This window comes from Brevibacterium sp. Z349TD_9 (assembly GCF_056173565.1).
This window is the reverse complement of sequence record NZ_CM149680.1, coordinates 2,450,209-2,911,581: the sequence shown is the minus strand read 5'-3', so window position 1 is coordinate 2,911,581 and position 461,373 is coordinate 2,450,209. Positions and strand designations below refer to the sequence as shown.

The 461,373-nt window shown below is 68.1% G+C and carries 414 protein-coding genes, 6 tRNA genes, 3 rRNA genes, 1 other RNA gene and 7 pseudogenes (2 of these 431 cut by a window edge); 287 read left to right on the top strand and 144 right to left on the bottom strand.

Annotated features, from left to right (window positions below):
- The 4 genes and pseudogenes from AC0VYB_RS13595 to deoC all read left to right on the top strand — a co-directional run.
- Window positions 1–22 carry the end of an ABC transporter permease gene (locus AC0VYB_RS13595; RefSeq protein ID WP_009376052.1) on the top strand. Its footprint begins 1,265 nt before the window's first position, so only the last 22 of its 1,287 coding nucleotides appear in the window; its start codon lies beyond the left edge, outside the window; its stop codon occupies window positions 20–22.
- Window positions 23–104: 82 nt separating this feature from the next.
- Window positions 105–527 (top strand): annotated as a pseudogene (locus tag AC0VYB_RS13590) (cytidine deaminase); the annotation flags it as partial.
- A gap of 208 nt (window positions 528–735) precedes the next feature.
- Complete coding sequence (locus AC0VYB_RS13585) at window positions 736–2,025, top strand: thymidine phosphorylase (RefSeq protein ID WP_009376049.1); 1,290 nt, start codon at window positions 736–738, stop codon at window positions 2,023–2,025.
- Between the two features lie 64 nt (window positions 2,026–2,089).
- A complete protein-coding gene (gene deoC, locus AC0VYB_RS13580) occupies window positions 2,090–2,743 on the top strand; it encodes a deoxyribose-phosphate aldolase (protein ID WP_101624714.1) in 654 nt (217 codons plus the stop codon).
- A 63-nt stretch (window positions 2,744–2,806) separates the two neighbouring features.
- On the opposite strand, the gene AC0VYB_RS13575 is transcribed toward deoC, so the two are convergent.
- Both AC0VYB_RS13575 and AC0VYB_RS13570 read right to left on the bottom strand, forming a co-directional pair.
- The gene (locus AC0VYB_RS13575) at window positions 2,807–4,660 is read right to left on the bottom strand and encodes a phospho-sugar mutase (protein WP_366231708.1); all 1,854 of its coding nucleotides are present in this window, start codon (window positions 4,658–4,660) and stop codon (window positions 2,807–2,809) included.
- A gap of 3 nt (window positions 4,661–4,663) precedes the next feature.
- Window positions 4,664–5,473 carry a purine-nucleoside phosphorylase gene (locus tag AC0VYB_RS13570; RefSeq protein ID WP_009376037.1) on the bottom strand — a complete coding sequence of 270 codons (810 nt, stop codon included), beginning with the start codon at window positions 5,471–5,473 and terminating at the stop codon, window positions 4,664–4,666.
- Between the two features lie 46 nt (window positions 5,474–5,519).
- Here AC0VYB_RS13570 and AC0VYB_RS13565 point away from each other — a divergent pair, with 46 nt between their 5' ends.
- On the top strand, window positions 5,520–6,545 hold the full coding sequence (locus AC0VYB_RS13565) for a GNAT family N-acetyltransferase (protein WP_063250527.1): 1,026 nt from the start codon (window positions 5,520–5,522) through the stop codon (window positions 6,543–6,545).
- Here the strand turns inward: AC0VYB_RS13565 and AC0VYB_RS13560 are convergent.
- The 9 genes from AC0VYB_RS13560 to AC0VYB_RS13520 all read right to left on the bottom strand — a co-directional run bounded on the left by AC0VYB_RS13560 (window position 6,506) and on the right by AC0VYB_RS13520 (window position 18,756).
- Window positions 6,506–10,249 (bottom strand): FtsK/SpoIIIE domain-containing protein, encoded by a 3,744-nt coding sequence (locus AC0VYB_RS13560; RefSeq protein WP_144588599.1) that lies wholly within the window; start codon window positions 10,247–10,249, stop codon window positions 6,506–6,508. The two genes, AC0VYB_RS13565 and AC0VYB_RS13560, sit on opposite strands and share 40 nt — an antisense overlap.
- 170 nt (window positions 10,250–10,419) lie before the next feature.
- Window positions 10,420–10,881, bottom strand: a complete 462-nt coding sequence (locus AC0VYB_RS13555; protein ID WP_063250529.1) for a pilus assembly protein TadG-related protein — start codon at window positions 10,879–10,881, stop codon at window positions 10,420–10,422.
- Window positions 10,882–10,884: 3 nt separating this feature from the next.
- Entirely contained in the window at window positions 10,885–11,328 is a 444-nt protein-coding gene (locus tag AC0VYB_RS13550; RefSeq protein WP_009376029.1) for a hypothetical protein, read from the bottom strand.
- Complete coding sequence (locus AC0VYB_RS13545) at window positions 11,321–11,734, bottom strand: TadE/TadG family type IV pilus assembly protein (protein WP_009376027.1); 414 nt, start codon at window positions 11,732–11,734, stop codon at window positions 11,321–11,323. Before AC0VYB_RS13545 ends, AC0VYB_RS13550 begins: the two co-directional genes overlap by 8 nt.
- Entirely contained in the window at window positions 11,731–12,012 is a 282-nt protein-coding gene (locus AC0VYB_RS13540) for a hypothetical protein (protein ID WP_373270485.1), read from the bottom strand. Before AC0VYB_RS13540 ends, AC0VYB_RS13545 begins: the two co-directional genes overlap by 4 nt.
- 79 nt (window positions 12,013–12,091) lie before the next feature.
- The gene (locus AC0VYB_RS13535; RefSeq protein WP_009376023.1) at window positions 12,092–13,030 is read right to left on the bottom strand and encodes a type II secretion system F family protein; all 939 of its coding nucleotides are present in this window, start codon (window positions 13,028–13,030) and stop codon (window positions 12,092–12,094) included.
- Window positions 13,027–13,956, bottom strand: coding sequence for a type II secretion system F family protein (locus AC0VYB_RS13530; RefSeq protein WP_063250531.1), 930 nt, complete (start codon window positions 13,954–13,956; stop codon window positions 13,027–13,029). The genes AC0VYB_RS13535 and AC0VYB_RS13530 overlap by 4 nt, the downstream gene beginning before the upstream one ends.
- Window positions 13,953–15,176 (bottom strand): TadA family conjugal transfer-associated ATPase, encoded by a 1,224-nt coding sequence (locus tag AC0VYB_RS13525; RefSeq protein WP_063250532.1) that lies wholly within the window; start codon window positions 15,174–15,176, stop codon window positions 13,953–13,955. Before AC0VYB_RS13525 ends, AC0VYB_RS13530 begins: the two co-directional genes overlap by 4 nt.
- A gap of 352 nt (window positions 15,177–15,528) precedes the next feature.
- Window positions 15,529–18,756, bottom strand: coding sequence for an HNH endonuclease signature motif containing protein (locus AC0VYB_RS13520; protein WP_475384747.1), 3,228 nt, complete (start codon window positions 18,754–18,756; stop codon window positions 15,529–15,531).
- 573 nt (window positions 18,757–19,329) lie between these two features.
- Here AC0VYB_RS13520 and prfB point away from each other — a divergent pair.
- From prfB to ssrA, 6 genes are all read left to right on the top strand, one after another.
- Entirely contained in the window at window positions 19,330–20,448 is a 1,119-nt protein-coding gene (gene prfB / locus AC0VYB_RS13515) for a peptide chain release factor 2 (protein ID WP_009379560.1), read from the top strand.
- A gap of 216 nt (window positions 20,449–20,664) precedes the next feature.
- On the top strand, window positions 20,665–21,354 hold the full coding sequence (gene ftsE / locus AC0VYB_RS13510) for a cell division ATP-binding protein FtsE (RefSeq protein ID WP_009379555.1): 690 nt from the start codon (window positions 20,665–20,667) through the stop codon (window positions 21,352–21,354).
- Window positions 21,351–22,265 carry a permease-like cell division protein FtsX gene (ftsX, locus tag AC0VYB_RS13505; RefSeq protein ID WP_009379553.1) on the top strand — a complete coding sequence of 305 codons (915 nt, stop codon included), beginning with the start codon at window positions 21,351–21,353 and terminating at the stop codon, window positions 22,263–22,265. The genes ftsE and ftsX overlap by 4 nt, the downstream gene beginning before the upstream one ends.
- Window position 22,266: 1 nt before the next feature.
- Entirely contained in the window at window positions 22,267–23,496 is a 1,230-nt protein-coding gene (locus AC0VYB_RS13500) for a M23 family metallopeptidase (protein WP_063250880.1), read from the top strand.
- Between the two features lie 107 nt (window positions 23,497–23,603).
- On the top strand, window positions 23,604–24,074 hold the full coding sequence (gene smpB / locus AC0VYB_RS13495) for an SsrA-binding protein SmpB (protein ID WP_009379549.1): 471 nt from the start codon (window positions 23,604–23,606) through the stop codon (window positions 24,072–24,074).
- 156 nt (window positions 24,075–24,230) lie between these two features.
- Window positions 24,231–24,608: a transfer-messenger RNA gene (gene ssrA, locus AC0VYB_RS13490) on the top strand.
- A gap of 97 nt (window positions 24,609–24,705) precedes the next feature.
- On the opposite strand, the gene AC0VYB_RS13485 is transcribed toward ssrA, so the two are convergent.
- Window positions 24,706–26,358 (bottom strand): thiamine pyrophosphate-binding protein, encoded by a 1,653-nt coding sequence (locus AC0VYB_RS13485; RefSeq protein WP_009379547.1) that lies wholly within the window; start codon window positions 26,356–26,358, stop codon window positions 24,706–24,708.
- A 467-nt stretch (window positions 26,359–26,825) separates the two neighbouring features.
- On the opposite strand from AC0VYB_RS13485, the gene AC0VYB_RS13480 reads away from it, so the two are divergent.
- The 5 genes from AC0VYB_RS13480 (at window position 26,826) to AC0VYB_RS13460 (ending at window position 30,664) form a co-directional block, all read left to right on the top strand.
- Window positions 26,826–27,413, top strand: coding sequence for a hypothetical protein (locus AC0VYB_RS13480; RefSeq protein WP_009379545.1), 588 nt, complete (start codon window positions 26,826–26,828; stop codon window positions 27,411–27,413).
- 62 nt (window positions 27,414–27,475) lie between these two features.
- The gene (locus AC0VYB_RS13475; protein ID WP_131248136.1) at window positions 27,476–28,033 is read left to right on the top strand and encodes a hypothetical protein; all 558 of its coding nucleotides are present in this window, start codon (window positions 27,476–27,478) and stop codon (window positions 28,031–28,033) included.
- Complete coding sequence (locus AC0VYB_RS13470; RefSeq protein WP_009379542.1) at window positions 28,030–29,184, top strand: hypothetical protein; 1,155 nt, start codon at window positions 28,030–28,032, stop codon at window positions 29,182–29,184. The genes AC0VYB_RS13475 and AC0VYB_RS13470 overlap by 4 nt, the downstream gene beginning before the upstream one ends.
- Window positions 29,157–30,068 carry a hypothetical protein gene (locus AC0VYB_RS13465; RefSeq protein WP_259823712.1) on the top strand — a complete coding sequence of 304 codons (912 nt, stop codon included), beginning with the start codon at window positions 29,157–29,159 and terminating at the stop codon, window positions 30,066–30,068. Before AC0VYB_RS13470 ends, AC0VYB_RS13465 begins: the two co-directional genes overlap by 28 nt.
- Entirely contained in the window at window positions 30,065–30,664 is a 600-nt protein-coding gene (locus AC0VYB_RS13460; RefSeq protein WP_009379538.1) for a signal peptidase I, read from the top strand. Before AC0VYB_RS13465 ends, AC0VYB_RS13460 begins: the two co-directional genes overlap by 4 nt.
- 3 nt (window positions 30,665–30,667) lie before the next feature.
- On the opposite strand, the gene AC0VYB_RS13455 is transcribed toward AC0VYB_RS13460, so the two are convergent.
- From AC0VYB_RS13455 to speB, 3 genes are read right to left on the bottom strand one after another with little or no spacing between them, the layout of a single operon-like run.
- Window positions 30,668–32,167: a sodium:solute symporter family protein gene (locus AC0VYB_RS13455; RefSeq protein WP_475384746.1), complete on the bottom strand. Its 1,500-nt coding sequence runs from the start codon at window positions 32,165–32,167 to the stop codon at window positions 30,668–30,670.
- A 25-nt stretch (window positions 32,168–32,192) separates the two neighbouring features.
- Window positions 32,193–33,872: a thiamine pyrophosphate-binding protein gene (locus tag AC0VYB_RS13450; RefSeq protein ID WP_009379534.1), complete on the bottom strand. Its 1,680-nt coding sequence runs from the start codon at window positions 33,870–33,872 to the stop codon at window positions 32,193–32,195.
- Complete coding sequence (gene speB / locus AC0VYB_RS13445; RefSeq protein ID WP_063249144.1) at window positions 33,865–34,875, bottom strand: agmatinase; 1,011 nt, start codon at window positions 34,873–34,875, stop codon at window positions 33,865–33,867. Before speB ends, AC0VYB_RS13450 begins: the two co-directional genes overlap by 8 nt.
- A gap of 132 nt (window positions 34,876–35,007) precedes the next feature.
- On the opposite strand from speB, the gene AC0VYB_RS13440 reads away from it, so the two are divergent.
- Window positions 35,008–36,417 (top strand): PucR family transcriptional regulator, encoded by a 1,410-nt coding sequence (locus tag AC0VYB_RS13440; RefSeq protein WP_009379530.1) that lies wholly within the window; start codon window positions 35,008–35,010, stop codon window positions 36,415–36,417.
- Window positions 36,418–36,438: 21 nt separating this feature from the next.
- Here AC0VYB_RS13440 and AC0VYB_RS13435 read toward each other — a convergent pair whose 3' ends face one another.
- Genes AC0VYB_RS13435 through AC0VYB_RS13405 form a run of 7 tightly spaced genes read right to left on the bottom strand, consistent with a single transcriptional unit; the run spans window position 36,439 to window position 42,940 of the window.
- A complete protein-coding gene (locus tag AC0VYB_RS13435; protein ID WP_009379528.1) occupies window positions 36,439–37,551 on the bottom strand; it encodes a histidinol-phosphate transaminase in 1,113 nt (370 codons plus the stop codon).
- A 21-nt stretch (window positions 37,552–37,572) separates the two neighbouring features.
- Window positions 37,573–38,376 (bottom strand): hypothetical protein, encoded by an 804-nt coding sequence (locus AC0VYB_RS13430; protein WP_009379526.1) that lies wholly within the window; start codon window positions 38,374–38,376, stop codon window positions 37,573–37,575.
- Window positions 38,373–39,647, bottom strand: coding sequence for a vWA domain-containing protein (locus AC0VYB_RS13425; protein WP_144589344.1), 1,275 nt, complete (start codon window positions 39,645–39,647; stop codon window positions 38,373–38,375). The genes AC0VYB_RS13430 and AC0VYB_RS13425 overlap by 4 nt, the downstream gene beginning before the upstream one ends.
- On the bottom strand, window positions 39,644–40,618 hold the full coding sequence (locus tag AC0VYB_RS13420; protein ID WP_009379522.1) for a vWA domain-containing protein: 975 nt from the start codon (window positions 40,616–40,618) through the stop codon (window positions 39,644–39,646). The genes AC0VYB_RS13425 and AC0VYB_RS13420 overlap by 4 nt, the downstream gene beginning before the upstream one ends.
- The gene (locus AC0VYB_RS13415) at window positions 40,609–41,061 is read right to left on the bottom strand and encodes a hypothetical protein (RefSeq protein WP_100227494.1); all 453 of its coding nucleotides are present in this window, start codon (window positions 41,059–41,061) and stop codon (window positions 40,609–40,611) included. The genes AC0VYB_RS13420 and AC0VYB_RS13415 overlap by 10 nt, the downstream gene beginning before the upstream one ends.
- Complete coding sequence (locus tag AC0VYB_RS13410; RefSeq protein WP_009379515.1) at window positions 41,048–41,932, bottom strand: DUF58 domain-containing protein; 885 nt, start codon at window positions 41,930–41,932, stop codon at window positions 41,048–41,050. Before AC0VYB_RS13410 ends, AC0VYB_RS13415 begins: the two co-directional genes overlap by 14 nt.
- A gap of 12 nt (window positions 41,933–41,944) precedes the next feature.
- A complete protein-coding gene (locus AC0VYB_RS13405) occupies window positions 41,945–42,940 on the bottom strand; it encodes an AAA family ATPase (protein WP_009379514.1) in 996 nt (331 codons plus the stop codon).
- A 490-nt stretch (window positions 42,941–43,430) separates the two neighbouring features.
- On the opposite strand from AC0VYB_RS13405, the gene nrdH reads away from it, so the two are divergent.
- The 5 genes from nrdH to AC0VYB_RS13380 all read left to right on the top strand — a co-directional run bounded on the left by nrdH (window position 43,431) and on the right by AC0VYB_RS13380 (window position 47,616).
- Entirely contained in the window at window positions 43,431–43,679 is a 249-nt protein-coding gene (gene nrdH / locus AC0VYB_RS13400) for a glutaredoxin-like protein NrdH (protein ID WP_009379512.1), read from the top strand.
- A gap of 1 nt (window position 43,680) precedes the next feature.
- On the top strand, window positions 43,681–44,094 hold the full coding sequence (nrdI, locus tag AC0VYB_RS13395; RefSeq protein ID WP_009379509.1) for a class Ib ribonucleoside-diphosphate reductase assembly flavoprotein NrdI: 414 nt from the start codon (window positions 43,681–43,683) through the stop codon (window positions 44,092–44,094).
- A complete protein-coding gene (nrdE, locus tag AC0VYB_RS13390) occupies window positions 43,980–46,226 on the top strand; it encodes a class 1b ribonucleoside-diphosphate reductase subunit alpha (RefSeq protein ID WP_179952599.1) in 2,247 nt (748 codons plus the stop codon). Before nrdI ends, nrdE begins: the two co-directional genes overlap by 115 nt.
- A 58-nt stretch (window positions 46,227–46,284) precedes the next feature.
- Window positions 46,285–47,256, top strand: coding sequence for a class 1b ribonucleoside-diphosphate reductase subunit beta (gene nrdF / locus AC0VYB_RS13385; protein ID WP_009379500.1), 972 nt, complete (start codon window positions 46,285–46,287; stop codon window positions 47,254–47,256).
- Window positions 47,257–47,397: 141 nt separating this feature from the next.
- Window positions 47,398–47,616 (top strand): hypothetical protein, encoded by a 219-nt coding sequence (locus tag AC0VYB_RS13380; protein ID WP_009379498.1) that lies wholly within the window; start codon window positions 47,398–47,400, stop codon window positions 47,614–47,616.
- On the opposite strand, the gene AC0VYB_RS13375 is transcribed toward AC0VYB_RS13380, so the two are convergent.
- The 7 genes from AC0VYB_RS13375 to sdhC form a co-directional block, all read right to left on the bottom strand.
- Window positions 47,607–48,746, bottom strand: a complete 1,140-nt coding sequence (locus tag AC0VYB_RS13375) for an FUSC family protein (RefSeq protein WP_009379496.1) — start codon at window positions 48,744–48,746, stop codon at window positions 47,607–47,609. The genes AC0VYB_RS13380 and AC0VYB_RS13375 overlap by 10 nt on opposite strands.
- Window positions 48,747–48,973: 227 nt before the next feature.
- The gene (locus AC0VYB_RS13370) at window positions 48,974–49,138 is read right to left on the bottom strand and encodes a hypothetical protein (protein ID WP_156491127.1); all 165 of its coding nucleotides are present in this window, start codon (window positions 49,136–49,138) and stop codon (window positions 48,974–48,976) included.
- Between the two features lie 344 nt (window positions 49,139–49,482).
- Window positions 49,483–50,697, bottom strand: coding sequence for a D-alanyl-D-alanine carboxypeptidase family protein (locus AC0VYB_RS13365; protein WP_009379494.1), 1,215 nt, complete (start codon window positions 50,695–50,697; stop codon window positions 49,483–49,485).
- A gap of 160 nt (window positions 50,698–50,857) precedes the next feature.
- A complete protein-coding gene (locus AC0VYB_RS13360) occupies window positions 50,858–51,649 on the bottom strand; it encodes a succinate dehydrogenase iron-sulfur subunit (protein WP_009379493.1) in 792 nt (263 codons plus the stop codon).
- Complete coding sequence (gene sdhA, locus AC0VYB_RS13355) at window positions 51,649–53,409, bottom strand: succinate dehydrogenase flavoprotein subunit (protein ID WP_009379491.1); 1,761 nt, start codon at window positions 53,407–53,409, stop codon at window positions 51,649–51,651. Before sdhA ends, AC0VYB_RS13360 begins: the two co-directional genes overlap by 1 nt.
- Window positions 53,410–53,418: 9 nt before the next feature.
- Entirely contained in the window at window positions 53,419–53,868 is a 450-nt protein-coding gene (locus tag AC0VYB_RS13350) for a succinate dehydrogenase hydrophobic membrane anchor subunit (protein WP_009379489.1), read from the bottom strand.
- Between the two features lies 1 nt (window position 53,869).
- Window positions 53,870–54,247, bottom strand: coding sequence for a succinate dehydrogenase, cytochrome b556 subunit (gene sdhC / locus AC0VYB_RS13345; protein WP_009379486.1), 378 nt, complete (start codon window positions 54,245–54,247; stop codon window positions 53,870–53,872).
- Between the two features lie 270 nt (window positions 54,248–54,517).
- Between sdhC and AC0VYB_RS13340 the strand changes: the two genes are divergently transcribed.
- Window positions 54,518–55,627: a mannose-1-phosphate guanylyltransferase gene (locus AC0VYB_RS13340; RefSeq protein WP_009379484.1), complete on the top strand. Its 1,110-nt coding sequence runs from the start codon at window positions 54,518–54,520 to the stop codon at window positions 55,625–55,627.
- A gap of 3 nt (window positions 55,628–55,630) precedes the next feature.
- Here AC0VYB_RS13340 and AC0VYB_RS13335 read toward each other — a convergent pair whose 3' ends face one another.
- Complete coding sequence (locus AC0VYB_RS13335) at window positions 55,631–56,839, bottom strand: globin domain-containing protein (protein ID WP_009379482.1); 1,209 nt, start codon at window positions 56,837–56,839, stop codon at window positions 55,631–55,633.
- Between the two features lie 187 nt (window positions 56,840–57,026).
- Here AC0VYB_RS13335 and AC0VYB_RS13330 point away from each other — a divergent pair, with 187 nt between their 5' ends.
- The 5 genes from AC0VYB_RS13330 (at window position 57,027) to AC0VYB_RS13310 (ending at window position 61,855) form a co-directional block, all read left to right on the top strand.
- On the top strand, window positions 57,027–57,665 hold the full coding sequence (locus tag AC0VYB_RS13330; RefSeq protein WP_009379480.1) for a helix-turn-helix domain-containing protein: 639 nt from the start codon (window positions 57,027–57,029) through the stop codon (window positions 57,663–57,665).
- Window positions 57,666–57,758: 93 nt separating this feature from the next.
- The gene (locus AC0VYB_RS13325) at window positions 57,759–59,090 is read left to right on the top strand and encodes an amidohydrolase (protein ID WP_009379478.1); all 1,332 of its coding nucleotides are present in this window, start codon (window positions 57,759–57,761) and stop codon (window positions 59,088–59,090) included.
- 38 nt (window positions 59,091–59,128) lie between these two features.
- Window positions 59,129–60,277: a BMP family ABC transporter substrate-binding protein gene (locus AC0VYB_RS13320; RefSeq protein WP_009379476.1), complete on the top strand. Its 1,149-nt coding sequence runs from the start codon at window positions 59,129–59,131 to the stop codon at window positions 60,275–60,277.
- 43 nt (window positions 60,278–60,320) lie between these two features.
- The gene (locus AC0VYB_RS13315) at window positions 60,321–61,427 is read left to right on the top strand and encodes an adenosine deaminase (RefSeq protein ID WP_009379474.1); all 1,107 of its coding nucleotides are present in this window, start codon (window positions 60,321–60,323) and stop codon (window positions 61,425–61,427) included.
- Between the two features lie 53 nt (window positions 61,428–61,480).
- Window positions 61,481–61,855 carry a hypothetical protein gene (locus tag AC0VYB_RS13310; RefSeq protein ID WP_223289954.1) on the top strand — a complete coding sequence of 125 codons (375 nt, stop codon included), beginning with the start codon at window positions 61,481–61,483 and terminating at the stop codon, window positions 61,853–61,855.
- A gap of 48 nt (window positions 61,856–61,903) precedes the next feature.
- On the opposite strand, the gene AC0VYB_RS13305 is transcribed toward AC0VYB_RS13310, so the two are convergent.
- The 3 genes from AC0VYB_RS13305 to AC0VYB_RS13295 form a co-directional block, all read right to left on the bottom strand.
- The gene (locus AC0VYB_RS13305) at window positions 61,904–62,614 is read right to left on the bottom strand and encodes a hypothetical protein (protein WP_009379470.1); all 711 of its coding nucleotides are present in this window, start codon (window positions 62,612–62,614) and stop codon (window positions 61,904–61,906) included.
- A 137-nt stretch (window positions 62,615–62,751) separates the two neighbouring features.
- Window positions 62,752–63,474, bottom strand: coding sequence for a GNAT family N-acetyltransferase (locus AC0VYB_RS13300; RefSeq protein ID WP_009379469.1), 723 nt, complete (start codon window positions 63,472–63,474; stop codon window positions 62,752–62,754).
- A 3-nt stretch (window positions 63,475–63,477) separates the two neighbouring features.
- Window positions 63,478–63,972, bottom strand: coding sequence for a MarR family winged helix-turn-helix transcriptional regulator (locus AC0VYB_RS13295; RefSeq protein WP_009379468.1), 495 nt, complete (start codon window positions 63,970–63,972; stop codon window positions 63,478–63,480).
- 214 nt (window positions 63,973–64,186) lie between these two features.
- Between AC0VYB_RS13295 and sucC the strand changes: the two genes are divergently transcribed.
- The 3 genes from sucC (at window position 64,187) to AC0VYB_RS13280 (ending at window position 67,231) form a co-directional block, all read left to right on the top strand.
- A complete protein-coding gene (gene sucC, locus AC0VYB_RS13290; RefSeq protein WP_009379467.1) occupies window positions 64,187–65,356 on the top strand; it encodes an ADP-forming succinate--CoA ligase subunit beta in 1,170 nt (389 codons plus the stop codon).
- Window positions 65,357–65,374: 18 nt separating this feature from the next.
- Window positions 65,375–66,277, top strand: a complete 903-nt coding sequence (gene sucD / locus AC0VYB_RS13285) for a succinate--CoA ligase subunit alpha (protein WP_009379466.1) — start codon at window positions 65,375–65,377, stop codon at window positions 66,275–66,277.
- Between the two features lie 444 nt (window positions 66,278–66,721).
- Window positions 66,722–67,231 (top strand): hypothetical protein, encoded by a 510-nt coding sequence (locus tag AC0VYB_RS13280; protein WP_475384745.1) that lies wholly within the window; start codon window positions 66,722–66,724, stop codon window positions 67,229–67,231.
- Here the strand turns inward: AC0VYB_RS13280 and AC0VYB_RS13275 are convergent.
- Window positions 67,211–68,358 (bottom strand): IS3 family transposase gene (locus AC0VYB_RS13275; RefSeq protein ID WP_100227560.1). Its coding sequence is split into 2 segments (ribosomal slippage): window positions 67,211–68,088 and window positions 68,088–68,358, totalling 1,149 coding nucleotides; the frame shifts between segments, so codons are not numbered across the junction. The two genes, AC0VYB_RS13280 and AC0VYB_RS13275, sit on opposite strands and share 21 nt — an antisense overlap.
- Between AC0VYB_RS13275 and AC0VYB_RS13270 the strand changes: the two genes are divergently transcribed.
- Together AC0VYB_RS13270 and AC0VYB_RS13265 are read left to right on the top strand one after the other, a co-directional pair.
- A complete protein-coding gene (locus AC0VYB_RS13270; protein ID WP_475384744.1) occupies window positions 68,357–69,289 on the top strand; it encodes a collagen binding domain-containing protein in 933 nt (310 codons plus the stop codon). The genes AC0VYB_RS13275 and AC0VYB_RS13270 overlap by 2 nt on opposite strands.
- A 153-nt stretch (window positions 69,290–69,442) precedes the next feature.
- Window positions 69,443–70,603 (top strand): threonine aldolase family protein, encoded by a 1,161-nt coding sequence (locus AC0VYB_RS13265; RefSeq protein ID WP_231882172.1) that lies wholly within the window; start codon window positions 69,443–69,445, stop codon window positions 70,601–70,603.
- Between the two features lie 59 nt (window positions 70,604–70,662).
- Here the strand turns inward: AC0VYB_RS13265 and AC0VYB_RS13260 are convergent, their stop codons facing one another.
- On the bottom strand, window positions 70,663–71,067 hold the full coding sequence (locus tag AC0VYB_RS13260; RefSeq protein WP_009379462.1) for a universal stress protein: 405 nt from the start codon (window positions 71,065–71,067) through the stop codon (window positions 70,663–70,665).
- 110 nt (window positions 71,068–71,177) lie between these two features.
- On the opposite strand from AC0VYB_RS13260, the gene AC0VYB_RS13255 reads away from it, so the two are divergent.
- Together AC0VYB_RS13255 and AC0VYB_RS13250 are read left to right on the top strand one after the other, a co-directional pair.
- Window positions 71,178–72,437 carry a class I SAM-dependent methyltransferase gene (locus AC0VYB_RS13255; RefSeq protein ID WP_063249136.1) on the top strand — a complete coding sequence of 420 codons (1,260 nt, stop codon included), beginning with the start codon at window positions 71,178–71,180 and terminating at the stop codon, window positions 72,435–72,437.
- Window positions 72,438–72,480: 43 nt separating this feature from the next.
- A complete protein-coding gene (locus tag AC0VYB_RS13250) occupies window positions 72,481–73,155 on the top strand; it encodes a hypothetical protein (protein WP_040342082.1) in 675 nt (224 codons plus the stop codon).
- On the opposite strand, the gene AC0VYB_RS13245 is transcribed toward AC0VYB_RS13250, so the two are convergent.
- Complete coding sequence (locus AC0VYB_RS13245; protein ID WP_009379459.1) at window positions 73,092–74,447, bottom strand: APC family permease; 1,356 nt, start codon at window positions 74,445–74,447, stop codon at window positions 73,092–73,094. The genes AC0VYB_RS13250 and AC0VYB_RS13245 overlap by 64 nt on opposite strands.
- 14 nt (window positions 74,448–74,461) lie before the next feature.
- Window positions 74,462–76,102 carry an amidohydrolase gene (locus AC0VYB_RS13240; RefSeq protein ID WP_475384743.1) on the bottom strand — a complete coding sequence of 547 codons (1,641 nt, stop codon included), beginning with the start codon at window positions 76,100–76,102 and terminating at the stop codon, window positions 74,462–74,464.
- 94 nt (window positions 76,103–76,196) lie between these two features.
- Here AC0VYB_RS13240 and AC0VYB_RS13235 point away from each other — a divergent pair, with 94 nt between their 5' ends.
- Window positions 76,197–76,817 carry a TetR/AcrR family transcriptional regulator gene (locus tag AC0VYB_RS13235; protein ID WP_040342135.1) on the top strand — a complete coding sequence of 207 codons (621 nt, stop codon included), beginning with the start codon at window positions 76,197–76,199 and terminating at the stop codon, window positions 76,815–76,817.
- Window positions 76,818–76,831: 14 nt separating this feature from the next.
- On the opposite strand, the gene AC0VYB_RS13230 is transcribed toward AC0VYB_RS13235, so the two are convergent.
- Window positions 76,832–77,536, bottom strand: a complete 705-nt coding sequence (locus AC0VYB_RS13230) for a hypothetical protein (RefSeq protein ID WP_009379454.1) — start codon at window positions 77,534–77,536, stop codon at window positions 76,832–76,834.
- Between the two features lie 111 nt (window positions 77,537–77,647).
- The gene (locus AC0VYB_RS13225) at window positions 77,648–78,112 is read right to left on the bottom strand and encodes a GNAT family N-acetyltransferase (protein WP_063249135.1); all 465 of its coding nucleotides are present in this window, start codon (window positions 78,110–78,112) and stop codon (window positions 77,648–77,650) included.
- Window positions 78,113–78,208: 96 nt separating this feature from the next.
- Here AC0VYB_RS13225 and AC0VYB_RS13220 point away from each other — a divergent pair, with 96 nt between their 5' ends.
- Both AC0VYB_RS13220 and AC0VYB_RS13215 read left to right on the top strand, forming a co-directional pair.
- Window positions 78,209–78,454, top strand: coding sequence for a hypothetical protein (locus tag AC0VYB_RS13220; protein ID WP_009379447.1), 246 nt, complete (start codon window positions 78,209–78,211; stop codon window positions 78,452–78,454).
- Window positions 78,451–79,440: an SRPBCC family protein gene (locus AC0VYB_RS13215; RefSeq protein ID WP_475384742.1), complete on the top strand. Its 990-nt coding sequence runs from the start codon at window positions 78,451–78,453 to the stop codon at window positions 79,438–79,440. Before AC0VYB_RS13220 ends, AC0VYB_RS13215 begins: the two co-directional genes overlap by 4 nt.
- On the opposite strand, the gene AC0VYB_RS13210 is transcribed toward AC0VYB_RS13215, so the two are convergent.
- The 4 genes from AC0VYB_RS13210 to AC0VYB_RS13195 form a co-directional block, all read right to left on the bottom strand.
- Complete coding sequence (locus tag AC0VYB_RS13210; RefSeq protein ID WP_095376011.1) at window positions 79,421–79,768, bottom strand: TfoX/Sxy family protein; 348 nt, start codon at window positions 79,766–79,768, stop codon at window positions 79,421–79,423. The two genes, AC0VYB_RS13215 and AC0VYB_RS13210, sit on opposite strands and share 20 nt — an antisense overlap.
- A 37-nt stretch (window positions 79,769–79,805) precedes the next feature.
- Window positions 79,806–80,165: a nuclear transport factor 2 family protein gene (locus tag AC0VYB_RS13205; protein ID WP_063249132.1), complete on the bottom strand. Its 360-nt coding sequence runs from the start codon at window positions 80,163–80,165 to the stop codon at window positions 79,806–79,808.
- 65 nt (window positions 80,166–80,230) lie between these two features.
- Window positions 80,231–80,674: an SRPBCC family protein gene (locus tag AC0VYB_RS13200; protein WP_095376010.1), complete on the bottom strand. Its 444-nt coding sequence runs from the start codon at window positions 80,672–80,674 to the stop codon at window positions 80,231–80,233.
- Window positions 80,667–81,002: an ArsR/SmtB family transcription factor gene (locus tag AC0VYB_RS13195; RefSeq protein WP_260984429.1), complete on the bottom strand. Its 336-nt coding sequence runs from the start codon at window positions 81,000–81,002 to the stop codon at window positions 80,667–80,669. The genes AC0VYB_RS13200 and AC0VYB_RS13195 overlap by 8 nt, the downstream gene beginning before the upstream one ends.
- Before the next feature lie 191 nt (window positions 81,003–81,193).
- Here AC0VYB_RS13195 and AC0VYB_RS13190 point away from each other — a divergent pair, with 191 nt between their 5' ends.
- Complete coding sequence (locus AC0VYB_RS13190) at window positions 81,194–81,574, top strand: hypothetical protein (RefSeq protein WP_141236345.1); 381 nt, start codon at window positions 81,194–81,196, stop codon at window positions 81,572–81,574.
- Between the two features lie 341 nt (window positions 81,575–81,915).
- Here AC0VYB_RS13190 and AC0VYB_RS13185 read toward each other — a convergent pair whose 3' ends face one another.
- Entirely contained in the window at window positions 81,916–82,626 is a 711-nt protein-coding gene (locus AC0VYB_RS13185) for an alpha/beta fold hydrolase (protein ID WP_259820186.1), read from the bottom strand.
- A 49-nt stretch (window positions 82,627–82,675) separates the two neighbouring features.
- Here AC0VYB_RS13185 and AC0VYB_RS13180 point away from each other — a divergent pair, with 49 nt between their 5' ends.
- Window positions 82,676–83,374 (top strand): helix-turn-helix transcriptional regulator, encoded by a 699-nt coding sequence (locus AC0VYB_RS13180; protein ID WP_144589020.1) that lies wholly within the window; start codon window positions 82,676–82,678, stop codon window positions 83,372–83,374.
- Window positions 83,375–83,420: 46 nt separating this feature from the next.
- Here AC0VYB_RS13180 and AC0VYB_RS13175 read toward each other — a convergent pair.
- The 7 genes from AC0VYB_RS13175 to AC0VYB_RS13145 form a co-directional block, all read right to left on the bottom strand.
- Window positions 83,421–83,502: transfer RNA gene (locus AC0VYB_RS13175), tRNA-Leu, on the bottom strand.
- 77 nt (window positions 83,503–83,579) lie between these two features.
- Window positions 83,580–84,053 carry a thioredoxin-dependent thiol peroxidase gene (gene bcp / locus AC0VYB_RS13170; protein ID WP_009379426.1) on the bottom strand — a complete coding sequence of 158 codons (474 nt, stop codon included), beginning with the start codon at window positions 84,051–84,053 and terminating at the stop codon, window positions 83,580–83,582.
- Window positions 84,054–84,145: 92 nt separating this feature from the next.
- A complete protein-coding gene (locus tag AC0VYB_RS13165) occupies window positions 84,146–85,897 on the bottom strand; it encodes an acetyl/propionyl/methylcrotonyl-CoA carboxylase subunit alpha (protein WP_095376005.1) in 1,752 nt (583 codons plus the stop codon).
- Window positions 85,898–85,900: 3 nt separating this feature from the next.
- Window positions 85,901–87,586, bottom strand: a complete 1,686-nt coding sequence (locus tag AC0VYB_RS13160) for a 5-oxoprolinase subunit B/C family protein (RefSeq protein WP_475384741.1) — start codon at window positions 87,584–87,586, stop codon at window positions 85,901–85,903.
- Entirely contained in the window at window positions 87,583–88,353 is a 771-nt protein-coding gene (locus AC0VYB_RS13155) for a putative hydro-lyase (RefSeq protein ID WP_095376003.1), read from the bottom strand. Before AC0VYB_RS13155 ends, AC0VYB_RS13160 begins: the two co-directional genes overlap by 4 nt.
- Complete coding sequence (locus tag AC0VYB_RS13150) at window positions 88,350–89,138, bottom strand: LamB/YcsF family protein (protein WP_095376002.1); 789 nt, start codon at window positions 89,136–89,138, stop codon at window positions 88,350–88,352. Before AC0VYB_RS13150 ends, AC0VYB_RS13155 begins: the two co-directional genes overlap by 4 nt.
- A gap of 2 nt (window positions 89,139–89,140) precedes the next feature.
- Window positions 89,141–90,415: an NRAMP family divalent metal transporter gene (locus AC0VYB_RS13145; protein WP_201672006.1), complete on the bottom strand. Its 1,275-nt coding sequence runs from the start codon at window positions 90,413–90,415 to the stop codon at window positions 89,141–89,143.
- 269 nt (window positions 90,416–90,684) lie between these two features.
- On the opposite strand from AC0VYB_RS13145, the gene AC0VYB_RS13140 reads away from it, so the two are divergent.
- Window positions 90,685–91,323, top strand: coding sequence for a GntR family transcriptional regulator (locus tag AC0VYB_RS13140; protein WP_201672007.1), 639 nt, complete (start codon window positions 90,685–90,687; stop codon window positions 91,321–91,323).
- 77 nt (window positions 91,324–91,400) lie between these two features.
- Here the strand turns inward: AC0VYB_RS13140 and AC0VYB_RS13135 are convergent.
- From AC0VYB_RS13135 to AC0VYB_RS13115, 5 genes are all read right to left on the bottom strand, one after another.
- Window positions 91,401–91,476 (bottom strand) — tRNA-Lys (locus AC0VYB_RS13135).
- 102 nt (window positions 91,477–91,578) lie between these two features.
- Window positions 91,579–91,899: a GroES family chaperonin gene (locus AC0VYB_RS13130; RefSeq protein WP_009379413.1), complete on the bottom strand. Its 321-nt coding sequence runs from the start codon at window positions 91,897–91,899 to the stop codon at window positions 91,579–91,581.
- Window positions 91,892–92,179, bottom strand: a complete 288-nt coding sequence (locus AC0VYB_RS13125) for a DUF3618 domain-containing protein (RefSeq protein WP_009379411.1) — start codon at window positions 92,177–92,179, stop codon at window positions 91,892–91,894. The genes AC0VYB_RS13130 and AC0VYB_RS13125 overlap by 8 nt, the downstream gene beginning before the upstream one ends.
- A gap of 174 nt (window positions 92,180–92,353) precedes the next feature.
- Complete coding sequence (locus AC0VYB_RS13120) at window positions 92,354–93,910, bottom strand: hypothetical protein (RefSeq protein WP_475384740.1); 1,557 nt, start codon at window positions 93,908–93,910, stop codon at window positions 92,354–92,356.
- A 108-nt stretch (window positions 93,911–94,018) separates the two neighbouring features.
- Complete coding sequence (locus AC0VYB_RS13115; protein ID WP_259820180.1) at window positions 94,019–95,818, bottom strand: hypothetical protein; 1,800 nt, start codon at window positions 95,816–95,818, stop codon at window positions 94,019–94,021.
- A gap of 224 nt (window positions 95,819–96,042) precedes the next feature.
- On the opposite strand from AC0VYB_RS13115, the gene AC0VYB_RS13110 reads away from it, so the two are divergent.
- Window positions 96,043–96,115 (top strand) — tRNA-His (locus AC0VYB_RS13110).
- Window positions 96,116–96,306: 191 nt separating this feature from the next.
- On the opposite strand, the gene AC0VYB_RS13105 is transcribed toward AC0VYB_RS13110, so the two are convergent.
- Window positions 96,307–97,065 (bottom strand): DeoR/GlpR family DNA-binding transcription regulator, encoded by a 759-nt coding sequence (locus AC0VYB_RS13105; RefSeq protein WP_144588179.1) that lies wholly within the window; start codon window positions 97,063–97,065, stop codon window positions 96,307–96,309.
- A 30-nt stretch (window positions 97,066–97,095) separates the two neighbouring features.
- Between AC0VYB_RS13105 and AC0VYB_RS13100 the strand changes: the two genes are divergently transcribed.
- Entirely contained in the window at window positions 97,096–98,295 is a 1,200-nt protein-coding gene (locus AC0VYB_RS13100; RefSeq protein ID WP_144658385.1) for an MFS transporter, read from the top strand.
- 172 nt (window positions 98,296–98,467) lie between these two features.
- Window positions 98,468–98,734: a DUF1272 domain-containing protein gene (locus AC0VYB_RS13095; RefSeq protein WP_111312103.1), complete on the top strand. Its 267-nt coding sequence runs from the start codon at window positions 98,468–98,470 to the stop codon at window positions 98,732–98,734.
- On the opposite strand, the gene AC0VYB_RS13090 is transcribed toward AC0VYB_RS13095, so the two are convergent.
- On the bottom strand, window positions 98,718–99,149 hold the full coding sequence (locus AC0VYB_RS13090) for a rhodanese-like domain-containing protein (RefSeq protein WP_111470484.1): 432 nt from the start codon (window positions 99,147–99,149) through the stop codon (window positions 98,718–98,720). The genes AC0VYB_RS13095 and AC0VYB_RS13090 overlap by 17 nt on opposite strands.
- Before the next feature lie 92 nt (window positions 99,150–99,241).
- On the opposite strand from AC0VYB_RS13090, the gene AC0VYB_RS13085 reads away from it, so the two are divergent.
- Both AC0VYB_RS13085 and AC0VYB_RS13080 read left to right on the top strand, forming a co-directional pair.
- Window positions 99,242–99,703, top strand: a complete 462-nt coding sequence (locus tag AC0VYB_RS13085; protein ID WP_119296406.1) for an Lrp/AsnC family transcriptional regulator — start codon at window positions 99,242–99,244, stop codon at window positions 99,701–99,703.
- A gap of 21 nt (window positions 99,704–99,724) precedes the next feature.
- Complete coding sequence (locus AC0VYB_RS13080; protein ID WP_144588183.1) at window positions 99,725–100,138, top strand: VOC family protein; 414 nt, start codon at window positions 99,725–99,727, stop codon at window positions 100,136–100,138.
- A 26-nt stretch (window positions 100,139–100,164) separates the two neighbouring features.
- Here the strand turns inward: AC0VYB_RS13080 and AC0VYB_RS13075 are convergent, their stop codons facing one another.
- Complete coding sequence (locus tag AC0VYB_RS13075) at window positions 100,165–100,833, bottom strand: DUF1345 domain-containing protein (protein WP_119296407.1); 669 nt, start codon at window positions 100,831–100,833, stop codon at window positions 100,165–100,167.
- Window positions 100,834–100,920: 87 nt separating this feature from the next.
- Here AC0VYB_RS13075 and AC0VYB_RS13070 point away from each other — a divergent pair, with 87 nt between their 5' ends.
- The 3 genes from AC0VYB_RS13070 to AC0VYB_RS13060 all read left to right on the top strand — a co-directional run bounded on the left by AC0VYB_RS13070 (window position 100,921) and on the right by AC0VYB_RS13060 (window position 105,154).
- Window positions 100,921–101,817 carry a ribokinase gene (locus AC0VYB_RS13070; RefSeq protein ID WP_259820176.1) on the top strand — a complete coding sequence of 299 codons (897 nt, stop codon included), beginning with the start codon at window positions 100,921–100,923 and terminating at the stop codon, window positions 101,815–101,817.
- Entirely contained in the window at window positions 101,814–102,764 is a 951-nt protein-coding gene (locus tag AC0VYB_RS13065) for a dihydrodipicolinate synthase family protein (protein WP_119296409.1), read from the top strand. Before AC0VYB_RS13070 ends, AC0VYB_RS13065 begins: the two co-directional genes overlap by 4 nt.
- Before the next feature lie 176 nt (window positions 102,765–102,940).
- Window positions 102,941–105,154, top strand: coding sequence for a choice-of-anchor I family protein (locus tag AC0VYB_RS13060; protein WP_238614642.1), 2,214 nt, complete (start codon window positions 102,941–102,943; stop codon window positions 105,152–105,154).
- Window positions 105,155–105,208: 54 nt separating this feature from the next.
- On the opposite strand, the gene AC0VYB_RS13055 is transcribed toward AC0VYB_RS13060, so the two are convergent.
- The 4 genes from AC0VYB_RS13055 to AC0VYB_RS13040 all read right to left on the bottom strand — a co-directional run bounded on the left by AC0VYB_RS13055 (window position 105,209) and on the right by AC0VYB_RS13040 (window position 108,897).
- Window positions 105,209–106,021 (bottom strand): siderophore-interacting protein, encoded by an 813-nt coding sequence (locus AC0VYB_RS13055; protein ID WP_119296410.1) that lies wholly within the window; start codon window positions 106,019–106,021, stop codon window positions 105,209–105,211.
- Between the two features lie 127 nt (window positions 106,022–106,148).
- The gene (locus tag AC0VYB_RS13050) at window positions 106,149–107,483 is read right to left on the bottom strand and encodes a glutaminase (protein WP_063249113.1); all 1,335 of its coding nucleotides are present in this window, start codon (window positions 107,481–107,483) and stop codon (window positions 106,149–106,151) included.
- 214 nt (window positions 107,484–107,697) lie between these two features.
- Entirely contained in the window at window positions 107,698–108,054 is a 357-nt protein-coding gene (locus tag AC0VYB_RS13045; protein WP_167560021.1) for an antitoxin, read from the bottom strand.
- Window positions 108,055–108,189: 135 nt separating this feature from the next.
- A complete protein-coding gene (locus tag AC0VYB_RS13040; RefSeq protein ID WP_063249156.1) occupies window positions 108,190–108,897 on the bottom strand; it encodes an LmeA family phospholipid-binding protein in 708 nt (235 codons plus the stop codon).
- 39 nt (window positions 108,898–108,936) lie between these two features.
- Between AC0VYB_RS13040 and AC0VYB_RS13035 the strand changes: the two genes are divergently transcribed.
- Window positions 108,937–109,857, top strand: a complete 921-nt coding sequence (locus tag AC0VYB_RS13035; RefSeq protein ID WP_193338592.1) for an SCO6745 family protein — start codon at window positions 108,937–108,939, stop codon at window positions 109,855–109,857.
- Here AC0VYB_RS13035 and orn read toward each other — a convergent pair.
- Window positions 109,854–110,507, bottom strand: coding sequence for an oligoribonuclease (gene orn / locus AC0VYB_RS13030; RefSeq protein WP_259787922.1), 654 nt, complete (start codon window positions 110,505–110,507; stop codon window positions 109,854–109,856). The two genes, AC0VYB_RS13035 and orn, sit on opposite strands and share 4 nt — an antisense overlap.
- 196 nt (window positions 110,508–110,703) lie before the next feature.
- On the opposite strand from orn, the gene AC0VYB_RS13025 reads away from it, so the two are divergent.
- From AC0VYB_RS13025 to AC0VYB_RS13015, 3 genes are read left to right on the top strand one after another with little or no spacing between them, the layout of a single operon-like run.
- Window positions 110,704–112,296: a DUF8094 domain-containing protein gene (locus AC0VYB_RS13025; protein WP_144588318.1), complete on the top strand. Its 1,593-nt coding sequence runs from the start codon at window positions 110,704–110,706 to the stop codon at window positions 112,294–112,296.
- 22 nt (window positions 112,297–112,318) lie between these two features.
- Window positions 112,319–113,242, top strand: coding sequence for a tetratricopeptide repeat protein (locus AC0VYB_RS13020; RefSeq protein ID WP_201672044.1), 924 nt, complete (start codon window positions 112,319–112,321; stop codon window positions 113,240–113,242).
- Window positions 113,243–113,301: 59 nt separating this feature from the next.
- On the top strand, window positions 113,302–115,035 hold the full coding sequence (locus tag AC0VYB_RS13015; RefSeq protein ID WP_259787926.1) for a hypothetical protein: 1,734 nt from the start codon (window positions 113,302–113,304) through the stop codon (window positions 115,033–115,035).
- A 66-nt stretch (window positions 115,036–115,101) separates the two neighbouring features.
- On the opposite strand, the gene AC0VYB_RS13010 is transcribed toward AC0VYB_RS13015, so the two are convergent.
- Complete coding sequence (locus AC0VYB_RS13010) at window positions 115,102–115,563, bottom strand: hypothetical protein (protein ID WP_009379376.1); 462 nt, start codon at window positions 115,561–115,563, stop codon at window positions 115,102–115,104.
- Window positions 115,560–115,910: a hypothetical protein gene (locus AC0VYB_RS13005; RefSeq protein ID WP_009379374.1), complete on the bottom strand. Its 351-nt coding sequence runs from the start codon at window positions 115,908–115,910 to the stop codon at window positions 115,560–115,562. Before AC0VYB_RS13005 ends, AC0VYB_RS13010 begins: the two co-directional genes overlap by 4 nt.
- A gap of 116 nt (window positions 115,911–116,026) precedes the next feature.
- On the opposite strand from AC0VYB_RS13005, the gene AC0VYB_RS13000 reads away from it, so the two are divergent.
- From AC0VYB_RS13000 to AC0VYB_RS12955, 10 genes are all read left to right on the top strand, one after another.
- Window positions 116,027–117,238 (top strand): cysteine desulfurase family protein, encoded by a 1,212-nt coding sequence (locus AC0VYB_RS13000; RefSeq protein ID WP_232252475.1) that lies wholly within the window; start codon window positions 116,027–116,029, stop codon window positions 117,236–117,238.
- The gene (gene mnmA / locus AC0VYB_RS12995) at window positions 117,235–118,407 is read left to right on the top strand and encodes a tRNA 2-thiouridine(34) synthase MnmA (protein ID WP_009379371.1); all 1,173 of its coding nucleotides are present in this window, start codon (window positions 117,235–117,237) and stop codon (window positions 118,405–118,407) included. The genes AC0VYB_RS13000 and mnmA overlap by 4 nt, the downstream gene beginning before the upstream one ends.
- A gap of 41 nt (window positions 118,408–118,448) precedes the next feature.
- Complete coding sequence (locus tag AC0VYB_RS12990) at window positions 118,449–120,437, top strand: S9 family peptidase (RefSeq protein ID WP_101624793.1); 1,989 nt, start codon at window positions 118,449–118,451, stop codon at window positions 120,435–120,437.
- A complete protein-coding gene (locus tag AC0VYB_RS12985; RefSeq protein WP_167560015.1) occupies window positions 120,394–121,509 on the top strand; it encodes a uroporphyrinogen decarboxylase/cobalamine-independent methonine synthase family protein in 1,116 nt (371 codons plus the stop codon). Before AC0VYB_RS12990 ends, AC0VYB_RS12985 begins: the two co-directional genes overlap by 44 nt.
- A 56-nt stretch (window positions 121,510–121,565) precedes the next feature.
- Entirely contained in the window at window positions 121,566–123,725 is a 2,160-nt protein-coding gene (gene ligA, locus AC0VYB_RS12980) for an NAD-dependent DNA ligase LigA (protein WP_009379368.1), read from the top strand.
- A gap of 114 nt (window positions 123,726–123,839) precedes the next feature.
- Window positions 123,840–124,310: a hypothetical protein gene (locus tag AC0VYB_RS12975; RefSeq protein WP_009379366.1), complete on the top strand. Its 471-nt coding sequence runs from the start codon at window positions 123,840–123,842 to the stop codon at window positions 124,308–124,310.
- Window positions 124,311–124,323: 13 nt separating this feature from the next.
- On the top strand, window positions 124,324–127,143 hold the full coding sequence (gene gatC, locus AC0VYB_RS12970; protein WP_009379364.1) for an Asp-tRNA(Asn)/Glu-tRNA(Gln) amidotransferase subunit GatC: 2,820 nt from the start codon (window positions 124,324–124,326) through the stop codon (window positions 127,141–127,143).
- Window position 127,144: 1 nt separating this feature from the next.
- Window positions 127,145–128,644 (top strand): Asp-tRNA(Asn)/Glu-tRNA(Gln) amidotransferase subunit GatA, encoded by a 1,500-nt coding sequence (gene gatA, locus AC0VYB_RS12965; RefSeq protein ID WP_009379362.1) that lies wholly within the window; start codon window positions 127,145–127,147, stop codon window positions 128,642–128,644.
- On the top strand, window positions 128,641–130,122 hold the full coding sequence (gene gatB / locus AC0VYB_RS12960; protein WP_095375971.1) for an Asp-tRNA(Asn)/Glu-tRNA(Gln) amidotransferase subunit GatB: 1,482 nt from the start codon (window positions 128,641–128,643) through the stop codon (window positions 130,120–130,122). The genes gatA and gatB overlap by 4 nt, the downstream gene beginning before the upstream one ends.
- A 195-nt stretch (window positions 130,123–130,317) precedes the next feature.
- A complete protein-coding gene (locus AC0VYB_RS12955) occupies window positions 130,318–131,367 on the top strand; it encodes a hypothetical protein (protein ID WP_236586979.1) in 1,050 nt (349 codons plus the stop codon).
- An 8-nt stretch (window positions 131,368–131,375) separates the two neighbouring features.
- Here AC0VYB_RS12955 and def read toward each other — a convergent pair whose 3' ends face one another.
- Entirely contained in the window at window positions 131,376–131,948 is a 573-nt protein-coding gene (gene def, locus AC0VYB_RS12950; RefSeq protein WP_259787934.1) for a peptide deformylase, read from the bottom strand.
- A gap of 428 nt (window positions 131,949–132,376) precedes the next feature.
- Here def and cysK point away from each other — a divergent pair, with 428 nt between their 5' ends.
- The 13 genes from cysK (at window position 132,377) to AC0VYB_RS12885 (ending at window position 148,426) form a co-directional block, all read left to right on the top strand.
- Window positions 132,377–133,306 (top strand): cysteine synthase A, encoded by a 930-nt coding sequence (cysK, locus tag AC0VYB_RS12945; RefSeq protein WP_095375970.1) that lies wholly within the window; start codon window positions 132,377–132,379, stop codon window positions 133,304–133,306.
- A 131-nt stretch (window positions 133,307–133,437) separates the two neighbouring features.
- A complete protein-coding gene (gene epsC / locus AC0VYB_RS12940) occupies window positions 133,438–134,151 on the top strand; it encodes a serine O-acetyltransferase EpsC (protein ID WP_063249097.1) in 714 nt (237 codons plus the stop codon).
- Window positions 134,152–134,726: 575 nt separating this feature from the next.
- Window positions 134,727–135,668: an endonuclease domain-containing protein gene (locus AC0VYB_RS12935; protein ID WP_452115574.1), complete on the top strand. Its 942-nt coding sequence runs from the start codon at window positions 134,727–134,729 to the stop codon at window positions 135,666–135,668.
- Window positions 135,669–136,113: 445 nt separating this feature from the next.
- Window positions 136,114–137,325, top strand: a complete 1,212-nt coding sequence (locus AC0VYB_RS12930; protein ID WP_101624797.1) for an LLM class flavin-dependent oxidoreductase — start codon at window positions 136,114–136,116, stop codon at window positions 137,323–137,325.
- A complete protein-coding gene (locus AC0VYB_RS12925) occupies window positions 137,322–138,029 on the top strand; it encodes a CE1759 family FMN reductase (RefSeq protein WP_119296425.1) in 708 nt (235 codons plus the stop codon). The genes AC0VYB_RS12930 and AC0VYB_RS12925 overlap by 4 nt, the downstream gene beginning before the upstream one ends.
- Before the next feature lie 2 nt (window positions 138,030–138,031).
- A complete protein-coding gene (locus tag AC0VYB_RS12920) occupies window positions 138,032–138,511 on the top strand; it encodes a MarR family winged helix-turn-helix transcriptional regulator (protein ID WP_063249095.1) in 480 nt (159 codons plus the stop codon).
- A 30-nt stretch (window positions 138,512–138,541) separates the two neighbouring features.
- Entirely contained in the window at window positions 138,542–139,489 is a 948-nt protein-coding gene (locus AC0VYB_RS12915) for a 2-hydroxyacid dehydrogenase (RefSeq protein WP_475384739.1), read from the top strand.
- A 146-nt stretch (window positions 139,490–139,635) separates the two neighbouring features.
- A complete protein-coding gene (gene ilvD, locus AC0VYB_RS12910; RefSeq protein ID WP_009379340.1) occupies window positions 139,636–141,348 on the top strand; it encodes a dihydroxy-acid dehydratase in 1,713 nt (570 codons plus the stop codon).
- Window positions 141,349–141,368: 20 nt separating this feature from the next.
- Window positions 141,369–142,310: a D-2-hydroxyacid dehydrogenase family protein gene (locus AC0VYB_RS12905; protein WP_144588203.1), complete on the top strand. Its 942-nt coding sequence runs from the start codon at window positions 141,369–141,371 to the stop codon at window positions 142,308–142,310.
- A 509-nt stretch (window positions 142,311–142,819) separates the two neighbouring features.
- A complete protein-coding gene (locus tag AC0VYB_RS12900; protein ID WP_227007196.1) occupies window positions 142,820–143,674 on the top strand; it encodes an ABC transporter permease in 855 nt (284 codons plus the stop codon).
- A gap of 1 nt (window position 143,675) precedes the next feature.
- A complete protein-coding gene (locus AC0VYB_RS12895; RefSeq protein ID WP_040342078.1) occupies window positions 143,676–144,593 on the top strand; it encodes an ABC transporter permease in 918 nt (305 codons plus the stop codon).
- The gene (locus AC0VYB_RS12890; protein ID WP_009379335.1) at window positions 144,586–146,691 is read left to right on the top strand and encodes an ABC transporter ATP-binding protein; all 2,106 of its coding nucleotides are present in this window, start codon (window positions 144,586–144,588) and stop codon (window positions 146,689–146,691) included. Before AC0VYB_RS12895 ends, AC0VYB_RS12890 begins: the two co-directional genes overlap by 8 nt.
- Window positions 146,692–146,737: 46 nt before the next feature.
- Window positions 146,738–148,426, top strand: coding sequence for an ABC transporter family substrate-binding protein (locus AC0VYB_RS12885; RefSeq protein ID WP_223289960.1), 1,689 nt, complete (start codon window positions 146,738–146,740; stop codon window positions 148,424–148,426).
- 225 nt (window positions 148,427–148,651) lie between these two features.
- Here the strand turns inward: AC0VYB_RS12885 and AC0VYB_RS12880 are convergent, their stop codons facing one another.
- Together AC0VYB_RS12880 and AC0VYB_RS12875 are read right to left on the bottom strand one after the other, a co-directional pair.
- Window positions 148,652–149,473 carry an aldo/keto reductase gene (locus AC0VYB_RS12880; RefSeq protein ID WP_475385265.1) on the bottom strand — a complete coding sequence of 274 codons (822 nt, stop codon included), beginning with the start codon at window positions 149,471–149,473 and terminating at the stop codon, window positions 148,652–148,654.
- 302 nt (window positions 149,474–149,775) lie between these two features.
- Entirely contained in the window at window positions 149,776–150,294 is a 519-nt protein-coding gene (locus AC0VYB_RS12875) for an adenine phosphoribosyltransferase (RefSeq protein WP_063249090.1), read from the bottom strand.
- Window positions 150,295–150,394: 100 nt separating this feature from the next.
- Between AC0VYB_RS12875 and AC0VYB_RS12870 the strand changes: the two genes are divergently transcribed.
- Window positions 150,395–150,985, top strand: coding sequence for a protein-L-isoaspartate O-methyltransferase family protein (locus tag AC0VYB_RS12870; RefSeq protein ID WP_063249089.1), 591 nt, complete (start codon window positions 150,395–150,397; stop codon window positions 150,983–150,985).
- A gap of 306 nt (window positions 150,986–151,291) precedes the next feature.
- Window positions 151,292–152,299 (top strand): DUF559 domain-containing protein, encoded by a 1,008-nt coding sequence (locus AC0VYB_RS12865; protein ID WP_063249088.1) that lies wholly within the window; start codon window positions 151,292–151,294, stop codon window positions 152,297–152,299.
- A 173-nt stretch (window positions 152,300–152,472) separates the two neighbouring features.
- On the opposite strand, the gene AC0VYB_RS12860 is transcribed toward AC0VYB_RS12865, so the two are convergent.
- Entirely contained in the window at window positions 152,473–154,341 is a 1,869-nt protein-coding gene (locus AC0VYB_RS12860; protein WP_475384738.1) for an ABC transporter ATP-binding protein, read from the bottom strand.
- Window positions 154,338–156,188, bottom strand: coding sequence for an ABC transporter ATP-binding protein (locus AC0VYB_RS12855; protein ID WP_095375961.1), 1,851 nt, complete (start codon window positions 156,186–156,188; stop codon window positions 154,338–154,340). The genes AC0VYB_RS12860 and AC0VYB_RS12855 overlap by 4 nt, the downstream gene beginning before the upstream one ends.
- Before the next feature lie 371 nt (window positions 156,189–156,559).
- Between AC0VYB_RS12855 and AC0VYB_RS12850 the strand changes: the two genes are divergently transcribed.
- From AC0VYB_RS12850 to ilvC, 3 genes are all read left to right on the top strand, one after another.
- A complete protein-coding gene (locus AC0VYB_RS12850; RefSeq protein ID WP_095375960.1) occupies window positions 156,560–158,497 on the top strand; it encodes an acetolactate synthase large subunit in 1,938 nt (645 codons plus the stop codon).
- Window positions 158,494–159,006 carry an acetolactate synthase small subunit gene (ilvN, locus tag AC0VYB_RS12845; RefSeq protein ID WP_009378155.1) on the top strand — a complete coding sequence of 171 codons (513 nt, stop codon included), beginning with the start codon at window positions 158,494–158,496 and terminating at the stop codon, window positions 159,004–159,006. Before AC0VYB_RS12850 ends, ilvN begins: the two co-directional genes overlap by 4 nt.
- Window positions 159,007–159,166: 160 nt before the next feature.
- Window positions 159,167–160,195 carry a ketol-acid reductoisomerase gene (ilvC, locus tag AC0VYB_RS12840; RefSeq protein ID WP_063249084.1) on the top strand — a complete coding sequence of 343 codons (1,029 nt, stop codon included), beginning with the start codon at window positions 159,167–159,169 and terminating at the stop codon, window positions 160,193–160,195.
- A 90-nt stretch (window positions 160,196–160,285) separates the two neighbouring features.
- Here ilvC and AC0VYB_RS12835 read toward each other — a convergent pair whose 3' ends face one another.
- From AC0VYB_RS12835 to AC0VYB_RS12820, 4 genes are all read right to left on the bottom strand, one after another.
- Entirely contained in the window at window positions 160,286–162,076 is a 1,791-nt protein-coding gene (locus AC0VYB_RS12835; RefSeq protein ID WP_095375959.1) for a dipeptide ABC transporter ATP-binding protein, read from the bottom strand.
- Window position 162,077: 1 nt separating this feature from the next.
- Complete coding sequence (locus AC0VYB_RS12830; RefSeq protein ID WP_095375958.1) at window positions 162,078–163,748, bottom strand: ABC transporter substrate-binding protein; 1,671 nt, start codon at window positions 163,746–163,748, stop codon at window positions 162,078–162,080.
- A gap of 166 nt (window positions 163,749–163,914) precedes the next feature.
- A complete protein-coding gene (locus AC0VYB_RS12825) occupies window positions 163,915–164,910 on the bottom strand; it encodes an ABC transporter permease (RefSeq protein WP_278373334.1) in 996 nt (331 codons plus the stop codon).
- The gene (locus AC0VYB_RS12820) at window positions 164,907–165,863 is read right to left on the bottom strand and encodes an ABC transporter permease (RefSeq protein ID WP_475384737.1); all 957 of its coding nucleotides are present in this window, start codon (window positions 165,861–165,863) and stop codon (window positions 164,907–164,909) included. The genes AC0VYB_RS12825 and AC0VYB_RS12820 overlap by 4 nt, the downstream gene beginning before the upstream one ends.
- A gap of 243 nt (window positions 165,864–166,106) precedes the next feature.
- Here AC0VYB_RS12820 and AC0VYB_RS12815 point away from each other — a divergent pair, with 243 nt between their 5' ends.
- The 3 genes from AC0VYB_RS12815 to AC0VYB_RS12805 all read left to right on the top strand — a co-directional run bounded on the left by AC0VYB_RS12815 (window position 166,107) and on the right by AC0VYB_RS12805 (window position 169,786).
- On the top strand, window positions 166,107–167,399 hold the full coding sequence (locus tag AC0VYB_RS12815) for a GNAT family N-acetyltransferase (RefSeq protein ID WP_063249080.1): 1,293 nt from the start codon (window positions 166,107–166,109) through the stop codon (window positions 167,397–167,399).
- A gap of 86 nt (window positions 167,400–167,485) precedes the next feature.
- Entirely contained in the window at window positions 167,486–169,078 is a 1,593-nt protein-coding gene (gene serA / locus AC0VYB_RS12810) for a phosphoglycerate dehydrogenase (RefSeq protein WP_063249079.1), read from the top strand.
- A 120-nt stretch (window positions 169,079–169,198) separates the two neighbouring features.
- Window positions 169,199–169,786, top strand: coding sequence for a DUF805 domain-containing protein (locus AC0VYB_RS12805; protein ID WP_475384736.1), 588 nt, complete (start codon window positions 169,199–169,201; stop codon window positions 169,784–169,786).
- A 161-nt stretch (window positions 169,787–169,947) separates the two neighbouring features.
- Here the strand turns inward: AC0VYB_RS12805 and AC0VYB_RS12800 are convergent, their stop codons facing one another.
- Window positions 169,948–170,466, bottom strand: a complete 519-nt coding sequence (locus tag AC0VYB_RS12800) for a phosphatase PAP2 family protein (RefSeq protein ID WP_278373337.1) — start codon at window positions 170,464–170,466, stop codon at window positions 169,948–169,950.
- 179 nt (window positions 170,467–170,645) lie between these two features.
- Complete coding sequence (locus AC0VYB_RS12795) at window positions 170,646–171,497, bottom strand: HpcH/HpaI aldolase/citrate lyase family protein (RefSeq protein ID WP_278373338.1); 852 nt, start codon at window positions 171,495–171,497, stop codon at window positions 170,646–170,648.
- 215 nt (window positions 171,498–171,712) lie between these two features.
- On the opposite strand from AC0VYB_RS12795, the gene AC0VYB_RS12790 reads away from it, so the two are divergent.
- The 11 genes from AC0VYB_RS12790 (at window position 171,713) to AC0VYB_RS12740 (ending at window position 184,545) form a co-directional block, all read left to right on the top strand.
- Window positions 171,713–172,750 (top strand): 3-isopropylmalate dehydrogenase, encoded by a 1,038-nt coding sequence (locus AC0VYB_RS12790; protein ID WP_063249076.1) that lies wholly within the window; start codon window positions 171,713–171,715, stop codon window positions 172,748–172,750.
- A 108-nt stretch (window positions 172,751–172,858) separates the two neighbouring features.
- Window positions 172,859–173,950, top strand: coding sequence for a branched-chain amino acid aminotransferase (locus AC0VYB_RS12785; protein WP_063249075.1), 1,092 nt, complete (start codon window positions 172,859–172,861; stop codon window positions 173,948–173,950).
- A 395-nt stretch (window positions 173,951–174,345) separates the two neighbouring features.
- Complete coding sequence (locus AC0VYB_RS12780; protein WP_259801116.1) at window positions 174,346–175,791, top strand: MFS transporter; 1,446 nt, start codon at window positions 174,346–174,348, stop codon at window positions 175,789–175,791.
- A 203-nt stretch (window positions 175,792–175,994) separates the two neighbouring features.
- Window positions 175,995–177,596, top strand: a complete 1,602-nt coding sequence (locus tag AC0VYB_RS12775) for an HNH endonuclease (protein WP_313450934.1) — start codon at window positions 175,995–175,997, stop codon at window positions 177,594–177,596.
- Between the two features lie 139 nt (window positions 177,597–177,735).
- Entirely contained in the window at window positions 177,736–178,380 is a 645-nt protein-coding gene (locus AC0VYB_RS12770; protein ID WP_063249072.1) for an N-acetyltransferase, read from the top strand.
- A gap of 47 nt (window positions 178,381–178,427) precedes the next feature.
- A complete protein-coding gene (locus AC0VYB_RS12765; RefSeq protein WP_278373340.1) occupies window positions 178,428–180,623 on the top strand; it encodes a prolyl oligopeptidase family serine peptidase in 2,196 nt (731 codons plus the stop codon).
- 76 nt (window positions 180,624–180,699) lie between these two features.
- Window positions 180,700–181,779 (top strand): lipoate--protein ligase family protein, encoded by a 1,080-nt coding sequence (locus tag AC0VYB_RS12760; RefSeq protein ID WP_278373341.1) that lies wholly within the window; start codon window positions 180,700–180,702, stop codon window positions 181,777–181,779.
- Complete coding sequence (locus tag AC0VYB_RS12755) at window positions 181,758–182,513, top strand: Type 1 glutamine amidotransferase-like domain-containing protein (protein ID WP_278373342.1); 756 nt, start codon at window positions 181,758–181,760, stop codon at window positions 182,511–182,513. Before AC0VYB_RS12760 ends, AC0VYB_RS12755 begins: the two co-directional genes overlap by 22 nt.
- Window positions 182,514–182,583: 70 nt before the next feature.
- Window positions 182,584–183,021: a hypothetical protein gene (locus AC0VYB_RS12750; protein ID WP_009378193.1), complete on the top strand. Its 438-nt coding sequence runs from the start codon at window positions 182,584–182,586 to the stop codon at window positions 183,019–183,021.
- Between the two features lie 110 nt (window positions 183,022–183,131).
- Window positions 183,132–183,917 (top strand): FAD-dependent thymidylate synthase, encoded by a 786-nt coding sequence (gene thyX, locus AC0VYB_RS12745; RefSeq protein WP_009378195.1) that lies wholly within the window; start codon window positions 183,132–183,134, stop codon window positions 183,915–183,917.
- Window positions 183,918–183,966: 49 nt separating this feature from the next.
- On the top strand, window positions 183,967–184,545 hold the full coding sequence (locus AC0VYB_RS12740) for a maltokinase N-terminal cap-like domain-containing protein (RefSeq protein WP_101624806.1): 579 nt from the start codon (window positions 183,967–183,969) through the stop codon (window positions 184,543–184,545).
- A gap of 27 nt (window positions 184,546–184,572) precedes the next feature.
- Here the strand turns inward: AC0VYB_RS12740 and AC0VYB_RS12735 are convergent, their stop codons facing one another.
- From AC0VYB_RS12735 to AC0VYB_RS12720, 4 genes are all read right to left on the bottom strand, one after another.
- Window positions 184,573–185,652, bottom strand: coding sequence for an alcohol dehydrogenase catalytic domain-containing protein (locus tag AC0VYB_RS12735; protein WP_278373343.1), 1,080 nt, complete (start codon window positions 185,650–185,652; stop codon window positions 184,573–184,575).
- 109 nt (window positions 185,653–185,761) lie between these two features.
- Complete coding sequence (locus tag AC0VYB_RS12730; protein WP_137826303.1) at window positions 185,762–186,601, bottom strand: 3-methyladenine DNA glycosylase; 840 nt, start codon at window positions 186,599–186,601, stop codon at window positions 185,762–185,764.
- Between the two features lie 89 nt (window positions 186,602–186,690).
- A complete protein-coding gene (gene hrpB, locus AC0VYB_RS12725; RefSeq protein ID WP_137826283.1) occupies window positions 186,691–189,327 on the bottom strand; it encodes an ATP-dependent helicase HrpB in 2,637 nt (878 codons plus the stop codon).
- Between the two features lie 12 nt (window positions 189,328–189,339).
- Complete coding sequence (locus AC0VYB_RS12720; protein ID WP_171007083.1) at window positions 189,340–190,371, bottom strand: FAD-dependent monooxygenase; 1,032 nt, start codon at window positions 190,369–190,371, stop codon at window positions 189,340–189,342.
- 55 nt (window positions 190,372–190,426) lie between these two features.
- On the opposite strand from AC0VYB_RS12720, the gene AC0VYB_RS12715 reads away from it, so the two are divergent.
- The 5 genes from AC0VYB_RS12715 (at window position 190,427) to AC0VYB_RS12695 (ending at window position 194,362) form a co-directional block, all read left to right on the top strand.
- The gene (locus AC0VYB_RS12715) at window positions 190,427–191,233 is read left to right on the top strand and encodes a fumarylacetoacetate hydrolase family protein (RefSeq protein WP_063249152.1); all 807 of its coding nucleotides are present in this window, start codon (window positions 190,427–190,429) and stop codon (window positions 191,231–191,233) included.
- A 64-nt stretch (window positions 191,234–191,297) separates the two neighbouring features.
- Window positions 191,298–192,764 carry a glutamate--tRNA ligase gene (gltX, locus tag AC0VYB_RS12710; RefSeq protein ID WP_278373344.1) on the top strand — a complete coding sequence of 489 codons (1,467 nt, stop codon included), beginning with the start codon at window positions 191,298–191,300 and terminating at the stop codon, window positions 192,762–192,764.
- A gap of 41 nt (window positions 192,765–192,805) precedes the next feature.
- Window positions 192,806–194,044, top strand: coding sequence for an alpha/beta fold hydrolase (locus AC0VYB_RS12705; RefSeq protein WP_475384735.1), 1,239 nt, complete (start codon window positions 192,806–192,808; stop codon window positions 194,042–194,044).
- 136 nt (window positions 194,045–194,180) lie between these two features.
- Window positions 194,181–194,252, top strand: a tRNA-Gln gene (locus AC0VYB_RS12700).
- Window positions 194,253–194,289: 37 nt separating this feature from the next.
- Window positions 194,290–194,362, top strand: a tRNA-Glu gene (locus AC0VYB_RS12695).
- Between the two features lie 50 nt (window positions 194,363–194,412).
- Here AC0VYB_RS12695 and AC0VYB_RS12690 read toward each other — a convergent pair.
- The 3 genes from AC0VYB_RS12690 to AC0VYB_RS12680 form a co-directional block, all read right to left on the bottom strand.
- Window positions 194,413–195,300 (bottom strand): DUF4282 domain-containing protein, encoded by an 888-nt coding sequence (locus AC0VYB_RS12690; RefSeq protein ID WP_475384734.1) that lies wholly within the window; start codon window positions 195,298–195,300, stop codon window positions 194,413–194,415.
- A gap of 195 nt (window positions 195,301–195,495) precedes the next feature.
- Window positions 195,496–196,422, bottom strand: a complete 927-nt coding sequence (locus tag AC0VYB_RS12685; protein ID WP_475384733.1) for an aldose 1-epimerase family protein — start codon at window positions 196,420–196,422, stop codon at window positions 195,496–195,498.
- Between the two features lie 17 nt (window positions 196,423–196,439).
- The gene (locus tag AC0VYB_RS12680; RefSeq protein WP_009378215.1) at window positions 196,440–197,156 is read right to left on the bottom strand and encodes an IclR family transcriptional regulator; all 717 of its coding nucleotides are present in this window, start codon (window positions 197,154–197,156) and stop codon (window positions 196,440–196,442) included.
- 185 nt (window positions 197,157–197,341) lie between these two features.
- Here AC0VYB_RS12680 and leuC point away from each other — a divergent pair, with 185 nt between their 5' ends.
- From leuC to AC0VYB_RS12645, 7 genes are all read left to right on the top strand, one after another.
- Window positions 197,342–198,826, top strand: coding sequence for a 3-isopropylmalate dehydratase large subunit (gene leuC, locus AC0VYB_RS12675; protein ID WP_095375945.1), 1,485 nt, complete (start codon window positions 197,342–197,344; stop codon window positions 198,824–198,826).
- A 9-nt stretch (window positions 198,827–198,835) separates the two neighbouring features.
- Complete coding sequence (gene leuD, locus AC0VYB_RS12670; RefSeq protein WP_190247173.1) at window positions 198,836–199,435, top strand: 3-isopropylmalate dehydratase small subunit; 600 nt, start codon at window positions 198,836–198,838, stop codon at window positions 199,433–199,435.
- A 120-nt stretch (window positions 199,436–199,555) separates the two neighbouring features.
- On the top strand, window positions 199,556–200,872 hold the full coding sequence (gene murA / locus AC0VYB_RS12665) for a UDP-N-acetylglucosamine 1-carboxyvinyltransferase (RefSeq protein ID WP_009378226.1): 1,317 nt from the start codon (window positions 199,556–199,558) through the stop codon (window positions 200,870–200,872).
- Window positions 200,869–201,675 carry a lysophospholipid acyltransferase family protein gene (locus AC0VYB_RS12660; protein ID WP_475384732.1) on the top strand — a complete coding sequence of 269 codons (807 nt, stop codon included), beginning with the start codon at window positions 200,869–200,871 and terminating at the stop codon, window positions 201,673–201,675. The genes murA and AC0VYB_RS12660 overlap by 4 nt, the downstream gene beginning before the upstream one ends.
- Window positions 201,672–202,685, top strand: a complete 1,014-nt coding sequence (locus AC0VYB_RS12655) for an NAD(P)H-dependent glycerol-3-phosphate dehydrogenase (protein WP_475384731.1) — start codon at window positions 201,672–201,674, stop codon at window positions 202,683–202,685. The genes AC0VYB_RS12660 and AC0VYB_RS12655 overlap by 4 nt, the downstream gene beginning before the upstream one ends.
- A gap of 41 nt (window positions 202,686–202,726) precedes the next feature.
- Window positions 202,727–203,260: a YbhB/YbcL family Raf kinase inhibitor-like protein gene (locus AC0VYB_RS12650; protein ID WP_009378233.1), complete on the top strand. Its 534-nt coding sequence runs from the start codon at window positions 202,727–202,729 to the stop codon at window positions 203,258–203,260.
- 70 nt (window positions 203,261–203,330) lie between these two features.
- Window positions 203,331–204,446 (top strand): D-alanine--D-alanine ligase family protein, encoded by a 1,116-nt coding sequence (locus AC0VYB_RS12645; RefSeq protein WP_475384730.1) that lies wholly within the window; start codon window positions 203,331–203,333, stop codon window positions 204,444–204,446.
- Here AC0VYB_RS12645 and AC0VYB_RS12640 read toward each other — a convergent pair whose 3' ends face one another.
- Window positions 204,447–204,974, bottom strand: a complete 528-nt coding sequence (locus AC0VYB_RS12640; protein WP_141236340.1) for a DUF3515 domain-containing protein — start codon at window positions 204,972–204,974, stop codon at window positions 204,447–204,449.
- Between the two features lie 32 nt (window positions 204,975–205,006).
- Here AC0VYB_RS12640 and thiL point away from each other — a divergent pair, with 32 nt between their 5' ends.
- From thiL to AC0VYB_RS12615, 5 genes are read left to right on the top strand one after another with little or no spacing between them, the layout of a single operon-like run.
- Complete coding sequence (gene thiL, locus AC0VYB_RS12635) at window positions 205,007–206,020, top strand: thiamine-phosphate kinase (protein ID WP_475384729.1); 1,014 nt, start codon at window positions 205,007–205,009, stop codon at window positions 206,018–206,020.
- 5 nt (window positions 206,021–206,025) lie between these two features.
- On the top strand, window positions 206,026–207,684 hold the full coding sequence (locus AC0VYB_RS12630; RefSeq protein WP_475384728.1) for a DAK2 domain-containing protein: 1,659 nt from the start codon (window positions 206,026–206,028) through the stop codon (window positions 207,682–207,684).
- Window positions 207,681–209,828, top strand: coding sequence for an ATP-dependent DNA helicase RecG (locus AC0VYB_RS12625; RefSeq protein ID WP_475384727.1), 2,148 nt, complete (start codon window positions 207,681–207,683; stop codon window positions 209,826–209,828). The genes AC0VYB_RS12630 and AC0VYB_RS12625 overlap by 4 nt, the downstream gene beginning before the upstream one ends.
- Window positions 209,829–209,840: 12 nt before the next feature.
- Window positions 209,841–210,488, top strand: coding sequence for a 16S rRNA (guanine(966)-N(2))-methyltransferase RsmD (gene rsmD / locus AC0VYB_RS12620; protein ID WP_259788549.1), 648 nt, complete (start codon window positions 209,841–209,843; stop codon window positions 210,486–210,488).
- The gene (locus tag AC0VYB_RS12615; protein ID WP_366232353.1) at window positions 210,485–210,907 is read left to right on the top strand and encodes a hypothetical protein; all 423 of its coding nucleotides are present in this window, start codon (window positions 210,485–210,487) and stop codon (window positions 210,905–210,907) included. Before rsmD ends, AC0VYB_RS12615 begins: the two co-directional genes overlap by 4 nt.
- Window positions 210,908–211,035: 128 nt before the next feature.
- Here AC0VYB_RS12615 and AC0VYB_RS12610 read toward each other — a convergent pair whose 3' ends face one another.
- The 4 genes from AC0VYB_RS12610 to AC0VYB_RS12595 are packed head-to-tail and all read right to left on the bottom strand — an operon-like array spanning window position 211,036 to window position 214,176.
- Window positions 211,036–211,839 carry an amino acid ABC transporter ATP-binding protein gene (locus AC0VYB_RS12610; protein ID WP_063249047.1) on the bottom strand — a complete coding sequence of 268 codons (804 nt, stop codon included), beginning with the start codon at window positions 211,837–211,839 and terminating at the stop codon, window positions 211,036–211,038.
- Window positions 211,826–212,482, bottom strand: coding sequence for an ectoine/hydroxyectoine ABC transporter permease subunit EhuD (gene ehuD, locus AC0VYB_RS12605; RefSeq protein ID WP_063249046.1), 657 nt, complete (start codon window positions 212,480–212,482; stop codon window positions 211,826–211,828). The genes AC0VYB_RS12610 and ehuD overlap by 14 nt, the downstream gene beginning before the upstream one ends.
- Window positions 212,482–213,273, bottom strand: coding sequence for an ectoine/hydroxyectoine ABC transporter permease subunit EhuC (gene ehuC / locus AC0VYB_RS12600; RefSeq protein WP_063249045.1), 792 nt, complete (start codon window positions 213,271–213,273; stop codon window positions 212,482–212,484). Before ehuC ends, ehuD begins: the two co-directional genes overlap by 1 nt.
- Before the next feature lie 21 nt (window positions 213,274–213,294).
- Window positions 213,295–214,176, bottom strand: a complete 882-nt coding sequence (locus tag AC0VYB_RS12595; RefSeq protein ID WP_009378249.1) for a transporter substrate-binding domain-containing protein — start codon at window positions 214,174–214,176, stop codon at window positions 213,295–213,297.
- A 113-nt stretch (window positions 214,177–214,289) separates the two neighbouring features.
- Here AC0VYB_RS12595 and AC0VYB_RS12590 point away from each other — a divergent pair, with 113 nt between their 5' ends.
- From AC0VYB_RS12590 to mutM (AC0VYB_RS12550), 9 genes are all read left to right on the top strand, one after another.
- A complete protein-coding gene (locus AC0VYB_RS12590) occupies window positions 214,290–215,039 on the top strand; it encodes a GntR family transcriptional regulator (protein ID WP_063249044.1) in 750 nt (249 codons plus the stop codon).
- A 47-nt stretch (window positions 215,040–215,086) separates the two neighbouring features.
- Window positions 215,087–215,548, top strand: coding sequence for a hypothetical protein (locus tag AC0VYB_RS12585; RefSeq protein ID WP_063249043.1), 462 nt, complete (start codon window positions 215,087–215,089; stop codon window positions 215,546–215,548).
- A gap of 52 nt (window positions 215,549–215,600) precedes the next feature.
- Window positions 215,601–216,089, top strand: a complete 489-nt coding sequence (coaD, locus tag AC0VYB_RS12580) for a pantetheine-phosphate adenylyltransferase (protein ID WP_009378261.1) — start codon at window positions 215,601–215,603, stop codon at window positions 216,087–216,089.
- A 3-nt stretch (window positions 216,090–216,092) separates the two neighbouring features.
- Entirely contained in the window at window positions 216,093–217,280 is a 1,188-nt protein-coding gene (locus tag AC0VYB_RS12575; RefSeq protein ID WP_009378263.1) for an MFS transporter, read from the top strand.
- Between the two features lie 131 nt (window positions 217,281–217,411).
- Window positions 217,412–217,930, top strand: a complete 519-nt coding sequence (locus tag AC0VYB_RS12570; protein ID WP_475384726.1) for a YceD family protein — start codon at window positions 217,412–217,414, stop codon at window positions 217,928–217,930.
- 2 nt (window positions 217,931–217,932) lie between these two features.
- A complete protein-coding gene (gene rpmF / locus AC0VYB_RS12565) occupies window positions 217,933–218,136 on the top strand; it encodes a 50S ribosomal protein L32 (protein ID WP_063249041.1) in 204 nt (67 codons plus the stop codon).
- Window positions 218,137–218,139: 3 nt separating this feature from the next.
- Window positions 218,140–218,844, top strand: coding sequence for a ribonuclease III (gene rnc, locus AC0VYB_RS12560; protein ID WP_009378269.1), 705 nt, complete (start codon window positions 218,140–218,142; stop codon window positions 218,842–218,844).
- A gap of 22 nt (window positions 218,845–218,866) precedes the next feature.
- Window positions 218,867–219,814: a bifunctional DNA-formamidopyrimidine glycosylase/DNA-(apurinic or apyrimidinic site) lyase gene (mutM, locus tag AC0VYB_RS12555; RefSeq protein WP_167559562.1), complete on the top strand. Its 948-nt coding sequence runs from the start codon at window positions 218,867–218,869 to the stop codon at window positions 219,812–219,814.
- Window positions 219,807–220,646 (top strand): bifunctional DNA-formamidopyrimidine glycosylase/DNA-(apurinic or apyrimidinic site) lyase, encoded by an 840-nt coding sequence (gene mutM / locus AC0VYB_RS12550; RefSeq protein WP_040341752.1) that lies wholly within the window; start codon window positions 219,807–219,809, stop codon window positions 220,644–220,646. Before mutM (AC0VYB_RS12555) ends, mutM (AC0VYB_RS12550) begins: the two co-directional genes overlap by 8 nt.
- A 352-nt stretch (window positions 220,647–220,998) precedes the next feature.
- On the opposite strand, the gene AC0VYB_RS12545 is transcribed toward mutM (AC0VYB_RS12550), so the two are convergent.
- A complete protein-coding gene (locus AC0VYB_RS12545; protein ID WP_009378277.1) occupies window positions 220,999–221,388 on the bottom strand; it encodes a heavy metal-responsive transcriptional regulator in 390 nt (129 codons plus the stop codon).
- 103 nt (window positions 221,389–221,491) lie between these two features.
- Here AC0VYB_RS12545 and merA point away from each other — a divergent pair, with 103 nt between their 5' ends.
- The 5 genes from merA to AC0VYB_RS12520 are packed head-to-tail and all read left to right on the top strand — an operon-like array spanning window position 221,492 to window position 225,402.
- Window positions 221,492–222,913, top strand: a complete 1,422-nt coding sequence (merA, locus tag AC0VYB_RS12540; RefSeq protein WP_009378282.1) for a mercury(II) reductase — start codon at window positions 221,492–221,494, stop codon at window positions 222,911–222,913.
- Between the two features lie 50 nt (window positions 222,914–222,963).
- A complete protein-coding gene (gene merB, locus AC0VYB_RS12535) occupies window positions 222,964–223,632 on the top strand; it encodes an organomercurial lyase MerB (RefSeq protein ID WP_009378283.1) in 669 nt (222 codons plus the stop codon).
- A 28-nt stretch (window positions 223,633–223,660) separates the two neighbouring features.
- Window positions 223,661–223,954, top strand: a complete 294-nt coding sequence (locus tag AC0VYB_RS12530) for a hypothetical protein (RefSeq protein ID WP_009378284.1) — start codon at window positions 223,661–223,663, stop codon at window positions 223,952–223,954.
- Entirely contained in the window at window positions 223,951–224,481 is a 531-nt protein-coding gene (locus AC0VYB_RS12525; protein WP_259786940.1) for a TlpA family protein disulfide reductase, read from the top strand. The genes AC0VYB_RS12530 and AC0VYB_RS12525 overlap by 4 nt, the downstream gene beginning before the upstream one ends.
- A 3-nt stretch (window positions 224,482–224,484) precedes the next feature.
- Window positions 224,485–225,402, top strand: coding sequence for a cytochrome c biogenesis CcdA family protein (locus AC0VYB_RS12520; protein ID WP_009378292.1), 918 nt, complete (start codon window positions 224,485–224,487; stop codon window positions 225,400–225,402).
- Window positions 225,403–225,589: 187 nt separating this feature from the next.
- On the opposite strand, the gene AC0VYB_RS12515 is transcribed toward AC0VYB_RS12520, so the two are convergent.
- Complete coding sequence (locus AC0VYB_RS12515; RefSeq protein WP_009378296.1) at window positions 225,590–225,772, bottom strand: hypothetical protein; 183 nt, start codon at window positions 225,770–225,772, stop codon at window positions 225,590–225,592.
- 38 nt (window positions 225,773–225,810) lie between these two features.
- On the opposite strand from AC0VYB_RS12515, the gene AC0VYB_RS12510 reads away from it, so the two are divergent.
- Window positions 225,811–226,119 (top strand): zinc finger domain-containing protein, encoded by a 309-nt coding sequence (locus AC0VYB_RS12510; protein WP_311199573.1) that lies wholly within the window; start codon window positions 225,811–225,813, stop codon window positions 226,117–226,119.
- Window positions 226,120–226,314: 195 nt separating this feature from the next.
- Here the strand turns inward: AC0VYB_RS12510 and lspA are convergent, their stop codons facing one another.
- From lspA to AC0VYB_RS12490, 4 genes are read right to left on the bottom strand one after another with little or no spacing between them, the layout of a single operon-like run.
- A complete protein-coding gene (gene lspA / locus AC0VYB_RS12505) occupies window positions 226,315–226,878 on the bottom strand; it encodes a signal peptidase II (protein WP_009378298.1) in 564 nt (187 codons plus the stop codon).
- On the bottom strand, window positions 226,875–228,785 hold the full coding sequence (locus AC0VYB_RS12500) for a heavy metal translocating P-type ATPase (protein ID WP_179952583.1): 1,911 nt from the start codon (window positions 228,783–228,785) through the stop codon (window positions 226,875–226,877). The genes lspA and AC0VYB_RS12500 overlap by 4 nt, the downstream gene beginning before the upstream one ends.
- Entirely contained in the window at window positions 228,782–229,141 is a 360-nt protein-coding gene (cmtR, locus tag AC0VYB_RS12495) for a Cd(II)/Pb(II)-sensing metalloregulatory transcriptional regulator CmtR (protein ID WP_007633539.1), read from the bottom strand. The genes AC0VYB_RS12500 and cmtR overlap by 4 nt, the downstream gene beginning before the upstream one ends.
- A 37-nt stretch (window positions 229,142–229,178) precedes the next feature.
- Entirely contained in the window at window positions 229,179–229,604 is a 426-nt protein-coding gene (locus AC0VYB_RS12490; protein ID WP_009378303.1) for a MerR family transcriptional regulator, read from the bottom strand.
- 105 nt (window positions 229,605–229,709) lie between these two features.
- Between AC0VYB_RS12490 and AC0VYB_RS12485 the strand changes: the two genes are divergently transcribed.
- On the top strand, window positions 229,710–230,708 hold the full coding sequence (locus tag AC0VYB_RS12485) for an arsenic resistance protein (protein WP_009378305.1): 999 nt from the start codon (window positions 229,710–229,712) through the stop codon (window positions 230,706–230,708).
- Window positions 230,709–231,287: 579 nt separating this feature from the next.
- Window positions 231,288–232,142 (top strand): bifunctional DNA-formamidopyrimidine glycosylase/DNA-(apurinic or apyrimidinic site) lyase, encoded by an 855-nt coding sequence (gene mutM, locus AC0VYB_RS12480; protein WP_040341758.1) that lies wholly within the window; start codon window positions 231,288–231,290, stop codon window positions 232,140–232,142.
- A gap of 95 nt (window positions 232,143–232,237) precedes the next feature.
- Here mutM (AC0VYB_RS12480) and chrA read toward each other — a convergent pair whose 3' ends face one another.
- From chrA to trxB, 8 genes and pseudogenes are all read right to left on the bottom strand, one after another.
- Complete coding sequence (gene chrA / locus AC0VYB_RS12475) at window positions 232,238–233,458, bottom strand: chromate efflux transporter (RefSeq protein WP_009378308.1); 1,221 nt, start codon at window positions 233,456–233,458, stop codon at window positions 232,238–232,240.
- The gene (locus tag AC0VYB_RS12470) at window positions 233,451–233,801 is read right to left on the bottom strand and encodes a PadR family transcriptional regulator (protein WP_009378310.1); all 351 of its coding nucleotides are present in this window, start codon (window positions 233,799–233,801) and stop codon (window positions 233,451–233,453) included. Before AC0VYB_RS12470 ends, chrA begins: the two co-directional genes overlap by 8 nt.
- Window positions 233,802–233,964: 163 nt before the next feature.
- Window positions 233,965–234,369 (bottom strand): arsenate-mycothiol transferase ArsC, encoded by a 405-nt coding sequence (locus tag AC0VYB_RS12465; RefSeq protein WP_259800697.1) that lies wholly within the window; start codon window positions 234,367–234,369, stop codon window positions 233,965–233,967.
- A gap of 42 nt (window positions 234,370–234,411) precedes the next feature.
- A pseudogene (locus AC0VYB_RS12460) lies at window positions 234,412–234,810 on the bottom strand (arsenate reductase ArsC); the annotation flags it as partial.
- A 15-nt stretch (window positions 234,811–234,825) separates the two neighbouring features.
- Window positions 234,826–235,818 (bottom strand): metalloregulator ArsR/SmtB family transcription factor, encoded by a 993-nt coding sequence (locus tag AC0VYB_RS12455; protein WP_137825209.1) that lies wholly within the window; start codon window positions 235,816–235,818, stop codon window positions 234,826–234,828.
- Complete coding sequence (gene arsB / locus AC0VYB_RS12450) at window positions 235,818–236,924, bottom strand: ACR3 family arsenite efflux transporter (protein ID WP_475384725.1); 1,107 nt, start codon at window positions 236,922–236,924, stop codon at window positions 235,818–235,820. Before arsB ends, AC0VYB_RS12455 begins: the two co-directional genes overlap by 1 nt.
- Window positions 236,921–237,247 (bottom strand): thioredoxin, encoded by a 327-nt coding sequence (trxA, locus tag AC0VYB_RS12445; RefSeq protein WP_009378320.1) that lies wholly within the window; start codon window positions 237,245–237,247, stop codon window positions 236,921–236,923. The genes arsB and trxA overlap by 4 nt, the downstream gene beginning before the upstream one ends.
- Window positions 237,244–238,218, bottom strand: coding sequence for a thioredoxin-disulfide reductase (gene trxB / locus AC0VYB_RS12440; protein ID WP_040341762.1), 975 nt, complete (start codon window positions 238,216–238,218; stop codon window positions 237,244–237,246). Before trxB ends, trxA begins: the two co-directional genes overlap by 4 nt.
- A 601-nt stretch (window positions 238,219–238,819) precedes the next feature.
- On the opposite strand from trxB, the gene AC0VYB_RS12435 reads away from it, so the two are divergent.
- On the top strand, window positions 238,820–238,966 hold the full coding sequence (locus AC0VYB_RS12435) for a zinc finger domain-containing protein (protein WP_009378324.1): 147 nt from the start codon (window positions 238,820–238,822) through the stop codon (window positions 238,964–238,966).
- 34 nt (window positions 238,967–239,000) lie between these two features.
- On the opposite strand, the gene AC0VYB_RS12430 is transcribed toward AC0VYB_RS12435, so the two are convergent.
- Complete coding sequence (locus AC0VYB_RS12430; RefSeq protein ID WP_009378326.1) at window positions 239,001–240,935, bottom strand: BCCT family transporter; 1,935 nt, start codon at window positions 240,933–240,935, stop codon at window positions 239,001–239,003.
- A 177-nt stretch (window positions 240,936–241,112) separates the two neighbouring features.
- Here AC0VYB_RS12430 and smc point away from each other — a divergent pair, with 177 nt between their 5' ends.
- From smc to AC0VYB_RS12340, 18 genes are all read left to right on the top strand, one after another.
- Window positions 241,113–244,706, top strand: a complete 3,594-nt coding sequence (gene smc / locus AC0VYB_RS12425; protein WP_009378328.1) for a chromosome segregation protein SMC — start codon at window positions 241,113–241,115, stop codon at window positions 244,704–244,706.
- Window positions 244,707–244,898: 192 nt separating this feature from the next.
- A complete protein-coding gene (locus AC0VYB_RS12420) occupies window positions 244,899–245,300 on the top strand; it encodes a hypothetical protein (RefSeq protein WP_009378330.1) in 402 nt (133 codons plus the stop codon).
- A gap of 125 nt (window positions 245,301–245,425) precedes the next feature.
- Window positions 245,426–246,568: a signal recognition particle-docking protein FtsY gene (ftsY, locus tag AC0VYB_RS12415; RefSeq protein ID WP_009378332.1), complete on the top strand. Its 1,143-nt coding sequence runs from the start codon at window positions 245,426–245,428 to the stop codon at window positions 246,566–246,568.
- Between the two features lie 233 nt (window positions 246,569–246,801).
- Window positions 246,802–248,022 carry an ammonium transporter gene (locus AC0VYB_RS12410; protein WP_009378335.1) on the top strand — a complete coding sequence of 407 codons (1,221 nt, stop codon included), beginning with the start codon at window positions 246,802–246,804 and terminating at the stop codon, window positions 248,020–248,022.
- A gap of 212 nt (window positions 248,023–248,234) precedes the next feature.
- Window positions 248,235–249,839, top strand: a complete 1,605-nt coding sequence (gene ffh / locus AC0VYB_RS12405) for a signal recognition particle protein (protein WP_009378336.1) — start codon at window positions 248,235–248,237, stop codon at window positions 249,837–249,839.
- Between the two features lie 155 nt (window positions 249,840–249,994).
- On the top strand, window positions 249,995–250,468 hold the full coding sequence (rpsP, locus tag AC0VYB_RS12400; protein ID WP_475384724.1) for a 30S ribosomal protein S16: 474 nt from the start codon (window positions 249,995–249,997) through the stop codon (window positions 250,466–250,468).
- A 1-nt stretch (window position 250,469) separates the two neighbouring features.
- Window positions 250,470–250,700 carry an RNA-binding protein gene (locus tag AC0VYB_RS12395; protein ID WP_009378338.1) on the top strand — a complete coding sequence of 77 codons (231 nt, stop codon included), beginning with the start codon at window positions 250,470–250,472 and terminating at the stop codon, window positions 250,698–250,700.
- Between the two features lie 230 nt (window positions 250,701–250,930).
- Window positions 250,931–251,431, top strand: a complete 501-nt coding sequence (gene rimM / locus AC0VYB_RS12390) for a ribosome maturation factor RimM (protein ID WP_009378339.1) — start codon at window positions 250,931–250,933, stop codon at window positions 251,429–251,431.
- An 8-nt stretch (window positions 251,432–251,439) separates the two neighbouring features.
- Window positions 251,440–252,210 carry a tRNA (guanosine(37)-N1)-methyltransferase TrmD gene (trmD, locus tag AC0VYB_RS12385; protein ID WP_009378340.1) on the top strand — a complete coding sequence of 257 codons (771 nt, stop codon included), beginning with the start codon at window positions 251,440–251,442 and terminating at the stop codon, window positions 252,208–252,210.
- Window positions 252,211–252,381: 171 nt separating this feature from the next.
- Window positions 252,382–252,723 carry a 50S ribosomal protein L19 gene (gene rplS, locus AC0VYB_RS12380; protein WP_009378341.1) on the top strand — a complete coding sequence of 114 codons (342 nt, stop codon included), beginning with the start codon at window positions 252,382–252,384 and terminating at the stop codon, window positions 252,721–252,723.
- Between the two features lie 87 nt (window positions 252,724–252,810).
- Window positions 252,811–253,437, top strand: coding sequence for a signal peptidase I (gene lepB / locus AC0VYB_RS12375; protein WP_040341818.1), 627 nt, complete (start codon window positions 252,811–252,813; stop codon window positions 253,435–253,437).
- A gap of 54 nt (window positions 253,438–253,491) precedes the next feature.
- The gene (gene lepB, locus AC0VYB_RS12370) at window positions 253,492–254,193 is read left to right on the top strand and encodes a signal peptidase I (protein WP_009378343.1); all 702 of its coding nucleotides are present in this window, start codon (window positions 253,492–253,494) and stop codon (window positions 254,191–254,193) included.
- Window positions 254,193–254,933, top strand: coding sequence for a ribonuclease HII (locus tag AC0VYB_RS12365; RefSeq protein WP_009378344.1), 741 nt, complete (start codon window positions 254,193–254,195; stop codon window positions 254,931–254,933). The genes lepB (AC0VYB_RS12370) and AC0VYB_RS12365 overlap by 1 nt, the downstream gene beginning before the upstream one ends.
- The gene (locus tag AC0VYB_RS12360) at window positions 254,930–255,247 is read left to right on the top strand and encodes a DUF2469 domain-containing protein (RefSeq protein ID WP_009378345.1); all 318 of its coding nucleotides are present in this window, start codon (window positions 254,930–254,932) and stop codon (window positions 255,245–255,247) included. Before AC0VYB_RS12365 ends, AC0VYB_RS12360 begins: the two co-directional genes overlap by 4 nt.
- 174 nt (window positions 255,248–255,421) lie before the next feature.
- Window positions 255,422–255,838 (top strand): YraN family protein, encoded by a 417-nt coding sequence (locus tag AC0VYB_RS12355; RefSeq protein ID WP_009378346.1) that lies wholly within the window; start codon window positions 255,422–255,424, stop codon window positions 255,836–255,838.
- Window positions 255,835–257,499 carry a YifB family Mg chelatase-like AAA ATPase gene (locus tag AC0VYB_RS12350; RefSeq protein ID WP_009378347.1) on the top strand — a complete coding sequence of 555 codons (1,665 nt, stop codon included), beginning with the start codon at window positions 255,835–255,837 and terminating at the stop codon, window positions 257,497–257,499. The genes AC0VYB_RS12355 and AC0VYB_RS12350 overlap by 4 nt, the downstream gene beginning before the upstream one ends.
- Window positions 257,499–258,725: a DNA-processing protein DprA gene (gene dprA / locus AC0VYB_RS12345; protein ID WP_009378348.1), complete on the top strand. Its 1,227-nt coding sequence runs from the start codon at window positions 257,499–257,501 to the stop codon at window positions 258,723–258,725. The genes AC0VYB_RS12350 and dprA overlap by 1 nt, the downstream gene beginning before the upstream one ends.
- A 17-nt stretch (window positions 258,726–258,742) precedes the next feature.
- Window positions 258,743–259,867: a tyrosine recombinase XerC gene (locus AC0VYB_RS12340; protein WP_009378349.1), complete on the top strand. Its 1,125-nt coding sequence runs from the start codon at window positions 258,743–258,745 to the stop codon at window positions 259,865–259,867.
- 26 nt (window positions 259,868–259,893) lie between these two features.
- Here the strand turns inward: AC0VYB_RS12340 and AC0VYB_RS12335 are convergent, their stop codons facing one another.
- Window positions 259,894–260,802 carry a peptidoglycan DD-metalloendopeptidase family protein gene (locus AC0VYB_RS12335; protein ID WP_223289966.1) on the bottom strand — a complete coding sequence of 303 codons (909 nt, stop codon included), beginning with the start codon at window positions 260,800–260,802 and terminating at the stop codon, window positions 259,894–259,896.
- A 794-nt stretch (window positions 260,803–261,596) separates the two neighbouring features.
- On the opposite strand from AC0VYB_RS12335, the gene rpsB reads away from it, so the two are divergent.
- The 8 genes from rpsB to AC0VYB_RS12295 all read left to right on the top strand — a co-directional run bounded on the left by rpsB (window position 261,597) and on the right by AC0VYB_RS12295 (window position 268,765).
- Window positions 261,597–262,580 carry a 30S ribosomal protein S2 gene (rpsB, locus tag AC0VYB_RS12330; RefSeq protein ID WP_063249026.1) on the top strand — a complete coding sequence of 328 codons (984 nt, stop codon included), beginning with the start codon at window positions 261,597–261,599 and terminating at the stop codon, window positions 262,578–262,580.
- Window positions 262,581–262,613: 33 nt separating this feature from the next.
- Window positions 262,614–263,441, top strand: coding sequence for a translation elongation factor Ts (gene tsf / locus AC0VYB_RS12325; protein WP_009378352.1), 828 nt, complete (start codon window positions 262,614–262,616; stop codon window positions 263,439–263,441).
- A 159-nt stretch (window positions 263,442–263,600) separates the two neighbouring features.
- Window positions 263,601–264,353, top strand: coding sequence for a UMP kinase (gene pyrH, locus AC0VYB_RS12320; protein WP_040341769.1), 753 nt, complete (start codon window positions 263,601–263,603; stop codon window positions 264,351–264,353).
- Between the two features lie 88 nt (window positions 264,354–264,441).
- Window positions 264,442–264,999, top strand: a complete 558-nt coding sequence (frr, locus tag AC0VYB_RS12315) for a ribosome recycling factor (RefSeq protein ID WP_009378354.1) — start codon at window positions 264,442–264,444, stop codon at window positions 264,997–264,999.
- A complete protein-coding gene (locus AC0VYB_RS12310; RefSeq protein WP_009378355.1) occupies window positions 264,999–266,006 on the top strand; it encodes a phosphatidate cytidylyltransferase in 1,008 nt (335 codons plus the stop codon). Before frr ends, AC0VYB_RS12310 begins: the two co-directional genes overlap by 1 nt.
- A 181-nt stretch (window positions 266,007–266,187) precedes the next feature.
- Complete coding sequence (rlmN, locus tag AC0VYB_RS12305; protein ID WP_063249025.1) at window positions 266,188–267,414, top strand: 23S rRNA (adenine(2503)-C(2))-methyltransferase RlmN; 1,227 nt, start codon at window positions 266,188–266,190, stop codon at window positions 267,412–267,414.
- A gap of 129 nt (window positions 267,415–267,543) precedes the next feature.
- The gene (locus AC0VYB_RS12300) at window positions 267,544–268,104 is read left to right on the top strand and encodes a DivIVA domain-containing protein (RefSeq protein WP_009378357.1); all 561 of its coding nucleotides are present in this window, start codon (window positions 267,544–267,546) and stop codon (window positions 268,102–268,104) included.
- Window positions 268,097–268,765, top strand: a complete 669-nt coding sequence (locus AC0VYB_RS12295) for a hypothetical protein (RefSeq protein ID WP_063249024.1) — start codon at window positions 268,097–268,099, stop codon at window positions 268,763–268,765. The genes AC0VYB_RS12300 and AC0VYB_RS12295 overlap by 8 nt, the downstream gene beginning before the upstream one ends.
- Before the next feature lie 109 nt (window positions 268,766–268,874).
- On the opposite strand, the gene AC0VYB_RS12290 is transcribed toward AC0VYB_RS12295, so the two are convergent.
- Window positions 268,875–270,074, bottom strand: coding sequence for an acyl-CoA dehydrogenase family protein (locus AC0VYB_RS12290; RefSeq protein ID WP_040341771.1), 1,200 nt, complete (start codon window positions 270,072–270,074; stop codon window positions 268,875–268,877).
- Between the two features lie 96 nt (window positions 270,075–270,170).
- On the opposite strand from AC0VYB_RS12290, the gene dxr reads away from it, so the two are divergent.
- Together dxr and AC0VYB_RS12280 are read left to right on the top strand one after the other, a co-directional pair.
- Window positions 270,171–271,445, top strand: coding sequence for a 1-deoxy-D-xylulose-5-phosphate reductoisomerase (gene dxr, locus AC0VYB_RS12285; RefSeq protein ID WP_063249023.1), 1,275 nt, complete (start codon window positions 270,171–270,173; stop codon window positions 271,443–271,445).
- Window positions 271,442–272,962, top strand: coding sequence for a M50 family metallopeptidase (locus tag AC0VYB_RS12280; RefSeq protein WP_475384723.1), 1,521 nt, complete (start codon window positions 271,442–271,444; stop codon window positions 272,960–272,962). The genes dxr and AC0VYB_RS12280 overlap by 4 nt, the downstream gene beginning before the upstream one ends.
- Before the next feature lie 99 nt (window positions 272,963–273,061).
- Here AC0VYB_RS12280 and AC0VYB_RS12275 read toward each other — a convergent pair whose 3' ends face one another.
- Window positions 273,062–274,537, bottom strand: coding sequence for a serine hydrolase domain-containing protein (locus tag AC0VYB_RS12275; protein WP_009378362.1), 1,476 nt, complete (start codon window positions 274,535–274,537; stop codon window positions 273,062–273,064).
- Between the two features lie 211 nt (window positions 274,538–274,748).
- Between AC0VYB_RS12275 and ispG the strand changes: the two genes are divergently transcribed.
- Together ispG and AC0VYB_RS12265 are read left to right on the top strand one after the other, a co-directional pair.
- The gene (gene ispG / locus AC0VYB_RS12270) at window positions 274,749–275,897 is read left to right on the top strand and encodes a flavodoxin-dependent (E)-4-hydroxy-3-methylbut-2-enyl-diphosphate synthase (RefSeq protein WP_009378363.1); all 1,149 of its coding nucleotides are present in this window, start codon (window positions 274,749–274,751) and stop codon (window positions 275,895–275,897) included.
- Window positions 275,898–275,908: 11 nt separating this feature from the next.
- Entirely contained in the window at window positions 275,909–276,787 is an 879-nt protein-coding gene (locus tag AC0VYB_RS12265) for a GNAT family N-acetyltransferase (RefSeq protein WP_231882163.1), read from the top strand.
- A gap of 27 nt (window positions 276,788–276,814) precedes the next feature.
- On the opposite strand, the gene AC0VYB_RS12260 is transcribed toward AC0VYB_RS12265, so the two are convergent.
- Window positions 276,815–277,207 (bottom strand): RNA-binding S4 domain-containing protein, encoded by a 393-nt coding sequence (locus AC0VYB_RS12260; RefSeq protein ID WP_082834863.1) that lies wholly within the window; start codon window positions 277,205–277,207, stop codon window positions 276,815–276,817.
- Window positions 277,208–277,218: 11 nt separating this feature from the next.
- Window positions 277,219–277,950 (bottom strand): NUDIX hydrolase, encoded by a 732-nt coding sequence (locus tag AC0VYB_RS12255; protein ID WP_063249148.1) that lies wholly within the window; start codon window positions 277,948–277,950, stop codon window positions 277,219–277,221.
- A 192-nt stretch (window positions 277,951–278,142) separates the two neighbouring features.
- On the opposite strand from AC0VYB_RS12255, the gene AC0VYB_RS12250 reads away from it, so the two are divergent.
- Both AC0VYB_RS12250 and AC0VYB_RS12245 read left to right on the top strand, forming a co-directional pair.
- Complete coding sequence (locus AC0VYB_RS12250; RefSeq protein WP_063249020.1) at window positions 278,143–280,053, top strand: proline--tRNA ligase; 1,911 nt, start codon at window positions 278,143–278,145, stop codon at window positions 280,051–280,053.
- 10 nt (window positions 280,054–280,063) lie between these two features.
- Entirely contained in the window at window positions 280,064–280,873 is an 810-nt protein-coding gene (locus AC0VYB_RS12245; protein ID WP_009378426.1) for a TSUP family transporter, read from the top strand.
- Window positions 280,874–280,917: 44 nt separating this feature from the next.
- On the opposite strand, the gene AC0VYB_RS12240 is transcribed toward AC0VYB_RS12245, so the two are convergent.
- Both AC0VYB_RS12240 and AC0VYB_RS12235 read right to left on the bottom strand, forming a co-directional pair.
- On the bottom strand, window positions 280,918–281,937 hold the full coding sequence (locus AC0VYB_RS12240; protein ID WP_009378428.1) for an aminoglycoside phosphotransferase family protein: 1,020 nt from the start codon (window positions 281,935–281,937) through the stop codon (window positions 280,918–280,920).
- Window positions 281,934–282,890, bottom strand: a complete 957-nt coding sequence (locus AC0VYB_RS12235) for a hypothetical protein (RefSeq protein ID WP_009378430.1) — start codon at window positions 282,888–282,890, stop codon at window positions 281,934–281,936. Before AC0VYB_RS12235 ends, AC0VYB_RS12240 begins: the two co-directional genes overlap by 4 nt.
- 154 nt (window positions 282,891–283,044) lie before the next feature.
- On the opposite strand from AC0VYB_RS12235, the gene AC0VYB_RS12230 reads away from it, so the two are divergent.
- From AC0VYB_RS12230 to AC0VYB_RS12130, 21 genes and pseudogenes are all read left to right on the top strand, one after another.
- The gene (locus AC0VYB_RS12230; RefSeq protein ID WP_009378436.1) at window positions 283,045–283,509 is read left to right on the top strand and encodes a ribosome maturation factor RimP; all 465 of its coding nucleotides are present in this window, start codon (window positions 283,045–283,047) and stop codon (window positions 283,507–283,509) included.
- A 108-nt stretch (window positions 283,510–283,617) separates the two neighbouring features.
- A complete protein-coding gene (gene nusA, locus AC0VYB_RS12225) occupies window positions 283,618–284,580 on the top strand; it encodes a transcription termination factor NusA (protein ID WP_009378438.1) in 963 nt (320 codons plus the stop codon).
- A gap of 58 nt (window positions 284,581–284,638) precedes the next feature.
- The gene (locus AC0VYB_RS12220) at window positions 284,639–284,977 is read left to right on the top strand and encodes a YlxR family protein (protein WP_311199570.1); all 339 of its coding nucleotides are present in this window, start codon (window positions 284,639–284,641) and stop codon (window positions 284,975–284,977) included.
- 134 nt (window positions 284,978–285,111) lie between these two features.
- Window positions 285,112–287,952: a translation initiation factor IF-2 gene (infB, locus tag AC0VYB_RS12215; protein WP_475384722.1), complete on the top strand. Its 2,841-nt coding sequence runs from the start codon at window positions 285,112–285,114 to the stop codon at window positions 287,950–287,952.
- 118 nt (window positions 287,953–288,070) lie between these two features.
- Window positions 288,071–288,508, top strand: coding sequence for a 30S ribosome-binding factor RbfA (gene rbfA, locus AC0VYB_RS12210; RefSeq protein ID WP_009378445.1), 438 nt, complete (start codon window positions 288,071–288,073; stop codon window positions 288,506–288,508).
- Between the two features lie 205 nt (window positions 288,509–288,713).
- Entirely contained in the window at window positions 288,714–289,592 is an 879-nt protein-coding gene (locus tag AC0VYB_RS12205; protein ID WP_009378447.1) for a VldE C-terminal domain-containing protein, read from the top strand.
- Between the two features lie 4 nt (window positions 289,593–289,596).
- Entirely contained in the window at window positions 289,597–290,523 is a 927-nt protein-coding gene (gene truB / locus AC0VYB_RS12200) for a tRNA pseudouridine(55) synthase TruB (protein WP_009378448.1), read from the top strand.
- Between the two features lie 152 nt (window positions 290,524–290,675).
- Window positions 290,676–291,614 carry a bifunctional riboflavin kinase/FAD synthetase gene (locus AC0VYB_RS12195; protein ID WP_063249018.1) on the top strand — a complete coding sequence of 313 codons (939 nt, stop codon included), beginning with the start codon at window positions 290,676–290,678 and terminating at the stop codon, window positions 291,612–291,614.
- Window positions 291,615–291,707: 93 nt separating this feature from the next.
- Complete coding sequence (gene rpsO / locus AC0VYB_RS12190; RefSeq protein WP_009378450.1) at window positions 291,708–291,977, top strand: 30S ribosomal protein S15; 270 nt, start codon at window positions 291,708–291,710, stop codon at window positions 291,975–291,977.
- Between the two features lie 270 nt (window positions 291,978–292,247).
- Window positions 292,248–294,479: a polyribonucleotide nucleotidyltransferase gene (locus AC0VYB_RS12185; RefSeq protein WP_095376486.1), complete on the top strand. Its 2,232-nt coding sequence runs from the start codon at window positions 292,248–292,250 to the stop codon at window positions 294,477–294,479.
- A gap of 83 nt (window positions 294,480–294,562) precedes the next feature.
- The gene (locus AC0VYB_RS12180) at window positions 294,563–295,837 is read left to right on the top strand and encodes a M16 family metallopeptidase (protein WP_095376487.1); all 1,275 of its coding nucleotides are present in this window, start codon (window positions 294,563–294,565) and stop codon (window positions 295,835–295,837) included.
- Window positions 295,838–295,947: 110 nt separating this feature from the next.
- Window positions 295,948–296,616, top strand: coding sequence for a TetR/AcrR family transcriptional regulator (locus AC0VYB_RS12175; protein WP_227007248.1), 669 nt, complete (start codon window positions 295,948–295,950; stop codon window positions 296,614–296,616).
- Window positions 296,617–296,692: 76 nt separating this feature from the next.
- Window positions 296,693–297,868 carry a Glu/Leu/Phe/Val dehydrogenase dimerization domain-containing protein gene (locus tag AC0VYB_RS12170; protein ID WP_101624759.1) on the top strand — a complete coding sequence of 392 codons (1,176 nt, stop codon included), beginning with the start codon at window positions 296,693–296,695 and terminating at the stop codon, window positions 297,866–297,868.
- A 7-nt stretch (window positions 297,869–297,875) separates the two neighbouring features.
- Window positions 297,876–299,609 (top strand): annotated as a pseudogene (locus AC0VYB_RS12165) (CoA-binding protein); the annotation flags it as partial.
- An 85-nt stretch (window positions 299,610–299,694) separates the two neighbouring features.
- Window positions 299,695–300,015 carry an acetate--CoA ligase family protein gene (locus AC0VYB_RS12160; protein WP_475385264.1) on the top strand — a complete coding sequence of 107 codons (321 nt, stop codon included), beginning with the start codon at window positions 299,695–299,697 and terminating at the stop codon, window positions 300,013–300,015.
- A complete protein-coding gene (locus tag AC0VYB_RS12155) occupies window positions 300,012–301,640 on the top strand; it encodes a thiamine pyrophosphate-binding protein (protein WP_063249013.1) in 1,629 nt (542 codons plus the stop codon). The genes AC0VYB_RS12160 and AC0VYB_RS12155 overlap by 4 nt, the downstream gene beginning before the upstream one ends.
- A 115-nt stretch (window positions 301,641–301,755) precedes the next feature.
- Window positions 301,756–302,922: an acyl-CoA dehydrogenase family protein gene (locus tag AC0VYB_RS12150; RefSeq protein ID WP_063249012.1), complete on the top strand. Its 1,167-nt coding sequence runs from the start codon at window positions 301,756–301,758 to the stop codon at window positions 302,920–302,922.
- A 235-nt stretch (window positions 302,923–303,157) separates the two neighbouring features.
- On the top strand, window positions 303,158–303,784 hold the full coding sequence (locus AC0VYB_RS12145; protein WP_009378466.1) for a superoxide dismutase: 627 nt from the start codon (window positions 303,158–303,160) through the stop codon (window positions 303,782–303,784).
- 238 nt (window positions 303,785–304,022) lie between these two features.
- Entirely contained in the window at window positions 304,023–304,565 is a 543-nt protein-coding gene (locus AC0VYB_RS12140; RefSeq protein ID WP_475384721.1) for a GNAT family N-acetyltransferase, read from the top strand.
- A 215-nt stretch (window positions 304,566–304,780) separates the two neighbouring features.
- Window positions 304,781–305,521, top strand: a complete 741-nt coding sequence (gene dapB / locus AC0VYB_RS12135) for a 4-hydroxy-tetrahydrodipicolinate reductase (protein WP_063249011.1) — start codon at window positions 304,781–304,783, stop codon at window positions 305,519–305,521.
- Window positions 305,521–305,970, top strand: coding sequence for a hypothetical protein (locus AC0VYB_RS12130; protein ID WP_063249010.1), 450 nt, complete (start codon window positions 305,521–305,523; stop codon window positions 305,968–305,970). The genes dapB and AC0VYB_RS12130 overlap by 1 nt, the downstream gene beginning before the upstream one ends.
- Before the next feature lie 59 nt (window positions 305,971–306,029).
- On the opposite strand, the gene AC0VYB_RS12125 is transcribed toward AC0VYB_RS12130, so the two are convergent.
- Window positions 306,030–307,280: a heparan-alpha-glucosaminide N-acetyltransferase domain-containing protein gene (locus tag AC0VYB_RS12125; protein ID WP_063249009.1), complete on the bottom strand. Its 1,251-nt coding sequence runs from the start codon at window positions 307,278–307,280 to the stop codon at window positions 306,030–306,032.
- 56 nt (window positions 307,281–307,336) lie between these two features.
- On the opposite strand from AC0VYB_RS12125, the gene ypfJ reads away from it, so the two are divergent.
- The 3 genes from ypfJ (at window position 307,337) to AC0VYB_RS12110 (ending at window position 310,985) form a co-directional block, all read left to right on the top strand.
- Window positions 307,337–308,215, top strand: a complete 879-nt coding sequence (ypfJ, locus tag AC0VYB_RS12120) for a KPN_02809 family neutral zinc metallopeptidase (protein ID WP_415711440.1) — start codon at window positions 307,337–307,339, stop codon at window positions 308,213–308,215.
- 161 nt (window positions 308,216–308,376) lie between these two features.
- The gene (locus AC0VYB_RS12115; protein WP_063249007.1) at window positions 308,377–310,356 is read left to right on the top strand and encodes an oxidoreductase; all 1,980 of its coding nucleotides are present in this window, start codon (window positions 308,377–308,379) and stop codon (window positions 310,354–310,356) included.
- Entirely contained in the window at window positions 310,353–310,985 is a 633-nt protein-coding gene (locus AC0VYB_RS12110) for a TetR/AcrR family transcriptional regulator (RefSeq protein ID WP_009378480.1), read from the top strand. The genes AC0VYB_RS12115 and AC0VYB_RS12110 overlap by 4 nt, the downstream gene beginning before the upstream one ends.
- Window positions 310,986–311,063: 78 nt before the next feature.
- Here the strand turns inward: AC0VYB_RS12110 and AC0VYB_RS12105 are convergent, their stop codons facing one another.
- On the bottom strand, window positions 311,064–312,371 hold the full coding sequence (locus AC0VYB_RS12105; protein WP_063249006.1) for an ATP-binding protein: 1,308 nt from the start codon (window positions 312,369–312,371) through the stop codon (window positions 311,064–311,066).
- A gap of 128 nt (window positions 312,372–312,499) precedes the next feature.
- On the opposite strand from AC0VYB_RS12105, the gene dapA reads away from it, so the two are divergent.
- On the top strand, window positions 312,500–313,423 hold the full coding sequence (gene dapA / locus AC0VYB_RS12100; protein WP_009378486.1) for a 4-hydroxy-tetrahydrodipicolinate synthase: 924 nt from the start codon (window positions 312,500–312,502) through the stop codon (window positions 313,421–313,423).
- 34 nt (window positions 313,424–313,457) lie between these two features.
- Window positions 313,458–315,104, top strand: coding sequence for a ribonuclease J (locus tag AC0VYB_RS12095; RefSeq protein WP_009378488.1), 1,647 nt, complete (start codon window positions 313,458–313,460; stop codon window positions 315,102–315,104).
- Window positions 315,105–315,389: 285 nt separating this feature from the next.
- On the opposite strand, the gene AC0VYB_RS12090 is transcribed toward AC0VYB_RS12095, so the two are convergent.
- Window positions 315,390–317,195 carry an L-lactate permease gene (locus AC0VYB_RS12090; protein WP_063249005.1) on the bottom strand — a complete coding sequence of 602 codons (1,806 nt, stop codon included), beginning with the start codon at window positions 317,193–317,195 and terminating at the stop codon, window positions 315,390–315,392.
- Between the two features lie 477 nt (window positions 317,196–317,672).
- Between AC0VYB_RS12090 and AC0VYB_RS12085 the strand changes: the two genes are divergently transcribed.
- Together AC0VYB_RS12085 and aceB are read left to right on the top strand one after the other, a co-directional pair.
- Window positions 317,673–318,488, top strand: coding sequence for a DUF899 family protein (locus tag AC0VYB_RS12085; RefSeq protein WP_095376490.1), 816 nt, complete (start codon window positions 317,673–317,675; stop codon window positions 318,486–318,488).
- A 320-nt stretch (window positions 318,489–318,808) separates the two neighbouring features.
- On the top strand, window positions 318,809–320,413 hold the full coding sequence (gene aceB, locus AC0VYB_RS12080; protein ID WP_452115582.1) for a malate synthase A: 1,605 nt from the start codon (window positions 318,809–318,811) through the stop codon (window positions 320,411–320,413).
- Between the two features lie 192 nt (window positions 320,414–320,605).
- On the opposite strand, the gene AC0VYB_RS12075 is transcribed toward aceB, so the two are convergent.
- Window positions 320,606–321,853, bottom strand: a complete 1,248-nt coding sequence (locus AC0VYB_RS12075; RefSeq protein WP_259823303.1) for an MFS transporter — start codon at window positions 321,851–321,853, stop codon at window positions 320,606–320,608.
- Between the two features lie 443 nt (window positions 321,854–322,296).
- Here AC0VYB_RS12075 and AC0VYB_RS12070 point away from each other — a divergent pair, with 443 nt between their 5' ends.
- The 13 genes and pseudogenes from AC0VYB_RS12070 to dapF all read left to right on the top strand — a co-directional run bounded on the left by AC0VYB_RS12070 (window position 322,297) and on the right by dapF (window position 334,329).
- Window positions 322,297–323,028: an ArsR/SmtB family transcription factor gene (locus AC0VYB_RS12070; RefSeq protein ID WP_082835024.1), complete on the top strand. Its 732-nt coding sequence runs from the start codon at window positions 322,297–322,299 to the stop codon at window positions 323,026–323,028.
- Window positions 323,029–323,208: 180 nt separating this feature from the next.
- Window positions 323,209–323,799 (top strand): annotated as a pseudogene (locus tag AC0VYB_RS12065) (DNA translocase FtsK 4TM domain-containing protein); the annotation flags it as partial.
- Window positions 323,800–324,239: 440 nt separating this feature from the next.
- On the top strand, window positions 324,240–326,102 hold the full coding sequence (locus AC0VYB_RS12060) for a DNA translocase FtsK (protein WP_475384720.1): 1,863 nt from the start codon (window positions 324,240–324,242) through the stop codon (window positions 326,100–326,102).
- Between the two features lie 107 nt (window positions 326,103–326,209).
- Window positions 326,210–326,944: a CDP-diacylglycerol--glycerol-3-phosphate 3-phosphatidyltransferase gene (pgsA, locus tag AC0VYB_RS12055; protein ID WP_131248106.1), complete on the top strand. Its 735-nt coding sequence runs from the start codon at window positions 326,210–326,212 to the stop codon at window positions 326,942–326,944.
- The gene (locus tag AC0VYB_RS12050; RefSeq protein ID WP_475384719.1) at window positions 326,934–327,440 is read left to right on the top strand and encodes a CinA family protein; all 507 of its coding nucleotides are present in this window, start codon (window positions 326,934–326,936) and stop codon (window positions 327,438–327,440) included. The genes pgsA and AC0VYB_RS12050 overlap by 11 nt, the downstream gene beginning before the upstream one ends.
- A 147-nt stretch (window positions 327,441–327,587) precedes the next feature.
- Window positions 327,588–327,956 (top strand): helix-turn-helix domain-containing protein, encoded by a 369-nt coding sequence (locus tag AC0VYB_RS12045; protein WP_373270486.1) that lies wholly within the window; start codon window positions 327,588–327,590, stop codon window positions 327,954–327,956.
- Window positions 327,956–328,183 carry a DUF3046 domain-containing protein gene (locus AC0VYB_RS12040; protein ID WP_063250563.1) on the top strand — a complete coding sequence of 76 codons (228 nt, stop codon included), beginning with the start codon at window positions 327,956–327,958 and terminating at the stop codon, window positions 328,181–328,183. The genes AC0VYB_RS12045 and AC0VYB_RS12040 overlap by 1 nt, the downstream gene beginning before the upstream one ends.
- 223 nt (window positions 328,184–328,406) lie before the next feature.
- Window positions 328,407–329,492, top strand: a complete 1,086-nt coding sequence (gene recA, locus AC0VYB_RS12035) for a recombinase RecA (protein WP_009378512.1) — start codon at window positions 328,407–328,409, stop codon at window positions 329,490–329,492.
- A gap of 4 nt (window positions 329,493–329,496) precedes the next feature.
- Complete coding sequence (locus AC0VYB_RS12030; protein WP_009378515.1) at window positions 329,497–330,237, top strand: regulatory protein RecX; 741 nt, start codon at window positions 329,497–329,499, stop codon at window positions 330,235–330,237.
- A 44-nt stretch (window positions 330,238–330,281) separates the two neighbouring features.
- Entirely contained in the window at window positions 330,282–331,778 is a 1,497-nt protein-coding gene (miaB, locus tag AC0VYB_RS12025; RefSeq protein WP_101624762.1) for a tRNA (N6-isopentenyl adenosine(37)-C2)-methylthiotransferase MiaB, read from the top strand.
- Window position 331,779: 1 nt separating this feature from the next.
- Window positions 331,780–332,427, top strand: a complete 648-nt coding sequence (locus AC0VYB_RS12020; protein WP_101624763.1) for a hypothetical protein — start codon at window positions 331,780–331,782, stop codon at window positions 332,425–332,427.
- 1 nt (window position 332,428) lies between these two features.
- Window positions 332,429–333,367: a tRNA (adenosine(37)-N6)-dimethylallyltransferase MiaA gene (gene miaA / locus AC0VYB_RS12015; RefSeq protein ID WP_101624764.1), complete on the top strand. Its 939-nt coding sequence runs from the start codon at window positions 332,429–332,431 to the stop codon at window positions 333,365–333,367.
- Window positions 333,364–334,329 carry a diaminopimelate epimerase gene (gene dapF / locus AC0VYB_RS12010; protein ID WP_101624765.1) on the top strand — a complete coding sequence of 322 codons (966 nt, stop codon included), beginning with the start codon at window positions 333,364–333,366 and terminating at the stop codon, window positions 334,327–334,329. The genes miaA and dapF overlap by 4 nt, the downstream gene beginning before the upstream one ends.
- A gap of 52 nt (window positions 334,330–334,381) precedes the next feature.
- Here the strand turns inward: dapF and AC0VYB_RS12005 are convergent, their stop codons facing one another.
- Entirely contained in the window at window positions 334,382–334,999 is a 618-nt protein-coding gene (locus AC0VYB_RS12005) for a class I SAM-dependent methyltransferase (RefSeq protein WP_101624766.1), read from the bottom strand.
- Window positions 335,000–335,088: 89 nt separating this feature from the next.
- Between AC0VYB_RS12005 and hflX the strand changes: the two genes are divergently transcribed.
- From hflX to AC0VYB_RS11990, 3 genes are read left to right on the top strand one after another with little or no spacing between them, the layout of a single operon-like run.
- Complete coding sequence (gene hflX / locus AC0VYB_RS12000; RefSeq protein ID WP_063250556.1) at window positions 335,089–336,564, top strand: GTPase HflX; 1,476 nt, start codon at window positions 335,089–335,091, stop codon at window positions 336,562–336,564.
- The gene (locus tag AC0VYB_RS11995) at window positions 336,561–338,546 is read left to right on the top strand and encodes an ATP-dependent DNA helicase (RefSeq protein ID WP_063250555.1); all 1,986 of its coding nucleotides are present in this window, start codon (window positions 336,561–336,563) and stop codon (window positions 338,544–338,546) included. The genes hflX and AC0VYB_RS11995 overlap by 4 nt, the downstream gene beginning before the upstream one ends.
- A 31-nt stretch (window positions 338,547–338,577) precedes the next feature.
- Window positions 338,578–338,820, top strand: a complete 243-nt coding sequence (locus AC0VYB_RS11990) for a hypothetical protein (RefSeq protein WP_101624768.1) — start codon at window positions 338,578–338,580, stop codon at window positions 338,818–338,820.
- A gap of 385 nt (window positions 338,821–339,205) precedes the next feature.
- On the opposite strand, the gene lexA is transcribed toward AC0VYB_RS11990, so the two are convergent.
- Window positions 339,206–339,961, bottom strand: a complete 756-nt coding sequence (gene lexA, locus AC0VYB_RS11985; RefSeq protein ID WP_009378532.1) for a transcriptional repressor LexA — start codon at window positions 339,959–339,961, stop codon at window positions 339,206–339,208.
- Between the two features lie 242 nt (window positions 339,962–340,203).
- Here lexA and AC0VYB_RS11980 point away from each other — a divergent pair, with 242 nt between their 5' ends.
- From AC0VYB_RS11980 to AC0VYB_RS11940, 9 genes are all read left to right on the top strand, one after another.
- The gene (locus tag AC0VYB_RS11980) at window positions 340,204–340,527 is read left to right on the top strand and encodes a LysM peptidoglycan-binding domain-containing protein (RefSeq protein ID WP_063250553.1); all 324 of its coding nucleotides are present in this window, start codon (window positions 340,204–340,206) and stop codon (window positions 340,525–340,527) included.
- A gap of 9 nt (window positions 340,528–340,536) precedes the next feature.
- Window positions 340,537–341,670 carry a histidinol-phosphate transaminase gene (locus tag AC0VYB_RS11975; protein ID WP_063250552.1) on the top strand — a complete coding sequence of 378 codons (1,134 nt, stop codon included), beginning with the start codon at window positions 340,537–340,539 and terminating at the stop codon, window positions 341,668–341,670.
- Window positions 341,671–341,777: 107 nt separating this feature from the next.
- Complete coding sequence (gene hisB, locus AC0VYB_RS11970) at window positions 341,778–342,374, top strand: imidazoleglycerol-phosphate dehydratase HisB (RefSeq protein ID WP_063250551.1); 597 nt, start codon at window positions 341,778–341,780, stop codon at window positions 342,372–342,374.
- Complete coding sequence (locus tag AC0VYB_RS11965; protein ID WP_063250550.1) at window positions 342,371–342,973, top strand: hypothetical protein; 603 nt, start codon at window positions 342,371–342,373, stop codon at window positions 342,971–342,973. The genes hisB and AC0VYB_RS11965 overlap by 4 nt, the downstream gene beginning before the upstream one ends.
- Window positions 342,970–343,623, top strand: coding sequence for an imidazole glycerol phosphate synthase subunit HisH (gene hisH, locus AC0VYB_RS11960; RefSeq protein ID WP_063250549.1), 654 nt, complete (start codon window positions 342,970–342,972; stop codon window positions 343,621–343,623). Before AC0VYB_RS11965 ends, hisH begins: the two co-directional genes overlap by 4 nt.
- An 86-nt stretch (window positions 343,624–343,709) precedes the next feature.
- The gene (gene priA, locus AC0VYB_RS11955; RefSeq protein ID WP_063250548.1) at window positions 343,710–344,438 is read left to right on the top strand and encodes a bifunctional 1-(5-phosphoribosyl)-5-((5-phosphoribosylamino)methylideneamino)imidazole-4-carboxamide isomerase/phosphoribosylanthranilate isomerase PriA; all 729 of its coding nucleotides are present in this window, start codon (window positions 343,710–343,712) and stop codon (window positions 344,436–344,438) included.
- 5 nt (window positions 344,439–344,443) lie between these two features.
- Complete coding sequence (locus AC0VYB_RS11950) at window positions 344,444–345,190, top strand: SseB family protein (protein WP_063250547.1); 747 nt, start codon at window positions 344,444–344,446, stop codon at window positions 345,188–345,190.
- Window positions 345,191–345,279: 89 nt separating this feature from the next.
- The gene (locus tag AC0VYB_RS11945) at window positions 345,280–346,626 is read left to right on the top strand and encodes an amidohydrolase (RefSeq protein WP_063250546.1); all 1,347 of its coding nucleotides are present in this window, start codon (window positions 345,280–345,282) and stop codon (window positions 346,624–346,626) included.
- A 20-nt stretch (window positions 346,627–346,646) separates the two neighbouring features.
- Window positions 346,647–348,290, top strand: a complete 1,644-nt coding sequence (locus tag AC0VYB_RS11940) for an AbgT family transporter (protein ID WP_095376502.1) — start codon at window positions 346,647–346,649, stop codon at window positions 348,288–348,290.
- Between the two features lie 145 nt (window positions 348,291–348,435).
- Here AC0VYB_RS11940 and AC0VYB_RS11935 read toward each other — a convergent pair whose 3' ends face one another.
- The gene (locus AC0VYB_RS11935; RefSeq protein ID WP_475384718.1) at window positions 348,436–349,479 is read right to left on the bottom strand and encodes a Rossmann-fold NAD(P)-binding domain-containing protein; all 1,044 of its coding nucleotides are present in this window, start codon (window positions 349,477–349,479) and stop codon (window positions 348,436–348,438) included.
- 144 nt (window positions 349,480–349,623) lie between these two features.
- Here AC0VYB_RS11935 and AC0VYB_RS11930 point away from each other — a divergent pair, with 144 nt between their 5' ends.
- On the top strand, window positions 349,624–350,397 hold the full coding sequence (locus AC0VYB_RS11930; RefSeq protein WP_119297140.1) for a TetR/AcrR family transcriptional regulator: 774 nt from the start codon (window positions 349,624–349,626) through the stop codon (window positions 350,395–350,397).
- 119 nt (window positions 350,398–350,516) lie between these two features.
- Here AC0VYB_RS11930 and AC0VYB_RS11925 read toward each other — a convergent pair whose 3' ends face one another.
- On the bottom strand, window positions 350,517–350,888 hold the full coding sequence (locus tag AC0VYB_RS11925) for a DUF1844 domain-containing protein (protein WP_009378551.1): 372 nt from the start codon (window positions 350,886–350,888) through the stop codon (window positions 350,517–350,519).
- A gap of 266 nt (window positions 350,889–351,154) precedes the next feature.
- On the opposite strand from AC0VYB_RS11925, the gene infC reads away from it, so the two are divergent.
- From infC to AC0VYB_RS11900, 5 genes are all read left to right on the top strand, one after another.
- Window positions 351,155–351,841: a translation initiation factor IF-3 gene (gene infC / locus AC0VYB_RS11920; protein ID WP_366235556.1), complete on the top strand. Its 687-nt coding sequence runs from the start codon at window positions 351,155–351,157 to the stop codon at window positions 351,839–351,841.
- Between the two features lie 97 nt (window positions 351,842–351,938).
- Entirely contained in the window at window positions 351,939–352,145 is a 207-nt protein-coding gene (rpmI, locus tag AC0VYB_RS11915) for a 50S ribosomal protein L35 (RefSeq protein WP_063250542.1), read from the top strand.
- 125 nt (window positions 352,146–352,270) lie between these two features.
- Window positions 352,271–352,660, top strand: a complete 390-nt coding sequence (gene rplT / locus AC0VYB_RS11910; protein ID WP_009378556.1) for a 50S ribosomal protein L20 — start codon at window positions 352,271–352,273, stop codon at window positions 352,658–352,660.
- Between the two features lie 202 nt (window positions 352,661–352,862).
- The gene (locus tag AC0VYB_RS11905) at window positions 352,863–353,684 is read left to right on the top strand and encodes a TrmH family RNA methyltransferase (RefSeq protein WP_475384717.1); all 822 of its coding nucleotides are present in this window, start codon (window positions 352,863–352,865) and stop codon (window positions 353,682–353,684) included.
- A 286-nt stretch (window positions 353,685–353,970) separates the two neighbouring features.
- Window positions 353,971–354,630, top strand: a complete 660-nt coding sequence (locus tag AC0VYB_RS11900; protein ID WP_095376505.1) for a pentapeptide repeat-containing protein — start codon at window positions 353,971–353,973, stop codon at window positions 354,628–354,630.
- A gap of 69 nt (window positions 354,631–354,699) precedes the next feature.
- On the opposite strand, the gene AC0VYB_RS11895 is transcribed toward AC0VYB_RS11900, so the two are convergent.
- Complete coding sequence (locus AC0VYB_RS11895) at window positions 354,700–356,349, bottom strand: acetolactate synthase large subunit (RefSeq protein ID WP_101624774.1); 1,650 nt, start codon at window positions 356,347–356,349, stop codon at window positions 354,700–354,702.
- Between the two features lie 241 nt (window positions 356,350–356,590).
- On the opposite strand from AC0VYB_RS11895, the gene pheS reads away from it, so the two are divergent.
- From pheS to pabB, 4 genes are all read left to right on the top strand, one after another.
- Window positions 356,591–357,634 (top strand): phenylalanine--tRNA ligase subunit alpha, encoded by a 1,044-nt coding sequence (gene pheS / locus AC0VYB_RS11890; protein WP_475384716.1) that lies wholly within the window; start codon window positions 356,591–356,593, stop codon window positions 357,632–357,634.
- A gap of 3 nt (window positions 357,635–357,637) precedes the next feature.
- On the top strand, window positions 357,638–360,214 hold the full coding sequence (pheT, locus tag AC0VYB_RS11885; RefSeq protein ID WP_475384715.1) for a phenylalanine--tRNA ligase subunit beta: 2,577 nt from the start codon (window positions 357,638–357,640) through the stop codon (window positions 360,212–360,214).
- A gap of 79 nt (window positions 360,215–360,293) precedes the next feature.
- On the top strand, window positions 360,294–361,175 hold the full coding sequence (locus AC0VYB_RS11880; protein WP_475384714.1) for an SDR family NAD(P)-dependent oxidoreductase: 882 nt from the start codon (window positions 360,294–360,296) through the stop codon (window positions 361,173–361,175).
- Between the two features lies 1 nt (window position 361,176).
- Window positions 361,177–363,435, top strand: a complete 2,259-nt coding sequence (gene pabB / locus AC0VYB_RS11875) for an aminodeoxychorismate synthase component I (protein WP_475384713.1) — start codon at window positions 361,177–361,179, stop codon at window positions 363,433–363,435.
- Here pabB and AC0VYB_RS11870 read toward each other — a convergent pair.
- Window positions 363,406–364,740, bottom strand: a complete 1,335-nt coding sequence (locus tag AC0VYB_RS11870) for an ApeA N-terminal domain 1-containing protein (RefSeq protein WP_475384712.1) — start codon at window positions 364,738–364,740, stop codon at window positions 363,406–363,408. The genes pabB and AC0VYB_RS11870 overlap by 30 nt on opposite strands.
- A 443-nt stretch (window positions 364,741–365,183) precedes the next feature.
- Here AC0VYB_RS11870 and AC0VYB_RS11865 point away from each other — a divergent pair.
- A protein-coding gene (locus AC0VYB_RS11865) for an IS3 family transposase (RefSeq protein ID WP_435382378.1) occupies window positions 365,184–366,376 on the top strand; the annotation gives its coding sequence in 2 pieces (ribosomal slippage) (window positions 365,184–365,468 and window positions 365,471–366,376; 1,191 coding nt in all).
- Here the strand turns inward: AC0VYB_RS11865 and AC0VYB_RS11860 are convergent.
- Entirely contained in the window at window positions 366,348–367,886 is a 1,539-nt protein-coding gene (locus AC0VYB_RS11860; RefSeq protein ID WP_475384711.1) for a sodium:solute symporter family protein, read from the bottom strand. The genes AC0VYB_RS11865 and AC0VYB_RS11860 overlap by 29 nt on opposite strands.
- 120 nt (window positions 367,887–368,006) lie before the next feature.
- Here AC0VYB_RS11860 and AC0VYB_RS11855 point away from each other — a divergent pair, with 120 nt between their 5' ends.
- Window positions 368,007–369,041, top strand: a complete 1,035-nt coding sequence (locus tag AC0VYB_RS11855) for an IS30 family transposase (protein WP_009381402.1) — start codon at window positions 368,007–368,009, stop codon at window positions 369,039–369,041.
- A gap of 156 nt (window positions 369,042–369,197) precedes the next feature.
- On the opposite strand, the gene AC0VYB_RS11850 is transcribed toward AC0VYB_RS11855, so the two are convergent.
- Window positions 369,198–369,905 carry an aspartate/glutamate racemase family protein gene (locus AC0VYB_RS11850; protein ID WP_475384710.1) on the bottom strand — a complete coding sequence of 236 codons (708 nt, stop codon included), beginning with the start codon at window positions 369,903–369,905 and terminating at the stop codon, window positions 369,198–369,200.
- Between the two features lie 154 nt (window positions 369,906–370,059).
- Here AC0VYB_RS11850 and AC0VYB_RS11845 point away from each other — a divergent pair, with 154 nt between their 5' ends.
- The 5 genes from AC0VYB_RS11845 (at window position 370,060) to AC0VYB_RS11825 (ending at window position 375,568) form a co-directional block, all read left to right on the top strand.
- Window positions 370,060–371,019, top strand: coding sequence for a LysR family transcriptional regulator (locus AC0VYB_RS11845; RefSeq protein WP_063250016.1), 960 nt, complete (start codon window positions 370,060–370,062; stop codon window positions 371,017–371,019).
- A 91-nt stretch (window positions 371,020–371,110) separates the two neighbouring features.
- Window positions 371,111–373,126 (top strand): ABC1 kinase family protein, encoded by a 2,016-nt coding sequence (locus AC0VYB_RS11840; RefSeq protein ID WP_259788515.1) that lies wholly within the window; start codon window positions 371,111–371,113, stop codon window positions 373,124–373,126.
- A gap of 322 nt (window positions 373,127–373,448) precedes the next feature.
- Window positions 373,449–373,916 carry a hypothetical protein gene (locus tag AC0VYB_RS11835; RefSeq protein WP_475384709.1) on the top strand — a complete coding sequence of 156 codons (468 nt, stop codon included), beginning with the start codon at window positions 373,449–373,451 and terminating at the stop codon, window positions 373,914–373,916.
- Window positions 373,917–373,967: 51 nt separating this feature from the next.
- On the top strand, window positions 373,968–374,819 hold the full coding sequence (locus AC0VYB_RS11830; protein ID WP_156491150.1) for a hypothetical protein: 852 nt from the start codon (window positions 373,968–373,970) through the stop codon (window positions 374,817–374,819).
- A complete protein-coding gene (locus tag AC0VYB_RS11825; RefSeq protein ID WP_259788517.1) occupies window positions 374,816–375,568 on the top strand; it encodes a BglII/BstYI family type II restriction endonuclease in 753 nt (250 codons plus the stop codon). The genes AC0VYB_RS11830 and AC0VYB_RS11825 overlap by 4 nt, the downstream gene beginning before the upstream one ends.
- A 64-nt stretch (window positions 375,569–375,632) precedes the next feature.
- Here the strand turns inward: AC0VYB_RS11825 and AC0VYB_RS11820 are convergent.
- A pseudogene (locus AC0VYB_RS11820) lies at window positions 375,633–376,385 on the bottom strand (IS3 family transposase); the annotation flags it as partial.
- A gap of 522 nt (window positions 376,386–376,907) precedes the next feature.
- Between AC0VYB_RS11820 and AC0VYB_RS11815 the strand changes: the two are divergent.
- Window positions 376,908–377,846, top strand: coding sequence for an MT-A70 family methyltransferase (locus AC0VYB_RS11815; protein ID WP_231882225.1), 939 nt, complete (start codon window positions 376,908–376,910; stop codon window positions 377,844–377,846).
- A gap of 3 nt (window positions 377,847–377,849) precedes the next feature.
- Here AC0VYB_RS11815 and AC0VYB_RS11810 read toward each other — a convergent pair whose 3' ends face one another.
- A complete protein-coding gene (locus tag AC0VYB_RS11810; RefSeq protein WP_082834925.1) occupies window positions 377,850–378,719 on the bottom strand; it encodes a BglII/BstYI family type II restriction endonuclease in 870 nt (289 codons plus the stop codon).
- A gap of 326 nt (window positions 378,720–379,045) precedes the next feature.
- Here AC0VYB_RS11810 and AC0VYB_RS11805 point away from each other — a divergent pair.
- Window positions 379,046–380,194, top strand: a pseudogene (locus tag AC0VYB_RS11805) (IS3 family transposase).
- On the opposite strand, the gene AC0VYB_RS11800 reads toward AC0VYB_RS11805, so the two are convergent.
- Window positions 380,121–381,134, bottom strand: coding sequence for an IS630 family transposase (locus AC0VYB_RS11800; protein ID WP_475384708.1), 1,014 nt, complete (start codon window positions 381,132–381,134; stop codon window positions 380,121–380,123). The pseudogene AC0VYB_RS11805 and the gene AC0VYB_RS11800 sit on opposite strands and share 74 nt — an antisense overlap.
- Before the next feature lie 128 nt (window positions 381,135–381,262).
- Entirely contained in the window at window positions 381,263–382,237 is a 975-nt protein-coding gene (locus AC0VYB_RS11795; protein WP_259788415.1) for a quinone oxidoreductase family protein, read from the bottom strand.
- A gap of 44 nt (window positions 382,238–382,281) precedes the next feature.
- On the opposite strand from AC0VYB_RS11795, the gene argC reads away from it, so the two are divergent.
- The 10 genes from argC (at window position 382,282) to AC0VYB_RS11745 (ending at window position 392,493) form a co-directional block, all read left to right on the top strand.
- Window positions 382,282–383,391: an N-acetyl-gamma-glutamyl-phosphate reductase gene (argC, locus tag AC0VYB_RS11790; RefSeq protein WP_259788416.1), complete on the top strand. Its 1,110-nt coding sequence runs from the start codon at window positions 382,282–382,284 to the stop codon at window positions 383,389–383,391.
- Window positions 383,388–384,563, top strand: coding sequence for a bifunctional glutamate N-acetyltransferase/amino-acid acetyltransferase ArgJ (gene argJ / locus AC0VYB_RS11785; protein ID WP_475384707.1), 1,176 nt, complete (start codon window positions 383,388–383,390; stop codon window positions 384,561–384,563). The genes argC and argJ overlap by 4 nt, the downstream gene beginning before the upstream one ends.
- Window positions 384,560–385,555: an acetylglutamate kinase gene (argB, locus tag AC0VYB_RS11780; RefSeq protein WP_259788418.1), complete on the top strand. Its 996-nt coding sequence runs from the start codon at window positions 384,560–384,562 to the stop codon at window positions 385,553–385,555. The genes argJ and argB overlap by 4 nt, the downstream gene beginning before the upstream one ends.
- Window positions 385,548–386,750, top strand: a complete 1,203-nt coding sequence (locus AC0VYB_RS11775; RefSeq protein ID WP_259788419.1) for an acetylornithine transaminase — start codon at window positions 385,548–385,550, stop codon at window positions 386,748–386,750. Before argB ends, AC0VYB_RS11775 begins: the two co-directional genes overlap by 8 nt.
- Before the next feature lie 7 nt (window positions 386,751–386,757).
- Window positions 386,758–387,681, top strand: a complete 924-nt coding sequence (argF, locus tag AC0VYB_RS11770; RefSeq protein WP_259788420.1) for an ornithine carbamoyltransferase — start codon at window positions 386,758–386,760, stop codon at window positions 387,679–387,681.
- On the top strand, window positions 387,678–388,211 hold the full coding sequence (locus AC0VYB_RS11765; RefSeq protein ID WP_095376892.1) for an arginine repressor: 534 nt from the start codon (window positions 387,678–387,680) through the stop codon (window positions 388,209–388,211). The genes argF and AC0VYB_RS11765 overlap by 4 nt, the downstream gene beginning before the upstream one ends.
- 236 nt (window positions 388,212–388,447) lie before the next feature.
- Window positions 388,448–389,869, top strand: coding sequence for an argininosuccinate lyase (gene argH, locus AC0VYB_RS11760; protein ID WP_259788422.1), 1,422 nt, complete (start codon window positions 388,448–388,450; stop codon window positions 389,867–389,869).
- Window positions 389,870–389,998: 129 nt separating this feature from the next.
- Window positions 389,999–391,285, top strand: coding sequence for a tyrosine--tRNA ligase (gene tyrS, locus AC0VYB_RS11755; RefSeq protein WP_119297174.1), 1,287 nt, complete (start codon window positions 389,999–390,001; stop codon window positions 391,283–391,285).
- A 34-nt stretch (window positions 391,286–391,319) separates the two neighbouring features.
- Entirely contained in the window at window positions 391,320–391,949 is a 630-nt protein-coding gene (locus AC0VYB_RS11750) for a hypothetical protein (protein ID WP_119297173.1), read from the top strand.
- A gap of 142 nt (window positions 391,950–392,091) precedes the next feature.
- A complete protein-coding gene (locus AC0VYB_RS11745; RefSeq protein ID WP_009381140.1) occupies window positions 392,092–392,493 on the top strand; it encodes a YccF domain-containing protein in 402 nt (133 codons plus the stop codon).
- A 13-nt stretch (window positions 392,494–392,506) separates the two neighbouring features.
- On the opposite strand, the gene AC0VYB_RS11740 is transcribed toward AC0VYB_RS11745, so the two are convergent.
- Window positions 392,507–393,355, bottom strand: a complete 849-nt coding sequence (locus AC0VYB_RS11740; protein ID WP_119297172.1) for a formate/nitrite transporter family protein — start codon at window positions 393,353–393,355, stop codon at window positions 392,507–392,509.
- Between the two features lie 46 nt (window positions 393,356–393,401).
- On the bottom strand, window positions 393,402–394,151 hold the full coding sequence (locus AC0VYB_RS11735; RefSeq protein WP_119297171.1) for an IclR family transcriptional regulator: 750 nt from the start codon (window positions 394,149–394,151) through the stop codon (window positions 393,402–393,404).
- Between the two features lie 147 nt (window positions 394,152–394,298).
- On the opposite strand from AC0VYB_RS11735, the gene AC0VYB_RS11730 reads away from it, so the two are divergent.
- The 7 genes from AC0VYB_RS11730 (at window position 394,299) to AC0VYB_RS11700 (ending at window position 404,580) form a co-directional block, all read left to right on the top strand.
- On the top strand, window positions 394,299–395,654 hold the full coding sequence (locus AC0VYB_RS11730; protein WP_119297170.1) for an RraA family protein: 1,356 nt from the start codon (window positions 394,299–394,301) through the stop codon (window positions 395,652–395,654).
- 33 nt (window positions 395,655–395,687) lie between these two features.
- On the top strand, window positions 395,688–397,040 hold the full coding sequence (locus AC0VYB_RS11725; RefSeq protein ID WP_475384706.1) for a TRAP transporter large permease subunit: 1,353 nt from the start codon (window positions 395,688–395,690) through the stop codon (window positions 397,038–397,040).
- 1 nt (window position 397,041) lies between these two features.
- Complete coding sequence (locus tag AC0VYB_RS11720) at window positions 397,042–397,278, top strand: hypothetical protein (RefSeq protein WP_009381131.1); 237 nt, start codon at window positions 397,042–397,044, stop codon at window positions 397,276–397,278.
- Between the two features lie 496 nt (window positions 397,279–397,774).
- Window positions 397,775–399,300, top strand: a 16S ribosomal RNA gene (locus AC0VYB_RS11715).
- Window positions 399,301–399,686: 386 nt separating this feature from the next.
- Window positions 399,687–402,793: ribosomal RNA gene (locus tag AC0VYB_RS11710) — 23S ribosomal RNA — on the top strand.
- 136 nt (window positions 402,794–402,929) lie between these two features.
- A 5S ribosomal RNA gene (gene rrf / locus AC0VYB_RS11705) occupies window positions 402,930–403,049 on the top strand.
- The 16S, 23S and 5S rRNA genes sit together here, the layout of an rRNA operon.
- Window positions 403,050–403,432: 383 nt before the next feature.
- A protein-coding gene (locus AC0VYB_RS11700; RefSeq protein ID WP_100227560.1) for an IS3 family transposase occupies window positions 403,433–404,580 on the top strand; the annotation gives its coding sequence in 2 pieces (ribosomal slippage) (window positions 403,433–403,703 and window positions 403,703–404,580; 1,149 coding nt in all).
- Here AC0VYB_RS11700 and AC0VYB_RS11695 read toward each other — a convergent pair.
- The 5 genes and pseudogenes from AC0VYB_RS11695 to AC0VYB_RS11675 form a co-directional block, all read right to left on the bottom strand.
- Window positions 404,577–404,831, bottom strand: a complete 255-nt coding sequence (locus AC0VYB_RS11695) for a helix-turn-helix domain-containing protein (RefSeq protein ID WP_475384705.1) — start codon at window positions 404,829–404,831, stop codon at window positions 404,577–404,579. The two genes, AC0VYB_RS11700 and AC0VYB_RS11695, sit on opposite strands and share 4 nt — an antisense overlap.
- A 148-nt stretch (window positions 404,832–404,979) precedes the next feature.
- Window positions 404,980–405,849 (bottom strand): annotated as a pseudogene (catA, locus tag AC0VYB_RS11690) (catechol 1,2-dioxygenase).
- A 78-nt stretch (window positions 405,850–405,927) separates the two neighbouring features.
- Window positions 405,928–406,203: a muconolactone Delta-isomerase gene (gene catC, locus AC0VYB_RS11685; protein WP_063250347.1), complete on the bottom strand. Its 276-nt coding sequence runs from the start codon at window positions 406,201–406,203 to the stop codon at window positions 405,928–405,930.
- A 104-nt stretch (window positions 406,204–406,307) separates the two neighbouring features.
- Entirely contained in the window at window positions 406,308–407,408 is a 1,101-nt protein-coding gene (locus tag AC0VYB_RS11680; RefSeq protein WP_063250344.1) for a mandelate racemase/muconate lactonizing enzyme family protein, read from the bottom strand.
- A complete protein-coding gene (locus tag AC0VYB_RS11675; RefSeq protein ID WP_009380043.1) occupies window positions 407,408–408,331 on the bottom strand; it encodes a LysR family transcriptional regulator in 924 nt (307 codons plus the stop codon). Before AC0VYB_RS11675 ends, AC0VYB_RS11680 begins: the two co-directional genes overlap by 1 nt.
- Before the next feature lie 392 nt (window positions 408,332–408,723).
- Here AC0VYB_RS11675 and AC0VYB_RS11670 point away from each other — a divergent pair, with 392 nt between their 5' ends.
- Window positions 408,724–410,505 (top strand): BCCT family transporter, encoded by a 1,782-nt coding sequence (locus tag AC0VYB_RS11670; RefSeq protein WP_009380042.1) that lies wholly within the window; start codon window positions 408,724–408,726, stop codon window positions 410,503–410,505.
- A gap of 272 nt (window positions 410,506–410,777) precedes the next feature.
- On the opposite strand, the gene AC0VYB_RS11665 is transcribed toward AC0VYB_RS11670, so the two are convergent.
- The 4 genes from AC0VYB_RS11665 to AC0VYB_RS11650 form a co-directional block, all read right to left on the bottom strand.
- Window positions 410,778–412,373 (bottom strand): GMC family oxidoreductase, encoded by a 1,596-nt coding sequence (locus AC0VYB_RS11665; protein ID WP_051995582.1) that lies wholly within the window; start codon window positions 412,371–412,373, stop codon window positions 410,778–410,780.
- On the bottom strand, window positions 412,370–413,854 hold the full coding sequence (locus tag AC0VYB_RS11660) for an aldehyde dehydrogenase family protein (protein ID WP_009380034.1): 1,485 nt from the start codon (window positions 413,852–413,854) through the stop codon (window positions 412,370–412,372). The genes AC0VYB_RS11665 and AC0VYB_RS11660 overlap by 4 nt, the downstream gene beginning before the upstream one ends.
- Before the next feature lie 52 nt (window positions 413,855–413,906).
- A complete protein-coding gene (locus AC0VYB_RS11655) occupies window positions 413,907–414,272 on the bottom strand; it encodes a hypothetical protein (RefSeq protein ID WP_131247825.1) in 366 nt (121 codons plus the stop codon).
- A 350-nt stretch (window positions 414,273–414,622) separates the two neighbouring features.
- Window positions 414,623–415,693 (bottom strand): hypothetical protein, encoded by a 1,071-nt coding sequence (locus AC0VYB_RS11650; RefSeq protein ID WP_009380033.1) that lies wholly within the window; start codon window positions 415,691–415,693, stop codon window positions 414,623–414,625.
- Between the two features lie 12 nt (window positions 415,694–415,705).
- On the opposite strand from AC0VYB_RS11650, the gene AC0VYB_RS11645 reads away from it, so the two are divergent.
- From AC0VYB_RS11645 to AC0VYB_RS11570, 16 genes are all read left to right on the top strand, one after another.
- Window positions 415,706–416,815, top strand: coding sequence for a hypothetical protein (locus tag AC0VYB_RS11645; RefSeq protein ID WP_009380028.1), 1,110 nt, complete (start codon window positions 415,706–415,708; stop codon window positions 416,813–416,815).
- Window positions 416,812–418,005: an HAD-IIA family hydrolase gene (locus AC0VYB_RS11640; RefSeq protein WP_063250341.1), complete on the top strand. Its 1,194-nt coding sequence runs from the start codon at window positions 416,812–416,814 to the stop codon at window positions 418,003–418,005. The genes AC0VYB_RS11645 and AC0VYB_RS11640 overlap by 4 nt, the downstream gene beginning before the upstream one ends.
- The gene (locus AC0VYB_RS11635; RefSeq protein WP_095376822.1) at window positions 417,998–418,213 is read left to right on the top strand and encodes a hypothetical protein; all 216 of its coding nucleotides are present in this window, start codon (window positions 417,998–418,000) and stop codon (window positions 418,211–418,213) included. The genes AC0VYB_RS11640 and AC0VYB_RS11635 overlap by 8 nt, the downstream gene beginning before the upstream one ends.
- Window positions 418,210–419,064: a TlyA family RNA methyltransferase gene (locus tag AC0VYB_RS11630; protein ID WP_063248810.1), complete on the top strand. Its 855-nt coding sequence runs from the start codon at window positions 418,210–418,212 to the stop codon at window positions 419,062–419,064. The genes AC0VYB_RS11635 and AC0VYB_RS11630 overlap by 4 nt, the downstream gene beginning before the upstream one ends.
- Window positions 419,061–420,002 (top strand): NAD kinase, encoded by a 942-nt coding sequence (locus AC0VYB_RS11625; RefSeq protein WP_179952600.1) that lies wholly within the window; start codon window positions 419,061–419,063, stop codon window positions 420,000–420,002. Before AC0VYB_RS11630 ends, AC0VYB_RS11625 begins: the two co-directional genes overlap by 4 nt.
- On the top strand, window positions 420,003–421,706 hold the full coding sequence (recN, locus tag AC0VYB_RS11620; protein ID WP_063248811.1) for a DNA repair protein RecN: 1,704 nt from the start codon (window positions 420,003–420,005) through the stop codon (window positions 421,704–421,706). It begins immediately after the preceding gene.
- Between the two features lie 15 nt (window positions 421,707–421,721).
- Window positions 421,722–422,972, top strand: a complete 1,251-nt coding sequence (gene steA / locus AC0VYB_RS11615; protein WP_063248812.1) for a putative cytokinetic ring protein SteA — start codon at window positions 421,722–421,724, stop codon at window positions 422,970–422,972.
- Window positions 422,969–423,919 carry a copper transporter gene (locus AC0VYB_RS11610; RefSeq protein ID WP_009380013.1) on the top strand — a complete coding sequence of 317 codons (951 nt, stop codon included), beginning with the start codon at window positions 422,969–422,971 and terminating at the stop codon, window positions 423,917–423,919. Before steA ends, AC0VYB_RS11610 begins: the two co-directional genes overlap by 4 nt.
- Before the next feature lies 1 nt (window position 423,920).
- Complete coding sequence (locus AC0VYB_RS11605; protein ID WP_313450814.1) at window positions 423,921–424,793, top strand: hypothetical protein; 873 nt, start codon at window positions 423,921–423,923, stop codon at window positions 424,791–424,793.
- Complete coding sequence (murJ, locus tag AC0VYB_RS11600; RefSeq protein ID WP_119297008.1) at window positions 424,790–426,574, top strand: murein biosynthesis integral membrane protein MurJ; 1,785 nt, start codon at window positions 424,790–424,792, stop codon at window positions 426,572–426,574. The genes AC0VYB_RS11605 and murJ overlap by 4 nt, the downstream gene beginning before the upstream one ends.
- On the top strand, window positions 426,571–427,779 hold the full coding sequence (locus tag AC0VYB_RS11595) for a glycosyltransferase (RefSeq protein ID WP_131247817.1): 1,209 nt from the start codon (window positions 426,571–426,573) through the stop codon (window positions 427,777–427,779). The genes murJ and AC0VYB_RS11595 overlap by 4 nt, the downstream gene beginning before the upstream one ends.
- 149 nt (window positions 427,780–427,928) lie before the next feature.
- Entirely contained in the window at window positions 427,929–429,077 is a 1,149-nt protein-coding gene (locus AC0VYB_RS11590; protein WP_009380006.1) for a glycosyltransferase family protein, read from the top strand.
- The gene (locus AC0VYB_RS11585) at window positions 429,074–430,753 is read left to right on the top strand and encodes a CTP synthase (protein WP_040342216.1); all 1,680 of its coding nucleotides are present in this window, start codon (window positions 429,074–429,076) and stop codon (window positions 430,751–430,753) included. The genes AC0VYB_RS11590 and AC0VYB_RS11585 overlap by 4 nt, the downstream gene beginning before the upstream one ends.
- Before the next feature lie 7 nt (window positions 430,754–430,760).
- Window positions 430,761–431,423, top strand: coding sequence for an NUDIX domain-containing protein (locus AC0VYB_RS11580; protein WP_009380002.1), 663 nt, complete (start codon window positions 430,761–430,763; stop codon window positions 431,421–431,423).
- Between the two features lie 6 nt (window positions 431,424–431,429).
- A complete protein-coding gene (xerD, locus tag AC0VYB_RS11575; RefSeq protein WP_009380000.1) occupies window positions 431,430–432,377 on the top strand; it encodes a site-specific tyrosine recombinase XerD in 948 nt (315 codons plus the stop codon).
- A 40-nt stretch (window positions 432,378–432,417) separates the two neighbouring features.
- Complete coding sequence (locus AC0VYB_RS11570) at window positions 432,418–433,287, top strand: ParA family protein (RefSeq protein WP_009379999.1); 870 nt, start codon at window positions 432,418–432,420, stop codon at window positions 433,285–433,287.
- Here AC0VYB_RS11570 and AC0VYB_RS11565 read toward each other — a convergent pair.
- Entirely contained in the window at window positions 433,239–433,478 is a 240-nt protein-coding gene (locus tag AC0VYB_RS11565; RefSeq protein WP_040342215.1) for a hypothetical protein, read from the bottom strand. The genes AC0VYB_RS11570 and AC0VYB_RS11565 overlap by 49 nt on opposite strands.
- On the opposite strand from AC0VYB_RS11565, the gene AC0VYB_RS11560 reads away from it, so the two are divergent.
- From AC0VYB_RS11560 to AC0VYB_RS11505, 12 genes are all read left to right on the top strand, one after another.
- A complete protein-coding gene (locus AC0VYB_RS11560) occupies window positions 433,446–434,243 on the top strand; it encodes a segregation and condensation protein A (RefSeq protein WP_009379998.1) in 798 nt (265 codons plus the stop codon). The genes AC0VYB_RS11565 and AC0VYB_RS11560 overlap by 33 nt on opposite strands.
- Window positions 434,240–434,872 carry an SMC-Scp complex subunit ScpB gene (gene scpB / locus AC0VYB_RS11555; protein ID WP_063248821.1) on the top strand — a complete coding sequence of 211 codons (633 nt, stop codon included), beginning with the start codon at window positions 434,240–434,242 and terminating at the stop codon, window positions 434,870–434,872. The genes AC0VYB_RS11560 and scpB overlap by 4 nt, the downstream gene beginning before the upstream one ends.
- A gap of 18 nt (window positions 434,873–434,890) precedes the next feature.
- On the top strand, window positions 434,891–435,736 hold the full coding sequence (locus AC0VYB_RS11550; RefSeq protein WP_040342229.1) for a pseudouridine synthase: 846 nt from the start codon (window positions 434,891–434,893) through the stop codon (window positions 435,734–435,736).
- Entirely contained in the window at window positions 435,733–436,914 is a 1,182-nt protein-coding gene (locus tag AC0VYB_RS11545; protein ID WP_063248822.1) for a prephenate dehydrogenase, read from the top strand. The genes AC0VYB_RS11550 and AC0VYB_RS11545 overlap by 4 nt, the downstream gene beginning before the upstream one ends.
- A complete protein-coding gene (gene cmk / locus AC0VYB_RS11540; RefSeq protein WP_009379994.1) occupies window positions 436,911–437,570 on the top strand; it encodes a (d)CMP kinase in 660 nt (219 codons plus the stop codon). Before AC0VYB_RS11545 ends, cmk begins: the two co-directional genes overlap by 4 nt.
- Window positions 437,567–439,078 (top strand): ribosome biogenesis GTPase Der, encoded by a 1,512-nt coding sequence (gene der, locus AC0VYB_RS11535; protein WP_063248823.1) that lies wholly within the window; start codon window positions 437,567–437,569, stop codon window positions 439,076–439,078. Before cmk ends, der begins: the two co-directional genes overlap by 4 nt.
- Window positions 439,079–440,170: an AI-2E family transporter gene (locus AC0VYB_RS11530; RefSeq protein WP_009379992.1), complete on the top strand. Its 1,092-nt coding sequence runs from the start codon at window positions 439,079–439,081 to the stop codon at window positions 440,168–440,170. It abuts the gene before it with no gap.
- Between the two features lie 315 nt (window positions 440,171–440,485).
- Complete coding sequence (locus tag AC0VYB_RS11525) at window positions 440,486–441,112, top strand: L-threonylcarbamoyladenylate synthase (protein ID WP_009379991.1); 627 nt, start codon at window positions 440,486–440,488, stop codon at window positions 441,110–441,112.
- A gap of 278 nt (window positions 441,113–441,390) precedes the next feature.
- Window positions 441,391–442,134: an SDR family oxidoreductase gene (locus tag AC0VYB_RS11520; RefSeq protein ID WP_009379990.1), complete on the top strand. Its 744-nt coding sequence runs from the start codon at window positions 441,391–441,393 to the stop codon at window positions 442,132–442,134.
- 76 nt (window positions 442,135–442,210) lie between these two features.
- A complete protein-coding gene (locus AC0VYB_RS11515) occupies window positions 442,211–443,410 on the top strand; it encodes an acetyl-CoA C-acyltransferase (RefSeq protein WP_063250858.1) in 1,200 nt (399 codons plus the stop codon).
- An 80-nt stretch (window positions 443,411–443,490) separates the two neighbouring features.
- Complete coding sequence (locus tag AC0VYB_RS11510; RefSeq protein ID WP_063250857.1) at window positions 443,491–444,807, top strand: MATE family efflux transporter; 1,317 nt, start codon at window positions 443,491–443,493, stop codon at window positions 444,805–444,807.
- A complete protein-coding gene (locus AC0VYB_RS11505) occupies window positions 444,804–445,565 on the top strand; it encodes a GNAT family N-acetyltransferase (protein WP_063250856.1) in 762 nt (253 codons plus the stop codon). Before AC0VYB_RS11510 ends, AC0VYB_RS11505 begins: the two co-directional genes overlap by 4 nt.
- On the opposite strand, the gene AC0VYB_RS11500 is transcribed toward AC0VYB_RS11505, so the two are convergent.
- Both AC0VYB_RS11500 and AC0VYB_RS11495 read right to left on the bottom strand, forming a co-directional pair.
- Window positions 445,536–446,846 carry a M1 family metallopeptidase gene (locus AC0VYB_RS11500; RefSeq protein WP_063250855.1) on the bottom strand — a complete coding sequence of 437 codons (1,311 nt, stop codon included), beginning with the start codon at window positions 446,844–446,846 and terminating at the stop codon, window positions 445,536–445,538. The two genes, AC0VYB_RS11505 and AC0VYB_RS11500, sit on opposite strands and share 30 nt — an antisense overlap.
- Window positions 446,839–450,780 (bottom strand): Pls/PosA family non-ribosomal peptide synthetase, encoded by a 3,942-nt coding sequence (locus tag AC0VYB_RS11495; protein ID WP_095376585.1) that lies wholly within the window; start codon window positions 450,778–450,780, stop codon window positions 446,839–446,841. The genes AC0VYB_RS11500 and AC0VYB_RS11495 overlap by 8 nt, the downstream gene beginning before the upstream one ends.
- 159 nt (window positions 450,781–450,939) lie before the next feature.
- On the opposite strand from AC0VYB_RS11495, the gene AC0VYB_RS11490 reads away from it, so the two are divergent.
- On the top strand, window positions 450,940–452,154 hold the full coding sequence (locus AC0VYB_RS11490; RefSeq protein ID WP_095376584.1) for a metal-dependent hydrolase family protein: 1,215 nt from the start codon (window positions 450,940–450,942) through the stop codon (window positions 452,152–452,154).
- A 112-nt stretch (window positions 452,155–452,266) separates the two neighbouring features.
- Window positions 452,267–452,881 carry a DedA family protein gene (locus AC0VYB_RS11485; protein WP_095376583.1) on the top strand — a complete coding sequence of 205 codons (615 nt, stop codon included), beginning with the start codon at window positions 452,267–452,269 and terminating at the stop codon, window positions 452,879–452,881.
- A gap of 68 nt (window positions 452,882–452,949) precedes the next feature.
- Here AC0VYB_RS11485 and AC0VYB_RS11480 read toward each other — a convergent pair whose 3' ends face one another.
- A complete protein-coding gene (locus AC0VYB_RS11480) occupies window positions 452,950–454,380 on the bottom strand; it encodes a sugar porter family MFS transporter (protein ID WP_475385263.1) in 1,431 nt (476 codons plus the stop codon).
- A gap of 288 nt (window positions 454,381–454,668) precedes the next feature.
- On the opposite strand from AC0VYB_RS11480, the gene AC0VYB_RS11475 reads away from it, so the two are divergent.
- The gene (locus AC0VYB_RS11475) at window positions 454,669–455,883 is read left to right on the top strand and encodes an MFS transporter (RefSeq protein WP_095376582.1); all 1,215 of its coding nucleotides are present in this window, start codon (window positions 454,669–454,671) and stop codon (window positions 455,881–455,883) included.
- A gap of 106 nt (window positions 455,884–455,989) precedes the next feature.
- Here AC0VYB_RS11475 and AC0VYB_RS11470 read toward each other — a convergent pair.
- Window positions 455,990–456,063 (bottom strand) — tRNA-Pro (locus tag AC0VYB_RS11470).
- A 233-nt stretch (window positions 456,064–456,296) separates the two neighbouring features.
- On the opposite strand from AC0VYB_RS11470, the gene gcvH reads away from it, so the two are divergent.
- From gcvH to AC0VYB_RS11450, 4 genes are read left to right on the top strand one after another with little or no spacing between them, the layout of a single operon-like run.
- Window positions 456,297–456,701 carry a glycine cleavage system protein GcvH gene (gene gcvH / locus AC0VYB_RS11465; RefSeq protein ID WP_009379975.1) on the top strand — a complete coding sequence of 135 codons (405 nt, stop codon included), beginning with the start codon at window positions 456,297–456,299 and terminating at the stop codon, window positions 456,699–456,701.
- Complete coding sequence (locus tag AC0VYB_RS11460) at window positions 456,701–457,669, top strand: FHA domain-containing protein (RefSeq protein WP_095376581.1); 969 nt, start codon at window positions 456,701–456,703, stop codon at window positions 457,667–457,669. The genes gcvH and AC0VYB_RS11460 overlap by 1 nt, the downstream gene beginning before the upstream one ends.
- A gap of 10 nt (window positions 457,670–457,679) precedes the next feature.
- Window positions 457,680–458,162, top strand: coding sequence for a bifunctional nuclease family protein (locus AC0VYB_RS11455; protein WP_095376580.1), 483 nt, complete (start codon window positions 457,680–457,682; stop codon window positions 458,160–458,162).
- Between the two features lie 13 nt (window positions 458,163–458,175).
- Window positions 458,176–459,570: a class II 3-deoxy-7-phosphoheptulonate synthase gene (locus AC0VYB_RS11450; protein ID WP_101623676.1), complete on the top strand. Its 1,395-nt coding sequence runs from the start codon at window positions 458,176–458,178 to the stop codon at window positions 459,568–459,570.
- 74 nt (window positions 459,571–459,644) lie between these two features.
- Here the strand turns inward: AC0VYB_RS11450 and AC0VYB_RS11445 are convergent, their stop codons facing one another.
- A protein-coding gene (locus tag AC0VYB_RS11445; RefSeq protein WP_095376578.1) for a protein kinase domain-containing protein crosses the window boundary here: on the bottom strand, window positions 459,645–461,373 show its 3' portion. Its footprint extends 494 nt past the window's final position; the window shows 1,729 of its 2,223 coding nt (coding positions 495–2,223); its start codon lies off the right edge, out of view — the gene reads right to left on this strand; it ends in the stop codon at window positions 459,645–459,647.

The window sequence follows — 461,373 nt, the reverse complement described above, 5'->3', positions numbered from 1 at the left end:
CGTGCCGTACGTGAAGTCGTGATGATGGAGATGTGAGAGCCTGAACGCGACGAGGAGAGCGGAGGACAGCCATGATGTCTGAGCCGACGACCGGAGACGGTCCGATGTGGAGCGAACCCGAGCGGCGCGTCGAGGTCGCTGACCTCACCGAGGACACGTGGGACCTCCTGCGCGCCTCGGCGGTGGCGGCGATGGAGAAGGCCTACGCACCGTATTCGGCCTACCCGGTGGGGGCCTCCGCGCTCGTCGATGACGGTCGGATCGTCAGCGGCTGCAACATCGAGAACGCCTCGTACGGGGTGACCCTGTGCGCGGAGTGCTCGCTCGTCTCCGACCTCCTCATGACCGGGGGCGGACGCCTCGTGGCCTTCGACTGCGTCGACGGTCAGGGCAGGACGCTCGTCCCCTGCGGGCGCTGCCGACAGCTGCTCTTCGAGCACGGCGGGCCCGACCTCGTCCTCAACATGCCGGCAGGTCGGGAGACGATGGCCGTCGTCCTCCCCGACGCCTTCGGCCCGGACAACCTCGGCGAGCACATCGGCCGACACGCGAGCGACGCAGGCGGCGCTGCCGGGGACAGCCCTGCCGGGGACGGAGGCGACGACGCTGCCGGGGACGACGGCACGGCCGACAGCCTCGGCGAGCACAATCACCCGAAGCACTGACGCACCACCTTCTCACCGCCACCCGCATTCCCACCGACACCACCTTTCCCACCGACGACCGGAGGACCACGTGACCGTAGAGGCATTCGACGCCGTCGACGTCATCGCGACCAAACGCGATGGGAAGCCGTTGCCGAAGGACCAGATCGACTGGGTCATCGACGCGTACACGCGCGGCGTCGTCGCCGACGAGCAGATGGCGGCGCTGGCCATGGCGATCTTCCTCAACGACATGGGACCCGAGGAGATCGCGCACTGGACCCAGGCGATGATCGCCTCGGGCGAGCGGATGGACTTCTCCTCGCTGTCGCGCACGACCTCGGACAAGCATTCGACGGGTGGGGTCGGGGACAAGATCACCCTGCCGCTCGCCCCGCTCGTCGCCGTCTTCGACGTCGCCGTCCCGCAGCTCTCCGGCCGCGGTCTTGGGCACACGGGCGGCACCCTTGACAAGCTCGAAGCGATCCCCGGCTGGCAGGCCGGACTGAGCAACGAGGAGATCCTCACCCAGCTCGAGGACATCGGCGCCGTCATCTGCGCCGCGGGCTCCGGGCTCGCTCCGGCGGACAAGAAGCTCTACGCCCTGCGGGACACGACCGCGACCGTCGACTGCATCCCGCTCATCGCCTCGTCGATCATGTCGAAGAAGATCGCCGAGGGCACCGCGGGCCTCGTCCTCGACGTCAAGGTCGGCTCCGGGGCGTTCATGAAGGACCTCGAGAAGGCGCGTCGGCTCGCCCGGACGATGGTCGACCTCGGGAAGGCCGCGGGAGTGGAGACCTCCGCGCTGCTCACCGACATGTCGACGCCGCTCGGCCTGACAGTCGGCAACGCCCTCGAGGTGCGCGAGTCCGTCGAGGTCCTCGCCGGCGGGGGACCCTCCGACGTCGTCGACCTCACCGTGGCGCTCGCCGAGGAGATGCTGCGCCTGGCGGGCAAGACCGATGTCGACGTCCGCGCGGCGCTCAACGACGGCCGGGCGATGGACAAGTGGACGGCGATGATCCGCGCTCAGCACGGTGACCCCGAGGCCCCGCTGCCGGTGGCCAAGGACACCGAGGTCGTCTTCGCCCCCGAGTCCGGGGTGCTCACCAAACTCGACGCGCTCTCCGTCGGGGTCGCCTCGTGGCGCCTCGGCGCCGGTCGCGCCCGGAAGGAGGACCCGGTGCAGGCCGTCGCCGGCATCGAACTCCACGCGAAGCCCGGGGACACCGTCGCCGCCGGCGACCCGCTGCTCACCCTGCACACCGACACTCCGGAGCGCTTCGAACGGGCGCTCGAGTCCCTCGTCGGCGCCTACGAGATCGGGGGAGACACCGACTCCGTCGCCGACTCGATCGTCCTCGAGACGATCACGTAGACCCAGACCGAGACCAGCCCACGACACCGCAGACGAACACCTGCACCCACTTCTGGAGGACACCATGACCAGCCGCACCGACGTCGCGACAATCATCGACCACACCCTGCTCAAGCCCGAGGCGACTCCGGCCGACGTCGACGCCCTCGTCGCCGAGGCGAAGGAACTGGGCGTGCTCGCCGTGTGCGTCTCCCCGTCGATGCTGCCGCTGAGGGAGACCGGTGACCTCGTCGTCGCCACCGTCGTCGGATTCCCCTCAGGCCAGGTCAAGCCGGAGATCAAGGCCGCTGAGACCGAGCGCGCCGTCGCCGACGGAGCCGACGAGGTCGACATGGTCATTAACATCGGGCAGGCGATCGCCGGGGACTATGACGCCGTCGAGGCCGACATCCGCGGAGTCGTCGAGGCCAGCGTCGATGCGCTCGTCAAGGTGATCATCGAGTCGGCAGCCCTGACCGATGAGCAGATCGTCGAGGTCTGCGCTCGCGCCGAGGCGGCCGGAGCCGACTTCGTCAAGACCTCGACCGGCTTCCACCCGGCAGGGGGAGCGAGCGCCCACGCCGTCGCCCTCATGCGCGAGACCGTCGGCGACCGCCTCGGCGTCAAGGCCTCCGGCGGCATCCGCACCGTCGAAGCCGCCGAGGAGATGATCGCCGCTGGTGCCTCGCGTCTCGGCCTCTCCGGTGCGGCTGCGATCCTCGAGGGGCTCAGCGACTGAGGGCCGCCGGCACGGTGAACCCGCACGGACACGGTCCATGCGCCGTGTCCACCGTGCTTCGGCTCAGAGGCCGAAGTAGGCCTTGAGCTCCGCGGAGATCGTCGACAGCCGTTCGCGCAGCGCCGGACCCAGGGCCGCACTCGCCGAGGAGGTCCCGGCCGAGAGACCGGCGGCGGAGAGGGCACGGTCGTCTTCTGCCCGGGCCGCCTCGGCGAGCTCCGGAGTCCCGACGACCTCGAGGTAGCACTTGAGTTTGGGCTCTGTGCCCGAGGGCCGGACGATGACCCGGGAATCCGACTCCGAGAGCAGGAGGATGCCGTCGGTCGGCGGCAGGCCGTCGAAACCGCTCGAGAGGTCGTGGACCGCGACGACGGGGGAGCCGGCCAACATCGCCGGCGGGTTCTCCCGCAGCTTCGCCATCGCCGCGGCGATGAGCGAGACGTCGTCGAGGCGGAAGCTCAGCGGAGCCGTCGCGTAGTACCCGTCGCGGGAGCGGATCCGGTCGAGTTCGGCCTCGATCGACGAGCCCTCCTGCTTGAGACGGGAGGCGAGAGCGGCGAACGTCACGGCTGCGGAGATGCCGTCCTTGTCGCGGACGACGCTCGGATCGACGCAGTAGCCGAGCGCCTCCTCGTAGCCGAAGACGAGCCCGGGCACGCGGGAGATCCACTTGAAGCCGGTGAGCGTCTGCACGGCGGAGAACCCGTGAGCGCGCACGGCGGCGGCGAGTCCGCGGGAGGAGACGATCGAGTTCGCGAAGACGGGGGTCGTCTGCGACTCCGGCGCGGGCGGGATGGAGGTCGGTGCTTCGGCCGCCAGGCGGGCGGCGATGTCCTCGCCGAGGAGGAGTCCCACCTCGTCGCCGGTCAGCTGCCGGAACCCAGTCGGTGCCGTCGCGTCGGGGATCGCCGCGGAGAACCGGTCCGCATCGGGGTCGTTGGCGATGATGAGGTCGGCGCCGATCTCCTGGGCCAGAGCGTACGACTCGTCGAGCGCACCGGCCTCCTCCGGGTTGGGGAAGGTCACGGTCGGGAAGTCGGGGTCTGGGGCCTGCTGACTCGACACCGGGTGGACGTCGGAGAACCCGGTGAGGGCGAGGGCCGCCTCGGCGACTCCGGCACCGACACCGTGGAGGGAGGTGAGGACGATCCGCAGGTCGGCGCTCGAGCGGACCCCGAGGGCTTCGATGGACTCGAGGTAGGAGTCGACGATCGAGGAGTCGAGGAGCTCCCACCCGGATTCGGCGCGCGGGACCGAGGCGACGGAGGGCACCTCGGCGATCCTCTCCGCGATGAGCGCATCTGCGGGTGGGACGATCTGGGCTCCGGCACCCGCCCGGGCGGTCGCGGCGTCGGGCTCGATCGCGAGCAGCGGACGCTGCCCGAGATAGACCTTGTAGCCGTTGTCCGCGGGCGGATTGTGGCTGGCGGTGACCATGACCGCGGCGTCGGCCCGTAAGTGGGTGAGGGCGAACGCAGTGAGCGGGGTCGGCAGCTGCTCGGGCAGCTGGATGGCCACACCACCGGCGGCGGTGACGACGGCGGCGGTGTCCCGGGCGAAGTCGGCCGATTTGTAGCGGGCATCGCAGCCGATGACGACGCGGAAGCCCGGTCCCACGGTCTCGGCGAGGAACGCCGAGAGGCCGGCGGCGGCGCGGATGACGACCGAACGGTTCATCCGGTTCGGCCCGGCGGCGATCTCCCCGCGCAGTCCCGCGGTGCCGAAGACGAGGGGACCTGAGAACCGGTCCTCGAGGTCGGCGAGCGCCGCCGCATCCCCGGCCTCCGCCTCGGCGAGGATGCTCGTCAGTGACGTCGCGGTCTCCTCATCGGGGTCATCGGCGATCCAGGCGCGGACGGTCTCGGCGTCGAATCCCTGCGTGAAGCGGTCGGCGACGCGTTCGGTCGAGGCACTCATGTCTCAGAGCTTTCCGACGATGTCGGCGAGCAGCCGGGAGATCCGCGGAGCGGCAGCGGCACCGGCCTCGATGACCTCGGCGTGGGAGAGCGGGGTCTCCTGGATGCCGGCGGCGAGGTTCGTCACGAGCGAGATGCCCATGAGCTCGAGTCCTGCCTGACGTGCGGCGATGGCCTCGAGCGTCGTCGACATGCCGACGAGGTCGGCGCCGAGGATCCCGGCCATGCGCACCTCGGCGGGCGTCTCGTAGTGGGGGCCGGAGAACTGGGCGTAGACACCCTCATCGAGGGTGGGGTCGATCTCCTTGGCGATGCCGCGCATGCGCGGGGAGTAGAGGTCGGTGAGGTCGACGAAGTTCGCGCCCTCGATGGGGGAGGTGCCGGTGAGGTTGATGTGGTCGGAGATGAGGACCGGGGTGCCGGGTTTCCAGTTCCGGTTGAGTCCGCCGCAGCCGTTGGTGAGGACAAGGCTCTGGCAGCCGGCGGCTGCGGCTGTGCGCACCCCGTGGGCGACGGCGCGGACACCCTTGCCCTCGTAGTAATGGGTGCGCGAGCCGAGGACGAGAGCGTACTTCCCGCTCGATTCGATCCGGACCGTCCGCAGGGTCGCGCCGTGTCCGGCGACGGCCGGGGCGTGGAAGCCGGGGACTTCGGCGGCGGGGATCTCACTGACCGTTTCGCCGAGCAGCTCGGCTGCTCCACCCCATCCGGATCCGAGGACGAGGGCGATGTCGTGGGAGTCGATCCCGGCGGCGGAGTTGATGGTCGTGGCCGCTGCCTGTGCGGCGGCGGTAGGATCGCTTAAGTCAGTCATGACGCCAAGATTATCAACATCTGACATGCCGCTAGGAGCGCTTCCCATGCCGATCAGACCACTTGCCGACGGTGACGATCTGCGACTGAACGAGGTGTTCGCCGATGCCCCGACTCCGGCCGCTCACATGGCCCGCTCCCTGTTCCGGCCGGCCTCCGACTCGCCGCTGCTGCGCTCCGTCCTCGCCGAGGTGGTCCCCGGTGTCCCCGTCGGTGCCGCAGCGATCATGGAATCCCCGCTTCACCCGCACCGAGCGTGGGTGAACGTCGAGGTCGCCGCCGAGGAGCGCGGGCACGGTCTTGGGCGTGAGCTCTTCGAGGCGGTGTCCGCCGAGACCGCCGGCACCGCGCTCGAAGGCCTTGACCTCCGTGCCCGTGTCGAGGCCGGAAGCGTCGGGGAGAAGTTCGCCGAGGCGCTCGGCTTCGTGCCGCTGACGACGACGCGGGTGATCAAGGTTCCCGCTGGTGCTCTGCCGCCGAGCGGCGGCGGCCGCGCCGAGGACCTCGAGATCGTCTCGACGGGCTCGGTCAAGCTGACGAAGGCGTTCGCTCAGTGGTACGCGGCGGTCAACCGTGATGATGCGGTCGCGCCGCTGACGATCGGTCAGGTGGCCACGGCGTTCCTCTCCGAGGCCGCCGGTGCCCACGGTGCGGCCCTGCTCACGAGCGATTCCGCGGCGGCCGGTTCCGGCAGCGATGCGGCGAGCGGGCTGAGTGCCTTCGCCGTCTCCTATGCCCGCGAAGCCGAGCCTGCACCGGTCGGCGGTGCCCAGGATGCCTCGGCGAACCTGCCCGGGAACGCCGAGGAGGAGCCGGCGACGGAACTCATCCTCGGCTCGATGTTCGAGACCCGCGAGGACGTCGCCGACGCATCACCCGAGCAGTTCGAGGCGGCGGTCGCCGACGCCGAGTTGCTGCTCGCGAGGCTCTCGGTCGACGCCGATGTCGTCATCGAAGTGACGAGCGGGATGCCGGTCGTCTCCGCGCTCGCCGATCGGCTCCTCGCCGCCGGCCAGGCGAGTGAACTCTACCGTTATGAGACGCTCACGGGACCTCCTGCCGATACGCACTGAGACGGGTCCGACATCGCCGCGGCCCGGAACAGTCTGACCGCGCGGGTGCGCTCCTCGGTGACGAACCATCCGGTCCCCGGGGTGCCGTCGAGCGGAGGCAGACCGAGGATTCCCAGATCACTGAGGTCCTGTCGGGTGTGGCTGCCGATCACCAGCACCGGGCCGAGGGTGTGCGCTCTGCTCAGGGGCGAACCGTACCCGGGGGTGAAGCGCACCGGCATCGTCACGACATGGAGCCCGCCGTCACGGAGGTCGAGTGCGGCCGCGTCGCCGAGCAGGTGCGCATCGTCGGTGATGTGGATGTCCCGACCGGTCGCCAGCATCCTCTGTGCCAGTTCGGTCCGCCCGCTCTTCGGGGAGCCGCGCACGGTGAGCACGGAGCCGTCTCGGGCAGGGTCCCAGTCGACGACGGCGCCGAAGGGGTCGACACCAAGTGGAACCGTTCCCTTTCCCCATCGGCGGATCGCCTCGGCAGTCGCGTCGTCGAGGCAGCGGTCATCGTCGAGACCGTGCCACCGGGGTTGAGCTCTGAGCCGGGGTGACCTGTTCGCGCATGACCCGCCGGCCACCGCATGAGCCTGGGTGGCCGGGGGCCGAGAGGCTGGAGTCCGACTGGCCGGGGTCCCAGTGGCAGGGACGTCGCCGATGTCGGGGGCGTGCGGGTCGAAGAGTCTGAGTTGCAGGTCGGCGCCCTCGCTGCCGGTCGTCGCGACGCGGGGACCGGTGAGGACCGCACGCAGGCGCGGCCATGTCCCGAGGAAGCGCTGCCGGGAGAGCCCGACACTCAGTCCGTCGCCGCCGTTGCTCGGTGGGAAGGTCACTCTCGTCGGGAAGGTCGACGTGCTCAGCAGCGCCGAACGACATCCGGCGAGGAGGAAGGTGAGGCCGAAGCCCGCCGCGTGGGCGAGGAGACGCTCGAGGGCTCCCGCCGTTCGGTGGTCGAGGGAGTCGACGAGTTCGCTCCAGTGGTCGCAGACGACGAGCGTCGGCTCCGGCCCGCCCGCACTCTCGGTCGTCCGGGAAAGGTGATCGATGACGACATGGAGCCGCCATCCTGAGGCCGTCCCGCATCGGATCGCCGCCCAGTCGATGATCTCGGCGATGCGACCGAGGGCGACGATGCGATGGGTAACCGAGGCACTGGCCGCCATCTGTGCGAGAGCTGCGGCGACGTCGGAGCCGGGATCCCCGATGACGGCGACCGAGCCGTCGACGTGTGGATCAAAGGTCCATACGTACTGACTCTGTTCGGCGGGAATGTCGACGATTCCCGTGAACGGCGGTCGCGGTGCCAACTGGTCCCGGCCTGCTGCCGACCGGTCGAGGCTTGCCGCTCGAGCGGCGACTCCATCGGTCTCGGGCAGAGGCGGGCGCACCACTCGACCCTGACTCACCGCCGTCGTCGGTGAGGCACGACGGTGGGCGTCGACGAGGCGGTCGACCGATATCCCCCGGACATCGCCGGTGGTCGACCCGGCGTCGCACCCGGGACTCCACGGTCGCAGTCGCAGGCGGTGCGGGCCGGGGTCGGCGACCGCCTCGGCGAAGGGGACAGCCACGCGGAAACGGGTGAGAGAGGATCCGGCATCGAGCAGCGCTGTCCCAGGGCACCCCGGCGGCAGGTGGGCGGCGTCGGGAACTCCGATGACGTCGAGGGAGTCAGCGTCGTCGCGGACCCGCAGGCAGATCCGGATGTTGATGTTCGCCTTCATCTGACCGGTGACGATGCCAAGCGGCCGCTGGGTGGCGAGGATGAGGTGGACGCCCAGCGACCGCCCGAGGGCAGTGAGATGTTCGAGGAGGTCGGCGGCACGGGGGTGGGTCGACATGAGGGCATGGAATTCGTCGATGACGACGACGAGGCGGGGTGGAGGGTCGGCGAGGTCGTCGATCGAGGCGCAGCCATGGGCGGCGAGCAGTCGCTCACGGCGCGTGATCTCCGCCCGAACGGAGACGAGCGCGCGGAAGGCGGCGGCGGAGTCGAAGTCGTCGAGGACGCTGTCGGTGTGAGGCAGCGCTTCAAGCGGCGCGAAGGTGGCTCCTCCCTTGAAGTCGATGAGGATGAACGCGACCTGGTCGGGAGGGTGCTCGAGCGCCAGGCCCAGGAGCCAGGTCTGGAGGAGCAGCGACTTCCCGCTGCCTGTCGTGCCGGCGACGAGGGCATGGGGTCCGTCCCGGAAGAGGTCGATGCTCACCGTGCCCGCGGGTCCTCTTCCGACGATCACGGGACGGTGGGATCGTGCGTTCCACCGACCGATGATCGACGACGGAGAGTCGTCGTAGTGGTCTCCGAGACCGTGGTGGAGGTCGACTGCCGTCGCCGGCGGTGAGCTGCCGGACACGAGGCTGTGAAACCGGCCCGGCGGCATGAGGCTGGCAGTGAACTGCCTCCCCGGGACCGGGCCGTCGGGGGCCGTCGACGTCGTCGTCCGGGCCCGGCCGAGCCTGCTGAGTACGAAGGCGACCGTGGCGGTCGGTGCGGGTGCCTCCAGACGGAGGATGGCGCATGTTCCGGTGCTGTCGATGTCGAGGGCGATTTCCGCTGACGTGCGAGGGTCGGTGGCCGTTGCGGTCCCGGAGGCGGCAGCGAACCCGACGAGTTCGGGGCGGCGTTCGAGGTTCGCCGAAAGTCTCCATTCCCACCGCCGATCGGCAAGCCAGGCCAGGAGCATCGACAGCAGGAGGTCGTGCTCGCCGGTGACGACGATCGAGGTCACTCGCGGGTCGACCGAGATCGGAGTGTCTGCGATGACGGCGTGCTCGTCGAAGTGATCGATGCGGTCGGCCAACTCCGGTGCGATGCTGATGCGACTGATGCTCGACCCGAACCCGAGGCACAGTCCGGGGATCTCCATGGCGTCACGACGGCGTGCGCCGACGAGGCCCTCGGCACGGGTGACGGCCGCGTCGAGCGCGAGAGCGGTGTCGACGAGGTGTTGGGCGCTCTCGCGCGTGAATCGACGCTTCTCGACGATGTGGGCAAGGTAACCGGACAGGGGCGCAGACAGGCTGAAGAGGAGGAACCACCACATGCCCGTGAGCAGGGCGAGGGCGATGCCGATTCCGATCGGGATGAGGAATGCCCACCACTGCGGGGGCCGGGCCGGGCGCGGCTCCTCGACCGCGGCCGGGGCGACGTGGACGGTGTCGCGTCCACCGATTCCTGACGGCGGAGGGGGCGGTGCACCGCGCCCGACCCGGTCGAGGACGGATCCGGGAACGACGATCGAGGATCCGATCACGGTGTGGGTCCCTGAGGCGCCGAGATCGAGGAGGGTGGGCGAGCGGGAGAGACAGGGATCGGCGAGGAGGAGCGCTCCGTCGGTCGGGACGCGGCTGAGCAGGGTCGTCCTGGGATCGATGTGCAGATCGAACCCCGAATCCGGACCGGCGACGACCGCGACGCTCGTCGGTCCGCTCCCGCGTTGGAACCGGTGGGCGCCGATCACGGTGACCGGGTGGTCCGCCCGCCACTCGGCCCACGTCGGTGTGCGGATGCTGTGGCGCTCGCCCTCGGCCATGTCAGGGTCCGCCGACGGGAGGTCGCCAGGACGATCGGCGGCGCCCACCTCGTCGACGGAAACAGGTCTGCCGAGGACGGTCGAGAGGACGTCGAGCAGCGGCAGATCGCCGTCGGCATCGAGGATGTCGGTGCGAACGTGGGCGCTGCGATCGATGGTCTGGAGCACTCCGGTCGTCCTCATCGTCACAGCGTTGCCGACCAGTACCGCGGTGCCAACCCCGTTCCGCACCCCTGTGGATTCCCGCTGAGCGTCCACAGGGTTCGGGCTCACGAGTGGGATCGCTATCCACAGGGAATCGAGCACCAGTCGCCGTCGGGTGGCAGAGGAGCGCTGGTACTGCGATCGCCGAGTCAGGAGATCCGCAGCGACCCTCGCGCGTAGGCGGTGGCGCTGAGGTCGATGAAGCGGGGAACGAAGGGGGAGAGAACCGCTGGGATGTAGTCGGCGCGGAGGCGGATGACCACCGAGTGTTCGCCGTCGACGTCGGCGTCGACGCCGATGTTGCGCAGGTCGTCGGGGGTGTCGACGGAGGTGACGTAGCGGACGGCTGCGCGTTCGGCGGCGTCCGGAGAGAACACGAGTCCGGGGTCGTCACCCGGGGCGGGCTCGAAGGAATCGGAGGCGGCGAGGGCCGCGGAGTCCGCCACCGCCTGGAGTTCCCGCCGGGCCATATGGAGATCGGTGAGGGCAGCGATGAGGAACGCCAGCAGGAGAGCGATGACGACGAATCCGATGGCCAGCGGCGTGATCGACCCGCGGTCCGACCCGTGCCGGTCGACCGATACCGCGTCTGCGGTGCGCGCAGACTCCACGGCTCACCCCTCTCCCGAGGTTGCGACGACGTCGGTGTGCGAGGCCCGCATGGTGATGTGCGGGGAGTTCGCGGATCCGAAGAGCAGGGGAATCCCTGGCAGCGGGACCTTCGTCTCGACGGTGGCGGTGACGAGCGAGCCTGCCTGTCCACAGGGTCCCGAGCATGAGTAGGCGATCGAGATGGGGACGTCGCGGAGCCCGAAGTCGGCGAAATGCATGGCGGCGACATCCTCGGCGCGCTGCTCCGAGGGGTTCGCATCCCTCGCTGCGATCCGGGAGGCCGATACCGCCGCCGAGGTGGTGGCGTAGCTGGCGGCCTGCAGCTGGGAGAGCGCGAGCATGAGGTAGACGACGGGAATGAGCAGGACGACCGCGGCGAAGATGAACTCAACGACGGCGGTTCCCGAGTCCGCCCGATCGGCGGCCCTGTCGACGACCTCAGTCACGGTCGACGTCCTCGACGAGGGACCGTCCGCTCAGCTCCCACACCTCGGCGGGCCCCCAGAGTCCGACGACCGGCAGCGGTGTGCGGACACTGACCTCGACGATCTCGACTCCGTCCCGGCTCTCCGAGGCCACAGTGATCTTCTCGGCGTATCGGCTGCCGAGGGACGTGGTGATGAGCTCGGCGGTCAGTCGTCTCCCGTCGCTCGCGGTCTGGTCGGCGAGCCCGGCCTGCCTGGCTCCGGCGATGGCCGAATCGATGACGGTGTTGCGGACGTGGATGACCAAGCCGATCTGCAGCGCACCGGCGAGGACGAGGGAGAGAAGGGAGGCGACGAGAGCGAACTCCGCGATCGCTGACCCGGTGTCGCCGCCCTCGCAGCGGTCTCGGCGCGACGGTGGGCTCACCCGGCACCTCTGACCTTGTTCATCGCGTCCTCGAACATCGTCGTGAAGGCCTCACCGGCGAGTGCCCACAGGGCGACGACGAGCCCGGCGGTCATCAGGGTGATGAGCACCCAGCCGGGGACGTCTCCGCGATCAGGGCGGTCACGGTCGGTTCGCGCAGGGGAAAAGCCCGAACCGGGGCCGGTGACGGTCCGTCGGCGGTGACCAGCGGTGCGTCGGGGGAGGGCACGGCCTCCCGGAGATGCCTGGTCGTCATCTGCCCAGCCGAGCGTGAGCAGGGTCAGGCGGGTCATGAGGTGATGGAACATCGGGTCTCCTTCATGGGGTGGGTTCTCTCTGCGGGGAGGCGGGTGGGGCTCAGGGACTGAGGTCGAGCACGGCGAGGGAGGGGAAGACCGCGAAGATCACGGTGACGGGCAGGACGAAGACGACGACGGGGATGAGCATGCCGATCTCCTTGCGTCCGGAGAGTTCGAGGAGGCGGCGCCGGGACTGCTCCCGGACGTCGGCGGCCTGTGCACGCAGCACCTCGGCGAGCGGTGTGCCCCGGGTCATCGAGACGGCGAGGCCGTCGACGAACTGGACGATCTCGGGGATCGCGATGCGTGTGGCCATCTGGTCGAGCGCCTCGACGAGCGGGGTGCCGGTCCGGGTCGCTGCGAGCGCGGTGCGCAGTTCGTCGACGAGGTCGCCCGAACACGTCCGGCACACCCGTTCGAGTGCTTCGACGATTCCCTCTCCGGCGGTGATGGAGAGGGTGAGGAGTTCGGCGACCGTGGGAAACTCGGCGAGGATGCGCGATTCGTGGCGCGCGATCGCCTGGCTCAGGCGCCAGTCGTTGACGATGTGTCCGGCGACGCCGCCGCTGATGACGAGGACGATGACGACGATAGGGGAGAACCCGCGCTGAGCGGCGATGAGCGCGGCGAGGCCGCCGCCGACGATCATGCCGGTGAGGATGCTGAGGATCTGATTCGTCCGGAACCGTTCGATGGATGTCCGCCCGCCGAGGCGGCTGATCCGCCGACTGAGCGTCGCATCGGTGGTGATCCGCGAGGTGATCCACACCGATGCCGTCATCGCGGTTGAGGTGAGGACCCCGATGAGGCCCTCTCGGCGCGGAGTCGGTGGGGCGTAGATGTCGACGAGCGATTCCTGGTCGCGCAGGTATGGTGCGATCCTCGCCGAGAGGGTGGGGCGGCGCAGCGGCGGCAGCGAGAGGACGAAGAATGCGAGTGCCAACCCGTTGACGGTGCCGAGGATGAGGACGGTGAGAGGATCGGTGAGCGCATTCATGCGGTCCCACCCGCTTCGGGGCCGCGGGGGAACGGGGAGCGGGTGAGCGAGGAGCCCGCGATGACCCGCGGTTCCTGTGGGAGTCGGCCGATCTTCTTCATCGCCTGGTAGGCGAGGAGCGAGACGGCGAATCCGGCGCAGAGGAGGACGAGTCCGGCCTGAGAGTTGTACGCGGCCGCGGTCTCCGGTCGCGTCGAGAGGAAGGCGAGGACCACCCACGGAGCGGCGACGGCGAGGCGGGCGCCGTTGACGGTCCACTGCTGCCGCGCGGAGAGTTCGTTTCGAGTGCGCGCGTCGTCACGGACGAACTGGGCGAGTGCTCGCAGCATCGTGCCGAGATCGCTGCCGCCGACCTGTCTCGTCACGCTCAGAGCCGCGACGATCCTGTCGGCGACCGGGTCGGCGGCGACCTGCCGGAATCTCTCGAGCGCGATCGCGAAGGATCCGCTGGCGCGGTACTCCTCGGCGAAGACCTCGAAGAGCGGGCGCAGGGGTTCGGGACCGCGATGGGCCAGCGAGCCGAGGGCTTCGGGCAGGGAGAGTCCTGCCCGCACGCCCGAGTTGAGGTGATCGAGGGTCTCGGGCCAGAGTTCGCGACGGAGGACCTGTTTGCTTCGGGCGCGGTGCTGCAGGTACCGGTAGGGCAGCCATGAGGCGAAGAGGCCAAAGCAGAGTGCGATAGCCCAGGACCCCGTCAGTGCGGTGGCGACGATCGTGACGACGATGAGGAGCGCGAGCGTGAGGAGGACGAGGTGGATCGGATGCATCCGCGGGAAGCCCGCGGCCGTGAGCATGTCGTCGAGTTCGCGGACCCACCGCCGCTGCGTTCGCGTGGCCGGCTTCCGCTCCCACAGCGACATCCAGACGAGCAGCAGCCCGGCCCCCAGACAGGCGCCGATGAGCAGGCTCAGCTGCGAGTAGCTCATGCCGCTTCCAGGAGTGAGTGGAGGTCCTTGCCGATCATCGCGAAGCGCTCGCCGAGGTGGCCGAACCCCTGTCCGCGGACGAGCGTGCCCTGGGGCGAATGGAAGATCGTGTCGAGTTCGATCACATCGCCTTCGACTCCGCCGGGCACGGCGCAGATCTCACTGACCAGCCTGACCCCGGTTGCGTCCCTGCGCAGGTGGACGACGAGGTCGATGCTCACCGCGACGGTGGGCACGACGAAGGCTGAGGAGATGTTCGACCCGGCGAGGAGGGGAAGGGTGGAGATCTTCGTGATCGCGGCGCGGGCGGAGTTCGCGTGGATCGTCCCCATTCCCGGCAGGCCCGAATTGAGCGCGACGAGGAGGTCGAGGCTCTCGGCTTCGCGGACCTCGCCGACGATGATGCGTGTCGGTCGCATCCGCAGCGCCTCCTTGACGAGGGCGCGGAGGGTGACTTCGCCGGTGCCCTCGAGTGAGGGTTGACGACACTGCATCGGCACCCAGTCGCGACTGGGGAGGTTGAGTTCGAAGACCTCCTCGCAGCTGATGATGCGCTCGCGGGAGGGAATCGAGCCGGCGAGGGCGTTGAGCATTGTCGTCTTGCCCGCCTGTGTTGCCCCCGAGACGAGGATGTTGGCACCGCACGCGACCGCGGCGTCGAGGAACCGCGCCGCCGCCGGGCTGAGGCTGCCTTGGGCGACCAGCCCGGCGAGGTTCCTCGGTCGCTGGATGAACTTGCGGATGTTCACGGCGGGGGAGGACCGGGTGATGTCGGGGAGGACGACGTGGAGTCGAGATCCGTCGGGGAGCATCGCGTCGACGAACGGCTGTGAGAGGTCGACGCGGCGGCCGGAGCTGCGGAGCATCCGTTCGATGAGGTCGTCGAGTTCACCGGGGCTGAGCTTTGTCGTAGTCAGCTGGTGAGCTCCGTCGATGGCGATGAAGACCTCGCTGGGGGAGTTGATCCAGATCTCCTCGACGCGCGGATCTTCGAAGTAGTCCTGCAGAGCTCCGAACCCCGAAAGCTGGTGGTCGATGAAGCGGAACGTCGCCTCACGGTCTTCGAGAGGCGGAAGATTGGCCGTCAGACTGCGTTCGTCGTATTCGGAGATGACGGTGCGGATGACTTCTCGCGAACGCTGCACATCGACTCGCGGATCCACGTCGAGGTCTCTGATCCTCTTGTGGACCTCGCTCGTGATGACCTCGGTGGCTTCCACAGTGAACCCCTGGTGAGTGTCGGCGAGTCCGCTGCCCGGCAGCGGAAGTGGTTGTCAATGTAATCGTGAAATTCCCATTTATCCAGACTTTCTTTCAATCTGTGGATAACTTCCGGTGACGTTAGACAAATGCCATACGTGTAGTTACCGCGATGGAGAATGCGAATTCTGAGATCACCTTGTCACCGTCGACGTGGAATCCGTCGCCGTTGCCAGGGGGAGAAACCGAGGCACCGCACCAGAGTTCCGGACTGTGTTGGGTGTGATTCGAGATCCCTGAGGTTCCCTTGTCGCATCGCAGCGTCTGCGTCGGGGGTTTCGCTCGTCAGTTGCTTCGGGCAGATGTGGTGTCTCAGAACGGTGGCGGGTCGGTGATGGGGTCGTGGTCCCAGTTGATCACCGGTGCAGGCCGGCGGGTGAAGCTCGTGTCGTACTCCGTGACGGGCCCTCGAGCGGCAGAGCCAGGTTCGGGGTTCGGGTTCGCGCTCGTCGGTGTCGGGTTCGCGCTCGTCGGTGTCGGGTGCACGGTCGTCGGTGTCGGGTGCACGGTCGTCGGGCTGGGAGACGTCGGCGTGGTGGCGAGGTTCGTTGTCCTGCGGTGTCCCGAGGTCGAGGATTCGTCGGCCGGGCCGGCCCAAGGATCGTCTACACGACTGCCAGTGTGGGTGCTCCAGGGTTTCTCGGCACGACTGCCAGTGTCGGTGCTAGGGGTCGGGGGATTGTCGTTCCATGGTGCGTTGCCATCGGTCAGGGAATCGGCGGACCAGCTCCAGGGATCACCTGGCGTGTTCTGCGGTGACCGAGTTGCCTGAATGGGTGCAATCGTTGAGACGGGCGTTCGGTCGGCAGTCGACGTTGCCTGGCCACTCGACTCAGACTGGACTGTGGGCGTCCTTTGACTCGTCGACACGTTCTGACTCGTCGACACGTTCGGAACTGCCGGTGTGCGGCGGGGTTTCGGTTTCCGTCCACCCGTATTCCGCCGTCGGGCTGGTTGGCGTTTGGTCTCGGTGGCGGCTCGCAGTCGTTTCGCACGCTGGGCGATCGCGTGCTTGCGCTGTTGGGCCAGGCTCCGGTGTCCGGTGATCGGTTCGACCGGCCCCAACGGGTGATGCCCGAGGGGTGGATCCGTCTCACACAGACTCCTCCCCGTACACCAGATCAACGACGACGACCGTGCTGACGTGCACCCTCGCTCAGCGTCTGTGGCAGCGAACGGGTCGCTTGTTCCTGGTGGCAGGGCCTTCATTCTCACCGGGTCATGCCCGGGAGGCAGACAGGCTGGGAAGACGGCGTGTTCCCAATCCATGGCGTGTTCGAGACGCAGACGTGCCCGTGCCGCATTCGATCTCTCTGTGGCTTCGCGGAGTCGCCGGTCCCGTTCGGCCACTTCCGCCAGTCTCTGCTCCTCGGCTGCCTGTTCACGGACATGAGTCTCCGAGGGCATGACTTCCACACTGTTCGGCTGCTCAGGCATCAGATGCTCAGGGGTCACCCACCGGCATGGTCGCATCCGGGCCAGGTCGGCGAATGCCAGGGCGTGGTCGATGTCGATGGGTTGGTCGGGGGCCTCGATTGTGGTCATCAGCCCGTGGGGGAACTCGTAGGCGATCCGACTCGTTCCACTGCCCCGGTCGTTCATGTCCACGGCGTATCGGCGTGCGGTCTTCACCGCGTGGTGTTTCTTGCATAAGGGGTGGAGGTTGCCGAACTGGGTGAGCCCACCCTGGATGGGGTCGGTGTGGTTGAACGGGTCGACGTGATCGATCTCGGTCTTCTCCGCCAAGCGAGTGCAGCCGGGGAAGGTGCAGGTGGCCCATTGGTTGATCAGGGTCCGCCTGACGGGTTTCGGGATCGCGTAGGTGAGTGCTTGGGCGTCGAGTGGGGTGCCGGTGGCCGGGTCGGTGAGGATCCGGGTCAGTGTCGGGGCACCCGCGGCGATGCGACGGGCGGTCTCTGCCGGGATGGGGGATCCGTCGGCGAGGACACCGGGGAGGTTGGCGTCGCCGGTGAGGGTGAGGAAGGGGACGGTGACGATGACACCGGCCTGGTTGCGCATCGCCTCGGGCCCGGATTCCATGTCCACGAGGATGGCGTACTCGAGTACTACCGGTTCGGGGCGGCCGTTGGGGAAGAACGATGCCCCCGGCGGGTAGGGGGACTCAATGGTGGTGGCTGCAGGGTCGGTTCCATCTGGTTCGGTTCCCCGTGCTTCGATTCCGTTCGATGCGGTTGCTGAGGCGTGGGTGCCGACCGGCGGCGTCTGCGTTTGTGCCGCTTTGGATTGGTGTGCGGCTGGGGACAGCGATGCGGCAGTGCCGGTCATGTTCGCCTCGGCTGCACGGTCGGGGGTGAGGAGGTCGGTGAGTCCGCTGATGGTGGTGTCGTCGTAGTGAAACCGGGGTTCCCCCTTCTCATCGAGGAGGGGTGTCTGCCGGTGGGTTTGGATGCCGGTGATGGGGTCGAGTTCTCGGACTCGGATGGCCAGTTTCGGGTGGGGGCGCAAGAACATGTCGCACATGAGGGCGCTGATGGTGCGCTCGTCGATGATCTCGACCCCGGCGGGGAGGTTGAGGGTGGTGGTTTGGCCGTTGTGGATGGCACGGGCCATGGCGCTCACGCGGGCGTAGGCGGCATGGATCTCATCGGCGGGGGCTGTGATGGACAGGCAGGCGGTGCCGTTGCCGAAGGTGTCGACGTCGACGCGGCGGCGTTGCGCGGCGATGTGGGACCGGTCGTCGGGGGTTTGGAGGAGGTGGATGAGTTTGCGCAGCCCGGTGCGCAGGGTGTCACTGGTGACATCGGCACGTCTCGTGGCCAGGTGCTGGTCGAGGCGGGGGAGGTGTTCGAGGGCCACGGTTTGGCAGAGGTCGGCGGCGGTGATCATGTGGGCGAGGGTGAACTCGCCGGAGCGGGCACGGGCGGTGAAGCGGGGGAGTCCGTGGACGAGGGTCACAGCTTGGGTGAGGTGGCGGTAGGTGCGGGCGGTGGTGGTGCCGAGGATCGTGGAGATCGCCCCGAGGTGCTCGGTGGCCACGTGGTCATGGACCCACGCTGAGAAGGTCGTGTCGGGGGTAAATCCGGGGAAGTCGGGCAGGTCATCGATTGCGGCCTGCGCGTGGGCTTGATCATCTCGTGGCGACAGAACCGGGGACTGTGGCTGGTGGGACGGTTGCGCCGGGTCGGCGCAGTCGAAGCCGACAGGGGTGTGTTCGCGATCGGAGGGGGCCGCGAGAGCAGCAGTGCCGGCTGTTGCGGTCTCGTTATTCGCGTTGTCCGTCCTGCTGGGTGTGGTCGGCTGTCCGTTGTGGCGATTGAGGGTTTCGGCGATGGTGGCGAACCGGTACGGGGTTCCGTCGGTGGGGGTGGGGTGGTCGTGGTCGTGGATGATCTCGGCGAGGATGTGGCCGGCGGTGAGTTCGAAGACGTGGAGTTGGGCGAGGTCGACGGTGGTGGAGGCGGTGGCGAGGTCGGTGAGGTTCGATCCCAGGTACAGGGTGTAGCGCGACGAGGCGACCGGGTCGGGGGTGCCCGTGGTGGGGTCGTCGGGTCCGCTGAGATCAGCGGTGGTGTCGCGCATGGTGTGTCACCTGTCTCTGACGTCGTTGTCGGGGAAGAGCGGTGCAGGGGAATCGGGTCGTACGGAATGGGAATCGCGGTTGTGGTTGTGGGTGTGAGGGGGTGTCTGGGTGGACTCCTGGTCGGTGATGGTGGTCTGTGTGTTGTTGTGTTTCTATGGTGGCAGACGGCACTGACACGAGATTCGGACATGGGCCGAGATCCGCTGTCGTCCGCCGCAATAGGCGCCGGTCGGCGGTATCGACCGTCAGTACAGGTTCGCGGGCAGCACAGATGCGAGGGCAGTGCTGGTTCGTGGGCAGCACAGGTGCGAGGGCAGCACAGGTTCGGGGGCAGTGCTGGCTTGGGGACACTCCTGACTTCGGGCAGTCCTGACTTCGGAGCGCATTGCGCGCACCTCCCACCGCCTCGGCGAGGGGCTCGGTCAGCCTCCGTCCGCAAACAACGGCGCGACCCGTCCGCAAACAAGGGCACGACCCGCCCGCCGAGAGCGGCAGCCCCTGCCCGCAATGGGTGGGAGGCGCCCACACACGATGAACGACACCACCCGCCCATGGACTAGAATCGAGGCATTATGGCCACGACTGATCACGCTTCCGAAATCGCCAACCTCCGCCAGACCTACCAGGCGATCCTCGACGTCTCCGACCTGCCGACGCTGCGGGACGAGGTCGCCGAGCTCACGGAGGAAGCGTCGGCCCCCTCGTTCTGGGACGACCCCGATTCGGCGCAGAAGACCTCGGCCAAGCTCTCCCACAAGCAGGGCACGCTCGAGAAGCTTGAGAAGTTCGGCGAGCGCATCGACGACGCCGAGCTCCTCATCGAGATGTCCGAGGCCGAAGGCGATTCGGACTCCCTCGTCGAAGCCGAACGCGACATCGCCAAGCTCAAGGACCAGCTGAGCGAACTCGAGATCTCGACCCTCCTCTCCGGCGAGTACGACGAGCGCTCCGCCGTCGTCACCGTCCGCTCCGGCGCCGGCGGCGACGACGCCACGGACTGGGCTCAGATGCTCATCCGCATGTACATTCGCTGGGCCGAGGGCCGCGGCTACAACGTCCAGGAACTCGACACGTCCTACGCCGAAGGCGCGGGCATCAAGTCCGCGACGATCCAGGTCAACGCCCCGTACGCGTACGGCACCCTGTCGGTCGAAGCCGGCACCCACCGCCTCGTGCGCATCAGCCCCTTCGACAACCAGGGCCGCCGCCAGACCTCCTTCGCCGCCGTCGAGGTGGTCCCGCTCATCGAGTCGACCGACCACATCGAGGTCGACGAGAACGACCTCCGCATCGACGTCTACCGCTCCTCGGGCCCCGGCGGGCAGTCGGTGAACACGACCGACTCGGCGGTGCGCATCACGCACATCCCGACCGGCGTCGTCGTGAGCATGCAGAACGAGAAGTCCCAGATCCAGAACCGCGAGGCCGCGATGCGCGTCCTCCAGTCCCGACTCCTCGAGCGCAAGCGCCAGGAGGAGGCCGCGCAGAAGAAGGAACTCGCGGGCGACATCAAGGCGAGCTGGGGCGACCAGATGCGCTCCTACGTCACGCACCCATACCAGATGGTCAAGGATCTGCGCACCGGCTACGAGGTCAACAACCCCCAGGCCGTCTTCGACGGCGACCTCGACGGCCTCATCGAGGCGGGCATCCGCTGGCGCAAGCAGCAGGAGAACGCCGAGGAGGAGTGACCTCCGCACGCCGGTGACCGTGACAGCGGTGACCGTCGCAGCGGCGGCAGTCCCGCTGCCGACCGCTGTGCCGCCAGCCGCCGCCGACCCCGCAACAGCCGCGACTGTGAACTTCATCAGACGCGCAACACACGCCCAGCCGCCTCCCCGAACATCACGGAACTGTTACGTACAGTGGAAGCGGCCGAGCCATCCGCGACACGATTGAAGACCCTCTTGATCACATTCGACTCCGTTTCGAAGTCCTACGACACCCGCACCCGCAAGGCCCTCGACGACATCTCGTTCACGGCCGACCGCGGGGAATTCGTGTTCCTCGTCGGAGCCTCGGGGTCGGGCAAGTCGACGGTCATCCGCCTCATCCTCCGGGAGGAGGTCCCGACGAAGGGCCGCATCACGGTAGCCGGCAAATCGGTCGTGAAGATGCCCTCATGGCGCGTGCCCTACCTCCGCCGAGGCATCGGCACGGTCTTCCAGGACTTCCGACTGCTGCCGAACAAGACCGTCTTTGCCAACGTCTCCTTCGCCCTTCAGGTCATCGGGAAGTCACGCGCGGCGATGTCGACACTCGTCCCCGACGTCCTCGAGACCGTGGGACTGGCCGGCAAGCAGAAGCGCTACCCGCACGAGCTCTCCGGCGGTGAGCAGCAGCGCGTCGCGATCGCCCGCGCGGTCGTCAACAAGCCCGGCATCCTGCTCGCCGACGAGCCCACCGGCAACCTCGACCCGGCGACGAGTGCCGACATCATGGCCGTGCTCGAGAAGATCAACCGCAACGGCACGACCGTCCTCATGGCCACCCACGACGGCGAGATCGTCAACCGCATGGCCAAGCGCGTCATCGAACTCTCCGAGGGCCGCATCGTCCGCGACGTCGAGCACGGCTCGTACGGAGTCGCCTCATGAGGGCGGGCTTCATCCTCTCCGAGGTCGGCTCCGGCCTGAGGAAGAACTTCTCGATGGTGCTCTCGGTCGTCCTCGTCACCTTCGTCTCCCTCCTCTTCGTCGGCGCCGCGATCCTCCTGCAGATGCAGGTCGGACAGATGAAGGACTACTGGTACGACCGCGTCCAGGTCTCGATCTTCCTCTGCCCGCCCGACTCCGAGGCGACGAACTGCGTCGAAGGCGAGGTCACGGACGCACAGCGGCAGAACATCGAGGACGCCCTCTCCGGTCCCGAACTCGCCCCCTACGTCGACACCGTCTACTTCGAGGACAAGTCCGAGGCGTACAAGCACTTCCAAGAGCAGTTCCAAGGCACGAGCCTCGAGGGCACCGTGCCCGAGGAGGACATGAACGAGTCCTTCCGGGTCAAACTCAAGGACGCTGAGAAGTACGAGATCATCAAGGAGTACTTCTCCTCGACCCAGGGCGTCGAGGAGGTCGTCGACCAGAACCAGCTGCTCGACCGTCTCTTCGGAGTCCTCAACGTCGCGACCGTCGTCGCCGTCGTCATCGCCGGCATCATGCTCCTGTGCGCGATGCTGCTCATCGCCACGACGATCCGCCTCTCCGCGTTCGCCCGGCGTCGGGAGACCGGCATCATGCGCCTCGTCGGCGCCTCGAACGCCTTCATCCAACTCCCGTTCCTCCTCGAGGGCGTCATCGCCGCAGCGATCGGCGCGACCCTGTCGGCAGGTGCCCTCGGCCTCCTCGTCCACTTCGGGGTCAGCGGCTGGTTGCAGGACCAGGCGACCGGGTTCAACCTCGTCTCCGGCGTCGACGTCCTCATCGTCGCCCCGATCCTCATCGCCATCGGCGTGGTCATGGCAGGAGCGTCCTCGCTCATCACCCTGAACAAGTACACGAAGGTCTGATATGAGACGCAGGCTTCCCCTTCTCCTCACGGCCGCGGTGCTCGTGATCGTCCTGCCGGCCACCTCGGCGACGGCCGACCCCCGCGACGACAAGAGCAAAGTCGACGATCGGGTCAAGGAACTCCAGCAGGAGTTCGAGGGACTCGACGAGGAGCTCGCCCGGGTCATCGCCGAACGCGACGAGGCGAAGGAGGCCCTCCCCGCCGCAGAGGAGGCCTCCCAGCAGGCCGACGATGCCCTCGCCGAGGCGATCGAGAAGGACGAGGATCTCGCCGCCCGCCTCACCTCGGCGGAGAATGCGCAGTCCGACCTCAAGGAGCAGATCAAGGACGGCGCCGAGGAGATCGAGAAGCACCGCACGTCAGCGGCCCGGATCGGGCGCCAGGCCTACCAGAACTCCGGGATCACCTCCGACCTCGCGATGCTCCTGCAGATGGCGCAGGGCACGAGCGCCGACGGCGGCATCGGCCGCGTCGACTCGGCCGTGCGCTCCCAGCAGCGCACGATCGACAACCTCTCGGAGCAGCGGGCGCTCAACCAGAACAACGAAGAGCGCCTGTCCGGGGTCACCGACGAGATCTCCGACCTCAAGGACGAAGCCGCCGAGGCGGTCATCGCCAAGGAGGCCGCGCAGGCCGAGGCGAAGAAGAAGGCCGACGACTTAAGCGACCTCATCTCCGCCAAAGACGCCGCCGAGCAGACGATCTCGGACAACAAGGACAAGACCGAACAGCAGCTCGCCGACGAGAAGGCCGAGCAGGACCGGCTGGCGAAGAAGGTCCGCGAGTGGGAGAAGGAGCAGGAGAAGAAGGGCAACTTCGTCTACGGTGACGGCGTGCTCGCCAATCCGGCCAAGGGCTTCCCGATCACCTCGCAGTTCGGCTACCGCATCCACCCGATCACCGGCAACCGCAAACTCCACACCGGCACCGACTTCGGCGTCCCGTGCGGCACCCCGATCCGCGCGGCCGGCGACGGCATCGTCGTCTCCGCCGGCTGGGCCGGCGGCTACGGCAACCGCGTCGTCATCTCCCACGGCAAGATCAAGGGCAAGTCGATCGCCTCGACGTACAACCACAACACGAACGTCAAGGTCCGCGACGGGCAGAAGGTGAAGAAGGGCGACGTCATCTCGATCTCGGGAACGACGGGTGCCTCGACCGGCTGCCACCTCCACTTCGAGATCATGGAGAACGGCGGCTACGTCGACGCGATGCCGTTCATCTCCTGAGCCGGGTACCCCGGGTGCGGTACATGCGATAGACTTGTGGGTCTGCGTGCGACGACGGAATCGCACGTGACAGGCGCTGTCGGAGGAGAGCTGAGAGGAGGCCGACCATGGCGAAGGACACGGGCAAGAAGGTCATTGCGCGCAATCGCAAGGCACGCCACGACTACCACATCGAGGACACGTGGGAGGCCGGACTCGTCCTCACCGGGACCGAGGTGAAGTCCCTGCGCGAGGGCCGTGCCTCGCTCACCGACGGCTTCGCCCTCATCTTCCAGAACGAGGCGTGGCTCGAGAACGTCTACATCCCCGAGTACCTCCAGGGGACCTGGACGAACCACGCCGCGAGGCGCCGCCGCAAGCTCCTGCTCCACCGCGAGGAGATCCTCAAGATCTCCCAGAAGGTCAAGGAGTCCGGACGCACCCTCATCCCGCTCGAACTCTACTTCGACGGTTCCCGGGTCAAGGTCGAGATCGCCCTCGCCCGCGGCAAGCGCGAGTGGGACAAGCGCCAGTCGCTGCGCGAAGCCCAGGACAAGCGCGAAGCCGAGCGCGCGATGAAGTCCAAGCAGTATCTCTGAGCGGAAAGTGCCTCTGAACGATCAGCACCTCTGAGCGGTTTCCGCCACCGGTCGGGAATGCAATTGGATCGGCCGGTGTTGAGAGAGTATGCTGGTGTTCCTGTCCGATGGAACCTGTCAGCGCAGGTGACATGGACAGGATTGGCAACAGAATATGGGGATGATCGGTTTCGACGTTGGACACTGCGTCGGGAGAAGCGGGCCGAGAATGCAGAGTCATCTCGTTAATGTCCTCTGCAAAACAATAGGTGCTAAATCTGAAAACCGCACCGATTTCGCCCTCGCTGCCTGATAGAGCGCGAGCTGCGAATCCGTCAGCCTAGAGTTGCCTCTGCTCTAGATCCTGGCGTCGCTTAAGGGGCCACTGCTTCAGATGCACGTTGGGGGCATCTGAGGGACTCTTACCCAACTCCGTTCGTTGGTCTACGTGTTCGTGCGATGGCCAGAACCTAAGAGACTGCTTCACGAACTGCGCCCGGAGAAGTCCTGACAATCTGCCGACGGACGCGGGTTCGATTCCCGCCATCTCCACAATCACGACGGCCCCGTCCGCTTGGTGTTCACCAGGCGGGCGGGGCTTCGTCGTGCCCGGCAGCGGGCCCCTGTACCCGACGCCCCCACCGCGTGCGGCTCACGCGTTGATGCGGATGACCTCTTCCTGGTACGGCGCGATGACGCCGCCAGAGATGCGCAGGTCGAGGACGAGGAACCTCCGCTCGTCCACGGGAGTCGCCGCCCACTCCTTGAGGACCTCGAGGTCGGCGAGCGAGCGGACGACGACGCCCTGGCCGCCCGCGGCCGTGGCCAGGGCGGCGAAGTCGATCTCGTCGATGAGCATCGGCTCCGTCGCCAGCCCCTTGAGCCCGTAGAGGTTGACCTCCGCCCCGTACGCGGCGTCGTTGAAGACGACAGCGATCCCTCTGCCGCCCGCGGATCGGATCGCCGTGTCGAGGTCGGAGAGCGCCATCATCCCGCCTCCGTCCCCGGTGGTGAGCACGATCGTCGCCTCCGGGTTCGCCCGAGCGGCTCCCGCGACGCTGTGCCAGCCGAGCCCGATCGACTGGAACGCGGTGCCGACCAACGCCAGCCGGTCCGGCGCGCTCGGCTCCCAGAACATGTTCGCCCACGCGATGAAGTGGCCCCCGTCGGAGACGACGACCCGATCCTCGGGCAGAAGCTCGCCGAGGCGGGCGGCAGCGGCCCGCGGATCGAGTCGGCCGTCGGCGGCGAACTCCGTGCCGGCCTCATAGGTGCGGTCGGCCGTGGTGTCGACGCTCTCGCGCCACGTGCTCGGCCGGGCACCGGCAGCGCGCAGACGCGCAGTGAGCTCGGCGGCGGCCAGCCGGGCATCGGCGCGGATGAATCCGCCGACCCGGGCGTGCGTCGGTCGGTCGTCGACGTCGATCTGCCACACCTGAGTGCCGGGGGCGAAGAGCTCCCCGAAGCGCATCGTGAACTGGTTGAGCGAGGCCCCGATGACGACGGCGACATCGGCCTGCCGGACCCTCTCCATCGCTCCCGGCGCCCCGAACCCTCCTGCCACGCCGAGGTCGTACTCAGATCGCGGGAAGATGTTCCGCCCCAGCGCCGTCGTCACCGTCAGCGCCCCGGTCGCGTCGGCGAGCTCTCCGAGCTCCTTCGCCGCTCCTGCCAGCCATGCGCCGCGCCCGGCGAGGAGGATCGGACGCTCCGCCTCGGCGAGGAGTCCGGTCAGACGGTCGAGCGCGGCCTGCGGGAACTCCCCGGTCGGCGAGAGGGGAGAGGGCTCTCCCGGGCCCGGCACCTCGGGGATCTCCCCGATCTCGAGGGTTGCGACGTCGTAGGGGATCGCGAGCACCACCGGCACCCGGTAGGTCAGGGCGTGCTCGATCGCGGTGACGGTGGCAGCTGCCGCGTCGACGCGACCGACCGTGTACGTGCGCACGCCGACGGCTGAGGCCATCGCGATCTGATCGACATCCCACGGCCTCGGCCCCGATGTCGGCTCGTCCCCGACGACGAGGACGAGGGGCACGCGGGCCTGCGCCGCTTCGGCCAGCGCCGTGAGCGTGTTCGTGAACCCGGCGCCGTACGTCGTCGTCGCGGCCGCGATCCGCCCCGAGGTGCGGAAGTGGGCGTCGGCGGCGACGACGGCACCCGCCTCGTGGCGGACGGCGGTGTAGTTCGCCGAGGTGGTCGTGAGCAGGGAGTCGAGGAAGTAGGCGTTCCCGTTGCCCATGAGGCCGAAGACCTCGTCGATGTGGCGGGCGAGGGTATGGGCGACATGCGCCGAGGTGTGTGCCATGAGCGGCCTTTCGCGGAGCGGGATATGGAGAGATCCATATGTGTCTCACTCGCGCACCCGCGGCTTCGCGCTCTTTTTTCGAACGCCGGACTGTCATCTTCGCCACAGTCGGCGGAGCAATCGTCCTGACAGACTCGAATATAGGGCAATCAGAGTTCCGCGCCAAGTCAGAGCCGGTGTGGGCGCGAATGCGGCGCCGAATTTCAGATCCAGAATGCGAGAAATGGCTCTTGCATAATTGGAAGAATTCACTTACTCAGAAGTAGTTAACTCCCAATACTTCTCGGTAATATAGATAATGAATTGGTCATTCACGGTAAAAGCATGATAAATATAGATAGCGAAAGATGTCGGGATGAATTCGCAGAACTGCGCTGAAAGTGAATTGGTCATTCATGTGAGCGTCATTCCTGTGTTTCCGACAATTCATCATGAATGGCACCGGTAGTGCTGGAAAGTGAAATCACATGAGAATCAATAAGAAGTCTGTCGTCGCAGGTGGAGCCGCTGTTGCACTGCTCGTCGGGGGAGGGCTCACGTTCGCCCGCTGGTACGACGAGGCGTCGCTGGGCCAGGATGCCGCTGCCGTGCAGTCGGGTGTGCTCAACTTCGCGATCGACAACCTCTCGTGCCAGTGGGCTGACGGCGGCGATAATGTCGCACCGGGTGACGCGATTGTTCCCGGTGACACCATGCAGTGCACCGGCAGCTCGAAAGTCGTGACGAATATCAAGGGAAAGAACCTCAAAGCGACGCTGAGCGCGGTTCCGACGGGTGACCTCGCAAAACTCGTCGACGACGAATTCGCGGTGCTCAAGACCACGGTCAACGGCAGCACCTCGCCGCTCGCGCTCACCGCCGCCGATGACGGTGCGACCTTCGACGTCGGCTTCTCCATCTACTTCAAGGAGTTCAAGGACTCCCAGGACAACTCGCTCAACCGCGAGAACCCGGGCACCGACTCTGCGCAGTGGTGGGGCAAGGACAAGCAGGCCTCGGACTTCTCGTTCAACACCGGCGACGTCAAGCTGCGCCTGGTCCAGAGCGACCGCTGAGACCGTCTCCTCCGGCACGGACTCTCCGTGCCGGAGGACACGCGCGAAGAATCGGAGGTGAGATGAGAGTGCGGGTGTTCGCCGCTCTGGCCGCGGCCCTGCTCCTGCTGTCGAGCGGGTTGGGCAGCGGTGCGAAGTGGTACGACGAAGCTGCCTTCTCTCAGGCTCCGATCACCGTCGAGACCGGAGAGCTCGCGGCCACCGCCGCCGATCCCGCCTATCGGGTGATGAGCAGGATCGACAAGGATGCACGGCTGTCGGGGAAGCCCTCGTGCACGGCGACCGGTGACTTCAGGTCGTGCGCCGTGCTGACGAAGGATCAGGCGGAGGCCTTCGCCTTCATGCGGGGCGACCGACTCATCGTCTCCTCGTCGTTCGAGGTCGCCGCCGACGGTGAGAACCTGCGGTACGCGGTCACCCCGGACGCGGCACCCGCGAACGTCTCCGCCGCATGGTCGGCGGGGAAGGCGGCTGTGAGTCCGACCGGTCCGCTGACCGGTTCGCAGACCGTCACCGCCGAGCGGCCCTTCGACTGCCTCGGCGCGGCGGCAGGGTCGAGCGATTCCACTGCGCTGACGATTCCGTCGCTGTCCGTCACCGTTGTGCAGGAGGACCGATGATCCGGGGAGGGAACCCCAGCCGCCGAGCCCGCACGGGCCTCGCCGGTCTGTGTGCGCTGCTCTTCGTCGCCGTCGCCGCCGCTGTGGCTCTGAGTGCGAGTCCGGCCACACAGGCCCGGTTCACCTCGGAGGCTGCCGACTCGTCCGGTCTCACGGTTCGGGCCCAGCCCACGGTCATCAGAGCGAAGACCCTCGGGGTCGAGACCCCTGACTACGGAGACTGGAACTGGTTCGACCGGCAGATGAATGAGACCTCGCTGACGCTGACGAACGACTCGTCGACGACGCTGGTGGCGACGATCAGGATCGCCTCGGTGCAGCTCACCGGTGAGAACGTCTCGGAGGCGACTGACACGGCTCAGGCCTGGGTGAGGGACGCCGCCGGCGCGAAGCAGCAGATCGCCGCGAGCGTCACCTCGTCGACGTCGACCGCGCAGTTCCCCGGTGCGACCCTGCAGTGGAAGCTCGCTCCCGGAGCCCGGGAAGAGGTCGAGGTCGGTGTCGGAGCGAAGCCCACCTACCTGCTCTACCAGGATCTCACCGAGGCGAGGGGAGCGAAGTTCTCCTTCCGGTTCGCCGTGGAGTGGGCCGTCGACGGCCTGACCGAGGAGGAGAGCGCCCAGCTCTATCCCGACGGTGTGCTCGGTCCCGCCCCCGGAGACCGCTCGGCCTGCCCGGCAGGAGCGACGGCGAAGCAGGAGTGCCGGGGAGTGACGGCGACGGTGAAGCAGCCGGTGATCAAGACCGAGGCGACGCCCTATGAGATCATCACCTGCACCCCCGTCTACAACTCCGACTCCTCCCACACGTTCTCCGTCAGGACGGTGCAGCGTCCTGAGTTCTCCGGCCTGGCGAAGACGGCTCGACGACTCGACGGGGACCCCGAGGACTATGCGTCCTATGTCGCCATCCCCGAGGTGGGGTCCGGCTTCACCGGGGACCGCGTCGAGGTCATCAGGCAGCCCTACGACCGAACGGTCGGCTACGACAGGACCGTCCGGTTCGTCATCCGCGGCACCGGTGGTGCTGCGGGGCACCCGGCAGGACCGAACGGAGAGCGGGAGACCCAGTCACCCGTGTACGAGATGAACATCTACCGGCCGGCGTTCGATTCCAGCCCATCGTGCACCGTCAGTCTGGCGACGCTGTGATCGCCTGCCGCGCACTCACCAGCATCCCGTGGGCCGCATGGTTCGTCGCCGGGCCCCTGGCCCTGGTCACGCTCGCGACGCTCGCGATCGTCCTCGGCGGTTCCTTCGTCACCGTCCCTGCCGCCGCCGGAACCTGCCCGGCCTCGATCGACGAGACCATCACCGTCGCCGAGGTGGGCGGGAGCGGCGAGTTCGCGCCGTCCGAGTTCGAGCGCGCCTTCCCCGAGGTGCCCGGTCTGCTCGCTCCCGGTGCGACCGGCAGCGACGAGCTGAGCATCCGGTCGATCGCCGAGGCGCCGGTGGCGGTCACCCTCATCGTCGAGTCCCAGGACTCCCCGGTGGCGAACATCGACCACGATCTGCGGGTGACGATCACGTGGGCGGGGACGATCGCTGCGACGGGCACGTACAGTCAGGTCGTCGGCGAGCGCATTCCCCTGGGGACGATCGAACCGCAGGCTCAGGACATCCTCCGCGTCGACGTCGAGCTCCCGGCCGTCGCCGAGGAGGACAACGACACCCAGGATCGGACGTGGCCGCTGCGCTTCGACCTCGGCGTCAAGGCGGACACCGAATGCGAGAGCGACCGCACGGACGATCGGGCCGACTCCGACTCCCGGGGCGGCAGCGACGCGACCGACGATACGGCGGGGGAGGCCGCCTCGGCGGAGGGATCGTCGTCGAACGGAGACGACGCCCACGTCGACGGCACGGACACGGCGGAGGGGTCAGCGCTGCCGCGGACGGGGATCGACGGACTCGGGGTCATCGCACTCGCAGCCTTCGTGCTCGCGTTCGCAGGGTTCCTCCTCGTCGCCGCCGCACGCCGGCGATCGAGCGGCGGGCCGGGCGCTGCCGACAGCGAAGGAGAGGACCTCCGATGACCGCAGACACCCGAGCGTCCGCTGTTCCGACCCCCGCAGACGGTGTTCCCCGGCGACGACCGCGTCGTCGCCGCCGAGCGAACCGCATCGTCTCCTGGGTCTGCGGGATCCTCGTCGCGGCCTTCTCAGGCGTCCTCATCGCCACCGTCGCGCTGCCGCTGGCCATGGGCTGGGTGCCGCTCACCGTGATCACCGGGTCGATGGACCCGACGATCCCGCCCGGTTCGCAGGTCATCGTCAAACCGCTCACCCCGGCCCAGGCGCAGAACCTGCGCACCGGCCAGGTGATCACCTTCCAGATCGAATCCGGCGGCGACGAGGTCGTCACCCATCGCATCATCTCAGTCGACGAGGAGAACGGGGAGACCGTCTACCGCACCCAAGGCGACGCGAACGCCGCGGCCGACCCGGATCCGGTCCGTGCCGTGCAGGTCCGCGGACTCGTCCGCTACCACGTTCCCCTCGTCGGCTATGTCGCCACGCTCACCTCGCCCGAGCAGAAGCGGGTCGGCACATGGATCGCCGCCGGGCTCTTCGGCGCCTACGCGGTGTGGGAGATCGCCCGGCCGAAGCGACGCGGCTCCGGCCGGCACTGAGCATCACCGGCTCAGGCGCTCCCGCCATTCGGCCATGATCTCAGGCGGCGTCGGCTTCGAGACGAGGGAGCCTGCGACGTAGCCGAGCAGTGAGGCGAGGAGACCGAGGTAGATCGCCTCGTTCGAGTAGATGCCCAGCGTGATCATCACGACGATCGTCGTCACCGATCCGAGGATCATGCCCGCCATGACGCCGACGATCGTGCCGCGGCGGAAGACGAGACCGCCGAGGATCGGGATGAAGAGACCGGCGACGAGGAGGTTGTAGGCGACGGTGAGGGCCTCGACGACGCTCGGCATGATGAGGGCGAGTGCAAGGGTGACGATGCCGAGCCCGATGAGGTAGATCCGCGAGTCGCGGATCTCATCCCCGGTCTCGCGGACGAGGGAGCGCGTGAGCGCGGTCTTCGCTCCGCCGGATCCGTCCGTCCTCGTCCCGGCCGCGAGCTCCTCATCGCTCGTCACCGGCATGATGTCGCGCTTGGCCAGGAGCGGCTCGACGATGTCCTGCCGGCACACGGTCGAGGCGGCCATGAGCGACCCCGAGGCCGTCGACATCATCGCCGCGAGTGCCGCGGCGAGGACGAACCCGGCGAGCACCGGCGACATCGACGCGTCGACGACGGCGACGAAGACATCGTCGGCGACATCGATGCCCGGCACGATCCGGGTCGCCGCCATCCCGATGAGGGCACCGGCGACGGCGTAGAGGAGGCAGTAGACGCCGGCCGAGAGCCTACCCCACCGGGCCACGCCGGGACTGCGCGCGGTGAACACGCGCTGCCAGATGTCCTGCCCGATGAGCAGGCCGAGGGTGTAGATGAGGATGTAGCTCAGGATCGCCTGCCATCCGATGCCCACGGGACTCGTCGCCTCGGCGGGCAGGGACGAGAACAGCTCCGTCAGCCCTCCCGCGCGGTTGATGACGAGGGGGAGCATGAGGAGGAAGATGCCGACGGTCTGGATGAGGAACTGGACGAAGTCGGTGAGCGTGATCGACCACATGCCACCGAGCATCGAGTACGTGATGACGATGCCGCCGCCGATGATCACCGACCAGAACTTGTCGAGGTCGAACAGGGCGTGGAAGACCGTCGCGTAGGCGACCGTCGAGGTCGTCGAGATCATGAGACCGTAGGCGGTCATGATCGTCCCGGACACGAGGCGCGAGCCCTTCCCGTAGCGGAGTTCGAGCATCTGCGAGACGGTGTAGATCTCGAGCCTCTGGATCTTCGGGGCGAAGAACAGGGAGAGGACGATGATGCCCATGCCGATGCTCAAGACCAGCCACATGCCTGAGAGCCCAGCGGTGTAGCCGAGGCCGACCCCGCCGATGGTCGACGCCCCGCCGAGGACGACGGCCGACATCGTGCCCGTGTAGAGCAGTCCGCCCAGCCGTCTGCCGGCGACGAGGAAGTCGTCCTGGTCCTTCGCCTTGAACCGGCCCCAGATTCCGAATCCCACCATCGCGGCGAGATAGATGATGACAACGAGTGAGTCCACAGTGACTCCTTATTCCAGGGTCGGTTCAGTCGCCGACGGTGATGTGGATGATGGTGGGAACGGCGCGTCCCAGCGCCTCGGCGACGGCGTCGGGCAGCTCTGCGGTCATCTCCGACTCCCGCATGCTCACCCCGACCCCTCCCATCGAGGCGCCGAGCTGGGCGAAGTCCGGGCGAGCGAGGCGGACGGCGAAGGGCTCCATGTCCCGGTCGACCATCTGCTCCTCGATCTCCGCGTACCCGCCGTTGTCGACGATGACGAAGGGGATCCCGAGGCCGAGTTCGGTCGCGGTCATGACCTCCTGGATCGAGAACATCGCCGCCCCGTCCCCGAGGACGCAGACGACCGGACGCTGCGGGGAGGCGACCTTCGCCCCGATCGCCGCCGGAATGCCGTAGCCGAGCGTGGCGAAGCCGGGCATGTAGAGCAGCTGGTCGGGGGTGTGGGCGAGAAGCGCGTGGACCGAGCCGTCGTAGGTGACCTGGGAGGAGTCCCCGGCGATGACGACGTCCGGGCCGGCGCCGGCGGCGACGAGCCGGGTCACCCGGGCCCCGATCCGCTCGGAGTCGAAATCTGCGCCCCAGTGCGCGCGGATCGTCTCGACCCTCTCCCTCGCCGAGGCGGTCCCGCCGTCGGTCGTGGTCGTGTCCTCTGCGGGTGTGTCCGCAGCCGCCGGTGCGGCGTCGAGTTCGGCGGCGAGTGCGGTGAGGAACTCACCGGTGTCGGCGCAGACGAGGATGTCCCCGCTGAGGTTCTTGCCCAACTGGTCGGGGTCGATGTCGCAGCGGATGACGACCTGGTCTGCCGACTCGTCCCTGACCCCGGGGGCGGTCTGGGCGCCGATCGTCCCGCCCCAGAGGTCGGAGTCGGCGAGTTCGGAGCCGAGGACGATGAGGACGTCGGCGGCGGCGGTCTCGGCCTGGACGCTCGGGAATCGGACGTTCGACCCCAGCGAGAGCGGATGGTCCTCATCGACGATGCCCTTGCCGTTGGCCGTCGTCGCCACCGGAGCGTCGATCGACTCGGCGAGCGCCGCCACCTCGGCGGCGGCCGCACGCGCCCCGCCGCCTGCGACGATGACCGGGCGTGAGGCACTGCGGATCGCCTCGGCAGCGCGGGTGACGGCGTGGGCGTCGAGACCGGGCCGGCGGGCCGGGATCGGCGCGGGCACGCTGCCGTGCCAGGCGCCCTCGAGGACGTCGAGGGGGACCTCGATGTGGACAGGACCCGGACGGGAGGACGCGAAGAGGGCGAACGCCTCGGCGACGGCCTGGGCCGCACCCTCGGCGGTGCGCGTGCGCTGGGAGGACACGAGCAGGTGGGACAGGGCCCCGGAGGAGTCCTTGGTCTCATGGAGCATGCCGATGTCGGCGCGCTCGAGCCCGGTGGGCACACCGGGGGAGAGGATGAGCATCGGACGCGACTCCGCGTACGCGGTCGCCGCTGCCGTGATGACGTTCGTCAGTCCCGGACCCGAGGTCGTGATGACGACCCCGGGCTTGCCCGAGAGCAGGAAGTACCCGTCGGCGCCGTAGCCGGCACCCTGCTCGTGGCGAGGCGTGACGGCGCGGATCCCGAACGCCGGCAGATGCCGGTAGAACTCGAGGTTGTGGGTGCCGGGGATGCCGAAGATCGTGTCGACACCATGGGCGACGAGCGTCGAGACGACGGCGAGGCCGCCGTTGCGGTGGGTCGTCTCAGACACCGAGGGCCTCCCCGCTGGGACCCGAGGGTCCGGTGAGCCCGTTCTGCTCGGCCGCCCACAGGGAGAGGATCTCGTAGCCGGCGTGGGCGGCGGCGAGCCCCGTGATCTCCGCATGGTCGTAGGCGGGGGCGACCTCGACGATCTCCGCGCCGACGATGTTGAGCCCCTGGAGCCCGCGGATGGTATTGAGCAGCTCACGGCTCGTCATGCCGCCCGCCTCGGGGGTGCCGGTGCCGGGCGCGGCCGCCGGGTCGAGGACGTCGATGTCGATCGAGAGGTAGACAGGAGCATCGCCGAGGCGCCTGCGGATGCGGGCGACGACCTCGGGCACGGAGGTGAACTGGTAGTCGTCGCTGCGGATGATCTGGAAGCCGAGCACGCTGTCGTCCTCGAGGTCCTTGCTCCCGTAGAGGGGGCCGCGGATGCCGACGTGCATGCACGATTCGAGGTCGAGCAGACCCTCTTCGCTCGCCCGCCGGAAGGGCGTGCCGTGCGTGTACGGGGCCCCGAAGTACGTGTCCCATGTGTCGAGGTGGGCGTCGAAGTGGAGGACGGCGATCTTCCCGTGCGTCTTGTGCAGCGAACGGAGGTTCGGCAGCGCGAGCGTGTGGTCGCCGCCGAGGGTGAGGATCTTCGCTCCGTCGGCGCGCAGGGCGTCGGCGTTCTCCTCGACGGTGGCGATGGCCTCTTCGATGTCGAAGGGATTGACGCCGAGGTCACCGCAGTCGGCGACCTGCTGCCACGTGAACGGGTGGACGTTCGTCGCCTGGTTGTAGGGGCGCAGCAGCTTCGAGGACTGGCGGATGTGCGCGGGACCGAAGCGGGCACCGGGACGGTAGCTGACACCGGCATCGAAGGGGATGCCGACGACCTTGACGTCGATCCTCTCACCCGGACGGGCAGCTTCGACCTCGTCGAGGCGGGGGAGGAGACCGAAGGTCGGGGGTCCCGCGAAGCGCGGGGTCTGGCTGTAGTCGGCAGGGCCGAGGGGTTGGGACGGCATGGACTCTCCTTGGGCGTCGTCGGGTGAGGGCGGCAGTGTGTGCCCTCAGCCTAGGACGTGTCATCCCCGTCACAGATATCCACTGCGGACAGTGCATCCGCCGAGCATGGACACAGTGGATAGGATGGGCGCATGGTCACCTTGGGACAGCTGTGGGCGCGGCGCGAACTCGCCCTCGAGATCGCCGTCGATCCGCCGGGCGCGCGGGAGAAGGAGGTGACGATCGTCCACTCCTCCGAGCTGCCGGAAGTCGACGAATGGCTCGCCGGCGGCGAGGTTCTGCTCACGATCGGCGTCGGCCAGGATCTCACCGCGCCCTCGGCCGGTGACTACATCGCGAGACTCACCCGGGTCGGGGTCCACGCGCTCGGCATCGGTCTCGGCAGCGACCTGCCCTCGGTCGAGCTGCCGGCCTCGCTCATCCGGCATGCTGAGGAACACGGGCTCGCGCTCTTCGGCGTGCCCGAACCCGTGCCGTTCGTCGCCGTCGTCGACGCCTTCACGAGGATGCGCGAGGAGGAGACGAACCGCGAGGTCACCCGAGCCTCGAGCGCGGGTCGCCGGTTCGCCACCGCGCTCGCCCGCACCGGTCCCGCCGATCTCGTCGCCGACCTCGCCGACACCCTCGGCGGCGAGGTCCAGTTCGTCTCCCCGACCGGGCGGGGGCTGACCGGTCCGAACCCGCCTGTGGCCGTGCGCTCCGAGCTCATCGGCGAGGCGCTCGGCACCTCGTCGGCTCCGCGTCTGCTCAGGGCAGGCGCGGGAGGGTTCGAGGCCGTGCCGGTCGGTGATGAGCGGGTCGCCGGATGGATCCTCGCTGCGGCGGAGACGACCGTGAGTCAGCGCACCCGCTCCCAGCTGCTCTCGACCGCTGCGGCCCTCCTCGGTCTCGCGATCTCCGCGGGGCCGCCTCGGCGGGGTGAGTCGCGCCTGTTCACGACGTCACTGCAGCCGGCGGAGGCCCGGACGGAGTGGGTGCTGCGCACCGGTTCGCCCGCGGTCGCCCGTGCCCGATTCACGATCTTCGGCGAGGTGCGCGGAGAGACCGCGGAACAGCTGCTCGCCGACCTCGGTCCCGACACCCTCATCGCCCGCTCCGGGTCGATGGTCGGCGTCCTCCACACCGGCGACAGCCTCGTCGATCGGGTCGCGGAGGTGACGGGGGTGGAGAAGCTCTTCGCCAAACTGCTGCCCCTGACCCAGGTCCATCACACGTGGACGGTGTGGCGGACCCAGCATGAGACGGCGAACTCCGATGTCAGGGCGCTGCTGTCGGCGATCGACGAGGCGGCGGCGAACCGCTTCGTCGACCGGGTCCTCGGCGACCTCATCTCCTCGAAGGACGGGCGCGAGCTGCTCCTCACCCTGCGGTCCTTCATCGCCGCCGGGGGAGTGCGGGACGCTGTGGCGACCGAGCTCGGCGTCCACCGGCACACGGTGCGGGCGCGGCTGCAGCGGATCGAACGGCTGCTCGGGCGCGATCTTGCGGACCCGGAGACGACGCAGGCCGTGGCGATCGCCCTCGAACTCGCCGAACTCTGACCGCCGGCGTGCCGGGTCCGGTCAGCCGAAGTGCTCGGCGCGGAAGGCCGCTGCGACCTCAAGGACCCGGTCGAGGGCCTCGGGCGGGCCGATGCTGATGCGCACCCCGTCGCCGAGGTTGCGCACGGCGATCGCGGCGGCGACGCAGGCGTCCTCGAAGGCGTCGGAGAGCGGCCCGAGCGGCAGCCAGACGAAGTTGCCCTGAGCCTCGGGGACCTCCCAGCCCTGGGTGCGCAGGCCCGCGGCGAATCCGTCGCGGATCGTGGCGATCTGCCTTGCGCGGTCGATGACCTCGTCCCAGTGGCGCAGCGACTCGAGCGCCGCGGCCTGGCTGAGGTCGGTGACGCCGAAGGGGATGACGGCCTTGAGGAGGCCGGCGATGACGCTCGGATGGCCGACTCCGTAGCCGACGCGCAGCCCTGCGAGTCCGTGGGCCTTGGAGAAGGTGCGCAGGAGGACGACGTTGGGATGGTCGGCGACGAGCTCGAGGCCGTCGACGGCGCCGGGCGTGTTCGCGAACTCCCAGTACGCTTCGTCGAGGGCGACGACGACATGGTCGGGGACCGCGGTGAGGAATTCGCGCACCTCGGCGTCGCGGAGCACCGGGCCGGTCGGGTTGTTCGGGGAGCAGAGGATGATGAGGCTCGTCGCCTCGGTGATCGCGGCCGCCATCGCCGCGAGGTCGTGGGTGCCGTCGGACCGCAGCGGCACCTCGATGCGGGTCGACCCGGCCAGGCCCGTCGTCTGCGGGTACATCTCGAACGACGGCCAGGGGTAGATCGCCTCGGTGGTCGCGTCCGAGGTGATCTGGGTGAGGGCGACTAGGAGCTCGCTCGCCCCCGTCGTGACGACGAGGTTGTCGGTGCCCACGCCGAGGCGGTCGGCGAGCTCCCGGCGCAGCGCCGCCGCCGCGTCGTCGGGGTAGGCGGCGGGGGCGACGGCGTGGGCGGCCATCGTCTCGAGCACGGCCGGCAGCGGCGGCAGGTGGTTCTCGTTCGAGGAGAGCTTGTACGGGGTGAGACCGGGCACCTCTGCCGGCGGTTTGCCCGGGATGTAGGGCGGGAACGTCGTCAGGGCGGAGCGCAGACGCGGCAGGCCGGGGGCAGCCTCGGCCGAGGGTGAGGTGTCGGTCATGCACTCATGATCGCACAGCGCTCACCACGGCTTGTCCGGGGTCGTGCGTCCGCCGTTGCCGCCGGGTCCCTGCTGCTGCTGTTCGCGGTTGGAGTCCTCGCCGCGCTGGCGCAGCTCCTCACGCTTCTTCTCCTCCTCGGTCATCTCGCCCGAGTCGTCCTTCTGCTCCTCGCTGCCCTGATCGTCCTGGTTCTGGTCGCCGGAGCCCTGCTGGTCGTCGGTGTTCTGCTGGTCGTCGCCGTTCTGCTCGTCATCGCCCTGAGACCCCTGGGAGTCGTCGCCGGATCCGCTGTCCTGGCTCTGGCCGCCGTCCTTCTTCTCCTGGACGCGTTCGCTGGCCTCGTCGCTCTTCTGCTGGGTCTCGCTCTGATCCGGCCGGCACTCCTCGGGAGCGTCGGCGAGCGTGGCCAGCGCCTGGTCGTAGAGTTCTCCGGACTTCTTCTCGTCCTGGCCTGCGACCTGGTCGGCGAGCTTCTCGTAGACGAAGGAGAGGTTGATCCGCACCGCGCACTCGTCCCGCGGCGGGGTGAGGTCGAGCGCGGTCTCGAGGTCCTCCTGCGCGGGTTCGAAGTCACCGACGGCGGCCTTCGCGGTGCCCCGGTTGTAGTAGCCGATGTGGCGTTCGAGCGGGCTGAGCGCAAGGAAGACGGTCGCTGCCTTCTGGGCTCCGGGGAAGTCGTTGGAGTCGTAGCGGACCTGCGATGCCGCACCGAAGTAGACGGTCGTCGCGATATAGGCGAAGGCGAGACCGAGCGCCGTGCCGAGGAGGAGGTTGATCTTCGTGAGCAGACGCAGGCGCGTCCACAGGCGGGTGAGTCGCCTCATCGTCGTCCTCCGCTCTCCGGACGCGAGGGAGCACCGACCGGCATCGGGCGGCGGGGGTCCCCGTGTGGCGGTCCGGTGCGCGGTGGCGGTCCGGAACCCGGTGGGGGACCGAAGGGCCGCGGGGGTCCGCCGGGCAGCGGCGGCCCGGGCAGCGGCGGACCCGACATCGGCGGGGGCGCGGCTGCACGGCGACCGCCTCGGCGCGGGGGCATGATCGCCCGCAGGCGGACGAACTCCCGGAAGGCGAAGATCATCTCCACGGCGATCCACGCGAAGACGAGCGCGAGCGGGATCCAGTAGTACTCGTCGACGGTGACGCGCCCGTCCTTGCGCACGAGCTGCTGATCGTAGGTCGGTGCGGTGTAGACCGAGGACATCGGGGCGCTGCCGTCGCGCAGGTGGTAGGGGACGCCGAGGTCGGAGCTCAGCTGCCTGAGGTTCGCCTCGTCGATCGTCGAGATCCCGAGGTTGCCCTCGGCGTCGCGGATGTACTCATCGTCCGAGGACGAGCCGGAGTCGAGGCCGCCGCCGTCCTGGCCGGAGCTGTCCTGATCCCAGGGGTCCTGGTCGGTGCCGCCGGGGAATCCGCCGGAGCCGAAGGGCTGGGACTCCTTCATCTTCCCGCCCGCGGTCGTGCCGTAGCCGAACACGGCGCCGGAGTCGATGCGGGAGGCGAAGGAGGTCCACGAGTCCGGCTGACCGGGCGCCGTCTGCTCTCCGTCGCCGAAGTAGAAGACGAGGGTCTTGTTGCCCGGCCGGTCCTCCTCGTTCGAATCCATCCGGGCCTTGAGCTCGTCACCGGCCTCGGTGATCGACGAGCCGTTCGAATTGAGCGAGTACTCCGGGGTGAGCACGTCGACCGCCGAGGCGAAGGCCGCGTGGTCGGTTGTCAGGGGCATCGCCGTCGAGGCGGTCGAGGCGAAGGTGATGATGCTCAGGCGCGCGCCCGGCAGCTGCTCCGCGAGCGCGAGCATGTCCTCCTTGACCCCGTCGATGCGCGGGGTGGTCCCGTTGTAGTCCTCGGCGGCCATCGACGTCGTCGTGTCGACGAGGAAGTAGACGTCGGCGGCGGTCTCGTACTCCTCGGTCGTCGACTCGGTGGTGACGCCCGGGCGGGCGAGGGCGAGGGCGAGGACGGCGACGACGCCGATGCGCGCGAACCACTTCCACTTCGGGCCCCGGCCGCGGATGAGGGGGATGAGGCACACGGCGAGGAGGACGGCGACGATGACGGCCGTGCCGATCCATCCGAGCAGCGGGTCGAAGGTCATGATCGCACCCTCCACGCGAGGACGAAGACGCCGATGAGTCCGAACGCGGCGATGAGCAGGGGAGCGGCGGGCATGTCGTGGACGATCGTGTACGAGCGACCCGGAGTGTTCTGCGCCTCCTGGCTCTGGATCTCCGAGACGATGCGGTCGATCGTCGTCGCCGAACCCATGTCGAACTGCTTGCCGCCGGTCCGATCGGAGACGGACCTGAGCTCCTGGGTCTGGGTGGTTGCGAGGATCGACGGCGGGGAGAGGCTGTAGATCCGGACGTTCGCCTCCACGGCGATGTCGGCGGCCTCGTTGAGCTCGAACAGGGGCTCACCGGCGAGCATGTTGTCGGTGGCGAAGACGATCGAGCGCGACCGGTCCTCGTCCTTGCGGTCGAAGTTGTCGATGCAGGACACGAGTCCGTCGCCGATGAGCGAGGACCCGCCGATGTTCGGCGGCGAGGTCGACCATGAGTAGTCGGTGCCCTCCGAGCCCCACGTCCGGAACCCCTGCTCGGCGTCCTCGAGGTAGTTCTGCACCATGTCGTAGTCATCGGTGAGCGGGAACGCGGAGACCGCGGTCGCATTGAACACGGTCATGCCGATGCGCTCGCCGTCGAAGCGCTCGACGAGCTCCTGGTAGGCGGCCAGCAGGTCGGCGTCGTAGCCGAGCATCGAGCCGGAGACGTCGAGGCAGAGCATGACGTCGCGCAGCTTCTTCTCCGGGTTGACGGTCTCGATCCAGGCGGGCCGGGCGACTCCGGCGAGCGCCCCGAGTCCGGTGAGGGCGATGACGCCGAGGAAGGCGGCGGTGAGCGTCATCTTCCTCCGCATCGCACGGCGGAACCCGGGAAGGCTCGTCATCCGTGCGCTGTGGGCGACGGGCAGGGAGGAGACCGTGCGGCGCGGACGCCGGAAGACGACGACGGCGAGTGCGGCGAGGACGAGGAGCGCGAGCGCGAGCCACCAGAACATCAGGACCATCGCGCCACCAGCTTCCTCGCCTCGGCGATCTGGGCACGCAGGTCCTCGGCCCCGTCCTCGGCGAACTCGGCGGTGTAGAGCCCGCGCAGGGAATCGGCGAGGTCGTCGAGGCCGGCGACCGCGGCATCGCGGTACGTCAGATGCTCCGAGCGCACGCCCCACGCGTCGCGGGCGAACTCGCGGACGATCTTCGCCAGCGTCCGCGCGCCCTCGCGGACGTCGGTCTCACCGGCGGCGAGATCCGCCTCGACGTCGGCGATGCGGGTCATGTACGTGCTGCGGACGGGGATCGGGATCCGCGGCTGCGCCTTCGCCGTGGCGCCGGCGGCCGCGCGCAGGAGCGGGGCGAAGAGGTTGACGAGCGCTGCGAGGAGGACGATCGCGGCGGCGACGTACCACCACACCGAGATCTGCAGCGGACCCATGAGCTCAACGGGACCCACGACGGTGCCTCCAGAGCAGGGAATGCAGGCTGCCGAGCGCCTGCTCGGGCTCGGACACCTCGGTGTGGGCGATCCCGAGCTTCGAGAGCAGGTCGGTGCGGTGCTGACGGCGCTCCGCCTCGGCGACGATGAACTCCGCCTGCACCCGGGGGTCAGCCATGACCGAGGACGGCAGGCCGACGTCGGCGCGGGCGACGTCGAAGGGGGCGGCGGCGGGGCCGAGACGCGCGAGGTCGGCGTCGGTGATGGTGATCCAGAGGATCTCGTGCTGGGCGCGCAGGCGCCTGATCGTCGCCTCCGCCTCGGGGCCGAGCGGCGCCTGGTCGGAGATGACGACGATGAGCATCCGGTGGGTGATGTGCCCGGCGATCCACTGCAGCTGCGCGTCGATCGACCCGTCGGTCGTCCCTCCGGCCTCGGCGAGGATCTGCTGGAGGAGGTGCTCGAGGTGGGCCTCGCTGCCCTTGCGCGGGGAGGCCAGCGTGTGCTCGGCGTCGCCGTGGATGAGCATGACGTCGTCACCGTGGCGCACGGCGAGGTAGCCGGTCATCCCGGCCATGAGGATTGCGAGCTGCCGTTTGTCCGCCCCCGCCGAGGTGACGGCGTCGAAGCCGCGGGAGGTGTCGACGACGAGGGCGAGGATGTGGCGACGGTGGGCGACGTAGCGCTTGACGAGCGGATCCGCATGGCGGGCCGTGGCCTTCCAGTCGATGTCGCGGATCTCGTCACCGGGGATGTAGTCGCGCAGGTCGTCGAAGTCGAGGCTGTGGCCGTGGAAGACCGAGGAGTAGTCCCCGTCGAGGAGACGGCGCGTGCGCCGGTGGGCGTGGATGGTCATCCGCGCCTTGATCCGATTGAGCAGAGCAGTCATCAGGGCACCTGGTCACGGGGTCGGCACTGCCATGAGGAGGGCATCGACGACCTGGGCGCTCGTGATGTTCTCCGCGGCGGCCTCGAAGTTGAGCTGGATGCGGTGAGCGAGGACGCGGTGGGCGAGATCCTTGATGTCCTCGGGGATGACGTAGTTGCGCCCGCGGATCATCGCCAGCGCCCGCCCGGCGTTGGTGAAGGCGATCGAGGCGCGGGGGCTGGCCCCGTACTCGATGTAGGGGGCGAGGCGACCGAGGTACTTCTGCGTGTTGCGCGTGGCGTGGACGAGTTCGACGAGGTAACGAGTGATCGAGGGGTCGATGTAGATGGTGCGCGCGTAGCGCTGCATCGTCATGACGTCCTCGAGCGTGCACGAGGCCGCGGGCACGGAGTCCTTGTCGAAGACACCGGAGTCGAGGCGGGCGAGGATCTCGACCTCTTCGTTCGGGCTCGGGTGGGTGAGGAGATCCTTGATCATGAAGCGGTCGAGCTGGGCTTCGGGCAGCTGGTAGGTGCCCTCCTGCTCGATGGGGTTCTGGGTGGCCATGACGAGGAAGGGCCTGGGCAGGTCGAAGCGCTGTCCGCCGATCGTCGTCTGCCGCTCCTGCATCGCCTCGAGCATCGCCGACTGCGTCTTCGCCGAGGAGCGGTTGATCTCGTCGAGGAGGACGATGTTGGCGTGGACGGGACCGAGGACGGTGTTGAAGGAGCCTTCGCGGGCGTTGTAGATCTGCGAGCCGATGATGTCCGCCGGCAGCAGGTCGGGGGTGCACTGGATGCGGGAGAACTTCCCGTCGACGGCGTTGGCGAGGGCGGCGGCCGCCGTGGTCTTCGCGAGTCCGGGGACGCTCTCGAGGAGGAGGTGGCCGCCGGAGAGGAGGCCGATGAGCAGGGACTCGCGGAGTCGCTGCTGCCCGACGACGAAGTGGTCGAGATACGATTCGAGCCCGCTGAGGAGGGACTTCGCGTGGGCGATCTCCTGCGTGTTGGCCGGTGCCGTTGCCGTCATGCGCGTGCTGCTCTCTCGTGGTCGTCGTTGCTGTCGGTACCCAGCATAGGAGCGGACCCTGACACGTGACTGGGTGTTCTCGTGTCAGTACCGACACATAGTGTGAAGGTCCGGACGCAGTCGTCGACACGCCGGGCAACACGCCCACAAGGAATGAATTTTTCCTGTGGACAACGGTGGATAACCCAGCCCGGATCCCGACCCCGAATCGCTGTCTCGCCCGGAGTCGCGCGTGTCCGCGCTGGTGATCGAACTACACCGTTGTCGTTCACAGCCTGTGGACGACTGTGGAGGACTTCGGGCACAGGGTGTGGACGGTGCTAATCACACTGGTGTAACACTGGATATAGGGGTAGGCTCGTACCCGAACACAACATCTAGTGGTCATCGCCGGTCGCCTTGACAGTGATCCCTCCCACTCGGGAGGCCGCGTCGCCGGCATGGCCCACCCATCGGAAACACCCATCCAGCACAGAGACGAGGAGTCGCCATGATCACCGTGTACACCAAGCCCGCTTGTGTCCAGTGCAACGCCACCTACCGTGCGCTCGACGCCAAGGGACTGAAGTACACCACGGTCGACCTCAGCGTCGACGAGAACGCCCTCGACGTCGTCAAGGCCATGGGCTACATGCAGGCGCCGGTCGTCGTCACCGACAGCGACCACTGGTCGGGCTTCCGCCCCGACAAGATCGCCGCCCTCGCCGGCCAGCAGACGGCGGCCACCGTCGTGGCCTGAGATGCTCGTCGTCTACTACTCCAGCTCGTCCGAGTACACCCACCGCTTCGTGGGCAAGCTCGATCATCCCTCCCGCCGTCTGCCGCTGCTGACGAAGGATGAGACGCTGCTGGTCGACGAGCCGTTCGTGCTCGTCACCCCCACCTACGGTGCCGGTCCCAACCGCGGGGCCGTGCCCAAACAGGTGATCAAGTTCCTCAACATCGAATCGAACCGCCGGCACCTCGTCGGCGTCATCGGCGCCGGAAACACGAACTTCGGAGCCGAATACTGCAAGGCGGCGATCAAGGTCGCCGCGAAATGCCACGTTCCCCTGCTGTACCGCGTCGAACTCCTCGGCACCCCCGAGGAGGTCGCGGATGTGAACCTAGGATTGGACAAACTGTGCGAGAGCTCGCTGAAGACCGCAATGTAGAGGACATCATCCGCGAAGAGACGGACCTCGACTACCATGCGCTCAATGCCATGCTGAATCTCTACGACATGGACGGGCGGATCCAGTTCGAGCGGGACAAACAGGCTGCGCGCCAGTACTTCCTTCAGCACGTCAACAACAACACGGTCTTCTTCCACGATCTCAAGGAGAAGCTCGACTACCTCGTTGAGAAGGACTACTACGAGCCGGAGGTCTTGGAGCAGTACTCCTTCGACTTCATCGAGTCCCTGTCGAAGCGCGCGTACTCGCACAAGTTCCGCTTCCAGACGTTCCTCGGCGCGTTCAAGTTCTACACCTCGTACACGCTCAAGACCTTCGACGGCAAGCGCTACCTCGAGCGCTTCGAGGACCGCGTCGTCATGGTCGCCCTCTTCCTCGCCCGCGGGGACGAGACGCTCGCGACGCAGCTCGTCGACGAGATCATCACCGGCCGCTTCCAGCCGGCCACCCCGACCTTCCTCAACGCCGGGAAGAAGCAGCGCGGCGAGCTCGTCTCGTGCTTCCTCCTGCGCATCGAGGACAACATGGAGTCGATCGGCCGCTCGATCAACTCGGCCCTGCAGCTGTCCAAGCGCGGCGGCGGCGTGGCCTTCAGCCTGACGAACATCCGCGAGTCCGGTGCTCCGATCAAGAAGATCGAGAACCAGTCCTCGGGTGTCATCCCCGTGATGAAGCTGCTCGAGGACTCCTTCTCCTACGCCAACCAGCTCGGTGCGCGTCAGGGCGCGGGCGCGGTCTACATCCACGCCCACCACCCGGACATCTACAGCTTCCTCGACACCAAGCGAGAGAACGCCGATGAGAAGATCCGGATCAAGACCCTCTCGCTCGGCGTCGTCATCCCCGACATCACGTTCGAGCTCGCCAAGCGCAACGAGGACATGTACCTCTTCAGCCCCTACGACGTCGAACGCGTCTACGGGATCCCGTTCTCCGACGTCGACGTCACGGAGAAGTACGAGGAGATGGTCGACAACGCCTCGATCCGGAAGAAGAAGATCAACGCCCGCGAGTTCTTCCAGACGCTCGCGGAGATCCAGTTCGAGTCCGGCTACCCGTACATCATGTTCGAGGACACGGTGAACCGGGCGAACCCGATCGACGGCAAGATCATCATGTCGAACCTCTGCTCGGAGATCCTCCAGGTCTCCGAACCGTCGAAGTACGACGAGGATCTGGGCTACGACGTCGTCGGCAAGGACATCTCGTGCAACCTCGGGTCGCTCAACATCGCCCTGACGATGGACTCCGAGGACTTCGGGCGCACCGTCGAGACCGCGATCCGCGGACTCACCGCCGTCGCCGAGACCTCGGACATCCAGTCGGTGCCCTCGATCGCCCGAGGCAACGACATGTCGCACGCGATCGGGCTCGGCCAGATGAACCTCCACGGCTACCTCGCCCGTGAGCACGTCTACTACGGCTCCGACGAGGGCCTCGACTTCACGAACATGTACTTCTACACCGTCGCCTACCACTGCGTGCGGGCGTCGATGGAGATCGCGAAGGAGCGCGGCTCTGCGTTCGCCGGCTTCGAGCGTTCGAAGTACGCGACCGGTGAGTACTTCGACAAGTACATCGATGAGACATGGGAGCCGCGGACGGCGCGGGTCGCCGAGCTCTTCGCCGAGGCGGGCGTGCACATCCCCACCCAGGACGACTGGCGTGAGCTCAAGGCAGCGGTCGCCGAGCACGGCATCTACAACCAGAACCTCCAGGCCGTGCCGCCGACCGGGTCGATCTCCTACATCAACAACTCGACCTCGTCGATCCACCCGGTGGCCTCGAAGATCGAGATCCGCAAGGAGGGCAAGATCGGGCGCGTCTACTACCCGGCTCCCTTCATGGACAACGACAACCTCGAGTACTACCAGGACGCCTACGAGATCGGCTACGAGAAGATCATCGACACGTACGCCGAGGCGACGAAGCACGTCGACCAGGGCCTGTCCCTGACGCTGTTCTTCATGGACACCGCGACGACGCGCGACATCAACAAGGCACAGATCTACGCGTGGCGCAAGGGCATCAAGACGATCTACTACATCCGCCTGCGTCAGCTCGCGCTGCAGGGCACCGAGGTCGACGGCTGCGTCTCGTGCATGCTGTGACGCCGACCGACCGCTGACACCCCGCTGAACTGACGAACTAAGAAGAGAGAACACCTCCGTGGAAAACCTCACCCTGGCCTCACACGTCGACGCCATCAACTGGAACCGCGTCGTCGATCCGGTCGACGACGACGTCTGGGACCGCCTCACCGGCAACTTCTGGCTGCCGGAGAAGGTGCCGCTGAGCAACGACGTCCCCTCGTGGGCGACGCTGACCGATGAGGAGAAGATGCTGACGATGCGCGTCTTCACCGGGCTGACCCTGCTCGACACGATCCAGGGCACGGTCGGCGCGATCTCGCTCATCCCCGATGCGGTGACCCCGCACGAGGAGGCCGTGCTCACGAACATCGCCTTCATGGAGAGCGTCCACGCGAAGTCGTACTCGTCGATCTTCTCGACCCTGACCTCGACGAAGGAGATCGACGAGGCGTTCCGCTGGTCGCGGGAGAACACGTACCTGCAGCAGAAGGCCGACATCATCCTCAGCTACTACCGGGGTGATGATCCGCTCAAGCGCAAGGTCGCCTCGACGCTGCTCGAGTCGTTCCTCTTCTATTCCGGGTTCTACCTGCCGATGTACTGGTCGTCGCATGCGAAGCTGACGAACACCGCCGACCTCATCCGCCTCATCATCCGCGATGAGGCCGTCCATGGGTACTACATCGGCTACAAGTACCAGCGGGGACTCGAGTCGCAGACCGCGGAGCGCCGTCAGGAGCTCAAGGACTACACGATGAACCTCCTCTTCGAGCTCTACGAGAACGAGGTCTCCTACACCCACGAGCTCTACGATTCGGTGGGACTGGCCGAGGACTGCAAGAAGTTCCTCCACTACAACGCGAACAAGGCGCTGATGAACCTCGGCTACGAGGCGATGTTCCCCAAGGAGGTCACGGACGTCAACCCGGCGATCCTCGCGGCGCTCTCGCCCAACAGCGATGAGAACCACGACTTCTTCTCCGGCTCCGGGTCGTCCTACGTCATCGGCAAGGCCGAGAACACCCAGGACGAGGACTGGGACTTCTGAGTCGCTGACCCTCACAGCAGCGCGCTGCCGACTGGCGGCCCGGTCGATCGACCGGGCCGCCTCTGCTTTCTCCTTGACATGCGCGCCCACGCGGTTACGATCACGAGTACCCCCATGGCCGTCCCGTCTCAAGGAGGAATCGTGAACTCAGTGCAGTCGTTCAGCGAAGTGCCCGAGCCGGACCGGATGGAGCAGGCACAGGACCTCGACGACCCCGAGGGCGTCGTCGGCACGGAGCCCACGGGTGAGGACGCGCAGCCGACCGGATCGTTCCCCGCGGTCCGCGAGGCCGATGGCGCCGATGTGGCCGAACAGTCCGTCGAGGTCGGCCTCGACGACGAGGACCACCCTCAGACGTGAGCCGATTCAGTCGGTGATTCTTCGGCGTCCCGGGCTCGGCGTGCCGAGGCGACATCGTCGACGATGACGGCGATGTGGCGCACGCTCGTGATGAGCGCCCCGTAGAGCGGCCATGCCCGCTGCGGCAGCTCCTCACCGTCCGAGAGCTCCGCGGAGAGCTCGTCGAGGCGGGCGTGGATGGGAGCGACCTCGGCGTCGGGGTCGGCGACCGCCCGGCCGGCGTCGCCGACGATCGCAGCCCAGCGCTCGCGGAAGGTCTCGTCCCAGTCGCCGTCATCGTAGGTCGCTGCGTGGAGAGTGCGCGCAAGGTGGCGGACGTGGGAGACCCCTTCGTCGAGACGCTGGAGGATGTTCTCATAGCTGAGCTCGGCGACCTCCGAGGGCTCGTCGTCGTGCCGACGCAGCACCCGCCGCAGCGACCGCAGTCGGGTCCGGGGATTCGCCCGCCTGGACTCACTCGCCAGGTGTACCGTCTGCCACGCGGCGGAGAGTTCACCGCTCATCGATTCCGTCTCCGCGAACCAGACCCCAGCCCGATCAGTGTCCCAGGACACGGCGAATTCATCACCCATGTTCTCCAGCACCTCGCCGATGCGCCGGTTGACGCTGTCGATGTGCTCCGCCGCCTGCTGGTCGCGCATCGGTGGGACGATGAGGAAGTTCACCCCCACACCGACTCCGACGCCGATCGCGAGCTCGACGATGCGTTCGAGGAGGAACGGCTCCTGACTGTCGAATCCGCTGCCGAGGACGAAGATCGCCGTCGTCGCGATCGCGATGCCCTCCTCCCGGATCCACGGAAGACGGGCGAGGAGGACCCCGACGAGGAGGGCGAAGCCGAACGTCCAGAGGCTCACCCCGAGCCAGTTGCCGATGACGAAGGACATCGCGACCCCGGCGACCGAGGCGACCATCGTCTGCGCTCCGCGTGCGACCGAGCGGTGGATCGTCGCATGGACGGTGAGGAGTGCGGCCCACGGGGCGAGGAACGGCATCTGCGAGTCGAGGACGGCCACCGAAAGCCACCACCCGAGAGTGGCGGCGATGACCGTCTTGGCGACTTGGATGAGATCCGTGACCGTCTCGGGCCGTCGGAGGCGGTCGAGGATCGTTGCGAGAGAGGGTGTCACTAGGGTCGTCCTCGCTTCCTGGAAAGGGATTCTCGTGCCGGTCGAGACGAGTCGTGCGCTCGCCCGAAAAGACAAGGTACCTGTTCATTTTCGGGGACGCAAAGACGCCCGGATCATGATCCTCGAACAAGGAGGCACATGATCCGGGCGTCGTGGTCGGTGCCGGGGGAGCGGGCGCACTGCGTCAGACCCGGCAGTGCGCTGCTCCGCTCCGGCGGAGGCTGCGCTCAGGCAGCCAGCGGCGTGGTCTCACGCAGCGCCGAACCGGTGAACAGGACGGTGCGGCCGGTGGCGTCACTGATCGTGACCTCCCCGTGCTCCGTGCTGATCTGCGGGTCGATGAGGCCGGCATGCTCGACGGCACGCTGGACCCACTGTGGGAACTCAGACATGGGTTCCCCTCCTTTCTGTCGACGACAGGACAGGCAACGACGCCTGGGCCCTGTCGTGTGGTTGATGCGGCGATGGGTGGTCGCCGGAAGACGGCAGGATTCCTGCAACGGTCGTCGTCGCATTCTCCTGCGGGGTTCACCGTGATGCGGGTCGATCCCGACGGTGACGGGACTGCACTGCGAAGAGACACGGTGTCCGTGGTGGTTCGTCTCGGTCGGCGGCCGTCATGATCGGCCTGCCGTCTCCGTCGTCGCCCGGCCGATGCATGCCAGGGCGGTCACGGACGCTTCGAGCGCAAGTGACCAGAGTAGACCCTCCAAGCGTCGGGAGTCAAAACGACGCCTCAGCTCAGCGTGCGATGCCGTTTCCGCAGACGCCCCCAGAGCAGGATCGCTGCGATGAGGAGGACGACACCCCCGCCGAGGAGGACGAACGGCAGCACCCCGCCCCACGGAACCGAGGTCTCATTCCCGGCTGCCTCGGCAGACGGCGCGGCATCGGCGTCGGCGGTCCCGCCGGCGTCGCTGCCGCTGCCCGAGGCCGTGGCCGTCGGACTCGGCGTCGCCGCCGGTCCGACCGGCACCGTGGCCAGCGTCTCCGGGTTCGTCTGTGCGAAGTCCCATTCGAGGAGGTCGACGGCGGCCTGCCGGGAGTTGTTCTCCGACCCGAGCAGCGCGGAGACGACCCGTCTGCCGTCGCGTTCGGCCACGGCGATGTAGGAGCCCTTCGCGGCCTTCGTGTACCCGTTCTTCAGCCCGAGGCCGCCCTCGACCTGACCGACGACCTTCGTGTGGTTCTGGATCTCGTAGCCCTTGAACTTCTCCTTCGTCTCCGGGTTCGTCCCACCCGGGAACTTATACGTCTGCGTGCCGATGATCTCCATCAGCCGCTCGTTCTCGGTCACCGCCCAGGCGAGCTTCATCATGTCGGAGACCGTCGTGTACTGGTCGGGGTCGTCGAGGCCGGTGGTGTTGGCCGCGCGCGTGTTCGTCATCCCCAGCGACTTCGCCTTCTCGTTCATCAGCGCCACGGCCTTCTCCTGCCCGCCGGCGGCCCGACCGAGCGCATTGGCCGCATCGTTGGCGCTCGACATGAGCATCGCGTGGAAGAGGGTGTCGACAGTGTACGAGTTCTTCTGCATGAGCCCGACCTTCGTCCCGTCGATCTCCATGTCCTCGAACGTCGCTTCGACCTTCTGCTCGGGGTCATTGAGGACGTCGACGAGCGCGAGCGCCGTGAGCAGCTTGATCGTCGACGCCGGCGCATGCCGGACATCGATGTTCTCGGCCACCTGCAGCTCCCCGGAGTCGAGGTCCCCGACGAGCCATGCGGTGCCGATCGGTGCCGGTGGCTTCGTTCCGTCGCCGAGGTCGGACCGCGTGACGTAGATCTTCTCCCCCTTCTCGGTCGGCTCGGGCTGAGCATGCGAGGTGCCGGGGGAGAGGACGAGCTGTGTGAGGACGAGGAACAGCGTGAGGATCGCGGCGGTGACGGCGCGCGGGCGCGAGGCGGCAAGGACACGCGGGGCGCAGCGAACGGTCGGAGAAGCAGAGCGCATGCCGACCAGTGTACGGATCCTCGGTGTCGCCGATCCTCAGGTTTCGCATCCCCGAAGCGACGGGGAAACCGACGAAGGCGGCCGTGCCTGTGCACGGCCGCCTCGGCGGGGGATCCGGTCGATCCCAGGGGGATCCGACCGATGCCGGATCAGCGCTGGATCAGAACGCGCGCTGGAGGATCGCCTGCTTCACCTCGGCGATGGCCTTGGTGATCTCGATGCCGCGCGGGCAGGCATCGGTGCAGTTGAACGTCGTGCGGCAACGCCACACGCCTTCCTTGTCGTTGAGGATCTCGAGGCGCATGTCGCCACCCTCGTCACGCGAGTCGAAGATGAAGCGGTGCGCGTTGACGATCGCGGCCGGACCGAAGTACTGGCCGTCGGTCCAGAACACGGGGCACGACGAGGTGCACGAAGCACAGAGGATGCACTTCGTCGTGTCGTCGAAGGCCTCGCGCTGCTCAGCAGACTGCAGGCGCTCGCGCGTGGGCTCATGACCGGAGGTGATGAGGAACGGCATGATCTCGCGGTACGACTGGAAGAAGGGCTCCATGTCGACGATGAGGTCCTTCTCGAGCGGAAGGCCCTTGATCGCCTCGACGGTGATGACCTTGTTCGTGTCGAGGTCCTTGAGCAGGGTCTTGCAGGCCAGGCGGTTGCGGCCGTTGATGCGCATGGCATCGGACCCGCACACGCCGTGGGCGCACGAGCGGCGGAAGGACAGCGAACCGTCGATCTCCCACTTGATCTTGTGCAGGGCATCGAGCACACGGTCGGTGCCGTACATCGTGACCTTGTACTCCTCCCAGTGCGGTGCTTCGTCCGTCTCGGGATCGAAGCGGGCGATGCGGAAGGTGCAGTCGAAGGACGGGATCTCTCCCTGGTCTCCGCTCACATGCGAGGGGAGGTCGACCTTCGACGCCGGCTCCGGGGTGGTGGTTTCGGTGCTCATCAGTACTTACGCTCCATCGGCTGGTAACGGGTGACGACGACGGGCTTGGTCTCCAGGCGCATGCCCGGGATCCCTTCGGCCTCCGATTCCGGATCGAGGTACGTCATGGTGTGGTGCATGAAGTTCTCGTCGTCACGGTTCGGGAAGTCCTCGCGGAAGTGACCGCCGCGGGACTCCTTGCGGTGGATCGCTGCCACCGTGATGACCTCGGCGAGTTCGAGCAGGAAGCCGAGCTCGACGGCTTCGAGCAGGTCGAGGTTGTAGCGCTTGCCGCGGTCCTGGATGCCGACGTTGTCGTAGCGGGCACGGAGCTTCTCGATCTCCGCGAGCGCCTCGCGCAGCGTCTCGTCGGTGCGGAACACCTGGACGTTGGCGTCCATGATCTCCTGCAGGTCCTTGCGGATCGCGCCGATGCGCTCGGGTCCGTCGGAGGTCCGCAGGCGCTCGAGCACGGCGACCGTGTCGGCCTGAGGGTCCTCGGGCAGTTCGACCATGTCGGCGCCCTTGGCGTATTCGGCGGCGGCGATGCCCGCACGCTTGCCGAAGACGTTGATGTCGAGCAGGGAGTTCGTGCCCAGGCGGTTCGAGCCGTGGACGGACACGCACGCGCACTCGCCGGCGGCGAAGAGGCCGGGGATGACGGTGTCGTTGTCGGCGAGCACCTCGGAGGCGATGTTCGTCGGAATGCCGCCCATCGCGTAGTGCGCGGTCGGGAAGACCGGCACCGGCTCCGTGTAGGGCTCGACACCGAGGTAGGTGCGGGCGAACTCGGTGATGTCGGGCAGCTTCTCGTCGATGTGCGAGGGCTCGAGGTGGGTGAGGTCGAGGAGGACGTAGTCCTTGTTCGGACCGGCGCCGCGGCCTTCGCGGACCTCGTTGGCCATCGACCGGGCGACGATGTCACGCGGAGCGAGGTCCTTGATCGTCGGGGCGTAGCGCTCCATGAAGCGCTCACCCTCGGAGTTGCGCAGGATCGCACCCTCACCGCGGGCGGCCTCGGACAGGAGGATGCCGAGACCGGCGAGACCTGTCGGGTGGAACTGGAAGAACTCCATGTCCTCGAGCGGGATGCCGCGGTTGTAGGTCACGGCCATGCCGTCGCCGGTGAGCGTGTGGGCGTTCGAGGTGGTCTTGAAGACCTTGCCGACGCCGCCGGTGGCGAAGACGACGGACTTGGCCTGGAAGACGTGGATCTCACCGGTCGCGAGTTCGTAGGCGACGACGCCGGCGGGACGACGGACTCCGTCGACCTCGGTCATGACGAGGTCGAGGACGTAGAACTCGTTGTAGAACTCCACCCCGTGCTTGACGCAGTTCTGGTAGAGGGTCTGGAGGATCATGTGGCCGGTGCGGTCGGCGGCGTAGCAGGACCGGCGCACCGGTGCCTTGCCGTGGTCACGGGTGTGACCGCCGAAGCGGCGCTGGTCGATCTTGCCCTCGGGGGTGCGGTTGAACGGCAGCCCCATCTTCTCGAGATCGAGGACGGCGTCGATGGCCTCCTTTGCCATCACCTCGGCGGCATCCTGGTCGACGAGGTAGTCACCGCCCTTGACGGTGTCGAAGGTGTGCCACTCCCAGTTGTCCTCCTCCACGTTCGCCAGGGCCGCGCACATACCGCCCTGGGCGGCGCCGGTGTGGGAACGGGTGGGGTAGAGCTTGGTCAGGACCGCGGTGCGGGCCCGCTGGCCCGACTCGATGGCCGCGCGCATGCCAGCGCCACCGGCGCCGACGATGACGACGTCGTAGTGATGTACCTGCATGTTTCTCCTTTAGGCCTGGCAGAACGACGCGAGCAGCGCGGGGTCGGCTCCGGCAGGGCAGGGATCGAAGGTGAAGATGACGAGCGTGCCGAGCACGAGGATGACCGCCGAGGCGATGTAGAGGATGAGCTGGAGGCTCATCCGGGTGCCGGGCTTCTCGGCGTAGTCCATGATGATCGTGCGCAGGCCGTTCGTGCCGTGCAGCATCGCCAGCCAGAGCATGAGGAGGTCCCAGATCTGCCAGAACGGGCTCGCCCACTTGCCGGCGACGAAGCCGAAGTCGATCTGCTGGACGCCTTCGCCGGCCCAGAGGTTGACGAAGAGGTGCCCGAAGATGAGGATGACGAGCACGATGCCCGACAGACGCATGAAGAGCCACGCGAACATCTCGAACTTCGAGCGCGTGGACTTGTGGCGGGAGTAACCGGTGCGGGGCGCCGGAATCGATGTTGTGCTCATATCAGCCTCCGAACGTGTGCATCAGCTGGCGGGGCACGAACGCGACCATGACGATGAGCCAGAGGATCATGACCCCCCAGAACAGCTTCTTCTGGTTCTTCGGTCCGCCCTTGGAGAAGTCGATGAGGATGACGCGCAGGCCGTTGAACGCATGGAAGGCGATCGCGGCGACGAGGGCGATCTCCCCGAAGGCCATGATCGGCGTCTTGTACGTCCCGATGACGGCGTTGTACGCCTCGGGGGAAACGCGAACGAGTGCTGTGTCGAGCACGTGGACCAGCAGGAAGAAGAAGATTCCGACGCCTGTGACGCGATGCGCGACCCAGGACCACATTCCTTCTCCACCGCGGTACAGAGTGCTCGTTGACGCTTGGGCCACGGAGCATCCTCCATCTTGGATGAATCGACGATGTACAACATGAAACTACGCCCAACGCCCCGCAGTTGCCAGTCGGTCCGCCGCTGAGCGGGATGGATCACACCCAGACCCTGGCAGTTCCCTCACAGCGACTGATTCCGCGTGCTGGGACGGCGATTTACCGCATATTCATGTGCGGTAATTCGCGGCCCGGTGCGCTCGGGTTCTCCTCACCCCGACACGGCGGAGAACTTCGCAGAGGCGGTGCCCGGACTCTGAGACACTGAGGGGGTGAACACGCACTTCCACGCCATCATCCCCGCGGGCGGATCCGGAACCCGGCTCTGGCCGCTCTCCCGCAAGGCATCCCCGAAGTTCCTCCACGACGTGCTCGGCACCGGACGCAGCCTTCTCCAGTCGACGTGGGATCGGGTCGCCCCGCTCGTCGGCGATGACAACGTCTGGGTCGTCACCGGTGAGAGCCACCTCGACCAGGTCGCCGAGCAGCTGCCCGAACTGTGCCTGAGCCGCATCGTCGCCGAGCCTTCGCCGAAGGACTCCGCCGCGGCCATCGGATTGGCGACCCTCCTCATCGCGAAGACCGACCCCGAGGCGATCGTCGGCTCGTTCTCCGCGGACCACTCGATCACGAACGTCGACGAATTCCGTTCCGTCATCGAACAGGCCTGCGCAGCCGCGGAGACCGGTGACATCGTGACCGTCGGCATCATGCCCCGGAACCCCGCGACCGCCTACGGCTACATCAAGACCGGCAGTCTGCTCGGCATCCCCGGCGCTCCCACCGCCCGCCGGGCGCTCGCGTTCGCGGAGAAGCCGGCCGCGAGCACGGCCCGCCGCTACGTCGACTCCGGCCGCTACCGCTGGAACGCCGGCATGTTCATCGCCAAGGCCTCGGCCCTCCTCGAGATCCTCCGGACGGAGGACCCGACCCTCTTCGAGGGCCTGTCGCAGATCGCCGAGGCGTGGGACACGGAATCCCGTGACGCCGTGCTCGCCGAGGTGTGGCCGGGCCTGGAGAAGCGCGCCATCGACTACGTCGTCGCCGAACCCGCCGCCGAGGCCGGTCGCGTCATCGTCATCCCCGGCGACTTCGGCTGGGACGACGTCGGCGACTTCGACTCCGTCGCCCGGCTGCGTCAGCCCGTGCCCGGCGAACCGCGCGGGGTCATCTCGATCGGCGGGTCCTGCGACCTCCTCGAAGTCGACGCCTCGGGCGTCGTCTTCTCCGAGCAGCCGCGCACCGTCGCCATCGTCGGACTCGAGGACCTCGTCGTCGTCGACACCGAGGACGTCCTCCTCATCACCTCCCGCTCACATGCCCAGGACGTCAAGAAGGCGGTGTCTCTGGCCGGTGAGCGCGGCCTCGACGACCTGCTCTGAGCCTCACTTCGGGCTCTGCGCCCAGAGGTCGGGTCCGAAGACCTCGTAGTGGATGCGCTCGGCGGGCACGCCTTTGTCGATGAGCGCGAGCCTCGTCGCCTGCATGAACGGCAGGGGACCGCACATGAACACCTCTGCCTCGGCGGGCACGGCGATGCCGCTGAGGTCCATGAAGCCGCTGCGCGCGGGGTGGAGGGTCGGAGCCTCGGTCGCGCCCTCCTCGTACCAGTTGAGCGCCTGCGCATCGGTCATCGCGAGGATCTGCCGGCGCAATCCGGCGTAGAGCGCGTGATGGGCGTGTGAGCGGTCCGCGTGGTAGAGGCGCACCGTGCGGTCGGGCTGGCGCCGCGAGAGGTCCTCCATGATCGCGGCGATCGGGGTGATCCCGATGCCCGCGGAGACGAGGACGAGCGGAGCGTCGGACTCGCCGAGGACGACGTCGCCGGCCGGCTGCGAGAGCTTGAGGACGGTGCCCGGCTCGGCATTGTCGAACAGCCAGCCCGAGACGACACCATCCGGCGCCCCGCCGACGCCGCGGACCCGCTTGATCGTCACCCGCAGCGAGTCCCCACGGGGACCCGAGGAGATCGTGTACTGCCGCGGCTGGGTCGAACCGTCGGGGAGCTCGACGAGGATCGCGACGTACTGACCGGTGCGGTGGCTCGGCACCTCGCCGGAGACGGGGGCGAGCAGGAGGGAGAAGACCTCGTCGGATTCGTCGAAGCGCTCGACGACCCGGTAGTCGCGCCACGGGTGCTCGGGATCCGTGCCGCCCTGCGCGTAGAGCCTCGCCTCCTCGGCGATGAGGGCCGTGGCGAAGAGCCAGTACACCTCGTCCCACGCGGCGGCGACCTCGTCGGTGACGGCATCGCCGAGCACGGTCTTCACCGCGCCGAGCAGGTACTTGCCGACGACGAGGTACTCCGAGGCCCTGATCCCGAGCGAGACGTGCTTGTGGGCGATCCGATTGAGCACCGGGGTGAAGTCGGGGGCGTCGGGGTCGATGAGCTGGACGGCGAAGGCGACGACCGAGGCCGCGAGGGCCTTCGGCTGCTCGCCGACGGCCTGATTGGCGGTGTTGAAGATGTTGAGGAGCTCAGGGTGGGCCTCGAACATCGAGGGGTAGAACACCGAGGTGATCTCGTCGGCGTGCGCGGCGACGACGCCGGCCGTGGCCGCCACGATCTCGTGTGACTGCGGGCTGAGCTGCATGGGGATCCTTCGTCAGGGGGCGGTTCGTTGGCTCCAGGGTGGCAGCGGGGCGCGCAGCATGCTTGGGCTTCGACCGTGTTTATTCGGCCGTGACCGTCCGTTCGGCGCTGTGACCACAGCCGTTGTCCCACTTTTCTACGCGGCGTAGAATAGTGGTGCGTTCGACGCCGAGGAACAGGATGCCGCCATGCCGCGCAGGACCACCGACTACAGAGGACTCACCGAGCCCAACCGAGTGCGCCTCCTCGGCGCCGTCCAGGAGCACCCCGACCGCTCCCTCAAGGAGCTCGCCGAGGCGGTCGGCCTCCACGTCAACACCGTCCGCGACCACCTCGGCGTCCTCATCGCCGAAGGCCTCGTCAGCTCCCGGCCCCGGCCCTGCGGTACCCGCGGCAGACCCCCGACCGTCTACCGGGCCGTCGACGATGCGCAGATGAACCCGGCGGCGCGGAAGCGCATCGATGAGGCCCGCCGCCTCGGTCCGGTGCTGCGGCGGATCGGCATGTCGTGCCGGCCACAGCGGGTGCGCGACCTCGGCGAGGACGCGGGAGACCAGTTCGAGACCCTTCTCGAGCACCTCGACGACTGCGGACTCGAACCCGTCGCCGACGAGACCGAGCTGCGCGTCTCGCTCGCCGCGTGCCCGCACCTCCAGCTCGACGGTGACGAGCGGACCATGGCGTGTGCCGTCCATGCGCGGCTGCTCCGCGACATCCTCGCCCAGGTCCCCGGGCCGCTGACGATCGACGAGGTCGAACCGTTCCTCACCCCGGACTCCTGCGAACTCCGCCTCCTCGCCGCCCGCACGAGCGCCCAGACCGCCTGAGGGGCGCGGCTGGGGAGGGAGCGAAGTCACCGAACGTGTCGAATTTGGTCACGAGGGGTCCAAACCCGCGCGCCAGTGTCTAGCATGGCCTCAATGTCACTCAACCCCGATCCCAGCACAGCGATCCACGACGGAGAGCCTCCCAGCGTCGCAGGCACCCGGTCGCGCGCGAATGCCGCTGGCTCCCAGCAGCGCGTCACCGCCGACGCGACGGCTGCCGCCGACGGCGCCGCAGCGGCGACTCCCGCGAGCGTCATCGCCTCCACGATCGCGGAGATCGGCCCCGAGCTCATCGACTTCCGCCGCGACATCCACTCGCATCCGGAGCTCTCCTTCCGGGAGTCCGCGACGACGGACAAGCTCGTCGCCCGCCTCGAGGCCGCGGGACTGACCCCGGTCCACCTCGAGGGAACAGGGCTGATCTGCGACATCGGTGAGGGACCCATCGCGCTCGCCCTGCGCGCCGACATCGACGCCCTGCCCATCGACGACCTCATCGCCGAGGAGTTCGCCTCGACCGTGCCCGGGGTCGCCCATGCGTGCGGACACGACGTCCACCTCACCGGCCTCCTCGGCGCCGGCATCGCCCTGCAGCGGGCCCACGAGAGCACTCCGGGCGGCCTCGGGGGACGGGTGCGCCTGATCTTTCAGCCGGGCGAGGAGGTCACTCCGGGCGGGGCGCTGCGCGTCATCTCCCAGGGCGTCCTCGACGACGTCCCCGAGATCTACGCCGTCCACTGCGACCCCAACGTCGACGTCGGCCGGATCGGTTCGCGCATCGGGGCGATCACCGCCGCCGGCGACACCGTCCTCATCCGGCTCACCGGCCACGGCGGCCACACCTCGCGGCCCCACCTCACCGAGGACCTCGTCTACGCGCTCGGCAAGCTCGCCACCGACCTGCCCTCGACGCTCGGTCGTCTCATCGACCCCCGGCATGCGATCTCGCTCGTCTGGGGTGAGATCAGCGCCGGCCACGCCGCCAACGTCGTCCCCTCCGAGGGAGTGCTGCGCGGAACCCTGCGGTGCCTCGACGTCGACGGCTGGAACCAGGTCGCCGAGGTGCTGCCCGACCTCGTCGAGCGCATCGCCGGCCCGTACGGGGTCAAGGTCGAACTCGACCACCGCCGCGGCGTCCCCCCGGTCGTCAACACCGAGGACCAGGTCGCGCTCATCGAAGCGGCCGTGCGGGCCGAACTCGGAGAGCACTCCGTGCAGCTGACCCCGCAGTCGATGGGCGGGGAGGACTTCGCGTGGTACCTCACGCACGTTCCCGGGGCGCTCGTGCGCATGGGCACACGCACGCCCGGGGGCACCACCTACGACCTCCATCAGGGCGACCTCCTCATCGACGAGGACAGCGTCGCGATCGCTGCGCGCATCTTCACGGCCACCGCGCTCAGGGTCCTCGACTCGAAGCGGTGAGGCGGGCGGCACTCAGGCCCGCCCGATAACCTGGAGCGATGAGAACGAACCTCGCGACCCGGGCCGCCGGTGCCGCCCTCGGCGTGCTCAGCCTCCTCGGGGTGAGCGCGTGTGCGGTGTCGACGCCCGAGGCGGTCGCGGACCCGACGACCGGATGCATGATCTCGGCCCCTGCCGGCTTCGACGACCACTCCGCCGGAGCCATCACCCTCGCCGAGATCGAGCTCGCGCGGGCGGCGGGACTCTTCACCGCGACCTCGAGTCAGCGGGTCTCGAACTCCTCCGCCACCTCGGCGGCCCTGCAGCGAACGACGGGGGAGGCGTGCACGCTCACGACCGTCGTCGGACCCGGCGGCGCGAGCGAACTCGCCGACTTCGCCCGAGGCAACCCCGACGGCCTCTTCCTCGGCATCGCCAGCGGGCACGAGGACTTCCCCGACAATGTGCTCAGCCTCGACTTCGACCTCGTGCCGCCGGCGTTCATCGCCGGCTACATCGCGGCCACGGCGAGCGAATCGGGTGAGGTCTCCGCGTTCGTCTCCCGCGGATTCCCGCAGGCCGAGCAGATCCTCACCGCCTTCGACGCCGGTGTGGCCCTCTACAACAAGGAGTCCGGCGACGAGGTCGAGGACGTCACCTCGTACCGGGAGTCGCGGATCGCCGGACGCACCGTCGACGACACCGACGGCGGCGGCCGCGACTTCTTCGAGTCCGCGCGCAGAGCCGACGCCGATGTCGTCGTGCCCTTCGGCTCGGCTGCAGCGATGGGGGTGCTCGCCGCCGTCACCGAGGAGCGCACCGCCGCGGCCACTGCCACCCCCGACCCCGAGGGCGAGGGTGAGGAGCCGGTGCTGCCGAAGATCATCTGGTACGGCGCCTCGGGCGACTTCAGCGACGCGATCATCGCGACGATCGAACCGAACATCCGCCGCGGGCTGCGGACGATGTTCCCCGAATGGCCGCAGAGCAAGAATCCCGACGAGGTCGTCGAACCCGGTCCCGAGGACCCCGCCGAGATCAACGGCATCCTCGTCACCGAGCACGAGTACAAGGGGACGATCGACAACGGCGGAGTCGGCATCTCTGCCGAGGACGGGTTCCTCAGCCGCGTCTCCGACGCCGGGCGCAGCATCGCGGATCTGCGCGAGCGGATCAAGAGCGGGGACATCGACCCGACCGCGGGGTAGCGTTCCCATGCTCCTCCCGGCCGGCAGCCGATAGACTTGCCCCGTGCATAGAACTCCCGCCGGCGTCGCCCACGACGACCCGATCCTCCAGCTGCCCAAGGTCTCCCTCCACGACCACCTCGACGGTGGTCTGCGACCGGAGACGATGATCGAACTCGCCGAGGCGGTCGGCCATGAGCTGCCCGCCACGGATCCCGAGGCGCTGGCCCAGTGGTTCGCGGAGTCCGCGAACTCCGGTGACCTCGTCCGCTACCTCGAGACCTTCGCCCACACCACCGCGGTGATGCAGACCCGTGAGGGCCTGATCCGCGTCGCCAAGGAGTGGGTGCTCGACCAGGTCGCCGACGGAGTCTTCTACGCCGAAGCCCGGTGGGCACCCGAGCAGCACCTCGCCGGCGGCCTCGACCTCGACGACGTCGTCGACGCCGTCCAGGAGGGCCTCGACGCCGGTGTCGCCGAGGCGTCGGCCGACGGCCGGTTCATCCGTGTCGGTCAGATCATCACCGCGATGCGCCAGGCCGACAACTCGATGGCGATCGCCGAACTCGCCATCCGCCACCGGGAGAAGGGCGCGGACTCCGGCGTCGTCGGCTTCGACATCGCCGGCCCCGAGAAGGGCTTCCCGCCCTCGGCCCACCTCTCGGCCTTCAACGCCCTCCACCAGGCCTACGTGCCGGTGACGATCCACGCCGGTGAGGCCGCCGGGAAGGAGTCCATCCACGAAGCGGTCACGGTCTGCCACACGCAGCGCATCGGCCACGGCGCGCGGATCGTCGAGGACATGGACATCGTCGACGGTGAGGGCCAGCTTGGCAGCCTCGCCGCATGGGTGCTCGACCAGCAGATCCCCCTCGAACTCTGCCCGAGCTCGAACCTCCAGACCGACATCGGCGGCACCATCGCCTCCCACCCGATCACCGGGCTCAAGGACCTCGGCTTCGCCGTGACGATCAACCCGGACAACCGCCTCATGTCGGGCACATCCGTGACCCGGGAGATGCGCCTGCTCGTCGACGAGGCGGGCTGGACCCAGACCGACCTCGAGTGGGCGACCGTCAACGCGATCACCGCGGCCTTCCTCCCGCTCGACGTGCGCGAACGCATGCTCGACGAGATCCTCATCCCCGGATTCGCGCGGGTGACCGTGTGAGGCCGGCGGACGCAGGTGGGGCGCCCGGGTCTCCGGATCCGGACGGTCACGGTGTGCCCACCCCGCGGGCGATGCTCCTCGTCGTCATCGTCCTCGGTCTGCAGGCGCTCGTGCTCATCGGCACCGCGATCTCGTTCGTCGTCACCGCGCTGGGCGCCGGGGCGCTCGCGAGCTCACTCATCGGCCTCGCGGTGATGTTCCTCATCTTCGCCGCCGGACTCCTCGCCGCGGCGCGGGGATCGTGGCGGCTGCATCGGTGGGCGCGGCCCGCGGCGATCGCCTTCGAGCTCCTCGTCATCGTCTTCGGCATCAGCGTCATCGGCGGATCACTGTGGCTCGGCCTCGGATGCCTCATCACTGCGATCGCCGTCATCGTCGGCTACTTCACCCCGCCGGTCGTCGACGCCTACAACCGGGCGCTCGCGTAGCAGGGGCGAGGCGGCTCACTCCGGCGACTCACTCGTACGAGGTCGACGTCACTGACCCAGGTAGGCCCCGCATGCCTCGGTAAGGTAGTCGCCGGCGACGTCGCCCTCTTCACCGAGGCTCCGCGCGGTCATCTGGATGCCCCACCACACCTGCGGGGACGCACCCCACTGCTGGCGGAACTCCTCGCGCTTCGACGGATCCGCGGAGAGGTCGTCGGCGGCCAGGGAGATCCGCTCCTGGGCGTCGTCGGCCGTGCACCGGGCCTCGTCGTCGGGTCCCTGCGGATCGAGTTCGGGGATGTCGTCGGAGTTCACGGTCGTGAGCGTGTACGCGGACTCGCCGATCTCCTCGACGTCGAAGAGTCCGTGGATGAGGACGAACGGGGCCTTGTCCGTCGTCACGTTGCCCGCATCGAGGGTGACGCTGACGCTGTTGGGGCTGTCGGGGGTGACGGTGACCTCGCCGGAGTCGGGGAGGTCCGGGTTGGCCGTGTGGACCCACGTCTTGAGGTAGGCCGGCTTCTTCTCCGCGGCGGCCTGCGCCAGGCCCTGCCACAGCGGGTCGGACTCCTTCGCTCCGCCGGGGGAGGAGTCGACGACGGAGATCTCCGGTGCATCGTCTGGCGTGGCGATCGGAGTGACCTCCTCGGGACTGACCGAGGGGCGCGGCTGGGGCCGCGTCTCCGTCGAGGTCGGCACGCAGGCGCTCGTGGTGAGGACAGCGGCAGCGGTCAGGAGGGCAAGGGAGCGAAGGCGCATGGTTCCTCGAACGTCGGAGTCGTGTCGGACATCAGCTCCAGCCTATGCCGACGGGCCGTCCGGGCCCGGCGGGACGCGCCGATCTCAGCGCCCTGTGGGGTCTCTGTGTCCTGTGTGGACCCGGCGTCTGTCGGTGCTCAGCGTCCCCTGAGCTCGCGCAGACTGCGCCTCTGCACTCCGGCCTCGTCGAAGTTCGCCGGATCGAGCCATGCGGCGAACCCCTTCCGCAGCTGCGGCCATTCGGAGTCGAGGATCGAGAACCATGCGGTGTCCCGGTTGCGCCCCTTGACGACCATGTGCTGGCGGAAGACCCCTTCGGGAGTGAAGCCGAAGCGCTCCGCCGCCCGTTTCGAGGGGACGTTGGCGTCGTTGCACTTCCATTCGAAGCGGCGATAACCGGAAGCGAAGACCGCGTCGGCGAAGAGGAAGAACGCCTCGGTCGCCCCGCGGGTGCGCGCGAGGTCGGGACCCCAGAGGATGTTGCCGATCTCGATGACCCCGTTGGCCGGATCGACGCGCATGAGCGCCTGGCGTCCCACTGCGCGTCCGGTGGCGCGGTCGACGACCGCGAAGAAGAGGGGATCGGGCGAGGCCGCGACCGTGGTCAGCCAGTCGGTGAACTCACCGCGATCGGTTGGTGGGACCTCCGGCAGATAGGCGAAGTGCTCCTCGGCTCCCTCGGCAATCGAGGCCTCGAAGAGGTCGTCGCCGTGACGGAGGGGATCGAGCGGTTCGAGGTCGACGATCGTGCCGTGGATCGTCTCCCGCCGAGGCGGCGCCACCCCGGTCCAGTCGCGCAGGGACCCGGCGGTCGCCTCGGCGGGGTGGAGCACCTCGGCGGGATCTGTCGGGTCGGTCATCGTTCAGTCCTCGTCGCCGTCGAAGCCGGTGGAGAGCTCGCGCAGGAGTGCGGCGAGCTTGCGCCGTCCCGCGGGGGTGAGGCCGGCGAGGATGTCGCGCTCCTTGACGAGGAGGTCGGCGAGTGCCGAGTCGACGGTCGCGCGTCCGGTCTCGGTCAGGCGCACGAGCACCCCGCGGCGATCGGCAGGATCGGGGAGGCGTTCGACCCAGCCGGCGGTGACGAGGCGGTCGATGCGGTTCGTCATCGTCCCCGAGGTCACGAGCGTCTCCTGGAGCAGCGTGGAGGGGGAGAGCTGGTAGGGCTCGCCGGAGCGGCGCAGGGCGGAGAGCACGTCGAAGGCCCAGCCCTCGATGCCGTACTCGGCGAAGCTCGACTTCCGTGCCCGGTCGAGCTGACGGGAGAGCCGAGTCACCCGGGAGAGGATCTCCATGGGGGAGACATCGAGGTCAGGACGCTCGTGTCGCCACGCAGCGACGATCCTGTCGACCTCATCCATGATCCGATTTTACGTCCAGATCAAGAATCTTGACGACCAAGATTCTTTTTCGCGAGACATTCCTTACGTACCGGGCCTGCGAATTTGGTTGCTCGAGTGCGGTTGGGAATAAAGTGGTCTGTGGTTGTTGCATCCGTCAACGCTCTTGCGGGGCCAAAAGACCCCGCACGAATGCTGGGTGAGAACGCCCTGCAGACGAAACGAAGGAAGACACGTGGATCTTTTCGAGTATCAAGCACGTGACCTGTTCGAGAAGCACGGGGTGCCCGTGCTCAAGGCTCAGGTCGCCACGACACCAGAAGAAGCGAAGAAGGCAGCCGAAGACCTGGGCGGCGGCGTGGTCGTCGTCAAGTCGCAGGTGAAGATCGGCGGCCGCGGCAAGGCCGGCGGCGTCAAGGTCGCGAAGAATCCTGACGAGGCGGAAGCGCGTGCCAAGGAGATCCTCGGTCTCGACATCAAGGGACACATCACGAAGAAGGTGATGATCGCCGAAGGTGCGGACATCGCCGAAGAATACTACTTCTCCGTCCTCCTCGACCGCTCCAACCGCACCTACCTCGCGATGTGCTCGAAGGAAGGCGGCATGGAGATCGAGCAGCTCGCGGTCGAGCGTCCCGAAGCGCTTGCGAAGATCCCCGTCAACGCGATCGACGGGATCGACGAGGCCAAGGCCAGGGAGATCGCCGAGGCTGCCGGCTTCGATGCCGAGACCGCTGCGAAGGTCGCCCCCGTGCTCGTGTCCCTGTGGACCGTCTTCGAGAAGGAGGACGCCACCCTCGTCGAGGTCAACCCGCTGGTCAAGACCGGTGCCGGTGACATCATCGCCCTCGACGGCAAGGTCTCGCTCGACGAGAACGCCGACTTCCGCCACCCCGACCACGAAGAGCTGCGCGACATCGACGCCGAGGACCCCCTCGAGCTCAAGGCCAAGGAACTCGACCTCAACTACGTCAAGCTCGACGGCGAGGTCGGAATCATCGGCAACGGTGCGGGCCTCGTGATGTCGACCCTCGACGTCGTCGCCTACGCAGGCGAGAAGCACGACAACGTCAAGCCGGCGAACTTCCTCGACATCGGCGGCGGCGCCTCGGCGGAGGTCATGGCCAACGGACTCGACGTCATCCTCGGCGATGACCAGGTCAAGGCTGTCTTCGTCAACGTCTTCGGCGGCATTACCGCCTGCGACGAGGTCGCCCGCGGCATCGTCAAGGCCCTCGAGATCCTCGGCGACCAGGCGACCAAGCCCCTCGTCGTCCGCCTCGACGGCAACAACGTCGAAGAGGGACGGGCGATCCTCGCCGAGGCCGCTCACCCGCTCGTCACCCAGGTCGACACCATGGACGGTGGAGCCGACAAGGCCGCCGAACTGGCTGCTGCGAAGTAAGGAAAGGTCTCCATACCCATGTCAATCTTCCTGAATTCCGATTCGAAGATCATCGTCCAGGGCATCACCGGCGGCGAGGGCACCAAGCACACCGCGCGCATGCTCGCGGCCGGCTCGAACGTCGTCGGCGGCGTCAACGCCCGCAAGGCCGGCACCACTGTCAAGCACGTCGACAAGAACGGCGATGACATCGAGCTTCCCGTCTTCGCGACCGTCGCCGAGGCGATGGAGGCCACCGGTGCCGACGTGTCCGTCGCCTTCGTCCCGCCCGCGTTCTCGAAGGACGCGGCGATCGAGGCGATCGACGCCGGCATCGGCCTGCTCGTTGTCATCACCGAGGGCATCCCGGTCCAGGATTCGGCCGAGGTCTGGGCGCGTGCCCAGGCGGCCGGCAACAAGACCCGGATCATCGGCCCCAACTGCCCGGGCATCATCTCGCCCGAGCAGTCGCTGGCCGGCATCATCCCCGCGAACATCACGAAGAAGGGCAAGCTCGGGCTCGTCTCGAAGTCGGGCACGCTCACCTACCAGATGATGTACGAACTCCGTGACCTCGGCTTCTCGACCGCGATCGGCATCGGCGGTGACCCGGTCATCGGCACCACGCACATCGACGCCCTCGAGGCGTTCGAGGCCGACCCGGAGACCGAGGCGATCGTCATGATCGGCGAGATCGGCGGAGACGCCGAGGAGCGGGCCGCCGCCTACATCAAGGAGAACGTGTCGAAGCCGGTCGTCGGCTACGTCGCAGGCTTCACCGCTCCCGAGGGCAAGACCATGGGCCACGCCGGCGCCATCGTCTCCGGCTCCTCGGGCACCGCACAGGCGAAGAAGGAAGCCCTCGAGGCCGCCGGTGTCAAGGTCGGCAAGACCCCGACCGAGACCGCCGAACTCATGCGCGAGCTCCTCGCCGGCAAGTGACCCGCTGACGCCCGGCCGCTGAGACCGGGTCGTCGCGCTAAGCACTGCGAAGCCCGCCTCCGATCATCGGAGGCGGGCTTCGTGCCGTCCGCACTCGCCTCAGCCCCTTCATCCCGCACCCGCAGCGCCATGTCATACCCGTAGCATCACGTCATACCCGGAGCGTCGCATCATCCCGGCAACTCTCCACGCCGCACCCGCAGCGCTGAAAACACCCGGTGCACGGGTAGTACTTGATGCTCCAAGTGCGGAATCCGCAGCTGCACACCCTCATCACCGCCGGCAGCACCCCTCATCTCTGAGAGCCGACTGGGCAGAATTCGTGTGCAAGTTGTGATCATCGTGTCCAACTTGTAATGTTTCGCTTTGAGTCCCCACTCAGCACCGATCTCCGGTCCCCTCCCGGATAGTCGACGGTGCTGTCCAACATACAAAGGAATCCCCATGACGCACGTACTTCCACGCGTCGGGGCGGCCATCCTCGCGATGTTCGCCCTGCTCGCAACGGTACTGGTCGCAATCCCCGCGAATGCTGCGCCGCCGTACCAGACCAACGCCTCGATCGACTCCCTCGAATTCCAGCAGGACGAGATCAAGAGCGGCTCCGTAGCCCGCATCGACGGCACCTGGAGTCTCCCCGACAACCCGACGACGCCCGCGGGCTTCGTCGTCGACCTGCCTGCCGAACTGCAGGGCCGTGTCGACGCGTTCGACCTCCTCGATCCCGAGGGCGTCGCAATGGGCGAGTGCACCGTGACCGAGACGCAGATCTTCTGCGACTTCGACTCGCAGTACCTCGCCGACAACCCGCTCAACCTCAAGGGCACGTTCTACTTCTGGGTCTCCGTGCAGACGGAGACGACCGAGACCAAGGAAGTCACCTACGACTTCGGTGAGGTCTCCGACACCGTCACCGTTGGGCCGCCCCCGTTGTTAGGTCCGGTCTCTGTGTGAGTCGTCGGGTTCCATTTCGTGGGTGCAGTGGCGAGCATAGTCGGCCGGGGTGAGGTAGCCCAGCGCCGAGTGGCGTCGCACGGTGTTGTACTCGACCTTCCAGTCGCCGATGACGACCTGGGCGTGCAGCAGTGAGTAGAAGCTGTTGATGTTCAAGCACTCGTCGCGCAGGCGGGAGTTGAACGACTCGACGTAGCCGTTGAGCCACGGCGAGCCGGGCGGGATGTACGACAAGCCGGTGCGGGTGCCGGCCCAGTCGGCGATCGCCTGGCTGATGAACTCGGGCCCGTTGTCGCTTCTGAGGACCGCGGGCGGTCCGTGCAGCTTAACGAGGTCGTCGAGATGGTCGGTGAGACGGTCGGCGGTGATGGAGCGTTCCACGAGGCCGCCGAGGCAGACCCGGGTGTGCTCGTCCACGATCGACGCGATTTTGATCGGACGCCCGGCCTCGTCGACGTCGAACTGGAAGTCGATGGCCCACACCACGTTCGGGGCGCACGCCTTGGGGGCGTCCGTGGTCGAGGAGCCGATGCGCTTACGGCGACGTCGCTGGGGCACGCGTAGGCCTTCCTCGCGCCATAGCCGCTGGATCTTCTTGTGGTTGACCTGCCAGCCCTCGCCGCGGGCGTCGTGGCACGCGCGCCGGTAGCCCCAGCGGGGGTGCTTCTTCGCGTAACCGCGCAGCCATTCACGCAAGGCGGCGTCGGGGTCGGCGACGGTATCGGCCTTGAGGGTGCGCCGGTAGGCGGACCTGGATAGCCCGGTCAGCCGGCACGCCATCCGCTCGCTCACCCGCATCTTCGCGATGAGGTGAGCGACAGCGGCGCGCCTCCTGCCCGGGCCTAGAAGTTTCCCTCTGCCAGCTCCTTCAGCGCCGCCTTCTCCAGCTCTGCTTCAGCGAGCAGACGCTTGAGGGTGGCGTTCTGCTTCTCGAGCTCCTTGAGGCGCTTGGCGTCGTCGGCCTTGAGCCCGCCGTACTGGTTGCGCCACCGGTAGTACGTCTGTTCCGACACGCCCAGCTCGCGGCACACCGCCGCGACGTCCGCGCCATCGGCCAGCATCCGGTCGGCCTGTCCGAGCTTGCGCACGACCTGCTCAGGCGTGTGCCGCTTCCTCGTGTTCGTCATGATGAGACCAGTCTTCCTGCCCGCAGCAGCGAGCATCAAGACGACTCACACAACGACTGGACCTACATCCCGGGGTCAGCCCACCGTCACTCCGCCCGACGGACCCTGCGAGGGCGAATGCGAGTGGAAGGGCCAGGACTCCTACAAGTGGGGCAGCTACGACCGCGAGAACGACATCATCCAGTGGCACGTCAACATCGCCTCGCCCGCCGGCGGGATGAAGGGCGACCAGAAGGTCACGGTGACCGACCTCGGCGGGGAGAACATCGAACTCATCCCCGGTGAGACCCGTCTGGCCGGCACGAACCAGTTCAACGAGAACGGGCAGCCGGTGGGCTGGGGGCCGAAGCCCGAGGACTTCTACACCGTCTCCGAGGACGGCTCGACCGTGAGCTTCACCTCGGAAGAGGGCTGGGTCTACGCCGTCATCTACCGCACGACGGTCACCGACGGCGGCAAGGCCGGAACCTACACGAACTCGGCGAAGTTCGAGATCGAGGGCGAAGAGACCGTGATCAAGAAGGGCGAGGTCGTCCGCCAGGGCGGCGGCGGCACCGGCGACGGTGACGAGGGCTCCACCCCGACCCCGACCGACACCCCGACCGACACCCCGACTGAGACTCCGACTGAGACCCCGACCGAGACGCCCACGGGATCGCCGACTCCGACGGACAGCCCGGCCCCGACGGACACTCCGACGGACAGCCCGGCCCCGACGGACACTCCGACGGACAGCCCGGCCCCGACCGAGACCCCGACCGCCCCGGCTCCGTCGCCGTCCGAGACGCCGACGGCCCCGGGCCCCGGCGGTGACCTGCCGCGCACCGGTGTCGAGACCATCGGCACCCTCGCTGCCGGCGCGGCGCTGCTGGCCGCCGGTGCCGTGACGCTCATGCTCGTCCGTCGCCGGAAGATCAGCGAGGAGAGCTGAGACCGCGATTGACGGCTGAGACCGTCTGAGCCGGAAGGGGGGAGTGATCGTCGATCGCTCCCCCTTCCGCCATTCACCGCTCACTCGCCGAGGCGGGATGTCGGTCCGCGGCCCCGCCTGCACGGCGGTGGGGCAGGGCGATACGCTGAGCAGGTGAACGACGAGACTCGCAACGACGCCCCCTCACCCGCCGACCAGGTCCTCGACCCCTCGGCCGAACCCGCCACGCCCGAGCAGCCGCACCTTGCCGACCGCGTGAGCACGGATCCCGTCGACCACCCCCGCAACTTCGGTTCGGACAACTGGGCAGGCGCGCATCCCGAGGTCATCCAGGCGCTCATCGACGCCAATGTCGGGCACACCCCCGGCTACGGCGGGGATCCCTGGACCGCGCACTTCCACGGCGTCATGGAAGGACACTTCGGGGCGCGGGCGCAGGCGTTCCCCGTCTTCAACGGCACCGGCGCCAACGTCCTTGCCCTCCAGTCGGCCCTGCCCCGCTGGGCCGCGGTCATCACGGCCGCGAGCGCCCACATCAACTACGACGAGACCGGCGCACCGGAGAAGGTCGGCGGGCTCAAGATCGTCGCCGTCCCGACCGCCGACGGCAAGCTCACCCCGGAGTCGATCGCCTCTGCGATGGTCGGCCGCGGCAGCGAGCACAATGCGCAGCCGCTGGCCGTGAGCATCTCCCAGTCGACGGAATGGGGGACGACCTACCGGCCCGAGGAGATCCGCGCGATCGCCGACCACGCCCACGCGAACGGGATGATCCTCCACGTCGACGGCTCCCGCCTCGGCAATGCCGCCGCCTTCCTCGGCACCGACCTCGCCACCCTGACCACGGACGTCGGCGTCGACATCCTCAGCCTCGGCGGGACGAAGAACGGCCTCCTCGGCGCTGAGGCCGTCGTCGTCCTCAACCCCGAGATCGGGCAGGGGATGCGCTTCCTGCGGAAGATGAACCTCCAACTGTCGTCGAAGATGCGCTTCCTCTCCGCGCAGCTCAACGCCCTCTACGACGGGGACCTGTGGCGGAGGTCGGCGGACCACGCCAACGCGATGGCGCGGTACCTCGAGACCAGGCTCGCCGAGGTGGCCGCCTCCGGCCGTGTCCCCGGGCTCGACCTCGTCCAGCCCGTCGAGGCCAACGTCGTCTTCGTCCGCATGCCCGCCGAGGTGGCCGCCCGGGCCCGACAGCGCTTCGCGTTCGCCGACTGGCCGCTCGAGCGGGACATCGTCCGCCTCATGTGCGCCTTCGACACGACGACCGACGATGTCGACGCCCTCATCGCCGCCATCGCGGGGGAGTGAGCGTCACCGCACGGACGCGGTCGATGCCGATCGGTCGGCGTCTGCGGCGGTGAGAGCCGTCAGCGGGAGCGATCGGCCTTGACGGAGACGACGGGGACCTCGGCTTCGAGGATGATCCGCTGCGCGGTCGAACCCATGATGAGCTTGCCGACGGGGGAGCGGCGACGGGAACCGATGACGATCATGCGGGTGTCGTCGGTCGCCTCGGCGAGGGCCAGGAGCTCCTCGACGGGGTCGTTGCCGCGGAGGAACTGGAGGATCTCGTGGGAGACCTCGGAGTTCAGCAGGGTCTGCTTGAGTTCATCCATGTCGGCGTTCGTCGCGACTCCGTGCTCGTCGGGCGTCTCCCCGATGCCGGCGTTGAGGACGATGAGGGTGTCGTCGAAGGCGCGAGCCTGCTCGATGCCGAATGCGACCGCGGCCTTGCCTTCGGGCGAGGGGGAATAGCCGACGAGAATGGTCATGGTCTCTCCTGGTGCGTCGGGGGATGAGGCTCCCTCAATTAGTAGCACATCTCACGCCGGGCCCGGTCGCCGACAGGTGCGCACGAGCGGGCGCGCATTAGACTGAGCGGATGCCCGCCTCCCTCCTCGCCTCCGACTCTGCGGCCCTGCGCACCCGCGACGACCTGCTCGCCCGGATGCCGTGGCCCGCCGACGCCCCGGGGCTCGCCCAGGCGCGGCTGCTCGCCGACTATGTGATCGGGCGTCGCACCGGTGAACTCGACGTCTCCGGACGGTCGAGCGAGGGGACGTTCACCGCCCCGAGCGCTGCCCCCGACGAGGTCATCCTCGTCGACGACCCACTCGGCCTCCAGACCCGCGTGCTCTCCGAGCTCACCGCCGTGCGCACGTACAACGACCGCCTCGACGAGGCACGGAACGTCGCCGCGGAAGCCCCGGGTGCCGAGCCCGTCGCCGACCTCGCCGACGTACAGCGCACCGAGAGCGGGGACGTGCCCGGCGAGACCTGGGCGGTCGTCGATGCGCCGAAGGCGACACATGCCCTCGCCGAGGCGATCACCGTCCTCCACCCGCTCGTCACGACACTCATCGTCATCGGCCGCAGCGACGTGATGAGCCGGGCGGTGAACAAGGAGCTCGCCCGCGCCTTCGGTCGCGTCGACGTCTCACCGGGAGTGGGGAAGAACCGTCTGATCATCGGCAGCCGCCCCCTGACCTCCCCCTCGCTCACCCGTTTCCCGCGCACCGGGGTCATCGACACGCCCGCGACCGGACCGCTCACGGTCAGCGCCCACGGCGCGTGCTTCTCCGGGACGAAAGCCGACGAAGGGTCATCGCTCCTGCTCACCGCCCTCGCCGAGGCGTCCGCTTCCCCGGATGCAGTCCCCGCGCTCGCCCGTCCGGCCTCCGTCCTCGACCTCGGAGCGGGCAACGGCTGGCTGCTCACAGCGGCGATAGCCGTGACGGGAGCGGACACGGGAGTCGGCGTCGACGTCTCGAAGGCGGCGGTCGCCTCGGCGAGGGAGACGGCGGAGGCCAACGGAACGGCCGTCGACATCATCCTCGCCGATGCGAGCGGTGCCGATGCCGGCGATACCGACAGCGGCGGTACCGACGACCCGCTCGGGGGAGCGTACGACCTCATCCTTCTCAACCCGCCGTTCCACCACGGCACAGCGATCGAGACGGACACGGCGGCGGGGATGATGCGCACGGCTGCAGCCCACCTGACCCCCGGCGGCCGCGTGCTCACCGTCTTCAACTCCCACCTGCGCTACCGGGATCGGCTCGAGGACCTCATCGGTCCGAGCGTGCAGCTCGCCCGGACGGCCAAGTTCACGGTCGTCGAGAGCCGCCTGCCCGGAGAGTGACCCACGTCACCTGCTATTCACGTCGTCGTCCTAGTCTCGGGGCATGAACGACTTCGATCGGATCGAATACAGCCAGCTCGACGACATCCTCTCGTGTGAGAAGGACAGCTCCCACCCCGTTCTGCTCACGCAGGAGGCCCTCGATGGCACCGCCGCAGAACTCGTCGACTGCAACCGCGGAATCGTCGCCGGTGCACTCGATCGCGTCGATGACACCGACGCGATTTCCCAGGACGCCCTGCGCAGCAGCTATGTCGACCTCTACCGTGCGGCGGTGAGCGAGCACGGGCTCGCCTGGTACCGGACGCACGTCCCCCGACCCGCCCGAGAGCTCGCGCTCCAGGGGCTGCGGCTGATGAGCGCCCCCGAACACCTCGACCTCGCCGTCCGGGCGATCGAGTCCGACCTCGACGACGAAGCCTTCGCGGCGGCCTTCGCCTCCGCCGAGGCGGAGCTCCCGCTCGAGGAAGCCAACGCCGCGTACCTGCGCGACCTGCCGGCGATGAGCATCCTCAAGGACGCGGACATCCCCACCGCGATGAGCATCGAGTTCACCGGCTCCGGGGCGTCGAGTGACTACCCGCGCGCGTCCTCGGGTGATCGGGGGGCCATACTCCTTGAGGTCGAGCGCCTCACTCGGCGAGATCGAGCGCCTCACTCCTTGAGATCGAGCGAGGGTGTGGGCCGGCGGAAGCCGCGGGTGACGAACGCGAGGTAGGCGACGCCGAGGGCCAGCCACACCAGCCCGATGATGAGCGTGCGCGGGGACAGGCTCGTCCACAGCCACACGGTGAGGCCGAAGCCGATGCCGGGCAGGACGACGTAGCTGAGGATCGCACGACCGCCTCGGCGACCCCTGTCGATGACGAAGTGCTTGATGACTGCGAGGTTGACCGCGGAGAACGCCATGAGCGCGCCGAAGCTGACCATCTCCGAGATGAACGTGAGGTCGACAGCGAGCGCGAGGAGGGAGACGACGCCGACGGTGACCGTCGCGAAGACCGGGGTGAGGAAGCGCTTCGACAGGCGCCCGAAGAACCCGCGCGGAAGCACCCCGTCGCGGCCCATCGCGTAGAGGATGCGCGAGACCGAGGCCTGCGAGGTCAGTGCCGACCCGCAGGCGCCGGCGACGTAGGCGGCGGTGAAGAAGATCGTGAGGAACTGCCCTCCGGCGGCGGCCATGACGTCGAGCGAACCGGACTCGGGGTCGGCGAACGCGTTCGACGGGAAGACGAGCTGGGCGATGAACGAGAGCACGATGTAGATGAGCCCGCCGGTGAGCGTGGCGATGACGATCGCCCGCGGCACCGAGCGCTTGGGATCCTTCGCCTCCTCCGACAGCGTCGAGACGGCGTCGAAGCCGAGGAAGGACAGGCAGAGGATCGCGGCACCGGCCATGACGGCCCCGAACCCGTCGACGGTGCCGTCGCCGGTGAACGGGGCGGCGAGATCGACCGAACCCGAGCCCGAAATGGTGGCGAAGGAAAGGACGGCGAAGGTGAGGATGAAGATCCCCTGGGCGGCGATGATGACGATGTTCGCGCGCGCCACCGAGACGATGCCGATGATGTTGAGGATCGTGACGAGGACGATGGCGACGAGGACGAAGACCCACGAGGGGACCATCGGCAGGGCGGCATTGAGATAGAGGCCGATGACGAGGTAGTTGATCATCGGCAGGAAGAGGTAGTCGAGCAGCAGCGCCCACCCGGCGACAAAGCCGACGCCGGCGCCGAAGGTCTTCTGCGTGTACGTGTACGCGGAGCCGGCGAAGGGCAGCTCGCCGGCCATCTTCGCGTACGAGCGGGCGGTGAAGACCATCGCGACGAGGGTGATGACATAGGCGAGCGGCACGCGCCCGCCGGTGATCTCGGTGACGATGCCGTAGGTCGTGAACACCGTGAGTGGGACCATGTAGACGAGGCCGAAGAAGACGAGTGAGGGAACGCCGAGGGCGCGGCGCAGATGCCCGGTCTCGGCGGGAGCGGTGGTGCCGTGGTCGTCGGACATGACGGTCCTTCCGGTCAGACTGTCGGGGCGGCGAGGCTGCCGCGCAGGTAGGTGGCGCCCACGCGCAGGGCTGCGAGTTCCGCGGCGGTGAGCGTGCGCGGGTCGGCGTCGAGGATGACGAGGTCGGCGCTCGCCCCGGGACGGATCTCACCCCAGGGTGTCGGCGCGCGGTCGGCGAAGGCCTGATGGGCCACGGACTGAGAGTACGCGTCGAGGGCGGGCCCGATGCCGACGATCTCATCAGGTGTCCATCCGCCTGCCGGTTCGCCGTCGGCGGTGCGCCTGCTCGTGGCGATCGCAAGCCCCTCGAGCGGGGCTCCGGAGGAGACCGGCCAGTCGGAGCCGAAGGCGAGTCTCGCTCCGGAGTCGAGGATCGAGCGCATCCGGTACTGCTCATCGGCCCGATCCTCGCCGAGACGGGGGACCGTGAGCACGGTCATGAGCGCATCGAGCTGTGCCCAGAGCGGCTGCATGGTCGCGATGACCCCGAGCTCGGCGAAGCGGCGCAGGTCGGCTGCGTCGACGAGCTGGGCGTGCGCGATGACGGGGCGGCGGTCGCGGGGACCGTTGATGGTGATCGCGGTCTCGATCGCATCGAGGGCCTGTCGGACGGCGGCATCGCCGATCGCGTGGATGTGGATCTGGAAGCCCTCGGCGTCGACGGCGGTGACCGCCTCGGCGAGGGAGTCACCCTCCCACACGCGCATGCCGTGGTTGTGCAGGGATGAGCAGTACGGTTCGAGGAGGGCACCGGTCTCGTTCTCGACGACGCCGTCGGCGAAGAACTTCACGGTCTCCGCGGTGAGCAGGTCAGACCCGGCGGCGCGGACTCGCGCACGGGAGGCGACCATGCCCGGCAGCTGTTCGGCGAAGTGCCGGGGGTCGGCGTAGAGGGCGAGGTTGACGCGGATGCCGAGGTCGCCGGACCTCGCGGCGGTGAGGTAGGTGTCGACGTCGGCGGGTTCGACCCACGCGTCCTGGACCCACGTCACCCCGCGGTCGAGGAGGTAGCGGGCAGCGCGGTCGAGCGCGCGGAGGCGGTCGTCTTCGGACTGGGGTGGGCGGACGGCGTCGATGAGGTCGACGGCACCCCATTCGCGGAGGATGCCGAGCGGGGAGCCGTCGGGCAGGCGGGGGATCTCGCCGAGGACGGGGTCGGGGGTGTCGGCGGTGATGCCGGCGAGCTCGAGCGCCCTGGAGTTGCACCACACCGTGTGGTAGTCCCACGCGCGGAGGACGACCGGACGGTCGGCCACCGCCTCGTCGAGCCAGCGGGCGTCGAAGAGTCCGCCCTCGACGAGGCTGCCGTCGTACGAGGCGCCGACGATCCAGTCGGCCTCGGGGTTCGCCTCGGCGCAGCGTCGGACCTCCGCGACGATCTCATCCACCGAGGTGCATCTGCGGACCTGGGGGCCTGCGGCCTCGAGCCCGCCGAACATCGGGTGCGCGTGCCCGTCGCCGAAGGACGGCATGAGGAACCCGCCGGCAAGGTCGACGTGTTCGACTGCGGTGTCGGCGGGAAGTTCGCCGAGGCGGGCCGCGACGTCGGTCGCCCCGACGGCGATGACGATGCCGTCACTGATGAGGAGGGCGTCACTGGGCTCGCTGCTCGCACCGCGCCAGATCGTGCCGCCTGAGAAATGGGTTGTCGTCACAGGACTCCCTTCCGCTCCATTGCGTACGAACAGTGTTCGTATTTGTGACCCTCAGCACGATACACTCTTCACGGAGTCAGGGGAAGTGGTGATCATGCGACTCAATCGGGACCGGCTTGTCAGTGCCGCCCTCGATCTCGTCGATGTCGAGGGGGCCGAGGCGCTGTCCATGCGCGTCCTCGCCGATCGGGTCGACCGCCAGGTCTCCTCGCTCTACAACCACGTCAGCGGGCGCGATGACCTCATCGAGGCGATGCGCGCGCGGATCGTCACGGGCATCGACGTCAGCGCCTTCGCCGAGTCGTCGGGTCTGGCCTGGGACGAGGCAATCGAGGTGTGGGCGCGTTCGTACCTGCGGGTCTTCGCCGCCCACCCCAACCTCATCCGCCTGCTCGCGACGACCTCGATCCGGGACCGGTCGACGTATGCGATGTACGACGCGGTCGTCGCGGGCCTGCGCCGAGGCGGTTGGCCGGAGTCCGAGGTCATCGCGGTCGTCCGCACGGTTGAGGCGCATGTGCTCGGGTCGGCGCTCGACATGGTCGCCCCCGGTGACCTCCTCGCGCAGGAGGCCGCCGATGAGCAGTTCCCTGCCGTCCATGCGGCGCTCGCCGCTCACAATGCCGACTCGTACGGGGCGGAGCCGTCGTTCGAGCTCGGGCTCGCTGCCCTTCTCGACGGGTTGCGGGTGCGACTGGCAGCCCGAGTGGCGTGAGCGGCGTTCGCGTCCTATAGGCGCGGTTCGCCCCAGATGCCCATCGCGAGGAAGATGACGGCGGCGAGCAGCGTGAGCGCGGTCGCCCAGGGGCGGAGGTTCGCGTTCGCGATGCGGGTGAAGAACGCAGAGAGTTTCGCAGAGACCTTCGGGAAGCGGTTCCATGCCCAGGTGAGGAGCACGTAGGGGGCGATCATCGCGGCGATGAAGACGAGGTAGACGATGCCGCGGATGATGATGTCCTCGCTCACGGCGCGGACGATGCGGGCGACCATGTACATCGTCGCGAAGTCGCTGAAGCTGATGACGGTGTTCGAGATGCCGATGAGGACCATCGCCCCGGCTTTGCCGGTGGGCTTCCTGTGCGGCCTCTTCGGTTTCGGAGGTCGGCGCAGCCGCACGGCCATGATGATGCCGGCGGTGAGGAAGAGGGCGCCGGCGGCGAGGTCGACGCTGTGACGGACGAGGACCTTCTCGATGTCGCGACTGACGAGGGTCTCGAGCGTGTGTGGGTCGATGACCTGGAGGGCGAGGAGGATGACCGTGGCACCGAGGATGAGTCCGAGGAGCATGAAACCCATCGCGCGCTTGGCGCGGGGAACATCGGTGAGGACCCGGAAGGACACGGCGATCGTCGTCGGACTGATGCCCATGACGAGGCCGAGGCCGATGAGGCTGATCGCAGCGCCGACGAGACGCACGAGGTCTGACACGAGCATGGAAGCAAGACTACCGGGGTAGGGTCGGTCCATGGACGACACGAGGCTTGCCGATTTCTGGGCGGGAGCGCGGGCGGCGTCGCCCGTCGTGTGCGAGCAGTTCCGAGTGGTCTACTCGGCAACCGGTGCCGCGTCGTAGGTGAGCCAGTTCGTCTTCGTCGCGACCTGGTCGTAGAGGGCCTGTGCCTGCGTGTTGTCGTCGGCGGTGATCCACCGGACGACCGAACGCCCCTCCTCGGCCGCGATCTCCTGCAGCCGGGCGATGAGCGCGCGACCGGCCCCGGTGCCGCGGGCTTCTGGGTCGGTGAAGAGGTCGTCGAGCCAGAGGCCGACGGTCCCCGTCGATGGACGGGAGAATCGTCGGTAGTCGGCGATCGCGACGATCCGCCCATCCGCCTCGGCGACGAGTCCTTCGCACTCATGGGACGGATCCATCAGCCATCCCCAGACGCGCTCGACGACGTCCTCGGACTCGGGGAGCTTGTAGAACTCCCGGTAGCCGCGGAAGAGCTCCTTCCAGCGGGACTCGTCGGAAGCGGTCACAGGGCGAACGGTGAGGTCGGCGGTTGAGCTCATGAGCCCACTGTAGAGGTCCGCTGAGCCCGCGGGAAGCGACCGCCGGTAAGCAACAATGGTTGACAGGCGGCGCGTTAGCAACGTAAATTGACAGACATGGAATCGACACAGATCGCCGATGTCGCGGCCGACACGAGTGACCCCCGGGCGGGGCTGCGGGCAGTTTCATCGTTGCGCGCACTCACCGAACGCCTCGAACTCGCCCAGGTCGAAGCCGGACTGCGAGCAGGGATGAGCTGGCAGGACGTCGCCGACGCGCTCGGCGTCTCCCGGCAGGCGGTGCACAAGAAGTACGCGAAGAGGATCGATCCGACGATCCCCGTCCCCAGGAGGGCCCGATGAGCAGGTTCACCGATTCCGCATCGACGTCGTACTCGCTGTCGATCCTGGCGACGGAGGAGGCCTCGCGCGTCGGCCAGCGTGAAGCCGACATCGACCACCTGTTCCTCGCGCTCACCGTCAGCGAGCAGACCGCCGGTCAGGTGCTGCGCAGTCTCGGCATCACGATCGACGACGCCCGGGAGGCGGTTGCCGCTCAGCATGCCGAACAGCTCGCCGGACTCGGAATCCGCATGGAACCACCCGGGCCCGGCCGCATCGTCTTCCACGAGACCGAGGGCTACGAGTGGGGTGACCGTGCGGTGAAGATCCTCCAGTCCGCGAACAGCTCCGGCAAGCGAGGTGACGCGGCCGCGGTGCTGCGCGACCTCGTCGTCGAACCGAGCGGCATGATCGAATCCATTCTCCAGCGTTTGGGCACGTTGTCTGAGGCTGTGCTCGCCGAGCTCGACAGGGTGGAACTGCTGTCAGGCAGGACCCGGGGCCGACAGCGCGCGGATGCGCTGTCGGGCACGGCTGCGGCATTCGTCCCCGCGCCGATCGACGACGTGTGGCGTCTGCTCTCGGACGCCTCGCGACTGCCCGACTGGGATCCGACCATCGGCTCCGTTGAGGATGGCGCCGCTGCCACCTCGGCGGGTCAGTCGTGGGCCGCTCGAACGCACTCGACCCGGCGCGACGGGACGCCGATCACCGTCAAACCCCACGTGATCAACCAGCGAGTGGAGGTCGTCAAGGTCGATGAACCGCGGTTCATCGAATGGCGGGCCACCTACCCCGATGCTGCGCGGGCCAACGCCCGACGCACGTCGATCGCCCTGGAACCGGCGGCCGGCGGCACCCAGCTGCACATCGAGTACGCGTGGGTGCGCACCTCGACCAGCCTCGTCCGCCGCCTCCTCGGACTGGTCCTGCGGCCGCTTCAGCGCTTCCTCATCTGGATCCAGCTGGGGCAGCTGCGCGCCGGGATCAGCCGCGCGTTCCGGTGACGGCCCGGTTGTGCTCGAGGGCCGCATCGACCCACATGCTCAGACCGACGTCGCCGCCGATCGCCGTGGCAGCGACGTCGATCCACCCCGGACCCATCGTCCGTCCGGCACCCATCTCGGCCTGCCGAGCACCCGGCCGGCCGACGAGCTCGTCGTGACGGTCGGCGTCGATGCGCACGAGCAGGCTGCCGGACTTGAGTGCACTGACAGCGATCTTCTCGCTGACCATGAACGACCGACCGCCGAACATCGCGACCTCGCGCACCGCCGGCTCGTCGGCGAGCAGGGCACGGAGTCGGTCGACGAGGGCTCCTTGTTCGGGAGTCATCGCTCACTCCTCACTGGTGTGCACGCGTCGACGTCGATCATGACGGGTTCGGCGGACCGTAGGAGAGCCGGTCGAACATGAGCAGGCTCTCGGTGATCAGACCGTCCCGGACCGTGAAGAGCTCAGCGGCCGGAGTCGTCGACGTCGCAGCGGTCTGCGGGTAGTAGAAGAGGGCGACCTGATCCCCGTCGGAGAAGTCGGTGACCTCCTCGATGCCGGTGAGCATGGGGGCGAAGCCGCCGATGAACTGCCGGTAGGCGTCCTTGCCGGCGATGTCCATGCCGGGGGCGCGGCACGCGATGTCCTCGGCGACGTGCTCCATCGCCTCATCGACGCGGCCGTTCGTCCAGGCCTCGTGATACTTCCTCACGGTGTCGTATGCGGTGGTCTCGGCCATGGGATTCTCCTCATCTCTCGGTGTTCCCAGTTCCTGTGAATGGTCTTCCGTCGGATCGGGCGGAGTCAGTGCGGGCGGTCGGGCAGCGGCACCCACGTGTCGGGTCCCGCGTCGCCGCCGGTCCCGGCGATGACGAGGCGGGAGAGGAAGTGCGACCAGCCGTCCGCATGGCCGGGCACACTGACCTCGGGCAGGTCCGAGTGCCGGAGATCGACGCGCGTGCCCGCCGAGGTCGGAGTGAGCCGGAATTCGACGGTCGACGCGCCGGCGGGCAGATCGTCGCTGCCGGCGAACCCCCACGAGACGACGACGCGGCTGTGGGGATCGACGTCGAGGAACTCACCGCGGACGGGATGGCCGGCGATGTCGACGGCGAAGCGACCGCCTCGGCGAGGGTCGAGGTCGGCGAACTCACCCATCCACGCCGTCATCCCCTCGTTCGTCGTGAGATAGGCGAAGACGGCCTCGGGTGGGGCGGCGATGTCGATGGAATCGGTGAACTCAGCCATGATCACTCTCCACGGCTGCCTTGAGGGCGGAGAGCTTGGTGGGCCAGAAGTCATCGAGGTACGACCTCACTGCTGCGAGCCCGTCGGTGCTCACCGCGAAGAGGTGCCGCGTGCCCTCCCGGGTGCCGACGGTCAGTCCCGCCTTCCGCAGCACGCCGAGGTGGTGCGACGTCGTCTGCTGGGAGAGGCCGAGCTCCTCGGCGATCGTCCCCACCGGTTTCGGGGAGGTGCGGATCGCTGCGAGGATGGCCCGACGGTTCCCGTCGGCGAGCGCGCGCAGCGCCCGATCGAGGTCTGGTGCGGCCTCAGCGTTCATCGCGATCCCCATCGTTCGGACTGTGCTGTGTACCCGCACTATAACACAAATGAGTGTTTGTACTCATAGAGATGAGTGAATTAGGACTGTGCGCCTGTAGAGTTGAAGTACAACGGCAAGACCTACGACACGTTCACGACCAATGTGCCAGTCTCGTACGGAGGGAAGAACGTGATTACATCATTCCCTGCAAAGAAGTGCTGATGACTGAGAAGATCCACGACCTTGACTACGTTCTCGCCGGGCGGCTGGCTGACATGGTAGGTGCGGTAGGCGACCTTGAAGTTCATGGCACCGAAATGACATTCCCAATGCGTGACAACGAAGGCTCAATTGTCAGTTTCAGTATCGACGTTCGTGGACTTGCAGACGAAGTCGAGGCGAATAGTTCTGACGCGGTCGTCGCGATGGGAAACAGCCGTGGACGACAGCATGCAGCGCTCGCGCTGATCGCAAACCGAATCCTCGAGGATCATCACGAAGACTGGGACACGTCCTCCAGCGATGAGGTCGAGCATCGCATTGATGATTACGAACCGATCGTGATCGACATGGAGAATTTCCCGTCGAAACGACGCAATTAGCGTCATCTCGTGTAGAACGACCAGCCCCGAGGGCTGTTTGCGTGGGAGACCAGCCGTACTTGGTTCTCCACTTACAGTTCACAGTAACCCTCCCGGGTCAGGCCGCGTGCTGCGAACATGGTCGTTGCCGTCCTCACCGCCGACCACATTCACATGTGCCTGGACCAGGTCCGTGTCGACGTCCTGCACACCATTGAAGTGCGGGGTTGTGAAAACCGCAGCGGCCAAGAGCGACTGGATCCGGCGAAATGGCAAGGACCTGAAAGCAGCGCGGCGACAAGTGGAAGAACAATCCGTCCGCGTTCTGCGAAGGGTGAGGGCGATGTTGCGCTGCTGACGAATCACTCGGGGCCGGTCGTCTTACGCGGCAGCTCGTCGACGAAGGCGGTGATGGCGGAGGCGAGTCCGGCAGGGTCCTCGAGCATGGGGAGGTGCCCGGTGGTCAGCTCCTGTGTCCAGTCGCCGCCGAGGTTCGCCGCGAAGCGCTTCTGCAGCGCCGGCGGCAGCTCCTTGTCAGCCGTCGACATCACGTATCCGCGGGGAGCGCTCCACGTGCCGTCGCTGAGGTGGTCGCGATAGTAGGCCTGCGGTTCGGGGGTGAAGTCGCCGATGAGACGGTCGACGATCTCACCGTCGAGGCCGCTGGCCAGGTTCTTCCGGATCGCCGACTCGGGCGGCTTGGTTCCGGCGAACCTCATCGCCGCGCTGAGCACCCACCGGTTGGGTGCGGGCATCGCGGAGACGAACGACCCGCCGGCCGGCGGCACGATCGCGCTCACCGCGAGGACGCCTGTGACCCGCTCGGGAGCGAGGCGGGCGATCTCCGAGGCGACGACGCCGCCGGCCGAATGGCCGACGAGGACGACCTGCTCGGTCGGCATCGCGGCGATAGCCGCCTCGGCGTAGTCGCGCAGACGCGCGGATTCCGAGGTGGGGCGTGGGGCGACGACGGAGGTCATCTCCTCGCCGAGGTGGTCGCGGGCCTGATCCCAGATCCAGGAGGGGAGTCCGGCGCCGGAGAGGAGGAGAAGTGACTGCGAGTGCGTATTCATGGAACCATCATGACCGACTCCGATGTCACTGGTATGTCACCATTTATCCATGAATCGCATCGATCGTCTCTACGCCCTGCGCGAGGAGCTGCGCCGGGCCGGTTCGGCGGGTCGGACGGCGGAGCGGCTGTCGGAGATCTTCGAGGTGAGCGTGCGCACGATCAAACGCGACATCTCGAGCCTGCAGCAGGGCGGTTTCCCGGTCTGGGCGCAGCCGGGCCCGGGCGGCGGGTACGCCGTCGACGCGGCGGCGACCCTGCCGCCGGTCAACTTCACCGAGGCTGAGGCCTCGGGGCTCGCCGCGGCCGTCGCCGCCCATCGTGGTCAGCCCTTCGACGGCGACGCTCGGGCGGCGCTGGCGAAGGTCCAGACGGTGATGGACGCACGCACACGGGAGCGGTCGGACCGCCTCGGCGCGCGGATCTGGATCGATCATGCCGACGATCCGGGATCACCGCAGGTGAGGAGGGCCGTCGAACGGTCGCTCGAGGAACGGAGAGTGCTGTCTCTGCGCTACCGCGATCGGAACGGGCGCGAGTCGGCGCATCGGGTCGATCCGATCTTCCTCGCACACACGCAGAGTCGGTGGTTCCTCGTCGCCCACAGTCGTGACCGGGAGGCCATCCGCTGGTTCGTCCTCGACCGGATGCTCACCGCCCACCTTACGGCGGAGCCGGCGGCCGACATCCCCGTCGCCTCGGTCGGTGCCCCGCCGACGACGGCACGGGCGGTCACAGGCGGGGCCTGAACGACACCGTGCCGCGACACCGATCGGTGTCGCGGCACAGACTGCGTACGCGAGAGGGGACTTGAACCCCTACGTCCGAAGACACTGGAACCTAAATCCAGCGCGTCTACCAATTCCGCCACTCGCGCGTGGCCGCATCAAGCCTAGCAGGACGCGGGCGAGCGGCGGAAAGCCCAAGCACGCGGGCAGGCGACGGAACGCGTGATCAGGCGGCGTCGATGCCGAGCGCCTTGCGCAGACGGGCGACGTGACCGGTGGCCTTGACGTTGTACTGGGCGAGTTCGACCTTGCCTTCGGCGTCGACGACGACGGTCGAGCGGATGACGCCCTGGACGACCTTGCCGTAGTTCTTCTTCTCGCCGAACGCGCCCCACTCGTCCATCATCGCCTTGTCCGGATCGGAGAGCAGCTCGAAGGTGAGTCCTTCCTTCTCCTCGAACTTCTTGAGCTTCTCGGGCGAATCGGGGGAGACGCCGAGGACGACGAGACCGGCGCTCGTCAGCGCGGAGAGCGAATCGCGGAAGTCACACGCCTCCGTCGTGCAGCCCGGTGTCATCGCCGCCGGGTAGAAGTAGACGACGACCCGCTTCCCGCGGAAGTCGCTGAGGCTCACGGACTTCCCGTCCTGATCGACGAGCGTGAAGTCCGGGGCGGTGTCGCCGACTGACAGACGTGGCATGAGGTCTCCTCTTCGTGATGCTGACGTTTCCGTCCACTCTATCGGCCGGGACGGACTCGGCACCCGCCGGGACGGACTCGGCCCATCCGACCTCACCGGATCCGGGCGATGGCCTCCCCGACGGCGACGACGTCGCCGACCGACGCGACATGGGTGAGCGTGCCCGCGGCTCCCGCCTGCACCCGGGTCTCCATCTTCATCGCCGAGAGCACGGCGACCTCGTCGCCTTCGGCCACCTCGGCGCCGTCATCGACGAGGAAGTCGACGAGGCTGCCGGGCACAGGCGCGGTCACCGCAGTCGATCCGTCGTCCGAGGCGCCTGATCCCTCGGCGCGGTCCCCGTCGTCTCCGGTCCCCGCCGAGGCGGTCCCGCCGACCGATCCGAGCGCTGTGAGCAGCGCGTCGGGCAGGCCGAGTGTCGTGAGCTTCCCGTCGATCTCGATGTCGACGCGGGTGATCCCATCGCCCGATACGGGCGCGGGCCTCTCCTGCGGGGCGAAGTCGGGCAGCAGCTGGGATTCGATCCACTGCGTGTCGATGCCGAGGCGCTCCCCGGCGAAGGCCGGGTGGCGGAGGATCGCGAGCGAGCATGGCAGCACGGTGGCCGGACCGACGACGTCGAGCTCGGTGGCCGCGGTGATCATCCGCGCGATCGTCGTGGCCCGGTCGGGTCCGTGGACGATGAGCTTCGCGAAGAGGGAGTCGAAGGCCGGTTGGACGGTGTCACCGGCACGGACACCGGAGTCCCAGCGCACCCCGGGCCCGCCTGGGACGGTGAGGGTCTCGATGCGCCCGGGCGTGGGGAGGAACCCGCGACCGGGATCCTCGGCGTTGATCCGCAGTTCGATCGCGTGCCCGCGGACCTCGGGGGTCGCCGACAGGGAGAGCCCCTCGCCGAAGGCGATGCGGAACTGCTCGGTGACGAGGTCGACTCCGGTGACCGCTTCGGTGACGGGGTGTTCGACCTGGAGTCGGGTGTTGACCTCGAGGAACGTCATCGTCCCGTCGGCGGCGAGGAGGAACTCGACGGTGCCGGCGCCCCGGTAGTCGACCTCGGCGCAGATCGCCTCGGCCGAACGCTGGAGGCGTTCGCGCTGCTCCTCCGAGAGGTTCGGGGCAGGCGCCTCCTCGACGAGCTTCTGGTTGCGCCGCTGGGCCGAGCAGTCCCGGTCGCCGACGGCGACGACGGTGCCCCTTCCGTCGCCGACGACCTGGACCTCGACGTGGCGGGGGTGTTCGAGGAACTTCTCGACGAAGCATTCGGGACGACCGAACGCCTCGATGGCCTCCCGGGTCGCCGATTCGAAGGCCCCGGCGACCTCGGAGATCTCGCGGACGATCTTCATCCCGCGACCACCCCCGCCGTGGGCGGCCTTGATGATGATGGGCAGGCCGTGCTCGGCGGCGAACTCCTCGACCTCGGCGGCGTCGCGCAGCGGCCGGTCGATTCCCGGCGCGAGCGGTGCCCCGGCCTTCTGGGCGAGCTGCCGGGCGGTGACCTTGTCCCCGAGCGCGGTGATCGAGTCCGGGGTCGGTCCGATCCAGATCATCCCGGCGTCCTCGACGGCGGCGGCGAAGTCGGCGTTCTCCGAGAGGAACCCGTAGCCGGGATGGACGGCGTCGGCGCCGGCCCGCCTGGCGGCTGCGATGATCGCCTCGATGCTGAGGTAGGTCTCGGCGGCGGTCGTCCCGGGCAGGGCGATCGCGACATCGGCGAGCTGCGCGTGCAGGGCGTTGGCGTCCTGATCGGCGTAGACGGCGATGGAGGTGTGCCCGTTCTGGGCGCAGGCGCGGATGACGCGCACGGCGATCTCGCCGCGGTTGGCGATGAGGATTCTCGACATGGTTCAGCTTTCGTCGGTGGTGGTGGAGTCGACGGTGGCGGCAGTGCCGACGGTGGCGGCAGTGGCGGCAGTGGCGGCAGGACCCGAATCCGAACGCCGGAAGCGGATCCGGACCCCCGGGGCGAGCTGGGCTGCGAGGTCGGTGTCGTCGACGCTGCCGATGATCGGGTAGCCGCCGGTGAGCGGATGGTCGGGGCCGAAGAGCACGGGCTGACCGTTCGGCGGCACTTGCAGGGCACCGGTGACCGCGCCCTCGCTCGGCAACTCCCCGGTTCGTGCCCGCTCGAGCGGAACGTCCCCGCTCAGCCGCAGGCCGACCCGGTCGGATTCGTGGGTGACCGTCCACTCCTGGTCGAAGAGGGTGGCGACCCCCGCGGGGGTGAACCAGTCATCGCGCGGTCCCAGGGTGACCGTGAGTTCGACGACCTCACCCGGTGTCGGCAGGTGCCTACCCTCGCCGAGGCGGGGGCCGGGATCGACGAGGAACGGTGCGTTGGCGGGCCCGTGGAGTCCGATCGTGCGCCCGGCCGTGAGCGCTGCGGGTCCGAGGTGCCCGAGGGTGTCACTCGACGCACTGCCGAGCGCGGTGGGCACTGCCAATCCGCCGCGGACGCTGAGGTACCGGCGCAGCCCACGCTCGCTCGCCCCGATCTCGAGGCGGTCGCCGTCGACGAGGGAGAACGCCTCCCCGACTTCGGGCCGGTGGACGACCCCGTTCGCGCCGGTGAGCGTGATCGGCCCCTCGGCCCCGGTGACCGCGGCGACACCGTCGCCGGTGATGTCGAGGACGGTTCCGCCGAGGCTCTCGAGGGCTGCGGTGTCCTCGGCGTTGCCGACAAGGCGGTTGGCCTCCCGCAGGGCCGCCCGGTCAGCGGCTCCCGCGCTCGAGACGCCCATCGAGGCGAACCCGGGCCGCCCGAGGTCCTCGACGAGGAGCTGGAGTCCTGGTTGGACGACGGTGAGCGCATGGGGCGCCGAGGCTGAGCCGGAGTCGGAGTCGGAGACAGTCTCCGTCGAGTCCGCGGTCGGTTCGGTGTCTCGTTCGGTGTCCGCGCCCCCGATGCGCACGCTCTCCCGTTCGGCCTCGCGGAAGGTCACGAGGGTGCCGGGGACGAAGAGCGCAGGCGGGTCCCGGTCGAGGTCCCACAGCCGCGCGTCGGTGCGGCCGATAAGCTGCCATCCTCCGGGGGAGCTGCGTGGGTAGACCCCGGTGAACTCCCCGGCGAGACCGACGGAGCCGACGGGGACCCGGGTGCGGGGGTTTGAGCGGCGGGGCACGTCGAAGAGCGGCTCGTCGCCGGCGAGATATCCGAAGCCGGGGGCGAACCCGGAGAACGCGACCTGCCAGCGGGCCCGCTGGTGGCGGGCGACCACCTCGGCGGGGGAGACGTCGAGGAGGTCGGCCACCTCGGCGAGGTCCTCCCCGTCGTAGCGGACGTCGATGGTCACGGTGCGGGCATCGTCCTCGCCTCCAGAGCTGAGGTCGAGACCGCGGATGGTCTCCTTGAGCTCCCGCGCCGAGGTGCGTCCCGGGTCGAAGCGGACGAGCACGGTGCGGGCGGCCGGCACGAGTTCGACGACGCCGGGCAGCCCCGCGGTCTCGAGGCTGTGGTGGAGGCGCATGGTCGCGGTGAGGTCGGCGCACTCGACGAGGAGGTGCTGCCGGGAGGCCGTGTGGAATTCGGTCACTGGCGGTAGTCGCTTTCGGGGGCGTCGGTGATGAACATCCGCCCGGGGGAGTGGGTGAGGGCGAAGGGCGGCGCCGATTCGGCAATGGCGACCTGCGGGGTGACTCCGCACGCCCAGAAGACGGGGATGTCGCCTTCGGCCATGACCGGGGCATCGCCGAAGTCGGGGGAGTCGAGGTCGGTGATGCCGATCGCCGCGGGGTCGCCGATGTGGACGGGAGCGCCGTGGACGGCGGGGAAGCGGTCGGTGATGCGCACCGCCTCGGCGACCTGATGGGCGGGGATCGGGCGCATTGAGACGACCATGTCGCCGGCGATCCGGCCGGCCGGTCGGCATCGGGTCGACGTCCGGTACATCGGGACGTTGCGCCCGGCGTCCTGGTGGCGGATGGGGATGCCCGCGTCGAGGAGTCCGGTCTCGAACGTGAAGCTGCACCCGATGAGGAAGGACACGAGGTCGGGGTGCTCGGCCCAGATCTCGGTGGCGTCGTCGATCTCCCCGGTGAGCTCACCGTGCTCCCACACCCGGTAGCGGGGGAGGTCCGTGCGTAGGTCGCTGCCCTTCGCGAGCGCCGATTCGACCTGTCCCGGTTCGAGGACGTCGACGATCGGGCACGGCTTCGGGTTGCGCTGGGCGAAGAGGAGGACGTCGAAGGCCCAGTCGGCGGGGACGGCGATGAGATTGGCCTGGACGAATCCCGGCGCCATCCCCGAGGTAGGGCCGGTGAAGCCGTGACGGATGCGCTCGCGGGCGGCGGCGCCGGTCACGACCGCGCACCGGCGAACGGAGCGATGACGACGCCGGCCTCCTCGAGGACGGCGCGGGAGGCCTGCGCCATCTCGATCGAGCCCTTCGAATCCCCGTGGAAGCAGATCGATTGGGCGTCGACGGTGATGACACTGCCGTCGATCGCCTCGATCTGCCCGGTCTCGACGAGGCGGAGGACCCGGGCTGCAACGAGCGCCGGGTCGTCGAGGACAGCGCCAGCTTCGGTGCGGGAGACGAGCGAGCCGTCGGGGTTGTAGGCGCGGTCGGCGAAGGCTTCGGCGGCGACGGTCAGTCCCACCTCGGCGGCGACCCGGTTGGACACGCTGCCGGCGAGGCCGAGGAAGGTCAGGTTCGGGTCGACGGCTTTGACCGCCTCGGCGACGATCCTCGCCTGCGCTTCGTCGTGGACGATCGCGTTGTAGAGACCCCCGTGGGGTTTGACGTAGGCGACCGTGCTGCCGACCGCGGTGGCCAGGCCGATGAGCGCACCGATCTGGTACTCGACCTGGGCCTGCAGGGTCGCCGCGGGCACGTCGAGGGCGCGGCGACCGAAGCCCTCGTAGTCGTCGTAGCCGGGGTGGGCGCCGATGACGACGCCCCGGTCGGTCGCCTCGGCGAGGGTGGCCCGAATCCCCTCAGGACTGCCGGCGTGGAACCCGCAGGAGACGTTCGCGCTGGTGACGACGCCGAGCATCGCCTCATCGTCGCTGACGATGCGGTCGGGGACGTTCTCCCCGAGGTCGGAGTTGAGGTCGATCGTGGGTGCGTGCTGGGTTGTGGTCATTCTCAGGCTCCGATTCCGATCATCGCGAAGATGGGGCCGACCGACTGGACGGCCATGTACCAGGACACCAGTGTCGCCGCCGTGCCGAGGACGAGCAACCACTTCGGGTACGAGTCGGTGCGCAGGAGGTTCGGGCGGAACCAGCCGATGTACATGAAGATCGTCAGGCCGATGGGCAGGATGAGGCCGTTGAACCCGCCGACGAAGACGAGCAGGGTCGCCGGTGCGGTACCGACGATGAGGTAGACGACGAGCGAGACGACGATGAAGGCGACCGTGGCCAGCTGCAGCGGCCAGCCGCCGGCGAGCTTCTTCGAGAACGCGGAGAGGAACGTCGCCGAGGTGTAGGCCGCCCCGATGACCGAGCTCAGTGCCGCTGCCCAGAAGATCGCCCCGAAGATCCGGATGCCGGCGTCGCCGAGGACGGCGGCGAAGGCCTGACCGGCGGGGTTGGCGACCTGGCTCTCGAGGTCGAGGACGACGCCGGAGGCGACGACGCCGAAGATCGCGAGGAAGAGGACGTAGCGCATGATGCCGGTGACAACGATGCCCGAGAGCGCCGAGCGCATGACCGCCGGTGCGTTCTCCGGGCCGGTCTTGCCGGAGTCGAGGTAGCGGTGGGCGCCGGAGTAGGTGATGTAGCCGCCGACGGTGCCGCCGACGATCGTCGTGATCGTCGCGAAGTTGATCGTGTCGGGAAAGAAGGACTGGCGCAGGGCCTCACCGACGGGCGGCTGGGAGACGACGGCGACGATGACGGTGAGGACGATCATGCCGACGCCGAGGATGAGGACGACGGTGTCGACGACCTTGCCGGCGCGCTTGAAGAGGAAGATCCCGATCGCGAGGACACCGGTGAGCAGGCCGCCGAGCTTCGGATCGATGCCGAGGAGGGCGTTGAGGCCGAGACCACCGCCGGCGATGTTGCCGATGTTGAAGGCGAGGCCGCCGATCACGATGAGGATCGAGAGGAGGATGCCGGAGCCGGGCACCGCGGACGAGGCGAGCTGGGCTGCGCGCTTGCCCGAGGAGGTGATCATCCGCCAGATGTTGAGCTGGATGGCGATGTCGATGAGGATCGAGATGAGGATCGCGAAGGCGAACGCCGCCCCCATCTGCGCGGTGAACGTCGCCGTCTGGGTGATGAATCCGGGTCCGATCGCCGAGGTGGCCATGAGGAAGATGGCACCGACGATGGCGCTGCGGCTGATCTTCTCGTGCTGTCGGCCGAGCGGACTCTCCTGGTCGGGCGGGGGCGAGACGGGCGTGTGTGACATGAGCTCTCCGATGAGGTGTCGCGGTGTGTTCGGTTGATGTGCGGTGCAGCAGTTGGTGCAGTGGGCGGTGCTCTCTCCTGGAGCGCGGGCAGTGTCGACTGCTGTGTCGTGGTTCACTCACGATCCGAAGAATTGGTAAACAATCTAGCACTGATTGTTCAACAAGAGTAGACGTGGATCACAGAATCGTCAACGGCGGCGGTCGACACATCAGGGCGAATTGTCGCCCCGTCCAACGTGCTTCGCTGCGCGGTCACTAGGATGGAGATGTGAATCACGAATCCTCCCTGGTCAATCGGCTCACCGATCGCCTCATCGCCGGTGAGCTCCGTCCCGGCGCTCGTCTGTCCGAGGCGGCGCTGGCGAAGGAGTTCGACGTCTCCCGGAACACGCTGCGCGAGGCGTTCCGGGTGCTCGGGGAGCAGGGGCTCGTCGACCATGTTCCCAACCGCGGCGTCTCGGTCGCCTCGCCGTCCACGGCCGATGTCATCGACATCTACCGGGTGCGCCGGACCGTCGAGTGCACCGTGCTCGCCCACGCGCCCCGCAACCATCCGCGGGCCGCGGACATGCTCCGGGCGATCGAGGAGGCGAAGGCCGCGGCCGAGGCGGGGGACTGGCTCCAGGTGGGCACGGCGAACATGGCGTTCCACAACGGCGTCGTCGCGCTCTCCGACAGCGTCCGCCTCATGCGGTCCTTCGGTCATGTCCTCGCCGAGCTGCGGCTCGCGTTCCTCAAGGTCGAACTCCTCGATTTCCTCCACGCGCCCTTCGTCGAGCGCAACGAGGAGGTCTATGAGACCTACCTCGGCGACGGCCCTGCGGCCGCCTCGACGCTGCTCGGGAACTACCTCGGCGATTCCGAACGGCAGGTTCTCGGCGCCTACGCCCGCGCCGGCCAGGGGTGAGGCCCGCACCTGCGTCCGCAGACGACTGTGAATGCGAAAGAACCGCCGTCCGGATGATCCGAACGGCGGTTCTTGGCTGGTGCGCCCCCCGGGACTTGAACCCGGAACCCACTGATTAAGAGTCAGTTGCTCTGCCAATTGAGCTAGAGGCGCCTGTCGCACGTGCCGCGCAACGAGAATTAATACTACTCAGGGGCGCGGCGCTCGTGCAAACCGAGACGGGCCATTATGCGGTTTTGTGACTGAGATCGCAGGTCAGAGGTACATTCCCGCGCTCGACTGCTCGGCGGGTTCGGAGATCGCGTGGACGTCGCGCTCCCGCAGGAGCACATACGCCTGCCCCTCGAGCTCCACCTCGGCGCGGTCCTCGGGATCGTAGAGGACGGTGTCGCCGAGGTCGGCCTGCCGCACATGCGGACCAGCGGCGACGACCTCGCCCCAGACGAGGCGCTTGCCCATCGTCGCGGTCGCGGGGATGACGATCCCCGCCGCGGACTTGCGTTCGCCGGCCTCCTCACCGGGGTCGATGAGGATCCGGTCATGGAGCATTCGGATCGGAAGAGCGGAGTCAGCCACGCCGGTCTCGACCGGAGAACCCGACGACGAGGGCGGCGATGCCGAGCACGGTGCCGGCGCCGAGGGCGATGGCCTCGGGCTTCGGGGACCCGTCCTCTTCGATGACGGTCGACTTCGCCTTGTTGACGGCGCGGGTGAGGAGGACCTTGGGGTGGAGGCGTCCCACCAGTTCGTCGATGTTCTCCGAGAGGCGCTCCTCGCGCAGGCGGATCGACTCCGACAGCTGCGCGGCTGTCGCATTGTCGACGGTCACATCTGAGGTGTAGACGTTGTCTGTCATCGGGTCGCATCCTCCGGATCGCACGTGCATGTCCGCCTGTGACCGGCAGTCACAGGCCCTGCCGCCAAGCTTAGCCGCTGAGTTCTCGCAGTGTCAGTTCGACGCCCCCCGGATTCCCCGCGAGCTGCGTGCCCGACCTCGAAGTTCGCCGCCCCCGCTGAGGCGGTGGGAGGGTCAGGCCGTCTCGTCGCGCCGACTGCGCCGGCCGACGAGGAAGAGGATGAAGCCGACGGCCCCCATGCCGAAGGCGGCGAGGACGAGAACCGGCCACGAGCTCACGATCGTCAAGACGAACGACTCGCCGAACGACGACGAGGCCTGGTTGTTGCCGCGCGGTGCCGGCTGATCGCCACCGGTGATGAGGTCGGTGTCGTCATCGGGGGTGGGGGAGTCGGGGTTGCGCGGGACAGGGTCCGAGTAGTCGGGGTGCGGGCCCTCGCCGGTCGCGCCCGGCAGCCAGTCGGCACCGGTGTCGCCCGGGATGACGTCGCGCCCGGGGCCGGACCCGTTGCCCGTCGAGGGAGCCTCCGTCGTGCGTCCGTCCTCGGACTCGCCGTCCGCGGAGTCCGAGCCCTGGGTGCCGGAGCCGTCGGTGTCGGAGCCGGCACGTGTCGACCCCCCGCTGTCGTCGCCGTTGCCCGTCGGGTTCGAGGCGCCTTCGGAGGAGGCGTCGGCATTCGCGCGGCTCGACGATCCGCCCGAGCCGTCGGCTCGCGATCCGGAGTCCGCCGAGGCGCCCGATCCGGATCCCGATCCCGACGATCCGCCCTCGGAATCGCTTGGGGCGTTGGCATCCGCCGAGGTGGACGAACCTCCGCCGTCGGATCCGGACCCGCCGCTCGCCGAGCCGTTCGAACCCGCATCTGCCGAGTCGCCGGAATCCGTGTACGGGGTGCCCCGGACGACGATCATGCCGTTCTCAACCTGGAACTTCCAGTTCGGGTTCGAGGTGAAACCGCTGAAGGTGTAGGCATCAGGAGAGTCGGGCAGGGTGACGTAGCCCTCCGAGTTGAGGGAGAACTCCGTCGGGACCGCCGGGGCCCGCACGTCGATGGGGTTGCCGCTGTCGTCGGTCTCCCCGGTCGAGTCGGCATCAGCCGGGCTCTCGGTTCCGGAGGAATCGCCCGTCGAATCTGACCCTGAACCGGCAGCGGTGTCCGAGGAATCGGTCTCTGCGTCCGAGGTTCCCGACTCGGCGGACTCCTGCTCTGGGGACTCCTGGGTGGGGACGCGGAACTGCCGCGGTCCGGAGAACGTCTGGCCCTCCCAGCTGTCGGGCATGTTCGTCTTAGGATCGGAGTTCGTCGTCGGAAGCTTGAGGGTCTTGGCCTTCCCGTCCCAGGTCGCGATGAGGGGGACGGTCGCCGCCACGCAGGGCTCGTCGCCGGTGGCCTCTTCGGGGTTCTCGCAGGCTTCGTCGCCCTTGAATCCGTCGGCGTCGGAGCCGGCGTTGTCCGACCCCTCGGTGTTCGCGTCGCCGTCATCGGCGATGGGATCGCTGCCGGCGTCGGCCGTGCCGTCGCTCGAGGAGTCGGCGCTCGCCCCGGACTCCGCGCTCGCCTCGGACCCCGCGGTCGCACTCGAGTCGGCGGTCGCCTCGGCGGTGGGGGTCGGAGAGGGGGAGGGGGAGGCAGCGACGGGGGAGCCGACGGTCAGGGGCAGGGCCGCGAGGGCAAGCGCAGTGCCGAAAGCGGCCGCGGTGCGGCTGAACTCTCGTGTGGTGATCGGCACTGGGATCCTTCGGTCGGGGTTGCCGGTCATCGGCCCGTCAAGGGGTCATGACGTCACGGCACGACGGCCACAATCATAGTGGCTCGGCGTGCGCTGTTAAAGCTCCGCTCATCCGTTCGCGGTCTGCGGGCGCTTCGGATAGGCCCGGATCGTCGAGTCGACGCCGTCGACGATCGCCTGGTTGCCGTTGTCGGTGACGGCGAGGAGGCGGGTGTCGCTGCGGTACGCGGTCTGGCCGGCGATGAGGCACGCCGCCTCGTTGTCGATCGTGCACGGAACGATCGTTCCCCGCGGTTCGGAGAGGTTGACGTCGGCGCGTGTCGTGTCGGCGAGCAGGAGACCGGTCTCGAGGTCGAAGAGGTAGGGGCCGATGTAGGCCCGCTGTCCGCCTTGACCGCGGACCCACGACATCTCGCCGACGATGTCCGTCGTTGTCGTCACCGTCGAGAGGATCGAGCCGTCGTCGAGGGAGTGGACGACGAGCTGGATGCGGTGCCCGCTGTTCGTCGACGCCCCCTGCTCGCCCCACAGGGCGATGACCTTGCCGTGCCCGGCCGAGATCCATTTGATGATCCGGAGACCGTCGGCAGGGGCTTCGAGGTCGATGTCGCGTTTGTCGCCGGACTCGATGTTCGTCGCCACCACCGGCCCGTCGAAGTCGGCGCTGTAGAGCTCCCCGTTCTCCACCGCCATCGGCGTCGACCCGCTCTCCGGGGTGGGCACGTCGATGAGCCCGTCCTCGCCGAAGGTCGCGAGGCGGTTGCCAGACTTGACGAGCACGCTCGTGCCCGCCGAGGAGATCCGGGTGTTCGGGGGCAGGCTGTAGGACTTCGGGGTGGATTCGCCGTCGAAGAGCGCCTGTGCGGAGTCGCCGACCTGCCAGAGCAGGGCTGCTCGGCCCCCGATCCTCGTGTCGACGGCGAAGGTCGGCGCCTGATCGACCGTGCCCGAGTAGCGCACCGCACCGGTGGCTGAGTCGAGGACTTCGAGCTTGTCCCCGTCGACGACGAGCACGCCGCGATCCGACGCCGTCACCGAGGCGCTGCCGGGGATCTTCGCCTCCCACGTCGGTGTGTTCTCGAACGTCGGGACGATGTCGTCGGTCGTCTCCACGGTGAGATCGGAGGCGGCGTCGAGCTGCTGGTCCGAGTTGATCGTCTGTGGGGATTCGGGGGCGCTGGTGGGGACGATGTTGGGGATGACGAAGGCGCCGATCATGAGGATCGCGATGCCGATGAGGACGAGGCCGGGCACGGTGAGGCGTCCGAGTCGGCGCTGCTTCCTGCCCGCCGGACGCTTCCGTGCGGGCTTCTGCCTCGGCTTCTGCGTGGGCGGGGTCTGGGCTGCCGGTCCCGAGTACGGGGTGCCGAGTGGGTACTCCTCCCCGGCGGCCGCCTCGGCGGACTCCGGCGCACGCCCGGCGTCCGTGCCGGTCGTCGGTGCGGGGTCCGTGCCCATGGCCGCCGCCGGTGTCGCATCCACCGGGGTCTCGGAGGAGGGGGAGGCTCCGCTCGCCGAGGTTGTGGTCGGGTCGGTCTCCTGAGCAGCCGGTTCGGTCGGGGTCGACTGAGCAGGCGGGGTCGACTGGGCAGCCGGGGTCGGCTGGTCGGGCTGTGAGGTCGGGGCAGGTGCGGAGGCACCGGGAGCCGCGGCCTCGGCCGTCGCGGCAGGTGCGGGCTCCTTCGGCGCAGTGCTCTGGGCGGGGACGATCCGGCCTGCGGCATCGATCTCGACGTCGACGCCCTGGTCGCCGTTGTCGATGGTCACCGACACCGGAGTCTCGGTGGCGCGGGCATAGTCGCCGAGGTAGGTCATCGCCTGGCCCGTGTCCGAGTAGCGACTCGTCGCCCCATCGAGGGACAGGTAGGTGTACCCGTCCTGGGAGACAGAGATCAGCGCACGTGGCATGTACCAGGGGTCCTTGGGAAGTCGACGGCAGGGCGGTGACAATCCTAGTGAATGAGGATGGGGCCTCCCACCGCTTTTCCGAAACCGTTATACATCTCTACGGAATCGTTGCACGTCAGGAGATCTGCGTCTCATTATGCACCTCGGGGCCTGTGCGTTTGCCCGACCGCAGTGCGGGACGCTAATATGTATCTTGCTGTCTGCGCCGAGGTGCAGGCTGTGTGGTGGGTATAGCTCAGCTGGTAGAGCGCCGCGTTGTGGTCGCGGATGTCGCGGGTTCAAGTCCCGTTACTCACCCCGGTTGATGTGTCGCGATATCGTTTCCACGATGTCGCGGCACATTTCTCTTTTCTTACCCGGGGGTTAGCGGGGCAGCGGGGTTTGCAGCGGCGACCGCGGCTCAGATGTCCCTGTGCGCGGGACAAGTTCACTGTATACGGACGCGAGCTTCGCGGGTTCTCACATCCTCGTTGTGGAGGGACCGAGTCTCAGGCGTTGTCGATGACGTCAACCCCGGCCGCCATCATCCAGGTCATGGCGTCGCTGGGCAGATCGCGGGTCACGAGGGTATGGACACGGTCAGTAGGGCACGCGGTGAATGTCGCTGAGACACCGATCTTGTCTGCGGTCGAGACGGCGAGGACTCGTTGCGCCGAGTCGATCATCGCCTTCTTGACGTCGGCGTCATGCGCGGAGGTTGCGGTCAGCCCTGCGTGCTCATCCCAGGCGCAGACCCCGATCACGGCGAAGTCGGCTCGAAAATCGTGGATCTCGCGAATCACCCGGTGACCTGTCCAGGCGAGCTCGTCGAGGTCGAGCTGTCCTCCGGCGGTGATGACCCGCGCCCCGGGACAACTGCCCAGTGCCGACGCGGCGGGTATCGAGAGTGCGAGCGCGGTGACGTCGCGACCGGCGAGCGCTTGTGCGACCGCAGCGCACGTCGTTCCAGTGTCGATGATGACGCTCACTCCGTCGGGGATGAGAGAAACCGCTTTCGCAGCGATGGCTTGTTTCTGGTCGACGCCACTGTCAACCCGCATTCCGTAGGGAAGGCGAGTACCCCGGGCGGGGAGACTGACCGCGCCTCCATGAGTGCGGCGCAGCATTCCCAAACGCTCCAGTTCGGCCAGGTCCCGCCGGATCGTCATCGTTGATACCCCTGTCGCCTCCGCCAGTTCTGAGACGCGGGCACCGCCTGGCGATCGCACGGCATTGATGATCGCTTTAGCCCGGATCGAACGTTGCATGTGTTTGATTCAAGCGCGAAAGTGCTGGGTATGCAAAAGCGGAACACCAATCGGCGGGCGCGTGCAGCGGTGATGGTCGCCTTCGCCACGAATGGGGGACTTCCGGCCACTCTGTTGGTCCGATACGCCGAAGTCAAGGACGCCTTGGACGTCGGACCTGGCATCTTCGGGCTCTTGGTTGCCGGGTTCATGTTCGGTGCCGCCGTCGCCTTCCAAGCGCCGGGAGTGCTCCTGCGGCGCTGGGGCAGCCGACGGGTGGCGACGTTCGGCACCGGTTTGATGTCCGTCTCACTCGTGCTTGCCGCAATCGGCGTTGCCACCGGCAACCCGTGGGTATTCGTGGTCGGGCTTGTGCTGGCAGGATACGCGGATGCCGCAGTCGATGTCGCGCAGAACTCCCAGGGCTTGCGCGTACAGGAGAACTACGGTCGTTCCCTGCTGTCGTCGATGCACGCAGGGTGGAGCATCGGTGCTGCCGCAGGCGGATTGATCGGAACACTCGCGGCTTCGGCTCAAGTGCCTCTTCTGATCCACCTCGGGGTGTGGGGAGTTCTCAGCTCAGGCGCAATGGCCTGCGCGGCGCGTTCGTTCCTTCCGGACCAGCGAGACTCTCGCCCGATGCCGAACAGTGGCCCTGTCCGTGTTGGTCCTCACGTGGCGTGGCTGCTGATCCCGCTGGCGATCGTCGCTTTGGCAGGGGTTGCGGTGGAGGATGTCGGCAACAAATGGTCAGCGGTCTTCCTCTCGACCGAGCGCGACGTTCCTGTGTCGATTGCGGGTCTCGGCCTCACCGTTCTCTTGGTGGCTCAGTTCTTCGGGCGCATACTCGGCGACCGCTTCATCGACCGAGTCGGCAACGGTCCGGCGACCATCACCAGTCTGATCCTGATCCTCGCAGGCCTCGTCATTGTCGCGTGGACTCCCTCAGCGGCACTTACCCTGGCGGGTCTGGCGCTGGCGGGCCTTGGCTCTGCGATCACTGTGCCGCTGGCCTTCGCCGGCGCTGATGCGCTGCCCGGTCTCAAAGCCCATGCGGGAGTGACCTGGGTCATCTGGGTCATGCGAGTGGCAACCATTACGTTCACACCCGCAATCGGAGGGATTGCTTCGATCGCGTCGCTGCCTGTTGCTATCACAGCAGTTGCGGCCCCAGCCGTCATTGCCCTCGGCATCCAACTGCGATCATTGCGACAGGCTCGTGAGCACAACGACAATTCTCGCGTGCATTGAGGACCGGGGGCACCGGGTCCCCGCCGATTCTGAATAGGGCAACGTCACCGATCCGCCGGAGAACGCGTCCGCACTCTTGCGATTTCTGTCCCGTCCGCTGCTCGACACCGGTGAAGCGCCGAGGTGGAATAGGTGCAGACCATTGCCTGAAACCGAGACCGGGAGCCGTGAGATGTTGGAGATCCGACCGAACTGCGAATGCTGCGATCGCGACCTCGCCCCCGACGACGAGGCGTTCATCTGCACCTTCGAATGCACATGGTGTCCCGCGTGCGCGGCCGGGTTTCCAGGCGGTGCGTGTCCCAACTGCGGAGGGAACCTTCAGCCACGGCCGATCCGTCCGGCGCATCTGCTCGTCTCTCATCCGGCCGGCACCGCGCGTGTGCTCAAGCCGGGGTGCGCAGACTCCCGGGCCGCCGTCGTCAGCAGTCGCAGGTGACGGCGTCGACGGGAGCCGTGAGCGCGTCCGGGGCAGTGGTGAACACTCCACCGTCGCGTTCGACCGGGAAGCCCTCACGGGCCCAGTACTCGAAGCCGCCGATCATCTCCCTGACCTCGAAGCCGAGCTTCGCGAACTCGAGCGCTGCTCGGGTCGCCCCGTTGCAGCCCGGTCCCCAGCAGTAGGTGACGACAGGCATGTCCGAGGGGATCTCTGCGACCGCGCGAGCCGCGATCTGTGCAGTGGGCATGTGCACCGCGCCGGTGATGTGCCCCTGTGCCCACGCCGAATCACCGCGGGAGTCGATGAGGACGAACCGCGTGCCCTCGTGCTGGGCGCGGTGGACATCGGAGGCATCGGTCTCACACGCGAGCTTGGCGGCGAAATGCGCGATGCGGAAGGTATTCGAAGACATGCCCGAAGGCTAGTAAGGCGGCACCCGCGAATCCAGGGCAAACGTACGGCATTCTGCTCGCCTCGGCGGAGATTTCATGGCAGTCTGACCGTATGCCCGCGAATCTCCCGATCGCCCTCGATGCGGTCGACTCGGCGATCCTCACCGAACTCCAGGACAGCGGACGCCTCAGCGTCGCCGAGCTCGCCCGCCGGATCACGATGAGCCACAGCGCGACGGCCGAACGCGTCCGCCGCCTCGAGGAGACCGGAGTGATCAGCGGGTACACCGCCGAGGTCGACCCGCAACGCCTCGGGTACACGATCATGGCCTTCCTCCGTCTGCGCTACCCCAGCAGCGACTACGACCCGCTCCATGCGCTCCTGCGCAGGCAGCCGGAGGTCATCGAAGCCCATCACGTCACCGGTGACGACTGCTTCATCATGAAGGTCGTCGCCACCGACATGCGCCACCTCGAGCAGGTCAGCGGTCGGATCGGCACTCTCGGCAGCGTGACGACGAGCGTCGTCTACTCCTCGCCCCTTCCGCCCCGGCCACTCCTCCCACCGAGCTGAACACCGGCGTTAAGGTGAGGGATGACCGAGTTCCCGCGCCTGCTCCACACCGTCCTCGACGCCGAGGACCCCCGCGACCTGGCCGAGTTCTACCGGCAGTACCTCGGACTGCACTACCGCATCGGCGACGAACCGCCGACCGACGGCAGTCCCGACGAGGCGGACTGGCTCGTCCTCGTCGACGCGGCCGGCAACCGGACGCTCGCGATCCAGCAGGTCGACGAACTCACGCCCACCACGTGGCCCGACCCGGACGTGCCCATGCAGCTGCACCTCGACTTCACCGTCCCCGATGCCGAGGCGCTGGAGACCCACCGGGAGCGCGCCGAGGCGCTCGGAGCCCGCATCCTCCTCGACCGCACCGACGATCCCGACGAACCGCTCTACGTCTTCGCCGACCCCGCCGGACGCCCCTTCTGCGTCTTCGTCGCCTGACCCGCGCCTGGGATATCGCCCACGGCTCACCCCCGGGCGATGAGGTTCTGGAGGACCTGGAAGGCGACGGCGACGACGAGGGCGTTGTAGAAGAACGCGGCGATGCTGTGGAGGAGGACGATCCGGCGTGCGGGCACCCCGCAGACCTCGACGTCCGAGGTCGCGAACGACGTGCCGATCGTGTACGAGAAGTAGAGGTAGTCGAGCGTCGAGGGTGTGGTCGTCGTCGGGAACCGCAGCTCCTGCTCGTCGTTGGCCGCCTCGGTGACCTCGTAGATCTCCGCGAACGCGATGTGGAGCATGAGCCACGAGAGGATGATGCCCACGCTCGCCGCGAAGAGGAGCGCCGTCTTCTCGGAACCGGCCTCTCCCGACCCCTGGTTGACCATCGCGGTGATCGCCGCCTGGACGCCGACGATCGCGGCGAGCAGCGGCGGGATCCACAGCCACTTCGCGACCACGCGGGCCTCCTCTCGGTCACCCGTCTCGGGCAGTCGGCCCCTCCACACGACGATGAGCCCGACGACGAGGTAGCCCAGCGTCACGCACTCCCAGGCGATGAGCGCCCACAGCGCGTTCGTGAACAGGTAGAGCAAGCACATGACGACGATGACCGCCTGCGCCGCCCCGCTCGCCCACGCCCCCGCCGAATACCGTCGGGATGGGATGGTCCGTGACGTCGAGTTCTCAGCCATGGCCCGAATATACGGCACCACGGCGTCGAAACGTCCCCGTCGGAGTCACGTCCCTGCGGGAAGCCACGGTGCGCGTTAGAGTGAGGTGTGTCCGCCTTCGCCATCCCCCTCACCGTCGTCGGCAGCATCAACGCCGACATCACCGCGACCACTCAGCGCCTGCCCGGCCCCGGAGAGACCGTCGGCGGCGGCACCCTCACGCGCAGCCCCGGCGGAAAGGGCGCGAACACGGCCGCCGCGGCCGCCCGCCTCGGCGCCCGCACCCGGATGATCGGGGCCGTCGGCACCGACCCGACGGGGACCGAGATGATCGCCGCCCTGCGGCAGGCCGGTGTGACCGTCGACTCCATCGCCGAGGTTGACGCCGAGACCGGAACGGCGCTCATCACCGTCGACGCCCACGGTGAGAACACGATCGCCGTCTGCGAAGGCGCGAACGCCCCCGTGAGCATCGACGACCACGACTTCGCCGACGACACCGTGCTCACCCAGCTCGAGATCCCGATGACCGTCGTGTCAGCGCTCGCCCGCACCGTGCGCGGGTTCTTCGTCGTCAACGCCGCCCCCGCCCTGCCTCTGCCCGCCGAGGTGGTCGACCGTGCCGACCTCATCATCGTCAACGAATCCGAGTACGCCGCGCTCCCGCAGCTGCGCTCCGCCCGCTCGGTCGCCGTGACCGCCGGGGCTAAGGGCTCGACCCTCTTCTCCCGCGGCGAGCAGATCGCCCACGCCCCCGCCCGCCGCGTCACCCCGGTGAGCACCGTCGGTGCCGGGGATGCGTTCTGTGCCGCCCTGACCATCGCCCTGCGCGCAGGGATCCCCGCCGAGGCGGCGCTGAGCATCGCGAACGCCGTCGGAGCGTCCGCCGTCACCGACCCGAGTGCCAGACCGGCGTTTCCCACCCTCGACCACTTCATCTCCGAGACCGGCCCCGCACACGACCCCCGGCCACTCGGACCCGGCGATGACAAGGACCGCAGATGACCGACTTCGCGACGTGCACCGAAACCGTGCCCATGCCGCTGCCCGCCCTCTCACCCTTCACGGGACTGAGCGCGTTCCCTCTCACCCCGGTCCGAGACGGACGCCTCGACGAGGATGCCTTCGCTGGGCTCATCGACCGCCTCGTCGCCACGGGAGTCGACTCGATCGCCCCGCTCGGGTCGACCGGATGCGGCCCCTTCTTCAGTCCCGAGGACCGCGCCGAGGTGGCCCGCCTGACCGTCGACCGCGCCGACGGCATCCCGGTGACCGTCGGCATCGGGGCGCTGAGCACGCGTGATGTCCTCACCAATGCCGAAGCCGCCGCAGCGGCCGGTGCCGCAGCGCTTCTCCTCGCCCCCGTGAGCTACCATCCGCTCACCGAGACCGAGGTCGTCGAGCTCTTCCGGGCGGTCACCTCGGCGAATGGTCTGCCCGTCATCGTCTATGACAACCCCACCACCACCCGCTTCACCTTCACCACCGAGCTCTACGCCCGTCTGTCCGAGATCGAGGGCATCGCGGCGATCAAGATCCCCGGACTGCCGCTCAGCCCCGCCGACTGGCAGGAACGGGTGGCAGGAATTCGGCAGGCCACCGGCGGCCGGGTCGCCATCGGCGTCTCCGTCGACGCATACGGCGCGGAGGGACTCATCGCCGGCTGCGACGCATGGTTCTCAGCGATCGGCGGGACGATCCCCGCCCCGATGCTCGCGATCACCCGCGCCATCCAGGCAGGCGAGGCCGAACGCGCCCGCGAACTCGCCGTCCACCTCCAACCGCTGTGGGATCTCTTCGCCGCCCACGGCGGCAGCCTCCGAGTCGGGGCCGCGATCGCCGAGCACCTCGGCCTCGTCACCAGCGACTGCCTCCCGGCACCGCTCAAGGGACTGAGCACCGAGGACAAGCGCAGGGTCGCCTCGGTCGTCGACGACCTCGGCCTCAGCTGAGCCGCAGGCGACCGACCCCGGCCGCAGGCGATCGACCCCCGCCGCACCGAGCGGCGCGCCGCCGACTCCACGCGTTCACGCACGCGCCACCTCCGGTTCCGGGCACAGTCACCTCTCTCCATATATATGGAGTAGGCGGACACGAATCGTCCGCGCCGCCTCGACTCGGAGAACCGATGACGACAACGAAGACAGTCACCGCCGCCCTCACCGCCTTCCTCCTCACCACCGGCCTGAGCGCCGGGCTGACCGTCACAGGCGGCACCCCGGTACAAGCGGGAGAGGTGCCGGAGCCGATCACCACCTCGGCGCCGGGCGCGCAGGTCGCGCTCGGCTACCTCGGCGCGTACGAGGCCGGGCGGTTCGACGAGTCCGCAGCCGAGATCACCGCCGTCCACGGCGACACCGTCTTCACCGTCAACGCGCAGGCCGCGAGCGTCGACATCATCGACGCCTCTGATCCGAAGAACCCGGCCAAGGTCGGCGAGATCACCGGTTCGGGCACCGCGAACTCGATCGCGATCCGTGAGGACGGCCTCGGCGTCATCGCTCTGGAGAACGAGGACAAGACGAAGCCCGGGTCACTGATGTTCTTCGACGCGAGGACCACCTCGGCGACGGTGCTCGGAACGGTGGGCGTCGGATCCCTGCCGGACATGGTGACGATCACCCCCGACGGCGCTCAGGCGCTGGTGGCGAACGAGGGCGAGCCGGCCGATGACTTCTCGACCGATCCGGAAGGGTCGGTGGGCATCGTCGACCTCCCCGCCGAGGTGGCCGCCCCCACCGAGGCGGATGTGCGGACCGCTGACTTCCGGGAGTTCGAGGAGGGCGGGTCGAAGACCCTGCCTGAGGGTGTGCGGGTCTTCGGCCCCAACCCCGAGGGCGACCTTCCGGTCTCCCGCAACCTCGAACCCGAGTACATCACCGTCGCAGGCGGCAAGGCGTACGCGACGCTGCAGGAGGCGAACGCGATCGCCGTCGTCGACATCGCCGCCGGGGAAGTCGAGCGGATCATGCCGCTCGGCTTCAAGGACTACGGCAAGGCCGGCAACGGTCTTGACCCCTCTGACAGGGATCCGAAGGACGCCCCGATGGTGAACATCGCGACCTACCCCGGGCTCAAGGGCGCGTACATGCCCGACACCGTCTCGACGTTCTCCGCCGGCGGCACCGACTACCTCGTCACTGCGAACGAAGGCGACTCCCGTGAGTGGGGCGACTTCGTCGACGCGGCCAGGGTCAAGGACCTCGGCGGCGACGGCCTCGCCCCCGTGTGCGAGACCTCGCCGTTGGCCGACAGCCTCGGGGATGACGAACTGGGTCGCCTCAACGTCATCACCGACCTCGGACTGAGCGAGGACGGGAGCTGCTATGAGGAGCTCTACGCGTTCGGAGGCCGGTCGTTCTCGATCTGGATGACCGACGGCACGCTCGTCGCCGACTCCGGCGATGAGTTCGAGCAGATGACCGCGAAGGCGATCCCGCAGTTCTTCAACTCCAACCACACCGAATCCAACCTCGAGGGCCGCAGCGACGACAAAGGACCCGAGCCCGAGGCGCTGACGATCGGCCAGGTGGGGGAGACGACGTACGCGTTCGTCGGCTTCGAGCGCATCGGCGGCATCGCCGTCTACGACCTCAGCGACCCGCAGAGCCCGGAGTTCGCGACCTACTTCAACAACCGCGACTTCTCCGTCTCCGTCGAGGATGAGATCGACGGTGCCGCGGATCCGGCAGGCCTGCTCTCGAAGGCCGGCGATCTCGGCCCTGAGGGCATCACGTTCCTCAGCGCGGGGGAGTCCCCGACCGGGGAGGCCGCGCTCGTCATCGGCAACGAGGTCTCCGGCACGACGAGCCTCTACTCGGTCGACGACCTCACCGCAGGCGGCGGCGATTCGGATGCCCGGGCCGACGCTGACGGAGGTGTGGGGGCCGATGAGAATGCTGGCGCCGAGGCGGACGCCGGTTCGAGGGCAGACGCCGATGCCGGCGATGGCAGTGATGCGAGGGCGAGCGATGACGCGGACGCGGGCACTGGCGCGGATGCCGACACGGCCGATTCGCGCGGGTCCGGTGCGAACGATTCCGACGCGAAGGATTCCGGCACGACGGCCGGCGCCGCCTCAGCGAGCAGCGATGCCGGCGCGAAGGGCTCCGACACCTCGGCAGATGCGAAGGGCTCCGACGCGAAGGACTCTGACCCGAAGGGCGGCAGCGCCGGCGGTGCCTCGGCAGGGTCTGAGGGATCCGCCGACGCCGACGATGAGAACGCCGGATCGCTGCCGCGCACCGGTGCCGACCTCGGTCAGTACCTTCTCATCGGCGGGGTCGCGGCCGGGCTCATCGCCCTCGGCGTCGTCGCCTTCCTCGTCACTCGGAGACGCTGAGCCGACGTCCCGGCGAGGACGCCGCGGGGCGTCCCCGCGGGGACGCCCAGCGGATCAGTCGATCTGACCGATGGGCTCGCGCTTCTCGGCCTGGAACTGGTCCTCCGCGCGTCCGCGCGCCCAGTAGGCCGAGATCGACAGCGACTCGCGGGGGACCTCGCGCTCCTTGAGGATGCGGCGGATCGCCTTGATCGTCTCCCGCTCCCCGTGGGCGAAGACCTGGGGGGTTCCCTCAGCCCAGTCGAGGTCGCGGACGGCGGCGATGAGCGCCTCGTCGTCATCGACCCAGGTCACCGTCATCCCTGCGGGAACTTCGGGCAGCAGACGGTCCTCGGCGTGGGGGACATTCGCGATGATGTGACCGGTCGCCGCAGCGTCCATCTCCTCGAGCGCGGAACTCACCGCGGGGATCGCCGTGTGGTCGGCGATGAGCAGGTGCCAGGGAGCGTCCGGGTCGGGTCGGTAGGCGCCGCCGGCCCCCATCGCCACGAGCGTGTCACCCGGGGCCGCGGTCCGCGCCCACGGGCCGGCGATGCCCTCGTCTCCGTGGACGACGAAGTCGATCGTCAGCTGCCGATTCTCCCTGTCCATCTCGCGCACCGTGTACGTGCGGTTGCGCGGCAGCCTCTCGGGGGAGTGCTCGCGCAATGCGGCGAGATCGTAGGGCGGGGTGAGTCCGTGCCGGGGGTCGGCGAAGATGATCTTGACGTACTTGTCCGTGGCGTCGTTGTCCTTGATCGCGTCGAAGCCCTCACCGCCTGCGGTGATGCGGATGAGATTGGGCGTGACCGCCTCGGTCGCGGTGACCGTGAGGATCGCCTGGGGGCGTTCGGGTCGCTTCGTGCGGGCAGGGGCGTCAGTCGTCATCGGAGACCTTTCGTTCGCGTTCGGTTAGGTTTACCTTAGCAAACAGGGGCGGTCGGCCCGTGCGCGTGAGCGAGGCACCCCACGAGCACGGCCTCCCACGCAGCCGAGGCCCGCCGACCCGCAGCCTCTACGAGGTCTGATCGGCGAAGTCGTCGCGGACTCGCCGCAGACCGCGCAGGTCGAGGTTCCGCAGCTCCTTCGGGGAGTCGACGATCTCGACGTCGGGCAGTGCCGAACCGCTTCCGGCGCATCCCATCGTGTCCTCGGGGTCGAGGAGGACGACGCGCTTGCCCTCGCCCTCGAGCCGACGCAGCGCTTCGACGATCATCCGGCGGGCCACCTCGTTGATCGAATACACCCGGCGCATGTCGAGGGCGAAGACGTCGACAGCGTCATCGGGCGCGGCGATCTCCCGCATGACGTTCTCCGCCCCGGCCCACTGGATGAGGCCCTGGAGGCTGACGATGCGGACCATGTCGCCCTTGGCGTCAACGAAACGGCGGTCGCGGCGGATGATCGAGCGTGCCGGTTCGGGCGCATTCATGATGTGGAGGCCGAGGTCGGCCGAGAGCGAACGGAAGATCTTCGCCCCGCGCACACTCGTGCCGTGCCGATCGAGCCGGGGCGAGAACGTCGCGATGCCGAGCTGACCGGGCAGGACGCCGAAGAGCCCGCCGGAGACGCCGCTCTTGGCAGGCACCCCGACCTCGGTCATCCAGTCACCGGCGGCGTCGTACATCCCGCACGTCATCATCACCCCGAGCACCTGCCGGTTGACACGCGGCGAGAGCACCTGCTCGCCCGTGAGCGGGTTCGTGCCCCCGCCGGCCAAGGTTGCCGCCATGATCGCCAAGTCCTTGACGCTGACGAGGACCGAGCATTGGTTGATGTAGCCGTGGACCACCTCGTCGGGGTCGTCGGTGATGACCCCGTAGGAGCGGAGCATGTTCGCGATCGCGATGTTGCGGTACGCCTCACCGAGTTCACCGTCCGCGATGTGCTCGTCGATGCGCAGCTGGCGGCCGGCGAAGCGTGAGAGACCGGCCCGGACGATCTCCGTGCGCTCGGCCAGGGTGGCGTCCTTCCCGCCGAGGAGGGCATGGACGGTGAGCGCTCCGGCGTTGATCATCGGGTTGAGCGGCTTGCCCGAGGACTTGTCGAGGGAGAGCTCGTTGAAGGCCTCACCCGTGGGTTCGACGCCGACCTTGTCGAGGACGGCGGGCAGGCCGAGCGCTTCGAGCGCGAGACCGTAGATGAAGGGCTTCGACATCGACTGGATCGAGAACTCGAAGTCCGCGTCCCCCGAGTCGTATTCGACCCCGTCGAGGGTGGAGATGCAGATCGCGAGCTTCGTCGGGTCGGCGGATGCGAGGTCGGGGATGTAGTCGGCGGTGGCGCCGCTGAGATCGTAGCGATGACGCTCGAGCGACGCGTCGAGGAAATCGGGGATCGGTGATCGCATGGCACCTCCTGTCGTCGGTTCGGGGTCCGCGAGGGCTGCGACCCGACTGCCATTCTCACACACTGGTGCGTCCCGGCAGTGTGGGATCGCCCACCCCGGACCAGCTGGGCCCGGGAATGCACGACGCCCCCGCACGGACGGACCGTGCGGGGGCGGGGGAGCGGGTCAGCCCTGAGACCCGGGCCGAGCGCTCAGCGTCTCATGAGCGTTCGCCTCAGGGAACGTCGGGCCGGTTGCGGGGATCACGCGGATCGACCGATCCGTCGGGTCGGTGCGTCTGCGGGCGGTCCGAGCCGGGGTCTCCCGGGCGGACATCCGGACCGGGTCCGGAGCGGAAGTCAGGACGCGTTCCCGGGTTGCGTCCATCGGTGCCGATCGCACGGTCGGCGGCGTCGCGGGCACCCTTGATCTTGTCGCTGTACTTGCCCTTCGTCAGCGAATCCGCGGCACCTGCCGCCTTGTCGAGCACCTGATCGCTGAACTTCTCCATCTTCTCGGAGTTGAGCTTCTCACGGACCTTGGGGTCGTTGGCGAGGTTCTTCGCCTTGTTGAGGAACTTGTCGAAAGCCATGGTGGCGCCCTTCTTCACAGGTGTGGTTCACAGATGTGATGGTCAGCACCGATCGTAGACTCACAGACTGAGTCGGTCCTGGCAAACGCCTCCGACGCAGCTTGGGGGCACCCTCGACTCCCGTGAGACAGCGCCTCAGCGCAGCATGACCCCGGAGCCGTGGAGGCTGACCCGAAGGCCGTCGTCGGCGGGTTTGATGTCGGTGAGCTCGAGTCCCGCGGGCAGGGTCTCGAGGTCGATGACGATGTCGGAGATCGCCGAGGTGAGGAACCCGGGAAGGGTCGAGAGGTCGACCTGCGCGGAGCCGAGCTGCAGCGTCGTCGCCGAGACGAGGATCCGCCTCGCCTCCGCACGGGTGTCGATGCCGATGCGCACGTCCTGGCCGAGCAGGGAACCCGTGAGGACGAGCCCGCTGGCACTGCTGTCGAACGCCATCCCGTCGGGCAGAGACGCCTTCTCCTTCGCCAGCCGGTCGATCGTCGTCAGCGGGATCGTCGCTTCGGCGTCGACCGTGCCGACCGGACGCGAGGAGTCGGTGGGGACGTCGAAGAGCTTCGCGTCGACGTTCGTGAAGTCGATGCCCTCGTAGGTGGCCTTGGCCGCGGTCACCCGCACCGCATCGAGACGACCGGCGGCGAGCTGGGTGAGGACGGGGAAGCCCTCGACGTCCACCTCGGTCTCACCGTAGGACTTCAGGCCCTCGGCGATGCGCTGTTCGGTGAGACTGTCGACGATCCTGTCGGCGGCGATCGCGCCGACGATGAGGGTGAGGACGACGACGATCCCGGAGACGATGAGGGTTCTGCGGCGGCTGCGGGGGCGGGCGTACTCGCGGGTCGTCATGGCCTCCATTGTTCCATCGCGCACGCCTAGGATGGGGTCATGGACTCGACTCGCACGCAGAACATCAGGACTCTCTCAGCCCGTCTCAACTCGTTCCACTCGTCCATCTACTTCTCCGAGACCGTGGGCCGCTCGTTTGCCGAGCTCGGCCTCGAACCCGGGGTCGAGGCGAACATGGCCGCCCGATCGGCCCCGATGGGCCGCGTCACGGCAGGGGTCGTCGCCGGGACCTTCTCCAACTACTCGCCCGAGTTCATCGCCACCATCGTTCCCCGCGTGTGGGACGTCGTCTCGCCCGACGTCATGGTCTCCGCCCGCTTCGACGCCGTCTCCCTCTACTTCGAGGAGCTCTTCGGGACCCGGGACGACATCGCCCTGCTCACCGAGGCGGCCACCGAACTCACGACGGCACTGACCCCGGTGCGGGCGGACCTCGACTTCTCCGGGCGGGCGCTCGCCGCCGCGACGGCCGACGCCGTCGACGCCCACACCCCGGCGACTGCGTTCGAGGCGCTCTGGGACACCGCCACGGTGCTGCGCGAGTTCCGCGGCGACGGTCACGTCGCCGCCCTCGTCACTGCGGGTGTCTCCGGCATCGAGGCGCTCCTCCTCGACGTCGCCACGGGTGCGGGTTTCAGACCGCGCGCGGCACAGAAGACCCGAGGGTGGAGCGACGAGGCCTGGCAGTCGGCACAGGAGAGCCTCGCCGAGGCGGGGCTGATCACCCTCGGCACGGATGAGCGCGGTTACTCGCTGCCGGAGATCACCGACGCGGGACGACAGCTCAAAGAGGAGATCGAGATCCTCACCGACGGCACCGTGACCGCAGCGTGGGCGGGGCTGAGCGACGAGCAGATCGCCGCACTCGTGTCCCCGAGCCGCACCCTGGTCAAGGTCTTCGCCCAGGCAGGTGCCTTCCCGGCCTCGATCTTCGCCCAGCCGGCGAAGAAGACGAGCTAGGCCCCCGCCGCCGAACCGGGTGCCGTCGAGGCATCGGACTCATCGTCGGCGGAGAAGGCGGCGACCACCTCGGTGGCGATCGCCTTCGCCTCATCCGAGGTCGGACCAGCGGAGGAGAAGACGGCGCGACGGTAGTAGGCGAGTTCGACGATCGAATCGCGGATGTCTCCGAGCGCACGATGTCCGCCGCGCTTCTCCGGCGCCTGGAAGTACGCGCGCGGGAACCACTGCTTGGCGAGCTCCTTGATCGAGGAGACGTCGATGATCCGGTAGTGGAGGTAGTCGACGAGCTCGGGCATCTGCTTGCTGAGGAACACCTTGTCCGTGCCCACCGAGTTCCCGCCCAACGGCGCCTTCCCGGCCTCCTTGACATGCGACTTCACATAGTCGAGGACCTGTGCCTGGGCGTCGGCGACGGTCGTTCCCGCATCGAGTTCGGTGATGAGGCCCGAGGAGGTGTGCATCTGGGTGACGAAGTCATTCATGTTCTCCAGCGCCTGCGCCGAGGGCCGGATGACGATGTCGACGCCCTCGTCCAGGGGCCTCAGTTCGAAGTCGGTGACGATCGCGGCGATCTCGATGAGTTCGTCGCGCGCCTCGTCGAGGCCGGTCATTTCGCAGTCGATCCACACAATTCTGTCGTTGCTCACCCTGCAAGCTTATACGTCGCCCTCACCCGAGAGCCCTGCGGTGGTGTGGTCGACGACACACGCTGAGTGCATCCGCAGAGCCCGTCCCAGCTCAGTGGCCTAAACTTGTGCTGTCGTCTGCCCACACGGGCGGACAAGGATATTCGCGAGTTGAGGAGAAGGTTCCCGCGTGCGTTACACACTGGCTGTGATTCTCATGGTGGTCGGTGTCGTCGTCGCCGGCCTCGGGCTGCTGCAGAAGACCCTGTGGGCCCCTGACGACACGATCACCGCCACGACGCAGATCGACGGCTCGGCGCCCGCCGTCGTCGTCGACCCGGGGATGCTCAATCTCTACGAGACCCCGGCGACGCTCACCGCTGAGGGCACCGGCGACCTGACGATCGCCCAGGCTCCGATCGAGAGCATCGACGCGTGGATCGGCGATTCCGCCGCCGCGCGCATCACCGGCCTCGCCTCCGAGGGCGGCCTCACCGTCGAACCCAAGGACGGCGCCGAAGAGGTGCCCAACCCCGCCGGGGCCGACCTGTGGGAGGCGGAGACGACCGGCAGCGGCACCGTGAGCCTCGACTGGGACGCCGAGGCGAACCGCACCGGGTTCCTCATCGTCGGCTCCGGACAGCCGGGCGAGGTCAGCTCCGTGACCCTGTCGTGGCCGAGCAATGCGGCGACCCCGTGGGCGATCCCGCTGATGATCGGCGGCGGCGTGATCTTCCTCATCGGGCTCGTCCTCCTCTTCCTCGGGCGCCGCACCGCCAAGCGCGAAGCCGACCGGCGTCAGGCCCGCCAGGACCGTCGTCGCAAACTCGCCGAATACGGCACCGCCTTCGCCATCGTCCCCGTGCTCGCGCTCAGCGCGTGCGGACCTGAAGAGCTGCCGAAGCCCGAACCCTCGGCCGCGCCGACGACCCCGATGGCCGGGGTGAGCAGCACGCAGGCCGAGCGCATCCTCGGTGCCGTCGCCGACGGTGTCGCCGCCGCCGACAAGGACCTCGATGCGAAGGCGCTCGAGGAGCGGGCGACCGGTCCCGCCCTCGACCAGCGCGGGGCCGCCTACGCGGTGAAGAAGAAGGTCAAGGACCACGACCTTCCCCCGGCCGTGGCCGCCGACGACATCGTCGTCAACTACACCGCCGCCACCGACACCTGGCCGCGGGTCACCAGCCTCATCACTTCGGCCGGCGATGCCACTCAGCTCCTCGTCCTCACCCAGGAGGATCCGCGCTCGGACTACAAGCTGTGGTCGCAGACGCGGCTCGTCCCCGGCACCGAGCTGCCGGAGATCGCCGACGCCCGGCAGGGCTCGCCGCTGCTGGACGCCGAGGCGGACGGGTATGCGAAGACCCCGAAGCAGACCATCGCCGACTACGCGAAGGCGCTCGGATCGGGTGCCGACTCGAAGGAGGCGAAGAGCTTCGAAGCCGACGACTTCGCGAAGTCGATCTGGGCCAACCAGAAAGAGCAGCGCAAGAGCGCCGAGGCGGGCAAGGCGAGCGTGAAGTTCTCCTACGATCCGGGCAACCAGATCGTCGCACAGGGCACTGCCGGCGACGCCGCAGTCGTCACCGGCGTCATCGAGGCGACGTCGACGATCACACCCCAGTCCGAAGGAGGACGGACCGGGACGCTGACGCTGAGCACCCCGCAGAAGGAGCTCACCGGAGAGTCGAGCACCCAGAAGCCGGTGTCGACCTCGACGTATCAGGTGCTCACGTTCCTCGTGCCGAAGGACGGCAAGGTCCGACTCATCGGCGGACTCGAAACCCTCAGCGGAGCCAAGCTCGGCTGACCAGCCACCAGAAGGAGATCCCGTGTCACTCGATCCCACACAGGACGCCGGCCCCCAGGAGGGGCTCGACCTCTCCGCGGTCCGCAGCAGGAATCTGCCTGCCGACGAGCAGGCGGGCGCCGGCGATCCGAACGCCGTGCCGCTGCCCTCGCTCGTCCTCGACGTCGACGAAGCCGTCTTCAACGATGTCGTGGCACTGTCCGATCGCGTGCCCGTCGTCATCGACCTCGGATCCCCGGCCGCCCCGGAGAGCACCCAGCTCACCGCGGTCCTCGAACGCCTCATCTCCTCCTACGGCGGTCGCCTCGTGCTCGCGAAGGTCGACATCGACGCCAACCCGCGCCTACACCAGGCATTCGGAGTCCAGGCGGCACCGACGGTCGTCGCCGTCATCAAGGGCCAGCCGGTTCCCCTGTTCCAGGGACCGCTGCCCGAGCCGCAGATCGCCGCGTACCTCGAGGAGCTCCTCAAACTCGCCGCTGAGAACGGGGTGAACGGCCGCGCCGTCGTCGGCGGTGCCGAGCCGGAGCCTGCGGGTCCGAAGCACCCGGAGGCCGAAGCCGCCCTGGCCGAGGGTGACTTCGACACCGCCGAGTCCCTGTTCAAGGCCGCGCTCGCGGAGTCCCCGGCCGATGACGAGGCGAAGTTCGGCCTCGCCCGCGCAGGGCTGGGCCGCCGCCTCATCGACGCCGACCCGGCCGAGCTCATCGCCGCCGCCGACGCCGACCCGAAGGACGTCGATGCCGCGATGGCCGCCGCCGACGCCCAGGTCGTCACCGGCGATCCCGCCGGTGCGTTCTCCCGGCTCATCTCCCTCATCCGCACGTCGACGGGAGACCAGAAGGAAGCCCTGCGCCTGCGGGTCCTCGACCTCTTCGAGATCGTCGGACCCGACGATCCGGCCGTGGCCAAAGCACGCACATCACTGATGAGGGCATTGTTCTGATCCAGATAGTCCGTCTCACCACAGCCATCCTGTTCGCGATCGCCGCGGCGATCCTCGCAGTGCTGGTCGGCTCCGCGCTGTCCGTCGTCGGCACCGACGAGGTCACGGAGACCGAGGCCTTCGAGGTCTCCGACGGGTCGTACGCCGTCGTCCTCGACCAGGCGGTCGTGCCGTACTCGGGCACCGACGTCACCATCGAGGCCCGCAACTCGCAGGGCAAGGAACTGTTCCTCGGCACCGCCAACGGCGTCGACACCGACAGCTTCCTCGACGGGGTCTCGCAGGTCCAGATCAGCGACGTCGACTTCCCGGACCAGGCGACCCACCGGTCGCTGCCCGGCGATCCCGCCCCGGCAGCCGACATCGCCGGACGCGACTGGTGGACGAGCCGGGAGACCGGCCAGTCGGTGGCGAAGACCTTCGACCTCGACGCCGATCCGCAGATGCTCGTCATCGCCCCGGCGGCCGAGGGGGAGAACCTCGACGGCACGACCGTGCAACTGAAGATGCGCGTCGAGGGCGTGCTCGCCCTCAGCCTCATCGGACTCGCCGTCGCGATCATCTTCGCCGGCTTCTCCGCGTACTTCTTCCTCCGCTGGTGGAACGCGCGCATCCGGCCGCGGAAGAAGGAGGGCCCCGGCACGCCCAGCGACGAGGCGGGCGACGGGACCCGGGGCAGGACGAAGACGACGATGACGGACAGGGCGAAGGCCGCGGTCAAGGGCCGCTCGAAGCCGGAATCGAAAGCGGACGCCGAACCGGAGACGCAGCCGGCGACCGACGCCGCACCCCCGACCGAGGGAGAACCGCCTCGGCGACGCTCCCGGCGTGGTGCACGCACCCGCGCCGCCACGGCCCTGACCCTGACCACGGGACTGGCCCTGAGCGGATGCGCGGCGCTCCCCGTCGCCCAGCCGCACACCCCGAACGTCACCCCCTACGAGCGCACCGCGGTCCGCTCGGGCGAGGCCGGGGACTTCATGACCGCCTACACGGAGTCCCTCGACAAGATCCTCGCCGACAAGGGGGAGGGCCTCGAGTCGATCCAGGGTGCCCCGCTCATCGACCGCACCCGCGCGCAGATCCAGATCGCGGAGAAGACGAAGCAGAAGCTGCGGGCGCCGAACTTCACCGAGGTCGTCGCCGGGGGACCGAGCTTCGAGCAGTACCCGATGTGGTTCTATGCCCTCGGCACCACCGATGGGGACGAGAAGCTCACCCAGGTCCAGCTCGCCACCCGCGAATCCGCGTCGACACAGCCGATCGTCCGCTCCGCCGTCTTCATCCCCGCCGATCAGGCGCCGACCCTCCTCGCCGACGCGAACGGCGCTGTCGAGGTCGCCCCGAAGGCGTTCTCGGAGTCGATGACCACCTCCGCCGATGAGGTCGCGTCCTACCTCGCCGACGGCAAGGCGGACAAGGTCAAGGGGCTCGACCAGGGCGGCTTCAAGTCCTTCCGGGACTACCTCGGCGGGCTGCGCGACAAGGACTCCGGCTTCGACGAGGTGAATGCCGAGTGCAAGCCCTACACCGAGTTCGACTTCGCTTCGATGACGCTGACGACGGAACAGGGGGCGCTCGGCATGGGCGAGGTCCGCTGCACGCTGACGATCAAGGTTCCCGAGGACTACTCGCTCGACCTCGGTGACACGATCGAAGCGGTGAAGACGAACGACAAGGACGGCAACACCGTCAAGGTCGACACCGCACAGCCCTACGTCATCATGCAGAACGGTGAGGAGCTCACCGCCGTCGCCTCCGACTGGGACATCCTCTCCTCGCGGATCGAGTGAGGCAGCATCGAGTGAGGTCGCGGGGCCCCGCAGCCGTAGGGCGGCGTGACCTCGCGGCCCTCGCGCTCAGCGGACGGCGGGGGCCTCTGCGCCGCGCACGCGTCTGCCCACCCGGATGAGCCACCACAGGCCGATCACGGGGAGGACGAGGGGGATGAAGCCGTAGCCGATGCCGAAGCTCGACCACACCGAGGGCTTGGCGAAGTCCTCGGGGTGGGTGAAGCTGAGGATGCCGACGACGATGACGCCGGCGAACTCGATGAGGCATGCGGCGATCGCGATGCGGTGGGTGACACGGCTGCCGATGACGAAGCAGACGGTCGCGACGATGTAGACCAGCGCTGCGAAGACCGAGAGCGAATACGCGACCGGGGCGACGTCGAACTCGCGGATGACCTGGTAACCGGCCCGCGCGGTCGCCGAGAGCGCGAAGATCCCGTACACCGCGGTGAGCGCGCGCCCTGGACCCGAGTGCATCGCCGAGTACGGGGAACGCGGGGAGGGGCGGCGGATGGTGCCTCTGTTCACAGCCAAATCTGGTCCATTCTCTCGATCATGACGATCACCGTCAGTCCTGCCGCGGCGAGCACGCCGGGACCCCACCGGGAGAGTTCGGCGAACGCCCAGAACCCGGCGAGGGCCATGACGAGGATCGCCGTGATGACGTAGCCGAAGTAGAGGAGCGGATCGACGTCGTGCGTGCCGCCGAAGGTGACGATGGAGACGACGAGTTCGACGATGAGGAGGAGCAGGAGGAGGGCCGCAACCCCGAGCAGGAGCTTCCCAGCCGGGCGGTTGCGGATCGTCTCGACGATCGACCACACGGTGAGCACGGCCGCGACGGCGTAGAGCACGAGGGTGAGAACGGTGAACACCCGATCAAGTCTAGTCACCGCACCGGGCAGGCACCCACCCTCTCAGCCCGCGCTCACGGGTGAGATCGGGCACGGATCCTGGCCCGGGGAGCGGGCGTGGACCTAAAATGGTGCGCGTGCCGATCTACCTTGACCACGCAGCGACTTCGCCGATGCCCCAGGCTGTGCTCGACGTCTACGCGACCGAGTTGAGCCGCCGGGCCAACCCCTCGGCGCTGCACGCCGTCGGCCAAGCAGCGCGGATGCGGCTCGAGACCGCCCGCGACGACATCGCCCGGGCACTCGGGGCCACGAGCTCCTCCGAGGTCGTCTTCACCTCCGGCGGCACGGAGGCCGACAACCTCGCCGTCAAGGGCCTCTACCTCTCCCGCAACGACGGCTCGTTCGCCTCGCCCACGCGCCCGCGCGTGCTCACCTCGGCGATCGAGCACCATGCGATCCTCGACTCGGTCGAGTGGCTGGAGTCCCTCGGCGCCGAGGTCGTCGTCCTTCCCGTCGACGCCGAGGGCCGACTCGACCTCGCCGCCGCCGAGGCGGAGCTGCGCCGCGACCCCGAGCGCACGGCACTGGTCACGGTCATGGCCGCGAACAACGAGATCGGCACGATCCAGCCGATCGCCGAGATCGGAGCAATCGCCCGCGAACTCGGCATCCCCTTCCACATCGACGCCGTCCAGGCGCTCGGGCAGATCCCGCTCGACTTCGCAGGCCTCGGGGCGAGCGCGATGACGATCACCGCGCACAAGATCGGCGGCCCCGTCGGCATCGGTGCGCTCCTCCTTGACCGCACTGCCGCTCCGACCCCCGTCCTCCACGGCGGCGGACAGGAGCGGGGCGTGCGTTCGGGCACGCTCGACGTCGCCGGCGCGATCGCCTTCGCCGCCGCGGTCGACCTCGCCACGGCCGACCTCGGGGCCCGGGCGGCGGGATTCGCGCGGCTGCGCGACCGCCTCATCTCAGGCGTCGAGGAGACGATCGACGGCGCCCGCCTCTCCGGTCCCCGCGGGGATGGGCGGCTGCCCGCCAACGCCCACTTCACGTTCGCCGGCTGCGAAGGCGACTCGCTGCTCTTCGGCCTCGACGCCCGTGGGATCGCGACGTCGACCGGTTCGGCCTGCTCGGCCGGCGTCTCCCGTCCCTCCCACGTGCTCATGGCGTGCGGAATGGACGAAGATGTCGCCCGGTCGGCGCAGCGCTTCAGCCTCGGCCACGCATCGACGGAGGACGACGTCGACGCCGTGCTCGCCGTCCTCCCCGAGGTCGTCGAGCAGGCTCGCCGGGCCGGAATGGTCTCGGCCACCCCACGATGGAAGCAGGAGAGCGCATGAGGGTGCTCGTCGCCATGTCCGGCGGAGTCGACTCCGCCGTCGCCGCCGCCCGAGCCGTCGATGCCGGCCACGAGGTCGTCGGCGTCCACCTCGCGCTGTCCCGGATGCCCGGCACCCTGCGCACCGGGTCGAGGGGCTGCTGCACAATCGAGGACTCCCGCGACGCCCACCGGGTGGCGGGCATGCTCGGCATCCCCTTCTACGTGTGGGACTTCTCCGAGCGGTTCAAGGAGGACATCGTCGATGACTTCATCGCCGAGTACGCCGCCGGCCGCACCCCGAACCCGTGCATGCGCTGCAACGAGCGGATCAAGTTCGCCGCCCTCCTCGACCGGGCCCTCGCGCTCGGCTTCGACCGGATCGCGACCGGCCACTACGCCGAGGTGGTCCGCGACGCCGAGGGCCGTCCCGAACTCCACCGGGGCGAGGATCTGCTCAAAGACCAGTCGTATGTCCTCGGCGTCCTCACCGGCGACCAGCTCGAGCACTGCTACTTCCCGATCGGGGCGAGTGCGTCGAAGGCCGATGTCCGCGCCGAGGCGGCCGAGCGCGGCTTCCCCGTGGCGAACAAACCCGACTCCTATGACATCTGCTTCATCCCCGACGGGGACACGAAGGCCTGGCTGTCCGACAAGATCCCCATGCGCCCGGGCCTGATCAAGGACGCCGGCGGCGAGGTGCTCGGTGAACACGACGGGGCGATGACGTTTACGATCGGCCAGCGCAAGGGACTCGGCATCGGCAAGCCCGCCGCCGACGGTCGGCCGCGCTTCGTCACCGGTCTCGACCCGGCGACGAACACCGTGACCGTCGGCTCCCGTGAGGACCTCGCCGTGGGCCACCTCACCGGGATCCGCACCTCGTGGTGCGGACCGGCACCCGCCGACATCGGGTCGACGCCGGAGTCGGCGATCGACTGCGAGGTCCAGATCCGCGCCCATGCCGATCCCGTGCCCGCCCGGGCGTGGCTGGGCGAGGTCATCGCCGAGGTGCCCGCCCACGAAGCCGACGTGCCCGCTGCCCGGCCCGCCGGTCAGCTCCTCCACGTCGATGTCGGCGAGGAGCTCTCGGGAGTCGCACCGGGCCAGACGATGGTGATCTACCGGGGAACCCGAGTGCTCGGCCAGGCGACGATCGACGTCACGGCTCCCGACCGCCTCGGCGTGTGAATGAGGGGTCACGTGTCCGGGCCGGGCGGTAGCCTGGGAGCATGAAGGAATCGCCTCAGGACGTCGTCACCGCGCCGTACGGCACGTGGTCGTCGCCGCTGAGCGCAGCCGAGGTCGCCGCCGGGGCCGCACCGATCTTCGAGGCGAAGTTCCGCGGCGATCACGTCTACTACTCGACGAAGATCCCCGAGGAGAACTCCCGCACCGGTCTCGTGCGCACCTCACTGTCCCATCCCGGGCCCGGCGAACGGATCCTCCCGGATCCCTTCAACATCCGCTCCGCCGTCCACGAGTACGGGGGAGGGGCGTGGGCCCTTGACCCCGACAGCGAGGTCATCTGCTTCGTCAATGCTGCTGACCAGCGGGTCTGGCAGATCGTTCCCGGCCGTGCCCCGCACCCGCTCACCCGGGACACCTCGGGCCTGGTCCGCTACGGGGACCTCCACATGACACCGTGGGGACTGCTGTGCGTGCGCGAGGACTGCCGGTCGACGGCCCGCGAGCGCGCGATCGTCCTCATCACCCGGCACGGGACGACGCGTGTGCTCTCCCGGCAGGCCCATTTCATGGCCTGGCCGAGGCTCTCACCCGACGGTCGGCTGCTCAGCTTCATCGGCTGGGAGCACCCGAACATGCCGTGGGACGCCACGAGTCTGTGGGTCATCGATCTCCACGGGGCGAACCCGGGACACGTGTGCGCCGTCCTCCACGGCACCGATGCCTCCCTCCTCCAGCCGGAGTTCACCTCGGCGACGACCCTGCGGCTGAGCTCCGACCACGCTGGGCACTGGTCCCTGTATTCCCTCGACCTCGCCGAGGCGCTCGCCCCCGCCGACGGCCACCGGCAGGAAAGGGAATTCGCCGCATCCGACCTCGTCCCCGTCCTCGACACGGGAGCCGAGATCGGCGGACCACTGTGGCAGCTCGGCGCGCAATGGCACCTCGGCGACGGCGACGAGATCTGGGCGCACTCGCAGTCGGATCGGGCCGCGCTCGTGCGGGTGCGGACGCCGGCTGCCGATGCGGCGGGGGAGGGGGAAGCGCCGGCCGATGCCGGGGCGCCGCTGACGGCGATCGCCGCGGCCGGGAGCATCGAACTCCACGACATCGGCCGCACTCACGTCCTCCTCACCCTCAAATCGCCCGAGTCATCGGGCGCCCTGATCGCCGTCGACCGGGTGAGCGGAGCGCTGCGCGAGATCGCCGTCGAACGCCTCGACGCCCATGACGAGTACTACTCGCGCCCGCACACGCGCAGGCTCGGCGGAGTGCCCGTCGTCATCCATCCGCCCCACAATCCGCGCTTCGTCGCCCTCGACCGCGAGCGCCCACCCTACGTCGTCGTCGCCCACGGCGGACCGACCGGTCAGGCGACGGCGGACATGTCGGCGCGGATGAGCTACTTCGCCTCCCGGGGCATCGGGGTCATGGAGGTCAACTACGGCGGGTCGACCGGGTTCGGCCGGGCGTGGCGGGAGCGCCTGCGCGGACGGTGGGGGATCGTCGACGTCGACGACATCGTCATCGCGGTGCGCGCACTCGTCGCCGAGGGCCTCGCCGACCCGAAGCGGATCGCGATCTCCGGCGGCTCGGCAGGCGGGTGGACGGCGCTCTCGGCGCTCGCCTCCTCCGACGTCTTCGCGTGCGGGACCTCGTACTTCGGGGTCACCGACCTCATGCGCTTCCTCGTCGACACCCACGATTTCGAGAAGCACTACGTCGACGGCCTCGTCGGTCCGTGGCCGGATGCGGCGGAGGAGCTCGTCGCCCGCTCTCCCATCCACCGGACCACCGAGATCTCCGTGCCCGTGGCCGTCATGCAGGGCGATCGGGACCCGATCGTCCCACCCAACCAGGCGCAGCAGTTCGTCGACATGCTCCGGCTCTCCGGAGTGGAGTACATTTACCGTCTGTACAAGGGCGAATCCCACGGCTTCGTCCGCACCGAGACCATCATCGATTCCCTGGAAAGCGAGTTCGGATTCTATGTCGACGTCTTCGGAATCCCCCGCACCCGCCGGCACCGCTGACGACCGTGCGCTGCCGCCGTCGGCGACGACGACGGGGATCTGGGTGCCCGGACACGCGGTGCAGCGGCCGGGGGAAGAGACCCGGCGGGCCGCCTCGGCGGGGTTCGACCTCCTCGCCGCGGGACTGCCTCCCGTCCCCCTCATCGCCCACCGTGCGGGGGACCGATGGGGCGCCGACGCCGTCGGGCGCGCGGTCGGGCTGCTCCGTGACCTCCACGTCGACCGCACCTCGTACGGGTGGCGCCTGACCTCGGCCGCGGGCCGCGATGAGCGCCTCGAGGCCTCCGACCTCGGCGAGTCCCTCGACGCCGTCGCCGAGTACGGACAGGGCTTCGAGGGCTCCGTCCAGATCTCCCTGCCGGGACCGTGGACGCTCGTCACCGCGCTCAGTCTGCCCTCGGGCGCACGCGTCCTCGGCGACTCCGGCGCCCGTCGCGATGTCGTCCAGGCCTACGCCTTCGGCATCTCCGACCTCGCCGAACGTCTCCGTCGTCTCGGACCAGACGTCGTCATCCGCTTCGTCGAGACCCGGCTCGACCCCGTGCTCACCGGCTCGTGGCCGACGGTCTCGGGCTTCGCGAGCCTGCCTGCGATCAGCGAGACCCAGGTCTACGCGGCCCTGCGCTCGACGCTCGCCCACCTGCCCCCGGTCCTCCTCAGCCTCCCCGATCTCGCCCCGCTGCATCTGCGGGGGAAGGCCATCCCCGCCGCCGAGGTGGTCGCCGGCATCGGCGCGACCGCCGTGTCCGTGCCCCTGGGTACGCTCGGGGCAGAGGGATGGGAGCAGCTGGCCGTCCTCGCCGAGGCGGGGGTGGGCACCTGGCTGCGCCTGCCCGCGACGGCCGGGGCCAGGCCCGAGGAGGTGCGGGCCTGGTACGAACGGATCAGCCAGCCGTGGATGCGGGTCGGCATGAGTGCGCGAAGCCTCTCAGGCTTCGGTGTCCTCGCCGGGGATGAGCTGCCCTTGGGGCACCCGCCCCTGCTCGACCCCGCCGTCGTGCCTGCGGCGGCCGACGAGGGCGCGATGCGCATCGCCGCCGGGCTGCGCCGAGCCCTCGAGGACGCGGAGTGAGCGAGACTGGGTCAGGAACCCCGGAGCACCGGTCTCCGGAGACAGGAGAGGAACGGATGGACTCAACGGACCTGCAGGACGCCGCGGCGAGGGCCAAAGCGCACGCGGAGCTCGCCGAGCAGATCGAAGAGCACCGCGCCGCCTACTACAAGGACGACTCACCGCTCGTCTCCGACGCCGAATACGATGAGCTCTCCCGGCGGCTCGAGGCGCTCGAGGAGAAGTACCCCGAGCTCGTCACCGACTCCTCACCGACGCAGACCGTCGGCGGCAGCGTCGACACCTCGACGTTCGCTCCCGTCGAGCACATCGGGCGGATGTACAGTCTCGACAACGTCTTCGACTTCGAGGAGCTGCGCGCCTGGTACGACCGGGTCCGCGACGCCGTGTCCGTGAAGTCGAAGTTCCTCTGCGAGCTCAAGATCGACGGGCTCGCCGTCAACCTCCTCTACCGCAACGGCGAACTCGTGCGCGCCGCGACCCGCGGCGACGGCCGCATCGGCGAGGACATCACCGCCAACGTCCGCACGATCGCCGACATCCCCCAGCGCCTCGACACGGAGTTCCCACCCGCCGAGGTCGAGATCCGCGGCGAGGTCTTCTTCCCCGTCGAGAAGTTCGCCGAACTCAACGCCCAGCTCGTCGCCGAGGGCAAGCCCCCGTTCGCCAATCCGCGCAACTCCGCCGCCGGCTCCCTGCGGCAGAAGGACCCTGCGGTCACCGCGACGAGGCCCCTGCACATGCTCGTCCACGGCATCGCCGCGTGGACCCCGGCCGACGACTCCCACCCCGAACCCGCCCGCCAGTCCGAGGTCTACGAGCAGTTCCGGCAGTGGGGTCTGCCGATCAGCGAGTACTACAAGGTCCTCGGGACGCTGAAGGAGATCGAGGAGTTCATCTCCTACTACGGCGAGCACCGCCACGACGTCACCCACGAGATCGACGGCATCGTCGTCAAGATCGACGACTTCGCCGTCCAGGAGGCGCTCGGCTACACCTCGCGCGCGCCCCGGTGGGCGACGGCGTTCAAGTACCCGCCCGAAGAGGTGACGACGAAGCTCCTCGACATCCAGGTCCAGGTCGGACGCACCGGCCGGGTGACGCCGTTCGCCGTGATGGAGCCCGTCACCGTCGCCGGCTCCACCGTCGAACGCGCGACCCTGCACAACGGCTACGAGGTCAAGCGCAAGGGCGTGCTCATCGGTGACACCGTCACCCTGCGCAAGGCCGGCGACGTCATCCCCGAGGTGCTCGGCCCCGTCGTCGCCGCCCGCGACGGCTCCGAACGCGAATTCGTCATGCCCACCCACTGCCCCTCGTGCGGCACGCTGCTCGGGGAGCAGAAGGAGGGCGACAAGGACCTCCGCTGCCCCAACGCCCGCTCGTGCCCGGCGCAGCTGGCCAACCGCGTGTTCTACCTCGCCTCCCGGGCGGCCTTCGACATCGAAGCCCTCGGGGAGGAGGCGGCGCTCGCGCTCACCGCCCCCGCCGAACCGGAGACCCCGCCGCTGACCTCGGAGGCGTTCCTCTTCGATCTCACCCCCGAAGACCTTGCGGAGGTGAAGATCTGGCGGAACAAGCGGGTCAAAGGCGTCGAGACGGGCGAGCGCGAGCTCGTCCCCTACTTCTTCACCCGGGGGACTGCGAAGAAACCGAGCGCTCCCACCCAGAACACGCAGAAGCTCTTCGACGAACTCGACAAGGCCAAGGACCAGGACCTGTGGCGGGTCCTCGTCGCACTCTCCATCCGCCACGTCGGACCCACAGCCGCCCGGACGCTCGCCGCCCACTTCCACTCGCTCGACGCGATCGAGAAGGCGAGTCTCGAGGAGCTCTCCGCAGTCGACGGCATCGGGGAGACGATCGCGACTTCGATCCGCGACTGGTTCGCCGTCGACTGGCACCGGGAGATCGTCGACCGGTGGCGGGCTGCCGGGGTGCGCATGGAGGACGCCCCGGGGGAGGAGGCCCCGCAGACCCTCGCCGGTCTGACGATCGTCGCCACCGGGTCCCTCTCAACCTTCACCCGCGACGGCATCAAAGAGGCGATCGTCGCCGCCGGCGGGAAGGCCGCGAGCTCGGTGTCGAAGAAGACCGACTACGTCGTCGCCGGCGAGAACGCCGGATCGAAGCTCGAGAAGGCCGAGTCCCTCGGGGTGCCCGTCCTCGACGAGGACGGGTTCCGCACCCTGCTCACGACCGGGAACCTCGAGTGACGGGATTCTGACCGACAGCGAGGCTCGATCCCGACTGGCGGCGGAGGCTGCGACGGAGGAACGTCACAGGCGGGGCCAAGTCGTCGGACAGCTTCGTCTGGAAGAGTGACGGTCATGAAGGCCATTCCCCGTGTGATCGCCGGTACCGCGGTCGTCCTCGCCGCCGTCCTCACCGCCGCACCGATCGGAGCCGGTCTCGCCGACCTCGTGCTCAGCCCCGATCATCACGGGAAGCAGCTCACCGCCGGGGCCGCACAGAAGACCGCCGCCGAGGCGGGCGAACCGTGGTCCGGCGGCACCCCGGAGGGGACGAGCCCGCCCGTCGGTGTCGACGGCTCCGACGTCGTCCCGCTCAGTCCGCGCAGCCTCGATTCGACGGCACCGGTCCGCAGCGACGTCACGTTCCGCACGGCAGCGGGCTCCGGAGCGGAATCGCCCGAAGCGCGGATCACCGACCTCGCCGCGGACCTCCAGACCGGGGTCGATGCCGGCGAGATCACCCAGGCCGACGCCGACCGCGTGCTCGGGGACATGTCCTCCTACATCCGCGGTGAGAGGACCTGGCCCGAGCGCACGACCGTGTGATACGAAGGGGACCATGAGCTCGGTCGCGCACAGTTCTCACTGGGGAGCCTTCACCGCCGTCGTCACCGACGACACCCTTGTCGACCTCGTTCCCGAACCGCGCGACCCGCACCCGAGCCCGATGATCGCCGACCTCGGCGAGTCCGTCGACTCTGGGCTGCGCGTCCGCCGTCCCGCGGCGAGGAGGTCGTGGCTCGAGGCCGTCCGAGCCGAACGGCGGTCCGCGGGACCGAGCGACCGCCTCGGCGAGGAGGACCTGCGCACACACCGGCACGGTGAGCGCCGCGGAGCCGATCCCTTCGTCGAGATCGACTGGGACGAAGCCCTCGACCTCGCAGCCTCCGAACTCGATCGGGTGCGGACCGAGTACGGGAACGCCGCGATCTTCGGTGGCTCCTACGGCTGGTCGAGCGCCGGTCGCTTCCACCACGCACGGACCCAGCTCCACCGTTTCCTCAACTCGTTCGGCGGCCACACCTCGCAGGTGGGCAACTACAGCTTCGGGGCCGCGGCGATGATCCTGCCCCATGTGCTCGGGCCCGCCCAGTTCGCCAACGGCCGCCTGAGCAGCTGGGACGTCGTCTCCGAGCACACGCAGCTGTGGGTGATGTTCGGCGGAATCGCCCTGAAGAACACGCAGCTCGAATCCGGCGGGATCTCCGACCACACGATCCCGGGCCGACTGCGGGCGACGCGGGACAACGGCTGCGCGTTCGTCTCCGTCTCCCCGATCAGGGACGACGCTCCCGACGTCATCGACCCGCAGTGGCTGCCGATCCGACCGAACACGGACACCGCGCTCATGCTCGGACTCGGGCACACCCTGCTCACCGAGAGCCTCCACGACGAGGAGTTCCTCACCACCCGCTGCGTGGGCTGGGAGCGGTTCCGGGACTACCTCGACGGCAGCGAGGACGGGACCGCCAAGGACGCCGACTGGGCGGCGGAGATCACCCGCATCCCCGCGGAGACGATCCGCGAGCTCGCCCGGAGCATGGCCGGGAACCGGACGATGATCTCCGTGGCCTGGTCGCTCCAGCGCGCCGACCACGGAGAGCAGCCGTTCTGGGCGGCCCCGGCGCTCGCGGCGATGCTCGGGCAGATCGGACTGCCCGGCGGCGGCTTCGGCTTCGGGTACGGGGCGACCGGGACGATGGGCAACTGGCAGTACCCGTTCCCCGCCCCGCGCCTGCCGGTGGGGGTCAACGCCGTGAGCGCCCCGATCCCCGCAGCTCGGATCGCCGACATGCTGCTGGCCCCGGGGGAGAAGTACGAGTTCAACGGCGAGGTCCGCCGCTACCCGGACACCCGCCTCGTCTACTGGGCGGGCGGCAACCCGTTCCACCACCATCAGGACCTCAACCGGCTCCGACGCGGCTGGGCCAGGCCGGAGACGGTCATCGTCCACGAGCCGTTCTGGACGGCGACGGCCCGGCACGCCGACCTCGTTCTGCCCGCGACGACGACGCTCGAGCGCAACGACCTCGGCGCGGCCTCCGGGGACCGACGGATCATTGCGATGCACCGGGCGATCACGCCGCGCCACGAGGCCCGCGCCGACTGGGACATCTTCCGTGCCCTCGCAGGCCGCCTCGGCGTCGCCGAGGACTTCACCGCCGGCCGAGACGAGATGGAGTGGATCGCCCACCTGTACACCTCCACGCGATCCGCTGCAGCCGAGCACGGCATCGACCTGCCCGAGTTCGCCGACTTCTGGGAGGAAGGCGGCGTCGACATCCCGCAGGGCAGCACCGTGCTCCTCGAGGCCTTCCGCGCCGACCCCGTCGCGCACCCGCTCGAGACCCCGTCCGGGCTCATCGAACTCTTCTCGGCGACGATCGACGGCTTCGGCTACGACGACTGTCCGGGGCACCCCGCCTGGCTCGAACCGACCGAATGGCTCGGCGCCGCCGACGCCCCGGCAGGCTCTCTCCACCTCGTGTCCAACCAGCCCGCCCACCGTCTGCACAGCCAGCTCGACATGGCCGCCGGCAGCAGGGCAGCGAAGATCGGCGGCCGCGAACCCTGCCGACTCAATCCCGCCGACGCCGCCGCCCGCGGCATCGCCGACGGCGACATCGTCCGTGTGGTCAACGACCGCGGCGCCTGCCTGGCCGGCGTGCGCCTGAGCGAGGACATCAGCCCCGGGGTCATCCAGCTCTCCGCGGGAGCCTGGTATCAGGCCGCCGACCCGGGCATCGAGGACTCCCTCGAGGTCCATGGCAACCCGAACGTGCTCACCCGCGACCACGGCACCTCCCGGCTCGCTCAGGGTCCCGCAGCACTGTCGACCCTCGTGCGCGTCGAACCCTACCGTGGGCCCGAGCTGCCCGAGGTGACGGTGACGACGACACCCCCGCCCTTCGCGAGCGGAGGGAGCGGCACCGACCGAGCGCCCGGGCCGAGTCGGGCGGCCACCCGGGGTCGGACCGCCTCGGCGAGGGGGAGGTCACCATCGGCCTGTGCCGTCGACGACAGGGGACAGACTAGACTTGTCGGCAGTGATCACGACGATGAAAGGCAGGGAATGACGGAGTCCTCCGCAATCACCCCCGAGCAGGTCGCGCACTTGGCGTCACTGGCTCGGATCGCCATGAGCGAAGACGAACTGGCAGCACTCTCCGGCGACCTCACGACGATCCTGAGCAACGTCGCCCGGGTCAACGAGGCGGCAGGAGAGGACGTTCCGGCCACGAGTCATCCGATCGCCCTGACCAACGTCATGCGCTCCGACGAGGTGGGGCCGACGCTGAGCAGCGAGCAGGCGCTCGCCGCCGCCCCGGCCTCCGCCGATGACAAGTTCCTCGTCCCCCAGATCCTCGGGGAGGAGTGAGATGAGCGAACTCATTACCAAGAGCGCCCTCGAACTCGCCGCAGGTCTGGCATCCGGCGAGTTCTCCTCTGTCGAGGTCACCCAGGCCCACCTCGACCGGATCGCAGCGACCGAGGACGACTTCGGCTCGTTCATCACCGTCACCGACGAGCTCGCGCTGGCCACGGCCAAGGACGTCGACGAGAAGCGTGCCCGCGGCGAGGAGCTCCACGCGCTCGCCGGCGTGCCGGTCGCGCTCAAGGACCTCGTCGTCACCGAGGGTGTGCGCACGACCGCTGCCTCGAAGATCCTCGAGAACTGGGTCCCGCCCTACGAGTCGACCGTCCACAACAAGGTCAAGGACGCGGGTCTGCCCGTCCTCGGCAAGACCAACCTCGACGAGTTCGCGATGGGATCGACGACCGAGCACTCGGCGTTCGGGACCACCCGCAACCCGTGGAACCTCGAGCATGTGCCCGGCGGTTCCTCCGGCGGTGCCGCCGCCGCGCTCGCCGGCTTCCAGGCACCCCTGTCGGTCGGCACCGACACCGGCGGCTCCGTCCGCCAGCCCGCCGCGTTCACCGGCACCGTCGGCGTCAAGCCCACCTACGGGTCGATCTCGCGCTTCGGCATCATCGCGATGGCCTCGAGCCTCGACCAGGTCGGACCGATGGGCCGCAGCGTCGCCGACGCCGCAGCGCTGCACAAGCTGCTCGCCGGACACGACCCGCTCGACTCCACCTCGCTGCCCGACCCGGTCTCCGACTTCGTCGCGCTCGCCGAGAACGGCACCCTCAAGGGCAAGCGCCTCGGCGTCATCAAGCAGCTCACCGGTGACGGCTACGATGCCGGCGTGAGTGCGGCATTCACCGCGGCCCTCGACGTCGCCGCTGCCGCTGGGGCCGAGATCGTCGAGGTCGACTGCCCGTCGATCTCCTACGCCCTCGACGCGTACTACCTCATCATGCCCTCCGAGGTGTCCTCGAACCTCGCCCGCTACGACGGCATGCGCTACGGTCTGCGCGTCGAACCCGAGACGGGCCCGGTGACCGCCGAGACCGTCATGGCAGCGACCCGGGCCGCCGGCTTCGGCGCTGAGGTCAAACGCCGCATCATCCTCGGCACCTACGCGCTCTCGGCCGGGTACTACGACGCGTACTACGGGTCGGCGCAGAAGATCCGCACCCTCGTGCAGCGGGACTTCGCGAAGGCCTTCGACGCCGTCGACGTCCTCGTCTCCCCGACGGCCCCGACGACGGCCCTGAGGTTCGGGGCGGAGTCCGCGTCCGATCCGATGGCGCTCTACCTCGGCGACGTCGCCACCCTGCCGGCGAACCTCGCAGGCATCCCGGGACTCTCCCTGCCCGCCGGCCTCGCCGACGGCCTGCCCGTGGGCTTCCAGATCCTCGCTCCGGCCCGTCAGGACGCCATGATGTACTCCGTGGCCGGCCCGTTGGAGGCCGCCCTCGAGGCCGCCGGACCTCGCGTGCTCGACACCCTCGCGGAAGGACTGACCAAGTGAAATACGACGACGCGATCAAGAAGTACGATCCGGTCATCGGCATCGAGGTCCACGTCGAGCTCGGCACTGCGACGAAGATGTTCGACGCCGCCCCCAACACCTTCGGCGGGGGCCCGAACTCGAACATCACCCCGACCTCGCTCGGACTGCCCGGCTCCCTGCCCGTCGTCAACGCCAAGGGCGTGGAATACGCGATCCGGATCGGTCTCGCGCTCGGCTGCGAGATCGCCGAATCCTGCCGGTTCGCGCGGAAGAACTACTTCTACCCCGACGTGCCCAAGGACTTCCAGACCAGCCAGTACGACGAGCCGATCGCCGCCGAGGGTTCGGTGGAGATCGAACTCGAGGACGGCACCCCGTTCACGATCCCCATCGAGCGGGCGCACATGGAGGAGGATGCGGGCAAGAACACCCACGTCGGCGGTGCCACCGGCCGCATCCACGGCGCCGACCACTCCCTCGTCGACTACAACCGTGCGGGCGTCCCCCTCGTCGAGATCGTCACCCACCCGATCACCGGCACCGGGGAGCGCGCCGCCGAGGTGGCCGCCGCCTACGTCCGCACCCTGCGCGACATCTTCCGTGCCATCGGCGTCTCCGAGGCGAAGATGGAGCAGGGCAACGTCCGCGCCGACGTCAACGTCTCCCTCCGGGAGAGCCCCGACGCTCCGCTGGGCACGCGCACGGAGACGAAGAACGTCAACTCGTTCCGCTCGATCGAACGCGCCGTGCGCTTCGAGATCGCCCGCCAGGCCACCGTCCTCGAAGCCGGTGAGAGCGTCGTCCAGGAGACCCGGCACTTCCACGAGGACACCGGGGAGACGACCTCGGGCCGCGTGAAGTCCGACGCCGACGACTACCGGTACTTCCCCGAACCCGACCTCGTGCCCATCGTCCCCTCGCGGACCTGGGTGGCCGAGATCAAGGAGTCCCTGCCCGAGCTGCCCGCGCAGAAGCGCCGCCGGCTCACCGGCGAATGGGGCTTCAGCGACCTCGAGATGCGCGACATCGTCAACGCCGGCCTCCTCGAGGCCATCGAGGACACCGTCGTTGCCGGCGCTCCGGCGCCCGCGGCCCGCAAATGGTGGACCGGGGAGGTCGCTCGCCTCGCCAACCAGCGCGAGATCCACCCGACCGAGCTCGTCACCCCCGCCCAGGTCGCTGCGCTGGTCGCGCTGCTCGCCGACGGCAAGCTCAACGACCGCCTCGCCAAGGAGGTCCTCGCAGGCGTCGCCGACGGTGAGGGAGAACCCGCCGAGGTGATGAGTGCCCGCGGACTCGAGATCGTCGAGGACACCGGGGCCCTCGAGGCCGCCGTCGACGAGGCGATCGCGGCCAATCCGGATGTCGTCGAGAAGATCCGGGGCGGGAAGATGCAGGCCATCGGCGCGCTCATGGGTCCGATCATGAAGGCCACCCGCGGACAGGCCGACGCGGGCAAGGCCAAGGAGCTCATCCTCGCGAAGATCAACGGCTGAGCCGCGTGGGCGGCTGAGCCGAACTCAGGGTTGATCCAGCCACACCCTCTAGACTCTTCCCAAAGGACTCCGGGCCCGTCACTGGCCCAGGGAGTCCGGCAGGGAAGTCGGAGGGTGTGGCTTTTCGCATCCTCCCCGGTGGTGCCGCGACGACGTTCGCCCGGCAGCACCGCAGCGTGCGTGGAGGTGGACACGGTGGCACATGCGTGGAAGTCGTTGTGGAAGAGCGAATGCGGTCGGACCGTGCCGATCTATCGGGTGCTCGTGCCCGAGAGCGTCAACGACGAGATCCTCGAGGCGTGGAAGGCGCGCGGATACCGGTACACCGCGGGGTCCCCGAGCGCGATCATGGTCACCCCGGGGATGCGACGGAACTTCTTCCGCACCTCGGCGACGTTCAAGGGCGGAACCGCGGCCGGCACCGCAGTGACCGCGAGCTTCGCGGCACCCGGCGGCGTCGCGCTCCTCACCGGATTCCTCGACGCGGCCCTGACCTTCGGCGTCCTCGGCGGGGCGACCGCCGTGGGCACCGGCGTCTTCGCCGCGGTGACGGCCCCGAAGTACCTCCGTGACCCCAAACGCCTCAACCGCCGCAACCGACAGAAGGCGGCGAGCGCCGAATGGCTGACACCCGCGAGCCTTGGGTACCTGCCCGGACGCAAGGAGGGACGCGACACCGACGAGCAGCGCCTCTTCCACCTCGCCGTGACGATCGCGCGGAAGATCGTGCGCACCCGGGCGTGGACGCACCCGATACTCACCGACCACGTCTCCCGTGTCGACCTCGACCATGCGGTCGCCTCGATCGGGGTGCGGCTGTCCGAACTCGTACGGCTGCGCGAGGAGATCGAGAGCATCAAGGACTCCGGCACAGCGAAGACCGTCGACGCCTACCTGGCGAAGCTCGCTGTCGCATTCACCTCGATGGCCAACCGTGTCGTCTCGATGCACGAGTACTACCTCCGGCTCCTCGAGCTCGACCAGCAGCTCATCCTCCTCCACAACTCGGAGCGCTCCCGCGAGCTCGGGGACCGGGTCCTCGACGTCCTCTCCCGCACCGCCGCCGACGACAACGCCGACTGGCAGTTCCGGGAGCTGCGCATCGACGCCGACTCCCAGTCGGAGGTCATCTCGGGTCTGCTCGTCGAACTCGAGCAGACCGCCGACACCTTCGACGACTTCGACGAGAGGCTCGCCGCGGCGCAGAAGTCCCTCGACGCGGGGGAGACGAGCAGCAGTCAGTAGGCCGTGCCTCAGTGGCCGAAGGGATCCGGGTCGACCCCGGGCATCCACGACCGGCCGGGTTCGTCGAAGCCTGCGGTGGCCTGCTCCTTCTTCCACTTCTTCGCCCAGCGCTTATCGAGGCGGTCGACGTAGAGCGTGCCCTGCAGGTGGTCGTACTCGTGCTGCATGATCCGGGCGAACCAGCCCTCTGCGCTCAGGGAGACCGGTGCCCCGGTCTCGTCGACGCCGTTGATCGTCACCCGCTCGGCCCGCTTGAGCGGGAAGTCGAGGCTCGGCACCGAGAGGCAGCCCTCTGTCTCCTCCGCCGGGTCGGGGCGGGTGTCGGGGATCCGGGAGGACACGAGCACGGGGTTGACGAAGACGCCGCGACGGCGCACCCCGGTGTCGTCGTCGGCGTGATAGACGAAGATCCGCTTGCCCACGCCGATCTGGGGTGCGGCGAGTCCGACGCCGTTGCTCGCGTCGAGGGTCTCGTGCATATCGGCGACAAGGGTTCGCAGGGCGTCGTCGAACTCCGTGACGGCCTCGGCGGGACGATGGAGGACGGGTTCGCCGTAGATGACGATGGGATGAACGGTCATGGACTCCATCGTATCCAGCCCGGGGCAGGGCCGTCCCGCTGCGAGCACGAACGCGGGTGCACGGGGTGCCCAGCCCTGTCTCACACTGCGCGCTCGGGGCACCTCTGCGTCCGCCTCGGCGGACCTCCACGCGAGCCATCCGGGGACGTCGATTGCTCAGCGGTTCGCGACCGACTGTAGGCCTCAATAGATTCCGCACTGCACCATCTCACCGCACTGACAGGGAATTCTGCGAATGTGTCGTCATGCGTCGAACTTTTTCGCCTCCAGCGAACACAGATTGTTGAGCAACCTCTGAGGAGGCGTGGCCGTCGCCTGCGTGGTTAAGATGGGCACTGGACGTCTCGTTCCACGAGATGACAGCCGCACCCGGGGCCGATGCCGCGGACCGGCGAGCCAGAAGGCACGCACACCTGGAAGGACTCGACTTGACCATCTACAGCAACGTCTCCGAACTGGTCGGCCGCACACCGCTGATCCGCCTCAACAAGGCGAGCGAGCGCACCGGTGCGGAGATCATCGGAAAGCTCGAATCGTACAACCCCGCGAACTCGGTCAAGGATCGCATCGGCGTGGCGATGATCGATGCCGCCGAGGCCTCCGGTCAGCTCCAGCCGGGCGGCACGATCGTCGAGGCGACCTCGGGCAACACCGGCATCGCGCTGGCCATGGTCGGCGCCTCGCGCGGGTACAAGGTCGTCCTCACGATGCCCGAGTCGATGTCGAAGGAGCGCCGTGCGCTGCTGCGCGCCTTCGGTGCCGAGCTCGTCCTCACCGACAAGTCCCTGGGTATGAAGGGCGCGGTCGAGAAGGCCGAGGAGATCGCCGCCGACGGTGCCGTCCTCGTGCGTCAGTTCGAGAACGAGGCCAACGCCGCGATCCACAAGGCGACGACCGGCCCTGAGATCCTCGCCGACACGGACGGCAAGGTCGACATCTTCGTCTCCGGCATCGGCACGGGTGGAACGATCTCCGGTGCCGGTGCGGCGCTCAAGGAGGCGAACCCCGAGGTGACGATCGTCGCCGTCGAACCCGCCGCCTCGCCGCTGCTCACCGAGGGCAAGGCCGGACCGCACACGATCCAGGGCATCGGTGCGAACTTCGTGCCGGCGATCCTCGACACCGAGATCTACGACGAGGTGTTCGATGTCGACGCCGATGCCTCGTTCGATCGGGCGCGGACGGTCGCGCACGAGGAGGGGCTGCTCGTCGGCATCTCCTCGGGAGCCGCCCTCGTCGCCGCCGAGGAGGTCGCCTCGCGTCCGGAGAACGCCGGCAAGCGCGTCGTCGTCATCCTCCCGGACTTCGGCGAGCGCTATCTCTCGACGCCGCTGTTCTCGGAATACCTCGACGACTGAGGCGGCAAACACCTCGGCGAGGAATCGTCGGGGCCGAAAGACAGACGAGGGGACGTCGGCATGCGGCGTCCCCTCGGTCGTCGGTAGGGTCGACATCGACGACGGGAAGACTCGTGAAGGGGAGCGGCTTGATGAAGGCACTGTGGGCGATCGCGGCGGCGACTGCGGGAGCGGCGGCATACGGGCTCAGCCGCAAGGGCGTCCGGGAGGCGCTGCGCGAGGACCTCGACACGGTGCAGCGCCGGGATCCGGCGGCGTCGAACGACCTCGTCTCGATCCTCTCCTATCCGGGACTCCACGCGATCTGGGCGCACCGCGGCCTCCATCGGATGTGGCAGCACGATGAGCTCAAGGTCCCGGCACGCCTCCTCTCGCAGGCGGTGCGGGCGCTCACCGGCGTCGAGATCCATCCCGGCGCGACGATCGGCAGGCGCTTCTTCATCGACCACGCCAACGGCGTCGTCATCGGGGAGACCGCGGAGATCGGCGACGACGTCATGCTCTACCACCAGGTCACGCTCGGCGGCACGTCGATGGAGAAGACGAAGCGGCATCCCACGCTCGGCAACCACGTCCTCGTCGGCTCCGGCGCGAAGATCCTCGGGCCCGTCGTCGTCGGCGACAACTCCTCGGTCGGGGCGAACGCCGTCGTCGTCAAGGACGTCGCGCCGGACTCGAGCGCCGTCGGCATCCCCGCCACCGTCCGTCCCAAGCGCACCGGTGCGGTGCCGACCTCCGTGCCCACGCCCGCGAAGCCCGACGCCGAGGCGGGACGCACCGACGCCGACCAGCGCACCGCCGATGAGGCGGACTTCGAGCTCTTCGACCCCGCCATCTGGATCTGAGCGGGCGAGCACCCGCGTCCCGCACCGTCTCCCGCGCTGACGCCGGCACCAAGTCTGCGCCCCGACCCCTCCAGCGTCTGCCCGAGGAGGATCCGGTGCGAACTTCGGCTCTAATTCGCATCGGATCCTCCTCGGGGCCGCCCGCCGCGGCACCCCGTGGGGTCTTGAGCCCTGTGCGGTCAAACCTGCGCGCCTCGGAATCGTGCGCACGAACCCCTCGCCGTGAGCCCCGCGCCTGCATGGGTTGTCAGCCGACTCCCGGTCGCGTGGGTGTGGACGGGCACTCGAGGGAAGCGCTCCGCGTGCTCCTGCCCTCCGACCGTGGCACTGTCGCTTTCCCGCCGTTGCGCTGCCGCCTCCGCCGAGTCCACGAGGTGGATCCAGTGCGAATCCGGCTCGGGAATCAGACTGGATGCACCTCGGGGGCCACGCCACTCGTGCGTGCCACCCTGTGCACGGCGACACCGACTCGTGTGCATTCTGCCTGTGGACCAGACCCGACTCTCCACAGGGCCGATCGCAGGTCTACCGTGCTCGGGGTGTTCGGGCTGAGCCTGGGCCGTATGTGGAACTCGATGAACGAACCCGTGACCTTCCGACCGGCGTCGATCCCCTTCACAATGACGTCCGCCGACCGCCCCGACGTCACCCGTTACGCACTGCTGACGGAGAAGCGGTTCGTCCAGCTCTTCCGCGGAGTCTGGATCGACGTCGCTTCGGAAACCGAGCTGCCGGTGCCGCGATGGGCTGATGACCGTTGGGTTGCTGAATGGACCAAGCTGAAAGGGCTGAGGCTTCTCCAGCCGGACGTCGCCGGCAGTCATGCCACCGCCGCCCGGCTCTACGGGCTTCCGCTTCCGGCCCGCTTCGACGCAGGTCCACTCCACGTGGCCAGCGGTTCGAAGGGCATGCGCATCGATCGTCCCGAGGTGGTTCTCCACCGGTCGAAGTTCCATGAGCGCCAGACGATTGGACTGCTCGACGTCGATCTGGTGGCGATTCCGCTTCTCGTCGTCCAGCTCGCACCGGAGCTCACGCTGGCCGAGCTCGTCGCGCTTGGGGATGCCGCGATAGGACGGCAGGCCGGCGGGCCGTACATCTCCCTCGACGAACTGCGGCAGCGTGTCCTCGACCGACCGAGGATCAGTGGCCGCAGGAAGGTCGAGCGAGCGCTCTCCCTCATCCGACCGACCGTGGACTCCTCCCGCGAGACGTGGCTGCGATTGTGGCTGGTCGACCACGGTTTTCGCGAGCCCGTCGTCCACCCTGCGGTGCCGAGCGAAGCCGGGCGCTGCCTCCTCCACCCCGACCTCGGATACCCCGAACTGCGGATCGCGATCGAGTACGAAGGCGACCAGCATCGCTCCTCGCCCGAGCAGTTCGCCGCCGACATCCGCCGCCGTGAGCTGCTCGAGGCGGAAGGCTGGGTGGTGCTCAGGGTGACCAAACGCACCGACATGGCAGCGTTCGCGCGGACCCTGTCCGCCCATATCGTCCGCCGAGGCGGTCGCGCCTGACCTCGTCATAAATGGGGTGGCGTACATTCCCTGAGCGCGGCGCGCTCGGACCGCAGTGACATGGTCCGACTGACGTGGCCCCTCGCCGAGGTGGCTGCTGCGCGGTCCGCAGCCTCGTCCCCGAGGTGGATCGGGTCCGAAACTGGGCCCAATATCGGACTGGATCCTCCTCGGGAGCGAGGAAGAGTGCCGCTCGACCGGGCGCACCACCGCCTCGAGGCCCTGCCGCGCCTGCGGACGCGGGGGAGCGCCGTGGGGACGGACATAGTGACGGGACGGCGCACCGCCTCGGCGAGCGCGGTCGACCAGGGCACCGCACAGGGTGCCCGGACCGCGGGAATACATCTGCGGACCCGACTGTTAAGATTTCAACAAGTTACTTCAAAACTGAAGTTTTAACGGCTGTAGGCTGGCTTCGGGCCGACCACAGAGACGAGGAGCAGTCATGGAATTCGGAATCTTCACCATCGGCGACGTCACCACGGACCCGACGAACGGCACCACGGTGTCGGAGCACCAGCGGATCAAGAACACGGTCGAGCTCGCGAAGAAGGCCGAAGAGGTCGGCCTCGACGTGTTCGCCACCGGCCAGCACCACAACCCGCCGTTCGTTGCACCGGCCAACCCGCCGGTGCTGCTGGCGAACATCGCCGCACAGACCGAGAAGCTCAAGCTGTCGACGGCGACGACCCTCATCACGACGACCGACCCGGTGCGCATCGCCGAGGACTACTCGTACGCCCAGCATCTGGCCGACGGTCGCCTCGACCTCATCATGGGGCGCGGCAACACCGGACCGGTCTACCCGTGGTTCGGCAAGGACATCCGCGCGGGCATCCCGCTCGCGGTCGAGAACTACAACCTCCTCTACCGTCTGTGGCGGGAGAAGAACCTCGACTGGGAGGGCAAGTTCCGCACGCCGCTCAACGGCTTCACGGTCACCCCGTGGCCGCTCGACGACGTCCCGCCGTTCGTCTGGCACGGGTCGATCCGCAGCCCCGAGATCGCCGAGCAGGCCGCCTACTACGGTGACGGCTTCTTCCACAACAACATCTTCTGGCCCACCTCGCACACCGCGCGCATGGTCCAGCTCTACCGCCAGCGCTACGAGTACTACGGCCACGGCACGGCGGAGCAGGCGATCGTCGGCCTCGGCGGTCAGGTGTTCATGCGGAAGAACTCGCAGGATGCGGTCAAGGAGTTCCGTCCCTACTTCGACAACGCCCCGGTCTACGGCCACGGTCCCAGCCTCGAGGACTTCTCGACGCAGACCCCGCTGACCGTGGGATCGCCGCAGGAGGTCATCGAACGGACCCTGAGCTTCCGCGACTGGGCCGGCGACTACCAGCGCCAGATGTTCCTCATCGACCACGCCGGTCTCCCGCAGAAGACGGTGCTCGAACAGCTCGACATCCTCGGCGAGGAGGTCGTGCCGGTCCTCCGCGAGGAGTTCGCCAAGGGCCGTCCGGCCGACGTGCCCGATGCCCCGAGCCACGAATCGCTCGTCATCCGCCACCGCGAGGGACGCGACCCCATCCCCGGCGGCGGACCCGGCTCGAAGGCGTACGAGGACCGTGAGGCCCGCGCGGCCGAAGCGAAGAAGGCCAAGGAAGCCGAAGAGCGCGAAGCAGCAGAATCAGGAGCGCAGAGCGAATGAAGATCCTCGCAGTCACCACCTCGCTGAGTGAGAACTCGACGACGCAGAAGCTCGCGGACAGGATCATGGCCGCGGCCGCCTCGGCGGCGGAGTCTGCCGGAATCGAGGCGACGACGGAGAGCATCAACGTCCGTCGGCTCTCGACCTCGCTCACGGACATGGCGCTCACCGGGTTCCGGTCCGAGGAGCTTGAGGAGGCGTACCGGAAGGTCGCCGAGGCGGATGCGATCATCACCGTCACCCCCGTGTACAAGGTGGCACCGGTGGGACTGCACACGCTCTTCTGGCAGCTCATCGACGAACAGGTCCTCGCGGGCACCCCGGTGCTCATCGCCACGACCGGCGGCACGGCCCGCCATTCGCTGGCCGGGGACACCGCGATGCGCCCGATGCTCAGCTACCTCAAGGGCATCGTCGTGCCCACGACGGTGTTCGCCGCGACCGACGACTGGGGCAGCGCGGAGGGCGGGCGTGCGCTGACCTCCCGCGTGCGCCAGTCCGCGGAGGAGCTCATCGAGCTCACCGCGGCGGTGCGCGGACTCACGGGCACCGAGGCGGCAGCGACCGACGACTCACCCGGCAATGAGGGGCCCGACAGCCTCGCGCCGCACCGGGTGACGATCGGGCGCAGTGAGAAGCGCAGCGTCAGTGACGAGTTCGACCCCGAGCGCATTACCCCGTTCGCGCAGCTGCTCGAGGGCTGACGATGTCCGAGACCACGGCAGCCCCGGTCATCCGGTTCGGGCGCGGCCGGGAGGAACGCGCCCAGGAGGCATGGCGGACGTACTTCGAGACCTCACAGCGCATCCGGCAGGTCCTCGACGACCGCCTCAAGGAGCAGGCGGGGATGAGCGTGAGCGACTACAACACCCTTCTGCTCCTCTGGGAGGCGCCCGAGCGGACGCTGACGATGGGGACGCTGGCGAAGCGCCTCGTGTTCTCGCCGTCACGGCTCAACTACCGGATCAAGGTGCTCGAGGACGCCGGGCTCGTCGAGAAGCTCGCGTGCGCCGCGGACCGGCGATCGCACAACATCCGCCTCACCGAGGCGGGGGGTCGCCGGTTCCTCGACGCCGCCCGGCTGCACAGCAGGGCGATCGACGAGGTGTTCCTCTCCCACGTCGACGATGCGGAACTCGAGGTCATCGACACCGTGTTCGCCCGCATCGCGAAAGCCCTTCCGTGAGCGGATGAGACTCGTGCCACAATTGGGGCTATGACGATCACGACCATCGCCTTCCCCGACTCCGACCTCCGCAATCGCGTCATCGCCAGGATCCCCGCGCACCAGCGCGCGAACGTCGACTTAGTCGTCTACTCGGACAAGGAGAAGTCGGCGAAGCTGAGCAAGGATGACGTCGACGTCGTCGTCCTGCCCTACATGGATTCGGCCGGCACGATCGAGCTTCTGCCGGAACTGCCCAATCTCCGGCTCGTCATCACCCAGACGACGGGATACGACCCGGTCGCGCACCTGCCCGAGAAGGGCATCGAGGTCGCCACCGCCTCGGGCGTGCACACCGGAGGCACCGCGGAGCTCGCGCTGGCGCTCACGCTGGCGAGTCTGCGCGGAATCGACGACGCGGTGCGCAACCAGGTCTCGCGGACCTGGGACCACAGGCGCTACCGGTCCCTGCAGGACCGGCGGGTCATGGTCGTCGGCGTCGGGGAGATCGGACGGGCGATCGCGGACCGGTTCGCCCCCTTCGAGGTCGAGCTCACCCGGGTGGGCACGACCGCCAGGGAGGACGACCGCGGCAGGGTCGACGGCGTCGACGAACTGCCCGACCTCCTTCCCCACACCGACGTCGTCGTCCTCATCACCCCGCTCACGGACTCGACCCACCACCTCGTCGACGCCGAATTCCTCCGGCAGCTGCCGGACAACGCGCTCATCGTCAACGTCGCCCGCGGCAAGGTCGTCGACACCGATGCCCTCGTCGCGGAGCTGTCGACCGGACGCCTCCATGCGGCCCTCGACGTCATGGACCCCGAGCCGCTGCCGGAGAACCACCCGCTGTGGGGAACCCCGAACACACTCATCACTCCGCACGTCGGCGGCGACACCTCGGCGTTCGAACCGCGGGTCGTCATGATCCTCGCCGAACAGGTGCGCCGGATCAACGACGGGGAGAAGCTCCTCAACGTCGTCGCCGAGGACTGAGGTCAGCCGAGGCATTCCCGCCTGAAAGCCCACGTGAGAAGGGGTGCCGGCTCGACCGGCCGGGTCGAAACCGGCACCCCGAAACCCTGGTTCCACGATGCGAGAACGGGGCCGACGGATGCCGGACAGGGGCGTAGAGTGCCCCCATGAGCATCGATACGGACACCTCAGCACCGGACATCAAACCCCGTTCCCGCGATGTCACGGACGGACTCGAGAGCACCGCCTCGCGCGGCATGCTCCGGGCCGTCGGCATGGGCGATGACGACTGGGCGAAGCCGCAGATCGCCGTCGCCTCGTCGTGGAACGAGATCACGCCGTGCAACCTCTCGCTCCAGCGCCTCGCCGGTGCCGCGAAGGAAGGCGTGCACGCGGCGGGTGGGTACCCGCTCGAGTTCGGCACGATCTCCGTCTCCGACGGCATCTCCATGGGGCATGAGGGCATGCACTACTCGCTCGTCTCCCGCGAGGTCATCACCGACTCCGTCGAGACCGTGATGAGCGCCGAACGCCTCGACGGCTCCGTGCTCATGGCCGGCTGCGACAAGTCGATCCCCGGCATGCTCATGGCAGCCGCCCGCCTCGGACTCTCGAGCGTCTTCCTCTACAACGGCTCGATCATGCCGGGCACAGCGAAGCTCTCCGACGGCACGGAGAAGGAAGTCACCCTCATCGACGCGTTCGAAGCCGTCGGCGCCTGCCGGGCGGGAACGATGTCACGCCAGGACGTCGACGCCATCGAACGTGCCGTGTGTCCCGGTGAAGGCGCGTGCGGCGGAATGTACACGGCGAACACGATGGCCTCGGCCGCCGAGGCGATGGGCATGTCCCTGCCCGGCTCCGCCGCCCCGCCGGCGATCCACCGCAACCGCACGATCTACGCCCGCCAGTCCGGTGAGGCCGTCGTCAACCTCCTGCGCAAGGGCATCACTGCGAAGGACATCATCACGAAGGAGTCGCTGCACAACGCGATCGCCGTCGTCATGGCCTTCGGCGGGTCGACGAACGCCGTCCTCCACCTCCTCGCGATCGCCGCCGAAGCCGGCGTCGACCTCGAACTCGACGACTTCAACCGGATCGGGGACAAGGTTCCCCACCTCGGCAACGTCAAGCCCTTCGGCGAATACGTGATGAACGACGTGTTCAAGATCGGCGGCGTGCCCGTGATCATGAAGGCCCTCCTCGACGCCGGTCTCCTCAACGGCGACTGCCTCACCGTGACGGGCAGGACCGTGGCCGAGAACCTCGCCGAGATCAACCCGCCCGACCCCGACGGCAAGATCCTCCGGGCGCTCAACAACCCGATCCACGCGACCGGCGGACTCACCGTGCTCCGCGGCTCGCTCGCCCCCGAGGGCGCCGTCGTCAAGTCCGCGGGCTTCGACGCCGACGTCTTCGAAGGCACGGCCCGGGTCTTCGACCAGGAACAGCCGGCGATGGACGCGGTGCTGAACGGCGAACTGAAGAAGGGTGACGTCGTCGTCATCCGCTACGAAGGCCCCAAGGGCGGGCCGGGCATGCGCGAGATGCTCGCGATCACCGGTGCGATCAAGGGCGCGGGCATCGGCAAGGACGTCCTCCTCATCACCGACGGCCGCTTCTCCGGAGGGTCGACCGGGCTGTGCATCGGCCACGTCGCGCCCGAGGCCGTCGACGGCGGACCGATCGCCCTCGTCGAGGACGGGGATAAGATCACCGTCGACATCGCCGCCCGGTCGATCGAACTCCACGTCGACGAGGAGGTGCTGGCCGAGCGTCGCACGTCGTGGACGCTGCCGGAGAACCACCGACTCACCGGCGTGCTCGGCAAGTACGCGAAGCTCGTCCAGTCGGCCTCGACCGGGGCCGTCTGCCGCTGACCGTCGACGGGAGCCGCACCATGCGCATCGTCATCCTCGATGACTACCAGGACGTCTCCCGGGACTTCGCGGACTGGTCGGTCCTCGACGCCGACATCGACGTCGTCACCCGGCCGGTCACCGATACCGCGGATCTCGAGTCCCTCCTCGCCGGCGCCGAGGTGGTCGTCGCCATGCGCGAACGCACCGTCTTCGACGCCGACCGTCTGAGCCGGCTGCCCGATCTGCGGCTCTTCGTCACCACGGGGGCCGCGAACGCCTCGATCGACCTCGAGGCGGCGAGGGCACACGGGGTCACGGTGTGCGGCACCGAGGCCCCGCGGACGGCGACTCCGGAGCTGACGTGGGGACTCATCCTCTCCGTGCTCCGGCAGATCCCCGCGGAGGATGCGCGAGTGCGCGCCGGGGGCTGGCAGGAGACGATCGGGGGAGACCTCGCCGGGTCCCGCCTCGGCGTCATCGGTCTGGGCCGGCTGGGATCGCGGGTCGCCGCGGTCGGCAAAGCCTTCGGGATGGACGTCGTCGCGTGGAGTCAGAACCTCACCGCGGAGCGGGCGGCGGAGGTCGGGGTGCGGGCGGTGGACAAGGACGAGCTGCTCGCCACCTCCGATGTCGTGACGATCCACTACAAGCTGGGCGAGCGCAGCCGGGGTCTCATCGGCGCCGCGGAGCTCGCGCGGATGAAGCCGAACGCGATCCTCGTCAACACCTCCCGGGCCGGGCTCGTCGACACCGAGGCGCTGCTCGCCGTGCTCGCGGACGGGCGGATCCGCGGCGCCGGACTCGACGTCTTCGACACCGAACCCCTGCCGGGCGATCATCCGATGCGCCGTGCCCCGCGCACCGTGCTCACCCCGCACCTCGGCTACGTCACCGAGGAGACCTATCGGGTCTTCTACCCGCAGGCCGTCGAGGACATCGCGGCGTGGACCGCGGGGGAGCCGATCAGGGTGCTCACGTAGGGCTTGACCTCCCGGGCCCACCCGCGGCCACCGTTTCGCTGAGAATGCGAAGCCGCGGCGGCCAAGCAGTCCTGTCAGCGGCGTGTCGCCCGTAAACTCGCGGATCGTCAATGCCACTTCGTCTCTAGTCGATTGCCTTCTTTGTGTTAGTGATCACAGTTGGCTACAGTGAGCTGTATCTTCAGTTTCCGGTGAGTAACCAGTCAGGTTGTGCTCAGCTGAACTGTTCGATTGGCCGTGCGAGCGAAGGAAGTCTGATCGTTGATGATTGACAGTGCGTTTGAGATTCGTCGGGAGATCTACACTCTGCTTCCCTGCCCGATGCGCCATCGCATCTGCCATGAGAGGACCGCGTCGACCACTGCCCTCTAGGCCTCGCCACGGGGAAATACATCCTTCGACGGTTCATCAACTACTTCATCCTGGCATTCATTGCCACAGTGACGGCCTATATCGCGGCCAGTGCTTTCATGGACCCCGCGGCACGGTACCGCGGACAGAATCCTCCCTTGTCAGAGGCGTCAATCCAGTCGATCCTCAACGGTCATGGAACCAATCCGGACGTCCCCATCCTCCAGCGCACATGGGCCTGGCTGACGAACATCTTCCTGCATGGAGACTTCGGCACCACGGTCAACGGCAGTCCGGTGCTCACTGAGATCATGACCCGCGCCGGAGTGAGTCTCAAACTGCTGCTCATCGGTACGCTTCTCGGTGCGCTTCTCGGTGTCGTGCTCGGTGTTTGGGGAGCCGTAAGGCAATACAAGGGATCTGATCAGCTAGTGACTTATGCGTCCTATCTGATAATTGCCACGCCGACGTTCGTCATCGGTGTCGTGCTGATGATCCTCGCTACCAATTTCAACAATGCGGTCGGCGACAACCTCATACGCTTCACCGGTGAATACACGGTCGATATCGACCCTGGATTCTTTCCGTGGCTGGCAGATCAGTTCTCCCATATGTTGCTGCCGACGATCGCCCTGATCCTCATGAGCGCTGCCACGTACTCGCGCTATCAGCGGTCGGTCATGCTCGATGTGCTCAGCTCCGATTTCATACGCACAGCCCGATCCAAAGGGCGGACACGGAGATCCGCGCTCGTCCGACACGGAGTGAGGGTCGCTCTCATCCCGATGTCGACCTACTTCGCGTACGCATTCGGCACTCTGGTCGCCGGTTCCGCGATGCTCGAAGTCGTCTTCTCCTGGAAGGGGATGGGCGAATTCACCATCAACTCCATTCTCCAATCCGATATCAACGCAGCGGCCGGGTCTGTCCTGTTCATCGCGGTCCTGACACTCATCTCGTCGACGCTGTCCGAGGTGCTCTACGCTGCACTCGATCCGCGAGTGAGGATCTGACATGGCTACTGATATTCCGATCTCAACCACTCCGGACACCGAGGTCGTCGCCCAGCGGTCTCGTCCTACGTCCCGGGCGAAGCTGATCTGGCGACGGCTCAAAGCCACCCCTCGCTTCTGGGTCGGCGGGATCATGCTTGCCTTCTTCGTCCTTTTCGCCGTGTTCGGCAACACCATCAACATCTACTCGCCGACCGACCAGGACATCTTCGCGCTCAACCAGCCTCCCAGCGCTCAGCATTGGTTCGGCACGAATGCGATCGGTCAGGACATCTACGCGCAGACTGTGGCTGGGCTCCAGAAATCACTGCTCATCGGCATCATCGCCGGGCCCGCCGCAAGCATCCTCGCGGCGATCATCGGTTCCACCGCCGGCTATTTCGGTGGGCGCGTCGAGGTCGTCATCGTCTGGTTCATCAACCTGCTGCTCGTCCTCCCTGCGTTCTTCATCCTCGTCCTGCTCTCGCCGCTGCTGCGGCAGCTGTCGTGGGTGGCGATCGTCGTCTTCCTCGCTCTGTTCGGGTGGATGATCATGGCGCAGGTCGTCCGCAACCAGACCAAGGCGATCAAGGACCGTGACTTCGTCAAGGCAGCCCGGTACATGGGAGTCTCGACCCCGCGCATCCTCAGCCGCCACATCGTCCCCAACGTCGCTTCGATCCTCATCGTCGACGCCACTCTCGGAGTGGTCTCGGCCATCCTCGCCGAGACGTCGCTGAGCTATTTCAACCTGGGCATTCAGAAGCCAGACGTCTCGATCGGCACGCTTCTTGCCGAGGGATCCGGCGCCGCCGTCACCAGACCGTGGCTCTTCGTCTTCCCTGCCGGCGTCCTTGTCCTCATGCTGTTCGCCATCAGCCTGATGGCTGACGCTCTGCGCGACGCGATCGATCCGACATCAGGAGCCAATCGTGACTGACATCCTCAACTCCGTACCCACACTGCCGACCTCCGATTCACCGATTCTCGAGGTCAGAGATCTGACGGTCACGTTCCCCAACTCGAACGGCGATGTGAAGGCAGTGCGCGGGGTCAACTATTCCGTCCGACCGGGAGAGTTCCTCGGCATCGTCGGCGAATCGGGTTCGGGGAAATCGGTGTCGTCGATGGCCGTGATGGGACTCCTTCCGTCGAACGCGGTGGTGGAAGGCTCGATCAGCTACCGGGGCAGAGAACTCTTGGGCATGCCCGATGAACAGATGTCTCGGCTGCGCGGTTCCGAGATCGCGATGGTCTTTCAGGATCCGCTCTCAGCACTCACTCCTGTCTACACCATCGGAGAGCAGATCGCCGAGGGACTGCTCCTTCACGATGCGTCATTGAGCAAGGACGCCGCGCATGACCGCGCGATCGAGTTGCTGCGCATCGTCGGCATTCCTGTGCCTGAACGCCGGGTCAACGCCTATCCTCATGAGTTCTCCGGCGGAATGCGCCAACGGGCCATGATCGCGATCGCGATCGCCAACGATCCTGATCTCATCATCGCCGACGAGCCGACCACCGCACTCGACGTCACCATCCAAGCACAGATCCTCGAGGTGCTGCAGAAGGCGCGGGAGATCACCGGGGCCGCCGTCGTACTCATCACGCACGACCTCGGCGTCGTAGCCGGCAACGCTGACCGGATCGCCGTCATGTATGCGGGACGACTGGTCGAGACAGGGCCAGTCGAGAGCGTGTTCTCCCGCCCGCAGATGCCGTATACATCCGGTCTGCTGCGGTCCGTGCCCAATCTGGCGACTGCGGGCACTCAACGGTTGGTGCCTCTCGAGGGCAGGCCCCCGTCACTGTCGAACCTTCCTACCGGGTGTCCTTTCGCACCGCGTTGCCCCATCGCGCTCGACATCTGCCGCGAAGTCGAGCCGGAACTGAAAGGCCATGGCATCGCCGGAACATCCGCAGCATGCCACCGCGCCGACGAGATTGCGTCGGGAACGCTGACCGCAGCGGAGATCTTCCCGCGCCCTGATCCGGTGCAGAGGAAAGCCAGGGACCTCGGGGCGGCGCAGATCCTCGAGGTCACGGATCTGCAGAAGCACTATCCCCTGCTCAAGGGAGCCGTCTTCAAACGACAGATCGGTACAGTCAAGGCCGTCGACGGCATCGATTTCGAGATCAAGGCAGGACAGACACTCGGCCTTGTCGGTGAATCTGGCTGCGGCAAGTCGACGACGATCGGGGAGATCCTCGAGATGGTCGCACCGCAGAAGGGTTCGATCGTCATCAACGGAGTCGACGTGTCGACTCTGTCGAAGCGGGAACGTCTGGCGCTGCGCAAGGACGTGCAGGTCGTCTTCCAGGACCCGATGGCTGCGATCGATCCGAGACTGCCCATCGCCGATGTCATCGGTGAACCCCTCACGGTGCATGGAGTCCGGTCGGCCGAGCGGCACCGCAGAGTTGAGGAGATGCTTGACCTGGTCGGACTCGACCCCTCGATGGCCGATCGGTATCCTCATGAGTTCTCCGGCGGCCAACGTCAGAGGATCGGAATTGCCCGAGCCTTGGTGACGAATCCAAGCCTCCTCGTCCTCGACGAACCGGTATCGGCTCTCGACGTCTCAGTTCAGGCCGGGGTCATCAACCTTCTCGAAGACCTCCGCGACTCACTCGGACTGTCCTATCTGTTCGTCGCCCACGACCTCGCCGTCGTCCGGCAGATCTCTGATTTCGTAGCGGTGATGTACCTGGGACGCATCGTGGAATATGGGGGTTCGGACGAACTCTATGCGAGTCCGAAGCACCCCTATACCCGGGCACTCATGTCGGCGATCCCGGTGCCCGATCCGCTCGTCGAACGCTCCCGCGAACGTGTACTTCTCTCCGGGGACCTGCCCAGCCCGACCGACGACATCAGCGGCTGCAACTTCCGCACTCGCTGCCCGCTCTACCTCCTGCTCGACCCCGAACGGCAGCAGATGTGCGCGCAGATCGATCCGCAGCCGAGTCCCTCGGGCGAGAGCCTGGTGGCCTGCCACCATTCGGAGCTGATCGGCGAGCTCGATCACCCCCACTGAACCAGCACAACCCGCTCAAGGAAAGGCAAGAACAATGATGATCAGGATGAGAAGGGCGACAGTGGTCGTCGCCGCGACCGCCGCTCTGGGGCTGGCTCTCTCCGGCTGCCAGCAGCAGAACAACGGCTCGGGCGGAGTGGACAGCGACAAGGCGGACAAGGAGATCTCGGCACTGCCGACCACCGATTACCAGAAGGCGAGCTACGACGAGGTCGCCGACGGCGGTACACTGACCTACCCGATGACGGAGATTCCGGCGAGTCTGAACTACTATCACGCCGACGGCGCGCACGTCGACAACAATAATCTGTACGGAACCTCGCTCGGCGGACCGATCTCCATCAAAGCGGACGGCACGTGGGAGGTCGACAAGAACTACGCAGAGAGCGTTGAAGTCGCCAGCGAGGACCCACTGGTCATCGACGTCAAGCTCAACAAAGACGCCGTGTGGGAAGACGGCACCCCGATCGACGTCGAGGACTACAAAGCCTTCTGGAAGACCCGCGACGGAAAGTCCGACGAGTACCAGGTCGCATCGACGAAGGGCTACGAAGACATCGAGTCGATCGAACCCGGGGCGGACAAGTACGAAGTGAAAGTGACTTTCAAGACGCCCAACATCGATTGGCCGAACTACATTGCGGCTCCGCTGCCGAATGAGATCAGTGAGGACCCCGAGGTCTTCAACAAGGAGTACACCAAGAAGGTGCTGCCCTCCAACGGTCCGTTCAAGGCCGAGAGCGTCGACAACAAGTCCGGTGTCATCACCATGGTGCGCAACGACAAGTGGTGGGGCCAGACCCCGAAGCTCGAGAAGGTCGTCTTCAAGGTCGTGTCGCAGGCGCAGCAGGCTCAGGCTTACGCGAACAAGGAGATCGACGTCGTCGATGTCGGCACCGACGGCGACGCGTATCAGACGGCGAACAACCGTGAAGACGGCGCCATCTACAAGTCGCAGGGAATGCAATGGACTCACCTGACGATGAACGCCGAGAAGGGCGCATTGAAGAACCAGGAAGTCCGTGACGCCATCGGCAGGGCAGTCAATCGCGAAGCGATCGCCCAGGCGGCCATCGGCCCGGTCGAGGCTCCGGTGACCTTGGTTAACAACTACACCTTCATGCCCGGTCAGAAGGGCTACCAGGACAACACCGGCGGCAGTCTGGATTTCGATCCCGAAGCGGCGAAGAAGATCCTTGACGACGCCGGATGGACACCCGGCGACGGCGGAGTCAGGGAGAAGGACGGCGAGAAGCTCCAATTCAAGATCGTCGTCCCTGCAGACACCGCATCGAATGCGCAGCGGGCTGAGCAGATCATGAAAGATCTAAACGAGGTCGGCTTCAAGATCGAGCTGGAGACCGTCCCGGTCGCCGCGTACTTCGCCGACAACATCCTCAACGGCAATTTCGATATGGCGACGTTCACCTGGGAAGGCACGGCGTTCCCGATCTCGTCGGGTTCGAACCTGTTCTACCCCGCCGACTCGGAGCAGAACTACTCGAAGATCTCGAGCGACGAGATCGGTGAGAAGTTCAAGGCTGCGACAGCGACGCTCGATGAGGAAGAGGCCCGTAAGCTGGCCAACGAAGGCGATGCGGCGATCTTCAAGCTCAAGCCGGTGATTCCGATCTACCCGACTCCGTACGTGTGGGGAGTCAAGGACGACATCGTCAGCCTCGGACCCCGCCAGCTTGAGACGCCTGATTGGACGACCATCGGCTTCAAGGACTGAGGCGACTGATATGACTGTCCATACAACCGGAGCGGCCAGAGGTTCGCTCACCTGATCTCCGGCCCCGTGGTTCCACGTTCTCCCACGGGGCCGGTCTCAAACGCATCATCGGGAGCGCTCCGGAGTTCGGGTGAGAAGACGCAGGACGCGGGCGGAATGATTCCGCCCGCGTCCTGCGGGTTGTTCCTCAGCGGACCACGGGAGTCCGCATCACCTCGGCGAGGGTCAGTTCACCTCGGCGGGATCGGCCGAGACCCGACCGCCGTTCTCGAGGGCATCGATCGAGGCCATCTGAACGTCGGTGAGTTCGAAGTCGAAGACGTCGAAGTTCTGGGCCATGCGCTCGCGGCTGTTCGACTTGGGGAAGAGGATGTGGCCGCGCTGCAGGTGCCAGCGGATGATGACCTGGGCCCACGACTTGCCGTGGGCGGCCGCGATCTCGCCGATGACGGTCGACGCGTAGTCGACGCTGCCCTGGCCGAGCGGTCCCCACACCTCGATCTTGATGTCGTTCTCGGCGAGGAGGGGACGGGTCTCGATCTCCTGGAACTGCGGGTGGAGCTCGATCTGGTCGACGGCCGGGATGATGCCGGTCTCAAGGATCGCCGGCAGGTACCGGTAGTCGAAGTTCGAGACGCCGATCGACCGGGTCAGGCCCTCGTCGCGGTAGGAGGGGAAGGCCTCCCAGGTCTCGACGGCCTTGTTCTGGGCCGGTGCCGGCCAGTGGATGAGGTAGAGGTCGACGTAGTCGAGGCCGAGCTTGCCGAGGCTCTCCTCGAGCGCGCGGCGCGACTCGGCCGCACCCTGGCGGTCGTTCCACAGCTTGGTCGTGATGAAGAGCTCGTCGCGGGCGATGCCGGAGTTCTTCAGGGCGCGACCGACGCCCTCTTCGTTGCCGTAGACGGCAGCGGTGTCGATGTGACGGTAGCCGACCTCGAGCGCGTCGGTGACGATGCGCTCGGTCTCGGCCGGGTCGACCTTGAAGACGCCGAAGCCGAGCTGGGGGATGGTCTTGCCGTCGTTGAGAGTGAGAGTGGGAACCGACATCATGTCGCCTTTCGTCACGGATGGGAGTCTGATCGGCGCCCGGTGGGGCGCCTCGACGGGTTCAGCTGCCGGTCTCCGGCACCTGATCCGAGCGTACAACGGCACAAGGTCCGTGGATCATTCCCGGTTGTCCGAAAGTTTCCGTTGAACGGGAATCAGGGCCTCGCCGAGGCGGTCGGTCGGTGCGTCTGTGGACCTCGCCGAGGCGGTCGGTCGGTACGTCTGTGACGGCCGGGCCGCGCCGGTCGCGTTCAGTCAGCGGTCGCGCTCAGTCGGCGGTCGCGCTCAGTCGGCGGTCGCGCTCAATCGGCGAAGACCGTGTGGACGTCGCCGGTGTGGGCGCGCCCGCCGAGGTCGGTGAGTTCGAGGACGACGGCGGATCCGACCACCTCGGCGCCGAGTTCGCGCACGAGTGCCTGCGCGGCGGTGAGCGTGCCCCCGGTCGCGAGGATGTCGTCGACGAGGAGGACCCGGTCGCCGGGGGAGAGGACGGCGGGGGCTTCGATCGTCGCGGTGCCGTACTCGAGCGAGTAGGACACGGCGGCGGCCGGCCGGGGCAGTTTCCCGGCCTTGCGGATCGGGAGGATTCCGGCTCCGGTCATCGCGGCGATGGCACCGGCGAAGAGGAAGCCGCGGGCCTCGAGTCCGCCGACGAAGTCGAAGCGGCCGAGGAATGGGGCGATGAGCGCCTCGGTGACGGCGGTGAACGCGGGACCGTCGGCGAGCAGGGGCGAGATGTCGCGGAAGTTCACCCCGGGTTCCGGGTAGTCGGGGATCGAGGTGATGAGGGTCTGCGCGCGGTCGAGCTCTGCATTCGTCACGGGTCAACTGTACTCGGGTGGGGTGGAGCCTTTTCGGCTGGTGCTCGAGAGCGTATCGTCGACGCCAAGACGTCAGGGCGCAGACCGGCGAGGGGAGAAGATGAGCACGTCCGATGACGAAGTCACCCTCGCCGAGGCGTTCGCTCGGGTGCCCCGGCAACGCTTCCTTCCCGAGCATCAGCAGGGGTGGGCGGGGTCCAACATTCCGCTCGAGATCGGGTGCGGTCAAACGAACTCGCAGCCGAGCACGGTCGCCGACATGCTCAGCCTCCTCGGCGTCGAACCCGGTCAATCGGTGCTCGATCTCGGGTCAGGCTCGGGGTGGACGACCGCACTCCTCGGCATGCTCGTCGGTGGGCGCGGCCGCGTCATCGGGGTTGAGCGGCATCGGGAGCTCCTTGACAGCGCGATCATCGCCTGTGATGGGCTGGGGATCGAGTCGATCGAGTTCGCCGAGGCGGTCGCCGGGACCCTCGGCCTGCCCGAGCGTGCGCCCTTCGACCGGATCCTCGTCTCTGCCGAAGCTGCTGAGCTGCCTAGCAGTCTTGTCGAGCAGCTGAGGGTCGGGGGAGTGATGGTCATCCCCGTCTCCGGCGAGATGCTCCGCGTCGAGCGCACCGGCAAGGCGGCCGAGGACGTGTCGATCACTCGCCACGGTCGCTACCGGTTCGTCCCGCTCATCGAGGAGTGAGCGTTTACCGGCTCGTCGTGAACGCAGGGTTCGTCGTGAACGCAGGGTTCGTCGTGAGCCAGGCTCGAGGGCGACTAGCGGCGCGATACTTAGGCGATCCGACGGTACTCCGGCGCGACCAAGGTGCTTCGACGGTACTCCGACGCGGTGATCCGACATATACGCGGTTAGCAGACCGCGTATATGTCGGATCACCGCGTCGCTGGTGCGCCGTCGATGTCGAACACAGCACTCTCGCTCGAATTGGTTTGATGCGAAATGTGTGCGTCTATTGACGTTTGTTTGGCTATAGAGCACTATGATGTCATGTACCAGGTGTTCACGACCCGAGAGCTGAGGAACCTCGGCTGTTCGGATCGCGACGTCCGACTTGCTGTCGACTGCTGTCTCGAGCGCGTCGCCCGAGGAAGGTTCGCCGTCAAAGATCAGTGCGACAACCCCAGACATGCTCGGATCTGGGAGGCAGTTCGCCAAGGCGATGCCGAAGTGCTCGGAAAGATAGGGGATGTCCGTGACCGCCTCGAACGGACGAAGATCCTCATCAGAACGCGGGCTGACCTCATCAATCGACGCTGCGCGGATTCCGGCATCAGCTCTGCCGAAATCTTCTCCCACCTCTCCGCGGCCCTGCTTTGGGAATTCGTCATCGTGAGCATGGAGAAGCCTGTGGTCGAAGTCATCAGGACGAATACGAACACTCGGCACGCCCACCTGATCATCCGCAGACGAACCGTTCCGGCGGAGCACATCGCTCGCCTCGGCGATACCGTGGTGACGTCGAAAGAGCGCACGCTCATCGACGTAGCCCGTGATTACCCTCTCGACCTCAGCGTGCCGATGCTCGACGATGCTCTGCGGAAGTGTCTGGTCGCGGGCGACCGACTGCTCACGGATCTGACCGAGTGCCCCGAAGTGCGTGATGCCGCCCGAGTGAGAACCGCCCTCGGACTCGCCGACCCGCGCCGTGAGTCGCCCGGGGAGTCGATCGTCGCGGTGCGGTTCCATGAGATCGGCGTGGACGGCTTCGAACCGCAGGTCGAGATCGTCGACGATCGCGGCTTCTTCATCGCCCGCGTCGACTTCCTGCACGCGAAGTCGAAGACGATCGTCGAGTTCGATGGGCGGATCAAGTACACACTCGACGGGCAGGACGCCCGGGACGCCTTCGATTGGGAGCGCGAACGTGAGAGGCAGCTGCGAGCTCTGGGCTATCACGTCATCCGAGTGTTCTGGAAGGACCTGTGGAGGCGGCAGGCGTTCACCGAGATCGCCCGGATCGTCGCCGCGCGCACACCGGCTGCTTCGACGCGGTGAACCGACACATACGCGGTCGCGCTCCGTGCCCGTTCCTATCGACGCGGTGATCCGACATATACGCGGTCTGCTAACCGCGTATATGTCGGATCACCGCGTCGAAGCCGGAAGTCGAGGTCGCCGCACCGCGCCGCACCGCGCCGCACCGCGCGGCACCGAGCCGCCGCCGCCCGCTACACGAGCGTGTCGCGCCACGCGCGGTGGAGCGCGGCGAAGCGACCGGTGCCGGCGATGAGCTCGTCAGGCGTGCCGTCCTCGACGATGCGCCCGGCGTCCATGACGAGCACCCGGTCGGCGATCTCGACCGTCGAGAGCCGGTGGGCGATGATGATCGCGGTCCTGCCCTCGAGGACCGTCGCGAGCGCCTTCTGCACGAGCCGCTCGGAGGGGATGTCGAGGTGCGCGGTCGCCTCGTCGAGGACGACGACATCCGGATCGGCGAGGAACACCCGGGCGAACGACACGAGCTGCCGCTGCCCCGAGCTCAGCCGACCGCCGCGCTTCTTGACATCCGTGTCGTACCCGTCGGGCAGTCGGCGGATGTAGGCGTCGAGGCCGACCGCGGTGGCTGCGGCGACCACCTCGGCTTCCGTGGCCTCGGGATTGCCGATGCGGATGTTGTCGGCGATCGTGCCCGCGAAGAGGAACGACTCCTGCGTGACCATGACGACGCTCGAGCGCAGCTCCGCATCGTCGAGGTCGCGCAGGTCCACCTCGTCGAGGCTGACCGTGCCCTCGCTGGGATCGTAGAACCGGGTGACGAGCTTGACGAGCGTCGACTTGCCCGCCCCCGTCGCTCCGACGAGCGCGACGATCTGCCCCGCCGGGATCGTGAGGTCGAAGCGGGGGAGGACGTCGGGTCCGTCGGCGTAGGCGAAGCGGACGTCGGTGATCTCGATCGACCGTCCCGTCGTCGCTGCCGCAGTCCCCGCCGAGGCGGTCGCCCCCGCCCCGTCCCCCGCCGAGGCGGTCGTCCCCGCGCGCGCCGGCAGGTGCACGGGCGTCTTCGGGGCGGGCACTCCGGGCTCGGTGTCGAGGACGGCGGCGATCTTCTCGAGCGCGGCCGAGGCCGACTGGTAGAGGTTGAAGAACTGGACGAGTTCGTCGAGGGGGCCGTAGAACCGGCGCAGGTAGAGAATGAACGCGGCGAGCACGCCGATCTGCGTCCACCCCTCGATGACGAGCCACGCGCCGACGACGATGATGACCGTCTGCGTGACGTTGCCGATGAGGCGGGTCCACCCGGCGAACCACGCGACCCCGCGCAGCGCATCGGTGTTGGCGTCCCGATAGGCGGAGTCCTGATCGCTGAGCGTCCCCCGCCGATCCGGCTGCCGGCGATAGGCCTGGACGGCGCGGATGCCGCCCATCGTCTCGACGAAGTGGACGATGACCTTCGCGATCGACGTCCGCGTGCGCCGGTAGGCGGCGCGCTGCGTCGAATGCGCGGACTTCGTGATGAAGAACAGCGGCACGAAACCGGCGAAGACGACGATCGCGAGCGGCACATCGAGGACGACGAGGGTGACGGCGATGAACCCCATCTGGAGCACCGCGAGCGCCGTCTCGAAGAGCGAGTACGAGAGGAACTGCTGCACCGACTCCATGTCCGAGGTCTGCCGGGACACGAGCCGCCCCGAGGTCGAGCGCTCGTGGTAGCCGAGATCGAGGCGCTGGACATGGGTGAACACGCGCTCGCGCAGGGTGAAGACGATCTTCTGGGCTGTGATGCCCACGAGCCTCGTCGCCGTGAACGAGAGCACCGCCGAGCCCACCGCCGCCGCAACGAACAGCGTGATCGCCCTCGTCAGCGGCCCGGGGTCGCCATCGACGGCCCGCGGGATGCCGGTGTCGAGGGCATCGGCGATGAAGAGGGGACCGATGACGAGTGTGATCGCCGTGGCCACGACGATGACGAAGAGGAACACCGCCATCGGCAGATGCGGGCGGACGAGCGAGTAGAGCAGGGCCCGCGCCTTCCTCGCGATGTCCGGCGGCAGCGACTCGACCTCGTCGTCCTGAGCCGGCTTCGGCGCACTCATGCGTCCCGTCCTTCCGTGATCGTTCCGCTGGTCCCGGCAGGAGTGCCGTCCGGGGTCGGGCAGTTCCCCGCCGAGGCGGTCGCCCCGGTTCCCCTCGCCGAGGCGCTCGCCTGCATCCCCGCCCCCATGAGCTCCCGGTAGAGCGGGGAGGTCTCGAGGAGCTCCTCGTGGGTGCCGCGGGCCACGATGCGGCCCTCGTCGAGGACGGCGACGACGTCGGCGAGGGCAGCTGTCGAGGGTCGGTGGGCGATGATGAGCGTCGTCGAATCGGGCAGGATCTCGCGCAGGGCGAGCTGCACCCGGTCCTCGGTGTCGACGTCGACGGCCGAGAGCGGATCGTCGAGGACGAGGATCCGCGGCCTGCCGATGACGGCCCGAGCGAGCGCGAGCCGCTGCCGCTGCCCGCCGGACAGCGACAGACCCTGCTCGCCGACCTGTGTGTCGAGGCCCTCGGGCAGGCGGGAGACGAAGTCGGCGGCCGCCGTGATCTCCAGCGCCTGCCACACGGCGTCGTCATCGGCACCGGGGGAGCCCATGACGACGTTGTCCCGGACGCTCGCGGAGAAGAGGATCGGATCCTCGAAGGAGACCGAGACGAGGTGGCGCAGCTCGTTGACCGGCAGGTTCCGGATGTCGATGCCGTCGATGCGCACCGCGCCCCCGGTGACGTCCTGGAGTCGCGGCACGAGGGAGGCGAGCGTCGTCTTGCCCGACCCGGTGGTGCCCACCAGCGCGAGCGTCTGTCCCGGCGCGATGCGCAGGTCGAGTCCGCGCAGGGTGAGCCTGTCGGTGTCGGCGAAGTGGAAGTCGACGTCGTCGAAGTCGAGCTCCCCGCGGAAGCGCCCGACGTCCGGGTCGTCGGCGATCCCGCCGTCGGCATCGGTGATGTCGTGGCGGATGTCGACGACCTCCCAGTAGCGACCGGCGGCCGTGATCGACATGAGGGCGTCGGCGAGGAGGAACCCGAGCATCTCGATGGGCATCCGCAGCACCATCGAGATCGTCACTCCGGCCACGACCGTGCCGATCGTCGTCCATCCCTGCACGACGCCCCACGTGCCCACCCCGACGATCGCGGCCTGGGCGAGCGTGGGAAGGAGGATGAGGAGGGCCCAGAACCACGAGTCGAGCTTCGCCTTGCGCACCTCGAGGCTCTGGAACCGGCGCGAGAGCACGGAGAAGCGCTCGGCGGCCCACGGGGAGCGGCCGAAGGACTTGAGGATCCGGATGCCCTGGATCGACTCCTCGACGTCGGTCGTGATCTCACCGACCGTGTCCTGCGATCGGCGTGAGGCCTCACGGTACTTGCGTTCGAAGATCGCCGCGCACACGATCGTCGGCACGGCCATGGCGATCATGATGAGGCCGAAGATCGGCTGGAGCGCTGTGAGCATGATCGTGCCGACGACGAGGACGATCGGGGTCGCGAGCAGGAACGGCAGGCCGAAGGCGAAGAAGCGCCGCAGCTGGGAGAGGTCGGTCGTCGCCCGCGAGAGCAGCTGTCCCGACTCCCACGAGTCGTGGACGGCCACCGAGGTGTACTGGAGGCGGTCGAAGAGCCGGGCCCTCCAGATGATCTCCCAGGCCGAGACCACGGGGGCGACGATCATCCGGCGGGCCCAGATGAGCACCGCCTCGGCGATCCCGATGGCAAGGACCCCGAGCACGGGCAGCCAGAGACCCGGCAGGTCGCCTTCGGCGATCGGACCGTCGATGATGTACCCGGTGATGACGGGGACGATGAGCTGGATGCCGTTCGCGACGAGGGTGAGGACGAGAACAACCGCGTAGATGCCGATCCGGGTTCGCAGATCGGGCCAGAAGCGTAGAAGGGGGCGCACGAACATCAAGCCTAGTCCCGGGGACTCCCCGCGTCTATGGTCTCGCGATGCGGAATCTGGGCCCCCTGAAGTGGGGTTTTGTTCGACCGCGGAAGCTGATGGATTTCCCCGCCGAGGCGGCCGTCGGCTCCCGGTCTCATCGCTCGCTCCGCAGGAATCCCGATATACGAGACGATCATTTCTGCGGTTTGACACCCGCGAGGGGGCAGTGAACCATTGAGGCATGACTCACCTTCTCGTTGTCGTCATTAGCCAGCGCGCGGATCATCCGTAGCCTGTCACCACGACACGTTCCGCGCGCCCCTACCGACACCGGAGGGGCTTTTTTAGTGCGGGGACGGATGCGAGCGGGTCAACCAAGGAAAGGGAACGAAGAGATGGCAGCCACGCCCCCGGCCCAGAAGTCGGCCGCCGGGACTGCGCAGAGCGCAGCGCCGGCGAAGCCGACACCGTCCAGCGTGCGGAGGAGTTCGACGCCCGAGGTCCTCACCGGCGCGCAGGCGATCGTCCGCAGCCTCGAGCGCCTCGGCATCGACACCGTCTTCGGACTTCCCGGCGGCACCATCCTCCCCACCTACGATCCGCTCTTCGAGACCGAGAAGATCCGCCACATCCTCGTCCGCCACGAGCAGGGCGCCGGCCATGCCGCCGAGGGCTACGCGGCGGCCTCGGGCAAGCTGGGCGTGTGCATCGCGACCTCGGGCCCTGGGGCGACGAACCTCATCACCGCGCTCGCCGACGCCCACATGGACTCGGTGCCCGTGCTCGCGATCACCGGTCAGCAGAGTTCGAAGCTGCTCGGCACCGACGCCTTCCAGGAGGCCGACATCGTCGGGATGACGATGCCGGTGACCAAGCACAGCTTCCTCGTCACCCGGCCCGAGGACATTCCATCAGCGATCGTCAACGCCCATCACATCGCCACGACCGGGCGCCCCGGACCGGTCCTCGTCGACATCACGAAGGATGCGCAGACGGGCACGGCCCCGTTCGTCTGGCCCGAGGAGGCCCAGCTGCCGGGCTACCGCCCCATCCTCAAGCCGCACGCGAAGCAGATCCGGGAGGCCGCCCGCCTCATCGCCGAGGCGCACCGTCCCGTCTTCTACATCGGCGGCGGCGTCATCCGCTCGGAGGCGGAGAAGGAGCTCCTGCGGCTCGCCGAGGCGACGAACATCCCCGTGGTCACCACCCTCATGGCCCGCGGCGCGTTCCCCGACTCCCATCCGCTCCACCTCGGGATGCCCGGCATGCACGGCAGCGTGCCGGCCGTGACGTCGTTCCAGAAGGCTGACCTCCTCATCGCCATCGGTGCCCGCTTCGATGACCGGGTGACGGGCAACCTCGATTCGTTCGCCCCGAACGCCCAGGTCATCCACGCCGACATCGACCCGGCGGAGATCGGGAAGAACCGCGCGGCCGAGGTCGCCATCGTCGGCGACGCCCGTGAGGTCCTCGCGGAGATCCTCACCGAGCTGCGGAACAAGCACCCGGAGGCGCTCGAGCGCCAGCGGGAGCCGTGGTGGCGCTTCCTCACCCGACTCAAGCGGACCTACCCGCGCGGCTACTCCAAGCACGGCGAGCTCTGCGACCCGCAGTACGTCATCTCCCGGATCTCCGCACTCACCGGACCCGAGGCGATCTATGCCGCAGGCGTCGGCCAGCACCAGATGTGGGCGGCGCAGTTCGTCGAGTTCGAACGGCCGCGCTCATGGCTGAACTCGGGCGGGCTCGGCACGATGGGCTACTCGGTGCCTGCGGCGATGGGCGCGAAGGTCGCCGAACCCGACCGCGTGGTCTGGGCCATCGACGGCGACGGCTGCTTCCAGATGACCAATCAGGAGCTCGCGACGTGCGCGCTCGACGGCATTCCGATCAAGGTCGCCATCATCAACAACTCGTCGCTGGGCATGGTGCGCCAGTGGCAGACCCTCTTCTACGACGGCCGCTACTCGAACACCGACCTCAACACCGGGCACGAGACGATCCGGATCCCTGACTTCGTGGGTCTCGCCGAGGCGTACGGCTGCTTCGCGCTGCGCGTGGACAGCAATGACGACGTCGATTCGGCGATCGAGCAGGCGCTGGCGATCAACGACCGGCCCGTCGTCCTCGACTTCACGGTCCCACCCGATGCGATGGTGTGGCCGATGGTCGCCGCCGGGGTCTCGAACGATGAGATCGAGTACGCCCGCGGCGTCCGCCCCGACTTCGACGGTGACGGCGACGGACCGATCGAGACGGTCATCGAAGAGGGCGATTCCGAGGACAACGACACGCTGCGCTCCGTGGCTCAGATCGAAGGAGGCCTGGAATGACGAGCAGGCACACGCTCTCCGTCCTCGTCGAGAACAAGCCCGGTGTGCTCACACGCTTCACCGGACTCATCGCTCGCCGCGGGTTCAACATCCACAGCCTCGCCGTCGGCGTCACCGAACACGACGAGCTCTCTCGGATCACGGTCGTCGTCGACGTCGGCGACGTCCCGCTCGAGCAGGTGACGAAGCAGCTGAACAAGCTCGTCAACGTCATCAAGATCGTCGAGCTCGAACCCGATTCCTCGGTGCGCCGGGCCCACGTCATCTACAAGGTCAAGGCCAACGCTGCCACGCGACCCCAGGTCGCGGCCGCCGTCGAGATGTTCCGCGGCTCGATCGTCGACGTCTCCACGGACTCCGTGTGCGTCGAGGCGACCGGTGAGCTCGGCAAGGTCGAGGCCCTTCGCGACGTCCTCGAGCCCTTCGGGATCAAGGAGATCGTCCAGTCCGGCACCGTCGCGATCGGGCGCGGACCGAAGTCGATCACCGACCGGGCCCTGCGCGGCTGAGCCGGCGATCGACCGGGCCCTGCGCGGCTGAGCCGGCGACCGACCGGCACCGACACCGCGTTCCATGGAGTGGAACGACAGTCATCTCAACAAGTGAACATTGGTACCGAACTGTGAAACAATGGGGCCATCACCCCGAAACCTCGAAGGAGCTAGAACCATGGCAGAACGCTTTTACGACGACGATGCCGACCTGTCGCTGATCCAGGGCAAGAAGGTCGCCGTCATCGGCTACGGCAGTCAGGGCCACGCTCACGCACTGAGCCTGCGCGACTCCGGCGCCGAAGTCCGCATCGGACTCAAGGAGGGTTCGTCGAGCCGGGACAAGGCCGCCGCCGAAGGGCTTGAGGTCGGCACCCCCGCCGAGGTGGCCGCTTGGGCCGATGTCATCACCATCGCCGCTCCCGATCAGGTGCAGGCTGAGATCTTCGAGAACGAGGTCAAGGACCAGCTCACCCCGGGCAAGGCCCTCGTCTTCATCCACGGCTTCAACATCCGCTACGGCTACATCAAGGCCCCCGAGGGCGTCGACGTCGTCATGATCGCGCCGAAGGGCCCCGGCCACGTCGTCCGCCGTGAGTACGTCGACGGCCGCGGTGTGCCCGTCCTCGTCGCCGTCGAGGTCGACGCGACCGGCCACGCGTGGGAACTCGCGCTCTCCTACGCGAAGGCGATCGGCGGCCTCCGTGCTGGCGGCATCAAGACGACCTTCACCGAGGAGACCGAGACCGACCTCTTCGGCGAGCAGACCGTGCTCTGCGGCGGCGTCTCCCACCTCGTCCAGTACGGCTTCGAGGTCCTCACCGAGGCCGGCTACCAGCCGGAGATCGCCTACTTCGAGGTCCTCCACGAGCTCAAGCTCATCGTCGACCTCATGGTCGAGGGCGGCATCGCCAAGCAGCGCTGGTCGATCTCCGACACCGCCGAGTACGGCGACTACGTCTCCGGCCCCCGGGTGATCACCCCCGAGGTCAAGGAGAACATGGAGAGCGTCCTCGTCGACATCCAGAACGGCACCTTCGCCGAGCGCTTCATGAACGACCAGAAGAACGGCGGCACGGAGTTCAAGGAGCTGCGCGCCAAGGAGGAGAAGCACCCGATCGAGGCCACCGGCCGCGAGCTGCGGAAGATGTTCGCGTGGCTCAAGGACACCGACGACGACTACACCGAGGGCACTGCCGCTCGCTGATCGTCTGCCCGGGTGGACCGGGAGATCGAAGGCGCCGAGGGAATCGCCTCCCTCGGCGCCTTCGTCGTGCTGTGCCGCGAGCCGGATCGCCTACGCCGCGAGCCGCGCCGCGCGTCTGGCGGCCTGGACCGCGGGATCAGGCACCGGTGCGGACTCGATGAGCTCCCGGGTGTAGGGCTGCTGCGGGTCGGTGAGCACCTGCCTGCTCGATCCCTCCTCGACGATGCGCCCGTCGCGGAGGACGATGACGCTCGAGGCGAGCTGTTCGACGACGGCGAGGTCGTGGCTGATGAACAGGCACGCGAACTCGCGGACCTCGTGGAGGTCGGCGAGGAGCCGGAGCACTCCGCGCTGGACGGAGACGTCGAGGGCCGAGGTCGGTTCGTCGGCGATGAGCAGTTTCGGGCGCAGCGCGAGCGCGCGGGCGATCGCGACACGCTGCCGCTGGCCGCCGGAGAGCTCGTGCGGGTAGCGCTCGGCGAAGTCGGCCGGCAGCTGGACGTCGGTGAGCAGCTCGATCACCCGTGCCTCGATCTGCCGGGTTCGCAGGTCGGTGTGGACGCGCAGCGGCTCGGCGATCTGCGAGCCGACCGACCGGCGCGGATTGAGCGAGCCGCGCGGGTCCTGGAAGACGACGCCGACCTCTGCCCGGTGCCGCCGTTGTCGTCGGTTCGGGCGGGTGGTCACGAGTTCGCCGTCGACGAACGCCTCACCTGAGGTCAGCGCCTGCCCGCCGGTGAGGACGTTGGCGATCGTCGATTTGCCCGAGCCCGACTCGCCGACGAGCCCGGTGATCTGCCCTGCGGGAACGACGAGGCTGACGTCGTCGAGGGCGACGACCCGGCGGCCCGAGGAGCGGTGGACGACGGTGGCGTGCCGCAGCTCGGCTGCGGGCACTGGGCCGGTCGCGGACCCTGCGGCTGCGCGGGACTCGACGCCCGCGCGGGGCCCGACGTCCGCGCGGGACCCGGCATCCGTCCGGGACCCGGCAGCCGCCTCGGCGGGGGAGTCGTCCCTCCGCGCGACGACCGCGGAGAGCCGCGGCACGGCGGCGAGCAGCTCCCGGGTGTAGGCCGAGGTCGGGGCGGAGAAGATCCGGCTGACCGGACCCGTCTCGACGATGCGGCCGTCCTTCATCACGGCCACTCGGTCGGCGATGTCGGCGACGACGCCCATGTCGTGGGTGATGAGGAGGACGGCCTGGCCGGCCTGCGCCTGGGCGAGGAGGAGGTCGAGGATGCCCGTCTGCACGGTGACGTCGAGGGCCGTGGTCGGCTCGTCGGCGATGAGGACCTGCGGTGAGTTGATCGTCGCGAGCGCGATCATCGCCCGCTGCAGCTGGCCGCCGGAGAGCTCGTGCGGGAAGGCCCGGGCGACCTGCTCGGGGTCGCGCAGGCCGACGGTGCGCAGCTGCCGGACCACCCGCTCTCCGAGGTCCGGCCCGGGACGGCGGGTATGGGCACGGACCGCCTCGGCGATCTGATGGCCGACTCGGAACATCGGGTTGAACGCGCTCATCGGCTCCTGGAAGACGACACCGACCCGCTCCCCGCGGATCGCCCGCAGCCGTTCCTGATCGAGGCCGACGAGGTCGACACCCTCAGTCGCCGAGGCGGGGGCCGGTCCCGCCGATGCGGGGGCCGGTCCTGCCGGGGCGGCGGTGCCCTCCTCGGCGCACAGGAGTACCGAACCGGACTCGCTCGCCCCCGGCACGAGGCCGAGGGGAGCGAGTGCGGTGACGGACTTGCCCGACCCGGATTCGCCGACGAGGGCGAGGATCGAGCCCGGGACGAGATCGAAGGACACGTCCCGGGTGACCTGGCGGGAGCCGAAGGAGACCGAGTAGTCCCGGTAGCGCAGCGCGGGATGCGGACTCGTCATCTCAGCCCTTGAGGGAGGCCTTGAAGTACACGGGGTAGGCCGGGAACTCCCCGATGATGAAGTTCTCGACGTTCGAGCCGTGGAGGAAGGAGTTCTTGTTGTACGTCAGCGGCACGACGGGCGCGTCCTCCATGATCCGGCGGTCGGCTTCGGCCCACACCTTCTGCGCCTCGGTCGGATCGACGGTCTCGGTCGCCTTCCTGATGAGCGCGTCGACCTCCTTGTTCGAGTAGCGGGAGAGGTTGTAGTTGCCGTTGCCGATCTGCGAGGAGTCGAAGAGCGGCTGGATGTTGCCGTTGGCCGAGGGGAAGTCCGGCTGCCACGACCCGAGCACGAGGTCGTAGTCGGCGTCGTTGGCCGTGGCATCGGCGGAGTACGTGTTCGCGTCGACGGACTTGATCTCGACGGTGATGCCCGCTCTGCTGAGAGCCTGCTGGATCGCCTCGGCCTGCGCGACGAAGGTCGCGGAGTTCTGCGTGAGCAGGGTGAGCGTGCCGAGGTCGGCGCCGGCCTCGGCGAGCAGGGACTTCGCCTTCTCGACGTCGCCGCCGGGCTCTGCCGGGTAGAGGTTGTACTCCTCACGTCCGGGAATGCCCGGCGTGATGAGCGTCGTCGCATAGTCACCGGAGATCTCCCCGCCGCCGGCGATGCGGAACGTGTTCTTGTCCACCGCGTAGTTGATCGCCTGGCGGACCTTGACGTCGTCGAGGCCGGGGCGCTCGGTGTTCATCGCGAGGTAGGCGAGCGCGCCGGGTCCGGAGGTGACGAGCCGGGACTTCGCGTTCGGATCGTTCTGGACCTGCGCGAGCTGGGAGGCAGGCACGAAGCTCGCGGAGAACCCGTTCTTCGCATCACCGGAATCGGAGATGAGCGCCTGAGAGGTCACCGAGGCGTCCTGGCCGAGCTTGAAGACCACCGAATCGGGTCCGGCCGTGCGCACCGGGTCGGTGTCCTGCTGCCACTGGTCGTTGCGGGTGAGCACCGCTTCGGCACCGGACTGGTTCGACTCGACCTTGTAGGGACCCGAGGCGATCGGGTCGATGCCGTACCGGCTCGGGTCGTCCTCGCCCTCGGGCACGGGGGAGAAGGCCGGCATCGAGACGATCCAAGGGAAGTCGCCGAAGGAGGAGTTGAGGCGGAAGACGATGGTCTTCTCATCCGGGGTCTCGATCGAGGCGAGGTCCTCGCCCTTGAACGGGCCCTGGTATTCGGCGCCGCCCTCGAGCAGACCCTTGTGGTAGCTCAGGCCGCCGGAGAGCTCGGTGGAGAAGGAGCGTTCGATGCCGTACTTGATGTCCTGCGTCGTGATCGGCTGGCCGTTCTCGTACTTGAGTCCGTCCTTGAGGGTGAACGTCCACGTCTTCCCGTCGTTGCTGACCGTGCCGGTGTCGGTGGCGAGGTCCGGGACGACCTTGCCGGGCTTGTCGGGCTGGATGTCCCACGTCGTCAGCCGGCGGTGGACGAGGGAGAGCGAGGTGATCGCGAGTCCCTGGCTCTTGCCGGGGTCGAAGTCGATGTCGGGAGCGTCGGTGAAGATGTTGAGCGTCCCGCCCTTCTGCGTCTCACCGAGGGTGTTGCCCTGCGAGTCGTCGTTGAGGCCGGGGTTGGCGTTGCAGCCGGTGAGCACGAGGCCGAGGGCGAGGGTGGCGGCGGCGAGGCCGATGCGCTTCATGATGGTCCTTTGCGTGGAGTGGGTGGAGTGGAGTCGAGTGTCTGAGCGGCTGTGGTCTGGGTGCCTGGGGTCTGGGCGTGCGGGGCCCGCAGGCGCCGACATCGCTGCCGCCGACATCGGCGCCGGTGCTGTGTCAGTCGGTGCGGCGGGAGCCGGGAGGGCAGGGTCATCGGGCGGCTCCGATCCGCGGGTCGAGGACGGAGTAGCTGAGGTCGGCGATGAGGTTGGCGATGATGACGACGGCGGCGGCGAAGAGGGTGACGCCGACGATGACCTGGATGTCGAGGCTGGCGACCGATTCGAGGAGCAGGGTGCCGACCCCGCCGAGCGCGAAGACCTTCTCCGTGATCACCGCCCCGCCGAGCAGGCCGCCGATGTCGATGGCGAACAGCGTCGTCAGGGGCACGACGAGGTTGCGCAGACCGTGCTTGCCGACGACGACGGTCTCGCTCAGCCCCTTCGCCCGCGCTGTGCGGATGTAGTCCTGGCTGAGCACGTCGAGCATCTGCCCGCGGGTGAGCCTCGCATAGATCGCGCCGTTGGCGATCGCGAGCACCACCCAGGGCAGGATGAGATGGAACGCCCACAGCGCGGGGTTCTCCGTCAGCGGGACATACCCGCCGATAGGCAGGACGTTGAGGACGAAGCCGAAGAGGAGCACGCCGAGGAGGCCGAGCAGATACGTGGGTGCCGAGATCCCCGTGATCGCCGCCCCCATCACCGCGGAGTCGGTGAACGTGCCCCGCTTGAGTGCGGCGAGCAGCCCCGCGGCGATGCCGCCGATCGCCCAGAGCACCGCGGCGCCGAGGGTGAGCGAGAGCGTCACCGGCAGGCGCTCGAGGATGAGGGCGGTGACCGAGTCGCGCAGGCGGAACGAATACCCGAAGCACGGGGCATTGCAGTGGATGGCCGTCGCCCCCTCGCCGAAGGTGCGTCCGCCGATGATGCCGGCGAGGAAGTCGACGAGCTGCTTCCACCACGCCTGGTCGACGCCGAGGTAGCGCTCCACCTCGGCGAGGCGCTCGGGGGAGCAGGGCTTGCCGCACGAGAGCTGGGCCGGGTTGGTGGGCATGAGGTAGAAGATCGCGAAGCACGCGGCCGCGATGAGGAGGAGGACGACGAGTGCGCCGAGGATCCGGGAAACGATGAATCGGAGCCTCACGGCTGACCTCCTGCGCTCATCGGGTCGGCCTTCGCCGTCTCCCCGCCCCGCTCCTCGGCGGGGTCGAGGGCGTCGCGGAGACCGTCGCCGAACATGTTGAACCCGAGCGTGACGAGGAAGAGCGCCATGCCGGGGAAGATGAGGTACATCGGGTCGACCTGGACCCACGAGATCGCATCGGAGATCGAGCGCCCCCACGACGGGGTGGGCGGGTTGACGCCGACCCCAAGGAAGGACAGGGCCGCCTCGGCGCCGATCTTGCCGGGGATCGAGACGGTCGTGAAGACGATGACGGTGGCCGCGATGTTCGGCACGATCTCGCGGACGATGATGCGGGCCGACCCGGTGCCCTGTGCGGCGGCGGCACGGACGAAGCCTCGTTCGCGCAGGGACAGGGTCTCGCTGCGGACGACGCGGGCGACCTGCGGCCACCCGAAGAGGCCGATGACGAGGATGAGAAGGAGCGGGCGCGGGAAGCTCGCGGGCACGGTGGCCGAGAGCGCGATCGCGAAGATGAGGAACGGGAAGCCGAAGACGATGTCGGTCAGGCGCGAGAGTAGACGGTCGGCGATTCCGCCGAAGAAGCCGGCGATGAGCCCGATCGCGACCCCGACGGCCACGGACACGACCGTCGCGGCGAGCCCGATGAGGAGGGAGACCTGGGCGCCGTAGGTGACGATCGCGAAGAGGTCCCGGCCCGTGCGCGGTTCGACCCCGAACCAGTGTTGAGCACTCATTCCGCCCAGGGGCCCCGCCGGTGCCGTGTCCGGACCGAGGAGATCGGGGTTGTACGCGTAGGGGCTGTTGCCGGTCAGCCACGAGAAGACCGGGGCGAGGACGGCGAGGAGGACGAAGAGGACGACGAGTCCGAGGCCGATCATCGCGGGGCGTGACCGGCGCAGTCGCGACCAGACGGTGTCTGAGCGACCGCGGCTGCGCGTCGGAGTGGGCATCGGGGTCCTTCGATTCGTGGTCGGCTGGGCCAATCGCGTCCGGGATCGCCGAACTGCTCAACAATTATGCGCCTGATCGTCGCCTGTGCAAAGTCGTGAAGTTCCGTGACAGCCGCAGCCGGTGACCGCGGGTGACGGCAGGTGAGTCGGGGCGGGGCCGCGCGCTGCCGAGGGCCAGGTCACAGAGCCGGTGTTAGAGTCGCAGGGAGGACCACCCGGCCCACCCTCGAGGAAGGCGACATTGTGACGAACTACCGCTTCGAGAGCTTCACCCCCGCCTTCGACGAGTCGACGGGAGAGCCGGATGAGAGGACGAAGGGCTACTTCGCCTCGACGAGCGTCGGCTTCCACGACTCTCGGTCGACCGATGAGGCGCTGAAGAAGCGCGTCCAGCGCGCGATCGACGATGACCGTCGGCTCACCGCCGTCTATGCCGAGAGCGAATACGAGTACGCGCTCGACTCCGGCATCCCCGTGGCGACGTTCGCGTGGTTCGAGAAGCTCGTCAACGTCGGCGGCGGCCGGCTCGTGCCCGCCCATCTCATCACGTGGGTGACCGTGCGCCCGACGCATCGCCGGCGCGGACTGCTCCGATCGATGATGACGACCGACCTCGCCGAGGCGAAGGCCGCCGGCTACCCGTTCGCCGCACTCACCGCGACCGAGGGCGGCATCTACTCCCGCTACGGCTTCGGGGTGGCGACGTGGTCGCACGCGATCGAGGTCGACACCTCGCCGGGCTTCCAGATGATCCGCGAACCCGACCGGCGGGTCGAGATGTGCCTGCCGAGCGTCCTGCGCGAACTCGCCCCGAAGATCTACGGCGAGTTCATGCGCACCTCACCGGGTGCGATGGAGAGGCAGCAGACCTACATCGAGCGGGCCACGGGGGATCTCAACACCGAGACGGGGGAGGCCGACCGCGGGGTCCGTGCCGCGCTCCACTTCGGTGAGGACGGGCAGCCAGACGGCTACGTGTCCTACAAATTCGCGGGCTGGTCGGTCAAGCCGCCGACGATCGAGCTCATCGACTTCGTCGCCGCCACCGATGCCGCCTACGCCTCGCTGTGGTCGTTCCTCGCCGCGATCGATCTCTCGAGCAGGGTGACGTTCGGCGAATCGGCCGAGGACTCACCGCTGCCGTGGCTGCTCACCGACTCCCGCCGGGTGCGGACGACGTCGACCGAGGACAACATCTGGATCCGGATCCTCGACGTCAAGGCCGCCCTCGAGGCCCGCCCCTGGTACGTCGCGGGCACCCTCGTGCTCGAGATAGACGACCCGCAGGAGCTCACCGGCGGCAAGTTCCGCATCACCTCCGACGGGGAGAACGCCGTCGTCGAGACCGCCTCCGAGTCGACCCCTGCCGACCTCAGCCTCGGCATCGCCGAGCTCGGTTCGCTCTACTTCGGCGGTGCCGACCCCGTCATCCTCGTCCGCGCCGGACGCATCGAGGAGAACGTCCCCGGTGCCGCCGTGCAGGCGAGTGCGATGTTCAGCCTCGGGCGGATGCCGTACTCGCCGAACGGGTTCTGAGGACTTTCCCAGAATCTGAGATCTCGTGAACGCTTTCCCGGACTCACCTAGGATGGGCCCGTCCCGGAACCCTAAGGAGTCTGTTCGTGCCCAAGCCCATCGTGCTCATCGCCGAAAACCTGTCACCGGCCACCATCGACGCGCTCGGGGGTGACTTCGAGATCCGTCACACGGACGGCGCCGACCGCTCCCAGCTCCTGGACTCCATCGTCGATGCCGACGCGATCCTCGTCCGCTCGGCCACGCAGGTCGACGCCGAGGCGATCGCCGCGGCGAAGAGGCTCAAGGTCATCGCCCGCGCCGGGGTCGGACTCGACAACGTCGACGTCCCGGCCGCCACCTCGGCGGGTGTCATGGTCGTCAACGCCCCCACCTCGAACATCATCTCCGCCGCCGAGCTGACGATGGCCCACATCCTCGCCTCGGCGCGGTACTTCGGGGCCGGCAACACCTCGCTCAAGGCGGGGGAGTGGAAGCGCTCGACGTTCACCGGCGTCGAACTCTACGAGAAGACGCTCGGCATCGTCGGGCTCGGGCGCATCGGCGGGCTCGTCGCCGAGCGCGCGAAGGCTTTCGGCATGCGGCTGGTCGGCTACGACCCTTACATCACGCAGGCCCGCGCCGCCCAGATGGGCGTCGAGGTCGTCGACCTGCCCGGGCTCCTCGCCGTCTCCGACTTCGTCACCGTCCACATGCCCAAGACCCCGGAGACCATCGGGATGATCGGGGCCGAGCAGTTCGCCCAGGCCAAGCCCGGTGCCCGCTTCGTCAACGTCGCCCGCGGCGGCATCATCGATGAGGACGCCCTCGCCGAGGCGGTCGCCGCCGGGACCGTCGGAGGCGCTGGCATCGACGTGTGGAACGTCGAACCCCCCGAGCACTCGGCGCTCATGGAGCTCGACGCCGTCAACGTCACCCCGCACCTCGGCGCCTCGACGGCCGAAGCCCAGGAGAAGGCCGGGGTCGCGGTCGCGAAGTCCGTGCGCAAGGCGCTCGCCGGTGAGCTCGTCCCCGACGCCGTCAACGTCGCCGGCGGTGCGATCCACGAGGACGTCCGGCCGGGCATCCCGCTCGCCGAACGTCTGGGACGCGTCGTCAACGCCCTCGCCGAGTCCTCGGTCACCCACTTCAAGGTCGAGGTCAACGGGGAGATCGCGGACAAGGACGTCTCCGTCCTCAAGCTCTCCGCGCTCAAGGGCCTGTTCAAGGATGTCGTGTCCGACCAGGTCTCCTACGTCAACGCCCCGCTGCTCGCCGAGGAGCGCGGGATCGGCGTCGAACTCGTCACCGACCCCTACTGCGAGTCCTTCCGCAACGTCACCCGCCTGACGGCGACGACCGGGGACGGTCAGCGGATCACGGTCGCCGGCACCGTGACCGGGCCGAAGCTCGTCCAGAAGCTCACCGAGGTCGACGGCTACGACCTCGAGATCGAGCTCACCGACAACCTCCTCATCTTCCGCTACGAGGACCGCCCCGGCATCATCGGCCAGCTCGGCCTCGCTCTCGGAGCCAACGAGATCAACATCGCGGGCATGCAGGTCTCACCGTCGGCCGAGGGCAGCGAGGCGCTCTCCGTCATGGCCGTCGACACGGCCGTGCCCGAAGAGGTCGTGCGCGCCGTGGCCGGGGCCGTCAATGCCTCGGCGTTCTCCGCGGTCTCCCTCGAGGAGGACTGAGGACCGCTATGATGGTCGCTGCACGAGGATCAGCCGATCCGTGCAGCGACCATCGCCGGTCCGGTGATGTCTCGCCTCCTCGGTGACAGCGCCGTCGGCGTTCACACCACGAAGGAACCCATGACCGAAACACCGCAGTCCCCTCTGCCCGCTGACGGAGGCGCCCCGGCCGCCGTCTCCCCGCAGGCCGCATCCGGCCGCACCGATCTCTCCCAGCCGCTGCCGGGAGCCTCCTTCCCGCAGGTGGTGCGCCGCTTCTTCAAGAAGTACACGGTCTTCACCGGCCGTGCCTCCCGCAGCGAATTCTGGTGGGCCTACCTCCTCGTCGCCGTGCTCTCGCTCATCCCCAACGTGATCATGATGATCGGTCTGAGCATCGGCGCGTCCTGGGCGGCGGCGAACCCCAAGGTCACCGAGCTCGGCGTCGACCCCACGACGGGTGAGGCGGTGACGGTCGAGACCGCTCCGGGGATCGTCAACCACCCGCCGGCCGCGATCCTCATCTTCGTCGGCCTCGCGCTCCTCATCGTCGTCGGCCTCGCCGTCATCGTCCCCTTCCTCGCCGTCGTCGTCCGTCGCCTCCACGACGCGAACATGGCAGGACCGATGGCCTTCCTCCTGCTCGTTCCGTTCGTCGGAACCCTCATCGTGCTCGTCCTCATGCTCCTGCCCTCGAAGCCCGAGGGCGCACGGTTCGACCGCGCCTGAGCCCGACGCCCGTCCTCACGACGCCGGCCCCGTCAGAACTCTGACGGGGCCGGAGTCGTATCGGCGAGGATGCCGCGGGTGTCGCGAATTCGGCGGGTTCCGCGCGTGGCGGGCGTAGCGGATTCCGCGGATTCCGCGCGTGGCGGGTGCAGCGCGGGAGGCTACCTCGCGAGCAGCGGTGAGCGGGTGCGCAGGGCCACCCAGATCCAGAACGCGTCGGCGAGCATCGCCGCCGAGAGGCCGAGCAGGGCACCGGCGATCGTGTCGGTGAGCCAGTGGACCTGGAGTGCTGTGCGCGACCACATCATCGCGAGGATCCAGACGGGGACGAGGACCATGGACCAGTGGAAACGCAGTCGGGTCGAGTCCGGGCCCCGGCCGGAACGTGCATGGGCGATGATGAGGGCGAGACTGAGCGCCAGGGCGGCAGCGCCCATCGAATGCCCGGACGGGTAGGAGAAGCCGAGGGAGTTGTAGAGCTGATCGCCGGGGCGCAGCCGTTCGACGACCGCCTTGATGGCCTCGGACAGTCCGACGCCGAGCAGCATCGTCGTGACGATGACAGCGGCTGCGCGCAGTCGGCGCAGCAGGACGAGGATCCCAGCGGCCACGCCAGTGCAGACGACGGCGCCCGTCGCCCCTCCCACCTCGGCGAGGGTGACGCAGATCCAGTACGGCACGGAGTCGACGGGGACCTTGACGAGCTGCGCCCACCACGTGTCGAGAACGGTCGGCCCGACGATGCTCAGCCGCAGCCAGAGCCCGAAGGCGAGGACCGCGAAGAGCGCGGGAACCGTCGCCCACAGAGCCCAGCGGGGGATGCGGACGATGGGGTGGGCGGAGTCTGCGGGCGGGCGGATCAGGCGTTCCAGAGACCGTAGGTGTCCGCGAGCGAGGCGATCTTCTTCGCGCGGGCGAGACGGGGCAGGTACGAGCCGTCGGTGATCTCGGATCCGCCCTCGGCCGCCGCGAGCATCTGCCGGGCCCACGCGCGCTCGTCCTCGCTCGGGCTCATCGCCTCATTGAGGGCATTGACCTGATCGAGGGCGAGCACGAGCTTGCCGGTCATGCCCATCTGGTGGGTGACGTCGGCGTCCGCGCGCACCTGCTCGTCGCTCGCATCAGCGGCCGAGGGGCCGTCGATGGCACCGGGCAACCCGCCCATGCGCGAAGCGATGGTCAGGCGCGAACGGGCGTAGGCGAGCGCCATGGGATCGCCGGAGAAGCCGGTGTCCTTGCGGAAGTCGTTCGTGCCGAAGGCGAGGCGGAAGGTGCCGGGTGCCTCGGCGATCTTCGTCGCGTTCTCGACTCCGCGGGCGGACTCGAGGAGGGCGATGACGGGCAGGCCGGCCTTCGCGCGCATCGCGGTGTAGGAGACCTGTTCGGGGCGTTCGGTCTCCGGGAGCATGACACCGCGCAGACCCGGCAGGGTGGCGACGGCGGCGAGGTCGTCGTCCCAGAACTCCGACTCCATCTTGTTGATGCGCACCCACGCCGACATCCCCGACTCGAGCGCACGGACGACGTTGTCGCGGGCATCGAGCTTCTTGTCCTCGGCCACGGAGGCCTCGAGGTCGAAGATCACCGAATCGGCCTCCGAGGCCTGCGCCGGAGCGAAGAGCTCCTCCTTCGCCGCGTTGACGAGCAGCCACGAGCGGGAGAGCTTGGCGGGGAGGGAGGCGGCGCGGCGGTTGCGGATCGTTTCAGTCAAGGATCGACTTTCTCTCGGGACTCGGTGGTTCTGCCAGTTCCATCTTCGTGCCTTGCAGGGTGGAATTGTAGCCGTGTGCGAAGATTGGGACGTGAAATTGTCCACGTCAGCGGTCTGGCGAGGCTGACACCCGGCTGGAGACGAGCCCACTTGCCGCCTCGTCCGCATGATGGGACACGGTAGTTGCATCATGAGATGCGCCTTAGGGTGGCGGCATGAAGTTCTCAATTGCGGTCATGCCCGGCGACGGAATCGGCACCGAGGTCGTCCCCGAAGGGCTCAAGGTCCTCCAGCGTGCGATCGAGGTCTCGGGCGAACCGGTCGAACTCGAGCTCACCGACTACGAGGTCGGCGCGAAGCGCTGGCATGCCACAGGCGAGACGCTCACCGACGAGGACCTCGAATCCCTGCGGGGCCACGACGCGATCTTCTTCGGCGCATGCGGCGACCCCAGCGTCCCCTCCGGGGTGCTCGAGCGCGGGGTCATCCTCAAGATGCGCTTCGGCCTCGGCCACGCCGTCAACCTCCGGCCCTCGAAGCTCTACGCCGGCGTCGAGTCGCCCCTGGCCGCGCGCCCCGAGATCGACTTCGTCGTCGTCCGCGAGGGCACGGAGGGCTCGTACACGGGCATGGGCGGCTCGGTCCGCACGGACACCCCGCATGAGGTCGCCACCGAGGTCTCGGTGAACACGTGGTACGGCGTCGAGCGCGCCGTCCGCGACGCCTTCGCGCGCGCACAGTCGCGGCGGAAGAAGCTCACGTACGTCCACAAGCACAACGTCATGGTCCACGCCGGCCACCTGTGGCGACGGGTCGTGGAGAAGGTCGGCGAGGAGTTCCCCGAGGTCGCGGTCAACTACGAGCACACGGACGCGTGCACGATCTACATGGTCACCGACCCGCAGCGCTACGACGTCATCGTCACCGACAACCTCTTCGGCGACATCCTCACCGACCTCGCCGCCGCCGTCACCGGAGGCATCGGGCTGGCCGCCTCGGGCAACCTCAACGTCGAAGGCACGGCCCCGAGTCTCTTCGAGCCGATCCACGGTTCGGCCCCCGACATCGCCGGTCAGCAGATCGCCGACCCGACCGCCTCGATCCTCTCCGGCGCGCTCATGGCCTCCCACCTCGGCCTCGAGACCGTGGCCAAGGCCATCGAAGCGGCCGTCGAGGCCGACCTCGCCGAACGCGACGGGACGCAGCGGACCACCGCCGAGGTGGGCGACGCGATCGCCGCGCGCCTGGGCTGAGGGGCCGGTCGCCTCGGCGGGAATCCCACCCCACCCCCGATGCGAGGATGCCGGACCGATGGACTACCCTGAGACGTGGTAGGCCTCACACACGTCGAAAGAGCTCTGATGACTGAATTCGCCATCCTCAGGAACATCCAGCCGCAGCCCGAGCTGGTGCGCGAGGACATCAAGAAGGATCCCGGGTTCGGGCAGTACTTCACCGACCACATGGCGCACATCCGCTACACGAACGATGACGGGTGGCAGGCGCACGAGGTCAAGCCGTACGGTCCGCTCGTGCTCGATCCGGCGGCAGCGGTCTTCCACTACGCGCAGGAGATCTTCGAGGGGCTCAAGGCCTACCGTCACGCTGACGGCTCGGTGTGGACGTTCCGGCCCGACCGCAATGCCGCGCGCATCAACCGCTCGGCCGAACGCCTCGCGCTGCCGCAGCTGAGCGAAGAGGACTTCATCGAGTCGCTCAAGGCCCTCGTCTCGACCGACGAGAAGTGGGTGCCGACGCCGGGCACCGACGCCGACGAGTCGAGCCTCTACCTGCGCCCGTTCATGATCGCCTCGGAGCGGTTCCTCGGAGTGCGCGCCAGCCACGAGGTCGACTACTACGTCATCGCCTCGCCGGCCGGACCGTACTTCGCCGGCGGCATCAAGCCCGTGTCGATCTGGCTGTCGAAGAAGCTCAACCGCGCCGGCTCCGGCGGCACCGGCTTCGCCAAGTGCGGCGGGAACTACGCGTCCTCGCTGCTCGCGCAGAAGGAGGCCGCGGAGAAGGGCTGCCAGCAGGTGCTCTTCACCGACGCCGAGGAGCACAAGTACATCGACGAGCTCGGCGGCATGAACCTCATGCTCGTGACCAAGGACGGGCAGCTGCTCACGCCGGCCCTCAGCGACACCATCCTCGACGGGGTGACCCGCCGTTCGCTGCTCGACCTCGCCCCCGAACTCGGCCTCGAGCCGGTCGAACGCCAGCTCACCGTCGACGAATGGCGCGAAGGTGCGGAGAACGGTGACATCGTCGAGGCCTTCGCGTGCGGCACCGCCGCGGTCATCACCCCGATCAGCAAGCTCGTCAGCGACGACTTCACGATCGACCACGGGGACACCCCCGGCGAGAAGACGATGGCCTTGCGCAAGGCACTCCTCGACATCCAGTACGGCCGCGTCGAGGACAAGCACAACTGGCTCGTCCGCCTGGCCTGAGGCGGTGTTGCCGCGCCAGCGGTTTCGCCTGGCCTGTGTGGCGTGGGTGGCCCGTGCGGTCTGAACGGCCTTTGCGGCTTGACGGTCTGCGTGGCGCGAGCAGCTTGCGTGGCCTGTGAGGCCCGAGCCGCCTGTGTGCCGGCCCCGAAAGGTGGATCCAGTTCGAAATCGTCTCGTTCTTCGAACCGGATCCACCTTTCTGGCGTCCGTGCCCGCCCCCGGGCGTCCGTGTCCTCCTCCGGGCGCGGGTGTCCGCCACCGGGCGTGGGAGCCCGTCCCCGGCGCGGGTGCGAGACTCCGGCGCGGGTGCCTGCCTCTTGCGCGAGCGCCCGCCCCCGGCGCGCACCTGCTGAGTGTTTTGCGCGTCCGTGCGTTAAACGTTGTACTGTGTCCCCGTGACTGCACCGTCTTCGACCTCCGTACCCACGGCCTCCGACGTCATCGCGAACCTGCCGTGGAAGTGGCGCACGCAGGGCGCCATCTTCATCATCGGCGGCCTCGGCTTCATGTTCGACGCGTGGGACGTCGCCCTCAACGGGTTCCTCATCCCGTTGCTCAGCGACCATTGGGACCTCAGTGTGGGGCAGGCGGCGTGGATCGCCACCGCCAACCTCATCGGCATGGCCCTCGGCGCGTTCGTCTGGGGAGGCATCGCCGATGTCATCGGGCGCAAGAAGGCGTTCACCCTCACGCTGCTCGTCTTCTCGATCTTCACCGTCGCCGGAGCGTTCTCTCCCGAGTTCGGGTGGTTCATCGTCTTCCGCTTCCTTGCCGGCTTCGGCTTGGGCGGCTGCATCCCGGTCGACTACGCACTCGTCGGTGAGTTCACGCCGAAGCGTCATCGCGGCCGCGTGCTCACCGCGATGGACGGGTGGTGGCCGATCGGTGCGTCTCTGTGCGCGTTCGTCTCCGCCTGGCTGCTGACGATGGGGGACTGGCGGCTGATCATGCTCGTCATGATCATCCCCGCACTGCTCACCGTCGCCGTCCGGTTCGGGATCCCCGAATCGCCTCTCTATCTCGCCTCCGTCGGCCGCTACGCCGAGGCGGACGCGGTCATCGCGCGCCTCGTCGAGCGCACCGGCGCCGACGTGCCGGCCTGGACGCACGACGCACCCGGCGATGCGGGACCGCTGACGACCGACAGCCTCGGCGAGGGGAGACAGGGCACCGTTGAGTCCTCCGCTGGAATCATCACCTCCGTCAACGGTCGGCTGCGGGCCGCCACGGGACAGCTCGCACAGCTGTGGCAGTACTCGGCGAAGACGACGCTGGTGTCGTGGGCCCTCTTCGTCTCCGTCCTCCTTGTCTACTACGCGGCACTGACATGGCTGCCGGGGATCCTCAAGCGGCAAGGGCTCGGCGACCAGGCGGCGTTCCTCGTCACAGGGTCGATGACCGCGGTCGGCATCCTCGGCGTCGTCGTCTCGGCGCTCCTCGTCGAACGCCTGGGGCGCAAATGGGTGCTCGGTGTCAGTGCGATCGTCTCCGCGGTGCTCCTCGTCGGCGTCGCCGTCTTCATCGAAGCATCGGGATCGGAGCTGAGCTTCGCGGCGAAGGCGAGCGTCATCGGGTTCGGTTTCGTCATCCAGATTGCGATCCCCACGCTCTACACCTACGTCTCCGAGCTCTACCCGACCCGCCTGCGCGGGTCCGGTTTCGGGTGGGCGTCGGCGGCCTCGCGGATCGCCACCGGCATCGCGCCGCTCGTCTTCGGTGCGTACATGTGGCCGGTCCTCGGGCTCGTGACGACCTTCGCACTCACCGGTGTCCTCGTCGTCGTCGCCGTTGCGCTCATGGCGCTCCTCGCCAGGGAGACGACAGGGGAGAAGCTCACCTGAGGCAGACGTCGACGGTCGCCGACCCCGGCAGGCATCGTCGAACGTGGCGTTCCCAGCCCGGCGCGCCTGCGGCCGAAGCAGACGCGACCCGGCAGAGTCGGCAGCGCTCGGACCGACCGGCAGCCATCGGACGAAATGGGCCTTGACCAGGAAGAACGTTCACGGCGAATCTCGTGTCAGTGCTGCGGTCTAGGGTACTGAGCATGGAAGCAGAGTCGGTTTCAGACGTCATCGCGGACATCGCCCGCTGGCGCGAGACGCTGTCCGCCCTGCCTCCCGCACGGACCGAACGTGAGGCGATCGACCGCATCACGGCCCTGGAGGAGCTCACCTCCGCAGCGGCGGCGGCACAGGCCCGCGAGACCCTGACCTTCGACATGCACCGGCGCAACCGCGAAGCCGAGGACGGGGTGCCCAGCGACCGGCAGGGACGTGGAGTCGGCGCCGAGATCGGGCTCGCCCGCAAGTTCTCCCGCGCCCGGGGCAGCAGGTTCCTCGGGTTCTCCCGCACGCTGCTCATGGACCTCCCGCACACATACGCGGCTCTCAGACAGGGTGAGATCTCCGAGGAGAAGGCTCGCCTCGTCGCGACCGAGACCGCATGGCTGCCGCGGGATAAGCGGCAGCAGGTCGATGAGAGGATGGCCGACCGGCTCGCCGAGGTGGGGGTGCGCCGGCTCGGCAGCGAAGTCCGCGCGCTGGCTCAGAAGCTCGACCAGGTCGCAGCGGTGCGGCACCTCGACCACTGCAAGGAGGAGCGGTGCGTGAGCGTGCGCCCGGCGCCCGGCAACATGGCCTACCTCACCGCCTTCCTCCCGATGCCGGAGGCGGTCGCCGCATACGCCAACCTCTCCAAGGCCGCCGCCGCTCGAGTCGGCACCGGCGCCTCGGGCGGGTGCACGCAGAGTCAGACGATGGCCGACCTGCTCGTTGAGCGCGTCACCGGGCAGGACAGCGCGGACGCGATCCCGCTCGAAGTCCTCGTCGTGATGAATGACGAGACACTGTTCGACGACGGTGACGAGCCCGCATGGCTTCCCGGCTTCGGGCCGATCCCCGCCGGCGCGGCGCGATCCCTCATCGCCGACGACCCCGGCGCGGTGTTCCTGCGCAGAATGTATGCGAGACCGACCGACGGTCAGCTCGTCGCCATGGATTCGAGTCGGCGGGAGTTCTCCGGTCTGCTGAGGCGAATGATCACCGTTCGCGACGACGTGTGCCGCACACCGTGGTGCGAGGCGACCATCAAGCACGTCGACCACGCGACTCCCGTCGCCGCGGGAGGCGCGACGAGCTGGGACAACGCCTCCGGCCTGTGCGCTGCCTGCAACTACATCAAAGAACTGCCCGGGTGGCGCCATCGAACCTCAGCCACCGAGCTGTCGGTGACGACGCCGACCGGTCACCGCTACACCGTATCCACCCGCCCGATCGACGCCAGATCCACCTGCCCGGTCGACGCCAGACCGCGATCGCCCGGAGCGGCGCAGGAGGAGGGTCAGGCTCGTGCTCCGGGGTCGCCGCCCAGGACGATCGCCATCCTCGCGGAGACTGCGGCGGTGCCGAAGGACGAACGAGTCCTCATCGATCCGTCGCTGGTCGCACCGCCTCCGGTCGGACCTCCTCGGCTCGGACCGTCTCTGGTCGGACCACCTCAGGTCGGACCGTCGCAGGTCGGGCTGACGTCTCGGTCGAGTCCGCGCCCGACACGCCGTCAGCCGCTCGACTCCGCGGGATCCGTGCGTGAGGACAGCCCGTGCGAGAGGCGACTGCGGAACGACCTCGTCGCCAGAGCAGCTCCGTGATCGGGCATCTCGGACCGTTCTGAAGAATCGTGATCGAGAACCACTGTGCCGAAGGATCTCGGGATACCGTGAGGTTTTCCACGGCCCGAATTCTCCTTCCGTTCAGTGGCCCGACTACTCAAGTCGTTAAGCTGGTCATATGAATGACCGTTCCGGCGCCGATTCAGCGAAGACGGCGGATGTGATCCAACCGGTCGAACTCGTCTGGGGTCTTCCCGGTGGCCTCGGAGACCGGTGGACGCCCGTCGAGTCGGCTGCCGGTGTACACGGTGTGCTGCCGCCGCCGTCCGAGGTCGGTGACCTCTACGGTGCGGCTGCGGCCGAACCCCCGCTCAACGAGGACCGGAAGTACGCGCTTCTCTTCGCCGACGTCTACGAGGCCTCCGTGCGGAAGGGGCAGGTGCTCGCCGCCCTCGCCCGCTCGGCCGAGGACGGCCGCCTCCGCGCCATCGCGTACGGTCACTTCTGGGCCTGGGCGGAACAGGACTACGAGTGGGCCTACGAGCTCAGGGAGTCCCTCGGCGACGCCGCGCCCGTCCTCGAATGGACGTTCGCCCTCAACCTCCTCGCCAGGGATCCCCGCCTCCGCGCCGCCGGGCTCGGGCGACGCACCCTCGAGTCCTGGCTGCGCGGAATCTCCGGCTACGGCTGCTGGCTCCAGACCGACGATATCGACAGCCCGGCTCGCCGCCTCTACGGAAGCCTCGGCTTCACCGCCATCGGACACGGGCCGCAGGCCCCCAACGGCGAGCCCGGCCTCGTCATGTTCCGTCCGCCGCAATGATGACGTTCTGAGACGCACGTCACCGCCTGACCTGGCAAGATGGGACCATGAGCAGCTCATTGACAGAAGCCCACGACCAGACCCCTGACCTCGACGACGACTTCCTCTGGCTCGAGGACATCCACGGAGATGACCCTCTCGACTGGGTCCGCGAGGAGAATGAGGCGACCCTCGCCCGCTTCCGCGACGATCTCTTCGACCGCATGTCCGCTGAGATCCTCACGGCCCTCGACTCCGACGACCGCATCCCGATGGTCACCAAGCGCGGCGGGCACCTCTACAACTTCTGGCGCGACAAGGACCACCCCAAGGGCCTGTGGCGCCGCACCACGTGGGACAGCTACACCACAGACGACCCCGACTGGGAGATCCTTCTCGACGTCGATGAACTCGCCCGCGCCGAGGACACCCCCTGGGTGTGGTCGGGAGCGTCGGTGAAGCGACCGGACCACACACGCGCGCTCATCTCACTCTCCCCGGACGGCGGCGATGCCCACCGCGTCCGCGAGTTCGACCTCGAGACGAAGCAGTTCGTCGACGACGGCTTCGACCTCCCCACGGCCAAGTCCCGCTTCGCGTGGCTCGACGCCGATACGATCCTCGTCGCGACCGACACCGGATCCGATTCCCTGACGACCTCCTCCTACCCCCGGCAGGCGCGGGCACTCACCCGAGGACAGGGCATCGACGAGGCACCCATCGTCGCCGAGGTGCCCCGCGACCACGTCGCGATCTACGTCGGCTCCGACGTCGGCGGCCGCAATGTCGACCGCGCGGTCACCGTCGATGCCATCGACTTCTTCAATTCCCGGGCGAGCTTCATCGACCTCGACGATCTCCGCGGACCGGACCACGCCCTGCCGAGGACCGCCTCGTCGTGGGAGGACGCCTGGATCCCCGTCGACGTCCCCACCGACGTCTCCGTCGGAATCGACGACGACTTCGTCCTCTTCCGACCGCAGTCGGACTGGGACGCAGGCACGGTCGTCGTTCCCGCCGGCGGACTCGCCGCGGCCCCGACCGCCGAGGTCAAGGCCGGCACCATCCGACCCCGGCTGATCTTCACCCCTGACGCCCACACCGCGTTGGCGTCGTGGTCGTGGACTCGCGACCGGCTCGTCCTCGAACTGCTCCGAGACGTCCAGTCCGAGCTCGTCGTCCTCGACCCGAGCGACGACTTCGCCTCCGCGCCGCTCCCCGGCGTAGAGGCGAACCATATGGTCAGCTTCGCCCCCGTCGACCCCGACGATGACGCCACCGCCAACGACTACTGGCTCGTGAGCACCGGCTTCCTCACCCCCTCGACGCTCTCCTACGGCAGCCTCGGCGACGCAGCCGGCGCTCAGGCGTCGGCGCCTGAGGTGATCAAGTCCTCGCCTGCGCTCTTCGACTCAGAGGGCCTCACCGTCGAACAGCACTTCGCGACGAGCGCCGACGGCACGCAGGTCCCCTACTTCCAGATCGCCGAGTCGGGTCTGGTGCTTGACGGCAACAACCCGACGCTCCTCGACGGCTACGGCGGATTCGAGGTCAGCCGCACGCCCGTCTACTCGCCCATCGTCGGCCTCGGCTGGCTCGCGCGGGAGACACAGGGCCGCGGCGCAGGGCGTGGCCACGACATCCCCGCAGGCCGTCGGGGGGTCTACGTGCTCGCCAACATCCGCGGCGGCGGCGAGTACGGACCGCAGTGGCACACCTCGGCGATGCGGGAGAACCGGATGCGCGCCTACGAGGACTATTCCGCCGTCGCGAGGGATCTCATCGACCGGGGCGTGACCCGGACCGAGGACCTCGGCTGCGCGGGCGGATCGAACGGCGGTCTCCTCGTCGGCAACATGCTCACCCAGTACCCCGAGCTCTTCGGCGCGGTCTCCTGCGGGGTTCCGCTGCTCGACATGCGCCGGTACACCAAGCTCAGCGCCGGGTACTCATGGAAGGCCGAGTACGGCGATCCCGACGACCCCGCGGACTGGGCCTTCATCCAGCACTTCTCGCCCTACCACCTTCTCGACCGCAGCGTCGACTACCCGCCCGTCCTCTTCTGGACCGCGACCTCCGATGATCGGGTGGGACCCGTGCAGGCACGGAAGATGGCGGCGCGCATGCAGGCGATGGGGATCCCTGACGTGTGGTTCTTCGAAGACACCGAAGGCGGCCACGCGGCGGCCTCGGACAACAAGCAGGCCGCGTTCGTGCGGGCGCTGAGCTACCGATTCCTCTGGAACGCGCTGACGGGGGAGTGAACCGGGGTCGCGCGGGCCCCTGCAGAGGTGAGGGGACTCACTGGCAGGGGCCTGTGCGGCGGCGTAGCGTGGAGCCATGACGAATGAGACGCAGCGCTTCCACGCGGAGTACAAGGTCATCGGCGGCAAACTCGTCGTCGCCGACGTCGAGACCGACGGACAGACCATCACCGGGGCCACGATCTCCGGCGACTTCTTCCTCGAACCCGAGGACGCCTACTTCGATCTCGCACCGGCCCTCGTCGGCGCCGACGTCACCGCCGACAATGCGCAGTTGCGCGAACGTCTCGACGCAGCGCTCGCGACGTACGGCTCCGAACTCGCCATGCACGGGTTCTCCACCGCGGACGTCGCCACAGCAGTGCGTCGGGCCCTCGGAGCGGCCGCGGACTTCACCGACTTCGACTGGCAGATCATCCGCGGCGAAGTCCTGCCGACGCACCTCAACGTCGCCCTCGACCAGGTGCTCCTCGAAGAGGTCTCCGCGGGCAGGCGCCGGCCCACCCTGCGGTTCTGGGAATGGGACGACACCGCCACCGTCATCGGCGCGTTCCAGTCCTACGTCAACGAGATCCGCCCCGAAGGCGTCGAGAAGTACGGCGTCGAGGTCGTCCGCCGCATCTCCGGTGGGGGAGCGATGTTCATGGAGGGCGGCAACTGCATCACGTATTCGATGTTCGTCCCGCCGTCGCTTGTTGCCGGCCTCGACTACCAGGAGTCCTACGTCTTCCTCGACCAATGGGTGCTCGCGGCTCTGCGCAGCCTCGGGGTCGAGGCCTTCTACAAACCGATCAACGACATCTCCTCGACCGAGGGCAAGATCGGCGGGGCCGCACAGAAGCGCCTGCGCGACGGCACGCTGCTCCACCACGCGACGATGAGCTACGACATCGATGCCGACAAGATGGTCGAGATCCTCCGCATCGGTCAGGCGAAGATCTCCGACAAAGGCGTTGCGAGTGCGAAGAAGCGCGTCGACCCGCTGCGCAGCCAGACCGGTGAGACCCGCACCGACATCATCGAGACCATGGCGACGACGTTCATCGACCGCTACGGTGCCACTGAGGACACCTACACCGAAGCCGAGCTCGACCGCGCCCGCAAGCTCGTCGCGGAGAAGTTCGGCACTGAGGCATGGACGCACCGGGTTCCGTGATCGGGGCGTTCCGCGGCACGATCGTCACCCTCGGCGGAGGCGGCTTCTCGATGTCGGAGACCGGAGAGTCAGCCATCGACGACTGGCTGCTCGACCGCGCGGGTCGTCGGGTGGCAGCGGCTCAGCCTCACAGTCCGGCACTGCCGCGCGTGTGCTTCGTCCCGACCGCCTCCGGCGACAGCCGCGACTACATCGAGCGCTTCGAGGCCGCCTTCACCGGTCGCGCCCAGACGCATGTGCTCTCCCTCTTCGGACAGAGCCCCTGGGGATACCGGGAGCCGGAGATGCTCGCGGAGATGGACCTCGTCTACGTCGGCGGAGGATCGACGGTCAACCTCCTCGCTCTGTGGCGCACGCACGGCGTCGACGACGTTCTGCGGCGAGCCGCGGCCACCGGCACGATCCTCGCCGGCATCAGCGCCGGCGTGAACTGCTGGTTCGAGACCTCGTCGACTGACTCCTTCGGGCCCCTCGCACCGCTCCGGGACGGCCTCGGCTTCCTCCCAGGCAGCGCCTGCCCGCACCATCACGGCGAAGCGGGTCGCGCCGAGACATTCCGGACGTGGATCGCCGACGGGACCCTGCCGGGCCCGGGATTCGGACTCGACGACGGTGCTGCCGCCGTCTTCACCGACGGTGCGCTCGCCTCGGTGGTCACCGAAGACCCCCTCGCTCGTGTCCACCTCGTCGAGGGTGAGACGGAGACTACGGTCGAGTCGACGCTGCTCACCTGAGGCGACGAGAGCGCCGACCGCAGGTCGCCGGTGCCGCTATGCTGGGCGCGAGGACTCAGGGAGGCGAACCATGGCCAGGCTCAGTCGTGAGGAACGGCGCATCCGCAGCGAACGACGCAGCGCGATCCTCCTCATCGTCGTCTCCGCGATGTTCGTCCTCATCGGTATGGGCATGCTCCTGACCGGCGAGCTCGTCGCCATCCTCGTCGTCCTCTTCTTCGGTGGATGCCTGCTCGCCGGATTCATGCGGCTGCCGTCGATGAGCCTGCGCTCGAGTCTGCTGCTCGCGATCGCCGGCAGCTCGGCCTTCGCCGTCGCGTGCGCGGTGATCGTCGCCCTCGCCATTGCGGGGATGGCGATCGAGTCGACGATCGTGGCGCCGACGGCGCTCACCGTCGTCGCCGCTGTCGGGGTCGTCTTCTTCGGCGGCGGGGCGATCCTGCTCACCGTCCTCTATCGGAGGAATCGGACGGAGATCGGGCGGGATCAGGACGGCCCGGAGGCCTGAGCGACCGGCAGACCGGGCCCGGCGCCCGCGAGCGTGAGCACCCCGTCCTCCCCGACCCCGACACTCTGTAGGATTGGGAACCACAGCGTCCCGAACCTCCAAGGAGAGACATGCGCCAGGTCGAACCGTCCGTTGAACTGCTCGCCAAGCCCAGCATCGATTGGGAGGCGATGAGGACGTACCTCGACGAAGTCGGAGGCACCTCGTGGGCGGACAGGGTCGAAGCCGCGGAGTCCCCGGACGCCGAGGACCTCCTCGAGTTCTCCGGACGCATGTGCTACCGCTCGTGGGAGCCGGGCCTCAATCCGAATGTCTCCCGTGTGCGCACCGATTCGGCGTCCTACCTCGGCAACGTCATCTCCTCCCAGCACGGGTCGGTGCTCGAGCATGCGAACTTCACGTTCGTCCTCCACAACGTCTCCCGTGTCCTCACCCACGAGCTCATCCGCCACCGTGCCGGCTCCGCGTTCTCGCAGGAGTCCCTGCGCTACGTCCGCCTCGCCGACATCCCGTTCTGGTTCCCCGACTGGGCCCGTGAGGATCCCGAGCTCATGGAGCGCTCGCTCGCCGTCCTCGACACCCTCGAAGAGCATCAGAAGTGGATGGCCGAGCACTTCGGCCTCGACGAAGAGGGCACGAAGTTCGCGCACAAGAAGCACATGACCTCGTTCATGCGCCGCTTCGCCCCCGAAGGCCTGGCCACCGGCATCGTCTACACCGCGAACCTCCGCTCCCTGCGCCACGTCATCGAGATGCGCACCGCGAAGGGCGCCGAGGAGGAGATCCGCCTCGTGTTCAACAAGATCGGTGAGATCATGCAGACCGAGGCTCCGGCGATCTTCTCCGACTACGAGATCGTCGACGGGGAGTGGATCCCCGGCACCCGAAAGGCCTGACCACCGCACCGCCGGCCCCGCACCCGCGCCACCCACGAAAGGGCACACCATGGCTGACATCTTCGACGCCGAGCTCAGCCCCGGCAAACTCGAGGTCATCACGGAGTGGGTGGCCGCGCAGGACTGGGCGTCCGACCTCGACCTCGAGCGTGAGCCGCTGCAGAAGGTCACCGCCTATCGGTTCGACGACCCCGCCGGTGAGGTCGGGCTCGAGGTCCACATCGTCTCGAGCGGCGGTCGCACGTTCCAGGTGCCGCTGACGTACCGCGGTGAGCCCCTCGACGGTGCCGCCGATGCCCTCATCACGACGATGGAGCATTCGGTCCTCGGCACGCGCTGGGTGTACGCGGGCATGGGCGATCCCCTGTTCCGGCGCCGCCTTGACGCGACGATCGCCACCGCGGGCACCTCGGCGAAGCAGTACCTCGTCGACGACGCGGGCGAGCGCGTCGAGGAGATCACTGACGTCGCCCACGTCCACGGCACGGGCCCGCTGGCCGGTGCCGGCGACGTCGACCTCATCACCGAGCTCACACTCGACTCGCCGCTCGAGGGCACCGAATCCGGTCTCCTGCTCGGACGCTGGCCCGGTCAGGACCATTCGGTCGTGCTCGCGGTCATGGAGTGAGCTCGGCCGGTTGGCGTGAGCCGCTGGTCAGCGGCCGAGACCGAGGTCGATGATCGTCATCCCAGCCGTCGCCGCGCCGGCCTCATCCATATCGAGCATCGCCTGCGGTGCCTGGTCGAGACCGATCGTCGTGGTGACGAGATCCTGCGGCCGCAGATCGCCGGAGGCGACGAGGGCGACGAGCTCGGGGTAGCCGGCGGCGGCCATGCCGTGGGAGCCGAGGATGCTCAGCTCGAGCGCGATGACGCGGGGCACGTCGATGACGGGCTCGCCGTCGAGCAGCCCGATCTGCACATGCCTGCCCAATGGGCCGAGGGAGGCGATCGCCGAGGTGATCGTGTCCTGCCGTCCCAGGGCATCGACGGTCACGGCAACCCCGCCCGGACGGTCGGCAGCCGGCTCGACAGCCTCGGCGGCCCGGACGACAGCCTCGGCGAGTTCCCCGGGTCCCAGGCCGCGTGCGCTGACCGTCCGGCTCGCTCCGAGGTCCCGGGCCCGGTCGAGGGCGGCATCGCTGATGTCGACTGCGATGACCTGTGCCCCGATCGCGCGGGCGATCATGATCGTCGAGAGACCCACCCCGCCGCAGCCGAACACGGCCACGGTCTCACCGGCCTGCAGCTCGGCGCGGACCCGCAGTCCGTGGAAGGCCGTGGCGAAGCGGCACCCGAGCCCGACGAGTGCGGAGTCCGGCAGCTCTTCGGGCACGGCGACGAGATTGGCGTCGGCGTGATGGATGACGACCTGATCCGCCCACGACCCGAAGTGCGTGAAGCCCGGCTGCGTCTGGTTCGGGCAGACGTGGGCGTTGCCGGAGCGGCACCACCGGCACGTCCCGCACCCGCACACGAAGGGCACCGTCACCCGCTCACCGACGTGGAATCTCTCGACCGCCGGCCCCGCCGAGGCAATCCGCCCGACGAGCTCATGCCCGGGCACGTGCGGCAGGCTCACCGTCTCATCGTGTCCTGACCAGGCATGATGATCGCTGCGGCAGACGCCTGTGGCGTCGACGTCGATGACGACCCCGTGGTCGGGAGCCGTCGGTGCAGGGATGTCGGCAAGCTGCGGCGGTGTGGAGAAGCGGTCGTAGACGATGACGCGCATGCCGCCGATGATAGCCGCGAGTCCCCGCGGCTGTGCGCGCCGTCCGGGAGGTGCGGTGCCGACCGGGGTGCGCGCCGTTCGGGAGGGGCGTGCACCAGCCCCGTCGGCCTCAGCTGATGCCGGCGGCGGCCAGTGCGTCGAGGAGGCGCCGGCGCAGCGCCTGCGCACGGTGACTGAAGGCCTGCTGGCGCTCCATGTACTCCGCCTTGCCTGCCGCGGTCTCGATCGCGACGACTCCGTAGCCCCAGCCGCGCAGATCGTAGGGGGAGGCCTCCATGTCGAGCGTGCGGATGTCGAGGGCGAGATCGAAGCAGTCGAGGACGAGCGGCGACGGGGCGATCGGCCCGATCTTCATCGCCCACTTGTAGAGGTCCATGCCCGCATGGAGGCAACCCGGCTGTTCGTTGCCGACCATGCCCTCACGTGTCGGCTGGAGCGTGTTGCGCGGCCTGGCAGCGGCGGTGAAGAAGCGGAACGCATCGTGGTGGGAGCACTGGATGCGGTGGCGTTCGACGACGGCGTCGGTCTCCGCGGAGCTCAGCCGCAGCGGCACCTGCTGATGGCGGCGTTCGTCCTCGCTCATCCGATAGACCATCGCCCATTCGTGGAGGCCGAAGCACCCGAGGTTCGCTTCGCGATCGAGGGTGGCGGACAGAAGCGCGGCGATGAACCGAGCCCCCTCGCCTCGGTCGGCTCTCCAGGACTCGAGGTCCACCTCGGCGACGGTGCCGTCCGTGCGATACCACCGACGGTCGACGTACTCGCGGTCGCCTGAGGTCTCGAGCTCGAGGAGGACCCCGGCTCCGGGATTCCACTTCGCGAGCTGACCGGCCTTGAACGGGTAGTACGTGAAGAGGAAGTCCTCGACGGGGTGCTTCTCCCCGGCCATCCGGCGGGCGACGTGCGCATCGGTGCGGGCGGCGACCTGCGCTTCGTGCTCCTCGCGCAACGTCCGCCACGCGGGAGCCGACAACCGCGAACCGGGCCCGGCGACAGCGTCAGCTGCGGGGGCCGGCGGTGCGGAGGGGAGAGTCTGAGTCACTGTTCCATTGTCCCAGACCGCTTCGTTCCGCGCATCGCGGGAGCGCTGAGCGGATCCTCGGGCCACGGGTGCTTGGGATAGCGGCCGCGGTTCTCCGCCCGCACGTGCGGGTACGCGCCCTCCCAGAACGATGCGAGGTCACTCGTCACCGCCAGCGGCCGGCGTGCGGGGGAGAGGAGGTGGAGGACGACGGGCACCCGACCGTCGGCGATCCGCGGGACCTCGGTCCACCCGAAGACCTCTTGGAGTTTGACGGCGAGGACCGGCCCATGCGGGGAGTCGTCGTCGCCGACGTCGTCCGGATCGGGGTAGTCGAGGCGCACCCGCGATCCGCTCGGCACCTCGATCGTCTCCGGGGCGAGTTCGTCGAGACGGGCCGCCTCCGGCCAGGGCAGGAGCGTGCGCAGCGCACCGACGAGGTCGACGGCGCCCGGGTCCGCGCCGCGGGCCATATGATCGAGCGCCGCCGGACACCAGTCGGGCAGAGTGTGAGTGAGATGCGACCACCGCACGTCCGGCCACGGCTGTCCGATGACGTGGCGGAGCAGCCCGAGCCGTGCCCGCAGCTGGTCGAAGGCGGGACTCGGCCGCAGCACCTCCCGCGCACCCTTGTCCTCGATCGAGCGGGCGATCGCCTCCCGCGCGAGCTCCGGGCTCGCCGTGATCGGCGTCGACGTCAGTGCGATCCCGCCGAGGCGGGTCTGCCGGACCGCACGCACCTTGCCTCCCGTGAACGTCGCCGACTCCTCCGTGGCGAGCAGTCCCGCCCCGGCGAGTTCGGCCGTGTCCGCGTCGATGGGGACGGCCGAGCGGATCGTCGGCCGCCCGCCTGACAGACCCACCTCGGCGATCGCCAGCCACGGGCTGCCCATGAGCGGAGAGTTCCTCGGCAGCGCGGCTGCCGTGCCGGAGGCGAGCAGATACTCGGCATCGGCACCGTTGCGCGCTCGGGCGATCTGGTGGGGGAAGGCGAGGGCGACGACGAGCCCGAGGTCCTCCGGTCGCAGGCGCTCACCCGCCGTGCCGCCGCCGCTGTACTCGCCGACGATGCGGGTGAACCGGTCGACGTCCTGGGTGAAGCGCCGGTCGCGGGAGGCACGGAGGTCGCGCAGCACCGCGGTGAGGTCGGCGCCGGGGGAGCGGCGGTCGGATTCGACTGAGGCGACCGCCTCGGCGGCGGCCCGGGCCCCGAGCATCGCCGCCCCGTCGAGGAGTCCGCGTGCCGCCCACACGGACGCCGGCACCCGGGCGATCGCCCGCCCGAGGTCGGTGACGTGCAGGTCGGCGCGCCGCGCCTCCGGGGGCGTCCTATCACTGGTGTCGACCTCGACGGCACCGAGGCCGACGAGGTTGTCCACGGCCAGGGCCCACGCGTGCTGCGGCATCGGGTCGGGCAGCAGCTCGGTGTCACCGCCCCAGGAAGCGAGGTCGAGGACCGCCGAGGTGAGGTCGGCGGTCGCGATCTCCGGCGGGGTGTGCTCAGGCAGGGAGGCCCAGTCGGCCTCGGACAGGCACCGGTAGACGACGCCGGGGCCGAGGCGGGCGGCGCGACCCGAGCGCTGGACACCGGAAGCCTTCGATTCCCGGGTCGTCACGAGCCCCGACATCCGCCGCTTGGTATCGAGGCGGGGACCACGGGCGAGCCCCGAATCGACGACGATGCTCACGCCGGGCACCGTGAGCGCAGATTCCGCCACCGAGGTGGTGACGATGACCCGGCGCTCACTGTCGTCGGGGCTCCGGGGCCGGAGGATCGCGTCCTGGTCGGCCGACGAGGTGCGGCCGGTGAGCGTGTGGACGCTCACGGCAGGCATCCCGGAACCGAGGGACGCCGCGGATCCGGACAGCTGCCCGCGGATCCGGTCGGCCACCTCGTCGACCTCGCGAGCTCCAGGGGCGAAGACGAGGACGTCGCCGCCTGCTGACTCCTCGAGGGCACGGACAGTCGTGCGGGCGAGGTGGTCGAGGAAGGCCCGGCTCACCCCACGGGCGTCGAGGGGGCGTTCGGGAGCCGGTGCCCACCGGACGTCGAGCGGATGCGTCTGCGCGGCGACGGAGAGGACCGGTGCCGGGTCGGTCGGGGCACCCACACGACTCGCCCAATCGCGGGCATCGAGGGTCGCGGACATGACGACGAGGCTGAGGTCGTCACGGAGCTCGACGAGTTCCCTGCTCATGGCGAAGACGAGGTCGGTGTCGAGGTGGCGTTCGTGGACTTCGTCGAGGATGATCGCGGCGACGCCTGGCAGCTCCGGATCGCCGAGCATCCGCCGCAGCAGCACTCCCGTGGTGACGAACTCGATCCGGGTGCGTGCCGAGACCGTGGACTCCCCGCGCACCGTGAAGCCGATGTCCTCGCCGAGGCGGGTCCCCGTCAGGTGCGCGAGCCGCCTCGCCGCAGCGCGGGCCGCCATCCGTCGCGGCTGGGTGACGACGATGCGGCCGGAGTCGGGTCCGGCGGTGGTGCGCAGATGCTCGGCGATGAGCGGGGGCACGAGGGTCGTCTTGCCGGTGCCGGGCGGGGCTTCGACGACGAGGCGCGGGAAGGGGTCGGCCACCTCGGCGGGAAGACGATCGATGAGCTCAGCCGCCGGGAGGTCGGCGCCGATCGTCGTCAGGTCGAAGGAGTCCATGCCCCCAGTCTCTCAGGGTGCAGTGCCCAGCCGCGCGAGGGCTGAGAGGACACGGTCACGGACGCGCCCGACCGGTCCACCGGCCAACGCCACTCCCGAGGCGACGCTCGCGCCCGAGTGGATGACCTGCGGAGTCACCACGCGGCGGCGAGAGTAGCGTGCGAGCGCCGACGCCGGTTCGTCGGCGTTGAGGAGTTCGGCGAGGGTGACGGCATCGCAGATCGACTCGCACGCCCCACGGCCGAGGTTCGGCTGCATCGCGTGGGCGGAGTCGCCGATGAGCACGGTCCGGCCACGGACGAAGGACCGCAGGGGACGAGACACGTGGATGCCGCTGATCACGGTCTGCCCGGTCCTTGCGGCCTCGACGACCGCGGTGACCGGGGAGGGGAAGACCCGCGCCGCCCTGCGGAGATGGTCGAGCCCTGCCGCCGTGGTCGCAAACCGGCGTTCGGGGAAGGCGGTGAACCAGTTGGTCCGGTTCCCCGGCAGCGGGGTGATGCCGAAGAGCATCCGATCGCCCCAGTACTCGGTGACGGCGCCGGCGGAGAGGTCGGCGTCGATGACTCCGCGGATGACCGTGAGCGGAGGGCGTCGAGGCGCGGTTCGGCCTCCCCAGGCTCCGGATCGGACCGCGCTGCGGGCACCGTCGGCGCCGACGAGGACATCGGCCGCAAGCGTCGTCGGGTCGGCTACCTCCCCGGTGAGCAGGGGTGTCGAGGCCGGTCGGGCGGCGGTGAGGAGGGAGTGGAGCTGTGCGCGGCCGATCATCAGCGCGCCGAGGCGGGGCGGCCGGGCGAGGAGGCGACCGTCGGAGCTGCGGATCGTCGCCTCGTCGACGCGGACGCCCGACTTTTCGACCGCAGTGCTCAGGCCTGCCCGGCGCAGGGCGGTCATGGCGGAGGGAAAGAGGGCGAACGCCGTGTCCAGGGCTCTCGCCTGCGGATCGCGTTCGTGGACGGTCACCGTCCACTCGGGCCGGTCGAGCGCGGCGGCCAGGGTCGCCCCGGCGATTCCGCTGCCGATGATCCGCACGCTCGTCATGCCGTCACGATACCGCGACCCGAGCGAAGCGAACTCGGCGTCTAGACTGGGCATCATGCGTATTGCGAGATTTGTGCACAAGGACGAACCCGCCTACGGAGTCGTCGAAGGTGAGGTTCCGCCGATCGAGAACGGGCAGTGGGACACCTCGGGTCTCAGCCTCGCCGTCCTCGACTCCGACCCCTTCTTCGCTCCCGCGCAGTCGACGGGGGAGCGGCTGAAGTTCGACGACGTGCGCCTCCTCTCGCCGATCCTGCCGCGATCGAAGGTCATCGGCGTCGGCCGGAACTTCGCCGACCACGCCGCCGAACTCGGCAACGAGGTGCCGGTGACCCCGGTGACGTTCTTCAAGCCGAACACCTCGGTCATCGGACCCGGCGACCCCATCCGCCTGCCCGCGATCAGTGAGTACGTCTCCTACGAGGCCGAGCTCGCCGTCATCATCGGACGCGTGTCGAAGGGCGTGAAGGCGGAGAACGCACTCGACCACGTCCTCGGGTACACCTCGGCGAACGATGTCACCCTGCGCGACCTGCAGAAGTCGGACACGCAGTGGACCCGGGCCAAGGGCTTCGACACCTCGTGCCCGCTGGGCCCGTGGATCGAGACCGACCTCGACGTCGACGACCTGAGCATCCGTTCGTGGGTCAATGGTGACCTCAAGCAGGACGGGACGACCGCGGACTTCATCTTCGACATCCCGACGATCATCGAGCACCTCTCCGAGACGATCACGCTGCTGCCCGGCGACGTCATCCTCACCGGCACGCCCGCCGGGGTCGGTCGGATCGTCGCCGGCGACCGCGTCGACATCGCCATCGACGGTCTCGGAGTGCTCTCCAACCCCGTCATGGACGCCTGAGCCGAACCTGCTCGCCCCTGCACGAAACCTACACAAACCACCACTCCTTGGAGCCGATCACCACATGACCGTCAAAGTCCGCTTCTGTCCCTCGCCCACCGGCACGCCGCACGTCGGCATGGTCCGCACTGCCCTGTTCAACTGGGCCTACGCCAAGCACACCGGCGGCACCTTCGTCTTCCGCATCGAGGACACCGACGCCGCCCGCGACTCCGAGGAGAGCTTCTCCCAGGTCGTCGAGGCGATGAAGTGGCTCGGGCTCGACTGGGACGAGGGCATCGAGGTCGGCGGACCCGACGGCCCCTACCGGCAGTCAGAGCGCGGTGACATCTACGCAGGCGTCATCGAGAAGCTCAAGGACGCCGGACACATCTACGAGTCCTATTCGACGAACGACGAGGTCGAAGCCCGCCACACCGCCGCCGGCCGCGACCCCAAGCTCGGCTACGACGGCTTCGACCGCGACCTCACCGACGAGCAGATCGCCGCGTTCCGGGCCGAGGGCCGTGAGCCCGTGTGGCGCGTGCGCATGCCCGATACCGACATCACCTTCACCGACCTCGTCCGCGGCGAGATCACCTTCAAGGCCGGCACGATCCCCGACTTCGTCGTCGTCCGCGCGAACGGTCAACCCCTCTACACGCTCGTCAACCCCGTCGACGATGCGCTCATGGGCATCACCCATGTGCTCCGCGGCGAGGACCTCCTCTCCTCGACCCCGCGCCAGATCGTCCTCTACGAAGCCCTCAAGGACATCGGCATCGCCGAGGCGACCCCCGAGTTCGGCCACCTGCCCTACGTCATGGGCCAGGGGAACAAGAAGCTGTCCAAGCGCGACCCCGAGTCGAACCTCTTCCTCCACCGCGAGCACGGCTTCATCCCCGAAGGCCTCATCAACTACCTCGGGCTGCTCGGCTGGTCGATCGGGCCTGACCGCGACGTGTTCACCGTCGACGAGTTCACCCAGGCCTTCGACATCCACGACGTCCTGCCCAACCCGGCGCGCTTCGACATCAAGAAGGCGACGGCGATCAACGCCGACCACATCCGAATGCTCGCCCCGGACGACTTCCGTGACCGCCTCATCCCCTACCTCCAGGCCGCCGAGGTGCTCCCGGCCGAACCGACGGACGCTCAGCTGGCGATCCTCGACCAGGCGGCACCGCTCGTCCAGACCCGGATGAACCTCCTCGGCGAGGCCCCGGACCTCCTCGCCTTCCTCTTCACCCCCGATGCCGAGCTGACGATGTCCGAGGACGGGCTCAAGACGCTCAAGGACTCCGCGCCCGAGGTGCTCGCCGCCTCGATCGAGGTCCTCGAGGGACTCGAGGACTGGAGGACGGAGAGGCTCCAGGCCGTGCTCGAGGAGAAGCTCGTGAACGAGATGGAGATCAAGCCGCGCCTGGCCTATGGCCCGCTGCGCGTCGCCGTCTCCGGGCGCCGCGTCTCCCCGCCGCTGTTCGAGTCACTCGAGATCCTCGGCAAGGAGTCCTCGCTCACCCGTCTGCGCGCGCTGGCGGCGCAGCTGTGAACGTCCACCCATGGCAGCGCGGGGGCCTTCATCTCCGTGACGTGACCGTCGAGGTCCCGCTCGACCATTTCGGTCGGCTCGACGCGGACTCGGCGGCCTCTGCGAGGATCGAGGTCTTCGCCCGGATCGTCGCCGATGAGGCCGAGAGCTCCAAGCCCTACCTCGTCTTCCTCCAGGGCGGACCCGGATTCGAGGCGCCTCGCCCGACGACTCCGGTGGGACAGGGCTCGTGGCTGGCCCGGGCGCTCGAGGACTTCCAGGTGGTCATGCTCGACCAGCGGGGGACCGGAAAGTCGAGTCCGATCGGCTCGGTCGAGGGCCGGATCACCGGTCTCGACATCGCCGGCGACGATCCCGAGGCCATCGCCGAGGTGCTCGCGTGCTACCGGGCGGACTCGATCGTCGAGGACGCCGAGGCGCTGCGCCGTGAACTCGGCGTCGACCGCTGGTCGGTGCTCGGGCAGTCCTTCGGCGGTTTCACCGCTCTGCGCTACGTCTCCGCGCACTCGGAGTCGCTCACCGAGGCCTACTTCACCGGCGGGCTGCCCGCGATCGGGGTCGATCCCGTCGACGTCTATCGGGCGACGTGGGCGCAGATGATGCGCAAGTCCGAGCAGCACTACCGGAACTTCCCCGGCGATCGCGACCGGATGGCCGCGCTCATGGGCCTCGCCGGAGCCGACGGCGGCATCGCACTGCCGGGCGGGGCACGGGCGACGACCGAGCGGGTGCGCCTCCTCGGGCACCACCTCGGCGCCTCCGACGGACCTGAGGCCCTCCACTACCTCCTCGACCTCGATCCGGGCTCCTCCGGCCTGCGCAATGATCTCGCAGGTGCCCTGCCGTTCTCGGGACGCAACCCGCTGTACGCGGTCGTCCACGAATCGTGCTGGGCCGACGGGACCGTGACGAACTGGGCGGCGAGGCGGGCGATGCCTGCGGAGGTCCGTGACGATCCCACCCTGCTCGCCGGCGAGCATGCCGGCCCTGAGTCCTTCGCCGAGGATCCCGAGCTCGCACCGTTCGCCGAGGTGGCCGAGGTCGTCGCCGCCTATGAGTGGCCGAAGCTCTACGACGTCGACGCGCTGCGGGCCTCGACCGTGCGCGGGGCCGCTGCGGTGTACTTCGAGGACGCCTACGTCCCTGCCGAGTACTCTCTGGCCACGGCCGAGCTCATGGACGGCGTGCGCCCGTGGGTGACGAACGAGTACGAGCACAACGGCCTGCGCGTCGACGGCTACCGGGTCCTCGACCGACTCATCGCGCTCGCGAGGGCGTGAGTGAGGCGGTCCTCCCTCTCCGCCTCGGCGGTGTTAAGAAGGTCACACGGTTTGGATTTGGCGGCGGGGGAGGGGCCTGTGTAGAGTTATATCTCGTTGCTGAGGGGAATTCCTCCAGGGAAGTCCCGCATAGCAGTGGGGTATGGTGTAATTGGCAGCACGAGTGATTCTGGTTCACTTAGTCTAGGTTCAAGTCCTGGTACCCCAGCGGACAGCTTCAGAGCGATCTGAGGATCTGTTCATCGGCCCCCGTCGTCTAGTGGCCTAGGACGCCGCCCTCTCAAGGCGGTAACGGCAGTTCGAATCTGCTCGGGGGTACGGTTGAGCCCCGCACCGATCCATCGGTGCGGGGCTCACTCTATTCATCCTCACCGACCGGATGAGTCGGCGATGCGCTTCGTGTGCTCGGCGGTCTTGACGCTGGCGACGATGAGCTCGAGGACGAGACGGACGAAGATCACCCACAGGGCCGGCCCGATCCAGCCGAAGACGATCGTGAGGACGAGCGGCCACGCATTGAACGAGGGCTCAGGGTTGAACATCGTCGGGGTGTTCGCCGCCGCTCCCAGACCGATGGCCGAGAGGATCGTGCCCAACCACCACAGGCCCGCGACGATGATGGCGAGCAGGTAGATGATCCCGGCCCACCGCACGGCGACGAAGCTCTCGAAGCGGAAGTCGAAGAGCGACTTGAGGAATCCCGGCTCCGAGGACTGACCGGGCTGACCGTAGCCGGCCTCGTGACCGTAGGGTGCGGCCTGACCGTACCCGCCCGCCTGGCCGTAGTGCTGATGCTGGCCGTGCGTCCCCGCCTGACCGTAGGGGCCGGGTGCTCCGTATCCGCCCGACTGGCCGTAGCCGCCCGACTGCGCGTGGACGCCCGACTGCGCGTAGCCGTCCGACTGGCCGTAGCCGTCCGACTGGCCGTAACTGCTTGTCGACTGATCGCCGAGGTTCTGGCTGCCGTACTGCCCGCTGCCGTCGTACGGGCTGCCGGACTGTGGCTGACTGCCGTACTGCTGCACCGGCTGACTGCCGTACTGCTGCGCCGGCTGACTGCCGGTCGGCAGTCCCGATTCGTTCGATGAGGCGGCCGCCGGGTCGTGGCTGCGGTCAGGCCCGCCCTGCGACGACGGCGAATCGCCCTGCTGCTGCCGCGAATCGCCCGGTTGCTGCCGCGAATCGCCCTGCGGCTGGGCGGACGGGGTGTCGGGGCGGTTGGGGTCCTGGTTCGGGTCTTGCGGGGACGTCGTCATAGTCGACCTCTCTCTCGGCGGTGCTGATTGCCAGATGGACGATGTGACGCCGCCCACCTGCGTCTTCGCAATCTATCAGGGCATCCTCACGGCCCGCTGGCCGTCCGTCACAGCGCGCCGATCATCGACGCGAACACACAGGTTCGATTCGAGGCGAGCATGCCGAAGGGGAGCGGACCGGGAGAGGCACCGGGCTCAGACCAGTCGGATGCCCCACTCGACCGCGAGTGTTCCGCCGGGCTCGACGACATCGACGTCTTCTCCGGTCGCGAAGGCATTGGGCGGACAGGTCATCGGCTCGATCGCGAGCGCGCGGCGGGAGAGCCCGTCGTCGAGCTCATCGCCCGTGTAGACCTGCCAGTTGCGGAATCCCGAATCGATGTCGATGACCGTTTCCCGGCCGTCGGCACCCCTGAGCCGCGCTCGCGACCGGCCGTCGGGGTCTCGGCGCGGCTGACCGAACGCATCGTCGAGTTGCGTCCCGCCCACGCTGCGCAGGGCACGGAAGTCCTTGCATGTGAGGCAATCGGACATCTCCGCATCGTGGTCGAGAGGGACCTCCGAACCGTCGTCGAACGGGCGCGATTCCACGGGGATGAGGCGCTCATCGGGGACGAGCCAGGTTCCGGCGGGAATGACCAGTTGCGCGGCGTCGACGTACTCGCCTCCCGGATGGAACCACGGGTGGAAGCCGAAGCCGAACGGAGCTGCTTCGGTGCCGATGTTCTCAGCACGCGCGTGGACCCGCAGTCCCTCCTCGCCGAGGTCGTAGCGGACGGTGAGAAGGAATCGGAACGGGTACCCGGGTGAAGGGGAGAGGTGCGTCGTGAGCGTCACCGAAGTCTCCGTCGCCTCGACGACGTCCCATTCGACGTCGATGACCAGCCCGTGCAGAGCGGTGTTCCGTGCCGGCTCGGTGATCGGAAGCTGGTGGACTGTGCCGTCGAACTCGTAGCGTCCGTCGGCGATGCGGTTGGGCCACGGCGCGAGCACCGCGCCGTCGGAGGTGCCCGTCTCGACGACGACGGGTCGTCCCGCAACCGTATAGTCGCGCAGGCTCGCGCCGACCGGGGAGACGACAGCAGTGCTTGTTCCATAGGCGAGGTCGATGAGGTCGGTCATGCGGCTCCCGAATATCGTCAGCCTCGGACGAGGGCCTCGGTGAGCGCCCGGGCGGCGTCGACGACGGCCTTCGCGTGGAGCCGGCCCGGCTGGCGAGTGAGGCGGTCGACGGGTCCGGAGATCGAGACCGCGGCGACGACCCGGTTGCTCGGACCCCGCACGGGGGCGGAGACGGAGGCGACGCCGCGTTCGCGTTCGGCGATCGACTGCGCCCAGCCTCGGCGGCGGACACCGGAGAGCATGGTCGCGGAGAACCGCGCACCCCGCAGGCCCGTGTGGAGACGGTCGGGCTCCTCCCATGCGAGGAGGACCTGGGCGGCGGACCCGGCCCGCATGCTCAGGGTCGCCCCGATCGGCACCGAGTCGCGCAGACCCACGGGGCGTTCGGCCGCGGCCACGCACAGGCGCAGATCGCCCTGGCGGCGGAAGAGCTGCGCCGATTCGCCGGTCTGGTCGCGCAGCTGCCCGAGCACCGGTCCGGCGGCGGCGAGGAGGCGATCCTCGCCGGCGGCAGACGAGAGCTCGGCCAGTCGCGGACCGAGGACGAAGCGTCCCTGGAGGTCACGGCCGACGATGCGGTGGAACTCGAGGGCGACGGCGAGACGGTGAGCGGTCGGTCGAGCGAGTCCTGTGAGCGAGACGAGCTCGGCCAGAGACGCAGGTCCGGCCTCGAGGGCGGAGAGAACCATTGCGGCCTTGTCGATGACACCGACGCCGCTACCATTGCTTGTCATAGACACCATTGTGCGCGTCTCATTGAGCGAGATGCAAGTTCGGAATGCGATACGGGCGAGTAGATTCCTGCCCACACCCATCGGTGAGCATCCGGCGAGCCGATCGGATGCCCCAGGCGACCGCACTCGGACGCCGAGAAGAAGCACAACGCGTACGGAGGATCTCCGTACCGGCGGGAGGAACCATGCCACGCACATTGGCCGAGAAGGTCTGGGCCGATCACGTCGTCTCCGAGGGGGAGGACGGAGCGCCGGACCTCATCTACATCGACCTCCACCTCGTCCATGAGGTGACCAGCCCGCAGGCCTTCGACGGACTCCGACTCGCCGGGCGCCCCGTGCGCCGCCCCGACCTCACGATCGCCACCGAGGACCACAACACGCCCACGTGGGACATCGACAAGCCGATCGCCGAACCGACCTCGCGCACGCAGATCGAGACCCTGCGGAAGAACGCCGAGGAGTTCGGGATCCGGCTCCACAGCCTCGGCGACGCCGATCAGGGCATCGTCCACGTCGTCGGCCCCCAGCTCGGGCTCACCCAGCCGGGCACGACCGTCGTCTGCGGCGACTCGCACACCTCGACCCACGGAGCGTTCGGGGCGCTCGCCTTCGGCATCGGCACCTCCGAGGTCGAACACGTCCTCGCCACCCAGACGCTCAGCCTCAAGCCGTTCAAGACGATGTCGATCACCGTCGACGGGCAGCTGCCCGAGGGCTCGACGGCCAAGGACATCATCCTCGCGATCATCGCGAAGATCGGCACCGGCGGCGGGCAGGGCTATGTGCTCGAGTACCGCGGTTCGGCGATCCGGTCGCTGTCGATGGAGGCACGGATGACGATCTGCAACATGTCCATCGAGGCCGGTGCCCGCGCCGGCATGGTCGCCCCCGACGAGACGACCTTCGACTACGTCAAGGGCCGCCCCCACGCCCCCGAGGGCGAGGACTGGGACGCCGCCGTGGAGTACTGGAAGACCCTCTACACCGATGAGGGCGCGACCTTCGACGCCGAGGTGGTCCTCGAGGCCGCCGACATCGAACCCTTCGTCACGTGGGGGACGAACCCCGGCCAGGGCCTGCCGCTGTCGGCCGCGGTGCCCTCGCCTGACGACTTCGCCGATGAGAACGACAAGGTCGCCGCCGCGAACGCGCTCGCCTACATGGGCCTGACCCCGGGCACCCCGCTGCGCGAGATCGAGGTCGACACCGTCTTCCTCGGATCGTGCACGAACTCCCGGATCGAGGATCTCCGTGCCGCCGCCGAGGTGGTTCGGGGCCGGCGGAAGGCCGAGAACGTCCGCTTCATGGTTGTCCCCGGATCCGCGAAGGTCCGCCTCCAGGCCGAAGCCGAGGGCCTCGACGTGATCTTCAAGGACTTCGGTGCCGAATGGCGCTTCGCCGGTTGCTCGATGTGCCTGGGGATGAACCCCGACCAGCTCGCCGAGGGGGAGCGGTGCGCCTCGACGTCGAACCGCAACTTCGAGGGCCGGCAGGGCAAGGGCGGGCGCACGCACCTCGTCTCCCCGCTCGTGGCCGCGGCGACTGCGGTCCGCGGCACCCTGTCCTCGCCCGGGGACGTCGCCGACCTGCCCCGCGACGCCGAACCGGTCGACTGGACCCCGGAGCGCCCGACGATCCCCCTGACCCCCACCTCGGCGAACGCGTAAGGAGCAGCCATGGAAGCCTTCACCACCCACACCGGCATCGGCGTGCCCCTGCGCCGGTCGAACGTCGACACCGACCAGATCATCCCCGCGAAGTTCCTCAAGCGGGTCACCCGCACCGGCTTCGAAGACGCCCTCTTCTTCCGCTGGCGCACCGCCGAGGACTTCGTCCTCAACGACCCCGACTTCGCGTCCGGCTCCGTCCTCGTCGCGGGCCCCGACTTCGGCACCGGCTCCTCCCGCGAGCACGCCGTGTGGGCGCTCAAGGACTTTGGGTTCCGCGTCGTCCTCTCCTCCCGCTTCGGCGACATCTTCCGCGGCAACTCCGGCAAGGAGGGACTGCTCGCCGCCCAGCTCGAGCAGGACGACATCGAACTCATCTGGAAGATCCTCGAGAACCATCCGGGCACGTCGATCACCGTCGACCTCGAGTCGAGGACCGTGACATGCGACTCGCTCACGGTGTCCTTCCAGATCGATGACTACACGCGCTGGCGTCTCCTCGAGGGCCACGACGACATCAGCCTGACCTTGGCGAAAGAGGACGAGATCGCGGCGTACGAGGCCGGACGGCCCGCTCACAAACCCCGCACCCTGCCTGCGCGGGTCTGATCCGCCGACTCCGGGTCGGGGCGTCGTCTGCGCTAGTCTTGGACGAGTCCGGAATCGACTCGGGACGGCCTCCCGAGGCGGTGCCGACGAGTGCGCTGTTCGACGATCAGAGGGAGGAACATGCTCGAAGTCCGCGGCGGAAATCCGCTCGGGGGAACCGTGCGGGTCAGGGGCGCGAAGAACCTGGTGCCCAAGGCGATGGTCGCCTCCCTGCTCGGAGAGACCCCGTCCGTCCTCCGCGGAGTCCCGCAGATCCGCGATGTCGAGATCGTCACCGGTCTCCTCGAACTCCACGGGGTGCGGGTGAGCCAGGCCCCCGACGGGGACCAGCCCGACGGCGAGCTGCACCTCGACCCCTCCGAGGTCGCCCAGGGCTCGATCGTCGACATCGACGCCCACGCCGGATCCTCCCGGATCCCCATCCTCTTCTGCGGACCCCTCCTCCACAGCCTCGGGCAGGCGTTCATCCCCGACCTCGGCGGATGCCACATCGGCGACCGTCCCATCAACTTCCACCTCGACGTGCTCCGGCAGTTCGGCGCCGAGGTGGACAAGACCGCCGGGGGCATCATGCTCTCGACGAAGCGCCGCCTCCAGGGCACGAAGGTCGAACTCCCGTACCCCTCGGTCGGAGCGACCGAACAGGTCCTGCTCACGGCCGTGCGCGCCGAGGGCATCACCGAGCTGCGGGGAGCGGCGATCGAACCGGAGATCATGGACCTCATCGCGCTGCTGCAGAAGATGGGCGCGATCATCACCGTCGACACCGACCGAGTCGTGCGCATCGAAGGGGTCGACTCCCTCCACGGGTACATCCACCGGGCACTGCCCGACCGCAACGAGACCGCCTCGTGGGCCTCTGCCGCACTCGCCACCGGCGGTGACATCGTCGTCGAGGGCGCCTCGCAGCCGGAGATGATCACGTTCCTCAACGTCTTCCGCAAGATCGGCGGCGAATTCGAGGTCGATGAGACCGGCATCCGCTTCCGCCACCCCGGCGGCCGGCTCTCCTCGTTCGCCCTCGAGACCGACGTCCACCCCGGCTTCATGACCGACTGGCAGCAGCCGCTCGTCGTCGCCATGACCCAGGCCGAGGGACTGTCGATCATCCACGAGACCGTCTATGAGAACCGCTTCGGCTTCACCCACGCCCTCGTCGAGATGGGGGCGAAGATCCAGCTCTACCGCGAATGCCTCGGCGGCACCCCGTGCCGGTTCGGGCGGCGGAACTACGCGCACTCGGCCGTCGTGTCCGGACCGACCGAGCTCAAGGGCACCCGCATCGACGTCCCCGACCTGCGCGGCGGCTTCAGCCATCTCATCGCCGCCCTCGCCGCCCAGGGCCGGAGCGAGGTCCACGGGATCGAGCTCATCAACCGCGGGTACGAGAACTTCCTCGACAAGCTCCAGGGCCTCGGTGCGGAGGTCTCGGCATGAGCGGCACCGGCAGGGATGCCGGCACGGGCAGGGGCGCGAACGGCGGCAGGGGCGCGAGCAGGCAGCCCGGTGAGCACATCGTCTCGTTCGAACCCAAGGACGTCGCCTCGCAGCGCCGGGTCGCCTTCGGTGTCGCCTCGGCGGCCTACGGGCTCTTCCGCTTGACCTCGAAGATGCGCATCGAGAACGCCCAGGCGCTGCCGGTGGGTCAGGGCACGATCGTCGCCGCCTACCACGCCAACCACCTCGACCCGATCCTCGTCGGACTCGCCGTGTGGCGCAGCGGCCGGCTCCCGCACTTCCTCGCGAAATCGACGCTCTTCTCCGGGCCCCTCGGCGTCATCCTCAAGGGACTCGGCCAGATCCCGGTGCTGCGCGCCTCGGCGCAGGCGGGGGACTCCCTCGAATACGCGAAGGAGGCTCTGCAGAAGTGCGAGACCGTCGTCATCTACCCCGAGGGGACGCTGACGAAGGACGAGCACTTCTGGCCCGAGCGCTTCAAGTCCGGCACGGCCCGGCTCGCCCTCGAGACGGGGGCGCCGATCGTCCCCGCCGCGCACTGGGGGCTCGAGACCGTCAAACCCCGCGGTCGGCTCATTCCCCGCCCGCGCCCGCTCACGCACACCAGCGTCGTCCGCTTCGGCGAACCGCTGGACTACACCGACCTCTGGGAGCACCGGGGGGAGAGGAGCTCGATGGCGACGCTGACGACGAGGCTGACGAACACCATCGCAGGCATGGTCGCCGATCTCTCCGGCCGTGAGCTGCCCGAGAGGTTCCGCACCGAGGAGGCCGGCTCATGAGCGCAGACAAGATCGCCGTGCTCGGCGCAGGATCGTGGGGGACGACGTATGCCGCCGTCATCGCCGACGCAGGCTTCCCGGTCACGCTCTGGGCACGCCGGGAGGAGACCGTCGAGGAGATCAATACGGCGCACACGAACTCCCGCTACCTCGGCGACCGTGAGCTGCCGGAGACGATCACCGCCACCACCGACGACATCGCCGCCGTCACCGACGCCGACGTCGTCATCCTCGCCGTGCCCGCGCAGACCCTGCGGGAGAACCTCAGCCGGTGGAAGGCGCACCTGCGTCCCGACGTCCGCCTGGTCAGCCTGATGAAGGGCATCGAGGTCGAGACGGGCAAGCGGATGTCGGAGGTCATCGCCGAGGTCGCCGAGGTCGATCCCGGACGGATCGCCGTCGTCTCCGGGCCCAACCTCGCCCGGGAGATCGCCGAACGCCAGCCCACCGCGACCGTCGTCGCCTCCTCCGATGCCGCCACCGCCGAGGTGGTCGCCGAGATCAGCGCGAACGCGTACTTCCGGCCGTACACGAACACCGACGTCGTCGGCGTCGAGATGGGCGGGGCGGTGAAGAACGTCATCGCACTCGCCGTCGGCATCGCCGACGGGCAGCGCCTCGGCGACAACTCGAAGGCCTCGATCATCACCCGCGGCCTCGCCGAGACCTCCCGTCTCGCCGCGGCGATGGGAGCCCAGCCGCACACGCTCTCCGGTCTCGCCGGGCTCGGCGACCTCGTCGCCACATGTGCCTCCCCGCTCTCGCGCAATCGCACGTTCGGGCACCACCTCGGCGAGGGGATGAGCCTCGAGGAGACGATCGCGCACACCGAGCAGACGGCCGAAGGGGTGAAGTCCTCACCCGCGGTCCTCGCCCTCGGGAAGCGATACGGCGTCGACCTGCCGATCACCGAGGCGGTGAGCGCGGTGCTCGCCGGTCACCTGCAGGTTGACGAACTCGCGGGATTGCTGTTGTCTCGGAAGCGTAAGCACGAAGGCCCGCCGGCGTGAGCCGGAATCGTCCCACGAGTCCCACGAGCCAAGGAGCAGACATGAGCGTCAACTCACCGTTCTACAACCTTCCCGAGCTGCCGACCTTCACCCTGACCAGCACCGACATCGAGAACGGGGCACCGCTTCCGGCGGCGCAGGCCTCCGGAGCGATGGGTGTGCCCGGCGGTGAGGACAAGTCCCCGCAGCTGTCGTGGTCGGGCTTCCCCGAGGAGACGAAGGCGTTCGCCGTCACCTGCTACGACCCCGACGCCCCGACCGGGTCCGGGTTCTGGCACTGGACGGTGACCGACCTCGACGCCTCGGTGACCGAACTGCCCACCGACGCCGGCAACCCCGAGGCCGACCTCCTGCCCGCCGGTGCCGTGACGCTGAAGAACGACGCGGGCGAGCCGCGCTTCGTCGGCGCCGCCCCTCCGGAGGGCCACGGCCCGCACCGGTACTACTTCATCGTCACCGCACTCTCCGAGCCGCTGGGCATCGACGAGAGCGCGAGCCCGGCCTACGCCGGCTTCAACATGTACTTCAAGGGCATCGGCCGGGCCTGGCTCGAATGCACCTATGAGGCCGGCTGAGCCTGCACGCCCCCGTCCCCGCACGTGAGAGCGTGCGGGGACACATGAGAGTCCCCGAGCAAGGAAACATATGTCAGACACCGATCACCGGCCCCTCGTCGCAGTCCTCTTCGGCGGACGGTCGAGCGAACACTCCGTCAGCTGCGTCACGGCCGCCGGGGTGATCAGCGCCATCGACGACGACGCGCACCGGGTCCTGCCGATCGGGATCACGAAGACCGGTGTCTGGCGCATCGTCGAGGACTGGGCGAGCATGCGCTTCGACCCCGAGAACATGCCCGAGGTCACCGACGACGGCACCGAGATCATCCCGCGCGTCTCCGCCGAAGGCGCCCCGCTCATCCACCGTGACGCCGACGGCGTCTACTCCGAGCTCGAGACCGTCGACGTCTTCTTCCCCGTCCTCCACGGCCAGTACGGGGAGGACGGCACCCTCCAGGGACTCTTCGAGCTCAGCGACACCCCGTTCGTCGGCTCCGGCGTCTTCGCCTCGGCTGCGAGCATGGACAAGCACTTCACGAAGTCCCTGCTCGCCCATGCGGAGATCCCCACGTGCCCGTGGGAGCTGGTGACCGAGACGATGTGGCAGGCCGACCGCGCCGAGGCGGAGGCCCGGGTGGCAGCCCTCGGCTTCCCCGTCTTCGTCAAGCCGGCCCGAGCCGGATCGTCGATGGGTGTGAGCCGGGTGGCCGACCCCGCCGGGCTCGAGGCCGCGCTGCTCGCCGCCTACGAGCACGACACGAAGGTCATCGTCGAACCCCAGGTCATCGGCCGGGAGATCGAATGCGCCGTGCTCGGATCCCTCGACGACGCCGAGCTGCGGACCTCGTACCCTGGGGAGATCGAAGTCTCCGGCGATCACGACTTCTACGACTTCGAAGCGAAGTACCTCGACCTCGCCGATGCGAAGCTCACGTGTCCCGCGGACGTCGACGCGGCGACGACGGCACGGATCCGCGAGCTCTCGGCGGCGGTGTTCCGGCTCTTCGACTGCACGGGGCTGGCCCGCGTCGACACGTTCGTCACGGACTCGGGTGAGGTGCTCATCAACGAGATCAACACGCTGCCCGGCTTCACCCCCACCTCGGCGTACCCGTTCATGTGGGCGAACTCCGGGATCGACTATCCGAGCCTCATCAGCGAACTCATCGGCATCGCGCTCACCGACCACGCCCGCCGGAGCTGACTAGCCCTCCGGGGGAGCGTCGACGTCCTCGGCACCGACGCATTCGCGTTCGGGCGGGAACGCCTGCAGCGCGGGCGAGATGCCGGCGAGGACGTCGGCGCCCGAGCCGAGTTTGCGGTTGACGAGGACTTCGACGGCCGGGGTGCGGCCGTAGCTCGTGAACACCCACGTGTCGTCCTCTTCGCCTCCCTTGGAGACCCAGTCGACCCCGCTCACGCTCACGCACTTGTCCGTCGTCGGACCCGGAGGGGTGACGCCGCAGCGGAGGACGGCGACGTTCGGGTCGCCCCACGCCTTCGTCCCCTGCGAGGAGGTGTCGCGCTCCTGCTCGCCGCCCACTTCGACGGGCAGGCGGAGCAAAATGTCCGCGCACTTCGGGTTCGCCGCATCCTCGGCGGGTTCGACGATGACCGTCTTCGCGCAGCCGGACAGGACCGTCGTGAGCACGGGCACGCCGATGGTCACAGCGGCGACGGCACGCACGAGCGGCGAGGTGGCGCCGAGGCGTCGGCGGGAGTTCGCAGGCATGGTTCCAGCGTATCGCCCGATAGGGTGGTGACATGACCCGACTGTCCGATCTCGGCGAATCCGAAGTGCTCCGCCGTCTCCTGGCCCACCGCAGGTCAGGGGCCCACGAGGAGGTCGGCCCCGGCGACGACGCGGCCGTGACGAAGATCACCGGCCGGCTCGTCTCGACGGCCGACACGCTCGTCGAGAACGAGGATTTCACCCGCGACTGGCTCGACTGGTCCCGCCTCGGCACGAAGGCCGCCGCCCAGAACCTCGCCGACGTCTGCGCGATGGGCGCGAAGCCCCACGGACTCCTCGTCTCCCTCGCTGTGCCCGATGACACGGACGTGACCGATCTCGAAGCGCTCTTCGCAGGCATCGTCGCCGAGGCCGAGCGCGCAGGTCGGGCAATCGGCGCCCAAGTGCCGATCATCGGCGGCGACCTCTCCTCGTCGGGGCTCATCGTCACCGCGATCACCGCCCTCGGCACGGTCGCCCCCGGGGAGGCCGTCACCCGGGCAGGCGCCCGCCCGGGTGACGAGATCTGGCTCGCCGGCACCCTCGGGCGCTCGGCGGCCGGACTCGACCTCCTCTTCGCCGGGGCCGGCAGCGACCCCGAGCTGCCGGACGATATCGCCGGGCTCATCGGGACCCAGCTCGCCCCGCAACCGGACTACGCGGCGATCGCCCACCGTCCGGCCGCCTCGGCGATGATCGACGTCTCCGACGGACTGAGCACGGACCTCGGACGCATCGCGGAGGCCTCCGGGGTCCGCGCGGACATCGACCGGGTCGGGCTCGAGGACCTCATCGCTGCGCTGCGCCCCGCCGCCCGCTACGTCCTCGACGCCCGCGGCGGGGAGACGACAGATGCGGGCATCGACGAGCTCGCCCTGCACTGGGTGCTCGACGGGGGAGAGGACCATGGCTTCGTCGCGTCGGCACCGGTGAGTCAGGGTGACCCGGTAGGCTGGCGGAGAATCGGAGAGATGCAGGACGGCAGCGGAGTCAGCCTCGACGGCGCCCCCGTGCCGACGAGCGGCTTCAGCCATTTCGGGAAGTGACGGACGTGGGACCCAATCCGGCCATCGGGCTCAACGGTCGCCTGGCCGCCAGATGGGCGCGGCGAGCGGTTGACCGTCTCCGCCGTGAGCGCGCGGAGATCGACGAACTCAACGTCTTCCCCGTCCCCGACGGCGACACCGGCACGAACATGTACCACACGCTGCGCGCGGCCTACCTCGCCGTCGAGGAGCTCTCCGGTCCGGTGACGCTGCCGCAGGTTGTGACCGCGATGGCCGCCGGGGCCGCGCGCGGGGCCCGCGGCAACTCGGGACTCATCCTCTCCGTCGCCCTCCAAGGGGTCGCTGACGCCCTCGAGGGAGTGACGGTCGCGACCCCGGAGGCGCTCGCCTCCGCCCTCGAACTCGCCTCCCACCGGGCCCGGCAGGCCGTCGCCCGCCCCGTCGACGGGACGATGCTCACCGTCCTCGACGCGATGGCGACCGAAGCCCGCGAACAGGCCGACGCCGGCGCCGCCCTCGTCGACCTCATCTCCGCGGTGCGCCAGCGCTCCCGTGAGGCGCTGCGGGAGACGACCGCGCAGCTCACTGTCCTCCGCGAGGCCGACGTCGTCGATGCCGGCTCAACCGGCATCGTCGAACTCTTCGACCTCCTCTACGCGACCGTCACCGGTCGCACCGGCCAGGCATCGATGCTCGGGGAGGTCGCGAAGACCCCGCGCATCGTCCACGAGGCCCGGGCCGAGGAACTCGAGATCGTCGCCACCCTCGGCACCGTCCCAGGTGTCGGGCTCGCCGAGGCGCTCGATCGCCTCGGCGGAACCTCGATCGTCCTCAACGGACCCAAGGTCCACGTCCACGTCGCCGACGAGACCGCCGCTGCGCGGGCCCTCGACCTTCTCACCGACTACGGCATCGCCCGCCTCGACATGGAGGACCTCCGCCTCCACGAGGAGGCGGGGGAGACGAAGCTCATCGCCCTCGTCGGCGGCACCGGGCTCCTCCTCCACTGCGCCCTCAACGGGGCGACGGTCCTCGACCCGGCAGTCCTCGCCGCAGCCGACCCTGCCGCCGCACCGGGTCAGGGCGGGTCGAGTACTGGTCGGGGCGGGGCGAATCCCATCGCCGAGGCGGTCGCCGAGCTCATCGCCGCAGAGGAGCGCGACGTCATCGTCGTCCCCGCCTCCTCGACGACGCTCACGGCTCTGACCGGCACGGACACGGCCCACATCATCCGTTCGCGCAATGTCGCGACCCTGCTCTCGGCGCTCGCCGTCTACGACCCGTTCGCCCCGACGGTCGAGATCGTCGCCGACATGACCGATGCGGCGGCCGGGACGCGCGTGGGCACGATCGTCTCCGCTGAACAGCTTGCGCTCAACCCGCCCACGGGAGCGCTGTCCGTCGTCGAGGAGGACACGGCCGAGTCCGACCGGACGGCCGCCTCGGCGTCGCAGTTCTACCGGGTCGTCATCGACGGGAAGGCGAAGTCGCAGAGCACGGAGCTGTCGGACCTCGTCGAGAAGCTCGCCGACCGCCTCCTCGGCGCCGGTGGGGAGCTGCTCACCGTCGTCCACGGACCCGGCTGCGACACCGAGGTGCTCGCGCACCTGCGCGGGTGGCTCACGAAGTCCCACGAGCACGTACGCCTTCAGGAGATCGACTCGCGGGACCGGGCGACCCTGCTCATCATGGGAGTCGAATGAGCGCACGACTTGAGGACTACTTCTCCAAACGCGACCTCGGTGCCCTGCGCAAGCGCGGGATCACCTCGGTGGCCGAGCTCTTCCGGTTCTTCCCCCGGCGCTTCCTCGTCCCCGGCGAGAAGACGCCGCTCGGCGACCTGCCGCTCGGGGAGACGGCGATCATCCAGGCCGAGGTGATCTCCGTGGAGACCCGCGGGATGCGGCAGCGCAAGGGCACGATCACCGACGTCATCGTCCACGACGGGCGGCAGTCGATGAAGATCGCGTTCTTCAACCAGAAATGGCTCGACGCGCAGCTGACCCCCGGACTCGTCGTCGTCTTCGCCGGCAAGGTCGAGCAGTTCCGGGGACAGCTGACGCTGAACTCCCCGGTGTGGCTCAACCGCGACGAGCACGACACGAAGTGGACGCCTGAGGACCTCAACTCGCCGTTCCCCGTCTACCCGCGGGTGCAGGGGATCGCGCAGACGAGGCTGTGGAAGGCGATCAAGGTCCTCCTCGACGTCGCCGACCCCGCCGAGTTCGCCGATCCGCTGCCGCGCGATGTGCGGGAGAAGTACGATCTGCCGGACCTGCGGCAGGCACTCAACGCGATGCACAGGCCGTCGACGACTGAGGAGACCGAGCGGGCGAAGCTGCGGTGGAAGTGGGAGGAGGCGCTGGCCCTGCAGACCGAGATCGTCTCCCGGCGCACCGAATACGAGAAGTTCGTCGCGACCCCGCTGCTCGAGGTCGGGGAGCGCAGCCGCCGCTTCGACGCCGACCTGCCGTTCGCGCTCACCTCCTCCCAGGTCCGGGTCGGCAAGGAGATCGCCGGGGACCTCGCGAAGACCACGGCGATGCACCGGCTCCTCCACGGCGACGTCGGCTCCGGCAAGACCGTCGTCGCGCTGCGGGCGATGCTCATGGCCGTCGACTCCGGGGCGCAGGCGGCGATGCTCGCCCCCACCGAGGTGCTCGCCTCCCAGCACTTCGCATCGATCCAGAAGCTCCTCGGCGACCAGATGGCCCTCTCCCCGCTGCTCTCCGGTGACGACCAGGTCCGGGTGGCCCTCCTCACCGGGTCGATGCCGGCCCGGGAGCGCAAACAGCTCGCCCTCGATCTCGCGACCGGGCAGATCGACATCGTCGTCGGCACGCACGCACTCCTCTCGGACTCGACGATGTTCGACAACCTCGGTCTCATCGTCGTCGACGAGCAGCACCGGTTCGGCGTCGAGCAGCGCGAGGCCCTGCGCGCCAAGGGCGGGATCACGGTGCCCCACACCCTCGTCATGTCCGCGACCCCGATCCCGCGGACGGTGGCGATGACGGTCTTCGCCGACCTCGACGTCTCGACGCTGGGGGAGATGCCCGCAGGGATCAAGCACATCTCGACCTTCGCCGTCTCGATCGAGGACCACAAGGACTGGCTGCCGCGGGCCCTCGCCCGTGTCCAGAAGGCCGCCGAGGCGGGACGGGGGACGTTCGCCGTCTTCCCCCGGATCGAACGCAGCGACATCGTCGATCCCGAAAGCGGCGACGTCATCGGTCAGCGGGAGAGCATCGAGGACTTCATCGAGAAGCTCCAGCGGTCCCCGCATCTCCAGGGGCTGCGCTTCGGCCTCCTCCACGGGCGGATGTCGACGGAGGAGAAGGACCGGGTGATGCACGCGTTCACCATCGGCGACATCGACATCCTCGTCTCGACGACGGTCATCGAGGTCGGCGTCGACGTGCCCCGGGCGACGATCATGCTCGTCGCCGAGGCGGAGCGCTTCGGCGTCGCCCAGCTCCACCAGCTGCGCGGACGGGTCGGCCGTGACGGCTCGGAGGCGATGTGCTTCCTCCTCACCGAGCGTCCCGAGGCCGATGAGAGCTTCGAGCGCCTGCAGGCGGTGGCGAGCACCCTCGACGGGTTCGCCCTCGCCGAGTACGATCTCGACAACCGGGGAGAGGGCGATGTGCTCGGCGCCTCGCAGTGGGGCGGATCCTCGCTCAAGCACCTCTCGGTGCTCCGGGACACGGAGATCCTCGAGGCGGCACGGGTCGAAGCCGAGCACATCGTCGACCGCGATCCGACCTTCGAACTGCTGCCGGCCCTGCAGGTGCTGCGGCAGCGGGTGCTGCCCGCGGACAACGCCCACTTCATCGAGGCGAGCTGAGAGGAGGAGCTGATGAGGATCATCGCAGGAGCGCACAAGGGGTCGAAGCTCGTCACACCGGGCGGCACCGGGACGAGACCCACCTCGGACCGGGTCAAGGAGTCGCTGTTCTCGATGCTCGAGGGCTACGGGGTGCTCCAAGCCGCCAATGTCCTCGACCTCTTCGCCGGATCCGGGGGACTCGGGTTCGAAGCGATGTCGCGCGGGGCCGCGCAGGTCGTCTTCGTCGACTCCTCGCTCGCCTCGGCCCGGGCGATCGAAGCGAACGCCGACAAGCTCGGCATCGGGCATTCGGCGTCGGTGACCAGCGGAGACGTCCTCCAGTTCCTCGGGAACCTCCCCGACCCGGACCATCCGGAGTCCCGGGTCTTCGACCTCGTCTTCATGGACCCGCCCTACCCGCTCGGCGAGGACGCGGTGACCCAGGTGCTCAGCCGCCTGCGCAGCCACCTCGACGAGGAGTCGATCGTCGTCGTCGAACGCTCCTCCCGGGCCCCGGAGCCGACGATGCCGGACGGGCTCGAGGTCTTCCGTTCGAAGACCTTCGGCGAGACCGCCCTCCACTTCGTCCAGCTCGCCGTCGAGGGTCCGGGCGACGAGGACCCGGGCGACGAGGATCCGGGCGTTGAGGACGCGGCCGACGGCGGGGCGGCTTCATGACGCGAGGCGGCAGCTGGCTGCGCTCGCCGTGGCTCTACCTGCTGCTCGTGCCGGTGCTCTTCGTCGAGTCGCGCGTCCTCCTGTGGCTGCAGTATCAGATCGTCGACCATCGCAGCGGCGCACAGGGATGCGCCGAGCCGCCGGCAGGTTTCGAGGTCACCGGCTTCACGACCTGGATGCAGCAGTTCCCCGCGGGAGTCACGTGCAGCCAGTCGCTGCAGACCTCGTGGGAGATCGCCGGCGACGACGGGCCGTGGGAGTTCTCCGACCAGTACGTCGTCCACTGGGCGTGGCTCGCCGACGTCTTCACCGCGGGCGCGCTCGCGTGTGTGATCATCGCCGTCGTACTCATGGTGCAGAACCGGCGCCGGCGCTCGGCCCTCGCAGCCGAGCGCCGGCGTGCCCCCGTGGACGCCTGACGCCCGACTTCACGCCACCGACGCGGTGATCCGACAAAAACGCGGTGAGCAGACCGCGTTTTTGTCGGATCACCGCGTCGAAGCGCTCAGAGCACCGTCGAAGCAGCTCAGAGCACCGTCGAAGCAGCTCAGAGCACGCTCGAGAGGAACGACCTCGTGCGTTCGTGGCTCGGGTCGTTGAAGATGAGGTCGGGCGGGCCCTCCTCGAGAACGCGGCCGCTGTCGAACATCATCACCCGATCGGAGACCTCGCGCGCAAACTGCATCTCGTGGGTGACGAGGAGCATCGTGATGTCCGTGGTCTCGGCGATGTCGCGCAGCACCGCGAGGACGTCGCCGACGAGTTCGGGGTCGAGGGCGGAGGTGACCTCGTCGAGGAGGAGGATCTCCGGGCTCATCGCCAGCGCCCGGGCGATCGCCACCCGCTGCTGCTGACCGCCGGAGAGCCGGGTCGGGTGCTCGTCGGCCTTCTCACTCAGCCCGACCCGCTCGAGCAGTGACCGGGCATCGGCGACCGCTGTCTCCTTCGACTTCTTCAGCACGTGGATCGGGGCTTCGATGATGTTCTCGAGCACCGTCATGTTGGGGAAGAGGTTGAACTGCTGGAAGACCATGCCGATGCGCGTCGTCATCTCCCGAGTCGTCTTCTTCGGCAGCTCGACGCGCTTGCCGTCCCTCTCCTCGAAGGTCAGCGGCATGCCGTCGATGTAGATGTATCCGCCCGTGAGCTCCTCGAGCGTCATGACGAGCCGAAGGATCGTCGTCTTGCCCGAACCGCTCGGTCCGATGAGGGTGACCCGCTCACCGGGAGCGACGGTGAAGTTGAGGTTCTCGAGCACCGTCGTCTTCCCGAACCGCTTCTCGACGTCTCTGAACTCGATCGCCGGCGCGGTGTCGTTGTGCGGGGACGGGGTGTTCTCAGTAGGTGGCAAGGCGCCGCTCCAATCGTTGGATGAGGAGGGAGGTGGGGTAGCTGGCGGCGAGGAAGATGAGTCCGGCCAGGGTGAACGCCTCCGTGTACGCGAACTTCGACGCCCCGAACTGCTGCGCCGAGGTGACGAGTTCGACGACGGAGAGCGCGAAGAGGAACGGGGTGTCCTTGAACATCGCGACCGCGTAGTTGCCGAGCGAGGGGATCGTCGCCCGCAGCGCCTGCGGGAGGATGACCGCGGTGAAGGTGCGCACCGGGGGCAGGGAGAGGGCGATGGCGGCCTCGCGCTGTCCCGGCGGCACCGCGTCGATGCCGGCACGGTAGCTCTCGGACATGTACGTCGCATAGTGGACGCCGATGACCCCGGAGCCGACGACGAGCGCCGGGATGTCGACGAGCCCTGGGATCTCCGAGAACGCGGTGTAGACGAAGACGAGCTGGACGACGAGCGGGGTGTTGCGGACGAACGCGACGAAGAGCCGGACGACCCAGTTAATCCATCGCGGCAGCCCGCGGATAGCGATGGCGAGGATGAGGCCGAGAATCGCGGCGATGATCGTGCCGACGACCGTGGCGATGAGCGTGTTGACGAAGCCGCGGAGCAGGATCGGCAGCGCCTCGGCGGCGAACTCCCAGTTCCACATCACAGCGGCTGTCCGTATCCGACGTTGCCCGTGGACTGACCGGCGGCCGTGCGCGGGCCGGTCACCTCGGTCGAGCCGACACGGGCATCGCGCCGGGCCCTTCGACGGTCGTTGCGCGAACCGGGACGGCGTCTGCCCAGCCTCTTGACCGCGCGGCGCTCGAGGAGGTTCATGAACTCCTGGATGAGCCAGGCGATGACGAAGTAGATGAGCAGTCCGACGGAGTAGGCGAAGAACGTGTCGTTCGTCGCCATGCGCAGCTGCCCGATCTTGTCCGTGAGGTCGGAGAGCGTGATGAAGGAGACGACGGCAGTGCCCTTGAGCAGCTGGATGAACAGGGTCGCGAGCGACGGGATCATCAGCGCCCACGCCTGCGGGAAGATCACGCGCAGCATCCGGCGGGCCGGGGAGAGACTGAGCGCGATCGCCGCCTCCCACTGGCCCTTGGGCACGGTCGCGATCGAGGACCGGACCACCTCGGCGGAATAGGCACCGTAGTTCAGTGCCAGCGCACCTATTCCGCACGCCATCGGGTCGAGCTGTAGTCCGAAGAGCGGGAGGACGAACACGAGCCAGAAGAGCTGGACGAGCAGGGACGTGCCGCGGAAGAACTCGACGATGATTCGGGCAGGGATCCGCAGCCACGCGTGCGAGGAGGTCATTGCGAGTCCGAGGACGATCGCGATGACCAGCGCACCTGCGGCACCGGCGAGAGTGAGAATGAGCGTGACCTGGATTCCCTCCCACACCTGTGGGAGGAAACCCTGGAGCGCACTGAGCTTGTCGGTCATGAGTGCGGGAAGCGCTGCGACTCAGGAGTCAGCGGTCGGCAGCTCGCCCTTGCACAGCTGATCGGTCGTGATCGACCCGTCGGGCCGCTCCTCCTTCGTGAAGCCGTAGTCGCCGACGATGTCGAGGTAGGCCTTCTCATCGCCGACGATCTTGTCGAGCTCCTTGTTCCAGGCGTCGCGGAGTTCGGTGTCGTCGGTGCGGAAGACCGTGGCACCGGCGCCGACCTGAGGGACCCCGTCGATCTCCTGGACGAACGACTCGCTCACCGCGACATCGGCGTCAGGCGTGTTCTTCGCCATCCAGTTGAGTGAGATGCCGGTTAGTGCGAAGGCGTCGGCGCGTCCAGTGGTCACGGCGTCCATGCCGTCCTGCGGAGTGCCGACCTTCTGCGAATCGATGCCGAGCGATTCCGCGTAGTCGGATTCGACGGCACCGGTCATGGTCGCGAGTTTGAGGCCCTTCTCCTTGACTTCGTCGAGGTTCTTCATCCCCTCGTTCTCGCCCTTCTTCGTCATCAGGGCAGTGGTGTACATGAACTCGGGGTTGCCGAAGGCCGCCTGCTCACAGCGGTCGGGGAGGATCGACATGCCCGCGGAGATCGCATCGAAGCGCTCGGCGTTGAGCCCGGGGATGAGGGAGCCGAACTCCGTGTTGACGCCTTCGACGTTGTCGACCCCGAGGTTCTTGAAGACCTCCTTGGCGAGCGCGACGCTCGCGCCCTGGAGCTCCCCGCCCTCCTCGAAGCTGTACGGGGCCTCACCGGCGAAGCCGACCGTGATCTTCCCGTCGTCGATGGCCTGCTGCAGGGTGCTCTTGTCTGAGCCTCCTCCGCTGCAGGCACCGAGGGTGAAGGTGAGCGCGAGGATCGAGGTCGCGGCTGCGAGTCCTTTCAGGGATTTCATTGCGGGTCCTTTCGGTGAGCATCGGCGCACTGGGTGACGTGCGTCTCATCGCCCCATTCAATCCTCTTACAGTCGTGATGTCACACTGTCAGACAACGTTATATGCTCGTGACATGAGCGATCCGCACACCTCGGAACTTCCCGTGCTCCGCAAGGTCGTGCGCTCGTCGACGATCGACCTCGTCGCCGAGGAGATCCGCAACGCGATCTACCGGGGCAGTCTGCTTCCCGGGCAGTCGATCAGCGAGGTCCGCACGGCCGAACTCCTCGGGGTCTCCCGGCCCTCGCTGCGTGAGGCGCTGCAGCGGCTCGTCAGCGAGGGCAGCATCAGCCATGCTCCAGGCCGGGGCGCATGGGTCAAGCGCATGGGACCTGACGACATTGACGACGTCTACGCCGTGCGCGAGGCCATCGAGGTTCAGGCGGCGCGCATGATCATCCGGGGCAGACGGTCGACCGTGCTCATCGACGAGGCGCTCAGCGCGCTCGAGAAGGCGATCGAGGACAACACCGCCCGCACCATCGGCGACGCCGACCTCGACTTCCACCATGCGATCGTCGCGTGCTCCGGGTCGCCGCGGCTGCGGGCCATGATGAAGGCCTCGATGGTCCACACGCGACTCCTGTCGCTGTCCGATCCGGCCGGCTACGAAGTCAGGTGCGACCTCATCGACATCCACCGTCGCCTCGCCGAGGTGATCGCCGCCGGAGACGAGTCCGCGGCGGTGGCGATCATCGGTCGGATCTCCGCCGAGGCGGTCGCCCGCCTCCACAACCCCGCCTCCGAGCCCGACGCCGTCGTCGTCCGCGGTGAGGGGCGGGGGACCGGTGTTGACGACCAGTGGGCGAGCTTGCGAGAGTGAGCGACCCGTGTGCGCCGACCGGCGGCGGGCGACGATACGATCTGGGCATGGATCCTCTCGGGCGCTCGTTCGCCGCGCGCTACTGGGCGCTCGTGCGCGAAGCAGTCCTCACCCTGCTCGTCGCGATGGCCCTCGTCGTCGTCCTGGCCGAGGTCTTCGTCCGCGTCTACGGGGGAGTGCTCACGTGGTTCGGGATGATCTTCGCCGTGTCCGCTGCCGCCTCCGCCTTCGGTCTCGGCCTCCTGGCCGCCCGCTCGAGGAGGGAGCATTCGCATGTCATCCGGGTCGCGTGGGTGAGCCTCGTCGGCCTCGTCGCCGCCATCGTATCGGTCGGCGGGATGATGGGGTTCGCTGCCCCGGGAGGCTGGGAGTCGGCGAAGCTGGCGATGATGATCCAGGGCTTCAGCTCGCTCATCATCTTCGGTGCCATGGTCGTCGTCGCCGCCGCCTGGCACGGCTGGTCGGCGCTCAAGGAGCAGCAGCCGCCGTTCGAGCGGCACCCCGACTGAACGACATGCGGACCGACCGGTCCGTGCGCACCACGCGGGATACGATGAGGCCATGAAGGTCGTCAGTCCCGGATCCTACGATCCGATCACCATGGGTCATCTCGACATCATCGCGCGCGCGGCGAAGCTCTTCGACGAGGTCGTCGTCGCCGTCGTCCACAACCCGTCGAAGTCCGGCCGCTTCGACCCCGAGACCCGGGCCGATCTCATCCGCGCCTCGCTCGCCGCCGACGAACGCACCCGGGATGCCGAGAACATCTCCATCGACGTCGTCCCCGGTGGCCTCCTCGTCGACTACTGCGCCAAGATCGGTGCCCCCGCCGTCGTCAAGGGTCTGCGCTCGGGCACGGACTTCGCCTACGAGCTGCCGATGGCGCTGATGAACAAGCACCTCACCGACCTCGAGACGATCTTCGTCCCCGGCAACCCCGAGTTCGAACACGTCTCCTCCTCCCTCATCAAAGAGGTGCACAGGCACGGCGGCGACATCACGGGCCTCGTGCCCGAGCCCGTGCTCGCGGCGCTGAGCGCCGACACGTAAGGCATGGCCGCGACTCCTTCCTCCTCTCGGGCCTGGTTCACGGGCCTCGTCATCCACACTGTCCTCGCGCACGCGACGTACAACGGTGTGCGCGTCCTCATCTCCTACCGCACCCTCGAACTCGGCGGGACCGGAGTCGTCCTTGGCCTCATGACCGCGTGCTATTCGCTCGTCCCTCTGCTCACCGCGCTCTTCGTCGGCCGCCTCGTCGACCGCGGATACGCGACCGCGGTGCTCTGGGTCGGCACCGTCCTTTCGATCGCGCCCGTCGCGCTCGCCGCCGTCGCGCCCAACCTCGGCGTGCTCCTCGTCGCGACGATGAGTCTCGGTTTCGGGCAGCTGCTCACGACCGTCGCCTCCCAGGCGCTCATCCCGCAGAGCTTCCCGGCTTCCCGGCTGACGGCGAAGTTCGGCCACCTCACCCTGGGCGTCTCGATCGGGCAGACGATCGGCCTGCCCCTGGCCGGAATGATCGCCGACGCCACCGGGGGCTCCCCGCACATCGTCGGCGCCCTGTGGTTCATGACGGCTTTCTCGGCGCTCACCCTCATCGCCGCCGTCATCGTCATGCTCCGCGGGCGGACCCCTCACGTCTCCCGCGCCGAGGCGGCCGAAACCGTCCGCACCCCGTGGGCGCTGCTGCGGATCCGGGGGATGAAGCCGGCGATCCTCGCGTCGATGGCGACCCTGGCCGCCGTCGACCTCATGACCGCCTACCTGCCGCTCATCGGGCAGGAGAACGGGCTGAGCGTGACGACGGTGACGTGGCTGCTCGCCCTGCGGACCTTCGCCTCGGTGATCTCGCGGATGATCATCGGGATGCTCGCGAACCGGTGGGGGAGTCTCTCGCTGCTGTGGACCGCCTCGGCGACGGCGGGCGTCTGCGTCATCCTCATCCCGATCCTCACTCAGACGTGGACGCTGGCGATCCTCCTGGCGATCGCGGGCTTCTGCTTCGGGCTCACCCAGCCGCTGACGATGACGTGGGTCTCGACGCTGTCGGATCCGGCGAACCGGGCGGCGGTGCTCTCGATCCGGCTGGCCGGCAACCGGCTGAGCCAGGTCGCGATCCCCTCGCTCGCCTCGGTGCTCACGATCGTCGCGGGCTCCGGCATCGTCTTCACGATCTCCGGGGCGCTGCTCCTCCTCGCCGGAGGGGTGACCTGGCGCAACAGCCACGAGAAGTGGTGAGGGTCAGGGGTGACGAGGAACACCTCGGCGGGGATGAGGCGACGATTGGCAATGGTGGCCCGCGTTGATTAGAATGGTGAGTCGCGTGTGAACGCAGGAGCGGCATCTCATTCGCATACGGAGGAGAGAGCATGAAGAAGCGGTCAGAGTTCGTCTACGATCTCCGATCCATGGGATTGCTCGGTCATCCGGGTGAGTGGGAACGTGTCAACGCCACGGTGCCGGCTCCGGCGGATCTCAAGATCGAAGTGATCGGGGTCCCCGAAGGAACGCCGATGAATCTCGAGCTCATGTTCGAGAGCGTTTCCGAGGGGATCTACGTGACGGGTACGGTCTCGACTGTGGCCCGCGGCGAGGATGCAAGGACTCTCGACGAGATCGAGCTGCCCATAGATGTCGACATCAACGAGATGTACGTCTATGAGCAGGCCGATGGCGACGAGGACTCCTACGTCATCAATCGCGATCAGCTCGACCTCGAACCCGCGATCAGAGACGCTGTCGTGATGGCTCTGCCCTTCAGTCCTTCCCAGGACGGAAGCGAGGAGTTCTCCTACACCCTCGGTGAGGACATCGAGGAGGACGACAGCGAATCCGATTCGCCGTTCTCGCAGCTGAAGAACTTGTTGGATGAGAAGAAAGAGAGCTAGACGTGGCTGTTCCCAAGCGTAAGATGTCGCGCAGCAACACCCGCCACCGTCGTTCGCAGTGGAAGGCTCAGGCTCCGAACCTGGTCAAGACTGTGGAGAACGGTCGCGTTGTGTACTCGCGCCCCCACCAGGCCAAGGTCGTCGAAGACGCAGCCGGCACCCCGCTGTTCCTTGAGTACAAGGGACGCAAGGTCGCTGACGCCTGACCTGTGGACACTGATACCACAGCAGAACTGCAGAAGAGTCTCGGGATCGACATCGATCCCGAGACTCTTCGTCTAGCGCTCACCCACCGCTCCTACGCCTTCGAGGCCGGCGGCATTCCGACGAACGAGCGCCTCGAGTTCCTCGGCGACTCGGTGCTCGGCCTCGTCGCCACGGAGTCGCTCTACTACGACAACCCGGACCTGCCGGAGGGTCAGCTGGCGAAGATGCGCTCGGCCGTCGTCAACACGAGGGCGCTGGCGCAGATCGCCCGCCGTCACGACATCGGTCAGCACATCCTGCTCGGCAAGGGCGAGGAGCTCACCGGCGGCCGGAACAAGGACTCGATCCTCGCCGACACCGTCGAAGCCCTCATCGGCGCCACTTTCGTCTCCTCCGGCCGGGAGGTCGCGTTCGCGTTCGTCCACCGTCTCATCGACGGAATGCTCGCCGACGCCGTCAACCTCGGCGCCGGCATGGACTACAAGACGACGCTCCAGGAGGCCGCCGCCGACCTCGGACTCGGCCCCGTGAGCTACGAGATCACCTCGACCGGCCCCGACCACGCAATGATCTTCACCGCCACCGCCCGCCTCGGCGACAACGGCTGGGGTTCGGGAGACGGATCGTCGAAGAAGTCCGCCGAGGCGGCCGCCGCCGAGGTCGCCGTCAAGGCCATCCGGACGCTCTACCCCGACTACCAGCGCTGACGCGCAGGTCGGACCCGGCACCGTGCCCGAACTCCCCGAGGTCGAAAGCGTCCGCCGCGGCGTCGACGAATGGACCGCGGGTGCCCGGGTCACCGCCGCCGAGGTGGTCGACCCCCGCATCCTCGGGACCACCTCGGCGCGTCGCATCGACGAGGCCACCGCCGCCGCGTTCGCCGAACGCGTGACCGGGGCGTCCATTACCGGGGCAGAGCGACGCGGTAAGTTCATGTGGCTCACCCTCGACGGGGATGCCGGGCTGCTCATCCACCTCGGCATGAGCGGTCAGCTGCGCGTCCACCTCGCCGCCGATGAGACGCACCGGCACACGCGTGCCGTGCTCCGCCTCGAACGCGGTGAGGAACGCTATGACCTGAGGTTCGTCGACCAGCGGATCTTCGGCCATCTCAGCGTGCAGGGCCTCGTCGCCTCCCACGGTCGGCTCGTGCCCGCCTCGGCGATCCACATCGCACCCGACCCACTCGAGGACGCCTTCGACATCGACGCCACGGTCGATGCGCTCGCGCGCAAGCGCACACCGATCAAGGCGGCCCTGCTCGACCAGACGCTCGTCAGCGGGATCGGCAACATCTACGCCGACGAAGCGCTCTTCCGGGCCGGTGTCCATCCGCTCGCGCTGCCGGCAAGGACACGACGCTCCCGCCTGGCCGCCGTCCTCGAATCGGCGACGACCGTCATGGGCGATGCCCTGGCCGTGGGCGGGACGAGCTTCGACTCGCTCTATGTCAACGTCAACGGGGAGTCCGGCCGCTTCGACATTGACGTAGAGCGGGTCGAAGCAAGTCGCAGACACAAAGGTCGCGATTGGCTGTGCCGGGCACCGGTCGGGCGTAGACCACCTATACCGCAGTCTGACCAGGCACGGGGCAAGCAATTCGACGGTCCTACCTGTTCAGTAGCGCACCGCCGTAACTCCGGGTCCCGGATCATGCGAGGTGCTACCCGTGCCTGAACTTCCTGAGGTCGAGGTCGTGCGCCGGGGACTCGACGAACATGTCCGCGGACGGGCGATCGCCTCGGCTGTTGTCCGGCATCCTCGTTCGGCGCGCCGTCATGTGGGTGGCCCGAATGATCTGGCTGCGCGGTTGGTCGGTGCGACGATCACGGGGACCGCCCGCCGCGGCAAGTACCTGTGGCTGATCTTGGACGGCGACGACGCGCTGCTCGCGCACCTGGGGATGAGCGGGCAGATGCTCATCACGTCCCCCGATGCTGCAGTCGGTGCGCACGAGCGCGCGCGGTTCACCTTCACCGACGGCGGCCACGATCTGCGGTTCGATGACCAGCGCACGTTCGGGCATCTGATGTACGACGAGGGCGGAGCAGTGCTCCCGTCGCCGATCGCCCATATCGCGAGGGATCCCTTCGATCCGCTGTTCGACCAGCCGGGGGTAGTTGCGGTGATCAAGAGTAAGCGCACGGGCATAAAGCGCGTACTGCTGGATCAGACGGTGGTGTCAGGCATCGGGAACATCTATGCCGACGAGGCGCTGTGGGCTGCCAAGGTGCACGGGGAGACACCGGCAGCGTCGTTGAGCAGGTCCAGGATCTCGGCGGTAATCGAGGCTGCGCGAGACGTCATGACGGCTGCACTCGCCCAGGGCGGCACCTCGTTCGATTCTCACTATGTCGACGTGGCCGGCAGCAGCGGGTATTTTGCCCGCAGCCTGAACGCCTACGGTCGTGCCGGCCGGCCCTGCAGGCGCTGCGGGACGCCGATCGTGCGGGAGAAGTTGATGAACGGGTCGAGCTATTCTTGCCCGCTCTGCCAGCGGAAACGCTAGTCGAGAGGTCGTCTCTCGAGTTGCAGGCGGACCGCGGTCGCAGTGGGGTTCGGCTCGATCCGCTGTACATAGATATATAGCGAGTCTCATCGCCGTGGATGGTGGACCGCGGTCAGCTCTGCTAGCTCGGCGAGTCCCGAGTGAACAGATCCGGCCCTTCTGAACCGGTCTGTCCTCGTGTCCTGACGTGGTGCTCGCCAATCGACCAAACCGAGATGTCGATGCCAGAACGGCTCCTCTGGCCATCGTCCCTGCCGCCATCCCTGAAGGGGGCAGCATCGTTGCGCCACTGCGCATCGTCGTGCGCCCTGGAACAGCGGTCTGTCGGATTCGCCGGTCGCGGCTCTCTTGTCTATACGTACCGGCAGACCTGGTCCGCGCTGCAGGTCTCGGGCTCGGGGTGCGCCGCGTCGTCCCGGAGGTTGGCGATGGTGTCGCGCAAGGCGGTGAGCTGGGCGATCTGCTGCTCGATGTCGCGCAGGCGCGCGTCGAGCAGGTCTCGGACGTGGGCGCACGGGGCGTGGCCGGCGTCGCGGATGTCCACAATCTGGCGGATCTGGGCGAGCGTGAGGCCGGCAGCCTGGCCGCGGTGGACGAAGTCGACGCGCGCGATTGCGTCCGGCGGGTAGTCGCGGTACCCCGACGACGTCCTGTCGGGCGGGGGGAGCAGCCCCTGCTCTTCGTAGAACCTCAGCGTCTTCGCCGTGGTGCCGGCCGCCTCGGCGAATTCCCCGATCCTCATGGCCTCCTCCATCCGTGTCGCGGCCGCGCTTGACCTTCCCCTGTACTGGAAGGTCCAGTATGGCTGAGACGGAGCAGAAATCCAAGGACTGACAGGAGCAGCGATGCCTACCAAGTACGACCTCGCCATCATCGGATCCGGAGGCGGCGCGTTCGCCGCCGCCATCCGCGCGACCACGCTCGGCAAGTCGGTGGCGATGATCGAGCGCGGGACCTTCGGCGGCACGTGCGTGAACACCGGCTGCGTGCCGTCGAAGGCGCTCATCGCCGCCGCTGATGCCCGGCATGTTGCCGTAGACGCCTCGCAGCGGTTCCCCGGCATCGCCACGGCCGCGGGACCGGTGGACATGCCGACGCTGATTGGCGGGAAGCAGGACCTCGTCGAGGGCTTGCGGGGTGAGAAGTACGTGGACGTCGCCAAGTCGTACGGCTGGCACGTACGGCAGGGCGAAGCCGCGTTCGCCGGCACCCCTGAAGCTCCGGTCCTCGAGGTCAGGTCTGCCGAGGGCGCTGTCGAGACGATCGAGGCCGCCCAGTACCTGGTCGCCACAGGCTCACATCCCTGGGCCCCGCCGATCGACGGGCTGGAGGAGGCCGGGTACCTGACCTCCACGACGGCGATGGAGCTGACCGAGGTCCCCGAGTCGCTGCTGGTGCTCGGCGGCGGATACGTGGCGCTGGAGCAGGCCCAGCTGTTCGCCCGCCTCGGATCGAATGTCACCCTCCTGGTGCGCTCCCGGCTGGCCTCGAAGGAGGAGCCGGAGGTGTCCAAGGCGCTGGCCGAGGTCTTCGCCGACGAGGGCATCCGGGTGGTCCGCCGAGCGGTCCCGACCAGCGTCGCTCGCAGCGCCGACGGGAAGGTCATCGTGGCCGCCGACGTGTCCGGCGGTTCGCAGGAGTTCCGCGCCGACCAGCTCCTGGTCGCGCTCGGCCGCCGGCCCGTGACCGATGCCTTGAACCCTGAGGCGGTGGAGGTCAAGACCGGCGAATCCGGGCAGATCGTGGTCTCCGACCAGCTGCAGTCCTCGAACCCCCGGATCTGGGCCGCCGGCGACGTGACCGGGCACCCCGAATTCGTCTACGTCGCCGCCCACCACGGCACTCTGGTCGCCGAGAACGCCTTCGCCGACGCCGAGAGGTCGGTGGACTATGCCCGGTTGCCGCGTGTGACGTTCACCGGGCCTGCCATCGGCGCGGTCGGCATGACCGAGAAGCAGGTCCTCGACGCAGGCATCCGCTGCGACTGCCGGGTGCTGCCGCTGGAGTACGTGCCCCGCGCGCTGGTGAACCGGGACACCCGCGGGTTCATCAAGATGGTCGCCGACGCGGACACCGGAGAGATCCTCGGCCTCACCGCCGTTGCCAAGGACGCCGGAGAGCTCGCCGCTGCCGGAGTCCACGTGCTCGGCAAGAGCGTCGCGGAGGTCGCCGACGCCTGGGCCCCGTACCTGACCATGGCCGAGGGCATCCGGATCGCCGCCAAGGCCTTCACCGCCGACGTCTCGAAGCTGTCCTGCTGCGCCTGACCCGACCCGGAAGCAGCACCTGCCCGAACTCAGAAATGGAGGAAACCGAAATGTCCGACCTCAGCACGCAACTGCCCGATCGGCTCAACAGGCCCGAGGAGACCGGCCTCGACCCCGGCCTGCTGGTCCCGCTGCTGCGGCTGCTCGTCGACGGCGACCCCGTCACGATCGAGCAGCTCGCCACCGCCGCCGGCCGCACCCCTGAGCAGGCCTGCAACGGACTGGCCGCCGTGCCCGACACTGAGTACGACGACCAGGGCCGCATCGTCGGCCAGGGCCTCACCCTGCGCCCGACCCCGCACCGATTCGCCGTGGCCGATCAGGAGCTCTACACCTGGTGCGCCTTGGACACCCTGGTCTTCCCTGGCCTCCTCGACCGGGCGGCCCGCGTGGAGTCTGTCTCCCCGGCCAGCGGCGAGAGGATCGTCGTCGCCGTCAACGTCGACCCTGCCACCGGCGTCACCCGCGTCGAACCCGCGAGCGCCGTCGTGTCCCTGGTGAACCCGGAGCAGATCACCTCGATCCGCTCCTCGTTCTGCGACCAGGTGCACTACTTTACATCTGCAGACGACGCCGCCGGATGGCTCGCTGAGCACCCAGGGGCTCAAGCGGTGCCGGTGATCGAAGCCCATCGGATCGGCATCGAACTCGCTTCCCACCTGCTCGACCGGCTCCGGGCCGACGCCCAGACTGCCGACCGCTGCCACCGCTGCTGCTAGCCGGGCCCCGAATGAAACGAGAACACCGATGACGACCAGACGCGACGACCGACCCGGCGGCGGCCTGGTGCTCGGGGCAGGGGTCGTGCTCCTCATGGCACTGTGCTGCGGTCTGCCGCTGCTCATCGCCGGCGGCGTGCTCGCCGGCCTCGGCGGGATCCTCGCCAACCCCTGTGTGGTAGGCACCGGCATGGCGCTCGTGGTGCTCGTCGTACTCGCCGCCGCCCACCGCCGGACCCGCAGCGACCGCACCGGCCACGACTGCTGCCCGACCATTGATTCCGATCATGCCACCGACACGAAGGAAGACCAGAACCTATGACCACCCCCCCCCTCACCCGCCGCGCGGCGCTCTCGTTCGCAGGCCTCATGGTCGCAGGACCGCTGGTCCTGACCGCCTGCGGCAAATCTGACGACGCCGCGCCCACAGCCGATGTCGGCTCGCCCGCGGCCGTGACCAGCATCGACGGCAGGCAGGTCAGCCTGCCCGCCGCGGGGAAGCCCACCGCGGTGTTCTTCTTCTCTGTCGGCTGCGGCGAATGCGTCGGCGGGGTCCGATCCCTCGGCGAGGCCGCCGCCAGCGCGGAAGCGAACGGCACCGGTGCCGGATTCCTCGCCGTCGACATGGATCCGCGCGAAACCAAGGAGACTATCGAAGGCTTCATGAAATACGTCGAGGCTGAACGCGTCCCCGCCGCCATCGACCAGGGCGCAACCCTGTCCCAGCGATTCGACGTCGCCGCGCTATCCACGCTCATCATCGTCGATTCCGACGGCCGGGTGACTTTCCGCGCCACCGACCCCGACGCTGAGACGATCATCGGCGAGCTCGAAAAGGCCGGGGCCTGAGCCATGGGTGGACTCCTTGCCCTCGCCTTCGCTGCCGGAATGATCGCCCCGGTCAACCCCTGCGGTCTTGCACTGCTTCCGGCATGGATCACCCACGCGCTGGGCGACGCCGCATCCTCCCCGGCCCCGGTGCGCCTCCTGCGATCGCTGCGGGCAGGCCTCGCCGTGACAATCGGGTTCGCAGGCACGCTGGCGCTGGCGGGTATCGCTGTGAGTGCCGGAGCGCGGAGCCTGATCCAGGCCGCTCCAGCACTGGGGCTCGCCGTCGGCGTCGTGCTCGTCCTGTTCGGCGCGGCGATGCTGGCCGGTCGCTCGTTCTCGCTCCGGCTGCCCGGCATCCCCAGCCGGGTCACGGCGCGTCCGCCGAGCACCGCACGCATGGTCGTCTTCGGGGTCGGCTACGCCGCGGCGTCGCTGTCGTGCACCTTCGGAGTGTTCCTCGCCGTCGTCGCGCAGGCGCAGGCCACAGCCAGCTTCGCCGGCCTGCTCCTCGTCTTCGCCGTCTACGCCGCGGGATCCGCGAGCGTCCTGCTGCTCGTCGCCGTCACCGCTGCCGCTGCCGGTACGGCGCTCTCGCGACGCATTGCCTCACTGGCACGCTATGGCCCCAGGGTCACCGCCGCCGTGCTCATCCTCACCGGGGCCTACCTGGCCTGGTACTGGTACCCGGCCGTCACCGGTGACGCTTCAGCGTTCGGCCGCACCAATGCCGTCGCCGCGGTCGCAACTTCGGTGTCTGACTGGGTCCAGGGGCACGTCGGCGTCGTGACCGGAGTGTCCGTCGCGGCCGTGTTCGTCGCGCTGCTGCTCGGAACCCTCGCCGGACGCCGTCCTATGTCCATCTGGAAGGCCAATGGAGACTGCTGCGACGCCGAGCAAGCGCACTCTGCCGACGACCGGCCGAGCGCGACGACGGAGTGAGCACGACTCTGCCGGAATCTGAGGACGATTGACTCGACGTCGTAACTACCGCCGAGCGCCAAAACTACAGCGCCAAGATCATCTGGCGGCGAATATGGCGGGGAAGACTTCCGGCCCGTACCGAGAAGGTGAGTGGACGCGACGGACGCCCGCTCATCAGGACAATGATCCGAGTCTCGGTCTTGGACTAGGCGCTCGGCTCGGTCGTGCACGACGTGCACGTCCAGAAGATCGGCAAAGCTGCGCTGCGGCTGACGCGCGAACAGGCGAGGACATCACCCGGATCTTCGCTGACCACCTGCTCGAATGTGATGGCAAACGAAAATGAGGTGTCGAAGCTGGGTCTTCGCAGCAGGGATGTAATGTCCATCCGTCGATGGCAGAGGTTTCCTGGACCGTAGATCGCTTGTGGCCGGCTCTTTCCTCGACTGCGCCCGTTCCTCTCAGGCTGAAGTCCTGAGGCTCCGTTCTCGTAACATAGGCACTGTACGTCACCACGCCCGCCGGCGTGAATCCGCCGGTGAACAGTTCAGACCCCTTCGTCACACCTCCCGTAATTCATTGCTCCTATTGTGTGACGCAGGCTACGGGGTGCACCTTCTGGCTGGCTATGGGATCGCTCGACACCCGTGCGAGCGCTGCGGAACGCAGATAGTACGGAAGAAGATCATGAACCGATCGAGCCACCTCTGCCCGGTTTGCCAGCTGGAACGATAGAGGCCCTGCTTCACGCGATGAGTGTTGCTTCGACGCGCCTTGATCAATGCACGTAGGCCCCAGCATCGATCGAATACGCCCCGCCGGATGCAAGAACTCGGTGAAGTAGAACTGAACCGGACTCCGAAGACCGAGGTCGCACTTTCGTGACGAAACATCTCCTGTGGGTGGCGATGTTCAGCTGTTCCAGTTTCATCACGGCTGGGCATTTCGTACGCGATGATTTTCGCCCGGCCTCGGCGAGGCGAGGTTCAGGCAGACCAGGCCGACACCGGCGACCACGAAGACGTCCGCGATGTTCCCGACGAAGAGGCTCCCGTAGGCGAGGAAGTCCGTGACGTGCCCTTGACCGATCGCGGGCGGGTTACCGAGCCGGTCGACGAGGTTGCCGACCGCACCGCCGAGGACCATGCCCAGGGCAAGGCCCCACCGCAAGCCCCGAAGCCGCGCGGCGAACACGACCACCGCCACCGAAGCGAGGACGCCGACGGCCGTGAAGATCCACGTCGATCCCGCGCCGAGCGAGAACGCGGCCCCGGGGTTGTAGACCAGGGACAGGCCGAACAAGTCGCCGAGCAGCGGGACCCGTTCGCCCGGCGTCAGCCGCGCGGCCGCGAGGGCCTTCGTCCCCTGGTCCAGAGCGAGGCCGAGCGCGCCGACGGCGAGAGCTGCGCCGACCGCCCGCCGGGTGGGAGGAGGCGGGGCCTTCTCGTCCGCGACGCCGGCGTCAGCCGTCTCGACGGCATCCGGCACGTTCACGAGGCGGTCTTCCTCGTCCTGGCGGCGCGGAGCCCGTTGAGGATCACTATCACCTCGGCGATCTCGTGCACCAGCACCACCGCTGCGAGGCCGAGCACGCCGAACAGCGCCAGCGGCAGCAGCGCGGTGATGATCAGCAGGGACAGGATGATGTTCTGGTTGATGATGTGCCTGCCGCGGCGGGCGTGGTCGAACGCGCGCGGGAGGAGCCGGAAGTCGTGGCCGGTGAAGGCGACGTCGGCGGACTCGATCGCGGCGTCGGAGCCGGTCGCGCCCATCGCGATTCCGATGTCTGAGGCGGCCAGGGCGGGGGCGTCGTTGATGCCGTCGCCGATCATCGCGACCGAGCCGTGCCTGCGCAGCTCGCTGATCGCGGCGGCCTTGTCCTCCGGGCGCAGCTCGGCGCGCACGTCGTCGATCCCGGCCTGCGCGGCCAGCGCCCGGGCGGTGCGGGCGTTGTCGCCGGTGAGCATGGTCATCCCGACGCCCTGGGCGGCGAGGGTGCGGACCACCTCGGGGACCTCGGGGCGCAGCTCATCGCGGACCCCGATCGCCGCGACCGGAGCCCCGTCGCGGTGCACGATCACGACGGTCATGCCCTGCTCCTCCAGGCCCGCGACCTGGTCCTTGAGCGTTCCCGCGTCCAGCCATCGGGGGCTGCCGACGGTGACCCGGGCCCCGTCGAGGGTGCCCTCGATGCCGTGCCCGGCCTGCTCGGTCACGTCCAGGGCGGCGGGGGCTCCGGGCGAGGCGGCGGTGATCGCGGCGGCCAGCGGGTGGGTGCTGTGCTGCTCCAGGGATGCCGCCCAGGCCAGGGCTTGCGCCTCGGTCACGCCGTCCGTGGTGAGGACGGCGGTGACGGCGGGCTCGTTGCGGGTGAGGGTGCCGGTCTTGTCGACGGCGACGTGGCGGATCACGCCGAACCGTTCGAACACGGCACCGGATTTGATGATCACGCCGAACTTGCTCGCCGAGCCGATCGCGGCGACGACGGTCAGCGGGACGGAGATCGCCAGCGCGCACGGCGACGCGGCGACGAGCACCACGAGGGCGCGGGTGATCCACAGCTCCGGGTCGCCCAGCAGCGAGCCGATGATCGCGACGAGAGCGGCGAGGATCAGCACGCCGGGCACGAGCGGCCGGGCGATGCGGTCGGCCAGGCGGGCACGGTCCCCCTTCTCGGCCTGCGCCTGCTCGACCAGCTCCACGATCGTGGTCAGCGAGTTGTCGGTACCCGCCGCGGTCGTCTCGACCTCCAGGGCACCGGCAGTGTTGATCGCCCCGGCCGACACCGCGTCGCCGGGCTCGACCTCCACCGGGATCGACTCCCCGGTGATCGCCGAGGTGTCCAGGCTCGACCGGCCCGTGCGGACGATCCCGTCGGTCGCGATCCGCTCACCCGGACGCACGAGCATCAGCTGACCAACGGCCAGATCCTTCGCGGCGACCTCCACGGACGCGCCATCCCGCCGGATGGTCGCGGTCTCCGGGACCAGCTTGAGCAGCGCCCGCAGCCCGCCGCGGGCGCGGTCCATCGCCTTGTCCTCCAGCGCCTCGGCGATCGAGTACAAGAACGCCAGCGCCGCGGCCTCCTCGACGTAGCCGAGGATGACCGCGCCCACCGCGCTGATCGTCATCAGCAGCCCGATGCCCAGCTTGCCCTTGAACAGCTTGCGGACCGCGCCCGGGGTGAACGTCGACGCACCCAGCAGCAGGCCGATCCAGAACGCCACCAGCGACGGGATCTCCGCCCCCGTCCATTCCAGGACCAGGCCCGTGCCGAAGGCGACGCCGGAGAGCACCGGGACCATGATCCCGCGGTCACGCCACCACGGGCGCTCCCGCTCCTCCTCGGCCTCCTCGCCGACCCGGGTCTCCGGCTCGTCGCACCCGCACGCCGCGCTCACGCGCCCGCTCCAGTCCCGCAGCAGCCCGGCACCGTGCACTCGGCGTCCACGCACGGCGCGTGCTCGTCCACGGCCAGCGTCACGTCCACCAGCGCCGTGAGCGCCGCCGCGAGGTGCGGGTCGGCGATCTCGTAGCGCGTCTGCCGCCCCTCGGGCTCGGCGACCACGATCCCGCAGTCACGAAGACAGGTCAGGTGGTTCGACACGTTCGAGCGCGTCAGCTCCAGCTCGCGCGAGAGCACGGCCGGGTAGCTCGGCCCGTCCAACAGGGTCATCAGGATCCGGGAGCGCGTCGGGTCCGCCATGGCCCGGCCCAGCCGGTTCATGACGTCGAGGCGAGAAGCAATAGTCAGCATGCACTGAACTATACAGCAATGGCTGACCTATTGGCTATTACTGATGGGGCACCGGCGCGGTCCGTGCGAAGGCCCGGAACGCGCACTCGGACCGGCACTGCTCGTCGCTGTCCGGGCAGTCGTCGACGTGGGCCTGCGCCGCGCTCAGTTGTTCCTGGAGTACGGTCAGGATGCTGATCTGCCGTTCGACGGCGGCGATCTGCTCGGCCAGCAGCGGCTGCAGCGCGACCTTGACGCCGGTGCAGGTGCCCGTGTCGGCGAGCTCCAAGAGGCGGCGGATCTCGGGCAGTTCGAGTCCGAGCCGCTTGGCTGAAGCGATGAAGTCGAGCCGCTCGAGGTGGCCCTCGTCGAAGTCCCGGTATCCGTTCGGGCTCCGGCGCGCCGCGAGGAAGCCGAGGCGCTCGTAGTAGCGCAGCGTGCTCGCCGGCACTCCGCTGCGCTCGGCGACCTCGGAGATCTTCATGCTTCGAGCCTATGCTTCGCTAGCTTGACCTTCAACCCGGGTTCAAGGTCTAACGTTTTTCTGTAGGCGGGATTGCCCGCCCTTGCACGTGATGAGGGAGAACAGATGCAGATGAGCGTGGAATGGATGGAGCGGCACCAGGTCGCGCTCTATGTCGCGGGGCTGGCGATCGGGGCCGTCGTCGGGCTGGCCTGGCCCGTGGTCGCCTACCCGGCCGAGCTGGCGATCCACCCAGTGCTCGCGCTGCTGCTCTACGCCACGTTCCTCGGCATCCCGTTCGGCAGAATCGGGCACGCCTTCCGCGACTGGCGCTTCCTCGCCGCGATCCTCGTCGTGAACTTCGTGCTGGTGCCCGCCGTCGTCTGGCTGCTGTCGGGGATCGTGGCCCACGACCAGGTGCTCCTCGTCGGCGTGCTGTTCGTGCTGCTGACCCCGTGCATCGACTATGTGATCGTCTTCGCCGGGCTTGCCGGCGGCGACGAGGAGAAGCTCTTGGCAGCCGCCCCGCTGCTGATGCTCACCCAAATGCTCCTGCTGCCGCTGTACCTATGGCTGTTCGTCGGAGCGGAGTTCGTGGGGTCCGTGGAGTTCGCGCCGTTCGTCGAGGCCTTCGTGCTCATCATCGCCCTGCCCCTCGTGGGCGCGGCGCTGACCCAGCTGTCCGCGGCCAGATCGCGCGCCGCGCGCAGGGTCGAACAGGCGGTCATGGGCGCGATGGTGCCGCTCATGGTCGCCACGCTCGCGGTCGTCGTCGCCTCGCAGATCGCTGGCGTGAGCGCGCGGCTCGGCTCTCTGCTCCTCGCGGTGCCGGTCTACGTCCTCTTCGCCGCCGTGATGGTGCCGGTCGGGATGCTGGCGGGCAGAGTCGCGGGCCTCGACGTGCCGGGCAGACGGGCGATCGTGTTCAGCGGCGCGACCCGGAACTCACTCGTCGTGCTGCCGCTGGTGCTCGCGCTGCCCGCGGCGTTCGACCTCGCGCCCCTCGTGGTCGTCACGCAGACCCTGGTCGAGCTGGTCGTCATGGTGGTTTTCGTGCGACTGATCCCGTGGATCATCCGCGTGGCTCACGATCCTGAGATAGGACCGGCGAAGTCCGTGTCGTAGAAGCCTCGTGCAACGGGGGTGCCGGGATCCCTCAATCAGAGAAGTGCCGAAGGCGGGCCTCGGCTCTCGTCAGGGCGGCCGGCGGGCGTCGCTCAGGTCCCCACTACCACCTGATCGAACAGAAGGCCAAGAGAAGGAGAAGTGGAGGCCGGGACTGCTTCGATGGCGAAGGCGTCCTGTGCGCACGGGTCGCGGATGCCCGATCCTTCCTTCGATCGGGCAGTTGGTAGGTTGACGTCGTGAGGCCGTACTCTGGTGTGGAGGCAGCACACATCATACGCACGTCACTTAGCGGTGAAGTAGCCTCTGACCAGCGAAAACGCCATCGTCTTACTCTCCCAGTTTTTCAATGTATCTATCGTGGGAAGTAGGGCTACTTAAACATTGCATTAAAGCGGGTCGAAGGAGGCCGTTCACTCCAATGTCGCGATTGGCAGTGCCGGTCAGCGGGCCGGCGTCAACGAATCATACCCCGGTCTGACTTGGCACGACAGGCTCTGACCAAGCGCCTCGATAGCCCGACCTGTTCAGTAGCGCACCGCCGTAGCCCTGGGTCCCGGACACTGCGAGGTGCTACCCGTGCCTGAACTTCCTGAGGTCGAGGTCGTGCGCCGTGGACTCGACGATCATGTCCGTGGCCGGACGATCGCCTCGGCCACTATTCTGCATCCGCGTGCGGCCCGCCGTCATGTGCGCGGTACGGAGGATTTGGCCGCACGGATGGTCGGGGCGACGATCACGGGGACTGCCCGCCGCGGTAAGTACCTGTGGCTGATCCTGGACGGCGAGGACGCACTACTGGCTCACCTGGGGATGAGCGGGCAGATGCTCATCACGTCGCCTGATGCTGCCGTCGCTGCGCACGAGCGGGCGCGGATCACCTTCACCGACGGCGGCCACGATCTGCGGTTCGATGACCAGCGCACGTTCGGGCATCTGATGTACGACGAAGGCGGAGCGGTGCTACCCTCGCCGATCGCCCACATCGCGCGGGATCCGTTCGATCCGCTGTTCGACCAGCCGGCAGCAGTTGCGTTGATCAAGGCCAAAAAAACCGGCATCAAGCGCGTGCTGCTGGACCAGACGGTAGTGTCCGGCATCGGGAACATCTACGCCGACGAAGCACTCTGGGCTGCCAAGGTGCACGGGGAGACGGCGGCATCGTCCTTGAGCAAGCCAAGGATCTCAACGCTGATCGATGCTGCGCGCGACGTCATGGCCGCCGCGCTAAACCAAGGCGGAACCTCGTTCGATTCCCTCTATGTCGACGTGGCCGGCAGCAGCGGTTATTTTGCCCGCAGCCTGAATGCCTACGGTCGTACCGGCCAGCCTTGCACGCGCTGCGGGACGCCGATCGTGCGGGAACAATTCATGAACCGCTCGAGCCACTCGTGTCCGATCTGCCAGCGAAAATCGACAACGACCCTAGCGTGATGAGGAGTTTGCCTGAGGAGGCCAGGTCACGGACGTTGAGCAGACAGATGTGGAGAAAGTGCTCAGGGCTCCCGCGGACGACACAAGCTGTCCGTTCAGGGCACGAGCGAGAGCAGCACTCCTCCAGCAGCGCCGACGATCACGACGACCCACGGCGGCAGCTTCCACGCGATCAGGAGCACGAAGCAGACCAGCGCGAGAGCGAACGGGCCGGGGCCGGTGATCGCGGTGGAGAACACCGGGGAGTACAGGGCTGCGGCGAGGATACCGACGACCGCGGCGTTGGCTCCGCGCATCACGGCCTGGGCCCAGGGGCGCTGGCGCAGCGAGTTCCAGAACGGCAGCACGCCGACCAGGAGCAGGAATCCGGGCAGGAAGACGGCGACAAGGGCGATCGCCGCTCCGAGGACTCCGCCGGGCCCAGTGGTCGATGCCGTGCCCAGGAACGCGGCGAAGGTGAACAGCGGCCCGGGCACCGCCTGCGCAGCACCGTAGCCGGCCAGGAACTGCTGGTCGCCCACCCACCCGGTCTCGACGACTCCGGACTGGAGCAGCGGCAGGACGACATGCCCGCCGCCGAAGACCAGGGAGCCCGCGCGGTAAAAGGCGTCGAAGAGCGCTAGACCTCCTGAGCCCGTCGCGATCACTGCCACTGGCAGGCCGAGCAGCAGGATCCCGAACAGGACCAGGCTCGCTGCGCCGACGCCGCGCCGGACGGGGAAGTGCAGCGCCCCGCCGGTCGCCATGCTCGCAGCACGGCAGAAGAAGTACCCGGCGACCGCGCCGAGCGCGATCGCGATGACCTGCCCTGACGATCCGGCCAGCAGCAGGGCCGCGGCCGCGGCGACGGCTGCGATCGACGCGCGCTGCCTGTCGGGAGCCAGGCTCTTCGCCATCCCCAGGACCGCCTGGGCGACGATGGCGACCGCGACTATCTTCAGCCCGATGAGCAGTCCCTCGGCGACGGGGCCGGTGAACAGCGACGCCCCGTAGGCGAACGCGACCATCAGCGCCGCCGATGGCAACGTAAAGGCGAGGAACGCCGCCAGCGCGCCGAGGGCCCCGGCGCGGTGCATGCCGATCGCGAACCCGACCTGGCTCGACGCGGGGCCCGGCAGGAACTGGCAGAGCGCGACGAGGTCGGCGTACTCCCTGTCGTCCAGCCACTTCCGGCGCTCGACGGCCTCGGTGCGGAAGTAGCCCAGGTGCGCGATCGGTCCGCCGAAGGAGGTGACGCCGAGCCTGAGGAAGACGCGGAACACCTCCCAGGCGGAGCCTCCCACGGCTCTCGTCGGTGCGGACACGGCATCAGTCATGTTCGGGTTCCTCTCGGGTGAAGATCTGGACGCGCTCCCGCGCTTGGGCGAGCCCTTCGCGTCCCTTGTCGGTGACGGAGTAGTACTTGCGCACCGTGCGTCCGTCGCGCTCGGAGCGCATGGTCAGATATCCGTCGGCGACCATCCGGCGCAGCATCGGGTATAGCGTCCCGGGCGAAAGCCGGTAGCCATGGCCTGCGAGCTCCTCGATCATCCACGCCCCGTAGATCTCCTCCTGCGCTGCGTGGTGCAGGACGTGCATGCGCACGAGCCCGGACAATAGGTCGTGGTGCTCGAACTCCGTCGAAGCGTCGTCGTTGGACTCCATGTCAGCAACGTGCATCGATATCGACTACAGATAGTGAGTCAAGGACTCGGAGTCGCCTGTCTCGATGATTCAACGAACAGCTGAAGTGTCACGAGACGGCGGGGGCTTCTGCTCCGGTGCGAGAAAGTTCGATCCCCAGCAGCGCGAGCGAACGCCTTTCGTTCTTGCAGAGGTTCGCTCAGTCTTCAGATGCGAGCTCCGTGGCGAGCTCGCGGACCTTCCCGAAGATCTCATCACGGATCAGGCGCATCCGATCCTCGCCCTCGATGCCCCGCGTCGACGGCTCGTCGATCACCCAGGTCTCGAGGACCCCGGCTATTCCCGGCACGGGCTCGACCACGGCTTCCTCGCCGACGACGACGACGCGGTCCACGGAAAGCAGGAGGCCCGGGTCGATCGGCTTCGGGTGCTCGCCGTCCATGCTCGCCCCGACCTCGGAGACGGACGCGGCGGACATGGCGTTGAGCTCGGACCCCGGGGCCGTGCCCGCGGAGTGGACTTGGACGGCGTCGCCGGCGAGCTTGCGCATGAGCGCGGCGGCCATCTGGGACTTCCCGCCGTTCTTCTTGCAGACGAACAGCACCGAAGGCTGGCGCTCGTCCTGCTGCTGCGGGGCGGCCGGGGGGAGCAGTTCCTCGATGAGCGCTTCGATGCGCGAGCGGATCTCGTCGCGGATGGGCCGGACCGCCTCGATGCCCTGCCCTGCCGGGTCCTCGAGCTTCCAGTCCTCGTAGCGCTTGCCGGGGAAGAACGGGCAGGCGTCGCCGCAGCCCATGGTGATCACGACGTCGGAGTCCTGCACGGCCTCGGTCGTGAGGACCTTGGGCTGCTCGGCGGTGATGTCGATGCCCTCTTCGCGCATGGCCTCGACCGCGATCGGGTTGATCTGGTCGGCGGGCATCGATCCTGCGGAGCGGACCTCGATGCGGTGGCCGGCGAGGTCGCGGAGGTAGCCGGCGGCCATCTGGGAGCGTCCGGCGTTGTGGACGCAGACGAACAGGACGGAGGGCTTCTGGTCGGTCATGAGGTTCCTTCGGTTTCAGTCGGTGAGGAGCGTGTCGAGCAGCTTGCGGACACGGGATTCGATGTCGTCGCGGATGGCCGCGATGCCCTCGGGCGAGGCGAGGGCCGGGTCTCCCACGGCCCAGTCCTCGTAGCGGACTCCGGGGATGACCGGGCACACATCGCCGCATCCCATGGTCACGACCACGTCGGCGGCGCGCACGGCGTCGTCGGTGAGCGGCTTCGGGAAGCGCTGAGATGCGTCGTCTCCCTCTATCTCCGCGAGCAGGGACCTGACGTGCGGGTGCACGTCCGCGGCCGGGGTAGATCCGGCCGAGCGGGCGATCACCCGTCCGCCGGAGAGCCGGCTGACCAGGGCGGCGGCGAGCTGGGAGCGGCCGGCGTTCGCGACGCAGACGAACAGCAACTGGGGTGCGGCGCTCTCGCGGTCGCGGGTGAGGTCGGCCAGGCGCTGCCTCGCGAACCGTTCGGTCAGCGGCACGATGTAGCGGGTGATCTTCGCGCTGCGGGCCAGTGCGGCGTAGGACTCCCGCACGATGCCAGTTACGGTCTCGGGCGGCAGGGCCGGGGTCGCGGCCGCGAGGTCCGCGGCGAGATGGGCGATCTGCGCGTCCGTGTCCGCAGGGTCCTCGTCAGGCAGTGCCTCGGGCGCTGCCTCGGCGATGGCCGCCGGCGCGAAGGCGTCCAGCAGTGCGGTCACCGCCGAACGGCGTGCCGGGTTGATGCGGTACCAGACCCAGGTGCCGCGGCGTTCGGCGTCCAACAGGCCCACGTTCTTGAGGACCTTCAGGTGGTGGGAGACCGTGGGCTGGGAGACCTCGGCGAGCTCGGCGAGGTCGCACACGCAGGACTCTCCGCGCGGGTCTGCCGCGATCGCCGAGAGCATCCGCAGCCGGAAGGGGTCGCCCAGCGCCTTCAACGCGCTCGCGACCGTGGCCGCGACCTCAGTGCTGATCGCGTGCGACGCTGTCGGCGCGCACGGCTCGGGCAGCAGGATGTCCTCGCTCATCATGTCCTCGATTCAGTGATGGTTTCAGCGGCGTACGGGTCTGTGCGGAACCATGCGCGGGCGGCCCAGAGCGAGACGTAGACGAGCCCCACCAGGACAGGGACCTCGATGAGGGGCCCGACGACGCCTGCCAGCGCCTGGCCGGACGCCGCCCCGAAGGTGCCGATCGCGACGGCGATCGCGAGCTCGAAGTTGTTGCCCGCCGCGGTGAAGGCCAGGGTCGTCGACCGCGCGTAGCCGAGGCCGATGCCCTTGCCGAGCAGGAGCCCGGCGAACCACATCAGGCCGAAGTACACCAGCAGCGGCAGCGCGATCCGTGCGACGTCCAGCGGCTTGCCCAGCACCGCGTCTCCCTGCAGGGCGAACAGCAGCACGATGGTGAAAAGCAGGCCGTAGAGGGCCCAGGGACCGACCTTCGGGATGAACTTCTCCTCGTACCAATCCCGTCCGCGCCGCTTCTCGCCGATCCATCGCGAGGCGAAGCCCGCGACGAGCGGCACGCCGAGGAACACCAGCACGTTCAGCGCGATCTGCCAGACCGAGACCTCCAGCCCCTGAGCATCCAGGCCCAGCCAGCCGGGCAGCACCGTCAGGTAGAACCAGCCGAGCACGGAGAACATCACGACCTGGAACACCGAGTTGATCGCCACGAGCACCGCGGTCGCCTCGCGGTCGCCGCAGGCGAGGTCGTTCCAGATCACGACCATGGCGATGCAGCGCGCGAGGCCCACGATGATGAGGCCGGTGCGGTACTCGGGCAGGTCTGGCAGGAAGATCCACGCGAGGGCGAACATCACGGCGGGGCCGACCAGCCAGTTCAGCACAAGCGAGGAGGCCAGCAGCTTCTTGTCGCCGGTGACGGCGGCGACCTTGTCGTAGCGGACCTTCGCGAGCACCGGGTACATCATCACCAGCAGCCCGAGCCCGATCGGGACCGAGATCCCGCCGACCTCCAGATGGCTCAGCAGGTCTGACAGTGCAGGGAGGAATCGGCCTAGAAGGAGTCCCGCGACCATGGCGAGGCCGATCCACAGCGGCAGCCACTTGTCGAGCGTGGAGAGCCGTTTCGGCGCGATGCGGGCAGTAGCAGTGGATGCGGCGGTCATGCGAGCAGCTCCTCGAGCTTCGCGGCGATGGCAGGCTTCGGATGCGCGCCGATCAGCACATCGACCCGTTCTCCGCCCGTGTAGAAGGCGAGGGTCGGGATGGATGTCACCCCGGCTGCTGTCACGGTCTCCGGGTTCTGGTCGGCGTCCACCTTGACGATCCGGGCACGACCGTCGTACTCCTCGGCGAGCTGGTCCAGGATCGGAGCGATCGCCTTGCACGGCCCGCACCAGGTGGCCCAGATGTCGACGATGACAGGTAGTTCCGACTCAGTCACCTCGGCTTGGAAAGTGGAGTCGGTGACGTGGGCAATGGTGCTCATGCGGAGACCTCCAGGACGGGCTCCGCGTGGGTAGCAGGAGCAAGATTCGACAGGTAGTGCTGGGCGTCCTGCGCGGCGGCGCAGCCGGTGCCGGCGGCGGTGATCGCCTGCCGGTACGTGTGATCCACCAGATCGCCGGCCGCGAAGACGCCCGGCAGGCTAGTCCGCGTCGACGGGTGGGCCACCTGTACATAGCCGTCGGAATCGATGCCGACCTGACCGGCCACGAGTTCGGAGCGCGGATCGTGCCCGATCGCGACGAATACCCCGGTGACGTCGAGAGCGCGCTCGGCCCCGCTGGTGGTGTCGCGCAGCCGCAACCCGGTCACTCGCTCGTCGCCGAGGATCTCGGCGACCTCGCTGTTCCATGCCACCTCGACCTTCGGGTGCTCCATGACGCGCTGGGCCATGATCTTCGACGCCCGGAACTCGTCACGCCGGTGGACCACGGTCACCTTCGAAGCGAACCGGGCGAGGAACAAGGCCTCCTCCATCGCGGAGTCTCCGCCGCCGACCACAGCGATCTGCTGATCTCGGAAGAAGAAGCCGTCGCAGGTGGCGCACCAGGAGACGCCGTGCCCGGACAAACGATCCTCCTCGGGGAGGCCGAGCTTCCGGTAGGCCGAGCCCATCGTCAGGATCACCGCGCGGGCTCGATACGTCACGCCATTCCCGGTCTCGACCATCTTCACGCCGTCGTCGAGGCTGAGGCGGATCGCATCGTCATAGACGATCTCGGCACCGAAGCGCTCGGCCTGCGCACGCATCGCCTCCATCAGCTCCGGTCCCTGGACGCCGTCCACGAAGCCGGGGAAGTTCTCCACCTCGGTCGTCGTCATCAGCGCGCCGCCGGCCGTGACCGAACCGGCGATCAACACTGGGGCGAGGCCTGCTCGCGCCGCGTAGACCGCGGCAGTGTATCCGGCAGGGCCCGATCCGACGATGACCAACTCAGTATCTTGATTCGACATGTTTCTATATTGAAGGATGTCGAATCAATGGGTCAAGCTGGCACATGAGGGTTCACTCGATGTTCACCTTGGATGTCGCCGCACCACGCACCCGCCAGGGTTGGAGCGGCCGCATGGCGGCGTGCATTGGATGCGCCTACGCCCTCAAATCCGGATGACGCACCGCGTTCCTGCACCAGGTGGCCGCATGGCGCAGCCCACGCACAGATCGGACCTTTCCCTTGAACTCAGTGGAGCGAGGGGAGTGGGCCAATGTCCGGACCGCGCCGCCTCTGACGCGGGAGCGGACGACGTCCATCGCCAAGGTCTTCACGGACCACTAGCTCGAACAGGACGCCAAAAGAAGAAGCAAGGGTGACCGGGAGTGCGTCATGGGTGACGCAGTGCCCATCCTCGATGGCGGAGGAGTCCTGTGCGCACGGTCGCGGATGCCCGGTTATACATTCGACCGCGCCGTTGGCATGTTGAAGTCTTGAGGCCGTACTCTGGTGTGTAGGCAACGCACGTCGTCCGTACGTCACTTCGTAGTGAAGTAGCCTCTGACCAGCGGATACGTCACCTTTGGAGACCCCCAGTCTTTCAATGTATCTATCGTGGGAAGTTGGGATACTTCGATCGGGCGCTGCTCGTCTACGGTCGCGGCGGCCAGGAGTGCGTGCGCTGCGGCGGCGAGATCGTCAAGCTCACCGTCGGCGGACGCGGCACCCACTTCTGCCCGCAGTGCCAGAAGGCGCCGCGGTACCGGTGAGCTGACGTGCGCTCACCTCACGGCCGGGGTCGTCTCACGTCCGACGACCGTCCGCCTCGGCGTCGGGATCATCGGGCTCGTGCCCGATCGGCGGGGGAGCGTCCCCGCCCTTCCCGACCCCGGTCCGGGCCCGGCCGGCCCCCACACGGTCCGAACCGTCTGAGCCGTCCGGCCCGTCCCCGTCGGTCGGGACCTGACTGAGCTCCGAGGTCGCCAGACCGAAGGCCTGACCGTCGTACTCGTTGACGCCGGTGGCCACGGACTGGTCGAGCAGGTGGGTCGCGAGCTCCCGTTGGATGACCAGCGGATCCTGGCAGAGGTCCTTCCACAGCGCGACGCAGAGGAGGAGCATGACGATGACGAACGGCAGCGCGGAGACGATCGTGATGTTCTTCAGCCCGTTGAGCGCCTCGGCGGGGTCACTGCCCCCGGCGAGAAGCATGACGGCGGCCACCGCACCGGTCGCGACACCCCAGAAGATGACGAGCCGCCGGCCCGGTTCGAGGGCACCGTTGGCCGAGAGCGTGCCCATGACGATCGACGCGGAGTCGGCACCGGTGACGAAGAAGATCGCGATGAGGATGACGGTGACGATCATGAGGATGATCGCGATGAGATTGGGCAGGGGAAGCGCGCCGAGGAGGTCGAAGAGGATCGTGTCCATCTTGATGTCCGGTTCACCGTCGACGATGCTTGCGAGCGCCCTGACCGTGCCCTCACCGCGTTCCGCGCGCTCCTGGATGCCGATGGCGCCGCCGCCGAAGATCGCGAACCAGATCGTCGAGACGACCGAGGGGACGATGAGGACGCCGGTGACGAACTGGCGCACCGTCCGACCGCGGGAGATACGGGCGATGAAGAGGCCGACGAAGGGCGACCACGAGATCCACCATGCCCAATAGAAGACCGTCCACGACGAGAGCCATTCGTTGACGCCGACTCCGTTCGCTGCCGTCCGTGAGGCCATCTGCGGCAGATCCTCGATGAACGACCCGACGGCGGAGGGGACGACGTTGAGGATGAACAGGGTCGGCCCGCCGATGAAGACGATGAGGGCGACGATGACGGCGAGGACCATGTTGATGTTCGACAGCCACTGGATGCCCTTCTCCACCCCGGAGACCGCCGAGGCGACGAACGCCGCGGTGAGGATCGCGATGATGACGACGAGGATGGGGGAGGAGACGTCGGAGAGGATGCCCGCGGTCTCGATGCCGCCGCCGATCTGGATCGCGCCGAGCCCGAGCGAGCACGCTGAACCGAAGAGGGTGGCGAGGATCGCGAGGATGTTGATGAACTTCCCGCCGATGCCGTTGACGACGCGCTCGCCGAAGAGCGAGGTGAACATCGAGGAGAAGAGCTGCGAGCGCCCGAGCCGGAACGACCCGTAGGCGACGCCGAGGCCGACGATCGCGTACATCGCCCACGGGTAGAGCGTCCAGTGGAAGAGCGTCGTGCCCATGGCTGTGCCCATCGCCTCGGCGGTCGAACCGTCGACGGTCGCCGGTGGGGGAGACATGTAGAAGAAGAGGGGCTCGCCCACACCGGAGAAGACGAGACCGATGCCCATGCCGGTGGCGAACATCATCGCGATCCACGAGGAGGTCCGGAACTCCGGGGTCTCGCCGTCCTTGCCGAGCGGGATCCGGCCGAAGCGGCTGACGGCGACGACGATGACGAAGATCGTGAACACGGTGGCGGCGATGACGAAGAGCCACCCGAAGTTGTCCATCACCCCGGTCAGCGCGGCACCGGCGACGACGCCGAGGCTCTCAGGAGAGATGAACCCCCAGACGACGAAGGCGACGGCGATGAAGCCGGCGGTGAAGAAGACGGTCTTGTCGAGTCCGATCCGGCGCAGATAGCGCTTCTTCGTCGGCGGGTTCTGCAGATGGGTGATGAGTTCGCGGGTCCTGTCGAAGCCGTTCGTCGCTGAGGTGGTCGTGGACTCGTCGGGGGAATCGCTCATGGGTTCGGTTGCCGCGACTGCGCCTCTGTGCGGCGATCCTTCCTTGGTCTCGACGGCGGTGGAGCTTATGCAGGCGGCACCGGATAGGCGACGTGAGAGGCAGACTACCAAAATGTGTGACGTGGGCAACAGGGTGAGCGGGGCGATGCCCGCAATCCCGCTATGCTTAAGGGCACGATGCATCTCAAAAGCCTGACCCTGCGCGGATTCAAATCCTTCGCCTCGGCCACGACCCTGAAGTTCGAGCCGGGCATCACCTGCGTCGTCGGACCCAACGGATCAGGCAAGTCCAACGTCGTCGACGCGCTGTCCTGGGTGATGGGCGAACAAGGCGCGAAGAACCTGCGCGGCGGGAAGATGGACGACGTCATCTTCGCCGGCACCTCGAAGCGCCAGGCCCTCGGCCGCGCCGAGGTGACCCTGACCATCGACAACTCCGACGGAGCCATCCCCGTCGACTACACCGAGGTGACGATCTCCCGCACCCTCTTCCGCACCGGTGGCAGTGAATACGCCGTCAACGGGGCACCCGCCCGCCTCCTCGACATCCAGGAGCTCCTCAACGACTCCGGCCTCGGCAAGGAGATGCACGTCATCGTCGGCCAGGGCCGCCTCGACGCGATCCTCCATGCCGACCCCATCGAGCGCCGCAGCTTCATCGAGGAGGCCGCCGGCGTCCTCAAGCACCGCCGCCGCAAGGACAAGGCCGTCCGCAAGCTCACCGGCCTGCAGACGAACCTCGACCGCCTCGGCGATCTGCGCACCGAACTCAACCGGCAGCTCGGACCGCTCGGACGCCAAGCCCAGGCCGCCGCCCGGGCCGCCACCGTCCAGGCCACCCTTCGCGATTCCACCGCCCGGCTGCTGGCCGACGATGCCGTGCGCCTCCAGGCCTCCCTTTTCGCCGCCTCCGACGGGGGTGGCGACCACACCGAGCGGATCGCCGACCTCGAAGCCCGCCGCACGCAGACGGAATCCCGGCTGAACGAGATCGAGACCCGCCTGACCACCGTCGAGGGCGACCTCGAAGCGATGCGAACCGCGGAGTCCCGCACCCAGACCCAGGCCGTGCGCGCCAGCGGCCTGGCCAGCCGCGCCGGAGACAAGCGCGCCCACCTCCTCTCCGAGGTCACGAGCCTCGGCCGCCGGGAGGGACGCTCACCCGCCGAGCTGCGCAGCCAGGCCGACGGCATCAGGGACGAACTCGGCGCCGCCGAGGAGGCCGTCACCGAATCGACGACCGCTCTCGAGGCCGCGAACACCCGCAAGGAGGAGCTCACCGCGGCCCTGCGGGAGGCCGAGGCCGAGGTGAAGTCCGCGCAGATCGCCATCACCGAGGCGGTGAAGAACCGCTCGACCCTCCACTCCCGCCAGGAGCAGGCACAGGCCCGCATCACCGACCTCGAATCCCGGATCGAAGCCGGGCGCACCGAGATCACGACGATCGAAGCCCGCCTCGCCGACCGCCGTGAGGCCCTCACCGTGGCCGAAGACGCGGTCGAGAACGTCGAAGAGGGCGAGAGCACCCTCGATGAGACCTACGAGACGGCGAAGGCCGCCCAGACCGCGCTCGAAGACGCACTCGCCGAGCAGAAGGCCAGGCGCGCCGACGCGAGCTCGGAGCTCGCCTCTGCCCGGGCCCGAGCGGAGGCGCTCGCCCTGGGCACCGCGCTCGAGGCCGACCTCGACGACATCGTCTCCTCCGGACTGCCCGGCGTACGGACCGCCGTGACCGAGCGGCTGACCGTGACCACCGGCTATGAGATGGCCGTGGCCGCCGCCCTGTCGACGACGGTCAGCGGCGTCATCGTCGACTCCCCGCAGGCCGCGCTCACGGTGCTCGACCACCTCGGCGAAGACACGAACGTGTCCCTGACGATCCCGACGGGACCCCGCCCCGAACCCGACGGTGCGCCGGGGCTCGCTGAGGCGACCGCCTCGGCGGGGGGATCCGGCAAGGGTGGAGACCAAGCACCGGAGGCGACGCGCCTCGCCGACGTCGTCGGTGCCGACGATCCCGACCTCGAGGGGCTCGTCAAGTCCGCCCTCTCCTCCGTCGTCTGCACTCCGGATGCGGCCGCCGCGCTCGCCGTCGTCGACGCGCACCCGCAGCTCACCGCAGTCACCGTCCACGGCGAGGTCATCACCTCGACCAGGGTGAGCCGGACCCGCACCGCCTCGGGCACGAGGCTCGCCTCCCAGACGGCGCTCGCCGAGACCGAGGAGACGATCGCCGGCCTCGAGGCGACCGTGGCCGGACTCGACGCGGAGATCACCGCCACCGAAGCCGAACTCGCCGAGGCGAAGCCCGTCACCGCCGCAGCGCTCGAGGCCCTCCACTCCTCGGACGCGCAGATCATGGCCGCCGCCGAGGAGGTCTCCCGCATCGCTGGGGAGATCAGCGCCGACGAGACCCGGCTGGCCCGGGCCGCCGACAACGACGCAGAACTCCACCGCCGACTCGCCGCCTCCCGGCAGGAGGCCGACGCCGCCGAGGCGGCACTGGCCGGAGCCGAGGACGTCGACGAGGTCGTCGACACCACCCGCCGCGACGACCTCAGCCGGCAGGTCTCCCAGACCTCTGAGGACGTCATCGAGACCCGCATCGCGCACAAGTCCGCGACCGACCGGGCGCGGTTCCTCCGCGACCGCGTCGACTCCCTGCTGCGCCAGGCCACCGCCGAGGAGGCGGCCCGCGAACAGGCCCAGCGGACGATCGCCCGCAAGACCACCGCAGCCGCCTCGGCGCAGGCGATCGCCGAAGTCGCCGAGGAGGCGGCGGCGCTGGCGACCGCCACGGTGGCCGAGCTCGGGGAGTCCATCGAGGTCCTCGTCACCGAGCGCGCGGGCCTGCGGGAGGAGAAGGGCCGCCTCGGCGAGGAGCTGAGCACGACGCGGAAGGAACTCGGCAGGCTCAAGGACGCCGCCGCCGAAGCCGAACTCGCGAAGGAGAGGTACAGGCTCAAGCTCGAGGAGATCGAGCACCGCGCCGAACAGGAGACGGGGCTCTCGATCGAGCGCCTCATCGAGGCCTACGGCCCCGACACCCCCGTTCCCGGGTTCGAAGACGGCGAGGAGGAGCGGCCCTACGTCCGCGCCGAGGTCGAGAAGCGGCACAAGGAGGCGACGAAGCAGCTCAACCGGATCGGCACAGTCAACCCGCTCGCGCTCGAGGAGTACGAAGCGCTCAAGGAGCGCCACCAGTTCCTCGAGAAGCAGATCGCCGACATCGAATCCTCCCGCAAGGACCTCATGCAGCTTGTCGAGGAGGTCGACCGTCACGTCGAACGCGTCTTCGCCGAGGCCTACGCCGACACCGCGCGCGAATTCGAGGACATCTTCTCCCGTCTCTTCCCCGGCGGTGAGGGACGATTGAGCCTTACCGACCCCGACGACATGCTCACCACCGGCGTCGACGTCCACGCCCGGCCCGCGGGGAAGAAGGTCAAGCGGCTGTCGCTGCTCTCCGGCGGGGAGCGCTCGCTCGTGGCCGTGGCCATGCTCGTCGCGATCTTCAAGGCCCGGCCGAGTCCGTTCTACGTCATGGACGAGGTCGAGGCCGCCCTCGACGACCTCAACCTCTCCCGCCTGCTCACGGTGTTCCGGGAGCTGCAGGACTCGAGCCAGCTCATCGTCATCACCCACCAGAAGCGGACGATGGAGATCGCCGACGCCCTCTACGGGGTGACGATGCACGGCGACGGGGTCTCGAAGGTGATCTCCCAGCGGATCCCCTCCCAGTCCGAGCAGTCCGCGCCAGCAGGTCACTGATGCCTCGTCGGAGGCTCCGAACCGGAGATGCTCAGGGGAGTCCCAGGGAATTCTCCAGCAGCCACACGACCCCGGATCGCTCATGCCCTGTGCAGGGACTATAGACTTGTCGGACGAAGGAGCACTGTCGGAGAACATGAGGAGCGGGACGTCCATGGCCGAGTCGGCTGAACCACGGGGTGACTGCCCGGCATGAATGCAGTTCTCGTCGTCATCGTCGGCCTCGCCATCTCCTTCGCCCTCGCCCTCGTCGTCGTCCTCCTCGTCGCCCTCCCCGGGCTGCGGGCGGAAGGCCGCCTGAAGTACTCCTCTGACGTGCAGCGGTTCCGTCTGCCGGGCCAGTGGACCGGCTACGACGACGAAGTCCACGAGTTCTTCGGTCACGACGACGGCACCTCCCACCTCGCCACGCGCGAGCAGGCGGCCGTCACCGCGATCCGCGACCACTCCTATGTGCTCCGGCCCCAGCCGCGCCGCCATGCGGCCCCGTCGCTGCTCACGGTCAGGCCGCGCACCCGCCACTGGAAGATCCCCGAATCGGGCACCGGCTGGCGCACCACCGCCGGTCTGCTCTTCAGCTCCCGCGGCACCTGAGACCACACCTCACCGCCGTGGGCACTGTCCTGCCCTCGCGCGGTCCAGCCCGTGGCACAGTCACGGGGCCCAGACCGTAACGCGTTACGGTGCACAAGACAGCAGACCAAGGAGGACGTCCCGCAATGGACCAGCCGATCATCCTGCTCATCGTCGCAGCCATCGTCTTCATCCTCGTCGTGGCGCTGGGCATCAGCCTGCGCATCAACGCCCGACGCAAGGGGCTCGGCGAGGACCGGTCGATCGACGCCGACTTCACCGGCGAGCTCTCGATCGATGAGATCTCCGAGACCGTCACGAAGGAGAGGGAGAAAGCCGCCGGCTCCGAGGTTCCCACCGAACCGGCGAGCCGCCTCGTCCGGCTGCGCGAGAGGCTCGCGAAGTCGAACTCCGGCCTCGGCCGTGGTCTGCTCAACCTCCTCTCCCGCGACACCCTCGACGAGGCGACGTGGGAGGAGATCGAGGACACCCTCATCCTCGCCGACGTCGGCGTCGAACCGACCGCCGAACTCGTCGACACCCTGCGCGAGCGGGTCAAGGTGCTCGGCACCCGCGACCCCGAGGAGGTCAGGGGACTGCTGCGCGAGGAGCTCGTCAAGCTCGTCGACCCGACGATGGACCGCGAGCTCGCGACTGCGCACACCGCCGGCGACCCGGCCGTCATGCTCGTCGTCGGCGTCAACGGCGCCGGGAAGACGACGACCGTGGGCAAGATCGCCCGCGTCCTCGTCGCCGAGGACAAGTCCGTCCTCCTCGGTGCCGCCGACACGTTCCGTGCGGCCGCCGCCGAGCAGCTGACGACGTGGGGCTCGCGTGTCGGCGTCGAGACCGTCCGCGGCGAGGAGGGTGCCGACCCCGCCTCGGTCGCCTACGCCGCCGTCGAGCAGGGCAAGGCCGAGGACGCCGACGTCGTCCTCATCGACACCGCCGGGCGTCTGCAGAACAAGGTCGGGCTCATGGACGAGCTGCGCAAGGTCAAGCGCGTGGCCACCCGTCCCCTCGGGGAGGGCCACGACATCGACGAGGTCCTCCTCGTCCTCGATGCGACGACCGGTCAGAACGGGATGCAGCAGGCGAAGGTCTTCGCCGAGGCGGTCGACATCACCGGCATCGTGCTCACGAAGCTCGACGGCACCGCGAAGGGCGGCATCGTCATCGCAGTCCAGCGGGAGCTCGGAGTCCCGGTCAAGCTCATCGGCCTCGGCGAGGGAGCCGACGACCTCGCCCCGTTCACGGCCGAGGGCTTCGTCGACGCCCTCCTCGACTGAGGGCCGCGGGCACCCTCGACTGAGGCGGCGACTCTGCCTCTGTCCAGCCGCTGAGACGGCTTTCAGAACGAGTTCGCGACTGCATTCACCACATCTGACCTGGGATTCCACCTCTCCTGAGGTCCGTGTCACATACTCGAAACATAAGCGAATCATTCCTGTGACGTCGCCAGTCGAGACTGGTCTCGTTCGGTTCGAACCGGAGCCGACTGAGACGAATGAGAGACGACGACATGGAACTCGATGCAGTGAATGTGTGGATGATGGTCGCCGCAGGGCTCGTGCTGCTGATGACCCCCGGTGTGGCCTTCTTCTACGGAGGGATGACTCGGATCAGCTCGAGCATCAACATGATGATGATGGTCTTCTCGGCGATGGCCGTCGGGGCGCTGGTCTGGGTGCTCTACGGGTACGGGCTGAGCTCGGGCGAGTCGATCGGCGGCATCGTCGGCAACCCGCTCAGCCAGATCGGCCTCTCCGGCGCGGTGGCGGGTGAACCTGAGACGCTCATCTCGATCGGCTTCGGTGCGACCTTCGCAATGATCGCGATCGCCCTCATCGCCGGAGCCGTGGCCGACCGGGCGAAGTTCTCCACCTGGCTCGTCTTCGCCGCCCTCTGGGTCACCTTCGTCTACTGCCCGCTCGCCTTCATGGTCTGGGGTGATGGGATACTCACCGCCGACGGCGCGATCGGCAGCGTCTTCGGTGCCGCGATCGACTTCGCCGGAGGCACCGTCGTCCACATCAACGCCGGCATCTCCGCCCTCGTCCTCGTCGTCGTCATGGGCCGCCGGGTCCGCTACTCGACGCCGCACAAGCCGCACAACATCCCCATCACCGTCCTCGGCGCAGCACTGCTGTGGTTCGGCTGGTTCGGGTTCAACGGCGGCGCCGCCTCGACGATCGAGCAGGCCGGGCTCATCTGGGTCAACACCCTCGTCGCTCCTGCCGCCGGCATGATCACGTGGATCACCATCGAACGTCTGCGCGCCTCGCGTCCGAGCAGCATCGGCAGCGTCTCGGGCCTCATCGCCGGTCTCGTCGCGATCACCCCGGCCTGCGCCGACGTCGAACCCTACGCCGCGATCCTCATCGGCGTCGCCGCCGGCGCCGGAGCCTACTTTGCGGTCGTCGCGAAGAACCGCCTGCGCTACGACGACGCGCTCGACGTCGTCGCCGTCCACCTCGTCGCCGGCATCATCGGCACGGTGATGATCGGGTTCTTCGCGATCCCCACCGAGGAGACCGCGGCCGGACTCTTCTACGGCGGGGGCTTCGGACTCCTCGTCGCCCAGATCGTCGCCTGCCTCGTCGCCCTCGTCTACGCCGGAGCCGTCACCCTCGTCATCTCGCTCGTGCTGCGGAAGACCATGGGACTGCGGATCGATCCGCGCGACGAACTCGACGGCATCGACACCATCGAACACGCGGAGCGGGCCTACTCCTTCCGCTGACCCGAGACTCCCGTCAGGGGGCCGGTCGGTCTCGCCGGCCGCCTCGACGGGGGAGTACGCCGGAGTGCTCACAGACCACCCCACCCGAGGTCCCAGCAGACGACTCGGGTGGGGTGCTCTGGCGTCGGGGAAGGGGGCCGCGGGATTCGGAGCCTCCCAGGCGGAGTTGTTAGTCTAGAGAGTCGACCATTGCATACGAAGAAGGCTTGCACGTGTTCAACTCCCTCTCCGACAGGCTCACCGCGACGTTCAAGAATCTCCGCGGCAAGGGCAGGCTCTCGGAAGCCGATGTCGATGCCACTATCCGCGAGATCCGCCGCGCGCTCCTCGACGCCGACGTGGCGCTGCCCGTCGTCCGCGCGTTCACGGGGCGGATCCGCGAACGGGCGCTGTCGGAAGAGGTCTCGGGTGCCCTCAACCCGGGTCAGCAGGTCGTCAAGATCGTCAATGAGGAACTCGTCGGCATCCTCGGCGGACAGACGCGGCGGCTGACCTTCGCCAAGCGCCCGCCGACGGTGATCATGCTCGCCGGCCTCCAGGGTGCCGGCAAGACGACGCTCGCGGGCAAGCTCGCTCACTGGCTCAAGTCCGAGGGCCACCGCCCGATGCTCGTCGCCGCCGACCTCCAGCGGCCCAATGCGGTGGGCCAGCTCCAGATCGTCGGTGAGCGTGCCGGTGCCGTCGTCTACGCGCCCGAACCGGGCAACGGCGTCGGCGACCCGGTCAAGGTCGCCACCGACGCCATCGACGTCGCAAAGTCGAAGCTCCACGATGTCGTCATCGTCGACACCGCAGGCCGCCTCGGCATCGACGAGGAGCTCATGCAGCAGGCCGCGGACATCCGCGCGGCGGTCAACCCCGACGAGGTCCTCTTCGTCATCGACGCGATGATCGGTCAGGACGCCGTGACGACCGCCGAGGCGTTCCTTCAGGGCGTCGACTTCACCGGTGTCGTGCTCTCGAAGCTCGACGGCGACTCCCGCGGTGGTGCCGCGCTCTCGGTCGCCGAGGTGACCGGCAAGCCGATCATGTTCGCCTCGACCGGTGAGTCGATGACCGACTTCGAGCCGTTCCACCCCGACCGGATGGCCGACCGCATCCTCGACATGGGCGACATCCTCACCCTCATCGAGCAGGCCGAGAAGAACTTCGACGAGAAGGAGACCGCGAAGCTCCAGAAGAAGTTCGAGTCCGGCGAGGACTTCGACCTCAACGACTTCCTCACCCAGATGGCCGGTCTGCGGAAGATGGGCTCGATGAAGAAGATGCTCGGCATGATGCCGGGCATGAGCCAGTACAAGGACCAGATCGAGAACTTCGACGAGCGCGAGGTCGACCGGGTCGAGGCGATCGTGAGATCGATGACACCGTACGAGCGCAGCAACCCGAAGGTCCTCAACGGATCACGTCGCGCCCGCATCGCCAAGGGCGCCGGCACCACGGTGACCGCGGTCAACCAGCTCATGGAGCGCTTCACGCAGGCGCAGAAGCTCATGCGCGGCATGGGCCGCGGCGGCGGTATGCCGGGGATGCCCGGGATGGGCGGCATGCCCGGAATGGGCGGACTGCCCGGTGGGGGAGGCCCCAACCGGAAGAAGAAGGCCGCGGGGAAGAAGAAGGGCCGCAAGGCCGGCCAGTCGGGCAACCCGGCCAAGCGCGCCGAGCAGGCCCAGGCCGCCCAGGACCGGAAGGCGGGGAAGACGAAGGACCCGGTCGGTTCCGCGTTCGGCGGCGTCGACCTCGGCGGGGATGAGGACTTCGATCTCGCGAAGCTGCCGAAGGGATTCGGCGGCATGTTCCCAGGTGGAAAGAAGTAGCCCTTTCTGGCACAATGATCTCTTGTACTTTCGCCTCGGCGCGGGCCCTCTCTTCTGCCTCGAGTCGATAGTCCAGGTCGCAGACTCCGCCACGTCAACCCCACGACTGTGCGGTGCCTCTGTGCAAACAGAACACAAAAGGAGACACCACTACAGTGGCAGTCAAGATTCGTCTGACCCGCATCGGCAAGGTCCATGCACCCTTCTACCGTGTCGTCGTCGCCGACTCGCGCACCCGTCGCGACGGTCGCGCGATCGAGCAGATCGGCATCTACCAGCCGCTCAGCGACCCCTCGGTCATCGAGATCGACTCGGAGCGTGCGCAGTATTGGCTCTCTGTCGGCGCGCAGCCGACCGATCAGGTCCGCAACCTGCTCAAGCTCACCGGCGACTGGCAGAAGTTCACCGGTGAGGGCGAAGCCGTCAGCACCGTGAAGCCGCAGCCGGAGAAGGAGGCCTTCGTGGCTCCGACCGCCGACTCGGTGATCAAGGAAGCCATCACGCAGAAGAGCTCGGGCAAGGCTGACGCCGCCGAGGTCGAAGCTGAGGACACCGCTGCCGACGACGTTGCCAAGGCCGTCGAGGCCGAGGACGCCGCTCAGGCCGAAGCCGCTGAGGACAACGCCTGACATGTTGGCAGATTCGCTCGAACATCTGGTCCGCGGCATCGTCGATCATCCCGACGACGTCGCAGTTCGGTCCCGGTCGTCCCAGCGTGGGACGACGCTCGAGGTCAGGGTTCACCCCGACGACCTCGGACGTGTCATCGGCCGCGCGGGTCGCACCGCGAAGGCCCTGCGCACCGTGATCAACTCCCTTGCCGGCCGTGAGTCGGTGCGGGTGGACCTCATCGAGGCGTAGACCAACCACCGCGAAAGGGACGTCGGCCGCGTGCCGGACGTCCCCTTCGTGCATTCACCGCCGAGGCGGGGCTCGGGTCGGTGCCGACGCAACCGCTCGGTCTGAGTCCGCATGGTACGGATCGATCCATGCCATGCGGATCGGAACCGAGCGGGTGCAGCCGCAGAGGGTCCCGGCCGGAGAACTACACTGAGTGCTGAACGAGCACTCGCACACGACAAGGAGCACGCATGGACTTGGTGGTCGCCCGGCTGGGCAAACCGCACGGCATCAGAGGCGAATTCACCGTCGAGGTCCGCACCGACCGGCCCGACGAGCGGCTCGTGCCCGGGATGACCTATGCGACCGACCCGGACATCGGCGAACTCACGCTCACGTCCGCCCGCTGGCACCGCGACCGCCTGCTGCTCGCCTTCGACGAGGTCCCCGACCGGACACGCGCCGAGGAGATCCGCAACACGCTGCTCCTCGCCGAGCAGGACGACGAAGCCGACGACGAAGAGGCGTGGCTGCTCGACGACCTCATCGGACTCAAGGCGTTCGTCGGCGATGAGCAGGTCGGCGAGATCGTCGACGTCACCAACGGCACCGCCCAGGACCTCCTCCACCTCAGGCACACCGACGGCCACGAGGTCCTCATCCCGTTCGTTACCGAGATCGTCCCCGAGGTCGACACCGACGCCGGACGCATCGCGCTCACCCCGCCGGCCGGCCTCCTCGACGCCGAGTGAGCCCGGGCATGCGCATCGACGTCGTCTCGATCTTCCCCGCCTATCTCGAGGGGCTCAAGCTCTCCCTCATCGGCAAGGCCATCGAGCAGGGACTCCTCGACCTCACCGTCCACGACCTCCGCGACTTCACGTTCGACCGCCACCGCACCGTCGACGACTCGCCCTACGGGGGCGGGGCAGGCATGGTGATGAAGGCCGAGCCGTGGGCACTCGCGCTCGAGCACATCCTCGGCGAGGGGACGGGGGAGGCGACGAAGCCGATCCTCATCGTCCCGAGTCCCGCAGGTGAGGTCTTCGATCAGCGGATCGCGGAGGAGCTCGCGCACACCGAGCACCTCACGTTCGCGTGCGGACGCTACGAGGGCATCGACCAGCGCGTCCTCGACTGGGCGGGGCAGTCCTTCGAGGTGCGGCCGATGAGCATCGGCGACTACGTCCTCAACGGCGGCGAGGTCGCCTCGATGGTGATGATCGAAGCGGTCAGCCGGCTCATCCCCGGCGTCATCGGCAACCCCGAGTCCCTGACCGAAGAGAGCCACGAGGACGGCCTCCTCGAATACCCGATCTTCACCAAGCCCGCCACTTGGCGCGGCCACGACGTCCCGGAGATCCTGCTCAGCGGCAACCATGCCGCGATCGCCCGGTGGCGACGTGACCGACGTCTCGAACGCACCGCCGAGGTCAGGCCGGACCTGCTCACGGGCCTCGGTGACCTCGACGCCCGGGACCGGGAGGTCCTCGATCGGTTTGAGTCCGGGGACGGAACCGTGACAGAATAGATCGTCGCGTTTGTTGGCATCCACCTGCTTCAGGGGGATGGGTGCCCGAATCGCCCGCCGGATGGACTCCGGCGGCCAGGGGAGCGATCCCGGCAGACGAATCCGATCACCGGTCAGACCGGTCCGATATGCGTGTCCTCGACCTGAAGCAGAGGCCACAGGAGAAGCACTATGCAGAAGCTCGATGTTGTCGATGCAGCCTCGCTGAAGTCCGACGTCCCCGATTTCCGCCCCGGTGACACCCTCAACGTCCACGTCCGCGTGGTCGAGGGCAGCCGTTCGCGTATCCAGGTCTTCAAGGGCGTCGTCATCCGTCGCCAGGGCGACGGCGTTCGCGAGACGTTCACCGTTCGCAAGATCAGCTTCGGCGTCGGAGTCGAGCGCACCCTCCCGGTGCACTCGCCGATCGTCGAGCAGATCGAGGTCCTCTCCCGCGGCGACGTCCGCCGCGCGAAGCTCTACTACCTCCGCAACCTCCGCGGCAAGGCTGCTCGCATCCGCGAAAAGGCCTGATGACCGTCCGGCTCAGCGCCGCACGGACACGACATGCCGCAGCATGACGAGAACGCGACCTCCGGGTCGCGTTTTCGCATTTCCGGGATGGGGCGAGGAGGCGCGCGCGAAGGCGGCGCGTCCTCGTCCCGCCGCCTCTCGCCCACGGTGTGGAAGGTCCTCGCCGCCATCGCCGTCGTCATCGTCGTCCTCGGCGCCTCGGCGCGCGGCTTCGTCATCCAGCGCTTCACCATCCCCAGTGAGTCGATGCAGCCGACCCTCATGGCCGGCGACACGATCTCCGTGTGGCGCCCCGATGCGCTGGGCGGTCGGATCGACCGCGGCGACATCGTCGTCTTCGACGGACGCGGCTCCTTCGTCGACGACGCCCTGCCCACCCCGCTGCAGAAGATCGGCTCGTGGGTCGGCGTCGGTCCCCGCGACGTCTACTTCGTCAAACGCGTCATCGCCCTGGGCGGGGACACCGTCGAATGCTGCGATGCGCAGGGCCGACTGCTCCTCAACGGCGAACCCCTGAACGAGGAGTACGCGCCGCTGCCCGCCTCGGCGACCGAATTCTCCACCCGGATCCCCCAAGGCACCATGTGGGTGATGGGCGACAACCGGAACGACTCCGCCGATTCCCGGGCGCTGCTCGGGCGCCCCGGCGGCGGCTTCATCCCCGTCGACCGCGTCATCGGCCCGGTCATCGGTCACGGCTCCAGCATCGACTGATACGCTCGTTCCAGCCACCCCGCGCCGGTCGCGGACCCATGCGAAAGCGAACGAATGACCACCGAACCTCAGCCCTCCCCGCCCAAGTCGAAGAAGCTCCTGCGCGGCCTTGCCGAGACCGTGGTCATCATCATCATCGCCCTCCTCATCTCCACCGCGCTGAAGACCTGGGTGGTCCGATCGTTCTACATTCCCTCCGGCTCGATGATGGACACCCTGCAGATCGACGACCGGGTCCTCGTCAACCAGCTCGCCCCCAAGTTCGGCCCGGCCAACCGCGGTGACATCATCGTCTTCGACGATCCCGACGACTGGCTCACCGACGCCGAGGTGTCCGCCTACCAGCCCAACCCCGTCCTCGAATTCCTCGGCCTCGCCCCCTCCGACGCGGGCAACCAGCTCGTCAAACGCGTCATCGGGGTCGGCGGGGACACCGTCGAATGCTGCGACGCCCAGGGGAGGATCCTCGTCAACGGCACCCCCATCGAGGAGACGTATCTGCCGCCGGACACTGCGCCCTCCGAGATGGAGTTCTCCGTCACCGTGCCCGAAGGCTCCTACTGGGTGATGGGCGACAACCGGAGCAACTCCGCCGATTCGCGCTACCACCAGGACACCCAGCCGTTCGTTCCCGCCGAGAACGTCGTCGGCACCGTGTTCTTCGTCAACTGGCCGCTCAGCCACGTCCGGTGGGTCTCCACCCCCAAGGACGTCTTCGCAGACGTGCCCGATCCGCAGGGAATCACTGTCAGCTGATGACCGGACGAGGACTGCACGACCTCGGCGTCGAACGCGCACTCGCCGCCGAGGGGTATGAGATCGTCATCGGTGTCGACGAGGTGGGACGCGGAGCGCTCGCCGGACCGGTGAGCGTCGGCGTCGCCGTCTTCGAACTCGGCCCCCTGTGCGCCGCCGACGTGCCCGAGGGCATCCACGACTCCAAACAGCTCGACGGTCCCTCTCGGTCGGCGGCGACCGCTCGCGTCCAGGCATGGGCGCACGCCTCGGCCGTCGGATCGACCCTGCCTGCCGAGATCGACGCCCTCGGGATGACCATGGCCCTCAACCTCGCGGCTCGGCGGGCACTCGAGGGTGCGCTCGGCACAGCGTCCGGCGGCCCGGGTGCGGGTGCGTCGTCGCGACCGACGATGATCCTCCTCGACGGCAAGCACGACTGGCTCTCGGCTCCACTCACGCTCGACTGCCTGGGGATATTCGGGCCCGCCGCCGACATGGAGCTGCCGCCCGTGCGCACCGTGATCAAGGGCGACGGCAGCGTTCCCGTCATCGCGGCGGCGAGTATCGTGGCGAAAGTGCACCGCGACGAAACGATGATCAGCCTCGCCGAGGCGCACCCGCAGTATGGTTGGGAGTCGAACGTCGGATACGGAACCGTTCACCACCGGCAGGCCATCGCCGAGCACGGACCGAGCCTCCACCACCGGATGAGCTTCCGGCTGCACCCCGAGAACGACGCGAAGAGAGGAACGACGTGAGCACAGACGATCTCGACGACTACGAGGCCCAGCTCGAACTCCAGCTCTACAAGGAGTACCGCGATGTCGTCGGTCTCTTCGCCTACGTCGTCGAGACCGAACGCCGCTTCTACCTCGCCAACCACGTCGACCTCAAAGCGCACAACGACGCCGGCGACGTCTACTTCGAGCTCACCCTGCGCGATGCCTGGGTGTGGGACAGCTACCGGTCGGCCAGGTTCATCAAGATGGTCCACGTGCTCACGTTCAAGGACGTCAACATTGAGGAGATCGCCAAGTCCGACCTCGAGCCGCCGACCTCGATCGGGCGCTGAGCCGCCGCTGAACGGAATGCCGTCGGCGCCGAGGCTGACAGCCCTGACTCGTGCGTGATCCGGGTGTGGAGCGTCGCGCACTCATGTGCTCACGGCCTGTGGAGGCTCAACCGCTGTCCACAGGCCGTTCTCTGATGCTTCCAGACGACCACGTGCTGTGGTGGCCTGGACGGCATGGCACGGACGACGAAGACAGGACGGACTGCGCGGCCGACGGACACCCCGACCCGCGGTGACCGTCAGCTCGCCCTGGGCCGGACGGGTGAGGACCTCGCCGTCGCCCGCCTCGAGGCCGAGGGCATGGTCGTCCTCGACCGCAATGTCAGGTGCCGTGAGGGAGAGATCGACATCATCGCCCGCGACGGAGCGACCATCGTCTTCGTCGAGGTCAAGACCCGCCGCACGATGCGGCAGGGCTCACCGCTCGAAGCGATCACGCCGGTGAAGCTGCGTCGGATCAGGATGCTCTCGGGACTGTGGCTGCGCGAGCAGGCCGAGTTCTACCCTGCGACCCGCATCGACGCGATCGGCATCGTCATGTCACCGCGCCCGACCGTCACCCATGTGCGCAATGTGCAGGTCGACGCATGAGCGAACAGCTGCACATCGTCGATGACCCAGGGGATGACTGCGATGCTGTCGACGCCGACTGGAGCCCCGACGGCGACGAACCATTGGGAGTCGAGGACGCGAGGAGTGGCGAGACGACACCGGAGAAGACCGTCGTCGGACGGGCCGCCGCCGTCGCCCTCTGGGGGCTGGCCGGAAAGATCGTCTCGATCGAAGCCGTCGTCAGCGCAGGTCTTCCCGGCATCGACATCGTCGGCCTTCCCGACGCCTCGGTGAGCGAATCGCGCAAGCGGCTGCGTGCGGCGCTCGCCTTCCTCGGCATCCCGGTCGCCACCCAGCATCTGACGATCAACCTCACCCCGGGCAGTGTGCCGAAGATCGGCACCGGCTTCGATCTCGGCATCGCCGTCGCCGTGCTCAAGGCCCGCGGGATCATCAGCTCCGCCGAGACCGAGGCGGTCATCCACTGTGGGGAACTCGGCCTCGACGGCCGCATCCGACCGGTGAGCGGCGTGCTGCCGAGCCTCCATTGCGGCCTGCTCGCCGGCTTCGACCGATTCGTCGTTCCCGCCGGCAACCGGGCGGAGGCCGCGCTCATCGGAGACGTCGATGTCCTCGCGGTGTCCTCGCTGGCCGAACTCGTCAACGCCTACGGCGGCAGCCTCGCCGTTCCCGCCCTGCCACCGGTCGTCGAGGCTCCCGGACCGGGAGCGCATCCGACCGAACTCCACGACCTCGCCGAGGTGCAGGGGCAGGATGAGGCTCGGTTCGGGCTCGAGGTCGCCGCTGCGGGCGGTCACAACCTCCTCATGCGCGGCACCCCGGGCGCGGGGAAGACCCTGCTCGCTCAGTGCCTGCCCGGGATCCTCCCACCGCTCGACGACGCCCAGGCCCTCGAAGTCGCCGCGGTGCGCTCTCTGCGCGGGGAACTCGTGCCCGGTGAGGAGCTCGATCACCGGCCGCCGTTCGAGGCACCCCATCACCGGAGCACCGCCTCGGCGCTCGTGGGAGGCAGGAAGCCCGGCACGGTCGGCATCCTCAGCAAAGCCCATCGGGGTGTCCTCTTCATGGACGAGGCGCCGGAGTTCTCCCGGGACGTGCTCGAAGCGCTGCGGCAGCCGCTCGAGGCCCGTCAGGTCCACATCCACCGGGCCTGGGGGTCGATGGTGTTGCCGGCATCGTTCCAGCTCGTCATGGCCGCGAACCCGTGCCCGTGCGGGGCGGGCATGCAGGCGGGCGCGAACACGGTGTGCAACTGCACGCCGATGGACAGACGCCGGTACGGCAATCGCCTCTCCGGGCCTCTCCTCGATCGTGTCGACCTCCAGCTCGAGCTCTACCCCGTCACTCCGGCCGACCTGCGTCTCGGCGGGGAGCAGGAGTCGAGCGCAGGTGTGGCCGCACGAGTCGAGCACGCGAGGCGCGCGCAGGCGGATCGGTATGCGAACTGCGACTGGTCGCTCAATGCGATGGCACCGGGGCCGTGGCTGCGCGACCACTTCGGGATGCGACCGGCAGCTCTGCGCAGCCTCGACCGCGCGCTCGAGACGGGGAGGATCACGATGCGCGGCTACGACCGAGTGCTCCGGGTCGCCACGACCCTGACCGACCTCGCCGGGGCGGAGGCTCCCGACGCCGACCGGATCGCTGCGGCCCTCGCGCTGCGGACCCAGGAGACATGATGGACGTGACCCCGCAGCGCATCGCCGTCGCAGCACTCCTGCGGATCGGCGAACCCGGTGACGGCCTGCTCAAGGCCCTCGTCGATGCCGCGGGCCCTGTGACCGCGGTCGAACTCATCCGGGCGATCTCCTCCGGGGCGGTCGCGGTCGACGAGGTCGTCGGACGGCTCTCCGCCGAGCTCGGGGACATCACCGGTCAGGGGAGACTCCCCGAGGCGCTCGCCCGGTGGGCAGTGCGCGCCGCCGACGCCGACGGCGAACACGACCTTGAAGGCATGGCCCGCCTCGGCGGACGTCTCGTCATCCCCACCGACGACGAATGGCCGACCGCCATCGACGAACTCGGTCCCGCAGCGCCCTTGGGGCTGTGGGTGCGCGGGTCGGCGACCCTGCGCGAGGCGCTTGCGCAGGCGGTCGCCGTCGTCGGGGCGCGGGCGGCGAGCGGCTATGGGACGAAGTGCGCCTCCGACCTTGCCTGGGATCTCGCCGCCGACGGGTACACCGTCGTCTCCGGGGGAGCCTTCGGCATCGACGCGGCCGCTCACCGTGCGGCGCTCGCCCGGGAGGGCACGACGGTCGCATTCATGGCCGGGGGAGTCGACCGGTTCTATCCCGCGGCGAACTCGGACCTCTTCGCACAGGTGCTCGAGCACGGTCTCCTCGTCTCCGAGACCGCACCCGGGATGACTCCGATGCGCCACCGGTTCCTCCTGCGCAACCGCCTCATCGCCGCCTCGGCGCTTGCCACGGTCGTCGTCGAGGCCGGGTGGCGCAGCGGGGCGCTCAACACCGCCAGGCACGCGCTCGAACTCTCCCGCGTCGTCGCCGCCTACCCCGGGTCGGTGTACTCGGCGTCATCGGCCGGAACGAACCGGCTCATCCGTCTGAGGGAAGCCGACCTCGTCACCGGCGCCCCCGACGTCCTCGACCTCGTCCGGCCCGAGGAGCTGCCGTTGGGCGACCTCGGCGGCAGTGCAGCCGGGGATTCCTCTCGAGCTGGTGGGGGTTCTGGAGCGGGCGGCCGCGATGACCGGGTCGACGACCTCGGCGAACGGGAGCGGATCTGCCTCAACGCGCTCTCGGCGACGAAAGCCCTCGATGTCGGCACGCTTGCGGCCAGAGCGGGCCTGACGGTGGCCGATGCGCTCTCGGCGCTCGCCCTCCTCGAGATCGAGGGACTGAGCGAACGCGACGGGCCCGGGTGGAAGAAGCTGCGCCGGCGCTGAACGAGTACGCTTGAAGCGTGACCTCATCGCCTCGCTTCCCCGAGGTGGTCGACGACTACGCCGACCACCTGCGCGCGCGTGACGTCTCCGCCCATACCCGCCGCGCCTACGTCGGTGATGTCGGCGACTTCTTCGCGCACGCCGCCCATCTGCCGGGGCGACGCGCAACCCGGACCCCCGAACAGTCACGGGAGACCGACCGGTCACGGAAGACCGACGATTCGGGTGGCGCTGGGTCAGTGGGGTCCGGACGTGGGATCGCCGTGTCCGACATCAGCCTCGACGATCTGCGGTCGTGGCTCATCGCCCTCGACGATGCGGGAGCGGCGAAGTCGACGGTGGCGCGCAAGATCGCGGCGATCAAATCGTTCTTCTCCTACTGCGTGAGCACCCACGGACTGCCGTCCAACCCGGCCGCGCGTCTGCGCACCCCGAAGAAGGACTCACGGCTGCCCACCGTGCTCAAACCCCAGCAGGCGGCCGCCCTCGTCTCGGCAGGACGCAGTGGTGACGGAGGCAATCGGCGGGGAGGAGCCGGGTCGGACCGCGCGCGTGAGGGGGCCGGAGCGACAGCGAGCAGGGGAGCGGGGGCGGACTCCCAACAGGATGAGGCCGCAGAGTCTGACGATGACGCTCAGGCGCTGCTCGCCCGGGACGCCGCCATCCTCGAGATGCTCTATGCGACGGCCGTGCGCGTATCCGAACTCTGCGGCCTCGACCGCAGCGACGTCGACCACCAGCGGTCGATGATCACCGTGCTCGGCAAGGGCGACAAGGAGCGCCGGGTGCCCTTCGGCGGCCCGGCACGCGATGCCCTCGCGATCTGGCTGAGACTGCGGGAGCGCTTCGCCACCGACAGGAGCGGTGACGCGCTCTTCCTCGGCCTGCGTGGAGGCCGAATCGGCGCCCGCCAGGTCCGCGAGCTCGTCCACCGCTACGGCGCGAACAACCCCGACGCCCCCGACATCGGACCGCACGGTCTCCGCCACTCGGCTGCCACGCACATGCTCGACAACGGTGCCGATCTGCGCCAGATCCAGGAGCTGCTCGGGCATTCGACGCTGAGCAGCACGCAGATCTACACCCATGTGTCGATGCAGCGCCTGCAGGAGACCTACCGGCAGGCCCACCCGCGGGCCTGAGCGACTCGCTCACGTCCGGCACGCGCTCACTTCCTGAACTCCCAGTGCCATGCCTCGGGCAGGGACCCTCCCTGCCGTGCCCACGACGGATGCACCCATCCGAACGTCGGAGCGTTCGCCCGCATCCACTGATGCTCGGCACTGCCGAATGAGTTGATGCCGCCCCCGAGGTCCATCGCGAGCGCCCACCCGTGGTTCGACGTCCCCGGCGTCGCCGCGAGCTTTCCCTTGCGCCGTTTGAGGATGACCTGGGTGTCGTAGTCCCGGTAGGAGTCGGTGACCGAGATCGGCCTGCCGAACCGCGCGGAGTACGCGTGGGAGAGGCGGTCGAATGCGGCCTGCGCATCGCATCGGAGCATGTGCCCGGGGGCGGTGGTGAGCGGGCACAGCGCCGAGGCGGGAATGCGCCCATTCCGGTGTCCGCCCCACCCGCCCGCACCCGAATCCGTGTCATCGCCGGCCGGCTCTTCGGCCGGCTTGCGTGCGAGCGGCAGCAGGAGGGACGCATCCTGACCGAAGAACGGCGCCGGATCGACATACGCCCGGTCGCTGTCCTTAGGCCAGACGCCGATGTGGAGGCAGGACTCCTGGCAGTGCGCGCCCGTCGAGACCGTGCCGATCTGCTCACCAGCTGCGAAGCGGTCGCCGACGGAGGCATCCGAACGCGCCGGTTGGAAGGAGACGACGTGACCGGACTCCGTCGTGATGCTCATCGTCTCGGTGCCCGCCACCGAGCCGCGGAAGCGAATGGTGCCCGCGGTCGGGGCGCGCACGGGTTCGTCGGGTACGGCCCGGACGTCGATGCCTCTGTGCCCGGCCAGCCATGTCTCCCGCGGCGGATCGAAGGCGGTGACGATCTCCATCGCCGGTACCGGCGTGACCCAGGTGGTGCCCGCGGCTCGGGAAGCCTGCGGGGAGGCGTCAGCTGCGCCCACGCCGCCGAGGGCGACGAGAACCGCGGTGACGAGGACGCTGATCCACAGCAGCGGCCTGCTCGGCAGGGGACCGGCTTTGCGTCGCCGAGGCGGACGCGCAGACGGACGCCGAGTCGGACGGGCCGACAGTCGCCGTCGCGGAAGAGGGGCAGCGCTGCGGTGGGGCGGACGAGTCGATTCGGGAACGGCCATAACGCCCATGGAAATCGATGCCGCCGGTGCTGTCAGCAGAGGATTCTCCGCCTGTGGACGACCATCGGGCGTCCACAGGCCGCGCGCACACGAGTCGGTGCCGCATGCACAGGAGAGAGCACACGAGTGGGACCACCGGACCCCCGATGGGCCGGGCTCCGCTCACCCTCGCCGGTGCCCCACACCGCGGGGAGGCATGCTGAGCGCAATGCGCGTCCACAGCCGAATGCGCACGAGTCGCGGAAGCGGGGAGCCCGCCCGAGAGCGCAGAGGCGACGCGAACCCGACGGCAGCCTCGGCGGGAGGTGGCGCAGCCGCCCGGGCACGGGACAGGCACACCCGGCGGCCGCCTCGGCGAGGGACATCCTCCGATTGGCGCAGGCTTGGCCACCCGCGATAGACTGCCCTCAGCAGAAGCGTGTCTTCTGACTACGCGTATCCGATCTCTTCTCCATCCCATGGTGCATGCGTACGCGCATGTGGGTTGGGCGAACCGGGTACCAGGAATCAACCGAAACCGCCATCGTCGCCGCCAGCCCCGTGTTGGCCGCGAACCATGGCACAACGCACCCGCAGGGTGCACGAGAAAGGAGGGCGTCGGCATGGCCGTCGTCACCATCCGCCAGCTGCTCGACAGCGGCGTTCACTTCGGACACCAGACCCGTCGTTGGAACCCGAAGATGAAGCGCTTCATCTTCACCGAGCGCAACGGCATCTACATCATCGACCTGCAGAAGTCGCTGGGCTACATCGACACCGCGTTCGAGTTCGTCAAGGAGACCGTCTCCCACGGCGGCTCCATCCTCTTCGTCGGCACGAAGAAGCAGGCCCAGGAATCGATCGCCGAGCAGGCCAAGCGCGTCGGCCAGCCGTATGTCAACCAGCGTTGGCTCGGCGGCATGCTCACGAACTTCCAGACCATCTCCCTGCGTCTGCGCCGGCTGAAGGAACTCGAAGAGATCGACTTCGACGACGTTGCGGGCTCCTCGCACACGAAGAAGGAACTCCTCATCCTCCGTCGCGAGAAGGACAAGCTCGAGAAGACCCTCGGCGGCATCCGCGACATGCAGCGCACCCCGTCCGCTGTGTGGATCGTCGACACGAAGAAGGAGCACCTCGCCGTCGACGAGGCGAAGAAGCTGGGCATCCCGGTCATCGCGATCCTCGACACCAACTGCGACCCCGACGACGTCACCTACCCGATCCCGGGCAACGACGACGCCATCCGCTCGGTCTCGCTGCTCACCCGCGTGATCGCCGACGCCGTGGCCGAGGGCCTCATCGCCCGCCACTCCGGCGACGACGAGTCCGGTGAGAAGAACGTCTCCGCCGTCGAGCCGATGCCCGAGTGGGAGCGCGAGCTCCTCGAGGGCAACGCCGCCGAGGCGAACGCCGACGCCGCATCCGCCTCGACCGAAGCCTCCGCCGCTGCCACCGCAGCCGAGGCCCAGTCCGAGGAGACCACCGCCACCGACGCGACGGACGCCGCCGCCGAAGGTGCCGTCGCCGACGCCGATGCGAAGGCAGCGGACGCCGAGGGCAAGGCCGCAGCCGCCGACGCTGCCGCTGACTCCACCGAGTCCTGATCTCACTCACCTCCACCACCACTAGGAGAAAGAATGGCAAACTACACTGCCGCTGACATCAAGGAACTGCGCGAGAAGACCGGCGCCGGAATGATGGACGTCAAGAAGGCCCTCGATGAGGCCGACGGCGACCAGGCGAAGGCCATCGAGCTCCTCCGTGTGAAGGGCCTCAAGGGCGCCACGAAGCGCGAAGGCCGTGCCACCTCCGACGGTCTCGTCGCCACCTTCGTCGACGGCGGCGTCGGCACCATGATCGAGCTCGACTCGGAGACCGACTTCGTCGCGAAGTCGCAGCGCTTCATCGACCTCGCCGACGAAGTCCTCGCACTCGCCGTGTCGAACAAGTCCGAGTCGGCCGAGTCGCTGCTCTCGGTCGAGGCCGACGGCAAGACCGTCGCCCAGTTCATCACCGAGTCCGGTGCCGCCCTGGGCGAGAAAGTCGACCTGCGTCGCGTCGGTCGTCTCGAAGGCCAGAAGGTGGAGTCCTACCTCCACCGCACGAACAAGGACCTGCCCCCGCAGGTCGGCGTTCTCTTCGCCTACGAAGGCGATGACCAGGCCGTCGCGCACGACGTCGCCGTGCACATCGCCGCCCTCGCGCCGAAGTACTTCTCGCGTGAGGATGTCCCGGCCGAGCTCGTCGAGAACGAGCGCCGCATCGCCGAGGACACCGCGAAGAACGAAGGCAAGCCGGAACAGGCTCTGCCGAAGATCATCGAAGGCCGCGTCAACGGCTTCTTCAAGGAGAACTGCCTGCTCGACCAGGGATTCGCCAAGGATCCCAAGCAGACCGTGGGCAAGGTCCTCGAGGCCGCCGGCCTCAAGGCGACCGGTTTCCTCCGCTACCGCGTGGGAGCCTGATCCGCTTGTGATCGCTGTGGGGGTCCGTGAGGACCCCCACAGGATCCGATGACGGGGTCGGACCGATGGGTCCGGCCCCGTTTTCGCTAGACTGACCCAGACGAACCACCCGGATCGGCGCTGCCTGCGGCGGCGCCGAACGCATGGAAGAAGGACCTCATGACATCCACCCCGGTACACGAATCGAGCCACGCCAGCCGACCGGTGCGCACGCATCGTCGCCGCGTGCTCCTCAAGCTCTCCGGCGAGGTCTTCGGCGGAGGCAGCATCGGCGTCGACCCCGACGTCGTCGCTGCCGTCGCCCGGGAAGTCGCCCCCACCGTCGAGGACGTCGAAGTGAGCATCGTCGTCGGCGGCGGCAACTTCTTCCGCGGCGCCGAGCTCTCCCAGCGCGGCATGGACCGCACGCGCGCCGACTACATGGGAATGCTCGGAACCGTGATGAACTGCCTCGCTCTGCAGGACTTCCTCGAACAGCTCGGCGTCGACACCCGCGTGCAGACCGCGATCCCGATGTCCCAGGTCGCCGAGTCCTACATCCCGCGCCGGGCGATGCGCCACATGGAGAAGAACCGCGTCGTCATCTTCGGCGCCGGCGCCGGTCTGCCCTACTTCTCCACCGACACCGTCGCGGCCCAGCGCGCGCTCGAGATCCACGCCGATGAGGTCCTCATCGCCAAGAACGGCGTCGACGGCGTCTACACCGCCGACCCGAAGCTCGACCCGACTGCTGCGAAGATCGACGAGATCACCTACCAGGAGGCTCTCCAGAAGGGTCTCAAGGTCGTCGACGCCACCGCGTTCTCCCTCTGCATGGACAACCGGCTTCCCATGCACGTCTTCGGCATGCAGGGTGAGGGCAACCTGCGCAAGGCCATCGCCGGTGAGAAGATCGGCACACTGGTCAAGTAGCCCACACCGCACCGGTCCGGGTCAGCAGAAAACCACCTCGGACCCATAGAATGTTCACACAGCTCCAATCGACTGAAAAGAGTGTCTCGTGATTGAAGAAACACTGGCAGAGGCCAGGGAGAAGATGGACAAGGCCGTGGAATTCACGCAAGAGGACTTTGCGTCGATCCGCACCGGCCGGGCCAACCCCGCGCTCTTCGCGAACATCGAGATCGACTACTACGGCGCTCCCACGCCGCTCCAGCAGCTCGCGTCGTTCCAGACGCCCGAGGCCCGCACGATCCTCGTCACTCCCTACGACCGCGGGACCCTGGGTGACATCGAGAACGCCCTGCGCAACTCCGACATCGGTGCCAACCCCGCCAACGACGGCAACGTCATCCGCGTCGTCCTCCCCGAACTCACCGAGGAGCGTCGCAAGGAGTACGTGAAGATCGTCAAGGGCAAGGCCGAGGACGGCAAGGTCTCGATCCGCAACATCCGCCGCCACGCGAAGGACACCCTCGAGCGGATCAAGAAGGACGGCGAGGCCGGCGAGGACGAGGTCACCCGCTCGATCTCCGAACTCGACGACATCACGAAGAAGAAGGTCGACGCCATCGACAAGCTGCTCGGCCAGAAGGAAGCCGAGCTCCTCGAGGTCTGATGATCGCGTTGACCGGGCCCGACCGTCCCACCTCCGATCCGACCCCTGACGAGGGGTCGGATCGGGAGACCGCGGCGACCCCAGAGCCGACACCGTTCCCGAAGCGGCGCGACCTCCGCGGCACCGACACGGTCTTCACGCAGGAGACCGCTGCCGTCGAGGTGGAGGTCGAGACGGCGCCTGCACCCAAGGACTACGGCCGGGCCGGCCGCAACCTCCCGGCGGCGATCGGGATCGGCCTCCTCATCGGCGGGATCGTGCTCGCCTCGCTGATCCTCCTTCCCGAAACCTTCCTCTTCATCATCCTCATCGCGATCGTCGCCGCGATGTGGGAGCTCGCCAACGCGCTCTCCCGGTCCGGATCGCTTGTCTCCCGCATCCCGACGATGATCTCCGCGGCCTGCATGGTCGTCGCCACGTACTTCGGCGGCCGGGAGGCCCTGTGGGTGACGTTCGCCGCAAGCGCCGGGGCCGTCATGCTCTTCACGATGGTCGAGCGGCGCAAGAACGCGGTCAAGGACGTCTCCCTCTCCCTCTTCGCGCTCACCTACGTCGGCCTCATGGCGTGCTTCGTCGTCTATCTCCTCACCCTGCCCAACGGCAACTTCTACGTCATCATCTTCCTTGCCAGCGTCGTCGCCTCCGACATCGGCGGCTACGTCTTCGGCGTACTCTGGGGCAGGCATCCCATCGCCCCGCGGATCTCGCCGAAGAAGTCCTGGGAGGGCTACCTGGGATCCGTCGTCTTCACCACGGCCGTCGCCACGACGCTGGCGATCACCCTCTTCGACGCCCCGTTCTGGACCGGGCTCGTCATCGGCGTCGTCATCCCCGCGTTCGCCACCCTCGGCGACTTCAGCGAATCGATGATCAAACGCGACCTCCACCTCAAGGACATGGGCACCCTGCTGCCCGGTCACGGCGGCGTCATGGACCGCCTCGACTCGATCCTCCCGACCGCGCCCGTCGCCCTCGTCCTCTTCTCCTTCCTCCCCGGCTTCATGTGAGGCTGGGACGGCCGCCCGGTCGTCGCATCCCCTCGCCGAGGCGATCGCGGGCTCCCGTGTCCCCGACCACACAGCGTCGCCGGGACCGGCATGAGACAATGGGGGAGTGATACCTCCAGCTGGAAGCAGACAGGTCAGGCCCGTCGTCGAACACGCCGACGGGACGACGTCGACGACCCCGATGCGCGACGGTAGCCCGCTGCTCAACTTCAAGTCCCCCCGCGTCGCCCAACCTCAGCAGCACCTCGCGGACATGACGATGGACGAGCGCATCGCCGCCGTCACCGAGATGGGTCTTCCCGCCTTCCGCGCCAAGCAGCTCTCCACCCACTACTTCACGCGCTACCACACCGACGTCGAGTCGATGACCGACCTGCCCAAGGATCTGCGCGCACCCCTTGCAGAGCGCTTCTTCCCTCCGCTGCTCACCGAGGTCAGGCGCCTGACGACAGGCAACGGCGACACGATCAAATTCCTCTGGCGTCTCTTCGACGGTGCGCTCGTCGAATCCGTCCTCATGCGCTACCGCAACCGCATCACACTGTGCGTCTCGAGCCAGTGCGGCTGCGGGATGAACTGCCCGTTCTGCGCCACCGGCCAGCAGGGTCTGACTCGGAACATGTCGACGGCCGAGATCGTCGAACAGGTCATCCGGGCCAACCAGGCCATCGCCGCCGGTGAACTCGCGCCGTCCAAGCCGAGCGCCGACGCCGACGACGAGGTCGCCCTCGGTGCGGAAGCCGACGAGGAGCAGAACGAGACCCCCGGCGAGTCGTCCGCGGACCCGGCGACCGCCTCGGCGGGAGGACCGGAGCGGGTGACGAACATCGTCTTCATGGGCATGGGCGAACCCCTGGCCAACTACAAGCGGGTGATGAACGCGGTCCGCCGCTTCGTCGCCCCCGCGCCCGAGGGCCTGGGCATGTCGGCGCGACGGATCACCGTCTCCACCGTCGGCCTGGTCCCCGGCATCAACAAGCTCGCCGCCGAGGACATCCCCGTGACCTTCGCGCTCAGCCTCCACGCCCCCGACGACGAGCTGCGCGACGAGATGATCCCGGTCAACACCCGGTGGAAGGCCGACGAGGCGATCGACGCGGCCTTCAACTACTACAAGGTCACCGGTCGCCGGGTGAGCATCGAGTACGCGCTCATCAAGGACATGAACGACCACGCATGGCGGGCGGACCTGCTCGCGAAGAAGCTCAACGCCCGCGGCCGCGGCTGGGTGCACGTCAACCCGATCCCGCTCAACCCGACCCCGGGATCCGTGTGGACGGCCTCGGACCCTGCTGTCGCCGACGAGTTCGTCCGCCGGCTCGTCGACGCCGGCGTTCCGACGACGATCCGCGACACCCGCGGCTCCGACATCGACGGTGCCTGCGGACAGCTCGCCGCCGCCGACTGACGCCTGACCCGGCCGAGGCCGGACCCGACCCGGGCCCGAGCTACCGACACTTCGCGCCGCAGCGACTGCGGCGGACCACCGATGCTCGAACTATCATGGTGGAAACGACACACTCTGTACGGAGGAATCATGGCGGACACGACGTTCCCCCGCATGTCCGGTTGGAAGAACGGCTACGACCCGAAGCAGGTCGACAGCTTCTTCAAGAGGGCACGCGAGTCATTCGAACGACCCACGCCGCAGCCCGGCGACCTCGACTCCCGTGCCGTGCGCACGGTCGGCTTCGACCTCGTCCGCAAGGGCTACCACGTCGCCGTCGTCGACGCCGCCCTCGACCGCCTCGAGGACGCCTTCGCCAAGCAGGCCCGCGACCGTCTCATCGCCCAGTCCGGACAGGACGCCTGGGTGCAGGAGCTCACCCGCGTCGCCGCGTCCCTGCGGGGACGCCTCGTCCGTGAGGCGGGGGAGCGCTTCGACAGCCCGCCCGCCGGTGTCATCGGCTACGACATCGCGCAGGTCGACGACATGTGCGAGAAGGTCAACGCCTATTTCACGCAGGGCGTGGCGATGAGCGTCGACCAGGTCCGCAGGGTCCTGTTTAAGACCGCGAAGGGCAACAAGGCCTACGACGAGGATCAGGTCGATGCCTTCATCGACCGCGTCGTCGAGGTGATGGCCTCCGTTGACTGACTTCCACTGGTTCACCAAGCCCGGTGACGGGACTCCCGGCACCCTCAACCCGGTCTTCGAGATCCTCGACTACCCGATCGTCCTCGGTCGGGCCGACGACACCGTCATCACCGGGGACGTCCCGGACACGCCCCTCATCGACGGGCGCGAGGTCACCGATCCGCGCCTGCTCAAGGCACTCGCCGTGCCCGTCGAACTCGACCGCGCCGAGGCGCTCGACCGCAGCGCGAAACTCGCCGGAATCCTCCGGACGATGGGAGTCGACACCGGGACGAGCAGGGTGCGCGTCGACGCCGATGTCCCTGCTGTCGCCCGGGCGCTCAGTGTGCTTGCTGCGATGCGCCTCGGTGTCGTCGTCGACGCCCGCACAGATGGTTCGGAGACCGACCCCGCCGAGGTGCGCATCGTCGCGATCGACGCCGACCCGATCGAACCCGGACGGGCCTCGGTCAAGGTCGTGCGTTCGCGCTTCGAGGGCGTCGGTGTGAGCATCGCGGGGGAGACCGCGAACCTCGACCAGGCGATGCGGGACTCCCGCGTCGAATCCGCCGAGGTCGCCCCGCTCGACCCGTCTCAGACCCTTGTTCTCACCGACGACGGTCCCCTCAGCGCGGCTGAGAGCCTGCCCTGGCTCGAGGAGTTCCTCCGCGAACAGAGGTGAATGCCGACCGCCCCGCACCTCGGCGCCGATGGCGGCGCACAAGGGCGGGGCGGATGCGACCGGTCGGATGACCAGGTGCGCCGGTCGGGGACGCCGACCGGCACCGACCTCAGTTCGCGAAGGCGTTGATCCCGGTGAGGGCCCGGCCGAGCGTGAGCTGGTGGACCTCATGGGTGCCCTCGTAGGTGAGCACGGTCTCGAGGTTGACCGCGTGGCGCAGCGGCGGATACTCGCTCGTGATTCCCGATCCGCCGAAGAGCGCGCGCAGGTCCCGGCAGACGTTCATCGCCGTGTCGACGTTGACCATCTTGCCGAGGCTGATCTGCTCGGGGCGCACACCCTTCGCGGAGTCCTTGAGCTCACCGAGGTGAGCGGCGAGCAGCGTGATCTGCGAGTACTGGCCGAAGGCCTTCGCGAGCTTCTGCTGCGAGATCTGGAATGAGGAGATCGGGCGATCGAACTGGATCCGGGTGCCCGTGTACTCGATCGCTGAGAGCAGAGCGTCGCGGGCGGCACCGGTGACTCCGAAGACGATGCCGAAGCGCGCCTCCGACAGGCACGAGAGCGGAGCCTTGAGGCCCTTGGCCTCGGGCAGCATCGCATCCTCGGGCAGGCGGACGTTGTCGAGGACGATCTCACCGGTGATCGAGGCCCGCAGGGAGATCTTGCGGTGGATCTCCGGGGTCTGCACGCCCTCGGTGTCCGACGGCACGACGAAGCCGCGGATGACCGGACGGCCCTTGTCGTCGGTCTCCTCCGTCTTCGCCCACACGACCATGACGTCGGAGACGGGTGAGTTCGTGATCCACATCTTCGAACCGTTGAGGATCCAGTCGGAACCGTCCCTGCGGGCGGTCGTCTTCATGCCCGAGGGGTCGGAGCCGACGTCGGGTTCGGTGAGCCCGAAGCAGCCGAGTGCCTTGCCGGCGGCCATCTTCGGCAGCCACTCCTCCTTCTGCGCCTCGGAGCCGTAGCGATGGATGGCGAACATCGCGAGCGACCCCTGGACGGAGACGAGGGAGCGCAGACCCGAGTCGATGGCCTCGAGCTCACGGCAGGCGAGACCGTACTGGGTGGCGGTCGACCCGCCGCAGCCGTAGCCCTCGAGGTGCATGCCGAGGACGCCGAGCTCCCCGAGGCCCTCAGCGAGCTCGCGGGCGGGAATGGTCGCATCGAGGAAGTAGTCGCCGATCTTCTCGCGGACGTTCTCGTCGAGCCACTTGCGGACGACGTGCGCGAACTCGAGGTCATCGGCGTCGAAGACCGAATCCAGTCCCAGGATCTCGTCGGGGCTCATCGTTGCACTCATCTATACCTCTCTCGCCTTTGATCTGGTGTGCTCCGCCCACGCCGAGAAGTCCCTTGTCGAGTCATTTCCCAGAGAACTTTGGCATCATCGGTAGGCGTGAGCGAACGTAATGTCATTGTAGTCGGGTCGACCGGGTCGGTCGGCACTCAGGCCCTCGACGTACTGGCCGAGAACGCAACGGATTTCGCAGTCGTCGGCCTTGCCGCAGGGTCCCAGGTCGACCTTCTGCTCACCCAGGCGCTCGACTTCTCCGTCCCCGTCATCGGGCTGACCTCCCCTCCCGCCGGCGGCGAGGACGGCGTGCGGAAACGGTTGTCCGAACTCGCCGCAGACCGCGGAATCGATGATCCCGTTCGTGAGATTCTTCTGGGGGAGACCGCCGCCGAGGCGGTCGCGAGCCGCTCGGCCGACATCGTCCTCAATGCCGTGACCGGAGCCGCCGGACTCGGCGCGACGCTCGCGGCGCTCGAGGCCGGCACCGACGTCGCCCTGGCGAACAAGGAGTCGCTCATCATCGGCGGCTCCCTCGTCCTCGACGCCGCCGAGCGGACCGGCGCCCGCCTCATCCCCGTCGACAGCGAGCACTCGGCGATCGCGCAGGCCCTGCGCTCCGGCACGCACGGCGAGGTCGCCAGGCTCGTCATCACCGCCTCGGGCGGGCCCTTCCGCGGCATGACCCGGGAAGCGCTGCGCCGCGTCACCCCGGCCCAGGCGCTCAAGCATCCGACGTGGTCGATGGGATCGATGATCACGATCAACTCGGCGACGCTCGTCAACAAGGGGCTCGAGGTCATCGAAGCCCATCTGCTCTTCGGCATCGACTTCGACGACATCGAGGTCGTCGTCCACCCGCAGAGCCAGATCCACTCGATGGTCGAGTTCACCGATGCCTCGACGATCGCCCAGATCTCCCCTCCGGACATGCGGCTGCCCATCGCCTACGCCCTGGGCACCCAGGATGACGGCACCACCCGCCGGATCCCCTCGGGTGCTGTGCCGAACAACTGGGGTCAGCCCATGCACTGGTCGTTCGAACCGGTCAACCATGTCGCGTTCCCCGCGCTCAGCCTCGCGATCGAGGCGGGGAAGCGGGCCCGGAGCTACCCTGCGGTGTTCAACGCCGCCAACGAGGTCCTCGTCGAGGCATTCATCGCCGGCGACATCCCGTTCACCGGCATCGACTCGGGTCTCGAACGGGCCCTGGCCGCCCACGAGCCGGCCCCTGAACACAGCGTGGAGACCGTGCTCGCCGCCGACGCGTGGGCCCGGGGGTTCGCGCGCGACCACGTCGCCGCACAGACCGGTGACGCACAGCCCGACGCTCAGCCCGCGGTCGTCGCCGCCGGGCGGTCGAGCGAGGTGAGGCGATGACGGTCGTCCTCTTCATCCTCGGGATCGTCCTCTTCCTCATCGGCATCTCGATCTCGATCGCGCTCCACGAGCTCGGTCATCTCACCCCGGCGAAGCGGTTCGGGGTCAAGGTCACCCACTACATGGTCGGCTTCGGGCCGACCCTGTTCTCGTTCCGCCGCGGTGAGACCGAGTACGGGATCAAGGCGCTGCCGCTCGGCGGGTTCATCGCGATGCCCGGCATGTACCCGCCGCTCGAGGCGACGAAGCAGCGGGTGGGCGAGCCGGCCGTCGCCGGGCGGACCGACGGCGCTGCCGCACAGTCGGGCGACCGCCTCGGCGAGGGGGCGGAGCTCGCGCCGGACACGGTGCCGGATGAGGGCCGGGTCACCGATGAGGACATGCTCGGCGATGCCGAGCGGCGCCCGAAGAAGCGGAAGGGCCGGCTGTTCGAGAACACGATGGCCGATGCCCGGGAGATGTCGAACGACGAGATCGCACCGGGGGAGGAGCATCGGACGTTCTACGCGCTCAGCGTGCCCAAGCGCCTCGTCGTCTTGTTCGCCGGGCCCTTCGTCAACCTCGTCCTCGGGATCATCATCATGGCGATCTCGCTCATGGGCATCGGGGTGATGACGCCGACGACGACGGTCGCCACCGTCGTCGAGTGCGCGGTGCCCGCCTCGGAGGCGGCAGAGCGACCCGCATCACAGAAGAACTCATGCCAGCCCGGCGATCAGCTCACCCCCGCGTGGGAGGCCGGATTCGAACCCGGCGACGAGATCACCGCGGTGGCCGGTGTCCCGACGGAGAACTGGGATGAGCTCTCCTCGGTCATCAAGGACCACGCCGGCCAGCGCGTCGACGTCGACTTCGTCCGCGACGGGCAGGCACAGACGGTGTCCGTGCCGATCATCGCCCACGAGCGTCCCCGCGTCGACGACCGGGGGCGTCCGCTGACGAACCCCGACGGCAGCCCGCAGACCGTGACCGAGGGCTTCCTCGGCATCGGGCCGGTCCAGGAGCGTCAGCCCCTGCCGCTGGCGGAGTTCCCGGGCGCCGTGTGGGATCAGGTCACCGGCGTGTTCAAGGCCATCGTCACCCTCCCGGTCAAGCTCGTCGACATCGCGCAGGTCGCCACCGGGGCGAAGGAGCGTGACGCCGAGGGTCTCGTCGGCATGGTCGGCGTCGGCCGCGTCGCCGGCGAGATCGTCTCCACCGATGAGCTCCAGGTCGTCGAGAAGGCCCAGCTCGGCCTCGGGGTCCTCGGCTCCCTCAACATCTTCCTCTTCGCGTTCAACATGATCCCCCTGCTGCCGCTCGACGGCGGGCACATCGCCGTCGCCCTCTACGAAGGGGCGAGGCGGCGGATCAACCGGTGGCGCGGACGCGGGAAGATCGGGCCCTTCGACACGGCGAAGCTGCTGCCGCTCACCTACGTCGTCATCAGCCTCATGCTCGCCATGACGGCACTGCTCGTCTACGTCGACCTCGTCAAGCCGATCACCCTCGACGCGATCTTCCGTTCGGCCGGGTAGGTAGGCCGGCGCTGCCCCAGCGGGCGCGCCGCCGGGCCGCAGTCCCAGCCGGTACGCCGCCGTGCCGCCGCCCCAGCCGTTAGGCTTCCGGCCGCGGTCTCACTCGCTCAGGGTGATCGCTTGGACATCGCCGAGGTGGTCGAGCCGAACGGTGATCGCTGCCCCCTCTGCCACGGTGACGGTTCCGAGCAGTCGGGTCTCCATCGTCAGGTCGTCGACGGTGACTGGTCGGGTCGCATCGACCCGGTGCGACTCGAGCCAGGCTGCGGTGCGCTCCCTCCTCTCCTGTCGTGGCTCGTCGAGGTCCATGTTCACCGCGAAGTGCGCATCGGCGAACGCGTCATCCCACGTCAGGGTCGCGGCCACGGCACCGAGGACGGTGCGTCCGGTGCGCGGACCCGGCGGCAGCGGGTGCGTCGGGGCAGGTGCGGTCTCACGCTCGAGCACGGGTGAGGCCCGTGTCACGGGTTCGTCCCGGCGGAGGCGAGGGTTCTCCTCGGCGCGACCGATGGCGGTCAGCCACGCGGCGTCGACGGCGTCGCGGACGATGCGCTCGGCCGGATAATAGGTCGTGTTGCCGAGGACGACGATGCCGAAGCCGAGGTCGGGGAACCACCGCATGTGCGAGCCGTATCCGGGGTAGCCGCCGGAATGGCAGAGGACACGGCCGAAGCGGGAGTCCTGCCGGTGCATGAGGCCGTAGCCGTAGTGGACCTCCTCGGTGTGCAGCCGGCTCGTCTCGACGGCGATCGGACGGTGCGGCCGCTGGTTCGCGGCGAGCACGTGCGACCACGCACCCGGTGCCGTGTTCGCCTCGGCGTCGAGGGCGTCCATGTGGATGGTCATCCACTGGCAGATGTCGTGGGCTGTCGAGACCATGCCGCCGATCGCCGAGAAGGCGCCCGGCCGCGTCGGGGTCAGTCTGTGCGCTCTGCCGAGCCGGTCGATGCGCAGACCGGGGACGAGGTCGGGGAAGTCGGCGACATCGAAACCGGTGCGGGGCATCTGCAGGGGTCCGGTCACCTCGGTGGTCACCATCTCCGGGAACGTGCGGTCGGTCACCGACTCCGCGGCGAGACCGAGGAGCGCGTAGCCGAGGTTGCAGTACTCGAATCCGGTGCCGGGATGAGCGATGGGCACGAGCGGGCGCTGGAGGAAGGTGAGGAAGTCGAAGCGGCTCATCGACTCCATCCGGTCCGCCCACGGGTCGTCCCTGCCGAATCCCGTTCCCATGGTCAGGCACTCGCGGGCGGTGAGCTCGCCGACGGCGGTGCCCTTGAGGTCGGGGACCAGGAAGTACATCGGATAGTCGTAGTTGAGCCCGCCGTTCTCGAGCGAGCCCATGACCGCTGCGGTGAACGACTTCGTCATCGAGGCGATCCGGAAGGGACGGTACGGGTTGGTCAGCTTCGCCTCGGCGTGACCGGGTCCGTTCCTCACGACGATGCCGAACGCCATCTCCCCGCCCACGGCCGAGAGCTCCCGCTCGGCACGGTGGAGCCGGTCGGCGATGACGTCGAGGTCCGGGCGCACCGGGGCGATCGTCATGCTCTCCGCCTGCGCCTGTTCGTCCATGTGATCAGTGTCTCATCCGGCACTGACACGACGGGGTCGGGGCCGGTGCGGACCGCGCGGCGCTGACAGGCAACGCCCAGGTCGTGAGGGATCCCACCGGGGGCGACCGGTCGCGGACGCACCGATCGACCTACAATGAGAATGACTCGTACTATCGGGCCGAGGCGGCTGCGATCCAGCCGCCGACAGCCGAAATGAAGGGATCGTCTTCGTGACATCGGTCAACCTCGGAATGCCAGCGCCCCCGCCTCCCGTCCTCGCACCTCGGCGGAAGACCCGGCAGATCCACGTCGGGAAGGTGGGAGTCGGCTCCGACTACCCGATCAGCGTGCAGTCGATGACGACGACGCCGACGACGGACATCAACGCGACCCTCCAGCAGATCGCCGAGCTCACCGCCTCGGGCTGTGACATCGTCCGCGTCGCCTGCCCGTCAGCCGACGACGCCGCCGCTCTGCCCGCGATCGCCCAGAAGTCGCAGATCCCCGTCATCGCCGACATCCACTTCCAGCCGAAGTACGTCTACGCCGCGATCGACGCCGGCTGCGCGGCCGTGCGCGTCAACCCCGGCAACATCCGCAAGTTCGACGACCAGGTCAAGGAGATCGCGGCCGCGGCCAAGGACGCGGGCACCTCGATCCGCATCGGCGTCAACGCCGGATCGCTCGACAAGCGGATCATGGAGAAGTTCGGCAAGGCCACCCCAGAGGCGCTCGTCGAGTCCGCCGTGTGGGAGGCCTCGCTGTTCGAGGAGCACGACTTCCACGACTTCAAGATCTCCGTCAAGCACCACGACCCGGTGATCATGGTCCGGGCCTACGAGATGCTCGCCGAACGCGGCGACTGGCCCCTCCACCTCGGCGTCACCGAAGCCGGCCCCGCCTTCCAGGGCACGATCAAGTCGGCCACGGCCTTCGGCGCCCTGCTGTCGAAGGGCATCGGCGACACGATCCGGGTCTCGCTGTCCGCGCCCCCGGTCGAAGAGGTCAAGGTCGGCAACCAGATCCTCGAGAGCCTCAACCTCAAGCCGCGCAAGCTCGAGATCGTCTCCTGCCCTTCGTGCGGTCGGGCCCAGGTCGACGTCTACACGCTCGCCGAGAAGGTCACCGCCGGACTCGAGGGCATGGAGGTGCCGCTGCGCGTGGCCGTCATGGGCTGCGTCGTCAACGGACCCGGTGAGGCCCGCGAGGCCGACCTCGGAGTCGCCTCCGGCAACGGGAAGGGACAGATCTTCGTCAAGGGCGAGGTCATCAAGACCGTGCCCGAGTCCCTCATCGTCGAAACGCTCATCGAAGAGGCCATGCGCATCGCTGAGGACTCCGACGTTCCCTCCGGTCCGCCGGAAGTCGTCGTCGGCTGAGAGATCCCGATGTGTTGAGAATCGCTCCACTCGGGCATCGGCACACCGCGTGGCTGAAGAGCCAGCTGACCCTCAATCCGTGCGAGAACGTCTATCTGCTCGCGCTCCTCAACGTCACCGGCACCGCGCAGACCGGGTCCCCGGCGGGAGCCCTCTACGGGGTCTTCGACGGTGACCGGCCGGTCGCCGCGTACTGGGTGGGCGGGAACATCATCCCGGTCGCAGCGACGCCGGCGACGAACGAGGTGCTCGCGCGCAAGCTCAACGCGGACGGGCGGTCGTCATGCTCCCTCATCGGCCGGCGCGAGGTCATCATGGACCTCGACTCCCGGCTGAACTGGGGGAGGCCGCGCGGGGTGCGGGGACGCCAGCCCCTGCTCGCGATCAGCTCCGATCCGCTCGTCGACCCCGACCCGGACGTCCGCCTCGCGACCGTCGACCAGCTGCCGACGGTGTTCCCCGCCAGCGTCGACATGTTCACCAAGGAAGTCGGCTTCTCGCCCATCGAAGGCGGGGAGTCGAGCTATCTCGCGCGGGTGCGCGGCATCATCCGCGGCGGGAACTCGTTCGTGCGCATCTCCGATTCCCTGCCCTCCGGCCAGCCCGCGCCGAGGTGGCCGGCCACCGACCGTGCCGAACAGGTCCTCTTCAAAGCCGACATCGGCATCCGCTCACCCCGGATCGTCCAGGTCCAAGGCGTGTGGGTCCACCCCGAGGCGCGCAACCAGGGACTCGGTGCCGCAGGCATGGCCGCCGTCGTCGTCCAGACCCGCGCTGCCGGGCACCCGACGGTGAGCCTCTATGCCAACGACTACAACGAGGCGGCGCTGCGGATGTACCGGCGCGTCGGCTTCGACCAGGTCGGCACCTTCGCGACCGTGATGTACTGACGCGCAGCGCCCGGAGGGTTGCTGAGATCAGCGCTCGGGGCGGCGGCCGCGGAGCCGGTCGAGGTCCCGGCGGTCCTTCTTCGTCGGCCGTCCCAGCCCTTTGTCGCGCTTGGGGACGAACCCGCGCAGCGCAGGGTCGGGGGCCGGGGTGAGATCCTCGTAGGCGCCGACGGCGATCGCGGCCCCCGGCCTCGTCGGGAGGAGACCCGTGATCCGCCAGACGAACTCCGTGCCCGCCTTGCGCACCCGCACCTCCTGGCCGATCGTCACCTTCTGCGCTGCCTTGACCCGCTGCCCGTCGACCTGGACGTGGCCGCCCCGGCACGCCTGGGTGGCGAGGCTGCGGGTCTTGAACATCCGCACGGTCCACAGCCACACGTCGATGCGCACCGTCGCGCCCGGTGTCCGGTCAATGTCCACGGCAACCGCCCTCACTGCGCACGGATGCCGACTCCCGGCCCGTCGAGACCGCCCCGGGAGTCCTGCCGCAGGGCGATCTCCGAGCGCCTCGTGAACGTCTGCGCCGGCCGGCCCCGCCCCTGGGTGACCGCGCGACCGGTGGCGTCGAGCAGCGGCAGCATCGTACGGCGGAACGTATCGGCCTGCAGCTCCTCGCCGGCGACGACCTCGTGGAGGCTGCGCAGCTGACGCAGCGAGAACTCCTCGGACAGCAGTCCGAAGGGGTCGGGTGTGCGCTCGTGGAGGGCGCGGAGCCGGTGGACGGCGACCCGGACGATCTCCTGGTGCTCGTCGCTGAGCTCGGCGACCGTGTGCACGGGCACGAGTTTGCGGGGCACGCCCTCGTCCCCACCGGCGACGCTTCCGTCGTCGGCGCTCTCACCGAGTCCGACATCGGCGGCCGAGAGGACGTCGAGGTGGGCCACAGAGATCACCCAGCCCCGATCGTCGCGGTCGGGCTGGTCGAAGACGTGGAGCTGGACGGGGGAGCGGTCGACGAGCTGAGCCTTCTCCCGCAGGCACCGGGCGACCGCCTCGGCGAGGCGCTCCTGCGGTCGGAGGATCGACCCGGGAAGCTGCCAGCGTCCGTCGCGGGAGAGAGTGAGGAGCACGTTGAGGCCCCGGTCGGGCACGGGGCAGAGGACGGCAGTGTCGACGGCGACCGAGGGCCGGGGGAACTGGGACAGCTGGGTGGTGTCAGGCATGCTCTTCACGATCGGGTCAACGGAATCGACAGCGCTGACCAGTCTAGTTGGCTCCCGATCCACCGGAGAAAACGGTCCAGCTCACCTGTCGGACTCGCACCGCCGGACGGGGACGGCCAGGCGAATGGACGCACGCGCACGCGGGCGGATAGTCTTCGATCTGTCCCCCGAGTCGCCCAAGGAGATACGCCCATGGCCCTGCGCATGTCGTCGCTGTTCGTCCGGACCCAGAAGGAAGACCCGGTCGGCGCCGAAGTCGCCAGCCACAAGCTCCTCCACCGCGCCGGCTACATCCGCCGTTCGGCCCCCGGCATCTACACGTGGCTGCCGCTCGGACTCGCCGTGCTCGGGAAGATCGAGGCGATCGTGCGCGAGGAGATGGCCCGCGCCGGGTCGCAGGAAGTCCACTTCCCCTCCCTCCTGCCCGCCGAGGTGTACAAGCAGTCCGGGCGCTGGGAGGCCTTCGGTCCCGACCTCTTCAGCCTCCAGGACCGGAAGAAGAACGACTACATCCTCGCGCCCACGCACGAGGAGTTCTTCACCCTCCTCGTCAAGGACCTCTACTCCTCCTACAAGGACCTTCCGCTCTCGCTCTACCAGATCCAGACGAAGTACCGCGACGAGGCCCGCCCCCGCGCCGGCCTCCTGCGCGGGCGCGAGTTCATCATGAAGGACGCGTACTCCTTCGATATCGACGACGCCGGACTCGACGCCTCCTACGAGGCGATGCGGGTCGCCTACCTCCGCGCCTTCGCCCGCCTCGGCCTGCCCTGCCTGCCGGTCAAGGCGACCCCGGGTGCGATGGGCGGATCGGGCACCGAGGAGTTCATCTACCCCTCCGAGGTCGGCGAGGACACCTTCGTCCGCTCGGCCGGCGGGTACGCCGCCAACGTCGAGGCCGTGACCTCGGTCGTCCCCGATCCGATCCCGTTCGACGGCATCCCCGCCGCCCATGTCGAGGACACCCCGGACACCCCGACGATCGAGACCCTCGTCGCCGCCGCCAACGCCGACCACCCCCGCGAGGACCGCGAGTGGACCGCCGCGGACACGCTGAAGAACGTCGTCTGCGCGCTCACCCACCCCGACGGCACCCGCGAGGTCATCGTCATCGGCCTGCCCGGCGACCGCGAGGTCGACCTCGACCGCGCCGCCGGCACCGGGATGCTCAGCACCGGCGAGGTCGACCTCGAGGCCGCCACCGCCGAGGACCTCGCGATGCACCCCGAACTCGTCAAGGGCTACATCGGCCCCGGCCTCGACCTCGACCACCCGGTCCTCGGCCTCGAGGGCTCGACGAAGCTGCGCTACTTCCTCGACCCCCGCATCGTCCCCGGCACCCGGTGGATCACCGGGGCCAACGAGCACGGAAAGCACGTCTTCGACCTCGTCGCCGGCCGTGACTTCGTCTCCGACGGCACGATCGAGGCCGCCGAGGTCGTCATCGGCGACCCCGCCCCCGACGGCTCCGGACCGCTCGAACTCGCCCGCGGCGTCGAGATCGGCCAGATCTTCAAGCTCGGCCGCCGCTACGCTGAGGCCCTCGACCTCACCGTCCTCGACCAGAACGGGAAGACGGCGACCGTGACGATGGGCTCCTACGGCCTCGGCGTCACCCGGGTCATGGCGTGCATCGCCGAGGAGTACCACACCGAGGCGGGCCTCCTCTGGCCCCAGCACCTCGCCCCGGCCGACGTCCACATCATCGCCGCCGGCAAGGGTGAGGACATCGCCGAGGCGGCTGAGGCGCTCACCGCCGAGCTCGAGGCCGAGGGGGTCAGCGTCCTCCTCGACGACCGCACGAAGGTCTCGCCCGGGTTCAAGTTCGCCGACGCCGAGCTCATCGGCATCCCCACGCTCATCGTCGTCGGCCGGGGCCTGGCCGACGGGGTCGTCGAGGTCCGTGACCGCTTCGCCGACGACAAGCGTGAGCTTCCCCTCGCCGAGGTGGTCCCGACCACCGTGGCGAACGTCCGTGCCGCCTACGCCCGGGCTGCCGCCGCCGGCGACGCCGCCGTCGTCGAGGACTCGATCGAGGCCGCGATCGACGACGCCGAGGCCGCCGCCGCGAGCGCCGAGGCCGAGTCCGCACCGAAGGCGTGACCGGGCGCCGATGAGCGAGGTCCTCACCGGCGGCATCGACGTCACCCTCGTCATGCTCCTGTGGCTGCTCGCCGCGGGAGCCCTGGCCGGGTGGATCGACGCCGTCGTCGGCGGTGGGGGACTCATCCAGCTCCCCGCGCTCCTCCTCGTCCCGGGGATGACCCCGGTCCAGGCGGTCGCGACGAACAAGGTCGGGTCGATCGCGGGGACGACCGCCTCGGCGGTGACGTACCTCAGACGGATCACCCCTGACCGGTCCGCGACGATCCCCGCCGCGGCCACGGCCTTCCTCGGCGCCGTCATCGGGGCGAAGCTCGCGACCCTCGTCCCCGCGGGTCTCTTCACCCCGATCATCCTCGCAGCCCTCATCGGGGTGGGGCTGTTCACCCTGCTCAACCCCAGCCTCGGCGCCGATGTCAGTCTCCGCTACGGGGAGACCTCGAAGCGCCACCATGCCCTGTCGTGGCTCATCGGGCTCATCATCGGCGTCTACGACGGAGTGCTCGGCCCCGGCACCGGGTCCTTCCTCGTCATCGCCTTCGTCTCGATCATCGGCTTCTCGTTCCTCCAGGCCTCGGCGACGGCGAAGGTCGTCAACTGGGCGACGAACTTCGGGGCACTCGTCTACTTCGTCCCCGACGGCCAGGTCGTCTGGCTGCTCGGACTCGTCGTCGCCGCCGGCAACGTCGTCGGAGGGATCATCGGGGCGCGCACCGCGATCGCGAAGGGCTCGGGGTTCGTGCGCATCGTCTTCGTCGTCGTGGTCTCGGCGATGATCCTCAAACTCGGCTCCGACGTCGTCTCCGACCTCATCCGGTAGGGGAGCGCCGCAGCGGGCAGGAGCCGCGCGTGACTGATGTCCGCCTAGCCGATGGCCTTGAGGGCGTGCGCGTCGACGCCGAGGACGTCGGCACCGGTGAGCGCGCGGGCGACCCACAGGGAGCGGGCGGCATCGGCGAGGGACTCCGGGGTTCCGTTCCGGGCAGAGCGGAGGTACCAGAACATGTTCGTCACCTCACGGGCGACCGCCGCACCGATGCCGTACTGCGGATCGATGCCGGCATGGCGGGCGAGGTCGGCGGCGAAGCCGCGCAGCCAGGCCGCCTGCTCCCGGGGGATGCGGGAGGGGATCTCCGTCAGCCGATTCCACAGGACGGGGGCGATCGTGTACGCCGTCGGCCCCGACAGCGGCTGCGGGTCGATCGCCTTCCACGTCGAGACGCCCGAGGCGTCGGGGTTGCCGGCAAGGATGTTGTAGTAGTGGAGGTCGGCGTGGATGAGCCAGTTCTCCTCCGAGGTCGCCAGCGTGTGCATCCAGGTGCGGGCATGGGCGAGGACGTGGGCGTCCTCGCGCACGGTCTGCGACCATCCGCTCAGCAGCGTCGCATCGGCCTCGAACGTCGACAGCCAGCCCGCGGCCATGTCCTGGACGCGCATGAAGTCGGGCCCGGCGGGGATCTCGAGGGACTTCTGCAGCGCACCCCACACCGGCGGCACCTCGGCGAGGGGGAGCACGGAGAGGTTCGCCTTCGTCCGCAGCCGCTCCTGCAGGGTGACCCGGAAGCTGCGGTCGTCGCGGATCACCCGCACCGCTCCGTGCCCGTTCCACATCTTCAGCGCCCGCAGCGCCTGCGCGTGCGCGGCCGTATGCGCCGAGGTGGGGGCCGCGAACCGAAGCACGCCTTGGTAGTTCTCCTGGGTGAGGACGGGGATGACGAGACTCTCGCATCCGGCCCAGGGGGCGCCGGGGACCTCGTCGAAGCGCAGATTCCACCGCTCACCCAGCTCATGGGCCATGAAGTCGAGGGCTGCGACCCAGGCGTCGGTGCGCGCGGTGCCGATGATGTCGCGCGTCGACCGGTAGAGGACGGGCGGGACCCTCACGTCCCGGCCTTCGGCGACTCCGGCCCGGCGTCATAGGTGTAGCGCAGCGGCTGCGGTGCGGCGAAGGCCTCCCTGGCCCGCGCCGACTCCCACACCCGCAGGGCCGCGGCCGGATCGGTGCGCAGCCACGGCAGCAGCGAGGCGGCGACCGCGTCCTCGAGGGAGAGGGCGAGCTGCGCGGCCGACTCCGCATCCGTCGGGCTCGGATCGAGCTTCCAGGCCGGGGCGTCGGGGCCGGCCGCCTTCTCACCGAGGTTCTCGAGCATCTCTCCGACCAGCGATCCGAGCGATTCGAGCCGGTCGAGGGCGCTCTGCCGCTCTCGGGACTTCCGATCGAAGTGCACGGCGAGGCGCTCGTAGCCGTACGCGGCGGCGCGGGCCTGATCGAGGATCGTGTTCCAGTCCTTCGCCCCGCCGTCCTGACCGGGTGAGGAATCCGGGGCCGCCTCGGCGGGGGTGGCTCGGGCATCGTCGGCGGCACCGGCGAAGGCCTCACGGAGGCGTTGCTCGGCACCCTCGCGGATCTCAGCGCGCACCGTTCCCGCGGTGAGCGCGCACCCGGTGGCGACGTCGGTGAGGACGGGGATGAGACCCGAGCCGAGCTGGGAGACGGCGTCGAAGACGGCCGTGGACACCGCCTGGGCGGCATCGAGGTAGGAACGGGGCTGCTCCGTGGGGGGAGGTTCGGTCGCGAGCTCGCTCGGCGGGGCCCAGACGGGACCGATCGCGTCCCGGAGCTTCTGCAGGTCCTCACCGGCGGTCTCGGGATCGCCGTCGGTCACCGACGCCTCGGCGAGGATCCGGGCGATGCGGTTGCGCAGCTCCTGGGAGGCATCGAGCGTCGGGATCTCCGGGGGAGTGTCGAGGCGCAGTCCGCACCCGGAGAGGAGGCCGAGCCCTGCCCCCGCCGCGCCGACGATGAGGACGGAACGACGGGTGAGGGGAGAACGCATAGGGCAATCGTAGCGGATGCTTAACCTTCGCCCGGGGTCTCGCATAGGGTGGGATGCACCGGTGACGGGACCGGCTCGGCGGCCCTCGGAAACGAGGGTGGGACGGCTCCCGATCGGTGTGGTCAGCAGTCGTCACGAGAGGAACGGAGAGAGCATGGACGAGGACGTCGCACGTATCGAGGCGCTGCTGAGGGAGCCCCTGGCCGAGGCCGGGTTCCACCTCGAGACCGTCAAGGCCGTCGCCGCGGGACAGCGGCGCACGCTCACGGTCGTCGTCGACCTCGACGAGTCGACCGCGGAGCCGATGTCGATGGACAAGATCGCTGAGTCCACGCGCATCGTCGGCGATGCCCTCGACTCCGTGGAGGTCTTCCGCGACAAGCCCTACCAGCTCGAGGTGACGAGCCCCGGAGCGACCCGGAAGCTCGAACAGCCGCGTCACTTCCGGCGGGTGCTCGGGCGCCGGCTCGAGGTGAGCACGAAGAAGGAGAGCTTCAAGCTCGACCTCGAGGAGGTCGCCGACGACGCGATCAGCGGCACCGACCCCGCCCGGCGGGAGAAGCGGTCGGTCGGCCTCAGCGACATCGTCAAGGCCCAGGTGGAGCTGAAGTTCCGGTGAGGGCAACTGCGATACACTGGTTCGCCTGATAAGTGAACACCGACAATTCAATGCGTCAGGCGGTCAGCGGCACGACCGCACCGCCTGGGGCCGGAGAGGATAAGGGCCATGGATATCGATCTCGATGTTCTGCGCGTCATCGAACGTGAGCGCGAGATTCCGTTCGACACTCTGATCGAACTCATCGAGCAGGCGCTCTTCCTTGCCTACCAGAAGACCGAGGGCGCGTGGCCCGATGCCCGTGCCGAACTCGACAAGTCCACCGGAGAGGTGCGCATCTGGGCGGTCGAATTCGACAACGACGACAATCCCATCGGCGAATTCGACGACACCCCCTCAGGCTTCGGACGCATCGCCGCGCAGACCGCGCGCCAGGTCATCCACCAGCGTCTGCGCGATGTCGAGGACGAAACCCTGCTCGGCTCCTTCAAGGGGCGGGAGGGAGAGATCGTCTCCGGCACCATCCAGCAGGGTCGGGACCCGCAGATGGTCCAGGTCGACCTCGGCGAGGTCGAAGCGGTGCTGCCCCCGCACGAGCAGGTGCCCGGCGAGGAGTACAAGCACGGCACCCGGCTGCGGGTCTACATCGCCGACGTCCACAAGGGACCCAAGGGCACCTCGGTGACCGTCTCACGCACCCACCCGAACCTCGTCCGCCGGCTCTTCGCCCTTGAGGCGCCCGAGATCGCCGACGGCACCGTCGAGATCGTCTCCCTCGCCCGAGAGGCGGGCCACCGCACGAAGCTCGCGGTCCGTGCGACGAAACCCGGGGTCAACGCCAAGGGCTCGTGCATCGGCGAACTCGGCTCCCGTGTGCGCGCGGTGATGAACGAGCTCGGGCAGGAGAAGATCGACATCGTCGACTACAGCGACGACCCGGCGAAGTTCGTCGCCCACGCCCTCTCCCCGGCGAAGGCCACCCGCGTCGACATCCTCGACGCCGGCAGCCAGGAGTCCCGGGCCGTGGTCCCGCGCGACCAGCTCTCGCTCGCGATCGGCAAGGAGGGCCAGAACGCGCGCCTGGCCGCGAAGCTCACCGGCTGGAAGATCGACATCGTCGCCGAGGACTGAGGGCGACCGCCTCGGCGAGGCGTGCTGCGGTCCCGACAAGGCGCCCGAACACCTCGGCGTGATCCCGACCACGTTCGCCGGTGGCGGAACCGGGAATGGAAGTGCTGTAGAATTGTTGACTGTGAATGCTGGCAGTGCACCTCAACGGACGTGCATCGCCTGCAGGCAGACAGCGGATCGGGACGAGCTCATGCGCTTCGTGCATCGCCCCGACGAGCGGCCGGCCATCGTCCCCGACGTGTCGAAGACACTGCCGGGACGAGGGGCCTGGATGCACCCGGATGCGAAGTGCCTCGAGAAGGCGCGGACATCCGCTCCCTTCGCCCGAGCCTTTCGGACGAAGATCACCGCTTCGGACCTTCCGGAGCTGGACACCGAACCCAGACAGAACGGGTGAGCCAAGAATGGATGACAAGTAGTGAGTGTCGTGCGATGACACCCTCACCGGAATTCGAGAGAGCAGTGTAATGAGACCTGCTCTTCATTGATGAGGTTTCTTCCTGACCGGGAAGGAACCCGGACAGGAGAACTGTGGCAAAGCCCCGTGTCCATGAGCTCGCGAAAGAGCTCGGCACAACCAGCAAGATCGTCCTCGAGAAACTCAAGGACATGGGCGAATTCGTTTCGTCCGCCTCCTCGACGCTCGAAGCCCCCGTCGTGCGACGGGTGAAGGAGGCATTCGCCGATTCCGCGCCTGCCGGCGGCAAGGCCGGAGGCGATTCGACCAAGAAGCCGGCTGCGAAGCCCGGAAAGGCCGCGGCCAAGCCCGGCGCTCCGGCTGCCAAGCCCGCAGCGAAGCCCGGCGCCAAGCCGGCGGCGAAGTCCGAGTCCGCTGCCAAGCCGGCGGCGAAGTCGGCACCCAAGCCTGCCGCGAAGCCTGCGGCCGAGACCCCGGCCTCCCCAGCGGCCGGCGAAGCCCCGGCACGTCCGGCGGCTCCGAAGCCCGCAGCAGCCCCGAAGCCGGGTGCGGCCAAGCCCGGTGCTCCGAAGCCCGGCGGTCGTCAGGGCGGTGCGGGCAGCGCTCGTCCCGGCAACAACCCCTTCGCTCCCTCGCAGGGCATGCCGAAGCCCGGTGGACGCTCAGGTGCCCCGAAGCCCGGCGGCCGTCAGGGCGGTCAGGGCGGTGCGCGTCCCGGCAACAACCCGTTCGCGAACTCGCAGGGCATGCCCAAGCCCGGCCAGCGTCCTCCGCGCCCCAGCGGTGAGGCAGGCGCAGCCGGTCCTCGGCCCGGCGCCCCCCGCCCCAACCCGTCGATGATGAAGAACTCCGCGCTCAACAAGCCCGCTCCGGGCCGGGGACGCGGAGGCGGTCGCGGCAACGCTCCCGCCGGTGGACCCGGCGGTCCCGCCGGCGCACCCGGCGGCGCTCCGGCAGGACGTCGCGGACCGGGCGGAGGCCCGGGCGGCGGTCGCGGTTCGGGTCGCGGTCGCGGCAGCACCCAGGGTGCGTTCGGCCGCGGCGGCGGTCCCCGCCAGAAGGGCCGGAAGTCGAAGCGGGCCAAGCGCGCCGAGCTCGAGCAGATGCAGGCACCGTCGATCGGCGGTGTCACGGTTCCGCGCGGCGACGGCGAGACGCCGCTGCGCCTGCGCCGCGGCTCGTCGCTGGCCGACTTCGCCGAGAAGATCAACACCGACCCGACGAACCTCGTCACGGTGCTCTTCCACCTCGGCGAGATGGCGACGATCACCCAGTCCCTCGACGAGGACACCTTCCAGGTGCTCGGTGAGGAGCTCGGCTACAAGATCGAGATCGTCTCACCCGAGGACGAGGACCGCGAGCTGCTCGAGACCTTCGACATCGACCTCGATGCGGAAGCCGCCGAGGAGGACGACGACGATCTCGTCGCCCGCCCGCCGGTCGTCACCGTCATGGGTCACGTCGACCACGGTAAGACGAAGCTGCTCGACGCGATCCGCTCGGCCAACGTCGTCGCCCGTGAGGCCGGCGGCATCACCCAGCACATCGGTGCCTACCAGGTCGAGGTCGAGCACGAGGGCTCCGAGCGTCGCATCACCTTCCTCGACACCCCGGGTCACGAGGCGTTCACCGCCATGCGTGCCCGCGGTGCGAAGTCGACGGACCTCGCGATCCTCGTGGTCGCCGCCGACGACGGTGTGATGCCGCAGACGATCGAAGCGCTCAACCACGCTCAGGCGGCGGATGTGCCGATCGTCGTGGCGGTGAACAAGATCGACAAGGACGGCGCCAACCCGGCCAAGGTGATGCAGCAGCTCACCGAGTACAACCTCGTGGCCGAGGAGTACGGCGGCGACACGATGTTCGTCCCGATCTCCGCGCTCAAGCGCGAGGGCATCGACGAGCTCCTCGAGTCGGTCCTGCTCACCACGGACGCCGCGCTCGACCTGCGGGCGAACCCGAACAAGGCAGCCCGCGGCATCGCGATCGAAGCGAAGCTCGACAAGGGCCGCGGCGCCGTCGCGACCGTCCTCGTCGAGTCGGGCACGCTGCGCCAGGGCGATGCGATCGTCTGCGGCACCGCGTTCGGCCGTGTGCGTGCGATGTTCGACGAGAACGGCAACTCCGTCTCCGAAGCGGGACCCTCGCGTCCCGTCCAGGTGCTCGGACTCTCCTCGGTCCCGCGCGCCGGCGACTCGTTCCTCTCCACCGATGACGACCGCACCGCACGCCAGATCGCGGAGAAGCGCGACGCCATCGAGCGCAACGCCGCCCAGGCCCGCGGCCGCAAGCGGATCAGCCTCGAGGACTTCACCAAGGCACTCGCCGAGGGCAAGGTCGACATGCTCAACCTCATCCTCAAGGGCGATGTCTCCGGTGCCGTCGAAGCGCTCGAGGACTCGCTGCTCAAGATCGACGTCGGCGACGAGGTCGACCTCCGGATCATCCACCGCGGCGTCGGTGCGATCACGGAGAACGACATCAACCTCGCCACCGTCGACAACGCGATCGTCATCGGCTTCAACGTCCGACCCGAGGCCAAGGCCCGCGACCTGGCCGACCGCGAAGGCGTCGACGTGCGCTACTACTCGGTCATCTACCAGGCGATCGACGACATCGAGAACTCGCTCAAGGGCATGCTCAAGCCCGAGTTCGAAGAGGTCCAGACGGGCTCGGCGGAGATCCGCGAGGTCTTCCGGTCCTCGAAGTTCGGCAACATCGCCGGTTCGATCGTCCGCGACGGGGTCATCACGAGGAACTCGGCGGCGCGGGTCACCCGCGACGGCGTGGTCATCGGCGACAACCTCAAGGTCGAATCGCTGCGGCGGTTCAAGGACGATGCGACCGAGGTCCGCGAAGGCTACGAGTGCGGCATCGGACTCGGCAGCTTCAACGACCTCAAGGTCGGCGACATCATCGAGACCTTCGAGATGCGCGAGAAGCCGCGCGACTGACGCTCTCGTGAGCTGATTGGCCAAGCGGCCGGTGCGATCACGCACCGGCCGCTTCGCTCCTTATAGACTTCTTCCCAGCACTCACCGGCACCCGACCGGCCACGACAAAGGACACCACATGGCAGACGCAACCCGCGCACGCAAGATCGCCGACCAGATCAAGGTCATCGTCGCGAGCACGATCGAACGCAGGCTCAAGGACCCCCGGCTCGGCTTCGTCACCGTCACCGATGTCCGCGTCACCGGCGACCTCCAGCACGCGACGATCTTCTACACCGTCTACGGTGACGGCGCCGACCTCGAGTCGACGGCCAAGGCGCTCGAATCCGCGAAGGGCTTCATCCGCTCCGAGGTCGGCAAGGGTCTGACGATCCGGCTGACCCCGAGCCTCGAGTTCATCGCCGACGCCGTCCCCGAGGAGGCGCTGCGCCTCGACAACCTCCTCGCCCGAGCGGCCGCCGACGACGCGCGCATCGCCGATCTCAAGAAGGATGCGAAGCCCGCCGGCGACGCCGACCCGTACAAGCGGTCCGAGGTCGAGTCCGACGAGTCCTGAGACATCCGCCGAGGTGAGGGCGGGCGGTCCCGGCGCCGACCCGTGTGCCGCGCCCTCGCCGAGGCGGTAGCCGGGTGGGGGAGCGGAAGCGACCTTGCTCACGATGGGCAGAAAAATCCTGCGTAACAGTTTTGTTATCTTTCCGCGATGCCCTAGACTTTTTCGGGTAACGATCTGATTACGACTCTGTTAAGGGATTTCTGCATTGGGTAAGCACTCTTCACCAAAGCCCGGCTTCGCCAAGCAACTGATCCGGGACCTCGCTCCCGCGGCCAAGCGCTCGACCGGTCGGCACTCGGCTGAGGCCCCCTCGACGGCCACGTCCGTGCTCGCCACGGTCAAGCAGCGGCCCGTCGTCGCAGCGATCGCCGTGCCGGCCGCCGCGACGGCCGCCGTCGTCGGCTCGAGCGTCGTCATGGGACCCCCGCAGACCGGGGAAGTGACGACCGAGGCCGCGAGCACCTCGCAGCAGCAGGAGGCGCCCGCCTCCACCGGCGTGAGCCAGGAGGAGATCGACGCACAGCGCGAGAAGGCCGGCAAGGAGTACATCGAAGAGGTCAAGAAGGACCCGAAGTACAAGAACAAGACCTCCTCGAAGACCACCCTCAACGTCAAGACCCCGAAGCCGAAGCCGACCCAGGAGTCGAGCGCGCAGGCCTCGAAGAGCGCGTCGGGCTCGAAGGGCGAGGAGAAGTCGGAGTCGAAGGGCGGCGGCAGCACCCCGTCGGGCGTCGAGACGCCCCCGTGCAAGGTCTCGTCCTCGATCGAGTCGGGTCTCCTGCCCAACGCCGTCAACGGCTACCGTGCCGTGTGCGCGAAGTTCCCCGAGGTCAAGACCTTCGGTGGCCGTCGCCCCGGCACCGGCTCGGACCACAACACCGGCGAAGCCGTCGACATCATGATCGCCGGCTCGACCGGCGACCGCATCTCCGAGTACCTCATCAAGAATGCGAAGGCGCTCAACGTCAAGTACGTCATCTTCGAGAAGCGCATCTGGATGCCCGGCCGCGGCTGGAAGTCGATGGAGGACCGCGGTTCGGCGACGCAGAACCACATGGACCACGTCCACGCCTCGTTCAACTGACCAGGTGAGCGAGACTTCCCCGCAGGGCATCCTCGTCTGCGACAAACCGCAGGGGCTGTCCTCCCACGCCGTCGTCTCCCGCATCCGCCGCTGGTACGGCACCCGCAAGGTCGGCCACGCCGGCACCCTCGACCCGATGGCCACCGGCGTCCTCGTCCTCGGCCTCGGTCGGGGAACGAAGCTGCTCGGCCACATCACCGGGGTGTCGAAGACCTACGCAGCGACGATCCGCCTCGGCGCCGGCACCCCGACCGACGACGCCGACTCCGAACCGGACGTCTTCGCGGACCCCGCGCGCCTGGCTGCGGTCACGGACGCCGACATCGCCTCCGGGGTCACCGCCCTGCGCGGGCCCATCGACCAGGTCCCGAGCGCCGTCTCGGCGATCAAGGTCGACGGCAAGCGCTCGTATGCGCGTGTCCGAGCCGGCGAGGACGTCGTCCTCGAACCCCGCCGAGTCGAGGTGACGCAGTTCGACGTCCTCGAGACCCGGCGGGACAGTGCCGGGGGCGGACACATCGACCTCGACGTCGTCGTCGACTGCTCCTCGGGAACGTACATCCGGGCCCTCGCCCGCGACCTCGGTGCGGGCCTCGGGGTCCACGGTCATCTCACCGCACTGCGCCGCACTCGGGTCGGGCCCTTCGACCTCCAGGGCGCTGTGACGATCCCCGACGACCTCGACACCCCCGCCCCGCCACTCATCCCGCTCGCCGAGGCGGCCTCCCAGCTGCTCCCGACCGTGACCGTCGATGCGGCCGGGGCGAGGGACCTCATGCAGGGCAAGTCCCTGGCCGGACCGTGGACGACGACCGGGGTCGACGGCAGCGACGTCGCCGTGACCAGCGCCGGCGAACTCGTCTCCGTCGCCGAGGTCCGCGCAGACGGCAGCCTCAAGTCCCGCACCGCGTTCGCCATCGGCCTCGCCTGAGCCGCCGCGGGGCGTCGCGAACCGACCGATCGGGCGGAAACCGACTCACAGCGGCCGCTCCGCGCGCATGGAGAGCCCCCGCTGAGGACCGGTTCGCACGCATCATCCCACTGCGATACTCTGAGTCGGTGCACGGAAGGAGCAGCGCTCGAGTGGAGATCTATCACGGGCTGGACGAGGTCCCGCAGGACGGCATCGGCACCGTCATCACCCTGGGCAACTTCGACGGCGTCCACCGTGGCCACCAGACCGTGCTGCGCGCCGTCGCCGCCGAGGCTGACGAGCACTCCCTGCGATCGGTCGCGATGACCTTCGACCCGCACCCGCGCACCGTCCACCAGCCCGAGACGCCGACGCAGATGATCACGAGTGTGCGCCAGAAGTCGCAGCTCATCGCTGAGACCGGCATCGACGCCCTCTTCATCCAGCCCTACGATCTCGACTTCGCCGCTCAGACCCCTGAGGAGTTCGTCTCCCGCTACTTCGTCGACGGCCTCGACTGCCGGTGTGTCGTCGTCGGCGACGACGTCCGCTTCGGCCACGACAACGCCGGGACCATCGAGACCCTGCGCCGCCTCGGCGAGGAGTTCGGGTTCACCACCGTGACGATCGACGAGGTCGGACGCGGGGGACGGTACTCGTCGTCGCGGATCCGTGACCAGATCATCTCAGGCGATGTCGCCGAGGCGGCCGATCAGCTCGGCCGCTACCACCGGGTCGAGGGCACCGTCGTCCACGGCGACGCCCGCGGACGCGATCTCGGCTTCCCCACGGCGAACCTCTCCGCCGACGGCGAGGGCCTCATCCCCGCTGACGGCGTCTACGCGGGCTGGGCGAGCTTCGAGGGGGAGGACCACCCGTTCCCCGCCGCGATCTCGGTCGGCACCAACCCCACCTTCGAGGGCTGTGACCGCCGTGTCGAGGCCTATGTGCTCGACAAGGAGTTCGGGGAGTTCGACGTCTACGACCGGCACATGGTCCTCGAGTTCGTCGCCCGCATCCGCGGTCAGGTCGCCTTCTCCGGCCTCGACGACCTCATCGCGCAGATGCACGAGGACATCGCCGATGTGCGCGAGGTGCTCCACACCTGATAAGCTGATCTCTGCCGTTTTCACCGGCCGCGGTCCCATAGGGCTGGAACAGACAGGTTCCGGCGCCGCGCAACGATACGTCAGGAGAACTCCATGGCTCTCGATACTGCCACCAAGCAGGAGATCATCAAGGAATACGCGACTCACGAGGGCGACACCGGTTCTCCCGAGGTTCAGGTTGCCCTGCTCACCCGCCGGATCACCGATCTCACCGAGCACTTCAAGGACCACAAGCACGACCACCACTCGCGTCGCGGCCTGCTGCTCCTCGTCGGCCAGCGCCGTCGTCTGCTCAAGTACCTGCAGGCGGTCGACATCGAGCGCTACCGCTCGCTCATCAAGCGCCTCGGTCTGCGCCGCTGATCGCATCCGATCTCGTCCGACGCCCCGCCCTCACCGGCGGGGCGTTCGTCGTCTCCGGGCCTGGGAGCAGGCTCACTGGCCGTCATCGGCATCTGCTGTAGACTGACCGGCGGACGCCCATGGACGTTTCGGTCCTCGGTAGTGGCCTCCGGAGGGAACCTTCCGTGGGCCCCGATCGATGACCGGCCCTGATTCCATGGCGTCTTCCACACTGTCCGCCGACAGGGCGAGCACCCGTCGCCCGGACTCGGCACCGAACAAGGAGATCACGTGGGAACCACCCCTGAATCCACGGTCGCAACGATCGACAACGGTCGCTTCGGCACGCACACCATCCGCTTCGAGACCGGTCGCCTGGCCAAGCAGGCCGCCGGCTCCGCCGTCGCCTATCTCGACGACGACACCATGCTGCTGTCGGCCACGACGGCCGGCAAGAACCCCCGCGAGGGCTTCGACTTCTTCCCGCTCACCGTCGACGTCGAAGAGCGCATGTACGCCGCCGGCCGCATCCCCGGCTCGTTCTTCCGCCGCGAGGGCCGTCCCTCGACCGATGCGATCCTCACGTGCCGCCTCATCGACCGCCCGCTGCGCCCGTCCTTCGTCAAGGGCCTGCGCAACGAGGTCCAGGTCGTCGTCACCGTGATGTCGATCAACCCCGACCACATCTACGACGCCCTGGCCATCAACGCCGCGTCGATGTCGACCCAGCTCTCGGGTCTGCCGTTCTCCGGCCCCATCGGCGGTGTCCGCATCGCCCTCATCGACGGCCAGTGGGTCGCGTTCCCGAACTTCTCGCAGCTCGACGACGCCGTCTTCGACATGGTCGTCGCCGGTCGCATGGTCGGTGACGACGTCGCCATCATGATGGTCGAGGCCGAGGCCACCGACCAGGCCCTCGACCTCGTCAAGACCGGGGCCAAGGCCCCCACCGAAGAGGTCGTGGCCGAGGGGCTCGAGGCCGCAAAGCCCTTCATCGCCGAACTCTGCCGCGCCCAGCAGGAGCTCGCCGACCTCGCCGCGAAGCCGACCGTCGAGTTCCCCGTCTTCCGCGACTACCAGGACGACGTCTTCGAGGCCGTCAAGGACCTCGCCGAGGCGAAGCAGACCGAGAACTTCCAGATCGCCGACAAGCAGGAGCGCGAAGCCGCGGGCGAAGAGCTCCTCGCTGAGCTCTTCGACAAGCTCGGAGAGCGCTTCGAGGGCCGTGAGAAGGAGATCGCGGCGGCTCTCAACGCGCTGACGAAGCAGATCGTGCGCAAGCGCATCCTCACCGAGCAGATCCGCATCGACGGTCGTGGGCTCAAGGACATCCGTCCGCTCTCGGCCGAGGTCGACGTCATCCCGCGCGTCCACGGCTCCGCTCTCTTCCAGCGCGGTGAGACCCAGATCCTCGGCATCACGACGCTCAACATGCTCAAGCTCGAGCAGCAGATCGACTCGCTGTCCCCGGTGACCTCGAAGCGCTACATGCACCACTACAACTTCCCGCCCTACTCGACCGGTGAGACCGGCCGTGTGGGCAGCCCGAAGCGCCGCGAGATCGGCCACGGCGCCCTCGCCGAGCGCGCACTGGCTCCGGTCCTGCCCTCCCGTGAGGACTTCCCGTACGCGATCCGTCAGGTCTCCGAGGCCCTCGGCTCGAACGGGTCGACCTCGATGGGCTCGGTCTGCGCCTCGACCCTGTCGATGCTCTCGGCCGGTGTGCCCCTGCGCGCGCCTGTCGCCGGCATCGCCATGGGCCTCGTCTCCGACGTCATCTCCACCGACCAGGGCGAGCAGACCGCGTATGCGGCACTCACCGACATCCTCGGTGCCGAGGACGCCTTCGGCGACATGGACTTCAAGGTCGCCGGCACCCGTGACTTCGTCACCGCGATCCAGCTCGACACGAAGCTCGACGGTCTGCCCTCCTCGGTGCTCACCGCCGCCCTCAAGCAGGCCCGCGAGGCCCGCATGGTCATCCTCGACGTCATGGCCGAGGCCATCGACGCCCCGGGTGAGATGGCGGCGACCGCCCCGCGGATCATCTCGGTCAACATCCCGGTCGACAAGATCGGCGAGGTCATCGGCCCCAAGGGCAAGATGATCAACCAGATCCAGGAGGACACCGGCGCCGACATCAGCATCGAGGACGACGGCACCGTGCTCATCGGCGCGACCGACGGCACCTCCGCCGAGGCGGCCCGGTCGATGATCAACGCGATCGCCAACCCGCAGGTCCCCGAGGTCGGCGAACGCTACCTCGGCACCGTGGTCAAGACGATGAGCTTCGGCGCGTTCGTCTCGCTCACCCCGGGCAAGGACGGCCTCCTGCACATCTCCGAGCTGCGCAAGCTCAACGACGGCAAGCGCGTCGAGGACGTCGAGGACGTCGTCGGCGTGGGCCAGAAGGTCCAGGTCGAGATCACGAAGATCGACGACCGCGGCAAGCTCTCGCTCGCTCCCGTCGTCGACGGTGAGGACGAGGACTCCGAGGGATCGGACGAGGAGTCGGAGAACTGATCTCCCAGTCTGCCCACACCGGGGAGGACGCACCGATCGCTCGGTCCGTCCTCCCCGGTGGTCTCACGGTCATCACCGAGCACATGCCCGGTCTCGCCTCGGAGACCATCGGCATCTGGGTCGCAGCGGGCTCCCGCGACGAATCCGCGGACACCGCCGGATCGACCCACTTCCTCGAGCACATGCTCTTCAAAGGCACCTCGACGAAGGACGCCCTGGCCATCGCCGCCGCCTTCGACCGCACCGGCGGGGACTCGAACGCGATCACGGCGAAGGAATTCACCTGCTACTACTCGCGGTGCCTCGTCACCGACCTGCCCGACATCACCGCGCTCCTGCTCGACATGGTCTCGGACTCCACCCTCGAGAGCGCCGAGTTCGAGCGTGAGCGCGGCGTCATCATCGAAGAGCTCGCCATGGCCGCCGACGATCCCGGCGATGTCCTCTTCGAGGACTTCGACACCCTCGTCTTCGGCGACCACCCCCTCGCCCGCCCGGTGGGCGCGACGAAGGAGCAGATCCGCGTCCTCGGACACCACACCCTCCTCGACCACTACGCGTCGACGTACGTGCCCCGCCGGCTCATCATCGCCGCCGCCGGGGGAGCCGACCACGCCGAGGTCGTCGGAATGGTCGAGCGGGCGCTGGCCGAGACCGGGGCCTTCGCCACGACCGTCGCCCGGGACGCGGAGACGACCGACCGCCTCGGCGGGGCGCAGATCCTCACCCCGGGGACCGTCGGGGGCGGACATCCCCACGCTGCCGCCTCGGCGCGGACCCGGCCGGACTTCCTCACCGGACGCTCTCACACGGCCAAGGACACCGAGCAGCTGGGGATGCTGCTCGGATGCGAGGGGCTGCCCGAGGGCCACCCGGACCGGTTCGTCTATTCGGTCCTGCTCACCCTCCTCGGGGGCGGGATGTCGTCGCGGCTGTTCCAGAGCATCCGCGAGGAGCGGGGGCTGGCCTACGCGGTCAACACCACCGCCAGCCAATTCACCGACACCGGGACGTTCGGGATCTATGCCGGATGCAGCCCCGAGAACGGGCAGGCCGTCCTCGACCTCGCGCTGAGCGAATGGGACCGTCTCGCGCAGCACGCGCCGAGTCGCAGCGAACTCGACGAGATCGTCTCCCAGCTCTCGGGCTCGATGGTCCTCGGACTCGAATCCTCGGCGGCGCGGATGAATCGCCTCGCTCGGGCCGAGATCTTCGGGATCCCCATCGAACCTCCGCTCGACCTCATCGAGCGCATCCGCTCCGTCACCCCGGAGCAGGTGAGCGGCATGGCCGGACAGCTGCTCGGCCAGCCCAAGGCGCTCTCCCTCGTCGGACCTCCCACCGACGTCGCGATCTGAGCAGACCGTCCCGCGCCTGAACGACCGTTGAGTACGATGGACGCTCATGGGGCACTCCGCCCCGCTACCGGACGGCAGCGTCCGGGACTGAGCAAGGATCCGTCGAGGGGATGGCAATGGGCCGGAAGCGGGCATCGGTGCGCCGGGAGGAGATCCTCGCGGCGACCGTCGACGAGATCGAGGCGACCGGACTGCGTGCGCTGCGCGTCGCCGACGTCGCCGGGCGCCTCGGCCTGAGCGCGAGCCTCGTCATCTACCACTTCCAGACGAAGGAAGCCCTCGTCGCGGCCGCCTTCGCCCACGCCGGCGAGTCCGACCTCAACCGCGCCCGCGAGATCGTCGACACCGACGCCCCGGCGACGGCACGACTGTCCGACCTCCTCGCGTGGTACCTGCCCAGCGGGTCGACGCGGGCGTGGACGATCTGGATGGACGCGTGGTCCTCGGCGCTCTTCGATGCGGAGATCCAGAGCACGCTCACCGTCCTCGACCGGGAATGGCAGGACGTCTTCGCCAGAGTCATCGCCGACGGCGTCGCCACCGGGGAGTTCGCCCTGGACGGCGAGGACCCGGGGGAGCCTGCCGCGGTCGCGGCGACCCGGCTGCTCGCCTACCTCGACGGCCTCTCCGTCCGCCTCATGGTCGGCCCGGGAGAGGAGGAGCGGGCGACGATGCTCGCGTGGGTCGAGGAGTTCGCTGACACCCTCCTCGCCCGCGATGCCACGTCCGCGGCACCGGGCGGCAGAGCACCCGGGGAATCACTCCCACCGCACTCTTGACGCACGGTCCTCCGGCGCGTCAGACTGGGTCTCAGACGTTACTGAACCGCGGTTCAGTTAAAGACTCGGAGGCCCCATGTTCTTGGACATCACCTGGCAGGATCCCGTCACCGGCACCCACGGATTCGTCGTCATCGACACGCTCGTGCGGGGAAGCGCGTCCGGCGGGCTGCGGATGCGGGAGGGCTGCACCCTCGAGGAGGTCCGCGGTCTCGCCGAAGGGATGACCCGCAAGGAGGCGATCCACCTCGTGCCCGGCCGACGCTACGTCCCGCTTGGGGGCGCGAAGGGCGGCATCGACTTCGACCCGCGCGCCGAGGGTGCCACGGACGTCCTCGAGCGCTTCCTCGTCGCCGTCAACCCGATCATGCGGGCGTACTGGGCGCTCGGTGAGGACCTCGGGGTGCGCCAGGACGACATCGACGAGATCCTCGAGCGCCGGGCCCTCGGCAGCGGACTCGCCGCCGTCGAGAAGCTCATGGACGATCCCGAGGACTCCGCCAGGCGCTCGCTCGCCGCATTCGACACCGTCGTCGACGGCATGCCCCAGGACGAGCTCGTCGGCGGGCTCGGCGTCGCCACCGCGGCGCTCACCGCACTTGCGGCCGACGGACGCTCCCCGGAGGGGGCGACCGCGGTCATCCAGGGGTTCGGGTCGATGGGCGGGGCCACCGCCCGCTTCCTCGCCGAGGCGGGGGTCCGGGTCGTCGGCATCGCCGATGCCGACGGCTTCGTCTCCAACCCCGAGGGCCTCGACGTCGAGACCCTGCTCGCGACCCGGGACCCCTTCGGCGGGGTCTCCCGAGACGCCCTGCGCCCCGGCGACCAGGTCGGCGACCGCGACGACTGGCTCGCCGCCGACGCCGACATCCTCATCCCTGCCGCCGTGAGCTATGCGATCACCCCGGAGAACGCGGGACGGATCACAGCGAAGTACATCGTCGAAGCCGCGAACATGCCCGTCCTGCCCGAGGCGGAGGAGCTGCTCGCCGCGCGCGGTGTGGTCGTCGTTCCCGACTTCCTCGCGAACTCCGCGACCAACGCGTGGTGGTGGTGGGTCGCATTCGGCGACATCGACGGCAGCTGGGAGCAGAGCCGGGAGATCATCACCGACACCCTCGGGGCGCTGACGAGCGAGGCCCTCTCCACGGCGAAGGACGAGGGCATCAGCCCGCGCGCCGCCGCGCAGCGGAAGGTCGACGCGAACCTCGTCGAGCTCGAGGCTGTCACAGCTTCAGCGGGCGGGAGGTAGGTCCGACGTGGACGTGTTCTTCGATCCGCGCAGCGTCGCCGTCCTCGGGGCCTCGAACGACCCCGCGAAGTGGGGGTTCTGGCTCGCCGCCGGAGCGCTGACCGGAGCGGAACGACGCCGGGTCTTCCTCGTCAATGCGCGCGCAACCTCGATCCAGGGGGAGCGGACGTGGGCACGACTGCGCGACCTGCCCGAAGTGCCCGAACTCCTCGTCGTCTCCATCCCCGGCACCGCCGTGGCGGGCGTCGTCACCGAGGCGCTCGACCTCGGCGTGCGCGCCTTCCTCATCATCTCGACCCGGGTTCCGCAGGCGGAGGAGCTCGCCGAGGCGATCACCGCGGCCGGCGCCCGTCTCATCGGACCCGGGTCGCTCGGGCTCGTCGACTCCGCCAACGAGCTCCTCCTCGCGTGGGGGCACTTCACCCCGGGATCGCTCGCCGTGGTCACCCAGAGCGGACAGCTCGGTTCGGAGATCGCCACGCTCTCGGCGCGCAGCGGACTCGGCATCTCCCGTTTCGCCTCGATCGGCGGACAGTCAGACGTCCGCGCCGCAGAGATCCTCGATTCCCTCGTCGACGATCCGGACACGAGCCAGGTCGCGCTCTACCTCGAATCCTTCACCGGAGGCACGGCCCTCGTGGCGGCGATGCAGCGCCTGCGGGCGGCAGGGAAGCCGACGATGATCCTCACCACCGGGGCGTCGAATGCGGGACAGCGACTCGCGCGCTCGCACACGGGCTCGCTCACCTCGGCGATCGATGCCGTCGACGCCGCGTGCCGGAAGGCCGGCGCGATCCGCCTCGCTTCGCCCTCGGAGATCGTCGAACTCGCCGGCTTCTTCGCCTCGTCGTGGCTGCCCGGCGGGCGTCGGGTCGGCATCGTCTCCGACTCCGGCGGTCAAGGGGCGATCGCCGCGGACATCGCCGAACTTCACGGGCTCACCGTCGACCCCGTAGCCGAGCCCGTGCGCGCCCGCGTCGAGGCGCTCCTACCCGAGGCCGGGCACGTCGAGAACCCCGTCGACCTCGACGGGGCAGGAGAGTCGGACCTCGGCATCTACGTCCGCGTCGTGCGCGAACTCCTCGCCGACGAGCGCGTCGACGCCGTCGTCCTCAGCGGCTACTTCGGGTGCTACGGGGAGAACACCCCCGAGCTCCTCGAGGCGGAGCTGGCCGAGGTCGAGGAGCTCGGCCGGGCGGCGATGGAGCACCGCAAGCCGCTGCTCGTCCATTCGATGAGTGCGGACTCCCAGGCCGTGGCCGACATGTGGGCCCGCGCCGTGCCCTGCTACCGGTCGATCGACACGACGATGCGGGTGCTCTCCCGCGCCGCCTTCTACTCCTCCCATGCGGGGCGGATCGCCGAGGCGTTCGAGCTCTCGGGCACCGTCACCCCGTGGGGCCGCGGGTACTCGGCGGCGCGCGAGACGATCATCTCCGCAGGTGTTGAGGTGCCCCGTGCCGTGACCGTGGCCGAGGGTGATGACCTCGCCGAGGCGGTCGGTGCCGCCGAGCTCACCCCGCCGTTCGTCCTCAAGGCGGGGTGGCCTGCGCACAAGACCGAGGTCGGGGGCATCGCCCTGGGCCTGCGGGATCTCGCCGCACTCGAGGCAGCGCACAAGGACATGGTCTCCCGCCTCGGCGCCGGCGAGTACATCGTCGAGGAGATGGACGGACGCAATCACGTCGTCGAGATCCTCGTCGGCGGGCGGCAGGACGAGAACTTCGGGCCGATCGTCATGGTCGGGGCCGGCGGCACGGAGACCGAGCTCTACAACGACACCCGGCTCGAGCTTCGCCCCGGTCTCGCGCGCGGAGGCCCACGACATGCTCACCCAGCTCACGTGCTACCGCCTGCTCCAGGGCTGGCGGGGCCGGCCGGCGGCCGACGTCGAGAGCCTCGTCGACGTCGTCGTCTCCGTCTCCCGGCTCATCGCCGCGAACAACGAGATCGCCGAGGTCGAGATCAACCCCGTCCGCGTCGCCGAATCCGGCGCCATCGCCGTCGATGCCCTCGTCCTCACCGCGACCGGAGACGACGCCGAGGCGACCGGAGAGGACGCCGAGGCGGGCAGCGAGGACGCCGCCTCCACGGCGGCGGCTCCCGTCCACCGCACGAACGACGTTTCAGAGGAGATGCGAGCATGACCGAACTCACCGGCGGCGGCCACCTGGCCAAGGCACTGGCGGCCGAGGGCGTCACCCGCGTCTTCGGCATCCCCGGCACCCACAACCTCGAGGTCTTTGCGCAGCTGAGCGCCGAGGGCATCGACATCGTCTCCCCGCGCCACGAGCAGGGGGCGGGGTACATGGCCGACGGTGCGGCCCGGACCACCGGCGACATCGCGGTCGTCGTCACCACCACGGGCCCAGCCGTGCTCAACGCGCTCACCGCGCTGCTCCAGTCGTTCACCGACTCCGTCCCCGTCCTCCTCATCGGCCCCGGCATGCCGCTGACCCACCCCGGCCGCGGCACCGGACTCCTCCACGAGGTGCGCAACCAGGCGCTCGCGATCGAGGCGATCCTCGGTGACAGCCACCGGGTGACGAGCGTGCCCGAGGTCTCCCTCGCCGTCGGTCAGGCGCTCACCGTGATGCGCTCGGGACGGCCGCGGCCGGCGTTCATCGAGATCCCCCTCGACCTCATCGAGGCGAGCGGCCCCGGCGTCCTCCACCCGTCCGTGACCCGTCCGCTGCCGCAGGTGAGCGTGTCCGCGATCGAGTCCGCCGCCGAGGCGCTCGCCGACTCCCAGCATCCTCTCCTCATCGTCGGGGCCGGGGCCCACGGGGCGGGGGAGGAGGTCATCGACCTCGCCGAGGCGCTCGGGGCGGGGATCGTCCTCTCGTCGAACGCGAAGGGCGCCGTCGCCGATGACCATCCGGTCGTGCTCGGGGCGATCGGGTTCCTCCCGGAGCTGCCGGAGATCCTCGGGCAGGCCGACGCCGTCGTCGCGATCGGCACCGAACTCGCGCCGAGCGACTTCTGGCCCCAGCCACTGCCCCTGCCCGGCACCGTCGTGCGCATCGACATCGACGAGATGCAGATGCTGAGGAACGCCGTCGTCACCCACCCGATCGTCGCCGATGCCAAGGAGGCGACCGCCGCACTGACGGCCCAGGCGGGAAGGGTGCGCGAGGCGGGGTCGACGGACGCAGCACGGTCGTGGCGGGTCGGACTCAGGGACGAGGCGATCGCCGCCGCCCGTGAGGGCGCGCCCTGGGCGCCGCTGTGCGAGGGGCTCAACGCATTCACCGCGCTCTCGGAGTCGCCCGTGGTCATCGCCGCGGATTCGACGATGGCCTGCTACTACGGCGTGCAGACCGGGTGGCGGGCCAGACACGGCGACCGTTTCCTCTATCCCGCCGGTGCCGGCACCCTCGGCTACGGGCTGCCCGCGGGGATCGGGGCGAAGATCGCAGCCCCCGAGTCGCGTGTCATCGCCGTCGAAGGCGACGGCGGGTCGATGTTCACGATCGCCGAGCTCTCCGCCGCAGTCCAGGCGCAGGTTTCGCTCACCCTCGTCATCGTCGACAACGGCGGCTATGGGGAGATCCGCAATGAGATGGCCGACAGGGGCGACGTCCCGTCCGGCGTCGTCCTCACCGCCCCCGACTTCCCGGCGCTCGCGACGGCGATGGGTGCCCACGGCGTCCACGTCGAGAGTGCCGAGGAGCTCGCCGCCGCCCTCGCCGAGGCGGTCGAGCGTCCCGGTCCCACCCTCATCCACCTGTTCGAGGACTCCCGCGCCGCCGCGGACATGCTCGGACCCTGACCCGTACCGGCTGACCCTGACCCGCAACGACCGACCCTGACCCAAGGCGACCCACCCCGGCCGACCCCGACCCCACGATCGACCGCCCGCCGACCGGGCGAGACGAAGGAGAACCATGAGCTACACCCCCTGGCCGCTCAGCGACGAGCAGCGCGACGTCATCGACCTCTGCCGGTCCTTCGCCGCCGAGGAGATCCGACCCGCTGCCCGCGCCGTCGACGAGGCCGACACCGAGTCCCCGGTCGGCATCTTCCGGGCTGCTGCGAAGGTCGGGATCACCGACTTCATGATCCCCGAGGAGTACGGAGGCGGCGGATTCACCGACGTCTTCACCCAGTGCCTCGTCCAGGAGCAGCTGTGCTTCGGGGACCCTGGCATCGGGAACTTCGTATGCTCGAACGGCTTCTTCGCCGACCCGATCCTCGCGCTCGGCACACCCGAGCAGAAGGAGGCGTGGCTGCGGCCGCTGACCGGCGACGACCCGAAATTCACAGCACTGGCGACGACGGAACCGGGGTCGGGGTCGGACTCGGCGTCGATCATCACCCGCGCCGACCGTGCCGACGGCGGCTATGTCCTCAACGGGCAGAAGGCATGGATCTCCAATGCCGGCCTCGCCGACTTCTACGTCGTCTTCGCCAAGACCGACCCCGCCCAGCGCTCCCGCGGCGTCACCGCGTTCCTGCTCGAGAAGGACACCCCGGGCATGGAGTTCGGGGCGCCCATGAAGAAGATGGGGCAGCGGGCTATCGTCTGCCGGGAGATCTTCCTCTCCGACGCCTTCGTTCCCGAGGCCAACCGCCTCGGCGGGGAGGGAGAGGGCTTCTACGGGCTCATGCGCACCTTCGACATCTCCCGCGTCGTCCTCGGGGCGGCGGCACTCGGGACCGCGCGGGCCGCGTACGAGTACGCGCGTGACTATGCGCGGGAGCGCACCCAGTTCGGCAAGGCGATCATCGACCATCAGGCGGTGGCGTTCCGGCTCGCGGATATGTCCGCCCGCATCGACGCGGCGTGGCTGCAGGTGCTCAATGCGGCGCGGATGATCGACGCTGGGTCCGCGGTGCCGCGTCAGCGGGTGACCGCCTCGGCGGCGATGGCGAAGCTCAACGCCTCGGAGACGGCGATGTTCTGCACGTGGGCGGCGGTCCAGACGCTCGGGGGCTGGGGCTACTCGCGCGAGCACCCGGTCGAGCAGTGGATGCGCGATGCCAAGCTCGAGGAGATCGAGGAGGGCACGAGCGACATCATGCGCGTGCTCATCTCCCGCAACCTCGTGTGAGGCGCGGCAGCGGGCCTCACACGGGTGGGGGCCGAGATCCGGCACAGGTGGGGTTGTGCCCGCGCACGAGCGGGGCAGAAGGCGTCGAGCGACGACTCGACGCGCGACGATCATTTCTCGTGAGAACCGGAATAGCGCGGTCGATGGGTGTGTTGTTCGAGATGAGGCCCTGATATAGGGTCGAAAATGAAGCCGCCGGACCAGGCGGGCATCAATTCTCTTCAGGAGGAATCACATGGCTGAGCAGTACACGCTTCCGGAACTGCCCTACGACTACTCCGCTCTCGAGCCGCACATCTCGGCTCGCATCATGGAGCTGCATCACGACAAGCACCACGCGACCTACGTCAAGGGCGCGAACACCGCGGTCGAGCAGATCGCCGAGGCGCGCGAATCCGGCAACCTCGCGAACCTGCCCAAGCTCATCCGTGACCTCTCGTTCAACCTCGGCGGTCACGTCAACCACTCGATCTTCTGGCAGAACATGTCCCCGGACGGCGGCGACAAGCCCGTCGGCGAGCTCGCTGCCGCGATCGACGACCAGTTCGGCTCGTTCGACAAGTTCCGCGAGGTCTTCACGACCGCTGCGACGACGATCCAGGGCTCGGGTTGGGCCGTGCTCGTCTACGATCAGCTCGGCGGCAACCTCTTCGTCGAACAGCTCCACGACCAGCAGTCGGACATCCAGCAGGGCGGAACCCCGATCCTCCAGCTCGACATGTGGGAGCACGCGTTCTACCTCGACTACCAGAACGTCAAGCCGGACTACGTCAAGGCCTGGTGGAACATCGTCAACTGGGAGGACGCCGGTGCCCGCTTCGACCGCGCGGTCAACCAGACCAAGGGTCTGCTCCTCGGCTGAGGCCCTTCTGATCTGAGCGCTCGCCCCGACCGGGTATGAGGTGGGTGGCGATCACGCTCGCGCGACGGCTCGGACTCCATGGCGGAGTCCGAGCCGTCGTCGTGTCTGCGGAGCACCAGCGGCACCATCGCGGTCTGCCCGCACACATTCGAGCAACCCTCCGGGGCGTTCAACAACCCAGCGTGAGGTTGCCGAGTGCCCGGAGGGTGGCTGGAGTCGACACCGCTAGGGTGAGACCATGACCGTGCACGTGAGATCGTGGTCGACGGACGACGCCGAGGCGCTCGTCGACATCTACGCGAACGCCGACGCTGAGCTGCGATCGAATATCCCCGACGACCGCGGAATCTCCGGGGCCAGCGAATGGCTCGACCGCGTGCTCGCTGCGAAAGCCGACGGTACCGGGTGGGCGCTCGCAATCGTCGAAGCCGACGGCGACCTTTTCGGCAATGTCATGGCCTCATGCATCGAACAGCGGCATTCGACGGCGTGGATCTCGTACTGGCTCACCGCCTCGGCGCGCGGTCGCGGGCTTGCATCGTCGGCGTTGCGCACCCTCGTCGATGTCGCCCATGACGAGCTCGACGTCTACCGCCTCGAACTCGGCTACCGGGTGAACAATCCCGCGTCGGCCGCTGTCGCACGGGCTGCCGGGTTCCTCGTCGAAGGCCGGGAACGCGAGAAGCTGCTCTATGACGGCGTCCGCTTCGACACTGAGGTGTGCGCCCGCCTCTCCGGCGATCCGCGGTCACCGGGTCGCCGCCTCCCGGTTCGGCAGTGACGCAACGTCGCGGTTGCTGAGTGTGCTGCTCGTGTCGACCCCGCCATCCGAGCAACCCTCCGGGGCGCTCAGCAACCCAGCGTGAGGTTGCCGAGTGCCCGGAAGGTGGCTGAGCGCGGCTCGATCGCTGACAACGGCACCGAACCCGAGTCGCTAGACTGTCCTGCGGACGAATGCGTCCGGACACAGCAGGTTCTCAGAGGGAGTGAGCGCACATGAAGGTCGCCGTCATCGGAGCACACGGGCGCATGGGTGCGCAGGCCGTCGAGGCAGTCAAGGACGCCGACGGGCTCGACCTCGTCGCCGCGCTCGGCAGCTCCGACTCGCTCGAAACGCTCACCGACCTCGATGTCGACGTCGCCGTCGAGCTCACCGTGCCCAAGGCGACCGAGGACAACGTCCGCTTCCTCGTCGAGCACGACATCGACACCGTCGTCGGCACCACCGGTTGGGACGCGGACCGGCTCGACCGCCTCCGCGACCTCCTCGCCGACCACCCTGACACCGCCGTGCTCATCGCCCCGAACTTCTCGATCGGCGCGGTGCTGGCGATGCGCTTCGCCGAGGTGGCCGCCCCCTACTTCGATTCCGCCGAGGTCGTCGAGATCCACCATCCCCGCAAGCTCGACGCCCCCTCCGGCACGGCCGTGCACACCGCCCAGCGGATCGCCGCTGCCAGGAAGGCCGCCGACCTGCCAGCCGTTCCCGACGCCACCGACTCCGATCCTGACGGTGCGCGCGGAGCGGTCATCGACGGCATCCACGTCCACGCCATCCGCCAGCTCGGCATGACCGCCTCCGAGGAGATCCACTTCGGTGCGGCAGGGGAGGCCCTGACGATCCGCACGGACTCGTTCTCCACCTCGGCGTTCATGCCGGGGATCATCACCGCGGTCCGCGCGATCGGGGACCGCACCGGCATCATCCACGGCCTCGAGAACATGCTCGACCTCTGATGTCGAAGGCGAAGATCGGAGCGATCGTCGTCTCCGTCCTCCTGGCGTTCTACTTCGTCATCATGGGACAGCGGGCGTGGATCCTCATCCGCGAACCCGACCTCGTCCCCAAGCTCATGGGGGTGGCGCTCTTCGTCCTGCCCGTCGTCGGTGCCTGGGCGCTCATCATGGAGCTCCTCTTCGGCGCGCGCATGGAGAAGCTCGCCCGGATCCTCGAAGCCGAGGGCGGCCTGCCCGTCGACGACCTGCCCCGCACACCGGGCGGCCGGATCGTCCAGGAGGCCGCCGACGAAGCCTTCGCCCAGTACCAGTCGGAGGCCGAGGCCGCACCCGAGGACTGGCGTTCATGGTTCCGTCTCTCGTGTGCCTACGACGCGAGCGGCGACCGCAGGCGAGCCCGGTCGACGATGCGCAAGGCGATCACGATGGAGCGGACTGGCCGGGCCTGAAGCCTGCGCGTCGGGACTGACGTCTGCACGGAGGTTTCCGAGGGCTCAGGCCTCGCGGCTCAGACTCCGCCGGACCCCTCGCGGGACTCCTCTCGCTCCGGTCGTTTCGGACTGACCGCTTTGACGAGCGAGGCGATCACCCCTTCGAGCGGTCCGCGCGGGCTGACGAAGAGCTTCCACACGATCGCGAAGACGATGAAGCTCACCGCATGGATGGCGTACTCCGTCGTCAGCTTGACGGGGTCGCCCGACTCGACCATCGGCGCGGGCTGGAAGTACGGGTGCGTGATCTCGACGAGGATGACGTGAGCGGCGTAGACCGTCAGCGGCATCGACCCCGGTGCGCTGAGGGGAGCGAGGAGCCATGACCGCCTACCCAGCAGAATCGCGGCGGCCTGGCAGACGGCGATCGCCGCAAGCGAAGTGCCGGCGGTGGAGATGAGGTCGAAGGGCGTGGCCGAATGCGGTCCCGCGATCGCCAGCCACCACCATGAGTCCGGCGGGGTGACGCCGTAGCTGTTGACGTACAGCGCCGCTGTCAGGTCGGCGCCGCTGGCCGCGGCGACGGCTTCGAGCTCCTGCAGGCCGCCGGCGACGTTGAGGAGCAGCCACGACGCTCCGCGGCCGATGAGGAAGAGCGCGACTCCTGCGACGAACAGCGCAGTGAGGTGCTTGCCGATGTCGATCTTCGCCACCGCCATGCCGAGGAGGATGTACGCCATCCATTGGAGGATCGGATAGTACCCGGTGAGGACGAGTTCGAGTGCCGCGTTCTCCAGGGATCCGAGGTCGGTCCACGACATCGGCAGGTATGAGGGCTCCAGGCCGAAGCTGCTTCGCAGCCACATCGAGACGATCGGGCTGACCACCATCCATACGCCGGCGAGCGTGAACAGCGCCCAGGCCCGCAGGCGGAGGAAGAGGAGGGCGATGCCGAACATCACCCCGTAGTTGACGAGGATGACGGCGAGGTTCGTCGTGATCGCACCGAGGAACAGGCCGATGACGATGATCGAGGCCGCTCGGACGAGCACACCCGGCGCGACGTCGCGCAGACGCCCGGTCGCAGCCAGCGTGCTCCGCGTCGAGAGCACCAGCGAACACCCCGCGAGCACCGCGAAGAGCGCCGAGGCCCGACCGGAGAAGACCGTCGCCCACGTCGGCATCGCCTCATCGGTGAGGGGGAAGATGTGCGTGATCATCATCGTCAGCAGCGCGAGTCCGCGGGCGGCATCGAGGCCGACGAGGCGACCGTGGGGGCTCAGGCGGGCGAGGATCCCCGCCGAGGTGGTCGCCGGTTGAGTGCTCATGGAACGATTCTCACATGGTTGCCCAGATATCAGGGCACGTTGGGTATCTTATTGCCATGACCTTCAACCCGAACGCTGACATCAGCACCAACCGGACGAGCCGCCGCGGCCGGAATACGGCGATCGCCGGAGGCGGTGTCGGTGTGGTCGGCCTCCTCGTCTTCCTCATCGGTCCCCTCCTCGGCGTCGACCTCACAGGGCTCATGGGCAGCACGATGCTCGACAGCGGCGAGCAGCAGGGAACCTCGAACGAAGCGGCGATGCTCCAGTGCGACACCGGCGAGGACGCCAACCGCTCGACCGACTGCCGGATGGCCGGCGCACAGGTCGTCCTCGACGACTACTGGGCGCAGAATGTCGAAGGGTACACCCCGCCGCGCCTGACGATCGTCGACGGTCAGACACCCACCCAGTGCGGCACAGCCTCGAACGCGGTCGGCCCCTTCTACTGCCCACCCGAGCGCGGGGTCTACATCGACCCGTCGTTCTTCGACGTCATGCGCCAGCAGTTCGGCGCCTCCGCCGACGACCTCGCGCAGCTCTACATCGTCGGGCACGAGTGGGGCCACCACATCCAGAACATCACCGGCACGATGGAGAAGTACCCGAACAACGGCACCGGACCGGAGAGCAACGGTGTGCGCACGGAGCTTCAGGCCGACTGCTACGCCGGAGCGTGGCTCGGCGACGTCACCACGCTCACCGACGACAACGGCACTCCGTACCTCGAACCGCCGACGCAGAAGCATCTCGACGACGCCCTCAACGCGGCATTCGTCGTCGGCGACGACTACATCCAACAGCAGTCGGGCTTCGTCAACCCCGAAAGCTTCACGCACGGCACGAGCGAGCAGCGTCAGCGCTGGTTCACCAGCGGCTACAACGAGGGCCTCGGCAGCTGCGACGCGTTCGCCGTACCCGGCAGCCAGCTCTGACCGTTTCCCGAAGCAGACCCTGACCGTGCGGCGAGCCCGCCCTGACCGCGCGGCGAGCCCGCGCTGGCCGCGCGGCACACAGAGACGAGACACCTCTTCCGCGGTTATCCATACCGTGATATGAATTACGGGTCAGCACCCGCATGCATCAAGGACGATCCATGTCTCACCTCTTTCCGCACCTCTTCGAGCCGATCACCCTGGGTCCTCGGACCATCCGAAACCGCATCGTCTCATCCGGTCATGACACGGTCCTCGCCGACCATGGGCAGATCGGCCCCGACCTCGTCGCCTACCACGAGGCCCGGGCACAGGGAGGCTGCGGACTCATCGTCCTCCAGGTCTCCGGCGTCCACGAGACCGCCCGCTACACCAACCACGTCCTCATGGCCACCGATGACTCCGCGATCCCCGGCTATCGCGCCGTCGCCGAGGCCGTCCACCGCCACGGCGCGACGATCTTCGCCCAGCTCTTCCACCCCGGCCGCGAGGTCATGGACGGCGACCAGGGCATGGCACCCCGTGCCGTCGCTCCGAGCGACGTCCCGGAGGAGCGGTTCAGAGTCGTCCCCGAAGCCCTGAGCACCGCCACGGTCAAGGACATCATCGCCGGGTACGCGGACTCCGCGGCGCGGATCGCCTCGAGCGGCATCGACGGCGTCGAGATCGTCGCCAGCCACGGCTACCTGCCCATCCAGTTCTTCAACCCGCGCATCAACACCCGCACCGACGACTACGGCGGAACCCCGGAGAACCGACGCCGCTTCCTCACCGAGGTCGTCGAGGGCGTCCGCGCCGCAGTCGGCGACGATGTCGTCGTCGGCCTGCGGATCTCCGGGGAGGAGAAGACCGAGGACGGCCTCGTCGCCGACGAGATCCTCGACCTCATCGGCCACCTCGATGCCCTCGACTGTCTCGACTACTACTCCGTGACCGCCGGGGACTCCTCGACCCTCCAGGGCGCCGTCCACATCGTCCCCTCGATGCAGATCGACCCGGGATACGCGACGACCCTGTCCGCACAGGTGAAGAAGGTCACCGACAGGCCGGTCATGGTCGCCGGCCGGATCAACCAGCCGCACGAGGCCGAAGCGGCGATCGCCGAAGGCCGCACCGATATGGCGATCATGACCCGGGCGATGATCTGCGACCCGGACATCGCAGAGAAGTCCGCGCGCGACGCCGTCGACGAGATCCGCGCGTGCATCGGCTGCAACCAGGCCTGCATCGGCCACTTCCAGATGGGCGTGCCCATCTCGTGCATCCAGCACCCTGAGACCGGCCGCGAGCTCACCTTCCTGCCCCGCCCGCGCGTGCGCCGGGCCGAGCGCGTCCTCGTCATCGGCGGGGGACCGGGCGGTCTCAAGGCAGCCGCCGTCGCCGCCGAAGCAGGACACGACGTCGTCGTCTGTGAAGCGAAGCCCCACCTCGGCGGGGCCGTCCTGCTCGCCCAGACCCTGCCGTACCGGGCGGAGTTCGGTGGGGCCGCGACGAACCTGACCGCCGAGGCGGCCCGCGCCGGAGCCGAGCTGCGCACGTCGACGCCGGTGACCCAGGACGTCCTCGACGATCTCGCCCCCGATCATGTCATCGTCGCCACCGGCGCCGTCGAGCGGATGCCCGCTCTCGAGATCGCCGACGACGCCCTCGTCATCGGGGCCCGCACCTACCTCACCGAGGAGCCGACCCTGCCGACCGGGCGCATCCTCGTCGCCGACTGGAAGGGCGACTGGATCGGGTTGGGAATCGCGCTGCGCCTCGCCGAGGCGGGCCGGCCCGTCACGCTCGCCACCGCCGCGAACTTCGCGGGAGCAGCGATCCAGCAGTACACGCGCACCTTGCTCGTCTCGCAGGCGATGCGGGCCGGGGTCGAGTTCCTGGCCGACGCGCGCCTGGTCGGCATCGACGAGGACACGGGCTACCTCCAGTCGACGCTGTGCGAGATCGTCCACGAGGTCGCGGGGGTGACGGCGACCCTCGTCTCCGCCGCGCCCCGTTCGTCCACCCCGGACCTCGACTTCAGGGGAGCGGACGTCACGGTCATCGGCGATGCCCTGGCCCCGCGCACCGTCGAAGAGGCCGTCTACGAAGGGCTCGTCGCCGCGACAAACCTCTCCCGCACCGAGGCGGTCGGAGCGTGAGCCCGCGACCTCAGCTCGACCCCGCCGAGGTTGCCGCGAGACGCTCGGCGATCCTCGAGGCGACGATCGACGAGATCGTCCGGCGCGGACCCGAGAACGTGCGGATGAAGGACGTCGCCGCCGGTGCCGGAGTCTCCGTCGGCACGGTCCAGTACTACTTCGCCTCCCGCGACGACCTCCTCGTCGAGGCGTTCTCCGCCCACAGCCGAGCCGTCATCGCGGCGATCGCGGACCTCTCCGGCGGATCGGGGACCGCATGGCAGCGGCTCCGGTCGACCTTCGCCGCCGTCCCGACCGTCGGGTCCCACGAGCAGCGGGCGATCGTCTGGGTCGAACTCGTCGCCGCATCCCGCCGCAGTCCCGTTCTCAAGGATTCCGTCGCCGAGGTGTTCGCCGGGTGGCGGACCCACCTCCGTGATCTCATCGCAGGGGGAATCGCCGAGGGCTCCTTCACCCCGCGCATCGGCATCGACCTCATCGTCGACACCCTCATCGCGCAGATCGACGGTTTCGATCTCGCCGTCGCGGCGGGACGGACCGACTTGCGACCCGACCGGATGAGCACGTCGCTCGAAGCGACGGCCGCGTCGCTCCTCGGCGTCGACGCCGCAGCGGCGGCTCACCGGTGACGCGGCTCACCCTGGCATCAGCGCTGCACTGACGCGGCTCGCCCCGGGCCTCAGTCCGGCACTGGCCGAGCCCCGCTGTCAGAGCCTGGCGATGGTCTGGACGTCGTCGCGGAACTCCCGGGCCGTCTCCTCGGACACGGTCGCCCTGGTCGCCCGCAGCGCGTCGAGGTAGTTCTCCGTCGTGAGCACGTCCGTGCGGGCGTCGATGGGCACCCGGTCCTTGCCGAGCGAGGCGGCCAAGGCCTCCTGCGAGGCCCGTCTGGCCGCGTACTCGATGTCGGCCGGGGTGAGCCCGCTGCTGGCATCGACGAGTGCGTCGACGTCGATGTCGCCGATGACGTGGTCGGGGATGTAGCGGGACCAGATGGCGTGCCGGGCGGTCTCGTCGGGCAGGCCGATGGGGATGACGTAGTCGAAGCGGCCATGCCGGAGGAATGCGGCGTCGAGGGCCCGGACGAAGTTCGTCGCACAGATGAGCAGCCGGCCCTCCCGGTCCCGGAACTCCGCGACCTGTTTGAGGAGCTCGTTCGTCACCCCCTGGGTCGGCGACGGCGGTTCGCCGCCGCGCTTCGAGGCGATCTCCTCGACCTCGTCGATGAAGACGACCGCATGCTCGAGCTCGCCGATCTGCTCGAACGAGGTCCGCAGACCCGCGGCCACCCCACCGGGCTCCCCGGACAGGCGGGAGGGGAAGAGCTCGACGAACGGCCAGTCGAGACGGGAGGCCACCGCCTTCGCAAACGTCGTCTTCCCGGTGCCGGGAGGACCGAAGAGCATGACCGCCCGTGGTGGGACGACACCGAAGTGATCGGCGAGGTCGGGTTCGGACAGGGGCACGACGAGACGATCCTCGAGCATGTCCTTCTCCTCCTGCATTCCGCTCACCGCATCCCACAGATGGCGGGGGAGGATGCGGCCGCCGACGCTGCGGAGCAGATCGAGCTCGCGCCGCTGCACCGGCATCTGCCGTTCGAGATAGCGCAGCTGCGAGCGGACCTGGAAGCCGTTGGACTCGAGCCCCGCGAACGCCGGGGACTCCTCAGGCACGAGGATCGAGAGCTTCCCCAGCCCCAGCGGCATGAAATGGCGTTCGAGGGCGTCAAGCAGCCCCGCCTCGGCGTGCTCACCCTGTCCGGACTCATCGGCCACCTCGGCGAGGACATGGAAGAAGACGATCCACCCCTGGGCGTGCGCGGCCCGGCCGACGGCGGCACCGACGATCTCCTCACCGCGGACGGCGACGACGGCATGGTCGTTCTGGCACGACGCGATGACCTCGGGCAGCGAATAGACGGGGGCGGCGGGGGAGGCCTGCGCCGCCTCCCAGAGGCGGACGATCCCGTCGAGGTCGTCGTCGTGGAAATCGCGGATGCGTGTGCGGCTCATCGAACTCTCCTTCGGTGCAGTCGTCACGGGGCGTGAGCACAGCCTATGTGATCTGCGTCTCAGCCGACCACCTCGGCGCGCCTGGACCGGTTCCCCGCAGGTGAGGGCGGCGGCGGTATCCTGGTTCCATGGCGATTCTCGGGGACAGTGCGGCGACCGCCGCGATCGAAGCGTTCGGCACCGTCGGCACGGCAATGGTGACTCCGTTCAACGACGACGGGACCATCGACTGGGCGGGCGTGGAGAAGGTCGCCGACCACCTCGTGAACCTCGGCAACGACATGCTCGTCGTCTCCGGCACCACGGGGGAGTCCCCGACGACGACCGACGACGAGAAGATCGAACTCCTCCGCGTCGTCCGCGGTGCCGTGGGCACCCGCGCGAAGCTCATCGCCGGCACCGGGAACAATGTCACCGCGCACACGGTTGACCTCAGTGAGCGCTCGGCAGCCGCCGGCGCGGACGGCCTCCTCGTCGTCACCCCTTACTACTCGAAGCCGACGCAGCCGGCGATCGCCGCGCACATGCGGGCGGCGGCGGACTCCACGGACCTGCCCGTCATGCTCTACGACATCCCCGGTCGCTCCGGGGTGCCGATCACGACGGAGACGCTCCTCGGACTCGCCGACCACCCGAACATCCTCGCGGTCAAGGACGCCAAGGGCGACCTCTTCGCCTCGCAGACGGTGATGGCCGAATCGTCCCTCGTCTACTACTCGGGGGAGGACGCCCTCAACCTTCCGCTACTGGCCATCGGCGCCCTCGGACTCGTCTCCGTCGCCGGACACGTGTGCTCCGACCGCTTCGCGGCGATGGTCCAGGCCGTCTACGACAACGACCTCGACACAGCGAGGCGGCTGAGCTACGAGACCGCCGGCGTCGTCGACGCCCTCATGAACCACATGCCGGGAGTGATCTCGGCGAAGGCCGCATTGCAGGCCCAGGGAATACTGACCAACCGCGGTACCCGGATGCCGCTGCTCCCAGCAGATGAGGAGCAGACGGCGTTCGTCACCGCCCAACTGACCAGGAGTGGTTACCTCAGTGAATAACGCATTGACCCAAGAGCTCGGTCCACCGCCGAAGATGGACCCGGAAGCGGTCCGCATCGTCGCCCTCGGCGGCCTCGGCGAGGTCGGGCGCAACATGACCGTGTTCGAATACCACGGCAAGATCCTCATCGTCGACGCCGGCGTCCTCTTCCCCGAGGAGGAGCAGCCCGGCGTCGACCTCATCCTCCCCGACTTCTCCTACCTCGACGACCGCCTCGACGACATCGTCGGCCTCGTCCTCACCCACGGCCACGAGGACCACATCGGAGCCGTGCCCTACCTCCTCAAGCGCAAGCCCGACATCCCGATCCTCGGCTCGAAGCTGACGATCGCGCTCATCGAGGCGAAGCTCAAGGAGCACCGGATCAAGCCGATCACCCGCGTCGTCGCGGCCGGTGACACCGACCAGCTCGGGCCCTTCGACCTCGAGTTCGTCGCCGTCAACCACTCGATCCCCGACGCGCTCGCCGTCTTCATCCGCACCGGTGCCGGCAACATCCTCCACACCGGTGACTTCAAGATGGACCAGCTCCCGCTCGACGGCCGGATCACGGACCTGCGCGCCTTCGCCCGCCTCGGCGAGGAGGGCGTCGACCTGTTCATGACGGACTCGACGAACGCCGAGGTCCCCGGCTTCACCGCGCTCGAGAAGGACATCGGCCCGGTGCTCGAGAACCTCTTCGGCCACGCCGAGCGCCGCATCATCGTCGCCTCGTTCTCCTCGCACGTCCACCGCGTGCAGCAGGTGCTCAACGCCGCGAGCGCGCACGGACGCAAGGTCGCCCTCGTCGGCCGGTCGATGGTGCGCAACATGAAGATCGCCGCCGACCTCGGCTACCTCGACGTGCCCAAGGGCGTGCTCATCGACATCAAGGACGTCGACGACCTGCCCGACGACCAGGTCGTGCTCATGTGCACCGGGTCCCAGGGCGAGCCGATGGCAGCGCTCTCCCGCATGGCCAACCGCAACCACCGCATCGAGGTCGGCGACGGCGACACCGTCATCCTCGCCTCCTCGCTCATCCCCGGCAACGAGAACTCGGTGTTCAAGGTCATCAACGGCCTCATGAAGCTCGGCGCGAAGGTGATCTCGAAGGCCGATGCGAAGGTCCACGTCTCCGGTCACGCGTCCGGCGGCGAGCTCCTCTACTGCTACAACATCGTCAAGCCCCGCGGCGTCATGCCCGTCCACGGCGAGTGGCGACACCTGCTCGCCAACGCCCGCCACGCCGAGGCGACCGGGGTCGATCCCGACAACATCGTCCTCGCCGACGACGGTTGGGTCGTCGACCTCAAGGACGGCCACGCCGAGGTGGTCGGTGCCGTCGACTGCAACTACGTCTTCGTCGACGGTTCGTCCGTCGGTGAGATCACCGAGGCGGATCTCAAGGACCGTCTCGTGCTCGCCGGTGAGGGCTTCGTGACGATCTTCCTCGCCGTGAACTCGCAGACGAAGACGCTCATCGCCGGCCCTGAGATCCATGCCCGCGGCGTCGCCGAGAACGACTCCGTCTTCGACTCGATCATCCCCAAGGTGACCAAGGCCGTCGAGGAGGCCCTCGAGTCGGGGACGACGGACCAGTACCAGCTCCAGCAGGTCGTGCGCCGCACGGTCGGGCGCTGGGTGTCCTCGAAGCTGCGGCGCAAGCCGATGATCGTCCCCATGGTCGTCATCGTCTGAGGATCTGCGCGGTCGCCGGCGGCCGGTCGCTTGTCGGCGGCCGCTGGGTGCTGCTTGAGCGCGGTGAGCCGACACGCGCGTGGTGATTTCACCGCGCCTGTGTCGGTTCACCGCGCTTTTGCCGTGTGTGCGGTGGCATGGCGGGCGGATTGCCCGGAGTCGAGGACGCCCAGTGTCGATTCTGGACGCTCGAATCGACACTGCGGGTCCTCAAGTCGCGGGGGAGGGCGGCCGACGCCCGCCGGCGTCAGGCTGAGCGCCCGCTCGCGCCCAGTGCCCACCACGTCAGGCGTTCGCGACGAGCGGCTTTCCTGCCGACTTCCGCGCGAGGACGACGAGGACGATGAGGCCGACGACGACCGCGCTGAGCACCACCGTGCCCGAATTCGCGCCCAGGCCGTTGATGCCGATGAACGCGAGCGCACCGGCAGTGAGCGCGTAGACGAGCATGGGGATCGACGTGCGCCGGATGAGCTCGCCCTCGCGCCCGATGAGACCGACCGTCGCCGAGGCGGCCACGACGTTGTGGACGGCGACCATGTTTCCCGCCGCCCCGCCGACGGCCTGTGCGGCCACCACCGTCTCCGGCGAGGCCGCGCCGATCGCGACGCCGGTGGAGAACTGGAACTGGGAGAACATGATGTTCGAGACCGTGTTCGATCCCGCCACGAATGCGCCGAGCGCCCCGATGAAGGGGGCGAGCAGGGGCCAGGCGTCGCCGACGGTGGAGGCGGCCGCCTCGGCGAGGGTGACCGGCATCGAATCGAGGCCCGCGTTGTTGTAGTCCGACCCGGAGTTGATGAACACGCGCACGAGCGGCAGGGAGCACAGGAGTGCGACGGCGGCTCCGGCGATCTGGCCCCCGGCGATCCGCCACGACGACCCGATCTGCTCCTTCGTCATCCGGTGGATGAGGTAGGTCAGTCCGCACGCGAGGACGAAGATCGCGCCGGGCGACCAGAGCAGATCCATGTTCTGGTTGATCGGGGTTCCGAAGATCCCCTCGATCTTGATCACGGCCGGACCGTTGAGGAACTCCTTGATCGGGGGCACGTTGCGGGTGATGAGGAGGAGGGCGACGACGATGAGGTAGGGCGCCCAGGCTCGGGCCAGTGACATCTTCTTCTGCAGGTGCGCGGCCTCGTCGGCGGGGTCGACGGTGCCCATCCAGAAGGCCGGCCACATCGATCGGGGCGCGAAGTCCCAGACCGTCTTCGGCATGAGGAATCCCATGCGGGAGGTCGTGACGACGATGGCCAACCCGATGAGCCCGCCGAGCAGGGAGGGGAACTCAGGACCGAGGAACATCGCGACGAGGATGTAGGGCACGATCATCGCGAACGCGGAGTAGATCGCGAATGGGGCGACGGCGAGTCCATCGGCGAACCGGCGCCGCTCCCCGAAGAACCCGGTCATCAGGCACGCGAGCAGCAGCGGGATGAGGATGCCGCACACCGCGTGGATGAGGGCGACCTGGACGGCGGTGTGGGCGACGAACTGCGACTGGTCGAGGCCGAGCTGGGCGGCGCGGGCGGCGACGTCGGGCGACATGGACCCTTCCTCCTGGGACAGGCCGGTGCCGATGCCGACGATCATCGGGGTGCCCACGGCACCGAAGCTCACCGGCGTCGACTGGATGATGAGCCCGGCGAGGACCGCGGCGATCGCGGGGAACCCGAGGGCGAGCAGGAGCGGGGCGACGACGGCGGCCGGGGTGCCGAAGCCGGCGGCGCCCTCGATGAAGGACCCGAAGAGCCACGCGACGATGATGACCTGGACCCGCCGGTCGGGGGAGATGGAGACGAAGCCTGCGCGGATCGTCTCGATGGCGCCGGACCGGGTGATCGTCGCGAGCAGGAGGAGTGCGCCGAAGACGATCCACAGCAGTCCGATCGCCACGAGCAGGCCCTGGACGACGGAGGCGGCGATCGTCACCCATTCGATCTGCCATGCGAAGTTCGCGACGAGGGCTGCGGCGATGAGTCCGACGGGCATCGCGTACTTCGCCGGCCAGCGGAAGCCGATGAGGAGGACGCCCGCGAGCAGGATCGGAGTGAGGGCGAGAAGGGCGGCTACGGCAAGGTTGTCCATCGTCGTTCCGATCCGTGGCGACGCTGCCACTGGTAGGGGAGCCGCGGTGGGCACGGCCTCTGGTGTCATCTTTGCCCGGACCGATGTCCCTGGTCAAGGGTGCAGTCCGCTCGCCGAGGCGGGGTGAGGTCGATCGGTCGGGTGGCGTCATCGGTCCGCCGAGGTGGCCCGCCGCCCCCGGCGAGGCGGCCCCCACCCCCGCCGAGGCGGCCCAGCTGTGCCCGCCCGACCGTCAACCTGGCCGCCAGCCCATCCTCCCAACCGGCCTGGTCCGGACGCCAAGGTCGCCTGTGGGTCTTGAGTCGGCTCGCCAGGGCCGATAATGTCGTCAGTGTCGGGCGTCACACGACCTCCGGCAGGAGAGCTCCACCCGGAGAACTCCGGCTGGGGACCTCCACCAGGGGCGTGGGCCGCTCGCTCGCACACAGCGCACCGCTGGCAGTCGGCTGCCCGCGGCTGACGAAGGAGTCGGAGCTCATGACGTTCATCCCCAGAGAGTCAGACGAGACGATTCCCGGCCTGCCCGAGGTCGTCGACGCCGACACGTGGCGCAACGAACGCGCCCAGCTCCTCGACCGGGAGAAGGCCCACACCGCCGAGGCGGACGCCATCGCCGCCGCCCGTCGCACCCTGCCGATGGTCGAGATCGACGGTGACGCCGAGGTCCATGGCGAGGACGGCGCAGTCGCCTTCCGCGAGCTCTTCGACGGCCGCGACGAACTCATCGTCTACAAGCACATGTGGTACGACGGCGCACCCCATCAGGGTCAGTGCGAAGGCTGCACCGCCGTGGCCTGGAGCCTCCAGGACTCCGTCTACCTCAACGCCCGCGGCGTCTCCTTCGCCGTCCTCACCTCCGGGGCGTGGTCCGAGGTCCGCCCGTACGTCCACTTCATGGGATACGAGCAGCCGTGGTTCTCCGTCCGCGGTCTCGACGAACCGCTCGGTGGGGACATGGGGTCCCTGCTCAGCTTCGTTCGCCGAGGCGACCGGGTGTTCCTCACGTATTCGACGACCGGACGGGGTGTCGAACCGGTGACCGGGTTCCTCGGTCTCCTCGACATGACTCCCTTGGGTCGGCGCGAGGGGTGGGAGGACGTGCCCGAGGACTGGCCTGAGGTCCCCGACGCGGGATCGCCCGTCGGCGGACGCGGGTCGCCGGTCGGATGGTACTGGCGCACCGACGACGCGGGACGGGCCACATGGGGCCCGACATCGCGCCCGGTTCCCCAGTGGACGCGGCACGGCGCGGCGCCGGTGACCTCGCTCGGACGCGACGGCCACGGTCACTGAGAACCGCGCCGCGTCGCCCGACGCTGAGACCGGGCGCCCCCGGTCCCCTTCGCGGGGCGCAGGCACGCGGCCCCTGGTGCTGGGCACCCGTCCGGGGTCCCCGACCCCGACGCCACGAACGGGCCATTCTCGGGGTGGTCCCGCCTCGGCGAGGGGGTGTGCGGACACGGCTCCGGCAGAGGTTTGACGAGACGTGGATCACGTCATAGTCTTTTCGGTGTGTGAACAATAAATTTCACGATGTGAAAGTTTCGCCGGTCAAACCCCGTTGCCAGCGATACTCGACGCACCGCAGAGGTGCTGTAGAAGGAGAACCACCGATGACTGCTCATATCGAGAACCTCGACGTTCCCGCAGGGATGGAGATCAGGGGCGAGCTGCCCGACGGGGCGGAGAAGGTGCTCACCCCGCAGGCGCTCGAGCTCATCGCCGAGCTGCACCGGAAATTCAACGGGGACCGCCTCGAGCGTCTCGAGGCCCGCCGGGTGCGCCAGCAGGAGATCGCGAACGGCGCCGACCTCGACTTCCTTCCCGAGACCAAGGAGATCCGCGAGGACGAGACCTGGCAGGTCGCCCCGCCTGCGCCCGGCCTCGAGGACCGTCGCGTCGAGGTCACCGGCCCGACGTACAAGAAGATGACGATCAATGCGCTCAACTCGGGTGCGAAGGTGTGGCTGGCCGACCAGGAGGACGCGAACACCCCGCAGTGGGACTCGGTCATCGGCGGTCAGATCAACCTCCTCGACGCCCTCACCCGCGAGATCGACTTCACCTCGCCCGAGGGCAAGGAGTACACGCTCGCCCCCGACGAGGAGCTGCCGACGATCGTCGTCCGCCCCCGCGGGTGGCACATGCCGGAGAAGCACATCCTCGTCGACGGGGAGGAGACCTCGGGCTCGCTCGTCGACTTCGCGCTCTACTTCGCCACCGCCGGGCAGCTCCAGATCGAGAAGGGCAAGGGCCCGTACTTCTACCTCGCGAAGATGGAGTCCCACCTCGAGGCGCGCCTGTGGAACCAGGTCTTCGAGCACGCTGAGGACTCCTTCGGCCTCGCCCGCGGCACGATCCGTGCGACCGTGCTCATCGAGACCTACCCGGCGGCGTTCGAGATGGAGGAGATCCTCTACGAACTCCGCGAGCACTCCGCGGGCCTCAACGCCGGCCGCTGGGACTACATCTTCTCCGTCATCAAGAACTTCCGCTCCCGCGGCTCCGACTACCTCCTGCCCGACCGTTCGGACGTGACGATGACGGTGCCCTTCATGCGCGCCTATACCGAGCTGCTCGTGCGCACGTGCCACAAGCGCGGGGCGCATGCGATCGGCGGCATGAGCGCGTTCGTCCCGGCAAAGGACCCCGAGGCCAACGAGGCGGCGTTCGCCAAGGTCCGCGAGGACAAGTCCCGTGAGGCCGGCAACGGCTTCGACGGCTCGTGGGTCGCTCACCCGGGCATGGTCGCCCTGTGCAAGGAGGTCTTCACCGAGACCCTCGGCGACAAGCCCAACCAGATCGACAACAAGCGCGAGGACGTCAACGTCACCGCCGCCGAGCTCCTCGACGTCAAGTCCACCCCGGGTGCCATCACCGAGGCGGGGCTGCGGACGAACATCAGCGTCGGCATCCAGTACCTGCGGGCGTGGCTCGAGGGCAACGGTGCGGTCGCCATCCACGGGCTCATGGAGGATGCGGCGACCGCCGAGATCTCCCGCTCCCAGGTGTGGCAGTGGCTCGACGCAGGCGTCGAACTCGACACCGGTGAGAAGGTCACTCGGGAGCTCGTCGAGAAGCTCGTCGCCGAGGAGGTCGCGAAGCTTCCCGGTGACGAATCCGACTGGAAAGACGCCACCGACCTCTTCCTCTCCGTGGCCGTCGCCCCCGACTACGTCGACTTCCTCACCCTCCCCGCCTACGCGAAGATGGCCTGAGGTCCGAGGCCTGAGGCCTGAGGCGCGGGCGTCGTCCGGCGATCAGGCGGCACCGACGCGGTGATCCGACACTCCGCAACCACCGACGCGGTGATCCGACAAAAACGCGGTTAGCAGACCGCGTTTTTGCCGGATCACCGCGTTGTTGTCGATGTGGTCCAGTGGTGTTCCCTCGCCGAGGCGGGGCCGGGGTCACGATGTCGTCGTGGAGTCGGCGAGGGCGTCGAGTTCGCGGGGGAGCGTGCGCATCCCGACCAGCGGGGAGATGAGCACCGGCAGGGCGGAGAGCACGGCGAGGCCCGCGAAGATCCACAGTGTGGCAACGATGCCGATCCCCTGCGCGATGGTCCCGCCGAGGAACGCGCCCACGGGCATCGGACCCCACACGAGGAAGCGGATCGAGGCGTTCATCCGCCCGAGCAGCGGCTTCGGGCACAGCCGCTGGCGGAAGCTCACCTGCGTGACGTTGTAGACGACGACGCAGCATGAGAGGACGAGCCACCCGATGAGCAGCGTCGGCAGCGACGGGAGGACGGAGGCGAGGGGGACGGCGAGTGAGGTGAGGCCGGACAGCGTCGCCGAGACCGCGATCGAGCGGCCCTCGCCGATAACCTTCTGCACCCACGACGAACTCAGTGCCCCGACGATGCCGCCGACGGCACCAAGGGACATGACGAGTCCGAGTTGGAACTGGTTGAGGTCGAGGGTGCGCAGCGCGTAGAGGACGAGGAGTGCGAAGATCGCCGAGGAGGCGAAGTTCGACAGGCCCGTGCATGCGACGATCCGGCGCAGCAGCGGGTGTCCGAAGACGAAGGCGAGGCCCTCGCGGATGTCGGCGACGAGCGTCGGTCTGCTGTCGGGCTGTGGCGTGTCTTCGCGGTGGCGGATGCGGCTGACGAAGAGGCTCGAGAGTCCCATGCACACGCTCGTCACCGCGATCGTCAGTGGTCCGCCGATGAGGCCGACAAGTCCTGACGCCGTCGAGGGGCCGACGACGAGGGCGGTCTGCTGGCTCGCCTGAAGTTTGCCGTTGCCGTCGCCGATCTGGTCGCCCGCGACGATCTCGGGCAGATAGGACTGGTTCGCGACGTCGAAGAAGACGGTGACGACGCCGACGCATGCTGCGACGATGCAGAGCTGGACCATGGTGAGCAGGTCGAGCGCCCACGCGAGCGGGATCGTGAGGAGGAACGCGGCGCGGAGCAGATCGCCTGCGACGATGACCTGCTGCTTGCGCATCCGGTCGACCCAAGCGCCGGCCGGGAGGCTGATGAGGAGGAAGGCGGCGTTCTCGAGCGCGGCGAGGACGCCCATCTCGAACGCGTTCGCCTCGAGCAGCTGCACGGCGATGAGAGGGAGGGCGAAGAGGACGAGCTGGTTGCCGAAGACGGAGACAGTGTCGCCCATCCACAGCTGCCGGAAGTCGTGGTGGCGCCACAGAGAGCGTGGTCCGGTCGGAGAGCCAGAGCTCGACGACGAAGTCGGCAGAGCGCTGTCCGCGGGTGAGGACCTTGGCTCGGTCTGTGTCGCAGTGTCGCTCGACGGTGCTGTCGGGGGCATGCTGCTTGACGACGTGCTTGCGTTCGACGGTGAGTCCGGGGGAGTGGTGCTCGGGCACGATTCCGCCGGCTCTGACTGAGAGGCCGGTGCGGGCAGCGGTGAAAGCATCGGGGGCGGTGTCGTCGGCACCGGTGTAGTCGGCGGATCAGTAGCGTCGTCTGTGCTCATGGGCTCTTCTTCGAGTCAGCGGGAATCACAGCAGTGATTGAGTTCTCTCAATCAGTAGTCTGACACCACTGCGCTCGGCGGACAATGCCCCATTACGAAGTGATTGACTTCTCTCAACCGTTGGCTAGCGTTGACGGCATGAATGCGGAGACGCCATGAACGCGAAGCCGGCAATGCCTGGCGAGGGGCGAGAAGGCCCACCGCCAAGCACTGGCCGCGACAGCGAGCCCCTGACCCGCGGCGCCGAGCGCCCCACCCGCGACGCCGAGCGCCCCACCCGCGACGCCGAGCGCCCCACCCGCGACGCCGAGCGTGTCGCCGTGGCGATCGAGCGCCGCGACGCCACCGACGCAGAGGCAAAGGCGCTCGCCTCGAGTGTGCGGCTCCGGATCCTGCGCCTGTGCCTCAATGAGGCGCTGACCAACCGTGAGATCGCCGAGGCGACCGGGCTCAATCCTGCGACCTCCCTCCACCACGTGCGGATGCTCGCCGACACCGGGTTCCTCGCGGCCCAGGAGGTGCGCCGCGGTCGCCGCGGCGCACGGGAGATCCCGTACCTCGCGACCGGCAAGAGCTGGTTCATCGACGCCGGTGACGTGACGAACCCGATGATCGATGCGTTCTCCGCGGAGTTCTCGGCAGCGCCGTATGAGGAGCGGACGATGAGTCGGATGGCCGCGATGCTCACCGCTGAGGAGGTCGACGAGTTCCGGCAGCGACTCGAGGACCTGCTCGAGGACTTCCGCTCCCGGAACTCCGCTGCCCGCAGTGACGGCGCCGAGGCGCGCGAGTGGGCGGTCTTCGTCGCCATGCACCCGAGCGCGCGCACCAGTTCTCCCGGCGACCGCCTCGGCGGCCCCGACGACGAGCAGCCACCGACGCGGTGATCCGACACAAACGCGGTGACGCGACGCCCCTCCGAACACCGACGCGGTGATCCGACAAAAACGCGGTTAGCAGACCGCGTTTTTGTCGGATCACCGCGTCGAAGCAACACGACCCTCAAGGCGCGCCGAGACCTCCGGATTTGCAGGCCCCGCGCGCCGAATCGCCCTAGGATATGGAGCATGGCGACCAGAACGACTTCCCCCGCTTCTGGTACCGGAAAGCGCTCTGCCTCTAAGGCGGCCTCCAAGGCGAAGGGCGGTTCCGGACAAGCGGGGACCGAAGACCCCGGGACAAACGTTGTCACCGGTGCGTGGAGGGGAGTGGCCCACATGGCCGGAAACCGTGCGCGAAAGATCCTCAGTGACGAACCGGACGAGCAGTCACCGACGAAGAGGGACGGCACGGCCTTCTTCCTCGTCGGGCTCTCGATCGTCATCGCCGCCTTCGAATGGTGGAACATCCCCGGCGCGATCAGCGATGTGGTCCGCAACGTCGTCGAAGGCACCTTCGGCCGCGTCGCACTCGCCCTGCCGGTGGTCTTCCTCGCCTATGCGATCCGCCTCTTCCTCCGCGGCGACGACAACCGCGGCAACAACCGGATCCTCATCGGCATCGTCCTGCTGCTCCTCTCGGCGGCCGGACTCGCCCACATCGCCGCGGGCAACCCGAGCTTCGTCAACTCCCGCGAGGCGATGGCCAACGGCGGCGGAGCGCTCGGCTTCGTCATCTCCTCCCCGCTCGTCATCGCCACGACCGTCTACGTCGCCGTCCCCCTGCTCGTCCTCCTCGGACTCTTCTCCCTCCTCGTCGTCACCGCGACCCCGGTCCGCGCGATCCCGACCCGGCTCACCGCGCTTTACCAGCGCCTGACCGGCGGAGCCCGGCCGACCCCGAACGCCGAGGATGCCGACACCGCCGAGGCGAACTCGACCGATCTCGTGGCCGAGAACACCCATACCTCGAGCCTCAAACCGGTCATGGGCGCCAAGCGCCGCAGCCGGAAGAAGAAGACCGAGATCCCCAGCTCGACACCCCCGTCGACGACGACCTCGCCGACAAGGCCTACGACAAGGCCTACATCCGCGAAGAGGAGGTCTCCGACGAGGAGGCCGCGACCACGGTCATCGAGACCGAACCCCAGTTCAAGCCCGGGGAGCGCCGCCCGACGAAGGCCGAACGCGAGGCCTCGGCGCTCAAGAAGGCCATCGGCATGGAGGACGCGCCGACCGTCGCGCACACCGCGAACTCCGCTGCCGCCTCGGCGCCGGTGCCGACGACAAACACCCCGGCACCGCCCCCGACCGAGCAGCTGCCCGAACGCGTCGAACAGCTCACCCTCGCCGGCGACGTCACCTACACCCTGCCGAACTCGGACTACCTCGTCCCCGGACCGCCCGCGAAGGAGCGCTCCGAGGCCAACGACCGCGTCGTCGAGGCCCTGCGCGACGTCCTCGAGCAGTTCAAGATCGACGCCCAGGTCACCGGGTTCTCCCGCGGACCCACGGTCACCCGGTACGAGGTCGAACTCGGTGCGGGCACGAAGGTCGAGAAGGTCACCGCGCTGTCGAAGAACATCGCCTACGCCGTGGCCAGCGCCGACGTCCGCATCCTCTCACCGATCCCCGGCAAGAAGGCGATCGGCATCGAGATCCCGAACTCCGACCGCGAGAACGTCGCCCTCGGCGATGTGCTCCGCTCGAAGGCCGCCCGCAAGACCGACCACCCGATGGTCATGGGCGTGGGCAAGGACGTCGAAGGCGGATTCGTCGTCGCCGACCTCTCGAAGATGCCCCACCTCCTCGTCGCCGGTGCCACCGGTGCCGGTAAGTCGAGCTTCGTCAACTCGATGATCACCTCGATCATGATGCGCGCGACCCCCGACGAGGTGCGCATGATCCTCGTCGACCCCAAGCGCGTGGAGCTGACGATCTACGAGGGAATCCCGCACCTCATCACCCCGATCATCACTAACCCGAAGAAGGCCGCCGAGGCGCTCGAATGGGTCGTGCGCGAGATGGACGCCCGCTACGACGACCTCGCGAACTTCGGCTTCAAGCACATCAAGGAGTTCAACAAGGCCGTCCGCGAGGGCCGCGTGCAGGTGCCGCCCGGGTCCGAGCGGGTCCTCCAGCCCTACCCGTACCTCCTCGTCGTCGTCGACGAGCTCGCCGATCTCATGATGGTCGCCCCCCGCGACGTCGAGGCCTCGATCCAGCGGATCACGCAGCTCGCCCGCGCCGCCGGCATCCACCTCGTGCTCGCCACCCAGCGTCCCAGCGTCGACGTCGTCACCGGCCTCATCAAGGCCAACGTGCCCTCCCGGCTCGCGTTCGCGACGTCCTCGCTCGCCGACTCCCGTGTCGTCCTCGACCAGCCCGGTGCGGAGAAGCTCATCGGGCAGGGTGACGCCCTGTTCCTGCCGATGGGTGCGGCGAAGCCGATGCGCGTCCAGGGTGCGTGGGTGAATGAGTCCGAGATCGAGAAGGTCGTCGAGCACGTCAAGGGCCAGCTCACCCCGAACTACCGCGAGGACGTCGCCGTCGAGGCGCCGAAGAAGCAGATCGACGAGGAGATCGGCGACGACCTCGAACTCCTCCTCCAGGCCGCCGAACAGGTCGTCACCACCCAGTTCGGCTCGACCTCGATGCTCCAGCGCAAGCTCCGTGTCGGCTTCGCGAAGGCCGGTCGCCTCATGGACCTCATGGAGTCCCGCGGCATCGTCGGCCCTTCCGAGGGATCGAAGGCCCGAGACGTCCTCGTCCGCCCCGAGGATCTGCCGGCGGCCCTGGCCGTCATCAAGGGGGAGACCCCACCCGCCGAGGCGGCAGGTCCCTCCGCGGGTGCCTCGGCTGCCGATGACTTCGCCGAGGACTTCGACGACGACTACGGTGACTCCGGCGACGAGTACGGTGCGTCCGACGACAGTCGGGGGACCGCCTCGGCGAGGGAGGACCGTTACGGCAACGGCGTCGGCCATGCCGAGGATCTGCGGGTCGGCGACATCGACCCGGAGACGGGACTCGAGGTCGTCGAGGCCTCGGGAGAGGACGCCTGGCAGCTCACCGGCCGCTGAGGCCACGGGCCGCTGTGAGGCGGCTGGCATAACGATTGCGGAGTCGATCGCCCACGATGAGCGGTCGGCTCCGTCTCATTGCCAGGGGTCTCCGATAGGGTTGAGGTGTGAACGAACGAGCTGAGACCCCACCCGAGGCCGCCCCGAGCAACTGGAACCTCCCCAACGCGCTGACTGTCGTGCGGATCCTGCTCGTTCCCGTCTTCCTCGTCTTGCTTCTGGGCGACGGCGGGCAGAACATGACGACGCGGTGGTGGGCGCTCGCGGTGTTCCTCCTGGCGATGCTCACCGACAAGATCGACGGCGACCTCGCTCGCAAGTACAACCTCATCACGGACTTCGGCAAGATCGCCGACCCCATCGCCGACAAGTCGCTCATGGCAGCGGCTCTCATCGGCCTCGCCGTCGTCGGCGAGGTCCCGTGGTGGGTGCCCGTGATCATCCTCGTCCGTGAACTCGGCATCACGGTGCTGCGGTTCTTCATGATCCGCATCGCCGTCATGCCCGCCTCCCGCGGCGGCAAGATCAAGACCGTCCTCCAGACCGTGGCGATCGGCCTCCTGCTCCTGTGGAAGCCGCTCGCGTTCCTCGTGCCCGGTGTCGTCGCCGTCGTCCTCCTCGTCATCGCGTGGCTCGTCCTCGTCGCCGCGATCATCGTCACGATCGTCACCGGCGTCGACTACTGCATCCAGGCGGCGAAGCTCGCCCGCGCCGCGCATGCGGGGGAGGCAGGCGCACCTGCCGGCAATGCGGACAGCGGCGGCAACCTCGGCGAACGCAACCCTGGTGGCACTCGCGATGACGGCACTCCGGGCCAGTCACAGTCCGACGATGGCCGCTGACCTTCTCGCGACGTGCCGGGGCATCATCGCCACGTGCACGCGGCTGGGACTCTCGGTCGCCTCGGCGGAATCGCTCACCGCGGGACGCTTCATCTCCACTCTCGTCGACGTCCCCGGCGCCTCCGCGGTCGTCCGCGGGGGACTCGTCACCTATGCCACCGACCTCAAAGCGACCCTTGCCGGGGTCGATGCCGACCGTCTCGAGGAGACCGGACCCGTCGACCCGCACGTCGCCGCGGAGATGGCCGTCGGAGCCGCTCGCGCCTGCATCGCCGACATCGGGGTCTCGTGCACCGGGGTCGCCGGACCCGATCCGCAGGACGGCAAGGAGGTCGGACTCGTCTTCACGGCTGTCGCCTTCGGCTCCCGAGCAGAAGTCCTCGAGCATCACTTCACGGGGGACCGGGAGGCGATCCGGCGGGCCACGGTCGAGACCATGGTCGAGCGCCTCGGCGAGTTCACGACGAAACTCGCCTTCGGTCCCAGCGGGGAATGAGCGCGGAATAAGTTCCCTGTCTCAGCGGTTGTCTCATCAACATGACATACGCACTGAAATGCCACCGTGCCGGTTTCTCCGAAAGGACTGGCAATACCCCGATCTCACCCGCCCAGGTTGGCGCGTCCGCGCGGCCGGGCTGTAAAGTTGAATGCACGATCGCGCGAGCAAAGGGAGGGACGCACAATGTTACTGAGAGTTGAAATCGGCGACGCCCTGCGTTCCGCTCGCCGCCGTCAGGGACGGACGCTGCGCGATGTCTCCACGGGAGCCAGCGTCTCGCTCGGCTACCTCAGCGAGATCGAACGCGGACAGAAGGAAGCCTCCTCCGAACTCCTGTCGGCGATCTGCGAAGCCCTCGATCTCCCCGTCTCGGCGCTGCTCACCGAGGTCTCCGATCGCTTCGCCCTGGCAGAGGGCGTCGAGATCCCGGACACCATCCCGCAGGAGCTCTCGGACAAGATCCTCGGACACCCCGGCGGATATCCGTCTCCGCGGCTGGCAGCCAAGCCGTAATGCGCCACACCCTCTACTGGACCCTCATGAATGAGGAGTTCGGTGAGGCTCGCGCGGCCTCACTCCACACCGACCTCACCCTGAGCAGCATCGGGTCGATCACCGCCGCCGAGGCGTTCCGCCGCGGCATCGAACCCCGCGACATCTGGATCGCCGTGTGCGATTCGATGGGCGTCCCCGATTCCCGTCGCCTCGGCAAGGAGAAGCCCCGGTCGACGCCGTTCTGACCTCATCCGGGGCTGCGGCATGCCTGGTGGTTCGGACAGATCTTCGCCCGACACGCCGACATATATCGAACACCTGTTCCCATATGGGCTATGCTGGTGAGCGAATCACGGGACCTGTGACCACGAGTGGCCGACTGTCCACAGGGGAGAATCCTCCTCTGTCCTCATGTCAGTGCCGTCTTCTAGCGTTGGTCTCACAGGAAACGACACCTTAGGAGAGGTCATGGCGCGTACACCCAAGAACCTGCAGATCCCCACCGGCGGCGACAAGTCGAAGGCCCTCGACGCCGCCCTCGGACAGATCGACCGCAACTACGGCAAGGGCGCGATCATGCGCCTCGGCGAAGGAGTCCGGGAGCCGATCGAGTCGATCCCGACGGGTTCGGTCTCCCTCGACATCGCCCTCGGCATCGGCGGTCTCCCGCGCGGCCGCGTCGTCGAGATCTACGGTCCGGAGTCCTCCGGTAAGACGACCGTGGCCCTCCACGCCGTCGCGAACGCGCAGAAGGCAGGCGGCATCGCCGCGTTCATCGACGCCGAGCACGCCCTCGACCCCGAGTATGCGAAGAAGCTCGGCGTCGACACCGACCAGCTGCTCGTGTCCCAGCCCGACACCGGTGAGCAGGCGCTCGAGATCGCCGACATGCTCATCCGCTCCGGCGCCCTTGACATCATCGTCATCGACTCGGTGGCAGCGCTCGTGCCCAAGGCCGAGATCGAGGGCGAGATGGGCGACAGCCATGTCGGCCTCCAGGCCCGCCTCATGTCGCAGGCACTGCGGAAGATCACCGGAGCACTCGCCCAGTCGAAGACCACGGCGATCTTCATCAACCAGCTCCGTGAGAAGGTCGGCGTCTTCTTCGGCTCACCCGAGACCACCTCGGGCGGCAAGGCGCTGAAGTTCTACGCCTCCGTGCGCATCGACGTCCGCCGCATCGAGACCCTCAAGGAGGGCCAGGACGCGATCGGCAACCGCACTCGGGCGAAGATCGTCAAGAACAAGGTCGCCCCGCCGTTCAAGCAGGCCGAGTTCGACATCCTCTACGGCCACGGCATCTCCCGCGAAGGCAGCCTCATCGACATGGGCGTCGACAACGGGATCATCCGCAAGTCCGGTTCGTGGTTCACCTACGACGGCGACCAGCTGGGCCAGGGCAAGGAGAACGTCCGCAACTTCCTCCGCGACAACCCCGGCCTCGCCGAGGAGATCGAGTTGAAGATCAAGCACAAGATGGGGCTGATCAAGGTCGACGAGGATCCCGCCGACGCTCCTGCCGCTGAGGAGTCCGACGACGTCGAGGTCTCGTGAGGCCATGAGCGAGGACCCGAAGACGCTCACCGACCTCCGCCGGGCCCTGTCGGACCTCGAATCCCGACAGGCCGCCGGCGGGACGGGCTTCTTCGCGCGACTCGACGCCGGTGACGCCGAGGAGACGTCGGGCACCGGTTCCGAGGGCGCGGTGGGTTCGACCGAATCCGCCGAGCCGGGGCCGGGTTCGGCACGTTCCGCTCAGGGAGTGCCCGGCGCGGGTCCCAGCGCGGGTGAGCCGGCCGGTACCGTGCCCGACGAGCCGTTCGCGGACTCTCCGGAACTCGCCGAGGCGTATGCGAAGGCGAAGAAGACCGCGCTCAACATGCTCGCGATGCGCGACCACTCGTCGACCGAGCTGCGCGAGAAGCTCCTGCGCCGCGACATCGACCCTGCGGTCGTCGACCGCCTCATCACGAAGCTCGAGCGCTCGAACCTCCTCGACGACACCCAGTTCGCCCAGCGGTTCGCCAAAGCCCAGCGGGAGAGCCGGAAGCTCTCCCGTTCGGCCCTGCGCCGACAGCTGGTGAAGAAGGGCATCGACGAGGAGACCATCGCCGGTGTCGTCGAGGAGGTCGACGGCGAGGAGGACCTCGCCCGGGAGGTCGCCGAGAAGAAGGCGCGCTCGACCCGGGGTCTCGCCCATGAGATCCGCGAGCGTCGCATCCTCGGGATGCTCGCCCGCCGTGGCTTCTCCTCGACGATCTGCCTCAAGGTCACACGAGAGGTCCTCGCTGAGACCTGAGTCGGAGACAGGGGCGTGCTCGACGGCGGTAGAATGGTGGGGCCATGACTGAACTCATCGACGCCCCGCACGCCACCGACGCTCACCCGCGCAGCTATGAGGTGAAGACCTACGGCTGCCAGATGAACGTCCACGACTCCGAGCGCCTGTCCGGACTCCTCGACGACGCCGGATACGTTCCCGCCGATGTCGAATCCCAGGCCGACGTCGTCGTGTTCAACACGTGCGCAGTGCGCGAGAACGCCGACAACCGTCTCTACGGCAACCTCGGCCGCCTCGCCAAGGTCAAGGAGCAGCACCCCGGTCTGCAGATCGCCGTCGGCGGATGCATGGCGCAGAAGGACCGCGACACCATCGTCAAGAAGGCCCCCTGGGTCGACGTCGTCTTCGGCACCCACAACATGGGATCCCTGCCCGCGCTGCTCGAACGCGCACGCCACAACGACGAGGCCCAAGTCGAGATCCTCGAAAGCCTCGACGTCTTCCCCTCGACCTTGCCGAGCCGCCGCGAATCCCAGCACTCCGGCTGGGTCTCGATCTCCGTTGGCTGCAACAACACGTGCACGTTCTGCATCGTCCCCAGCCTGCGCGGCAAGGAGAAGGACCGCCGTCCCGGCGACATCCTCGCCGAGGTCGAAGCCCTCGTCGCCGACGGCGTCGTCGAAGTCACCCTGCTCGGCCAGAACGTCAACTCCTACGGCGCCGAATTCCGCGATAAGGGCGCGTTCGCGAAGCTCCTGCGCGCCGTCGGCAACGTCGAGGGCATCGAACGCGTCCGCTTCACCAGCCCGCACCCGGCCGCGTTCTCCGACGACGTCATCGAGGCGATGGCCGAGACCCCCACCGTCATGCCGCAGCTGCACATGCCGCTGCAGTCCGGGTCCGACCGGATCCTCAAAGCCATGCGCCGCTCCTACCGGACGAGCCGGTTCATGAGCATCCTCGACTCCGTGCGCGACCGCATCCCCAACGCCGCGATCACCACCGACATCATCGTCGGCTTCCCCGGCGAGACCGAGGAGGACTTCGCAGGCACAATGGACATCGTCCGTCGAGCCCGGTTCTCCCAGGCCTTCACCTTCCAGTACTCGATCCGTCCGGGGACCCCGGCCGCGACGATGCCCGACCAGCTGCCCAAAGAGGTCGTCCAGGAGCGCTTCGAACGCCTCATCGCCGTCCAGGACGAGATCGCGTGGGAGGAGAACCGGGCCCTCATCGGCACCGAGGTCGAGGTCCTCGTCACCGGACTGCCGAGCGCCGACTCCCCGCGCCTGAGCGGTCGCGCCGCCGACAACCGCCTCGTCCACGTCGGACTTCCTGACGGCACACCGGCACCGCGACCCGGCGACTTCGTCACCGCGACCGTCACCGACGCAAAACCCTACTTCGTCCTCGCCGACACCGGGTACAGCGTGCGCCCCTCCCGCGCCGGCGACGCCTACGACCGCGCCCAGGCCGACTCGTGCGGCGCACCGAGCCCCGGCTCATCGGCCGGCGGTGCCACGGTCCTCGGCATGCCGACGATCCGCCCCCGCAGCTGAGATGGGCCGCCTCGCGCTCATCCCCTCAGCCCCCGTTCTCCTTCCCGACGTCGATCTCTCCGAGACAGAGTCCGTCGCCGAGGTGCGCGCCGGGATCTGTGCGACCCTGACCTCAGCCGACCGGTGGGCCCTGCCCGTCGACACGCTCCCGACACTCCTCGGCCTCGGCGGGTTCGGCATCGACCGCGGCATCGACACCCGCACGGGCAAACGCCTCGACGGGGCGGACTGGGTGGAGGCAGCGACCGAGCTCGACGAAGCCGAGCGCAAGCGGTGTGCCTTCGCCCACCCGGGACTGAGCGTCGCGGCCCTCCACGCGCACGACGCGGGAGTGACCATCGGACCACTGGGCTCCGGTGACGACATCCTCATCCCGATCGACCTCTCCGCGGCCGCTTCGGCGGACTCACCGCTGGCGCCGGTGGCCGGAGCACGCGAATTCGACACCGCCGTCGTCGACGCCGTGCGAGCCGGTGACGTCGAGCGACTGCGCGACCTCGTCGGCAAGGCCGCGGCAGTCCACGCCGACCTCGACCTCCTCGGTCGCGCGCTCGGTACGACAACGACGACCCCTCGTCACCGCACGACCATCATCGTCGACACGACCGTCCACGACGTCCGCACCCTCTGCGCCGAGATCGAGTACTGAGATGGGCGAGCACGCCGAGACCCACGAGCACCCACCCGTCATCACGGTCGTCGGAGCGACGGCGACGGGGAAGTCCGATCTCGCCCTCGACCTCGCAGAGCGCCTCGGCGGGGAGATCGTCAACACGGATGCGATGCAGTTCTACCGCGGGATGGACATCGGCACGGCGAAGCTGCCGCCGGACGAACGCCGCGGCGTCCCGCACCACCTCATCGACATCCTTGACGTCACCGACGAAGCGAACGTCCAGACCTTCCAAGAGCAGGCGCGGGCCGCGATCGCCGACATCCGCGCCCGCGGGAACCGGCCGATCCTCGTCGGCGGGTCGGGACTCTACGCCCGTGCCGCAACCGACCACCTCGACTTCCCCGGCACCGATCCGGAGGTGCGCGCCCGACTCGAGACCGAGGTCGACGCCGACCGGTGGGCCGCCCACGCGAAACTCACCGACCTCGACCCCACGGCCGCGGAGAAGATCACCGTCAACGACGTCCGCCGCATCGTCCGAGCCCTCGAGGTCATCGAGCTCACGGGACAGCCCTTCACCGCATCCCTGCCCGAGTACACGGCGATCGAACCGACGATCCACATCGGCCTCGCCCTCGACCGCAGCACTCTGCACGAGCGCATCGCCGCCCGCGTCGGTCTGATGTGGGACGCGGGGTGGGTCGACGAGGTCCGCACTCTCCTCGACCAGGGGCTCGCCCACGGGAAGACCGCGTCGCGGGCGATCGGCTACGCGCAGATCCAGGACTACCTCGCAGGTGCCATCGACGCCGAGTCCGCCCGCGAATCGACGATCGTGCGCACCCGCCAGTTCGCCCGCCGCCAGGACACATGGTTCCGCCGCGATCCGCGCGTGACCTGGATCGACTCCGGAGTCGCCGAGGCGGGGGCGAAGCTCGACCGGGCCCTGGACATCGTTAGACTGGAGTCATGAATACCCCGTTCGCCGCACTCGCCGGCACCCGGTTCCACAAGGGCCACGGCACCGAGAACGACTTCGTCCTCCTCGAGGATGACGGCGGCGACCTCACCCTCCATCCCGAGACCGTCGCGCTGCTCGCCGACCGGCGCACGGGCCTCGGCGGCGACGGCGTCATCCGCATCGTGCGCTCAGCCGACAGCGGCATCCCCGGCGCCGACGAGCAGGCCGCTGCCGGCGCTGAATGGTTCATGGACTACTACAACCACGACGGCAGCCTCTCCGAGATGTGCGGCAACGGGGTGCGCGTCTTCGCTCATGCCCTGCTCGAGACCAGCCGGGTCCCCGCCGACAGCGAGGAGATCAAAGTCGGCACCCGGGACGGCATCAAGACCGTGCGCATCACCCTCAACCCGGCCCTCGGCGAGACCGAGCCGTCGACGGCGTCGACCCCCGGAGGCCCCGAGGACGCGTGGTACACCGTCGACATGGGCCGTTGGTCGATCGATGAGACCGCCGAGACCCTCGTCACCACCGACGGCATCGACGTCCCCCGACCTGGGCTCTCCGTCGAGACGGGGAATCCGCACACCGTCGTCGCCCTCGCCGAGGCGGCCGAACTCTCCGCGGCCGACCTCCGTGACGCTCCCGTCCTCGACCCCGTGCCCCCGCAAGGGTCGAACGTCGAGTTCATCGTCATGGAACCGGCCCGCAGCGACCTCGCCGGAGGCGAAGGCGCCCTGCGCATGCGGGTGTCCGAACGCGGAGTCGGCGAGACCCGATCCTGCGGCACCGGGGCGTGCGCGGCGGCCATCGCCGCCCACCATTGGGCGGGACCGACCTCACCGTTGCAGTGGCGTGTCGACGTCCCCGGGGGACGCCTGCGCATCGGCATCACCCCTGATGAGGACGGTGACCAGGGAACCGTCACCCTCGCCGGTCCGGCCGTGCTCGTCGCCACGGGCACAATCGACTGAGCGACCGCCTCGGCGGGGGAACATTCGATGAGCCCGCGTCGGCGGGGGAGGCTCAGGCGTCCCTGTGGATCGTCAGGATCCGGAAGCCCTTCGACGAGGCGGTGCGCTCGGCGGTGAACCCCTCGCCGAGCATCCCGCGGATCCAGGTGAGCAGCGAATCGGCGCCGAGGTTCTTCGACACGACGAGGTCGGCGCGCCCGCCCGGGGCCAGGCGCGGCAGCCACGTCTCGAGGAGCTCATGGAGGACGTCCTTGCCGACGCGGATCGGCGGATTCGAGCGGATCGCGGAGAACTGGACGTCCGCGGGAACCTCGTCGGCGGTGACGGTGCGGACCGAATCGAGGCCGAGCCTGGCCGCGTTCGCCGCGGTCGACTCGAGCGATCGGGAGTTGATGTCGAGGGCCCACACCCGGACGTCCACCTCGGCGTCGGAGGCCTGGAACGCGGAATGGAGGGCGATGGGACCCCAGCCGCACCCGAGATCGAGGAGGTCGCCGGGTTCGGGATCGGGAAGATGCTTGAGCAGCACCGCCGTGCCGGGGTCGAGACGGGTGGGGGAGAAGGTCCCGCTCATCGTCTCCAGGGCCACGGTGCGACCGGCGAGATCGAGGGTGATCTCGCGGCGTTTGGCCTGGCTCGAGGGGCTCTCGGTGAAATAGTGCTCCGACACCGTCTCAGTCTAAACGGCTGTGGGAGAATAGATGGACGCACATGTGCGTTGTACTTCGTGTACAGCAGTTGCCACGAACAAAGGAATGAATGACGTCCACTGACAAAGAGCGTCGGGAAGCGATGCTCGATCGTGTCCTCGCCAGAGGTGCCCAGGCGCTGAGCCCGAAGGAAGCCGCCGCTGACGAGGAATCGCAGTTCGACCTCGCCGAGCGTGCCGCCCTGCGCCGCGTCGCGGGCCTCTCGACGGAACTCGAAGATGTCACCGAGGTCGAATACCGTCAGATCCGGCTCGAGCGCGTCGTCCTCGCCGGACTGTGGAACACGACCCTCGACGAAGCCGAGAACTCGATCCGCGAACTCGCTGCCCTCGCCGAGACCGCAGGCTCCGAAGTCCTCGACGCGATCGTCCAGCGCCGCGACAAGCCGGACCCGGGAACGTATCTCGGCCGCGGCAAGGCCGCCGAGCTCAAGGAGATCGTCGAAGCCGTCGGCGCCGACACCGTGATCATCGACTCCGAACTCGCGCCCAGCCAGCGGCGCGGACTCGAGGATGTCATCAAGGTCAAGGTCGTCGACCGCGTCGCGCTCATCCTCGACATCTTCGCCCAGCACGCGAAGTCCCGTGAGGGCAAGGCGCAGGTCGAACTCGCCCAGCTCGAATACCTTCTCCCACGTCTGCGCGGTTGGGGTGAGTCGCTGTCCCGGCAGGCCGGTGGCCGTGTCGCCGGCGGTGCCGGCATCGGCTCACGTGGTCCCGGTGAGACGAAGATCGAACTCGACCGGCGCCGCATCCGCACTCGGATGGCGAAGCTGCGCCGCCAGATCGCCGGCATGGCTCCCGCCCGGGACACGAAGCGGAAGAACCGCGCACGCAACCATGTGCCCTCCGTGGCGATCGTCGGCTATACGAACGCCGGCAAATCGTCCCTGCTCAACCGGCTCACCGACGCCGAGGTGATGGTCCAGAACGCCCTGTTCGCGACTCTCGACCCGACGGTGCGACAGTCCCGGACCTCCGACGGCATCACGTTCACCTACACCGACACCGTCGGATTCGTCCGCAACCTGCCCCACCAGCTCGTCGAGGCGTTCCGGTCGACGCTCGAAGAGGCCTCGGACTCCGATCTCCTCCTCCACGTCGTCGACGCCTCCCACCCGGACCCGCAGGGGCAGATCCGCGCGGTCCGCGAGGTCCTCGGGGACGTCGACACCGGTGACATCCCGGAACTCCTCGTCTTCAACAAGGTCGACCTCGCTGACGAGACCGTGGTCACGGCGCTGCGTGCCGAATACCCGGGCGCCCGGTTCGTCTCCGCAACGACGGGGGAGGGCATCGCCGACCTCGTCGAGACGATCGAGGAGAAGCTGCCGTCGCCGAACATCGAAGTCTCCGTGCTCATCCCCTACGAGCGCGGCGACCTCGTCTCGAAGATCTATGCGCTGGGCACCGTCGATCACGAAGAACACGGTGAGGGCGGCACGGGCATGCACGCGAAGGTCCCGGCCGAGCTCGCCGCCGAACTCGAGGAGTTCCGCCGGCCTGACATGGTCATCGGCGAGTGAGCTCGGTCGCCGACCTGCTCTCTGCGGCCGTCGGCGCCATCGGCGGGTCGACCCGTGAGGGTCAGACCGAGATGGCGCAGGCGGTCGCCTCGTCGCTCGACAAGGGCATCCACCTCCTCGTCCAGGCCGGCACCGGAACCGGCAAATCGCTCGCCTACCTCGTGCCGGCCGCGGAGTACGCGAGCCGCACCGGTGGGAAGGTCATCGTCTCCACGGCGACGCTCGCCCTGCAGACGCAGATCATCCACCGTGACCTCCCGCGCCTGTTCAAATCCGTGAAGAAGTCCCTCGACCCGCTGCCGAAGGCGGCCCTGCTCAAGGGGCGGCGGAACTATGTGTGCAAGCACAAACTCGCCGGCGGTTACCCCGACGAGGACGAGGGAATGCTCTTCGACCTCGGCGCCGATGCCGCCGCCGGACGGAAGCCCGCCGACCGGTCGGGCCTCGGCGAGGAGATCCAACGCATCCGCACGTGGGAGAAGACCACGGAGACCGGAGACCGGGACGACCTCATCCCCGGCGTCAGCGACAAAGCGTGGGCGCAGGTCTCCGTCAACGCCTTCGACTGCCTCGGCTCGAACTGTCCGCTCTTCACCGAATGCTTCGCTGAACAGGCCCGCAACGCCGCCGCCGAGGCGGACATCGTCGTCACCAACCATGCCCTGCTCGCGATCGACGCGTTCGGGGAGAACGCCGTCCTGCCCGAACACGACGTCATCATCATCGACGAGGCACACGAGCTCAAGGACCGGGTGACCAATGCCCTGTCCGGCCAGATCAACACGGGCATGCTCTCGGCGGCCACCTCGGCGGTGCGCAAGCACACCACGGTCGAGGACGGCGTGACCGCGATGCTCGACACCGCCTCGGCGGCCTTCGAACGCGCCACCGCCGGGGTGAGCGAAGGGCTCATGCTCTCTTTGCCCGAACCCCTCGCCCTCGCGCTCACGCAGATCCGCGACTCCGCCCGGCAGATCATCAACGACATCGGCGGACGCAGCGAGGACGCGGACGCCGGCCGGCAGATGGCGAAGGCCCGGTGCCAGGAGATCTTCGAACTCGCCGAACGCTTCTGCGACCCCGGCAAGAACGACGTCGTGTGGCTGAGCCGCAGCACCTTCCGCGAGCGGGAGACGACGAACCTCGTCGTCGCGCCCCTGAGCGTGGCCGGGACGATGCGGCACGGGATCTTCGAAGAGTCAACCGTCGTCGCCACCTCGGCGACCTTGTCGCTCGGCGGGAACTTCGACGCCGTCGCCGCCTCGCTCGGTCTCGTCGGCCCCGACTCGCCGAGGTGGGACGGCCTCGACGCCGGATCGCCGTTCGACTACGGCCGGCAGGGCATCATCTACGTCGCCTCCCACCTGCCCAAACCCGGTCGCAGCGGGCTGAGCGAGGAAGCGCTGGCCGAACTCGAAGCCCTCGTCACAGCCTCGAAGGGCGGGGCGCTCGGACTCTTCTCGTCCCGCGCGGCTGCGAATGCCGCGGCCGAGCACCTGCGGGACCGGCTCGATCTGCCGATCCTCCTCCAGGGCGACGACGGTCTGCCGTCGCTCGTCTCCCGGTTCGCCGCCGACGACGAGGCGTGCCTGTTCGGGACGATGTCCCTCTGGCAGGGCGTCGACGTGCCGGGCCGGACGAACCGGCTCGTCATCATCGACCGGATCCCCTTCCCGCGCCCGGACGACCCTCTCATGCAGGCGCGGGCCCGGGACGCCGACCGGCGCGGGGTCAACGGGTTCATGGCGGTGAGCGCGACGCATGCCGCGCTGCGTCTGGCGCAGGGTGCCGGTCGGCTCATCCGGTCGACCGGGGACAAGGGCGTCGTCGCGGTCCTCGACTCGCGTCTGCGCTCGGCCCGCTATGCCGGCTACCTCGTCAGTTCGATGCCGCAGATGTGGCCGACGACGGATCCGGCGGTCGTGCGCACAGCACTCGGGCGCCTGGCCGCGACGAAGGACGAGGACGCCGCGAAGAAGTGACGGCGCGGGGCCGGGTGGTAAAGTTCGCGCCATGGCTCGCAAGCGGAAGAAGAAGCCCTATCGGAAATACTGGCTGCCGTGCTTCCTCTCGGGTGTCGTCCTTCTCGCCGGAGGGGGAATCGGCTTGCTCATGGGTGCCACATATCTCAACGTCTGGCCGATCGTGCTCTTCGTTCTGGGCGGTCTCGCCATGGTGTTCACCCTGGTCGCATTGTTCCATGACGGGGAGTGGACGGAGGGCTATTCGACTGCCGACTCCATGACGGGCATATAGGGGCGGTTCGTGTCAGCCCCGAGGCGGCCATTCATCCCCGCAGTGGCACAACCTCCCCTCGGCGGTAAAACCTCCCCTTAGCGGCAAAACCTCCGCACAGTTTCACACCCCGCACCCGTAGCGCTAAATCCGCTGCTTGCACGGGGATGATTTGTCGCTCGAGGTGCCGGTCGGCAGAGCGCGAGGCCTGCGGCGACACGCACGCCAGCCGTCACCCGCCTGCCGGAGCATGCCGACTCGCCCCAGACACCCTTGCCCCGACCGCCGAGGCGCCCCAGACACGCCGAATGCCCACGACCACCAACGGTCGTGGGCATTCGCGTTTCCGGTCAGCCGCCTCGGCGAGGGGCGAGCCCACCCGCAGAGGCCCGCGAGGAACCCAACCTCAGAGCCGGCGGATGACGGCGACGACGAGGCCCATGATCTGGGCGTACGTACCGTCGATGGGGTCGTAGTCCTTGTTCTGCGGCAGCAGCCACTGGCGCCCGGCCTTGCGCTTGAGGGTCTTCACCGTCGCTTCGCCGTCGAGGAGGGCGGCGACGATCTGCCCGTTGTCAGCGGTGTGCTGCTTGCGCACGACGACCCAGTCGTCGTGGCAGATCGCGGCTTCGATCATCGAATCGCCGACGACCTTGAGGAGGAACATCTCACCGGAGCCGACGACCTGCGTGGGCAGGGAGAAGACGTCGTCGACCTCCTGCTCGGCGAGGATCGGACCACCGGCGGCGATGCGGCCGACGACGGGGACCTGGACAGTGTTGTTCGCGAGCTCCTCGTACTTCGCGCGCTCGGCCTCCTCCTCCTCGAAGGGATTGACGACCTCGATCGCCCGCGGGCGCTTGGGGTCGCGGCGGACGTAGCCGAGCCGCTCGAGCTGGGAGAGCTGATGGGCCACACTCGAGAGCGAGGCGAGACCCGCCGCCTCGCCGATCTCGCGCATGCTCGGCGGATAGCCGTTGGTGACGACGGCGCGCTCGATCGTCTCGAGGACGAGCCGCTGTCGGGGGGAGAGACGGAAGTCCCCGGCCCCGGTCGGACCGTCAGGGATCTCGACCTCGTCCTCTTCGCTGCGGGCCGCGGCGATCTCGCTGGCAACATCCTCGTTGCGCGGCCTGCCTCTGCCTCGTTTGCTCTGCACCATTGCTCTTTCCCCTTCGTTCTAATCCCGCCGTTTCCCACCGGTTGAACCGCCTCGAGAGACCTCGTGTCAGTGCCGCCTGGGATGGTTGTTCGAGATCGATCAACAACGCTGGTTCTCTCTCATTGTCTCATAAATGTTCGAGATGGACTGGACATTTGTTCGAATGATGTGTTGAATAGAACAGACGTTCTACCCATTGCGGGTGGAATAGTACGAAGAAAGAGGTAAATGCGATGTCTGTGATGAATCAGGAACTGCATCTGACCAACCGCGGCCGCCGTGCCGTGCGTCTGCTCCGCACCGCCGTGTGCGCCCTCGCGATCGTCGGCGGCACGCTCTTCTTCTCGACCCAGACGTTCACCGCCGAGGCGGTCGGCGGTGACGAGGTCATCGGCGTCGCCGCGGACTCCGTCGTCGTCGGCGAGGGCGAGTCGCTGTGGACGGTGGCCTCGAACCTCGGCCTCGACCGCGACACCCGTGACGTCGTCGCCGACATCGTCGAGCTCAACCACCTGTCCTCGCCCGTCGTCCACCCCGGCCAGAGCCTCGACGTTCCCCAGCGCTAAAATCGCTGTGTGGGAAACATCGAGTCTCTGCCAGTCCGCTCCGACCTCGTCGGGCGTGAGCCCTACGGCGCCCCGCACCTCGACGTGCCGGTCCAGCTCAACGTCAACGAGAACGCCTATCCGATTCCGGACGTCGTCGTCGAGGCGATGCGCACGGCCGTCGACACTCATCTGGCCGGACTCAACCGCTACCCGGACCGTGAGTTCACGGCACTGCGCGAGCACCTCGTCGACTATCTGACTGGCGTCAACGAGCGCGCGGGCACGGCCGTCGAGCTGCATCCTGAGATGATCTGGGCCGCCAACGGCTCGAATGAGGTCCTCTCCCACATCGTCCAGGCCTTCGGCGGTCCCGGACGCACCGCACTCGGCTTCACCCCGAGCTATTCGATGCACCCGCTCATCACGACGGGCACCGGTGCCGAATGGATCCATGCCGAGCGCGACGACGACTACGGACTCACCGCCGAGGCGGTCGCCGCCGAAGTCTCCCGCGTCGACCCGGACATCGTCTTCCTCTGCACCCCGAACAACCCGACGGGCACCTCGCTCGGCCTCGACGTCATCGAAGCCGCGTACGAGAACTGCTCGGGCATCGTCATCGTCGACGAGGCGTACGCCGAGTTCTCCCGCCCGGCGCTGCCTTCGGCGATGACCCTGTTGGCAGGCCGCCCTCGTCTCGTCGTCTCCCGGACGATGAGCAAGGCGTTCGCATGCGCGGGTCTGCGGCTCGGTTACGCGATCGCCGCCCCCGAACTCATCGACACCCTCCGCCTCGTCCGCCTGCCCTACCACCTCTCCGACGTCACCCAGGTGCTCGCGTGCACAGCGCTCGAGCACGCCGATCTCCTCCTCGGCAACGTCGACCGGCTCATCGACTCCCGGAACGCGATCTCGGCCCGTCTGGCCGAACTCGGCTTCACCGTCCATCCGAGTGATTCGAACTTCGTCCTCTTCGGAGGCATCGCGAAACCGGCCGAACTGTGGCAGAAGCTGCTCGACCGGGGGATCCTCATCCGCGACATCGGCATCCCGCACCATGCCCGAGTCAATGCCGGGACAGAAGCTGAGACGACCGCGTTCCTCGCCGCGATGAACGATATCGTCGCTGACGATCCCTCCACCCTGCTCAGCGCCCACTGAGTCGCCGCAGGTCGCCCCGGTTCTCAGCCGGGCGGTGACCCTGGGACAATGGGAAGCGCAGCATCCGCGCCGCACATGACGGCGCGGCACACGACGAAAGGCTCACTATGAGGCAGGCCCAGCGCGAGCGGTCGACATCGGAATCGACCGTGTCCGTCGCCCTCGATCTCGACGGAACCGGCAAGGCGGACATCGCGACGACCGTGCCGTTCTTCGACCACATGCTCACGGCGCTCGCGAAGCACTCGCTCATCGACCTCGACGTCACTGCCAAGGGCGACACCCACATCGACGTCCACCACACCGTCGAGGACACCGCGATCGTCATCGGCCAGACCCTCGCCGAGGCGCTCGGGGACAAAGCCGGCATCCGCCGCTACGGTTCCGCGTTCGTTCCGCTCGACGAATCGCTGGCCCGATGCGTCGTCGACATCTCGGGCCGCCCCTACTTCGTCCACGAGGGAGAACCCGAAGGGCAGCAGTACCACCTCATCGGCGGACACTTCACCGGGTCGATGACCTCGCACGCCCTCGAATCGATCGCGCTGCACGCGGGGCTGACCGTCCACCTCGACCTCATCCGCGGCCGCGACCCCCACCACATCGTCGAAGCCCAGTTCAAAGCGTTCGCCCGGGCCCTGCGCGAAGCCGTCGAACCCGATGGCCGCACCACCGCGGTCCCGAGCACCAAGGGAGTCCTATGAGCACCACCGTCGTCGTCACCCCGTTCGGGGTTCCCGACCAGCTCGCCGCCGCCTGCGTGCTCTCGAACATCACCGGCACGATCGTGCCCGTCGGCGACTTCACCGGCATCGTCCTCGCCGACACCGGAGTCGCAGCCGGCAACGAGGCGGCCGCGGCGATCTCGAAGCTCGCCGGCAAGCATGAGGTCCTCCTCCTCGTCCGCAGCGACGAGCAGATCGACGCCGGCCATTACCGCAACGGTGCCCGCGAATCCGATGTGCCGGCCGGGCTCGCCCTGCGCAACCTTCCCGACGTCGTCGAACAGCTCCTGCTCGAGACGACGACGGCCGACCAGGTCGAAGGCAACATCCCCACCTCGTCGATGTCGAAGCTCCAGGCGAGTGCCGCGACGATGACACCGGGCCGGGCGGCGCTGGCACGGACAGCGCTGCTGTGGATCATCGTCGCCGTCCTCGCCGGCATCGTCCTCGCCTTCGGCGTGAGCTTCGGGCTCAGCGGCAACGGTGTGGCGTGGGGCGTCGCCGTTCTCGGTGTCGTCGTCCTCGGATTCGCCCTCTGGCGGATCTCCCGAGTCCTGTCCGGAGGCCGGTCACGATGACGACGATCGCCGTTCTCGACTACGGAGCAGGCAACGTCCGCTCTGCCGTCCGCGCAGCTGAGGCCGCCGGCGCCGAGGTGAGACTGACTGCCGACCACGCTGACATCGAGGCCGCAGACGGGCTCCTCGTTCCCGGCGTCGGCGCGTTCTCCGCCGTCATGGCCGGGCTCGAAGGGGTCGATGCGCTCGACCTCATCAGAGCCCGCCACGAGGAGGGACGGCCGCTGCTCGGCATCTGCGTCGGCCTCCAGGTGTTCTTCTCGCAGGGTCGTGAACACGGTGTCGAGACGGCGGGCATCGGTCTGTGGCCCGGCGAGGTCACCGCGCTCGATGCTCCCGTCGTCCCGCATATGGGATGGTCGGACATCACTGCAGCCGAAGGGTCGCGGATGTTCTCTGGCATCGAGGACGAGAAGTTCTACTTCGTCCACTCGTACGCGGCGACCGATCACCCCGCGGGAACGCTTGTGACGACCGCCCGCCACGGTTCGGAGTTCATCGCCGCCGTCGAGGACGGGACCACGTGGGCAGCGCAGTTCCACCCGGAGAAGTCCGCTCAGGCGGGTGCCGCCCTGCTGCGCAACTGGATCGCCTCGTTCCCCGACGATGACCGCGTCTCTGACGGAGGCCGCTCACCTGACAGCCGCTAGCAGCCGTCAGGCCCCAGCGCCCCTCGAGCCGATCCCCGCACCCGTCGACCCCGTCGCAGCGCATGCGCGACAGAAGAAAGGCCACCATGACTGACAAGCTCGTCCTCCTTCCCGCCGTCGACGTCGCCGACGGCAAGGCCGTCCGCCTCGTCCAGGGCGAAGCCGGCACCGAGACCGACTACGGATCGCCCATCGACGCCGCCCACGACTTCGAGGAGCGCGGAGCCGAGTGGATCCACCTCGTCGACCTCGACGCCGCGTTCGGACGCGGATCGAACTCCGACCTCCTCAACCAGGTCGTCAAGGCCGTCGACATCAAGGTCGAGATCTCCGGGGGGATCCGCGACACCGAAAGCCTCGAACGGGCACTCGACACCGGGGCCGAGCGCGTCAACATCGGCACCGCCGCGCTCGAGAACCCGGAGTGGACGGCGGAGATGATCGCCCGCTTCGGCGACCAGATCGCCGTCGGCCTCGACGTCCGCGGCCAGACGCTCTCGGCCAGGGGTTGGACGAAGGACGGGGGAGACCTCTTCGAGGTCCTCGCCGGTCTCGAAGCCGCGAACTGCGCCCGCTACGTCGTCACCGACGTCCGCAAGGACGGCACCCTCCAGGGACCCAACCTCGAGCTCCTCGAATCCCTGACGACGCGCACCGACAAGCCCATCACCGCCTCTGGTGGGGTCTCGAGCCTCGACGACCTCCGCAGTCTCCGCGCTCTCGTGCCCGCAGGGGTCGACTCCGCGATCGTCGGCAAGGCGCTCTACGCGGGCAAGTTCACCCTCGAAGAGGCGCTCGACGTCGCGGGACGCTGAACCCGATGCCCACCGATTCCGCCGGCCAGCCCTGGGAGGGCCGGAACCTCGCGCCCAACCCGTTCTCCGGTGACACCGGAGAGGCCGATGCGCCCCTCCTGGCCGCGCTCGAAACGGCCGCGGAGTCACCGCTCGACCCGGCTGCCCACCAGGGCGTCGTCGCCGCCCTGGCCGGCGTCCGCCTCTATGCCCCGATCGTCCCGATCGCCGTCGACCACGGCGTCGGGGAGAACGGCCTCATGGTCGACAACTCCTCGGACATGGCGATGGTCCGCCTCCAGGCCGAGGACGGACGCGAATGCACACCCGGATTCTCCGCGATCCCACCGCTGACGGCGTGGCATCCCGAGGCGAGGCCGGTGCCCATCGAGTCCGAACGCCTGGCGCTCGGGGCTATCGAGGCCGACTCCCAGCTCGTCGTCCTCGACCCCGGCACCGACCGGTCGTTCCTCCTCCGCCGCCCCGCCCTCTTCGCCTTTGCCCAGGGTCGACCGTGGACTCCCGCGTGGGCCGATCCCACCGTCGCCGAGGCGGCCGTGGCCCTGGCCGGACGGTTCCCCTGGCTCGCCCGGATCAGCCTCAGCCCCGGCAGCGCGCGCGTCCATGTCGAGGGACCGGAACTCGGCATCCGCCTCGGCGTCACGGGCCAGGTCCCCGCCGAGGAGGTCGAACGGTTCCAGCAGGCGCTGGCCGCCGATCCGATCGTCGTCGAACGCGCGGACTCGCTCGCCCTTCAGCTCACCGCGGTCTGAGTCCACCCCTCTGAGGCCGCCCCGGGAGACCATCCTCTGTGACGGGTCATGGGTGTGTCTGTGACCGGCGTCTCCTATGCTTGTGAGCCATGAGCGCACCCAGAGACCTCGGCCGTGCCACGGTCCCCGATGAGAGCTACCTCGACCACATCGCCGCGGAGACCCGGGCGCGAGCGGACAACGCCGCCGAGTGGACCTCGGAGTTCACCGGCGCCCCGACCACCAGCACAGATGCCATCGCCACCGCCCTCACCGGTGCTGGCGACGAGATCACCGGGCTCCTCCACCGCATCCACGAGCTCGCCGAGACCGCCTACGAGGAGGTCGAGTCCGTCGCAGCGATCGCCGCGGTGCTCGAATCCCGGGGCATCGCCGTCGAGACCGGGCTCTACGGCGTCGAGACGACGCTCCAGGCGACGACCGGCAACGGGAACGGCCGGACGATCGCGATCCTCGCCGAGTACGACGCCCTGCCGGAGATCGGCCACGCGTGCGGGCACAACCTCATCGCCGCAGCCGGAGTCGGGGCCTTCCTCGCCCTCGACGAGCTCTACCGGCAGAACCCCGAGGCGGTGCCGGGCACGGTCGTCCTCCTCGGCACCCCCGCCGAGGAGGGGCACTCGGGCAAGGAGGTCATGGCCCGGGCCGGTGCCTTCGACAGCATCGACGCGGCGATCATGGTCCACGGGTACGGTTACGACTGCGCCGACCAGGTGTGGTTGGGCAGGCGCCTGCTCGAGGTCACCTACTCCGGGGCCGCCGCGCACGCCTCGGCGCAGCCCTTCATGGGACGCAACGCGCTCGACGCCGCGACCCTCTTCTACCAGGGACTCGGGCTCATGCGCCAGCAGATGCCGCCGATCTCCCGCCTCCACGCCGTCATCGCCGACGGCGGCACCCGGCCGTCGATCATCACGGAGACGGCGACCGTCCAGTGCTATGTGCGCTCGAAGTACCCGGAGACGCTCAAGGAGCTTTCGCAGCGGGTCGAGGATGCGGCGAAGGGGGCGGCGCTCATGACCGGCACCGGCGTCGAGATCACCTGGGACGAACACCCGCCGTCGCTGCCGGTGCGGACGAACTCCGCGCTGACGAAGCGGTGGGCGCTCCACGAGATCGCGCAGGGGAGGACCCCGCTGCCCGGGGGCGTCCTCGACGAGTCGATCGCCGCCTCGACGGACTTCGGCAACGTCTCCTACCGGATCCCGGGCATCCACCCGCTCATCAGGACCGCGGACTCCGAGACCGCCCTGCACACCAGGGAATTCGCGGCCGCGGCGATCACCCCCGAAGCTGAGGCCGCGGCCCACGACGCCGCCTACGGGCTCGCGTGCACGGCGCTGGACTACCTCGTCGACGATGACCTCGCCGCCGAGGTCGACACCGAGTTCGCCCGCGCCGGCGGCGCCATCGACGTCGAGAACTACTTCGCCTAGCCACGAGAGAAAGCAGAGCCATGTCAGCGCAGACACCAGCCAAGGTCGGCTTCGGCCAGCGCCTCCTCGACGGGATCGAACGCATCGGCAACAAACTGCCCGAACCGTTCACCCTCTTCCTCGGACTCTTCCTCATCACCGGCGCGATCTCGACGGCGATGGCGATCGCAGGAGTCTCCGTCGCCATTCCCGGCAGCGACGAGATCGTCACCATCAAGGGTCTCTTCACCGGTGAGGGCATGGCCTGGCTGACGACGACGATGGGGGAGAACTACATCGGGTTCCCACCACTGGCCACGGTCCTGCCGATCCTGCTCGCCGTCGGGGTCGCCGAGAAGTCGGGTATGCTCGCCGCGGCCGTGCGGGTCGCGTTCGGATCGAGCCCGCGCTGGCTGCTGCCCTACGCTGTCGGGTTCGTCGGCGTCGTCGGGTCGATCATGGCCGACTCGGCGTTCATCATCATCCCGCCGCTCGCCGCCCTCGTCTTCAAGGCCGCCGGCCGGCACCCGATGGCCGGTCTCATCGGAGGGTTCGCAGCCACCGGTGCCGGTTACTCGACATCGATCGTGCCGACCAGCCTCGACGCGCTCTTCGCCGGCATCACCACCTCGGTGATGGAGACCCTGCCGGGCATCGAGTACCAGGCGGTCAACCCGGTCTCGAACTACTACTTCAACATCGTCGCCTCGATCATGCTCGCGATCATCGCCGGGTTCATCATCGACAAGCTCATCGAACCGAACATGGTCCGCAAGGGCGTGCCGCGTGACTACGTCGACGCGACGACGCAGGGCCTGGACAAGAAGTACCAGGCCACGGACGTCGACTACAGCGAGAACTCCGTGAGCGCCGAGGAGATCGAAGCCGCACAGAAGGAAGTCTCCCCGACGCTCGAACCCGCCGAGAAACGCGGCCTGCTCTGGGCGCTGCTCTCCGCGCTCGCCCTGACTGCGGTCATCCTCGTCTCCGTGCTCATCCCGGACTCGCCGTGGCGCAACGAGGAGGGCGGATTCCTCCCGAAGTCGCCGCTGCTGTCCTCGATCGTCTTCATCGTCTTCGCATACTTCATGCTCATGGGCGTCGTCTACGGCATCGTCGTCGGCACGATCCGGTCGATGAACGACGTCGTGCGGATGATGGCCCAGTCGATCATCGACATGATGTCCTTCCTCATCCTCGCGTTCATCCTCGGCCAGTTCATCGCCCTGTTCAACTGGACGGGAATCGGGTCGTGGATCGCCGTCGCCGGTGCCTCCGGACTCGAGGCGATCGGACTGACCGGGTTCGCCGCGATCATCGGCTTCATGCTGCTCGCGAGCGTGCTCAACCTCTTCATCGTCTCCGGCTCATCGATGTGGACGCTCATGGCCGCGGTCTTCGTCCCGCTCTTCGCACTCCTCGGCTACGAACCGGCGTTCATCCAGGCCGCGTTCCGCGTCGGCGACTCCGCGACGCAGGTGATCACCCCGCTCAACCCGTACATGATCGTCCTCCTCGGTCTCGTCCGCCGCTACGAGCCGAACGCGGGCCTCGGCACCGTGATCTCCCGGATGTTCCCGTTCGTCATCCCGTTCTGGCTCGCGTGGGCGGCGCTGCTCGCGCTCTGGTACTTCCTCGACCTGCCGCTCGGTCCCGGCAACGGGATCTTCCTCAACCAGAGCTGAGGACGATCAGGTTCCCTCGCCGAGGTGGGGGGACGGTTCCGTGTGTGCGCCCGCCGAGGTGGGGACGCGGTTCCGTGGGTACATCCGCCGAGGTGGTGGCCCATAACCGGGGCATGCCCGCCGAGGTGGGGCTGCGGTTCCGCGATCACCGGAGCATCGCGTCGATGCCGGCTCGCCAGTCGGCATCAGCGTCTCCTGAATCGATGAGGCACGGGCGGCGCCAGATCGGGGCGAGCTCGGCGAGTTCGAACATCGACCGGTCGAACCAGCCGGCTGCCCGAACGACGGCGTGGGGGAGAGCGATCGGCTTCCGGTAGGTCGAGCCGAGCACGTCATGGGCGTAGGCGGTGACCTCGGCGAGCGTCGGATTCGCGCTCGGGGCGATGACGAGCCGGTGGCTCCCCGCATGGCGCTGTTCGGCCGCGCTGAGATCGGTTGCTGCGTCGATCATCGTCGCCGCCATGTCGTCGATGACCGTGATCCCGTGGGGCACATCGGTGCGTGCCGGAACGACTGCCCAGCGGCCTGCGGTGATGCGACCGGTGATGCAGAGGCGGACCACCGAGCTCGTCGGTGAGGCCGTTGCGCCGATGAGGTCCCCGGCGAGCACACTCACCACCTGCGCGGGATGGGCAGAGCGAGCCACGAGCAGTTGCTGACGAATCCGCCCCTTCTCCTCGACGGGCGCGAACTCCGCATCTGCCGTGATCGGCGTGGTCAGACCGGCGAAGGCATAGACGGACTCGGGGAAGACGACAGCGATGCCGAGCTGGGCGGCAGCGTCGAGGATCGAGGCTTCGAGTCCTGGCAGGATTCTCGCCCAGACTCGCGAGTCATAGGCGGTGTGGACACACGCGAATATCGCCTCCGCGCCGACCTCCTCCGCGGCCTGGCGGACAGCTTCGGCTGATGACGCGTCACCTTGAGACCACGTGATCCGACCGCGGGCGGTCGCCACGGGGTCGGTGCCGGGCACCGTCTCGGAGCCAGCGGCTGGACGGGCGTGCTCGGTGCCATGCTGAGGCGCAGGTGAGTCGAGGCCAGCGCGGTGAGCGATCGCTGTGTCGGTGACTGTCAGTCCGTCGGGTCGCGACCGAGTCATGACACGGACGTCGATGCCGACGGCGGTGAGGTCGTGGGCGATCTGAGTGCCGATCTGACCGAAGCCGAGGACGAGTGCTGAGCGCATGAGTAAACCCCTTCGAGAATGATCAGAGGCAAAGTGTGAGCACTGCTCTCTGTGTTGACGCTTCGAGCGTAGCGCGGCCAGACTGCCGAAACAAGAGCAGTGCTCACTTTTACCTCGCATGCTCTCTCGATCTACCATGAGGGCATGAGCGACGAGGCGACGAAGACACCGCGACAGCGGGCGCGCGAGGAGACGGAGACGCGGATCGTCGAGATCGGCAACCGGATGCTCGACGAATCCGGTGTCGAGGCCCTGTCGCTGCGAGCGGTCGCTCGTGAGCTCGGGATCGTCTCGAGTGCGGTCTACCGGTATGTCAAGACCCGCGACGAACTGCTCACCATCCTCATCGCCGACGCGTTCACATCGCTGGCCGATGCCGTCGATGCGGCGCTCGAGCAGGACCGTTCAGTCGCATCGCTGGGGCTGGCGATGCTCGCATGGTCTCGTGAGCACCCGCAGCGCTGGGCGCTCATCTACGGCACCCCGATCGCCGCCTACTCTGCTCCCCACGAGGTCACCGTCGAACCCGGCACCCGCGTCATGGCCGCACTCATCCGCCTCGTCGCCGATCTGCGGGCGAGGGCGCTGGCTTTCGAAGATCGCGCGGCACGGGAAGCGGCCGACGGTGATGGCCGCAGGTCACCATGGGACGGGGTCGTTCCGCCGACGGCAGGCGATGGTGCGACCGCGCAGCCGGCGCCGCCTGAGGCGCAGGCGAATCAGAGCCTCGCCCGTCTTGCCGAGGAGATCCGCACGCTCGGCATCGACGTCCACCCGGAGGCCACCTCGGCGGCGATCACCGTCTGGGTCGCGATCATCGGTCTCATCAGCTCACTGCGCTTCGGGCAGTTCGGGCCCGGATTCGACGATGTCGAGGACGCGCTCATGACCTCGGTCGTCCGCCAGCTCGGGTGGTGAGGGTATCGTCGCCCCACCTCGGCGAGGGAATTCTCACCATGAATGCCGAACGGCCCCTGCCGAACTGGCAGGGGCCGCACTCACGCTGAGGACGTCAGTCCTCGAACGACGCTGAGCGATCAGCGGACGGGGCCGGTGAACTTCTCTCCGGGGCCCTGACCGGGCTCGTCGGGGATCGTCGAGGCCTCGCGGAAGGCGAGCTGCAGGCTGCGCAGGCCGTCGCGCAGGGGGCGGGCATGGTGGTCGCCGATGACGGTGGCGGCACCGGTGACGAGGCCGGCAAGGGCGGTGATGAGTTTGCGCGCCTCGTCGAGGTCGATGAGGTCGGCGGCCGACTGCTCGGGTGTGTCCTCGGCGAGGCCGAGGTTGACGGCGGCGGCGGACATGAGATGGACGGCCGTGGAGGTGATGATCTCGACGGCGGGCACCTCGGCGATGTCGCGCGTGACGTCGGCGACCGCCTCGGCGGTGTTGGGGTCTTCAGAGGTCATGGGACTAGCTTCCCACAACTGCGGAGCCGGGACCGCGGGAAGGGGGCGCGATGTGCGAAGAGTCATGAACCGTAGTACACTGGGTACGGTGCGAAGCGGAGTCTGACTCCCACCTGGATCGCGACGAGCGATCGGGTCCGAAGATCTACTGTACGTCTGACCTCGGCGGAAGCTGGGATCGATGGCAGAGGATCGAGGTGTATTCACGGAAGATCTCACGGTCTCGATGACCGCAGTGATCGTGTGTGCAGGCTCCCTTGGCATTCGTGTCGATGGGAGCCTTTTTCATTGCCACGACACCATTTGAGCTAAAAAGGAGTGAACACATCAGCGAGACGCGCATCAATGACCGGATTCGGGTTCCCGAGGTCCGGTTGGTCGGACCCAATGGTGAACAGGTCGGTATCGTTGCCATTCGCAAGGCACTCGATCTCGCCCGAGAGGCAGATCTCGACCTCGTCGAGGTTGCCCCGCAGGCGAAACCCCCCGTGGCCAAGCTCATGGACTACGGGAAGTACAAGTACGAATCTGCCCAGAAGGCCAGGGAAGCCCGGAAGAACCAGGCGAACACTGCGCTCAAGGAGATCCGCTTCCGTCTCAAGATCGACGAACACGATTACGAGACGAAGAAGGGCCACGTGACGCGGTTCCTGTCCGGCGGTGACAAGGTCAAGGTCATGATCATGTTCCGCGGACGCGAACAGTCGCGCCCCGAGATGGGCATCAAACTGCTCAACCGTCTGGCCGAAGATGTGTCGGACCTCGGCACCGTCGAGTCCGCACCCAGGGTCGACGGACGCAACATGGTGATGGTCATCGCTCCTCACAAGTCCAAATCCGACGCCAAGGCGGAGGCTCGCAAGGCATCGTCCGATGCCAAGGGCCGCGGCGCCGAGGTGAAGTCCCGACGTGATCGAGTCGCTGCGGAGAAGAACGCAGCGCCCGAGGCGTGAGAAACAGGTAACGAATCGCCGGATCCGAGTGGTCCGGCGGGTGAAGTAGTTGTGGGCGCTCCGGTGCTCGCAACGAAATGCAAAGGAGAACGGCACGATGCCGAAGCAGAAGACGAACAGCGGCGCCAAGAAGCGCATGCGCGTGACTGGCAGTGGCAAGATCATGCGTGAAGGCGTGAACAACCAGCACAAGTTCGAGGGCAAGTCCTCGAGCCGCAAGCGTCGAGTTGGTACGGACCAGGTCCTCACCGGCGGCGATCGCGCCAAGGCCCGCAAGCTTCTGGGCAAGCTCAAGGGCAAGTGACCCGCAGGGGCCGCGCGACCGACCAGGTCGCAGCGACCCGCCGGTTCACGGCTCCCACGAGCCGATCCCCACAGCTTGAACCAGACTCCGGCTCAGCCGGACGAAACGAATCAAAGGAGTAACACGTGGCACGTGTGAAGAGGGCAGTCAACGCCCACAAGAAGCGCCGGGTCATCCTCGACCGGGCAAGCGGCTACCGCGGACAGCGCTCGCGCCTGTACCGCAAGGCCAAGGAACAGGTCATCCACTCGCTGGTCTACAGCTACCGTGACCGCCGCGCTCGCAAGGGTGACTTCCGTCGCCTCTGGATCCAGCGCATCAACGCCGGCGCCCGCGCCAACGGCATGACGTACAACCGCTTCATCCAGGGCCTCAAGGCCGCTGGCATCGAGGTCGACCGTCGCATGCTCGCCGAGCTCGCCGTCAACGACGCAGCGACCTTCGCCCACCTCGTCAAGGTGGCCAAGGACGCCCTCCCGACCGACGTCAACGCCGCGAAGACCCCGGCCGCCTGACGTCTGCCTCGGACTGACGCTTTGAAAGCGCCCCGTCGCTTTCACCACGGCCCCGACCGCGATCGTTCATTCGATCCGTCGGGGCCGTTGGTCTGTCCGCGCGGTCCTGTCGCCGCCTCCCTGACCGTCTGCCTCACTTCCTCTACCCCCGTCAGTGTCACCGTCTCTCCGACCGTCCGCCTCACCGACCCGAAAGCGAGCCATGAAGCTTCCCGACGTCATCTCCTCCCCGCAGTCGAAGCGGATCAAGAACGCTGCGAAGCTGCTGGGCCGCCGAGGTCGTCGTGCTGCCGGCAGGTTCCTCGCCGAAGGTCCCCAGGCCGTCCGTGAGGCGCTGGCTTCCCCTGACGCCGTCGATGAGCTCTTCCTCACCGAGGCGGCCGCCGAGTCCCATCCCGAATTCGTCGCAGCCGCCCAGGACAGCAGGGTCTTCCTCTCGATCGTCACCGAGGAGGTGCTCACCGAGCTCGCCTCGACCGTGAACTCCCAGGGAGTCGTCGCCGTGTGCCGGACCCTCGATGTCGACCTCACCTCGGTCGTGACGAAGGACGCCCAGCTCATCGTCGTCCTCTCCCAGGTCCGTGACCCGGGCAATGCCGGGACGATCATCCGCCTCGCGGATGCAGCCGGTGCCGATGCCGTAGTGCTCACCTCGTCATCGGTCGACGTCTACAACGACAAGACCGTCCGCTCGACCGCCGGCTCCCTCTTCCACATCCCTGTCGTCATCGGAGTCGGCCTGCCCGAGGTGACCGAACTCGCCCGGGCCCGGGGCCTCCAGGTCCTCGCCGCCGACGGCAACGGCGCCGCCCACGACCTCCACCACCCGTGGGAGTCGGGTCTCGACCTCTCCGCCCGCACCGCGTGGGTCTTCGGCAACGAGGCCTGGGGCATGCGGCCCGAGGACCTCGAGGTCACTGACGCGTCCGTTGCCGTACCGATCTACGGTCAGGCGGAGAGCCTCAACCTCGCCACCGCCGCCGGTATCTGCATCTTCGAATCCGCGCGCAACCAGCGGATGTAGCAGGGGAGGGGCGGCGCGATGGGCTGGTCGCGGTGCTCGATCCACGCGGCGACGGTCCTCCGGGACTGCGTGCGCGCAGTCGACCCGCTAGCCCTCGTTCCACGCGGCGACGGTCCTCCGACGCTCGATCCACGCGCAGCACGAATTCCGCGTCGCGAGCGACGCGGAATTCGAGCCCGGCGTTGATCGAGGAGTGGCAGTGATCGGCGGAGCGTCGATTCTTCACCGAACCGTTGATCGAGAGGCGCTCACACGCCGCGTCATCGCTCGGCGATAGTGTGCAGACATGACGACCGCCGCACCGAAGCTGCCGACCATTGACCATGCGAACCTCGCGGAGGGCCTCCTCGGCGACATCGGTCCCGACGAGTTCCTCGAAGGGCGCGACTTCACCGACCTCGACCTCGCCGAGGTGGATGCGAAGGGCACGACGTTCCTTGACTCGGCCTTCACCAGGGTGACCTTTGGCGACGCCGAGGCGCACGCCGACTTCACCGGGGCGCGGCTCTCCGGGGTCCGCCTCGTCGACTCCCGCGCGGACACCCTGACGATGCCGCGAGCGAACCTGCTCAACACCGAGATCAGCGGGGGCCGGATCGGAGCCGGGGTCTTCGTCGACAGCGTGTGGGAGAAGGTCGTCGTCGAGAACTGCCGGATCTCCTACCTCAACCTGCGGTCGGCGAAGCTCACCGACGTCGAGTTCCGCGGGTGCGCGATCGACGAACTCGACCTCGGCATGGGCACCGCGAAGCTCGTCGCCTTCCCGGACACGACGATCGCCGACCTCCAGCTCGACGGATCGAGCCTCGGCGGCGTTGACCTGCGCGGACTCGCCCCGCGCAGGCTTTCGGGCATCCACTCGCTGCGTGGCACGACGATCGACGAGCAGCAGCTCATGGTCTTCGCCGACCTCTTCGCCCGCGAACTCGGCGTCACCGTCGAGTAGGAGGGCTGGGCGATAACGGTGGGCCGCCTCGGCGGGGGTCGGTCTGATTCCGGGCAACGCCCGAACGACTTACCGGTCCCGCAGCTCCTCGATGAGGACGCGGACGTTCTCCGTGTAGTCGATAGGGGCGACGATGAGCTGGACTCCACCCTCGGTGAACGCCGACTCGAGGGCATCGTGGAAGTCGGCGATGTCCTCGACCCGACGTCCCTTGGCACCGTAGGACTCGGCGTAGGTGACGAAGTCAGGGTTGCCGAACGTCATCCCGTAGTCCGTCAGCCCGTCGACGGCCTGCTTCCACCGGATCATCCCGTACGCGTTGTCCTCGAGGATGAGGATGACGAGGTCGAGGCCGAGCCGCACCGCGGTCTCCATCTCCTGGCTGTTCATCATGAACCCGCCGTCACCGCAGATCGCCATGACTCGGCACTCGGGGTGGGTGAGCTTCGCCCCGATCGCCGAGGGCAGGCCCGCCCCCATCGTCGCCAGCGCATTGTCGAGGAGGACGGTGTTTGCCCTGGTGGTGCGGTAGTTGCGGGCGAACCAGATCTTGTACATCCCGTTGTCGAGGGCGAGGATCCCGTCGACCGGCATGACGCGGCGCACCTCGTGGACGATCCGCTGCGGACTGAACCGGTCGTCGTTCGACCCCTGTTCGATCTTCGTGAGGATCTCCTCGCGCATCGGCAGCAGCGCGCCTGCGTTGGGGACCTGCCCTTCGAGCATGTCGCCGAGGCGCATGAGCGTGGGTCCGAGATCGCCGACCGCCTCGTACTGGGGGAAGTAGACCTGCTCGACGACTGCGGCACGGAATCCGAGGTGAACGACGGTGGGGCCGTGCTCGTCCATCGTGAACGGCGGCTTCTCCGTCGTGTCGTGGCCGATCGTGACGATGACGTCGGCCTGCTCGATCGCGTCGTGGACGTAGTCACGGTCGGTCAGCGCCGCAGTGCCCATGTAGAGGCCGGTCGAGCCGGAGACCGTGCCCTTGCCCATCTGCGTCGTGAAGTAGGGGATGCCGACGCGGGGGACGAACTCGGCGAGCGGCCAGCTGCAGTCGGCTCGCGAGGCATCGGCCCCGAGCATGAGCAGGGGGCGCTTCGCATTGCGGATGACCTCGGCCGCGGCAATGAGCGCCTCGTTCGACGGGGTAGGCCGTTGGATCGGGTGCGGGGGAATGAGATCGTAGTGCTCGACGGGGGTGCCGGCGACATCCTCGGGGAGTTCGAGATGAACGGGACCGGGGCGTTCGTCGACGGCGACGCGGAACGCCTCTCTCACCATCGTGGGGATCATCCTCGGCGAGATGATCTGGTGGGTCGACTTCGTCAGCGGTCCCATCGCGGCGACGGTGTTGACGATCTGGAAGCGGGCCTGCTCGGCGGTGAGGATGCCCTTCTGTCCGGTGATCATCACCATCGGCATCCCGCCGAGCTGTGCGTACGCGGCACCGGTGGCAAGGTTGAGCGCGCCGGGGCCCAGAGTCGTCAGGCACACACCGGGCTTGCCGGTGAGACGACCGTAGGTGGCCGCCATGAACGCGGCGGCCTGTTCGTGGCGGGTGATGACGAGTTCGATGTTCGAGCGTCTGAGCGAATCGAGGAAGTCGAGGTTCTCCTCGCCGGGGATCCCGAAGATTCGTTCGACACCCTCGTTCTCGAGGGCACGGACCATGACATCGGACGCCGTGACTGGGACATCGCTCTCATTCGTCGTCATGTTCCGACAGTAGCGCGTGAAACCGTCAAGGGCACTGACTTCTCGATCACAGGGACGGAGCGGACGAACGCTCCGTACGGTCACCTCGGCGAGGTGGACCCGGACCTCCGCCATCGTCCCCGACCGCCACCCGGACGACCGCCCGACCACGAGTCCCCGAGGCGATAGACTGATCTGCGGCAGAGAGGCATTCGAAAGACCAGTCGAATGCCGAGATCACAGCAGTCGGCAAAGGACTTCGATGACAGACCAGCTGGACCCCTTGGACGAGTCAGCCGTGCAGGCTGCCGTGGACACGGCGCTGCAGGCGTTCGCGGACGCCCGCACCCTTGATGACCTCAAGGCGGCGAAGATCGACTTCATGGGCGACAAGGCCCCGCTGGCACTGGCGAACCGGGCGATCGGCGGACTCGACAAGGCCGACAAGGCCGTCGCCGGCAAGATCGTCGGCAAGTCCCGCGGACTCGTCAAGAAGGCCCACGACGAGCGCCTGGCCGAGCTCGAAGCCGAGCGCGACGCCGCCGTCCTCATCGAGGAGTCCATCGACGTCACGCTGCCGTCCGACCGTCGCGGCCTCGGCGCTCGCCACCCGCTCTCCCTCATCCAGGAGCAGGCGGCGGACTACTTCATCGGCCTCGGCTGGGAGGTCGCCGAAGGCCCCGAGATCGAAGCCGAATGGCTCAACTTCGATGCGCTCAACTTCGGCCCCGACCATCCGGCCCGGCAGATGCAGGACACGTTCTTCGTCGACCCGCCCGAGGCCGGCCTCGTCCTGCGCACCCACACCTCGCCCGTGCAGTCGCGGTCCCTGCTCGAGCGCGGCGTGCCGCTCTACGTCGTGTGCCCCGGCAAGACCTTCCGCACCGACGAGCTCGACGCCACGCACACCCCCGTCTTCCACCAGATCGAGGGCATCGCCATCGACAAGGGCCTGACGATGGCCAACCTCAAGGGCACCCTCGACGGCTTCGCCCGGGAGATGTTCGGCCCCGAGTCGACGACGCGCCTGCGCCCCAGCTTCTTCCCGTTCACCGAACCGAGCGCGGAGATGGACTTCTGGTTCCCCAACAAGGTCGGCGGACCCGGCTGGATCGAATGGGGCGGCTGCGGCATGGTCCACCCCAATGTGCTCCGCTCCGCCGGCATCGACCCCGACGTCTACCAGGGCTTCGCCTTCGGCATGGGCATCGAGCGCACGCTCATGCTCCGCGAGGGCATCAATGACATGCACGACATGGTCGAAGGCGATGTGCGCTTCTCGGCCCGTTTCGGAATGAAGGCTTGATACATGCGCGTCCCACTCTCCTGGCTGGCTGACTACGTCGACTACCCGGCCGACACCGACTCCCATGCCCTCGCCGCCGAGTTCGCCGCAATCGGGCTCGAGGAGGAGGACTACTTCGGCGCCGAGGTGACCGGACCCCTCGTCGTCGGTCGTGTCCTCGACCTCGTCAAGGAGGAGCACTCCAACGGCAAGACCGTTAATTGGTGCCGCGTCGACGTCGGAGACGAGCACAACGACGCCGCCGACGACCCGAAGGATCCGCAGCCCGGCGAGGAGCGTCCGAGCCGCGGCATCATCTGCGGTGCCCACAACTTCGAGCCCGGCGACCTCGTCGTCGTCTCCCTGCCCGGGGTCGTCCTCCCCGGCGACTTCCGCATCGCCGCCCGCAAGACCTACGGTCACACCTCGGACGGGATGATCTGTTCGACCGCTGAGCTCGGCCTCGGCGACGATCACGGCGGCATCATCGTGCTGTCCGACTTCGGTCTCACGGGCGAGCCCGGCGATGACGCAATCGCCCTCCTCGGCCTCGATGACGTCACCCTCGACGTCAACGTCACCCCCGACCGCGGCTACCAGCTCTCCATGCGCGGCATCGCGCGCGAGTATGCGCAGATGAAGGGGCAGTCCTTCACCGACTTCGGAAGCGAATCCATCGCCGAGGTGAACGCCCCCACCGCTGATGGGTTCCCTGTCGTCATCGACGACGTCCGCCCCATCGACGGCGTGCCCGGCGCTGATGTGTTCACTGCCCTCCAGGTCACCGGCATCGACCCGACGCGGGCGACGCCATACTGGATGCGCCACCGCCTCCTCGAGGCCGGGATGCGCCCGATCAGCCTCACCGTCGACATCACGAACTACGTCATGCTCGAACTCGGCCAGCCGCTGCACGCGTATGACACGGCGCTCCTCGGTGAGGAGATCGTCGTCCGCCGCGCCGAGGCGGGGGAGAAGTTCACGACCCTTGATGACATCACACGCACCCTCGACGCCGAGGACCTCCTCATCACCGACCGCAGCGCGGACGGGACGTCGAAGATCATCGGCCTCGCCGGTGTCATGGGCGGTGCCGCCGTCGAGGTCAACGACGAGACGACCGACGTCGTCATCGAGGCCGCCCACTTTGACCCGATCTCGATCGCCCGGACCTCGCGCCGCCACAAGCTCTCCTCGGAAGCCTCCCGGCGGTTCGAGCGCGGTGTCGACCCGAAGCTCGGACCGGTCGCGGCCCGGCGCTGCGCGGACCTTCTCGTCGAGCTCGCCGGGGGCACGCTCAGTGCCGCGACGACGCAGATCGGTGAGGCACCGGCCCCGGTCGTCATCGACCTCGCCGTCGACCGGGTGTCCTCGGTCGTCGGTGTCGATTATTCGCTCGCCGAGGTGGTCAGTCTCCTCGAGGGCATCGGCGCGGACGTCGAGGACCTCGGTGACGGTGTCCTGCGGGTGACCGTCCCGAGCTGGCGTCCCGACCTCACCGCGGACATCGACCTCGTCGAGGAGGTCGCCCGCACCGGCGGCTACGACCGGATCCCGTCGATCCAGCCCGCCGCCAGGACCGGGACCGGACTGACCGAGGCACAGCGCGCCCGCCGGCGGATCTCGAACCTGCTCACCGCGGACGGGTACACGGAGGTGCTGAGCTATCCGTTCACCTCGGCGAAGCGGGACGACGAGCTCCGGCTCGAGGTCGACGATCCGCGGCGGAAGCACATCCGGTTGGCCAACCCGATGTCCGAGGATCTGCCGCTCATGCGCACGACCCTGCTCTCGACGCTGCTCGACGTCGCGGTCCGCAACTTCGGTCGCGGGGCCAAGGACGCCGCGCTCTTCGAGGCCGGGCTCGTCTCGACCGCGGAGGGCCTGCCAGCCAAGCCGGGGCCGCGGTACCTTCCGGGCTACCATCCGACGGAGGCCGAGCTCGAGGAGATCTACGCCTCGGTGCCGGCTCAGCCGTACCACTTCGCCGGTGTCGTCGCCGGTCACGCCGAGTTCCCCGGGATCTGGGGCAAGGGCCGTCGCGCCGAGGCGACCGACGTCATCGACACGGTCCGCCGGATCGCCGAGGTCAGCGGCGTCGACGTGAGCGTCGAAGCCGAGCGCGGTGCCCCGTGGCATCCGGGACGGGCCGCGAAGTTCACGCTCGCCGACGGTCAGGTGCTCGGGTATGCCGGTGAGCTCCACCCGAAGGTCATCGAGAACCTCGGTCTGCCGGCGCGCACGGTCGCGTTCGAGATCGACCTCGACGCCCTGCTCGCACAGGATGACCTGCGGACCTGGGACGGCGCACTCTCGACCTACCCGGTGTCCCGGCAGGACGTCGCACTCGTCGTCGATGAGGATCTGCCCGCGCAGACGCTCGAGGCGACGCTCGTCGAGGGGGCGGGGGCCGACCTCGAGGGGATCGAGATCTTCGACCTCTACACCGGCGACCAGCTGCCCGAGGGGAAGAAGTCGCTCGCGTTCCGTCTGACGTTCCGGGCTCCGGATCGCACGCTCAAGGCCGATGAGGCTTCGGCGATGCGTGAGGCGGCGACGGCGCTGGCGACCGAACGCCACGGCGCGGTCGTCCGGAGCTGAGCTGTCCGAACGCTTACTGGCACTGTCCGATTGCTCGCTGAAACATCCGTCTACTCGCTGTTACTGAGGAGTTCCGACCATGAGTGAGAAGCTGCCCTACGGCACCCGGATGCCCGCCGATTCCGCGAACGCTGAGGCGACTGCGGTACCGGAGGAGACGATCGCGCTCATCACCGGTGGGGCGCGCGGTATCGGCCGCCACCTCGCCGAGGCGTTCGCCCGTGCCGGCTACCGCGTCGTCGTCACGGCCACCTCGGCGGTCAATGCCCGTGAGGCCGCCGCTGAGATCGCGGGGGAGACCGGTGGGAAGGCGACCGGCTTCGGACTCACTGTCGACGACTCTGCCTCAGTCGCTGAGCTCAGGGCCGCGGTGACCGGGCTGGAGGCGGAGACCGGGCAGCGGCTGCAGGTGCTCGTCAACAACGCCGGTCGCATCGAGTCGACCGAGGGCCCGCTCTGGGTCGCCGATCCGGAGAGTCTCGCCGGGGTCGTCGGGGCGAACGTCCTCGGGGTCGCGCTCATGGTCAACGCGTTCGCGCCCGTCCTCATCGCCGCCGCCGAGGCGACCGGCCGTCCCAGCCGCATCATCGACCTCAACTCGGGGTCGGGCGCGAAGGGGACGCCCGCGTACGCGGTGTACTCGGCGTCGAAGGCGTCGCTGTTCCGGATCTCCGATTCCGTCGTCCACTTCGGGCACGACCAGGGCCTGCGGATCTTCGAGATGGCGCCCGGCGTCGTCGAGACGGCGATGACGAAGTCGATGCCCGTCCACGACTTCCGCACCGAGGGCGACTGGACGACGCCGGAGCAGGTCACCGACCTCGCGTTGGCGCTCGCGTCGGGTTCGCTCGACGCGTTCACCGGCCGGTACGTCCGTGCCGGTGCCGATACCGAGGAATCCCTGCGCGCCGAGGCGGCTGATGGACTCTCGGACTCCGCCCGTCGGCTCGTCCTCGGGTGAGATGATCCGCACCCTGCTGATCGACAACGCGGACTCGTTCACGTTCAATCTCTTCCATCTCCTCGCCGAAGTGAACGGCTGCGAACCGGTGGTCGTGCCCAACGATTGGGCCGGGTATTCGCTGTCGGCTCTGAAGGATTTCGACAATGTCGTCATCTCGCCGGGGCCGGGAACGCCGCTTGAGCCTGCTGACTTCGGGATATGCGCCGATGTGATCGAGCATGCGGCGATTCCTGTGCTCGGGGTGTGCCTGGGGCATCAGGGGATCGCGCACGTGCACGGCGGCACGATCGCTCATGCGCCGGAGCCGCGGCACGGGCGGGTGTCGGAGATCCGGCATTCAGGTACGGAGCTGTTCGAGGGACTGCCCTCGCCGTTCGGGGCGGCGCGGTATCACTCGCTCGCGGTGGCTGAGTTGCCGGAGATCCTCGAGGCGACGGCGTGGTCGGAAGACGGTGTGCTCATGGGGCTCGCGCATAGGAACCGGCCGCATTGGGGTGTGCAATTCCATCCGGAGTCGATCGTGACAGAAGGCGCGGTCACGCTGCTGCAGAACTTCCGACGGCTGACCGAGGAATGGTGGGCGGAGCAGCGATCGTCGCGTGAGTCCGACGGGGATCGCTCCCGTCGTGGCGATGTGGTGGGCTCGGAAGAGCGTTTCGTTAGCAACCAGGCGGTCGAGGGTTTCGTCGGCACTATGCCTCACCATGAGCAACGGACCTATACGCTGCACGTGCATGAGATGCCGTTGACCGCATCGACATCCGCCATCTTCAGCGCGTTGTTCGCCGACGAACCAGAGGCCGTGTGGCTCGACGGCAATATGCCGGGTCATGCGGATTCGCGGTTCTCGATCATGGGTACACCGACAGGCCCGTTGAGTCGACGGGTCACAGCAAACGTCACCGCGGGGACGCTTGACGTCAGGTCAGCGGACGGAACAGAAACTCTGACTTCCGGCTTCTTCGATTGGCTCAACGCCGACCTCGAGTCGACGGAACTCGTGCAGCCGGCCGAGACTGCCGAACTGCCATTCACTTTCCGTCTCGGATGGGTCGGCTATCTCGGCTACGAGCTCAAAGCCGAAGTCGGTTCGCCGGGAAGGCATGCCTCTGAACACCCGGATGCGCTGATGATCTTCCTCGACCGCGCGCTCGTCGTCGATCATGAACAGGGGAGTGTCTACCTCCTCGCTCTCAGCGGCGAGGGCGTGAATGAGGATGACTGCGGAGCGTGGTTCCATGAGACCACTCGCCGGATTGATGCGATCGTGCCGGATCCGGACACGGTTGAGCCGGGACCCGCGGCGGCATCACATACTCAGCCCAGTCGTGGATCGGATTCTCTGACGGACTTTCCTCCGGAACTGCGGGCCCGCCATTCGCAATCCGAGTATCTCGACCTTATCGCGGAAGCACAACGGCTGATCAACGACGGTGAGACGTACGAGGTCTGTCTGACGAACATGCTCGAGATGCCGTGGACGCGGGATGCCTTCGAAACGTACAGGGACCTGAGACGGGACAATCCGACGCCGTTCGGTTCATTCCTCAAGTCGCCTGAGGTAAATGTGCTGAGCACGTCGCCGGAGCGGTTCGTGCGGATCTCGGTGAGCGGAGTCGCCGAGTCGAAGCCGATCAAGGGCACACGACGGCGGGGGAGTACCCCCGAAGAGGATGAAGCGTTGAAGGCTGATCTGCGGACGTCGGTGAAGGATCGGTCGGAGAACCTCATGATCGTCGATCTCGTCCGTCACGATCTCGGAGTCACAGCCGAACTCGGCTCGGTCGAGGTCTCGAAGCTTTTCGACGTGGAAACCTACGCGACGGTCCACCAACTGGTCTCGACGGTCCGGTCCCAGTTGCGGGACACTGCGACTCCGGTCGAGTGCATCCGAGCAGCATTCCCGCCGGGATCGATGACGGGCGCCCCCAAGCATCGCACGATGTCCATCATCGACGACCTCGAGGGCGGCCCGCGCGGAGTCTATAGCGGAGCAGTCGGCTTCTTCTCTCTCGACGGTGCAGTAGACCTAAGCGTCCTCATCCGCACCACGGTATTGGCCGAAGACCGCCTCACCTATGGAGTAGGCGGGGCGATCGTAGCTCTCTCTGAGCCAAGCGACGAAATTAACGAGTGTATAGCAAAATCTAGACCGATTCAGTCCCTACGATGGCCTGCTCGAAAAGGGCGCGATAGCAGAGTTCAAATGGTTCAGTCGGCAATGTGGTCAGTTGACGGCCACAAACTCGGAAGCTAGGGGGTCTCGTTCCACCAACTCGTTTAAGGTGGATGGACTCACCCCCAGTTGTAGGCCGATCCAAAATCGAATGACGAGCAAATTTTGCCTAAAAGTATTTAAGACTTCGAGAGAATCCGGATGTTCACGATCGTGGTGCTTCATACCCATATAAACGGCATCGGCGCGTTCGATCCAATCTTCAATATCATTGAAGGGCTTCACCTCCATGTCGTTGAGGATCGTCCTTAGGCTGTCTTTGTATCGCAACCTCTGGCGCTGTCCCTTCAGGTTCGTTCCATCGTTCTTGGTGATTTCGATGAGATACCCCAAGAGTTCTAACGCAATGCCGCTTTGTACCACGTTTGGGTACGCCCATTTATCCGTTGATCTGAGGATTCGAACGAAAGGATCTAGTGCACGACCATACGTTTCGCGTAGCGTGAGCCAACGTCTTATTCCTTGGGTTCCGACCTCGTCGAAGGGAAAGAGGAAGTTTGGGGAAGTGGTCCAATCAACGTGTTTCGGTAGCCTGTGAGTGACCACAGGCGCCCACCGTTCTTGTATGACTGTCCCGTCCGAGGCGCGTTCGGGGTCGTCATCTCGAAGGACCGAAACCGCTGAAAATCCAAACGGCTGCCAGGCCGCGATTGAAAGGATTTCCAACAGAGCCTCATGAAGGTAGAGGTGCTCGTTCCAAGCTTTCGCCCGCTTGACCCTGGTCTCTATCTCGAGTGATTCCGATACGGAGATTTCCGAACGACTTTTCTCGTATGACCAAGTTGATCGCATTGAGAGATTCGAAGTGCGAGATAGACGTATTGGCTCAGTCGTTTGTACGTTTACTTTCAGAGAGGATAGGCGACCGTTCTTATTTTCGGTGCTTGACTTGATCTGACTGAACCGAGTCCACTCTGAAAGAGCCGGAATGCGGGTTCGCAAGCCATTGATCCTCTCGTATTTGAGAGTGCGTCCGCCTATGACAGCAAAATTCGCGACAAGAACGCCTTGTCCGACCCGAAAGTTGGCTGAAGAACGTGCCGCCCTGCATCCGACTAGCGCCACTGCGCCATGGTTATCTTCCATTAAGAGGACTCTAGGAGGTCGGTAGCTGTACTTCACGCGATCTGGATCGTCGCCAAACTCGATTCCTTCTGACCACCATCTTCCGTAAGGGCTACGTAGACCGAACACCCCCTTGAGCGGAATAGTCAGCTCAATGGCCGATCCGGTGTTGCGGAGCATCACAGCCAGATCCTCGGTGTTGGGATCACCGTCGACAAACCAACCAAGTCGGGGCTCGCCCACCTCGAGTTCGCCACTCACCATAGTTCCTCCATGCTCAGTCGAGATCAAGGTCGACGGACAGGCTTGATCGAATCTATCGGGAGTATATCTATTGTGGGTTGCACTTGACGTATAGCGCGAATAGGTCGTTACGGTTTCCGTCGTAGGGAAGTGAAGGCGCTAGTAGTGGTTGTTTCGCATTGTGATGTCATCTGATGTTCAGGTAGCAGTGGAGTTGTTCGGAGTGCGAAAGCGTACGTCTAGTCTCATTTCCTCAAGACTGCCTTGTGCATTTTTCGCCCGATTTTCATGATCGTGGCTATTCCGGAGACTCAAACTGATCCTTGATTGATTACCTCTGAATCGCGCGGCACGTACGCCTCCCGCTTCCCGTAGATCGTCAGCGATAGTACGGGACTGATGCAGGGTTTGGTGACATCTGATCTGGCTTGTACACAGGCAAGCCTGGAAGGATAGACACCATGCCCCAGCCCTATCCGAAAGAGTTCCGCGATGACGTCGTCCGCGTGGCCTTGAACCGCGACGAGAAGACCACGATCGGACAGATCGCCAAGGACTTCGGCGTCCACGAAGGCACCATCGCGAAATGGCTCCGCCAGGCCGAGATCGATGCTGGTAACAAGCTCGGCAATACCACCGACGAATCCGCTGAACTGCGGGAGCTGCGGCGGCGGACTCGCCTGTTGGAGCAAGAGAACGAAGTCCTGCGCCGCGCGGCTGCGTATCTGTCGCAGGCGAATCTGCCGTCAAAAGGCTCTACCCGCTCGTGAGAGAGCTCGCCGTCGACGGTATTCCCGTGGCGGTGTCGTGCCGGGTCTTGAAGCTCTCGCGCCAGCCCTACTACCGGTGGTTGGCCACGCCGGTCCCTGAAGCCGATATCGTCGAAGCGTACCGGGCCAACGCCCTGTTCGACGCCCACTGCGACGATCCCGAGTTCGGATACCGATACCTCGCCGATGAAGCAGAGTCGGCCGGCCATCCCATGGCAGTGCGCACCGCGTGGCGGTTGTGTTCGACCAACTCCTGGTTCTCAGCCTTCGGCAAGGGCCGGGGTAAGAATGGAAAGAAGCCCGGTCCACCCGTCCACGACGACCTGTGTGCCGTGGTCGACGAGGACGGTCGGACCCGGCACAAGTTCACAGCCGATGGCGTGAACCGGCTCTGGTTGACCGACATTTCGGAACACCACACCGATGAGGGCAAGCTGTACCTCTGTGCGATCAAGGACGTCTACTCGGGCCGGATCGTCGGCTACTCGATGAGTGCGCGGATGAAGGCCCGGTTGGCTGTTGACGCTCTCGAGATGGCGGTGGCCCGCAGGGGTGGTGATGTGGGCGGATGCACGGTACACAGCGACCGTGGCAGTCAGTTTCGATCAAGGAAATTCACTCAGAGTCTGGCTTGCCACGGCCTTGTTGGGTCGATGGGCCGGGTCGGTGCTGCTGGCGACAACGCGGCCATGGAGTCATTCTTCGCCCTGCTGCAGAAGAACGTTCTCGACCGTCGCCGGTGGGTGAGTCGGGAGCAGTTGAGAATCGCGATCGTGACGTGGATCGAGCAGACGTATCACCGTCGTCGGCGGCAAGCCCGGTTGGGTCGTTTGACACCTGTCGAGTACGAAGCAATTATTGAGTCACCTGCAGTCGCAGCGTGACACCCGAATTGTCACCTCTCCTTGCATCAGTCCCTACGTCGCGATCCGTGCGCAGGGTGAACGACTTCGTGAGCACCGAGAACACGTATCCCAGCACCACCGACGCGACGAACGCAACGATCGAGATCGCGAACGGGTTGAGACCGACGACGTTCTGCACATACCAGGCGAGCCCCGCGCCGAACAGCAGACCACACAGCACTCCAAAGGTGTTGGCCCGCTTCGTGAAGATCCCCAAAGCGAAGACACCAGCGAGCGGAACACCGAAGAGACCGGTGATGCTGAGGAACAGATCCCACGTCTCCGCCTGATCGGTCGCGACCAGGTAGAGCGCCACGGCAACGGACGCGGCCCCGACGGCGATGATGACGAACCGCGAGAAGCCCACGCCCGACCGCGCCTGCCCATCCCGCGGCGGGAAGAACCGGTCGCGGATGTCGACGGTGACGCACGCAGAGATCGAATTGAGGCTCGAAGAGATCGTCGATTGCGCTGCAGCGAAGATCGCCGCAATGAGCAGACCCGAGATCCCCGCCGGCAGCACATTGACCGCGAAGTACGGAACGATCGCCGAGGTGTTGAAGTTCGCCGGCAGCGCCTCGGCGTGCCGGTAGTAGCTGTAGAGCACCGTGCCGATCCCGTAGAAGAGGGGAATCGTCAGCAGGGCGAGGAACCCGTTGACCATGAGCGACCGCGCGGCTCCGCCCGGAGCATCGGTCGTCTGATACCGCTGCACGACATCCTGGCTGGCCGTGTACTGGTGGAGGTTGTTGAAGACCGACCCGAGGAAGATGATCGGGATCGCCGCTGCCGCCCCGCCGATGGTCCAATTGTCGGCGGAGATGAACTTGTCGTCGGCCGCGGCATCAGCGGCCACGGTGGCAAAACCACCGTCGATGGCGGCGATGCCGAAGATGAGGATGACTGCCGCACCGATGAGGAGGATGATCGCCTGAGCGACATCCGACCAGATGACGCCCTCCATGCCTCCGAGGAACGTGTAGATCACCGAGAGCACTCCCACGGCACCGGCGATGAGCACCGGGCTGAGGTCGGTGACGGAACTGATCGCCAGCGTCGGCAGGTAGACGACGATGGCCACACGGCCGATGTGGAAGAGGACGAAGAGCACCGACCCGAGGACGCGGATGCTCGGGCCGAACCGCGCCTCGAGGTATTCGTACGCGGTCGTGACATCGAGCTTGCGGAAGAAGGGGATGTAGAACCAGACGAGGATGGGCACGAGGAGGAAGATCGCAATATTGCCCGCCGCATACGACCAGTCGTTGAGGAACGACTGCTCCGGCGTCGACATGAACGTGATCGCCGACAGCGTCGTCGCATAGATGCTGAAACCCGCCGCCCACGACGGAATCCGCCCATTGGCCCTGAAGAACTCCTCAGTGCTCTGCCCCGCTTTGCGGGTGAACCAGACCCCGATAGCGAGGGTCGCGAGCAGATAGATGATGATCACGGCCCAGTTGAGTCCGCCAAGTCCTGGAGCGTCCATGCCCCTCCTCGAAAACCGGACGGGATCGCGCGATATCTCGACCCCGAAACGAACAGGGTGGTGTCATAGCGTCGAAGCAACACTCCCGGTCGGCGGGGGTCTGATCGGTGGAGTGTGCAGATGGCGCGGGTGGGGTTGTCGTTCAGCGACAGGTCGGAGATCTCGGCGGCCTCGAAAGCGGGCTGGTCGGTGCGGAGGATCGCCCGTCACCTGGGGCGTTGCCCGTCGGTGATCTCGCGGGAGCTTCACCGGAACTCGACGAAGACCCGCGGCTACCAGGCCGTGACCGCAGACGTCAGAGCGCAGCGTCGGCGAGCTCGCCCGCAGCAGCGGAAGGTCGCGGGGGATCCGGTGCTGCAGGCGAGGGTGGACGCCGACCTGGCCGCGTCCTGGACGCCGAACGAGATAGCGGGCCGGTTGCGTCTGGAGGCGACAGACCCGACCGTTGAACGCATGGCGAACTCTCCTGACGCACGCGGCCGAACCGTCTCCGGTGAGGCTATCTACCAGTACATCTACGCAATCCCGAAGGGTGAGCTCGCCCGCAAGGGCATCTTCCTGCAGTCCAAGCGGACCAAGCGCCGACCACGTACGACCGGGCGGACGCGCGGTGGCCCAATCGTAGGTATGGTCCCGATCGCGGAGCGAGGTGAGGACGCCGCCCAGCGTCGGGTGCCGGGGCACTGGGAGGGTGACCTGATCATCGGGAAGAACGGCACCTCGTGCGCGGCGACGCTGGTGGAGCGGATGAGCGGGTTCACCGGGCTGCTGGCCCTGCCCTCGAAACACGCCGAGCCAACCGCTGACGCGGTCATCGAGTTTTTCAACGACCTGCCCGAGATGATGAAGGCATCGTTGGCGTGGGACCAGGGCAGCGAGATGGCCCAGCACGCGAAGGTCTCCCTGGCCACGGCGATGCCGGTCTACTTCGCCGATCCCCACTCGCCCTGGCAGAGGCCCAGCAACGAGAACACGAACCGGCTCTACCGGGAGTATCTGCCCAAGGGCACGGTGATCCCCGATCACCAGCCCTACCTCACCACCATCGCCGAGGAGATCAACAATCGACCCCGCCGCCGACTGGGCTATCTCACGCCCACCGAGGCATTCGCTCGACTGCTCGCCGGCGAGCCCCATGTTGCTTCGACGCCTTGACATCGCCCAGACGATCGTATTTCCCTATGTCGAGAAGTTACCGGAAGGTCTCAAACGAGACAACTGTGATTGTCGAATGGGCAATCCGCGCGATTCGATGAACCGCAGGTCACGAGACTCGTCCGACCGCAATCGAGACCGCGGCCGGCCTCAAACTCAGCCCACAACCAGCTCGTCCGCCATCATCCATTCGACGATCGCCGCAACGTGAGCATCGACGGAGTCGATCGCCGGCAGGGGAGCGACCTCTGGGGGAACGAGCAGACCGATCTCGGTGCACGAGAGAGCCACAGCGTGGGCGCCACGGTCGGCAAGCGTCTGCATGATCTCAATGTACCGAGCACGCGAGGCATCGGTGAACGTGCCCTGGGTGAGCTCGTCCCAGATGATCTGATCGACCTCGAGACACGTCGCCTCATCGGGGATGAGCGTGGTGATTCCCTGTGCTTCGAGGCGTTCGGTATAGAAGCCGTCGAGCATCGTCCACTTCGTTCCGAGTACGGCCAGCGTCGAATAGCCGCGGTCCTTCGCCATCGCCGCGATCGAATCGACGATGTGGATGAGGGGGACATCGACAGACGCCTCGACGGTCGGTGCCGTCTTGTGCATGAGGTTCGTCGCAATCGCGACTGCCTCGGCACCACCGGCCGAGAGGCGCTGACCCGTCGCCGCCAAGGCAGCCGACGCCCCGTCCCAGTCCTCGGCGATCTGGAGGTCACGGATGCCGGAGAAGTCGCACGAGTCGAGGAGGATCTGCGCGGAGTGATGCCCGCCGAGGCGCTCGGCGATTGCAGCATTGATCTTCGTGTAGTACTCGATGCTCGAGTGCCAGCTCATTCCACCCAGCAGTCCGATTCTCCGCACCGTCTATCTCCTCATCGTTCCCAGTGCGACCGCCATCCCGAACTGCATCAGCTCAGCCAGCGACGATCGCCGATTCCTTATGCCCTTCCAGTCTGAGCCACGAAGGACACACGCAGTAGACCCACTTCCGACTGACTTGGCATAAGCTGAACTTATGCCCGAGCACTTCGACCAGGCCCTGACCGTCGGCGACCCGAAACGCCTTCTCCTCTTCGGCGCCGTCGCCGAGGCAGGCAGCCTCGGCGCCGCCGCCCGCGAGATCGGCTGGTCCCAGCCTGCGCTCTCCCAGCACATGTCAGCGCTCGAGAAGGACCTCGGCGTCTCCCTCTTCGACCGCACCCCACGCGGCATCGTCCTCACGACCGCCGGCCAGCTCGCCCTCATCCGCGCGAGTGAGGTCGCCGCCTCGGTGACGGGACTCCGCCGCGACCTTGCGACCGCGTTCGGACTCGGCGGACGCAACGTCCGCCTCGCCGGATTCCCGAGCTTCGTCATCGGCCCCCTCGCCGGCGCCCTCGGCACCCTCGAGACGATCGCCGCCGACCACCCGGACACCGTCACTCGGCACTCCTACGAAGTCGTCGAGGCCGAACCGCCCGAAGCGCTCACCCTGCTCGAGAACGGTGCAATCGACGTCGCCTTCGTCTTCCACCACGAGGACGAGGACCCACCGGAACTGGTCAATGCGACGACGATCGACCTCGGCGAGGATCGACTCGACCTCCTCGTCCCCGAACGCTGGAACCGGGCCGGGCGGATCCACGCGCTTGCCGACGTCGCCGAACTGCCGTGGATCATGGGCTGCGAACGGTGCCGGTCGACCGCGGAACGACTGTGCCGGCGGGCAGGGTTCGAACCGCGGACCCGGCACATAACCGACAATCCCGGCGCGATCCAGGCATTGGTGTCGAACAGCCTCGGCGTGGCCCTGCTCCCGCAGAGCGCCCGGCGCACGACCGCGGTCGACGGGATCGCGGCGATCTCGATCGCCGAAGTCGGCACCCGGCGCATCAGCGCCCTCGTCCCCACCGAACTCGATACGGCTCCGGAGATCACCGACCTCCTCGATGCACTGCGAACTCTGAGTCTCGGTGGCAGGGATCGGCAGGAGTGATCAATTAGGGTGGTGAGAGCGCGCAGCTGAGCCCGACGACCTCAGCAGGCGTCGGCCCGGCACGGACACGGACGACGAAAGGGGAGTGCGGATGACGATCCTCTACTCCATCGGATTGGGTCTCATCAACGCTGTCATCGTCGGCTTCCTCGTCCGGCGGATGATGATCATCGGCACCGGCGCCGCCCGCAACACCGTCGTCTCCCTCATCATGGGCCTCTCGATCTGGCCCATCACCCTCCAGGCGTACAAGCTCCTCGGCATCTCCGAGGACAACACGTACCCCAGCCTCGACATGAGCTTCCCCGCGATCCTCGTCTTCCTCCTCCTCTTCGCGTGGGCCATCGTCCTCCAGATGTTCGTCCTCCTCGCCATCGAACTCGTCCTGCCCACCGGCACCCTGTCGTCCGTGCTGCGCTCGGCGCCGAAGATCCCCACCTGGTACCGCCGAGTCAACCGGCTCGCCCAAGTCCAGAAGATCCTCGTCCAGTTCGGTCTCGCCCGCTACCTCAAACCCCGCATCCCGACCCTGCGCGTGTCCCTGCGGGAGATCGCGGCGACGACCCGCGATGCGCTGGCCGCGGCCGGGGTGACGTTCGTCAAGCTCGGGCAGTTCATCGCCACCCGCGGTGACATGATCCCGCACGAGTTCGTCGAGGAGTTCTCCAAACTCCAGGCCGGCGTTCCGCCGGTTCCCTTCGCCGAGGTGAAGGAACAGTTGGAGACCCAATGGGGCCGTCCCGTCGCCGAGGTGTTCGAAAGTTTCGACGAAGTGCCCTTCGCGGCCGCCTCGGTGGCGCAGGTCCACCGTGCGGTGACGTGGGAAGGGCAGGTCGTTGCGGTCAAGGTGCAGCGGCCGAAGATCCGCAAGCAGGTGCGGGCGGATTCCGACATCGTCCTCACGCTCGCTGAGCGGTTGGAACGGTCGACGGACTGGGCGAAGAAGGTCGGCGTCGTCAAGCTCGCGCAGAGCTTCGTCGAATCCCTCCAGGGCGAGCTCGACTACCGCGGGGAGCTCGCGCACATCGAGGCGCTGCGGGACGCCGACGAACAGGGGAAGGCGCGGACGGAGACGACGTCGGTCGTCGAGATCCCCAACGTCTACCCGGAGCTGTCGGGGGAGTACGTCATCGTCATGGACCTCGTCGAGGGTGTGCCGCTCTCCCGCGCCGATGAGGTCGTCAACGGGCTCTCGCAGATCGCGCGGGCCGAGATCGCTCAGGATCTCTTCCTCATGGTCGTCCGGCAGGTGCTCGGCAAGGGGATCTTCCATGCTGATCTCCACCCGGGCAATATCATCGTGTCCTCGTCCGGTCGGGCCGGCTTGGTCGACTTCGGGGCGATCGGGCTCATCGACAAACGGGACCGGCGGGCGATCGCACTGCTGCTTATGGCCTTCGATTCGCAGAATTCGCATGCGGCGACCGCAGCGATCCTCGAGCTGCTCGGAACGCCGAGCGATGTTGATCTCCGCGAGCTGCAGCGGGAGATCGGGCAGATCATGCTCAAGTACGGGGATGGTCGGCCGGGGTCGACGTCGGCGGCGCTCTTCGGTGAGCTCATCGACTTCGTCGTCGATTTCGGGTTCCCGATGCCGACGTCGGTGGCGACAGCCTTCCGGGCCATCAGCACGCTCGAGGGCTCGATCATGAAGCTCGATCCGAGGCTCAATCTGCTCACGCTCGTGACGCGGAACGGGAAGGACCTCCTCCGTGAGGTCGGGGGACTCGGCGTCGATCGCAGTGAGATGACGCTTTACTTCGCGGCGACGGTGCCGCAGATGGCGGAGCTCCCGGCTCAGGTGTCGCGGATCGCGGGGCATCTGCAGGACGGGACCTTGGATGTCGGGACGAGTGGGTTGAACATCTCGATGATCAAGAACCTGCTCAAGTCGACGGTCGAGCAGTTCATCCAGGTGATCGTCTCGACGGCTCTCATCCTTGGGGGAGTGATCCTCATGGCCGCGAACTTCGGTCCGCAGCTGGCGCCGGAGTTGAAGCTCTTCACGTATTTTGGGGCGTGGGTCTTGTTGGCCGGGAGTGTGTTGGCGGCGCTGGTGCTGGCGCCCGCGCTGCGGCAACGGATGGCTTGGGATTCGTTGGGGTAGAAGCTGCTTCCGGTGAGCCAAGCTATTCAACACTCGATGCACCGCCGTTTCAACGAGGCGTCGTGCTCAGTCGCCGCCGTTGGGGCAACCAGAGCTTGAATAGAGTCTTACGATGTCGCGTCATCCTCTGAGATGAGTAATGTTTGGGTTTCTGAGCGTGGAAGGCAATTCACACTCGATGGCAGTCGGTCGACAACGAGCATGCGCGTTCGGCTAGTGTTGACTCCGACGCTGACTTCGGACTTCGACTTCAGGATTGAGGGCAAGATGCACGACGGGCACGCTGTGGAGTTCCGTAGCGGACTAACCTCTGGTGGGAAAAGTGAGTAAGGACAGGTGGGCCGACACTCGGATTGAGCGCGCCGCGGTTCTTGCGACCGAGCGTTCCATCATCGAGCATACGGGCTTCGTCACGGCACAACCTGCCACAGATCACGGGATCGACCTGCTTGTGTTCAAACCCGAGCCCTTCGCGGTCTCGCCGATCCAGGTCAAGGGAGCGGAGAGCGGCTTGAAGGTTATGTCGAAGTATGCCCGATCCCCCATCATCTTGGCCTATGTTGTCGACCCACGGGGCGACGATCCGCTTGTCTCGATAATGACCGGCATTGATGCTTGGCAGTTGCCCTTGGAGTACGCGCGGGAAGGTGGCAAGGCAAGTGATTACAACCCAGACGGTGAGACGTATCGGTGGGCTCGAGTAACGACGAGGCTCAGGGGCATCCTGGAGCTGCGACGAGCGTCGGAAGAACGGTGGAGCCAACTTTTCGAGGAGGTTGGTGCTAAGTGATTGAGGCAAACGTGTTGGAGTTCCGTAGAGGATTGACTTAGGGGTGACGTGATGGCTAAGTCGGAACGTGAGAACTTTACGGACGCAGTCCGTAGGACCGTCGCCCGCAAGGCGATGTACGTCTGCTCAAACCCTGAGTGTCTCCGTGTCACCGGGTTCGTGACGACCAGTGGAAAGCCCCGTTCCATCGCTCAGGCCGCGCACATCGCCTCGGCGGTGGATGATGGACCAAGGGGTGAAAGCTTGGTTCCTATGCGGGACGGGTCTACTGCCGCTCGAGGAGATGAGGCTAACGCGGTGTGGTTGTGCATGCCGTGTCACTATAAGATTGATGCGGACGAAGACGCGTTCCCCACAGAGGTTCTAGTGGCCTGGAAGCGCGACCACGAGAAGCGCGTGTCAGGACTCGTTGGTCTCGATCTAGAGCAAAGCCTCCTTCGGCTTGCTGAGGTGCGCTTCTCGCATGATCTTGCGCGCGATCTCCTCCAGTGGCTAGATGGACACAGGTTCATGTACTTCGAGGAGGAGAGAGAGTTCCCCGATCAAGTATGGGGAGCGGTGCAAGATCTGCGCTGGAAGATATCAAATCTGCGAGGCAGAGTGACTGACCCCGAATCCCCACTCGGCGCGGTTCTCGCTGCTATCGATGACGCCGTCCATGAGTTCGTGATCGCGCTGAGCGACATTCGCGTTACCGAAATTAAAGTCACTTCTGGGTATCCTGAGTTTGAGAGATTCTCCAAGGCGCTCGGCATCTTGCGTGCGCAAATCCTCGCGGTTGCCGCGCCGCTCGCGCGACAAGAGGGTTTCCGATTTCAAAGGATTCCTGAGTACTTGATGCCGAAATCCGAGAGTGATGCGGTGGAGTTCCGCAGCGGAATAACCTTTGGAGGTAAGAGGTGAGCCACGACGATCAAACCGTCGCTGCTGACCAGCTTCCCGGAACAGTGCAGCCTCCTCAGACGGAGCTACCGACCGGGTACCACTACGGTGTCACACGCTACGCGGACTTGATCCTCAATAGCGCATTCCCGGAGAAGTTCGCGGACATCGTCGCGAACCTCGAGGATTTCTACATTGACTACGCTGAAGACATCCAGGCTGGAGGCGGGTCACGTGCGCGGCACACCGCGCGCCACGACGAAGGTCTGACCAGGCGTGGCTGGGCGAAGCACAACGTCACCGTAGAGAAGCTCGTCGATGGCGAGCCCGTTTTTCGTGTGCGTAATCACGAGATCGACGTCTTTACGATGGGTGACGACGGTACTTACCCGGGTATCGCCGACGAGATGGAGTGGAACAACAAGGACCCCTTTTTTCATCGCGACTTGAACAACTTCCAGGCTCTGCATCGCGAGGGTGTGATCGCGGTCGGCGTGATCATCACCAGGGGCCCCCGATTGCAGGAGGTACTCGAGTTCCTCGGCAACGAAGGGGAGTACTCGAAGACCAAGTATGGCAAGGCGACCACGCATTGGGACAAGCTCATCCCCATGATCGATATGGGCGGCGGAGGGGAGTGCCCATTGCTTTGTATCGGTATCGAACCGGAGAAGGTGCGTGGATTGCCAGTCGACACACTGAAGGACTTCACCTTCTCCGATGGTACTGCTCTGGAGCTGCCGGAGGCTGCGGATGTCACGGAAAAGTAGATCTCATATGAGATCTACTTATGGTGGGCTGTGTCAAGTTTTGTAGACGGTCTGTTTGTGGATCTCAGGCCGCGGTCGCGTCCTGAGGGACATAAGTGGCTCGTACCTCGGCAGGGGTGCGGCAGCCGAGAGTCGAGAGGAGTCGACGGCGATTGTAGAAGACCTCGATGTATTCCATCACCGCGAACCTCGCCCGTCGACGGGTAGCGAAGCTGTACCGGTAGTACATCTCGTTCTTCAGCATCGAGAACCACGACTCCGCAACAGCGTTGTCATGGCACGACCCGGTCCGCCCCACCGAGCGCCGCACACCGAACTCGATCGCGACAGCAGCATACTTCGCCGAGGTGTAGACACTGCCTCGTTCGCTGTGGAAGATAGCGCCCGGCTCGATTCGCCCGTGAGTGCCCGCCATCTCCAGCGCGTCGCCTACCAGCTCGGCACGCATGTGATCGGCCATCGACCAGCCCACCACCTTACGGTTGAACTGGTCGATCACCGTCGCTAAGTACAACCATTCCTCCCCGGTGCGTAGATACGTGATGTCACCGACTAGACGGGTCCCCGGCGCATCGGCGGTGAAGTCACGACCGATCAGGTCCGGACGGGCCGCAGCGTCCTCGGCGGGGGTGGTGGTGCGCTTCTTGATGCGCGGTTGGTTCCCGAAGATCCCGAGTTCTCGCATGATCGTACGCACCAGTCCCATCGACGCGGCCAGCCCCTGACGGTCCAGTTCGGCACGCACCCGCCGGAACCCGTTGACCCCACCCGAGCCAGCATGGAGCCGCGTGATGCGTTCTCCTTGTTCTGGATCAGAAGAGCGGCTCCGGGCGAGTTGTTTGACAAAGAAACCGTTAGCCCGGCAAGGAGCTTGACGTCATTGGCCCTCTTCGCGGCGGTGGTGATTGCCCCGACACCAGACGAGCCGGACGTTGCTGCACCGTCGGGTCAGTCACGTCGAGATGATCGTCCGATTCGTGAGGCGACTCAGTGAGCGATGTTTCAAATTTGCTCCCGTCGAGCATTCTGTATAGCGTTGTGCGTTTCGTCGCGGCAACCTGCACCATACCTTTTTGCACCATGGGTGCGGTTATGGCAAGCGGAGCCACGCCGCATGTGATGCTTTCACGCTAGGTCGCTACGGCTGACATCCCTGTCACGACCGGTTTCTACCGTCTCGACGGGACGCTGTTCCCGTGTCCTCAGTCCCGGTGCGCCTGTTCCGCAGCTTGTAGCTAGAACGTAGGTACCACTTCATGTTGTCAAGGCCGGCGTCGTGTCAGTGGTATGTGGCATCGTATGTTCATCATGTTCCAATACTTGGAGGCGATACGAGATCATGAGTGCGACGACGACCCCAGAGAAAAGATCCAATGATGAACTATTGGATCTTTTCAGCTACGATGGTGCTATGCCTGCAACTATTGACATGCCCCAATCGCTTGCCGACATCCCGCCGCTACCGACGGTTGCGGGCGGTTTTAAAACAGTACTCGCCGACCCGCCTTGGAGGTTTGCGAACAGGACTGGGAAGGTTGCCCCGGAGCATCGACGCCTCGACCGTTACGGCACCATGGACCTCGAAGAAATCAAGGCGCTTCCCGTGGATCAGGTAACTGCTAAAGATGCACACCTCTATCTTTGGGTACCCAACGCCCTGCTCCTCGAGGGCATCGAAGTGCTCCAAGCATGGGGGTATCGCTATGTGAGCAATGTGATTTGGGCGAAGCGCCGCAAGGACGGGGGCCCGGATGGTCGTGGTGTTGGGTTCTACTTCCGGAACGTGACCGAGCCTATCCTTTTTGGAGTTAAGGGTTCCATGCGAACGCTTGCCCCTGCTCGTTCAACTGTCAACATGCTCGAAACTAGGAAGCGAGAGCATAGTCGTAAGCCTGAAGAGCAGTACGATCTCATTGAGTCTTGCTCGCCCGGGCCCTACCTTGAGATGTTTGCTCGCTACTCTCGACCTGGTTGGAACTCGTGGGGCAACGAATCTGCTGAGGATGTTGCGCCCAAGGGCAGGACTCATCGTGGCTATGAGGGCGGAAAAATCGACAATTTCCCAAAGCTAGAGCCACATGAGCGGATGAGTGGCTGGCTCTCGGACCGGATTGCTCGCATCTTGGTCGAGGAGTACGAAGCTGGAGCTTCGGTCCAACAGCTCGCGGACTCCTCCGGCTATTCCATCACTCGGGTCAGGGCACTCCTCGTTAGGGGAGGTGCCAATTTTCGGGGACGTGGCCGCCCAAAGAAGACGCTGGAACGAGTCGGCAAATAAGGGCTACTCAACTTCTAGTGGCTCGGTTGTGGCGTCACCGAGATCGCCAATGTTTTCGTTCGGAAAGAGCCGTTCTGCGAGCCGTTCGACATGACCTCCCGTCGTGTGATTCGCGGAGACCCGTCGGATTTCCGTGTCCAGGTTGTCCGGTTGCTCGTAGCATCGAGTTGTGATGGCGATCGCGAGGATGGGGCAGCCACCGCCATCGCCTCGTTTGATTCGGGTGATGAGTTTCTCGAAGTTTGAGGTAGTCGATGTGCCGAGCGGATCATGTGGCGTCTTCTCGAGCCGCTCATTCCACTTCGCGGAGACAAAGTCAGCTGCGTGGAGTTCTTTAGCTCTCGCGATAGTTTCGATCCACAACGTTCGCATGTCAGTTTGGCGACGAACAACGAGGATACCGAGATCGAGGACTCCGGCATCGTAGAGACTACGGAAGTTGGAAAAGTCCCGATCCAGGTTTCCGTCCTTTGGGTTCCATTCGACATCAAGACCGACGCGGCCTTTCACATTATCGATTTGGTGGCCTTCGTAGAGGCTCTTGCTGATCCGATGCTCTTTGCTCTTCTCGCCTACTGGTCTGTATGGGTTTAAAACTAGGTCAGTTGTAAGTTCTTGTTGGAACTTGGCTTCGCGCCAACCAGAAACCCGAAAAGCTTCATCGAGCTCTGCTGCTATGAAGTGCTTGCTCCCGCCGCCTCGAACGATTCGCTCTACATCGAAGTGAAAGCCGTCCAGCACGGTAACCATCTCGGAGAGTAGCTCAGAGTTCGACGCCTTGAACATTGCCGCGGCATTGCGGGTCTCGATGATGTCGTATCGTTTGACGACGGACTCAGGTATTTCAGTGCGCCACGATTCTGTAAGTTCCATGTCCAGTAGCCTAGCTGAAGCCAATTTGAGGGTGCTCAATTGGTCTGCGGCGTCAGTGGTTTACTTCAGGGCGAAGATCTCGAGAAGGTCTAGTGTCGCGTGTCTGAAGTTGTTTTAGGTTTGGCCTTCTCAAGGACCTGTCGTGGTGTCTTCGTCCACACAAACGGGTGCTTACGCCTGTTCCACCAATTGATGAACTCCCGGATCTTCTTGTTGAGGTCCTTCGCCGACGTGAACACGCCGTGGGCTGACCCCGGGATGTAGGTCCAGTCGTTGTGTGAGTCGTCTTGATGCTCGCTGCTGCGGGCAGGAAGACTGGTCTCATCATGACGAACACGAGGAAGCGGCACACGCCTGAGCAGGTCGTGCGCAAGCTCGGACAGGCCGACCGGATGCTGGCCGATGGCGCGGACGTCGCGGCGGTGTGCCGCGAGCTGGGCGTGTCGGAACAGACGTACTACCGGTGGCGCAACCAGTACGGCGGGCTCAAGGCCGACGACGCCAAGCGCCTCAAGGAGCTCGAGAAGCAGAACGCCACCCTCAAGCGTCTGCTCGCTGAAGCAGAGCTGGAGAAGGCGGCGCTGAAGGAGCTGGCAGAGGGAAACTTCTAGGCCCGGGCAGGAGGCGCGCCGCTGTCGCTCACCTCATCGCGAAGATGCGGGTGAGCGAGCGGATGGCGTGCCGGCTGACCGGGCTATCCAGGTCCGCCTACCGGCGCACCCTCAAGGCCGATACCGTCGCCGACCCCGACGCCGCCTTGCGTGAATGGCTGCGCGGTTACGCGAAGAAGCACCCCCGCTGGGGCTACCGGCGCGCGTGCCACGACGCCCGCGGCGAGGGCTGGCAGGTCAACCACAAGAAGATCCAGCGGCTATGGCGCGAGGAAGGCCTACGCGTGCCCCAGCGACGTCGCCGTAAGCGCATCGGCTCCTCGACCACGGACGCCCCCCAAGGCGTGCGCCCCGAACGTGGTGTGGGCCATCGACTTCCAGTTCGACGTCGACGAGGCCGGGCGTCCGATCAAAATCGCGTCGATCGTGGACGAGCACACCCGGGTCTGCCTCGGCGGCCTCGTGGAACGCTCCATCACCGCCGACCGTCTCACCGACCATCTCGACGACCTCGTTAAGCTGCACGGACCGCCCGCGGTCCTCAGAAGCGACAACGGGCCCGAGTTCATCAGCCAGGCGATCGCCGACTGGGCCGGCACCCGCACCGGCTTGTCGTACATCCCGCCCGGCTCGCCGTGGCTCAACGGCTACGTCGAGTCGTTCAACTCCCGCCTGCGCGACGAGTGCTTGAACATCAACAGCTTCTACTCACTGCTGCACGCCCAGGTCGTCATCGGCGACTGGAAGGTCGAGTACAACACCGTGCGACGCCACTCGGCGCTGGGCTACCTCACCCCGGCCGACTATGCTCGCCACTGCACCCACGAAATGGAACCCGACGACTCACACAGAGACCGGACCTAACAACGGGGGCGGCCCAGCCGCGCTTGATCGCCTGGCGATCGATGATGCCAAACCACACTGCGACGAGGTTCAACCACGGCCCCGACGTCGGGGTGAAATGGACATGAAATCGCGGATGAGCCTCCAACCAGTCCCGGACCTCGACGGTCTTGTGCGTGGCGTAGTTGTCCATGACCAGATGGAGTTCACGGTCCGGATACGCCCGATCGATCTGGCGCAGAGACGACAGGAGCTCCTGCCGCCGACGCCGGGATTTCACGGCACCCGTGACCTCTCCTGTGGCAACTTCCAACGCTGCGAACAGTGTTGACGTGCCATGCCGATGGTAGTCATGGGTGCGTTTCTCGGCATCGCCCATACGCATCGGCAGCAACGGTGCTGTGCGATCCAGAGCCTGGATCTGAGACTTCTCATCGACACACAACACGACCGCATTGTCTGGTGGTGACAGGTAGAGGCCGATGATATCGGTGACTTTCGCCTCCAGCTCAGGATCGGTGGAGAAATTGAATATCTCCGCCTTCCATGGCTGGATCCCGTACTTGCGCCAGGCCCGGGCGACAGTCGCAATCCCGACCCCCAGATGCTCACCGAGCAACCGCGAAGACCAATGGGTGACACCGTACTTCTTCGGAGGCGGAACCAGGGTAGTCGTCACGATGTCGAAGTGACCGAGCTGTCGAGGTCGACCCGAACGCTGCTCATCTCCCAGCCCCGCGATGCCGGCCTCGGCGTAGCGGGCCCGCCACTTCAGCACGGTCACGACTGAGGCTCCCGTCATTTCAGCGATGCGCGTATTCGCCAGACCCTCGGCGGCCAGGAGCGCGATGCGTGCTCGCCTGTCCAGACCAGCCTTGATCGTTGATGATCGCACCCATTCACGCAATTGAGACTCTTCACCTTCGAACAGGACCAGTGCTGGAGCGGCAGAATTCGCCAAGAACCAATTCTCCCAAACACCCAACCATTCAGGAACTAACGACACGCGACACTAGTTAGCTTGTGGTCGACGGTCGACGAGAGGGGATGGTAGGTGTAGTAGGTAGGATGGCGTCAGGCGGGAAGTCATTACACCCTCAGCACAACCTTCCCCGTCGTCTTCCGCCCCTCGAGTGCCCGATGTGCCTCAGCAGCCTTCGCGAGCGGGAACGTTTCCCCAATCCGGAAGTCGAGCCAGCCCTTCTCGACGCCGCTCGAAACCATCGCCCATCGCTTCGCCAGCGCCTCGGGTGTTGCCACCATCCACACGAGCGACGGCCGCGAGAGGAAGATCCCGCCCGAGGAGTTCAGTCGCTGAATGTCGAACGGCGGCACCTGACCCGACGCCCCGCCGAAGAGGACGAGTGACCCGAGCGGTTTGAGCGAGGCGAGCGAGGCATCGAACGTGTCCTTGCCGACCCCGTCATAGGCGGCCTCGACGCCCTCGCCGTCGGTGAGCTCCCGCACCGTCGCCGCGACATCGACGTCCGGACCGTAGAGGAACACCTCGTCGGCGCCGGCCTGGCGGGAGAGCTCCGCCTTCTCCTCGGTGCTCACCGTGGTGATGACGTTGCCGCCCAGGTGCTTGATGATCTGCGTGAGGACGAGCCCGACGCCGCCGGCCCCGGCGTGGACGAGCGCCGTGTCTCCCGGCTTGATCGCATGCGAGGTTGTCGCGAGATACTGCGCGGTGAGCCCCTGCAGCGGCATCGCCGCAGCCACCTCGGCGCTTACACCTTCCGGAACGGTGAGGAGGTTGTCCGCGGACACGACGACCTGCGTCGCATACGACCCCGTCCCCTCATGCCACGCCACCCGATCACCGACGCTGTAGCTCTCGACACCCTCACCCACCTCGGCGATATGACCCGTGCCCTCGACCCCGACGACATGCGGATAGTCCATGGGATAGACCCCGGAACGCCGATACGTATCGATGAAGTTCACGCCCGCCGCCTCGACGTCGACGAGCACCTCACCCGGCCCAGGGTTCGGCGCCTCGATCTCACAGAACTCCAACACCTCGGGTCCGCCGGCCTGCATTGCTCGAACCGCCTGGGTCATCACGCCTCCTGCATATAATTTACTGATGCTGTATGGTTATTCATATGAACGATCTGACGGTCGCCGTCTCCGGCGCCACCGGCTATGCCGGGGGAGAGGTCCTCCGACTGCTGAGCACCCACCCCCACCTCAACGTCACCACCGTGTGCGGACATTCCAGCGTGGGCGAGAAGCTCGGCCGCCACCAGCCCCACCTTCCCCGGTACGCGGACTTCGTCATCGAAGACTCCACCGCCGAGGTGCTCGCCGGCCACGATGTCGTCGTCCTCGCCCTGCCCCACGGCAAGTCCGGGGCGATCGCCCGGGAACTGGCCGAGACCAGCCCCGATACCCTGATCGTAGACCTCGCCGCCGACCACCGGCTCATCAGTCCCGAAGCGTGGGAGGCCTTCTACGGCTCGGCCCACCAGGGCACATGGACCTACGGCCTGCCCGAACTGCTGCTGGCCGACGGAGCGAAGCAGCGCACGCAGCTCACCGACGCCACCCGCATCGCCGTGCCCGGCTGCAACGTCACCGCGGTCACCCTCGGACTCGCCCCACTGCTCGCGACCGGTCTCATCGAACCGAAGGGCCTCAACGCGGTCCTCGCCAATGGCGTCTCCGGCGCCGGCAAGGCGCTCAAGCCCCACCTCATGGCCGCCGAGATCCTCGGCGACGCGTCCCCCTACGGCACCGGCGGCACCCACCGCCACGTCCCCGAGATCGAACAGAACCTCAACGGCGTCCTCGGCGCCGACCCCGCGAACGGTCCCGTCCGCATCTCCTTCACCCCGACACTCGTCCCCATGTCCCGCGGCATCCTCGCCACGATCACCGCCGACCCGGGAAAGAATGCCCCGCGCAGCGCTGACGGCACCGTCGACGCCGACGCGCTCACCGCACAGCTGACCGCCGCGCTGACCGAGACCTACGCCGACGAACCCTTCGTCCGCGTCCTCCCCGAGGGCCAATGGCCGCGCACCTCGGCGACGACCGGATCGAACGTCGCCCAGATCCAGGCCACCTTTGACGCCCGCGCCGAGAAGGTCCTCGTCGTCGTCGCCATCGACAACCTCGTCCGCGGCACCGCCGGCCAAGCCCTCCAATCCATCCACCTCGCCCTCGGTCTCGACGAGACCACGGCGCTGCCGCAGACAGGAGTCGCCCCATGAGCGTGACCGCCCCCCTCGGCTTCACCGCCGCCGGAGTCACTGCCGGCCTCAAACCCAGCGGCAAGAAAGACCTCGCCCTCGTCGTCAACCAGGGGCCTGCCACCGCTGTCGCCGCCGTCTATACGTCGAACCGCTGCAAGGCCAACCCCGTCATCTGGTCCGAACAGGTCTCGGCCACCGGCCACGCCCGCGCCGTCGTCCTCAACTCCGGAGGCGCGAACTGCTACACCGGCGACTTCGGGTTCGCGACCACCCAGCTCACCGCCGAGGAGACCGCAACCCTCCTCACCGACGCCGGCACCCCCACGCAGGCCGACGAGATCCTCATCTGCTCCACCGGGCTCATCGGCGTCGGCGGCGAGGAGTTCCGCTCCGGGATCCTCGACCACCTCCCCGAACTCGTCGCCGCAGCCGAGGACTCCGTCACCGGTGGGGAGAACGCCGCCGAGGCGATCATGACCACCGACACCGTCGCGAAGACCGCGACCCGCGAAGGCGAGGGGTACACGATCGGCGGCATGGCCAAGGGCGCAGGCATGCTCGCCCCGGGCCTGGCGACGATGCTCGTCGTCATCACCACCGACGCACCCCTCGACCAGCCCGTCCTCGACGCCGCCCTGCGGACAGCCACGAACAGCACCTTCGACCGCCTCGACACCGACGGGTGCATGTCGACAAACGACACCGTCATCCTCATGAGCTCCGGTGCCGCGGACGCGACCGTCGACACCACCGAGTTCGAGCACCTCCTCGGCGAGCTCTGCCACGACCTCATGCGCCAACTCCACGTCGACGCCGAAGGCGCCCACCACGACATCGCCATCACCACCCGAGGGGCCGCCACCGAAGCCGACGCGCTCACCGTCTCCCGGTCCGTGGCCCGGTCGAACCTCTTCAAGGCGGCGATCTTCGGCGAGGACCCCAACTGGGGGCGCGTCGTCGCCCAGGTCGGGACCACCTCGGCGGACTTCGATCCCACGACCATCGACGTCACCATCAACGGCACCGAGGTCTGCCGATCCTCGGGACCCTACGCCGACCCCGCCGAAGTCGTCTTCGGCCGCCAGGTCGACGTCGTCATCGACCTCCACGCCGGTAACGCGACCGCGACCATCTGGACCTCGGACCTCACCCACGACTACGTCGAAGAGAACAGCGCCTACTCCACATGAGCACTCAGCCCGACTTCTCCACCAAGTCCACCGCCGCCCGCCTCGCCGCCGCCCAGGTCAAAGCCGAAGCCCTCACCGAGGCGCTGCCGTGGATCAAGACCTTCGCCGGGGCCACGATCGTCATCAAGTACGGCGGCAACGCGATGATCTCCCCGGAACTCCAGCAGTCCTTCGCCGACGACATCGCCTTCCTCCGCTTCGCCGGCATCCGCCCCGTCGTCGTCCACGGCGGGGGACCGCAGATCTCCGCGATGCTCGCCAAGCTCGGCATCGAATCCGAGTTCAAGGCCGGACAGCGAGTGACAAGCGAGGAAGCCGCCGAGGTCATCCGCATGGTCCTCGCCGGCCAGGTCAACCGCGACATCGTCTCCCGCATCAACATGAACGGCAACGCCGCGATCGGGCTCTCCGGTGAGGACGCCGACCTCCTCCTGGCCAACAAGGCCCTCGCCGAGGTGGACGGCCAGTCCGTCGACCTCGGCCGGGTGGGCGAGATCGCCGAGGTCAACACGACCGTCCTCACCGAACTCCTCGACGCCGGCCGGGTGCCCGTCATCTGCTCGATCGCCGCCGAGATCGGGGGAGAGGCCGGCAAACCGCTCAATATCAACGCCGACCTGGCAGCCTCCGCCGTCGCGAAGGCCCTCAAGGCGCAGAAGCTCATCATGCTCACCGACGTCCCCGGCCTCTACGCGAACTGGCCCGACACGTCCTCGCTCATCTCCCGCATCGGACCCGAGCGGCTGCGCGAACTCCTGCCGACCCTCGATTCGGGGATGATCCCGAAGATGACCGCGGCGCTTGAGGCGATCGAGCACGGTGTGCAGCAGGCCCACATCATCGACGGCCGGATGGCGCATTCGCTGCTCCTCGAGGTCTTCACCTCCGAGGGCATCGGGACGATGGTCGAGGACACCGTCGTCGAACCCGCCCCGCTCGGCGACGGGCACCGCGGGCACGCCGAGGACACCGCGGAGGCGAACGATGAGTGAGACGACCTGGCGCGACGATTTCTCCCGCGTCCTCTCACCCGTCTTCGGCGCACCGCAGCTCGAGCTCGTCCGCGGGCAGGGCTCCTACGTCTGGGATGCCGAGGGCAGGCAGTACCTCGATCTCCTCGCCGGCATCGCCGTCAACGCGCTCGGCCACTGCCATCCCGCGTGGGTGAAGGCGGTCACCGAGCAGGCTGCGACGCTCGGCCACATCTCGAACTTCTTCACCTCGCCCCCGCAGATCGCGCTCGCGGAGAAGATCCACGAGATCCTCGACCTGCCGACCGGTTCCGCCGTGTTCCTCTCGAACTCCGGCGCCGAGGCGAACGAAGCCGCCCTGAAGATGGCCCGCCGCGCCGGAGGCGGGGGACGCCCGATCATCATCGCCGTCGACGGCGCCTTCCACGGCCGGACGATGGGCGCGCTCGCGCTCACCGCGAAGGCCGCCTACCGCGAACCTTTCGCCCCCGGCGTGCCCGGCGTCGTCCACGTACCCTTTGGGGACGTCGACGCGCTCGCCGCCGCGGTCAACGACACGACTGCCGCCGTGTTCATCGAACCCATCCAGGGAGAGGTCGGCGTCCGTAAGCACCCACCCGGATACCTCCGCGCCGCCCGGGAGCTCACCTCGGCGGCCGGTGCCCTCCTCGTCCTCGACGAAGTCCAGACGGGCATCGGGCGGACGGGAACCTGGTACGCCCACCAGGACCCCGCTATCGGCGAGGGCGTCGTTCCCGACATCATCACCTCGGCGAAGGGACTCGGCGGGGGCATGCCGATCGGGGCGACGATCACCGTCGGCTCCGAGAACACCGACCTGCTCTCCGCCGGTCAGCACGGGACGACCTTCGGCGGCAACCCGATCGCGTGCGCCGCGGCCCTCGCCGTGCTCACGACGATCGAGACCGAGGGCCTCATCGACCATGCCCGCCGCCTCGGCGAGAAATTGACGACCGAACTCGCGAGCATTCCGGGGATCGCCGAGGTCACCGGGCAGGGACTCCTCCTCGGGCTCGGACTGGCGGGGGAGAACCCCGATGCCAAGGCCGTGGCGAAGCGCGCCCTCGAGGCCGGGTTCATTGTCAACCCCGTCACCCCGGAGCGCCTGCGATTGGCACCGCCGCTGACCATCACTGACGAGGAGATCGCGCCGTTCCTCGCCGCGCTGCCCGACCTCCTCACCACGACTGACTAGGACCACGATGACCCGCCATTTCCTCAAGGACACCGACCTCAGCCCCGCCGAGCTCACCGAGGTCCTCGACCTCGCCGCCGAGCTCAAGGCCGAACCCTACTCGCGGACCCCGCTCGCCGGACCGCAGACGGCCGCGATCATCTTCGACAAGACTTCGACCCGCACCCGGGTCTCCTTCGCCGCGGGAATCGCCGCTCTCGGCGGGCAGCCGCTCATCATCAACCCCGGTGAGGCGCAGCTCGGGCACAAGGAGTCGATCGCCGACACGGCGCAGGTGATGGCGCGGATGGTCTCGGCGATCATCTGGCGCACCTACGCCCAATCCGGGCTCGAGGAGATGGCCGCGCACTCGACGGTGCCCGTCGTCAACGCGCTCTCCGATGACTTCCACCCGTGCCAGATCCTCGCCGACCTCCTCACGATCCGCGAACATCGCGGTGAGCTCAAGGGCCTGACGATGAGTTACTACGGGGACGGGGCGAACAATATGGCGAACTCGTACGCCCTCGGCGGGGTCAACGCCGGCATGCACGTGCGCATCGCCGCCCCCGCCGGCTACCAGCCCGATGAGGCGATCGTCGCCGAGGCGAACGCGCTCGCCCAGGCCACGGGCGGGTCGCTCACGGTCACCGACGATCCGGTCGCCGCCGCGCAGGGCGCTGATGTCCTCGTCACCGACACGTGGGTGTCGATGGGGCAGGATTCCGCCGGGCGTGACGATGAGGATTCCCCGTTCGTCAAGTACCAGGTCACGCAGGAGCTCATGAACGCCGGCAACGACGCGATGTTCCTCCACTGCCTCCCGGCCTACCGGGGCAAGGAGGTCACGGCCGAGGTCATCGACGGCCCCGCCTCGGCGGTCTTCGACGAAGCCGAGAACCGCCTGCACGCGCAGAAGGCCCTGCTCACGTTCCTCCTGGAGTCGCGATGAGCGAGCACAGCGTTCCTCAGGCCGGCGCTGCGCCGCTGACGAAGACGGCCCGGCAGCAGAAGATCATCGATCTCATCACCCGCCGGTCCGTGCACTCGCAGATCGAGCTCGCCGATGAGCTCGCGACGATGGGGATCTCCGTGACCCAGGCGACGCTGTCGCGTGACCTCGCCGAGGTGGGGGCCGTGAAGATCCGGTCGACCTCGGGATCCGTGTACGCCGTTCCCGGTGAGGGCGGTGACCGCAGCCTGCAGCAGTCGACGGGGGACAGTCTCGATGCGAAGCTGCCGCGGCTGCTCGAGGAGCTGCTCGTCTCGGCGGCCGCGCAGGACAGCATGGTCGTGCTGCGGACTCCGCCGGGGGCTGCGCAGTATCTCGCCTCGGCGATCGACCGCTCGTCGATGACGGGGATCTTCGGCACGATCGCCGGCGACGACACGGTTCTCGTCATTGCCGATGCCGCGGTCGGCGGGCAGGCGCTCGCGGAGACGTTCCTCGAGCTGGCCGCCGGCGGGGCCGCGGACGGGTGAGGGTGCGGGCCTCGGTCGGCGGGGTCGGCGCGCGGCCTCGATCCACGCGTACTCTGCGCCGATCCACGCGACGCCGGAATTCCGCTTCGCCCGTGACGCGGAATTTGGGCTTCGCGTGGATCGAGCCGACGAACGCGCCCGGCACCGCCTCGGCGGCGGTGAGACAATGACTGACGATGACCGGTCCCAGGCGGGACGGGGACGAACGGCCGTGACGCGGCACGAAAGGACGACGAGTGAGTGAACGACTGAGCCTGTGGGGTGGACGCTTCTCCGACGGACCGGCCGATGCGCTGGCCGCGCTGAGCAAGTCGACGGACTTCGACTGGCGGCTCGCCCAGTACGACATCGCCGGGTCGAAGGCGCACGCCGCCGTCCTCCACCGGGCGGGTCTGCTCACCGACGATGAGCTCGCGGGGATGCTCTCGGCGCTCGACGAGCTGTCTCGCCGGGTCGAGTCGGGGGAGTACGTCGCCGCCGAGTCCGACGAGGACGTCCATTCTTCGCTCGAGCGCGGGCTCATCGAGATCGCAGGACCCGAGCTCGGCGGGAAGCTGCGGGCAGGGCGGTCGCGCAACGACCAGATTGCGACGATGGGGCGGATGTACCTGCGCGATCACGCGCGTGAGATCGCCGGTCTCGTCCTCGATGCCGTCGACGTCCTCATCGCCCAGGCCGAGGAGCACCCCGAGGCGCCGATGCCCGGGCGCACCCACCTCCAGCACGCGCAGCCGGTGCTGCTCGCCCACCACCTGCTCGCGCATGCGTGGCCGCTGCTGCGCGATGTCGAGCGGCTCGTCGATTTCGACGATCGTGCCGGGGTCTCCGCGTACGGGTCAGGGGCGCTCGCCGGGTCGTCGCTCGGCCTCGATCCGCAGGCCGTGGCGGCCGATCTCGGGTTCGCCGATTCGGTCGAGAACTCGATCGACGGCACCGCCTCGCGTGACGTGTTCGCCGAGTACCTCTTCATCACCGCGATGATCGGCATCGACCTCTCGCGGCTGAGCGAGGAGGTCATCGCATGGGCGACGAAGGAGTTCTCGTTCGTCACGCTCCACGACGCGTACTCGACGGGGTCGTCGATCATGCCGCAGAAGAAGAACCCCGACGTCGCCGAGCTCACCCGCGGCAAGGCCGGCCGCCTCATCGGCGACCTCACCGGACTGCTCGCCACGCTCAAGGCGCTGCCGCTGGCCTACAACCGCGATCTGCAGGAGGACAAAGAGCCGGTCTTCGACGCGACCGACACGCTCGAGCTCCTGCTGCCGGCGTTCACCGGGATGATCGCGACCCTGAAGTTCGACACCGAGCGGATGGCCCACCTCGCCCCGCGCGGCTTCGCGCTCGCCACCGACATCGCCGAATGGCTCGTCCGCCGGGGCGTGCCGTTCCGCGTCGCGCACGAGCTCTCGGGTGCGTGCGTCCAGCTCGCCGAGTCCCGCGACGTCGAACTGTGGGACCTCACCGACGAGGATTACGCCGGGATCTCCGAGCACCTCACCCCCGAGGTGCGGGAAGTGCTCACGACGCTCGGCTCGATCGACTCGCGTGACGCGAAGGGCGGGACAGCGCGGTCAGCCGTGGCCGTCCAGCTCGAGAGCGCCCGCGCCAAGGTGGCCAGGCTGCGGACCTTCGCGGAGTCGCCCCGGAGCGTGTGACGGGAACGTCCGACCACCTCGGCGGGGAAGGACTCACCCCGGACCGCAACGGTCACGGTCTCACGTACGCCGTAGAATTGGGAGGGCCGGTTCGATGCCGGCAGTCCACACAGTTTCGAAAGGACCGAAGTGACCGACGTATTCAGTGACCTCAAAGCCCGCGGGCTCGTGGCGGTGTCGACCGACGAGACCGCGCTCCAGACAGCTCTGGACGAGGAGTCGCTGACCTATTACGTCGGGTTCGATCCGACCGCGCCGAGCCTGCACATGGGCAACCTCGTCCAGCTCATCACAGCCTCCCGCCTCCAGCAGGCCGGGCACAGTCCGCTTGCGCTCGTCGGCGGGGCCACCGGACTCATCGGCGATCCGCGGATGTCGGGGGAGCGCACGCTCAACCCGCGCGAGATCGTCGAGGAATGGGTCGGCAAGATCCGTGCCCAAGTCGAACGCTTCCTCGACTTCACCGGACCGAACGCGGCCCAGGTCGTCAACAACTACGACTGGACGTCGGAGATCTCGGCGATCGACTTCCTCCGCGACATCGGCAAGCACTTCCCGGTCAACCGGATGCTCGCGAAGGAGTCCGTGTCCGCGCGCCTGAAGAACGAGTCCGGCCTGTCCTTCACCGAGTTCTCCTACCAGGTGCTTCAGGGCAACGACTACCTCGAGCTCTACCGCCGCTACGGCTGCACCCTGCAGACCGGCGGATCCGACCAGTGGGGCAACCTCACCTCGGGCGTCGACCTCATCCGCCGCGTCGAGGCGACCAGCGTCCACGCGATGGCGACCCCGCTCATCACGAAGGCCGACGGCACGAAGTTCGGCAAGACCGAGTCGGGCACCGTCTGGCTCGACGCTTCGCTGACCAGCCCGTACGCGTTCAGCCAGTTCTGGCTCAACGCCGACGACCGCGACGTCATGAAGTACCTCAAGGTCTTCTCGTTCCGTCCGCTCGAGGAGCTCGAGGCCATCGGGGCCGAGTTCGAAGCTGCCCCGCACACCCGACTGGCGCAGAAGGTCCTCGCCGAGGATGTCACCACCCTCGTCCACGGACGTGAGCAGTACGATCAGGCGATCGCCGCGGCTGCCGCGCTCTTCGGCGGCGGTGAGCTGACGTCCCTCGACCCGGCGACCCTCGGTGCCGCGACCGCCGAGTTGCCGCGCGGCGAGGTCCCTGCGGCATCGCTCGGTGCAGGCGTGCCCGTCGCCGACGCCTTCGTCACCGCGGGCATCGTCAAGTCCAAGGGCGAAGCCCGCCGGGCGATCAAGGACGGCGGCGCCTACGTCAACAACGTCAAGGTGTCCGGCGAGGATCAGACGCTCACCGCCGACGACGTCCTCGACACCGCCGGCGGGGGAGTCGTCCTCCTGCGCCGCGGCAAGAAGACCCTCGGAGCGGTCGACATCGTCGGCTGAGACCGGAATCGATGAGCCTGGATCGGATGAGCCGATGAGCAGCGACGACGCCGTGCAGCGGGATGCCTCGCCGCGCGGCGTCGGTCGTCCTCCGGGCGCGGATGGGCGAGATCTGACTGCCGAGGTCAACCGCCTTCACTACCGGGTGCTCCGCCTCGAACGGGCCCTGATCTCCCTGTGCTGCCTCGGTGCTGCCGCTCTGCTCGTGCTCGGGACCTTCCTTCCGATGTTCACGGAAACCACCGCCGAGGATGCTGATGAGCCGTTCTCGGTGGCCACGATCGCGGGCGCCGGGCTGTCGAACTCCGGAGCGGAGGTCCTGCTCGGAGAGGACTCGGGCTCGTCGGACTCCCCGGCGCTTCTCATCGCCTTCCTGGTGGGCTTCATCGGACTGGCGATCATCGTGGCGATGCTCGTCCTCGTCGTGCTGCCGATCGTCGCCGCGGGGCTGATGACCGGCGGCCGGCGCAGATTCTCGCGGATCGTCGCTGTTCTCGGGCTGGTGGGCTCACTCGTCCCGGTGCTCCTCTCGCTCATCGCCGTCGGGCCCGACGAGTCCGATGCCGGGTGGGGCGGAGCAGTGCTGTTGGCAGGCATGATCGCCTCCCTGGTACTCGTATTCGCCTCGGGGCGTGAGGAAGCTGAGCGTCTCAGCTCGTGGTGAAAGGGCTGCGTCGGCCAAAGGTGTGAGGCGGAACCAGACCTCCGCGTAGGGATCTCCCCAGGCAGAAATGCAGACAACCGCAGTTGCCGACCCGGGTCATGGTGGACGACGATGGAACTCCACGACGAAAGAGGAGCACACCGTGAAGACCCTGCTCAACCTCATCTGGCTGATCTTCTCCGGCCTGTGGCTGGCCATCGGCTACTACATCGCCGGCATCATCTGCTGCATCCTCATCGTCACCATCCCGTGGGGAATCGCCTCGTTCCGCATCGGCAACTACGCGCTCTGGCCCTTCGGCCGTGAGGTCGTCGACACCGGGACCGCCGGGATCGGTGCGACGATCGGCAACATCATCTGGCTCGTCGTCGCCGGCATCTGGCTCGCGATCGGACACGTCATCACGTCGATCCCGCTGTTCGTCTCGATCATCGGCATCCCGCTCGGATGGGCGAACATCAAACTCATCCCCGTCTCGCTCATGCCACTGGGCAAGCAGATCGTCGACAGCGACGCCGTGCTGCCCAGGTACCACCAGCGGTGACGCGAACCGGACCTCAGTCCTGAGACGCCTGCGCCTGCAGCTCCTCGAGCGAGATCTCACCCCGACGCACCGCTTTGAGCACCCGATAGGTCCGAATGACCCGCGGGAGTGCGATGACGAGCAGTCCGCCGAGCATGTTGAAGATGATGACGATGACGAACCACTGGAGGAACTGCAGGATTGAGATGTCGGCGCCGGCGAACATAGCCGCGAAGATCATGATCGCGTTGATCGCCCCGTGGAGCATGCTGAACCCGATGACGAGCAGTCCGGTGACCATGCAGACGATCGCGGTGACCACCTGATTCGTCGCCCCCTGCTGCATGCGCGTGGCCAGGGTGATCGTCGCTCCCGCGAGAAGGGAGAGCCCGATCATCACCGCGAGTGAGGGCTGATCGATGTAGCCGAGGGCCGTGTCGACGAGCACCGCGTGATAGTCGGGCAGGCCGAGGACGATGAGCCAGGCGAACGCCGCCCCGCCCACCAGGTTCGTCGCCAGGCTGATCACCCACAGGCGCACCAGCTGAAGCCAGTTCGCCTCTCCTGCGAGGACGGCATTGAGCGGCAGGAGGAACTCTTCGGTGAACAGCTCGGAATGAGCGAGTTTGAGCGCCAGCAGACCGATGCCGAAGGCCATGCCGGCGAGGATATCCGACCCTGTGGCCTGTTTGACGAGGATCATCGCCAGGATCCCCAGGCCGACGTCGATTCCACCGAAGAGACCAGTGACGATGAGTTCGGGCAGCTTCCGATTGAGACGCGCGGCTCCCTCGGTGACGGTTGCAGACGCCTCCTGGACGAGACCGTCTTCGAGGTCGAGATCGTTCTGGCCGAGACGTTCGCGCTGTTCCTTCTGGGTCATGGACCCAGTCTACGATCCGCGCATGCCGCCTTGTCGGATTAAGACGTCACATCTGGGCGGTGATCCGCCGGCTCGCCTGGAGAAGCGTCGAGGTGTGCCTCTCGAGCTCCTTCCTGGTCGTGTCCCCGGTGTTCGCGACGAGATTGATCGTGCCCAACAGGCTGTCGTCCGGTGACCAGATGGGCACGGTCGTGCTCAGGCTGTCCTTGCTCCGCTCCGCCTCGGCGAGGAAATAGCCGGTCTCGCGGATCTGCTCGAGATCGTTCCGCAGCTCCTCGAGGTTCTGCAGGCGACCGCTCGAGAGCGCCACAGGCTCGTAGTCGGCGAGCAGGCGCTCCCGATCCTCTTCCTCGGCGTGTGCCAGCAAGACCTTTCCGCCGCCGACGAAGAGGCCGAGCACCTGCCCGACCGGGAACTGGTAGCTCAGGGGGTTGGGGGCCTCGAACCGGGAGACGAGCACGCGGCGATCCGCCACCCGGACGAACACCGATGACGTCAGAGAGGTGTGGTCCGTCAGTGCTGAGAGCACGCTCGGCGCGACCAGGGCGAGCCGATCCTGGAGGACGAACGAGTGCGACATCGGCAGCACCTGGGGACCGAGCGTGTAGCCGCGCGGGGTGCTCTTGAGGTAATCGCGCTTGACCAGCTGGCCGATGAGGCGCTGCGTCGTCGCGAGATGCAGTCCCGTTGCGCGTGAGATCTCGGTCAGGGTCACCGGTTCGTGGGTGCTCGTCACGCACTCGAGGACATCGAGGGCTCGATCGAGCGTCCGCCCCTGGTTGTTCGTCGTTGCCACCGAATGTCCTCCTGAAATCGCCGACGGACCCATCTTCGCAGAGCGAATCGTCGCTGCAGCCCTTGACTTGACGCAGCGGCTGGATCACACTGATCACCACCTACTACACAATGATAGAAACTATCACAGAATGATAGGAGCGCGAAGATGCGTGTTGCAGTACTCGGTCTCGGTGAAGCCGGATCGCTCTATTCGGCGGCCTTCGTCGAGGCCGGATGTGAAGTCGTCGGGTTCGATCCGCGCCCGATCGATCCTCCCAGCGGGGTGTCGATGGCCGGCAGCATCGCCGAGGCGGTGGCCGGCGCTGATCTCGTCCTCGGTCTGACGACGGCAGGTCCGTCGGTCGCGGTGGCCGAGGAGGCGTCGGAAGCACTGCAGGACGGCGCGCTCTTCCTCGACCTCAACGCCGCGTCGCCCACACGCAAACAGGAGGTCGCCGAGGCGCTCGGCCCGCGAGCGAAGGTCGTCGACGGTGCGGTCATCGGCTCCGTACCGCGCTACGGTGCCAGAGTCCGCGTACTCCTCTCCGGGGCTCACTCCGAGGAGGCCGCCGAGCTTCTGCGGATCGTCGGAGCCGACGCCGAACCCATCCAGGGACGCATCGGTGACGCCTCCCAGCGGAAGCTGCTCCGCAGCGTTTTCATGAAGGGTCTCGGCGCCCTCATCACCGAATCGATGCGGGCAGGAGAGGAGTCCGGGGAGGTCGACTGGATGCGTGCCCAGATCGCAGGGGAACTCGCCGATGGGGAGGCCACGCTCGATCGGCTTCTCACCGGCACCCGGACGCACGCCCTCCGGCGCGCAGCCGAGCTCGGCGACAGCATCGACCTCCTGGCCGAACACGCACACCCCTGGCCGATGAGCGAGGCTGCCCGTTCCGTCCATCTCGGGGTGGCGCGAGCACAGGGTTCGAACCTTGCCGCCGAACTCGCAGCGCTTCCGACGTCCGCCCTCGGCGACGGTGGCGATCGCCTCGGATTCCTCGACTCGGGCATCAAACCCATGTGGGACAGTGCCCCCATCGCCGGACGGGCCTTCACCGTCCTCACACGTCCGGGAGACAATCAAGCCATCCATCGCGCGCTTCCGCTCACCCGCCCGGGCGACATCCTCGTCATCGCCGGCGGCGGTGAGACCGACCGGGCGCTCATCGGAGAACTGATCGCTGAACGGGCTCAGATTCGGGGGATCGCAGGAATGGTCATCGACGGCGCCATCCGCGACGCGGCGGAGATCGCACAGCTCGGCTTCCCCGTGTGGGCGAGAGCCGTCTCACCGGCGGGCCCGTACAAATCGGGACCCGGGCGCCTCCGCGAGACGATCTCCGTCGCCGGAGCGGTCTGCCACCACGGCGACTACATCGTCGCCGATGCCGATGGAGTCCTCGTCGTCCCCGCGACCTCAGCCGAACAGGCGGTCGCAGCGGGCAGAGCGGTGATCGCCGACGAACAGCGACGTCAGAAGGAGATCCGCGCGACGGCTGCGAGCAGCACCCAGTCCTAGGACCCACCACCGATCAGAAAGGGGAGGACAACGATGCCTCTCGCCCTTATCGCCCTGGCAGTCTTCATCGCGGTCATCGTGATCTGGAATGTCGTCATCAAACGGAATATGGCCGAGGCGATGCTGCTCGGCTTCATCGTCACACTGCTCTTCGCGGGTGCCAACGCCCCACAGTTCGCCGCCGACGCCTTCGTCGAAGCCTCCGAGAACGAAGTGCTCTACGCCGCGGTCGCGTTCGTGTTCATGACCTACTTCGTCGAACGGACCGGTGTGATGAACAAGCTCATCACGATCCTCTCCTCTCTGCTCGGGCGTCTGCCCGGCGGGCCGGCCTATGTCGACACCGTCGCCTCGGCGGCCATGGGAGCACTGGCCGGGGGATCGAACACAGGCAACGCCGCCGCATCCGGGTCGATCACCGGCCCGTGGATGGTCCGCACCGGCTGGAAACGCGAACGCGCCGCCACCGTCATCGCCGGCAACGCGGGCCTCGGCGCGGCACTTCCGCCGAGTGCGTCGATGATCATCATGATCGGGTTCGCCGGAACCCTGGTGACGACGTCACAGGTGTATCTGGCGCTGCTCGTCGCGGGCTCGTACCAGGTGCTCCTGCGCATCGGGCTGACCGCCTGGTTCGTCCACCGCGACGGGATCAGGCCGGAGACGGGAGCCGACCATGTCCCTCTGCGGACATCGCTGCACCTCGGCTGGACGTCAGTGCTCGTCTTCCTCGGCGCGATCATTCCGATCCTCATCACCGTCGAACCTCTCGCGGACTTCCTCTCATCGATCGCCACGATCGGGGAGTCGCTGGGCAACATCTCACTGATCATGTGGATCCCGATCCTCATCATCGCCATCAGCGCGATCGTCGCCCGGAAGGAGCTCCCGAAGAGCGCTCGGCAATGGTGGGAGTTCCTCGCCGGTTCCGTCCCCCGCTTCTACACCATCGGCGCGATCCTCTTCTTCGCGATCATGGCCTCCGAGGTGCTGGCCTCACTGGGCCTCGACACCGATGTCACTTCGCTCCTGGAGACACTCGATCTGCCTCTCTGGCTGCTGGTCACGCTCATCGGCGTCCTCGTGGTCGTCGTCGCCGGTCCGCTCTCGTCGACAGCGACCCTGAGCGCGGTCGGGCAGGTGGCGCTATTCTCGATGGTCGCGGCGGGCATCGACCCTTTGCTCGCCGTCGTCGCGATCCTCGTCTTCGCCTCGACGGAAGGCGCCTCACCGCCGGCCTCGGGATCGATCTTCGTCGCCTCAGGCCTCACCGAGGCGCAGCCGGAGAAGACATTCATCCCCCTGGTCATCTACTACGTCGTACCCATCTTCATCCTCGGCGTGCTCATCGCGCTGAGCATCGTCCCTGTTCCCCTGGGAGGCTGACATGAGAAACGCACTGAACACCATCCTGCTCCCGCTCTTCACCATGGCCATGGCGATCTTCCTCGTCCTTGCCTTCACCATCGTCATCACCCAGCTCGTCGGTCTCGTCTTCGCTCAGGGGGCGTGGATCGACACCGCCTATGAGGCGTTGGCGCGACCGAGCATCATCGCCGCCATCGTCGTCAGCCTCCTCGGCTACGCCTATTACACGACCACCGGCGCCGAGGCGGACGACTGATGTCCTGTCAGCGGGCCGGGTGCGGGGATCCTCCCGCAACCGGCCCTCGGGGCGCCCTCGTGAAGAGCCGATTTCCCGCTTGACTACAGCGGTGACGGTTGTCACAGCCGAAGTTTCGGTTTTCGGGTTGCGTGGGGGTGTTCTGGTGGTCTAGAGTTATATCTCGTTCGCCTCACCGGGAACACCACAACAACGCGGTGTTTCCACCGGGTGTCACCAGCGCAAACACAAGTTTGGCCAGGACAGTCCGGGTGTGTGGATCGGGCGGACGCAATCCTGTGGATGCCCCCAGCGAGCACGCGAATATTCGTGTGTGGTGTGGGTGTGTGTTTGTGGTTTGAGAATCCAATAGCGTGTTTGTTTGAACAATGTGATGCCAGAAATTTTTTCTGGTAAGACAACCAAAATCCATGGACTGTTTCGGTTCATGGTGGGGTCACCGTCCACCCCCGTGGATGGGTGACTGTCTTGCCGGGATCACTGAAGTAAGAAGTTTTTTATGGAGAGTTTGATCCTGGCTCAGGACGAACGCTGGCTGCGTGCTTAACACATGCAAGTCGAACGCTGAAGCCTGGTGCTTGCACCGGGTGGATGAGTGGCGAACGGGTGAGTAACACGTGAGTAACCTGCCCCTGACTTCGGGATAAGCCCGGGAAACTGGGTCTAATACCGGATACGACCGTCGGACGCATGTCTGGTGGTGGAAAGTTTTTTCGGTTGGGGATGGGCTCGCGGCCTATCAGTTTGTTGGTGAGGTAATGGCTCACCAAGACGACGACGGGTAGCCGGCCTGAGAGGGCGACCGGCCACACTGGGACTGAGACACGGCCCAGACTCCTACGGGAGGCAGCAGTGGGGAATATTGCACAATGGGGGAAACCCTGATGCAGCGACGCAGCGTGCGGGATGACGGCCTTCGGGTTGTAAACCGCTTTCAGCAGGGAAGAAGCGCAAGTGACGGTACCTGCAGAAGAAGTACCGGCTAACTACGTGCCAGCAGCCGCGGTAATACGTAGGGTACGAGCGTTGTCCGGAATTATTGGGCGTAAAGAGCTCGTAGGTGGTTGGTCACGTCTGCTGTGGAAACGCAACGCTTAACGTTGCGCGTGCAGTGGGTACGGGCTGACTAGAGTGCAGTAGGGGAGTCTGGAATTCCTGGTGTAGCGGTGAAATGCGCAGATATCAGGAGGAACACCGGTGGCGAAGGCGGGACTCTGGGCTGTAACTGACACTGAGGAGCGAAAGCATGGGGAGCGAACAGGATTAGATACCCTGGTAGTCCATGCCGTAAACGTTGGGCACTAGGTGTGGGGGGCATTCCACGTTCTCCGCGCCGTAGCTAACGCATTAAGTGCCCCGCCTGGGGAGTACGGTCGCAAGGCTAAAACTCAAAGGAATTGACGGGGGCCCGCACAAGCGGCGGAGCATGCGGATTAATTCGATGCAACGCGAAGAACCTTACCAAGGCTTGACATACACCGGACCGTCCTGGAAACAGGTCCTCTTCTTTGAAGCTGGTGTACAGGTGGTGCATGGTTGTCGTCAGCTCGTGTCGTGAGATGTTGGGTTAAGTCCCGCAACGAGCGCAACCCTCGTTCTATGTTGCCAGCACGTGATGGTGGGAACTCATAGGAGACTGCCGGGGTCAACTCGGAGGAAGGTGGGGATGACGTCAAATCATCATGCCCTTTATGTCTTGGGCTTCACGCATGCTACAATGGCTGGTACAGAGAGAGGCGAACCCGTGAGGGCAAGCGAATCCCTTAAAGCCAGTCTCAGTTCGGATCGTAGTCTGCAATTCGACTACGTGAAGTCGGAGTCGCTAGTAATCGCAGATCAGCAACGCTGCGGTGAATACGTTCCCGGGCCTTGTACACACCGCCCGTCAAGTCACGAAAGTCGGTAACACCCGAAGCCGGTGGCCTAACCGTAAGGAGGGGGCCGTCTAAGGTGGGACTGGTGATTGGGACTAAGTCGTAACAAGGTAGCCGTACCGGAAGGTGCGGCTGGATCACCTCCTTTCTAAGGAGCACACCAGTATGGTGCCCACCAACAGAACCCATGTGTGGTTCGGGTGGGTTGCTCAAGGGTGGAACATCACATACTTCGCTCGCCCAACCAGCCGGGCTGGGGTCAATGCCCCGGGCACGGTGGGTGGGTGGTCGGATAGAACAGACACGCTGTTGGGTCCTGGAACCACAAGTGGTTTCACCAGGCACCGACCCAACCCAGAGGCAGCAGCAGTGCTGGTGCTGGCTGGGGTGGTGATTGGTAGTGGTTTGAGAATCGTATAGTGGACGCGAGCATCAAGCACCAGCCTTTGTGCTGGTGTGTAGTGTGATTTTCTTTGAGTCAAAAAATCTTAGTGTGATATTTTCGCGCACACTGATACCAACCTCTAGGGGTGGGTGTGAGTGTGTAAGAGCGCATGGTGGATGCCTTGGCATCAGGAGCCGATGAAGGACGTGGAAATCTGCGATAAGCCTCGGGGAGCCGATAAACGGGCTGTGATCCGAGGATGTCCGAATGGGGGAACCCCGCCGCATGCGAGTGCGGTGACCCGCACCTGAATATATAGGGTGTGTGGAGGGAACGCGGGGAAGTGAAACATCTCAGTACCCGTAGGAAGAGAAAATAAGAATGATTCCGGGAGTAGTGGCGAGCGAAACTGGATGAGCCTAAACCGTGTGCGTGTCAAGCGTGCTGGTGTTGCGTACATGGTGTTGTGGGGTGTGTGTGTTCGGTTCAGCATGACCGAGACGCTGATGAGTGCTTACGTGTAGTCGAAGCTGGTGGGAAACAGTACCGGAGTGGGTGAGAGTCCCGTAGACGAAACGCGTGGCCCCAGTGTTACACACTCTCCCGAGTAGCACGGAACTCGTGGAATTCCGTGTGAATCTGCCAGGACCACCTGGTAAGGCTAAATACTTCCTGATGACCGATAGCGGATCAGTACCGTGAGGGAATGGTGAAAAGTACCCCGGGAGGGGAGTGAAAGAGTACCTGAAACCATGTGCTTACAATCCGTCAGAGCACCCGTGTTGGTGTGATGGCGTGCCTTTTGAAGAATGAGCCTGCGAGTTAGCGGTGCGTGGCGAGGTTAACCCGTGTGGGGTAGCCGTAGCGAAAGCGAGTCCGAATAGGGCGGTCCAGTCGCGTGTCCTAGACCCGAAGCGGAGTGATCTAGCCATGGGCAGGGTGAAGCAGCAGTAAGATGTTGTGGAGGCCCGCACCCACTTCAGTTGAAAATGGAGGGGATGACCTGTGGTTAGGGGTGAAAGGCCAATCAAACTCTGTGATAGCTGGTTCTCCCCGAAATGCATTTAGGTGCAGCGTTGCGTGGTTCTTGCCGGAGGTAGAGCTACTGGATGGCTGATGGGCCCCACCGGGTTACTGACGTCAACTAAACTCCGAATGCCGGTAAGGTTCAGCGTGGCAGTGAGACAGTGGGGGATAAGCTTCATTGTCGAGAGGGAAACAGCCCAGACCATCAACTAAGGCCCCTAAGCGTGTGCTGAGTGGGAAAGGATGTTCAGTTGCGAAGACAACCAGGAGGTTGGCTTAGAAGCAGCCACCCTTGAAAGAGTGCGTAATAGCTCACTGGTCAAGTGATTGAGCGCCGATAATGTAGCGGGGCTAAGTACACCGCCGAAGTTGTGGCAGCATCACGATACTGTAATGGTGTGGTGTTGGGTAGGGGAGCGTCGTGTCGCCAGTGAAGTCGCCGTGTGAACGAGTGGTGGAGGCGTCACGAGTGAGAATGCAGGCATGAGTAGCGAAAGACGGGTGAGAAACCCGTCCACCGGATGACCAAGGGTTCCAGGGCTAGGCTAATCCGCCCTGGGTAAGTCGGGACCTAAGGCGAGGCCGACAGGCGTAGTCGATGGACAACCAGTTGATATTCTGGTACCGACACACAACCGACAATACCAAAACACATGACACTAACTCATCGCTCACCCCTGAGTACTTCGGTACTTGGTTTGGGTGGACCGGTGAGGACCTGAGTGTGGAGTCGGTAAGCGTGAGGTGTGACGCAGAAAGGTAGCCAGGCCACGCGATGGTAGTCGTGGTCTAAGGTCGTAGCATGTGGGGGTAGGCAAATCCGTCCCCACACAAGTGTGAGAGCTGATGGGCGCCCCACAGTGGTGGGGTGATCTGGTGATCCTCTGCTGCCGAGAAAAGCATCGACGTGAGGGTGTGTGTTGCCCGTACCCTATAACCGACACAGGTGGTCAGGTAGAGAATACTAAGGTGATCGAGAGAATCGTGGTTAAGGAACTCGGCAAAATGCCCCCGTAACTTCGGGAGAAGGGGGGCCATCCTGGTGAACAGCCCTTGCGGTTGGGAGCTGGTGGTGGTCGCAGAGGCCAGAGAGAAGCGACTGTTTATTAAAAACACAGGTCCGTGCGAAGATGTAAGTCGATGTATACGGACTGACGCCTGCCCGGTGCTGGAAGGTTAAGAGGACCCGTTAACCCTTTGGGGTGAAGCGGAGAATTTAAGCCCCAGTAAACGGCGGTGGTAACTATAACCATCCTAAGGTAGCGAAATTCCTTGTCGGGTAAGTTCCGACCTGCACGAATGGCGTAACGACTTCTCTGCTGTCTCAACCACGAACTCGGCGAAATTGCATTACGAGTAAAGATGCTCGTTACGCGCAGCAGGACGGAAAGACCCCGAGACCTTCACTATAGTTTGGTATTGGGCTTCGGTGTGGTTTGTGTAGGATAGGTGGGAGATGTTGAAGCCTGGTCGCCAGATCGGGTGGAGTCGGCAAGTGAAATACCACTCTGACCATTCTGGATTCCTTAACTTCGGACCCTGATCGGGTTCAGGGACAGTGCCTGATGGGTAGTTTAACTGGGGCGGTTGCCTCCTAAAGAGTAACGGAGGCGCCCAAAGGTTCCCTCAGCCTGGTTGGCAATCAGGTGTCGAGTGTAAGTGCACAAGGGAGCTTGACTGTGAGACGGACGTGTCGAGCAGGAGCGAAAGCTGGGACTAGTGACCCGGCCATGGCTTGTGGAAGCGTGGTCGCTCAACGGATAAAAGGTACCTCGGGGATAACAGGCTGATCTTGCCCAAGAGTCCATATCGACGGCATGGTTTGGCACCTCGATGTCGGCTCGTCGCATCCTGGGGCTGGAGTCGGTCCCAAGGGTTGGGCTGTTCGCCCATTAAAGCGGTACGCGAGCTGGGTTTAGAACGTCGTGAGACAGTTCGGTCCCTATCCGCTGCGTGCGTAGGAAATTTGTGGAGGGCTGTCCTTAGTACGAGAGGACCGGGACGGACGAACCTCTGGTGTGCCAGTTGTACCGCCAGGTGCATGGCTGGTTGGCTACGTTCGGGAAGGATAACCGCTGAAAGCATCTAAGCGGGAAGCCTGCTCCGAGATGAGATTTCCATCCCTTTGTGGGGGGGAGGTGCCCAGGAGAACACTGGGTTGATAGGCCGGGTATGGAAGCACTGTGAGGTGTGGAGTTGACTGGTACTAATACGCCGATCACTCACACAACCCAAGAGGGTTGGTGTGTGCGTGAAAAGCATTAACGATTTTTTGACGAGATGACACGATGGTGTTCGCGTTCGCTGTACGGTTCTTGGACCACTACCACACACACTCTCGTGTGTGGTGGTTGTCTGGATGGTTTTGCGGTGGTGATAGTGGTGGGGAAACGCCCGGTTAACCGTTCCGATCCCGGTAGCTAAGCCCATGTCATGCTGATGGTACTGCAACTTGGTGGTTGTGGGAGAGTAAGTGACTGCCGCAATAATTGTTGGTGGGGGCACTCCTTTTCGAAGGGGTGCCCCCACTTTTACATTCACCGGCAATGCGGTCGTTGACCGTGGTTGACTTGTGTTCGTTGACCCTCGTTGATGCGTGGGTGGATGGTGGGGGACCTGGTGGGGTTCCCCTTTTCTGCATTCACGACCACTGCCGTGACCGTGGTTTTTCACGATATGGAATTGGACGCAGATCCGCGTGGCCATCCGTCGCTTCCCCCGTAACGTCCAACTCGTCGCAGAGATACTGCCGCACACCTCAACGGTGAGGAATCGAGAAGAGACGGTGGGCTGACCCCGGGATGTAGGTCCAGTCGTTGTGTGAGTCGTCTTGATGCTCGCTGCTGCGGGCAGGAAGACTGGTCTCATCATGACGAACACGAGGAAGCGGCACACGCCTGAGCAGGTCGTGCGCAAGCTCGGACAGGCCGACCGGATGCTGGCCGATGGCGCGGACGTCGCGGCGGTGTGCCGCGAGCTGGGCGTGTCGGAACAGACGTACTACCGGTGGCGCAACCAGTACGGCGGGCTCAAGGCCGACGACGCCAAGCGCCTCAAGGAGCTCGAGAAGCAGAACGCCACCCTCAAGCGTCTGCTCGCTGAAGCAGAGCTGGAGAAGGCGGCGCTGAAGGAGCTGGCAGAGGGAAACTTCTAGGCCCGGGCAGGAGGCGCGCCGCTGTCGCTCACCTCATCGCGAAGATGCGGGTGAGCGAGCGGATGGCGTGCCGGCTGACCGGGCTATCCAGGTCCGCCTACCGGCGCACCCTCAAGGCCGATACCGTCGCCGACCCCGACGCCGCCTTGCGTGAATGGCTGCGCGGTTACGCGAAGAAGCACCCCCGCTGGGGCTACCGGCGCGCGTGCCACGACGCCCGCGGCGAGGGCTGGCAGGTCAACCACAAGAAGATCCAGCGGCTATGGCGCGAGGAAGGCCTACGCGTGCCCCAGCGACGTCGCCGTAAGCGCATCGGCTCCTCGACCACGGACGCCCCCAAGGCGTGCGCCCCGAACGTGGTGTGGGCCATCGACTTCCAGTTCGACGTCGACGAGGCCGGGCGTCCGATCAAAATCGCGTCGATCGTGGACGAGCACACCCGGGTCTGCCTCGGCGGCCTCGTGGAACGCTCCATCACCGCCGACCGTCTCACCGACCATCTCGACGACCTCGTTAAGCTGCACGGACCGCCCGCGGTCCTCAGAAGCGACAACGGGCCCGAGTTCATCAGCCAGGCGATCGCCGACTGGGCCGGCACCCGCACCGGCTTGTCGTACATCCCGCCCGGCTCGCCGTGGCTCAACGGCTACGTCGAGTCGTTCAACTCCCGCCTGCGCGACGAGTGCTTGAACATCAACAGCTTCTACTCACTGCTGCACGCCCAGGTCGTCATCGGCGACTGGAAGGTCGAGTACAACACCGTGCGACGCCACTCGGCGCTGGGCTACCTCACCCCGGCCGACTATGCTCGCCACTGCACCCACGAAATGGAACCCGACGACTCACACAGAGACCGGACCTAACAACGGGGGCGGCCCACCGTGACCGCCGGCCCGACCGTATACCGACGGTCATCGAGCTGGGTCGCGAAGTCCCGGTAGACGAGCATCGGCAGGATGCGATGGCACGTCGACGGCGACAGGGACGTGCGCGCACTGATCTCCTGCAGGTGCAGCGGCACGGAGTCCCGGAGGATCTTCTGGATGATCAGCGCACGATCGATCGATTGGATGAACGTGCTCGGCACCGCCCGCAGGTCGAGGTTCTCCATCATCGTTCAGTTCCCATCAGACGTCGGAATCGTGGGGTGGTCACTCGCCGAGGTGGTGCATCGCCGAGGTGGTGACATGGCTGAGCGGCAGCAGCTCGGTGAGCTGCTGCCGCGGCCGCGGTCGTGGACGCCTCCTCAGCGACGGGCCTTCTCAGCGGGCCGGGTCGAGGACGAAGTCGTAGACGGTGATCTCGCCTTCCTCGTCCGGGTTCGGCTGGGGATCGAGCATGAGCTCGGGCTTGACCGCCGAGGCGATGTCGTCCTCGTTGTGCGGATCGCCGGGGAAGTAGAGCTGCGAGGTGATGAGCTGATGCTCCGGCGCATGGACCTTGAAGTGCATGTGCGCGGGACGCCACGCATGCCATCCGGCCGCCTCGATGAGCTGGCCGCACGCCCCCTCTGTGGGGATCTGGTAGGGCGCAGGCCGAATCGTGTGGATCTCCTACCGACCCTCGTCGTCGGCGACGAAGGTCCCGCGCAGATTCCATTCGGGCAGACCCGGCGCGAACTGCGAGTAGAAGCCGAGATTGTCGGCATGCCAGAGCTCGAGCTTCGCCCCCGGCAGGGGAGCTCCGTCGGTCGACGTCACCTGGCCCTTGAAGACGAACGGTGTGCCCGGTTCGTCCGCGCGCATTGGGATGGTTCCGTTCCATGGCAGCTCCGGTGAGCCCTCGAGGTAGTACGGGCCCTCGATCGTGCCCTTCGATCCTTCGCGGTCCTGGTTGGCGACCTCCTCGACTGAGTGCTCGAGCCACACGTCGAGGAACAGCGGCCATTCGCCGTCCTCGCCGACCTTGATCAGCCACGCCTTGAACGCGTTGTACTCCTCATAGGTCACCTGCTCCTCGAGGACGAGGTCGTTGAGCGCCTTGACCGCCTTCCCGGCGAGCAGAGCGACCCGCTCATGGTCGACGACTCCGCCGGCCGCCCTGGCCTGACGCTCCTGGAACCGCGCCGAGGCGTTCGCCCCGGAATCCGCGGCCCTGGCGGTGACCTCTTCGGTGAAACTGTTCTCAGACATTGCTGTTCCTCTTCTGTGACGAGCCGACTCTGCCGGCAGTTCGGGTGGTGAGTGCGTGTTCGGGTGGTGGAATCCTGGTCAGATGTGGGAGGGATGCGTGGCCAGCGGCGTGACGCTGATCCGCATGTGCGGGAAGAGCGGCAGCCCGGCAAGGAGGCCGTGGAGTTCGTCGTGATCGGCGACGTCGAAGACCGAGTAGTTCGCATACTCGCCGACGACCCGCCAGATCTCCTTCCACCTGCCGTCGCGCTGCAGGTCCTGCGAATACGCCTTCTCCCGGGCGAGCAGCTCGGCTCTCTCCTCCGGGCTCAGCCCCTCAGGCAGGGTCACATCCATCCTCACGAGGTAGAGCATCATCGCCTCCAATTGCGGATCGTCGTCGGTCGGTGGTCGGGGGTTGCGGTCGGTGGTCAGGGTCGCAGTCGTCGGCTCGGATGCCAGCCGGCGCACCAGCGCGGTCAGTCGAGGCGGTAGCGGGCGAGCTTGTCCTCATCGACCGCAGTCCCGACGCCAGGCACCGTCGGGGCCGGGAGTCGACCGTCGACGATCGTCAGCGGCTCGGCGATGAGGTCATCGCCCATGTCGAGGAAGTTCGACAGCTCCGCCGGATACCGCGAGGAGTGCTCGAACGCCGCCCCGAACGTCACCGTCGCCGCACTGCCCAGCTGCGTGTCGATCTGATTGCCCATGAGCACATCGATGCCGAGCGCCTCGGCGAATCCGAGGATCTTCGCCGACTCCGTGAACCCGGTCCGCGCCGTCTTGATCGACAGCGCGCTCGCCCCTCCCGTATGGATCTCCCTGGCCGCCTCGCCGAGGGTGGACGCCGATTCGTCGGCGACGATCGGTATCGGTGAGGCGGAGACGAGAGACCTGCGGGCGAGCACCTCGGCGGCATCATCGGGCTCCTCGAAGAACCGCAGATCGAGGTCGGCGGTGGCCTCGAGGACGCGGCGGGCCTCGCTCGCCGTCCACCCGCGGTTCGCGTCGAGGTAGAGGAGCACCTCGGGTCCGAGGGCCTCGCGCAGGGCGATCGCGACCTCGACGTCGAGGGAGATCGGACGGCGGCCGACCTTGATCTTGAATGCCCGTACCCCGTACGACTCGACACAGGCGAGGGCTTCGTCGACGACCGCCTCGGCGGGGGAGAAGCCGAGCATATGGGAGACCTCGAGGGACGGGGCGAACCCGCCGAGGAGGCGGTGGACCGGGGTCTCGAGGGCCTGGCCGATGAGGTCCCACAGGGCGATGTCCATGCCGCCCTTCGCTGTCTGATTGCCGACCGTGCGGTGGAGGCGGGCGTGGATGAGCGCACGGTCGAGGGGATCGGCGCCAAGCAGCGCCTCGGTGAAGACACCCCCGATGATCGCGGTCACGGACTCGGTCGTCTCCCCGTACGTGTAGGGGCGAGGCGGGATGTCGGCGGTGCCGACGAGCCCGTCGTCGGTGCGCAGGCGCACGAGCACGTGCTCGATGTGGTCGACCTCGCCGCTGGCGAAGCGCAGGGGTTTGCGCATGGGGATCCGGTAGGGGATCGTCTCGACGGCGGTGATGCGCATCAGGCGCTCGCCTCCTCGGCGGAGGCCGGGTCGTCGATGACGTCGGCGACCACCTCGGCGATGATGTCGGACATCCGGGCGATGGCGGCGGTGTCCTCGTCCTTGCGCCAGGCCAGGGCGAGCTCGGTGCGCGGGGCGTCACTGAGCTCGCGGAAGAGGACCCCGGGCAGGCCGAGGGCGGTGGCGGTGCGCGGGATGACGGCGGCACCGAGTCCGGCGGCGACGAGCGACATCAGGGTCGAGGTCTCCGAGGCGCGCACCGTGTACTCGGGCTGGGCGGAGTGCGCTGAGAGGTGCCGCTGGGTCGCGGCCGCCATGACCGAGTTCTCGGGGTAGCCGACGAGGGCGTGCGCTCCCACCTCGGCGGCGGGGACGGTCTCATGGTCGGCCAGTGGGGAGTCGGAGGGGACGGCGAGGACACAGGATTCAAAGCCGAGCGAAGCGTAGGTCAGCCCCGGGATCCGCGAGTTCGACCGCAGGAGTGCGATGTCGATCGTGTGGTCGAGGAGCCGGGTGATGAGGCGCGGGGTGATCATCTCACCGCTGACGGTCAGCCGCAGTGCCGGTGCCGCCGAGGCGGTCCGCCGGACGACCTGCGGCATGATCCCGTACGTCGTCGACCCGGTGAAGCCGAGCCGCAGCGGACCCTGGAGACCGTCGCCGATGAGCCGGACCTCGGTGCCGAGGGCTTCGAGGTCGGCGAGGACGCGGCGGGCCTCGTCGAGGAGGTGCTTGCCCGCCTCCGTCAGTGAGACCGAGCGCGTCGTCCGGTTGAGGAGAGCGGTGTCGAGCTGGCGTTCGAGCTTCCTGATCTGCTGCGAGAGGTAGGGCTGGGCGAGGTTGAGCCGCTCCGCGGCCCGGCCGAAGTGGCGTTCCTCGGCGACGGTGGCGAAGTACTGCAGCTGGCGGGTCTCGATCATCATGGGACAACGCTCATCGGTGCGATCGTCATCGGTCTCCCTCTCCGTCGAGGCTGCGCTGTCGGGCCGTGTCAGCCGGTGCTGTCAGTAGTCACAGTAGGCCCGATCACGGATGACTTAAAGAGCCGATTGCGTCTCGATTGAGACGCTGACGTTATCAATCTCGGGGCACGTGAGCGGCGCGCAGTGCGTGTTCCCGGAGCACTTACACCGCCTGCGATCATTGCAGTCGGGCGGCGATCCTTCAGGGTGCTGCGGGGTGCGCTGAGCCCGTGATCTGGGCATTCTCGGCGGTCGTGGTGGGCGCTTGGCATTCCGTGGCCGCAATCGGCGTTGTTGTCATATCTGCGAACTTCGATAGCGTGGTGAGCACACATCAATGGAAGGTACAGCGCATGCTCAACCGTCTGCACGATGCTCTCAGGCTGAGGACGAACCCAGTCATCTTCTTCTCCTCAGCCGCTGTGATCATTCTCTTCGTCCTCGGAACGATCCTCTTCACCGACGCCCTCGACACCGGGGTCTCCGCCGCCTCCGACTGGCTGCTGCGCAACCTCGGATGGTTCTACATCCTCGGCGTCACCGTCTTCCTCGTCTTCCTCATCTACATCGCCGCCTCCCGTTACGGACGGGCGAAGCTGGGACCCGACGACGAACCGCCCGAGCATTCCAACGGTGCGTGGTTCGCGATGCTCTTCGCCGCGGGCATCGGGTCGATCCTCATGTTCTGGGGTGTCGCGGAACCGGTCAGCCACCTCGGCGATCCGCCCCGGGCGAGCACCGGGATCGAACCGGGCACGGTCGAGGCCGCGGCGGACGCGATGAACTTCACGTACTACCACTTCACCCTGCACACATGGACGATCTTCACGCTGCCGGCGCTGTGCTTCGCGTACTTCATCCACAAGCGCAACCTGCCGCCGCGGGTGAGTTCGATCTTCCAGCCCATCCTCGGTGAGAGGATCCACGGGCCGATCGGGAAGACGATCGACGTCGTCGCGATCATCGGCACCGTCTTCGGCGTCGCCGTCTCGATCGGACTGGGCACCCTGCAGATCAACGGCGGACTCGCGCAACTCTTCGGGATCCCGGAGAACGCGCTGTGGCAGCTCATCATCATCGGCGTCGTCTGCGGGCTGGCGACGATCTCGGTCTCGCTCGGTCTCGACAAGGGCATCAAGGTGCTCTCGAACATCAACATCGTCGTCGCCGTGCTGCTCCTCGTCTTCATCATCGTCGTCGGACCGACGCTGTTCATGGCGCGAGGGATCTTCGAGTCCCTCGGCACCTACATCCAGCAGCTGCCGCAGCTGGCGCTGTGGAACGACACGTTCGCCGACACCGGGTGGCAGAGCAGCTGGACGGTCTTCTATTGGGCGTGGACGATCACATGGTCGCCGTTCGTCGGCATCTTCATCGCCCGCATCTCGCGCGGACGGACGATCCGGCAGTTCGTCATCGGCGTCCTCGCGATCCCCTCGGCGTTCTCGATCATCTGGTTCGGCGTCTTCGGCTACGCCTCGTTCGACATCGAGTTCAACAAGGGCGGCGGTCTCGTCGATCGAGTCGTCAATCAGGGCGACATTCCCGGCGCGCTCTTCGCGTTCCTCGAGAACTACCCGCTGGCCGGTCCGATCTCGGTCATCGCGATCATGCTCGTCGTCATCTTCTTCGTCACCTCCGTCGACTCGGCGGCGCTCGTCGTCGACACGATGAACAACGGGCACGAGGACTTCAACCCCTTGGCGCAGCGGATCTTCTGGGCGCTTGCCATCGCCGTCGTCACCGCGACCCTTCTCGTGTTCTCCGGGACGGGTGGCCTCGAGGCGTTGCAGTCGACGATCATCCTCGTCGGGCTGCCGTTCTTCGTCATCGCCTACTTCCAGATCTACGCGCTCATGCGTGCCCTGCGCGAGGACGCGGGCGAACCGCCGCGGGTGCGCATGCGCCGGTGGAAGAAGGTGCTCCCGCCGGAGGAGGCCGAGCGGAGGGCCGATGACGACGACGCGTTCAACGACGAGTACGACGCGTCGGAGGAGACCGTCGTCGCCCCCGAGGCTGACGAGCCTGCGCCGGAGTTCCGCGACCCCTACGTCGACGCACCGAAGGCGAAGCCGAAGCGGCAGAGCACGCTCGCCAGTCGCACCGGCAGCAAGGCCCGGCCCCAGCGGGAGTAGGGGGCGCCTCCGGCGGGGGAGGTTGCGCCGGGCAGCGGGGCGGCAGGCCAGCCGCGCCGTTGTGAGTCACTTTCCGCCGAGATGGTCGGGTTTCGAACCGACCGATCGGGCGAAAAGTGAATCGTTCGCGCAAGAGGGCCGGTCGCGCACCGAATGTGGTGTGCGACCGGCCCTCTGCTGTGGTCAGTGCCCGTCAGCGCCCTGCCGGATCGCCGGGTCGCGTCACGCAAACCAGACCCCCGGCCGGCGTCACGCGCCTCAGACCATCGACATCACTGCCCGTTCTTGATCATCTCCGCGCACTTCTCGCCCATCATCATCACCGTGATGTTGGGGTTGACCGTGGTGATCTCCGGCATCGCCGAGGCGTCGACGACGCGCAGACGGTTCACGCCCTTGACGCGCAACTGCGGATCGAGCGGAGCCGAGTCGTCGTCGGGAGCGCCCATCTTCGCCGTGCCCACCGGGTGGTAGACGGTGTTGTGGGTACGGACGATGTAGTCCTCGAGCTCCTCGTCGGTCTGGGCGTCGGTGCCGGGGAACAGTTCGCGGCCGGCCCACTCGGACATCGCATCCTGCGAGACGATCTCACGGGCCTTGCGGATGCCGGCGATCATCACGCGCATGTCGTGGCCCTCGGGATCCGTGAAGTAGCGCGGATCGACGAGCGGCTTGTCGCGGAAGTCGCACGAGCGCAGACGCACCGTGCCGCGCGAGCGAGCATGCGTGACGTTCGGAGTGAGGCAGAACGTGTTCTCGGAAGTCGGGTACCCCTGGCGCACAGTGTGCATGTCGAAGGGCACCGACCCGTAGTGCATCATGAGGTCGGGGCGGTCGAGGCCATCCTCGGTGGGGGAGAAGATGCCGATCTCCCACCACTGCGTCGAGTCCTCGACCATCGGCTTCTTCGCCTCCCACGAGATGACGCCCTCGGGGTGGTCCTGGAGGTTCTCCCCGACTCCGGGAGCGTCGACACGGGACTTGATCCCCACCTCGGCGAGGTGGTCCTTCGGTCCGATGCCCGAGAGCATGAGCAGCTGCGGGGTGTTGATCGCACCCGCGGAGACGATGACCTCCTTCTTCGCCTCGATGCGGTGCGTCTTGCCGAAGGCGTTGTTGACGACGAGGACGCCGGTGGCGTTGTTCTCGTCGTCGAACTCGATCTCCTTGGCCTGGGTGTCGGTGAGGATCGTGAGGTTCTCGCGGTCGAGGATCGGGTGGAGGTAGCTCACCGAGGAGGACGACCGGGTGCCGTCGTCCTTGCGGTTGACCTGGAAGAAGTTCGCACCGTTGATGACGGTCTCGCCCTCGTTGAACTGCACCGTGGGGATGCCCGCCTGCTCGCACGCCTCGAGGAGCGCGATGCCGCAGGGATCGACCGGAGGCACGTTCATCAGGCGCACCGGACCGTCATGGCCGTGGTGGTCGCCGGGGAGCTCGTTGTTCTCAAGCTTCTTGTACAGGCCGAAGGTGTCCTTCGAACCCCAGCCGGTCGCGCCGTACTTCGTCTCCCACTCGTCGAGATCCTCCTTGGGCGCCCAGAAGGCGATGCACGAGTTGTGGGAGGAGCAGCCGCCGAGGACCTTCGCCCGCGCATGGCGCATGAACGAGTTGCCGTGCTCCTGCTTCTCGATCGGGTAGTCCCAGTCGAACCCGGACTCGAGGAGTTCCATCCATCGGTTGAGGCGGAGGATGACGTCCTCGTCGACGTCGGTGGGGCCGGCCTCGAGGAGACCGACGGTGACGGTGGGATCCTCGCTCAGGCGAGCGGCGACGGCGGCTCCGGCCGATCCGCCTCCGACGACGACGTAGTCAAAGCTGTGGGTGGTGTCCACGGGAATCTCCTTCTTCGCTCTCGCTGCGATCATTCGCTCTCGGTGTGCACGGGGAACCAACCGGTCACGGCGGGTTCGAGGTTGTGGTAGATGTGCTTGGCCTCCTGGTACTCGGCCATGCCGGTGGGTCCGAGCTCACGGCCGAAGCCGGACTGCTTGAAGCCGCCCCATTCGGCCTGCGGCAGGTACGGGTGGAAGTCGTTGATCCAGATCGTGCCGTGGCGCAGCTTCGCCGCGACCTCCTGGCACTTGCCCGCGTCCTGGGTCCACACGGCGCCCGCGAGACCGTAGATCGTGTCATTGGCAGTCGCGACCGCCTCGTCGACGGTCGAGAACGTCTCGACGGTGACGACGGGACCGAAGGCCTCGTCGGAGACGACGGACATGCCGCGTTCGACGTTGTCGAGGACGGTCGGCAGGTAGTAGTAGCCGTTCTCGAGTTCGCCCTCGCCCCACTTGCCGCCGCAGCGCAGGCGCGCGCCCTCGGCGATGCCCTTCTCGACGTACTTCGTCACCTTGTCGCGGTGGGCGGCGGAGATGAGCGGACCGGTCTCGGCATCGGGATCGAAGGGCCCGCCGAGGCGGATCTGCGAGGCGCGCTCGACGAGCTTGTCGACGAACTCCTCGGCGATCGAGTCCTCGACGATGAGCCGGGCACCGGCCGAGCAGACCTGGCCGGAGTGGACGAACGCGCCGTTGAGGGCGTTGTCGAGGGCTGCGTCGAGGTCGGCGTCGGCGAAGACGACGTTGGGGTTCTTGCCGCCGAGTTCGAGGGCGACCTTCTTCACCGTCGCCGCGGCATTGGCCGCGAGCAGGCGACCGGTGACGAGCCCGCCGGTGAAGGAGACCATGTCGACGTCCTCGCTCGTCGACAGCGGGGCACCAGCGTCGGCACCGGCGCCGAGGATGAGGTTGCCGACTCCCGCGGGCAGCCCGAGCTCCTCCATGACCTGCATCGTCATGATCGCGGTGTGCGGGGTGAGCTCGGCGGGCTTGAGGACGAATGTGTTGCCGGCGGCCAGACACGGGGCGATCTTCCACGCGGCCTGGAGCAGCGGGTAGTTCCACGGCGTGATGAGCGCACACACGCCGACGGGTTCGTAGGAGATGCGGCTGACGACGGAGTCCGAGCCGGCGTCGACGATGCGTCCGGCATCGTTGGCGGCGAGCTTGCCGAAGTAGTCGAAGCAGTTGGCGATGTCGTCCATATCGATGCGCGACTCGACAATGCGCTTGCCGGTGTCGAGGGACTCGGCGACGGCGAACTCCTCCTTGCGCTCACGCAGCACCGCGGCGAAGCGGAGCAGGAAGTCACCGCGTTCGCTCGCGGGCCTGCTCGACCACACGCCGGAGTCGAAGGCGCGGCGCGCGGCGGCGATCGCGAGTTCGGTGTCGGCCGGACTCGCCTCGTCGACGACGGCGACGAGCGTGTCGTCGGCAGGGTTGTGGATCTCGCGGGTCCTGCCGTCCTGGGCAGAGACCCACTTGCCATCGATGAAGAGTGTGTTGGGCACGATGTCTCCTATTCCTGATGCGATCGTTCGAGTGCGGTCGTGCGGACAGCGATCATAGCCGCCAGCGGGCTGAGCCGACGGCGGGGGCAGTCGGCAGCGGGATGCGCAGGTGCGGTCCGTCCGGTGAACCGTCACCGGGGTGGACAGCGATGCTCGCCGAGGCGGTCGTCGGTGTGCCGAGGATGCGAACCGTCGTGCCCGTGGCCGGTGGGACGGCAACCGCCGAGGCGGTGGTGCTGCCGGTGCGGACAGGTGCGGTCGTCGTGGGCGAGGGCGCCGAGGCGGGTGACCGGACGAGGCAGGCCTGCACATCCGACGAGTTCGCGTAGGCGAGGGTGATGCCGTCTGGTCCGACACGGAGGCGGCTTGATCCGACGCGGCGGCGGACTCGAGGGCTCCGATCCAGGTGCAGGTTCACGACATCTGTCGTCTCTGCGGCCATGAATACCCCACTGACTGCGTGCGAATGGGTGGTCGCCCCATGCTCGGGGCTCACTGATCGGTTCGCGACGAGTCTAACAGAGCGCTTCCTGCGGACTCCGAGGTGGGAAGCCCCGAAATCGCGGGGCTGCACGGCAAGATGACTGGTCCGACGTGTCCGCGCCCACAGGGTGCCTGAGGCGGTCGTGGACTAGAATGGGGCGGAATCATTGAAAAGTCTTTATAGGGAGAATCGTGGCCCAAGGGGATTCGCGAGACAGCCAGCACAACCGCCGCTCGGGCGACGACAATCGCGGAGGCAGTCGCAATCGTCGACAGGACTCTCCGTCATCGCGTGGTGAGCGCGGGCCGCGAAACTCCGACCGCCGAGGCGGCTACCAGGGCAATCGCCGTGACGATGACCGCCAGGGCGGGTACCGCGGTGGGGACCGTCGCGATGACAACCGGGATGGTTATCGCGGGGACCGTCGCAATGACGGTGAGCGCGGCGGATTCCGCGGCGGAGATCGCCGTGATGACAACCGGGGTGGATACCGCGGGGACCGTCGCAATGACGGTGAGCGTCGAGGCGGCTACCAGGGCAATCGCCGCGACGACGATCGTCGTGGAGGATTCCAGGGCCGCCGTGAAGAGGACCGTCAGGGCGGTTACCGCGGCGGAGACCGCCGAAACGACGGTGACCGCCGCGGCGGTTACCAGGGCAACCGCCGTGACGACGATCGTCGTGGAGGATTCCAGGGCCGGCGCGATGACGACCGTCAGGGCGGCTACCGCGGTGGAGATCGCCGCGATGACAACCGGGGTGGTTACCGCGGGGACCGTCGCAATGACGGTGAGCGCCGAGGCGGCTACCAGGGCAATCGCCGTGACGGCGATCGTCGTGGAGGATTCCAGGGCCGCCGGGACGACGACCGTCAGGGTGGTTACCGCGGCGGAGAAGGTCGCGATGACAACCGGGGCGGATACCGCGGGGATCGCCGTAACGACGGTGAGCGTCGAGGTGGCTACCAGGGCAATCGCCGTGACGATGACCGTCAGGGCGGTTACCGCGGCGGCAACCGCCGAGACGACAACCGCGGGAAATACCGCGGGGACCGCCGAGGCGACGACGACCGTCGCGGCGGATACCAAGGCGACCGCGGCGGCTACGGTCGGAACAACAACGACCGTCGCGCCTCCCGCGCGACCGACACCGGTGACTACGCGCGGGAACAGCGCTCCCGCCGCCCTCGCCTCCAGGAACCCGAGATCCCCGAGGACATCACCGGCAAGGAACTCGACAAGGAGATCCGCGGCCAGCTGCGTTCGCTCGACAAGGAGAACGCCGAAACCGTCGCGAAGCACCTCGTCGCGACCGGCGGCTTCCTCGACGTCGATCCCGAACGCGCCTATGAGCACGCGAAGGCCGCGATGGCCCGCGCCGGACGCGTCGGCCTCGTCCGCGAAGCACTCGGCATCGCCGCCTACCACGTCGAGAAGTACGACGAAGCCGTCCGCGAACTGCGCACCCACCGTCGCATCTCCGGCTCGAATGAGAACATCGCGCTCATCGCCGACGCCGAACGCGGTCGCGGCAAACCGGAGAAGGCCCTCGAACTCCTCGAATGGTCGAAGGAAGCCGAGCTCGACAACGACACCCGCACCGAACTCGTCATCGTCGCGGCCGGAGCCAAGTCCGACCTCGGCGACATCGACGCCGCGCGCAGGCTCATCGAAGCCGAGGACTTCACCCAGCGGCCCGGCGGCGCCCTCGTGCGCCTGATGGCCGCCTACGCCGAGGTGCTGCGCCTCCACGGTGAGACCGAACTCGCCGACAAGTACAAAGAGCTCTCCCGCCGCACGGCGAAGGCCACGGGAACCCTGTTCGGCGATGAGGAGCCCGACCCGAACTTCGGCGTCGAGATCGAGACCATCGAAGAGATCCCCGACGAGGAGCTCGAGGGCGAGGCACCTGCCGAGACCGGTGGTCAGGGTGACGACACCGACGTTGCCCCCGAAGGCGACCTTGAGGCGGCAGAGACCGACTCGTCCGAGTCGGTGGGTGTCCCGACCGATGCGGTGAGCGATTCGGCGCCTGACGACGACGCGGACTCAGGTGACGTTGCGAAGTCCGGCGACGCAGAGCGCGCTGACGAATCCGCTGCCTCTGCCACCTCCGGCGCAGAGGACGACTCGAACGCCCCGGCCGACGGCAGTGCGACCGATGCGAGTTCTGAGGAAGCCGCCGCTGACCAAGCCGCAGCCGAGGATTCGGCAGCCGCGCCGGCGAAGTCCGCGAAGACGCACGTCTCCGAGAAGGAACTGAAGAAGGTCAAGGTCTCCGAGGACGAGATCGAGGCCGAACTCGACGAGATCCTCGCCGAGGCTGACGCCGACTCGGACGACGACGCTGAAACCACCGACGCTGACGCGGCCGACGCCGCTGACGCTGACACCGCCGATGCCGACTCCGCCCCCAGTGACGCGGCCGAGGCCGCCGACGACCCGAAGGGATCGGACTCGGCGAACGGAGATCGGTGACACCGGGCGCTGAGCAGGCCCGCGACCTCGGCGTCCCCGCGGGGACGCCGATCGACGGCGTCCTCTTCGACCTCGACGGCGTCGTCTACCACGGCCCCGACGCCATCCCCGGCGCCGTCGAGGGGATCGCTGGTCTCCACGATCGCGGCATCCCCGTCGGCTACGTGACGAACAACGCCACCCGCACCGCCGAGGTGGTCGCCGACCACATCTCCAACCTCGGCATCCCGACCGAGCCGAACGAGGTCATCACCTCCTCGCAGGTGCTCGCGGCCCGCCTCGGCGAGGAGTACGGCACAGGGGCGAAGATCCTCCTCATCGGCACGACGGGACTCTCGACAGCACTGACCGAGGCCGGACTGACGATCGTCGACTCGCTCGCCGACGAACCGGTCGCACTCGCGCAGGGCCTCGACCCGCACATCGACTACGCGGGCATCGTCCGCGCCGCCGAAGCGATCGCGACCGGCCTCGACTGGTGGGCGACGAACCCCGACTACTCGATGGTCGGCCGCGCGAGCCGAGTCCCCGGCAACGGCGCCTTCGTCGACATGCTCGCCCGCCTCACCGACCGGCAGCCGCGGATCGTCGGCAAACCCTCCCCGGATGTCATGACGCATGCGGGGCAACGGCTCGGCGCTCGGCGACCGCTCATGGTCGGCGACCGCCTCGACACCGACATCGAGGGCGGCAACCGCGCCGGCTTCGACACCGCGCTCGTCCTCACCGGCGTCCACGACCTCCACGATGCGCTCACCGCCGACCCGATCCGACGCCCGACCTTCATCCTCCCGACACTCGCCGACCTTCCACGCGTCCTCGATGCCGCGACGAGTCGGCCGGTCGGCTCCACCGCGCCCGACAATGGTCGCAAAACCGAGGCGAAAACGCAGAATCGGCCCATCGACCACCATTCTTCGACCGCAAACGGGGACGGTGGAAGCGTGCAGGCCGCAACGATGCGATTCTCTGGTCACCCTGCCGAGGAGAATGCGCCGAAATCGCCCGCGGACCTCGGCGCAGCGACCAGCAAATCGCGGGGGACTGGTGGCGACTGGACTCTCGACCTCGCCGAGGCGGTCCGCACCGACCCGGCGGCGATCGAAGCGGCGCTGCGGCTCGCCTGGAAGGCGATCGACGCAGGTGAGAGCATAGAGCCGGGAAATCTGCCGAGGAGGATCGATGACTGACGCGCCCACCCCAGGCAACCGGCCGACCCCAGGAGCGCCCACGCCAGCCCCCGCCCCAGCCCCCACCCCGGGCAGTGTCAACAAGGAGGTTCCCGCCGAAGCGTGGAAGCGCGGCCTCGCCGAGACGGCCGAGGCCCCGGCCGCCGAACGCCATACGGCACTCTCCGCCCTCCTCGACGACCTCGAGACGCAGGTGGGCTCCCTGTGAGCCGACCGGGCGGGACCCGACTCGACCGGGCCCTTGTCGACCGCGGTCTGCTGCCCTCCCGCTCCCGCGCCGCCCGCGAGGTCGCCGCCGGGCGCGTGAGCGTCAACGGCACTCCAGCGACCAAACCGTCCACTGAGGTCGCCGACACCGACGAACTCACCGTGAGCGACCCCGACCCCTGGGTCGCGCGCAGCGCCCACAAACTCCTCGGCGCACTCGACGACTTCGGCATCGACCGCCTTGACGGGCTCACCGCCCTCGACGCCGGAGCCTCGACCGGCGGCTTCACGCAGGTCCTCCTCAGCCGCGGTGTCGATGAGGTGTGGGCCGTCGACGTCGGCCACGACCAGCTCGCCGCGACCCTGCGCGACGACCCGCGTGTCCACGTCCGCGAAGGCCTCAACCTCCGCGACCTCGCAGACTCCGACGTCCCCGCCCACAGCGCCGACCTCGTCGTCGCCGACGTCTCCTTCATCTCCCTGCGCCTGCTCGTCGAACCACTGCTCGGCGTCGTCCGCCCCGGCGGCGAACTCCTCCTCATGGTCAAACCGCAGTTCGAACTCGCCCGCTCCGTCCTCGACAAGCACGGCGTCGTGACGAAGCCCGCCGACCGCCGGCGCGCCGTCGAATCCGTCCTCGCCGCGATCACCGAGGCCGGCGCCCGCGTGAGCGACATCGCCGCCTCATCGCTGCCGGGACCGAGCGGAAACCGCGAGTACTTCCTGCGTGTTCGACCCGAATCCACCCCGGGTGCGTCCGATAGGCTCGTCACGGCGGAGATCCCCGACCGCCTCGACGCGATCATGCTGGCCCAGAACATGGAAGCCCAGAGTGTGGAAGGAGAGTCGTGAGCCGGTACATCATGGTGCTGCTCCACCCGAACCGCGAGGATTCCGCGGTGGCGGCCGTGCAGGTGTGGAGGGCGCTCCTCGACGACGGCATCACCCCGGTCGTCCTCGATGAGGAGATCCTCGACATCTCCTCCCGCAGCTCGTACCCCGACGTCCACCAGGACCTCCTCTCCCGCTGCGTGATCATCAGCGCCAGCCAGCTCGCGACCTGGAAGTCCAAGTGCGAACTCGTCATCGTCCTCGGCGGCGACGGCACGATCCTCCGCGCCGCCGAGCGCTTCCACGGCTCCGGCGTCCCCCTCATGGGCATCAACCTCGGTCACGTCGGATTCCTCGCCGAGAGCGAGAGGGAGGACCTCGCCGAGGCGGTCCACCGTGCCTCGGCCCGCGACTACCTCGTCGAGGAGCGGCTCGCCCTCGACGTCACCGTGTGGCATGAGGGAGAGCAGATCTACTCGGCATGGGCGCTCAACGAGGCGACCGTGGAGAAGACCTCGAAGGCGCGGATGATCGACGTCGTCCTCGGGATCGACTCCCGCCCGGTCTCCGCGTTCGGCTGCGACGGCGTCATCCTCGCCACCCCGACCGGCTCAACCGCGTACTCGTTCTCCGCCGGCGGACCGATCGTCTGGCCCGAGGTCGAGGCCCTCCTCCTCGTCCCCATCTCCGCCCACGCGCTCTTCACCGAACCGCTCGTCGTCAACCCGAACTCCCGCCTCGGCGTGGAGATCTCCCCGTCGAATCCCGACTTCGCCGCGGTCCTCTGGTGCGACGGCCGCCGCGCCCTCGAACTGCCCGCCGGGGCACGCGTCGAGGCGAAGCGCTCGGAATCGCCGATCAAGCTCGCCCGCCTCCACACCGGCCCGTTCACGGACCGGCTGGTCGCGAAGTTCCGCCTGCCCGTCTCCGGATGGCGGGGACCGATCGAAGGAGGCTGAATGATCTCCGAACTGCGCATCTCCCACCTCGGCGTCATCGCCGAGGCCGAGGTCGAACTCGCCCCCGGCTTCACCGTCGTCACCGGTGAGACCGGCGCCGGCAAGACGATGTTCGTCTCCGCCCTCAGCCTCCTCATGGGGGAGAAGGTCGGAGCTGGGGTCGTCCGCAAAGGCGCGGAGAAGGCCGAGGTCGAAGGCATCTTCACCGAGGTGCCGGGCACCGTGCAGACCCGCATCGAGGAGGCCGGAGGCAGCGCCGACGACGAGGCGATCATCTCCCGCACCGTCGCCGCCAAGGGCCGCGCCCGGGCGACGGCGGGCGGACGGACCGTGCCGATCGGGGTGCTCTCCGAGATCGCCGACGACCTCATCACCCTCCACGGTCAGTCCGAACAGCTCAAACTCAAGGGCCAGGCCTCCCAGCGCCGGCTCCTCGACGCCGCCGGGGGACCCGACCTCGCCGAGGCGGCCGCACAGTACTCGCGGGCCTTCGAGAACTGGCGCGAGACCGAAGCCCGCGTCCAGCGGATCAAGGATTCGACCGCCGCCCGCCGCGAGCGCATCCTCTGGCTGCAGGGCTGCCTCGACGCGATCGACGCCGTCCGCCCCGTCCCCGGCGAGGACGAGGCGCTGAGCGCACTCGCCGCGAAGCTCGGCGCCGCCGCCGACATCACCCGCGCCGTCGGCGGTGCCCATGACCTCCTGCTCGGCTCGGACATCGACGAGACCGGGGCCGCCGTCGACCGGGTCCACGAGGCGATCAGCGCACTGAGCGACGTCGAGTCCTCCGACCCCGAACTCGTCCGGATCCGCGAGGGCCTCTCCGACACCGTGCTGCGCCTCTCCGACGCCGCCGCGGAGCTGAGCTCCTACCTCTCGGGCTTCGACGAGCTGGGGGAGACCTCGCTCGAGGAGACCGAAGCCAGACGCGCCGAACTCGGCTCACTGGCCCCCTACGGCGAGACCGTCGAGGAGGTCCTTGCCTTCGAGACCCGCGCGGCCGCCGAACTCACCGACCTCGCAGCCGAGGACCGCGACCTCGACCAGCTCGACGGCGAACTCGAGGCCGCCGAGGCGGCCATGCGCGAGGCCGGCGCCGCCCTGAGCGCTCTGCGCCGGTCGACCGCGGAGTCGTTCTCGGCCGCCGTGAGCGAGGAGCTCACCGCCCTGTCGATGCCCAAGGCACAGGTGCGCTTCGAGATCACCGAACGCGAACCCGCCGTCCACGGCCTCGACGACATCCGCCTCACCTTCGCCCCGCACGACTCCTCGACCGGCGACGACATCGCCAAGGTCGCCTCCGGCGGTGAGCTCTCCCGCGTCATGCTCGCCATCGAGGTCGTCCGCGCCGCCGAGGACGGTGTGCCCACCTACGTCTTCGACGAGGTCGACGCCGGCGTCGGCGGTCGCGCCGCCGTCGAGATCGGCAGACGCCTGGCCAAGCTCGCCCGCCATGCCCAGGTCATCGTCGTCACCCACCTGCCGCAGGTCGCGGCCTGGGCCGACACGCACGTGACGATCGTCAAGGACGACGACGCGGAGACCGTGCGCTCGGGCGTGCGGGAGCTGAGCGAGGACGACCGGGTCGTCGAGCTCTCCCGCATGCTCGCCGGGATGGAGGACTCCGCCTCGGCGAAGGCCCACGCAGCCGAACTCCTCGACTCCGCGCGGCAGGTCAAGGCCGGTGCCGCTGCGGCAACATGAGAGAATAGGCGAACCATGAAAGCGCGCAGACTACGGGAGAACCCCCCTGTCCCGACCCGGTCCGATGCGGCCCCGGCCAAGCTCGACCGACGGACGAAGGACCTCACGAAGCGCTTGGCCGCCGGTGACATCGCGATCATCAAGCACTCCGACATCGACCGCGTCTCCGCCGAGGCGCTCGTCGCGTGCCGCCCCGTCGCCGTGATCAACGCGGACAAGTCGATCTCCGGCCGGTACCCGAACCTCGGCCCCGGCATCATCGTCGACGCCGGAATCCCGCTCATCGACGCGACCGGACCTGAGATCTTCGACACGGTGAGCGAAGGCGACGAGATCAGCATCGACGGCGGCACCGTCTACCGGAACGGCACCGAGGTGGCTTCGGGCGTCTTCCAGACCCCGGAGACCATCGCCGAGGACATGAACGAGGCCGAGGCAGGAATGAACTCCGTGCTCGTCGACTTCGTCGACAACACGATCGAGTACATCCGCAAGGACTCCGACCTGCTCTCGGCCGAACTCGTCGTCCCCGAGGTCCGCACCGACTTCGCCGGCCGGCACGCGCTCATCGTCGTCCGCGGCTACCACTACAAAGAGGACCTCGCGATCCTCGCCTCCTACATCCGCGAGTACCGGCCGCTGCTCATCGGCGTCGACGGCGGCGCCGATGCGATCCTCGAGGCCGACTACAAACCCGACATGATCGTCGGCGACATGGACTCCGTGTCCGACTCCGCGCTCACCTCGGGCGCGGAGATCGTCGTCCACGCCTACCGCGACGGACACGCGCCGGGCACGGAGAGGGTCAAGGCCCTCGGCGTCGACTGCGTCGCCTTCGCCGCCTCGGGCACGAGCGAGGACATCGCGATGCTCCTTGCCGACGACAAGGGCGCCGACCTCATCGTCGCCGTCGGCACCCATGACACGCTCATGGAGTTCCTCGACAAGGGACGCAAGGGCATGGCCTCGACGTTCCTCACCCGTCTGCGGGTGGGGTCGAAGCTCATCGACGCCAAGGGCGTCTCCCTGCTCTACCGGCAGCGGATCTCCAGCCTGCAGCTCGCGGTGCTCATCATCGCCGGACTCGTCGCGCTCGGCGTCGCCATGGCGGCGACCGCCGCCGGGCAGACGTTCCTCGGACTCATCGGAGCCCAGCTCGACGGCGTCTTCGGCTGGATCGGCTCCCTGTTCGGCGGGGATCCCGCCGCGACCTCAGAATCCGCCGGCACGATCTGGGCCGGACTCGACTCAAGGACTCTCTCGTGATCGACTTCCGCTACCACCTCGTCTCCCTCGTCTCGGTGTTCCTCGCCCTGGCCGTCGGCATCGTCCTCGGCGCCGGCCCCCTCAAGGAGCCGATCGGCGAGTCCCTGCAGAGCCAGGTCGACGCCCTGCGCGCCGACCGCGACGACCTGCGCACGAAGCTCGACGCCGCCAACGGCAACATCGAGAAGCAGAACGAGTTCGTCACCGCCGCGGCCCCCGAGCTCATCGGCGACACCCTCAAGGATGCGACGGTCACCGTCATCTCCGCCCCCGAGGCCGACCCCCAGCAGGTCGAGGAGGTGACGAACCGGATCAAGGAGGCCGGCGGAACGATCGCCAGCGACGTCTCCTTCGTCGACGATGCGCTCAGCGTCAGCGGCGCCGGAGAGTTCATGACCACCCTGCGCGGACTCGTCCCCGCCCTGCCCGCCGATGATGCGACCGCGCTGCGCGCAGCCCTCGTCATCGCGCTCACCGGCAAGGCCTCGATGCTCGCCGAGGGCAAGGACCGCGACGACGCCGAGGCGAAGGCCGAGGAGATCTTCAACGCGTTCGTCGACGCCGGGCGCCTGCGCACGGACACCGACCACAAGACGACGGACCTCTTCGTCATCATCGACGACGAGAACTCCCAGCTCGCCGAGGAGACCGAACCGAGCCCTGAGGCCACCGGCGACATGGCCTCCCGCGACGCCGTCACCGAGTTCGTCAACGCGCTCACCAACGAGGCGACGTCCGTCGTCGTCGCCGGCGACGCCGCCTCGGCGGCCAACGGCCTCGTCTCCGTGCTCCGCACCGGGAAGTCCCGGGCTTCGACCGTCGACGGCCTCGGCCTCGGCGCCGGGGCGATCATCACGGTCCGCGCGATCGCCGCCGGCCGAGCCGGCACCCACGGCCACTTCGGCTTCGCCTCGGACGCCGAATCGATCCTGCCCGGAAGGGAATGACATGATCCGAACCCTCGTCAGCTCCGCCGTCGCCGGTCTCGTCGGATACGGCGTGACGAAGGCCGTGCTGAACTCCCCGCTGCGTCGCCATGAGCGCGCGGTGCGGACGAACCATGCCGGACGCGACGTCTCCCTCGTCGAGGGCCCGGCCGTGACCGCAGGACTGCTCGCCGGCAGCGCCCTCATCGAAGATCCGCGGCAGCGGGCGGCCACCCTGCTCGCGACCTCGGTCTCCGGCGTCCTCGGCGCCGTCGACGACTTCCTCGAGTCCGGGTCGTCGAAGGGCCTGCGCGGTCACCTCAGCGCCCTCGCCCACGGACAGGTCACCACCGGGGCGATCAAGGTCACCGGCATCCCCGTCGCCGCGATCATCGCCGCCGCGATCCTCGGCCCCGACAACCGTCGCCACCACGGACTCCTCGACGCCTTCCGCCCCGCTGAGACGGCACCGTGGTGGAAGGCGAGCATCGACACCGTCGTCGCCGGCGGGGTCATCGCCGGCACCGCGAACCTCTTCAACCTCCTCGACCTTCGCCCCGGACGCGCACTCAAGGTTGGTCTCCTCGTCCTCGGCCTCATGCCGCATCAGCGGCAGCTCACCTGGGTGCCGACCGCCGTCGTCACCGGCACGAGCCTCGCCGCGTGGCCCGACGACCTCGACGGGTCCGTCATGCTCGGCGACACCGGAGCCAACGCCCTCGGGGCTGCCATCGGCACGACCGTGGCGGCGAACACGAGCGCCGGAACGCGCGCGGTCCTCCTCGCCGTCCTCGCCGGCCTCACCCTGGCCTCGGAGAAGGTCTCGTTCACATCCGTCATCGAATCCACCCCCGGACTGCGTGAGATCGACGCCTTCGGGCGCACGGTGAAGTGAACCGGCTCCTCCGGGTCTTCGCCTCCGCGGCGCTGCTCGTCTCGATCATCACCCTGATCACCCGGCTCGTCGGGTTCCTCCGGTGGCTCGTCTTCTCCAGCACGGTCGGGGCCGGCACCGTCGGCACCGCCTACCAGAGTGCCAACCAGGTGCCGAACATCCTCTTCGAGGTCGTCGCCGGAGGCGCACTGGCGGGAGCGGTCATCCCCCTGCTCGCGATCCCGCTCGCCCGCGCCGACCGGGACACGGCCGGGCGGATCACCTCGGCGCTGCTCACCTGGGCGGTGTCCGTGACGCTGCCCCTGACGATCGTCCTCGCCGTCTTCGCCGAGCCGATCGCGACTCTCCTCGTCGACTCCGCCGGGGACGAACAGGTCGCCACCGCCTCCTTCCTCCTCATGTTCTCCCCGCAGCTCGTCCTCTACGGCATCGGCGCCGTCCTCACCGGCGTCCTCCAGGCGCACCGGAAGTTCCTCTGGCCGGCGTTCGCCCCGCTGCTCTCGAGCCTCGTCGTCATCGGCTCCTACATCACCTACCGCGGTGTCGGCGGCACCGACGCGACATGGGAGACCCACATCGGATGGCTCGGCTGGGGCACGACCGCCGGTGTCGCCGCCCTCGCCCTGCCGCTGGCCCTGCCGATGCGCTCGACCGGGCTGCGCATCCGCCCCACGTGGTCGTTCCCACCCGGCGTCGCCCACCGGGCGCTGCGCCTCGCCGGGGCCGGCATGGCCGCACTGCTCGCCCAGCAGGGAGCCGTGCTCGTCACCCTCGTCCTCTCCAACCGTTCGGGCGGCACCGGCACGTTCGTCCTCTTCAACTACATCAACGCCGTCTACCTCCTGCCCTACGCGGTCCTCGCGATCCCCGTCGTCACCGTGATGTTCCCGACCCTGTCGACGTGGGTGGGCCGGACGAAGGACGACGACGCCGAGGCGGCCGACCGTGAGGCGGCAGGAGTGCGGCTGCGCGCGATGACGGCGACGACCTCGGCGGTCATCGTCACCATCGGACTGCTCGGCACCGTCATCCTCTTCAGCGCCGCCGGACCGCTGGAATCGTTCTTCACCTCGATCGATGCCGTCGGCGGTCGTGACGCCGCCCCGTTCTCGGCGATGCGCACCGCGATCATGGTCATGGCCCTGGCCGTGCCCGGCTGGTCGTTCATCGCGTGGGGCTCACGGATCTTCTACGCCCTCGAACGCTCCCGCCACGCGGCGGCGGCGACGACGACCGGGTGGATCCTCGTCATCGTCGGCATGGTCGCGGCGATCGCCCTCACCGAGGCGAACGGCAGCCCCGAGCGCACGCTCGTGGCCATCTGCGCGGGCTATGTGCTCGGGATGAGCGCCGCGGCGGCCGCGCTCCTCGTCTCAATCCGCCGGGTCCTCGGCTCGGACGCACTGCGCGGCATCCTTCGCCGCGGCCTCCACTCGCTCCTCGCCGCAGCGCTCGGATCCGCCGCAGGCGCGCTGGCCGCCTGGTGGCTCGCGGGTCTCATCGGCACCGCCGCCGTCCCCTCGGTCATCGTCGGCATCCTCGCAGCCCTCGTCGGCTGCCTCGTCTTCGCCGGCATCCTCGTCCTCGACCGCGGCTACGTCGCCGAGGTGCGCGGCATGCTCGCCTCCCGCCGACAGACCCAGGGACCCGCCGACCCCACCGTGCCCACCGCCCCGGAGCCGGGTCCCGACCACGACGGGCCGGGCATCCCACCCTCGACCCCCGGAGCCGCACCCCAGCGACCCGGCCCCGCACCGCAGAACGAGGAGGAGAGACCATGAGGATCGTCTACGTCATCGGCACGTCGACCGGCGGAGTCGGCACGCACGTGCGGGCACTCGCCCGCGACGTCGCCGCCGCCGGCCACGAGGTCGGCGTCATCGGCCCGGCCCAGACCGACGAGCACTTCGGGTTCTCCGCCCTCCCCGGGGTCCGCTTCGCCGCCCTCGATGTCGGCACCGGCGTCGATCTGCGCGACACCGTCCTCGTCACCCGGCTGCGACGCATTCTGCGCGGCTTCGGCCCTGACATCGTCCACGCCCACGGCTTCCGCGCCGGACTCATCGCCCATCTCGCGACCCGTCTGCTGCGCCCGCGGCCGACCTTCATCGAAAGCCTCCACAACCAGGCTTCGGGCACCGGCATCCGCGGGAGCGTCGAGACCGGCATCGAACGGCTGCTTGCTCGCGGGGCCGATCTCACGCTGGCCGCGAGCACCGACCTCGTCATCCGCGCCCACGACCTCGGTGCCCGCGACGCCCGCTTCTCTCCGGCAGCGGCCCCCGCGATCCGGGAGGTCGGCGCCGCCGAGGCCCGCGCGACGAGGGCGGCCCTTGCCGCCGAGTACGACTTCAGCGAGGACGCCGTCATCGTGCTCGCCGTCGGCCGCGTCGCCCCGCAGAAGAACTACGGCATGCTCGTCCGTGCCCTGGCCCGCCTCGGCGACACAGTTCCGGCCGCACCGGCCGACGCCGCCGCACCGACCGACGCCGCCGCACCGGCCGACGCCGCCGCACCCCGCGAGATCGTCGTCCTCGTCGCTGGGGCCGCCGATGAGGCGGTGCTCGCCGAGGTCCGCGCGCAGTATGCAGAGGCCGCGACCGCCTCGGCGCTTCCGGCCCTCCATTTCCTCGGAGCCCGCGACGACGTCGCCGCGCTCCTGGCCGCCGCGGACGTCTACGTCCTCACGAGCGTCTGGGAGGCCCGCGCCCTTGTCCTCCAGGAGGCGCTGATGACCGGGCAGGCGATCGTCGCCACGGCCACCGGGGGCACCCCGGAGCTCGTCGGGGACTCAGGCGTCCTCATCGACTCCGACGACGACGAGTCGCTCGCCGATGCGATCGGCACGCTCGCTGAGAACCCCGCGCTGCGTGCCGAACTCGGGGAGCGGGCCAGGGCCCGAGGACGGGAGCTGCCCGACGAAGGCGACGTCGCCGCCGAGCTGCTCGCCGTCTACGCGGAGACCCAGCCGTCACCGCGGGACTGAACTCCCGCCTCGGCGAACCGGGGTCCGCACGACCCCGACGACCCCGGCGACGACCAGGGCGGACACCGTGCCGAACACGGCCCCGGCCGCTGCCGAAGAGGCCGGGGGAGACCGGTAGGCTAGAGACACACGACTGAGAGGGATGAGGAATGACCGAGACCGCCGAGATCCAGCCGCTGAGCACCGACGCACGGATCCTTCACGTGCTCGCCGACACGACGGACCCCGTCGCCGAGGTGGCCAAGCTCGCCGTCATCGGTCACCTCCGGGCCGGTCACCAGGTCGGTCTCGCCGCCCACCGGTCGATCCTCGACCGCCTCGACGTCCCCGAGGACCTCATCGGGAACTACCGCGAGATCGAGCTCAGCGCCAAGCGCCGGCTCTCACCCTCGGATCCCGCCTCGGCCTTCACGCTCCACAAGATCTACCCCCACGTCGACATCGTCCACGGCCACGGACTCCACGCCGCGACGCTGACCGGCCTCGGCTTCACCGGCCTGCCCGCCCGCCTGAGCCCGACCGCGGTCGCCACCGTCGAGAACTTCGCCCCCGCCGACGTCATCGAGAAGACCGGTGCGGAGATCGTCGCCCGCACCGCCCGCGGAGTGCTCGGCACGACCGAACCCGTCGTCGAATGGTTCGCAGGCTCCGTTCCGCTCGTCGAACGCGCCGAACTCGTCACCCCCGACATCGACACCGACCTCACCGTCACCGCCTCCCGGGCGCAGGTGCGCCGTGAACTCGGCATCGGGGAGGGCACGTGGATGGTCGCGAGCCCGATCGCCCTGAAGGACCACACGGCCCTGGCCACCGTCCTCGACGCCGCCGACCAGATCAACAGGCGCCGGCCCGACCGCAAGGTCGTCTTCGTCCTCACCGGCACCGGCCGCGACCGCCGCACCATCGCCTCCGCCTTCGCCGACCGCGGCGTCATCGTCGCCCCTGCCGGTGACCTCGTCGACGTCGCCGCCGCCTCCGACGTCGTCATCGCCAGCGAGCAGATGACCGGACTCAGCCACGAGGACCTCATGCAGCTGGCCAAGCCGACCGTCTTCATCGGCGCCGAACGCCGCGCCGGCATCTGGGGGGAGGCCGCCGACATCGTCCCCGCCGACGACACCGACGCGCTGCTGCGTGAGATCAATCATCTCCTCGACGATCCGGCAGCCCGCGGTGCGCAGGCGATCGCCGCGAAGAAGCGGGTCATCGACGTCGACAACCCCGGTGAGATCGCCGCGAGCCTCCTCGGTCTCTACGCCGAGGTCGAGGCCCTGTCGAAGTCGGCAAGCCGGGTTTGATAGAATCAAATTCCGTGGTGAATCGAATCGGGGCTCACGAGCCGAACACAGTCAAGCACATCTTCGTTACAGGCGGCGTCGCCTCCTCTCTCGGCAAGGGTCTCACGGCATCGAGCCTCGGACACCTGCTCACCCAGCGCGGCATCAAGGTCGCGATGCAGAAGCTCGATCCCTACCTCAACGTGGATCCGGGCACGATGAATCCGTTCCAGCACGGTGAGGTCTTCGTCACCGAGGACGGTGCGGAGACCGATCTCGACATCGGCCATTACGAGCGCTTCCTCGACATCGACCTCGACGGGGCGGCCAACGTCACCACCGGTCAGGTCTACTCCTCGGTCATCGCCAAGGAGCGCCGCGGGGCCTACCTCGGCGACACCGTCCAGGTCATCCCGCACATCACCGACGAGATCAAGGCCCGGATGCGGGCGCAGGCCGAGCGTCCCGCCGAGGACCGTCCCGATGTCATCATCACCGAGATCGGCGGCACCGTCGGCGACATCGAGTCGCAGCCGTTCCTCGAGGCGGCCCGCCAGGTCCGCCACGACGTCGGCCGCGACAACGTCTTCTTCATCCACGTTTCCCTCGTGCCCTACCTCGGACCCTCGGGAGAGCTCAAGACGAAGCCGACCCAGCACTCGGTGGCCGCACTGCGCTCGATCGGCATCCAGCCGGACTCGATCGTGCTCCGCTCCGATCGGGAACTGCCCGATTCGATCCGCGGCAAGATCGCCTCCTCGTGCGACGTCGACATGGAAGCGGTCGTCTCGTGCGTCGATGCGCCGAGCATCTACGACATCCCCAAGGTCCTCCACGACGGCGGCCTCGACGTCTACGTCATCCGCCGCCTCAACCTGCCCTTCCGCGACGTCGACTGGACGAAGTGGGACTGGGTGCTCGAGCGCGTGCACCAGCCCGCCCACGAGGTGACCATCGGGGTCGTCGGCAAGTACATCGACCTGCCCGACGCCTACCTCTCCGTCACCGAGGCGCTGCGCCACGGCGGTTTCGCCAACGACGCCAAGGTGCGCATCGAATGGATCCAGTCCGATGTCTGCGAGTCCGATGTGGACGCCGCCGCGGCACTGGCGGGTCTCGACGCGATCTGCATCCCCGGCGGCTTCGGCATCCGCGGCATCGAAGGCAAGGTCGGAGCGCTGAGGTTCGCCCGCGAGAACGGCATCCCGACGCTGGGCCTGTGCCTCGGCCTGCAGTGCATGGTCATCGAGTACGCCCGCCACAAGGCCGGCATCGAGGGCGCTTCGTCCTCCGAGTTCGACCCCGACACGAAGTTCCCGGTCGTCGCGACGATGGCCGAGCAGATGTCGATCGTCGACGGTGAGGGCGACCTCGGCGGCACGATGCGCCTGGGCACGTACCGGGCGAAGCTCGACGAGGGCAGCGTCGTCGCCGAGGCCTACGGGTCGACGGACATCAGCGAACGCCACCGTCACCGCTACGAGGTCAACAACGCCTACCGCGACGACCTCGCCGAGGCGGGACTCGTCTTCTCCGGCACCTCGCCCAACGGCGAGCTCGTCGAGTTCGTCGAACTCCCGCGCAGCGAACACCCGTACTACGTCTCCACCCAGGCCCACCCCGAGCTCAAGTCGCGCCCGACGAAGCCCCACCCGCTCTTCGCGGGCCTCGTCGCCGCGGCACTCGAGCGCCAGTGAGCTGACCGTGAGCGATCTGCACGACGTCCCGTTCACCCCGGAGATCACTGCCTCCGACGAGGTGTATCGGGGCGCCGTGTGGACGATCCGGCGGGAGACCTTCGACCTGCCCGAGGCGACCGGCCTCGTCCGCGACCTCATGGCCCACACCGGGGCCGTGGCGGTGGCCTGCCTCAACGAGGCAGGCGAGATCCTCCTCGTCCAGCAGTACCGTCACCCCGTCCGCGCCCGCCTGTGGGAGGTTCCGGCCGGGCTCCTCGACATCCCCGGTGAGGATCCGCTCACCGCTGCGAAGCGCGAACTCGCCGAGGAGGCCGACCTCACCGCTGCCCGCTGGGAGGTCCTCTCCGACTCCGCGCTCTCACCGGGCGGCAGCAGCGAGACGATCCGGCTCTACCTCGCCCGTGACCTCGCCGAGGTGCCCGCTGCCGACCAGCATGCCCGCAGCGACGAGGAGGCCGGGTTCGTCTACCGCTGGGTGAGCGTGCCCGAGGCCCTCGACGCGATCGCCGCGGGGCGGATCACCAACTCCGTCGCCCAGCTCGCGATCCTCCAGGTGAGCAACGTCCTTGCCGCCGAGGCGGCTGGCCGACCCGTGCGCACCCGTCCTGTCGATGCGCCCCGGCTCCTCGTCGACGGCCGCAACCCAGCCGACGATACGGACGCCTGAGACCCCATGGCCCGTCACGGCGCCGAACTCCTTCCCGACCTTCCCGCCGAGATCGCCCGCGCGATCGGCTCCTACCTCTCGGCTCTGCGCTTCGAACGCGGACTCTCGCTCAACTCCATCGACGCCTACGCCCGTGACCTCGGCAGGTACGGGACCTGGCTGGCCGAGGCCGGGATCGACCGCCTCGGCGGGGTGACCCGGGCCCATGTCGAGGACTTCGCGCTCCACCTCCAGGATTCGGGGCTCGCCCCGCGGACCCGGGCCCGCGCCCTCGTCGCGGTGCGCCGGTTCCATGCCTTCGCTCTTGCCGACGGTCTCACCGACACCGATCCCGCCTCCGAGGTCAGCCCGCCCAGGGAGGGGCTGCGGCTGCCGAAGGCGCTCTCGCTCTCCGCGATCGAGGCGATGCTCGCGACGACGGCGGGGGAGGAGCCGGCCCAGATCCGGGCGGCGGCCCTCCTCGAACTCCTCTACGCGACCGGGGCCCGGATCTCCGAGGCCGTCGGCGCCGACCTCGACGACCTCGACCTCGAGACTCGGCTCGTGCGCCTCTACGGCAAGGGCGGCAAGGAGCGGATCGTCCCCTTCGGCTCCCATGCGGCCGCCGCCCTCGGGGCGTGGGTGACCCGGGTGCGCCCGACGATGGCCGAGAAGGCGAGGTCCGGGACTCCGGCAGGCGCCCTGTTCCTCAACGCGCGGGGCACGCGGATGTCGCGGCAGACGGCGTGGAAGATCGTCGGACGCGCCGGCAGCCTCGCCGGACTGGAGACCGAGGTCTCCCCGCACACGTTCCGCCACTCGTTCGCCACGCACCTCCTCGAGGGCGGGGCGGACATCCGCGTCGTCCAGGAGCTGCTCGGCCACGCCTCGGTGACGACGACGCAGATCTATACGAAGGTGTCGGAGGAAACATTGCGCGAGGTCTACGCCACCTCGCACCCCAGGGCGCGGTAGGGTTGGTTCCAGCACGCAACGAAAGGTGGCCGACCGAGTGATGAATCCGCAGCAGGCGTTGGATCTCCCCACAGCGACGACCCCGACGGCGGGAGCCGAGGACTTCGCCGAACCCGCACCCCTGGATTCGCACGGGCCCGCCCGGATCATCGCCATGGTCAACCAGAAGGGCGGGGTGGGGAAGACGACGTCGTCGATCAACCTCGGCGCCTCCCTGGCCGCGTACGGACGCAAGATGCTCCTCGTCGACTTCGACCCGCAGGGCGCCCTGTCCGTGGGGCTCGGCATCAACCCGTACGACCTCGACATCAGCGTCTACAACCTGCTCATGAACCCGCGCCTCGACCCGCACGAGGTCATCGTCGAAACCGACTTCGAGAACATCGACGTCCTGCCGGCGAACATCGACCTCTCCGCCGCCGAGGTCCAGCTCGTCGGCGAGGTCGCCCGCGAACAGGTCCTCTCCCGGGCGCTCGCCAAGGTCGCCGGCGAATACGACGTCATCCTCATCGACTGCCAGCCCTCGCTCGGCCTGCTCACCGTCAACGCGCTCACCGCCTCCCACGGCGTGATCATCCCGCTCGAGACCGAGTTCTTCGCCCTGCGCGGCGTCGCCCTCCTCGTCGAGACGATCGAGAAGGTTCAGGACCGGCTCAACCCCTCACTCGAGATCGACGGGATCCTCGCGACGATGTTCGACTCGCGGACCCTGCACTCGAAAGAGGTGATGACCAGGGTCTCCGAGGCCTTCGACGACAAGGTCTTCGACACCGTCATCAACCGCACCGTGAAGTTCCCGGACGCCTCCGTCGCCGCCGAGCCGATCACCTCGTTCGCGCCCAAGCACCCCGGCTCCGAGGCCTACCGGCGCCTGGCCCGGGAGCTCATCGCCCGCGGAGGCGCACCCTGAGCGAGACCGCCGTCGAGACCGTCGCCGACGACGATGCCGTCGCCGACGACGGGCACGGCTTCCAGGTCGAGCTGGAGAACTTCTCCGGCCCCTTCGATCTGCTCCTCGGCCTCATCTCGAAGCGTCGCCTCGACATCACGGAGATCGCGCTCGCCGAGGTGACCGACGAGTTCATCGCGTACACGACGCAACTGTCGGAGAAGGACGGGGGCAGCGGGTCCAACCTCGCCGAGATCTCCGAGTTCCTCCTCGTCGCCGCCACCCTCCTCGACCTCAAGACTGCGCGCCTGCTCCCGCACGAGGAGGGGGAGGAGGAACTCGACCTCGAACTCCTCGAAGCCCGCGACCTCCTCTTCGCCCGCCTGCTTCAGTACAAGGCGTACAAGGCCGTGAGCGGCTTCCTCTCCGAGGCGATGACCGCAGGCTCCATCCGCGTCCCCCGCTCGGTCGGCCTCGAGGAGGAGTTCCAAGACGTCCTGCCCCCGCTCGAGCTGAGCATCGGCCCAGGTGAGCTCGCTTCCCTCTTCGCGACCGTCCTCCAACGCGACCACACCCCGCCGACGGTCGCCGTCGACCACATCCACCTCCCTCTCGTCAGTGTCTCCGAACAGCGCGGACTCATCCTCGGACTGCTGCGCTCGGGCGACGTCGAGTTCCAGGACCTCCTCGACACCTCCGAGAACACGCTCGTCGTCGTCGCCCGGTTCTTGGCCCTCCTCGAACTCTTCAAGGTCGGCCTCTGCGACTTCGACCAGGCCGAACCGCTCGGCCCGCTCGTCATCACGCGGACCGAGACCCCCGAGGACGGCGTCGACCTGCGCACCGAAGGCGCGTGGAGCGCCGAGGAGGACGGGGACGGTGCTGAGGCCGGCACCGCCTCGGCGGGAGAGACGGACGACGGCGCCACCTCGGCGGGGGAGACGGACGGGGACGATACGACGGAAGGCCAGGCATGATCGACGATGAGATCCTCTCCGGCATCGAAGCCGTGCTCATGGTCAGCGACTCCGCGGTGTCCGCCGAGGAGTTCGCGACGGCCCTCGGCATCGACGAGGACACCGTGACCGAGGCGATCGCGGAACTGGCCCGTGACTACGACGGTGCCCCTGCCGGCCCCGACGGGCAGGGCGCCAGGCGGCAGCGGGGCTTCGAGATCCGCGCGGTCGCCGGCGGCTTCCGCCTTCACTCCCGCGGGGACTACCACGACGTCGTCAAGGACTTCCTCACCGCCGGGCAGAGCGCGAAGCTCTCCCAGGCAGCGCTCGAGACGCTCGCCGTCATCGCCTACCGACAGCCGATCTCCCGGCCCCGCATCGCCGCGATCCGCGGGGTGAGCGTCGACGGCGTCATCCGCACCCTGCTCCTGCGGGGTCTCATCGTCGAAGCGGGGAAGGAGGCGACGACCTCGGCGCTGCTCTATGCGACGACCCACCAGTTCCTCGACGCCCTCGGCATGGTCAGCCTCGACGAGCTGCCCGACATCGCCCCGTACCTGCCCGAGGACGCCGACCTCGAGGAGTTCGGGGCCGACGAGACCGAGGTCCTCGCCACAGTCGAGGACGGAATGTCACCAGAGGACGATTGATTTGAGACAATGGTCCCCATGAGTCCCTACCGCGATCCCAGGGCGCCCGGCGGGCGCAGCAACCGTCCGAGCCGAAAGCAGCGTGCGAGCGCGAAGAAGGCCCCCACCGGCACGGGAGAGACCTCGGATGCCCACGTCAGCGGGGGAGTGCGCCTGCAGAAGGTCCTCGCCGAGGCGGGGCTGGGGTCCCGTCGCGCGTGCGAGCAGCTCATCCTCGACGGCCGGGTCGAGGTCGACGGGAACATCGTCACCGAGCTCGGCACCCGCATCGATCCGGAGACCCAGGCGGTCTACGTCGACACCCTGCGGATCTCGACGAGCCCGCAGAAGGTCTACCTCGCGCTCAACAAGCCCGCCGGGGTCGTCTCGACGATGAAGGACCCCGAGGGGCGCAAGAACCTCAGCGACTACGTCGGCAACCGCGCCGAGCGGATCTTCCACGTCGGACGCCTCGACACCGACACCGAGGGCCTCATCCTGCTCACCAACGACGGGGAGCTGTCCAACCGCCTCGCCCATCCCCGCTACGAGATCCCCAAGACCTACCTCGCGCAGGTCAAGGGGCAGATCGCCAAGGATGCGAGCGCCCGGCTCAAGGCCGGCATCGAACTCGACGACGGGATCGTCACGGTCGACGAGTTCAAGCTCGTCGACTCGACGCCTGGCCGCTCCGTCGTCGAACTCACCCTCCACTCGGGCCGCAACCGGGTCGTGCGCCGTCTCCTCGCGGCGATCGGCAACCCCGTCGAACGCCTCGTGCGCACCCAGTTCGGACCGATCTCGCTCGCCGAGCAGCGGCAGGGCAAGATCCGCCCCCTGCGCTCGGATGAGATCGGCGAGCTCTTCGAGGCCGTCGACCTGTGAGAGTCCACATCATCGGCACCGGGCTGCTCGGTGCGAGCCTCGGCCTCGCCCTGTCCGGGCGCGGGCACACGGTCACCCTCGAGGACACCTCGCCGACCGCCCAGCAGCTCGCCTCCGACCTCGGCGCCGGTGAGCCGGTGGCCCCGGCCTCGCCCGGGCCGAGAACCGCCGTGCCCGGAACGGCGGTGCCGGGAACGGCGGGGGGCTCACCCGGGGCGACCACCTCGGCGGGGGAGGACATCGACCCGGACATCGTCGTCGTCGCCACCCCGCCCGACGTCGCAGCCCACGTCATCGCCGGAGCGCTTCGGAACTACCCGCGGGCGACGGTGACCGATGTCGCGAGCATCAAGACTCGCCTGCTCGAGACCGTGCGCGGTCTCGTCACCGCCGACCAGCTCGACCGCTACATCGGCTGCCATCCGATGGCCGGTCGGGAGAAGTCCGGGGCGATCTCCGCCCGCCCCGACCTCTTCACCGCCCGACCGTGGGTGATCTGCTCCGATGACGACACGCCGGCCTCCCGGCTGCGGGAGGTCGTCGAGATGGCCGAGGCCACCGGCGCCTCGGTCACCCACCTCGACCCGCGCATCCACGACGCCGCGGTCGCGAAGGTCTCCCACGTTCCGCAGGTCGTCTCCTCCCTCGTCGCCTCCCAGCTGCGCCACGCCCCGCTCGACGAGGTGGCGCTCGCCGGGCAGGGACTGCGCGACGTCACCCGCATCGCCGCCTCCGACCCTGGACTGTGGACGCAGATCCTCTCCGGCAACGCCGAGGAGGTCCGGACGGTGCTGCTCGCCCTGCGCGGGGAGCTCGACTCCGTCATCGAGGCGCTCAGCCTCGGACCCGGGTCGACCGGGGCGATCGCCAGGGCCATCGCTCACGGCAACGAGGGACACGACCGGATCCCCGGCAAGCACGGACAGGCCCCGACCGCATATGCTGTCGTCACGGTCCTCATCCCCGACACCCCGGGGACCCTGGCCTCCCTGTTCAAGGACATCGGGGACCTCGGCATCAACGTCGAGGACTTCCGGATGGACCATGCCCCGGGGCGCCGGCTCGGCATCGTCGACGTCTCCGTGATGCCCGCGAACGCGAACGAACTCGAGACCGGACTGCAAGCACTGGGATGGCGGATCCCCGAATCCGCCATCGAGAAGGAAGGAACCACATGAGCGTCGTCGCCATCGACGGACCCAGCGGGGTCGGCAAGTCGAGCACTGCGAAGGAGGTCGCCCGCCGCCTCGGCTTCGCCTACCTCGACACGGGTGCGATGTACCGGGCGATGGCGTGGCTCGCGCTCAGCCGCGGGGTCACCGATCCCGTCGACGTCCTCGAGCAGGTCCGCGGGGCCGACCTTGAGATCTCCACCGACCCCGACGACTTCGCGGTGTCCGTCGACGGCATCGACGTCGCCGAGGAGATCCGCAGCGCCGAGGTCTCCGAGAACGTCCAGACCGTCTCCGCGGTCCCCGACGCCCGCACCGAGCTCATCGAACGGCAGCGGGAGATCATCGCCGCAGCGTCCCCCGGCATCGTCGTCGAAGGCCGTGACATCACGACCGTCGTCGCCCCCGACGCCGAGGTCCGCATCCTCATGACCGCCCGCGACGACGTCCGCGTGGCCCGCCGGGCCAAGGAGGTCCACGGCAGTGCCGACGCCGAGGCGGTCGCCGCCACCGCCTCGCTCGTCACCGGCCGTGACGCCAAGGACTCGGCCACGACGAGCTTCCTCACCGCCGCCGAGGGCGTGTACACCCTCGACACGAGCGATCTCGACTTCGAGCAGGTCGTGGGGACCGTGCTCGACCTGGTGAAGGACGCAGAATGACCGACGAGGAATTCCACGAGACCCCCGATGAGGCGCTCGCCGAGCGTCTCGAGCGGATCAGCGACGAAGAGGCCGAGCAGCGGGCGACCGCGCTCGAGGCCGGACTCGAGAGCTATGAGCTCGAGGACGAGGACCGGGCGCTGCTCGACTCCCTCGGCTTCGAGATCGAGGACGAGGAGGCGATCGGCGCCAACCCGGTGCTCGCGATCGTCGGCCGCCCCAACGTCGGCAAGTCGACGCTCGTCAACCGCATCCTCGGCCGCCGTGAGGCCGTCGTCGAGGACGTCCCCGGTGTCACCCGCGACCGCGTGAGCTACCAGGCGGAGTGGAACGGCAAGGACTTCACCCTCGTCGACACCGGCGGCTGGGATTCCGACTCGAAGGGCATGGCCTCGCGGATCGCGATCCAGTCCGAGGTCGCCGTCGACATGGCCGACGCCGTCGTCCTCGTCGTCGATGCCACGACCGGACCGACCGCGACCGACGAGATGGTCGTGAAGATGCTGCGGAAGAAGAAGAAGCCGGTCATCCTCGCCGCGAACAAGGTCGACGACGAACGCGGCGAGCTCATGGCTGCCGAACTCTGGGGCCTCGGCCTCGGCCAGCCGTGGTCGGTCTCGGCCCTCCACGGTCGCGGCGTCGCCGACCTCCTCGACGAGGCGGTCTCCGTCCTCCCCGAGGTCTCCGCCGTCGACACCCGCATCGAGGAGGGTGGTCCGCGTCGGGTCGCCCTCGTCGGGCGTCCCAACGTCGGCAAGTCCTCCCTGCTCAACAAGCTCGTCGGGTCCGAACGCGTGCTCGTCGACAACGTCGCCGGCACCACCCGCGACCCCGTCGACGAGCTCATCGAACTCGGCGGCAGGCAGTGGCGCTTCGTCGACACCGCGGGCATCCGCCGCCGTGCCCACCAGGCCAGCGGTGCGGACTTCTATGCGGCCCTGCGCACGCAGACCGCGCTCGAGCGCGCCGAGGTCGCCGTCGTCCTCCTCGAAGCCCAGGAACCGCTGAGCGAGCAGGACGTGCGGATCGTCACCACCGCCGCCGAGGCGGGACGGGCCATCGTGCTCGCGTTCAACAAGTGGGACCTCCTCGACGAGGAGCGCCGCTACTACCTCGAACGCGAGATCGAACGCGACCTCGCCCACGTCGCATGGGCCCCGCGGGTCAACATCTCCGCGAAGACCGGCCGACACGCCGAGAAGCTCGTACCGGCGATGGAGACCGCGCTGGAGAACTGGGACAAGCGGATCCCGACCGGACGCCTCAACGCGTTCCTTGGCGAACTCGTCGCAGCGAACCCGCACCCGGTGCGCGGAGGCAAGCAGCCGCGCATCCTCTTCGGCACTCAGGTGCAGTCGCGCCCACCGAAATTCGTCCTCTTCACCACAGGATTCCTTGAACCGGGGTATCGTCGTTTCATCATCAGACGACTCCGCGAGACGTTCGGCTTCGAAGGGACGCCGATCGAGGTCTCGATGCGGATCAGGGAGAAGAGACGAGGTCGGTAGTTGAGCGCAGGCACTGAGCCCCAGGCAGTCACTCCGTGGCACGCCAGGCCGCCGGCGAGAGCACTCGTTGTCGTCCTCACGATCGCCGGGCTCGCCTACGCCCTGACGTTCTTCCGCGGGCTCCAGGAGATCGTCGCTCCGGTCTTCCTCGCGCTCAACTTCTACATCGTCGTCTACCCGCTCCAGCGCTGGCTGACGAGGCATCGCGTGCCGGGGGCGCTCGGCGCGTGCGTCTCCGTCGTCCTCGTCCTCGTCATGCTCTTCGGGTTCTTCGGGCTCACCGCGTGGGCGATCGCCGAGCTCGTCATGCTCATCCCCAGCTACGGCAACCAGCTTGTGGCGACCTATCACAGCCTCATGTCGATGCTCGGGGAGCTCGGCGTGACCTCGAACGTCCTCGAAGCGCAACTGCGGCAGTTCAACGTCCGTTCGATCTTCGACGCTGTCAGCCCGCTGCTCACCAACGTCTCGCTCGGGGCGGGTCTGCTCACGACGGTGATCATGGCGGTCTTCTTCGTCGCCATGGACTCGATGGGCATGTCGTCGCGGATGGGGATGCTCAAGGACGCCAAGCCTGCGCTCGCGCAGTCGCTGGGCGGGTTCGCGTCCGGTGTGCGCCGCTACTGGGTGGTCGCGACGATCTTCGGCCTCATCGTCGCGATCCTCGACGTCGTGGCACTGGCGATCATCGACGTCCCGCTTGTGTGGGTGTGGGGTGTGCTCGCGTTCCTCACGAACTACATCCCCAACATCGGCTTCGTCATCGGGCTCATCCCACCCGCCCTGCTCGCCCTCGTCGACAGCGGGTGGCAGTCGGCCGTGTGGGTGATCGTCGCCTACAGCGTGCTCAACTTCGTCATCCAGGCGATCATCCAGCCGAAGTTCACCGGCGAGTCGGTCGGGGTGACCCCGCTCGTCTCCTTCCTCTCCCTGCTCTTCTGGGTGTGGGTCCTCGGATGGCTGGGCGCCCTCCTCGCACTGCCCGCGACCCTGCTTCTCAAGGCCCTCCTCGTCGACGCCGACCCGAAGGCCCGGTGGGTGAACATCCTCATCGCCTCCGACCCGCGCACCGCCCACACCCCCGTCCACTGACCCCGACCACCTCGGCGACGCACCGTCGATCCACGCAGAGCCGGGCGGACCGCCTCGGCGAGGGTCCGCGGCCGCCGGCACGCCGCGACGGCACGGGCACGCACTCTGGTCGGCCACCTCGGCGAAATTCTGTCGATCAACGCAGAGCCGGGTTTCCGCGTCGCGGGCGGCGCGGATTTCGGGCCCCACGTGGATCGGCGATGCGGCGGATCGTGGGAGCGTCGATTTCCCTGCTTGGCGTGGTTCGGCACGGAACCGGATCGCGGGTGCCGGCTGCTCGTTCCCAACGGAGCGCACCCGTGATTACCATGGACTATGGCGACACTACTGAAGATCCATCCCGAGAACCCCCAGCCCCGACTCATCACGAAGGCCGCCGAGGTGCTCCGTGACGGCGGACTCATCGCCTATCCCACCGACTCGTGCTACGCGCTCGGCTGTGCGCTCGAGAACAAGGCGGGCATCGAGCGGATCACGCGCATCCGCCACCTCGATTCCAAGCACCATTTCACGCTCATGTGCCACGACTTCGCGCAGCTCGGACAGTTCGTCATCGTCGACAACTCGGACTTCCGCGCGATCAAGTCGATGACACCCGGCCCGTACACGTTCATCATGAAGGCGACGAAGGAGGTGCCGCGCCGGATGATGCACCCGAAGAAGCACTCGGTCGGCGCGCGCATCCCGCAGAACACGACCGCTCTCGCCCTCGTCGAGGCGATGGGGGAGCCGATCCTCTCCTCGACGCTCCTCCTGCCCGGAGACGAGGACCCGCTCACCGAGGCCGACGACGTCATGGACCAGATCGGCCACGACGTCGACGTCGTCATCGAGTCCGGGACGCCGGGCGTCGTGCCGACCTCGGTCATCGACTTCACCGGCAGGTACCCGGAGGTCGCGCGCGTCGGCGCCGGCGACGTCTCCCGCTTCGACGAGGAGTAGGCGGCCCCCTCCGCTTCGACCCGCGGCCTTGCTCCGCTTCGACGCGGTGATCCGACAAAAACGCGGTCTGCAGACCGCGTTTTTGTCGGATCACCGCGTTGGTGGCGTGCCGGGCGTTGGATCACCGCGTTGGTGTGCTGTCGGTCGGTCCGGAGCGGCGCGTTCTCGCCCAGTGAGCAATCATTCGTTCAGGAGTGATTCTCGGTTAGAGTGAGACCTGACCGCAGTGAGACGGGAGTCACGCTGCGTCGCACACCACCTACCCCGGAGGATCACGCATGGCACGCACAGCAATCGTCACCGGAGGCGGACGCGGCATCGGCGCCGCGATCGCGACCAGGCTCGCCGCCGACGGCCTCAGGGTCGCCGTCCTCGACATGGGACCGACCGAGGACACTGTCTCGGCGATCACCGCAGCCGGGGGAGAGGCGATCGGACTGAACGCCGACGTCTCCGACGAGGACTCCGTCACCGCCGCCGTCGCCGATGTGGCCGATCGTCTCGGACCGCCCACCGTCCTCATCAACAATGCCGGCATCCTCCGCGACAACCTCCTGTTCAAGATGACCTACGAGGAGTTCGAGAAGGTCCTCTCCGTCCACCTCGGCGGGGCGTTCCTCATGGCCAAGGCCGTGCAGGAGCACATGGTGGCCGAGAAGTTCGGGCGCATCGTCTCGATGTCGTCGACCTCGGCGCTCGGCAACCGCGGGCAGACGAACTACTCGGCCGCGAAGGCCGGGATCCAGGGGATGACGAAGACGTGGGCGATCGAGCTCGGCAAGTTCGGGGTCACCGCCAACGCGATCGCCCCGGGCTTCATCGAGACCGACATGACGAAGGCGACGGCCGAACGCGTCGGCGTCGACTTCGAGGACTTCAAGAAGGCCGCGATCAGCCAGATCCCCGTCGGTCGCGCGGGAAAGCCCGAGGACATCGCCAACACCGCCTCGTTCCTCGTCTCCGAGGGCGCAGGCTTCGTCTCCGGCCAGGTCATCTACGTCGCCGGCGGACCCAAGGACTGATCCGCCCGCGCCGCGCCGCCCGCGCCATCCGCGCCACCACCCCACCCCACCGCACTGCTTTCGAAGGAGCCACACCATGGTCGATGCCGTCATCGTCTCCACCGCCAGGACCCCGATCGGGCGGGCCTACCGCGGTGCGTTCAACGACACCCAGGCCCAGGAGCTCGCCGGACACGCGATCGCCCACGCCGTCGAACGCGCCGGTGTCGAAGGCGCCGAGGTCGATGACGTCATCATCGGCTCCGCCCTCCAGCAGGGCAGCCAGTCGACGAACATCGGCCGTCAGGCGGGTCTGCGGGCGGGACTGCCCGTCTCGGTCGCCGGCATGTCCGTCGACCGCCAGTGCGCCTCGGGCCTCATGGCAATCGCCACCGCGGCGAAGCAGATCATCGTCGACGGGCAGAAGATCGCTGTCGGCGGCGGCGTCGAATCCGTCTCCCTCGTCCAGAACGAGCACATGAACACCTACCGGGCGAAGGACCCGTGGCTCGAGGAGAACGTTCCCGGGATCTACTACCCGATGCTCGCGACCGCTGAGGTCGTCGCCGAGCGCTACGGGGTCAGCCGCGAGGACCAGGACGCCTACTCCCTCGAATCGCAGAAGCGCACCGCCGCCGCGCAGGAGGCAGGGCGCTTCGACGACGAGATCGTCCCTCTGACCTCGACGAAGGTCGTTCTCGACAAGGAGACCGGGGAGACGTCCCAGCAGGAGGTCACGCTCACCAAGGACGAGGGCAACCGCCCCGAGACGACGCTCGAGGGGCTCGCGAAGCTCACACCCGTCCTCGAGCCGGGGGTCGCCTCGAAGGAGCCGAGCATCACCGCGGGCAACGCCTCCCAGCTCTCCGACGGCGCCTCGGCCTCCGTCCTCATGTCCGACGCCGAGGCGTCCCGGCGGGGACTGACCCCGCTCGGGATCTACCGGGGCATGGCCGTCGCCGGAGTCGCCCCCGACGAGATGGGCATCGGCCCCGTCTTCGCCGTCCCCAAGCTCCTCGACGCCCACGGGCTGAAGATCGACGACATCGGTCTGTGGGAGCTCAACGAGGCCTTCGCCGTCCAGGCGCTCTACTGCCGGGACCGGCTGGGCATCGACCCCGAACGCTACAACGTCGACGGCGGCGGCATCTCGGTCGGCCACCCCTACGGGATGACCGGGGCCCGCCTCGTCGGCCATGCCCTTATCGAAGGCAAGCGCCGAGGCGTCAAGTACGTCGTCGTGACGATGTGCATCGGCGGCGGGCAGGGAGCCGCGGGACTCTTCGAAGTCGCCTGACGCCTGCCCCTCCGCCGAGGCGCGCGCTGCGCCCGAGGCTAGGGCGCGCGCCTCGCCGGCGATTCGATAGACTGCCAGGCGTGGCAGCGATCGACAGGGACATACTCCGGCTGGCGCTGCCGGCCCTCGGCGCGCTCATCGCCGAACCGATCTTCCTCCTCACCGACACGGCCATGGTCGGCCATCTCGGTGCGGGCGCCCTCGGATCGCTCGCGATCGCCTCGACGATCCTCCAGACCGTCCTCGGGCTCATGGTCTTCCTCGCCTATGCGACGACCCCGCGGGTGGCCAAGCGGATGGGTGCCGGGGACACCCGGGGAGCCGTGGGTGCTGGGTTCGACGGCATCTGGCTTGCGCTCCTCACCTCGGTCGTCCTCCTCGCCCTCGGACTGCCGCTGCTCGGCACCGCCATCGGCGCTTTCGGACCGACACCCGAGATCGCGAGCGGCGCCCACGCCTATCTCGCGATCTCGTGGTGGGGACTGCCGTTCATGCTCGTCGTCATCGCCGCGACCGGGCTGCTGCGCGGCCTCCAGGACACCCGCACCCCTCTCGTCGTCGCCGCCGGAGGCTGTGTCGCGAACATCGGACTCAACGCCCTCTTCATCTACGGACTCGGCATGGGCGTGGCCGGATCCGCACTCGGCACCGTCCTCACCCAGGCCGGCATGTGCGCCGTCTACATCCTCATCGCCCTGCGCGCCGCCCGCCGCCACCACGCGAGCTTCCGCCCCGACTGGGCCGGGGTGATCTCCTCGGCGAAGACCTCGGGCTGGCTGCTCGTGCGCAACGCGAGCCTGCGCGCCTCCCTCATCATCCTCGTCGTCCTCGCCACCGCGCTCGGCGCCACGGACCTCGCGGCGATCCAGGTCGCCCAGAGCCTCTTCTTCGCCCTCGCGCTCGCCCTCGACTCGCTCGCGATCGCCGGTCAGGCCCTCATCGGCCTCCAGCTCGGGGCGCAGCGGGTCGACGTCGTCGCCGCGATCAACCGCCGCCTCATCGTCTGGGGCATCGGGTTCGGGATCCTCGTCGGCCTCGTCCTCGTCGCCGGCTCCGGGATCATCCCCTTCGTCTTCTCCTCCGACCCGGCCGTCATCGCCACCCTCACCGGACTCCTGCCCATCCTCGCCCTCGGCATGCCCGTGGCCGGGTACGTCTTCGTCCTCGACGGCGTCCTCATGGGTGCCGAGGACGCTCGCTACCTCGCTCTGGCACAATTGGTCGCGGTGATCGGCTACGCCCTCCTGCTCGTTCCGGTCACCGGACTCTGGCCGGGCGCACAGGGCCTGTGGGCGGCGTTCTGCCTCGGCTTCATCGGCCTCCGCGCGATCACGCTGGGCTGGCGAGTCCGCAACCACCAGTGGATCCGCACCGCCGTGAAGAAGGGACTGACATGACCAGCTCCGACACACCCGCCGACCTCCGATCCCGGATCCGACCGCTGCCGGCCGACACCCCCGAGGAGACCTTCCTCCCGTTCGTCGACCTCTGCTTCAACTGGTCGATGGACGCCCCGACGATCCCGCGCGAGGAGCTGGTCACCCGTCCCGACGCCCGGCACTACTTCGCCGACTGGGGGCGGACCCGCGACCTGGCCGTGGCCTGCTTCGACGAGTCCGGAGAGGAGATCCTCGGGCTCGCATGGCTGCGCCTGGCTGAGGGCGGCGGGGTCGAGACCCCCGATGAGGGTCCTGCCGATGCCGCGTTCGCGACAGGGCTGAGTGAGGATCCCGCCGAGGCGGGCCGGACCGTGGAATCCGAGGTGCTCGCCGAGGCGGATGCCGAGGACACCGGGAACCGGTCCCGATCCTCCGGTGAGAGTGCCCCCGCCGAGGCGGATGCCGGGACTGCGAAGGCGGGGCCTGAGACCGCGACCGACGACGCCGAGGACACTGCCGAGCCCTTCGCCGGCTACGGCTGGGTGGCAGCGGACATCCCCGAGCTCTCGATCACCGTCCTCCCCGACCACCAGGGGGAAGGGATCGGCACGGCGCTCCTCGACGTCCTCCTCTCACTCGCGAGGATGAGCGGGGTCGAGGCCGTCAGCCTCGCCGTCGAGGACGGCAACGGGGCGAAGAACCTCTACGTCGACCGGGGGTTCGCCACGGTCGGGCGCAACGGCGACTCAGACCTCATGGTGCGGCAGCTGCGGTAGAGCGGTCCGAAAGAGCCACGGGTCGACGACCTCGGCGATGCTGCGCCCGGCGATGCGGGTGAAGTGCGCGATGAACTCGGCCGTGTCGACGCTGCCGTGCCGGTGCCGGGTCGTCCACTCGCGGACGCCGTCGAAGAACACGGCGTCGCCGAGGTTGACGCGCAGAGCATGGAGGAACATTGCTCCGCGCTTGTAGACGCGGTCGTCGAACATCCCCGGCCCCCCGGGATCGGCGAGGACGATGTCCTGCGGGGAGACGGCGAGCGACTCGTACCAGCGCAGCGCCCACTCGTCGGCGCTCATCCGACCTGAGGCCTCCGACCACAGCCACTCCGCGTAGCATGCGAAGCCCTCGTTGAGCCAGATGTCCGACCACTGCCTCGGCGTGAGCGAATTGCCGAACCACTGGTGGGCGAGCTCGTGGGCGATGAGGCGCTCGGACTCCCACTCGGGTCCGAGGTGGTTGGGTCCGAGCACGGACAGCGGCTGCGACTCGAGGGGGATCTCGAGCTCCTCGTTCGTCACGACGACGTCGTAGCGGTCGAACGGGTAGGGCCCGAAGAGCTCGATGAACGCGTTCATCATGGCGTGCTGGACGGGCAGGCGCAGGGCCGCCCGGTTCCAGTGCTCGGCAGCGAAGAGCCCGAGGGGCACGGGGCTCGGCGCAGAGTTCAGGGGCACGGCGATCGGGCCCTGCCGGTAGCGGCCGATCTGCACGGTCGCAAGATACGTCGCCAGCGGCGTGCCCGACTGGAACGTCCACGCGGTGCGCCCGGCCCTGCGGACCTTCTCGACGAGGTCGCCGTTGGAGACGACGGTGTACTCGGATTCGGTGAGGACCGTGATCCGGAACGTCGCCTTGTTCGAGGGGTGGTCGTTGCACGGGAACCACGTCGAGGCCCCGATGGGCTGCCCGGCGACGAGGACTCCGTCCTCGAGCTCCTCCCAGCCGATGTCTCCCCAGGTCCCGATCGCCGGCTGCGGGTTGCCCGCGTAGGCGATGTCGATGCGCACCGGCTGATTGCGGGCAAGCGGCTCCGTGGTCAGGCGCAGCTTCCCGGCGCGGGCGGCGAAGCGGACCTTGCGCCCGTTGACGCTCGCCTTCGTCACCCGCATGCCCGTGAGGTCGAGGAGGATCGCCGTCGTCTCAGTGAGCACCCGCCCGGTCAGCCGGGCGCGGCCGGAGAGCCGGTTGGGTCCGATCCGGTAGTCGAGGTCGATGTCGTAGTGGTCGATGTGGAGGTCGGGGGTGCCGACTCCGGGGGTGTAGCTGTCAGGCATGGATCGTGTCGACCGCCTCGGCGCGGGGAAGTTCTGGGGCATCCACCCAGGGTATGACAGGATTGCCGCTGAAGTACGCATGCGGGGGCACGAACTCCCCGCGCATGACGAGCGAGGTCGCCCCGACCGTCGAGTTCTCCCCGAGGGTGGCGGCCGGCAGGATGACGCTGTTGGGGCCGAGCGTGGCACCGGCCTCGAGTTCGACGACGTCGAGGCTCATCACCCGGTCGTGGAAGAGGTGGGTCTGGACGACGCAGCCGCGGTTGACCGTGGAGTTGTCGCCGAGGCGGACGAGGTCGGCCTCGGGCAGCCAGTAGCTCTCGCACCACACACCGTGGCCGATCTTCGCGCCCATCGCGCGTAAGTACCACACGATCGCGGGCGTGCCCACGGCGTTGCGGGTGAACCAGGGGGCGGCGACGAGTTCGACGAAGCAGTCGGCGACCTCGCCGCGCCAGATGAACGACGACCACAGCGGGTGGTCGCCAGGGGAGATGCGGCCGACGAAGACCCACTTCGCGATGACGGCGAGTCCCGCCGCGACCGCGCCGGCCGCCAACATCACCAGCCCGGAGGTGACGAGGGCGAGGCCGACGGAGGCGAAGAAGTTCCCCCGCTCCCCGGAGATGCCGATCCCGCCGGGCAGGTCGAGCAGGGCGATGATCGTGAGGATGACGGCGGCGACGAGGGCGCCGCCGACCATCACCGAGGTGATCCGCATCGTCTCGAAGAGAGCGCGGGCGGCCTTGACCCCGAACTTCGGGGCGTACGTGAGCGTCTCGTCGGCGTCGACGGCGGCCCGGCGCAGCTGCACCGGGGGAGACCCGAGCCACGACGAGCCCTTCTTCGCCTTCGCCGGGGCCGCAGAGAGCACGGCGACGAGCGCGTTCTTCGGCACCCGGCGACCCGGGGAGGCGATGCCCGAGTTGCCGAGGAACGCCCGCTTGCCGACCTTCGCCCGGCCCGCGCGCATCCACCCGTGGCCGAGCTCGTAGCTGGCGACCATGGTGTCGTCGGCGAGGAAGGCGCCGGCGGCGATCGTCGTCATCTTCGGGACGAAGACGACGGTGGAGATCTCGGTGCCGGGACCGACCTTCGCTCCGAGCGCGCGCAGCCACCACGGGGTGAGCATCGAGGCGTAGAGGGGGAAGAGGAGGTCGCGGGCGAGATCGAGCAGCCTCTCCGTCGCCCACACCCGATAGCCGCGGGCCGAGCGGACAGGGAATTCCCCCTCTTCCATCCCGATCGCGAGCAGCCGCACCGAGAGGAGGATGAGGAGGGCCGTGGTGAGGAACCACAGGCATGCGATGAGCGGTGACCACGCGAGGACGAGCCACGGGTTCGTCACGACGTCGATGCCGGAGACGGCGACCATGAGCCAGAGCCCCGGAATCGCGGCGAGGTAGGGCAGGGCGGCGTTGACCTGGGATCCGGCGGCGTAGAAGAGGAACGGCAGCCGTCGCCGGTCCGGTGGTGCCGGCCACGTCTTCTTCGCCTTGCCGATGCGCACGGCCGGCGAACCGGAGTAGATCTGGTTGCGCCGGACCTTCCCGGTCACCGCGGACCCGGCCTCGATGAGCGCCCCGGATCCGATGCGGGTGCCGGGCATGAGCGTCGAGCGCGCCCCGACCGTCGCGTTCTCCCCGACCTCGATCGTCCCGATGCGCAGCAGGTCCCCGTCGACCCACCAGCCCTTGAGGTCGACCTCGGGTTCGATCGCAGCCCCTGCCTCGAGGGTGAGGAAGCCGGTGACGGGCGGGGCGGAGTGGAGGTCGGCGTCCGAGCCGACCCGATTCCCGAGCAGGCGCGCGTACCACGTCACCCAGGGGGCGCTCGCGACGGAGACGGCGGCGGCGATGTCGGCGATGTGCTCGGCCAGCCACAGGCGCTTGTGCACCCAGCCCGAGCGCGGGTAGACCCCGGGCCGCAGCCCGAAGAGGAGGAGCCTCGCTGCGGCGGCGGAGATGAGCATCCGCCCCCACGCGGTGACGAAGACGAGGAAGAGGGTGATGACGACCGGCCACGGGGTGAACGGGACCGCGGCGCCGAGTCCGGCGGCGAGGTTCGCGAGCACCATGGCGATGACGACCCAGCGGACTCCGGCGAGGATGTGGACGGGGACGGCCAGCAGCGTCTGGAACGCCTGCATCCCCTTCGAGGTCCGTGCGATGTCGCGCTGCGGTCCTGCGGCGACGGCGGCGCCCTCGTCCCCGAGGCACAGGGTCGCGAGCGCCCCGAACCGCGGGTGGGCGTAGATGTCGCCGACGGTCACGCTCGGGTGCTCGAGGCGCAGACGCGAGACGAGCTGGGCGGCGGCGAGGCTGCCGCCGCCGACGGTGAAGAAGTCCGTGTCCGATCCCGGCCGGGTGCCGAGCACCGCCGTCCACTGTTCGGCGATCCACTCGACGTCGGGGCCGAAGGTCTCCGCGGAGTCCTCGGCCTCGGCCGTCTCGCCCATCGGCCAGGGCAGGGCGTTGCGGTCGACCTTGCCCGAGGTCTTCGTCGGGAGTTCGTCGACGAGGGCGAGCCGGGGGACGAGCGCGGCCGGCAGCTCCGCCCGCAGCGTCTCCTCCCAGCCGTCGATCCTCTCCTCGGCCCCCGCCGAGGTGGTCGCGAGGTAGCCGACGAGGATGTCCGTTCCCGCCGGGGTCGTCTTCACCGCGGCCGCCGCACCCTCGACACCGGGCAGAGCCTGGAGGGCCGCGTCGATCTCTCCGAGTTCGATGCGCCGACCCCCGAGCTTGATCTGCTCGTCGGCGCGACCGACGAAGATGAGTCCCCGTGGGTCGTTGACGACGAGATCGCCGGACCGGTACGCGCGGTCCCAGCCGAGTGTGGGCATCGGGGCGTACTTCTCGGCGTCCTTGGCCGGGTCGAGGTAGCGGGCGAGCCCGATGCCGCCGATGATGAGCTCACCGGTCTCGCCCTCGGCGACGGGCACGCCTGCGGCGTCGACGACGGCGAGCGCCCAGCCGTCGAGCGGGAGGCCGATGCGCACGGGCTCCGTGCCGTCGAGGATCGCCCCGCATGCGACGACGGTCGCCTCGGTGGGACCGTAGGTGTTCCACACCTCGCGCCCCTCCTCGCTCAGTCGTCGCCCGAGCTCGGGTGGGGCGGCCTCGCCGCCGAAGATGAGCAGCCGCACGGCGTCGAGCGCCTCGGCGGGCCAGAGTGCGGCGAGGGTGGGCACGGTCGAGACGACGGTGATGCCGCGCGAGGACAGCCAGGGGCCCAGGTCCATTCCGGACTTGACGAGGGAGCGGGGTGCCGGCACGAGGCACGCACCGTGGCGCCACGCCAGCCACATCTCCTCGCAGCTGGCGTCGAAGGCCACGGAGAGTCCGGCGAGCACCCGGTCGCCGGGACCGAGCGGATCGGCCTGACAGAACAGCGCCGCCTCGGCGTCGACGAAGGCGGCGGCCGAACGGTGGCTCACGGCCACACCCTTGGGGGTGCCCGTCGAGCCGGAGGTGAAGATCACCCAGCAGTCGTCGTCCGGGGTGGGGCTGCGCAGCTCGGCACGGTCGAGGGGTCCCCGGTCGGTGCGGGCCTCGATCACCCGTCCCGCGGTGATCACCCCGGTCACGGCCGCCTCGGAGAAGACCGTGCGCGCCCGTTCCTCCGGGTCATCGACGTCGACGGGCACGTACGCGGCCCCGAGCATCATCGTGCCGAGGATCGCGACGTAGAGGTCGACCGACCCCGAGGGCATGCGGATGCCGACCTTGTCCCCGGGACCGATGCCCGCCTCGGCGAGGGAGAGCGCGAGATCCCTGATCTCGACGATGAGCTCGGAGTAGCTGAGCACGGTGTGCCCGTCGTCGATCGCCGGCTGATCACCGTGGGCACCCGCCGTCTCGAGGAGGACGTCGATGAGGGTGCGGTCCTCGCGCGGGCGAGGCTGAGCAGGGAATTGCGCGGCGTAGTCAGTCACAGTTCTTCCGGATCGAGCGACCAGGGGCCGGTGCCGAGGCAGACGACCCGTATCGGCCCTGATCATACTGCGTCAAGGTGTCGAACCGGTGAACATGACGCGGCCCCGCCGGACGTGATAGATGTGAGGAAGCCGACACCGATGATGAGGAGATTGCCGATGGTCACAGTGTTCACGAATGCGCAGGTCTTCGACGGGACCCGGTTCATCCCGGGCCGTCGTGACGTCGTCGTCGACGGTGGGCGGATCACGGCGATCACCGAGGCGGGGCAGGGCTCCCACAACGCCTCGGACACCTTCGTCGACTGCTCTGAGCGCACCCTCGTCCCCGGGATCATCGACTGCCACGTCCACCTCATGAGCGCCGGCGCGGCCAGCACCTCGGCCTTCCACGACCCCTTCTCGCTGCCGTTCTACTCCTCCGTCCGTCACATGGAGGAGACGCTCGCGGGCGGGGTGACGACCGTGCGCGACGCAGGCGGGACCGACCTCGGCGCCAAGGTCGCCGTCGATACCGGCGTCGTCCGGGGACCGCGGATGACGATCGCCGTGACGATCATGTCCCAGACCGGCGGGCACGGGGACTTCCACCTCGTCTCCGGCTCCGACTCCCCGTTCCTCGCCCCGCACCCGGGACGGCCCTCCGGCGTCGCCGACGGCGTCGACGGGGTCCGGCGCAAGACCCGGGAGCTGCTGCGGGCGGGAGCCGACCACATCAAGATCTGCTCGACCGGGGGAGTGCTCTCCCCGCGCGACGATCCCCGGCACTCCCAGTTCACCGAGGAGGAGATCGCCGTCATCGTCGCCGAGGCGGCCGCCCAGGGAGCGCACGTCATGTCCCACGCTCAGGGGGCGCCGGGGATCAAGAACGCCGTCCGGGCCGGGGTCCGCTCGATCGAACACGGGATCTACCTCGACGACGAGGCCATCGACCTCATGCTCGAGCACGGGACCTTCCTCGTCCCCACCCTCCAGGCGCCGCGGGCAGTCATCAAGGCCGCCGAGGCGGGGGCGAGCCTGCCCCAGTCCGTCATCGACAAGGCGCACGCCGTCATCGAGACCCATCACGAGTCGATCGTCAGGGCGCACGAGGCGGGCATCCGCATCGCCATGGGCACCGACGCCGGGGTCGGACCCCATGGGAAGAACCTCGAGGAGATCAGCCTGCTCGCCGGGGCCGGTCTGAGCAGCGCCGAGGCGCTCGCCGCAGGCACCTCGGTCGCCGCCGACCTCCTCGGCCACGACGACCGGGGGCGCATCGCCCCGGACGCGCTCGCCGACCTCGTCCTCGTCGACGGGGACCTGAGCAGCGACGACGTCCGCGGCATCGAAGACCGGGTGAGCGAGGTCTGGCTCGACGGCACCCGCGTCTGAGCACGCGAGGCCGACCGGGCGAGGCCGGCTCCCGGGCGGTGTGAGGTGAGGCTAACATCGGCGTAGAATCGGTGTGAGCACACCGCACCCGGCACGGAGGCACGCAGCACCGATGAATCCCCTCGACTGGTCGCTGCCGATCGCCGTCACCTGGCTCATCCTCTTCGGCATCATCCTCGCCCGCGCCGGCGGCACCTACCTCCTCGGGCGCCTCGCCCGGAAGGGCATGCAGCGCATCGACCGCGTCGAGAGGATCATGTCCGGACCCCGATACCGCAGGGCCGAGGCGATGATCGAACGCTTCGGTGCCCCGGTCGTCGCCGTCTCCTTCCTCACCGTCGGACTTCAGACCGTCGTCAACCTCGCCGCGGGGACGACGGGGATGAGCGCGCGCCGCTATGTCCCCGCCCTCATCCTCGGCGGTTCGCTGTGGGCGCTCATCTACTCGACCGTCGGCCTCATCGGGTTCCGTGCCCTCGCGATGGCCTATGCCGCCGCTCCGGGTCTGACCGTGGGCCTCGGCGTCTTCTTCGTCCTCGCGATCGCAGGCCTCGTCATCGGCCTCAGGCGCGGGGACGGGTCACCGAAGAGCGGGGACGGGGAGGATCCGGACGAGACGCCCGGCGGCATGGACACGGCGCCCGGCAAGACGGGCGCGGCACCCGAGGGCACGGGCGGGACCGCGGCCGGCCCCGCCTCGGCGCGGTCCGGCGACGACACCCCCTGAAAGGGGCAACGCCCCTGAGGGACGGCACCCCTGAGGAAGGGGACACCCCTGACGCAGGGGAACGGGGCTCAGCCTTCGCGCCCGTGGTGGACGGGGGCGGCGTCCTCGGTCATGTCCTCGAGTTCGATGCCCTTCGTCTCCGGGACCTTCCACCACACGAAGAAGAAGGAGAGGACGGCGAAGAACGCGTAGAAGCCGTAGGCGAAGGTGAGGCTGATGTCGGCGAAGACGGGGAACGTCGTCGAGATCGCGAAGTTCGCCACCCACTGCGCGGCCGCGGCCACGGCGAGAGCGGCGGCGCGGATCCGGTTGGGGAACATCTCGCCGAGGAGCACCCACACGAGCGGCCCCCACGTCGCGCCGAAGCCGACGACGAAGAGGTTCGCGGCCACGAGCGCGATGATCGACCACGGTGCGCCGAGTTCCGCGCTCTGCGTGCCGTCGGCGGCGGTGACGAGCTCGGCGAAGGAGAAGGACAGCGCCATCGTCGCCAGCGACAGCCCCATGAGGGCGGAGCCGGCGAGCAGCATCTTCCGGCGTCCCACCCGGTCGACGAGGAGGATCGCGACGATGGTGACGAGGATGTTCGTCACCGAGGTGATGACGGAGGTGAGCAGGGCGCTCGACTCGTCGAAGCCGACGGACTTCCACAGCGTCGTCGAGTAGTAGAAGATCACGTTGATCCCGACGAACTGCTGGAAGACGGAGAGGAGGATGCCGATCCACACGATCGGCTTGAGCCCGAACGCCCTGCCGAGGAGGTCGCGGAAGGACTCGCGCTCCTCCCGCTTGAGCGAATCGCGGATGCGCGCGATGAGGGCATCGGTGTCGACGACGCCGGTGAAGTCGCGCAGGACCTTCGCGGCCTCCTCCTCGCGTCCGCGGGCGACGAGGAACCGCGGGGACTCGGGCAGGCCGAGGGCGGCGAGACCGTAGACGAGGGCGGGGATCGCCTCGACCATGAACATCCACCGCCACGTGTCGATGCCGAACCAGAACGGTGCGGCCGCCCCGCCGGAGACCGAGGCGAGGAGTGCGTTGGAGAGGAGGGCGGCGAAGATGCCGGTGACGATCGCGAGCTGCTGGAGCGATCCGAGGCGGCCGCGCACGCGGGCGGGGGAGACCTCGGCGATGTAGGCGGGGGCGATGACCGAGGCCGCACCGACACCGAGGCCGCCGACCATGCGCCAGATGATGAGGTCGGTGACGCCGAAGGCGAGTCCTGAGCCGATCGCCGAGGCGAAGAAGAGGATCGCGGCGACGACCATGACCGGCAGGCGTCCGAAGCGGTTGGCGAGGCTGCCGGCGAACCACGCTCCGAGCGCGCACGCGATGAGGGCCGAGGAGACGGCGAAGCCCTTGAGGGCTGCGCCGAGGGAGAAGTCCTCGGCGAGGGCGTCGACGGCACCGTTGATGACGGCGGTGTCGAAGCCGAAGAGGAACCCGCCGAGGGCTGCGGCGATCGAGATGCCGATGATGCGGGAGGACACCCGCTCCATTCCGTGCAGCCGGTCGTCGGCTGGTTTCGGTGACGTGGACACGGGAGGTCTCCTTGGCTCATGTGGTCGCCGGGACGGGCGTCCCGACTGCAGATCGTCCCCCAGGCTACGCCAGGTCGGAGGTGATGGACGACATCCTCGGCGGGGATTTCCCGCTGGGGTCCCTCGCCGAGGCGGTCCCGGGGCGGCGTGCGCACGTGAACGGGTGGGTCCGGGGGCGTGGGTAGAGTGGGCGGCAGTGTGCTCGGAGACGGCAATCCCCAGGCAGGGGACGGGAGGGAGGCGGGCGTGGACGGACAGCGGAAGCCGGGATTCTCCGGCATCGCGGGTGCCGGGATCTACTTCGGGTCGAACGGCGCCGCCTTCGCCGGTCTCCTCCCGTGGTATCCCCAGCTCGTCGAGAGGCTGGGTCTGAACTCAATCGAGTTCGGGCTCGTCGTCTCCTGCTTCGCCCTCGGCGCCGTCCTCTCCTCCGTGCTGCCCGCCCGCCTCATCGCGCGCTTCGGTCCCAATCCCATCGTCCTCGGCGGCACCATCGCCCTCGTCGCCGCAGCCGCGCTCACTCCGTGGTCGGTCAACGGGTGGATGATGGCAGCGTGCCTCTTCGTCGCCGGTGTCTGCGACGCCGTCGTCGACGTCGCCCAGAACGTCGTCGGGATCGGGGTGCAGGAGAACCGGAACCGCGTCATCCTCTCCTCGATGCACGCAGTGTGGAGCCTGGGCGGTCTGCTCAGCGGAGCCCTGGCCACGGCCGCCTCGGCCGCGGGGGTCGACATGCGCCTCCACCTCGTCGTCGTCGCGCTCGGCTGCATCGTCCTCGTCGTCATCGGCCGACTGCTTCTCGGTGCGGAGGGACGGCAGTGGGGCAGGCGCCTCGTGAACGACTCTGCGGACGGGACCCCGACGGCGATGCCCGGTCGGCGTCGCGCCATCATGCGCATCGCCCTGCCGCTGGCGGTCGTCGCGGTGTGCGGGATCGCGGTCGAGGACATCGCCAACAACTGGTCGGCGCTCGCCGCCGTCGAGCTCGGCGGGATGCCTGCGGCCGAGGCGGGCATCGCTTTCAGCACCGTCATCGGCGCCCACTGCCTGGGACGGTTCTCCGGGGACGTCCTCGTCCAGCGCTTCGGCGCGGGACGGATCGGCCGCCTCGGCGGGATCCTCATCGCCCTCGGCGGTCTCGGACTGGCGACGTCCACCGGGACCGTGCAGCTGCTCGTCTCGCTCGCAGCACTCGGCTATGGGGCGGCGACCCTCGTGCCGAACGCGATCACGGCGGCCTCACGGATCCCGGGCGTCGGCGGTGCGGGCGGGGTCACGCTCGTCAACTGGATGATGCGGGCGGGCTTCCTCGCCACCAGTCCGCTCGTCGGGATCATCGCGACGGCGGCGAGCCTGCGCTGGGGGCTCGGGCTGCTCGTCCTCATCGGGGTGGTCACGGCGGTCTTCGCACCCAGCCTCGACGGTCCCGGGAGCCGGGGAGCGGCAGCCGATCACGGGTGAGCCGCGAATGTGTGACAAGGATCGGGCCGGCGACTCGTCGATGACCTCCGGCAAAGCAGAAACGCCCCGAAAGGTTCGGGGCGTTCGTGATCGAACGATCAGTGAGTCGGGCTAGCGGGATTTGAACCCACGACCTCTTCACCCCCAGTGAAGCGCGCTACCAAGCTGCGCCATAGCCCGTTGTCCAGCACCTGGGCCGAAGCAACGAGAACTAGCCTATAACGATCGTCGTCCAACTGCCAAAATTGCCGATCGTGACCTTCGACAAACTAGTATCATCCCAGGTAATCACCGGAGAAACAGGTGTCTGCGGACTCCCTTTCAGGGGGTCAGTAACATTTCTGTTTCGCGATTGTTATGCAAGCACCCCAGGCGGCTATGCTTGGAACACCGACAAGCTAAGAGGAGTCGACATGGCGGAACTGGATTTTCCAGTGTCTTACCTGTACTCGAAGGACCACGAGTGGGTCCACACCACGGAGGACAACGCCGTCTACCGCGTGGGCATCACGGACTTCGCCCAGTCTCAGCTGGGCGACGTCGTCTATGTCGACCTGCCTGCCGTCGGAGATGCGATCACCATGGGGGAGTCCTGTGGCGAGGTGGAGAGCACGAAGAGCGTGTCCGACCTCATCGCACCGCTGTCGGGAACGATCACCCACGTCAACGATGCCCTCGAAGGCAGACCGGAGACCGTGAATTCCTCGCCCTACGAGGACGGATGGATGTACCTCGTCGAGGCGAGCGATCCTGAGCAGGTCACCGGTCTGATGGATGAGGAGCAGTACCACAAGCTCGTGCAGAGCGAGGAGGCATGATGTCGCAGAACAATGACCAAGGTCGCCGGAATCCCTCGCAGCCGTGGTACGACAACGGCGAAGTCCCGCAGTCGAAGAAGTTCCCCTTCGGCCCCGGTGACGGCGCCCCGCAGGACCAGGGCGGAGACGCCCGGCCGAACACGCCGGCCTACGGCCAGCCCTCCGTCGACGATGCACCCCAGGCGCCGAACTACGGCGGCGATCAGGGGCAGTACCGCCAGGAGCAGCCTCGGCGGGACGAGCAGCAGTACCAGCCGCCCCAGCACCAGCAGGACGGCGGGCAGGGCCACGGCCGGCACGCCGATCACCCGACCGGTGAACAGGCGCCCGGAGGCCGGTACGACGAGGGCCGATACCAGGGACAGGACGACCAGCAGGGCCGTCATGCCCAGTACCAGCAGGACGGATACCAGCAGCAGGGCGGGTACCAGCAGAGCGGGTACCAGCAGGACGGCGGCTATCCGCAGCAGGCGGGCCAGCAGGGTCACGATCCCCGCGAGCAGCAGTACGCCCAGCAGCCGAGCTCGGGCGGCGAGACCAACCAGCAGCAGTACCCGGTTCCCGGTGGACAGAGCATGACCGACTCCGGTCGGCAGCCGTTCCAGGGCATCCTCGATCCGCACACCGGTGAGATCCACCCGGTGCCCGACCTCGACGGTCTCCAGGACACCGATGCGCTCCTCGTCGTCGTCTCCGGACCGGACTCCGGTTCGCAGATCCTGCTCGACACCGACGTCGTCACCGTCGGCCGCAGCCCCAACGCCGACATCTTCCTCGACGATGTCACCGTCTCGCGGAAGCACGCGGAGTTCATCCGCACGCCGAGCGGGTTCACGCTGCGCGACACCGGATCGCTCAACGGCACCTATGTCGGCCGTCAGCTCATCGACTCCATCGAACTGCAGAACGGCGCGGACGTGCAGATCGGGAAGTTCCGGATGATCTTCCAGCAGCGTCCGCGCTCCTGAGAAGGGGATAATGCCAAACGTCGAAGTCGAGGTCGTCGGGGTGCGCATCGAGATGCCCGCCAATCAGCCGATCCTCCTGCTCAAGGCCAGCGAGCCCGCCTACTACCTGCCGATCTGGGTGGGGGCGATCGAAGCGAACGCGCTCTCGATCGCGCAGCGCGGTCTCACCCCGCCGCGGCCGATGACACATGCCCTCCTGCTCGACGTCCTCGCCGCCCATGACGACGAGCTCGCCGACGTCACGATCACCGGCCGCGACGGTCAGATCTTCCTCGCCGAACTCCACACCGAGGACGGCAGGACGATCTCCGCCCGGCCCTCGGACGCCGTGACCCTGGCGCTGACAGCCGAGTGCCCGGTCTACGTCGATTCCGACCTCCTCAAAGACGCCGGCATCGAAGCTCCCGAAGCAGACGAGGAGGAGGTCGCCCAGTTCCGCGACTTCCTCGACAACGTCTCCGCCGAGGACTTCGAGACCGGCGACGAGCAATGAAGAAAGAACAAGCGTGAGCCTCCACATCGATCCGGTCTTCGCTCAGACCGACATCACCGCAGCCGGCACCGACGACCTCTCCGGTCTCGACGACTGGAGGTCGATGGACGCCAAACAGCAGCCGACGTATCTCGACGCCGAGGCGCTCGAGGACTCCCTGACGAAGCTGCGCAGCCTCCCGCCGCTCATCTTCGCCGGGGAAGCCGACGTGCTCAAGCAGCGGATCGCGGCGGCCTCCCGCGGTGAGGCGTTCGTCCTCGCCGGCGGCGACTGCGCCGAGTCCTTCGCCGGTGCCCAGGCGGACAAGATCCGCGCCCGGGTCCAGACGGTCCTCCAGATGGCAGCGGTCCTCACCTACGGCGGTTCGATGCCGGTGGTGAAGATCGGGCGCATGGCAGGGCAGTTCGCCAAGCCCCGCTCGGCGGACATGGAGACCCGCGACGGAGTGACCCTGCCCTCGTTCCGCGGGGACATCGTCAACGGCTACGAATTCACCGAGGAGTCCCGCCGCCACGACCCCGCGCGGCTGCTCCAGGGCTACCACGTGTCGTCGTCGACGCTCAACCTCATCCGCGCCTTCACCCAGGGCGGCTTCGCGGACCTGCGCCTCGTCCACGAATGGAACCGCGGCTTCCTCGCCTCGAACCCCGGATACCAGCGCTACGAGCAGACCGCCCGGGAGATCGACCGCGCGATCCGCTTCATGGACGCCTGCGGCGCCGACTTCGACGCCCTGCGGACGACGGAGTTCTACTCCGCCCACGAGGCGCTGCTGCTCGAGTACGAGCGGGCGCTCACCCGCATCGACTCCCGCACCGGCCTGCCCTACGACGTCTCCGGCCACTTCCTGTGGATCGGGGAGCGCACCCGCGAGATCGACGGCGCCCACGTCGACTTCCTCTCGAAGGTCCAGAACCCCATCGGCGTCAAGCTCGGTCCCACCGCGACCGCCGAGGACGCCCTGGCGCTGGCCGAGAAGCTCGACCCGAACGCCGAACCCGGGCGCCTGACCTTCGTCACCCGGATGGGTGCGGGGAAGATCAACGACGTCCTGCCGAAGCTGCTCGCCGGCATCGGAGACCGACTCCCGCAGGTGACGTGGATGAGCGACCCCATGCACGGCAACACGATCACCTCGAGCACGGGCTACAAGACCCGCCGCTTCGAAGACGTCATGGCCGAGGTCGAGGGCTTCTTCGCAGCCCACCAGGAGGCCGGAACGATCCCCGGCGGCCTCCACATCGAACTCACCGGCGACGACGTCACCGAGATCATGGGAGGCGCCACCGAGATCGACGACGAGGGGCTGCGCCGTCGCTACGAGACCCTCGTCGACCCCCGCCTCAACCACGACCAGTCGCTCGAGATGGCCTTCCAGGTCGCCGAGTACCTCACCCGGAGGGGCTGAGAACAGACCTGAGACGATCGAAGCGCCGGCGGTGATCCGCCGGCGCTTCGATCGTCTCAGGATCCAGGGGCGTCCTACTTGCCCTCGTCCTTCTTCTCATCCTTCGGCTTCTCGTCCTTGGGCTTGTCGTCCTTCTTCTCCTCTTTGCCCTTGGAGACCCGGACGATGACGAGGGAGTTGTACGGCTTCGCCTCGGTGCTCTTGGGCCACTGGAAGACGACCTTGCCCTTGGGCACCGTGTCGGAGAAGACCTCCTCCTTGCCGACGCGGAAGCCGCGCTTCGTCAGGGTGGCGAACGCCGCGTCGTAGGTGAGGCCCTCGACGTCCGGGACCTCGACCGGGGCGTCGCCCTTGGAGACGACGAGGTCGACCTTCGCATCGTGGACGAGTTCCTCGCCTTCCTTCTCCGAGGCGCTGATGACGATGCCCTTGGCGACGTTCTCGTCGTACTTCTCGTCGACCTTGCCCACCCCGAGGCCCGCGTCGTCGAGCGCGGCCTTCGCCTTCTCGGCGCTCAGTCCTTCGAGTTCGGGCACGGCGAACGTCTCGACCCCCTTCGAGACGACGAGCGTCACCGTCGAATCGGGGGAGAGCTCCGTGCCGCCGACCGGTTCCGAGCCGATGACGGTGCCTGCGGGGATCGAATCGTCGAAGACCTCCTGCTTCTCCGGGTTGAGACCGCTGCTCTCGACGACCTCGGTCGCCTCGGAGAACTCCTTCCCGGCCAGCTGACCGGGGACGATGGAGGTGGGGGCAGGCAGGTTGGCGATGATCAGCCACGCGAGGAGCGCGAGGACGACGAGTCCTGCGCCGACCGTCGTCGCCAGGCGCCGACGCCTGCGCCGTCGGGTGTGCGCGGAACCGGCCGCCACCGGGGCTGGGTCGTCTGCGCCCGACCCGCGGCTCCCGCCGCCGGTGCCTGAGCCCCCGGTGCCTGAGCCAGCGGAGCCGGAGCCTCCGCTGCCGGAGCCGGCGGCGGTCGCTGCGGACATCGCCGTCTTCGTGCGGGTGCGCTTGCCCGCCGCCGGGGATTCGCTGTCCTTCCCTGTGTCGGCGGCATCCGCCGAGGCGGTGGCATCGTCGGCCGTGTCAACGTCGCCCGCCGAGGCGGTCGCGCCGTCGGCTGCGGCATCGTCGTCGCTCGCGTCCTGAGGATCGTCCGTGTCCTCGGCGGGTTCCGCTCGGGGAGCCGTGGCGATCGCCGCGGCCGTGCCACCGGCGGCCACCGCGGCAGCGGTGCCGGCGAGAGGGACGGACGCCGAGTCCTCATCCCCGTCGGCCGCATCATCGGCGGCAGCGGCGCCGTCGCCGTCGGCATCCTCCTCGGCGAGGTAGGGGATCTCGTCGGTGCGGGACTTCCGCTCCTTCGGGACCTCCTCGCCGAGGTCGATGCTCGCGGTGAGTGCGGGAGAGTGCTCACCGGCCACGGCGTCGGGATCGCCGTAGTCGAGTTCGGCATCGGACATCTGCGCCCGCGCCTCGGCGAGGGCCCGGCGGAACTCCCCGGCATCCTCAGGCCGGTCCTCGGGATCCTTCGATGTCGCCCAGAGGACGAGCGCGTCGAGGAGCGGGCTGATGCCGTCGGTGCGCTCGGAGGGCGGGGGGACCGTGTCGTGGACGTGCCGGTAGGCGACCTGGATGGGGACGTCGTCGGTGTAGGGCTGCGAGCCGGTGAGCATCTCGTAGAACATGATGCCGACCGTGTAGAGGTCCGTGCGGGCATCCGCGCCGGCCCGGGTGACGAGCTCGGGGGCGACGTAGCCGACGGTGCCGATGAGCGTCTTCGTCGTCGTCGCCGAGGTG

Bases quoted from the DNA above. Each gene is read 5' to 3' on its own strand.
- AC0VYB_RS11590 (WP_009380006.1), top strand. From the start codon at position 427,929: ATGACCGAGACCGCCGAGATCCAGCCGCTGAGCACCGACGCACGGATC.
- deoC (WP_101624714.1), top strand. From the start codon at position 2,090: ATGACCAGCCGCACCGACGTCGCGACAATCATCGACCACACCCTGCTC.
- AC0VYB_RS11670 (WP_009380042.1), top strand. From the start codon at position 408,724: ATGCTCAACCGTCTGCACGATGCTCTCAGGCTGAGGACGAACCCAGTC.
- AC0VYB_RS12595 (WP_009378249.1), bottom strand. From the start codon at position 214,176: ATGAAATCCCTGAAAGGACTCGCAGCCGCGACCTCGATCCTCGCGCTC.
- AC0VYB_RS13215 (WP_475384742.1), top strand. From the start codon at position 78,451: ATGAGCAGGTTCACCGATTCCGCATCGACGTCGTACTCGCTGTCGATC.
- AC0VYB_RS12625 (WP_475384727.1), top strand. From the start codon at position 207,681: ATGAGCGCACGACTTGAGGACTACTTCTCCAAACGCGACCTCGGTGCC.
- ypfJ (WP_415711440.1), top strand. From the start codon at position 307,337: ATGACCTTCAACCCGAACGCTGACATCAGCACCAACCGGACGAGCCGC.
- AC0VYB_RS13575 (WP_366231708.1), bottom strand. From the start codon at position 4,660: ATGAGTGCCTCGACCGAACGCGTCGCCGACCGCTTCACGCAGGGATTC.
- rimM (WP_009378339.1), top strand. From the start codon at position 250,931: ATGGACTTGGTGGTCGCCCGGCTGGGCAAACCGCACGGCATCAGAGGC.
- AC0VYB_RS12395 (WP_009378338.1), top strand. From the start codon at position 250,470: ATGTTGGCAGATTCGCTCGAACATCTGGTCCGCGGCATCGTCGATCAT.
- rpsO (WP_009378450.1), top strand. From the start codon at position 291,708: ATGGCTCTCGATACTGCCACCAAGCAGGAGATCATCAAGGAATACGCG.
- AC0VYB_RS12515 (WP_009378296.1), bottom strand. From the start codon at position 225,772: ATGGACATTACATCCCTGCTGCGAAGACCCAGCTTCGACACCTCATTT.
- coaD (WP_009378261.1), top strand. From the start codon at position 215,601: ATGAAGGTCGTCAGTCCCGGATCCTACGATCCGATCACCATGGGTCAT.
- AC0VYB_RS13220 (WP_009379447.1), top strand. From the start codon at position 78,209: ATGGAATCGACACAGATCGCCGATGTCGCGGCCGACACGAGTGACCCC.
- chrA (WP_009378308.1), bottom strand. From the start codon at position 233,458: ATGACTGATGCCGTGTCCGCACCGACGAGAGCCGTGGGAGGCTCCGCC.
- AC0VYB_RS11720 (WP_009381131.1), top strand. From the start codon at position 397,042: ATGAGAAACGCACTGAACACCATCCTGCTCCCGCTCTTCACCATGGCC.
- AC0VYB_RS13560 (WP_144588599.1), bottom strand. From the start codon at position 10,249: ATGAGGACGACCGGAGTGCTCCAGACCATCGATCGCAGCGCCCACGTT.
- AC0VYB_RS12740 (WP_101624806.1), top strand. From the start codon at position 183,967: ATGGCTGACATCTTCGACGCCGAGCTCAGCCCCGGCAAACTCGAGGTC.
- AC0VYB_RS12735 (WP_278373343.1), bottom strand. From the start codon at position 185,652: ATGCGCGTCATCGTCTACGACCGCTTCTCCACACCGCCGCAGCTTGCC.
- AC0VYB_RS12655 (WP_475384731.1), top strand. From the start codon at position 201,672: ATGAGCGCAGACAAGATCGCCGTGCTCGGCGCAGGATCGTGGGGGACG.
- AC0VYB_RS13350 (WP_009379489.1), bottom strand. From the start codon at position 53,868: ATGAGCACAACATCGATTCCGGCGCCCCGCACCGGTTACTCCCGCCAC.
- AC0VYB_RS13100 (WP_144658385.1), top strand. From the start codon at position 97,096: ATGCAAAAGCGGAACACCAATCGGCGGGCGCGTGCAGCGGTGATGGTC.
- AC0VYB_RS12775 (WP_313450934.1), top strand. From the start codon at position 175,995: ATGGAAGCAGAGTCGGTTTCAGACGTCATCGCGGACATCGCCCGCTGG.
- AC0VYB_RS12715 (WP_063249152.1), top strand. From the start codon at position 190,427: ATGCGTATTGCGAGATTTGTGCACAAGGACGAACCCGCCTACGGAGTC.
- epsC (WP_063249097.1), top strand. From the start codon at position 133,438: ATGAAGGCACTGTGGGCGATCGCGGCGGCGACTGCGGGAGCGGCGGCA.
- AC0VYB_RS13480 (WP_009379545.1), top strand. From the start codon at position 26,826: ATGAGAATCAATAAGAAGTCTGTCGTCGCAGGTGGAGCCGCTGTTGCA.
- ligA (WP_009379368.1), top strand. From the start codon at position 121,566: ATGGACTCAACGGACCTGCAGGACGCCGCGGCGAGGGCCAAAGCGCAC.
- AC0VYB_RS12930 (WP_101624797.1), top strand. From the start codon at position 136,114: ATGGAATTCGGAATCTTCACCATCGGCGACGTCACCACGGACCCGACG.
- AC0VYB_RS11980 (WP_063250553.1), top strand. From the start codon at position 340,204: ATGAATCAGGAACTGCATCTGACCAACCGCGGCCGCCGTGCCGTGCGT.
- AC0VYB_RS13330 (WP_009379480.1), top strand. From the start codon at position 57,027: ATGCCGCGCAGGACCACCGACTACAGAGGACTCACCGAGCCCAACCGA.
- AC0VYB_RS13075 (WP_119296407.1), bottom strand. From the start codon at position 100,833: ATGGCTGAGAACTCGACGTCACGGACCATCCCATCCCGACGGTATTCG.
- murA (WP_009378226.1), top strand. From the start codon at position 199,556: ATGCTCGAAGTCCGCGGCGGAAATCCGCTCGGGGGAACCGTGCGGGTC.
- AC0VYB_RS11605 (WP_313450814.1), top strand. From the start codon at position 423,921: ATGATCCGAACCCTCGTCAGCTCCGCCGTCGCCGGTCTCGTCGGATAC.
- AC0VYB_RS11595 (WP_131247817.1), top strand. From the start codon at position 426,571: ATGAGGATCGTCTACGTCATCGGCACGTCGACCGGCGGAGTCGGCACG.
- AC0VYB_RS11455 (WP_095376580.1), top strand. From the start codon at position 457,680: ATGCCAAACGTCGAAGTCGAGGTCGTCGGGGTGCGCATCGAGATGCCC.
- AC0VYB_RS13470 (WP_009379542.1), top strand. From the start codon at position 28,030: ATGATCCGGGGAGGGAACCCCAGCCGCCGAGCCCGCACGGGCCTCGCC.
- AC0VYB_RS13045 (WP_167560021.1), bottom strand. From the start codon at position 108,054: ATGGCTTTCGACAAGTTCCTCAACAAGGCGAAGAACCTCGCCAACGAC.
- AC0VYB_RS11840 (WP_259788515.1), top strand. From the start codon at position 371,111: ATGACGATCCTCTACTCCATCGGATTGGGTCTCATCAACGCTGTCATC.
- dapA (WP_009378486.1), top strand. From the start codon at position 312,500: ATGGCGATTCTCGGGGACAGTGCGGCGACCGCCGCGATCGAAGCGTTC.
- AC0VYB_RS12685 (WP_475384733.1), bottom strand. From the start codon at position 196,422: ATGACCGACCTCATCGACCTCGCCTATGGAACAAGCACTGCTGTCGTC.
- def (WP_259787934.1), bottom strand. From the start codon at position 131,948: ATGACCGTTCATCCCATCGTCATCTACGGCGAACCCGTCCTCCATCGT.
- AC0VYB_RS12850 (WP_095375960.1), top strand. From the start codon at position 156,560: ATGGCAGCCACGCCCCCGGCCCAGAAGTCGGCCGCCGGGACTGCGCAG.
- AC0VYB_RS12755 (WP_278373342.1), top strand. From the start codon at position 181,758: ATGGACGCACCGGGTTCCGTGATCGGGGCGTTCCGCGGCACGATCGTC.
- AC0VYB_RS11845 (WP_063250016.1), top strand. From the start codon at position 370,060: ATGCCCGAGCACTTCGACCAGGCCCTGACCGTCGGCGACCCGAAACGC.
- AC0VYB_RS13185 (WP_259820186.1), bottom strand. From the start codon at position 82,626: ATGAATACGCACTCGCAGTCACTTCTCCTCCTCTCCGGCGCCGGACTC.
- rpsB (WP_063249026.1), top strand. From the start codon at position 261,597: ATGGCCGTCGTCACCATCCGCCAGCTGCTCGACAGCGGCGTTCACTTC.
- argC (WP_259788416.1), top strand. From the start codon at position 382,282: ATGAACGATCTGACGGTCGCCGTCTCCGGCGCCACCGGCTATGCCGGG.
- AC0VYB_RS12805 (WP_475384736.1), top strand. From the start codon at position 169,199: ATGACCGAAACACCGCAGTCCCCTCTGCCCGCTGACGGAGGCGCCCCG.
- AC0VYB_RS12690 (WP_475384734.1), bottom strand. From the start codon at position 195,300: ATGACGACGTCCCCGCAAGACCCGAACCAGGACCCCAACCGCCCCGAC.
- AC0VYB_RS12245 (WP_009378426.1), top strand. From the start codon at position 280,064: ATGAGCGAGGTCCTCACCGGCGGCATCGACGTCACCCTCGTCATGCTC.
- AC0VYB_RS12985 (WP_167560015.1), top strand. From the start codon at position 120,394: ATGTCGACGTCTTCGGAATCCCCCGCACCCGCCGGCACCGCTGACGAC.
- der (WP_063248823.1), top strand. From the start codon at position 437,567: ATGACCGACGAGGAATTCCACGAGACCCCCGATGAGGCGCTCGCCGAG.
- gatA (WP_009379362.1), top strand. From the start codon at position 127,145: ATGAGCGAACTCATTACCAAGAGCGCCCTCGAACTCGCCGCAGGTCTG.
- arsB (WP_475384725.1), bottom strand. From the start codon at position 236,924: ATGACCGCCGCATCCACTGCTACTGCCCGCATCGCGCCGAAACGGCTC.
- AC0VYB_RS13425 (WP_144589344.1), bottom strand. From the start codon at position 39,647: ATGACCTTCGACCCGCTGCTCGGATGGATCGGCACGGCCGTCATCGTC.
- AC0VYB_RS11935 (WP_475384718.1), bottom strand. From the start codon at position 349,479: ATGCGCTCAGCACTCGTCCTCGGCTTCGGTCAGATCGGCACTCAGATC.
- AC0VYB_RS13055 (WP_119296410.1), bottom strand. From the start codon at position 106,021: ATGACGACTGACGCCCCTGCCCGCACGAAGCGACCCGAACGCCCCCAG.
- cmtR (WP_007633539.1), bottom strand. From the start codon at position 229,141: ATGCTGACTATTGCTTCTCGCCTCGACGTCATGAACCGGCTGGGCCGG.
- AC0VYB_RS13035 (WP_193338592.1), top strand. From the start codon at position 108,937: ATGGACTCGACTCGCACGCAGAACATCAGGACTCTCTCAGCCCGTCTC.
- lepB (WP_040341818.1), top strand. From the start codon at position 252,811: ATGGGGCGAGGAGGCGCGCGCGAAGGCGGCGCGTCCTCGTCCCGCCGC.
- nrdI (WP_009379509.1), top strand. From the start codon at position 43,681: ATGCTCGTCGTCTACTACTCCAGCTCGTCCGAGTACACCCACCGCTTC.
- AC0VYB_RS12455 (WP_137825209.1), bottom strand. From the start codon at position 235,818: ATGAGCGAGGACATCCTGCTGCCCGAGCCGTGCGCGCCGACAGCGTCG.
- AC0VYB_RS12060 (WP_475384720.1), top strand. From the start codon at position 324,240: ATGGAGGACGCGCCGACCGTCGCGCACACCGCGAACTCCGCTGCCGCC.
- xerD (WP_009380000.1), top strand. From the start codon at position 431,430: ATGGCCCGTCACGGCGCCGAACTCCTTCCCGACCTTCCCGCCGAGATC.
- AC0VYB_RS13420 (WP_009379522.1), bottom strand. From the start codon at position 40,618: ATGGTCCTGATGTTCTGGTGGCTCGCGCTCGCGCTCCTCGTCCTCGCC.
- AC0VYB_RS12275 (WP_009378362.1), bottom strand. From the start codon at position 274,537: ATGGACGAACAGGCGCAGGCGGAGAGCATGACGATCGCCCCGGTGCGC.
- AC0VYB_RS13145 (WP_201672006.1), bottom strand. From the start codon at position 90,415: ATGTCACACACGCCCGTCTCGCCCCCGCCCGACCAGGAGAGTCCGCTC.
- AC0VYB_RS12785 (WP_063249075.1), top strand. From the start codon at position 172,859: ATGACTGAATTCGCCATCCTCAGGAACATCCAGCCGCAGCCCGAGCTG.
- AC0VYB_RS12410 (WP_009378335.1), top strand. From the start codon at position 246,802: ATGGAACTCGATGCAGTGAATGTGTGGATGATGGTCGCCGCAGGGCTC.
- AC0VYB_RS11765 (WP_095376892.1), top strand. From the start codon at position 387,678: ATGAGCGAGCACAGCGTTCCTCAGGCCGGCGCTGCGCCGCTGACGAAG.
- AC0VYB_RS12660 (WP_475384732.1), top strand. From the start codon at position 200,869: ATGAGCGGCACCGGCAGGGATGCCGGCACGGGCAGGGGCGCGAACGGC.
- AC0VYB_RS12750 (WP_009378193.1), top strand. From the start codon at position 182,584: ATGGCCAGGCTCAGTCGTGAGGAACGGCGCATCCGCAGCGAACGACGC.
- AC0VYB_RS11740 (WP_119297172.1), bottom strand. From the start codon at position 393,355: ATGACCCAGAAGGAACAGCGCGAACGTCTCGGCCAGAACGATCTCGAC.
- priA (WP_063250548.1), top strand. From the start codon at position 343,710: ATGACTGACAAGCTCGTCCTCCTTCCCGCCGTCGACGTCGCCGACGGC.
- steA (WP_063248812.1), top strand. From the start codon at position 421,722: ATGAAAGCGCGCAGACTACGGGAGAACCCCCCTGTCCCGACCCGGTCC.
- prfB (WP_009379560.1), top strand. From the start codon at position 19,330: ATGGCCACGACTGATCACGCTTCCGAAATCGCCAACCTCCGCCAGACC.
- nrdH (WP_009379512.1), top strand. From the start codon at position 43,431: ATGATCACCGTGTACACCAAGCCCGCTTGTGTCCAGTGCAACGCCACC.
- thiL (WP_475384729.1), top strand. From the start codon at position 205,007: ATGACCCGACTGTCCGATCTCGGCGAATCCGAAGTGCTCCGCCGTCTC.
- AC0VYB_RS12885 (WP_223289960.1), top strand. From the start codon at position 146,738: ATGAGAAGGGCGACAGTGGTCGTCGCCGCGACCGCCGCTCTGGGGCTG.
- AC0VYB_RS13360 (WP_009379493.1), bottom strand. From the start codon at position 51,649: ATGAGCACCGAAACCACCACCCCGGAGCCGGCGTCGAAGGTCGACCTC.
- AC0VYB_RS12760 (WP_278373341.1), top strand. From the start codon at position 180,700: ATGACGAATGAGACGCAGCGCTTCCACGCGGAGTACAAGGTCATCGGC.
- AC0VYB_RS12070 (WP_082835024.1), top strand. From the start codon at position 322,297: ATGAACGCGAAGCCGGCAATGCCTGGCGAGGGGCGAGAAGGCCCACCG.
- sdhA (WP_009379491.1), bottom strand. From the start codon at position 53,409: ATGCAGGTACATCACTACGACGTCGTCATCGTCGGCGCCGGTGGCGCT.
- AC0VYB_RS13225 (WP_063249135.1), bottom strand. From the start codon at position 78,112: ATGAGCTCAACCGCCGACCTCACCGTTCGCCCTGTGACCGCTTCCGAC.
- AC0VYB_RS13405 (WP_009379514.1), bottom strand. From the start codon at position 42,940: ATGACGGCAACGGCACCGGCCAACACGCAGGAGATCGCCCACGCGAAG.
- AC0VYB_RS13080 (WP_144588183.1), top strand. From the start codon at position 99,725: ATGACCGAGTTCCCGCGCCTGCTCCACACCGTCCTCGACGCCGAGGAC.
- AC0VYB_RS12770 (WP_063249072.1), top strand. From the start codon at position 177,736: ATGAATGACCGTTCCGGCGCCGATTCAGCGAAGACGGCGGATGTGATC.
- AC0VYB_RS12115 (WP_063249007.1), top strand. From the start codon at position 308,377: ATGTCTCACCTCTTTCCGCACCTCTTCGAGCCGATCACCCTGGGTCCT.
- gltX (WP_278373344.1), top strand. From the start codon at position 191,298: ATGACCGTCAAAGTCCGCTTCTGTCCCTCGCCCACCGGCACGCCGCAC.
- AC0VYB_RS11485 (WP_095376583.1), top strand. From the start codon at position 452,267: ATGAATCCCCTCGACTGGTCGCTGCCGATCGCCGTCACCTGGCTCATC.
- AC0VYB_RS13245 (WP_009379459.1), bottom strand. From the start codon at position 74,447: ATGTCCGACGACCACGGCACCACCGCTCCCGCCGAGACCGGGCATCTG.
- trmD (WP_009378340.1), top strand. From the start codon at position 251,440: ATGCGCATCGACGTCGTCTCGATCTTCCCCGCCTATCTCGAGGGGCTC.
- AC0VYB_RS12470 (WP_009378310.1), bottom strand. From the start codon at position 233,801: ATGCACGTTGCTGACATGGAGTCCAACGACGACGCTTCGACGGAGTTC.
- AC0VYB_RS12530 (WP_009378284.1), top strand. From the start codon at position 223,661: ATGACGACCAGACGCGACGACCGACCCGGCGGCGGCCTGGTGCTCGGG.
- AC0VYB_RS13570 (WP_009376037.1), bottom strand. From the start codon at position 5,473: ATGACTGACTTAAGCGATCCTACCGCCGCCGCACAGGCAGCGGCCACG.
- AC0VYB_RS13025 (WP_144588318.1), top strand. From the start codon at position 110,704: ATGGTGGTCGGTGTCGTCGTCGCCGGCCTCGGGCTGCTGCAGAAGACC.
- gatC (WP_009379364.1), top strand. From the start codon at position 124,324: ATGAGCTCGGTCGCGCACAGTTCTCACTGGGGAGCCTTCACCGCCGTC.
- AC0VYB_RS13260 (WP_009379462.1), bottom strand. From the start codon at position 71,067: ATGACCATTCTCGTCGGCTATTCCCCCTCGCCCGAAGGCAAGGCCGCG.
- AC0VYB_RS13180 (WP_144589020.1), top strand. From the start codon at position 82,676: ATGAATCGCATCGATCGTCTCTACGCCCTGCGCGAGGAGCTGCGCCGG.
- AC0VYB_RS13095 (WP_111312103.1), top strand. From the start codon at position 98,468: ATGTTGGAGATCCGACCGAACTGCGAATGCTGCGATCGCGACCTCGCC.
- trxA (WP_009378320.1), bottom strand. From the start codon at position 237,247: ATGAGCACCATTGCCCACGTCACCGACTCCACTTTCCAAGCCGAGGTG.
- AC0VYB_RS13305 (WP_009379470.1), bottom strand. From the start codon at position 62,614: ATGCGCCTTCGCTCCCTTGCCCTCCTGACCGCTGCCGCTGTCCTCACC.
- AC0VYB_RS11505 (WP_063250856.1), top strand. From the start codon at position 444,804: ATGACCAGCTCCGACACACCCGCCGACCTCCGATCCCGGATCCGACCG.
- hflX (WP_063250556.1), top strand. From the start codon at position 335,089: ATGACGTCCACTGACAAAGAGCGTCGGGAAGCGATGCTCGATCGTGTC.
- AC0VYB_RS13090 (WP_111470484.1), bottom strand. From the start codon at position 99,149: ATGTCTTCGAATACCTTCCGCATCGCGCATTTCGCCGCCAAGCTCGCG.
- AC0VYB_RS12430 (WP_009378326.1), bottom strand. From the start codon at position 240,935: ATGAGCGATTCCCCCGACGAGTCCACGACCACCTCAGCGACGAACGGC.
- AC0VYB_RS12235 (WP_009378430.1), bottom strand. From the start codon at position 282,890: ATGCGTTCTCCCCTCACCCGTCGTTCCGTCCTCATCGTCGGCGCGGCG.
- rplS (WP_009378341.1), top strand. From the start codon at position 252,382: ATGCAGAAGCTCGATGTTGTCGATGCAGCCTCGCTGAAGTCCGACGTC.
- AC0VYB_RS11725 (WP_475384706.1), top strand. From the start codon at position 395,688: ATGCCTCTCGCCCTTATCGCCCTGGCAGTCTTCATCGCGGTCATCGTG.
- AC0VYB_RS12420 (WP_009378330.1), top strand. From the start codon at position 244,899: ATGAATGCAGTTCTCGTCGTCATCGTCGGCCTCGCCATCTCCTTCGCC.
- AC0VYB_RS11675 (WP_009380043.1), bottom strand. From the start codon at position 408,331: ATGATGATCGAGACCCGCCAGCTGCAGTACTTCGCCACCGTCGCCGAG.
- AC0VYB_RS12855 (WP_095375961.1), bottom strand. From the start codon at position 156,188: ATGTTCGTGCGCCCCCTTCTACGCTTCTGGCCCGATCTGCGAACCCGG.
- AC0VYB_RS12310 (WP_009378355.1), top strand. From the start codon at position 264,999: ATGATCGCGTTGACCGGGCCCGACCGTCCCACCTCCGATCCGACCCCT.
- AC0VYB_RS12925 (WP_119296425.1), top strand. From the start codon at position 137,322: ATGAAGATCCTCGCAGTCACCACCTCGCTGAGTGAGAACTCGACGACG.
- AC0VYB_RS12180 (WP_095376487.1), top strand. From the start codon at position 294,563: ATGCCCGGTCTCGCCTCGGAGACCATCGGCATCTGGGTCGCAGCGGGC.
- AC0VYB_RS12155 (WP_063249013.1), top strand. From the start codon at position 300,012: ATGACCGAACTCACCGGCGGCGGCCACCTGGCCAAGGCACTGGCGGCC.
- AC0VYB_RS13365 (WP_009379494.1), bottom strand. From the start codon at position 50,697: ATGCGCTCTGCTTCTCCGACCGTTCGCTGCGCCCCGCGTGTCCTTGCC.
- AC0VYB_RS13235 (WP_040342135.1), top strand. From the start codon at position 76,197: ATGCGACTCAATCGGGACCGGCTTGTCAGTGCCGCCCTCGATCTCGTC.
- AC0VYB_RS12230 (WP_009378436.1), top strand. From the start codon at position 283,045: ATGGACGAGGACGTCGCACGTATCGAGGCGCTGCTGAGGGAGCCCCTG.
- smpB (WP_009379549.1), top strand. From the start codon at position 23,604: ATGGCGAAGGACACGGGCAAGAAGGTCATTGCGCGCAATCGCAAGGCA.
- pabB (WP_475384713.1), top strand. From the start codon at position 361,177: ATGATCCGCACCCTGCTGATCGACAACGCGGACTCGTTCACGTTCAAT.
- AC0VYB_RS12125 (WP_063249009.1), bottom strand. From the start codon at position 307,280: ATGAGCACTCAACCGGCGACCACCTCGGCGGGGATCCTCGCCCGCCTG.
- AC0VYB_RS13165 (WP_095376005.1), bottom strand. From the start codon at position 85,897: ATGTCGAGAATCCTCATCGCCAACCGCGGCGAGATCGCCGTGCGCGTC.
- AC0VYB_RS12590 (WP_063249044.1), top strand. From the start codon at position 214,290: ATGAGCGATCCGCACACCTCGGAACTTCCCGTGCTCCGCAAGGTCGTG.
- recN (WP_063248811.1), top strand. From the start codon at position 420,003: ATGATCTCCGAACTGCGCATCTCCCACCTCGGCGTCATCGCCGAGGCC.
- AC0VYB_RS13190 (WP_141236345.1), top strand. From the start codon at position 81,194: ATGACTGAGAAGATCCACGACCTTGACTACGTTCTCGCCGGGCGGCTG.
- dapF (WP_101624765.1), top strand. From the start codon at position 333,364: ATGAATACCCCGTTCGCCGCACTCGCCGGCACCCGGTTCCACAAGGGC.
- AC0VYB_RS12300 (WP_009378357.1), top strand. From the start codon at position 267,544: ATGGCGGACACGACGTTCCCCCGCATGTCCGGTTGGAAGAACGGCTAC.
- AC0VYB_RS13520 (WP_475384747.1), bottom strand. From the start codon at position 18,756: ATGCGCGACACCACCGCTGATCTCAGCGGACCCGACGACCCCACCACG.
- AC0VYB_RS12280 (WP_475384723.1), top strand. From the start codon at position 271,442: ATGACGGTCGTCCTCTTCATCCTCGGGATCGTCCTCTTCCTCATCGGC.
- AC0VYB_RS11500 (WP_063250855.1), bottom strand. From the start codon at position 446,846: ATGCCTGACAGCTACACCCCCGGAGTCGGCACCCCCGACCTCCACATC.
- nusA (WP_009378438.1), top strand. From the start codon at position 283,618: ATGGATATCGATCTCGATGTTCTGCGCGTCATCGAACGTGAGCGCGAG.
- argF (WP_259788420.1), top strand. From the start codon at position 386,758: ATGACCCGCCATTTCCTCAAGGACACCGACCTCAGCCCCGCCGAGCTC.
- AC0VYB_RS13500 (WP_063250880.1), top strand. From the start codon at position 22,267: ATGAGACGCAGGCTTCCCCTTCTCCTCACGGCCGCGGTGCTCGTGATC.
- AC0VYB_RS11665 (WP_051995582.1), bottom strand. From the start codon at position 412,373: ATGATCGCAGCGAGAGCGAAGAAGGAGATTCCCGTGGACACCACCCAC.
- AC0VYB_RS13565 (WP_063250527.1), top strand. From the start codon at position 5,520: ATGCCGATCAGACCACTTGCCGACGGTGACGATCTGCGACTGAACGAG.
- mnmA (WP_009379371.1), top strand. From the start codon at position 117,235: ATGAGGGTGCTCGTCGCCATGTCCGGCGGAGTCGACTCCGCCGTCGCC.
- AC0VYB_RS13460 (WP_009379538.1), top strand. From the start codon at position 30,065: ATGACCGCAGACACCCGAGCGTCCGCTGTTCCGACCCCCGCAGACGGT.
- AC0VYB_RS13230 (WP_009379454.1), bottom strand. From the start codon at position 77,536: ATGCTCGTGTCAGACCTCGTGCGTCTCGTCGGCGCTGCGATCAGCCTC.
- AC0VYB_RS11775 (WP_259788419.1), top strand. From the start codon at position 385,548: ATGAGTGAGACGACCTGGCGCGACGATTTCTCCCGCGTCCTCTCACCC.
- AC0VYB_RS12090 (WP_063249005.1), bottom strand. From the start codon at position 317,195: ATGGACAACCTTGCCGTAGCCGCCCTTCTCGCCCTCACTCCGATCCTG.
- miaA (WP_101624764.1), top strand. From the start codon at position 332,429: ATGGGCGAGCACGCCGAGACCCACGAGCACCCACCCGTCATCACGGTC.
- AC0VYB_RS13370 (WP_156491127.1), bottom strand. From the start codon at position 49,138: ATGTCTGAGTTCCCACAGTGGGTCCAGCGTGCCGTCGAGCATGCCGGC.
- AC0VYB_RS13150 (WP_095376002.1), bottom strand. From the start codon at position 89,138: ATGACCACAACCCAGCACGCACCCACGATCGACCTCAACTCCGACCTC.
- AC0VYB_RS11855 (WP_009381402.1), top strand. From the start codon at position 368,007: ATGGCGCGGGTGGGGTTGTCGTTCAGCGACAGGTCGGAGATCTCGGCG.
- cmk (WP_009379994.1), top strand. From the start codon at position 436,911: ATGAGCGTCGTCGCCATCGACGGACCCAGCGGGGTCGGCAAGTCGAGC.
- AC0VYB_RS11550 (WP_040342229.1), top strand. From the start codon at position 434,891: ATGAGTCCCTACCGCGATCCCAGGGCGCCCGGCGGGCGCAGCAACCGT.
- AC0VYB_RS11635 (WP_095376822.1), top strand. From the start codon at position 417,998: ATGACTGACGCGCCCACCCCAGGCAACCGGCCGACCCCAGGAGCGCCC.
- gcvH (WP_009379975.1), top strand. From the start codon at position 456,297: ATGGCGGAACTGGATTTTCCAGTGTCTTACCTGTACTCGAAGGACCAC.
- ilvC (WP_063249084.1), top strand. From the start codon at position 159,167: ATGGCAGAACGCTTTTACGACGACGATGCCGACCTGTCGCTGATCCAG.
- AC0VYB_RS12020 (WP_101624763.1), top strand. From the start codon at position 331,780: ATGGGCCGCCTCGCGCTCATCCCCTCAGCCCCCGTTCTCCTTCCCGAC.
- rpmI (WP_063250542.1), top strand. From the start codon at position 351,939: ATGCCGAAGCAGAAGACGAACAGCGGCGCCAAGAAGCGCATGCGCGTG.
- AC0VYB_RS13430 (WP_009379526.1), bottom strand. From the start codon at position 38,376: ATGAGGCGACTCACCCGCCTGTGGACGCGCCTGCGTCTGCTCACGAAG.
- pheT (WP_475384715.1), top strand. From the start codon at position 357,638: ATGCGCGTCCCACTCTCCTGGCTGGCTGACTACGTCGACTACCCGGCC.
- AC0VYB_RS12085 (WP_095376490.1), top strand. From the start codon at position 317,673: ATGACGTTCATCCCCAGAGAGTCAGACGAGACGATTCCCGGCCTGCCC.
- AC0VYB_RS13410 (WP_009379515.1), bottom strand. From the start codon at position 41,932: ATGACTGCTCTGCTCAATCGGATCAAGGCGCGGATGACCATCCACGCC.
- pyrH (WP_040341769.1), top strand. From the start codon at position 263,601: ATGACATCCACCCCGGTACACGAATCGAGCCACGCCAGCCGACCGGTG.
- AC0VYB_RS11940 (WP_095376502.1), top strand. From the start codon at position 346,647: ATGTCAGCGCAGACACCAGCCAAGGTCGGCTTCGGCCAGCGCCTCCTC.
- rsmD (WP_259788549.1), top strand. From the start codon at position 209,841: ATGAGGATCATCGCAGGAGCGCACAAGGGGTCGAAGCTCGTCACACCG.
- AC0VYB_RS11795 (WP_259788415.1), bottom strand. From the start codon at position 382,237: ATGACCCAGGCGGTTCGAGCAATGCAGGCCGGCGGACCCGAGGTGTTG.
- hisH (WP_063250549.1), top strand. From the start codon at position 342,970: ATGACGACGATCGCCGTTCTCGACTACGGAGCAGGCAACGTCCGCTCT.
- AC0VYB_RS11950 (WP_063250547.1), top strand. From the start codon at position 344,444: ATGCCCACCGATTCCGCCGGCCAGCCCTGGGAGGGCCGGAACCTCGCG.
- AC0VYB_RS12525 (WP_259786940.1), top strand. From the start codon at position 223,951: ATGACCACCCCCCCCCTCACCCGCCGCGCGGCGCTCTCGTTCGCAGGC.
- AC0VYB_RS11570 (WP_009379999.1), top strand. From the start codon at position 432,418: ATGAATCCGCAGCAGGCGTTGGATCTCCCCACAGCGACGACCCCGACG.
- AC0VYB_RS12130 (WP_063249010.1), top strand. From the start codon at position 305,521: ATGTCGAAGGCGAAGATCGGAGCGATCGTCGTCTCCGTCCTCCTGGCG.
- AC0VYB_RS13060 (WP_238614642.1), top strand. From the start codon at position 102,941: ATGACGACAACGAAGACAGTCACCGCCGCCCTCACCGCCTTCCTCCTC.
- AC0VYB_RS12545 (WP_009378277.1), bottom strand. From the start codon at position 221,388: ATGAGGATCGGGGAATTCGCCGAGGCGGCCGGCACCACGGCGAAGACG.
- AC0VYB_RS11695 (WP_475384705.1), bottom strand. From the start codon at position 404,831: ATGATGGAGAACCTCGACCTGCGGGCGGTGCCGAGCACGTTCATCCAA.
- ftsY (WP_009378332.1), top strand. From the start codon at position 245,426: ATGGACCAGCCGATCATCCTGCTCATCGTCGCAGCCATCGTCTTCATC.
- sucD (WP_009379466.1), top strand. From the start codon at position 65,375: ATGTCAATCTTCCTGAATTCCGATTCGAAGATCATCGTCCAGGGCATC.
- aceB (WP_452115582.1), top strand. From the start codon at position 318,809: ATGACTGCTCATATCGAGAACCTCGACGTTCCCGCAGGGATGGAGATC.
- AC0VYB_RS13205 (WP_063249132.1), bottom strand. From the start codon at position 80,165: ATGGCCGAGACCACCGCATACGACACCGTGAGGAAGTATCACGAGGCC.
- catC (WP_063250347.1), bottom strand. From the start codon at position 406,203: ATGCTCTACCTCGTGAGGATGGATGTGACCCTGCCTGAGGGGCTGAGC.
- hisB (WP_063250551.1), top strand. From the start codon at position 341,778: ATGAGGCAGGCCCAGCGCGAGCGGTCGACATCGGAATCGACCGTGTCC.
- AC0VYB_RS12095 (WP_009378488.1), top strand. From the start codon at position 313,458: ATGGACCCGGAAGCGGTCCGCATCGTCGCCCTCGGCGGCCTCGGCGAG.
- AC0VYB_RS12355 (WP_009378346.1), top strand. From the start codon at position 255,422: ATGGCACGGACGACGAAGACAGGACGGACTGCGCGGCCGACGGACACC.
- AC0VYB_RS13300 (WP_009379469.1), bottom strand. From the start codon at position 63,474: ATGACCGACCCGACAGATCCCGCCGAGGTGCTCCACCCCGCCGAGGCG.
- AC0VYB_RS13050 (WP_063249113.1), bottom strand. From the start codon at position 107,483: ATGCGATCACCGATCCCCGATTTCCTCGACGCGTCGCTCGAGCGTCAT.
- thyX (WP_009378195.1), top strand. From the start codon at position 183,132: ATGCGCCAGGTCGAACCGTCCGTTGAACTGCTCGCCAAGCCCAGCATC.
- AC0VYB_RS11830 (WP_156491150.1), top strand. From the start codon at position 373,968: ATGGCTAAGTCGGAACGTGAGAACTTTACGGACGCAGTCCGTAGGACC.
- trxB (WP_040341762.1), bottom strand. From the start codon at position 238,218: ATGTCGAATCAAGATACTGAGTTGGTCATCGTCGGATCGGGCCCTGCC.
- AC0VYB_RS12150 (WP_063249012.1), top strand. From the start codon at position 301,756: ATGAGCTACACCCCCTGGCCGCTCAGCGACGAGCAGCGCGACGTCATC.
- AC0VYB_RS11460 (WP_095376581.1), top strand. From the start codon at position 456,701: ATGTCGCAGAACAATGACCAAGGTCGCCGGAATCCCTCGCAGCCGTGG.
- AC0VYB_RS13535 (WP_009376023.1), bottom strand. From the start codon at position 13,030: ATGAATGCGCTCACCGATCCTCTCACCGTCCTCATCCTCGGCACCGTC.
- merB (WP_009378283.1), top strand. From the start codon at position 222,964: ATGTCCGACCTCAGCACGCAACTGCCCGATCGGCTCAACAGGCCCGAG.
- lexA (WP_009378532.1), bottom strand. From the start codon at position 339,961: ATGGTGCAGAGCAAACGAGGCAGAGGCAGGCCGCGCAACGAGGATGTT.
- recA (WP_009378512.1), top strand. From the start codon at position 328,407: ATGGCGCGTACACCCAAGAACCTGCAGATCCCCACCGGCGGCGACAAG.
- AC0VYB_RS11815 (WP_231882225.1), top strand. From the start codon at position 376,908: ATGAGTGCGACGACGACCCCAGAGAAAAGATCCAATGATGAACTATTG.
- dprA (WP_009378348.1), top strand. From the start codon at position 257,499: ATGGACGTGACCCCGCAGCGCATCGCCGTCGCAGCACTCCTGCGGATC.
- AC0VYB_RS12790 (WP_063249076.1), top strand. From the start codon at position 171,713: ATGAAGTTCTCAATTGCGGTCATGCCCGGCGACGGAATCGGCACCGAG.
- AC0VYB_RS11525 (WP_009379991.1), top strand. From the start codon at position 440,486: ATGGCGACACTACTGAAGATCCATCCCGAGAACCCCCAGCCCCGACTC.
- AC0VYB_RS12615 (WP_366232353.1), top strand. From the start codon at position 210,485: ATGACGCGAGGCGGCAGCTGGCTGCGCTCGCCGTGGCTCTACCTGCTG.
- AC0VYB_RS13325 (WP_009379478.1), top strand. From the start codon at position 57,759: ATGTCACTCAACCCCGATCCCAGCACAGCGATCCACGACGGAGAGCCT.
- AC0VYB_RS11990 (WP_101624768.1), top strand. From the start codon at position 338,578: ATGGCTCGCAAGCGGAAGAAGAAGCCCTATCGGAAATACTGGCTGCCG.
- scpB (WP_063248821.1), top strand. From the start codon at position 434,240: ATGATCGACGATGAGATCCTCTCCGGCATCGAAGCCGTGCTCATGGTC.
- ilvN (WP_009378155.1), top strand. From the start codon at position 158,494: ATGACGAGCAGGCACACGCTCTCCGTCCTCGTCGAGAACAAGCCCGGT.
- AC0VYB_RS13040 (WP_063249156.1), bottom strand. From the start codon at position 108,897: ATGACGACCCGCGAGTACGCCCGCCCCCGCAGCCGCCGCAGAACCCTC.
- merA (WP_009378282.1), top strand. From the start codon at position 221,492: ATGCCTACCAAGTACGACCTCGCCATCATCGGATCCGGAGGCGGCGCG.
- AC0VYB_RS12255 (WP_063249148.1), bottom strand. From the start codon at position 277,950: ATGCCTGACACCACCCAGCTGTCCCAGTTCCCCCGGCCCTCGGTCGCC.
- AC0VYB_RS12585 (WP_063249043.1), top strand. From the start codon at position 215,087: ATGGATCCTCTCGGGCGCTCGTTCGCCGCGCGCTACTGGGCGCTCGTG.
- AC0VYB_RS12820 (WP_475384737.1), bottom strand. From the start codon at position 165,863: ATGCCCACTCCGACGCGCAGCCGCGGTCGCTCAGACACCGTCTGGTCG.
- AC0VYB_RS12860 (WP_475384738.1), bottom strand. From the start codon at position 154,341: ATGAGTGCGCCGAAGCCGGCTCAGGACGACGAGGTCGAGTCGCTGCCG.
- AC0VYB_RS13335 (WP_009379482.1), bottom strand. From the start codon at position 56,839: ATGCAGCTCAGCCCGCAGTCACACGAGATCGTGGCGGCCACGGCCGGC.
- AC0VYB_RS12830 (WP_095375958.1), bottom strand. From the start codon at position 163,748: ATGAAGCGCATCGGCCTCGCCGCCGCCACCCTCGCCCTCGGCCTCGTG.
- AC0VYB_RS11900 (WP_095376505.1), top strand. From the start codon at position 353,971: ATGACGACCGCCGCACCGAAGCTGCCGACCATTGACCATGCGAACCTC.
- AC0VYB_RS13250 (WP_040342082.1), top strand. From the start codon at position 72,481: ATGAACGACTTCGATCGGATCGAATACAGCCAGCTCGACGACATCCTC.
- AC0VYB_RS12680 (WP_009378215.1), bottom strand. From the start codon at position 197,156: ATGACAAGCAATGGTAGCGGCGTCGGTGTCATCGACAAGGCCGCAATG.
- AC0VYB_RS11925 (WP_009378551.1), bottom strand. From the start codon at position 350,888: ATGACCTCTGAAGACCCCAACACCGCCGAGGCGGTCGCCGACGTCACG.
- AC0VYB_RS13440 (WP_009379530.1), top strand. From the start codon at position 35,008: ATGGTCACCTTGGGACAGCTGTGGGCGCGGCGCGAACTCGCCCTCGAG.
- argJ (WP_475384707.1), top strand. From the start codon at position 383,388: ATGAGCGTGACCGCCCCCCTCGGCTTCACCGCCGCCGGAGTCACTGCC.
- AC0VYB_RS12570 (WP_475384726.1), top strand. From the start codon at position 217,412: ATGAAGAAGCGGTCAGAGTTCGTCTACGATCTCCGATCCATGGGATTG.
- AC0VYB_RS13085 (WP_119296406.1), top strand. From the start codon at position 99,242: ATGCCCGCGAATCTCCCGATCGCCCTCGATGCGGTCGACTCGGCGATC.
- AC0VYB_RS12485 (WP_009378305.1), top strand. From the start codon at position 229,710: ATGCAGATGAGCGTGGAATGGATGGAGCGGCACCAGGTCGCGCTCTAT.
- AC0VYB_RS12990 (WP_101624793.1), top strand. From the start codon at position 118,449: ATGAAGGAATCGCCTCAGGACGTCGTCACCGCGCCGTACGGCACGTGG.
- AC0VYB_RS12650 (WP_009378233.1), top strand. From the start codon at position 202,727: ATGAGCGTCAACTCACCGTTCTACAACCTTCCCGAGCTGCCGACCTTC.
- smc (WP_009378328.1), top strand. From the start codon at position 241,113: ATGCATCTCAAAAGCCTGACCCTGCGCGGATTCAAATCCTTCGCCTCG.
- AC0VYB_RS12160 (WP_475385264.1), top strand. From the start codon at position 299,695: ATGCTCACCCAGCTCACGTGCTACCGCCTGCTCCAGGGCTGGCGGGGC.
- AC0VYB_RS12720 (WP_171007083.1), bottom strand. From the start codon at position 190,371: ATGACGAGCGTGCGGATCATCGGCAGCGGAATCGCCGGGGCGACCCTG.
- AC0VYB_RS12935 (WP_452115574.1), top strand. From the start codon at position 134,727: ATGAACGAACCCGTGACCTTCCGACCGGCGTCGATCCCCTTCACAATG.
- AC0VYB_RS12145 (WP_009378466.1), top strand. From the start codon at position 303,158: ATGGCTGAGCAGTACACGCTTCCGGAACTGCCCTACGACTACTCCGCT.
- nrdE (WP_179952599.1), top strand. From the start codon at position 43,980: ATGCCACGTTCCCCTGCTGTACCGCGTCGAACTCCTCGGCACCCCCGA.
- lepB (WP_009378343.1), top strand. From the start codon at position 253,492: ATGACCACCGAACCTCAGCCCTCCCCGCCCAAGTCGAAGAAGCTCCTG.
- tsf (WP_009378352.1), top strand. From the start codon at position 262,614: ATGGCAAACTACACTGCCGCTGACATCAAGGAACTGCGCGAGAAGACC.
- AC0VYB_RS11860 (WP_475384711.1), bottom strand. From the start codon at position 367,886: ATGGACGCTCCAGGACTTGGCGGACTCAACTGGGCCGTGATCATCATC.
- AC0VYB_RS12490 (WP_009378303.1), bottom strand. From the start codon at position 229,604: ATGAAGATCTCCGAGGTCGCCGAGCGCAGCGGAGTGCCGGCGAGCACG.
- AC0VYB_RS12350 (WP_009378347.1), top strand. From the start codon at position 255,835: ATGAGCGAACAGCTGCACATCGTCGATGACCCAGGGGATGACTGCGAT.
- AC0VYB_RS12920 (WP_063249095.1), top strand. From the start codon at position 138,032: ATGTCCGAGACCACGGCAGCCCCGGTCATCCGGTTCGGGCGCGGCCGG.
- AC0VYB_RS12520 (WP_009378292.1), top strand. From the start codon at position 224,485: ATGGGTGGACTCCTTGCCCTCGCCTTCGCTGCCGGAATGATCGCCCCG.
- AC0VYB_RS13255 (WP_063249136.1), top strand. From the start codon at position 71,178: ATGCCCGCCTCCCTCCTCGCCTCCGACTCTGCGGCCCTGCGCACCCGC.
- AC0VYB_RS12915 (WP_475384739.1), top strand. From the start codon at position 138,542: ATGACGATCACGACCATCGCCTTCCCCGACTCCGACCTCCGCAATCGC.
- AC0VYB_RS12975 (WP_009379366.1), top strand. From the start codon at position 123,840: ATGAAGGCCATTCCCCGTGTGATCGCCGGTACCGCGGTCGTCCTCGCC.
- AC0VYB_RS12105 (WP_063249006.1), bottom strand. From the start codon at position 312,371: ATGAGCCGCACACGCATCCGCGATTTCCACGACGACGACCTCGACGGG.
- hrpB (WP_137826283.1), bottom strand. From the start codon at position 189,327: ATGGACTCCTTCGACCTGACGACGATCGGCGCCGACCTCCCGGCGGCT.
- AC0VYB_RS12140 (WP_475384721.1), top strand. From the start codon at position 304,023: ATGACCGTGCACGTGAGATCGTGGTCGACGGACGACGCCGAGGCGCTC.
- AC0VYB_RS12575 (WP_009378263.1), top strand. From the start codon at position 216,093: ATGGCCGCGACTCCTTCCTCCTCTCGGGCCTGGTTCACGGGCCTCGTC.
- AC0VYB_RS11490 (WP_095376584.1), top strand. From the start codon at position 450,940: ATGGTCACAGTGTTCACGAATGCGCAGGTCTTCGACGGGACCCGGTTC.
- AC0VYB_RS11810 (WP_082834925.1), bottom strand. From the start codon at position 378,719: ATGGAACTTACAGAATCGTGGCGCACTGAAATACCTGAGTCCGTCGTC.
- AC0VYB_RS13065 (WP_119296409.1), top strand. From the start codon at position 101,814: ATGACCGACTTCGCGACGTGCACCGAAACCGTGCCCATGCCGCTGCCC.
- AC0VYB_RS13200 (WP_095376010.1), bottom strand. From the start codon at position 80,674: ATGGCTGAGTTCACCGATTCCATCGACATCGCCGCCCCACCCGAGGCC.
- AC0VYB_RS11645 (WP_009380028.1), top strand. From the start codon at position 415,706: ATGGCCCGCGCCGGACGCGTCGGCCTCGTCCGCGAAGCACTCGGCATC.
- AC0VYB_RS13320 (WP_009379476.1), top strand. From the start codon at position 59,129: ATGAGAACGAACCTCGCGACCCGGGCCGCCGGTGCCGCCCTCGGCGTG.
- AC0VYB_RS12250 (WP_063249020.1), top strand. From the start codon at position 278,143: ATGGCCCTGCGCATGTCGTCGCTGTTCGTCCGGACCCAGAAGGAAGAC.
- AC0VYB_RS12865 (WP_063249088.1), top strand. From the start codon at position 151,292: ATGTACCAGGTGTTCACGACCCGAGAGCTGAGGAACCTCGGCTGTTCG.
- AC0VYB_RS12365 (WP_009378344.1), top strand. From the start codon at position 254,193: ATGACCGGACGAGGACTGCACGACCTCGGCGTCGAACGCGCACTCGCC.
- ehuD (WP_063249046.1), bottom strand. From the start codon at position 212,482: ATGTGGAACTGGGAGTTCGCCGCCGAGGCGCTGCCGATCCTGCTCCGC.
- AC0VYB_RS11730 (WP_119297170.1), top strand. From the start codon at position 394,299: ATGCGTGTTGCAGTACTCGGTCTCGGTGAAGCCGGATCGCTCTATTCG.
- ilvD (WP_009379340.1), top strand. From the start codon at position 139,636: ATGAGCATCGATACGGACACCTCAGCACCGGACATCAAACCCCGTTCC.
- AC0VYB_RS12290 (WP_040341771.1), bottom strand. From the start codon at position 270,074: ATGAGTGCAACGATGAGCCCCGACGAGATCCTGGGACTGGATTCGGTC.
- AC0VYB_RS11895 (WP_101624774.1), bottom strand. From the start codon at position 356,349: ATGACGACGAATGAGAGCGATGTCCCAGTCACGGCGTCCGATGTCATG.
- AC0VYB_RS13270 (WP_475384744.1), top strand. From the start codon at position 68,357: ATGATGAGACCAGTCTTCCTGCCCGCAGCAGCGAGCATCAAGACGACT.
- AC0VYB_RS12050 (WP_475384719.1), top strand. From the start codon at position 326,934: ATGGCCGCTGACCTTCTCGCGACGTGCCGGGGCATCATCGCCACGTGC.
- AC0VYB_RS13125 (WP_009379411.1), bottom strand. From the start codon at position 92,179: ATGACAGACAACGTCTACACCTCAGATGTGACCGTCGACAATGCGACA.
- AC0VYB_RS12640 (WP_141236340.1), bottom strand. From the start codon at position 204,974: ATGCCTGCGAACTCCCGCCGACGCCTCGGCGCCACCTCGCCGCTCGTG.
- AC0VYB_RS13295 (WP_009379468.1), bottom strand. From the start codon at position 63,972: ATGGATGAGGTCGACAGGATCGTCGCTGCGTGGCGACACGAGCGTCCT.
- AC0VYB_RS11480 (WP_475385263.1), bottom strand. From the start codon at position 454,380: ATGGAGCGGGTGTCCTCCCGCATCATCGGCATCTCGATCGCCGCAGCC.
- AC0VYB_RS13475 (WP_131248136.1), top strand. From the start codon at position 27,476: ATGAGAGTGCGGGTGTTCGCCGCTCTGGCCGCGGCCCTGCTCCTGCTG.
- AC0VYB_RS12040 (WP_063250563.1), top strand. From the start codon at position 327,956: ATGCGCCACACCCTCTACTGGACCCTCATGAATGAGGAGTTCGGTGAG.
- AC0VYB_RS12030 (WP_009378515.1), top strand. From the start codon at position 329,497: ATGAGCGAGGACCCGAAGACGCTCACCGACCTCCGCCGGGCCCTGTCG.
- AC0VYB_RS11945 (WP_063250546.1), top strand. From the start codon at position 345,280: ATGAGCGCACCCAGAGACCTCGGCCGTGCCACGGTCCCCGATGAGAGC.
- rlmN (WP_063249025.1), top strand. From the start codon at position 266,188: ATGCGCGACGGTAGCCCGCTGCTCAACTTCAAGTCCCCCCGCGTCGCC.
- AC0VYB_RS11750 (WP_119297173.1), top strand. From the start codon at position 391,320: ATGAGCAGCGACGACGCCGTGCAGCGGGATGCCTCGCCGCGCGGCGTC.
- AC0VYB_RS12175 (WP_227007248.1), top strand. From the start codon at position 295,948: ATGGCAATGGGCCGGAAGCGGGCATCGGTGCGCCGGGAGGAGATCCTC.
- argB (WP_259788418.1), top strand. From the start codon at position 384,560: ATGAGCACTCAGCCCGACTTCTCCACCAAGTCCACCGCCGCCCGCCTC.
- AC0VYB_RS12835 (WP_095375959.1), bottom strand. From the start codon at position 162,076: ATGACGAGTCCGCATCCCGCGCTGCGCTACCGGGACTACTCGGTCTCC.
- miaB (WP_101624762.1), top strand. From the start codon at position 330,282: ATGACTGAACTCATCGACGCCCCGCACGCCACCGACGCTCACCCGCGC.
- AC0VYB_RS13195 (WP_260984429.1), bottom strand. From the start codon at position 81,002: ATGGGGATCGCGATGAACGCTGAGGCCGCACCAGACCTCGATCGGGCG.
- ftsX (WP_009379553.1), top strand. From the start codon at position 21,351: ATGAGGGCGGGCTTCATCCTCTCCGAGGTCGGCTCCGGCCTGAGGAAG.
- AC0VYB_RS11680 (WP_063250344.1), bottom strand. From the start codon at position 407,408: ATGCGCATCACCGCCGTCGAGACGATCCCCTACCGGATCCCCATGCGC.
- AC0VYB_RS11965 (WP_063250550.1), top strand. From the start codon at position 342,371: ATGAGCACCACCGTCGTCGTCACCCCGTTCGGGGTTCCCGACCAGCTC.
- AC0VYB_RS12765 (WP_278373340.1), top strand. From the start codon at position 178,428: ATGAGCAGCTCATTGACAGAAGCCCACGACCAGACCCCTGACCTCGAC.
- AC0VYB_RS11930 (WP_119297140.1), top strand. From the start codon at position 349,624: ATGAGCGACGAGGCGACGAAGACACCGCGACAGCGGGCGCGCGAGGAG.
- AC0VYB_RS13115 (WP_259820180.1), bottom strand. From the start codon at position 95,818: ATGCCACGTGCGCTGATCTCTGTCTCCCAGGACGGGTACACCTACCTG.
- leuD (WP_190247173.1), top strand. From the start codon at position 198,836: ATGGAAGCCTTCACCACCCACACCGGCATCGGCGTGCCCCTGCGCCGG.
- AC0VYB_RS13280 (WP_475384745.1), top strand. From the start codon at position 66,722: ATGACGCACGTACTTCCACGCGTCGGGGCGGCCATCCTCGCGATGTTC.
- AC0VYB_RS13485 (WP_009379547.1), bottom strand. From the start codon at position 26,358: ATGGCACACACCTCGGCGCATGTCGCCCATACCCTCGCCCGCCACATC.
- AC0VYB_RS12895 (WP_040342078.1), top strand. From the start codon at position 143,676: ATGGCTACTGATATTCCGATCTCAACCACTCCGGACACCGAGGTCGTC.
- AC0VYB_RS13435 (WP_009379528.1), bottom strand. From the start codon at position 37,551: ATGACCGACACCTCACCCTCGGCCGAGGCTGCCCCCGGCCTGCCGCGT.
- pheS (WP_475384716.1), top strand. From the start codon at position 356,591: ATGACAGACCAGCTGGACCCCTTGGACGAGTCAGCCGTGCAGGCTGCC.
- AC0VYB_RS13530 (WP_063250531.1), bottom strand. From the start codon at position 13,956: ATGAGCTACTCGCAGCTGAGCCTGCTCATCGGCGCCTGTCTGGGGGCC.
- AC0VYB_RS11880 (WP_475384714.1), top strand. From the start codon at position 360,294: ATGAGTGAGAAGCTGCCCTACGGCACCCGGATGCCCGCCGATTCCGCG.
- rbfA (WP_009378445.1), top strand. From the start codon at position 288,071: ATGGCAGACGCAACCCGCGCACGCAAGATCGCCGACCAGATCAAGGTC.
- AC0VYB_RS12870 (WP_063249089.1), top strand. From the start codon at position 150,395: ATGAGCACGTCCGATGACGAAGTCACCCTCGCCGAGGCGTTCGCTCGG.
- leuC (WP_095375945.1), top strand. From the start codon at position 197,342: ATGCCACGCACATTGGCCGAGAAGGTCTGGGCCGATCACGTCGTCTCC.
- AC0VYB_RS13210 (WP_095376011.1), bottom strand. From the start codon at position 79,768: ATGACTCCCGAACAAGGAGCCCTCGTCGACCGACTCCGTGCCCTGCTC.
- AC0VYB_RS12170 (WP_101624759.1), top strand. From the start codon at position 296,693: ATGTTCTTGGACATCACCTGGCAGGATCCCGTCACCGGCACCCACGGA.
- AC0VYB_RS11520 (WP_009379990.1), top strand. From the start codon at position 441,391: ATGGCACGCACAGCAATCGTCACCGGAGGCGGACGCGGCATCGGCGCC.
- AC0VYB_RS13105 (WP_144588179.1), bottom strand. From the start codon at position 97,065: ATGCAACGTTCGATCCGGGCTAAAGCGATCATCAATGCCGTGCGATCG.
- speB (WP_063249144.1), bottom strand. From the start codon at position 34,875: ATGCCGTCCCAACCCCTCGGCCCTGCCGACTACAGCCAGACCCCGCGC.
- AC0VYB_RS12905 (WP_144588203.1), top strand. From the start codon at position 141,369: ATGCGCATCGTCATCCTCGATGACTACCAGGACGTCTCCCGGGACTTC.
- AC0VYB_RS11905 (WP_475384717.1), top strand. From the start codon at position 352,863: ATGAAGCTTCCCGACGTCATCTCCTCCCCGCAGTCGAAGCGGATCAAG.
- dapB (WP_063249011.1), top strand. From the start codon at position 304,781: ATGAAGGTCGCCGTCATCGGAGCACACGGGCGCATGGGTGCGCAGGCC.
- AC0VYB_RS12880 (WP_475385265.1), bottom strand. From the start codon at position 149,473: ATGTCGGTTCCCACTCTCACTCTCAACGACGGCAAGACCATCCCCCAG.
- bcp (WP_009379426.1), bottom strand. From the start codon at position 84,053: ATGCCACGTCTGTCAGTCGGCGACACCGCCCCGGACTTCACGCTCGTC.
- AC0VYB_RS12645 (WP_475384730.1), top strand. From the start codon at position 203,331: ATGTCAGACACCGATCACCGGCCCCTCGTCGCAGTCCTCTTCGGCGGA.
- ehuC (WP_063249045.1), bottom strand. From the start codon at position 213,273: ATGACCGACAAGCTCAGTGCGCTCCAGGGTTTCCTCCCACAGGTGTGG.
- AC0VYB_RS11515 (WP_063250858.1), top strand. From the start codon at position 442,211: ATGGTCGATGCCGTCATCGTCTCCACCGCCAGGACCCCGATCGGGCGG.